Annotated in this window: 390 protein-coding genes, 11 tRNA genes, 5 pseudogenes and 2 riboswitches (2 of these 408 running past the window's edge); of the genes and pseudogenes, 242 read left to right on the plus strand and 164 right to left on the minus strand. The window is 71.2% G+C overall.

The genetic code is table 11. The features are described 5' to 3' along the window. The 8 genes from ACZ5AJ_RS00220 to ACZ5AJ_RS00255 form a co-directional block, all read left to right on the plus strand. Positions 1-1,338: the 3' portion of a DUF58 domain-containing protein gene (locus ACZ5AJ_RS00220; protein ID WP_464136112.1), read on the plus strand. 60 nt of this gene lie to the left of the window's left edge; only the last 1,338 of its 1,398 coding nucleotides appear in the window; its start codon lies beyond the left edge, outside the window; it ends in the stop codon at positions 1,336-1,338. Between the two features lie 8 nt (positions 1,339-1,346). Beyond that, positions 1,347-4,145: a transglutaminase TgpA family protein gene (locus ACZ5AJ_RS00225; RefSeq protein ID WP_464136113.1), complete on the plus strand. Its 2,799-nt coding sequence runs from the start codon at positions 1,347-1,349 to the stop codon at positions 4,143-4,145. Positions 4,146-4,307: 162 nt separating this feature from the next. Then, positions 4,308-4,435, plus strand: a riboswitch (FMN riboswitch). 163 nt (positions 4,436-4,598) lie between these two features. Further along, the gene (gene ribD, locus ACZ5AJ_RS00230) at positions 4,599-5,735 is read left to right on the plus strand and encodes a bifunctional diaminohydroxyphosphoribosylaminopyrimidine deaminase/5-amino-6-(5-phosphoribosylamino)uracil reductase RibD (RefSeq protein ID WP_464136114.1); all 1,137 of its coding nucleotides are present in this window, start codon (positions 4,599-4,601) and stop codon (positions 5,733-5,735) included. 24 nt (positions 5,736-5,759) lie between these two features. After that, the gene (locus tag ACZ5AJ_RS00235; protein WP_464136115.1) at positions 5,760-6,356 is read left to right on the plus strand and encodes a riboflavin synthase; all 597 of its coding nucleotides are present in this window, start codon (positions 5,760-5,762) and stop codon (positions 6,354-6,356) included. Beyond that, complete coding sequence (gene ribA, locus ACZ5AJ_RS00240) at positions 6,353-7,816, plus strand: GTP cyclohydrolase II (RefSeq protein ID WP_464136116.1); 1,464 nt, start codon at positions 6,353-6,355, stop codon at positions 7,814-7,816. Before ACZ5AJ_RS00235 ends, ribA begins: the two co-directional genes overlap by 4 nt. Next, the gene (ribH, locus tag ACZ5AJ_RS00245) at positions 7,813-8,316 is read left to right on the plus strand and encodes a 6,7-dimethyl-8-ribityllumazine synthase (protein WP_464136117.1); all 504 of its coding nucleotides are present in this window, start codon (positions 7,813-7,815) and stop codon (positions 8,314-8,316) included. Before ribA ends, ribH begins: the two co-directional genes overlap by 4 nt. A gap of 122 nt (positions 8,317-8,438) precedes the next feature. Further along, a complete protein-coding gene (locus ACZ5AJ_RS00250) occupies positions 8,439-8,801 on the plus strand; it encodes a YidH family protein (protein WP_464136118.1) in 363 nt (120 codons plus the stop codon). Beyond that, complete coding sequence (locus ACZ5AJ_RS00255; RefSeq protein ID WP_464136119.1) at positions 8,798-9,208, plus strand: DUF202 domain-containing protein; 411 nt, start codon at positions 8,798-8,800, stop codon at positions 9,206-9,208. The genes ACZ5AJ_RS00250 and ACZ5AJ_RS00255 overlap by 4 nt, the downstream gene beginning before the upstream one ends. Before the next feature lie 122 nt (positions 9,209-9,330). Here ACZ5AJ_RS00255 and ACZ5AJ_RS00260 read toward each other — a convergent pair whose 3' ends face one another. Next, positions 9,331-10,716, minus strand: coding sequence for an NAD(P)/FAD-dependent oxidoreductase (locus ACZ5AJ_RS00260; protein WP_464136120.1), 1,386 nt, complete (start codon positions 10,714-10,716; stop codon positions 9,331-9,333). Positions 10,717-11,215: 499 nt separating this feature from the next. On the opposite strand from ACZ5AJ_RS00260, the gene ACZ5AJ_RS00265 reads away from it, so the two are divergent. Continuing rightward, positions 11,216-13,780 (plus strand): bifunctional metallophosphatase/5'-nucleotidase, encoded by a 2,565-nt coding sequence (locus tag ACZ5AJ_RS00265; RefSeq protein ID WP_464136121.1) that lies wholly within the window; start codon positions 11,216-11,218, stop codon positions 13,778-13,780. Between the two features lie 235 nt (positions 13,781-14,015). Here the strand turns inward: ACZ5AJ_RS00265 and ACZ5AJ_RS00270 are convergent, their stop codons facing one another. Next, on the minus strand, positions 14,016-15,533 hold the full coding sequence (locus ACZ5AJ_RS00270; RefSeq protein WP_464136122.1) for a dihydrolipoyl dehydrogenase family protein: 1,518 nt from the start codon (positions 15,531-15,533) through the stop codon (positions 14,016-14,018). A 189-nt stretch (positions 15,534-15,722) separates the two neighbouring features. On the opposite strand from ACZ5AJ_RS00270, the gene ACZ5AJ_RS00275 reads away from it, so the two are divergent. The 3 genes from ACZ5AJ_RS00275 (at position 15,723) to ACZ5AJ_RS00285 (ending at position 21,197) form a co-directional block, all read left to right on the plus strand. Further along, positions 15,723-16,919 carry an exonuclease SbcCD subunit D gene (locus ACZ5AJ_RS00275; RefSeq protein ID WP_464136123.1) on the plus strand — a complete coding sequence of 399 codons (1,197 nt, stop codon included), beginning with the start codon at positions 15,723-15,725 and terminating at the stop codon, positions 16,917-16,919. Beyond that, positions 16,916-20,059, plus strand: coding sequence for an AAA family ATPase (locus tag ACZ5AJ_RS00280; RefSeq protein WP_464136124.1), 3,144 nt, complete (start codon positions 16,916-16,918; stop codon positions 20,057-20,059). The genes ACZ5AJ_RS00275 and ACZ5AJ_RS00280 overlap by 4 nt, the downstream gene beginning before the upstream one ends. Positions 20,060-20,216: 157 nt before the next feature. Beyond that, positions 20,217-21,197 (plus strand): beta-ketoacyl-ACP synthase III, encoded by a 981-nt coding sequence (locus tag ACZ5AJ_RS00285; protein WP_464136125.1) that lies wholly within the window; start codon positions 20,217-20,219, stop codon positions 21,195-21,197. Here ACZ5AJ_RS00285 and ACZ5AJ_RS00290 read toward each other — a convergent pair. Further along, positions 21,176-21,799, minus strand: coding sequence for a VanZ family protein (locus tag ACZ5AJ_RS00290; protein ID WP_464136126.1), 624 nt, complete (start codon positions 21,797-21,799; stop codon positions 21,176-21,178). The genes ACZ5AJ_RS00285 and ACZ5AJ_RS00290 overlap by 22 nt on opposite strands. A gap of 204 nt (positions 21,800-22,003) precedes the next feature. On the opposite strand from ACZ5AJ_RS00290, the gene ACZ5AJ_RS00295 reads away from it, so the two are divergent. The 4 genes from ACZ5AJ_RS00295 (at position 22,004) to ACZ5AJ_RS00310 (ending at position 28,036) form a co-directional block, all read left to right on the plus strand. Further along, complete coding sequence (locus ACZ5AJ_RS00295) at positions 22,004-22,513, plus strand: DUF456 domain-containing protein (protein ID WP_464136127.1); 510 nt, start codon at positions 22,004-22,006, stop codon at positions 22,511-22,513. Further along, entirely contained in the window at positions 22,510-24,648 is a 2,139-nt protein-coding gene (locus ACZ5AJ_RS00300; protein WP_464136128.1) for an ABC transporter ATP-binding protein, read from the plus strand. The genes ACZ5AJ_RS00295 and ACZ5AJ_RS00300 overlap by 4 nt, the downstream gene beginning before the upstream one ends. After that, positions 24,645-26,594 (plus strand): ABC transporter ATP-binding protein, encoded by a 1,950-nt coding sequence (locus ACZ5AJ_RS00305; protein ID WP_464136129.1) that lies wholly within the window; start codon positions 24,645-24,647, stop codon positions 26,592-26,594. The genes ACZ5AJ_RS00300 and ACZ5AJ_RS00305 overlap by 4 nt, the downstream gene beginning before the upstream one ends. A 296-nt stretch (positions 26,595-26,890) precedes the next feature. After that, positions 26,891-28,036 (plus strand): class I SAM-dependent methyltransferase, encoded by a 1,146-nt coding sequence (locus ACZ5AJ_RS00310; RefSeq protein WP_464136130.1) that lies wholly within the window; start codon positions 26,891-26,893, stop codon positions 28,034-28,036. On the opposite strand, the gene ACZ5AJ_RS00315 is transcribed toward ACZ5AJ_RS00310, so the two are convergent. Further along, positions 28,000-29,259: a hypothetical protein gene (locus ACZ5AJ_RS00315; RefSeq protein ID WP_464136131.1), complete on the minus strand. Its 1,260-nt coding sequence runs from the start codon at positions 29,257-29,259 to the stop codon at positions 28,000-28,002. The two genes, ACZ5AJ_RS00310 and ACZ5AJ_RS00315, sit on opposite strands and share 37 nt — an antisense overlap. A 531-nt stretch (positions 29,260-29,790) precedes the next feature. Then, on the minus strand, positions 29,791-30,444 hold the full coding sequence (locus ACZ5AJ_RS00320; RefSeq protein WP_464136132.1) for a DUF6318 family protein: 654 nt from the start codon (positions 30,442-30,444) through the stop codon (positions 29,791-29,793). A gap of 634 nt (positions 30,445-31,078) precedes the next feature. Between ACZ5AJ_RS00320 and ACZ5AJ_RS00325 the strand changes: the two genes are divergently transcribed. From ACZ5AJ_RS00325 to ACZ5AJ_RS00350, 6 genes are all read left to right on the plus strand, one after another. After that, on the plus strand, positions 31,079-32,815 hold the full coding sequence (locus tag ACZ5AJ_RS00325; protein ID WP_464136133.1) for an ABC transporter ATP-binding protein: 1,737 nt from the start codon (positions 31,079-31,081) through the stop codon (positions 32,813-32,815). Positions 32,816-32,973: 158 nt separating this feature from the next. Further along, positions 32,974-35,052, plus strand: a complete 2,079-nt coding sequence (locus ACZ5AJ_RS00330; protein ID WP_464138658.1) for an ABC transporter ATP-binding protein — start codon at positions 32,974-32,976, stop codon at positions 35,050-35,052. Positions 35,053-35,155: 103 nt separating this feature from the next. Beyond that, positions 35,156-36,385 carry an iron chelate uptake ABC transporter family permease subunit gene (locus tag ACZ5AJ_RS00335; RefSeq protein WP_464136134.1) on the plus strand — a complete coding sequence of 410 codons (1,230 nt, stop codon included), beginning with the start codon at positions 35,156-35,158 and terminating at the stop codon, positions 36,383-36,385. 9 nt (positions 36,386-36,394) lie between these two features. Then, the gene (locus ACZ5AJ_RS00340) at positions 36,395-37,327 is read left to right on the plus strand and encodes an ABC transporter substrate-binding protein (RefSeq protein ID WP_464136135.1); all 933 of its coding nucleotides are present in this window, start codon (positions 36,395-36,397) and stop codon (positions 37,325-37,327) included. Then, the gene (locus ACZ5AJ_RS00345) at positions 37,324-38,349 is read left to right on the plus strand and encodes an amino acid ABC transporter permease (RefSeq protein ID WP_464136136.1); all 1,026 of its coding nucleotides are present in this window, start codon (positions 37,324-37,326) and stop codon (positions 38,347-38,349) included. The genes ACZ5AJ_RS00340 and ACZ5AJ_RS00345 overlap by 4 nt, the downstream gene beginning before the upstream one ends. Next, positions 38,349-39,194: an amino acid ABC transporter ATP-binding protein gene (locus ACZ5AJ_RS00350; protein ID WP_464136137.1), complete on the plus strand. Its 846-nt coding sequence runs from the start codon at positions 38,349-38,351 to the stop codon at positions 39,192-39,194. Before ACZ5AJ_RS00345 ends, ACZ5AJ_RS00350 begins: the two co-directional genes overlap by 1 nt. Before the next feature lie 259 nt (positions 39,195-39,453). Here the strand turns inward: ACZ5AJ_RS00350 and ACZ5AJ_RS00355 are convergent, their stop codons facing one another. After that, positions 39,454-40,428, minus strand: coding sequence for a type IV toxin-antitoxin system AbiEi family antitoxin domain-containing protein (locus ACZ5AJ_RS00355; RefSeq protein WP_464136138.1), 975 nt, complete (start codon positions 40,426-40,428; stop codon positions 39,454-39,456). Positions 40,429-40,884: 456 nt separating this feature from the next. Next, complete coding sequence (locus ACZ5AJ_RS00360; RefSeq protein WP_464136139.1) at positions 40,885-43,185, minus strand: HAD-IB family hydrolase; 2,301 nt, start codon at positions 43,183-43,185, stop codon at positions 40,885-40,887. Positions 43,186-43,332: 147 nt separating this feature from the next. On the opposite strand from ACZ5AJ_RS00360, the gene ACZ5AJ_RS00365 reads away from it, so the two are divergent. From ACZ5AJ_RS00365 to ACZ5AJ_RS00395, 7 genes are all read left to right on the plus strand, one after another. Further along, complete coding sequence (locus tag ACZ5AJ_RS00365) at positions 43,333-44,109, plus strand: SDR family NAD(P)-dependent oxidoreductase (protein WP_464136140.1); 777 nt, start codon at positions 43,333-43,335, stop codon at positions 44,107-44,109. A gap of 349 nt (positions 44,110-44,458) precedes the next feature. Further along, positions 44,459-45,112: a lysophospholipid acyltransferase family protein gene (locus ACZ5AJ_RS00370; RefSeq protein ID WP_464136141.1), complete on the plus strand. Its 654-nt coding sequence runs from the start codon at positions 44,459-44,461 to the stop codon at positions 45,110-45,112. Continuing rightward, positions 45,109-46,818 (plus strand): FAD-binding oxidoreductase, encoded by a 1,710-nt coding sequence (locus tag ACZ5AJ_RS00375; protein ID WP_464136142.1) that lies wholly within the window; start codon positions 45,109-45,111, stop codon positions 46,816-46,818. The genes ACZ5AJ_RS00370 and ACZ5AJ_RS00375 overlap by 4 nt, the downstream gene beginning before the upstream one ends. 9 nt (positions 46,819-46,827) lie before the next feature. Next, entirely contained in the window at positions 46,828-47,688 is an 861-nt protein-coding gene (locus tag ACZ5AJ_RS00380) for a histidine phosphatase family protein (protein ID WP_464136143.1), read from the plus strand. Positions 47,689-47,692: 4 nt separating this feature from the next. Beyond that, positions 47,693-48,172, plus strand: coding sequence for a hypothetical protein (locus ACZ5AJ_RS00385; protein WP_464136144.1), 480 nt, complete (start codon positions 47,693-47,695; stop codon positions 48,170-48,172). Positions 48,173-48,939: 767 nt separating this feature from the next. Continuing rightward, positions 48,940-49,713, plus strand: a complete 774-nt coding sequence (locus ACZ5AJ_RS00390; RefSeq protein ID WP_464136145.1) for a ThuA domain-containing protein — start codon at positions 48,940-48,942, stop codon at positions 49,711-49,713. After that, entirely contained in the window at positions 49,703-50,998 is a 1,296-nt protein-coding gene (locus ACZ5AJ_RS00395; protein WP_464136146.1) for a Gfo/Idh/MocA family protein, read from the plus strand. Before ACZ5AJ_RS00390 ends, ACZ5AJ_RS00395 begins: the two co-directional genes overlap by 11 nt. Positions 50,999-51,154: 156 nt before the next feature. On the opposite strand, the gene ACZ5AJ_RS00400 is transcribed toward ACZ5AJ_RS00395, so the two are convergent. The 5 genes from ACZ5AJ_RS00400 to ACZ5AJ_RS00420 form a co-directional block, all read right to left on the minus strand. Then, entirely contained in the window at positions 51,155-52,165 is a 1,011-nt protein-coding gene (locus ACZ5AJ_RS00400; RefSeq protein ID WP_464136147.1) for a sulfite exporter TauE/SafE family protein, read from the minus strand. A 213-nt stretch (positions 52,166-52,378) separates the two neighbouring features. Continuing rightward, on the minus strand, positions 52,379-52,837 hold the full coding sequence (locus ACZ5AJ_RS00405) for an RrF2 family transcriptional regulator (RefSeq protein ID WP_464136148.1): 459 nt from the start codon (positions 52,835-52,837) through the stop codon (positions 52,379-52,381). Positions 52,838-52,977: 140 nt separating this feature from the next. After that, positions 52,978-53,050: transfer RNA gene (locus tag ACZ5AJ_RS00410), tRNA-Arg, on the minus strand. Between the two features lie 280 nt (positions 53,051-53,330). Next, entirely contained in the window at positions 53,331-54,530 is a 1,200-nt protein-coding gene (locus tag ACZ5AJ_RS00415; RefSeq protein ID WP_464136149.1) for an LppM family (lipo)protein, read from the minus strand. 115 nt (positions 54,531-54,645) lie between these two features. Continuing rightward, on the minus strand, positions 54,646-55,263 hold the full coding sequence (locus tag ACZ5AJ_RS00420; protein ID WP_464136150.1) for a cell division protein CrgA: 618 nt from the start codon (positions 55,261-55,263) through the stop codon (positions 54,646-54,648). Positions 55,264-55,466: 203 nt separating this feature from the next. Here ACZ5AJ_RS00420 and ACZ5AJ_RS00425 point away from each other — a divergent pair, with 203 nt between their 5' ends. From ACZ5AJ_RS00425 to ACZ5AJ_RS00435, 3 genes are read left to right on the plus strand one after another with little or no spacing between them, the layout of a single operon-like run. Beyond that, positions 55,467-56,216, plus strand: a complete 750-nt coding sequence (locus ACZ5AJ_RS00425; protein ID WP_464136151.1) for a DUF881 domain-containing protein — start codon at positions 55,467-55,469, stop codon at positions 56,214-56,216. Then, complete coding sequence (locus ACZ5AJ_RS00430) at positions 56,216-56,959, plus strand: class E sortase (RefSeq protein ID WP_464136152.1); 744 nt, start codon at positions 56,216-56,218, stop codon at positions 56,957-56,959. The genes ACZ5AJ_RS00425 and ACZ5AJ_RS00430 overlap by 1 nt, the downstream gene beginning before the upstream one ends. A 4-nt stretch (positions 56,960-56,963) precedes the next feature. Beyond that, positions 56,964-57,131 carry a hypothetical protein gene (locus tag ACZ5AJ_RS00435; RefSeq protein WP_464136153.1) on the plus strand — a complete coding sequence of 56 codons (168 nt, stop codon included), beginning with the start codon at positions 56,964-56,966 and terminating at the stop codon, positions 57,129-57,131. Positions 57,132-57,238: 107 nt separating this feature from the next. Here ACZ5AJ_RS00435 and ACZ5AJ_RS00440 read toward each other — a convergent pair whose 3' ends face one another. From ACZ5AJ_RS00440 to ACZ5AJ_RS00480, 9 genes are all read right to left on the minus strand, one after another. Next, positions 57,239-57,916, minus strand: coding sequence for an aminodeoxychorismate/anthranilate synthase component II (locus ACZ5AJ_RS00440; RefSeq protein WP_464136154.1), 678 nt, complete (start codon positions 57,914-57,916; stop codon positions 57,239-57,241). A 1-nt stretch (position 57,917) separates the two neighbouring features. Then, complete coding sequence (gene pknB / locus ACZ5AJ_RS00445; protein ID WP_464136155.1) at positions 57,918-60,074, minus strand: Stk1 family PASTA domain-containing Ser/Thr kinase; 2,157 nt, start codon at positions 60,072-60,074, stop codon at positions 57,918-57,920. Continuing rightward, entirely contained in the window at positions 60,071-61,723 is a 1,653-nt protein-coding gene (locus ACZ5AJ_RS00450; RefSeq protein ID WP_464136156.1) for a serine/threonine-protein kinase, read from the minus strand. Before ACZ5AJ_RS00450 ends, pknB begins: the two co-directional genes overlap by 4 nt. Next, the gene (locus ACZ5AJ_RS00455; protein ID WP_464136157.1) at positions 61,720-63,165 is read right to left on the minus strand and encodes a peptidoglycan D,D-transpeptidase FtsI family protein; all 1,446 of its coding nucleotides are present in this window, start codon (positions 63,163-63,165) and stop codon (positions 61,720-61,722) included. Before ACZ5AJ_RS00455 ends, ACZ5AJ_RS00450 begins: the two co-directional genes overlap by 4 nt. Then, positions 63,162-64,625: an FtsW/RodA/SpoVE family cell cycle protein gene (locus ACZ5AJ_RS00460; RefSeq protein ID WP_464136158.1), complete on the minus strand. Its 1,464-nt coding sequence runs from the start codon at positions 64,623-64,625 to the stop codon at positions 63,162-63,164. Before ACZ5AJ_RS00460 ends, ACZ5AJ_RS00455 begins: the two co-directional genes overlap by 4 nt. 3 nt (positions 64,626-64,628) lie before the next feature. Further along, positions 64,629-65,954, minus strand: coding sequence for a Stp1/IreP family PP2C-type Ser/Thr phosphatase (locus ACZ5AJ_RS00465; RefSeq protein ID WP_464136159.1), 1,326 nt, complete (start codon positions 65,952-65,954; stop codon positions 64,629-64,631). Then, on the minus strand, positions 65,951-66,469 hold the full coding sequence (locus ACZ5AJ_RS00470; protein WP_464136160.1) for an FHA domain-containing protein FhaB/FipA: 519 nt from the start codon (positions 66,467-66,469) through the stop codon (positions 65,951-65,953). The genes ACZ5AJ_RS00465 and ACZ5AJ_RS00470 overlap by 4 nt, the downstream gene beginning before the upstream one ends. Before the next feature lie 7 nt (positions 66,470-66,476). Next, on the minus strand, positions 66,477-67,190 hold the full coding sequence (locus ACZ5AJ_RS00475; protein ID WP_464136161.1) for an FhaA domain-containing protein: 714 nt from the start codon (positions 67,188-67,190) through the stop codon (positions 66,477-66,479). Positions 67,191-67,419: 229 nt separating this feature from the next. Then, a complete protein-coding gene (locus ACZ5AJ_RS00480) occupies positions 67,420-68,169 on the minus strand; it encodes a L,D-transpeptidase family protein (RefSeq protein WP_464136162.1) in 750 nt (249 codons plus the stop codon). Between the two features lie 298 nt (positions 68,170-68,467). Here ACZ5AJ_RS00480 and ACZ5AJ_RS00485 point away from each other — a divergent pair, with 298 nt between their 5' ends. The 3 genes from ACZ5AJ_RS00485 (at position 68,468) to ACZ5AJ_RS00495 (ending at position 70,715) form a co-directional block, all read left to right on the plus strand. Continuing rightward, positions 68,468-69,385: a serine hydrolase domain-containing protein gene (locus ACZ5AJ_RS00485; protein ID WP_464136163.1), complete on the plus strand. Its 918-nt coding sequence runs from the start codon at positions 68,468-68,470 to the stop codon at positions 69,383-69,385. Further along, positions 69,382-70,203 (plus strand): serine hydrolase domain-containing protein, encoded by an 822-nt coding sequence (locus ACZ5AJ_RS00490; protein ID WP_464136164.1) that lies wholly within the window; start codon positions 69,382-69,384, stop codon positions 70,201-70,203. Before ACZ5AJ_RS00485 ends, ACZ5AJ_RS00490 begins: the two co-directional genes overlap by 4 nt. A gap of 125 nt (positions 70,204-70,328) precedes the next feature. Further along, positions 70,329-70,715: a DUF3817 domain-containing protein gene (locus ACZ5AJ_RS00495; protein WP_464136165.1), complete on the plus strand. Its 387-nt coding sequence runs from the start codon at positions 70,329-70,331 to the stop codon at positions 70,713-70,715. An 81-nt stretch (positions 70,716-70,796) separates the two neighbouring features. Here the strand turns inward: ACZ5AJ_RS00495 and folP are convergent, their stop codons facing one another. Beyond that, positions 70,797-71,666 (minus strand): dihydropteroate synthase, encoded by an 870-nt coding sequence (folP, locus tag ACZ5AJ_RS00500; protein WP_464136166.1) that lies wholly within the window; start codon positions 71,664-71,666, stop codon positions 70,797-70,799. Positions 71,667-71,895: 229 nt separating this feature from the next. Here folP and ACZ5AJ_RS00505 point away from each other — a divergent pair, with 229 nt between their 5' ends. After that, positions 71,896-73,044: an NAD-dependent epimerase/dehydratase family protein gene (locus ACZ5AJ_RS00505; protein ID WP_464136167.1), complete on the plus strand. Its 1,149-nt coding sequence runs from the start codon at positions 71,896-71,898 to the stop codon at positions 73,042-73,044. Positions 73,045-73,054: 10 nt separating this feature from the next. After that, the gene (locus tag ACZ5AJ_RS00510) at positions 73,055-74,197 is read left to right on the plus strand and encodes a glycosyltransferase family 4 protein (RefSeq protein ID WP_464136168.1); all 1,143 of its coding nucleotides are present in this window, start codon (positions 73,055-73,057) and stop codon (positions 74,195-74,197) included. 16 nt (positions 74,198-74,213) lie between these two features. Here ACZ5AJ_RS00510 and ACZ5AJ_RS00515 read toward each other — a convergent pair whose 3' ends face one another. Together ACZ5AJ_RS00515 and ACZ5AJ_RS00520 are read right to left on the minus strand one after the other, a co-directional pair. Then, positions 74,214-74,882 (minus strand): pentapeptide repeat-containing protein, encoded by a 669-nt coding sequence (locus ACZ5AJ_RS00515; protein ID WP_464136169.1) that lies wholly within the window; start codon positions 74,880-74,882, stop codon positions 74,214-74,216. 592 nt (positions 74,883-75,474) lie between these two features. Then, a tRNA-Met gene (locus ACZ5AJ_RS00520) sits at positions 75,475-75,548 on the minus strand. 199 nt (positions 75,549-75,747) lie between these two features. Here ACZ5AJ_RS00520 and ACZ5AJ_RS00525 point away from each other — a divergent pair. Both ACZ5AJ_RS00525 and ACZ5AJ_RS00530 read left to right on the plus strand, forming a co-directional pair. Further along, on the plus strand, positions 75,748-77,190 hold the full coding sequence (locus tag ACZ5AJ_RS00525) for an HNH endonuclease signature motif containing protein (RefSeq protein WP_464136171.1): 1,443 nt from the start codon (positions 75,748-75,750) through the stop codon (positions 77,188-77,190). Positions 77,191-77,481: 291 nt separating this feature from the next. Beyond that, the gene (locus ACZ5AJ_RS00530) at positions 77,482-78,912 is read left to right on the plus strand and encodes a tagaturonate epimerase family protein (RefSeq protein WP_464136172.1); all 1,431 of its coding nucleotides are present in this window, start codon (positions 77,482-77,484) and stop codon (positions 78,910-78,912) included. Positions 78,913-79,013: 101 nt separating this feature from the next. Here ACZ5AJ_RS00530 and hemL read toward each other — a convergent pair whose 3' ends face one another. The 8 genes from hemL to hemE form a co-directional block, all read right to left on the minus strand. Beyond that, complete coding sequence (gene hemL / locus ACZ5AJ_RS00535) at positions 79,014-80,327, minus strand: glutamate-1-semialdehyde 2,1-aminomutase (protein WP_464136173.1); 1,314 nt, start codon at positions 80,325-80,327, stop codon at positions 79,014-79,016. Positions 80,328-80,391: 64 nt separating this feature from the next. Continuing rightward, positions 80,392-81,351 (minus strand): porphobilinogen synthase, encoded by a 960-nt coding sequence (gene hemB, locus ACZ5AJ_RS00540; RefSeq protein ID WP_464138659.1) that lies wholly within the window; start codon positions 81,349-81,351, stop codon positions 80,392-80,394. Positions 81,352-81,395: 44 nt separating this feature from the next. Continuing rightward, positions 81,396-82,151, minus strand: a complete 756-nt coding sequence (locus ACZ5AJ_RS00545) for a uroporphyrinogen-III synthase (RefSeq protein WP_464136174.1) — start codon at positions 82,149-82,151, stop codon at positions 81,396-81,398. Beyond that, positions 82,151-83,137 (minus strand): hydroxymethylbilane synthase, encoded by a 987-nt coding sequence (gene hemC, locus ACZ5AJ_RS00550; RefSeq protein WP_464136175.1) that lies wholly within the window; start codon positions 83,135-83,137, stop codon positions 82,151-82,153. Before hemC ends, ACZ5AJ_RS00545 begins: the two co-directional genes overlap by 1 nt. Further along, entirely contained in the window at positions 83,134-84,330 is a 1,197-nt protein-coding gene (locus ACZ5AJ_RS00555) for a ferrochelatase (protein WP_464136176.1), read from the minus strand. The genes hemC and ACZ5AJ_RS00555 overlap by 4 nt, the downstream gene beginning before the upstream one ends. Positions 84,331-84,375: 45 nt before the next feature. Next, positions 84,376-85,080, minus strand: coding sequence for a hydrogen peroxide-dependent heme synthase (gene hemQ / locus ACZ5AJ_RS00560; RefSeq protein WP_464136177.1), 705 nt, complete (start codon positions 85,078-85,080; stop codon positions 84,376-84,378). Further along, positions 85,077-86,540 carry a protoporphyrinogen/coproporphyrinogen oxidase gene (locus tag ACZ5AJ_RS00565; RefSeq protein WP_464136178.1) on the minus strand — a complete coding sequence of 488 codons (1,464 nt, stop codon included), beginning with the start codon at positions 86,538-86,540 and terminating at the stop codon, positions 85,077-85,079. The genes hemQ and ACZ5AJ_RS00565 overlap by 4 nt, the downstream gene beginning before the upstream one ends. Further along, complete coding sequence (gene hemE, locus ACZ5AJ_RS00570; protein WP_464136179.1) at positions 86,537-87,751, minus strand: uroporphyrinogen decarboxylase; 1,215 nt, start codon at positions 87,749-87,751, stop codon at positions 86,537-86,539. The genes ACZ5AJ_RS00565 and hemE overlap by 4 nt, the downstream gene beginning before the upstream one ends. 90 nt (positions 87,752-87,841) lie before the next feature. On the opposite strand from hemE, the gene ACZ5AJ_RS00575 reads away from it, so the two are divergent. Further along, the gene (locus ACZ5AJ_RS00575; protein ID WP_464136180.1) at positions 87,842-89,380 is read left to right on the plus strand and encodes a glutamyl-tRNA reductase; all 1,539 of its coding nucleotides are present in this window, start codon (positions 87,842-87,844) and stop codon (positions 89,378-89,380) included. Here ACZ5AJ_RS00575 and ACZ5AJ_RS00580 read toward each other — a convergent pair. Further along, on the minus strand, positions 89,348-89,770 hold the full coding sequence (locus tag ACZ5AJ_RS00580) for a hypothetical protein (RefSeq protein WP_464136181.1): 423 nt from the start codon (positions 89,768-89,770) through the stop codon (positions 89,348-89,350). The two genes, ACZ5AJ_RS00575 and ACZ5AJ_RS00580, sit on opposite strands and share 33 nt — an antisense overlap. Before the next feature lie 145 nt (positions 89,771-89,915). Here ACZ5AJ_RS00580 and ACZ5AJ_RS00585 point away from each other — a divergent pair, with 145 nt between their 5' ends. Continuing rightward, the gene (locus tag ACZ5AJ_RS00585; RefSeq protein WP_464136182.1) at positions 89,916-90,221 is read left to right on the plus strand and encodes a hypothetical protein; all 306 of its coding nucleotides are present in this window, start codon (positions 89,916-89,918) and stop codon (positions 90,219-90,221) included. A gap of 60 nt (positions 90,222-90,281) precedes the next feature. On the opposite strand, the gene ACZ5AJ_RS00590 is transcribed toward ACZ5AJ_RS00585, so the two are convergent. From ACZ5AJ_RS00590 to ACZ5AJ_RS00610, 5 genes are all read right to left on the minus strand, one after another. Next, positions 90,282-92,495: an acyltransferase family protein gene (locus tag ACZ5AJ_RS00590; RefSeq protein ID WP_464136183.1), complete on the minus strand. Its 2,214-nt coding sequence runs from the start codon at positions 92,493-92,495 to the stop codon at positions 90,282-90,284. Positions 92,496-92,504: 9 nt separating this feature from the next. After that, the gene (locus ACZ5AJ_RS00595) at positions 92,505-93,893 is read right to left on the minus strand and encodes a M18 family aminopeptidase (protein ID WP_464136184.1); all 1,389 of its coding nucleotides are present in this window, start codon (positions 93,891-93,893) and stop codon (positions 92,505-92,507) included. Next, positions 93,890-96,064 carry a DUF6541 family protein gene (locus ACZ5AJ_RS00600; protein ID WP_464136186.1) on the minus strand — a complete coding sequence of 725 codons (2,175 nt, stop codon included), beginning with the start codon at positions 96,062-96,064 and terminating at the stop codon, positions 93,890-93,892. The genes ACZ5AJ_RS00595 and ACZ5AJ_RS00600 overlap by 4 nt, the downstream gene beginning before the upstream one ends. A gap of 244 nt (positions 96,065-96,308) precedes the next feature. Then, positions 96,309-98,900, minus strand: a complete 2,592-nt coding sequence (locus tag ACZ5AJ_RS00605; protein WP_464136189.1) for an acyltransferase family protein — start codon at positions 98,898-98,900, stop codon at positions 96,309-96,311. A gap of 183 nt (positions 98,901-99,083) precedes the next feature. After that, complete coding sequence (locus ACZ5AJ_RS00610) at positions 99,084-100,121, minus strand: hypothetical protein (RefSeq protein WP_464136191.1); 1,038 nt, start codon at positions 100,119-100,121, stop codon at positions 99,084-99,086. Between the two features lie 268 nt (positions 100,122-100,389). Between ACZ5AJ_RS00610 and tgt the strand changes: the two genes are divergently transcribed. After that, the gene (tgt, locus tag ACZ5AJ_RS00615) at positions 100,390-101,676 is read left to right on the plus strand and encodes a tRNA guanosine(34) transglycosylase Tgt (RefSeq protein WP_464138660.1); all 1,287 of its coding nucleotides are present in this window, start codon (positions 100,390-100,392) and stop codon (positions 101,674-101,676) included. After that, positions 101,673-103,532 (plus strand): PQQ-binding-like beta-propeller repeat protein, encoded by a 1,860-nt coding sequence (locus tag ACZ5AJ_RS00620; RefSeq protein WP_464136192.1) that lies wholly within the window; start codon positions 101,673-101,675, stop codon positions 103,530-103,532. The genes tgt and ACZ5AJ_RS00620 overlap by 4 nt, the downstream gene beginning before the upstream one ends. A 25-nt stretch (positions 103,533-103,557) precedes the next feature. Here the strand turns inward: ACZ5AJ_RS00620 and ACZ5AJ_RS00625 are convergent, their stop codons facing one another. Both ACZ5AJ_RS00625 and ACZ5AJ_RS00630 read right to left on the minus strand, forming a co-directional pair. Continuing rightward, positions 103,558-104,295: a hypothetical protein gene (locus ACZ5AJ_RS00625; protein ID WP_464136194.1), complete on the minus strand. Its 738-nt coding sequence runs from the start codon at positions 104,293-104,295 to the stop codon at positions 103,558-103,560. A 181-nt stretch (positions 104,296-104,476) separates the two neighbouring features. Continuing rightward, positions 104,477-107,536 carry a glycoside hydrolase family 2 TIM barrel-domain containing protein gene (locus ACZ5AJ_RS00630; protein WP_464136196.1) on the minus strand — a complete coding sequence of 1,020 codons (3,060 nt, stop codon included), beginning with the start codon at positions 107,534-107,536 and terminating at the stop codon, positions 104,477-104,479. Positions 107,537-107,712: 176 nt separating this feature from the next. Between ACZ5AJ_RS00630 and ACZ5AJ_RS00635 the strand changes: the two genes are divergently transcribed. Beyond that, on the plus strand, positions 107,713-109,218 hold the full coding sequence (locus tag ACZ5AJ_RS00635; protein WP_464136199.1) for a DUF3375 domain-containing protein: 1,506 nt from the start codon (positions 107,713-107,715) through the stop codon (positions 109,216-109,218). Here the strand turns inward: ACZ5AJ_RS00635 and ACZ5AJ_RS00640 are convergent. Beyond that, positions 109,188-109,670 carry an MGMT family protein gene (locus ACZ5AJ_RS00640; protein ID WP_464136201.1) on the minus strand — a complete coding sequence of 161 codons (483 nt, stop codon included), beginning with the start codon at positions 109,668-109,670 and terminating at the stop codon, positions 109,188-109,190. The two genes, ACZ5AJ_RS00635 and ACZ5AJ_RS00640, sit on opposite strands and share 31 nt — an antisense overlap. A 50-nt stretch (positions 109,671-109,720) precedes the next feature. On the opposite strand from ACZ5AJ_RS00640, the gene ACZ5AJ_RS00645 reads away from it, so the two are divergent. The 5 genes from ACZ5AJ_RS00645 (at position 109,721) to ACZ5AJ_RS00665 (ending at position 115,736) form a co-directional block, all read left to right on the plus strand. Continuing rightward, a complete protein-coding gene (locus tag ACZ5AJ_RS00645; protein WP_464136202.1) occupies positions 109,721-110,494 on the plus strand; it encodes a DUF4194 domain-containing protein in 774 nt (257 codons plus the stop codon). 181 nt (positions 110,495-110,675) lie between these two features. Continuing rightward, positions 110,676-111,734, plus strand: a complete 1,059-nt coding sequence (locus tag ACZ5AJ_RS00650; RefSeq protein WP_464136205.1) for an ABC transporter substrate-binding protein — start codon at positions 110,676-110,678, stop codon at positions 111,732-111,734. Positions 111,735-111,743: 9 nt separating this feature from the next. Next, complete coding sequence (locus ACZ5AJ_RS00655; protein ID WP_464136207.1) at positions 111,744-112,739, plus strand: FecCD family ABC transporter permease; 996 nt, start codon at positions 111,744-111,746, stop codon at positions 112,737-112,739. Continuing rightward, complete coding sequence (locus ACZ5AJ_RS00660) at positions 112,739-113,752, plus strand: FecCD family ABC transporter permease (RefSeq protein WP_464136208.1); 1,014 nt, start codon at positions 112,739-112,741, stop codon at positions 113,750-113,752. The genes ACZ5AJ_RS00655 and ACZ5AJ_RS00660 overlap by 1 nt, the downstream gene beginning before the upstream one ends. Positions 113,753-113,762: 10 nt before the next feature. Continuing rightward, a complete protein-coding gene (locus ACZ5AJ_RS00665; protein WP_464136210.1) occupies positions 113,763-115,736 on the plus strand; it encodes an SIP domain-containing protein in 1,974 nt (657 codons plus the stop codon). Positions 115,737-115,815: 79 nt separating this feature from the next. Here ACZ5AJ_RS00665 and ACZ5AJ_RS00670 read toward each other — a convergent pair whose 3' ends face one another. Continuing rightward, positions 115,816-117,654 carry a CDP-glycerol glycerophosphotransferase family protein gene (locus tag ACZ5AJ_RS00670; RefSeq protein WP_464136212.1) on the minus strand — a complete coding sequence of 613 codons (1,839 nt, stop codon included), beginning with the start codon at positions 117,652-117,654 and terminating at the stop codon, positions 115,816-115,818. A 396-nt stretch (positions 117,655-118,050) separates the two neighbouring features. On the opposite strand from ACZ5AJ_RS00670, the gene ACZ5AJ_RS00675 reads away from it, so the two are divergent. The 4 genes from ACZ5AJ_RS00675 (at position 118,051) to ACZ5AJ_RS00690 (ending at position 122,940) form a co-directional block, all read left to right on the plus strand. Beyond that, the gene (locus ACZ5AJ_RS00675; protein ID WP_464136214.1) at positions 118,051-120,072 is read left to right on the plus strand and encodes a glycosyltransferase family 2 protein; all 2,022 of its coding nucleotides are present in this window, start codon (positions 118,051-118,053) and stop codon (positions 120,070-120,072) included. Beyond that, positions 120,072-120,878: a polysaccharide pyruvyl transferase family protein gene (locus ACZ5AJ_RS00680; RefSeq protein ID WP_464136216.1), complete on the plus strand. Its 807-nt coding sequence runs from the start codon at positions 120,072-120,074 to the stop codon at positions 120,876-120,878. Before ACZ5AJ_RS00675 ends, ACZ5AJ_RS00680 begins: the two co-directional genes overlap by 1 nt. A gap of 237 nt (positions 120,879-121,115) precedes the next feature. Beyond that, positions 121,116-122,063 carry an ABC transporter permease gene (locus ACZ5AJ_RS00685; protein ID WP_464136217.1) on the plus strand — a complete coding sequence of 316 codons (948 nt, stop codon included), beginning with the start codon at positions 121,116-121,118 and terminating at the stop codon, positions 122,061-122,063. Then, a complete protein-coding gene (locus ACZ5AJ_RS00690; RefSeq protein WP_464136218.1) occupies positions 122,050-122,940 on the plus strand; it encodes an ABC transporter ATP-binding protein in 891 nt (296 codons plus the stop codon). The genes ACZ5AJ_RS00685 and ACZ5AJ_RS00690 overlap by 14 nt, the downstream gene beginning before the upstream one ends. Positions 122,941-123,130: 190 nt before the next feature. On the opposite strand, the gene ACZ5AJ_RS00695 is transcribed toward ACZ5AJ_RS00690, so the two are convergent. The 4 genes from ACZ5AJ_RS00695 to ACZ5AJ_RS00710 all read right to left on the minus strand — a co-directional run bounded on the left by ACZ5AJ_RS00695 (position 123,131) and on the right by ACZ5AJ_RS00710 (position 128,001). Continuing rightward, positions 123,131-123,838, minus strand: coding sequence for an SDR family NAD(P)-dependent oxidoreductase (locus ACZ5AJ_RS00695; protein WP_464136220.1), 708 nt, complete (start codon positions 123,836-123,838; stop codon positions 123,131-123,133). Beyond that, a complete protein-coding gene (locus ACZ5AJ_RS00700) occupies positions 123,831-124,517 on the minus strand; it encodes an IspD/TarI family cytidylyltransferase (RefSeq protein ID WP_464136221.1) in 687 nt (228 codons plus the stop codon). Before ACZ5AJ_RS00700 ends, ACZ5AJ_RS00695 begins: the two co-directional genes overlap by 8 nt. A 212-nt stretch (positions 124,518-124,729) precedes the next feature. Further along, complete coding sequence (locus tag ACZ5AJ_RS00705) at positions 124,730-126,049, minus strand: CDP-glycerol glycerophosphotransferase family protein (RefSeq protein WP_464136223.1); 1,320 nt, start codon at positions 126,047-126,049, stop codon at positions 124,730-124,732. Continuing rightward, positions 126,049-128,001, minus strand: coding sequence for a glycosyltransferase family 2 protein (locus ACZ5AJ_RS00710; protein ID WP_464136226.1), 1,953 nt, complete (start codon positions 127,999-128,001; stop codon positions 126,049-126,051). Before ACZ5AJ_RS00710 ends, ACZ5AJ_RS00705 begins: the two co-directional genes overlap by 1 nt. A 260-nt stretch (positions 128,002-128,261) precedes the next feature. On the opposite strand from ACZ5AJ_RS00710, the gene ACZ5AJ_RS00715 reads away from it, so the two are divergent. Further along, on the plus strand, positions 128,262-129,299 hold the full coding sequence (locus tag ACZ5AJ_RS00715) for a zinc-binding dehydrogenase (protein ID WP_464138662.1): 1,038 nt from the start codon (positions 128,262-128,264) through the stop codon (positions 129,297-129,299). Between the two features lie 109 nt (positions 129,300-129,408). Here the strand turns inward: ACZ5AJ_RS00715 and ACZ5AJ_RS00720 are convergent, their stop codons facing one another. Continuing rightward, on the minus strand, positions 129,409-130,599 hold the full coding sequence (locus ACZ5AJ_RS00720; RefSeq protein ID WP_464136228.1) for an ROK family transcriptional regulator: 1,191 nt from the start codon (positions 130,597-130,599) through the stop codon (positions 129,409-129,411). A 141-nt stretch (positions 130,600-130,740) separates the two neighbouring features. Between ACZ5AJ_RS00720 and ACZ5AJ_RS00725 the strand changes: the two genes are divergently transcribed. The 8 genes from ACZ5AJ_RS00725 (at position 130,741) to ACZ5AJ_RS00760 (ending at position 143,116) form a co-directional block, all read left to right on the plus strand. Beyond that, positions 130,741-131,568: a LacI family DNA-binding transcriptional regulator gene (locus ACZ5AJ_RS00725; RefSeq protein WP_464136229.1), complete on the plus strand. Its 828-nt coding sequence runs from the start codon at positions 130,741-130,743 to the stop codon at positions 131,566-131,568. Between the two features lie 253 nt (positions 131,569-131,821). Continuing rightward, entirely contained in the window at positions 131,822-133,147 is a 1,326-nt protein-coding gene (locus ACZ5AJ_RS00730; RefSeq protein WP_464136231.1) for an ABC transporter substrate-binding protein, read from the plus strand. Positions 133,148-133,161: 14 nt separating this feature from the next. After that, positions 133,162-134,160 carry a carbohydrate ABC transporter permease gene (locus ACZ5AJ_RS00735; RefSeq protein ID WP_464136234.1) on the plus strand — a complete coding sequence of 333 codons (999 nt, stop codon included), beginning with the start codon at positions 133,162-133,164 and terminating at the stop codon, positions 134,158-134,160. 2 nt (positions 134,161-134,162) lie between these two features. Beyond that, the gene (locus tag ACZ5AJ_RS00740) at positions 134,163-135,002 is read left to right on the plus strand and encodes a carbohydrate ABC transporter permease (protein ID WP_464136236.1); all 840 of its coding nucleotides are present in this window, start codon (positions 134,163-134,165) and stop codon (positions 135,000-135,002) included. Then, positions 134,999-137,614: a glycoside hydrolase family 2 protein gene (locus ACZ5AJ_RS00745; RefSeq protein ID WP_464136238.1), complete on the plus strand. Its 2,616-nt coding sequence runs from the start codon at positions 134,999-135,001 to the stop codon at positions 137,612-137,614. Before ACZ5AJ_RS00740 ends, ACZ5AJ_RS00745 begins: the two co-directional genes overlap by 4 nt. After that, positions 137,611-138,837: an AGE family epimerase/isomerase gene (locus ACZ5AJ_RS00750; RefSeq protein ID WP_464136240.1), complete on the plus strand. Its 1,227-nt coding sequence runs from the start codon at positions 137,611-137,613 to the stop codon at positions 138,835-138,837. The genes ACZ5AJ_RS00745 and ACZ5AJ_RS00750 overlap by 4 nt, the downstream gene beginning before the upstream one ends. Positions 138,838-138,887: 50 nt before the next feature. After that, positions 138,888-142,274: an ATP-binding protein gene (locus ACZ5AJ_RS00755; RefSeq protein ID WP_464136242.1), complete on the plus strand. Its 3,387-nt coding sequence runs from the start codon at positions 138,888-138,890 to the stop codon at positions 142,272-142,274. 302 nt (positions 142,275-142,576) lie between these two features. Then, positions 142,577-143,116 (plus strand): hypothetical protein, encoded by a 540-nt coding sequence (locus tag ACZ5AJ_RS00760; protein WP_464136244.1) that lies wholly within the window; start codon positions 142,577-142,579, stop codon positions 143,114-143,116. Between the two features lie 36 nt (positions 143,117-143,152). Here ACZ5AJ_RS00760 and ACZ5AJ_RS00765 read toward each other — a convergent pair whose 3' ends face one another. Further along, a complete protein-coding gene (locus tag ACZ5AJ_RS00765; RefSeq protein WP_464136245.1) occupies positions 143,153-144,679 on the minus strand; it encodes a maltokinase N-terminal cap-like domain-containing protein in 1,527 nt (508 codons plus the stop codon). Positions 144,680-144,712: 33 nt separating this feature from the next. On the opposite strand from ACZ5AJ_RS00765, the gene ACZ5AJ_RS00770 reads away from it, so the two are divergent. Beyond that, positions 144,713-146,683, plus strand: a complete 1,971-nt coding sequence (locus ACZ5AJ_RS00770) for an Ig-like domain-containing protein (protein ID WP_464136247.1) — start codon at positions 144,713-144,715, stop codon at positions 146,681-146,683. Between the two features lie 89 nt (positions 146,684-146,772). Here ACZ5AJ_RS00770 and ACZ5AJ_RS00775 read toward each other — a convergent pair whose 3' ends face one another. The 6 genes from ACZ5AJ_RS00775 to ACZ5AJ_RS00800 all read right to left on the minus strand — a co-directional run bounded on the left by ACZ5AJ_RS00775 (position 146,773) and on the right by ACZ5AJ_RS00800 (position 154,716). After that, positions 146,773-147,375: a LytR C-terminal domain-containing protein gene (locus ACZ5AJ_RS00775; RefSeq protein ID WP_464136249.1), complete on the minus strand. Its 603-nt coding sequence runs from the start codon at positions 147,373-147,375 to the stop codon at positions 146,773-146,775. A 94-nt stretch (positions 147,376-147,469) separates the two neighbouring features. Then, complete coding sequence (locus ACZ5AJ_RS00780; protein ID WP_464136251.1) at positions 147,470-148,879, minus strand: beta-N-acetylhexosaminidase; 1,410 nt, start codon at positions 148,877-148,879, stop codon at positions 147,470-147,472. 327 nt (positions 148,880-149,206) lie between these two features. Continuing rightward, entirely contained in the window at positions 149,207-150,328 is a 1,122-nt protein-coding gene (locus ACZ5AJ_RS00785; RefSeq protein WP_464136254.1) for a C40 family peptidase, read from the minus strand. Positions 150,329-151,236: 908 nt separating this feature from the next. Beyond that, a tRNA-Pro gene (locus ACZ5AJ_RS00790) sits at positions 151,237-151,310 on the minus strand. A 44-nt stretch (positions 151,311-151,354) separates the two neighbouring features. After that, positions 151,355-152,320 carry a metallophosphoesterase gene (locus tag ACZ5AJ_RS00795; protein ID WP_464136257.1) on the minus strand — a complete coding sequence of 322 codons (966 nt, stop codon included), beginning with the start codon at positions 152,318-152,320 and terminating at the stop codon, positions 151,355-151,357. 2 nt (positions 152,321-152,322) lie between these two features. Beyond that, positions 152,323-154,716, minus strand: coding sequence for a penicillin-binding protein (locus tag ACZ5AJ_RS00800; protein ID WP_464136259.1), 2,394 nt, complete (start codon positions 154,714-154,716; stop codon positions 152,323-152,325). Between the two features lie 288 nt (positions 154,717-155,004). Here ACZ5AJ_RS00800 and ACZ5AJ_RS00805 point away from each other — a divergent pair, with 288 nt between their 5' ends. The 4 genes from ACZ5AJ_RS00805 (at position 155,005) to ACZ5AJ_RS00820 (ending at position 156,918) form a co-directional block, all read left to right on the plus strand. Further along, the gene (locus ACZ5AJ_RS00805; RefSeq protein WP_464136261.1) at positions 155,005-155,307 is read left to right on the plus strand and encodes a WhiB family transcriptional regulator; all 303 of its coding nucleotides are present in this window, start codon (positions 155,005-155,007) and stop codon (positions 155,305-155,307) included. A 104-nt stretch (positions 155,308-155,411) separates the two neighbouring features. Beyond that, positions 155,412-155,582: a DUF4177 domain-containing protein gene (locus ACZ5AJ_RS00810; protein WP_464136263.1), complete on the plus strand. Its 171-nt coding sequence runs from the start codon at positions 155,412-155,414 to the stop codon at positions 155,580-155,582. Between the two features lie 3 nt (positions 155,583-155,585). After that, positions 155,586-156,077 (plus strand): RidA family protein, encoded by a 492-nt coding sequence (locus tag ACZ5AJ_RS00815; RefSeq protein ID WP_464136264.1) that lies wholly within the window; start codon positions 155,586-155,588, stop codon positions 156,075-156,077. A 19-nt stretch (positions 156,078-156,096) separates the two neighbouring features. Further along, on the plus strand, positions 156,097-156,918 hold the full coding sequence (locus tag ACZ5AJ_RS00820) for an MBL fold metallo-hydrolase (protein WP_464136266.1): 822 nt from the start codon (positions 156,097-156,099) through the stop codon (positions 156,916-156,918). A 130-nt stretch (positions 156,919-157,048) separates the two neighbouring features. On the opposite strand, the gene ACZ5AJ_RS00825 is transcribed toward ACZ5AJ_RS00820, so the two are convergent. Further along, positions 157,049-157,726, minus strand: a complete 678-nt coding sequence (locus ACZ5AJ_RS00825; RefSeq protein ID WP_464136268.1) for a Crp/Fnr family transcriptional regulator — start codon at positions 157,724-157,726, stop codon at positions 157,049-157,051. 160 nt (positions 157,727-157,886) lie between these two features. Here ACZ5AJ_RS00825 and nth point away from each other — a divergent pair, with 160 nt between their 5' ends. From nth to ACZ5AJ_RS00850, 5 genes are read left to right on the plus strand one after another with little or no spacing between them, the layout of a single operon-like run. Then, positions 157,887-158,573, plus strand: coding sequence for an endonuclease III (gene nth / locus ACZ5AJ_RS00830; RefSeq protein WP_464136269.1), 687 nt, complete (start codon positions 157,887-157,889; stop codon positions 158,571-158,573). After that, positions 158,570-159,292, plus strand: coding sequence for an NUDIX hydrolase (locus tag ACZ5AJ_RS00835; protein WP_464136272.1), 723 nt, complete (start codon positions 158,570-158,572; stop codon positions 159,290-159,292). The genes nth and ACZ5AJ_RS00835 overlap by 4 nt, the downstream gene beginning before the upstream one ends. Further along, positions 159,293-159,529: a hypothetical protein gene (locus ACZ5AJ_RS00840; protein WP_464136274.1), complete on the plus strand. Its 237-nt coding sequence runs from the start codon at positions 159,293-159,295 to the stop codon at positions 159,527-159,529. It abuts the gene before it with no gap. Positions 159,530-159,545: 16 nt separating this feature from the next. Next, positions 159,546-159,932, plus strand: coding sequence for a cold-shock protein (locus ACZ5AJ_RS00845; protein WP_464136275.1), 387 nt, complete (start codon positions 159,546-159,548; stop codon positions 159,930-159,932). Between the two features lie 4 nt (positions 159,933-159,936). Next, positions 159,937-160,911, plus strand: coding sequence for a DUF3027 domain-containing protein (locus ACZ5AJ_RS00850; protein WP_464136277.1), 975 nt, complete (start codon positions 159,937-159,939; stop codon positions 160,909-160,911). 94 nt (positions 160,912-161,005) lie between these two features. Here the strand turns inward: ACZ5AJ_RS00850 and ACZ5AJ_RS00855 are convergent, their stop codons facing one another. The 9 genes from ACZ5AJ_RS00855 to ACZ5AJ_RS00895 form a co-directional block, all read right to left on the minus strand. Beyond that, the gene (locus ACZ5AJ_RS00855) at positions 161,006-162,175 is read right to left on the minus strand and encodes a DNA polymerase III subunit delta' (protein ID WP_464136279.1); all 1,170 of its coding nucleotides are present in this window, start codon (positions 162,173-162,175) and stop codon (positions 161,006-161,008) included. Further along, positions 162,172-162,903 carry a dTMP kinase gene (gene tmk, locus ACZ5AJ_RS00860; RefSeq protein ID WP_464136281.1) on the minus strand — a complete coding sequence of 244 codons (732 nt, stop codon included), beginning with the start codon at positions 162,901-162,903 and terminating at the stop codon, positions 162,172-162,174. Before tmk ends, ACZ5AJ_RS00855 begins: the two co-directional genes overlap by 4 nt. After that, the gene (locus ACZ5AJ_RS00865) at positions 162,900-163,991 is read right to left on the minus strand and encodes a Gfo/Idh/MocA family protein (protein WP_464136283.1); all 1,092 of its coding nucleotides are present in this window, start codon (positions 163,989-163,991) and stop codon (positions 162,900-162,902) included. Before ACZ5AJ_RS00865 ends, tmk begins: the two co-directional genes overlap by 4 nt. A gap of 162 nt (positions 163,992-164,153) precedes the next feature. Continuing rightward, the gene (locus ACZ5AJ_RS00870; protein WP_464136285.1) at positions 164,154-165,017 is read right to left on the minus strand and encodes a carbohydrate ABC transporter permease; all 864 of its coding nucleotides are present in this window, start codon (positions 165,015-165,017) and stop codon (positions 164,154-164,156) included. Then, the gene (locus ACZ5AJ_RS00875; RefSeq protein WP_464136287.1) at positions 165,014-166,222 is read right to left on the minus strand and encodes a carbohydrate ABC transporter permease; all 1,209 of its coding nucleotides are present in this window, start codon (positions 166,220-166,222) and stop codon (positions 165,014-165,016) included. The genes ACZ5AJ_RS00870 and ACZ5AJ_RS00875 overlap by 4 nt, the downstream gene beginning before the upstream one ends. Beyond that, positions 166,219-167,562, minus strand: coding sequence for an ABC transporter substrate-binding protein (locus ACZ5AJ_RS00880; RefSeq protein ID WP_464136289.1), 1,344 nt, complete (start codon positions 167,560-167,562; stop codon positions 166,219-166,221). Before ACZ5AJ_RS00880 ends, ACZ5AJ_RS00875 begins: the two co-directional genes overlap by 4 nt. A gap of 192 nt (positions 167,563-167,754) precedes the next feature. Next, positions 167,755-170,463: a type I DNA topoisomerase gene (topA, locus tag ACZ5AJ_RS00885; protein WP_464136291.1), complete on the minus strand. Its 2,709-nt coding sequence runs from the start codon at positions 170,461-170,463 to the stop codon at positions 167,755-167,757. Between the two features lie 138 nt (positions 170,464-170,601). Then, positions 170,602-171,666 (minus strand): phosphatase PAP2 family protein, encoded by a 1,065-nt coding sequence (locus ACZ5AJ_RS00890; RefSeq protein ID WP_464136292.1) that lies wholly within the window; start codon positions 171,664-171,666, stop codon positions 170,602-170,604. Continuing rightward, complete coding sequence (locus tag ACZ5AJ_RS00895; protein WP_464136294.1) at positions 171,663-173,321, minus strand: DUF7059 domain-containing protein; 1,659 nt, start codon at positions 173,319-173,321, stop codon at positions 171,663-171,665. The genes ACZ5AJ_RS00890 and ACZ5AJ_RS00895 overlap by 4 nt, the downstream gene beginning before the upstream one ends. Positions 173,322-173,462: 141 nt before the next feature. Here ACZ5AJ_RS00895 and ACZ5AJ_RS00900 point away from each other — a divergent pair, with 141 nt between their 5' ends. After that, complete coding sequence (locus ACZ5AJ_RS00900) at positions 173,463-175,949, plus strand: DEAD/DEAH box helicase (RefSeq protein WP_464136295.1); 2,487 nt, start codon at positions 173,463-173,465, stop codon at positions 175,947-175,949. 3 nt (positions 175,950-175,952) lie between these two features. On the opposite strand, the gene ACZ5AJ_RS00905 is transcribed toward ACZ5AJ_RS00900, so the two are convergent. The 8 genes from ACZ5AJ_RS00905 to ACZ5AJ_RS00940 all read right to left on the minus strand — a co-directional run bounded on the left by ACZ5AJ_RS00905 (position 175,953) and on the right by ACZ5AJ_RS00940 (position 182,572). After that, positions 175,953-176,579, minus strand: a complete 627-nt coding sequence (locus ACZ5AJ_RS00905; protein ID WP_464136297.1) for a universal stress protein — start codon at positions 176,577-176,579, stop codon at positions 175,953-175,955. 167 nt (positions 176,580-176,746) lie between these two features. Further along, complete coding sequence (locus tag ACZ5AJ_RS00910) at positions 176,747-177,100, minus strand: Rv3654c family TadE-like protein (RefSeq protein WP_464136299.1); 354 nt, start codon at positions 177,098-177,100, stop codon at positions 176,747-176,749. Further along, the gene (locus ACZ5AJ_RS00915) at positions 177,097-177,579 is read right to left on the minus strand and encodes a TadE family type IV pilus minor pilin (RefSeq protein ID WP_464136301.1); all 483 of its coding nucleotides are present in this window, start codon (positions 177,577-177,579) and stop codon (positions 177,097-177,099) included. Before ACZ5AJ_RS00915 ends, ACZ5AJ_RS00910 begins: the two co-directional genes overlap by 4 nt. Continuing rightward, the gene (locus tag ACZ5AJ_RS00920) at positions 177,579-177,788 is read right to left on the minus strand and encodes a DUF4244 domain-containing protein (protein WP_464136303.1); all 210 of its coding nucleotides are present in this window, start codon (positions 177,786-177,788) and stop codon (positions 177,579-177,581) included. The genes ACZ5AJ_RS00915 and ACZ5AJ_RS00920 overlap by 1 nt, the downstream gene beginning before the upstream one ends. Before the next feature lie 123 nt (positions 177,789-177,911). Next, on the minus strand, positions 177,912-179,036 hold the full coding sequence (locus tag ACZ5AJ_RS00925; protein WP_464136304.1) for a type II secretion system F family protein: 1,125 nt from the start codon (positions 179,034-179,036) through the stop codon (positions 177,912-177,914). Further along, positions 179,033-180,232: a TadA family conjugal transfer-associated ATPase gene (locus ACZ5AJ_RS00930; protein ID WP_464136306.1), complete on the minus strand. Its 1,200-nt coding sequence runs from the start codon at positions 180,230-180,232 to the stop codon at positions 179,033-179,035. The genes ACZ5AJ_RS00925 and ACZ5AJ_RS00930 overlap by 4 nt, the downstream gene beginning before the upstream one ends. Then, positions 180,229-181,389 carry a CpaE-like family protein gene (locus ACZ5AJ_RS00935; RefSeq protein WP_464136308.1) on the minus strand — a complete coding sequence of 387 codons (1,161 nt, stop codon included), beginning with the start codon at positions 181,387-181,389 and terminating at the stop codon, positions 180,229-180,231. The genes ACZ5AJ_RS00930 and ACZ5AJ_RS00935 overlap by 4 nt, the downstream gene beginning before the upstream one ends. A 382-nt stretch (positions 181,390-181,771) precedes the next feature. Then, the gene (locus ACZ5AJ_RS00940; protein WP_464136310.1) at positions 181,772-182,572 is read right to left on the minus strand and encodes an exodeoxyribonuclease III; all 801 of its coding nucleotides are present in this window, start codon (positions 182,570-182,572) and stop codon (positions 181,772-181,774) included. 88 nt (positions 182,573-182,660) lie between these two features. Between ACZ5AJ_RS00940 and ACZ5AJ_RS00945 the strand changes: the two genes are divergently transcribed. Both ACZ5AJ_RS00945 and ACZ5AJ_RS00950 read left to right on the plus strand, forming a co-directional pair. Next, positions 182,661-183,509 carry an SDR family NAD(P)-dependent oxidoreductase gene (locus ACZ5AJ_RS00945; protein ID WP_464136311.1) on the plus strand — a complete coding sequence of 283 codons (849 nt, stop codon included), beginning with the start codon at positions 182,661-182,663 and terminating at the stop codon, positions 183,507-183,509. Between the two features lie 30 nt (positions 183,510-183,539). Further along, a complete protein-coding gene (locus ACZ5AJ_RS00950) occupies positions 183,540-184,154 on the plus strand; it encodes an orotate phosphoribosyltransferase (RefSeq protein WP_464136313.1) in 615 nt (204 codons plus the stop codon). A gap of 22 nt (positions 184,155-184,176) precedes the next feature. Here the strand turns inward: ACZ5AJ_RS00950 and ypfJ are convergent, their stop codons facing one another. Further along, positions 184,177-185,139, minus strand: coding sequence for a KPN_02809 family neutral zinc metallopeptidase (gene ypfJ / locus ACZ5AJ_RS00955; protein WP_464136314.1), 963 nt, complete (start codon positions 185,137-185,139; stop codon positions 184,177-184,179). Positions 185,140-185,313: 174 nt separating this feature from the next. On the opposite strand from ypfJ, the gene ACZ5AJ_RS00960 reads away from it, so the two are divergent. The 3 genes from ACZ5AJ_RS00960 to fbaA all read left to right on the plus strand — a co-directional run bounded on the left by ACZ5AJ_RS00960 (position 185,314) and on the right by fbaA (position 187,901). Beyond that, positions 185,314-186,048, plus strand: a complete 735-nt coding sequence (locus ACZ5AJ_RS00960) for a DedA family protein (protein ID WP_464136316.1) — start codon at positions 185,314-185,316, stop codon at positions 186,046-186,048. After that, complete coding sequence (locus ACZ5AJ_RS00965; RefSeq protein WP_464136318.1) at positions 186,045-186,677, plus strand: TrmH family RNA methyltransferase; 633 nt, start codon at positions 186,045-186,047, stop codon at positions 186,675-186,677. The genes ACZ5AJ_RS00960 and ACZ5AJ_RS00965 overlap by 4 nt, the downstream gene beginning before the upstream one ends. Before the next feature lie 198 nt (positions 186,678-186,875). Next, positions 186,876-187,901 (plus strand): class II fructose-bisphosphate aldolase, encoded by a 1,026-nt coding sequence (gene fbaA, locus ACZ5AJ_RS00970; RefSeq protein ID WP_464136320.1) that lies wholly within the window; start codon positions 186,876-186,878, stop codon positions 187,899-187,901. A gap of 173 nt (positions 187,902-188,074) precedes the next feature. Here fbaA and ACZ5AJ_RS00975 read toward each other — a convergent pair whose 3' ends face one another. The 6 genes from ACZ5AJ_RS00975 to ACZ5AJ_RS01000 form a co-directional block, all read right to left on the minus strand. After that, positions 188,075-188,392 (minus strand): DUF2516 family protein, encoded by a 318-nt coding sequence (locus tag ACZ5AJ_RS00975; RefSeq protein WP_464136322.1) that lies wholly within the window; start codon positions 188,390-188,392, stop codon positions 188,075-188,077. A 48-nt stretch (positions 188,393-188,440) separates the two neighbouring features. Continuing rightward, positions 188,441-189,838, minus strand: coding sequence for an FUSC family protein (locus ACZ5AJ_RS00980; RefSeq protein ID WP_464136324.1), 1,398 nt, complete (start codon positions 189,836-189,838; stop codon positions 188,441-188,443). After that, positions 189,835-190,326: a hypothetical protein gene (locus tag ACZ5AJ_RS00985; protein ID WP_464136325.1), complete on the minus strand. Its 492-nt coding sequence runs from the start codon at positions 190,324-190,326 to the stop codon at positions 189,835-189,837. The genes ACZ5AJ_RS00980 and ACZ5AJ_RS00985 overlap by 4 nt, the downstream gene beginning before the upstream one ends. Before the next feature lie 53 nt (positions 190,327-190,379). Further along, complete coding sequence (gene ygfZ, locus ACZ5AJ_RS00990; RefSeq protein ID WP_464136326.1) at positions 190,380-191,654, minus strand: CAF17-like 4Fe-4S cluster assembly/insertion protein YgfZ; 1,275 nt, start codon at positions 191,652-191,654, stop codon at positions 190,380-190,382. After that, positions 191,647-192,327 (minus strand): heme-binding beta-barrel domain-containing protein, encoded by a 681-nt coding sequence (locus tag ACZ5AJ_RS00995; RefSeq protein ID WP_464136328.1) that lies wholly within the window; start codon positions 192,325-192,327, stop codon positions 191,647-191,649. The genes ygfZ and ACZ5AJ_RS00995 overlap by 8 nt, the downstream gene beginning before the upstream one ends. A 143-nt stretch (positions 192,328-192,470) precedes the next feature. Next, positions 192,471-193,220: a hypothetical protein gene (locus tag ACZ5AJ_RS01000; protein ID WP_464136330.1), complete on the minus strand. Its 750-nt coding sequence runs from the start codon at positions 193,218-193,220 to the stop codon at positions 192,471-192,473. Positions 193,221-193,346: 126 nt separating this feature from the next. Between ACZ5AJ_RS01000 and mshD the strand changes: the two genes are divergently transcribed. The 10 genes from mshD (at position 193,347) to ACZ5AJ_RS01050 (ending at position 203,497) form a co-directional block, all read left to right on the plus strand. Continuing rightward, positions 193,347-194,330 (plus strand): mycothiol synthase, encoded by a 984-nt coding sequence (gene mshD / locus ACZ5AJ_RS01005; RefSeq protein ID WP_464136332.1) that lies wholly within the window; start codon positions 193,347-193,349, stop codon positions 194,328-194,330. Next, positions 194,327-195,271, plus strand: coding sequence for an NUDIX hydrolase (locus ACZ5AJ_RS01010; RefSeq protein ID WP_464136334.1), 945 nt, complete (start codon positions 194,327-194,329; stop codon positions 195,269-195,271). Before mshD ends, ACZ5AJ_RS01010 begins: the two co-directional genes overlap by 4 nt. Positions 195,272-195,359: 88 nt before the next feature. Next, on the plus strand, positions 195,360-196,043 hold the full coding sequence (locus ACZ5AJ_RS01015; RefSeq protein WP_464136337.1) for a DUF4190 domain-containing protein: 684 nt from the start codon (positions 195,360-195,362) through the stop codon (positions 196,041-196,043). A gap of 178 nt (positions 196,044-196,221) precedes the next feature. Then, positions 196,222-197,373, plus strand: a complete 1,152-nt coding sequence (gene pstS / locus ACZ5AJ_RS01020; RefSeq protein ID WP_464136338.1) for a phosphate ABC transporter substrate-binding protein PstS — start codon at positions 196,222-196,224, stop codon at positions 197,371-197,373. A gap of 112 nt (positions 197,374-197,485) precedes the next feature. Further along, complete coding sequence (gene pstC / locus ACZ5AJ_RS01025; RefSeq protein WP_464136340.1) at positions 197,486-198,532, plus strand: phosphate ABC transporter permease subunit PstC; 1,047 nt, start codon at positions 197,486-197,488, stop codon at positions 198,530-198,532. A 216-nt stretch (positions 198,533-198,748) separates the two neighbouring features. Beyond that, positions 198,749-199,852 (plus strand): phosphate ABC transporter permease PstA, encoded by a 1,104-nt coding sequence (gene pstA, locus ACZ5AJ_RS01030; protein WP_464138663.1) that lies wholly within the window; start codon positions 198,749-198,751, stop codon positions 199,850-199,852. Between the two features lie 90 nt (positions 199,853-199,942). Further along, positions 199,943-200,728, plus strand: coding sequence for a phosphate ABC transporter ATP-binding protein PstB (gene pstB, locus ACZ5AJ_RS01035; RefSeq protein ID WP_464136342.1), 786 nt, complete (start codon positions 199,943-199,945; stop codon positions 200,726-200,728). A gap of 106 nt (positions 200,729-200,834) precedes the next feature. Further along, positions 200,835-201,791: an ABC transporter ATP-binding protein gene (locus ACZ5AJ_RS01040; protein WP_464136343.1), complete on the plus strand. Its 957-nt coding sequence runs from the start codon at positions 200,835-200,837 to the stop codon at positions 201,789-201,791. Then, positions 201,788-203,140 carry an FtsX-like permease family protein gene (locus ACZ5AJ_RS01045; RefSeq protein WP_464136346.1) on the plus strand — a complete coding sequence of 451 codons (1,353 nt, stop codon included), beginning with the start codon at positions 201,788-201,790 and terminating at the stop codon, positions 203,138-203,140. The genes ACZ5AJ_RS01040 and ACZ5AJ_RS01045 overlap by 4 nt, the downstream gene beginning before the upstream one ends. A 33-nt stretch (positions 203,141-203,173) precedes the next feature. Next, positions 203,174-203,497 (plus strand): rhodanese-like domain-containing protein, encoded by a 324-nt coding sequence (locus tag ACZ5AJ_RS01050; RefSeq protein ID WP_464136347.1) that lies wholly within the window; start codon positions 203,174-203,176, stop codon positions 203,495-203,497. A gap of 9 nt (positions 203,498-203,506) precedes the next feature. Here the strand turns inward: ACZ5AJ_RS01050 and ACZ5AJ_RS01055 are convergent, their stop codons facing one another. Then, entirely contained in the window at positions 203,507-204,307 is an 801-nt protein-coding gene (locus tag ACZ5AJ_RS01055; protein WP_464136349.1) for a CPBP family intramembrane glutamic endopeptidase, read from the minus strand. Between the two features lie 91 nt (positions 204,308-204,398). On the opposite strand from ACZ5AJ_RS01055, the gene ACZ5AJ_RS01060 reads away from it, so the two are divergent. Continuing rightward, complete coding sequence (locus tag ACZ5AJ_RS01060; protein WP_464136351.1) at positions 204,399-205,115, plus strand: SDR family oxidoreductase; 717 nt, start codon at positions 204,399-204,401, stop codon at positions 205,113-205,115. A 94-nt stretch (positions 205,116-205,209) separates the two neighbouring features. Here ACZ5AJ_RS01060 and ACZ5AJ_RS01065 read toward each other — a convergent pair whose 3' ends face one another. The 3 genes from ACZ5AJ_RS01065 to ACZ5AJ_RS01075 form a co-directional block, all read right to left on the minus strand. Next, complete coding sequence (locus ACZ5AJ_RS01065; RefSeq protein WP_464136354.1) at positions 205,210-205,578, minus strand: metal-sensitive transcriptional regulator; 369 nt, start codon at positions 205,576-205,578, stop codon at positions 205,210-205,212. Between the two features lie 2 nt (positions 205,579-205,580). Continuing rightward, positions 205,581-206,999: an adenylosuccinate lyase gene (purB, locus tag ACZ5AJ_RS01070; protein WP_464136356.1), complete on the minus strand. Its 1,419-nt coding sequence runs from the start codon at positions 206,997-206,999 to the stop codon at positions 205,581-205,583. 502 nt (positions 207,000-207,501) lie between these two features. Further along, the gene (locus ACZ5AJ_RS01075) at positions 207,502-207,894 is read right to left on the minus strand and encodes a phage holin family protein (protein WP_464136359.1); all 393 of its coding nucleotides are present in this window, start codon (positions 207,892-207,894) and stop codon (positions 207,502-207,504) included. A gap of 268 nt (positions 207,895-208,162) precedes the next feature. Here ACZ5AJ_RS01075 and ACZ5AJ_RS01080 point away from each other — a divergent pair, with 268 nt between their 5' ends. Continuing rightward, a complete protein-coding gene (locus ACZ5AJ_RS01080) occupies positions 208,163-209,266 on the plus strand; it encodes a histidinol-phosphate transaminase (protein WP_464136362.1) in 1,104 nt (367 codons plus the stop codon). On the opposite strand, the gene ACZ5AJ_RS01085 is transcribed toward ACZ5AJ_RS01080, so the two are convergent. Further along, positions 209,226-209,909: a hypothetical protein gene (locus ACZ5AJ_RS01085; protein WP_464136365.1), complete on the minus strand. Its 684-nt coding sequence runs from the start codon at positions 209,907-209,909 to the stop codon at positions 209,226-209,228. The genes ACZ5AJ_RS01080 and ACZ5AJ_RS01085 overlap by 41 nt on opposite strands. Before the next feature lie 221 nt (positions 209,910-210,130). Between ACZ5AJ_RS01085 and ACZ5AJ_RS01090 the strand changes: the two genes are divergently transcribed. Then, positions 210,131-211,654, plus strand: coding sequence for an MFS transporter (locus ACZ5AJ_RS01090; RefSeq protein ID WP_464136367.1), 1,524 nt, complete (start codon positions 210,131-210,133; stop codon positions 211,652-211,654). Between the two features lie 100 nt (positions 211,655-211,754). After that, entirely contained in the window at positions 211,755-213,062 is a 1,308-nt protein-coding gene (locus tag ACZ5AJ_RS01095; protein ID WP_464136369.1) for a Gfo/Idh/MocA family protein, read from the plus strand. A 29-nt stretch (positions 213,063-213,091) separates the two neighbouring features. On the opposite strand, the gene ACZ5AJ_RS01100 is transcribed toward ACZ5AJ_RS01095, so the two are convergent. Further along, positions 213,092-213,982, minus strand: a complete 891-nt coding sequence (locus ACZ5AJ_RS01100) for a CPBP family intramembrane glutamic endopeptidase (protein WP_464136371.1) — start codon at positions 213,980-213,982, stop codon at positions 213,092-213,094. 549 nt (positions 213,983-214,531) lie between these two features. On the opposite strand from ACZ5AJ_RS01100, the gene ACZ5AJ_RS01105 reads away from it, so the two are divergent. The 6 genes from ACZ5AJ_RS01105 to ACZ5AJ_RS01130 are packed head-to-tail and all read left to right on the plus strand — an operon-like array spanning position 214,532 to position 221,363. After that, a complete protein-coding gene (locus ACZ5AJ_RS01105; RefSeq protein WP_464138665.1) occupies positions 214,532-215,650 on the plus strand; it encodes a thiamine pyrophosphate-dependent dehydrogenase E1 component subunit alpha in 1,119 nt (372 codons plus the stop codon). Beyond that, a complete protein-coding gene (locus ACZ5AJ_RS01110) occupies positions 215,647-216,648 on the plus strand; it encodes an alpha-ketoacid dehydrogenase subunit beta (RefSeq protein ID WP_464136373.1) in 1,002 nt (333 codons plus the stop codon). Before ACZ5AJ_RS01105 ends, ACZ5AJ_RS01110 begins: the two co-directional genes overlap by 4 nt. Before the next feature lie 13 nt (positions 216,649-216,661). Beyond that, positions 216,662-218,185, plus strand: coding sequence for a dihydrolipoamide acetyltransferase family protein (locus ACZ5AJ_RS01115; protein WP_464136374.1), 1,524 nt, complete (start codon positions 216,662-216,664; stop codon positions 218,183-218,185). Positions 218,186-218,221: 36 nt separating this feature from the next. Then, positions 218,222-218,854 (plus strand): fluoride efflux transporter FluC, encoded by a 633-nt coding sequence (locus ACZ5AJ_RS01120; protein WP_464136377.1) that lies wholly within the window; start codon positions 218,222-218,224, stop codon positions 218,852-218,854. Then, complete coding sequence (locus tag ACZ5AJ_RS01125; RefSeq protein ID WP_464136378.1) at positions 218,851-219,267, plus strand: fluoride efflux transporter FluC; 417 nt, start codon at positions 218,851-218,853, stop codon at positions 219,265-219,267. Before ACZ5AJ_RS01120 ends, ACZ5AJ_RS01125 begins: the two co-directional genes overlap by 4 nt. Further along, positions 219,264-221,363 (plus strand): copper resistance D family protein, encoded by a 2,100-nt coding sequence (locus tag ACZ5AJ_RS01130; protein ID WP_464136380.1) that lies wholly within the window; start codon positions 219,264-219,266, stop codon positions 221,361-221,363. The genes ACZ5AJ_RS01125 and ACZ5AJ_RS01130 overlap by 4 nt, the downstream gene beginning before the upstream one ends. Positions 221,364-221,643: 280 nt before the next feature. On the opposite strand, the gene ACZ5AJ_RS01135 is transcribed toward ACZ5AJ_RS01130, so the two are convergent. From ACZ5AJ_RS01135 to ACZ5AJ_RS01145, 3 genes are all read right to left on the minus strand, one after another. After that, positions 221,644-223,245, minus strand: a complete 1,602-nt coding sequence (locus tag ACZ5AJ_RS01135; RefSeq protein ID WP_464136382.1) for a flavin-containing monooxygenase — start codon at positions 223,243-223,245, stop codon at positions 221,644-221,646. A 279-nt stretch (positions 223,246-223,524) separates the two neighbouring features. Further along, the gene (locus tag ACZ5AJ_RS01140; protein ID WP_464136384.1) at positions 223,525-224,526 is read right to left on the minus strand and encodes a hypothetical protein; all 1,002 of its coding nucleotides are present in this window, start codon (positions 224,524-224,526) and stop codon (positions 223,525-223,527) included. Positions 224,527-224,799: 273 nt separating this feature from the next. Continuing rightward, positions 224,800-225,807 carry an N-acetylglucosamine kinase gene (locus ACZ5AJ_RS01145; protein WP_464136386.1) on the minus strand — a complete coding sequence of 336 codons (1,008 nt, stop codon included), beginning with the start codon at positions 225,805-225,807 and terminating at the stop codon, positions 224,800-224,802. A 163-nt stretch (positions 225,808-225,970) separates the two neighbouring features. Between ACZ5AJ_RS01145 and ACZ5AJ_RS01150 the strand changes: the two genes are divergently transcribed. Beyond that, positions 225,971-227,533, plus strand: coding sequence for a glycoside hydrolase family 3 N-terminal domain-containing protein (locus ACZ5AJ_RS01150; protein WP_464136388.1), 1,563 nt, complete (start codon positions 225,971-225,973; stop codon positions 227,531-227,533). Between the two features lie 13 nt (positions 227,534-227,546). Here ACZ5AJ_RS01150 and ACZ5AJ_RS01155 read toward each other — a convergent pair whose 3' ends face one another. Further along, positions 227,547-228,527: an L-lactate dehydrogenase gene (locus ACZ5AJ_RS01155; protein WP_464136391.1), complete on the minus strand. Its 981-nt coding sequence runs from the start codon at positions 228,525-228,527 to the stop codon at positions 227,547-227,549. 260 nt (positions 228,528-228,787) lie between these two features. Between ACZ5AJ_RS01155 and ACZ5AJ_RS01160 the strand changes: the two genes are divergently transcribed. The 6 genes from ACZ5AJ_RS01160 (at position 228,788) to ACZ5AJ_RS01185 (ending at position 238,075) form a co-directional block, all read left to right on the plus strand. Beyond that, a complete protein-coding gene (locus ACZ5AJ_RS01160; RefSeq protein WP_464136393.1) occupies positions 228,788-230,548 on the plus strand; it encodes an ABC-F family ATP-binding cassette domain-containing protein in 1,761 nt (586 codons plus the stop codon). Between the two features lie 112 nt (positions 230,549-230,660). Continuing rightward, the gene (locus ACZ5AJ_RS01165; protein ID WP_464136395.1) at positions 230,661-231,962 is read left to right on the plus strand and encodes a bifunctional o-acetylhomoserine/o-acetylserine sulfhydrylase; all 1,302 of its coding nucleotides are present in this window, start codon (positions 230,661-230,663) and stop codon (positions 231,960-231,962) included. An 89-nt stretch (positions 231,963-232,051) separates the two neighbouring features. After that, a complete protein-coding gene (locus tag ACZ5AJ_RS01170; protein WP_464136397.1) occupies positions 232,052-232,756 on the plus strand; it encodes an HAD family hydrolase in 705 nt (234 codons plus the stop codon). Then, on the plus strand, positions 232,753-233,481 hold the full coding sequence (locus ACZ5AJ_RS01175) for an HAD family hydrolase (protein ID WP_464136398.1): 729 nt from the start codon (positions 232,753-232,755) through the stop codon (positions 233,479-233,481). The genes ACZ5AJ_RS01170 and ACZ5AJ_RS01175 overlap by 4 nt, the downstream gene beginning before the upstream one ends. 105 nt (positions 233,482-233,586) lie before the next feature. Next, the gene (locus tag ACZ5AJ_RS01180; protein ID WP_464136401.1) at positions 233,587-235,557 is read left to right on the plus strand and encodes a thioredoxin-like domain-containing protein; all 1,971 of its coding nucleotides are present in this window, start codon (positions 233,587-233,589) and stop codon (positions 235,555-235,557) included. Between the two features lie 73 nt (positions 235,558-235,630). Then, a complete protein-coding gene (locus tag ACZ5AJ_RS01185; protein ID WP_464136403.1) occupies positions 235,631-238,075 on the plus strand; it encodes a pyrophosphatase in 2,445 nt (814 codons plus the stop codon). A 138-nt stretch (positions 238,076-238,213) separates the two neighbouring features. Here the strand turns inward: ACZ5AJ_RS01185 and ACZ5AJ_RS01190 are convergent, their stop codons facing one another. Both ACZ5AJ_RS01190 and ACZ5AJ_RS01195 read right to left on the minus strand, forming a co-directional pair. Continuing rightward, the gene (locus tag ACZ5AJ_RS01190) at positions 238,214-238,807 is read right to left on the minus strand and encodes a TetR/AcrR family transcriptional regulator (RefSeq protein WP_464136404.1); all 594 of its coding nucleotides are present in this window, start codon (positions 238,805-238,807) and stop codon (positions 238,214-238,216) included. An 84-nt stretch (positions 238,808-238,891) separates the two neighbouring features. After that, positions 238,892-238,965, minus strand: a tRNA-Gly gene (locus ACZ5AJ_RS01195). 125 nt (positions 238,966-239,090) lie between these two features. On the opposite strand from ACZ5AJ_RS01195, the gene dcd reads away from it, so the two are divergent. Then, on the plus strand, positions 239,091-239,687 hold the full coding sequence (dcd, locus tag ACZ5AJ_RS01200; protein ID WP_464136407.1) for a dCTP deaminase: 597 nt from the start codon (positions 239,091-239,093) through the stop codon (positions 239,685-239,687). Next, on the plus strand, positions 239,684-240,505 hold the full coding sequence (locus ACZ5AJ_RS01205; RefSeq protein WP_464136409.1) for a hypothetical protein: 822 nt from the start codon (positions 239,684-239,686) through the stop codon (positions 240,503-240,505). Before dcd ends, ACZ5AJ_RS01205 begins: the two co-directional genes overlap by 4 nt. 93 nt (positions 240,506-240,598) lie before the next feature. Here ACZ5AJ_RS01205 and ACZ5AJ_RS01210 read toward each other — a convergent pair whose 3' ends face one another. Further along, positions 240,599-242,032: an MFS transporter gene (locus tag ACZ5AJ_RS01210; RefSeq protein WP_464136412.1), complete on the minus strand. Its 1,434-nt coding sequence runs from the start codon at positions 242,030-242,032 to the stop codon at positions 240,599-240,601. A 96-nt stretch (positions 242,033-242,128) separates the two neighbouring features. On the opposite strand from ACZ5AJ_RS01210, the gene ACZ5AJ_RS01215 reads away from it, so the two are divergent. Genes ACZ5AJ_RS01215 through mnhG form a run of 6 tightly spaced genes read left to right on the plus strand, consistent with a single transcriptional unit; the run spans position 242,129 to position 249,020 of the window. After that, the gene (locus tag ACZ5AJ_RS01215) at positions 242,129-245,053 is read left to right on the plus strand and encodes a Na+/H+ antiporter subunit A (protein ID WP_464138666.1); all 2,925 of its coding nucleotides are present in this window, start codon (positions 242,129-242,131) and stop codon (positions 245,051-245,053) included. Continuing rightward, a complete protein-coding gene (locus ACZ5AJ_RS01220; protein WP_464136414.1) occupies positions 245,043-245,732 on the plus strand; it encodes a Na(+)/H(+) antiporter subunit C in 690 nt (229 codons plus the stop codon). The genes ACZ5AJ_RS01215 and ACZ5AJ_RS01220 overlap by 11 nt, the downstream gene beginning before the upstream one ends. 3 nt (positions 245,733-245,735) lie before the next feature. Next, positions 245,736-247,292, plus strand: a complete 1,557-nt coding sequence (locus tag ACZ5AJ_RS01225) for a Na+/H+ antiporter subunit D (protein ID WP_464136416.1) — start codon at positions 245,736-245,738, stop codon at positions 247,290-247,292. Beyond that, positions 247,289-247,831: a Na+/H+ antiporter subunit E gene (locus ACZ5AJ_RS01230; RefSeq protein WP_464136417.1), complete on the plus strand. Its 543-nt coding sequence runs from the start codon at positions 247,289-247,291 to the stop codon at positions 247,829-247,831. The genes ACZ5AJ_RS01225 and ACZ5AJ_RS01230 overlap by 4 nt, the downstream gene beginning before the upstream one ends. Then, positions 247,828-248,424 (plus strand): MrpF/PhaF family protein, encoded by a 597-nt coding sequence (locus ACZ5AJ_RS01235; RefSeq protein ID WP_464136422.1) that lies wholly within the window; start codon positions 247,828-247,830, stop codon positions 248,422-248,424. The genes ACZ5AJ_RS01230 and ACZ5AJ_RS01235 overlap by 4 nt, the downstream gene beginning before the upstream one ends. Then, a complete protein-coding gene (gene mnhG, locus ACZ5AJ_RS01240; protein WP_464136426.1) occupies positions 248,421-249,020 on the plus strand; it encodes a monovalent cation/H(+) antiporter subunit G in 600 nt (199 codons plus the stop codon). The genes ACZ5AJ_RS01235 and mnhG overlap by 4 nt, the downstream gene beginning before the upstream one ends. Positions 249,021-249,087: 67 nt before the next feature. Here mnhG and ACZ5AJ_RS01245 read toward each other — a convergent pair whose 3' ends face one another. Then, positions 249,088-250,779, minus strand: coding sequence for a formate--tetrahydrofolate ligase (locus ACZ5AJ_RS01245; RefSeq protein ID WP_464136427.1), 1,692 nt, complete (start codon positions 250,777-250,779; stop codon positions 249,088-249,090). A gap of 155 nt (positions 250,780-250,934) precedes the next feature. Here ACZ5AJ_RS01245 and ACZ5AJ_RS01250 point away from each other — a divergent pair, with 155 nt between their 5' ends. Further along, positions 250,935-251,678, plus strand: a complete 744-nt coding sequence (locus ACZ5AJ_RS01250) for a YczE/YyaS/YitT family protein (protein ID WP_464136429.1) — start codon at positions 250,935-250,937, stop codon at positions 251,676-251,678. Positions 251,679-251,762: 84 nt separating this feature from the next. Here ACZ5AJ_RS01250 and ACZ5AJ_RS01255 read toward each other — a convergent pair. Beyond that, positions 251,763-251,835 (minus strand) — tRNA-Phe (locus ACZ5AJ_RS01255). Positions 251,836-252,072: 237 nt separating this feature from the next. Between ACZ5AJ_RS01255 and ACZ5AJ_RS01260 the strand changes: the two genes are divergently transcribed. Both ACZ5AJ_RS01260 and ACZ5AJ_RS01265 read left to right on the plus strand, forming a co-directional pair. After that, positions 252,073-252,145: transfer RNA gene (locus ACZ5AJ_RS01260), tRNA-Glu, on the plus strand. A 327-nt stretch (positions 252,146-252,472) separates the two neighbouring features. Continuing rightward, positions 252,473-252,546: transfer RNA gene (locus ACZ5AJ_RS01265), tRNA-Asp, on the plus strand. 412 nt (positions 252,547-252,958) lie between these two features. Here ACZ5AJ_RS01265 and ACZ5AJ_RS01270 read toward each other — a convergent pair. Next, positions 252,959-253,327, minus strand: coding sequence for a DoxX family protein (locus tag ACZ5AJ_RS01270; RefSeq protein ID WP_464136430.1), 369 nt, complete (start codon positions 253,325-253,327; stop codon positions 252,959-252,961). Between the two features lie 91 nt (positions 253,328-253,418). Here ACZ5AJ_RS01270 and ACZ5AJ_RS01275 point away from each other — a divergent pair, with 91 nt between their 5' ends. Continuing rightward, the gene (locus ACZ5AJ_RS01275; protein WP_464136432.1) at positions 253,419-254,036 is read left to right on the plus strand and encodes a MarR family winged helix-turn-helix transcriptional regulator; all 618 of its coding nucleotides are present in this window, start codon (positions 253,419-253,421) and stop codon (positions 254,034-254,036) included. A 4-nt stretch (positions 254,037-254,040) separates the two neighbouring features. After that, positions 254,041-254,403, plus strand: coding sequence for a metallopeptidase family protein (locus ACZ5AJ_RS01280; protein WP_464136433.1), 363 nt, complete (start codon positions 254,041-254,043; stop codon positions 254,401-254,403). Between the two features lie 70 nt (positions 254,404-254,473). Here ACZ5AJ_RS01280 and ACZ5AJ_RS01285 read toward each other — a convergent pair whose 3' ends face one another. Both ACZ5AJ_RS01285 and ACZ5AJ_RS01290 read right to left on the minus strand, forming a co-directional pair. Further along, positions 254,474-255,166 (minus strand): response regulator, encoded by a 693-nt coding sequence (locus ACZ5AJ_RS01285; protein ID WP_464136435.1) that lies wholly within the window; start codon positions 255,164-255,166, stop codon positions 254,474-254,476. After that, positions 255,148-256,419, minus strand: a complete 1,272-nt coding sequence (locus ACZ5AJ_RS01290; protein ID WP_464136437.1) for a sensor histidine kinase — start codon at positions 256,417-256,419, stop codon at positions 255,148-255,150. The genes ACZ5AJ_RS01285 and ACZ5AJ_RS01290 overlap by 19 nt, the downstream gene beginning before the upstream one ends. On the opposite strand from ACZ5AJ_RS01290, the gene ACZ5AJ_RS01295 reads away from it, so the two are divergent. The 4 genes from ACZ5AJ_RS01295 to ACZ5AJ_RS01310 all read left to right on the plus strand — a co-directional run bounded on the left by ACZ5AJ_RS01295 (position 256,418) and on the right by ACZ5AJ_RS01310 (position 260,292). After that, complete coding sequence (locus ACZ5AJ_RS01295) at positions 256,418-257,422, plus strand: ABC transporter ATP-binding protein (RefSeq protein WP_464136438.1); 1,005 nt, start codon at positions 256,418-256,420, stop codon at positions 257,420-257,422. The two genes, ACZ5AJ_RS01290 and ACZ5AJ_RS01295, sit on opposite strands and share 2 nt — an antisense overlap. A 15-nt stretch (positions 257,423-257,437) precedes the next feature. After that, positions 257,438-258,172 carry an ABC transporter permease gene (locus ACZ5AJ_RS01300; protein WP_464136441.1) on the plus strand — a complete coding sequence of 245 codons (735 nt, stop codon included), beginning with the start codon at positions 257,438-257,440 and terminating at the stop codon, positions 258,170-258,172. Between the two features lie 139 nt (positions 258,173-258,311). Beyond that, on the plus strand, positions 258,312-259,940 hold the full coding sequence (locus ACZ5AJ_RS01305) for an alpha/beta hydrolase (protein WP_464136443.1): 1,629 nt from the start codon (positions 258,312-258,314) through the stop codon (positions 259,938-259,940). Between the two features lie 279 nt (positions 259,941-260,219). Continuing rightward, positions 260,220-260,292 (plus strand) — tRNA-Thr (locus ACZ5AJ_RS01310). Positions 260,293-260,477: 185 nt separating this feature from the next. Here ACZ5AJ_RS01310 and ACZ5AJ_RS01315 read toward each other — a convergent pair. Then, a complete protein-coding gene (locus ACZ5AJ_RS01315) occupies positions 260,478-261,476 on the minus strand; it encodes a response regulator transcription factor (RefSeq protein WP_464136444.1) in 999 nt (332 codons plus the stop codon). Further along, complete coding sequence (locus ACZ5AJ_RS01320) at positions 261,473-262,903, minus strand: histidine kinase (RefSeq protein WP_464136446.1); 1,431 nt, start codon at positions 262,901-262,903, stop codon at positions 261,473-261,475. Before ACZ5AJ_RS01320 ends, ACZ5AJ_RS01315 begins: the two co-directional genes overlap by 4 nt. A 219-nt stretch (positions 262,904-263,122) precedes the next feature. Between ACZ5AJ_RS01320 and ACZ5AJ_RS01325 the strand changes: the two genes are divergently transcribed. Beyond that, entirely contained in the window at positions 263,123-263,608 is a 486-nt protein-coding gene (locus ACZ5AJ_RS01325; RefSeq protein ID WP_464136447.1) for a Fur family transcriptional regulator, read from the plus strand. A gap of 133 nt (positions 263,609-263,741) precedes the next feature. Next, positions 263,742-265,220, plus strand: coding sequence for a catalase (locus ACZ5AJ_RS01330; protein WP_464136449.1), 1,479 nt, complete (start codon positions 263,742-263,744; stop codon positions 265,218-265,220). A gap of 165 nt (positions 265,221-265,385) precedes the next feature. Here ACZ5AJ_RS01330 and ACZ5AJ_RS01335 read toward each other — a convergent pair whose 3' ends face one another. Together ACZ5AJ_RS01335 and ACZ5AJ_RS01340 are read right to left on the minus strand one after the other, a co-directional pair. Next, positions 265,386-265,769 (minus strand): universal stress protein, encoded by a 384-nt coding sequence (locus ACZ5AJ_RS01335; RefSeq protein ID WP_464136450.1) that lies wholly within the window; start codon positions 265,767-265,769, stop codon positions 265,386-265,388. 123 nt (positions 265,770-265,892) lie between these two features. Next, positions 265,893-266,576, minus strand: coding sequence for a lysophospholipid acyltransferase family protein (locus ACZ5AJ_RS01340; protein WP_464136452.1), 684 nt, complete (start codon positions 266,574-266,576; stop codon positions 265,893-265,895). 321 nt (positions 266,577-266,897) lie between these two features. Here ACZ5AJ_RS01340 and ACZ5AJ_RS01345 point away from each other — a divergent pair, with 321 nt between their 5' ends. The 4 genes from ACZ5AJ_RS01345 to nrdE all read left to right on the plus strand — a co-directional run bounded on the left by ACZ5AJ_RS01345 (position 266,898) and on the right by nrdE (position 271,842). After that, the gene (locus ACZ5AJ_RS01345; RefSeq protein ID WP_464136453.1) at positions 266,898-268,367 is read left to right on the plus strand and encodes a Gfo/Idh/MocA family protein; all 1,470 of its coding nucleotides are present in this window, start codon (positions 266,898-266,900) and stop codon (positions 268,365-268,367) included. A gap of 658 nt (positions 268,368-269,025) precedes the next feature. Further along, positions 269,026-269,283 carry a glutaredoxin-like protein NrdH gene (gene nrdH, locus ACZ5AJ_RS01350; protein WP_464136455.1) on the plus strand — a complete coding sequence of 86 codons (258 nt, stop codon included), beginning with the start codon at positions 269,026-269,028 and terminating at the stop codon, positions 269,281-269,283. 22 nt (positions 269,284-269,305) lie between these two features. Beyond that, positions 269,306-269,704 (plus strand): class Ib ribonucleoside-diphosphate reductase assembly flavoprotein NrdI, encoded by a 399-nt coding sequence (nrdI, locus tag ACZ5AJ_RS01355; RefSeq protein WP_464136456.1) that lies wholly within the window; start codon positions 269,306-269,308, stop codon positions 269,702-269,704. Positions 269,705-269,709: 5 nt separating this feature from the next. Further along, positions 269,710-271,842: a class 1b ribonucleoside-diphosphate reductase subunit alpha gene (gene nrdE / locus ACZ5AJ_RS01360; protein WP_464136457.1), complete on the plus strand. Its 2,133-nt coding sequence runs from the start codon at positions 269,710-269,712 to the stop codon at positions 271,840-271,842. 129 nt (positions 271,843-271,971) lie between these two features. Here the strand turns inward: nrdE and ACZ5AJ_RS01365 are convergent, their stop codons facing one another. The 3 genes from ACZ5AJ_RS01365 to ACZ5AJ_RS01375 are packed head-to-tail and all read right to left on the minus strand — an operon-like array spanning position 271,972 to position 274,396. Then, positions 271,972-272,757, minus strand: coding sequence for a hypothetical protein (locus ACZ5AJ_RS01365; RefSeq protein WP_464136459.1), 786 nt, complete (start codon positions 272,755-272,757; stop codon positions 271,972-271,974). Further along, positions 272,744-273,385 carry a hypothetical protein gene (locus ACZ5AJ_RS01370; RefSeq protein ID WP_464136461.1) on the minus strand — a complete coding sequence of 214 codons (642 nt, stop codon included), beginning with the start codon at positions 273,383-273,385 and terminating at the stop codon, positions 272,744-272,746. The genes ACZ5AJ_RS01365 and ACZ5AJ_RS01370 overlap by 14 nt, the downstream gene beginning before the upstream one ends. A gap of 60 nt (positions 273,386-273,445) precedes the next feature. Beyond that, on the minus strand, positions 273,446-274,396 hold the full coding sequence (locus ACZ5AJ_RS01375) for a WXG100 family type VII secretion target (RefSeq protein ID WP_464136463.1): 951 nt from the start codon (positions 274,394-274,396) through the stop codon (positions 273,446-273,448). A gap of 119 nt (positions 274,397-274,515) precedes the next feature. On the opposite strand from ACZ5AJ_RS01375, the gene ACZ5AJ_RS01380 reads away from it, so the two are divergent. Both ACZ5AJ_RS01380 and ACZ5AJ_RS01385 read left to right on the plus strand, forming a co-directional pair. Next, positions 274,516-274,935 carry a hypothetical protein gene (locus ACZ5AJ_RS01380; RefSeq protein ID WP_464136465.1) on the plus strand — a complete coding sequence of 140 codons (420 nt, stop codon included), beginning with the start codon at positions 274,516-274,518 and terminating at the stop codon, positions 274,933-274,935. Positions 274,936-275,362: 427 nt separating this feature from the next. Further along, positions 275,363-276,793 (plus strand): multidrug effflux MFS transporter, encoded by a 1,431-nt coding sequence (locus tag ACZ5AJ_RS01385; protein WP_464136466.1) that lies wholly within the window; start codon positions 275,363-275,365, stop codon positions 276,791-276,793. A 39-nt stretch (positions 276,794-276,832) separates the two neighbouring features. On the opposite strand, the gene ACZ5AJ_RS01390 is transcribed toward ACZ5AJ_RS01385, so the two are convergent. Further along, positions 276,833-277,903 (minus strand): permease prefix domain 1-containing protein, encoded by a 1,071-nt coding sequence (locus ACZ5AJ_RS01390; protein WP_464136468.1) that lies wholly within the window; start codon positions 277,901-277,903, stop codon positions 276,833-276,835. Next, positions 277,900-278,235, minus strand: coding sequence for a PadR family transcriptional regulator (locus ACZ5AJ_RS01395; protein WP_464136470.1), 336 nt, complete (start codon positions 278,233-278,235; stop codon positions 277,900-277,902). Before ACZ5AJ_RS01395 ends, ACZ5AJ_RS01390 begins: the two co-directional genes overlap by 4 nt. 282 nt (positions 278,236-278,517) lie before the next feature. Here ACZ5AJ_RS01395 and ACZ5AJ_RS01400 point away from each other — a divergent pair, with 282 nt between their 5' ends. Together ACZ5AJ_RS01400 and ACZ5AJ_RS01405 are read left to right on the plus strand one after the other, a co-directional pair. Further along, entirely contained in the window at positions 278,518-280,377 is a 1,860-nt protein-coding gene (locus ACZ5AJ_RS01400; RefSeq protein WP_464136471.1) for a ribonucleoside triphosphate reductase, read from the plus strand. Then, complete coding sequence (locus ACZ5AJ_RS01405; RefSeq protein ID WP_464136472.1) at positions 280,374-281,246, plus strand: anaerobic ribonucleoside-triphosphate reductase activating protein; 873 nt, start codon at positions 280,374-280,376, stop codon at positions 281,244-281,246. Before ACZ5AJ_RS01400 ends, ACZ5AJ_RS01405 begins: the two co-directional genes overlap by 4 nt. A 163-nt stretch (positions 281,247-281,409) precedes the next feature. Here ACZ5AJ_RS01405 and ACZ5AJ_RS01410 read toward each other — a convergent pair whose 3' ends face one another. From ACZ5AJ_RS01410 to ACZ5AJ_RS01425, 4 genes and pseudogenes are all read right to left on the minus strand, one after another. Next, complete coding sequence (locus tag ACZ5AJ_RS01410) at positions 281,410-281,769, minus strand: Gfo/Idh/MocA family protein (RefSeq protein ID WP_464138667.1); 360 nt, start codon at positions 281,767-281,769, stop codon at positions 281,410-281,412. 25 nt (positions 281,770-281,794) lie between these two features. Further along, positions 281,795-283,084 (minus strand): annotated as a pseudogene (locus ACZ5AJ_RS01415) (L-lactate MFS transporter); the annotation flags it as partial. Positions 283,085-283,316: 232 nt separating this feature from the next. Beyond that, positions 283,317-283,952 (minus strand): annotated as a pseudogene (locus ACZ5AJ_RS01420) (SDR family NAD(P)-dependent oxidoreductase); the annotation flags it as partial. A gap of 271 nt (positions 283,953-284,223) precedes the next feature. Further along, positions 284,224-285,636 carry a DUF418 domain-containing protein gene (locus ACZ5AJ_RS01425; protein ID WP_464136474.1) on the minus strand — a complete coding sequence of 471 codons (1,413 nt, stop codon included), beginning with the start codon at positions 285,634-285,636 and terminating at the stop codon, positions 284,224-284,226. A gap of 234 nt (positions 285,637-285,870) precedes the next feature. Between ACZ5AJ_RS01425 and nrdF the strand changes: the two genes are divergently transcribed. The 3 genes and pseudogenes from nrdF to ACZ5AJ_RS01440 form a co-directional block, all read left to right on the plus strand. Then, a complete protein-coding gene (gene nrdF / locus ACZ5AJ_RS01430; protein ID WP_464136476.1) occupies positions 285,871-286,839 on the plus strand; it encodes a class 1b ribonucleoside-diphosphate reductase subunit beta in 969 nt (322 codons plus the stop codon). A 314-nt stretch (positions 286,840-287,153) separates the two neighbouring features. Beyond that, positions 287,154-288,467, plus strand: coding sequence for an ISL3 family transposase (locus ACZ5AJ_RS01435; protein ID WP_464136477.1), 1,314 nt, complete (start codon positions 287,154-287,156; stop codon positions 288,465-288,467). Beyond that, positions 288,410-288,670: pseudogene (locus tag ACZ5AJ_RS01440) on the plus strand (ATP-binding cassette domain-containing protein); the annotation flags it as partial. The gene ACZ5AJ_RS01435 and the pseudogene ACZ5AJ_RS01440, both read left to right, overlap by 58 nt. Positions 288,671-288,726: 56 nt before the next feature. Here the strand turns inward: ACZ5AJ_RS01440 and ACZ5AJ_RS01445 are convergent. Genes ACZ5AJ_RS01445 through ACZ5AJ_RS01455 form a run of 3 tightly spaced genes read right to left on the minus strand, consistent with a single transcriptional unit; the run spans position 288,727 to position 290,221 of the window. Next, positions 288,727-289,062: a VOC family protein gene (locus ACZ5AJ_RS01445; protein WP_464136479.1), complete on the minus strand. Its 336-nt coding sequence runs from the start codon at positions 289,060-289,062 to the stop codon at positions 288,727-288,729. Then, positions 289,059-289,217 (minus strand): hypothetical protein, encoded by a 159-nt coding sequence (locus ACZ5AJ_RS01450; protein WP_464136481.1) that lies wholly within the window; start codon positions 289,215-289,217, stop codon positions 289,059-289,061. Before ACZ5AJ_RS01450 ends, ACZ5AJ_RS01445 begins: the two co-directional genes overlap by 4 nt. Beyond that, positions 289,214-290,221 (minus strand): GlxA family transcriptional regulator, encoded by a 1,008-nt coding sequence (locus tag ACZ5AJ_RS01455; protein WP_464136482.1) that lies wholly within the window; start codon positions 290,219-290,221, stop codon positions 289,214-289,216. Before ACZ5AJ_RS01455 ends, ACZ5AJ_RS01450 begins: the two co-directional genes overlap by 4 nt. A gap of 150 nt (positions 290,222-290,371) precedes the next feature. On the opposite strand from ACZ5AJ_RS01455, the gene ACZ5AJ_RS01460 reads away from it, so the two are divergent. Together ACZ5AJ_RS01460 and ACZ5AJ_RS01465 are read left to right on the plus strand one after the other, a co-directional pair. Next, positions 290,372-291,037, plus strand: a complete 666-nt coding sequence (locus ACZ5AJ_RS01460; protein ID WP_464136484.1) for a DJ-1/PfpI family protein — start codon at positions 290,372-290,374, stop codon at positions 291,035-291,037. Next, positions 291,034-291,351 carry a hypothetical protein gene (locus ACZ5AJ_RS01465; RefSeq protein WP_464136485.1) on the plus strand — a complete coding sequence of 106 codons (318 nt, stop codon included), beginning with the start codon at positions 291,034-291,036 and terminating at the stop codon, positions 291,349-291,351. The genes ACZ5AJ_RS01460 and ACZ5AJ_RS01465 overlap by 4 nt, the downstream gene beginning before the upstream one ends. A 66-nt stretch (positions 291,352-291,417) precedes the next feature. Here ACZ5AJ_RS01465 and ACZ5AJ_RS01470 read toward each other — a convergent pair whose 3' ends face one another. Beyond that, positions 291,418-292,176, minus strand: a complete 759-nt coding sequence (locus ACZ5AJ_RS01470) for a class I SAM-dependent methyltransferase (protein WP_311257040.1) — start codon at positions 292,174-292,176, stop codon at positions 291,418-291,420. Between the two features lie 143 nt (positions 292,177-292,319). Further along, positions 292,320-292,973 carry a GNAT family N-acetyltransferase gene (locus ACZ5AJ_RS01475; protein ID WP_464136487.1) on the minus strand — a complete coding sequence of 218 codons (654 nt, stop codon included), beginning with the start codon at positions 292,971-292,973 and terminating at the stop codon, positions 292,320-292,322. Between ACZ5AJ_RS01475 and ACZ5AJ_RS01480 the strand changes: the two are divergent. Next, positions 292,927-293,172 (plus strand): annotated as a pseudogene (locus ACZ5AJ_RS01480) (helix-turn-helix domain-containing protein); the annotation flags it as partial. The gene ACZ5AJ_RS01475 and the pseudogene ACZ5AJ_RS01480 sit on opposite strands and share 47 nt — an antisense overlap. On the opposite strand, the pseudogene ACZ5AJ_RS01485 reads toward ACZ5AJ_RS01480, so the two are convergent. Further along, positions 293,165-294,277, minus strand: a pseudogene (locus ACZ5AJ_RS01485) (AMP-binding protein); the annotation flags it as partial. The pseudogenes ACZ5AJ_RS01480 and ACZ5AJ_RS01485 sit on opposite strands and share 8 nt — an antisense overlap. Before the next feature lie 205 nt (positions 294,278-294,482). Here ACZ5AJ_RS01485 and ACZ5AJ_RS01490 point away from each other — a divergent pair. Further along, a complete protein-coding gene (locus tag ACZ5AJ_RS01490; RefSeq protein WP_464136489.1) occupies positions 294,483-294,785 on the plus strand; it encodes a GlsB/YeaQ/YmgE family stress response membrane protein in 303 nt (100 codons plus the stop codon). Position 294,786: 1 nt separating this feature from the next. After that, positions 294,787-295,569 carry a hypothetical protein gene (locus ACZ5AJ_RS01495; RefSeq protein ID WP_464136490.1) on the plus strand — a complete coding sequence of 261 codons (783 nt, stop codon included), beginning with the start codon at positions 294,787-294,789 and terminating at the stop codon, positions 295,567-295,569. 66 nt (positions 295,570-295,635) lie between these two features. Here the strand turns inward: ACZ5AJ_RS01495 and ACZ5AJ_RS01500 are convergent, their stop codons facing one another. After that, on the minus strand, positions 295,636-296,304 hold the full coding sequence (locus ACZ5AJ_RS01500; protein WP_464136492.1) for an IMPACT family protein: 669 nt from the start codon (positions 296,302-296,304) through the stop codon (positions 295,636-295,638). 175 nt (positions 296,305-296,479) lie between these two features. On the opposite strand from ACZ5AJ_RS01500, the gene ACZ5AJ_RS01505 reads away from it, so the two are divergent. Further along, positions 296,480-297,085, plus strand: coding sequence for a hypothetical protein (locus tag ACZ5AJ_RS01505; protein ID WP_464136494.1), 606 nt, complete (start codon positions 296,480-296,482; stop codon positions 297,083-297,085). A 94-nt stretch (positions 297,086-297,179) separates the two neighbouring features. Here ACZ5AJ_RS01505 and ACZ5AJ_RS01510 read toward each other — a convergent pair whose 3' ends face one another. The 3 genes from ACZ5AJ_RS01510 to ectA form a co-directional block, all read right to left on the minus strand. Then, complete coding sequence (locus ACZ5AJ_RS01510; protein WP_464136495.1) at positions 297,180-297,593, minus strand: ectoine synthase; 414 nt, start codon at positions 297,591-297,593, stop codon at positions 297,180-297,182. Between the two features lie 121 nt (positions 297,594-297,714). Beyond that, positions 297,715-299,013: a diaminobutyrate--2-oxoglutarate transaminase gene (ectB, locus tag ACZ5AJ_RS01515; protein ID WP_464136496.1), complete on the minus strand. Its 1,299-nt coding sequence runs from the start codon at positions 299,011-299,013 to the stop codon at positions 297,715-297,717. 165 nt (positions 299,014-299,178) lie between these two features. Continuing rightward, on the minus strand, positions 299,179-299,796 hold the full coding sequence (gene ectA / locus ACZ5AJ_RS01520; RefSeq protein ID WP_464136498.1) for a diaminobutyrate acetyltransferase: 618 nt from the start codon (positions 299,794-299,796) through the stop codon (positions 299,179-299,181). A gap of 346 nt (positions 299,797-300,142) precedes the next feature. On the opposite strand from ectA, the gene ACZ5AJ_RS01525 reads away from it, so the two are divergent. Further along, a tRNA-Lys gene (locus ACZ5AJ_RS01525) sits at positions 300,143-300,215 on the plus strand. Between the two features lie 21 nt (positions 300,216-300,236). Continuing rightward, positions 300,237-300,758, plus strand: coding sequence for a hypothetical protein (locus ACZ5AJ_RS01530; RefSeq protein WP_464136499.1), 522 nt, complete (start codon positions 300,237-300,239; stop codon positions 300,756-300,758). Between the two features lie 202 nt (positions 300,759-300,960). Here ACZ5AJ_RS01530 and ACZ5AJ_RS01535 read toward each other — a convergent pair whose 3' ends face one another. Continuing rightward, positions 300,961-302,364 carry a GntP family permease gene (locus tag ACZ5AJ_RS01535; RefSeq protein ID WP_464136501.1) on the minus strand — a complete coding sequence of 468 codons (1,404 nt, stop codon included), beginning with the start codon at positions 302,362-302,364 and terminating at the stop codon, positions 300,961-300,963. Between the two features lie 294 nt (positions 302,365-302,658). Here ACZ5AJ_RS01535 and ACZ5AJ_RS01540 point away from each other — a divergent pair, with 294 nt between their 5' ends. Then, positions 302,659-303,219 carry a hypothetical protein gene (locus ACZ5AJ_RS01540; RefSeq protein ID WP_464136503.1) on the plus strand — a complete coding sequence of 187 codons (561 nt, stop codon included), beginning with the start codon at positions 302,659-302,661 and terminating at the stop codon, positions 303,217-303,219. On the opposite strand, the gene ACZ5AJ_RS01545 is transcribed toward ACZ5AJ_RS01540, so the two are convergent. The 5 genes from ACZ5AJ_RS01545 to ACZ5AJ_RS01565 all read right to left on the minus strand — a co-directional run bounded on the left by ACZ5AJ_RS01545 (position 303,209) and on the right by ACZ5AJ_RS01565 (position 307,490). Beyond that, positions 303,209-304,252 (minus strand): Gfo/Idh/MocA family protein, encoded by a 1,044-nt coding sequence (locus ACZ5AJ_RS01545; protein WP_464136504.1) that lies wholly within the window; start codon positions 304,250-304,252, stop codon positions 303,209-303,211. The two genes, ACZ5AJ_RS01540 and ACZ5AJ_RS01545, sit on opposite strands and share 11 nt — an antisense overlap. A 139-nt stretch (positions 304,253-304,391) precedes the next feature. Further along, entirely contained in the window at positions 304,392-304,805 is a 414-nt protein-coding gene (locus ACZ5AJ_RS01550) for a hypothetical protein (RefSeq protein WP_464136507.1), read from the minus strand. Between the two features lie 59 nt (positions 304,806-304,864). Then, positions 304,865-305,215, minus strand: coding sequence for a MazG-like family protein (locus tag ACZ5AJ_RS01555; protein WP_464136508.1), 351 nt, complete (start codon positions 305,213-305,215; stop codon positions 304,865-304,867). Between the two features lie 287 nt (positions 305,216-305,502). After that, positions 305,503-306,903 (minus strand): DUF2252 domain-containing protein, encoded by a 1,401-nt coding sequence (locus ACZ5AJ_RS01560; RefSeq protein ID WP_464136510.1) that lies wholly within the window; start codon positions 306,901-306,903, stop codon positions 305,503-305,505. Positions 306,904-307,028: 125 nt separating this feature from the next. Further along, the gene (locus tag ACZ5AJ_RS01565; RefSeq protein ID WP_464136512.1) at positions 307,029-307,490 is read right to left on the minus strand and encodes a VOC family protein; all 462 of its coding nucleotides are present in this window, start codon (positions 307,488-307,490) and stop codon (positions 307,029-307,031) included. A gap of 300 nt (positions 307,491-307,790) precedes the next feature. Here ACZ5AJ_RS01565 and ACZ5AJ_RS01570 point away from each other — a divergent pair, with 300 nt between their 5' ends. From ACZ5AJ_RS01570 to ACZ5AJ_RS01580, 3 genes are read left to right on the plus strand one after another with little or no spacing between them, the layout of a single operon-like run. After that, positions 307,791-309,116, plus strand: a complete 1,326-nt coding sequence (locus ACZ5AJ_RS01570) for a diaminobutyrate--2-oxoglutarate transaminase (protein WP_464136514.1) — start codon at positions 307,791-307,793, stop codon at positions 309,114-309,116. Positions 309,117-309,133: 17 nt separating this feature from the next. After that, positions 309,134-310,288: an ectoine hydrolase gene (doeA, locus tag ACZ5AJ_RS01575; RefSeq protein ID WP_464136515.1), complete on the plus strand. Its 1,155-nt coding sequence runs from the start codon at positions 309,134-309,136 to the stop codon at positions 310,286-310,288. 28 nt (positions 310,289-310,316) lie between these two features. Beyond that, positions 310,317-311,723 carry an NAD-dependent succinate-semialdehyde dehydrogenase gene (locus ACZ5AJ_RS01580; RefSeq protein ID WP_464136517.1) on the plus strand — a complete coding sequence of 469 codons (1,407 nt, stop codon included), beginning with the start codon at positions 310,317-310,319 and terminating at the stop codon, positions 311,721-311,723. 27 nt (positions 311,724-311,750) lie between these two features. Here the strand turns inward: ACZ5AJ_RS01580 and ACZ5AJ_RS01585 are convergent, their stop codons facing one another. The 3 genes from ACZ5AJ_RS01585 to ACZ5AJ_RS01595 all read right to left on the minus strand — a co-directional run bounded on the left by ACZ5AJ_RS01585 (position 311,751) and on the right by ACZ5AJ_RS01595 (position 313,947). Next, complete coding sequence (locus ACZ5AJ_RS01585) at positions 311,751-312,164, minus strand: (R)-mandelonitrile lyase (RefSeq protein ID WP_464136518.1); 414 nt, start codon at positions 312,162-312,164, stop codon at positions 311,751-311,753. A 31-nt stretch (positions 312,165-312,195) separates the two neighbouring features. After that, entirely contained in the window at positions 312,196-312,891 is a 696-nt protein-coding gene (locus tag ACZ5AJ_RS01590) for a DNA alkylation repair protein (protein WP_464136520.1), read from the minus strand. A gap of 72 nt (positions 312,892-312,963) precedes the next feature. Next, the gene (locus ACZ5AJ_RS01595; RefSeq protein WP_464136521.1) at positions 312,964-313,947 is read right to left on the minus strand and encodes an MDR family oxidoreductase; all 984 of its coding nucleotides are present in this window, start codon (positions 313,945-313,947) and stop codon (positions 312,964-312,966) included. Positions 313,948-314,187: 240 nt separating this feature from the next. On the opposite strand from ACZ5AJ_RS01595, the gene ACZ5AJ_RS01600 reads away from it, so the two are divergent. The 4 genes from ACZ5AJ_RS01600 (at position 314,188) to ACZ5AJ_RS01615 (ending at position 318,792) form a co-directional block, all read left to right on the plus strand. Continuing rightward, positions 314,188-315,345, plus strand: a complete 1,158-nt coding sequence (locus ACZ5AJ_RS01600; protein WP_464136523.1) for a Gfo/Idh/MocA family protein — start codon at positions 314,188-314,190, stop codon at positions 315,343-315,345. Positions 315,346-315,607: 262 nt separating this feature from the next. Beyond that, positions 315,608-316,891, plus strand: coding sequence for an ABC transporter substrate-binding protein (locus ACZ5AJ_RS01605; protein WP_464136524.1), 1,284 nt, complete (start codon positions 315,608-315,610; stop codon positions 316,889-316,891). Positions 316,892-316,969: 78 nt separating this feature from the next. After that, entirely contained in the window at positions 316,970-317,890 is a 921-nt protein-coding gene (locus ACZ5AJ_RS01610; protein ID WP_464136526.1) for a carbohydrate ABC transporter permease, read from the plus strand. Then, positions 317,887-318,792 (plus strand): carbohydrate ABC transporter permease, encoded by a 906-nt coding sequence (locus ACZ5AJ_RS01615; protein WP_464136527.1) that lies wholly within the window; start codon positions 317,887-317,889, stop codon positions 318,790-318,792. Before ACZ5AJ_RS01610 ends, ACZ5AJ_RS01615 begins: the two co-directional genes overlap by 4 nt. On the opposite strand, the gene ACZ5AJ_RS01620 is transcribed toward ACZ5AJ_RS01615, so the two are convergent. The 3 genes from ACZ5AJ_RS01620 to ACZ5AJ_RS01630 all read right to left on the minus strand — a co-directional run bounded on the left by ACZ5AJ_RS01620 (position 318,782) and on the right by ACZ5AJ_RS01630 (position 321,839). Next, positions 318,782-319,546 carry a dienelactone hydrolase family protein gene (locus ACZ5AJ_RS01620; RefSeq protein ID WP_464138669.1) on the minus strand — a complete coding sequence of 255 codons (765 nt, stop codon included), beginning with the start codon at positions 319,544-319,546 and terminating at the stop codon, positions 318,782-318,784. The two genes, ACZ5AJ_RS01615 and ACZ5AJ_RS01620, sit on opposite strands and share 11 nt — an antisense overlap. Positions 319,547-319,590: 44 nt before the next feature. Then, the gene (locus ACZ5AJ_RS01625; protein ID WP_464136529.1) at positions 319,591-320,442 is read right to left on the minus strand and encodes a hypothetical protein; all 852 of its coding nucleotides are present in this window, start codon (positions 320,440-320,442) and stop codon (positions 319,591-319,593) included. Between the two features lie 116 nt (positions 320,443-320,558). Further along, positions 320,559-321,839 (minus strand): calcium:cation antiporter, encoded by a 1,281-nt coding sequence (locus ACZ5AJ_RS01630; RefSeq protein ID WP_464136530.1) that lies wholly within the window; start codon positions 321,837-321,839, stop codon positions 320,559-320,561. Between the two features lie 307 nt (positions 321,840-322,146). Here ACZ5AJ_RS01630 and thiD point away from each other — a divergent pair, with 307 nt between their 5' ends. After that, positions 322,147-323,097 carry a bifunctional hydroxymethylpyrimidine kinase/phosphomethylpyrimidine kinase gene (thiD, locus tag ACZ5AJ_RS01635; RefSeq protein ID WP_464136531.1) on the plus strand — a complete coding sequence of 317 codons (951 nt, stop codon included), beginning with the start codon at positions 322,147-322,149 and terminating at the stop codon, positions 323,095-323,097. On the opposite strand, the gene ACZ5AJ_RS01640 is transcribed toward thiD, so the two are convergent. Both ACZ5AJ_RS01640 and ACZ5AJ_RS01645 read right to left on the minus strand, forming a co-directional pair. Continuing rightward, positions 323,078-323,284, minus strand: coding sequence for a hypothetical protein (locus ACZ5AJ_RS01640; protein ID WP_464136533.1), 207 nt, complete (start codon positions 323,282-323,284; stop codon positions 323,078-323,080). The genes thiD and ACZ5AJ_RS01640 overlap by 20 nt on opposite strands. A gap of 279 nt (positions 323,285-323,563) precedes the next feature. Then, positions 323,564-323,899, minus strand: a complete 336-nt coding sequence (locus ACZ5AJ_RS01645) for a hypothetical protein (RefSeq protein ID WP_464136534.1) — start codon at positions 323,897-323,899, stop codon at positions 323,564-323,566. A 137-nt stretch (positions 323,900-324,036) separates the two neighbouring features. On the opposite strand from ACZ5AJ_RS01645, the gene ACZ5AJ_RS01650 reads away from it, so the two are divergent. The 3 genes from ACZ5AJ_RS01650 (at position 324,037) to ACZ5AJ_RS01660 (ending at position 327,850) form a co-directional block, all read left to right on the plus strand. Further along, positions 324,037-325,569 (plus strand): SulP family inorganic anion transporter, encoded by a 1,533-nt coding sequence (locus ACZ5AJ_RS01650; RefSeq protein ID WP_464136536.1) that lies wholly within the window; start codon positions 324,037-324,039, stop codon positions 325,567-325,569. A gap of 206 nt (positions 325,570-325,775) precedes the next feature. Beyond that, positions 325,776-327,182 (plus strand): sensor histidine kinase, encoded by a 1,407-nt coding sequence (locus tag ACZ5AJ_RS01655; RefSeq protein ID WP_464136537.1) that lies wholly within the window; start codon positions 325,776-325,778, stop codon positions 327,180-327,182. Next, positions 327,179-327,850 (plus strand): response regulator, encoded by a 672-nt coding sequence (locus tag ACZ5AJ_RS01660; protein ID WP_464136539.1) that lies wholly within the window; start codon positions 327,179-327,181, stop codon positions 327,848-327,850. The genes ACZ5AJ_RS01655 and ACZ5AJ_RS01660 overlap by 4 nt, the downstream gene beginning before the upstream one ends. Positions 327,851-327,880: 30 nt before the next feature. On the opposite strand, the gene ACZ5AJ_RS01665 is transcribed toward ACZ5AJ_RS01660, so the two are convergent. Further along, on the minus strand, positions 327,881-330,115 hold the full coding sequence (locus tag ACZ5AJ_RS01665; protein ID WP_464136541.1) for a prolyl oligopeptidase family serine peptidase: 2,235 nt from the start codon (positions 330,113-330,115) through the stop codon (positions 327,881-327,883). Between the two features lie 354 nt (positions 330,116-330,469). Next, positions 330,470-330,542, minus strand: a tRNA-Arg gene (locus ACZ5AJ_RS01670). Between the two features lie 61 nt (positions 330,543-330,603). Between ACZ5AJ_RS01670 and ACZ5AJ_RS01675 the strand changes: the two genes are divergently transcribed. Continuing rightward, a complete protein-coding gene (locus ACZ5AJ_RS01675) occupies positions 330,604-332,106 on the plus strand; it encodes a nitrilase-related carbon-nitrogen hydrolase (RefSeq protein ID WP_464136543.1) in 1,503 nt (500 codons plus the stop codon). Between the two features lie 29 nt (positions 332,107-332,135). After that, entirely contained in the window at positions 332,136-332,837 is a 702-nt protein-coding gene (locus ACZ5AJ_RS01680) for a copper resistance CopC family protein (RefSeq protein WP_464138670.1), read from the plus strand. Positions 332,838-332,950: 113 nt separating this feature from the next. Here the strand turns inward: ACZ5AJ_RS01680 and ACZ5AJ_RS01685 are convergent, their stop codons facing one another. Further along, complete coding sequence (locus ACZ5AJ_RS01685; RefSeq protein WP_464136545.1) at positions 332,951-333,133, minus strand: antitoxin; 183 nt, start codon at positions 333,131-333,133, stop codon at positions 332,951-332,953. 166 nt (positions 333,134-333,299) lie between these two features. Here ACZ5AJ_RS01685 and ACZ5AJ_RS01690 point away from each other — a divergent pair, with 166 nt between their 5' ends. From ACZ5AJ_RS01690 to proC, 4 genes are all read left to right on the plus strand, one after another. Then, positions 333,300-334,202 (plus strand): DeoR/GlpR family DNA-binding transcription regulator, encoded by a 903-nt coding sequence (locus tag ACZ5AJ_RS01690; protein WP_464136546.1) that lies wholly within the window; start codon positions 333,300-333,302, stop codon positions 334,200-334,202. 102 nt (positions 334,203-334,304) lie between these two features. Further along, entirely contained in the window at positions 334,305-339,149 is a 4,845-nt protein-coding gene (locus ACZ5AJ_RS01695) for a hypothetical protein (RefSeq protein WP_464136547.1), read from the plus strand. Next, entirely contained in the window at positions 339,146-339,394 is a 249-nt protein-coding gene (locus ACZ5AJ_RS01700; protein WP_464136549.1) for a hypothetical protein, read from the plus strand. Before ACZ5AJ_RS01695 ends, ACZ5AJ_RS01700 begins: the two co-directional genes overlap by 4 nt. A 37-nt stretch (positions 339,395-339,431) precedes the next feature. Next, positions 339,432-340,322: a pyrroline-5-carboxylate reductase gene (gene proC, locus ACZ5AJ_RS01705; RefSeq protein WP_464136551.1), complete on the plus strand. Its 891-nt coding sequence runs from the start codon at positions 339,432-339,434 to the stop codon at positions 340,320-340,322. Positions 340,323-340,459: 137 nt separating this feature from the next. Here proC and ACZ5AJ_RS01710 read toward each other — a convergent pair whose 3' ends face one another. The 4 genes from ACZ5AJ_RS01710 to ACZ5AJ_RS01725 form a co-directional block, all read right to left on the minus strand. Continuing rightward, positions 340,460-342,451, minus strand: a complete 1,992-nt coding sequence (locus ACZ5AJ_RS01710) for a phosphatase PAP2 family protein (protein ID WP_464136552.1) — start codon at positions 342,449-342,451, stop codon at positions 340,460-340,462. Positions 342,452-342,493: 42 nt separating this feature from the next. Then, positions 342,494-342,739 (minus strand): hypothetical protein, encoded by a 246-nt coding sequence (locus ACZ5AJ_RS01715; RefSeq protein WP_464136554.1) that lies wholly within the window; start codon positions 342,737-342,739, stop codon positions 342,494-342,496. Positions 342,740-342,934: 195 nt separating this feature from the next. Further along, positions 342,935-343,615, minus strand: coding sequence for a potassium channel family protein (locus tag ACZ5AJ_RS01720; protein ID WP_464136556.1), 681 nt, complete (start codon positions 343,613-343,615; stop codon positions 342,935-342,937). 120 nt (positions 343,616-343,735) lie between these two features. Next, complete coding sequence (locus ACZ5AJ_RS01725; RefSeq protein WP_464136558.1) at positions 343,736-345,151, minus strand: TrkH family potassium uptake protein; 1,416 nt, start codon at positions 345,149-345,151, stop codon at positions 343,736-343,738. Positions 345,152-345,318: 167 nt separating this feature from the next. On the opposite strand from ACZ5AJ_RS01725, the gene ACZ5AJ_RS01730 reads away from it, so the two are divergent. The 4 genes from ACZ5AJ_RS01730 (at position 345,319) to ACZ5AJ_RS01745 (ending at position 350,473) form a co-directional block, all read left to right on the plus strand. Further along, the gene (locus tag ACZ5AJ_RS01730) at positions 345,319-346,557 is read left to right on the plus strand and encodes an acetoin utilization protein AcuC (protein ID WP_464136560.1); all 1,239 of its coding nucleotides are present in this window, start codon (positions 345,319-345,321) and stop codon (positions 346,555-346,557) included. Positions 346,558-346,675: 118 nt separating this feature from the next. Then, complete coding sequence (locus ACZ5AJ_RS01735; RefSeq protein ID WP_464136564.1) at positions 346,676-348,538, plus strand: dynamin family protein; 1,863 nt, start codon at positions 346,676-346,678, stop codon at positions 348,536-348,538. Continuing rightward, a complete protein-coding gene (locus ACZ5AJ_RS01740) occupies positions 348,535-350,256 on the plus strand; it encodes a GTPase (protein WP_464136565.1) in 1,722 nt (573 codons plus the stop codon). Before ACZ5AJ_RS01735 ends, ACZ5AJ_RS01740 begins: the two co-directional genes overlap by 4 nt. Before the next feature lie 118 nt (positions 350,257-350,374). Next, positions 350,375-350,473: a 30S ribosomal protein bS22 gene (locus ACZ5AJ_RS01745; RefSeq protein WP_019174583.1), complete on the plus strand. Its 99-nt coding sequence runs from the start codon at positions 350,375-350,377 to the stop codon at positions 350,471-350,473. 149 nt (positions 350,474-350,622) lie between these two features. Here ACZ5AJ_RS01745 and ACZ5AJ_RS01750 read toward each other — a convergent pair whose 3' ends face one another. After that, entirely contained in the window at positions 350,623-350,925 is a 303-nt protein-coding gene (locus ACZ5AJ_RS01750) for a glutaredoxin family protein (RefSeq protein ID WP_464136568.1), read from the minus strand. A 113-nt stretch (positions 350,926-351,038) separates the two neighbouring features. Continuing rightward, on the minus strand, positions 351,039-351,569 hold the full coding sequence (locus tag ACZ5AJ_RS01755) for a YceI family protein (RefSeq protein WP_464136569.1): 531 nt from the start codon (positions 351,567-351,569) through the stop codon (positions 351,039-351,041). A 162-nt stretch (positions 351,570-351,731) separates the two neighbouring features. On the opposite strand from ACZ5AJ_RS01755, the gene ACZ5AJ_RS01760 reads away from it, so the two are divergent. From ACZ5AJ_RS01760 to ccsB, 6 genes are read left to right on the plus strand one after another with little or no spacing between them, the layout of a single operon-like run. Next, the gene (locus tag ACZ5AJ_RS01760; RefSeq protein WP_464136571.1) at positions 351,732-352,301 is read left to right on the plus strand and encodes a MarR family winged helix-turn-helix transcriptional regulator; all 570 of its coding nucleotides are present in this window, start codon (positions 351,732-351,734) and stop codon (positions 352,299-352,301) included. Positions 352,302-352,357: 56 nt separating this feature from the next. Beyond that, complete coding sequence (locus ACZ5AJ_RS01765; RefSeq protein WP_464136572.1) at positions 352,358-353,005, plus strand: histidine phosphatase family protein; 648 nt, start codon at positions 352,358-352,360, stop codon at positions 353,003-353,005. Next, positions 353,002-353,673 carry a TlpA family protein disulfide reductase gene (locus tag ACZ5AJ_RS01770; protein ID WP_464136574.1) on the plus strand — a complete coding sequence of 224 codons (672 nt, stop codon included), beginning with the start codon at positions 353,002-353,004 and terminating at the stop codon, positions 353,671-353,673. The genes ACZ5AJ_RS01765 and ACZ5AJ_RS01770 overlap by 4 nt, the downstream gene beginning before the upstream one ends. Continuing rightward, positions 353,670-354,512 (plus strand): cytochrome c biogenesis CcdA family protein, encoded by an 843-nt coding sequence (locus tag ACZ5AJ_RS01775; RefSeq protein ID WP_464136575.1) that lies wholly within the window; start codon positions 353,670-353,672, stop codon positions 354,510-354,512. The genes ACZ5AJ_RS01770 and ACZ5AJ_RS01775 overlap by 4 nt, the downstream gene beginning before the upstream one ends. Continuing rightward, positions 354,512-356,479: a cytochrome c biogenesis protein ResB gene (resB, locus tag ACZ5AJ_RS01780; RefSeq protein WP_464136577.1), complete on the plus strand. Its 1,968-nt coding sequence runs from the start codon at positions 354,512-354,514 to the stop codon at positions 356,477-356,479. Before ACZ5AJ_RS01775 ends, resB begins: the two co-directional genes overlap by 1 nt. Further along, positions 356,476-357,561 carry a c-type cytochrome biogenesis protein CcsB gene (gene ccsB / locus ACZ5AJ_RS01785; RefSeq protein WP_464136578.1) on the plus strand — a complete coding sequence of 362 codons (1,086 nt, stop codon included), beginning with the start codon at positions 356,476-356,478 and terminating at the stop codon, positions 357,559-357,561. Before resB ends, ccsB begins: the two co-directional genes overlap by 4 nt. 202 nt (positions 357,562-357,763) lie before the next feature. Here the strand turns inward: ccsB and ACZ5AJ_RS01790 are convergent, their stop codons facing one another. After that, positions 357,764-358,249: a PLD nuclease N-terminal domain-containing protein gene (locus ACZ5AJ_RS01790; protein WP_464136580.1), complete on the minus strand. Its 486-nt coding sequence runs from the start codon at positions 358,247-358,249 to the stop codon at positions 357,764-357,766. A gap of 71 nt (positions 358,250-358,320) precedes the next feature. Here ACZ5AJ_RS01790 and ACZ5AJ_RS01795 point away from each other — a divergent pair, with 71 nt between their 5' ends. Continuing rightward, entirely contained in the window at positions 358,321-358,668 is a 348-nt protein-coding gene (locus ACZ5AJ_RS01795) for a DUF4229 domain-containing protein (RefSeq protein WP_464136582.1), read from the plus strand. Here the strand turns inward: ACZ5AJ_RS01795 and ACZ5AJ_RS01800 are convergent. The 3 genes from ACZ5AJ_RS01800 to ACZ5AJ_RS01810 form a co-directional block, all read right to left on the minus strand. After that, positions 358,632-359,528, minus strand: a complete 897-nt coding sequence (locus tag ACZ5AJ_RS01800; RefSeq protein ID WP_464136583.1) for a 1,4-dihydroxy-2-naphthoate polyprenyltransferase — start codon at positions 359,526-359,528, stop codon at positions 358,632-358,634. The genes ACZ5AJ_RS01795 and ACZ5AJ_RS01800 overlap by 37 nt on opposite strands. Positions 359,529-359,664: 136 nt before the next feature. After that, on the minus strand, positions 359,665-361,023 hold the full coding sequence (locus tag ACZ5AJ_RS01805; RefSeq protein ID WP_464136585.1) for an AMP-binding protein: 1,359 nt from the start codon (positions 361,021-361,023) through the stop codon (positions 359,665-359,667). 17 nt (positions 361,024-361,040) lie between these two features. After that, positions 361,041-362,084, minus strand: a complete 1,044-nt coding sequence (locus tag ACZ5AJ_RS01810; protein ID WP_464136587.1) for a 1,4-dihydroxy-2-naphthoyl-CoA synthase — start codon at positions 362,082-362,084, stop codon at positions 361,041-361,043. A gap of 139 nt (positions 362,085-362,223) precedes the next feature. Between ACZ5AJ_RS01810 and ACZ5AJ_RS01815 the strand changes: the two genes are divergently transcribed. Genes ACZ5AJ_RS01815 through ACZ5AJ_RS01825 form a run of 3 tightly spaced genes read left to right on the plus strand, consistent with a single transcriptional unit; the run spans position 362,224 to position 366,735 of the window. Beyond that, entirely contained in the window at positions 362,224-363,201 is a 978-nt protein-coding gene (locus ACZ5AJ_RS01815) for an o-succinylbenzoate synthase (protein ID WP_464136588.1), read from the plus strand. A gap of 25 nt (positions 363,202-363,226) precedes the next feature. Next, positions 363,227-365,092 (plus strand): 2-succinyl-5-enolpyruvyl-6-hydroxy-3-cyclohexene-1-carboxylic-acid synthase, encoded by a 1,866-nt coding sequence (menD, locus tag ACZ5AJ_RS01820; protein ID WP_464136590.1) that lies wholly within the window; start codon positions 363,227-363,229, stop codon positions 365,090-365,092. Between the two features lie 8 nt (positions 365,093-365,100). Then, on the plus strand, positions 365,101-366,735 hold the full coding sequence (locus ACZ5AJ_RS01825; RefSeq protein WP_464136591.1) for a S1C family serine protease: 1,635 nt from the start codon (positions 365,101-365,103) through the stop codon (positions 366,733-366,735). Between the two features lie 70 nt (positions 366,736-366,805). Here ACZ5AJ_RS01825 and ACZ5AJ_RS01830 read toward each other — a convergent pair whose 3' ends face one another. After that, the gene (locus ACZ5AJ_RS01830; RefSeq protein WP_464136593.1) at positions 366,806-368,101 is read right to left on the minus strand and encodes an isochorismate synthase; all 1,296 of its coding nucleotides are present in this window, start codon (positions 368,099-368,101) and stop codon (positions 366,806-366,808) included. Between the two features lie 144 nt (positions 368,102-368,245). Between ACZ5AJ_RS01830 and ACZ5AJ_RS01835 the strand changes: the two genes are divergently transcribed. Next, positions 368,246-369,733, plus strand: coding sequence for a cell division protein PerM (locus ACZ5AJ_RS01835; RefSeq protein WP_464136595.1), 1,488 nt, complete (start codon positions 368,246-368,248; stop codon positions 369,731-369,733). Here ACZ5AJ_RS01835 and ACZ5AJ_RS01840 read toward each other — a convergent pair whose 3' ends face one another. Then, positions 369,734-370,216, minus strand: coding sequence for a hypothetical protein (locus ACZ5AJ_RS01840; protein WP_464136598.1), 483 nt, complete (start codon positions 370,214-370,216; stop codon positions 369,734-369,736). Positions 370,217-370,321: 105 nt separating this feature from the next. Here ACZ5AJ_RS01840 and purN point away from each other — a divergent pair, with 105 nt between their 5' ends. From purN to ppk2, 3 genes are all read left to right on the plus strand, one after another. After that, a complete protein-coding gene (gene purN / locus ACZ5AJ_RS01845; RefSeq protein WP_464136599.1) occupies positions 370,322-370,894 on the plus strand; it encodes a phosphoribosylglycinamide formyltransferase in 573 nt (190 codons plus the stop codon). 35 nt (positions 370,895-370,929) lie between these two features. Next, positions 370,930-371,002: riboswitch (ZMP/ZTP riboswitch) on the plus strand. A gap of 44 nt (positions 371,003-371,046) precedes the next feature. Then, entirely contained in the window at positions 371,047-372,708 is a 1,662-nt protein-coding gene (gene purH, locus ACZ5AJ_RS01850) for a bifunctional phosphoribosylaminoimidazolecarboxamide formyltransferase/IMP cyclohydrolase (RefSeq protein WP_464136600.1), read from the plus strand. 196 nt (positions 372,709-372,904) lie between these two features. After that, complete coding sequence (gene ppk2, locus ACZ5AJ_RS01855) at positions 372,905-373,810, plus strand: polyphosphate kinase 2 (RefSeq protein WP_464136602.1); 906 nt, start codon at positions 372,905-372,907, stop codon at positions 373,808-373,810. Positions 373,811-373,904: 94 nt separating this feature from the next. Here the strand turns inward: ppk2 and ACZ5AJ_RS01860 are convergent, their stop codons facing one another. Together ACZ5AJ_RS01860 and aspA are read right to left on the minus strand one after the other, a co-directional pair. Further along, complete coding sequence (locus ACZ5AJ_RS01860; protein ID WP_464136604.1) at positions 373,905-375,470, minus strand: polysaccharide deacetylase family protein; 1,566 nt, start codon at positions 375,468-375,470, stop codon at positions 373,905-373,907. Between the two features lie 306 nt (positions 375,471-375,776). Next, positions 375,777-377,312 (minus strand): aspartate ammonia-lyase, encoded by a 1,536-nt coding sequence (gene aspA, locus ACZ5AJ_RS01865; protein ID WP_464136606.1) that lies wholly within the window; start codon positions 377,310-377,312, stop codon positions 375,777-375,779. 108 nt (positions 377,313-377,420) lie between these two features. Between aspA and ACZ5AJ_RS01870 the strand changes: the two genes are divergently transcribed. From ACZ5AJ_RS01870 to galK, 4 genes are all read left to right on the plus strand, one after another. Next, positions 377,421-377,711 carry a DUF3017 domain-containing protein gene (locus ACZ5AJ_RS01870; RefSeq protein ID WP_464136607.1) on the plus strand — a complete coding sequence of 97 codons (291 nt, stop codon included), beginning with the start codon at positions 377,421-377,423 and terminating at the stop codon, positions 377,709-377,711. Positions 377,712-377,852: 141 nt separating this feature from the next. After that, on the plus strand, positions 377,853-379,310 hold the full coding sequence (locus ACZ5AJ_RS01875) for a threonine/serine exporter family protein (RefSeq protein ID WP_464136611.1): 1,458 nt from the start codon (positions 377,853-377,855) through the stop codon (positions 379,308-379,310). Further along, positions 379,307-380,380: a lactonase family protein gene (locus ACZ5AJ_RS01880; RefSeq protein WP_464136613.1), complete on the plus strand. Its 1,074-nt coding sequence runs from the start codon at positions 379,307-379,309 to the stop codon at positions 380,378-380,380. The genes ACZ5AJ_RS01875 and ACZ5AJ_RS01880 overlap by 4 nt, the downstream gene beginning before the upstream one ends. A gap of 189 nt (positions 380,381-380,569) precedes the next feature. After that, entirely contained in the window at positions 380,570-381,814 is a 1,245-nt protein-coding gene (galK, locus tag ACZ5AJ_RS01885; RefSeq protein WP_464136615.1) for a galactokinase, read from the plus strand. Here the strand turns inward: galK and ACZ5AJ_RS01890 are convergent. Together ACZ5AJ_RS01890 and ACZ5AJ_RS01895 are read right to left on the minus strand one after the other, a co-directional pair. Then, entirely contained in the window at positions 381,756-382,943 is a 1,188-nt protein-coding gene (locus ACZ5AJ_RS01890) for an adenosine deaminase (RefSeq protein WP_464136617.1), read from the minus strand. The two genes, galK and ACZ5AJ_RS01890, sit on opposite strands and share 59 nt — an antisense overlap. A 16-nt stretch (positions 382,944-382,959) precedes the next feature. Continuing rightward, a complete protein-coding gene (locus ACZ5AJ_RS01895; RefSeq protein ID WP_464136619.1) occupies positions 382,960-384,195 on the minus strand; it encodes a pyridoxal phosphate-dependent aminotransferase in 1,236 nt (411 codons plus the stop codon). Positions 384,196-384,434: 239 nt separating this feature from the next. Here ACZ5AJ_RS01895 and ACZ5AJ_RS01900 point away from each other — a divergent pair. From ACZ5AJ_RS01900 to rplA, 5 genes are all read left to right on the plus strand, one after another. Further along, positions 384,435-384,507, plus strand: a tRNA-Trp gene (locus ACZ5AJ_RS01900). Positions 384,508-384,568: 61 nt separating this feature from the next. Beyond that, the gene (gene secE / locus ACZ5AJ_RS01905) at positions 384,569-384,832 is read left to right on the plus strand and encodes a preprotein translocase subunit SecE (protein ID WP_464136621.1); all 264 of its coding nucleotides are present in this window, start codon (positions 384,569-384,571) and stop codon (positions 384,830-384,832) included. A gap of 106 nt (positions 384,833-384,938) precedes the next feature. Next, positions 384,939-385,850 (plus strand): transcription termination/antitermination protein NusG, encoded by a 912-nt coding sequence (nusG, locus tag ACZ5AJ_RS01910; RefSeq protein ID WP_464136623.1) that lies wholly within the window; start codon positions 384,939-384,941, stop codon positions 385,848-385,850. A gap of 338 nt (positions 385,851-386,188) precedes the next feature. Next, complete coding sequence (gene rplK, locus ACZ5AJ_RS01915; RefSeq protein WP_464136624.1) at positions 386,189-386,620, plus strand: 50S ribosomal protein L11; 432 nt, start codon at positions 386,189-386,191, stop codon at positions 386,618-386,620. Between the two features lie 5 nt (positions 386,621-386,625). Next, positions 386,626-387,345, plus strand: a complete 720-nt coding sequence (rplA, locus tag ACZ5AJ_RS01920) for a 50S ribosomal protein L1 (protein ID WP_464136625.1) — start codon at positions 386,626-386,628, stop codon at positions 387,343-387,345. Between the two features lie 130 nt (positions 387,346-387,475). Here rplA and adhE read toward each other — a convergent pair whose 3' ends face one another. Continuing rightward, positions 387,476-390,220 carry a bifunctional acetaldehyde-CoA/alcohol dehydrogenase gene (gene adhE, locus ACZ5AJ_RS01925; protein ID WP_464136627.1) on the minus strand — a complete coding sequence of 915 codons (2,745 nt, stop codon included), beginning with the start codon at positions 390,218-390,220 and terminating at the stop codon, positions 387,476-387,478. An 831-nt stretch (positions 390,221-391,051) separates the two neighbouring features. Between adhE and rplJ the strand changes: the two genes are divergently transcribed. The 11 genes from rplJ to tuf all read left to right on the plus strand — a co-directional run bounded on the left by rplJ (position 391,052) and on the right by tuf (position 408,778). Next, on the plus strand, positions 391,052-391,567 hold the full coding sequence (gene rplJ / locus ACZ5AJ_RS01930; protein WP_464136629.1) for a 50S ribosomal protein L10: 516 nt from the start codon (positions 391,052-391,054) through the stop codon (positions 391,565-391,567). A gap of 159 nt (positions 391,568-391,726) precedes the next feature. Then, the gene (rplL, locus tag ACZ5AJ_RS01935; protein ID WP_464136630.1) at positions 391,727-392,113 is read left to right on the plus strand and encodes a 50S ribosomal protein L7/L12; all 387 of its coding nucleotides are present in this window, start codon (positions 391,727-391,729) and stop codon (positions 392,111-392,113) included. A 641-nt stretch (positions 392,114-392,754) separates the two neighbouring features. Then, positions 392,755-396,243: a DNA-directed RNA polymerase subunit beta gene (gene rpoB / locus ACZ5AJ_RS01940; protein ID WP_464136632.1), complete on the plus strand. Its 3,489-nt coding sequence runs from the start codon at positions 392,755-392,757 to the stop codon at positions 396,241-396,243. A 101-nt stretch (positions 396,244-396,344) separates the two neighbouring features. Continuing rightward, the gene (locus ACZ5AJ_RS01945) at positions 396,345-400,229 is read left to right on the plus strand and encodes a DNA-directed RNA polymerase subunit beta' (RefSeq protein ID WP_464136633.1); all 3,885 of its coding nucleotides are present in this window, start codon (positions 396,345-396,347) and stop codon (positions 400,227-400,229) included. 197 nt (positions 400,230-400,426) lie between these two features. Then, positions 400,427-401,860, plus strand: coding sequence for a hypothetical protein (locus ACZ5AJ_RS01950; protein ID WP_464136634.1), 1,434 nt, complete (start codon positions 400,427-400,429; stop codon positions 401,858-401,860). Between the two features lie 4 nt (positions 401,861-401,864). Then, a complete protein-coding gene (locus ACZ5AJ_RS01955) occupies positions 401,865-402,095 on the plus strand; it encodes a hypothetical protein (protein WP_464136637.1) in 231 nt (76 codons plus the stop codon). A gap of 522 nt (positions 402,096-402,617) precedes the next feature. Further along, positions 402,618-403,862, plus strand: coding sequence for a transglycosylase family protein (locus tag ACZ5AJ_RS01960; RefSeq protein ID WP_464136639.1), 1,245 nt, complete (start codon positions 402,618-402,620; stop codon positions 403,860-403,862). Positions 403,863-404,380: 518 nt separating this feature from the next. Continuing rightward, positions 404,381-404,755 (plus strand): 30S ribosomal protein S12, encoded by a 375-nt coding sequence (gene rpsL / locus ACZ5AJ_RS01965; protein ID WP_464136640.1) that lies wholly within the window; start codon positions 404,381-404,383, stop codon positions 404,753-404,755. Beyond that, entirely contained in the window at positions 404,755-405,225 is a 471-nt protein-coding gene (gene rpsG, locus ACZ5AJ_RS01970) for a 30S ribosomal protein S7 (protein ID WP_464136642.1), read from the plus strand. The genes rpsL and rpsG overlap by 1 nt, the downstream gene beginning before the upstream one ends. Positions 405,226-405,314: 89 nt before the next feature. Beyond that, a complete protein-coding gene (gene fusA / locus ACZ5AJ_RS01975; RefSeq protein ID WP_464136644.1) occupies positions 405,315-407,462 on the plus strand; it encodes an elongation factor G in 2,148 nt (715 codons plus the stop codon). A 128-nt stretch (positions 407,463-407,590) separates the two neighbouring features. After that, positions 407,591-408,778 (plus strand): elongation factor Tu, encoded by a 1,188-nt coding sequence (tuf, locus tag ACZ5AJ_RS01980; RefSeq protein WP_464136645.1) that lies wholly within the window; start codon positions 407,591-407,593, stop codon positions 408,776-408,778. A 498-nt stretch (positions 408,779-409,276) separates the two neighbouring features. Here the strand turns inward: tuf and ACZ5AJ_RS01985 are convergent, their stop codons facing one another. Then, entirely contained in the window at positions 409,277-410,206 is a 930-nt protein-coding gene (locus ACZ5AJ_RS01985) for a YflT domain-containing protein (RefSeq protein ID WP_464136647.1), read from the minus strand. Positions 410,207-410,472: 266 nt separating this feature from the next. On the opposite strand from ACZ5AJ_RS01985, the gene ngcE reads away from it, so the two are divergent. From ngcE to ACZ5AJ_RS02060, 15 genes are all read left to right on the plus strand, one after another. Continuing rightward, positions 410,473-411,921, plus strand: a complete 1,449-nt coding sequence (gene ngcE / locus ACZ5AJ_RS01990) for an N-acetylglucosamine/diacetylchitobiose ABC transporter substrate-binding protein (RefSeq protein ID WP_464136648.1) — start codon at positions 410,473-410,475, stop codon at positions 411,919-411,921. After that, positions 411,918-412,955: a carbohydrate ABC transporter permease gene (locus tag ACZ5AJ_RS01995; protein WP_464136650.1), complete on the plus strand. Its 1,038-nt coding sequence runs from the start codon at positions 411,918-411,920 to the stop codon at positions 412,953-412,955. The genes ngcE and ACZ5AJ_RS01995 overlap by 4 nt, the downstream gene beginning before the upstream one ends. Further along, positions 412,952-413,839, plus strand: a complete 888-nt coding sequence (locus ACZ5AJ_RS02000) for a carbohydrate ABC transporter permease (protein WP_464136652.1) — start codon at positions 412,952-412,954, stop codon at positions 413,837-413,839. Before ACZ5AJ_RS01995 ends, ACZ5AJ_RS02000 begins: the two co-directional genes overlap by 4 nt. A gap of 544 nt (positions 413,840-414,383) precedes the next feature. Continuing rightward, positions 414,384-414,692, plus strand: coding sequence for a 30S ribosomal protein S10 (gene rpsJ, locus ACZ5AJ_RS02005; RefSeq protein WP_015776378.1), 309 nt, complete (start codon positions 414,384-414,386; stop codon positions 414,690-414,692). An 11-nt stretch (positions 414,693-414,703) separates the two neighbouring features. Then, positions 414,704-415,384 carry a 50S ribosomal protein L3 gene (gene rplC, locus ACZ5AJ_RS02010; protein WP_464136654.1) on the plus strand — a complete coding sequence of 227 codons (681 nt, stop codon included), beginning with the start codon at positions 414,704-414,706 and terminating at the stop codon, positions 415,382-415,384. 5 nt (positions 415,385-415,389) lie between these two features. After that, a complete protein-coding gene (gene rplD, locus ACZ5AJ_RS02015) occupies positions 415,390-416,325 on the plus strand; it encodes a 50S ribosomal protein L4, sunset domain variant (RefSeq protein ID WP_464136655.1) in 936 nt (311 codons plus the stop codon). After that, positions 416,322-416,624, plus strand: a complete 303-nt coding sequence (gene rplW / locus ACZ5AJ_RS02020; RefSeq protein WP_464136657.1) for a 50S ribosomal protein L23 — start codon at positions 416,322-416,324, stop codon at positions 416,622-416,624. The genes rplD and rplW overlap by 4 nt, the downstream gene beginning before the upstream one ends. 48 nt (positions 416,625-416,672) lie before the next feature. After that, a complete protein-coding gene (rplB, locus tag ACZ5AJ_RS02025; protein WP_464136659.1) occupies positions 416,673-417,509 on the plus strand; it encodes a 50S ribosomal protein L2 in 837 nt (278 codons plus the stop codon). Between the two features lie 15 nt (positions 417,510-417,524). Further along, complete coding sequence (gene rpsS / locus ACZ5AJ_RS02030; RefSeq protein ID WP_010532528.1) at positions 417,525-417,806, plus strand: 30S ribosomal protein S19; 282 nt, start codon at positions 417,525-417,527, stop codon at positions 417,804-417,806. Between the two features lie 52 nt (positions 417,807-417,858). Then, a complete protein-coding gene (gene rplV, locus ACZ5AJ_RS02035; RefSeq protein WP_010532527.1) occupies positions 417,859-418,212 on the plus strand; it encodes a 50S ribosomal protein L22 in 354 nt (117 codons plus the stop codon). A 10-nt stretch (positions 418,213-418,222) separates the two neighbouring features. Next, positions 418,223-419,053: a 30S ribosomal protein S3 gene (rpsC, locus tag ACZ5AJ_RS02040; RefSeq protein WP_464136662.1), complete on the plus strand. Its 831-nt coding sequence runs from the start codon at positions 418,223-418,225 to the stop codon at positions 419,051-419,053. A gap of 5 nt (positions 419,054-419,058) precedes the next feature. Next, on the plus strand, positions 419,059-419,478 hold the full coding sequence (gene rplP, locus ACZ5AJ_RS02045) for a 50S ribosomal protein L16 (RefSeq protein ID WP_464136664.1): 420 nt from the start codon (positions 419,059-419,061) through the stop codon (positions 419,476-419,478). Further along, the gene (gene rpmC, locus ACZ5AJ_RS02050; protein ID WP_114853752.1) at positions 419,478-419,711 is read left to right on the plus strand and encodes a 50S ribosomal protein L29; all 234 of its coding nucleotides are present in this window, start codon (positions 419,478-419,480) and stop codon (positions 419,709-419,711) included. The genes rplP and rpmC overlap by 1 nt, the downstream gene beginning before the upstream one ends. A gap of 22 nt (positions 419,712-419,733) precedes the next feature. Continuing rightward, positions 419,734-420,024, plus strand: a complete 291-nt coding sequence (gene rpsQ / locus ACZ5AJ_RS02055) for a 30S ribosomal protein S17 (protein ID WP_464136665.1) — start codon at positions 419,734-419,736, stop codon at positions 420,022-420,024. A gap of 446 nt (positions 420,025-420,470) precedes the next feature. Further along, positions 420,471-422,123: an MFS transporter gene (locus ACZ5AJ_RS02060; RefSeq protein WP_464136667.1), complete on the plus strand. Its 1,653-nt coding sequence runs from the start codon at positions 420,471-420,473 to the stop codon at positions 422,121-422,123. A 289-nt stretch (positions 422,124-422,412) separates the two neighbouring features. Here ACZ5AJ_RS02060 and ACZ5AJ_RS02065 read toward each other — a convergent pair whose 3' ends face one another. Then, positions 422,413-422,928, minus strand: a complete 516-nt coding sequence (locus tag ACZ5AJ_RS02065; RefSeq protein ID WP_464136669.1) for a hypothetical protein — start codon at positions 422,926-422,928, stop codon at positions 422,413-422,415. Positions 422,929-423,335: 407 nt separating this feature from the next. Between ACZ5AJ_RS02065 and rplN the strand changes: the two genes are divergently transcribed. The 19 genes from rplN to rplQ all read left to right on the plus strand — a co-directional run bounded on the left by rplN (position 423,336) and on the right by rplQ (position 434,013). After that, positions 423,336-423,704 carry a 50S ribosomal protein L14 gene (gene rplN / locus ACZ5AJ_RS02070; RefSeq protein WP_010532520.1) on the plus strand — a complete coding sequence of 123 codons (369 nt, stop codon included), beginning with the start codon at positions 423,336-423,338 and terminating at the stop codon, positions 423,702-423,704. 1 nt (position 423,705) lies between these two features. Continuing rightward, on the plus strand, positions 423,706-424,092 hold the full coding sequence (gene rplX, locus ACZ5AJ_RS02075; protein WP_464136671.1) for a 50S ribosomal protein L24: 387 nt from the start codon (positions 423,706-423,708) through the stop codon (positions 424,090-424,092). Then, entirely contained in the window at positions 424,092-424,664 is a 573-nt protein-coding gene (gene rplE, locus ACZ5AJ_RS02080) for a 50S ribosomal protein L5 (protein ID WP_464136673.1), read from the plus strand. The genes rplX and rplE overlap by 1 nt, the downstream gene beginning before the upstream one ends. Before the next feature lies 1 nt (position 424,665). Beyond that, a complete protein-coding gene (locus tag ACZ5AJ_RS02085; protein ID WP_010550318.1) occupies positions 424,666-424,851 on the plus strand; it encodes a type Z 30S ribosomal protein S14 in 186 nt (61 codons plus the stop codon). Between the two features lie 72 nt (positions 424,852-424,923). Next, on the plus strand, positions 424,924-425,322 hold the full coding sequence (gene rpsH / locus ACZ5AJ_RS02090) for a 30S ribosomal protein S8 (protein WP_464136675.1): 399 nt from the start codon (positions 424,924-424,926) through the stop codon (positions 425,320-425,322). A gap of 19 nt (positions 425,323-425,341) precedes the next feature. Next, a complete protein-coding gene (gene rplF, locus ACZ5AJ_RS02095) occupies positions 425,342-425,884 on the plus strand; it encodes a 50S ribosomal protein L6 (RefSeq protein WP_464136677.1) in 543 nt (180 codons plus the stop codon). A gap of 2 nt (positions 425,885-425,886) precedes the next feature. Continuing rightward, the gene (gene rplR / locus ACZ5AJ_RS02100; protein WP_464136678.1) at positions 425,887-426,273 is read left to right on the plus strand and encodes a 50S ribosomal protein L18; all 387 of its coding nucleotides are present in this window, start codon (positions 425,887-425,889) and stop codon (positions 426,271-426,273) included. Between the two features lie 37 nt (positions 426,274-426,310). Then, on the plus strand, positions 426,311-426,985 hold the full coding sequence (rpsE, locus tag ACZ5AJ_RS02105; protein WP_464136680.1) for a 30S ribosomal protein S5: 675 nt from the start codon (positions 426,311-426,313) through the stop codon (positions 426,983-426,985). Further along, positions 426,982-427,164 carry a 50S ribosomal protein L30 gene (gene rpmD / locus ACZ5AJ_RS02110; protein WP_464136682.1) on the plus strand — a complete coding sequence of 61 codons (183 nt, stop codon included), beginning with the start codon at positions 426,982-426,984 and terminating at the stop codon, positions 427,162-427,164. The genes rpsE and rpmD overlap by 4 nt, the downstream gene beginning before the upstream one ends. A gap of 6 nt (positions 427,165-427,170) precedes the next feature. Then, the gene (gene rplO, locus ACZ5AJ_RS02115) at positions 427,171-427,632 is read left to right on the plus strand and encodes a 50S ribosomal protein L15 (RefSeq protein ID WP_464136684.1); all 462 of its coding nucleotides are present in this window, start codon (positions 427,171-427,173) and stop codon (positions 427,630-427,632) included. A gap of 155 nt (positions 427,633-427,787) precedes the next feature. Further along, entirely contained in the window at positions 427,788-429,092 is a 1,305-nt protein-coding gene (gene secY / locus ACZ5AJ_RS02120; RefSeq protein ID WP_464136686.1) for a preprotein translocase subunit SecY, read from the plus strand. Then, entirely contained in the window at positions 429,089-429,682 is a 594-nt protein-coding gene (locus ACZ5AJ_RS02125) for an adenylate kinase (protein WP_464136687.1), read from the plus strand. The genes secY and ACZ5AJ_RS02125 overlap by 4 nt, the downstream gene beginning before the upstream one ends. Positions 429,683-429,687: 5 nt before the next feature. Continuing rightward, positions 429,688-430,518, plus strand: coding sequence for a type I methionyl aminopeptidase (map, locus tag ACZ5AJ_RS02130; RefSeq protein WP_464138671.1), 831 nt, complete (start codon positions 429,688-429,690; stop codon positions 430,516-430,518). Between the two features lie 360 nt (positions 430,519-430,878). Then, positions 430,879-431,100: a translation initiation factor IF-1 gene (infA, locus tag ACZ5AJ_RS02135; protein ID WP_010532507.1), complete on the plus strand. Its 222-nt coding sequence runs from the start codon at positions 430,879-430,881 to the stop codon at positions 431,098-431,100. A gap of 21 nt (positions 431,101-431,121) precedes the next feature. After that, positions 431,122-431,235 carry a 50S ribosomal protein L36 gene (rpmJ, locus tag ACZ5AJ_RS02140; protein WP_010532506.1) on the plus strand — a complete coding sequence of 38 codons (114 nt, stop codon included), beginning with the start codon at positions 431,122-431,124 and terminating at the stop codon, positions 431,233-431,235. A 212-nt stretch (positions 431,236-431,447) separates the two neighbouring features. Beyond that, positions 431,448-431,822, plus strand: coding sequence for a 30S ribosomal protein S13 (rpsM, locus tag ACZ5AJ_RS02145; protein ID WP_464136689.1), 375 nt, complete (start codon positions 431,448-431,450; stop codon positions 431,820-431,822). A 109-nt stretch (positions 431,823-431,931) separates the two neighbouring features. Then, positions 431,932-432,336: a 30S ribosomal protein S11 gene (rpsK, locus tag ACZ5AJ_RS02150; RefSeq protein ID WP_464136691.1), complete on the plus strand. Its 405-nt coding sequence runs from the start codon at positions 431,932-431,934 to the stop codon at positions 432,334-432,336. Positions 432,337-432,496: 160 nt separating this feature from the next. Beyond that, complete coding sequence (locus ACZ5AJ_RS02155; RefSeq protein WP_464136692.1) at positions 432,497-433,492, plus strand: DNA-directed RNA polymerase subunit alpha; 996 nt, start codon at positions 432,497-432,499, stop codon at positions 433,490-433,492. A 26-nt stretch (positions 433,493-433,518) separates the two neighbouring features. Next, positions 433,519-434,013: a 50S ribosomal protein L17 gene (gene rplQ, locus ACZ5AJ_RS02160; protein WP_464136694.1), complete on the plus strand. Its 495-nt coding sequence runs from the start codon at positions 433,519-433,521 to the stop codon at positions 434,011-434,013. Between the two features lie 249 nt (positions 434,014-434,262). Here rplQ and purL read toward each other — a convergent pair whose 3' ends face one another. From purL to ACZ5AJ_RS02175, 3 genes are all read right to left on the minus strand, one after another. Continuing rightward, positions 434,263-436,593, minus strand: coding sequence for a phosphoribosylformylglycinamidine synthase subunit PurL (gene purL, locus ACZ5AJ_RS02165; protein WP_464136696.1), 2,331 nt, complete (start codon positions 436,591-436,593; stop codon positions 434,263-434,265). A 187-nt stretch (positions 436,594-436,780) separates the two neighbouring features. Next, positions 436,781-438,943: an acyl-CoA dehydrogenase family protein gene (locus ACZ5AJ_RS02170; RefSeq protein WP_464136697.1), complete on the minus strand. Its 2,163-nt coding sequence runs from the start codon at positions 438,941-438,943 to the stop codon at positions 436,781-436,783. Further along, entirely contained in the window at positions 438,940-439,668 is a 729-nt protein-coding gene (locus tag ACZ5AJ_RS02175; RefSeq protein ID WP_464136699.1) for a TetR/AcrR family transcriptional regulator, read from the minus strand. The genes ACZ5AJ_RS02170 and ACZ5AJ_RS02175 overlap by 4 nt, the downstream gene beginning before the upstream one ends. A gap of 117 nt (positions 439,669-439,785) precedes the next feature. On the opposite strand from ACZ5AJ_RS02175, the gene ACZ5AJ_RS02180 reads away from it, so the two are divergent. From ACZ5AJ_RS02180 to ACZ5AJ_RS02190, 3 genes are all read left to right on the plus strand, one after another. After that, complete coding sequence (locus ACZ5AJ_RS02180; protein WP_464136700.1) at positions 439,786-441,186, plus strand: acetyl-CoA C-acetyltransferase; 1,401 nt, start codon at positions 439,786-439,788, stop codon at positions 441,184-441,186. Between the two features lie 55 nt (positions 441,187-441,241). Then, positions 441,242-442,582, plus strand: coding sequence for a 3-oxoacyl-ACP reductase (locus ACZ5AJ_RS02185; RefSeq protein WP_464136702.1), 1,341 nt, complete (start codon positions 441,242-441,244; stop codon positions 442,580-442,582). Between the two features lie 203 nt (positions 442,583-442,785). After that, positions 442,786-443,604, plus strand: coding sequence for a MaoC/PaaZ C-terminal domain-containing protein (locus tag ACZ5AJ_RS02190; protein WP_464136705.1), 819 nt, complete (start codon positions 442,786-442,788; stop codon positions 443,602-443,604). A 35-nt stretch (positions 443,605-443,639) separates the two neighbouring features. On the opposite strand, the gene ACZ5AJ_RS02195 is transcribed toward ACZ5AJ_RS02190, so the two are convergent. After that, positions 443,640-444,602, minus strand: coding sequence for a nucleoside hydrolase (locus ACZ5AJ_RS02195; RefSeq protein ID WP_464136707.1), 963 nt, complete (start codon positions 444,600-444,602; stop codon positions 443,640-443,642). Positions 444,603-444,750: 148 nt separating this feature from the next. Between ACZ5AJ_RS02195 and ACZ5AJ_RS02200 the strand changes: the two genes are divergently transcribed. Next, positions 444,751-446,055, plus strand: a complete 1,305-nt coding sequence (locus tag ACZ5AJ_RS02200; protein ID WP_464136709.1) for a class I SAM-dependent methyltransferase — start codon at positions 444,751-444,753, stop codon at positions 446,053-446,055. A gap of 122 nt (positions 446,056-446,177) precedes the next feature. Here the strand turns inward: ACZ5AJ_RS02200 and purQ are convergent, their stop codons facing one another. Both purQ and purS read right to left on the minus strand, forming a co-directional pair. Further along, positions 446,178-446,903 carry a phosphoribosylformylglycinamidine synthase subunit PurQ gene (gene purQ / locus ACZ5AJ_RS02205; RefSeq protein ID WP_464136710.1) on the minus strand — a complete coding sequence of 242 codons (726 nt, stop codon included), beginning with the start codon at positions 446,901-446,903 and terminating at the stop codon, positions 446,178-446,180. After that, positions 446,903-447,190, minus strand: a complete 288-nt coding sequence (gene purS / locus ACZ5AJ_RS02210) for a phosphoribosylformylglycinamidine synthase subunit PurS (RefSeq protein WP_464136712.1) — start codon at positions 447,188-447,190, stop codon at positions 446,903-446,905. The genes purQ and purS overlap by 1 nt, the downstream gene beginning before the upstream one ends. Before the next feature lie 350 nt (positions 447,191-447,540). Between purS and ACZ5AJ_RS02215 the strand changes: the two genes are divergently transcribed. Next, complete coding sequence (locus ACZ5AJ_RS02215; protein WP_464136713.1) at positions 447,541-448,275, plus strand: MBL fold metallo-hydrolase; 735 nt, start codon at positions 447,541-447,543, stop codon at positions 448,273-448,275. A gap of 68 nt (positions 448,276-448,343) precedes the next feature. Next, positions 448,344-448,925 carry a protein-L-isoaspartate O-methyltransferase family protein gene (locus ACZ5AJ_RS02220; protein ID WP_464136714.1) on the plus strand — a complete coding sequence of 194 codons (582 nt, stop codon included), beginning with the start codon at positions 448,344-448,346 and terminating at the stop codon, positions 448,923-448,925. An 87-nt stretch (positions 448,926-449,012) separates the two neighbouring features. Here ACZ5AJ_RS02220 and ACZ5AJ_RS02225 read toward each other — a convergent pair whose 3' ends face one another. Both ACZ5AJ_RS02225 and purD read right to left on the minus strand, forming a co-directional pair. After that, entirely contained in the window at positions 449,013-449,999 is a 987-nt protein-coding gene (locus ACZ5AJ_RS02225) for a phosphoribosylaminoimidazolesuccinocarboxamide synthase (RefSeq protein WP_464136716.1), read from the minus strand. After that, positions 449,996-451,279, minus strand: coding sequence for a phosphoribosylamine--glycine ligase (gene purD, locus ACZ5AJ_RS02230; RefSeq protein ID WP_464136717.1), 1,284 nt, complete (start codon positions 451,277-451,279; stop codon positions 449,996-449,998). The genes ACZ5AJ_RS02225 and purD overlap by 4 nt, the downstream gene beginning before the upstream one ends. 149 nt (positions 451,280-451,428) lie before the next feature. Here purD and truA point away from each other — a divergent pair, with 149 nt between their 5' ends. The 3 genes from truA to rpsI all read left to right on the plus strand — a co-directional run. Beyond that, the gene (truA, locus tag ACZ5AJ_RS02235; RefSeq protein WP_464136719.1) at positions 451,429-452,346 is read left to right on the plus strand and encodes a tRNA pseudouridine(38-40) synthase TruA; all 918 of its coding nucleotides are present in this window, start codon (positions 451,429-451,431) and stop codon (positions 452,344-452,346) included. A gap of 435 nt (positions 452,347-452,781) precedes the next feature. Further along, positions 452,782-453,225, plus strand: a complete 444-nt coding sequence (rplM, locus tag ACZ5AJ_RS02240; protein ID WP_464138673.1) for a 50S ribosomal protein L13 — start codon at positions 452,782-452,784, stop codon at positions 453,223-453,225. 53 nt (positions 453,226-453,278) lie between these two features. Then, positions 453,279-453,390 carry the start of a 30S ribosomal protein S9 gene (gene rpsI, locus ACZ5AJ_RS02245; RefSeq protein ID WP_464136721.1) on the plus strand. Its footprint extends 389 nt past the window's final position, so 112 of the gene's 501 nt are visible here — the first part of the coding sequence; it begins with the start codon at positions 453,279-453,281; the stop codon falls past the right edge of the window.

Genomic DNA, 453,390 nt, shown 5'->3' on the forward strand with positions numbered 1-453,390 from the left:
CCGCCGCGGGTCCTCGCCTCGGCGCTCCTGCTCATGCTGCTGATCGGGGCCGTGTGCATCCTGCTGGCGATGATCGGACTGCGGGGCGGCAGGCGCCTCGAGGACGATGCGGTCCCCGTCGGCGGCACCGCCCATGTCGACGCCGAGCTGGACCGCCGCAGCCTGTTCGCGCACCTGCCCCTGGGCCGCGGCGTCCTGCGGGCGCACCTGCCGACGGAGCTCGGCGGCACCGGCGACCTCCCGCTGCGCGCGCAGATGCCCCACGCCCTGCGCATCCAGCGCCGCGGAACCCATCCGCTGGGCCCGTACTCGCTGGTCGTGCAGGACGTCCTGGGGCTGTTCCATCTGCGCTGGACGGCCGACGACGGTCTGCGCGTCACCGGTCTGCCGCCCGTCACGGCGCTCGCCGGTCCCGCGGTGCGGGCCGCCGGGATCTCCCGCCGTGCCGGGGCCGACGCGCTCGTCGGCGGGGTCGGCGAGATCGGGCCGATCGCCCGCCCCTATGTCGCCGGCGACGAGATCCGCCGCGTCCACTGGAAGGCCAGCGCCCGCACCGGCCGTCTCATGACCCGCGAGGACGAGCCGGTCGCCGGCCAGAGCGCCGTCATCGTCCTGGACACCGGCCGCGGGGGAGCGGTCGACAGCGCGGCCGACGACCCGGGCGGCGCGGCGAGCACGGGCGGCAGGGACGGCACGGGCGGCAGGGGCGGTGCGGGCCGACGGGGAGCGGCCGGACGGGCCGCGGCCGACGCTGCCGAGGCCCGTCGCGACCTCGAGGACCGGGTGATCGCGCACGCCGCCTCCGTGCTCGAGAGCCTCGGCACCCACGGCTGGGAGGTGCGCGTGCTGGACGCCTCCGGCGACGAGATCACCCGTGCGCCCCGCCGCCGCTCCCAGGACGGCGCCTCGCCGGTGGGCCGCGAGGCCGACGCCGCCGGTCTGCGCGGGTCCCTGCTCGCCCTCGCCGAGGTCGACTTCGACGACGAGATCCCCGACGTCGTCGTCGGCCCCGACCATGCCGCCGGCGACACGGCCCTCGCGATCGCCCTCGGGATCGACGACGGCGACCCCTTCCACGGCCTCGAGCTCGACCGCTTCGCCGGCCGCGCCGCCCATCGCACCGCCGTCGCCATCCGCGCCGCGCAAGACCCGTCGGACGCGCAGGACCGGTCGGACGCGCAGGACCGGTCGAGTGCGCAGGACCCGTCGGACGCACCGGACCCGTCGGCCGAGGCGCCGGTCGTGAGCCGGCGCGGGGCCTGGACCCTCGTCCAGGGCACCGCCGAGGACGAGCTCGAGGACCTCCTCGCGCTGGCCGGGGAGCAGGTGCTCCGATGAGCCCGCTGATGGGACGTCCCGCGCTGCCCCGCACCCAGGCCGCCGCCCGCGGCCTGGTCCTCATGGCGGCCCTGCTGCTGGCGTCCGCGCCCCTGTCGCAGATCCTCGCCGGCTCCAGCTGGTTCGAGCTGGTCGCCGCCGGGACCGTGCCCGTCATCGCCGTCGGCGCCCTGCTGCGGCTCGCCGGCCTGCGCCCCGTGCTGGTCGCCGCCGTGCAGACGCTGACCGTGGCGGTCGTCGTCCTCCTCACCGAGCTGGCGCACGGCCTCGTCTCCCTCGGCGACGTCAGCGGCATCCTCGGGCGCCAGCCGGGCATCGTGACCGCAGCCGTCGGGGAGCTCGCCTCCGGGCTCGCGCCCCTCACGATCGGTGCCCGCGGCAGCGTGCTCGTGGTGCTGATCAGCGCAGTCGCCGCCCTCGCCCTGGATCTCATGCTGGTCGAGATGGGCTGGCACACGCCCGTCGGGATCCTGCTGATGGGGTTCATGCTCGTGCCCTCCCTGCAGGCGCCCGACGGCGGAGCCTGGTGGACCGTCGTCGGCCCGCTCCTCGGCGGGCTCATGGTGCTGGTCATCCGCACCGTCCACGCCGACCCTGCGATCGTGGTCGGCGAGACCCGCCCCCAGGCCGGGCCGCTGCCCCGCCCCCTGATCACCATCGGCGCGACCGTCAGCGCGGTGCTGCTGGTGGCCGGGCTCGCGCTGCCCGTCGCGGGGGTCCTCCCGCAGATCGCGCCCACCCGGGTCTCCCTCGACATCGACGTCGTCAACGCCTGGCGGAACACCGACGGCCAGGAGCTCGGCTCCATCGGCATCTCCGAGGACGCCTCGGTGCGCCGCACCCTCCTCCAGGAGGATCCCGTCGAGCTGCTGCGCTACACCACCGACGCGGAGACCCCGTCCTACCTGCGCATGCTCGTGCTCACCCGCTTCGACGGGGAGAGCTTCTCCGCCCCGGGCGAGGACGACGTCTCCACCCTCCCCGCCACCAGCTTCTCCGACGCCCGTCAGGACGGCCTCGCCGTCAGCGGCGACTCCTCCCTGCTGGACGACTACGAGCTGACCATCACCGAGCTGATGTCGATGCGCCTGCCCGTGCCCGAGGACCTCCGCTCGATCTCCAGCGACGTCCCCGCCGTCGCCGACGTCCTCTCCGTCGACGCGACCTCCGGGCAGGTCGCCCTGGCCGACTACCCCGATCTGACCGGCGCCGCAGCGGCCGACGGGGACTCCGGTGCCGACGGGGACTCCGGCGCTGACGGAAGTTCCGGGGCTGACGACGGATCTCCCGGCCGCCTGACCTCGGCCGCCGCCCTCACCTACGCCGTCACCGCCGAGGAGAACCCCGCCACCGCCGACCAGCTGCGCGCCGTCGCGCCGGAGACCGTCGGCATGCCCCTGGACGTCGGCTACCTCGTCGCCGACGAGGTCCCCGACGCCGCCAGCGAGCTCGCCGACGACCTCGTCGCCCAGAACGGCACCACCACCGCCTACGACACCGCCATCGCCTTCCAGGACTACTTCCGCACGAACTTCGACTACTCGCTGACGGTCTCCACCCCTCGCGGCGAGGACCCCCTCGAGTCGTTCCTCGCCGACCGCATCGGCTACTGCGAGCAGTTCGCCGTCAGCTTCGCGCTGATGATGAACTCCCAGGGCTACTCCACTCGCGTGGTCACCGGGTTCACCCCCGGCACCGTCGCCGGCGACGGCGAGCACGTCGTCTCCACCTCCAACGCCCACGCCTGGCCAGAGGTCTACTTCGGACCCGACTACGGCTGGGTCCGCTTCGAGCCGACCCCGGCCGCCGCCGGCAACGGCGTCTCCGCCCCCTCCCGCGATGCCTCCGACACCTCGGAGGACGATCAGCAGGATGCCGTCGCCCCGACCGCGGCCCCCGAGGAGGAGACCGCCGCCCCCGAGGACGAGCAGACCACCGCCGCCGAGGACGGGGACGAGCAGGCCGCCTCCGACGCCTCCGATGCAGGCTCGGACGGCGGCATCGACGCCGGCGCCGCAGCGACCGACGCCCTCCGCGGAGCCCTCGGCATCGGGATCCTCGCCGTCCTCGCCGCCCTCGGTGCCGCCGCCGCCGTCATCATCCTGCGTCGGCGCCGCGACCTCGCCCGGCAGTCCCGCTGGGTTGCCCTGACCAGCTGGGCCGAGGGCGCCGAGCGGCACGCTGGTGCTGGTGCTGGTGCTGGTGCTGGTGCTGGTGCTGGTACCGGTGCTGGTGGTGGCTCTGCTGACGTGCGGGGGCCGAGCGCGGAGGAGGTGCGCCGACGCGCCGGTCTGCTCGCATGGTCCGAGATCCAGGTCGAGCTGCACGGACGCCACCGCGCCGTCGCCTTCCTGGGCTGGACCGGGCTCTGGGGACGTCCGCCGCTGGATCCTCATCTGTCCGAAGCGCTTCCGCCTTCCGAGGCGCTCACGCAGCTCCTCGACGAGTTCGAGGCAGCCGGCGTCGAGGTCGACAACGACCACCGGCTCGCCGCCGCCCTCATCGGCTCCGCCTGCTCCGCCGCCCGCTACGCCGTCCCCACCTGGGTCCGGGCGCGGCGCGGGGAGCAGGCAGCCGTATCGTCGGCCGCGGACCCGGATGGAGACGCCGACGGCACTGGTGCTGGTGCTGGTGCTGGCGATGCTGCCGGGGCTGCCGGTGCTGCCGGGGCTGCTGCTGGTGTCGGCGGTGGCCTGCTGGATCGAGAGGGCGACGCGGTCGACGTGCAGATCGCCCGGGAGACCATCACCCTTCCGCTCCAGGCCGAGACCGATGTCCTCCTGCGCCTCATCCGTCGCTCCCGATAGACCCTTCGGCCTCGCAGGTCCAGCGCCCCCGCAGGTCCAGGAGCTCCAGCATCCCCACCAGCCCCGGCCTCCGCACCAGCCCCGGCAGGCCCGCGGCGTTCACACGCCGACCACTGCTCGACGGGCTCCCGGGCGGCGGTGCTACGCTCGCGGACGAATGAATCGCATTCTCCGGGGTCAGTGAAAGTCTGAACCGGCGGTGACAGTCCGCGACCCGGCTCCTTCGGGAGTCGGTTGACCTGGTGGAATTCCAGGACCGACGGTAAAAGTCCGGATGGGAGGAGATGCGGCGTCGGCCAGCTCGACGTCGGTGGCACTTCGGTGCGCACGGCGTCGTGCGTGCGGTCGGCGCCCCGCGCTCTGCGCATCGCCCCGGGACAGGTCTATCCCGGGAGGGCCATCATGCAGGCGCCTCGGACGTCACCGTCCGCCACCCCCCATGAGGTCGCTGCGATGCGGCGCGCCCTCGAACTCGCTGCACTGGGTCCTGCCGGTGACGCGAACCCGCAGGTCGGCTGCGTCATCCTTGCTCCCGACGGGACGACGCTGGCCGAAGGGCATCATCGTGGAGCCGGCACCGCCCATGCCGAGGCGGACGCGATCGCCGATGCCCGCCGCCGCGGCATCGACCTGCACGGTGCGACCGCCGTCGTGACCCTCGAGCCCTGCGACCACACGGGCCGCACCGGTCCGTGCAGCCGCGCCCTGCTGGAGGCGGGGGTGGCGCGGGTCGTCCATGCGCTCACCGATCCCGGGCGCAGCTCGAGCGGCGGGGCGAAGAGGCTGGTGCAGGCGGACGTCGAGGTCGTCGGCGGAGTGCTCGCCGACGAGGCGATGGCGCTGATCGGACCCTGGTACCGGCGTGCCGCCGTCGATGCCGTGCACCTGGTGCTGAAGACAGCGACCACGCTGGACGGCCGCATCGCCGCCGCCGATGGCAGCAGCCGATGGATCACCGGCGCCCCCGCTCGCACCCATGCCCACGCTGTGCGCTCCCGGACCGGCGCGATCATCGTCGGCACCGGGACCGTCGCAGCCGACGACCCCGAGCTGACAGCGCGGCTCGAGCCGGCGGCCGCGCCGTCCGCGGCTGGACCGACGACCGCGCCGTCCGTGGCTGGGACGGGGGCCGCGTTGTCCGCCGAAGGCCGGGCGGAGCTCGCCGGCTCGCAGCCGCTGCGGGTCGTCGTCGGCCGTCGCCCGGTGCCCGCGGACGCCGCCGTGCGCGGGCCACACGGGACAGGCGACCAGCTGGACGGAGGATTCCTGCAGGTCAGCTCCCATGACCCGGTGGATGCGCTGGTGGAGCTGGCCACCCGCGGGATCCACCATGCCGTGCTCGAGGGCGGGCCGACGCTCGCCTCCGCCTTCCTGCGCGCCGACCTGGTCGACGAGATCCACGCCTACATCGCCCCGGTCCTGCTCGGCGCCGGACGCGGAGCGGTCGGGGACCTGGGCATCGGCACCATCGCCGATGCCCGACGCTTCCGCACCGAGCGCGTCGAACGTCTCGGCGAGGACGTCCTGCTCATCGCCCATCGGGCGCCTGCCGACCTCACATCCACCAGCAGCGCAGACCAGCAGGCCTGACGGCCCCTCCCGGAAGGAGACCCCATGTTCACCGGCATCGTCGAGGAGATCGGAACCCTCGAGAGCATCACCCCGCGGCCCGGCGGAGAGGCGCGTCTGCTCGTGCGCGGCCCGATCGCCGCGTCGGACGCGCACCTCGGCGACTCGATCGCCGTGGACGGCGTGTGCCTGACCGTCGTCGAGCTCGGCGAGGACGGCACCTTCGCCGTCGACGCCGTCCCCGAGACCCTGCGCCGCACCGCGCTCGGCCGCCGCACGCCCGGCAGCCCCGTCAACCTCGAGCGCGCCCTGCGAGCCGACGCCCGGCTCGGCGGCCACATCGTCCAGGGGCACGTCGACGGCGTCGGCACCCTGCGCTCCCGCACGGGATCCGGCCGCTGGGAGGACCTCGTGATCGCGCATGACCGCCGCCTCGCTCCGCTGATCGCCGAGAAGGGCGCGATCACCGTCTCCGGGGTGTCGCTGACGGTCACCGACGTGTCCGACGACACCTTCGGCATCTCCCTGATCCCCGCGACGCTCGAGGCCACGACGCTGGGTGCGCTCCAGGTCGGCGACGAGGTCAACCTGGAGGTCGACGTCCTCGCCCGCTATGTCGCACGGCTGCAGGAGCAGCGATGACGACCCCGACGACGTCGATCGAGGCGGCGCTCGAGCAGCTGCGCACGGGACGCCCGGTCCTCGTGGCCGACGACGCCGACCGGGAGAACGAGGTCGACGCGATCCTCGCCGCCGAGCTCGCGACCCCGCGCTGGGTCGGATGGGCGGTCCGGCACAGCTCCGGCTACCTGTGCGCGCCGATGCCGGATGACCTCGCGGACCGTCTCGCCCTGCCGCTCATGGTCCCGCGCACCCAGGACAGCCTGCGCACCGCCTACACGATCAGCGTCGACGCGACCGAGGGTGTCACCACCGGCATCTCCGCGACGGATCGTGCCCGCACCCTGCGAGTCCTCGCCGATCCCGCCGCCCGTCCCGTCGACCTGATCCGCCCCGGGCACGTGATCCCGCTGCGAGCCGTCGCGGGAGGGGTCCGTGCCAGGGCCGGCCACACGGAGGCCGCCGTGGACCTGTGCCGCGCCGCGGGTCTCGCACCGGTCGGGATGATCGGCGAGCTCGTCCGCGACGACGGCGAGGTCATGCGCCTGTCCGAAGCGCGTGCGCTCGCCGACGCCGAGGGCCTCGTCGTGATCACGATCGCGGACCTGCGCTCCTGGCTGGAGGCGCGGGCCGACGACGCCTCTGCAGCGGGGGACCGCGGGACGGCAGGCGCGGTGGCCGCAGCCGGCGCGGGTGCGGCAGAGTCGTCGGCCGATCGCGTCGAGCACCTGGTCAGCGCCCGGATGCCCACCCGGCACGGGGAGCTCGTGATCCACGGATACCGCGACCTGCGCACCGGAGCCGAGCACGTGGCCCTCGTCGCCGCGGGAGAGGCGCCCGCTGGGTCGTCGGCCGTGCTCGTGCGCATCCATTCCGAGTGCCTGACCGGGGAGGCGTTCGGCTCCGCGCGCTGCGAATGCGGTCCGCAGCTGGATGCGGCGCTCGCGCGCGTCGCCGAGTCCGGGGGAGCGGTGGTCTACCTGCGGGGGCACGAGGGGCGCGGCATCGGCCTGCTCGAGAAGCTCGCCGCCTATGACCTCCAGGATCGCGGGCGCGACACCCTCGAGGCGAACCTCGACCTCGGCTGGCCCGGCGACCTGCGCGAGTACGGGGCCGCCGCGGCGATCCTGCGGGACCTCGGCATCGACCGCGTCGCGCTGCTCACCAACAACCCCGACAAGGCCGAGGCTCTGGCTGCGCACGGGATCCTCGTCGAGGAGCGGGTCGGGCTCGTCGTCGGCCGCACCGCGGAGAACCTCGACTACCTGCGCACGAAGGCGCACTCGATGGGGCATCTGATCCCGTCGGAGGCGCTCGAGGACGTCGACCCCGCCGCGGTGGACCCACCCGCGGTGGACCCTGCCGCGGTGGACTCCGCGGCCGCCCCCGGAGCCACCGGGCCCATCGAACTGATCGAACCCGCTGACCCCACCGAATCCATCGACCCCACCGAACCCACCACCGAGAGGACCCCGTCATGAGCGGAGCCGGAGCGCCCACCATCCACACCGACGGCAGCGACCTGAGGGTCGCCGTCGTCGCCGCCAGCTGGCATGACGTCGTCATGGACGGCCTGATCGCCGGAGCCCGCCGCGCACTCGACGCAGCCGGCGTCACCCGCATCGACCTCGTGCGCGTGCCCGGCTCCTTCGAGCTGCCGATCGGCGCGCTCCATGCTGCCGAGAGGGCCGACGCGGTGGTCGCGCTCGGCTGCGTGATCCGTGGCGGCACACCGCACTTCGACTACGTCTGCCAGGCCGCGACCCAAGGGCTGCTGGACGTCTCCCTGCGCACCGGCAAGCCCGTCGGCTTCGGCCTGCTGACCTGCGACACCGAGCAGCAGGCGCTCGATCGGGCGGGCCTGGAGGGCTCGGTCGAGGACAAGGGCGCCGAGGCCGTCGAGGCCGCGATCGCGACCGTGCAGGCCGTGCGCGGGATCCGGAGGTCGGCCGACGGCGCACGACCGCGCACCGGCTTCTGAGCCGGGTCGTCGGCCGCGGACGGCGAGCGTCGGCCGTGGCCGACAATCCCGACCGGACTGCTCGAATCTGAGTGAACGCGCATCACAGCGCCGCGCAGTGAGCGGGATGCCATGATTGAACCGTGACCTCACGACGACGCTTCCCGGCCTCCGTCTACCGCGACGGGGACGAGCCGGACCCCCGTTTCAGCCTCGCCAACGAGCGCACCTTCCTCGCCTGGCTGCGCACCTCGCTGGCGATGTACGCCGGTGCCTTCGCTCTCGTGGCGCTCGCTCTGCCCGTCGCCGAGGGATGGCGGATGGCCTCGGCGATCGTCTTCCTGGTCCTGGGGACCCTGTGCGCCGTGCAGGCCTGGATCGGATGGAAGGCCACGGAGCGCTCCCTGCGCCGCGGGACGCCGCTGCCCGGCCCGGCGATCGGGGCGATCATCGTGATCGGCGTGGTGATCGCTGCGGCGCTCGTGGCGATCGGGGTCTACGCGTGAGCGACCGCGACGGGGCGAGCGACCCCGAGAGCGACAGGGCGAGCGACCCCGAGCACGTCCGTCTGGACGAGCGCGGGGTCTACGATCCGGGGCTGCAGCCCGAGCGGACGCTGCTGGCGTGGCGTCGGACCTGCCTGTCCTTCGGCGTCGCATCCCTGGTCGCCATGCGATTCGTGCTCGAGCCGCTCGGGATCGTGGCGGTGATCGTCGGGGTGCTCGGCGCGGGACTGGCCGTGCTGTCGTACGCCCTGACCGCGCTCGGCTATCGGCGGGCGACCGTCTCGCTGCGCACCGAGGGCAGGCTCGGCCGGGACGGTCTGCCGATCGTGCTCGCGACCGCCGCCGTGCTGGTCGTCGGCGCGATGTGCACGGTGCTCGTCGTCGTGGGACTGTCGCTGCCCGGTTGATGCCGACGGCGCGGGGCAGGTGCGGGGCCCGCACGGAGCCGGTGCGGCGCCCGCGCGGAGCCGGTGCGGCGCCTGCCGGGACGATGTGCCGCCTGCTGGGCCGGTGGCCGGAGGGCGGGCTGTCAGGCCTGGTGGTCGCGACCGAACTTGCGGTGCGGGGCCTGCTGCTCGAAGATCCGTGCCGCCTTGAGGGAGTCGACCTCGCCCACCACCGGATTGGGCTGATGGGTGGCGCGAGTCCCCGTGTAGAGGCTCAGCAGGTTCATCGAGACCGCCCGCTGGTTGCGGTGCCCCAGCAGCTTGGCGACGTGCACGCCCAGCCAGGCGAACCAGCCGACGGTGCCGTTCAGGCCGATCGAGCCGGTGACCGGGAGGTCGGGCAGCTCGGCGATCGCCGCGCGGCGGCCGATGGTGGCCATCGTGCCGAGGTTCTTGTACTGGAAGGGCTTGCGGGCCCGGCCGCGGACGTCGGCGTCGATGGCGCGGGCCACGGCCTGGCCGCCCTGGATGGCGGGCTGGGCGAGCTGGGGGAGCTCATCGTCCTGCGCGGCGATGTCGCCCGCGGCGAAGACCCCCGGGAAGCCCTTGACCTGGAGATCGTCCTCGACGGCGATGCGGCCCCGCTTGGTCTGCGGCAGGCCCCACTCCTTGACGATGTCGGCGATGCCGACCCCCGCCGCCCAGATGGTGATGTCCGATTCGAGGACCGAGTCGTCGTCGAGGACCACATGGTCGTAGCCGACGGACTTCACGCCATGGCCCAGGCACAGCTCCACACCGCGGTCCTCGAGCTCGGAGGCCGCATACTCGCGGAACTCCTCGCGGAACTCCTTGATCAGCTCCCTGCCGCGCTGGACGAGGGTGATGCGCAGGGTGCCCGGATCCATCTCGGGGTAGAGGATGTCCAGCTCCTGGGCGCGGAAGTCCGCCAGAGCCCCCGCGATCTCGACGCCCGTCGGCCCGCCGCCGACGATCGAGACGTGCAGCCGGTCGGAGCGGTCGGCCACGCGGCTGGCGCGCTCGAGCTCCGAGAACACGCGGTCGCGGATGGCCAGCGCCTGCGAGCGCGTGTACATCGGCATCGCGTGCTCCTCGGCACCCGGGGTGCCGAAGTAGGTGGTGGTGGCGCCGTTGGCGAGCACCAGGTAGTCATACTCGAGCTCCTCGTTGCCGATCTGGCCCTCGTCGAGGGTGACGACCTTGCGCTCGGGATCGATGCCGACGACCTCGCCCTGGCGGTAGCGCATGTTCGGGACCTTGAGCGACAGGCCGCGCAGGAACATCGTGACGTCGCCCGGGTTCAGACCGGCCGTCGCCACCTGGTACAGCAGCGGCTGGAACGTCTTGTAGACGTTGCGGTCGATGAGGGTGACGCGCACGCGGGTGTCGCGCAGACCGAGCACGGCGTTCGCGCCGGCGAAGCCGCCGCCGATGATGATCACGTGGGGCCAGCTCGCCCCGTCCTTGGCCGGGACGGTGGGTCGGCGGGCGATGAACGGCATCACCATGGAGAGCTCCTTCGGGATGACGCCGGGCGTCGACCCGGGGTCGCCGAGTCGGGCGGGGCCCGTCGTCGGGTGGGGAGAGGTCTGTCGGGCGGCGCGGCCTCCCAGCGCGGGAGCCGCGCGAAGAGGTCTCGTCAGAAGTCGGTGTCGATCGTAACCGCCCCCGCCCTCCGCCCTCACCACCGCAGGCATGTTCGTGAGCGACGAGACGAAGGTCCCGGGCCGCCCTTTCAGTCAAGAGTCGGCAAAACAGGAACGCGAAGGTGGTCAAGAGGGGTGCGCGGACCTGGGAGCACGGTGAATAGTCGGTGACAGTCCGCGGAAAGGGCGGGGAGCCTGCTCGCCCTCCGCGCCAGTCTGCGGTGCACTGCTGCTGGTGAGCTCCGGGCCGCACCGCGGGGCATCGCAGGCTCGCAGCATCCGTCGTCCCGCCGTCCTCCCTCCGCTGCTCCCCGGCCGGCCCCACCGGTCGCAGCATCCCTCCCGTCCCCAGGAGACGCCCATGCCCCAGGTCCCCGCCCGCACCGGCCATCGTGCCCTCCCTTGCGGCGCTGCTCGTCGTGCCGTCGTCGGCCTCGGAGCCGCCGCCCTCGCCCTCGGCTCCGCCGCCGTCCTGCCGCTCGCCGCCGAGGCCGCCGAGCCCGGGGACCAGGTCCAGCTGCTGACCTTCAACGACTTCCACGGCGCGCTCAGCGCGGCCGACGGCTTCGCCTGCACCGTCGTCACCGCCGAGGCCGCCAACCCCAGCACGGTGCTGCTGTCCGCGGGAGACAGCGTCGGCGGCTCCGAGTTCTCCTCGGCGCTGCTGGACGACGAACCCACCCTGGAGTACCTCAACGCCCTCGGCGTGTCCGCCTCGGCGATCGGCAACCACGAGTACGACAAGGGCGTCGACGACCTCACCGGTCGCATCGAGCCCCTCGCGGACTTCCCCTACCTCGCCGCCAACGTGTACGACACGGCGACGGGGGAGCGGGTCCACACCCCGTACACGATCGTCGACGCCGGAGATGTGCGGGTCGCCGTCGTCGGCGCCGTCACCACCAAGACCGTCGGCAAGGTCAGCCCCGCCGCGATCGAGGGCCTCGAGTTCCGCGACCCCGTCGACTCCGTCAACCAGGCGATCTCCGAGCTCGACGCCTCCGGCGAGGAGTACGACGTGCTCGTGGCGTCCTACCACGAGGGTGCGAGCGGCGACGCGTCGGCCGTCGGCGAGGCGCCCGCGAACAGCGACCCGATCTTCGACCGGATCGTCACCGAGACCTCCGCGGAGGCCGACGCGATCTTCAACGGCGACTCCCATCAGCTGTACGCGTACGATGCGCCGGTCCCCGGCCAGGACGGCGAGGTCCGTCCGATCGTGCAGACCGGCTCGAGCGGCGAGCACCTCGGCTCGGTGACCCTCGAGCTCGGCGACGACGGCGACTGGGACGTCGCCGACGGCGGCACCCAGCTGCTGGAGACCTCCTCCGCCGATCTCGACGCCTGCGCCTCCGACCCGACCTACGTCGCGGCCAGCACCATCGCCTCCGACGCCATCGCCGAGGCCGCCGTCGAGGCCGACAACCCCGTCGGCACCATCTCCGCGGACATCACCACCGCCTGGGCGGCCGACCGGGCCGCGTACGTCGACGGCGTGTGGACCGCGACGGGCGCCACCGGCGGCGCCGACATCAAGGGCGACGACCGCTCCAGCTTCTCCGCGGCCGGCAACATGCTCGCCGACTCCATGGCGTGGTTCCTCGAGGACCGCGGCGGCTACGAGGACCAGGAGGTCATCGGCTGGATGAACCCCGGCGGCATCCGCTCCGAGTTCTGGTACGCCGACGACTCCGGCGAGGGCGACGGCGTGGTCACCTACGGCGAGGCCAACAACGTGGTCCGCTTCGGCAACACCCTGAACACCGGCGAGGTCACCGGAGCCCAGTTCGTCCAGATGCTCGAGGAGCAGTGGCAGCGCGACGCCTCCGGGGCGGCCACCAGCGAGTTCTACGCCTTCGGGGTCTCCGACAACGTCACCTACACCTACGATCCCAGCGCCGAGATGGACTCCCATGTCATCGACGTGCGGATCGGCGGCGAGCCGATCGACCTCGACGCCACCTACACGGTCGTCGCCGCGAGCTTCCTGTTCGAGGGCGGCGACAACATGCACACCCTCGCCCAGGCCACGAACATCCAGGACACGGGCGTGATCGACCGCGACGCCCTCTCCGGCTACTTCCAGGCCGAGGAGAACGCCGATCTCGCGCCGAGCTTCGCGCAGCGCCAGCTCGGGCTCGAGATCGTCCAGGGCGGCGAGTACGACGAGGAGGCGGGCGTCGACACCGATCCGGTGCTGCGCCTGAGCAACCTCGACTCCCTCAGCCTCGGCGCCCCGCAGATCGCCTCGGTGACCGTCGACGCCGGTGACTTCGGCAGCTTCAGCGCCGACTACCAGGAGGACCCCGAGACGGGCGAGCGCTACGCCGACGTCACCCTCACCGACTGGCTGTGCGTGCCCGAGGGCACCGAGGTCCCGATCACCGTCACCGCGATCCCGGACACCGGCACCGCCGTCACCGTCGACATCCCGTCCTTCACCTGGACCTCCGGTGCCGCGCCCGAGTCCTGCGCCGCGGGCGGCGACGACGGCTCCGATGATGACGGCACGGATGATGGCACGGACGGCGGGTCCGACGAGGGCGGGTCCGACGACGGGGCCACGGATGATGGCACGGATCCCGGCGCCGACGACGGAAGCACGGACGACGGCGCGGACGGCGGCGCTGATCCGGGCGCCGATGTCGACGGCACGGATGACGGCTCCGCTGACGGCACCGACGACGGAGCTTCGGCAGGGTCGGACGACGAGGTCGACGTCACCGTCCCGGTCGACGACGACCAGGACGGCAGCACGTCCGGCGGCAGCACGTCCGGCGGCGCTTCCGAGGACAGCGCCCCTGCGGTCCGGGACGACCTCGCCCGCACCGGTGCTCCCATCGGGTTCATGGTGGTCGGTGTGGCGGCACTGGTCGGTGCCGGCGCCTGCGCACTCGGCATCGGTCGTCGCCTCGACCGACGCTGATCCGCTGAGGAGCCCTTGAGGGAGCTCCCGGAGCATCTCCCGGGATCGTCTGCAGATCGCCTGCAGATCCCGTGATGGACGCCGGACGTCCCGTGACCCGGTGGTCGCGGGGCGTCCGGCGTCCGGCGTACTGCGTCCGATGCGGGTGAGCGGAGACGAGCGGAGATGAGGCCGGCGGGTCAGCGGCGGCGGCGGATCGGCGACGGCGGCGGATCGGCGACGGGCCGACGGCAGGTCAGTGGCGGTGGCGGGAGGGAGAGCCGTGCCGCAGCTCCCGCGGCAGCTCCTCGAGCAGCCGCAGCCACAGCTCCGAGGCCGCGGGATAGCTGGGCACGGCATGCCGCAGCACATGCACCGGGATGCGGCCGACGATCGCGACCGTCCCCGCATGGATCAGCTCCCCGGCATCCGGGCCGACGAACGTCGCCCCCAGCAGCTGTCCGGACGCCGCGTCCACGACGATGCCGGCAGTGCCGTCGGCATCGTCCCTCAGCAGGGACGTGCCGGCGGCGCTCGCATAGGGCACCTCTGCCGTCACCGGGTCGTATCCGGCGTCGGCCGCCTGCGCCGTCGTCATCCCGACCGAGGCGACCTGCGGGTCGGTGAAGATCACCTGCGGCACCGGGACCAGATCGGGAACGGACTCGGGCTGCTCGCCGAGGGCCTCGGCGCGGATCCTCGCCCCGGCGACCCGCGCACGGTACTTGCCCCAGTGGGTCAGCGGAGCCTGGCCGCTCGCATCGCCGACGACATGCACATCCTCCGGCAGGCGTCCCGCATCGACGGCGTCGGCCGTCAGCCCGGCGTCCTCCAGACGGGGCCGCCGTCCGGTGGCGACGAGGATCTCGTCGGCCGTGATGTCGCGGATCCCGTCGTCGGAGGAGACCTGCACCGACACCGGACCACCGTGGATCCGGCCGATGCCGGAGTCGCGGGCGGCGGGCCGCGTCGCGGAGACGACCCGTGCGCCCAGCTCGATCTCCACCCCCGCGCGGCGAAGGGCCTCGCGCACATGGCGGCCGGCGAACGGCTCCGCGTCGCGCAGCAGACGGTCGCCGCGCACCAACATCCTCACCCGCGACCCCAGCGCATTCATCCAGGTGGCGGCCTCGACCGCGACCACGCCGCCGCCGACGATCAGGAGCGATCCGGGGATCTCCCGCACGCCCGTCGCATCGCGTGAGGTCCACGGGTGGATAGCCTGCAGCGCCGGCGGGACCGTCGGCACCGATCCCGTGGCCACCACGACCGCGTGCCGGGCCCGCAGCCGCCGCGGTGCCCCAGCGGGTCCCGGGGCGCTCGCCGGAGGGTCGACGATCACCTCGCGCTCGCCGACGACGCGGCCATGCCCGCGCACCACCGTGATGCCGGCGCCCTCGGCCCACTGCGCCTGTCCGGAGTCGTCGTAGTGCGAGACCCAGTCATCGCGTCGGGCGAGGAGGCCGGGCGGGTCGATGCTCGGGCTCGCGATCCCGCCGAGATGGGCGGCGGCGCCCGCGACGTCGATCGGCCGGAGCATCGCCTTGGACGGCATGCAGGCCCAGTACGAGCACTCGCCGCCCATCCGCTCGGTCTCGACGATCGCCGCTGTCAGCTCAGTCCCCTCGATCGCGTACTGCGCCGCGTTCTCGCCGACGGGACCGCCGCCGATCACGACGACGTCGAAGGTCTCCGTCCCGGGGGCGGTCAGGTCCGCGGGGTGGTCGCTCGGGTCTCCTGGGAGGTCGCTCGGGTCCTGCGTCTGTGCAGCCATGACCGTCACGCTACGCCTGCGCTCCGGCACCGTCGACGGTCATGCACATCCGTGCTCTTCCCCAGTCATCCGTCTCCACCCGCTCGTGCGCAGGAGGCCCTCCTCGGGCTGCTCCTCCCCATTGCCGACGCGTCCACATCGGGGCCGCGTCGGCTCCGGGCGTCGGGGCGGATGCATAGAGTCGTCGGCATGAAGATCCTGCACACCTCGGACTGGCATCTGGGGCGCACCCTGCACGGCGAGGACCTCCACGAGCACCAGGTCGCGTTCCATGAGTGGCTGATCGAGCTCGTGGGCGAACGCGGCGTCGACGTCGTCGTGATCCCCGGCGACGTGTACGACCGGGCTGTGCCGCCGACGGCGTCCGTCGAGCTGCTGGGGCGCACCCTCGCGCGCCTCGCGGATCTGACCACGGTGGTCCTCACCCCCGGCAACCACGACTCGGCGACGCGGCTCGGCTTCGGGCGCGAGCTCATGCGCGCGGGCGTGCATCTGATGACGGATCTCGCCGGCATCGACCATCCCGTCATCGTCGAGGACGAGCACGGGGAGGTGCTCTTCTTCGGGCTGCCCTACCTCGAGCCCGACATCGCGCGGCATGCAGCCATCCTCCGAGAGTCAGAGTCAGAGTCCGAGTCCGGGGTCGACGGCGCGCCGGCGCCGCTCGAGCGCAGCCACGAGGCGGTCACCGCGGCGGCCCTCGCCCGGGTGCGCCGCCGTGCCGCGGAGCATCCCGGTGCCCGCACCGTCGTGCTCGCCCACACCTTCGTCACCGGCGGCGAGCCCAGCGATTCCGAGCGCGACCTCTCCGTCGGCGGCGTGGACTCGGTCCCCGCGGGCGTGCTCGACGGCATCGACTACCTGGCCCTCGGCCACCTGCACGGATGCCAGGACCTCAGCAGCGCCGTCGGTGCCCCCGCCTGGTACTCCGGCTCGCCCCTGGCCTTCTCCTTCTCCGAGAGGAACCAGCGCAAGTCCGTGCTCCTCGTGGACCTCGCAGCACCCGGTGACGTGACCGTGGAGAGGATCGCCGCGCCCGTGCCGAGGCGGCTGACCGAGCTGAGAGGGACCCTCGACCAGGTGCTCGATCAGTCCGAGCAGCACGCGGAGGACTGGGTGAAGGTGACGATCACCGATCCCGCGCGTCCGCCCCATCTGCAGGAGCGACTGCGAGCGGTGTATCCGCACCTGCTGCTGACCGGCTACGAGCCCGAGGGGCGCGATCGCACGGAGCTCTCCCCGGAGGTGCGTCGCGAGTCCGATCCGCTCGAGGTGATGGACGAGTTCCTCGCCTACGTCACGGGCGCCGACCCCACCGATGCCGAGCACCAGGTCCTCGACGATGCATATGCTGCCGTCCGCAGCAGCCGCCAGGAGGCGATGTGAAGCTCCACCACCTGCGACTGCGCGGCATCGGCCCCTTCGGCGGCGAGGCCGACATCGACCTCGCGAGCCTCGGCGCGAGCGGCATGTTCCTGCTCGAGGGACCGACCGGATCGGGCAAGTCCACCATCCTCGACGCGATCGTCTTCGCGCTGTACGGGAAGGTCGCCGGCACCGCCTCCCATGACGACCGCATCCGCTCCCAGTTCGCCCCCGCCATGGAGCCCAGCGTCGTGGACCTCGTCTTCGAGACCGGTGCCGGGATCTTCCGGGTGCGCCGCGAGCCCTCCTTCGAGCGTCCTCGGCGTCGCCGCTCCGCCGACGGGACGACCGGGACCACCAAGCAGCAGGCCAAGGCCATCCTCTGGCGGATCACCGCCCCGGATCTGATCCCCGCCGCGATCGCCGACGCGGCCGGCGAGGGCGGTGGCGTGGAACCGATCGCCACGAGGCTCGACGAGGTGGGGCGCGAGATCCATCGCGCCATCGGACTCACCCGCGAGCAGTTCACGCAGACCGTGCTGCTGCCCCAGAACGAGTTCGCCCGCTTCCTCCGGGCGGGGACCACCGAGCGCCAGCAGGTCCTCCAGCGGGTCTTCGGCACCCAGATCTACGAGGACGTGGAGAAGCAGCTCGAGGAGATGCGCAAGCAGGCCAAGCGGGAGGTCGACGCCGCCCACGGCACCCTCGCCACCGCTGTCGCCCGCTTCGTCGAGGCCGCCGACGTCGACGACGAGCAGCGCGAGCTCCTCGACGAGCATGCCCGAGCCCTCCGCCTCGACGACCTCACCGCCGAGGTCCAGGAGCGCCTGACCGTCGTGAAGGCCGCCGCCGACGCCGCCGCCGACGCCGCCGCGAAGGCCACCGCCAGCGAGACCGCCGCACGTGCCGCGGTGGAGACCGCCCGCACGGCCTGCACCCTCATCGACCGGCGCCGGAAGCTCGACGCCCTCGCCGCCCGCCTCGCCCAGGAGGCGCCCGCCCACCGGGACGCGCAGAAGGCTCTCGCCCGCGACGAGGCCGCCCGACCCGTCGCCGCCGCCCTCGCCCGCCTCGACGCCGCCCGCACCGCCGTGGACGAAGCGGAGCGCGCGCTCGCCGAGACCGCTGAGCAGGCCCGCGATCAGCATGCCGACCTGGTCGAGCTGCTGGAGTCGTCGCCGGCCGGGGCTGCGTCATCGGCGGCGGATCCGGGCACCGCTCTCGCCGCAGCGGCGGAGGAGTCCACCACGGCGGCTGGCGCCCTCAACGACCTCGTCTCGGTCGAGAAGAGCCTCGAGGCACGGGCGGAGGAGCTCGCACGCCGACGCACCGCACTGAAGGCTGCCGAGACGGCGCTCGCCGAGCTCCAGGCGCAGATCGCGAAGCGTCCCGCACAGCGCGAGGATCTCGTCCGCGCCCGCGACGCCGCCCTCGAGGCGGCGACCGCCCTCTCGGATGCGCGCCTCGCAGAGCAGGCCGCCGCAGCCCGTCTCCAGGCCGCCCAGGGCGCCGTCCGCCAGGACGGCGTCGTCGAGAAGGCCGCGTCGGCTCTCCGCAGAGCGACCGACGCCGCCCGTGCCGCCGCCGAGACCGAGACCGAGCTGCGCCGACGCCGATACGCCGGCATCGCCGCCGAGCTCGCCGGGGGCCTCGAGGAGATGCAGCCCTGCCCTGTCTGCGGCTCGACCGAGCATCCCGACCCTGCGCAGCCCACGGACGATGCCGTCGACGCCCAGCAGGTCGAGACCGCCGAGACCGCGCGTCAGAGCGCCGATGCCCGCCTCGCCGCAGCCCAGCAGGAGCATGCCCTCGCGGCGAAGGAGCTCACGAGGCTCCGCGAGGCCGCCGAAGGCCTCGACGCCGCAGCGGCCGCCGCCGCTCTCGAGCAGGCTGAGGCCGCGGTCCGCACAGCCCGCGAGGCCGGAGAACGGGCCACCGCGCTCGACACGGAGATCGCCGCCCACGACCGGCAGGACCGGGAGCTCGCCGAGCGCCGCGAAGCCGACTCCCTCGCCCTGCGCGGAGAGACCGCATCCCTCGCCGAGGCCGACGCCGCGCTCGCCACCGACCGCGAGCGCGTGGCAGCCGGCCGCGGGGACGCCGCCTCCGTCGCCGAGCGCCGCAGCGGCCACCGCGCCCGCGCCCGGGCCGCCACCGCCCTGCGCGAGAGCCTGCGCACCGCACGGGACGCCGCCCGCCGTGCCTCCGAGCTGGCCGACGAGTCCGCTCAGGCCCGAGAGTCCGCCAACGCACGCCTGTCCGCCGAAGGACTCGGCGAGGGCCTGACCGACGCCGACGAGATCCGCGCCGCGGTCCTCGCCGACGATGCCCGCAGCACCCTCGTCGGCCGCGTCCGGCAGCGGGCGATCGAGGAGTCCCGGCTCGCCGACGGCTTCGCCGAGGAGGGCATCGCCGACGTCGACCCCTCCGACGACGCCCGGGAGAAGGCCGAGACCGAGCTGCGCGAGCGCACCGAGGCCCTGCAGACCGCCCAGCTCGCAGCCCGCGACGCCTCCGGGACGGCCGCCCGCGCCACCGGAGCCCTCGAGCGCGGCACCGCCGCACGCGATGCCCTCACCCGCACCTGCCGGACCGTCGAGGGAGTCAGCGCGAAGGCCGGGGTCGTCGTGCGCGTCGCCGACCTCGCCACCGGGCGCAGCAGCGACGGCGACCGGATCCCGCTGTCGACCTTCGTGCTCATGCGCAGGTTCGAGGACGTCATCGTCGCCGCCAACGCGCGCCTCGCCCTGTTCTCCAGCTCCGACCTCGAGCTCCGGCGCGACACCTCTTCCCGCGGCGCCCGCAAGACCGGTCTCGACCTGCAGGTCATCGACCACCGCTCCGACGCCAGCCGCGTCCCCGAGACCCTCTCCGGGGGAGAGACCTTCATCGTCTCCCTCGCCCTCGCGCTGGGCCTCGCCGACATCGTCACCGGAGAAGCCGGGGGAGTGCAGCTCGAGACCCTGTTCATCGACGAGGGCTTCGGATCCCTCGACCCCGAGTCCCTCGACCGGGTGATCGGTGAGATCGGCCAGCTCGCCCAGCACGGCCGCACCATCGGCCTGGTCAGCCACGTCGGCGAGCTCAAGCAGCAGATCGCCGAGCAGATCCATGTGCGCCGGCAGAGCGACGGCAGCTCCACCCTCACCGTGACCGCGTGAGGGACGGGCCGGCGGGACCTGCAGCAGCATCCGCACGCGACCGGGGACCGGACGACGACGCAGGTGACGATGTAGGTTGGGACGCCGGAGAGGTGCTCCTTCCAGCGGATGGGCAGGAGACACAGCACCCCGTATCGTCCCAGGCCAGGAGCATCGCATGACCGCATCGTCCCGTCCCGTCGCCCCGCCCGCCCCTCGGGCGGGCTCCCGGATCATCGGGACCGGCCACCATCGCCCCGACCGGATCATGACCAACCATGACCTCGAGCAGATGGTCGAGACCAGCGACGAATGGATCCGGCAGCGCACCGGCATCGAGTCCCGCCGCATCGCCCCCGACGACCAGGACGTCGCCGACCTCGCCGCCCTGGCCGGCCGCGCCGCCATCGCCGACGCCGGCATCGACCCCGCCGAGATCACCCAGGTGATCGTCGCGACCTGCTCCAACTACGAGCGCTCCCCGAGCGCCGCCGGCCGCGTCGCCCAGCTGCTGGACCTGCCCGGCCCCGCCGCCTTCGACGTCGGCGCCGCCTGCTCCGGATTCGAGCATGCGCTCGCCGTCGCCGACATGTCCCTGCGCACCGGCACCTCCACCGCGACGCTCGTGATCGGTGCCGAGAAGCTCTCCGCGGTCACCGACTACACCGACCGCAGCACCTGCATCCTCACCGCCGACGGCGCCGGTGCGATGGTCCTCGTCCCCAGCGACGAGCCCGGGATCTCGCCGGTCGTCTGGGGGACGGTCCCCGAGCTCGCCGACGCCGTCACCATCGGCGGCGAGGGCCCCGCCTTCTCCCAGCAGGGACGTCGGGTCCTCGGATGGGCGCTGCGCGAGGCGCCCGGGCTGTGCGCCGACATCGTCGAGGCCGCGGGCCTGACCATGGAGGACATCGACGTGTTCGTGCCCCATCAGGCGAACCTGCGCATGATCGAACCGCTCGCCGCATCCCTCGGCCTGCGGGAGGACGCGATCGTCGCGGACGACATCATCACCTCCGGCAACACCTCGGCGGCGACCATCCCCCTGGCGATCTCCCGGATGCGCGAGGCGGGACGGATCCCCTCCGGGGCGACCGCGCTGCTGGTCGGATTCGGCGGCGGGTTCTCCTGGGCCGGTCAGGTCGTGCGGCTGCCCTGAGCCGGGCCGCGGTCGAACAGCGGCACCCCGAGGCGCACCAGCAGCGGAGCGCACAGCGCCCCCACCCAGGCGCCCAGCGTGTTCGTGATCAGGTCCTCGACGTCGGCGATCCGCACCCCGCACGGGTACAGGCCGAACGCCCCCGTGTACTGGGTGACCTCGATCAGCGCCGAGAGCAGCATCGCCGTGGCCACCGTGGTCGTGGTGTCCCGGCGGAACACGCCGCGCAGGATCAGACCCAGCGGCACGAACAGCAGCACGTTCAGGACGACCTGCATCATCGCGAAGCTCGTGAGGACATCCCGCCAGGCCAGTCCGCCGCGCCGCAGCCCGAGCAGCTCGGCGGCGGTGTGGAAGGGATCCAGCCGGGCCACTCCTCCCACCCGGTTGCGGCAGGTCACCGCGATGTCGTAGGCGGGGGCGATCGTCAGCCCCGCGAGCGCCATCGTGTACACGCAGATCGCGGCGATGCCGAGCAGCCGCCACGGATGCACGCGCCCGAACCTCCGGCGCTGCAGCCAGATCGCCGGCAGCAGGATCACGGCGAACAGCCCCAGGCCGCCCGCCGACCCGACCACCAGCAGCCGCAGGAACTCGCTCACGCTCGCACGGTACGGTCCCCGGCCCCCGCGGCGCCATGCCTGACGGTCCTCATCACACGTCCCGCCCGATTTCCGCACCGGTACGATGGACAGGGTTGCCCGACGGGTTCGCCGTCATCAGCGCGCGCCATCCCGTGAACGGTCACGCGACGCCCTCGGACCCGCCGCTTCCCGACCTGCCCGCACCTGCGCCCCGGAGGACCCGTGGACTCCCTGACCGTCCAGATCATCGTGACGGTGCTCGCCGCCCTCGCCTACATCGTCGGCCTGACCGGCATCATCGTGCCCGTCCTGCCCGGCACCATCACGATCGTGATCGCGACCCTGGTGTGGGCGATCGTCATCGGCGGCTGGCCGGCATGGATCGCCTTCGCGATCGTCCTCGTCCTCGGCGCCATCGGCATGACCTGCAGCTATGTGCTCACCGGGCGTCGGCTCAAAGAGGCCGAGGTGCCCATGTGGCCGGTGCTCGTGGGCATCGCCTCCGGAATCGTCGGCATCTTCGTCATCCCCTTCCTCGGACTGCCGATCGGCTTCCTCATCGGCCTGTACGTCGCCGAGTCCCTGCGTCTGAAGGACTGGAGGAAGGGCCTGGACAACGCCTGGATCGCGATCAAGGCGCTCGGTCTCGGCATCATCATCGAGTTCTCCCTCGCCATGCTCTCCACCATCACCTTCGCCATCGCCGTCGTCGTCCACTTCGTGACCGCATGACCCCCTCCTCCCTCTCCTCGTCCCGTCCGTCCGCCGCCCAGCCCGATCCGTCGACCCAGCCCGATCCGTCGACCCAGCCCGATCCGTCGGCCGGCCAGCCCGATCCGTCGACCGGTCGTCCGTCGGCCGCCGAGAACCTCGCCGCCCCGCATCCCTCCGTCCTCGTGCCCGGCCTCAAGCGCCTGCTGCGCGGGTCGTGGGAGATGCGCACCTGGTTCGTGCTCGCGGTGCTCGGCGCCGTCGCCTTCGCGCTGCTGCAGATCGCCACGTCCTCGGTGATCGGCGCGGTCACGGAGGACGTGGTCATCCCGTCCTTCGCCTCCGGGGAGCCGGTGCTCGCGACCGTCGTCGGCGGCGGACTCGCGATCCTCGGCATCGCCGTCGCGCGTGCGGTGACCGTCATGGCCCGGCGCGTGTTCGCCGCCGCCGCGCAGTTCGACCTGTTCCGTCTCTACCGGGAGCGTCTCGCCGCGGTCTACGCGAAGGTGCCGCTGCTGTGGCATCGCCGCCAGTCCACCGGCACGCTGCTCAGCTCGATGTACTCCGACGTCGAGGCGACGTTCTTCGCGATGGCACCGTTCCCCTTCGCGCTCGCCACGATCGTGATGCTCGTGTACGCGACCGTCGTCGTCGCCCGCATCGACCCGGTGATCCTGCTGGTCATGGTGGCCCTCATCGCGCTGCTGATCCTCCTGAACGTCATGCTGCAGCGGTTCGCGACCCCGATCGCCGTGCGCTCCCAGCAGCTGCGCGCCGAGGTCTCCGAGATCGCCCACGAGTCCTTCGACGGCGCGAACGTCGTGAAGTCGCTCGGTCGCGAGGACGTCGAGGAGCAGCGATTCTCCCGAGCGGCCGACGACCTGCGCACCGCCGGCATCCGCTTCGGCTACGTGCGCGGATGGTTCGACCCCGCCCTGGACGCACTGCCGAACCTCGGCATCCTCGCGGTCGCCGTGCTCGGCGCCTGGCGGATCGGCGAGGGCCATCTGACCACCGGGCAGCTCGTCGAGGTGTCCTACCTGTTCACGCTGATGGCGCTGCCCATCCGCTCCTTCGGCTGGGTGCTCGGGGACCTCTCGCGCACCGTCGTCGGCGGCGGACGCGTCCAGCAGATCCTCGACGTCCAGGAGGAGCGCACCTACGGCCAGGATCCGCTGCCCGACGGGCCCGGCGTGCTGCGCTTCGAGGACGTCACCCACGTCTACCGCGACGACCCCGACGAGGTGATCCTGGGCCGCGGCGCGGGATCGCGCGCGGCGGGCGCGCATGTGCGGGAGAGCAGGGCCCTCAGCGACGTCAGCCTCGTCGCCGACCCCGCGGCGGGCACCCGCGTGCTCGCCGTGGTCGGCGCCACCGGGTCCGGCAAGTCCACCCTCGCCCTGCTCGCCGCCCGGCTCATGGACCCGACATCCGGATCCGTCGGCCTCGACGGCGCGGACCTGCGCACCCTCACCGCCGATGCGCTCACCGCCGACGTCGCGCTCGTCCTCCAGCAGGCCTTCGTCTTCGACGACACCGTCCGCGAGAACATCACCCTCGGCGAGGACATCGACGAGGACACCATCCGGTGGGCGCTCCGGATCGCCCAGGCCGACGGCTTCGTCGACGCCCTCCCCGGCGGTCTCGACGCCGAGCTGGGGGAGCGCGGCGGCTCCCTCTCCGGCGGCCAGCGCCAGCGCATCGCCCTCGCCCGGGCGCTCGCCCGTCGGCCCCGACTGCTGATCCTCGACGACGCGACCAGCGCCTGCGACCCCAGCGTCGAGCTCGCCATCCTCGACGGGATCCGCCGCGAGATGACCGACTCGACGCTGCTGCTGATCGCCTACCGCAAGTCCACGATCTCCCTCGCCGACCAGGTCGTCTTCCTCGACCACGGCCGCGTCGTCGACCAGGGGACCCACGCCCGGCTGCGCGAGGAGTGCGAGGGCTACCGGGCGCTCGTCGACGCATACGACGAAGCCGCCATCGCCCACGATCTGCTCGAGTCCAGCTCACCCCAGCCCAGCGACGGGCCAGACCCCGCCGTCGCCGTCCCCGCGGCCCGCCGCCGCAGCGAGGACGACGCCGCGCGCCAGCACGAGGTGCGCCGCGACCTGCGGCGATCCGTGCGCGATGGAGAGGAGGACGAACGATGACCGCCACCCCCGAGAAGGCGTCGTCGGCCGCCCGTCCGTCGGCTACCCGTCCTTCGGCCGCAGGCTCGTCGGCCCCTCGCTCCTCCGCACTCGGCACGGAGACCGGGTCCGACGAGTCCGCGCTGACCACCATCCGCCGCGGGCTCGCCCTCACCCCTGGGGCCATGACCGGCATCGGCGTCACCCTGCTGCTCGCCGTCATCGCGACCGCCGGCAAGGTCGTCGTGCCGATCGCCGTGCAGGCCATCCTGGACCGCGGCATCATCGCCCCCGCCGCTCCCGACGTGCGCTTCGTCGCCGGTGCCGCCGGTCTCGCCGCGCTCGTGCTCGTGGCCACCGCGACCTGCAACGTGCTGATGAACCGTCGGCTGTTCCGCCTGGCCGAGACCTCCCTCGCGACGCTGCGCAAGCGCGCCTTCCGTCACATCCACGACCTCTCCCTGCTCACCCAGGGCACCGAGCAGCGCGGCGCCCTCGTCTCCCGCGTGACCAGCGACGTCGACACCGTCAGCCAGTTCATGAGCTTCGGCGGCATCATGCTCGTGGTGATGAGCATGCAGCTCGTCCTCGCCACCGGCGTGATGGCCGTCTACTCGTGGCCGCTCGCCGTGGTCGTGTGGATCTGCTACCTGCCGATCCTGCTGATCATGGGCAGCCTGCAGAAGCTCATCCGACGACGGTTCCAGCAGGTGCGCGCCGCCGTCGGCCGCATGCTCGGTGCAGTGTCCGAGTCGCTCGTCGGCGCCGCCACCGTCCGCGCCTACGGCGTCGAGGACCGCACCCGGCGCGACCAGGTCGGGCGTGTCCGCGAGGTCCGTGACGCCCAGTTCTCGGTCCTCAAGCCGCAGTCCGCCTCCTTCTTCCTCTCCGAGACGGCCGACGGCCTCGCCACCGCCGTCGTGGTCGTCGTCGGCGTCGTGCTCGGCACCGGGATGCTCGGTGTCGACCTGCCGGGCGCGGACCTCTCCGCCGGCGGCGTCGTCGCCTTCGTCTTCCTCGTCTCCCTGTTCAGCCAGCCCGTGCGCATGGGCATCGAGATGCTCTCCGAAGCCCAGAACGCGGTCGCCGGATGGAGGCGGGTGCTCGGCGTGCTCGACACCCCGGCCGACGTCGCCGATCCGGCCGGCGGCATGGACCCCCACACCGGTGACCGGCTCCCGGCCGTCCCCGGCGCCCGCGCGCTCCCCGACGGCCTGCTCGACATCGAGATCGAGGACCTGCGCTACTCCTACCCCTCCGGCCCCGAGGTCCTGCACGGGATCACCGTCAGCCTGCCCGCCCGGTCGCGCGTCGCGATCGTCGGCGAGACCGGCAGCGGCAAGACCACCTTCGCCAAGCTGCTCACCCGCATGATGGACCCCGACTCCGGCACCCTCCGCATCGGCGGCGTGCCGCTGCCCCTCATCACCTACTCCTCGCTGCGCTCCCGCGTGATCATGGTGCCGCAGGAAGGGTTCCTCTTCGACACCACCGTCGCCGGCAACCTCCTGTACGGACGCCCCGACGCCACCGAGTCCGACATGCGCCGCGCCCTCGAGGAGCTCGGCCTCGGCACCTGGATCGACGACCTCCCCGACGGGCTCGACACCCCCGTCGGCCAGCGCGGCGAGTCCCTCAGCGCCGGCGAGCGACAGCTCGTCGCCCTCGCCCGCGCCTACCTCGCCGACCCCGACATCATCGTCCTCGACGAGGCCACCAGCGCCGTCGACCCCGCCGCCGACGTCCGCCTCCAGCAGGCCATCGACGGCCTCTCCCGCGGACGCACCACCATCACGATCGCCCACCGCCTCTCCACCGCCGAGCGCGCCGACCGCATCCTCGTCCTCGCCGACGGCGACCTCGTCGAGAACGGCACCCACGCCGAACTGGTCGACATCGAGGACGGCATCTACGCGGGCCTCCACCGCTCCTGGATCGCCCACCGCGAATCCCGCGCCCGCACCTGAGCCTCCCGTCGGCGTCCCCGGGGGATCCTGGGGCGTCTCGTGGCGTTTCGGGGCGTCTCGTGGCGTCCTGCGGCGTCCCGGGGCGTCCCGGGAGCGTTTCCGCCGCTTCTACCGGGGGCAGTGTCCGTTTACCGCCGCTTCCACCGGGGCAGTGTCCGTTTACCGCCGCTTGAACGCCGTTCAAACGGTGGTAGACGGACACTGCTCCCTTGTCCGGGGCCGCTGTCCCGCTGTCCGGGACCTCGGGACCCTGAGCGGACGGCTGGGACGGCTGGGAGACGTCTAGGATCTGGATCGTGTCCAGCCCCCCATCAGACGGCCAGACGACAGGTGTCCCGACCGCGGGCAGCTCGACCGCGGGCAGCTCGACCGGTGGCGTCGAAGAGCGCGTCGTCCCGTCCGTCTCCCGCAGGTCGCAGCCTCGCTTCGCCAGCCGTGAGCGCCGCGACGAGCTCGCCGACGCCTTCGCGCAGACCGGTGCGGAGTATGACCGCCTGCGACCGGGATATCCCCTGGAGGCGATCCAGGCGATTGCTGCCTCGGCGGCCCCCGTGGCATCCGCGGCACCGGCGACCTCGGGACGGGCAACCTCGGGACGGGCGACTGCCGGAGCGTCAGCCCCCGTTCCCGTGGCGGTCGACCTCGGAGCCGGGACGGGGAAGCTGACCCTGGCTCTCGCAGAGAGAGGGATGGACGTCGTCGCCGTCGATCCGTCGGCCTCGATGCTGGAGACCCTCGAGAGAGCCATCACCTCGCAGCGGATCACGGAGAACGAGCCGCCCTCCGCTGGTCCGGCTGCAGATCGGGCAGCAGCTGATCGGGATGGTGCAGATCGGGATGGTGCTGATCGGGATGGTGCTGATCCGGATGGTGCAGATCGGGCAGCAGCTGATCGGGCTGGTCCAGACCTGGCCCATCCGGATGGCGACGAGCGGCGCGGGAGGATCAGGACGGTCAGGACGGTCGTCGGAACCGCGGAGGAGACGGGGCTGGAGGGCGCGTCGGCCGACGTCGTCGCGTCGGCCCAGGCGTGGCACTGGTTCGACACCGAGGCCGCGAGTCAGGAGGCGCGGCGCCTGCTCAAGCCCGGGGGAGTGCTCGCACTGGTGTGGAACACGATGGACGTGCAGGTGCCGTGGGTGCACCGCTACTCCCGGATCATGCATGCCGGCGACATCCAGAAGGACGACTTCGCGCCACCGGTCGCGGCCGGATTCGAGCTGGCGGAGCGGGTGGTCGTCCGCTGGGAGGACCCCATGCCGACGCAGGACCTGATCGATCTCGCTCGTACCCGCAGCTATGTCATCAAGGCGTCGGATGCGACCCGCGCCAAGGTGCTCGGCAACCTCGACTGGTACCTCCACGATCATCTCGGGCATGCGCCGGGCGACGTCGTCCCCCTGCCTTACCGCACCGACCTGTTCCTGTTCAGAGCGGGCTGACCTCGGGGAGCGCCGGCTTCACGGCAGGCTGCCCTCGGAGCGGGTCCGGATCCGGGCGGGCTGGTCCCGGGCGGGCTGGTCCCCGGGCGGGCTGGTCCCCGGGTGGGGTGGTCCCCGGGTGGGGGCTCGTGCTCTCGTGCCGTCGGCGCCGGCTTCCATCCCCGAGCGAGGAGGGCTCGGCGCACGAGGACGATCGCGGTCCGGCATCCGTTGCGAGTGTCGTCAGCGGAGAGTCGCAGCTGGTGGAAGCCGGCCTTCTCGACGCGCCGCTCCCGCTCGATATCCCGTTGGACCTGGTGCGGGGTCGAGTGCGTGCGACCGTCGTACTCTGCGCACAGACGCTGCTCGGGCCATTGGAAGTCGGGCTGGTGGAGGCGTCGACCGTCGGACCCGATCAGGTGGCGGTTCAGGAGCGGCTCCGGCAGACCGGCCGCGACGAAGGCGAGCCGCAGCTGCGTCTCCTTGGGGGAGTCCGACCCGATGCGTGCCCGGTCGAGCGCGGCGCGCAGCGTCGCCGCGTGCCGCCCGGTGCACTGGGCGGCGAGCTCCTCGCGGGTGCAGTAGGGGTCGGCGCGCTCATCCTCGAACTGGGGTCTCGGCCGACGCAGCAGGTGGTCCGCGATGATCACCAGCTGCTGCTCCGTGAGGATCGGAGCGAGGTCGCGCCATGTGCGGGACCTCGTGGCGAGGGTGATGCGGAGGGCCACCTCGGCCGCGTCGGGCGGGATCATCGCGCGGGCGTGCGCGGCATCGACGACGAGAGCCCTCCCGCCCCCGTCGGTCCCGCTCCCGCTCCCGCTGCCGCTCGCGAGCACGTGCAGGGGAGTGGGCAGCATGATCACCGGGGCGCGGAGGCGGTCCCGGTCGTCGAGGCGGAGCCGTGACCAGCGAATGTGCGGTCCGGATCGGGGATGTCCGTTTCCGCGGCTCATCTCGACGGGCATCGAGGGGCGCCAGGTCTGCCGTCGCGAGGGCAGCGGCATGCCGTGGAGTCTGGCGGCGGTGAATCCGATCGCGGTCGCATCGTCGTAGGTCCGGCAGAGGGCCGCGACGAGATCGACCTCGCGGAGCGTCGTCCCGGTCCTTCGGTGGAGCCCCTGTCCGAGGCGGACGACGTCGGAACGGAGCAGACGCGCATCGCTGATGCCGCGCGTGATCGCCTCGCGGCGCGTGAATGCGCGCCATGCGGGAGGGAACGGCAGCGGTTCGAGGACGGGGACCATCGCCATAGGGTGCGCCAGCAGAGACGAGAGCCCGTCCCGTCATCCACATTCCCGGGTCTCTCCACGGCCGACGGCGGCCGACGACCCATTGGGGAGGAGTACTCCGCGCGTCCCGAGACCGTCCCGCTGGACGCCCCCGTGAGCCTCCAACCGGGACATCCCCCAGGAGCAGTGTCCGTCCTCCCAGGAGCAGTGTCCGTCTACCACCGCTTGAACGGCTCTGAAGCGGCGGTAGACGGACACTGCTCGCGTGGGGAGCTTCCGATCGGGAGGAGCTGGGGCTCGATGCCCCTTCCTGCCCCGTCCCGCCCCGTCCCGCCCCGATTGCCCTGAGACTCGAGCCTCCCAGCGTGTTGGACCTCCCCAGAGGACAGGTCTCAGGAGGAGCAACGTCCGTCTACCGCCGCTCACGGCTCCTGCGAGCGGCGGTAGACGGACACTGCTCGGGGCGCGGTGGGTGCGGCGGGCGAGCCGGGCGCGGGGCGGATCGGGGCGGAACGGGGCGGGGCGCGAGGCGGGCTCGGGGTCGGGCTACTCTGCGCCGCCTGTGTCCGATGCGGTGGAGCCGTCCTCGCCGGAGTAGTCGGAGTCGAGCAGCGTCATGTCGCCGACCTTCCACTGGCTGCCGTTCCAGGCGACCGACGCTTCGATGGCTCCGTTGACCTCGTCGAGGGCGTACGGCGTGAGGGTCGGGTCGTCGACGAGAGTGCCTGCCTCCTCGGTGAACTCGACGGTGACCGTGCCCGAGGAGGGTGGCTCGCCGACCCCGGTGAAGCTCGTCGAATGGACGGTGAACTCGCCGTCGACGAGGTAGCCGCCCTGCTCGTTCAGCAGCTGCGCGTTGGAGATGAAGGTCTGGCAGACGGAGCAGTCGTCGTCGGACCCGGCCTCCCAGACCGAGGTGTCGCCCGTGGTCATCATGTAGGTGTAGGTCTCGAGCAGGTACGCGACGGCGGCCTCGGCGCCGGCATCGGTCTGCTCGGCCATCTCTTCCGGCGGATCGGCCAGGTCGATCGTCGGACGAGCCGGCTGATCAGCGGGATCGACCGTCTCGCGACCGTCGGACGACGCCGTCTGGGCCTCATCATCATTGCCGAGCACCTGCGCGATGCCGAGCGCGCCGAAGGGGATTACGAGCGCGGCCGCGACGATGGCGATAATGATCTGCTGGGTGCGTCTGCTCACGGGCCCAGGGTAGAGGGGGCGCCTGGACGGCGGTCGATGGGCGGTCGATGGGAGGCCGGGTGGAGATGGGAGGCCGGGTGGAGATGGGAGGCCGGGTGGAAGGGCCGACGGGCGGGTGCGGCGGAGCCTCGCGGTCCGCGAGAAGATGCTCCCTTCGTCGGATGCGCAGACTCTCGGGACACATGCAGACTTTTGGGGTTATCCTTCCGTGCCGGGTTCCACCGGTCCGATCGCGTCGTCCTCCGGTCCGTCCGTCGGCGTCGTCGGGCGCCGGAGAGACCCGACGATCCGCATCGACCAGCCCGATCGACAGGCCCTACCGGCCAGCTCGATCGGCAGGCCCTACCGGCCAGCTCGATCGGCAGGCCCTACCGGCCAGCTCGATCGGCAGGCCCTACCGGCCAGTCCGGTCGGCGGGCCCGACCGACGAGCGGGACCGATCGGGCCGACTCATCCGACGATTCGCTCCGCTGCGCCGGACCGGCCAGGGCTTCTCCGTCGTCTCCCGGGCGGGGATGACCCGCTGTCATCTGCATCCTGCTCGGATGCTGGTGGCCACGCCGCCCGCTTCCGCTCTCAACGTTCCGCTTCCGCCCTCAGCTCCATCCGCCCCTCCCTCGTCCGAAGGATCCTTGTGACTCTGCTGCGACTCCTGTCCGCCGCGGCCAGGCCGTACTGGGCCGCGATCGTCGTGGTCGTCGTGTTCCAGCTCGCCGGCGTGCTCGCCGCGCTGTACCTGCCCACGCTGAACGCCGCCATCATCGACGACGGCGTCGCCCAGGGCGACATCGACGAGATATGGCGGCTGGGCGCCTGGATGCTGGTGGTGTCGCTGGGCAACATCATCGCCGTCGTGATCGCCAACTATGCGGCGGCGCGCTTCGCGATGGGCATGGGCCGTGACCTGCGCAGCCGCGTGTTCGACCAGGTCGCCACGTACTCGGCGCGGGAGATGAACGAGATCGGCACCGCGTCGCTGATCACGCGCTCCACGAACGACGTCCAGCAGGTGCAGATGCTGGGGTTCTTCGGCATGCAGTTCCTGGTGCAGGCGCCGATCACGGGCATCGGCGGCATCGTGCTGGCTCTGCGCCAGGAGGCGGGGCTCGCGTGGCTGATCGCCGTGATGGTGCCGGTGATGCTGATGAGCGTCGGCGTGCTCATCGCGAAGGCGGCCCCGCAGTTCCGGGTCATGCAGGATCGCATCGACGCGATCAACCTGGTGCTGCGCGAGCAGATCACGGGCATCCGGGTGCTGCGCGCGTTCACCCGCGAGGACCATGAGCGCGCCCGATACGAGGTCGCCAACGAGCGTCTGACGGACACCAACCGCCGCGTCGGCCTGATCATGATCCTGATCAACCCGATCGTGATGCTCCTGCTGCAGGTCTCGAGCGTGCTCGTGCTGTGGTTCGCGGCGCCGATGGTCGATGACGGAAGCATGGAGGTCGGATCGATCACGGCCTTCATCGCCTACCTGATCCAGATCCTCATCGCGGTCATGATGGCCACGTTCATGACGATGATGATCCCGCGCGCGATGGTCTCGGCAGAGCGCATCGACGAGGTGCTGACGACGTCGACGTCGGTGGTCATCCCCGAGCACGGGGTCACCGAGGTCACGGGCCGCGGCGATCTGCGCTTCGAGGACGTCTCCTTCAGCTATCCGGGTGCCGAGACGCCCGTCCTGGACAGGGTCTCCTTCTCCGCCCGTGCAGGGCAGACGGTCGCCGTCATCGGCGGCACCGGTTCCGGCAAGACGACCCTGCTGAACCTGATCCCGCGGCTGATGGACGCGACCGGCGGGAAGGTCGTGCTCGACGGCGCCGACGTGCGCGAGATGGATCCACAGCTGCTGTGGGACCGGATCGGGCTGGTGCCCCAGAAGCCGTACCTGTTCTCGGGCACCGTCGCGTCGAACCTGCGGTTCGGCAGGCCGGAGGCGACCGATGAGGAGCTATGGCATGCGCTCACCGTCGCCCAGGGCCGAGACTTCGTGGCGTCGATGTCCGACGGCCTCGACTCGCCGATCGCCCAGGGAGGCACGAACGTCTCCGGCGGCCAGCGTCAGCGCCTGTGCATCGCCCGCGCGCTCGTCGCGCGACCGGAGATCTACCTGTTCGACGACTCCTTCAGCGCGCTGGACCTGACCACCGATGCGAGGCTGCGCGCCGCGCTCGCACCGGAGACGCGGGACGCCCTCGTGGTGATCGTCGCGCAGCGCGTCTCGACCATCACCTCGGCCGATCTGATCCTCGTGCTGGACCACGGCCGCGTCGTCGGCGCCGGCACCCACCAGGAGCTGCTCGAGACCAGCGAGACCTATCAGGAGATCGTCCGCTCGCAGGGCGCCGAGGAGGTGTCGGCATGAGCGACGACCGCAAGCTCAGCAGGGACGGCGGGCGCAGCAGGAAAGACGGGCGCAGCAGGATAGACGGGCGCAGCAGGGACGACGGCACGGACGACAGCAGGGGTGAGATGGCCGAGGGCATGACGGAGCCGACGCCGGACCGGGCGTCGAAGCCTGCGATGTCGGGCGACGAGGCCGGCGAGGCCGCGGAGATCGCCTCGCAGAAGGACGCCGAGCGCGGGCTCCGCCCGGGGCAGAGCGCGAAGACGTTCTGGCCCTCGGCGAAGCGGCTGGTCGGACAGATCGGCCCCGACAAGTGGTACGCGATCTTCGGCGTGCTCGTCGGGATCATCGGAGTGGCCCTGAGCGTCGTCGGCCCGAAGATCCTGGGGCGCGCGACCGACATCATCTTCTCGGGTCTGATCTCGAAGCAGCTGCCCGCGGGCGCCGATCCGCAGGACGTCATCGACGGCCTGCGCGCGCAGGGCGAGGACACCTTCGCCGACATGCTCTCGGGCATGGACTTCACCCCGGGCGAGGGCATCGACTTCACCGCCCTGCACGAGGTCCTGCTGATGGTCGTCGGCATCTACATCGTGGCGTCGTTCTTCCAGTGGCTCCAGGGGTATCTGCTCAACGTCATCATCTTCAAGATGGTCTACCGCCTGCGCCGGGAGGTCGAGGAGAAGCTGCACCGGCTGCCGCTGCGGTACTTCGATCGTCAGCGCCGCGGCGAGATCCTCTCGCGCGTCACCAACGACATCGACAACATCCAGAACACCCTGATCAACACGCTGACGGGCCTGGTCAACGCGATCCTCACGGTGCTCGGCGTCATCATCATGATGCTGACCCTGTCGTGGAAGCTGACGCTGATCGCGCTGGCCGTGATCCCGCTGGCTCTCGTGATCACCGGCGTCGTCGGCTCCCGGTCCCAGAAGCTGTTCCAGGCGCAGTGGGACGCGACAGGCAAGGTCAACGCCGAGGTCGAGGAGGCGTTCTCCGGTCATGAGCTGGTGAACGTCTTCGGCCGCCGCCAGGAGATCTCGCGCGGGTTCGAGAAGCGCAACGAGGAGATGTACAAGGCGTCCTTCGGCGCGCAGTTCGTGTCCTCGCTGATCATGCCGCTGATGATGTTCGCCGGGAACCTCTCGTACGTGGCGATCGCGATCGTGGGCGGCCTGCAGGTCGTCTCGGGGTCGATGACGCTGGGCTCCGTGCAGGCGTTCATCCAGTACTCGCGCCAGTTCACGCAGCCGCTCAGCCAGGTCGCCTCGATGGCCACGATGCTGCAGTCGGGCGTCGCGAGCGCCGAGCGCGTCTTCGAGCTGCTGGACGCCGAGGAGCAGGACCCGGAGACCGAGCGCGACGGCGCCGCCGACACCATCCGCAAGGGTCGCGTCGAGTTCGAGCACGTGCGCTTCTCCTACAGCCCGGAGCGCGAGCTCATCCGCGATCTCTCGCTGGTCGCCGATCCCGGCCACACGGTCGCGATCGTCGGGCCGACGGGCGCCGGCAAGACCACCCTCGTGAACCTCGTGATGCGCTTCTACGAGATCGACGGCGGACGCATCACCATCGACGGCGTCGACATCCGCGACCTCACCCGCACCCAGCTGCGCGCCCGCACCGGCATGGTGCTCCAGGACACCTGGCTGTTCAACGGGTCGATCATGGAGAACATCCGCTACGGGCGCCTCGACGCGACCGACGAGGAGGTCATCGAGGCGGCGAAGGCCACCCACGTCGACGACTTCGTCAGGCATCTGCCCGAGGGCTACGAGACCGTGCTGGACTCCGACGCCTCGAACGTGTCCGCTGGTGAGAAGCAGCTGCTGACCATCGCCCGCGCCTTCCTCGCCCGGCCCAGCCTGCTGATCCTCGACGAGGCGACCTCGAGCGTGGACACCCGCACCGAGGTGCTGGTCCAGAACGCGATGAACCGTCTGCGCGAGGGCCGCACCTCCTTCGTGATCGCCCACCGACTCTCCACGATCCGCGATGCAGATCTGATCCTGGTGATGGAGGCCGGGGACATCGTCGAGCAGGGCACCCACGACGAGCTCCTCGCGGCCGACGGCGCCTATGCCCGCCTGTACCGCTCGCAGTTCGAAGGGGCGGTCGCCGATCCCGACGACGATCAGGACGCCTCCGATCCCGCCGGTGCACCCGGCGCCCCCGGGGCCCATGGTGCTCCCGGGACCGGCGAGGAGGAGGTCTCGACCGCGACCGGCGGGATGATGATGCCCGGCGTGTGACGCCGCGCTCGGTCCCCGGCAGCATTCGGGGCTGACATGCCCGACCGAGGGCCGACGGCGCCCGACCGGGGCGAACGGCCCCGTGGGGCCAGGGGGAGGGGACATGCTGCGCAGCGTCCTGACGACGGCGGTGGCGAAAGCCGCGCTCGTCCTCATCGCCTTCTGGAGCGTCACCGTCGGGACCATGGCGCTGACCCCTGCGCAGGTGGTCGACGCGCTCCTCGGTCGCGGCGACGAGATGTCCTCGCTGGTCGTCCGCGAGCTGCGTCTGCCGCGCGTGCTGCTCGGCGCGCTGACCGGAGCCGCCGTCGGCGCCGCCGCCGGGGCGCTGCGCGTGCTCACGCCCGTGCGCCTGCCCGACGCCGGGCTGCTCGGCATCAGTCCGATCGCCGTGCTGCCGTGCCTGATCGCCGGAGCCGTCGGACTCGTCGGAGCGGTCTCCGGGAGATCCGCGCTCCTCGGCATCACGCTGCTGCTCGTCCTGGGCATCGGAGGCGCCGCGCTCGCCACCGCTGGGGTCCTCGCCGTCTCCCGCTGGTTCACCGGGGGCCACCCGATTCCCGGGGTTCCTGGGCTTCCTGGGCTTCCTGGGCGTCCTGGGCTTCCTGGGCGCTTCGCCGGGGCGGTGCTCGTGCTCGTCGGAGTCATCGCCCTCGCGATCGTGGGTGTGCTGTGGGCCCTCCTCGGCGGAGTGCGACCCGAGCTGACCGACATCACCCTGCCGTGGAACGGCCTCGGCATCCTCTCCGCAGCTCAGCGGCCCGTCGCCCTCGCGGCCTTCGCACCGATCGCGCTGGGAGTGCTGGCGTGCATCGTCGCCGCCGTCATCGCCCGGCTGACCTCCCCGTCGTCGGACCCCGCTGTCCCGTCGAACTTCGCTGTCCCGTCGGACCCCGCTGCCCCGTCGGCGCCCGACGCCGGATCGATGGCGCCGGCGACGGCTCCGCCGGCCGGCGCCGCCCGCCCGTCGGCCCCGCGACCGCATCTCGCGGCGGTGCTCGTGGGCGGGGCGGGCATCGCGCTGTGCGTCGGGACGGCGGCGGCCCTCGCCGGCGGGCTCGCCTTCGCCGGCCTGATCGCGATCGTGCTCGCGCGGGCGCTCGCGGGTCGGGGCCCCATCGGGCTGACGGTCGCGGCGGCTCCGCTCGGTGCGATCGTCGTGCTGCTGGCCGATGCCGCCGCCCGGATCGTGGTGTCTCCCGCGGAGGTCGGGGTCGGGTTCGTGCTGCTGATCGTCGGCGTCCCCGTCGCGATCGCCGTCGGAGCGGCGAGCCTCCTGCTGCACCGAGGACCTGCGCCACACCAAGTTGTCATCATGCGTAACAATGCATAACATTCCATGGTGACTGTCTTCCAGCCCCGTCGCCGCGCCCTGCTGCGCGGTGTGCCGCTCGTGCTCGGGTCCGCCGCGGCGGCCCCGCTGCTCGGAGCCTGCACGCATGCGTCCGAGCGGCTCGACGCCGAGAGCGAGTCGATCCCCGAGATCGACTTCTCCGGCATCGACCTGCAGGAGGATATCGCCGCCCTCGTCCCGCAGGAGATCCGCGACCGGGGAGAGCTCGTCAACGGCGCCGCCCTGAACTATGCGCCCGGCGAGTTCGTCGGCTCCGACGGCGAGGCCGTGGGCTTCGACATGGACGTGCTCGCCGGGATCGGCCGAGTGCTGGGGCTGTCCACCCGCACCGAGTCGGCGGTCTTCGCGCAGATCATCCCCTCGATCGGCTCGAAGTACGACGTCGGGATCTCCAGCTTCACCATCAACGACGAGCGCCTCGAGCAGGTGTCGATGGTGTCCTACTTCTCCGCCGGCATGTCCTATGCGGTGCGCATCGGCAACCCCTACGACATCGCCCCGCCGGACCTGTGCGGCACCTCCGTCGCCCACCAGGTCGGCACCTACATGGACGACGTCGTCGTCGAGCGCGATCAGGAATGCCGGGACGCGGGCGGCAGCGGCATCGTCGACCAGCCCTACACCGGCAACGCCGACGCCGCGACCGCCGTCGCCGGAGGCAAGGCCGATGTGCTCATCGGCGACTCCCCGGTCGTGGCCTATGCGGTGGCGAACTCGCGGGGCACCCTGGAGCAGGTCGGCGAGATCGAGGATGCCGCCCTCAACGGCATCGTCGTCGCCAAGGACCAGCCCGAGCTGGCGGAGGCGATCCGTCGGGCGGTGCAGCACCTCATCGACACCGGCGCCATGGCCGAGATCCTCGGCGCCTGGGGAAACGAGAACGGCATGATCGAGACCTCGGAAGTGGACCCGAAGCAGTGAACGCACAGACCCCCGCCCCCGCCTCCGGGCCCAGCGCCGACCGGATCCCGGATCGGATCCGCGCCAAGTCCAGCCCCCGGCCCGGAACCTGGATCAGCGCCGTCATCGTCGTCCTGCTGGTGCTGGGCCTGATCAACTTCCTCGTCTCCAACGAGGTCTTCGACTGGGGCACCGTCGCCACCTACATCCTCGATGTGAAGGTCGTCCAGGGCGTCGGCTGGACGCTGCTGATCACCGTGCTGTCCATGGTGCTCGGCACCGTCATCGCCCTCACCGCCGCCATCGCCCGACGCAGCGAGAACCCCGTCCTGCGGGGCGTGAGCTGGGCATACATCTTCGTCTTCCGCGGCACCCCGGTGTACACCCAGCTGGTTTTCTGGGGTCTGTTCACCGTGATCGTCCCGAAGATCGCCATCGGCGTGCCCTTCGGCCCCGAGCTGTTCGCCCTCGAGACCCGCGACTACTTCCCCGCCTTCTGGGCCGCCGTCGTGGGCCTCGGACTGAACGAGGGCGCCTACCTCGCCGAGATCATCCGCTCCGGACTGAACTCCGTGGACAAGGGGCAGACCGAAGCCTCCAAGGCCCTCGGCATGAGCAACGGCCGGATCCTGCGGCGCATCATCATCCCGCAGGCCATGCGCGTCATCGTCCCGCCGCTCGGCAACGAGACCATCGGCATGCTCAAGACCACCTCACTGGTCCTCGCCGTGCCCTTCACCCTCGACCTGACCTTCGCCTCCAACGCGATCGCCAACAAGCTCTATGCCCCGATCCCGCTGCTGATCGTCGCCGCCTTCTGGTACCTGGCGATCACGAGCGTGCTCATGGTCGGCCAGCACTATCTCGAGAGGTACTTCGGCCGCGGCTTCGACGATCGTCCGACGGGCGGGCGCGGCACCGGACCGGGAGGCGGGCGCGGCCGACGCGGCACGCCCGGGACGACGAGCCGACGCTCCCGCCAGGCCGCCGTGAACCGCGCCGGCACGACCCCCAAGGACTCCCTCCCGGAGGTGGAGCTGTGATGACGACCGACGATCCCCGCGCCACGGCTGCGAAGGATGCGGCGACCGGCACCCCGGCGACCGGCACCTCGGCGGCTGTCCCACGCATCGGGATCCAGGGGGTGCACAAGGCCTTCGGCGACCTCCATGTCCTCAAGGGGTGCGACCTCGAGGTCGCCGACGGGGAGGTCTGCGTGCTGATCGGCCCCTCCGGCTCCGGCAAGTCGACCCTCCTGCGCTGCGTCAACCAGCTCGAGGAGCCGACCGCCGGACGCGTCCGTGTCGACGGCATCACGCAGGGGTATCAGGAGGAGCCCCTGCCCGACGGCCGCTGGCAGCGCCTCTCGCCGAAGCAGATCGCCGCCCAGCGCGCCCGCATCGGCATGGTCTTCCAGCGCTTCCACCTCTTCCCGCACATGACCGCGCTCCAGAACATCATGGAGGCACCGCAGCAGGTCCTCGGGCGTTCCGCGCGCGAAGCCGAGGCATCGGCTCGCGAGCTCCTCGAGCGCGTGGGACTCGCCGATCGCGCTGACCACTACCCCTCGGAGCTGTCCGGCGGTCAGCAGCAGCGCGTCGCGATCGCCCGGGCCCTCGCCATGGAGCCCGAGCTGATGCTCTTCGACGAGCCCACCTCTGCACTGGACCCGGAGCTGGTCGCCGAGGTGCTCGCTGTGCTGAAGGAGCTCGCTGAGGGCGGGATGACCATGGTCGTGGTCACCCACGAGATGGGCTTCGCCCGTGAGGTCGCCGACCGCGTCGTCTTCATGGACGACGGCCGCATCGTCGAGCAGGGCACTCCCGAGCAGGTCATCGACCATCCTCGGTCCGAGCGCCTGAAGGCCTTCCTCGCCTCGGTGCTCTGACTCGGGCTGGGGATCGGCGGCTCTCGGCCAGGGACTCTCGGGGCTGCTGCTGAGAATGGGACCCGTGCGTGACCTCAACGGCTCTCAGGCGTTGAGGTCACGCATGAGTCCCTTTCTCAGCAGGCTCCCCTGCAACCTGGCCTGCCGCGGCCCGGTCCAGGCCTGCCGCGGAGCGCTCGAGCTCAGGCTGCCTCGGTCAGACCAGGCCTGAGGCATCGGGGACAGCGGTGAGCGCGGTGCTGTGAGTTCTGGCCAGCGCTCATGCCGGCAGCAGCCCCGATACCCTCGCCCTTCCGAAGGCGCCGACCTTCTCGATCGAGGACAGCACCAGCTGCTGGGTCGACTCCCACCGGCGCCAGACCTGGTCATAGCTGAGTCGGAGCACCTGCAGGCCGTGGGAGACGCTCCTCAGGTCGCGGTTGCGATCCTTGTCGAAGACTCCGTCGGACTCATGGGTCGAACGACCGTCGACCTCGATGAACAGACCTCCCACATAGAGGTCGACGAAGCCGATGTCCTCGACGAACACCTGCTGCTCCACGTGGAACCCGCGCCTCCGGAGCCAGCGGGCCACCCGAGTCTCCGACCCGGACTCGCTCGCCGTCGACAGCTGCCCGATGCCCGATCGGACCGACGCCGGCGCCGCCTGCAGCATCGCGTCCACCTCGAGGGATGAGAGGAACCCGAGGTTCATGGCCGACTCGAGGAGGATCGCGCCGGTCTCTCCGCTCTGGCATCGCATCGCGTGCTCGAGGGCGAGCGGCACCGAGGCGACGGCGTCGGGTTCTGTCCAGCTCCGGGCGAAGCGGTGGCGGACATCCAGGCCTCGAGGCGCGACGCCATGCTGTCCCCGCCGGCGGCCGTAGACGTGGAGCCTGCCGGTGGGCTCGTTGGTGCGGTCTGGGGAGTGCGGGGAGGAGTCGCCGTAGGGCGTCCAGAGACCGTGGAGCGCTGTCGCACTGATGCACGTCAGCCGGTGGCCGGTGGTCAGAGCGCGAGCGACCTGCTGGTTCGCAGCAGGCCCCGCGTACCAGCCCGGTGCGATGCGCGTCAGGGTTCCGCTGCGGAGCCGGGCTCTGATCCGAGCGTCGGTGATGCCGCGCGCGAGGAGCTCTGACCTGTTCGCGATGTCCAGCTGCTCCGCGGTGAGGTGAGAGCTTCGTGCGGGGAGGCGAGATGGCCTCCGCCATGGGACGGCGGAGGCAGGGATGACCAGGCTGCTGGGACCATGCATGGCGACAGCGTCGACGGTCCGTGCGAGCCTGTCACCGACGGCGCCGGAGATGTGGACTCGGCCCCGATGGGGAGGAGTGTTGACGTTGACGTTGACCTTGTCGCGGCCTGGACGCCGCTGCCTCTGCCAGGGTGCCGCTGCCTGGCTGCCGCTGCCAGGGTGCCGGTGCCGCTGCCAGGGTGCCGCCGTCGGGGCGCCGCTGCTGCCGTAGCAGTCGCTGATGGGTGGGGCTGCTGCTGAGAAAGGGACTCAGGCGTGACCTCAAGCCCTCAGAGGCGTTGAGGTCACGCATAGGTCCCCAAAGTTTGCAGCAACCCCCACTTCAGCCCAGGACGGACCCTTGCCGCAGCCCCAGCAGCCCTGCCGCAGCCCCTGCAGCCCTGCCGCAGCCCCTGCAGCCCTGCCGCAGCCCCAGCAGCCCTGCCGCAGCCTATGAGGCAGGGCGGGAGCTGCGGCTCACCACTCCAGGATCTGCCAGCGCTTCTTCTTGGCGACGGCGTAGAGGCCGAGGTCGGGGGAGATGGCGGTGGCATGGCCGACGAGCTCGAGCCAGGCGGCATCCGCGTGGGAGTCGCCGTAGCCGTAGGACTTCGAGAGGTCGGCGTCGTGCGAGGCGGCGTACTTGGCGAGCCAGTTCGCGCGGGCCTCGTCGACCAGAGGGGGAGTCGCGAGGTACCCCGAGAGGACGCCGTCGGCGCCGGCATCCATATGCGTCGCGACGACCTCGTCGAACAGGTCGGCGAGGGGCTCGACGAGCACGTCGAGGGCGCCGGTGACCAGGACGGTGCGGTGGCCGGCGGCGCGATGGCGCTCGATGACCTCGAGGGCCTCGGGACGGATGGAGGCGCGGATCCGTCGGCCCAGATCACCGTTCATGAGGTCACGCAGCTCGTCGGCCCGGAAGCCCTTGTACTTGCGGTTGACCAGGCGGATCAGCTCGGAGCGGTCGCGCTGATCGGCGCGCAGGTAGCCGGGGACGGAGGCCAGCAGTCCGCCGATCTCGCCGGGCCAGGTGCGGCGCGGCTTCGTGGCGCGGACGACGGCGAAGTACTGCTGGACGATATTGGTCGAGATGACCGTTCCGTCGAGGTCGAAGACGGCGAGGGCGCCGGGCTCGGCCTTGAGCGGGGCGGCGGGACGGTCGGCGCGGGACTTCAGGGCGGCCTTGCGGCGGGAGTACGCCTTGGTGAGGTCGGTGACGGCCGGGAGGTGCAGGTCGTGGAAGTAGGTGCGCCAGTCCAGATCCGTGACGTCGAAGTCGTGCGTCTCCAGGAAGTCTCCCGGCAGCTCCTTCCGCAGCGCGCGGGTGTTGGCATCGTCGAAGACCATCTCGGTCTTCGTGTACTGGCGGTACAGCTCGATGTACTTGCGCAGCGTGGTCATGCCGGAGGTGGCCTTGTGGAGGGAGGAGGTCCACTCGCGGGTCCGGCGGGTGGCGGGGAGGTAGCCCACCACGTTCTGGCCGACCTTGGCGGAGAGCTCCTTGATGCGGAAGCGCTGCTCGACCATCTCGACGGCCGGGAAGCTCCACTCGGGCACGACGATCTGGCGGCCCTTCTCGTCCTCCAGCGGGTGCTCGACGAAGTACTCGCGCACCGCGCTGACCATCTCGTGGAAGGGCAGCGGGTTGGAGGAGCCGGAGACGACCTGGAAGTAGGCGTCGTCGCCGCGGCGGGTGACGTCCTGGGTGGCGAGGGCGACGATCACGTTGACGACGAAGTCGACGGGGATGATGTCGAGGATGGAGTCGGCCAGCCCGGGGAACTCGGGCAGCATGCCGCGGCCGTAGGCCATGATCAGCGGGTCGGCGACCTTGTAGCCGTCGATCCAGCCGGGGTAGGGGCGGCGTAGGGCGGACTCGATGATGGAGGGGCGCACGAAGGAGACCCGATGGCCGGCGTCGGCCCACATCTCCTCGGCGACGCGCTCGGCCATCGCCTTGGTGAAGGTGTAGATGTCGGTCCAGCCGACGGACTGCGCGCGGGTGCGCCCGAAGTCGATGAGGCGCTCGTCGACCCAGCTGCGGCGGGCGTCCTCGGCGGCCGCGGCGACGGCCTTCGGACCCATGCGGCCGTCGCGCAGGCGGGCCGCGCGCATCTGGGAGCGGAGGGTCTCGGGCCGACGGGACTCGGCCTCGACCCGGGCGCGGGCGTCGAGCGCGGCCTGGTGCTCGGCGCGCCAGTCGACGTCGTGGACGAGCCTTCCCTCACGGCGCAGGCCCTTGGAGATGCCGCCCACGTAGGCGGTGGAGACATGGATGACGTGGGGGTCCTGCCCGGAGTCCAGCAGCGCCTGGTAGAGGTTGCGGGCACCGCCGACGTTGGTGCGGAAGGCCTCGTCGATCGGCGGGTCGAAGGACACCGAGGACGCCGAGTGGATGACCACGTCGAGCGGCCGGGTGATCGCCGGCATGTCGGTGAGATCGCCCTCGAGGACGTCGACGCGGGTGTCGAAAGCCTCCTTGATCCGGTCCCTGCCGCCCTCGCCGAGGGAATCGGCCCAGCTGGCGAAGACGGGCTTGCGCAGGAGCCCCTCGAGGCGCTTGCGACCGGTGACGGAGCCGCGGCGACGGACGACGGCGGTCACGTGCGTGTTCTCCGTCGTCTCGAGCAGGGAGCGCAGCACGGCCTGGCCGAGGAAGCCGGTGACGCCCGTCAGCAGGATCCTCCTCGGCGCGGACCCGGCGCTGCCGGTGCCGGTCGCTGCCGCCTCCGCGGCGTCGTCGGCGGGAGTGGAGGAGGACGGGGTGGTGGTCATGGAATCCCTCGGTAGACGGGAGCTGCGGTGGGGCCGGTGCGCAGGGCGGCGGAGTGCCGCCGGCCACATCGACGCGGCTGTCGTCGCAGGTATCGACGCAGGTCATGCGTGCGCTGGGCAAGGCGGAGCTAGTGTATCGTAGCCGCCATGCACAGGGCCCTGATCACTGGTGGCACCGCGGGCATCGGGGCCGCCTTCGCACGAGCGTTCGCCTCGCGCGGCATCGCAATCGTCCTCGTCGCACGAGACGAGGACCGCCTGGCGGCCACTGCCGAAGACCTCCGCACCGGCTATGGCGTCGAGGTCGAGACGATCGTCGCGGACCTCTCCGACCGCGCGGCGCAGCAGCGCGTCGCCGACCGGCTGGAGACGGCGGACGATCCGGTCGACGTCTTCATCAACAACGCCGGCTTCTCCGTGCGCTCGAGCCTGCTCGACGAGGACCTCTCGCAGCATGACCTCGGCTTCGAGGTGATGATCCGCGCGGTGCTCAAGCTGGGCGGGGCCGCCGGGCGCGGGATGGCGGCGCGCGGCCGGGGATGGATCGTCAACGTCAGCTCCGTCAGCGCACTGGTCACGCAGAACAACTACTCCGCCATCAAGGCATGGGTGGGCAACTACTCGGAGTCCCTGGGCGTGCAGCTCGCCGGAACGGGCGTGCAGGTCACGGCGCTCATGCCGGGCTGGGTGCGCACGGAGTTCCATTCGCGCGCCGGCATCAAGGGGTCCTCGATCCCGGGGGTGCTCTGGCTGGACGCGGACAAGCTCGTCGAGGAGTGCCTGCGCGATATGGCGCGGGGGCGCCCGGTCAGCATCCCGAGCCTGCGCTGGAAGATCATCGCGGCGGTCCTGCGCGCGACGCCCCGCGGGGTGGTGGCGAAGCTGAGCGCCGTCCTGAGCCACCGTCGGAGCAAGGAGCGCTGAAGCGATGTTCCCGAGCGACGATCAGAGCAGGAGCGACGCAGCGGGGGCTCCCAGGACTCCCTCCGGGTCCTCCTCCGGCGCCTCGGCCGGATCGGGTGAGTCGTCTCCCGGATCAGCTGAGTCCCCCGGATCAGCTGAGTCTCCCGGATCAGCTGAGTCCCCCGGATCAGCTGAGTCTCCCGGATCAGCTGAGTCGTCTCCTGCATCGTCATCGTCATCGTCCGAGCCCGGTCGCGATCCCTCCCGCCTGCTCGCCTCGCTGTCCGCCCGATCGCGCGGCGAGGGCTGGGAGGAGCTCGCCCCGGAGCTGAAGAAGTACCGCTCGCGGCGGCGCGCGGCGCTGCGCTTCGTGGTCCAGCGCGTGTTCTTCCGCGGGATCGTGCGCACGCAGCTGGCGGCGTCGTCGGAGGTCAACCGACGGGTCCGCACCGTGCGCGGGCCGTACGTGCTGGTCGCGAACCACACCAGTCATGTCGATGCGCCGATGCTCGCCCAGGGGCTGCCCTGGTCCCAGGCGCGCTACCTCTCGACGGGTGTCGCGGCGGACTACTTCTTCACCATCTGGTACCGGCGCCTGTTCGTGCGGCTCATGTTCAACGCCTTCCCGATCAGCCGAGGAGGGGACCGCAAGTACGCGGGCTTCTCGCGCCGCCTCCTGCGTGCCGGAGTGCCTATCCTGGTGTTCCCCGAGGGCACGAGGCAGACGACGGGACGCATCGGAGAGTTCAAGCCGGGCGCCGCGGCGCTCGCCATCGGTGTCGGAATCCCGGTCATCCCGGCCGCCATCGTCGGCGGCTACGAGGCCATGCCCAAGGGCCGCAGCTGGCCGAAGAAGGGTCGGCCGCCGGTCCGCGTCGTCTTCGGGGAGCCGATGCTGGCTCGCGAGGACGAGCCGGCGGTCGACTTCAGCGCCCGCATCCGCGAGCGCGTGCAGTCGCTGTACGACGAGCACCACGATGAGGTCCTGGGCGCCGGCCGCCCGGGAGAGGAGGAGTCCGCATGAGCTCGACGCCGACCGCCCGTGAGGTCAAGCGCCACAAGTGGTGGGGGTGGGGTCTGGACGACATCGCCTTCCGCTTCGACAACAAGCCCGCCTTCGCCCCCTTCGCGAAGAGCAAGATCGGCGTGGACCTCAACGAGGGCGGCCCGGTGGCCGAGCCGCAGCTGTCGGACCACGAGGTGCCGCCGAGCCGCCTGGATCCGGGCGTGCGAGCGCAGCTCGTGGAGGTCGTCGGCGAGGAGAACCTGCTGGACGACGACGAGTTCCGTCTGGTCCACTCCTTCGGCCGCTCGCTGCTGGACCTGTTCCGGGTCCGCACCGGCGACTTCGGCCGTCCGGTCGACGCCGTGGTCTACCCCGGCAGCGAGGACGAGGTCGCCGCGATCCTGCGGATCGTGCTGGACCAGGACCTGGTCCTGATCCCCTACGGCGGCGGCTCCTGCATCTCCGGCTCCGTCACCCCGGAGCGCGACGAGGAGCGCCAGGTGCTCACCATGAACCTGGGCCGTCTGCGCAGCGTCATCGAGATCGACGACACCGCGGGCCTCGCCCGCGTCCAGGCCGGCGTCTACGGCCCCGACCTCGAGGACCAGCTGCAGGCCGAGGGCTGGACGATGGGCCATTTCCCGGACTCGTTCACCTACTCCACCCTCGGCGGCTGGGCGGCGACCCGCTCGTCGGGCATGCAGTCGGACAAGTACGGCGACATCGAGGACATCGTGCGGGGCATGCGCGTCGTCCATCCCGACGGCGTCGTCGTCACCAAGGCGATCCCGGGACGCGACTCCGGACCGTCGGTCCACGAGATGCTGCTGGGCAGCGAGGGCCGGCTCGGGATCATCACCGAGGTCACCGTGCAGGTGCATCGCGTGGCCCCGGTGCGCCAGGTCATCGCCTACATGTACCCCGACTGGGAGCACGGCATCCGCGGCATGCACGCGATCGCCCGCTCCACAGACGTCACCCCCACCTTCACGCGCCTGTCCGACGGTCCCGAGACAGCCTTCAGCCTCGCCATGGTCAAGGAGCCCACCTCGACCAAGGGGAAGGTCGCCGCGAAGGTCCAGGACGGCCTGTTCTCCTACCTGCGCTCCAAGGGCTGGGACACCTCCGACGAGATGAGCATCTCGTACGTCTGCTTCGAGGGGTCCAAGGACTCCGTCGAGCAGCAGAAGGCGATCGTGAAGAAGATCGTCAAGGCAAACGGCGGCATCACCCTCGGTGCGGGCCCCGGCGCGATCTACGACCAGAAGAAGTTCGATACCCCGTACCTGCGCGACTTCCTGCTGAACCATCGGGTCTTCGGGGACGTCTGCGACACCGGCGCGACCTGGTCCAAGATCAACGAGGTGCACTCGCGGGTGTACGACGCGTTCTTCGCGGCGCAGGAGAGGCTGGGCCTGCAGGGCTTCATGTTCTGCCACATGTCGCACAGCTACCACTCGGGTGCGTGCCTCTACTTCACCTTCGCCTTCCAGTACACGAGTGAGGAGAAGGCCCTCGAGGAGTACCTCAACGCGAAGCAGGCGGTGCAGCAGGCCTTCGTCGACCTCGGGTCGACGGTCTCGCACCACCACGCTGTCGGCACCGAGCACCAGCCCTGGATCGTCGAGGACATCGGCGAGGTCGGCGTGCGCATGGTCAAGGGCCTCTTCGCCGACAACGATCCGGGGCGCAACCTGAACCCCGGCAAGGTCGTCGGCGTCTGAGCCGGTCCGGTGGCTGCACAGGAAGGCGCTCCTGCGACCGAGGAGCGGACAGTCCCCGAGGCTGAGCCCCCGGTCAGCGGCGTCCTGGTGCTGCGGCACGGGGAGTCGACGGCGAACGTCGACGGGCTGATCGTCTCCGTGCCCGGTCCGCGCGCCCTGGAGGAGGTCGGGCTCACCGGGCGCGGGCGCGAGCAGGCCCGCGCTGCCGGTGAGCGCGCCCGACGGCTCGGACTGGGGCCGGGCACCGTCGTGATCACGAGCGACTTCGCCCGTGCCCGCGAGACCGCTCAGGAGTTCGCGCGGATCCTCGGCGCGCCCGAGCCCAGGATCGATGCGCGTCTGCGCGAACGCTGCTTCGGCGCGCACGACGAAGGTCCGGCCACCGCCTACGACGACGTGTGGGAGGCCGACGCCGAGCGCCGGCACCCCGGCGACGGCGTCGAACCCGTCCTCGAGGTGGCCCGCCGTGTCGACGAGGTGCTCCGCGAGGCCCGCGACGACCTCGAGTCCCGTGCGGCTCGCGAGGACGGTGCGGGTCGCGAGGACGGTGCGGGTCGCGAGGACGGTGCGGGTCGCGAGGACGGTGCGGGTCGCGAGGATCTGGCCGGGACGTCAGGGGCCGCCTCGATCGTCCTCGTCGCCCACGGGGACGTCCTGCAGATCGCGCTCGCCATCGGGGAGGGGCGCGATCCGCATGAGCACCGCTCCGTGCCGCATCTGGGCAACGCCGAGCTGCGCCCCGTCGGTCCCGGGACGCTGGCTCCGGCCGCCCGTTCGACCCCGGCCCGTTCGACCCCGGCCCGTTCGACCCCGGCCCGTTCGACCCCGGCCAGTTCGACCCCGGCCAGTTCGACCTCGGCCCGGCCATGACGCCATGACGCACGGCGCCCCCGGTCATGCCGCCGCACCGCAGGAGGCCGTGCTCGTCGTCGGCGCGGAGCCGGCGATCGTGCGCAACCGGGTGACAGCCTGCCTGCACGCCGCAGGGTGGCTGATCACGTCCGACGACAGCGCCCGGTCCGACAGCGCCCGGTCCGACGGCGCCGCTGACCAGCCTGAGAGCTCCCTGACGCTGCGGGCCGAGCGCGGGAGCCTGCGACGCACCGTCCTGCTCGGGGCGCTCGCGGGCCGGAGCTTCCATCTGACCTCGACGATCACCATGCGCAGGCTGCGCGGTGGAGGTGCGGTCGGACGATCGGGCACCGAGCTCGTCTACCGCTGGGGCCCGAACGCCGGCCTCATCCTCGGGGGAGTCCTCGGGCGCGGACGGGCAGTGCGCGAGCACGAGCAGGCGGTCGCGCTCATCGAGCAGCGCCTGACAGCAGAAGGTCTCAGCGTCCTGCGGCGCAGCTGACCCGCTCGTCCGCGTCGCCGACGGTCCCGACTGCATCGCCCACCCGACTGCATCGCCCGCCCGACTGCATCGCCCACCCGTCCGCTTCGCCCACCGGCCGCACCGTCGGCCGGGCCCGCGAGCAGGGCCATTCGTCGAGCAGTGTCCGTCTACCGCCGTTCAGAAGGCGGTCAAGCGGCGGTAGACGGACACTGCCCCACCACGATGACGGCATCCGGGTCCGAGCAGACACCGGAAAGGGGAAGAGGTTCCCTCGCCATTGAAGGAACCTCTGGACGACCATAGACCACTCCTCGTGAGAATCCGGTCACACGATGGTCACGTTTCTTGCAAGAAGGGACCTTCGGTGGAGAGCGCTCGCCGCCGAGCGGGCGGAACGGCTCCCACTGATCTGCGACCGGCCTGCGGCGGGGCTGTCACGCGTCCTCTTTCATCGGCCCGTGCACGCCCATCGTCCTGACCTCGAGCCTCGATCGGGCGCAGCGGGCGATCGATGCGAATCTGCAAGAGCGAGGGATGCCGCGCGGAGATGGCCCGGTGGATGGACGGGCACGGCTCCGCGGGAGCATCTCAGCGGCGGGCGAGCCGTTCTTGCAGTGACCGGGCCAGTATCGGGGAGCGTTCCGGGAGCGTTCACGGATTGGCGGGGCGAAGGTGCTTCCGGCGCTCGTCGGACGCTTCTACGATGGTCCGACCGCGGCGCGGACGGAGCTCGAGAGCCCTGATGCCGCGTCGGTATGAACCCCTCACGAGCGAAGGTCTGCACCATGGCACTGCGCATCGCCGTCTTCGGCGAGAACCGGCACGAGAAGGTCGATCCCACCGTCCAGGAGGTGTATCCCGAAGGCATGCACACCGTCATCGCGGAGGGGCTGCGTGCCACCCTCGCGGCCGACGGCGTCGACGCCGAGGTCAGGATCGCCCTCCTCGACGACATCGAGGAGTCCCTCTCCGAGGAGGCTCTCGCCGAGACCGATGTGCTGACCTGGTGGGGGCACATGGCTCACGGGGACGTGCCCGACGAGGTCGCCGAGCGCGTCGTGCGTCGCGTCCACGAGGGCATGGGTCTGATCCCGCTGCATTCGGCGCACTACTCCAAGCCCTTCCGTCTGCTCATGGGCACCACCTGCAACCTGCTGTGGCGGAACGAGGGCGAGGAGGAGCGGGTGTGGACCGTGAACGGCTCCCATCCGATCACCCGCGGGGTCCCGCATCCGATCATCATCCCCGCACAGGAGATGTACGGGGAGATGTTCGACATCCCCGCGCCCGACGAGCTCGTCTTCGTCTCGTCGTTCGCGGGCGGCGAGGTGTTCCGCTCGGGCTGCGTCTTCCGTCGCGGCAAGGGGAAGGTCTTCTACTTCTCCCCGGGGGACCAGGAGTATCCCGTCTACCGCCAGGCCGAGATCCAGCGGGTGCTGGCCAACGCGGTCGTCTGGGCGCGGCCCGAGGAGCGTCCGGCCGCCCCGGTGAAGATCGCCAACGCCCAGCGCAACTGGTTCCGTCCCGAGAATCCGGAGGCGGCCGAGCGTGTCATCTGATCTCAGCAGCACTCACGTCGATCGCAACCCCGACGTCGATCGCAACCCCGACGTGGATCGCAGCCCGGAGGTCGGTCCTCGCAGCGGCTCCGCCGTCGGCCGACGTGCGGTCGCTCCGCTGCCCGCGGACCGGCCTGCTCGCGCAGTCGTCGTCGGAGCGGGCGGCATGGGCAGCTGGTGGGCCCGCGAGATCGTCGCGAGCGGGGTGGCAGAGCTGGTGGGCGTCGCCGACCTCGTGGAGGGAGCTCCCGAGCGGGTCATCGAGCAGTCCGGTGCTGCGGATCCGTCGGCGATCGGTGTCGGCGCCGACGGCGTCGACCTCGCCCTCGAGGTCGGGGCCGACATCATCGTGAACCCCACGGTGCCTGTCGCCCATCATCCGGTGACCGTGAAGGCCCTGCATGCCGGGATCCCCGTGCTGGGGGAGAAGCCCGTCACGGAGACGCTGCCGGAGGCGATCAGCCTGCTGGCGCATGCCGAGATCACCGGCACCCCGTTCATGGTGTCCCAGTCCCGCCGGTTCTTCCGGCAGGTGCGCCGTCTGCGGTCCTTCGTCGCCGGACATGGGCCGACGGTCCTGACGTCGGCGTTCTTCTCGCTGTTCGAGGAGCACGACGGATACCGCCGCACCCAGCTGCACCCTCTGCTGCGCGACATGGGCATCCATGCCTTCGACGCCGCACGGTTCATCACGGGGGCCGACCCGGTGGCGGTCACCGCTCGCGGCGCCCGCCCCGAGTGGAGCGTCTACACGCATGACGCCTCGGTCAGTGCGACCTTCGAGATGTCCGACGGCTCGCTGTTCGTCTACAACGGCACCTGGAACGCCCGTGGTCTGCCGACCTACTGGAACAGTGACTGGCGCATCGGCGCCCAGCACGGGACCGCCATATGGGACGGCATGGGGGCACCGGTGCTCGGCACGGCCGACGAGTCGGAGACCGAGCGTCTGATGGCGGAGGTCGCCGCCGAGGAGGCCGACGCCGCCGCTGCGGCCGCCGCAGGAGATCCCGAGCCCGACCAGATCGCAGCCTCGCTCGTCGAGTTCGTGTCCGCTCTGCGGGAGGGCCGGACCCCGCTGTGCGAGATCCACGAGAACCTGCTCAGCTTCGCGATGGTCGAGGCGGCGGTCGCCTCCGTCGACCGCGGGGAGCGCGTGGAGGTCGATGAGCTCCTCGAGCTGGCGCGTGCGGAGGCCATCCAGGCCGAGACCGATCCTGAGGCGCGTGAGCGGATGGTGGCCTGGCCCTCTGTCCGCGATGCTCTGACCGCTCGGACGCTCTGACCATTCGGACGTTCTGACCGCTCGAGCCTGAGGCGCCCTCAGCACGCAGAAGGCCGATCCCGGGACAGGCGCCCGGGATCGGCCTTCTGCGTCAGCGCCCGGACCCAGCGTCGTGGAACGGAGCCCGGACCCAGCGTCGTGGACCGGAGCGTCGGATCAGCGCTCTGCGGCGAGCACGCGCTCGTCGGAAGCGGTGGAGCCGGTGGATGCGTCCGCCCCCTCGTCGGCCCGAGCCGCCCCGTCCGTTCCGTCCGTGCTGTCGGCGGCATCCGCGGCGGCTTCGGCCTCGAGGGCCTCATCGCGGACCGCACGACGGTGCGCACGCACCGAATAGGTGACGGCGGCGGCCCACAGGACGGCGATGATGCCGAGGACCACCGGCTTGAGGCCGTCGATCTCCGGGACGACATCACTGCCCAGCAGGGTGTTGACGTTGGTGAGGATGATGATTCCGCCGACCAGCGAGCCGAGCACGCGAGCGGGGAACAGCCGCACCAGGTAGGCCGCGATCGGGGCGGCGATCAGACCGCCGATCAGGAGCGCGACGACGAGGGCGATGTCGATGCCCGCGGTGCCGAGGCCCAGCAGGAAGCCGAGCGAGGCGGCGACCGAGACGACGAACTCGCTGGTGTCGATGGAGCCGACGACCTTCCGCGGCGCGATGCGGCCGCTCGCGAGCAGGGCGGGGGTGCCGACGGGGCCCCAGCCGCCGCCGCCGGTGGCGTCCATGAAGCCGGCGACGAGGCCCAGCGGGGTCAGGAAGCGCCGACGCAGCGGCTGGCCGAGGCGGCTGCGGTCGATGCCCTTGAAGGTGAAGCGCAGGATCACGTAGAGGCCCAGCGTCAGGAGGATCCCGGACATGAGCGGCTTGGCGACCTCGGTGGAGATCGAGGCCAGGAACGTCGCGCCGGCGAAGGAGCCGATCGCTCCCGGGATCGCGATCCGTCGCACCACCTTCCAGTCCACGTTCCCGAACCGCCAGTGGGAGGCGCCCGAGGCCAGCGTGGTGCCGATCTCTGCCAGGTGCACGGTGGCCGACGCCGCCGCGGGGTTCGTGCCGACGGCGAGCAGCAGCGTCGTCGACGTGACCCCGTAGGCCATGCCGAGACTGCCGTCCACGAGCTGGGCTGCGAGGCCCACCAGGGCGAGCAGGACGAGTCGTCTCATCGGTCATGTCCTTCCGGAAGGTCGTGGACTCTCCACAGGAAGACTGTTTATCCGACCGGCTTGGTCGGAATCAAGGGGGCAGACGCATGCCGTCACAATCTTTGCTTGGACATGCCATAAGGCTGACGACGGGGCGGTCGTGGAGACAGGGCGGTCGTGACGACGGGGCGGGCCCGGTGCAGGGACGGGGACGCAGCGGAGGCGCCCCGCGGGTCAGCGGTTGTGCCAGACCTCGTCGTCCTGGGTGATCTCGGCGATGTGCGCGGGCAGCGAGTGCGTCGCGATGTCCGCGAGGGTGACCTCCTCGAGCACGGAGCGGACGTTCGCGCGCAGCGCCACCCAGACGTCGGGCAGGTCGGAGGCGGGGCCGTGGTACTCGAGGTGCGAGGGCCGTTCCCCGCGGACGTAGACCAGGGGGCCCTCGATCGCCCGGATGACGTCGGCGACGGTGATCTCGTCGGCCGGTCGGCCCAGGAGGTAGCCGCCGCGGGCGCCGCGCCGGCTGATGACCAGACCCTGGCGACGCAGGTCCCCGAGGATGCCCTCGAGGAAGCGGGAGGGGATGTCCTGCTCGGTGGCGAGGGTCTCGGTGGACAGCGTCTCGCCCTCGGCCGCGGCGGCGAGCTGCACGGCGGCGCGCACGGCGTAGTCGGCCTTGGCGGAGATCCTCATGTCGCTCTGTCCTTCCTGGGAGGGCCGCCGTCGGCCCCGTCGCGGGCGTCGGCCCGTCCGCGTGTCGACCAGAATCCTGCCGGAGCGGGCCATAAGACTGAAGCCCCGGCCAGAATCTCTTCTGGCCGGGGCTTCCTCTGTGCGCCCGGAGGGATTCGAACCCCCAACCTTCTGATCCGTAGTCAGATGCTCTATCCGTTAAGCTACGGGCGCTTGTCGGCTCTCGCTGACCTGATCAACTATATGTGGAACGCGAGGTCAGCGCCAATCGAGAGGCGGTGACCCTGCCCACATGCCATCCGCCGCCCGGTGTGGAAGCCCCCGGGCCGCAGGCCGTGCCTGCGTGTGGAGCGCTGAGACGAGAAGAGCGGTGGCGAGCCCTATGCCGTCTGCATCGGTGGCGAGACCTGTGCCATGACGAGGCCCGAGCGCGATCCTCTGCGGATCGACGCTCGGGCCTCGCGCCGGCGGGGTCAGGGGAGCGCCCCCGAGCTCACCAGCCCTGGTTCTGCGACCCTGGGGGCTGGGATCCCGGGTTCTGCGGATCCTGGTTCCATGCGTCCTGACCGGCCTGGTCGTACTGGGCGTTCGGGTCCTGCTGCGGGGCCGGAGGCTGGCTCCATGGCTGCTGGCCCTGCTGCTGATCGGGGTGGCTCCATGGCTGCTGCTGCGGAGGCGCGGGCTGCTGGGGAGCCTGCGGGGCGTGGGCGGGCGGGCCCCACTGCGGCGCCGACGGCTGACCCGGCTGGGCCGGAGGCGACGGCTGCACCGGCGCGGCGGGAGAGGACGGCTGCGCTCCCCACTGCGGAGCTGCGGGAGCGGCGGGGCCGGGTGACGGAGCCGGGGAGCCGTAGGGCGATCCCGCCGCCCCGACCGCGCCGAAGGAGGCGCTCGCTCCAGGACCACCGGGATCACCGGGGGCACCGGGCGCGGGCGGGACTCCGGGAGCCCCCGGTGCACCGGGAGCTCCGGGCGTCCCCGAGGGTCCGAAACCGCTGGTGGGCGTGTTCTTCGCGCGACGGGCGCGGAGCACGAAGAAGATCACGGCCGCGATCACGAGGAGCGCGAGGAGGATCAGCACCACCGCCACGATCACCACGATCAGCCACGGGAAGCCGCCGCCCGCCTCGGCCGTGATGTCGACGCCGTTGTTGAGGAGGTCAGCAGGGTCGTCGTAGGTGACCGTGCTGCCGTCGATGGTGCCGCCGGCCGAGGTCAGGATCTCGCCCGGGAACGTGAAGGAGATGCGGAACTCGTAGTCGCCCAGGTATTCGAGGCTCTCGAGGTCCTCTTCGCTGTAGCCGAAGCTGCTGCCCGTGTCCATCACGAGGTGGTACTCGCCGCCGTCCTCGGACAGCTGGAGATCGCTGCCGAAGTCTGCGCGCTCGATGACGCCGGAGATGCGGCAGCCCCAGATGCCGTCCTCTTCATAGGACTCGACATCTGCGCTGCCCCACGCCCCGGGATCCTCCTCGGCCAGCATCTCGTCGCAGAGATCCTGGGCCGATGCGTAGGTCCCTCCCATCATGGACAGATAGGTCTCGTCGATGCCGATGTCCATGGCCACGGAGATCTCGTCGACGCTCGTGATCTCGAAGTCGGCGGTGAGGCGGCCGCAGCCGGCCAGCAGCAGGACGAACGGCAGCAGCAGCGCGGCTGCGAACCGTCGTCGGCGAGACGAGAAGGTGTCCATGAGGGCCCCCGGGAGATCGGTCGTGAGCCGATGCCAGGGATGGCCATCGACGCCCATCACCCTACCTGGGAACAGTCTGAATCGGGATGGGGAGCACTCCCCATCCCCGGGTCGCCTACTTCCAGAACATGAGCATGCCGCCGCCGGCGAGCATGATGCCGAAGCCGACAGCGAGGTTCCAGTCGTCGATGGGCAGCGGAAGGGTGCCGGCCGACAAGTAGTAGGCGACCAGATACAGCAGGCCCACGATCAGCAGCACGACAGCCGTCGGTGCCAGCCACGCCGGGTTCGGAGCCACGGCGGCGGCACGGCGGCGACCCGTGCGGGCGCTCTCGGCGGCCGCGGTGCGCTTCGGCGATGCCTTCTTGGTCGCGTCCTTCGCCTTCTCCGCGACCTCGTCATCGAGCTGGCGGGCCTTCTTCGTCGGCTCGCCCGCAGACCGCTTCTCCTGGGCGCCCTTCCTCCCCCGAGCGCCCTTCTTCGCGTCCGAGTCCTTCTTCCCCCCTGCACCCTTCGACGTCGAGGAGTCGTCCTCGGTCGTCTCCGCGCCCTTCTCCGACCGATCGTCGGATCCGTCGGAGTTGTCGGAGGCGGAGCTCTCGTCCGCTCCGTCCTCCGCATCCGCGCCGTCGACCGCGTCGGCGGTGAGGTCCTCGAGGTCCTCCGATGCGGGGGCGGCGGCCTTCGCCGACGACCCGGCCGCTGCGGACCGCTTCCTCTTGCTCCTCGCCATGTGACGGTGCTCCTCGACGCAGGGACGCCCGGCGATGCCGTGCGGGTCCGCGAACACGGACCGTGGCCTAGGGTAATGGCCGTGACCTGAGCGTGCGAGCAGACGCCCGCAGCCATGTTCCGCACCGGGCTCGACACCCGACCGGACCAGCAGGATGTCCGTCGGCCCGATGCCGATCCACGAGGAGGAGGGGAGCAGGAGGCATGGACGAGGAGGACGAGAGCCAGCCGACCGAGCCGACGCGTCCGCAGCGCCGTCCTGCGGGCGCCATCGGCGTCGGCCTGGTGATGATCCTGTGCGGCGTGCTGTTCGTGACCACCGCCCGCCTCGCGGGCGGTGACTCCCTGCGCAACGACTCCGGCGACGTCGCCGCAGCGCTCCAGGATCGCGCCGACACCATCGACGAGCTCGAGCAGGAGGCCGCGCAGAAGCGTGCCGAGATCGACCAGCTCACCGCAGAAGGCTCCGACGACGCCACCGACGAGAGGCTCGGGATCGTCTCCGACATGGTCGGCCTCACCGAGGCCACCGGCCCGGCCCTCCGGATCACCCTCACCGACGCGCCCACCAGCGCCCTCGGCTCCAAGGACGGCATCGAGCCCGACGACCTCGTCGTCCACCAGCAGGACATGGAGACCTACATCAACGCCCTCTGGGCCGGGGGCGCGGAGGCGATGATGCTGCAGGACCAGCGGGTCGTCAACGGCAGCGCCTTCCGCTGCGCCGGCAACACCCTCCTGCTCGAGGGGCGCGTCTACTCCCCGCCGTTCACGATCACCGCGATCGGCCCGACGGATGAGATGATGGCCGCGCTCGATCAGGCTCCCGGCGTGCAGGTCTACCGCGAATGGGTCGACTACGTCGGCCTCGGGGAGAAGATCGAGACCCTGGACGAGACGACCCTCCCCGCTTTCGAGGGCTCCCTCACGATCGACATCGCGAAAGCAGGATGATGGCCGCCCGACGAGGACACCGCGCTGTTCCCCGCCGCACCTTCCTCGCCTCCGCCGTGGGCGTGCTCGGAGAAGTGCTGCTGACGCTCGGGGCGCTGCTGCTCCTGTTCGTCGCATGGCAGCTGTGGTGGACCGACGTCGTCGCCGACCGCGAGCACGCAGGCATCCTCGATGCGCTCGACGACGAATGGGGCACCGTCGACGGGCAGACCATCGCCGAGCCCCAGGACGGCGAGCCCCCGGTCCCCGAGATCGGGGCCGAGGGGATGGTCTGGGGAACCATCCACGTGCCGGCCTTCGACCGTGTGCGCTCGCCGATCGCCGAAGGCGTCGACCTCGAGACCGTCCTCAACGTCAAGGGCGTCGGCCACTACCCGGAGACCGCTCTGCCCGGGCAGGTGGGCAACTTCGCCGTCGCCGGCCACCGCAACACCTACGGCCGTCCGTTCGAGGACATCGCCCGTCTCGAGGCCGGTGACCCTATCGTCGTCGAGACCGCCGACGTCTTCTACGTCTACGAGGTCACCTCGACCGTGGTCGTCGACCCGTCGGAGGTCGACGTCATCGCGCCGGATCCCGACGACCCCGATGCCGAGCCGACGCGCCGCATGATGACTCTGACGGCCTGCCACCCCATGTACTCCGCGCGCGAGCGCTACATCGTCCACGCGGAGCTCTCCTACTGGACCCTGCGCGAGGACGGCATCCCCGAGGCCCTCGCCGACATCGACGAGGGAGCCTGAGCCGATGTACGCCTGGATGTTCCGCCACCTGCCCGGCCCCATCTGGCTGCGCGTCATCATCGCCATCCTGCTGGTCGTGGCGATCATCGTCGTGCTCTTCCAATGGGTCTTCCCCTGGATCGCTCCCTACATGCCCTTCAACGACGGCCTGATCGGCTCCTCGCCCGGCTGATCAACTCGGTGACGGCCTGCTGAGGATCCGGCTGCTGCGAGTCCGGCTGCTGAGGGCAGGCCGCTGCGAGTCCGGCTTCGCGGATCCGGCCGCGGGGGATGCGCAGTTCAGGAGGGCGCGAGAAGCGGAGCGAGGCCCCGGGACCGCTCGACGGCGTCGACGCCGTCGCACAGCTCCAGGAAGCGCGCGAGCATCAGGTGCCCGGACTCCGTGAGCACCGACTCGGGGTGGAACTGCACGCCGTGGAGGGGCAGCGTGCGATGCGCGAGGCCCATGATAACGCCGTCGGCCGTCCAGGCGGTGACCTCGAGCTCATCGGGCACGGTCTCCGGCACGACGGTCAGGGAGTGGTACCTGGTCGCGGTGACGGGGCTGGGGACTCCCGCGAAGACGCTCGCCCCGTCGTGGGAGAGGACGCTCGTGCGCCCGTGCATGAGCTGAGGCGCGTGGGCGACGGTCGCGCCGAAGCGCTCGCCGAGGGCCTGATGGCCGAGGCACACCCCGAGCATCGGGATCTCCTGCTCGGCGCAGCGGCCGATGACGTCCAGCGAACGACCGGCGGTCTGCGGGTTCCCGGGCCCGGGGGAGACCAGGACGCCGTCATAGCCGGTGAGGTCGACGGCGCCGTCGGCGGTCTCCAGGACCTCGTCGTTGCGCACGACGGTGCAGTCCGCGCCCATCTGCTGCAGATAGCCGACGATGGTGAAGACGAAGCTGTCGTAGTTGTCGATCACCAGGATCCGCGCGGTCGGAGCAGGGGGATGCGTTCCCGTCGTCCCGGTCATGTCACTGCCCTCCCTGGTCGTCGCCGGAGGCGTCGTCGCCCTGATCGTCGCCGTCGTCCGTGGAGTCGTCGGTCTTGGTGGGCGTCGTGGAGGGGGTCTCGCTGGGCTCCTCCGTCGTGGTGGTCGGGTCCTCCGTCGGAGTCGTCGTCGGGTCCTCCGTCGGGGTGTCCGGGCCGGTGGACACGATGATCGTGATCGTCGAGCCGGGCTCGACCTCGTCGTTGGCGGCGGGATCGGTGCGGATCACGAACCCCTCGTCGACCGAGTCGGAGGCCTCGAACTCGACCGTGGTGCCGAAGCCCTCGCCCTGCAGGACGCCTTCGGCATCCTCGCGGCTGCGTCCGGTCACGTTGGGCACCGTGACGGTGCCCTCCGCCGCGACGGACAGGGTGACCGTCGAGCCGATGTCGATGCGGCTGTCCGCGGCGCGGTCCTGGCTGACGACGGTCCCGGGGGACTCGTCGGAGGTCGTGGTGGTGGTCGTGTCGACCTCGAAGCCGAGACCCTCGAGCGTCGCGGTCGCGGTGTCGACGTCCTGGCCCTCGACGTTCGGGACCGTGTACATCCCGGAGGCGACGGTCACGCTGATGGTGTCACCGCGCTCCGCCGCGGTGCCCGCGCGCGGATCAGTGCTGATGACGATGCCCTCGGCGGTGTCCGCCTGATCCTCCTCGGCGTCGACGCTCATCGACAGATCGAACTCCGAGAGGGCCGCCTCGGCATCCTCCCGGGACTTCCCGACGACATCGGGGACGTCGACCGGCTCCGGTCCGGCCGAGACGGTCACCACGACGGTCCGGCCGACGGTGATCTCGGTGCCGGCATCGGGGTCCGAGCTGATCACGTAGCCGGCCTCGACGTCCTCGGACTGCTCCTGCTCGTACTCGCCGACCAGACCGGCGTCGTCCAGCGCGGACTCCGCCTGCTCCTGGGAGAGCCCGGCGAGGGTGGGCACCGAGGTCGTCTCCGGGCCCCGCCAGTCGAACGGGTCCAGCCACCACAGCAGCGCCGCGGCGACGGCCAGGACGGCGAGCGTCACCAGGACGAACAGCCAGATCGGCTTCCTGTGCTCCTCCTCGGCCGCCTCCGCCTCCTGCGGGGAGCGGGGGGAGACGCCGCCCGCGGCGGAGGACGGGGATGCGGCTCCCGGCATCGCCTGCGTGCCTGCGGCCGCGCCGAGCGCCTGGGTCTGCGCGGTCATCACCGGGAGAGCCTCGGTGGTGTCGCCGGCGGCGCCCAGCAGGGTCGTCGCCTCGGCGTCGGAGCCCACGGGGACCTCGCCGTCGACCAGCCGCGGCTCGCGACCGGCGACCGCGAGGGCGATGTCGCGGGAGAAGGCGACGGCGCTCGGGTAGCGCTTCTCGCGGTCCTTCGCGAGCCCCGTGAGGATCACGGCGTCCAGCGCCGGCGTGATCGCCGGGTTGTAGGCCGACGGAGCCACGGGCTCCTCACGCACATGCTGGTAGGCGATCGAGACGGGGGTGTCGCCGGTGAACGGCGGGCGCCCCGTGAGCAGCTCGTACATCACGCAGGCGGCGGAGTAGATGTCGGAGCGGGCGTCGACCAGCTGGCCGCGGGCCTGCTCGGGGGAGAGGTACTGGGCGGTACCCATGACGGCCTGCGTGGCGGTCATGGCGCTCGCGGCGTCGGCCACCGCGCGTGCGATGCCGAAGTCCATGACCTTGACCTGGCCGGCGTCGTTGATCATGACGTTGCCGGGCTTGATGTCGCGGTGCACGATGCCGGAGCGATGCGAGTACTCGAGCGCGCTCAGCAGGGCGGCCATGATCTCCCCGGCGCGCTGGGCGGGCATCGGATCCTCGGGATCGATGTGCTCGCGCAGAGTGGTGCCGTGGACGTACTCCATGACGATGTACGGGATGGTCATCTCGGCGCCGGTGGGCGAGACGGTCCGTTCCTCGCCGGTGTCGTAGACGGCGACGATCGAAGGATGGTTCAGCGCGGCGGCGCTCTGCGCCTCGCGGCGGAAGCGCTCCTGGAAGTTGTCGTCACGGGCGAGATCGGAGCGCAGCACCTTCACCGCGACCGTGCGGTGCAGACGCTTGTCCTGCGCGAGGTACACCTCGGCCATGCCGCCGTGCCCGAGGATCCGCCCCAGGGTGTAGCGGCCCCCCAGGACCAGGTTCTCTTCGCTCACTCCACACCGTTCCTCGTGCCGCGGCCATCCAGGACCGTTCCGACCATCGTAGTTGCTGACGCGCTGTCGCCCGAGCCCGCGTGACCGATGTCCATGGCGCGGGCGAGATCCGTCGCCCCCGATGCCGACAGGGGGAGCCAGCCCATCGCCCCGGCGACCGCCGCGAGGATGGCGATCACCACGATGATCAGCAGGATCAGCCCGGGAAGGGTGAACGGTCCGAGGACCGTCCTGCCGGTCGAGGTGCCGCGCACGGTGCGCGTCGAGTTCTGGGTGTCCACACCGTCCAGGGACGGGGCTACACCGGCCGAGCGCGGGGAGGCGGGAGCCTCCGAGGCCGACGACGCCGACAGGGCCGAGGACAGCGACAGCGGCGATGCGTCGGCCGGGCCGTGTCCGGCGGGTCGTGACGTCCGGTGGGACGACGGCGGCTCCGAGGCCGACGACGCCGACAGCGCGGATCCCGCCGACAGGGCGGATGCACCGGAAGCAGCGGATGCTGCTGACGTCGCCGAGCGTGCCGAGCCGGCGCTCGGTCCCGAGCGGTGGCGGATGCCCCGTCGGCCCGAGAGCGGCAGGGGCATCGCGGCCGTGCGGGTGCCCGTCGGCGAATGTCCGGGGCGCGAGGGCGCACCGGACGCACCCGACGCCGATGCGCCCGGGCCGATCGCACCCGGATCTGCCGCACCCGGATCTGCCGCACCGCCGTCGGACCCGGACCCGGTCTCGGAGCCGCTGCGCGGACGGACCCGGTTCTCGCCGGTCCAGTCGTGGTCCTCGACACGGCTGACGGGGATCGCCCCGGTCGTGAAGCGGGGCTCCACGCCGCGCTGGATCGCCTCGAGGATCCGGGCGACCGCCGCCGCTGAGCGGGGTCGGTTCGCCGGCGCCTTCGCCAGGGCCATCATCACGAGCTGGCGAAGGTCAGGATTGATGGACTCGGGCAGAGCCGGGGGCTGCTGCTTGACCTGCGCCATCGCGATCTCCACCTGGGAGGAGCCGGTGAAGGGGCGATGCCCCACCAGCATCTCGTAGGCGACGATCCCCAGGGCGTAGATGTCCGACAGCGAGGTGGCCTGCTTGCCCATCGCCTGCTCGGGGGAGAGGTACTGGGCAGTGCCCATGACCAGGCCGGTCTTGGTCAGGCGCGCCTGGTCGCTGCTGCGGGCGATGCCGAAGTCCGTGATCTTCATGGACCAGTCGTCGGACTCATCGACCAGCACGTTCTCGGGCTTCACATCACGATGCACCACGCCCTTGGAGTGGGCGGCGTCGAGCGCCCGCGCGAGATCGATCAGCACCGAGACGACACGGCGCTCGGGGATGCCGCCGGGGTTCTCCTCGATGATGTCCGACAGCGGCCTGCCCGGGCACAGCTCCATCACGATGAAGGCGCGTCCGTCGAGCTCGCCGTAGTCGTACAGCGCGGCGATCGCGTCGTGAGAGAGGGCGGCGGTGTGGCGCGCCTCGGCGCGGAAGCGCTTGAGGAAGCCCTCGTCGAAGGCGTACTCCTCGCGCAGCACCTTCACGGCCACATCGCGCTCGAGCTCGCGGTCCCGACCTCTCCACACCTGTCCCATGCCGCCGGTGGCGATCAGGGAGGTCAGCTCATAGCGTCCTTCGAGCACCAGCCCGGGTTCGGTCCTCACTGGCTGACCACCGCCTCCATCACGTCCTGGGCGACGGGCGCCGCCGCCGTCGACCCGTATCCGCCTTCCTCGATCACCACGGCCACCGCCACCTTCTTCGCGTCCGTCTGCGCATATCCGACGAACCACGAATGCGCGGTGCGCCCCTCGCCCCATTCGGCGGTGCCCGTCTTGCCGCCGACCTCGACGTCGTCGATCTGCGCCGCCGTCCCGGTGCCGTCCTCGACCACCCCGACCATCATCTGGCGCATGAGGGCGGCGTTGGAGGCGCTGAGCGGCTGGCCGAGCTCCGTGGGCGTCAGCTCCGAGACGACCGACAGGTCGCTCGTGCGCACCGACTGCACCAGCTGCGGCTGCATGACGACACCGTCGTTCGCCATCGCGCCGGCGACCATCGCCATCTGCAGCGGCGTCACACGGGTCTCGTACTGACCGATCGACGTGGTCGCGAGCTGCGCGTCGTCGAGGTCCTGACCGATCGTCGAGGGCGTCACGGACAGCGGGATCGACATGCTCTGCCCGAAGCCGAACTCCTCGGCGGTGCTCTCCAGGGCGTCCTCGCCGAGGGCGATGCCGAGCTGCGCGAAGGAGGTGTTGCACGACTGCCGGAGGGCGTCGGCGAGCGTGGACTCGTCGTCCTCGCCGCAGGCGGTCGTGCTCCCGCCGGAGAAGTTGTTCATCACCGAGCTCGAGTTCGGCAGCGTGAAGGTGCCGGGCCCGGGGATCATGGTGTCGGGCGTGTAGTCGCCGGACTCGAGAGCCGCGGAGGCCACCACCAGCTTGAAGGCGGATCCCGGCGGATACAGGTCGCCAGCGATCGCACGGTTGGTCAGGGGCCGCTCCGCGTCGTCGTTCAGCGACGCCCAGGCCTCGGAGACGGACGACGTGTCGTGCGAGGCGAGGTCGTTGGGGTCGAAGCTCGGCGAGGACACCAGCGCGAGGATCGCCCCGGTCTCGGGGTCGAGCGCGACGACGGCGCCGCGCCGACCGTCGAGGGCGTCCCAGGCGGCCTCCTGCGCGGCGGAGTCGATGGTCAGGTCGACCCTGGCGCCCTGGCCCTGGCGACCCGAGAGGATGTCCGAGATGCGCTGGTAGAACAGCGCATCGGCATCGCCGGAGAGCGTGTCGTTCATCGAGCGCTCGAGGCCCGAGAAGCCGTAGACCACCGAGTAGTATCCCGTGATCGAGGCGTACATCTCGCCCGGATCGTAGGAGCGCTGGTAGCCGTAGGTGTCGTCCGTGCGGGTCGAGGACGCGATCGCCTTGCCGTCCACCACGATCGAGCCGCGGTGCCGGCCCCATTCGTTGTAGATCGTGCGGACGTTGCGTCCGTCGGCGTTCAGGCGCTCCTGCGCGACCACCTGGAAGTAGGTGGTCGAGGTGAACAGCAGGATGAACAGGACGCTCACCACGAGCCAGATGTGGCGCAGGGGCTTGTTCATGCGGGCACCTCCTCGGCACGGCCCGGGCCCGAGGGCGACCCCGGGCCGGAGGGAGTTCCGGGTCCGACGGACGCTCCGCCGGATCCCGGCCCGGCGGGACCGGCTCCGCGCGCGCTGCCGGCGATCTGCCGGGCCGCCGGCCGACGGGCGGCATCGGACAGACGCACGAGGATCCCCGCGATGATCCAGTTGCACACCAGCGAGCTGCCTCCCGCGGCCATGAAGGGCAGAGTCAGACCCGTCAGCGGGATCACACGGGTCACGCCTCCGACGACGACGAACACCTGCAGGGCGACCACGAAGCCGAGACCCGCCGCGAGCAGGGTGCCGAAGCCGTCGGAGATCCCCACGGCCGCGCGCACGGCGCGCTCGACGAGCAGGAGGTACAGCAGCAGCACCGCGAAGGCGCCCACCAGACCGAGCTCCTCGGCGAGGGAGGAGTAGATGAAGTCGGAGTCGGCGAAGGGGACCACGTCGGGTCGCCCCGAGCCGAGCCCTGCGCCCGTGATCCCGCCGTTGGCCAGGCCGTACAGCCCGGCGTTGATCTGCCCGCAGCGGTCGAAGTTCGCGCTCGCCAGCGGATCCAGCCAGCAGGTGATGCGGGTCTGGACGTGCGAGAGCTGGGTGGCGGCGAACACCGCAGGCGGCACGAACATGATCGCGCCGATGATCAGCCAGCTCAGACGGTCCGTCGCGACATACAGCATCGCGACGAACAGGCCGAAGAACAGCAGCGAGGTGCCCAGGTCGGTCTGGAACACCAGCACCGCCATCGCGAAGCCCCAGGCCACCAGGATCGGACCGAAGTCCGACCAGCGGGGGAGCTGGATGCCCAGCACCTTCGGGCCCGCCAGCGCGAGGGTGTCGCGGCGCGATACCAGATAGCCGGCGAAGAAGATCGCGAACGCGATCTTGGCGAGCTCCGCGGGCTGGAACGAGTAGCCGGCGACCGAGATCCAGATCCGCGAGCCGTAGCGGGCGGAACCGAGCCCAGGCACCAGCGGCATCAGCAGCAGCACCGCACCGCACACGGCGAAGATCCATGTGTAGCGCCGCAGCCAGCGGTGATCGCGGAGGAGGATCAGCACCGCCAGGCACAGGATCACGCCGATCACCGCCCACAGCTGCTGGCGGTCGGCGGTGCCCCCGCCGCGGCCCCAGTAGCGCACGTTGGCGGCATCGACGCTCGAGATCACCGCGATGCCCAGCAGGTTCAGGAGGACCACCGTCGGCAGGATGACCGGGTCCGCATACGGGGCCCGCCACATGACCGCGATCTGCAGAGCGAGGGCGAGCACGGCCGCACCGACGCCGAAGGTCATCAGGTCCGCGGGCAGCTCATCGCTCCGCCCGAGCCCCACCAGGGCGTAGGCGGTCACGCCGATCACCACCGCAAACGCCAGCAGCAGGGCCTGGGTCAGGCGCCGCGGGCGAGCGGTGTAGGAGACGATCGTGGCCACGGTCTACTCGCCCCCGGCGTCCTCGGAGGCGTCCCCCGAGCCGGAGGCGCCTCCCGCGTCGGAGGCGCCTCCCGCGTCGGAGGCGCCGCCCGTGGAGGGCTCGACAGGGATGGTGCGTGCGGCGGTCGCCTCGAGGCGCTCGACGATGGCGTCGGCATCCTCCCTGCTCCCGGCCGAGATGGTCGCCTCCACCTGCTGGCGCGTCACCTCGGGAAGCTGATCCATCCCGATGTCGGTGACCTCGAGGGGGGAGGACAGGGAGATCGGGCCCAGATCCTGCGAGAGGCCCTGATAGACGACGACGCTCGAGCCGTCGGTGCCCACGTAGTACTGCCGCTGCGACCATGCGTACCCCGCCCACAGCACACCGCCGAGCAGGACCGCCAGCAGGCCGACGGCCACCAGGGCGGGCCAGGGGCTGCGGCGTGGAGGCTCCTCCTCGGAGAAGTCCTCATCGGTGTAGGGGCGCTCGGGCTCGTCGCGGGTCAGCGCGGCGGCCTTGGCCGCAGGACCGGACGCCGCGGTGGGCTGATGGCGGTTGCGGGCCGCGGAGCCGACGATCTGCGGGGTCGTCGACGGCGCCTCCTCGCGGCGAGGCAGCTGATCCAGGTCGACGACGTCGGCGATGATGCAGGTGATGTTGTCCGGGCCGCCGCCCTTGAGCGCGAGCTGGATGAGCTCGTCCGCGCACTCGCCCGGATCGTCCACGCGCTGCAGGGTCGCGTCGATGGTGTCGAGGGAGACCAGGCCCGACAGGCCATCGGAGCACAGCATCCAGCGATCCCCCGCATGCGCCGGCCGCAGCGAGAGGTCCAGCTCGGGCTCCGCGTCGACGTCGCCCAGAACGCGCATCAGCACAGAGCGCTGCGGATGCCGCTCCGCCTCCTCCTCGGTGAGCCGGCCCTCGTCCAGCAGACGCTGCACGAACGTGTGGTCCTTGGTGATCTGCGTGGTCTCCCCGTCGCGCAGCAGATAGGCGCGGGAGTCGCCGATATGGGCGAGGGCGAACTTGCCCTCGGCGCGCAGCAGCGCGGTGATCGTGGTGCCCAGCCCTGCCAGCTGCGGCTCGTCGCGCGCGCGGCGGAGGATCTCCTGGTTCGCCTGGAGCACGGAGTCCTCGAGCGTCGCGACGATGTCGGCCGTAGGGGTGTCCTGGTCCAGGCGCGCCAGATGCCCGATGGCGACGGAGGATGCGACGTCGCCTCCGGCGTGCCCTCCCATGCCGTCGGCGACGACCAGCAGATGGCTCCCCGCGTAGCCGGAGTCCTGGTTGTTCGAGCGGACGAGTCCGACATCGGAGCGGGCGGCGTACCGCAGGGCGTAGCTCATCGCGGGCCTCGTCTCAGTTCGATCTCGGTGCGTCCGATCCGCACCTGGGCACCCGGCCGGAACGGCACCGCACCCTCGATGCGGCGACCGGACACCAGGGTGCCGTTGGTCGAGCCGAGATCCTCCACCATCCACTCGTCCTCGCGCTGGAAGACGCGCGCGTGACGGTTGGAGGCGTAGTCATCGTCCAGCACCAGGGTGCACTCGGGGGCGCGCCCGATGAGGATCGGCGTGGACCCCAGGGTCAGCGAGGTCCCGCGCAGAGGACCCGCCGTGACCACCAGCGAGGTCGCTGTGACAGCAGGCGAGGTCCGACCGGCCGCGCCGCCCTGGGCCTGGCCCGTCGGCGGGCCGTTCGCCGGCGCCCTCTGCTCGCGGCGGGGGTCCTTGCTCGAGCGCGTCACGACGGTGGTGCCGAACAGGTCGTTGCGCAGCACCAGCACGACCGCGATCACGAACACCCACAGGGCGAGCACGAAGGCAAGGCGCAGGGCGACGATCGTCAGTTCGCTCATCGGGCGCTCACCAGGTGGCCGGATCAGCGGCAGGGAGCACCACGGTCAGGCGCGTGCGGCCGATCTTCACCAGCGAGCGGTCCTGCAGCACCACGGGGGTGCGGATGCGCTCGCCGTCGACGAAGGTGCCGTTGGTCGAGCCCAGATCGGTGGCGATCAGGGAGCCGTCGGCCTCGGCCCGCAGCTCCAGATGGTGTCGCGAGACTCCGGTGTCCTCGAGGATGATGTCCGCGTCGCCCCCGCGGCCGATCACCGTGACCGGACCGGTCAGCAGATACTGCTGGCCGTCGATCTCGACGATCGGATGGCCCGCGGTGCCCGATCGGCCAGGGCCCGTCGCCGGTGCGACGCTGCCCCGTTCGGTGCGGGACTCCGTCTCGAAGCGGCCCGCTCTGACCTCGTCGTCGCGAGCGAGATCCACGCTCACCGCCCCGACGAACATGTAGCGCTGCTTCTCGGCATGCTCCATGAGGACCCGCTGGAGCTCGTCCACCAGGGTGTCCTGCCAGGACGCGAAGCGGTCATAGTCCTGGGAGTGCAGATAGACCGTGTAGACGTTCGGTGCGAGAGTGCGCACCCGATCCAGCACCTGGATCTGGTCGTCGCACTCCCTCTTGAGCCCCTGCGCGAGGTCGAGCGGCTTCAGCTGGCCGCGACCCGGCGAGAACACGCTCGTCACTCCGCGGTCGAGCCCGCGCTCGATCCGATCCAAGATCCCCACGGTGATCCCTCGCTGTCGTACCGTCCACCGCCCCGGTCTGCGCCGGGGCTGTTCGCCCCCCGATCGTAGCGCGCGAGCAGGTCAGCATGAGGCGACGGCCGCGGCAGGACGGCAAGGGAATCGTGCAGGCCTCGTGAAGGAGAGGGCGCCGGCGCGGTCGATCGCGGCCCGATGCGCGCGCATCCCCACGGAGGGATGCGCGCGCAGTCCGCAGCGTGTCGCCGTCGGCTCAGGCGTGCACGAGGACGCGCCGTCCCTTCGTGAACCAGCTGCGGCCCCAGAGCATGTCCGTCGCGGAGACGGAGATGCGGCAGCAGCCGTGCGAGGCCGGATAGGACGGGATCGAGTTCGACCCGTGGATCGCCCAGCCGCGGTCGTAGTAGCCGGGCCGGTAGAGGTTTCCGAGCGGACCGGACTGCCATCCGCTCGAGTACAGGCTGTACATCGAGAAGTCGCCCTTGGGCGTGGTCGCGGTCTTCCAGCGGCCGCCGGAGTAGTACCGCTCGCCGCTGCCGGTCGAGGTGTTCAGGATGTACGACAGCTTCCCCTTGCTGGTGGCGATGATGACCTGCAGGGACAGGTCCACCTCGAAGGCGGTGCCGCTGGTGATCTGCCGCGAGGGCTGGGTGCCCGAGGAGATCGCCGCGCGGGTCTTGGGGCCGACGACGGCATCGCGGTACAGGCCCGCGGACTTCTGCAGGGCCCACACGGCCTGCTGGGTGAGGTGCCCGAAGACGCCGTCGGCCGTGCCGCACCAGTACCTCAGCGCCCACAGGTCCTGCTGCAGCTTCGTGACCTCGGAGCCGCGATCGCCCTTGCGCAGGGTGGTGGCCGCCCCTGCCGGCTGCGTGCCCAGCGCCAGTCCTGCGCCGAGGGTCCCCACGCCCAGCAGCAGGAGAGAGCGTCGGGTGGTGGTCGGGACGGCGGTCTCGCCCGGGTCCGCCAGAAAGGCGGTCGGTCTGGCCGGATGCCTGGTCATGGTGTTCCCCCTGGATGGTGGAGCGCCGCGCCGGTCGGCGTCGGCGAGGATCCTTCTCCGACGGACGGACTTGTGGTCGAGCGTCCGGGCAGAGAAGGCAGAACCATCATGCATTCATCCCTAAAGCGTAAACAAGAGGTAAAGTCTTCCTGGTCGTGAGGTTTCTGGGCAGTAGTCGAGAATATGTGCAGGCAGGTGCTCGAACCGGTGGGATGCGAAGCGCGCAGAAGTTTCCGGTGGGAAACCTCGATCGTCGGCGTGTCGCGACCGGATCGGGCGCCTGTGGGATCCTGGCGCCGTGTCCACCAGCGAGCAGATCGACCCCGGCATCCTCCCCGACCTCCCCTTCCCCTTCGCCGTCGGCATCACCGATGCGCGCGGGACCCTCGCCGTCCACGGCGAGGACGCGAGGGTCTTCGACCTCGCCAGCGTCTCCAAGCCGATCGCCGCGCTCGGCGTCCTCGTCGCCGTCGAGCGGGGACTCCTGGACCTCGACGAGCCGGTCGCGCCGCGCGGCCCCGAGGGCGCGACCGTCCGTCACCTGCTCGCCCACACTGCAGGCTGCGGCTTCGACGGCACCGACGTGCTCGCCGAGCCCGGCGTGCGCCGGATCTACTCCAACACCGGGTTCGAGATCCTCGGCGAGCACGTCGCCGATGCCGTCGGCACCGATCTGTCCGACTGGATGGAGGAGGTCGTCGTCGCCCCGCTCGGGCTGGACGACATCGAGGTCGACGGGTCCCCGGCGGCCGGCTACCGCGCCAGCATCCGCGATCTGCTCGCCGTCGGCCGGGAGCTGCTCGCCCCGACCCTGATCTCCCCGGACCTCCACCGGGAGGCGACCTCCGTGCAGTTCCCGGGACTCGCCGGGATCCTTCCCGGCTACGGCCGCCAGAAGCCCAACGACTGGGGGCTCGGCCTCGAGATCCGCGACGGGAAGTCCCCCCACTGGACCGGGCCGCGCAGCAGCCCCCGCACCGTCGGGCACTTCGGACAGGCCGGCTCCTTCCTCTGGGCCGACCCCGACGCCGGACTGGCCGCCGCCTTCCTCGGGACGGAGCCCTTCGGGCCCCTCCACGTCGAGGCCTGGCCGCAGCTCACCGATGCGCTGCTGGACACCTTCGGGACCCGCGACGGTCGGGCGGTTGCCGACGATGCGAACCGCGACGGCGAGGTGGGCGGCGCGACCGGGAGCGGGACCGGAGGCCGCGGATGAGCGGAGCCGAGGGCGGAGCGCTCGCGCTGCTCGACGAGTTCGGCGTCGACGCCGCCGCCATCGTCCTCGGGGCGGACGGGGAGCGCGCCCGACGGGGCGACGTGCACCGGATGCGTCCATGGCGCTCCGTCACCAAGGCCCTGACCGGCGTCGCCTGCACCCTCGCCGTGCAGGAGGGAGCGGTGACGCTCGACGACCCCGCCGGACCTCCCGGTTCCACACTGCGGCACCTGCTCTGCCACGCCTCCGGACTCTTCTACGAGTCCGATCGCGTGCTGCAGGCCCCCGGCCGCCGTCGGCACTACTCCAACTTCGGGATCGACGAGGCCGCCCGCCATGTCGAGCGAGCTCTCGGGCGCCCGTTCGAGGACTGGGCGCACGAGCGCGTCATCGAACCGCTGGGCATGGAGAGCCTGCTGTGGGAGGGATCAGCCTCCGTCGGGGCGCACAGTCCTCTCGAGGACCTCGCGCTGCTCGCCGCGGAGATCCTGCGGCCGACGCTCCTCGAGGAGCGCTGGCACCGCGAGCTCACCCGAGCGCAGCTTCCTGAGCTGATCGGCATCATGCCTGGCTTCGGCAAGCAGACCCCGAACCCCTTCGGCCTCGGACTCGAGATCCGCGGGACCAAGAGCCCGCACTGGACCGGCGTGCGGAACTCCCCGGACACCGTCGGCCACTTCGGCATGCGGGGAACCGCCTTCTGGGTCGACCCGGATGCACAGCTCGCCCTCGTGGTCGGCACCGACCTCGACTTCTGCGACGCGCACCGGCAGATCATGCCGCGGCTGTCCGACGCGGTCCTCGCGGACTTCGGGTGAAGTCCGATGTCCCGGGGCGTGCGACAGATCACCCTCCCGTGGCGACCGGCCGCGCGGCTCTGGGACGCTGAGGGGTGACCGACCGCCGTCGGCCCCGCCTCGAGACCTGGAGCCCCCGACCGATCATGAGCACCGCGCCCGCCGACGAGACCCTGATCCCCGCCGACGAGACCCTGCATCCTGCTGACGGGACCGCCGGCGTGTCCCGCGCCGGACGAGCCTTCGCGATCGTCGCGTTCCTCGAGGCCTTCACCTGGGCGGGCCTGCTGATCGGCATGCTCCTGAAGTACGGCACAGGCACCACCGAGATGGGCGTGTTCATCTTCGGACGGCTCCACGGCGGCGCCTTCCTGATCTATCTCGCCGTCACGCTCGTCGCCGCCTGGCGCCAGCGCTGGCGCTGGTGGGTGTGGCTCGTCGCGCTCACCGCCGCCATCCCGCCGCTGGTCACGGTGCCGCTTGAGATCTGGCTGCGTCGCAGCGGCCGGCTCTCGCCGCGCGCCGACGCCTGAGGCGGCTGCCGCACGCGGCTGCTGCAGGCGTCGGCTGCAGGCGGCGCCTGCACGGGGTGGCTCAGACGCTGCGGACGTGCCTCAGACGTTGTGGACGAGCGGGCCAGCAGGGCTCCGCACCCCGCCGATCACCTCGAGCATGCGGACCAGGCGCACGGTCTCCGGCACGTCGTGCACCCGCAGGATCCGGGCGCCCTGGGACATCGCCCATGCGGCCGCCGCGAGCGACCCCTCCAGACGATCCTCCTTCGGAAGCCCCAGGGACTCCCCGATGACGTCCTTCCGGGAGAGTGCCGCGAGCACCGGATATCCGAGATCCGTGGCATCCCGCCAGCCGCGCAGGAGCTCCAGCGTCTGCATCGTGGACTTGTTCAGGTCCGGTCCCGGATCCACGACGATCTGCTCCCGCCGCACACCGGCCTCCAGCGCCCGCGCCACGCGATCACCGAGAGCCGCCCGCACCTCGGCGACGACATCGTCATAGCGCGGGCTCGGATGCTCGCGCCGAGGCTCGGCGAGCGAATGGGTGATGACCACAGCGGCGCCCGTCTCCGCGACCGTCGCCGCCATCTGCGGATCGCTCAGCCCCGTCGTGTCGTTGATGATGTCAGCGCCGACATCGATCGCCGCGCGCGCCACCTCGGCATGGAAGGTGTCCACGCTCAGCAGCGCCGTCGGCGCCTCCCGCCGCAGGCGCTCCACCACCGGGACCACGCGGTCGATCTCCTCAGCGACCGGAAGCGGATCCCCGGGCGCGAACTTCACGCCGCCGACGTCGATCATGTCGGCGCCCGCCTCCGCGGCCGCCACCCCCGCGGCCACCGCGGCATCCAGCGAGAACGTGCGCCCCTCGTCGAAGAACGAGTCGAGGGTGCGGTTGACGATCGCCATCACGGCCGTCCGCCGGCGCAGGTCGGGAAGGGGGCGAGGGCACGACGGGGATGCATTCATCTTCACTCCAGCAGGGGCCGATACGGTGAGTGCGGTGCAGGGCCGACGGTCCGACGTCCACCGTCGGGACATCGGCGGTGCCGCGCCTGTTCCTCCGCAGTTCACGTCGACGTCCATCGCGTCCGCGAGGCACCCGACCTGCACTACGTTTGGATCGGACACGAAGTTCCACGGTCCGGCATACATGGTCACATATGTGCCGCAACAGCATTTCTATGGAGGACTCTCGATGAAGATCGTCGTCGCCGGCGGAGACGGATTCTGCGGTTGGCCCACTGCCCTGTACCTCTCGCAGAAGGGGCACGAGGTCACGATCGTCGACAGCCTGGTGCGTCGCGACATCGACGTGGAGCTCGGCTCGAACTCGATGACCCCGATCGTTCCCCTCGAGGAGCGCGTCGCCGCCTGGAAGGAGGTCACCGGCAAGGAGATCTCCGTCGTCGTCGGCGACCTCACCGACTACGAGACCGTCGCCGGGATCTTCCGCGACCTCCAGCCCGAGGCGTTCGTCCACTTCGCCGAGCATCGCAGCGCCCCCTACTCGATGATCGACCGCGAGCACGCGATCGAGAACCATCGCAACAACGTCGAGGGCACCCTGAACGTCCTGTGGGCCATCAAGGACTTCGCCCCCGACTGCCACCTCGTCAAGCTCGGCACCATGGGGGAGTACGGCCAGCCGAACATCGAGATCGAGGAGGGCTGGATCGAGATCGAGCACAAGGGCCGCACCGACCGCCTCCCGTTCCCCAAGCAGCCCGGCTCCTTCTACCACCTCACCAAGGTCCACGACAGCGACAACATCATGTTCGCCTGCCGGATCTGGGGCATCCGCGCCACGGACCTCAACCAGGGCGTCGTCTACGGCCTCGAGACCGACGAGACCCGTCTGGACCCCCGCCTGGCCAACCGCTTCGACTACGACGCCGTGTTCGGCACCGCTCTGAACCGGTTCATCATCCAGGCGGCCATCGGCCACGACCTCACCGTCTACGGCAACGGCAGCCAGACCCGCGGCTATCTCAACATCCAGGACACCGTGCGCTGCATCGAGATCGCCTGCGAGAACCCCGCCGATCGCGGAGAGTTCCGCGTGTTCAACCAGTTCACCGAGGAGTTCTCGGTGCAGCAGCTGGCCGACATGGTGGCCTCCGCCGCCCGTGACGCCGGTCTCGACACCGCCGTCGACCACATCGAGAACCCGCGCGTCGAGAAGTACGACCACTACTACAGCGCCGTCAACACCTCGCTCATCAGCCTGGGCCTCGAGCCCCACCTCCTGACCTCGGACGTGATCACCGAGATCCTCAAGGTGGCCCAGAACAACACCGAGCGCGTCAAGCGCGAGCTGGTCCTGCCCACCGTCACCTGGAAGTGACACCGGACCCGTGAAGATCGCGATCGTCACGGAGACCTTCCTGCCCTCCGTCGACGGCGTGGTGACCCGCCTGCGCCACGCCGTCGAGCGGTTCCAGGATCTCGGCCACGAGGTCATGGTGATCGCCCCCGAGCTCGGCGTCACCGAGCATCACGGCGCGAGAGTGGTGGGCATCCGCCCGGTGACGCTGCCGTTCTACAAGCACCGGCGCTTCACCCTGCCCCATCCCACCGTCGACGGGATCATCCGGGGGTTCCATCCCGACGTCGTCCACGCCGCCCAGCCCCTCCTGCTCGCATCCTCCGGCGCCTACGCCGCGCATCGTCAGCGCATCCCGCTGGTCGCCAGCTACCACACGCACATCCCCCGCTACCTCGACCTCTACCGGGCGTGGAAGTGGGGCAAGCCCGCCGTGTGGTGGCAGATCCGACGCAATCACGCCCTCGCCGACATCAACCTCGCCACCTCCCGGACCATGAAGGCCGAGCTCGAAACCCAGGGGATCGAGAACCTCCATGTGCTGCGCCGCGGTGTCGACACGGTCGCCTTCCACCCGCGCTTCGCCAGCGCGGCGATGCGCGAGCGCCTCACCCAGGGGCATCCCGAGAATAAGCTCCTCGTGTTCGTCGGGCGACTCGCAGCGGAGAAGGAGATCCAGCGGCTGCGGCCCATGATGGACCGCCGTGACGACATCGCCCTCGCGATCGTCGGCGACGGCCCCTACCGTCGCGAGCTCGAGAGCCTGTTCGCCGGCACCGCGACCCTCTTCCCGGGCTTCATGGAGGGCGAGGAGCTCGCCAGCGCCTTCGCGAGCGCCGACGGCTTCGTCTTCCCCTCGGTCACCGAGACCCTCGGACTCGTCATCACCGAGGGCATGGCCTCCGGCCTGCCCGTCGTCGCCGCCCGCTCCGGCCCCACCTGCGAGCAGGTCACCGACGGCGTGGACGGACTGCTGTTCGACTCGGGGGACGAGGCGTCGCTGGATGCGGCGCTGACGCGGCTCGGAGACCCCGACCTGCGCGGACGCATCCGTGAGAACGCCCGCGCCGAAGCCGAGAAGTTCTCCTGGGAAGCGGCCTCCGACGACCTGCTGCGGTACTACGAGATGGCGATCGAGGCCAAGCGGCGATCGGAGAACCCGCAGCTCTCGTGAGGCCGGGCCCCGGCGCTCAGCCCTCGACGCGGATCCCCAGGTGATCAGCCAGCAGCGGTGCGAGATCCAGGAGCTGCGCAGCATCCACCGTGGCGCCTCGCAGCGATCCCGGGTCGCTGATCGAAGCCATCCGCAGACCCCTGAGGTCCACGTCCGCCAGCCGAGCGCGATCGATGCCCAGCGCGCTCGTGCGCGTCCCGCGGAACGCAACCCGTGCGGCGCTCGCCCCGGTGAGATCCAGCTCCTCGAGCGTGCAGTCCTCGAACAGCACGTCCTCGAGCTGTGCGGAGCGCAGGTTCAGCCAGTCGAGCTTACAGCCGACGAAGCGCACCGAGCGCAGCTCAGCCTCGAAGGCGTCCAGCGCCCCGATGCGCGAGCCGACGATCTCCACATCCCGGAGCGTGGAACGGGCCAGATCCAGCATCGGTGCATCGATCCGCTCGATCCTCGTCTCGACCAGGCGTGCCGAGCGCAGCATCGCACGCTGTGCGCTCACGCCCTCGAGAGCGCACTCGGTCAGGACGAGCCCGGTCAGATCCCGGTCCGGGACCTGTCCGGTGACGCGGACTGCGTCGAGCGACCGGCCAGCATCCATCGCGCAGGCGTCGAGCTCATCGAGGAGAGGCAGCACGAGCGGCTGCAGGACAGGTTCGCGGGTGCTGGCGGCAGCGGAACGTCGGCTCATGGCGTCCTTCGAGGGCGGTGGGTGCGGCAGAGGCCGCCGAGGCGGGAAGAGGAGGGGAACGGGCGGGAAGGGTGGGGAAGGGGGCCCGTCGAGCCCCAGTATGAGCAATGCGTGCGACATGCACGTCGAACAGGCCATCGGGGCAGAGGAGCACGCGGAGATCATTCGGCGGCGCCATCGCTCGAGGCGGATCCTGCCCCGATCCGTCGTCGGCCCGCAGATCCATCGTCGCCGCTGCGTCGACCAGGACCACTGCGAGCCTCGCGGCCATGACGTGCCAGATGGTCGAGGCCTCCGATCGGAAGCGCTCCGCATCCTCGCCGCGCCAGGATCCGGTGCTGGATCCTCAAGTGCGCGGGCCCTCTCCGCAACGTGCTCACCGGCATGTCGGAACGGTCCTGCCAGCTCCTCCGCCTGCTCGATCTCCATGCCGAGGAACGTCATCGGCACCCGCACCCTCGCTGTCCTCAGGCCCGCCGGCGTCCCTCAGCCGACGGGTCTGAGGAAGTTCTCCGGCACAGCAGCCGCAGCACGACGGGCCGGGGCGGAGCGCGGATGGTCTCCGGGCCGATGCTCCGATGCTCCGGTGCAGACGCTCCGGCAGGATTCGAACCTGCGACGCACTCGTTATGAGGGAGCTGCTCTGCCTGGCTGAGCTACGGAGCGTGCCGACATCCTGACGGGATCGACCGCCAGCTGGCCAGGGTCCTGTCATGGTCGGTCATGGGCTGTCACGCGAGGCAGTCCGCTGTCCGGCGTCGCAGCACGACTCGCTCGGGGCCGGAGTGCTCCTCCCCAGCGGGCAGTCATGCACATCCGGCGACGTCCCGATGCGGACAGGTCCTGCCGGTGCCACCGTGGAGGCATGGATGAGGGACGACGCAGCAGGAACGGCGACGAGGTGCACAGCGCAGCACCCCGGGCGCCTGAGCTGCGTGCCCTCGTCGAGGGCCTGACACCGAGAATGCGCATGGACGCCGGCCCTGCAGGGCTGCGGCAGGACCACGTGGACCTCCTGGTCGCCCTGCAGGACCTGCGCTGCGCGCTCGAGGCCCTCGAGATCCGGGCCATGGTCGCGCTCGGCGATCTGACTCGTGAGGACGAGATGCGCAGAGCGCGGGAGGATGCGGCGGCCGGGGGCCGGTCGCCTGTCGAGGAGACCGTGCATCGGAAGGCGGACGGCATCACGGCCCGCGACATCTCCCTCGTGCAGCGCCGATCAGGCTCTGCCGCTCGCCGGACCCTGGAGTCCGCCCGTCGGGTCCAGGAGTCCATGCCCGAGCTGCATCAGGCGCTCGCTGCGTCGCGCATCGCACCGGTGGCGCTCCAGAAGGTCTCCGAGCAGACCTCCGTCATCGACGACGACAAGCGCAGGAAGGTCTCGGCTCTGCTGGCGAAGGATCTCGACAGGCTCGATGCCGCCGGCAACCGCCGCTGGGCGGGAGAGGCGGAGACCGCCATCGAGAAGGTCGATCCGTCCGGTGCGGCCGAGCGCCACAGCCGGGCCGTCGAGGAGCGATGCGTGGGAACCGTGCGCAAGCCGCAGGGTATGGCGATGCTGTACGCGATCCTGCCCGAGGTGCAGGCCGCCGCCATCCACAAGCGTCTGTCCGTGGCCGCGGAGAAGAAGGTCGCCGCCGGGGACGACCGTCACCGCAAGCACGGTCCCGTCATGGCGGACCTGCTCGCCTCGACACTGCTCGGCGAGTCCGCGGTCGAGCACGGTGCACGGTCCGAGGATCGCCTCGCCGCCGGAGGGATGGGCGTCGACATCGGAATCGTCATCACCGACCGCGCACTGCTCACGCCGGGGACGGGAGAGGCTGCGCACATCGAAGGCTACGGTGCCGTCTCCTCCACCGCCGTGCGCGAACAGCTGCTGGCGATGCTCAGGAAGCCCGGACCGGGCGAGGACGACCCTCTGGGCGAGGACGGCCCGGAGCTGCGCGTCATGTTCCGGAGGCTGTACACCCACCCGGTCACCGGGGAGCTGGTCGCTGCGGACACCCGCTCGCGCACCTTCCCTCATGCGGCCGCCCGCTACCTGGGCAACCGTGACGGATTCTGCCGCGGCCCCTTCTGCGACGCGAGGATCCGGCAGAGCGATCACATCGACCCCCATAGCGCGGGCGGACCGACAGGTCTCGACAACGGCCAGGGCGTGTGTGCCCACTGCAACGGCAAGGAGCAGCAGGGCGTGAGGGTCGAGCGGCTGGGAGGTAACTCCCATGCCGTCGCCTGGACGGGGCGCGGGGGAGTGACCCGAGTGACCACGCCGCCGGCGATCGGACCGCCCGCGCCCGGATGATGCGGAGCTGTCCAGAGCGGGGGCGTGTCCGCTCGTGAACTCGCCTGAGTCGTCGCGGCAAACGATTGCATCTGCTGGCCAAGATGCCTCGGAGCCAACGCTTGGCAAGCGCATGCCAACGTGTCGGAAGGTGATCCCCTCCAGCGCTTCCGCGGGGAGGGGGTGATCCTCTACGATGGAAACGTTTGCAGACGGTTCTGGTCGCACGATCCGAGCTGAACGTCGACGACGTCGTCGCCGCCGTCCGGCGGACCGCACGGAACCCGCCCACGAGCACTACAGGAGACCCCCATGGCACTTCGCAACGACACTCATTCCGTCGACGTCCGCCGCGAGCGTGCAGGCAGCACGCTGCGCATCGAGGTGGCCGACTCGGCGCTCCTCGCCCCCTTCGAGGGGAACCCCGCCCCCGTCGGCGACGGCTACGTGCTCGAAGGGCCCACCTCGAGCCGGAACGCCCGCGCCCTGCAGGACGTGTTCGATGTGCTGCGCCCGCAGTTCGTCACCGGACACCGGACCTCCGTCGGCACCGGCGACCGCATCGGCCTGGCCACCGCGGGCCAGGCCGCCGCCTTCGCGCAGACGGGCGGAGACGTCTTCCCGGTTCTGGCCCAGCAGTCCATCCGAGAGATGGACCGCCTGCACCGCACGGCCGAGTCCGTCATGGTCGACTCGATCTTCGGCCTCGTGGAGGCCGGCTGGGATCGCGGCTTCGGCGCCGACTGCGACCACATCAAGTCCACCGAGGGCATCGACAGAGGACTCGCCGCAGGCTTCACCATGTTCACCCTGGACCCGGGCGACTACGTCCAGGACGTCACTGCCGGTGCGACTCGCGCCCAGGCCGACGCTCTGCCCTGGGATGCCCTGGAGGACACCCTCGAGGCGACGCTCGCCCGCTACGCCGACACACGACTCGACGTTGCCGGCGAGACGATCGCACCGACCGAGGACGAGATCATCACCGCCGCGGTCAAGTACGCGGGAGCGGCTGCTGAGGCCGCCCGCCTCTACCGGCACCTCCATGAGAACGCCCAGCACCCCGTCGAGACCGAGATCGCTGTCGACGAGACCGCCTGTCAGACCAGCTTCTTCGAGCACTACTACCTCGCCACCGAGCTCAAGCGCCTCGGGCTGGAGTGGTTCTCCTTCGCTCCCCGCTATGTCGACGGATTCGAGAAGGGACTGGAGTTCCGCGGCGACGTCGAGGAGCTGCGCCACAATCTCGAGGTCCATCACGCCATCGGCGAGATCTTCGGCGGCTACAAGATCTCCCTGCACTCCGGCTCCGACAAGTACTCGATCTACCCCCTCGCCGTCGAGGCCACCGACGGACTCGTCCACCTGAAGACCTCCGGCACGAGCTACCTCTGCGCCCTCGAGGTCATCGCCGCCCACGACCCTGAGCTCTTCGGCACGATCTGGTCCATCTCCCGGGACGCCTACGCCAAGGCGAGCGCCTCCTACCAGGTCTCCGCCCAGGCCGACCAGACGCCGGTGGCGCTGGACAGCGTGGACCTCGCGGAGCTCATCGCCCAGGCCGATGCTCGACAGATCCTGCACGTCGGCTACGGCGACTCCCTCATCGCCTCCCTGGCCGACGGAAGCCCCCTGGTGGACCGCTTCGACGCAGTCCTGCGCGAGAACCACGGCGCCTATGCGGACGTCCTCGTCCCGCACATCTCCCGTCACCTCTCCGCGTTCGCGGGCGCGAAGGGCTGACGCGCGCACCGAGCACGAAGGAGGCCGGCCGTCCCGAGCAGAGATGCTCGGGACGGCCGGCCTCCGTCATCGCCCTGTCCGAACGGACCGGGCGAGCGATGTCAGGCTGACGCCGCCGCCTGCGCCGCTCCGGGAAGCGCCTGAGAGATCCGATCCAGCACTGCGTCATCATGCGCGGTCGAGACGAACCACGCCTCGAACGCCGAGGGAGGAAGGCTGACCCCCGCATCGAGCATCGCGTGGAAGAAGCGGCGGAAGGCCTCGGTGTCCTGGTCCTTGGCCTCTGCGTACGAGGTCACGGGCTGTTCTCGGAAGAACACCGAGAACAGGGTTCCAGCAGTCTGGATCACGTGCGGAACTCCTGCTGCGGTGAGCGCCTCGTCCACGAGCCGCTGCAGCCGTGAGCTCGCCGCATCGAGGGTCTCGTACGCGGAGTCGTCGAGACCGGCCAGAGTAGCCAGCCCCGCGGCCGTCGCCAGAGGGTTCCCCGACAGGGTGCCCGCCTGATAGACGGGGCCCGCCGGAGCGAGCAGCCCCATGAGGTCAGCGCGGCCGCCGAACGCCCCGACCGGCAGACCGCCGCCGATGACCTTGCCGAAGGTCATCAGATCCGGGGCCCAGCCCTCGCCGTCGATGCCGTAGTGGCCCTCTCTGCTCGCGCGGAACCCGGTGAGGACCTCGTCGCTTATCAGAAGCGCGCCGGCGGCGTGAGCGGTCTCGGCCAGGAAGCGGTTGAACCCGTCGCCCGGCGTCACCACACCCATGTTGCAGGGAGCCGCCTCGGTGATGATCGCAGCGATCTCCGTGCCGCGCTCGGCGAACAGTGCGGCGACCGCCTCACGGTCGCCGTAGGGCAGGACCACCGTGTCGCGGGCGGTCCCGGCGGTGACGCCGGCGGAGCCCGGCATCGCGAAGGTCGCCACGCCGCTGCCGGCCTCAGCCAGCAGGGCGTCCACATGCCCGTGGTAGCAGCCGGCGAACTTCACGACCACGTCGCGGCCCGTCGCGGCCCGGGCGACCCGGAGGGCGCTCATCGTCGCCTCCGTGCCGGAGTTGACCAGGCGGATCTGCTCCACGGGTCCGATGCGTCGCACGACCTCCTCGGCGAGCTCGACCTCACCGGGCTGCGGGGCACCGAAGGACAGCCCCCGGCCCGCAGCCTCCCGCACGGCCTCGACGACCTGAGGGTGGGAGTGGCCGAGGACCATCGGGCCCCACGAGCCCACCAGATCGACGTACTCGTGACCGTCGGCGTCCTGCAGGAGCGCCCCGGAGGCGGAGACGAAGAACGGCGGGGTGCCGCCCACCGACCCGAATGCCCTCACCGGGGAGTTCACGCCCGAGGGGATGACGGCCTGGGCGCGGGCGAACAGCTCGGCGGAACCCGTGGAGCGGTCGGGGGTCGGTGAGTTCATGCTGAGGCTCCTGAAGAGTGCGACGGTGCGGATCGTGGTGGGCGCGAGACGGCCGGTGGGATGCTCACAGATGCTCGCGCAGGTGCGGAGGGAGGCCGTCGGCGAACCAGCCGGCCACCTCGCTGGCATGGTAGGTGAGGACGGTGGAGGCACCGGCGCGGCGGAATGCCAGCAGTGACTCCAGGATGGTGCGGTCGCGATCGATCCAGCCGTTGGCGGCGGCAGCCTCGATCATGGCGTACTCGCCGGAGACCTGATAGGCGCCCACCGGGACCGGTGAGCGATCTGCGATCTGCCGCAGCACGTCGAGATACGGCAGGCCGGGCTTGACCATCACCAGATCGGCTCCCTCGGCGATGTCCAGCTCGAGCTCGCGCAGCGCCTCTCGGGCGTTCGCGGGATCCTGCTGATAGGTGCGTCGGTCGCCCTGGAGGGAGGAGTCGACAGCCTCGCGGAAGGGGCCGTAGAACGCGGAGGCGTACTTGGCGGTGTAGGCGTAGAGGGCCACGTCGAGGTGCCCGGAGGCGTCCAGCGCATCGCGGATCGCACCGATCTGGCCATCCATCATGCCGGAGGGGCCCAGCAGGTGGGCGCCGGCCTCTGCCTGGGCGACAGCCATATCGCGATAGCGCAGCAGGGTGGCGTCGTTGTCGACACGGCCGGCGGTGTCGAGGACACCGCAGTGGCCGTGGTCGGTGAACTCGTCGAGGCACAGGTCCGCGCCGATCACCGTGGCGTCGCCGAGCTCGGAGCGGAGGCGCGCGATGCCCTGGTTCAGGATGCCGTCGGGATCGGTGGCGCCCGAGCCGATGGCGTCCTTGCGCTCGGGGACACCGAACAGCATGAGTCCGCCGACGCCGTTCTCGACGGCCTCGACGGCCGCACGCACCAGCGAGTCCAGCGTGTGCTGGACCACCCCGGGCATGGAGGAGATCGGGCGAGGATCCCCGGCGCCCTCGCGCACGAACATCGGCAGCACCAGGTCGCACGGACGCAGCGTGGTCTCGCGGACCAGGGAGCGCATCGCGGGGGTGGAGCGCAGGCGGCGGGGACGGTCGGACGGGAAGCTCACGGTGTCTCCTTCGAGGTGGGGGAGTCGAGGGTGCGGAGGACGGCCGCGGCCAGGTGGCGATCGTCGGCGACCTCGGCCTGGACTGCGACAGGGAGGCCGCCGGAGCGGGCGGCCTGCGAGGTGGGGTCGCCGATGCTGACGACGGCGGTGGTGGGATGCACGCCGAGCTCTGCGGCGCGGCGCGCGATCATGGGGCTGGTCAGCACGATCGCTGCGAACGCGCCGTCGGGGAGCCCGAGTGCGAAGTGCGGCGGCAGGTCCAGGAGGAGTGGACGGTACGCGTCCACGCGGGTGACCTCGCAGCCTGCTGCGACGAGACCGTCACGGACGGTGGGCGCAGCGGCCGCCGAGACCGGCAGCAGCACGCGCCGACCTGCAGGGGCGGGACCGTCGGAGGCGGTCATCGCTGTCACGACGGCGGCCCCGGAGCCCGATGCCGTCAGGGCGACCGGGATGCCGGCGGCCTCCAGCGCGCCCGCCGTCCCGCGGCCGACGGCGATCACCCGGGTCGTCGCCGGGACGACGGTGCCGTCGAGGACCGGCACGGCGGTGCGGCTGGTGACGACGAGATCGTCGTAGTCGCCGGCGGCGAGCGAGCTGAGCGCGGGCCGCAGGGCGGCGTCGTCTCCTGGGCCGAAGCCGACGAAGGGGACGTGCTCGACGGTGACGCCCTGGGCGGTGAGCTGGCGCGTCAGCTCCTGGCCTCGGCCGCGGGGCCGAGGCAGGAGCACTGGACGCGCGGCCGCCGACATCAGGAGGCCGCCTCCGCGAGGATCTCCCCGGCACCACGCGCGAGCAGGTCCGCGGCGAGGCTCTCCCCGAGCTCGGCAGCGGCCGCCACGGTCCGGTCGAGATCATCGCCGGCGGGCAGCTGCGCTGTCCTGATGGCCTCCACCAGGCGGGCGCCGTCGGGTGCGATCGCGAGGCCACGCAGGCGCAGGCTGCGGCCGGTGTCTCCGTCATCGATCTCTCCGAAGGCGGCGACCGGTGCCGAGCATCCTGCCTCGAGGGTGCGCAGCAGGGCCCGCTCAGCGGCGACGGCCGCCCGGGTGGGGAGGTCGTCGGCTGCTGCGAGGGCATCGGTGAGCCACGCATGCTCGGGTCCCGGTGCGTCGACGGTCGCGGCGGAGACCTCGACTGCGAGAGCGCCCTGCGCCGGGGCGGGGAGCATGATGTCGATCGGCAGGAGCTCGCTGATGGCGCTGGCGCGGCCGACACGGCGCAGGCCGGAGGCGGCCAGCACGACAGCGTCGAGATCCGCGTGGTCTCCGAGCGCGCGCGCCAGTCGGGTCTCGACGTTGCCGCGGATCGCGACGACCTCGAGGTCGGGGCGGGCGCGCAGCAGCTGCGCGCCTCGGCGGGGAGACCCGGTGCCCACGCGGGCACCTCGGGGAAGGTCGGCGAGGGTCCGGCCGTCGCGGGCGCAGAGCGCGTCGCGGGGATCCTCGCGCTGGGGCATGCATGCCAGGACAATGCCCTCGGCCGGCGCCGTGGGCAGGTCCTTGCACGAGTGGACGATGACGTCGACCTCGCCGTCCAGCAGTGCGCGGCGCACCGCGGTGACGAACACTCCGGTCCCTCCGATCTGCGCGAGGGGGCTGGTGCGGTCGATGTCGCCCTGGCTGTGCACGTGCACCAGCTCGACCTCGTGCCCGGTGCCGCTGACGAGCGTCTCGCCGACCTGGCCGGACTGGGTCAGTGCGAGCTGCGAGGCGCGGGTGCCGAGGCGGAGGGTCATGACGTCGCCGCCTGGACCTGCTCTCCGGCCTGCGCCTGCTCGCGCACCTGCTTCTGCTCGCGCATCATGGCGGCGATCTCCTCGAGCGTGTCGATGCTGTGTTCTGCCGGGACGGCTCGGGAGGCGTTGACCTGGCAGCAGTTGTGGCCGCAGACGTCGTCGACGGCGCCGATGTCGGTGACCGCGAGACGCTCGCGCGAGGGATCCAGATGCTCGGCCACCACGTCGCCGAGAGCAGCGATGAACCGTGGGTCCGTCCCGGAGGTCGCGACCCGGCGGAATGCCAGGCCGTGCTCCTGGGCAGTCTCCTTGGCCTCGGTGTCGAGATCCCAGACGACCTCGACGTGATCGGTGACGAACCCGATCGGGACCACGATCACCGCATCGGAGGATTCATCGGAGGCGAGCTGCTCGATGACGTCGTTGACGTCGGGCTCGAGCCACGGGACGTGCGGGGCGCCGGAGCGGGACTGGTAGACCAGCTGCCACTCGGGGAGGGACGGCAGCTCCTCGTCCAGCTGCTCCATGACGTAGCGGCAGGCGGCGAGGTGCTGTGCGACGTACCAGCCTCCCTGCCCGTCCTCGCCGGCCCCGGCAGGTCCGGAGGCCTTCGTCATCTCCAGCGGGATCGAATGGGTGGAGAACAGCACGCGCACTCGATCAGCATCGTGCCCCTCGCGAGCGAGGGACGCGAGCGCTTCGCGCACGCCGTCGATGATCGGCGCGAGGAAGCCAGGATGGTTGAAGTAGGAGCGCGACTTCTCGATCTGCAGGTCGCCGAGCAGCCCGGCCTCGTCCAGCTGCACCGCGAAGTCCTCGCGGTACTGGCGGCAGCCGGAGTAGGACGAGTAGGCGCTGGTGATGAGGGCGAGCGCTCGGCGGTGCCCATCGGCGTGGATCTGCCGGAGAGCGTCTCCGGTGTAGGGCTCCCAGTTGCGGTTGCCGAAGTAGATCGGAAGGTCGATGCCGCGACCGGCGAGCTCCGTGCGGAGCGCGGCGATCATGGTGCGGTTCTGCTCGTTGATCGGGGAGCGGCCGCCGAGGGCGCGGTAGTGCCCGGCGACCTCCTCGAGGCGCTCGTCGGGGATCCCGCGGCCGCGGGTGACGTTGCGCAGGAAGGGGATGACGTCATCCTGGCCTTCGGGGCCGCCGAAGGAGGCGAAGAGGATGGCGTCGTACTGGGGTGCGGTCATGGTCGTGGTTCCTCCAGGACTCGTGCTCGATGTTCGGGCGGGCGCTCAGGCCAGCACCGCGGCGACGTCCTCGAGCGAGGAGAGGCGGCGGCCGGCGTGGAAGGGGAGCTCGTCGCGCACGTGGAGGCGCGCATCGGAGTAGCGCAGGTGGCGCATCATGTCCACGAGGTCGTGCAGGTCATCGGCCTCGAAGGAGAGCAGCCACTCGTAGTCGCCGAGGGCGAAGGCGGCCACCGTGTTGGCGTTGCACTGAGGGTAGTCGCGTCCCAGCATGCCGTGCTCGCGCAGCATGCGGTTGCGCTCGTCCTGGGGCAGCAGGTACCAGTCGTAGCTGCGGACGAACGGGTACACGGTGATCCACTGCTTGCGCTCGAACTCGGGGACCATGAACGAGGGGACGTGGCCCTTGGCGAACTCCGCCATGCGGTGCACGCCCACGGCGGACCACTCGCGGTTGAGCCAGGTGCCGGCGAGGGAGTTCTCGAACTCGCGCAGGGCGGTCTGGATGGACTCGGGCCTGTCTGCGGCCAGCCAGATCATGAGGTCTGCTTCGGCGCGGAAGGCGGAGACGTCGTAGAAGCCGAGGATCTCGACCTCGTGCGCCCCTTCGAGCAGGGAGACGGTCTCCTCGAGGGCGGTGCCGACCTGCTCGGCGGTGACCTCGCCGTCCTCGGTCAGTCCGGAGATCCGGCGGTAGACGGTGTAGCTGGTGTAGCGGGTGGTCTTGGCGATCTCGGTGGCGTCGCTCATCGAGGGGTTCCTTCCTGGAGGGGTGCTGTGCGGGGTGCTGCGGTGCTCGCGGCGGCGTCGGCGCGGACGATCGCGTCGATGCCGGTGCCGGCCCGCCAGGAGCCCACGAGCTCCAGGTCGGGCTCGGCGGCGAGCAGGTCTGCGAGAGCGGCGAGGGCCGCTCGGTGGCCGGGCAGGGCCTGGCGCATGGCCCGGTCCCAGTCGACGATCCGGGACGCGAGCAGCTGCTCCGCTCCCAGAGGGGTGCCCAGGACATGGGAGGCATCGGCGAGTGCGAGGTCGATGATCCCCTCCCGCGGAGGGAGCTCCTGGCCGGGGCGTCCGTAGGACAGGCGCACGACGTGCGGGGAGCGGGCCTCCGGCAGGGCCTCGCGGGCGATGCGCTGGACGTGCTCCCATTTGGCGGAGGCATGGGTGAGGGCCTTGGCGGCGACGCCCGGGGTGCCGGGGGCGACCAGAGCCCCGGTGCCGGAGGGGAAGTCGTCGAGCTCCGGGGCGTCCAGGACCAGGACGACCAGCCGCACGGTCGCCGACGGCGCGTCGGGGATCGCGGAGGAGATCTGCGGCGCGGCATCCTGCAGCAGGCTCTTCGCGACATCGGGCGGGCAGGCGAGGACCAGGCGGGAGGCGTCGAACCGCTCGCCCGATGCTGAGGCGGCTCTCCAGCGTCCGTCCGGGGCGCCGGGGACGTCGCGGGAGATGGAGACGACGGTCGCGTCCGCACCGGTGCGGATCTCGCCGCCGCCGGCGCGCAGCTCCTCGGCGAGGGCACGGGGCAGCTCCGCCATGGTCGGGTCCAGGGCGTGCACCCGGGTGCCGGCGCTCTTCGTGGAGCGGCCGCGCACCGCCCGGACGGCGGCGGTGAGGGATCCGTGCTCTCGAAGTCCGGTCATCAGCTGCGGGGAAGCGGCGGCGAACTCGAGGGTCGCGGGATCGGCGGAATGGACGCCCCCGACGATCGGCGCGACCAGGCGATCGGCGACGCGTCGTCCGCAGCGGACGCTCACCATCTCCCGCACCGTCGCGCCGGGGCGGTCTCCGACTCGGGCGGGGAGGAACCGCTCGAGCCCGGCGCGCAGAGCGCCGGGCAGGCCCAGAACGGCGCGCACGTCGGCGGCCAGGGGGTGCGCGGGCACGCCCAGCAGGGCTGCGGCGGGCGCCCTGTGGACGCCGTCTGCCGAGACGATGCGGCTGCCGAGCCCCGTGCGTGGGGGGACGACGGCCTCTCCGAGATGCTCGGTGAGCTCGACGACGAGACTGTCGACCGCGCCGGAGCCGACCGAGTAGGCCTCCGCCCCGGCGTTGACAGCCAGGCCGGGAAGGATCTCCGTCTCGGCGATCGCGCCTCCGACGACGTCCTCGGCCTCGAGGAGGAGGACGTCGTCGCCGGCGCGCTGCCGCCGCCGAGCAGCGAGCAGACCGGCGAGCCCGCCCCCGATGACGAGGGTGCGCGGGGTCATGAGGCCTCGGCCGCCGTGGGGACCTCCTGCTCGTGCAGGTGGGAGACGAGGTCGGTGAGGACCTGGGGGTCGGTCTCGGGCGGTACGCCGTGACCGAGGTTGACCACGTGCCCGCTCGCGCGCGAGCCCGCGGCCAGCACGGCGTCGGCCTCGGCGAAGCGGACCTCCTCGGAGGTGAACAGGACGGCGGGATCGATGTTGCCCTGAACCGGTGTGCCCGGGGGGAGCACCTCGATCGCTCGGTCGAGGCGCATGCGGTGGTCCACGCCGATCGCATCGGCGCCGGCCTCGAGCATCGGCACCAGCAGGTGCGAGGCCCCGACGCCGAAGTGGATCCTGGGGACGGGCAGGTCGCCCACGCGGGCGAGCACGGCGGCGGAGTGCTGCTGGACGTGCGCGGTGTAGACGTCCTCGCCCAGGGAGCCGACCCAGGAGTCGAACAGCTGCACCGCCGACGCCCCGGCCAGCACCTGCGCACGCAGGAAGCGGCCGGAGAGCTCCGCGACCCAGGAGGCCAGCCGGTCCCACACCTCGGGCCTGTCGCGCATGAGCGCGCGGGTGCGCAGATGATCCCGGCTGGGTCCGCCTTCGACCATGTAGCTCGCGACCGTGAACGGAGCCCCGGCGAAGCCGATCAGCGGAGTGGTCCCGAGCTCGGCGACCGTCAGGCGCACGGCATCGCGGATCGGGCCGAGGGCCTCCTCGTACACGTCGTCCAGGGGCGGCAGGGCGTCGACGTCGGCCTCGGTGCGGATCGGATGGTCGAAGACGGGGCCGCGGCCGGGGACGATCTCGACGCCGAGGCCGGCGATGCGCGCGGGGACCACGATGTCGGAGAAGAAGATGCCGGCGTCCACGCGGTGCCGCCGCACCGGCTGCACCGTGATCTCGGCGGCGAGCTCGGGGTCGAGGCACGACTCGAGCATCGGGATGCCCTTCCTCACGTCCCGGTATTCGGGCAGGGAGCGCCCGGCCTGTCGCATGAACCACACACTGGGAGCGGCAGAGGTCACCTTCCCCCGGAGGCGCTGCAGGAGAGGGGCTCCGTCCGTCCCGCCGTCGGCCAGGGGGCGCCGAGCGGGGTGATCGGCGGGCAGTGCGCCCGGCTCGAGAGCCGCCGAATCCGGTCCCACCTGGGGACCTTCCGGTGCTGCCGACGGATCTGACGCGGTGTCGCGAAAAACGCGCTCTGACGTGCTGTTCTGTTCCATGACGTCTCTATTGTGCACGGGATTGTGACATTGGGACCCAGGATCGTCCCAGAGGACACTTCCGCGGGAGCCCGGCCTAGACTCGGAGGCATGCTCGCTGCCGTCCGCGCCTCCCACGAGCACCTCGATCTCGATGTGCTCGACGCCCTCACGCGCGGTGCGGACGAGCTCCCCGCGGTGATCGGGGAGCTCAACTCCCGCACCGCGGTCCACGATCAGCCGCCCCTCGCGGGGTGGGTCGTGGTCAGCACCTGCAACCGTCTCGAGATCTACCTCGATGCCCACCGCTTCCATGACGGCGTCGAGCTCGTCATCGACGCCGTCGCCCGGACCAGCGGTCGCGAGCGTGATCTCGTCTCGCTGTGCTTCGACGCGGCGATGGACGCCCCGGTCGCCCGCCACCTCGACGAGGTGACCTCCGGGCTGCGGTCCGTGGTCCTCGGCGAGGCCGAGATCGCCGGCCAGATCCGTTCCCACTACGAGAGCGCCCGCCGGGCCGGCTGGACGACCTCCCTCCTGCACGACCTCTTCCAGCATGCGTTCCGCTGCGCCAAGCAGGTCGCCACGCAGGCGCCGGTCGGCGCGGCCGGGCGCTCCGGTGCCGCCGTCGCCCTCGATCGCGCGGGTGCCGTGCTCGGAGGGTTCGAGGGCCGCAGCGCCCTGGTCATCGGCACCGGCGCGTATGCCCGTCTGAGCGTCGCCGAGCTCCTGAGGCGCGGCGCGAGCCCGGTGCGCGTGCACTCGCCGTCGGGCCGTGCGCTCGGCTTCGCCCAGCGCCACGGCCTCGAAGCCGTCCTGCCCGAGCGCCTGGATGCCGCCCTGGCCGAGGCGGATCTCGTGATCGCCTGCTCCGGGCGCGGCACGAGCGTGTTCCCCGAGCAGTTCCTGAGCGCTGGGCGCACCGTCGTGCTGGATCTCGCGCTGCATTCGGATCTGCATCCCCTGGTGCGCCATCTCAAGGGGATCTCGGTGCTGGGTCTCGCAGACCTCCAGGTCGGTGCGGATCAGGCCGATCCCTCCCTCGTCCGCGCGCGCGAGATCGTCGAGGAGAGCGTCGAGGCGTTCCGCGTCCAGCAGGAGGTCCGGCGGATCGACCCGGCGATGGCCGCGCTGCGCCGCGAGGTCGCGGACTCGGCGGATGCGGAGATCGACCGGGTGCGTCGGGAGTCCGATCCGGAGACCGCGGACCAGCTCGAGCGCAGCATCCGCCGCATCCTCGCGAAGGTCATGCATTCTCCGGCGGAGCGCGCCCGCAGGCTCGCCGAGGACGGCTACGCCGACGCGTACGTCGATGCCTTCCACACCATCTTCGGCATCGACATCTCCGGGGGCGACGCCGCCGAGCCCAGCTCGGGGCACGGAGCCGAGGAGGCCGAGGCCCAGAACGGGTGGATGCGGGTGGACCGCACGGTCCCGAGCCGCTCCATCACCGGGCTCGCGCACTTCGCCATGCACGGCGATGGCACTGCCGAGACCTCGGCGGCCGTCGGGGTGGCAGATGCTGCGGAGCTCCGCACAGAGGCGGCATGCCCTGTCGGGGCCGCCGGCCTCCCGCAGCCAGCGCACGGCATGCCCGGATCTGCACGGCCGACGGTGTCAGCGGGAGCGGCGCAGCAGACCTCGGCCTGAGAACCAGCGTCGGCGCGGTCGCGGCACGTCCCGCTCGCCGTCGTCATCGGGTGCTGCCGCGCTCTCGTCATCGGCCCCGTCCTCCGCTGCAGCCCCCGCCTCGGCGACTTCGACGCTCTCGTCCTCGTACCAGATGTCCGTCCAGCCGACATCCGACTCATCACGGGGCCGGTACTCGCGGCGTGCGCCCAGCTGCTCCCGCACCTCCTCGAACTCGATCTCCGGGGGTGCTGTGACCTCGGTGCCTCTGTGAGGCACCGGACAGGTCCAGAAGTAGGGGCAGCCCGGGCAGCCGGCGGTCTCCTCGTCGGGTGCGGCCTCGCGCTGCTGCTGGACGCCGTCCATCTGCTGCAGCATGCGCAGCCGAGCGGCGTACGGGTTGATCTCCATGTCCGACCCAGAGTACTGGTCGGTCGATCGGCCCGATCCTCCAGCCGATGGGTCAGCCGGTCCGACGGGTGCTACGGCGAGCCCTCCGCATGGGATCCTGGTCGTCGGCAACCGACGGCCCCGCCCGATCTTCGAGGAGTCCCGCATGAGTTCCCCGTCCCAGCGCGTCCACGACGCCACTCGTCGTCTGCTCGAGCTGCTCGCCGATGGCGAGGCTCTCAGCCCGGACGCGATCGGGGCCCGCATCGAGCTGGCGGAGGCGACTGCCGCCGCCGGGCATCTCGAGGATGCGTTCTACCAGGCCGACGAGCTGCTCAAGGATGTCCAGAGAGAGCACGGGCCCGAGCATCCGAGCGTGGACCGGGCCCGGGAGGCCGTCGCCGAGATCGAGCGGATCGCGCGGTCGGCGCTCGCCGAGGGCTCGACGGGCTCGTCGAGCACGGGGGACTGATCCCGAGCACCGCATCGCGGCTTCGCAGCATCATCGTCGCGGCCCCGTCCCCGCGCCGCTTCACCAGCTGAAGCCGGCGTCCTCGAGGCGTCTGTCGACGGCGTCCTGCATCGAGGCGGCGTAGGTGCCGGTGATGTGGTCGCGGTCGATGGACACGCGCACCTTGCCGATCACCGGGCTGCATGCGCCGTCGGGACAGATCAGGTCGTTGACCTCGAGAGGCACCAGCATGGTGTCGGTGTCGGCGGCGTCGTCTCCTGGCGCCGCGCCGTCGGCGAGCGAGTCCAGCAGGCCGCGATCGGGTCGGTCCGCGGTGAGGGCGTCGGGCAGGTCGGGGGTGCAGGCGGGGTCGTCCTCGTCGTGGTCCTCGAGACATGCGGTCGGGTCGAGGGGGAGTCGGGGGAGGTCGCGCAGGGCGATGATGCTCGATCCGGCGGACAGCAGCCTGGGCAGCGTGCGGTCCATCCCCTCGATCGTGGTCTCCTCGCCATCGCGGTCGAGGAAGGTCGTCTGGAGGGCGACGGCGTCGGGTCGGACCCGCTCGATATAGGCGTCCACGGCCTGGGAGTAGGCGAGGCAGTCGCCGCTCTGCCCTCCATCGGGAGCGAACGTGCAACCGCCCTCCCAGAGGGTCACCAGCGTCCAGCCATGCTTCTCCGCGAGAGGGATGAGGGCGCCGGAGAACTGCTCCATCCGGGAGTTGCCCACGCTGACGATGACCGGTGCACCGGTGTCCCCGCCGACGACGCGGCACTGGTCGACGAGCACCTCCTCGGTCTCGCCCTGCGGAGCGAGGTCGTCCTCGCAGGGATCGTCGCCGGAGACCCAGTCGCGGCCGACGAGCGCTGCTGTCGGAAGCACCTCGGCGTCGGGATCGGCATCGGGCGACGGCGTGAAGGACGGGTCGAGGACGCGGGCGCCGGGATTGTCGGAGACGGCTCGGAGCGCCGCGGCCTCCTCCTGGGCGATCAGCATCTGGCGGGCACCGACGGCCGGTCCGAGGCCCAGCGCGAGAGCAGCGACGGCGACGACCCCGCCGCGCCAGGCCTGCTCGGAGGCCCAGCGCCAGCGGCGGATCGGGGAGTCGAGGAGGCGGGTGAGCAGCCACGCCAGCAGCAGGGACGCCGCGACCAGCACTGCTCCTTCCAGGACGCTCGCACGCTCCTCGCCGCGACGGGCGAGGAAGAGCACCAGCAGCGGCCAGTGCACCAGGTAGAGGGAGTAGGAGATGTCGCCGAGGAGACCGGCGGGGCCGCTCGAGAGGATCCGGTCGACGCCGAGCCGATGCCCGGTCGTCCCGGCGGTGAGCACGAGCGCAGCCGAGGCGAGCGGCCACAGGGCTATCCAGCCGGGGAAGGCGCCCTGCACGTCGAGCACGAGGCCGCAGGAGACGAGTCCGGCGATGCCGATCCATCCGGCGACCACGCGCAGCGCCGTCCCGACCGGCCGGATGCTGCCCGGTTCGTCCCGCTCGGGACGGTCGCCGGCGGCACCGGATCCTCGACGCCGCTCGAGCGAGGGCAGGGCGAGCGCCAGCAGGCTGCCCGCGGCGAACTCCCACAGCCGGGTGCGGGTGTCGAAGTACGCGAACTCCTGCTGCACTGCCGTCAGATGCACGGACCAGAGGAAGGAGGGGATGGCGACAAGGGCGAGGAGAACGGCGAGCACCCCGCGCGGGGAGCGGCCGATGCGTCGGGCGATCAGCGCACCGAGCGCCATGAGCAGCGGCCAGAGCAGGAACACCTGCCCCTGGATGGACAGCGACCAGAAGTGCTGGAAAGGGCTGGCCCCCGCATCATCCTGCGCGTAGTAGTCGACGCCGCGGAGCGCGAGGATCCAGTTCTCGACCTGGAGCATCGAGCCGATCGCATCGGTCAGAGCGTCCATCCAGCGCTCGGCTGGCAGCAGCAGGCGCACCCCGGCGAGGGTCGTGAGCACCACGACGGCGGTCGGCGGGAGCAGGCGCTTGAAGGTGCGTGCCCAGTAGGCGATCGGGCGCGTCGGCTCGGCGCGCTCCATGCGGCGCCAGAACGTCCCCGTCAGCAGGAACGCGGAGAGGAACAGGAACACGTCGACGCCGCCGGAGACCCGGCCCACCCAGACGTGGTAGACGACGACCAGACCGATCGCGAGCCCGCGGAGCCCGTGCAGCTCGGGACGGTAGCGGCCGGCGGAGCTCTCGGAGCCCTCGGGGCTCTCGGGACGCCGTGATCCGCCGCTGCTTCTGCTTCCGGTCCCTGCGGAGGTCGTCGGGCGCGAGGGCGCGTCGTCCATGCCCGCCGGTCAGCCGCGCAGGAAGGCGGCGCAGGCGCGCCGCAGCAGCAGCGGATCCTCGGCCGAGCACATCTCGCGGGCGGAATGCATCGAGAGCAGGGTGATGCCGACGTCGACCGTGGTGATCCCGAGCCGGGTGGCGGTGATGGGTCCGATGGTGGAACCGCAGGGCATCGCGTTGTTCGACACGAAATGCTGGTGGGGGACCTCGGCGGCATCGCAGGCGGCGACGAAGGCGGCGACGCCGACGGCGTCGGTCGCGTAGCGCTGCTGGGCGTTGATCTTCAGCATCGGGCCCTCACCGAGCCGGGGTCGGGTGACGGGGTCGTGCCGCTCGGGGTAGTTGGGGTGGACGGCGTGGCCGGCATCTGCCGAGACCACTGTGGAGGAGGCGAAGGCCCGGCGGCGGGTGGCGTCGTCCCCGCCGAGAGCGGCGTGCATGCGCACGAGCACGTCCTCGAGGAACGGGCCGGCGGCGCCGGAGCGGGTCGCGGAGCCGACCTCCTCGTGGTCGTTGGCGACCATGAGCGCGATGGGGGCGTCGGCCGGGCGGCCGGCACCGGTGTCCTGGCCGAGCGCCACGTCGATGAGGGCCTGCACCTCGGCGTGCACGGATGTGAGGTTGTCGAGACGGGCTGAGGCGAGGAACTCCTCATGGGCGCCGAACAGCGCGGGCGGCTGGGAGTCGACGGTGATGACGTCGAAGCCGACGATGCTGTCGCGCTCCACGCCTGCGGAGTCGGCGAGGGCTCCGAGGACGTCCACGCGCCCCATGCCGATGATCGGCTGCATGTGCCGCTGCGGGTCGAGCACCAGGCCGTCCTTGGTGACGCCCCGGTCCAGGTGCACGGCGAGCTGCGGAACGCGCAGCAGCGCGTCGGTGGAGACCAGCACGATCCGCCCGTCGTCGAGAGCCAGCCGCCCTGCCAGGCGCAGCTCCCGGTCGAGCCAGGAGTTCAGCAGCGGGCCGCCGTAGATCTCGACGCCGGCCTGGGCGAAGCCCTCGGCGCCGAGCTGCGGGTTCGGCTTGAGCTTCAGCCCGGGGGAGTCGGTGTGGGAGCCGACGATCCGCCAGGGCGTCGCCGCGCTCGCGCCCGACGGCGCGGACCAGGCGATGATCGAGCCGTCCCGCAGCACGTAGCGGTCGGCGCGCACGTCCTGCTCGCTCCAGTCCTCGGTCTCCGACAGCGCCGTGAAGCCCGCCATCTCGAGACGACGCGCGGCCTCGGCGGCGGCGTGGTAGCTGGAGGGGGAGGCGGAGACGAACGCACCGAGGTCGAGGGCCGCTTCGCGCGCCTCCGCCGTGGGGGCGGTGATGTCGGCGGAGGAACCTGTGCCTGAGGAGATGCTGGAGGATGCGCTGGAGGGGACTCGGGGGGAGGGGCTCGACGGCGTCATTGCTTCATTGAACCATCGGTGCCGCGGCACGGGAGCATGCGCCACAGGGAGGCGTCGCCGACCCGCAGGACCTCCTCTGCGGCCCCGGTCTCGGAGATCTCGTTGAGGCCGGTGTAGGTGGCCTGGCGGCCGAACAGCTCGTCGGGCCCGAAGTCGAGCGCGTACTCGACATCGAGCTCGATCATCGCGTCGCACACCTCAGGGTCGTTCCCTGCTTCGTCGAGCTCGGCGTTGAGCAGGTGGACGGCCGGCTCGGCGGAGAACCCCATGTACACGTTCAGCACCTCGCGATCGGAGAGCGCGTAGGCGAGGGAGCTGCCGTTCCAGGCGTTGGTGGCGATGACGGAGCCCTCCGGTACGACCTCGGGGAGCTGTTCGAGCAGGGCGCGCTCGTCGGCGCTGAGCAGGTTGTCGTTCTGCCATCCGTCCAGCGCGAGGGTGGTGGAGGCGCGCGCGCTGGGGGAGACCATGCTGAGGGCGAGCAGCGCTCCGGCGGTCACCAGCGAGGCGACGGGGGCCCAGGGGCCTGCGCGCCGGACGCCGACGTGGGAGCGTCGGCCCTTCTCGGCGGGTGCGGCCGACGATGCCGACGCGGCCGACGACGTCGCCGCGGCCGGCGCTGCGGCGCGCCCATGCAGGATGCGCATGACCAGCGCATCGATGCCCACGGCGAGGAGCGGGACCGCCGCGACCACGGGGATCGCGGCGATCCTCCAGGTGTCGCTGTACCAGTTGCCCGTGATCAGGTAGCGCAGGTCGCCCACGGGCAGGGAGCGGGCGGCGACCGACATCGCCGCCGCCCCGGCCCACGCGGCGACCAGCCAGCGCTCGCGGCCCCACAGCATGACGGCGACGAGCGCCGCCGCCATCACGAGGCCGAGCGGCACCCAGGTCGGGCTCGCGTTCCCTGCCAGGGAGACGACCTGGCCGACGGCCTCCTTGGGGGAGGCGTTGGGCTCCCACACGGCTGAGCTCTGCGGTGGCCGGAAGCGGGTCCAGGTCAGACGCACGACCAGCACCGATGCGAGGGCGAGCGCGATGACCGCGCCCAGCGCGCGCAGGGCGACTGGCCGGTCGACGGGCTCCGCGTCCAGCAGATCCCGCATACGGATCAGCACGCTCCACACGAGCACCGGCACGGCGAGGACGAGGGCGACGAACACTCCGGAGGCGTGGGCGGCGACGATCGCGAGGCAGGTCGCCGGGACGAGCACCGCGAGCTGTGCGGGCCGCAGTCGCCGGTCCCCGGGCGAGGCGAGGCCGATCAGGTGGGCGAGGCACAGCAGCAGCATCGGCATCAGCGCCGCGGACAGGAAGTACGGCAGCACGATGCCCCAGGACATCAGCCCCATGGGGAAGGCGGCGCTGATCCCCGCCAGGGCGCCGGCGAGCAGGAGCCCGAGCGGTCCGGCGCCGGTGCAGGTGCGCACGAGGGCGATCAGGCCGAGCGGCCACACCAGGGCGCCGACGACCAGCATCAGCACGTTCGAGCCCAGCACGATCTCCTGGCCGGAGAGCTGGACGACGAGGCTCGCCGCCTGATGCCAGAGCGCGGGGTAGTAGACCTCGTCGCCGGGGAGGCTCGTCATCCCGCCGACGAGCCAGGCGGAGCCGTCGCCGAAGCGCAGGATGCGCCGGATCGCATTGAGGTGCCACACGTTGTCGTAGGTCTGGGACACCGCGTCGACCGATCCCATGATGAGCAGCTGGCGCACCAGGATGGTGCCGCCGCCGATGACGAGGCCGGCGATCATGGCGAGGCGCACGCGGCGGTGCGCGGTCGGATCGTCGGTCGGACCGGTTGTCGGACCGGCGATCCGCGCGGAGGTCCGCCCGGGTCCGAGATCCGGCGCCGCCTGGCCCGCTCCGTCGGCGGTCGCGCGCCGGGAGTCGCGCCGGGAGGCGAGCACCCGGAGCGGCAGCATCGACGCGCCGAGCAGCAGTCCGAGCACGAGCGCGGGCAGGAGGCTCCAGGGGATCGACAGCGCCCGCCCGAGCTCCGCGGAGACGGCGATCAGGGCGAGGGAGATCGGGGCGAGGGAGGCGGCGGCGGTCCACGGGCGCAGCCGCAGCGCGAGCACGGCGGGGAGCCCGGGAAGGGAGAGGACCGCGAGGGAGGCGGCGAGGGCGGCGGCCACGGACCCCGCCGTGCTCCAGCTCCAGGGCTCCACCTTCTGGCACCTGCTCCCGGGGTCGACTCTCTCGGATCTGGCACATCCTAGCCAGGTGGGGACCAGCATCCGCCGGGGACCGCCGCTGCTGCGCCCGGAGGTTCACCGGGAGGTCACGCAGATTTCGCCGAGCCTGTGCCGCGGGTCTCCGCAGCGCCCGCCTGGTGCGCTCGGCCGCTGAGCTCGATCTCTGCGCCCGGCCGTCGGCGGCTCGGGGCGGAGGTCGCAGCCCAGCGGCCGAGGATCAGCCGCCGAAGGCCTCCTCGAGAAGCGGCGTGGTCACGGGGGCGAGGGTCTGCTCGACGAAGCGGCGGGTGAGGTGATGGGAGTCGAGGTAGACGTAGGTGTCGCCGAGGATGGGCGAGCAGCGACCGTCGGGGCAGATCTGATCGGACAGGTCCAGCAGCAGCACTCTCGCGTCATCGGTCGAGAGGTCGGCGAGGTCGGCGGCGGGACTGGGGTCGGCCAGCTTCTCGGAGGCGTCGGCACCGCAGGCGTCATCGGCGTCTGCGGGGGTTCCGCCGTCGGCGATGACCGCCTCGGGGCACTGGAACATGTCCTCCTCCCAGCGCGGGGTGTCTCGGGCGGCGATCACGTCGATGCCTCGGTCCGTGAGCTCCTGGACGGCGGTGACGGACCCTTCACGGGTGATCTCGTCGGCGGAGTCCGCGACAGTGGAGGTGACGGTGGTCAGCACGTAGTCGGGCTGGATCTCGTCGAGCTGGGCGAGGACGTACTCGTCGTATCCGTCGCAGTAGGCGTCGCGGTCGGTCCCGGGCAGGAACTCGCAGCCGTCCATGGTGAGGTTGACGATCTGCAGATCCTGCTCCTCGGCCCAGGGCGTGATGGCGGGGATGTACTGGCGGGCGTGCGAGCTGCCGACCACGACCACCACGCCGGCGGGCTCGGCGTCCTCGTCCAGAAGCTGCTGGCATGTCACGTGGGGGAAGGTGGAGGTGGGGGCCCAGGGGCCTCCGCATCGCTCCGGGAGGTCGGGCCACTGGTCTCCGAGCTGCCAGCCATGGGGGAGGATCTCGGCGGGGGCCCGGGTGGCGACCTCGTCGGTGGGGATCGCCGGCGAGGCGGTCGCGTCGAGGTCCTCGGTGTAGGTGCGCTGGAGGACGACCCACCAGCCGCCGGCGGCGACTGCGACGACGGCGAAGCTCGCGGCGATCGCGGTCAGTGCGCGCCAGGGCCGGGCCTCGAGCCATGCGGAGCGGCGCACGGGAGCATCGACCAGTCGGGTCAGGAGCCAGGCCAGCAGCACGGACCCGCTGAGCACGAGGAGGCCGTCGAGAGCGCCCGCTCGGGTCCGACCGCTCACGTGCAGCCACATCGCCAGGATCGGCCAGTGCACGAGGTAGAGGGCGTAGGAGATGTCGCCGACGAAGGCGGCGGGCCGTGTGGACAGCAGACGGTCCACGCCCCAGGAGGTTCCGGAATGGCCGGCCACGACGATCGCCGCCGCGGCGGTGAGCGGCCAGATCGCGATCCAGCCGGGGAAGACGCCGGAGACGTCCAGGATGATGCCGCAGGCGAGCAGGGCGGCGATGCCGATCCATCCGAGGAGGGCGCGGGGCACGCGGAGGCTCGGGGGCTGGTCGTCCTCGGGGCGGCGGGCGCGGGTGACGCGGTCGATGGAGGGCAGGGCGAGGGCGAGCAGGGATCCGGCGGCGAACTCCCAGAGCCGGGCGGCGGTGTCGAAGTAGGCGATCTGCTGCTGGGTGATCGTGGAGTGGACGGACCAGGCCAGCGACGCCAGCGCGATCACCGACATGATCGCGAACAGCGGCGCCCGCACGCCCTTCCCGCGATGTGCGCGCCGGATCATGAGCGCGAACAGCAGCGGCCACACGACGAAGGCCTGTCCCTGCACGCTCAGCGACCAGAAGTGCTGCAGAGGGGAGAGGGTCGAGGAGTCGCGGGCCTGGTAGTCGACCTGCAGCAGCACGAGCAGCGCGTTCTCGAGGTACAGGGCGGAGGCGACGGCCTGCTGCATGATCGCCGGCCACAGCGAGGACGGCAGCAGCAGGCCCGTGGCCAGGAGCGTGAGCAGGATGGTGACCGCCGCAGGCGGCAGCAGCCTCTTGAAGACGTGCAGCCAGTATCGGGGGATCTGCAGCGGGCGACCGCTCTCGAGGCGGCGCACGAAGGTCCCGGTGAGGAAGAACGCCGAGAGGAAGAGGAACACGTCGACGCCGCCGGAGACCCGGCCGAGCCAGATGTGGTAGACGGCGACGAGGCCCAGCGCGACGGCTCGCAGGCCGTGCAGCTCGGTGCGGAACGCTGGGCGGGAGCGCTGCTCGGCGGTGGTGACCGGCTGCTGATCGTCGCTGCGGTCGGAGCCGCGCCGCTGCCGGGGGGCTCGCGCGGAGACGGAGTCGGCCGTGGACCAGGCATCCTCGGCATTGAGCTCGACGCGCTGCTCGATCGGCCCCTGGACCCAGTCCTCGAGCGCCGAAGCGGCGACAGGAGCGCTCGAAGGGGTGGAGGTGACGATGCTGGGCTCCGGCTCCTGCGTCCAGTCGCCGAGGTCGTCGCGGGCGCCGGGCGCGGGCTGGATCCAGTCTCCGGCGAGGGCCGCTCGACGTCGACGCTCCTGCTCGCGGTGGGCCTGCTCGGCCTCTCGCCGGGCGCGGTCCTCGGCGAGACGCCTCTGCTCGCGCTCACGGCGCTCCCGCTCGCGGTGCTCGAGCTGCCGCTGGCGCTCCTCCCGTCGGGCCTGGGACTCCCGACGGACCTCCTCGAGCCTGCGCTGACGCTCCTGCTCCGCGGGCGTCATGCGTCGCCGTCGGTCGCCGCCCTGGGGGGCCGACGGGTCAGAAGGCGAGCTCATGGGTGGATGGTCCTCATTCCGGGCGGGTCACCGGTCCAGGGGATGGTAGGTCTCGTCGGCTCCGCGACGTGAGTGCAGGTGAGCACCGGCACGGCCGCGGGCGGACGCGGCTGTGCGCTGCGGCGGGAGCGCCCGACGATGATGCCACGGGTCGATGCCGGTCCGTCGGCACCTCTCACCTGGTCACCCGGACCGAGGGGTCCCGGGTTCTCCTGTGCTCGGGTCTGACGTCGCGGGTGCGGACTGCGGGATCGAGCGCCGGGGCCGCAGCAGCGTCACCAGCAGCATGACGGTGAGGACCGTGGCGATGACCAGGCCGGCGATGTGCAGCGTGAGCGCGGCGCCGACGACGGCGGAGAGATGCTCGACAGCGACCAGGGAGGACCCCGAGTAGGCGAGGATCTGCGCCGCGTAGCTGATGACCGATGTGAGCGGAACGAGCAGGACGATCGCGAGCACGGACCACGACAGGGCGAGCGCCGTGCGCTCGCAGCGCGTGATCAGGAGCGTCGCGAGTGCGACGGCGACAGCCAGCAGCAGGGCCTCCGCGAGCTGCGGGAGCGGGAGGAGCAGAGCGGCCCCGTCTCCGGAGGCGGGGACGGCCATCGAGCGCAGCAGCTGCTGCAGGGGAGCGCACAGCACGGCGAGGGCGAGCACGATCAGCAGGGTGAGGGACAGCCCGCCGGGCGTGCCGGGCAGCCGCAGGCCCGCGGGCCCGCCCTCGGATGCATGCCTGGGGACGACGGCGATGATGATCGCGAGCACGACGATCGCCAGCGCGATCAGGCCCTGGGCGATCATCCCGAGGGCCGCGACGGAGGTGGCTGAGGGAGCGGCGGCCAGTCCGTCCACGGCGAGGGCGAACAGGAGCTGCTGGACCGTGGCCGTCGTGCTCCCGGTCAGACCCTGCAGGAGCACCAGCCCCAGGACGACGAGCGCTGCGACGCGAGCGCGGCTGTCGCGTCCGTCGCGGCTGTCGCGTCCGCCGTGGTCGACGGCGATCCTGCTCCCCCGCACCAGGAGCACGGCTGCGAGCACCTGCAGTGCACGCAGGATGCCGGGAGTCGCCACCACAGCGATCGCGAGGGCGGAGTCGGCTGCGCTCCCGGCGGCGAGCTGCGCGCCGACCGCTGCGCTCACGGGGCCCCAGAGCGCGACCAGCAGGGACAGCACAGCGACGGCGATGGCGGCGGTGCGTGCGACGGAGGGGGAGGAGGGCATGTCAGGTCCTGGCGCGGTGGGCGGGGAGAAGGGGGATGGACGAGAGGAGGGTGGGGTGGGGGTGCGAGGAGGCCCGCGTCGATGATCCCACAGCACCGCACGCGGCTGTGGACTTCGCCCGCGCGCAGCGGGCTCCGGCGTCCGTCCGTGGGACCATGTCCGGGTGACCTCCCATGCCTCTGCTGACGCGGGCTCCCTCTCCGCTCCTGCTGTCCCGTCCTCTGACGTCGACGTCGACACCGGTGCCGTCCCCGGCTCCGTGCCGACCGTGCCGACCTCCTCGGTCCCGCCGCCCGATGCGCACCCCGGTCGGCCGGGCACGGGATTCGAGGTGCTCGCCCGGCATGGGGAGAAGGCGCGTGCGGGCGTGATCACCACGCCCCATGGCCGGATCGAGACGCCGGCCTTCGTCCCGGTGGGGACGAAGGCGACGGTCAAGGCCGTCCTGCCCGAGGCCATGGGCGAGCTCGGAGCGCAGGCACTGCTCGCCAACGCGTACCACCTGTACCTGCAGCCGGGCCACGATCTGGTCGACGAGGCAGGGGGGCTGGGCGCCTTCATGAACTGGTCGGGCCCCACCTACACGGACTCCGGCGGATTCCAGGTGATGAGTCTCGGCGCGGGATTCAAGAAGGTGCTCTCGAGCGAGTTCTCGGGTGGGGAGAAGGCGCGCACGGCCTCCGGGGAGGACGATGCGGTCGCCGAGGGCAAGGAGCGCCTCGCGCACGTCGACGACGACGGCGTCACCTTCCGATCCTTCATCAACGGCGACGTGCACCGCTTCACCCCGGAGATCTCGATGCAGATCCAGCACGGCCTGGGGGCGGACGTCATGTTCGCCTTCGACGAGCTGACCACCCTCATGAACTCGCGCGGCTACCAGGAGAGCGCGCTCGAGCGCACCCGGCTGTGGGCGATCCGCTGCCTGGCCGAGCATGCCAGGCTCTCCGCGGAGCGGACCCACCGGCCGTATCAGCAGCTGTGGGGCGTCATCCAGGGCGCCCAGTACGAGGACCTGCGCCGGAAGGCGTCCCGGGACCTCGGGGCGATGGACGTCGACGGGTGGAGCTTCGACGGCTTCGGCATCGGCGGCGCCCTGGAGAAGGAGAACCTGGGCACGATCGTCGGCTGGGTGACGGACGAGCTGCCGGAGGCGAAGCCCCGTCATCTGCTGGGCATCAGCGAGGTCGATGATCTGTTCACGGCGATCGCCGCAGGAGCCGACACCTTCGACTGCGTGTCCCCGTCGCGGGTGGCGCGGAACAGCGCCGTGTATACGCGCACGGGGCGGGTGAACCTCACCGGTTCCCGCTATCGCCGGCAGTTCGCGCCGATCGACGAGACCTGCGACTGCTACACCTGCACCCACTACACCGCCGCGTACATCCACCATCTGTTCCGGGCGAAGGAGATGCTCTCCTCGACCCTGTGCACGATCCACAACGAGCGGTTCGTGGTGCGTCTGGTGGATCGGATCCGCGGTTCGCTGCTGGACGGCTCCTTCGACGCCCTGCGGGAGGAGACCACCGGCGCCTACTACGGGTCCCCCCGGTGAGCATCGCCGACGTACCGGAGCCTGCGCCGGAGTCCCCGCCAGGGTCGGGGCCGGGCGACGGCGTCGATCGGCCCGAGGACGATCCGACCACCCTGATCGGCATGACGGTGGTGCTGCTGGCCGGCGCCGGGCTGCTCGCGCTGGTCGCGAGCTCCTTCCTGCTGGGTGCGCTCCGGCTGTCGGCGGGGATCCTCGCCGCGCTGGGGGCGGGAGGCCTCGCGCTCGCCCTGATGACGGGGCTGCGTCGGCCTCGGAGGGCGGTGCACGCCCGCCGCGCGATCGCCTTCGCCGTGGCGGTGGTGCTGGCCCTCGCACTCACCATCCCTGCCCTGCTGGCGCATCGTCCTGCGGGCCTCGACGCCGTCACGGTCTCCCGCATCGCCGCGCTCGACGAGGACGATCAGGTCATCGCCCTGCCTGCTGCGCTGGCGGAGACAGCGGGGACGGCAGCGGAGGGATCGGCAGCGGAGGGATCGGAGAGCGGGGACGGCGCCGAATCCGGACAGCGGATCCCGCCGGTCCTGGTCCGTCGTGCGGAGGGAGGCGCGCAGCTGCTCATCGGCGAGCGGGTCGACGAGATCGACGCCGCGCCCGACGACGTCCTCGCGCTCTCGTCCGACGGAACCCGACTCCTGCGGGTGACCGTCGGGGGCAGTGTCAGCACCACGGTGCTCGCGGTCTCCGCGGACGCGGCCCCGTCGGAGGAGACGAGGCTCGACGGCGCACCGATCGCGCTCGACGGCGATCTCCTCGTGCTCCGATCCTGCTCCGAGGGCTCCTGCCGGATCAGCGGCCATGACATCGCTGACATGGCGGATCCTTCGGAGGCGGTGTGGAGCATCTACGACGGCGACGGCGATGATCCCCTCGACGGGACGCGCGGCGTCGACGGGATCGGCGTGGAGGTGCCGGTCATGGCCGGCGCCGGGACCGGCGGCTCCGCCGGCACCGATGGCCAGGGCCTTCTCGACGGGGTGAGCGATTCCGGGCTCCTCCCGAGCGTTCTCGTGACCCATGACGCGGTGCAGGGCTGGGTGCAGCGGGATGTGATGACCGGTCTGTCCGTCGGCGGGGTGCTGGCCGGCGCGCAGGATCGGTGCCGCGTCGCGGAGACCGCCGTCTCGCCGGGTTCAGCGGCCGGTAGGGCGCTCTCGAGCGGTGCAGGGGTCTCTGCCCTGGGTGCGGACGGGACGGCCGTGAAGCTTGTCGTGACCGTGTGCGCGGACGATGACGGCGCGATGACGGCCACGGCGTTCCGCGAGGGCCGGGAGCTGTGGCGGTCGGATCCCTCTCCGGCAGGGGAGTGGTCGGTCCGGGCCGACGGCGGGCGGGTGCTCGCCGACGGCATCGAGGAGGGTGCTGAGGGCGAGGGCGAGCTGGTCGCGTCCGAGAGCTCCTCCTCATGGACGGCGCCCGGCGGTGATGTCCTCGATCAGGCCGAGGAGGTGGTATCCCGCACGGGGATCGACGGGACCGCCATGGTGGTCGACAACGCGTCCTGGCAGCTCCTCGCCTATGACACCGCCTCAGGCGAGAACCTGTGGACGCTTCCGCTGCTGCTGGACTCCGAGGGCGCCGGATCCGTGCCCGAGGGGACGACGCCGACGGCGGTCCGGGGCGCCCTCGGCTCGGGCACGGCGGTGGTGCTCACGGCGCAGGTGCGGCGAGTGGCGCTGGATGGCAGGGGAGTCCAGGTGCTGCGGGTGATCGACGTGGCGGACGGGGACGTCACCGCCTCCGCGACGGTCGATCGGAGGACCGCAGAGGCGATCGACGCCATCGTCCCCGTCGGGGCGGGGCGCGCTCTGGTCACCGTCGACGAGGAGACGCTGCTGATCGGGGCGGGCGCTCTCTGAAGGGCCCCGTTCGGAGGCCGGCGCCTCAGGGGCGCTCGGCCGCCCAGCGGCGCACCATGATCGCTCCGACGATCAGCGCCGCTGCCACGACCGCCCAGTGGAGCACCTCGATGATGATCGAGATGACGCTCATCGCGCCCATGCCTCCGACACCGCCCATGCTCCCGCTCATGGCGGCCGAGAGGACGAGGGCAGAGACGATCCGCAGGATCCAGTACAGCAGGAAGGAAGCGCCGATCGTCGCCGCGATGATGATCGCCCCGGTGCGTCCGCGGCCCTGTGCCTTGACGGCGACGACGATCGCGAGGATCAGCTCGGCGGTGGAGACCAGGACGACCAGCCCGATGAGGCCGATGACGAGCAGCGCGCCGATGCTGCCCATGGCGTTCACATCGTCGTAGTCCATCGCGGTGGTCGAGTACCCCATGAGGAAGCCCCACGCGAACGAGGACAGGCCTGCCAGGGTCCTGGCGACGACGACGGCGATCGCACCGATGAACAGCCACTTCGCGAACGGTGCGACCGCCTCGCGGACCGAGCCGGAGCCCCCGGGGACGGGTCCCGGGAATCCCGTGGACGGTGTCCCGAACGCGGGACCGGACGGCGAGGCACCGGGATAGGGGGTGCCCGGGTAGGGGGTGCCGGGCTGGGGCGCCGAGCCGGGAGAGGGATGGCCGGCGGGCTGCTGGGGTGCAGGCCGCTGGGGCTCCGGCTGTCCCCAGGCTCCGCCGTCGGAGCTGTCGTTCGGGTACCCCTGCGTCATGTCTCTCCTCGGTCGTGGGGCGGAGTGCTGTCGCGCGTCCGTGCTTCTCGGTGCGTTGCTTCTCGGAGCGTTCTCGCACCGACCAGCCTATCCGGTGGCCCCCGAGGGCCGCCTGCCGGGAGCGAGCACCCCCGCCGGCAGGGCCATGGGCGGAGCCGTCCGGGCAGGGGCGCTGCCGGCGTCAGCTCGGACGGGGCGCGAGGCGGAAGGCGAAGGTTTCCTCGCGCGCGGGCAGGACGTACTGCTCGAGAGGGATCGGTCCGCAGGCTGCGGAGCCCACGCCCTGCAGCGAGGAGGACAGGGTCACCCAGGTGCGGCCGTCGGGGCGCAGCGCACCGTCGTGGTCGCGCCGGTCCAGCTCGGCGGTCGACCACGGGCGGACCGCGAGGCCGAGCCCCGTCGGGGCGAGCAGCTCGAGTCCGGGGCCGCCCGCCGAGGCGGTGAGCCCGGCTCTGACGACTCCGGCCCGGTTGCCGTTCTCCTGCGGGAACACGTAGGGCACCTGCAGCTCCTCCACGGTGGCGGACCAGGCGCCGAAGGTGGTGCCGCCTCCGGTGTCGGGGTACGACTCGTGCGGCCCCTGCCCTTCGTAGTCGACGTGGTCGAGCTCGCCGGGCAGCGACAGCGTCCAGCCGATGCGGGGCAGCGGCAGGTCCTCGGGCCAGAAGGACGACGGCGTCACGGTGACCTCGACGCCGACGGAGGCGCCGTCGGCGCTCCAGCGCTCGAGGACGTCGGCGCCCAGGGCCGAGCCGTCCAGGCCGAGTCCTGTGCGCACCACCAGCTCGTCGCCGTCGACGACGATCGAGGTCAGGCGTCGACGCGCGACGTCCAGGCCGATCCGCTTCCAGCGGGCCTCGAGGGGGTAGCGGGTGCGGGCGCGCTCGTTGTCGACGGGCGCGCGGTAGAGGTCGACGTAGGAGTCCTCGACGGTGAGGTCGCCGATCTCCACGAGGCGCCCGAGGTCGTCGAAGCGGGCGGGGCCGAGCCGCCAGGACCCATCGGTCTCCTGGACCGGGGGGACCGGGGTGCCCGGGGCGGGCAGCGCGGCGGCGAGGGAGGAGGCGTCGACGTGGTCGGCGGTGACGATCTCATGGCCGGCGGGGACGGGGCCTTCGGCCGCACGGGTGACCAGGCGCACGACGGTCGCGGGACCCTCGGACGCCGGGAGCGGGACATCGGCGCTCTCGCCGGGCGCGATCGCCGGCAGCGCGATCTCGGTCCAGGTGCGGCGGCCGTCTGTCGACAGCTCGGCGCGCAGGTGCGAGAGGTCGCGGAAGGAGTAGCGGTTCCTCACCTGCGCGGAGCCGGGGGAGACCTCGAGCCCGACGGGGGAGTAGTGGTGCTTGGCGTCGAGCAGCGCGGGCGAGGGGGTCCGATCGGGCAGGACGAGCCCGTCGGCCACGAAGTTGCCGTCGTGCAGGCGCTCGCCGAAGTCTCCGCCGTAGCCGTAGATCTCGTTGCCCTCGGCGTCGGTGGTGACCAGGCCGTGGTCGATGCACTCCCAGATGAAGCCGCCGTGGAGGGAGGGATGCTCCTCCGTGAGTGCCATGTACTCCTTCAGCGAGCCGGCGCCGTTGCCCATGGCATGGGCGAATTCGATCCACAGGAACGGCTTGGTCAGCGCCGGGGCGTCGTCGAAGCCGTCGTCGGGCGCGTTGACCCCGAGATGCCGCAGCATCCCCACCAGGCGGTCGCGGTACTCCTGGGAGAGCTCCTTGCGGCCGATCTGGGCGCTCTCCTCGACGCTCGAGTACATCAGCGAGAAGACGTCGACGTCGTCGGTGCGGTAGTCCTGCTCGTAGATCACGGGCCGGGTCGGATCGGCGGCGCGCACGGCCTCGACCATGGCGGTGGTGACGCGGCCGGTGGCGGCCTCGTTGCCGATGGACCACAGGATGATCGAGGGGTGGTTGCGGTCGCGGCGCACGAAGCGGTCGGAGCGCTCGACGAGGGAGGCGCGGAAGCGCTCGTCGTCGGCGGGGCGCTCGGCGGCGCCGGTGGGATCCTCTCCCCAGGTGGAGTCGGCGTGGAAGCCGTGCGCCTCGAAGTCGCCCTCGCAGACCACGTACAGGCCGACCTCGTCGCACACCTCGAGGAAGCGCTGGTGGGGCGGGTAGTGGGAGGTGCGCACGGCGTTGAGGTTGTGCCGCTTCATGAGCGCCGCGTCCAGCTCCTGGTTGCCGAGGTGCTGGGTCCGGCCGACGACGGAGTCCGCCTCGTGGCGGTTCACCCCGCGGAAGACGACGCGCTCGCCGTTGACGCGGAAGATGTCCCCGTCGATCTCGATGCGGCGGAAGCCGAGCCTCAGCGTCACGGTCTCGACGGCCGCGCCCGCGCCCTCGCCCCCGTCCGCGCCCGCGCCCGCGCCCGCGCCCGCGCGCGAGGCTGTGCCGGCGCCTGCGGACACCGTCGCCTCGTACAGGGTCGGCTCCTCGGCGGACCAGGGGCGCACGGCGCCGACGGGGATCGCCTCGCCCGCGACGACGGGGACGTCGTGGAGGCCCAGGCCCGGGACGCTCACGCGCGCTTCGATCGCCTCGCCGTCGGCGTCGTGCGCCTCGACCGAGAGGAAGCCCTCTCCGGTGGCGGGGTCGTAGTCGGCGACCGTCACGAGGTCGTGGATCCCGCCGACGGGACGCAGCAGCAGGTCGACGCTGCGGAAGATCCCGGACATCCACCACATGTCCTGGTCCTCGAGGTAGGTGTTCACGGACCACTGCACGACGCGCACGTCCAGCCGGTGGTCGCCGGGCTCCGCGAGGGCGTCGGTGACGTCGAACTCCTGGGTGAGGCGGGAACCGGCGGTCACGCCGATCTCGGTGCCGTCGATCCAGACCTTGGCGGCGGAGTCGACGCCCTGGAAGCGCAGCAGCGCGCGTGCGCCGTCGGCGATCTGAGCGGCCCAGTCGGCGGGGACGTCGACGGTGCGGGTGTAGTGCCCGGTGGGGTTCTCGTCCGGGACGTGGGGGACGTCGCGGGGAATGGGGTAGATGACGTTGGTGTACTGCGGGGCGCCGTGACCCTGCAGCTGCCACATGCCGGGGACCTGGATCGTGCCGGCCTCGGCGAGGTCGGAGCCGTCCGCACGGGTGCCGAAGAAGAAGTCCCAGGTGCCGTCGAGACGGATCTCGGGGGCGTCGGAGTGCAGGTGGGCGCGGCCGCGCAGCCGATTCCGGCCGCCGGGCAGCTCCTCCCACCAGCGATCGGTGCGGTCGGCGGGCGGCAGCGGGGTGCTCATCGGTGAGGCGTCTCCTGGTTCGTGACCGGCGGCGAGCTGGTATCGTGAACGTTCACGGGCGATCATACCCGTCCCGTCGACGAGTGCGGAAGGGGTGATGTCCGAATCCTGCGAGGAGGTGGCGGACGGCAGCGCGTCTCGCCCCTTCAGCACGGCCGTCGCTAGACTCTCCCCTCGTGACCACGACCGAGCCGAACCGGTGGACCGACCGGCGCCAGAGCGCCGTCGCGGCGCGCAAGGAGGCCTACGAGCAGCTGCGTCGGGCGAGCACCTGGCGCCTGCTCGCAGCCCACAAGGCTCCGGCAGTGCTGTCCATCCTGCAGGCGGTGCTGCCGCCGGGCGACCGACGGCTCCCGCGCAGCGAGTTCATCGCCCGCGTCGGGGCGCATCTGGATCTCCTGCACGACGACGACCAGGAGCCCGGCAGCGGCCGCACCGCCGCCGAGTACGTCGACGGCTGGGTGCGCGAGGGGTATCTGACCCGCCGTGACGACCCCCAGCATCCGGAGACCACCTTCGAGCCGTCCCCGGCGACGATCGACGCGATCCAGTTCATCGCCTCCCTCGAGGAGCATCGCCCCACGACCACGCAGTCGCGCCTGACGCTCGTCGTCCAGCAGTTCGAGCGGCTCGTGCAGGAGACCGAGTCCGACCGCGACATCCGCCTCGCGGACCTGCAGCGTCGGCGCGAGCGCATCGAGGCGGAGATCCGCGAGCTCGCCGAGGGCGAGCTGATGCTGCCGAGCACCGAGGCGTCGGTGGACCGTCTGCGGGACATCCTCCAGATCGCCCAGGAGCTCTCGAGCGACTTCCTCCAGTACCGCGAGGACCTGCGGGCGGTGGATCTGCATCTGCGCGAGCAGATCCTCTCCCCGGAGTCCTCCCGGGGCGAGATCCTCGAGCAGCTGCTCGCGGGCGACGATCTGCTGGGGCAGTCCACGGTGGGCCGCACCTTCACGGCGTTCTTCCGGATGCTCAACGACCCGGTGCAGACCCGCACGGCGCAGGAGCTCGTCGATCGGCTGCTCGAGAGGGACTTCGCGCGGGTGCTGGATCGCAGCGAGCGGGAGCGCCTCGCGAACGTCTTCTCCGACCTCTACGAGCCGGCGCAGGAGGTCCTCGACGTCAAGACCGAGCTGTACCGGTCGCTCGCGCGCTTCGTGCGCTCGCAGGACTTCCGTCAGCATCGGGTGCTGCTGGAGGCCCTGCAGGAGGCGCAGGGCGTGGCGCTCGCGCAGAAGGACGAGGTCTCCTCGAAGGCGCCGTTCCCGATGGATCTGGATCTCTCGCGGGTGCGGCTGAGCTCGGTCGCGCAGCATCGTCTGAAGGATCCGACGGACCCCGGTGCCCCCGCCGAGGCGGAGGTCCACGACGCGACGGCGCTCAGCGTGGAGGTCCTCGAGGATCTCGTGCGCACCAACGACATCGACATCGTCGGCCTCACGGGGCAGGTCAACGCGGTGCGCGGCGCCGCGGGCCAGGCGTCCATCGGGGACGTGCTGCGGGCGCATCCGGCCGAGCAGGGCCTGGCGAGCGTGATCGGTCTGATGTTCCTGGCCACGCAGCATGCCCAGCAGCGCGAGGGGTCGAGCGAGATCGTCACCTGGCGCGAGCTCGACGGCAACGACTATGCGGCGAAGGTGCCGTCCTTCTACTTCCTGGACGAGCTGCCCGTCGAGTGATCGTGCTCCGCCGTGCGGAGGCTGCGATGCGCGGCGGGGTCGTCGAGGTCTGCGCAGGCCTCCTGCGAGGCCGCGCGCAGCTGCTCCAGGTCCGCGCCGCAGACGGCCATCCGGCAGCCTCGCCCGTCGGGCCTCATGGCGATGCCCTCCGCCTCCCAGTGCTCGCGAGCGCGTTCGACCAGGGGGTGGTCGCCGTCGGCACGGGTGACGCGCCACCAGGGGACGCCTGAGCCCCAGGTGCGCATGATGCGGCCGACGAGGCGCGGACCGAGGCCGACGATCGCACCGATCTCCCCGTAGGCGGCGACGCGGCCGGCCGGGATCGCTTCGACCGTCCGCAGCACGCGCTCGACGGTCTCGTCGTCCATGCGGCGTCGTCGGGGCTGCGTTGCGGCTGCCGACGAGTCGGCGGGGGACGAGTCGGCGGGGGACGACGACGGGTCCGGGGTCATGGGCGCCAGTGTGCCACTGCTGCGGGCGGGCGCCGGTACAGTGTGGCACCGTGACCAGCTCTGCATCCTCTCCGTCCGAGGCCCCCGTCGACGCCGACATCACAGCGTCGGCACCGGGGGGCGCACTGGTGGACGAGTCCCGCCGTGTCCTCGTGAGCCTCCTGCAGGGCCCGTTCATCGACGGTCGGCGGGATGCCGCGCGCTATGCGCAGCTGCTGCGCGACCGCACGGCGATCCAGAACCGTCTGGCCGATATGTTCCTCGAGCTGATCGTCGACGATGATGCGCAGGTCGCCTTCGTGCGGCAGAGCGAGGAGGACCCCGACGCGCCCAAGCTGCTGCGCCGTCTGACGGGTCTGAACCGTCTGGACTCCGTGCTGCTGCTGGTGCTGAGGCAGATGCTGCTGACCCAGTCCTCCCGCGGTCAGCGGACCGTGGTCTCCGAGGCGGAGATCCAGCAGGCGCTCGCCGCCTACCGGCGCACCACGTCGACCGATGAGGCGGGCTTCGCCAAGGAGGTCCGTGCCTCCATCGCGAAGATCCAGCGCGCTGGCCTGCTCGACGAGCAGGGCGACGACTTCGAGGTCTCTCCGGTGCTGCGTCTGATGATCGGCCCCGACACGGCGCGCGAGTTCATCGCGCTGTACCGGCAGGCCGGGGTGAGCGGCCTGGAGGATCCTCGCGATGCCGCGGACCCGGACGACGCCGACGACGCCGACGACGCTGACGACGACGGCGCTGACGGCTTCGAGGACGACGGCGGGGATGGCGCCGAGGGACCTGCCGACGGAGCCGCCGCTGGAGCGGCGTCCTCCGGAACCTGATCTCCGACGGGAACGTGATCTCCGACGCATCGCCCGGCGGCGCGGGCGCGTGACGTGCACGGGAGCCGATCGCGGCGTCCACAACGCGATCCGTCATTTGTGGCCGATTCTCGTTGCGTAATAAGGTGAGCCTCGCCTTAAAGTCCTGACCTGGGCTTTCTCCGTCGACCAAGGATCTTCCGTGAAGCTCAACCGACGCTCGCTCGTGCTCTCCGCCCTCGCCGTGCCCGCTCTCGCCGCCTGCAGCGGTGAGGACGCGTCCACCGGCTCGACCGGCGGCTCGGCCGCCTCCGATGCAGGCTCGGCCGACGCCGGCGCCTTCCCGGTCTCCATCACCCATATCTACGGGGAGACGGAGGTGCCCGCGGAACCGACCCGGATCGTCACCGTGTCCTGGGTCAACGGCGACAGCGTGCTCGCCCTCGACATCGTGCCCGTCGGCCTGCCGACGGTCGAATGGGGCGGGAACGACAACGCCTCCACCAACTGGATCGACGCCAAGCTCGAGGAGCTCGGGGCCGGCTGGGGCAGCGAGAACGCCCCCACCACCTACTCCGAGGCCGACGGTGTCAATCTGGACGAGATGGCGGCGCTCACCCCGGACCTGATCGTGGCCGCCTACTCGGGGCTGACCGAGGAGGAGTACACCCAGCTGAGCAAGATCGCTCCGACGATCGGGCCGCTGGGTGCGAACTACACCGCGGGCTGGGAGGACGTCCTGACGGCGGTCGGCCAGGCCACCGGCCGCGCCGAGCAGGCGCAGGAGGTCATCGACACCGTCAGCGCGGACCTCGCCGCCGTGGGCGAGGAGAACCCTGCGGTCGCGGAGTCGACCTTCATCGCGGGCACCCTCGGCCTCGCCGACGACTCGATCGCGCTCTACACGGGCGGCGACACGCGCCCCCGCTTCTTCACGGCGCTGGGCATGACGCAGGCCGAGGTCGTCACGGAGAACACCGAGGGCGAGGACAGCTTCTACATGGAGTGGTCCGCCGAGCGCGCCGACGAGCTCGTCTCCGACGTCTTCTACACCTGGGCCTCCGCCGGAGACACCGTCGAGGACTTCCAGGCCAACGACCTGTTCGCCCAGATCCCCGCGGTCGCCTCCGGCGGACTGGTGCTCTCGGCCGACGACCATCTCACCCTGTCGGTCTCCGCCGCCAACGCGCTGAGCCTGCCGTGGGCGCTCGAGAACTTCGTCCCCTCGGTGATCGAGGCCGCCGAGACCTCGCAGGGCTGATCCAGCCCCGTGCGACGCCACACCCTGCTCGCGATCGTCGGGGGCATCCTCGTCCTCCTGCTCGCGTGCATGCTCTCCCTCATGGTCGGAGCGCGCACCGTCCCACCGGCGACCGTCTGGGATGCGCTGCTCCACTACGACGGGTCCCTCACGGACCATGTCGTGATCCGTTCGCGCCTGCAGCGGACGGCGGCGGGCATCGCCGTCGGTGCGGCGCTCGCCGTCGCGGGCGCCGCCATGCAGGGCATGACCCGCAACCCTCTCGCGGATCCCGGGATCCTGGGGCTGAACGCGGGGGCGTCGACGGCGGTCGTCCTCGGCGTCTACTTCCTCTCGGCCTCGCAGGTCGGCCAGTTCATGGTGCTCGCCTTCGCAGGAGCCGCCGTCGGCACCGTGCTCGTGTATGCGGTCGCCTCGATGGGCCGTGACGGGGCCACCCCCGTGAAGCTCGCTCTCGCGGGCGCCGCGATCACCGCGGGACTGGGCTCCGTGGTCAACGCCTTCGTGCTTCTGGACCAGGCGTCCCTGGATCGGATGCGCTTCTGGCAGGTGGGCACGCTGGGGGCCCGCAGCCTCGGTGAGGTCGCCCTCGTGGGAGCGTTCATGCTCGTGGGGTCGGTCATCGTGCTCGCGGCCACGGGGGTGCTCAACGCCCTGGCGATGGGGGACGAGGCCGCCGTCGGCCTGGGCGTCCACGTGGGGCGGGCGCGCATCCTGCTCGGCATCGCGATCATCCTGCTGTGCGGTGCGGCAGTGGCGCTCGCCGGTCCGATCGGGTTCCTCGGCCTGGTCGTGCCGCATGCGGCCCGCCTCGCCGTGGGCGGGGACTATCGGCGGATCGTGCCGCTGTGCCTGCTGATGGGTCCTGCCCTGGTGCTCGTGGCCGATGTGGTGGGGCGTGTGATCTCCCCGCCGGAGGAGGTCCAGGTGGGCGTGATGACGGCGCTGATCGGCGTGCCCGTGTTCGTGGTGCTGATCCGGACCCGGAAGCAGGTGGGGCTGTGATGGCCGGACCTCGGACGCGGCGCGCCCTCGTGGCCGGTGCCGTCCTCGCGCTCGTGCTGATCGGGCTCGTCGTCGTGCGCGTGCTGGTGGGGACGCCGATGGTGTACCTCGACCATGCGCTGCGGGTGATCGGCGGGGAGACGATCCCCGGGATCTCCTTCATCGTGATGGAGAACCGGCTGCCGACCGCGGTGGTGGCCGTGCTCGCGGGCGTCGCCTTCGGCCTCTCCGGCACGGTCTTCCAGACCATGCTGCGCAATCCTCTGGCGAGCCCCGATGTCATCGGGGTGACGCTGGGAGCCTCGGCGGGCGCGGTGATCGCCATGGCCTATTTCGATCTCGGTGGACGCACGCTGTTCTGGTGCGCGCTGGCGGGCGGCGTCGCCACCGCTCTTCTGATCCTGTCGGTCGCCGGTGCGTCGCGCCCCGGTGCGGCCGGTGCGGTCGACAACCGCTTCGTGCTCGTGGGCATCGGTGTCGCCGCGGCGCTCAGCGCATTGATCTCGTATGTCCTGACCCGCATCCCTTCGCAGCAGGCGAGCGACGCGATGCACTGGCTGGTGGGGTCGCTGTCCACCTCCACCTGGGACCGCGTCCTCGTGCTGGCCGTCTCCCTCGCGGTGCTGGTCCCGGTGCTCGCGATGCTGGTGGGGAGGCTGCGGATCCTCCAGCTCGGTGACGAGGCGGCGACCAGCCTCGGCCTGCACGTGCCGCGCACCCGGGTGTCCCTGATCCTGGTGGCGGTGGTGCTGTCGGCCCTGACCGTCGCCGTGACGGGCCCGCTCTCGTTCGTGGCGTTCCTGGCCGGGCCGATCGCACGGTCCGTCGTCGGCCGCCCCAGCTTCACCGTGTCCGCTCTCGTGGGTGCGGTGATCGTGCTGGCGGCCGACATCATCGGCCAGAACGCCTTCGGGGACGTGCAGCTGCCCGCCGGCGTGGTGACCGGCGCGCTCGGCGCACCGTTCCTGCTGTGGATGCTCACTCGTGCCGCTGGCACCGGAACCGGAAGGTGATCACGCACTCATGGCGCTGATCGAAGCGAAGGACCTGCATCTGGCGTACGACCGTCGGGAGATCGTGCACGGCCTGGACCTGGCGCTCCCCGAGGGCCGCATCACGATCATCGTGGGGGCCAACGGGTGCGGGAAGTCGACGCTGCTGCGGGGCATGTCGCGCCTCCTGCCGCCCACGTCGGGCAGCGTGCTGCTGGATGGGCGCGAGATCCGTTCGATGCGCGGCAAGGATCTCGCGCGGCGTCTCGGCCTGCTGCCGCAGACCCCGATCGCGCCCGACGGGGTGACGGTCCGCGAGCTGGTCTCCCGCGGCCGGTTCCCGCACCAGGGTCTGTTCCAGCAGTGGTCCGACGCCGACGAGGAGGCCGTCGCCGGCGCCCTCGCCTCCACCCGCACCGACGAGCTCCAGGACCGGCTCATCGACGAGCTCTCCGGCGGACAGCGCCAGCGCGTGTGGATCGCGATGGCGCTCGCCCAGCAGACCGACGTGCTGCTGCTCGACGAGCCCACCACCTATCTCGATGTCACCCATCAGCTCGAGGTGCTCGATGTGGTCCGCGACCTCAATCGGGAGCGCGGCACCACCGTCGCCATCGTGCTGCACGACCTGAACCTCGCCGCCCGGTACGCCGATCATCTGGTCGCCGTCCGGCAGGGCGAGATCCACTCCCAGGGCGCCCCCGCGGACGTCATCACCGAGCAGATGGCCCATGAGGTCTTCGCACTGGACGCCCACATCTCTCCCGATCCGGTCACCGGCACGCCGATGGTGCTGCCGCTGGGCCGAGACCGTTCCGCCCCGCCCGTCCGACACCAGGAGGACACCATGACCGACACCGACACCGCCGCCGACGCGACCGCCGCCGACGCGACCGCCGCCGACGGGAACGCCGCCTCCGCCGCGGTCTCCGATGAGGGGGCGTCCGCGCCCGTGCGGGTCTCCGCGCTCGACATCAGCCCCACCCTGGCCTTCGAGCTGACCGTCGCCAGGGTGCGACGCATCGGGGAGAACCTGGTGCGACTGACCTTCACCTCCCCGGAGCTGGTGCACTTCGGGGTCGGCGGGCATCCGCTGGATCTGCGGGTGAAGCTGATCATCCCCGGTCCCGAGGCCAGCACCGACCATTTCGCGAACGTTCGACCCTCCGCGCACGTCGCGGAGGAGGACCTCGCCGACTGGTACCGGATCTGGCTGCAGGTCGACCCGGCGGACCGCGGCTGGATGCGCACCTACACGATCCGCGAGCAGCGCGCCGCCGGGCACCCCGGCAACCTCGGTCCCGATCCCGAGCTGGACATCGACATGGTCCTGCACCTGGATCCGGACCCGCAGCCGGGCCAGGGCGTCGCGGCCCGCTGGGCGGCGCAGGCCGAGGAGGGGGACACGATCACCCTGCTCGGCCCGAACCGGCACCTGCTGGGCCCCGACTACGGCGGCATCGAGTTCCGGCCCGGCACCGCGCGCATGCTGCTGCTGGTGGGGGACGAGACCGCCGCACCGGCGATCTGCTCGATCCTCGAGGCGCTGCCGGACTCGATGAGCGGCCACGCCCTCATCGAGATCCCCCACGCTTCCGATGCGCAGAAGGTGCTGACTCGGTCGAACGTCCAGGTCAGCTGGCTCGAGCGCGGTGATCGCCCGCATGGCGAGCTGCTGAGCGCCGAGGTCGAGCGGGTCATGGCGGACTCCGCGCAGGCCTTCCGCGATGCCGCCCGGGCGACATCCGGTCCGGCGGACGACGGCGCGGCCGACGACGGCGCTGCTCCCCAGGAGGGCCACGCTCCCCAGGAGCTCGAGGACGTCGACGTGGACGCGACGATCCTGTGGGAGACCACCACGGGCCACGGTGCGTTCTACGCCTGGCTGGCCGGAGAGGCCGGGGTCATCAAGGCCCTGCGTCGGCGCCTGGTCTCCGACATGGGACTGGACCGCACGCAGGTGTCCTTCATGGGCTACTGGCGGCAGGGGCGGCCGGAGAGGTGATCGGCTGGCGGACCGACCGGCCGGGCGGCTGATCAGCTGAGCTGCACCGCTCAGCCGATCAGCCGATCAGCGGGGACGCTCAGTCCTCGTGGTCGGTCTCGCCCTCGGGGGACTCCTGGCCGGTGCCTCCGCCGCGCCGGTCCTCGCCGCCCTCCTCGTCCTCGGCGCGCGCGTTCAGAGCCGCGACGGGCTTGCGCTCGACGAGCACGACATGCCGTGCGGCGTCCACGAAGGCGCCCGCGTAGTTCTCGGGAGGGAACGGACCGAGGTAGTACTCGCGTGTGGCCTTGCGCTGATCGGCCTTGGAGTCGTGCAGCAGCAGCTCGTCGAGCGCCGCGTCCAGGTTCGACAGGTCGCGGGTGATGACGTAGGCGGAGCGCGCCAGGGGGAACGCCCTCTCGAACTCGTCGACGGTCGAGGTCATGGTGACCAGGCCGTAGGGCTTGCCGGAGTACAGGAAGTCCGGCACGACCGACGAGACGTCCGAGATCATGGCGTCGGCGGCGTTGAAGCAGCCGAAGGCGTCGAGCTCCTTCTCGGCGGGTGCCCCGTAGAGGTGCTGGCGACCGCTCGTGCGGGCGTCCTCCTCGAGCATCCGATGGATCTCCCGGATGTTCACGAGCGCGTCGGGGTTGCGATAGCTGAAGGGATGGGGGCGGAACACGACGGTCCGCTCCCGCGCGATCAGCTCGCGGATGATCTGCGGGCCGACGGGCAGCGAGCCGTAGTTCGTGTCCGCGTAGTGGCCCTCCCAGGTGGGTGCGTAGAGCACGGTCTGCACGGGGATGTTCTGGGGGCCCTGCTGCTCGACGGACTCGACCTGGGGGCGACCCACGATCGTGAACTTCTCCTGCGGGATGTGGACGCCGTTGTTCTCGTAGCGGTCGATGGCCGCCTGCCCGGCGACGAAGATCCGGTCGTAGAGGGCGGTGACGGGGTTGAAGCTCGAGGCCTTGTCGCTGTCGCCGTGCAGGAGCTGCACGTGCGTCATGTGCGGGTAGCGCACCAGGTGCACGTTCGGCGCGGAGTTGTTGACGTAGAACGCGGCGGTCATGGTCGGCGTGATCACGTCGTCGAGCTGCCAGATTTTGGTGCGCACCACGACGGGGGCGTCGGTGAGAGCGGAGATCTCGCGGAACGCGGAGGTGCGCCGCAGCACCACGATGAACTTCTCGCCGATCCGCTCGAGGTAATCGATCCACATGCCGACCTGGTAGGAGGAGCCGGCCGGGACGCCGTAGTAGAGGACGAACTTCGGGTCGTAGGCCTCGACGGCGGCGTAGAGGCCGTTGTCGGAGTCCACCGACTCGCGGATGCGCCGGAAGGAGTCGAGCGCCGAGAAGCCGGCCAGGGCGAGCCCGATGAGCGGGAGCGGGAGCAGGGCGCCGACGGGCGCGCCCACGAGGATCAGGACTGCTGCGAGCACCGTCAGCACCAGATCGAGCATGAGCACGAGGTTGACGGGGATGCGCGGCGGGCGGGTGTCGGGGATCCCGGGCAGGTTGCTGACGCGCAGCTTCCGTCCGGGGGCGACCCGGGTGACGACCGGTTCCGCGAGCGGCAGGAGGGCGAAGAGCGCGGCGGTCACCCAGCCGGCGGCGCCCGTCGTGCCCTGGCTCCAGGCGATCCCGAGGGGGAGGAGCCCCAGCAGAAGGCGGATCCCGTGCTCACCGGAGAGGGCGGTGCGGGTGACGCCCTTGCGCAGGCGCCGATAGCCGCGCCGGATGAGGATGAAGGCCGGGTAGATCGCCGGGATGACGGCGATCGCGGGATGCACCCCGATGGCCAGAAGGACGAACGGGGCGAGGGCGAACACGGTCTGGGTCAGCCGTCGCCGCAGGCCGCTCACCCGACCCCAGGGCACCGTCATCCGGTGGACGGGCAGCGCGTCGCTGCCGGAGGACTCGTTCTGGCTCATCGCCGAGGGGCTCCTTCAGGCGTTCGGTTGTTCTCGAGGTCGCGGGACCGTGCACGGAACGGGCCGACGGGGCGGCCCGGGACGGACGCCGCCGAGCGGGCCGGGAAGGGCTGTGCGCACGGACCTCGACGAGGATCCACTGTACTGGCGCGCGCACCCTCGACGGCGCACATCCCCGTGTGATCGGCACCGTGCTCGGCTCCCCTCGCGGTGTCGGGGCCATCAGCATCGGACGGTACTCTCGCAGCGGCCCGGAAGCATCGCGACGGAGCGGATTTGGTACCGTGCGCGGCGTCGACGGGCCGATGTCCCGTCCTGGAAGGCGAGCGGCGTCCGCGCGGGCGCTCGGGTGCCGACCCCGGAGCGGAAGCCACAGATGCGCGAGGTGCACTCCTGATGACCATCCCCGATGTCTCCGTCATCATCCCCTGCTTCAACGCGGTGGACTACGTGGGCGAGTCGATCCGTTCGGTCCTCGACCAGTCGATCGCCGAGGACCGTGCGGAGCTGATCGTCGTGGACGACGGCTCCACGGACGGCAGCGGGGAGGTCATCTCCCGGCTGGCCTCGCAGGAACCTCGGATGACTGTCATCACCCAGGCGAACTCCGGCACGGCGGGCGGAGCGCGCAACCCCGGCATCGACGCGGCTCGCGGAGAGTTCGTCTTCTTCCTGGACGCCGACGACCTGCTGACGCCCGAGGCGCTCGAGCGGATGGTGGACGTCGCCCTCGCGGAGGAGTCCGACGTCGTGCTCGGCCGCCTGGCGGGCATGGACGGACGGAAGGTCCCCTCGAGCATGTTCCGCAGGACGGTGCTGGACGCGGACCTGGTGGAGGACCGGGTGTTCAACACCCTCGGCCCGACGAAGCTGATCCGCCGCAGTCTGATCGAGCGCGAGGGGCTGCGCTTCCCCGAGGACCTGACCGTCGGCGAGGACGAGCCCTTCATCGCCGCCGTCTATCTCAGCGCGCGGAAGATCTCGGTGCTCTCCGACATGGACTACTACCTGGCCAGATACCGGGCCGACGGGGAGAACCTGACGCTGGGCAGGCGCACCGCGGCCTCGCATGCGGAGCTCGCTCTGCGCGTCGCCGCGGTCGTGGAGGAGCGCACCGAGCCCGGAGAGCGCCGCGACGCGCTCCTGAAGCGGCCCTTCGGCCGTCCTCTCGCGCGCGCTCTGGGGGCCCGATGGCTGAAGATGCTCCCGACGGAGCGCGCGGAGCTGGCCGGGCGGCTGCGGGAGGCGCTGGGCCCTCTCTGCACCGAGGGTGCCCGTCGTCAGCTGGAGAGCGAGACCAGGGCCAAGATCGATCTGCTCATGGCGGGGGACTTGGACGGCCTCGAGCGCTATATCGCCCACCTGTCCGCGAACCCCACCCCGATGATCGTCCGCGACTGCGGCGAGTTCCGTCGGCGCCTCCCGTCGGATCTCGCGGAGCTCGTGCCTCCGGCCGAGCGGACGGTCCCTGCGCCGACGATCGCCTGCCGGCTGGATGATGTGGAGGTCGAGGGAGCGGACGTGACGGTCTCGGCGACCGTCCGCATCCCTCAGCTCGAGGGCGAGCCCGATGAGATCATCGTGCGCGCGCGGCAGCGCGAGGGCGAGGAGGTCCGGGATGCCCGGAGCCCTGAGCCGTTCCGCGGGTCGGGTGCCGGTCGCTGGTCCGTCCGGGGGGTCCTGGACGGTCTCCCCCTGGGTGTCTGGGACGTGCACGTGGTCGTGCGGATCGACGACTGGGTGAAGGAGATCCGTCTCGGCGCCGACCGCTCCCGGGCGATCGAGCCGGAGGGGGTCTCGAACATCGGGGAGGATCCGGCGCCGGAGGAGCGCCGTCTGGCCTACTTCACCAAGGGCCACGGGAACCTGTCGATCGACGTCGGCGCCGTGCTCCACCCGTCGTTCGCCCTCGCGCATGCTCGAGGTCTGGTGCTCGATGAGAGCGGCTGCGCGATGCTGCTCGTGCAGACCACCCGAGAGCCGACGCACGAGGACGAGTTCTTCGCCGAGATCGAGGGCGTGCGCCGCCACGGCGGGAGGCAGCTGCTGCCGACGGTGCGCCTGGGGGAGCGCCTGCTGGGGCTCCGTCTGCCGGTGTCGGCGCGGAGCGTCGGCGCGACCGTGGCGGTGTCCTCGGTCGTCGGTGGCGTGCCGGCACCGCTCCCGATCGACGGCGCCCGCTTCTGGTCCGCGCGTGCCGCGGGGTTCGGCCTCGAGCAGGTCTCCGGCGGGCGCATCCGGGTCGTCCCCGGTCCGGCGCGTCCGGGGGCGAGGTCACGGAGGGGGGCTCTCGCCGAGAGGCTGGAGCCGACGGCGCGACGCCTGAGCGGCTCCCGTGCGGCAGACGCCGTCAAGGAGCTGCCGGTGGTCGGCCCCGCGCTGCGGTCGACCGTGCAGAGGCTGCGGGGGCGACGCTGATGGCCGCGCCGATCCGCACCTTCTGGTGGCGCTGGCAGTATCCCCATCGTCTGAACTTCGGGGACGAGCTCACCCCTCCGCTCGTCGAGCGCATCACCGGCCGCCGCGTGACCTGGGCGTCCGCCGACCGGTGCGAGCTCGTCGGCGCCGGCTCCGTGATCCAGATGCTCCTGGACCGCGGCAAGGGGAACACCCCGAAGGTCTGGGGCAGCGGGTTCATGAGGGCGGGGAAGGAGGGCGCCGACCGTGCGTCGATCGATGCGCTCGCGGTCCGCGGTCGCCGCACGCTGGCCCGTGTGGATGCTCTGGAGGAGCGTCCCATCGCGCTCGGGGACCCCGGTCTGCTCGCACCGCTCCTGCTGGACGGTCCGGTCCGCAAGCGCTATGCGCTGGGAGTGATCCCGCACTATCGCGACGCGCAGGCGGAGCCGGTCGCTCAGCTGCGCGAGCTCGGCAGCGCCGTGCGCATCATCGACGTGGGCTGGACTCCGCAGGAGGTCGCACGCGAGATCGCATCCTGCGACATGGTGATCTCCTCGAGCCTGCACGGTCTGATCTTCTCCGACGCCCTGGGCGTGCCGAACGCGCACATCCGGCTGGGCGGGAAGATCGGCGGAGGGATGTACAAGTACAAGGACTACTACTCGGCGTTCGCCGGGGGCGACCGCTATCGGCGGCTCGATCTCCCGGAGTCGGGGCCGATGGTGCTGGACGACATCCTGGCGACCGTGTGGTCGCGGTACGCCGTGCCGAGGGACCTGTCGGACCTCCAGAAGGGGCTCACGGCGGCCCTGGACGCCCTCTGAGGAGCGTCCGCTCGTCGTCCGCCGTGTGCTCCGCGCAGGCGCTTCGCAGGCGCTGCGCGTGCTCCGTGCGTCACAGGGATGTGCATCACCGCGCCTGTCCAGCGAGGCTGTGCGGCCGTAAGGTGGATATCCGCGTGCGCCGGGGCGTGTGCGAACAGCGGCTGTCATTACCATGAACGGCAGTCGACGGACCCCGGAGCCGAGGGGTGCCGGCTTCGACCAGATGGGAGCAGCATCGTGACGAACGGTCAGGCAGCGCCGGTGGCGGCACCGATGGTGCCACCGCCGATCGACCGCCGGTACGCCCCCGCGGACGTCGAGCGGGCGGTCGCGGAGAACGATCTCAGCCAGATGGGCATCCGGCCCGGTCTGCGCGAGTACGTGCGGGATCTGTGGAACCGCCGCAGCTTCATCCGGGTGCTCGCCACCTCGAAGGCGTCGGCGCAGAACCAGAACACGTACCTCGGCCAGCTGTGGGCCCTGCTCTCGCCGACCCTCAACGCGGCGGTGTACGTCATCATCTTCGGCTTCGTGCTGCAGATCGGCCGGGCGGGCATCGAGAACACGATCGCCTTCATCGTCGTGGGCGTGTTCATGTTCCGCTTCTTCGAGCGCTCGGTGATGGCCGGATCGCATTCGTTGAACAAGAACATGAACCTGATCCGGTCGGTGCAGTTCCCCCGTGCTGTGCTGCCGATCGCCGGGGTCCTGGCCGAGCTCACGGTGCTCGGGCCGGCGGTCGTGGTCATGATCGTGATCTCCTACGTCTCGGGGTTCCTCCCGTTCGCGGGAGAGGTGACGATCAAGTGGGACTGGCTCCTGCTGATCCCTGCGATCCTGCTGATGTGGCTGTTCTCGACAGGATGCGCGTTCATCGTGGCGCGGCTGGTCGCGGCCACCCCGGACCTCGACAACCTGCTGCCGCATCTCATCCGCGTGCTGATGTACTGCTCGGGGGTCATCTTCTCCATCGACCGCTACGTGGGCGACTTCAGCTGGGGCTGGATCGTCGCGTACCAGCCGGTGGCCGTCTATCTGTACCTGTGCCGATCGTCGCTCCTGGACGAGCCCGCGTACCCGTTCGACAGCACCATGTGGCTGCTGGGGGTCGTGTGGGCGGTCGTCTTCTTCGTCGTCGGCTTCCTCGTGTTCTGGCGGGGGGAGGAGACCTATGGTCGCAACTGATCCGACCGACATGGACGAGATCGACTTCGAGATCGATCCGGAGGACCTGGACACCGCTCCGGTCGCGAAGGTCGATTCCGATCGGCTCTCGCTGCTGGTCAACGATGTGCACGTGACGTACCGCGTGTTCGGAGCGAAGAAGGTCGGGCATGGTCCCGCGAAGAAGCAGAGCCCGATCAGGCGTCTGCTCGCGCGGGGGGCCCGGGAGCCTGCGGTGCGCGAGGTGAAGGCCGTGCGCGGCATCACCTTCGCGGCGAAGCACGGGGAGTCCATCGGCATCATCGGCGTCAACGGCTCGGGGAAGTCCACCCTCCTGCGCGCGATCGCGGGACTGATCCCGCCGGCGTCCGGCACGATCCATGTGGCCAGCAACCCTGCGCTGCTGGGCGTGAACGCGGTGCTCATGAAGGACCTCACGGGCGAGCGCAACATCATGATCGGCGGGCTGGCCCTCGGGCTCACGCCGAGCGAGATGGAGGACCGCTTCCAGGAGATCGTGGACTTCGCGGAGATCGGCGAGTTCGTGAACCTGCCGATGCGCTCCTACTCCTCGGGGATGGGGGCGCGCCTGCGCTTCGCGATCTCCTCCGCAGCCGTCCCCGACATCCTCATGGTCGACGAGGCGCTCGCCACGGGCGATGCGGCCTTCCGCGCCAAGAGCAAGGCGCGCATGGACGAGATCCGCAAGTCGGCGGGCACCGTGTTCCTGGTCAGCCACTCGATCGCGACGATCCAGAGCATGTGCACCCGGGTCCTGTGGATCCATGAGGGGCGCCTCGTCATGGACGGACCCGCAGAGGAGGTCTGCCCGCGCTACAAGCGGTTCGTGGCCGACTCCAAGAAGCGCGCCAAGGCGGAGGCCGCAGCGAGGTCCTGACCGAGCGCTTGACCGAGGGTTGAGGGTTCGGGCACCGCCGGCCCCGAGGTGCCCCGGGCTCGGAGCGTGCGCTCCGTCGGCTCGGTCCCGGAACGACAGCGCCGCCCCGCGGACACCGGAATCATCCGGAGCGCGCGGGGCGGCGTCGTGCGGGGAGGGGAGGGCCGGAGGATGGCCTGCCCTGCTGTCGTCACTGGCGGACGACGATGTTCTCCGAGTCGATGAACTTGCCGACCGGGGACACGAAGGTCTCGATCACGTGGGCCACGTGCTCGGGCTGCATGATCGTGCTCGGGTCCTCCTCGGGGGCGAGGGTGCGACGCAGAGCGGTCGCGGTGCGCCCGGGGGAGAGGCAGACGACGCGCGTGCCGTAGATGGCGAGCTCCTCGCGCATCACCTGGCTCATGTTGATCACCGCGGCCTTGGACGCGGAGTAGGTGAGCCAGCCGGAGCGGCCGTTGATGCCCGCCGTGGACGCGATGTTCACGATGAGCTCGAAGCGGTTGCCGCGGTTCAGGAGGGTCTTCACGATGGTGAAGGGCCCGTACAGGTTCACGGCCATCGTCTTCTCGAAGTCGGACATCTTGACCTGCTGCAGCGGGATCGGGTTGGTGTACCCCGCGTTGTTGACCAGGATGTCGACATTTCCGACCTCGTCGTAGACCTTCTTGACGGCCTTCTTGAGGGCGGAGCGGTCGCCGACGTCGACGTTCATCGGGATGATGCGGCGGCCGACGGGCAGCTCGGTCTCGAGCTGCGCGACGTTCTCACGGAAGTCCTCGGAGTCGCGCGCGAACATCACCACGGTGGTGATCTCGTCGTTGTTGAGGATGAAGCGACGGGTGGTCTCCAGGCCGATGCCTCGGGAGGCTCCCGTGACCAGGGCGATCTTAGTCATCGTCTTCCTCCTCGGGACGCAGGAGGAAGCCTGCCATCCGCAGATCCGTGCTGGTGGTGACCTTGAAGTTCACGTCCGACCCGGTGATGAAGTGGACGGGGTAGCCGCTGTCGGCGACCAGGGTGGCGTCCTCGGTGTAGACGAGCCCCTGCTCGATGGCCCGCGCATGCGACGCCTCGAGGTCGGACTTGGCGAACTTCTGGGGCAGCTGCACGTTGCGCAGCCTCGACCGCTCGAGCGAGCCGGTGACGCGGGAGGTCTCGGGGTCGACGGGTGCGACGGTGAAGGAGATCTCCGACATGAGCGAGACGTTGGCGTGCTCGGAGTCGATGAGGCGCTGGAAGTCGGAGGTGCGCACGAGCGGACGCGCCGTCTCGTGGATGATCACGTCGTCGTTGGTGCAGTGCTCGATCATCTTCTGCACGGACGAGTGGCGGGAGTCGCCGGCCTCGACGAGCACCACCGGCGTGGAGATCGCATAGGCCTCGAGGACCTCTTCGATCTGCTCGCGCCACCCCTCGGGGTAGTTGAGCACGATCTGGGAGATCTGCTCGACCCGATCCGCCGTGACGAGCGCGTACACGAGGATCGGGATGCCTCGCAGTTTCAGGAGCTGTTTCGGCTGGTTCGCACCGATGCGACTGCCGATCCCACCGTTGAGCAGGATGAGTGAGTACATGCAGATTTCCTTCGTGCGGTTCGGTGGCTCCGTCGGGGACGACCCGCGGCATGCGAGGACGAGGGACGGGAGCGCCGGATATCCGTCGAGTTCACCGGAACGACATGTCGTCGATCCGTCGCGTTCACTCTACAGGCGGGGACCTGGACGTCCGACGGATTCGGCGGTGCCCGGGAGAGTCGTGTGGGGACCGCGATACGGGGCGCTCGGCGTCAGCTCGCAGGGGAGCCCGGGGCGCCTGCGCCGTGCTGGCGGGGTCCGCGGTCCTCGGCCGCGCGGATCCGGCCCCACAGCTCGTCGCGCTGGGCGGCGAGATCGCGGCAGGCCCGCAGGAAGCGGTCGAGGGAGGAGCCTCGGGTGGTGTCTCCGAGGTAGTACTCGATGAGCTGCCGGCGCTCCTGCCCGCTGGGGTCCTCGGAGATCTCGCGACGGACGATCGCGGCGGTGCGCGGCGCGTCGTCCTGCGTGAGGCGGGGGACGATCCGCAGCAGCTGCGTCTCGGCGTCGTGGGCGTCGGCGTCGGCCGAGGAGGTGATGATCAGGGGGCGCCCGGTGGCCAGCCAGTCGTTGGCCACGGCGGAGACGTCGCACAGCAGCAGGTCGGCGTCGGCGAAGTCCTCCTGCAGGTCCCGCCCCTCGGAGACGCGGCCCAGGGGTGCTCCGTCGGGGCCGGCGGCTGCGCCCGCGGAGCCGTCGCCGGTGAGCAGTTGGCGCAGGCGGGCGTCGGCCTCGCCGTACTCGGGAACCCGCACGCCGGTCAGGGGATGCGGCCGGTAGATGACGCGGATCCCGTCCTCGAGGAGCGGGCGCAGGGCCTGCTCGGCGTGGGTGAGCAGGGAGCTGTAGGCGACGCTGGCCTGACCGCCCTCCCAGGTGGGTGCGTACAGCACGACCGGATGCGCGGGATCGGCATCGGTGCGCTCGGTCGACGGTGCGGTGTCGAGCGAGGGCCGTCCCACCTCGATGCAGCGCGAGCGGGCGTCGAACAGGGCGGTGTACTGCTGCAGCCGGTCGATCGCGGCGGGGCCGGCGACGAACGAGTAGTCGAAGGCTTTGATCTGGTTGGAGACGGAGACGGACTTGTCGGAGTCCCCGTGGAGCATCGAGACGTGGATGACCGAGCGGGAGCGCAGCGCCGCGGTGTTCATCGGGTTGTAGTTCACGTACAGCACGAGCTTGATGTCGCTGCGCAGGATGATCGCGTCGAGCGTGGCGTCCCTGGCGATGGTGACCACGGGGACCTCGAGCTCCTCGCGGACGGTCGCGGCGACCCGGGAGTCCATGCAGACCACGGTCACGCCCTGCTGGGCGTGCAGCGCGCGCAGCGGCCCGTACCAGCTGCGCAGCTGGTAGAGGCTGTCGACGGTGTCGGGGAAGTAGACCAGCACCTCCCCGTCGAGCACGGCGTCGCGCAGCGCCTCGTCGTCGCCCAGCCCGTCGGGCATGCCGCCGGGCAGCAGGTGGTAGCGGCGCAGGATCTTCCCGCCGGCGCTGCGCAGGCGCCGGTTCCAGGAGTTCGTGCGGGAGGACATCAGCGGGCGGTCCTGTCGGTGGAGGCGGTCGGGGCGGGCGCGTCGTCGGCCGCGAAGAGCGGGCGCCACGCCTCGGCGGCGGTGTGGTGGGGCAGCGCTTCGCGATAGCGGCGCTGCAGACGGCGCCATCCGATCGCGATCCGTGCATGGGTGCGCAGGGTGCGTCGCAGCAGGCTGCGGGCCGTCCTCGCGCTGACGATCATCGTGGAGCGGGGTCGCCGGTCGTCGTCGACGATGACGACGGCGTCGGCGCCGAGGGTCGTGCGCCAGCGGACCTCGTCCCCGTGCAGGGCGATCACGACGCGCGGTGCGCGATCGCGCCGCAGCAGGAGCGCTCCGGCACGGGCGGCGGCGAGGGGCAGCGGGAGCGGACCGGTGCGCGTCGGCCGGAGGGCGACGGCATCGGCCCTCCTGACCTGCTCAGCCAGCTCAGCCTGCTCGGCCTCCCAGGCGTCCACGATCCGCTGCCCGTCGGAGCGAGCGCGGCCCAGGTCGCTGCCGAGCCAGGTCCCCGGACCGGAGAGGAAGGCGTCCAGGCCCTCCTCCCACAGCAGCGCGGTCAGATGCTGGCCGGACAGGATGTGCTTGATCTGATGCAGCAGCGAGGAGGCGATGACTCCGCGGGAGGCGCCGTAGGCGGCCGCGGTCGCGAGCCGATTGCGATGCAGAACGCGCGCGGTCCAGGTCATCTGCGTGCGGTGCGCGTTCCACGGGGGATGATGCACCGCGGTGCCCGGAAGCACCGCGTGAGCATAGCCGCGGGCCGTCGCGCGCAGACCGTACTCGGCGTCGTCCCACTTCAGGAAGTAGGGGAGGGGCAGGCCCAGATCGTCGACGGTGCCGGGCGGGAACAGGGTCGCCCACCAGCCCGTGTAGTTCGCGTCGTCGTGCGCGGAGAGGAAGCCCCAGCGCTCAGGAGTGGTGCCGGTCAGGTCGGTCGCCCCGCGCAGGCCGTCGGCGGGGCGCCACTGGAAGCTGCGGGCGTCGACCTCCTCGGTGTGCGCGATCAGCCGCAGGGGCTCGAGCGAGGAGAACAGCGGCGCGCCGACGACGGTGGGGCGCTCGGCCAGCGCCTGCAGCACGAGCATCCGGCGCAGCGACTCCTCGTCGATGACGGCGTCGTCGTCGGAGACCAGGATCGCGGCCGACGGATCGGATGCGGCCTCGAGCATCCCGCGGGCGTAGCCGCCGGAGCCTCCGAGGTTCGGCTGGACGAACAGCTCGATCCGAGGTCCGCGGGAGGTCCTGCCGTGCTGCGGGGCATGCCCGTCCTTCGGAGCCCCGCCGTCCTGCGGAGTGCCGCTGTCCTGCGCGGCGAGCAGACGGGCGAAGCCCTCATGCCGGGCGAGCGTCCCGCCCTGGTCGACGACGACGATCCGGCCGACGACGTCCATGGCGGCGAAGCGCGCGACCTGCGCCGTCGCATCGGCCTCGCGGCGGAAGGTCGGCATGACCACCGTGATCGAGGGCAGACCTCCCGATCCGGCATCCACCGATGATGAGCGACCGGATGCCTCCTGCTCCACGCTCCACACGACGGATCGCACATCGCCGTCGAACCAGAGCCAGTCGGCGTCCTCGCGCGCGAGATCGATGCGCACCTCACCATGGGCCGCTGCACGGTCGGCCGATGCTCCGGCGCCTGCTGATGCTCCGGCGGCTGCGGCGTCGTCGGCTGATGCGCCGGGGACCGGGCCGCGGCGGATCAGGGCGTCGCCGCGGGCGGCGAGCAGGGAGACGCCCGTGCCCTCCGTGCGGGCGGTCAGCACGGCGTCGCCGAGGGTCTCGCGCCACACGCCGACGGGAAGCACCTGCGACCAGAGCTGGGCCGTTCGCGTCTGGTCGTCCGCCGTGCTTCTCGGCGCGCCCGTCGATGCTGCCTGAGCGGAGGTCCAGATCTGCAGGGTCGCAGGAGGCAGCAGCCGGCGTCGGCCGGTCCTCGCTTCCTGCATCTGCACTCCTCACGGCGACTGTCACGACGATGCCCCGGTCCGCACCTCGGCACCGGGGCCCGGCCGGGGCGTCCGGGACGCAGCCCTGCCGCACGGAGGGTCGCGCCGCGGCGGAGCCGGTCCGCCGGAGGCGGGTCGACCGTGAACCTCAGGTTAACCGGCGATGGACTGATGGGTAAGGGTACTGGGACTACCCTGGAATGATCTTGACCTCGTCCGCGGCCGTCCTCCGGCTGCGGCCCGCCCCGCCCGGAGGATCTGTGCGCGCCGTCCTCGTCCAGCAGTTCGGCACCCGTCCCGAGGTCCGCGACCTGCCTCGGCCTGCGGCTCCGCCGGGAGGGGCCGTGCTCGATGTCGAGGCCACGGGCCTGTGCCGTTCGGACCACCATGCCTGGGCCGGCCACGACGGCACGGTGTCGCTGCCCCATGTCCCCGGCCATGAGCTCGTCGGCCGCATCGCCGCGACTGGCGAGGGGGTGCGCGCCCGTCAGGTCGGCGAGCGCGTGACCGTCCCCTTCGTGTGCGGCTGCGGGGACTGCGCCCAGTGCGCCGACGGCCGGTCCCAGGTGTGCCCCGAGCAGACCCAGCCCGGGTTCACCCATCACGGCTCATGGGCCGAGCAGGTGCTCATCCATGCCGCGGACCACAACCTGGTCCCGGTCCCCGAGGATCTCCCGGCGGAGGCCGTGGTGCCGCTCGGCTGCCGCTTCGCGACCGCCTACCGGGGGCTGGCCGACCGCGCCCGAGTCCGCCCCGGGGAGACGGTCGCGGTGATCGGCTGCGGGGGCGTCGGTCTCTCGGCGATCATGATCGCCGCCGCCCTCGGCGCCCGGGTCGTCGCCGTGGACATCGCCCCGGGAGCGCTCGCCCTGGCACGTGCCCACGGTGCCGCCGTCACCGTCGACTCGAGCGGACTGAGCGCGGCCGAGGACATCGCCGCCGCGATCGTCGAGGCCTCGGGGGAGCGGCCGTCGGTGTCCGTGGAGGCGCTGGGCCGCGAACTCACCGCGAATGCGGCGCTGCTGGCCCTCGCTCCGCTCGGGCGGCATGTGCAGATCGGCCTGCTCGCCCAGGCGCCGGTGCTCGACCTGCCCCGCGTCATCGCGCAGGAGCTGAGTGTCCTGGGCAGCCACGGGATGGCGGCGTCCGACTACCCGGGTCTGCTGGATCTCGTGGTCTCCGGGAGGCTCCGTCCCCAGGATCTCGTCGAGCGCACGATCGATCTCGAGGCCGCCTGCGACGCCGTGGTGGCCCTCGGCGAGCGGACCTCCCCGGGCATCACGCTGATCCGTCCGTGATGCCCATCCGTGATACCCGTCCGTGATGGCCGTCGGTGATGGCCTGCCGGGGTCCTCGGGGAGCCGCCGCGGCCGGTGCGGTCCGCCGTGCTCCGTCCGAGCGCCGTGCTCACTGGAGCGCGGCGTCGCTGCGCAGCAGCATCTTGGCTCCTCCGGTGGCGGCGGCGTCGTGCCCTGTCTCGTCCATGACGATCTCGACATCGGAGAGGCGCCCGAAGGCGGACCGTGCGATCCGCTGCGAGATGTGCTCGAGGTAGAGCGGACCGGCGACCGCGAATCCCGGGCCGGAGAGCACCAGCACACGGGGGTCCAGGAGGGCCACCAGCGCCTGTCCGCCCAGGGCCACCAGGCGTGCGCTGTCCTCGATGATCGCGCTCGCGGTCTCGTCCCCTCGCAGGGCTAGGCGTGCGACCTCGGCGAACTGCTCCTGGGTGGGGGCGTCGCGTCCGGGCCCGATCACTCCTGCCTCTCGGGCTCTACCGACGACGACGCGTGGCCCGGCCAGGGCTTCGAGGCATCCGTCGGCCCCGCACCAGCACGGGGGCCCGTCGGGATCGATGCACAGGTGCCCGACCTCGCAGGCGTTGCCCTGGGAGCCGCCGAAGACCTCGCCGAGATGACGGAACCCGCCTCCGATGCCGTCTGACAGGAAGAGGACAGCGCCGCTGGTGGCATCATGCGCATCGAGGAGCGATGTCCCCGCAGCCGCGGCGCTCGCGTCGTTCTCGAGGATGACCGGGAGGCCGAGGGACTCCTCGAGCATCTCCCGCAGCGGCAGGCCGATCCACGCCGCCAGCTCAGGAGGCGCGGAGAGCAGGCCGTCGTCCTGGCGGAGGGGCCCGGCGCATACGGCGCCGACCCCGACGATGCGGCTGCGCTCGACGTCCGCGCGGTGGATGAGGTCGTCGACCAGGGTCGCCCAGGAGGCGATGCTCTTCGTCGGGTCCGGGCCGAAGGGCGCCCAGGGCCGTCGGATGCGCGAGACGAGGTTCCCGGCGAAGTCCATCATCACCAGGGTCGACGACGTGAAGCCGAGGTGCGCGCCGATCACGTAGCGGGCCTCGGGTCGCAGACGCAGGAGGGTTCGGGGCTTGCCGCCTGTGGAGACGCCGCGTCCGGACTCGGTGACGAGGCCCTCGTCGATGAGGCGCTTGACGGCGGCGCTCACCGTCGGGGCCTTGAGCTCGGTGACCTCGGTGAGCTCGACCCGGCTGATCGTCCCGCGCCTCCGGATGTGATCGACCAGCACGGCGCGGCTGCTCAGGGGAGCCCTGATCGCCTGGAACCTGGGGGGAGTCATCCGTAGCCTTCCGCGAGCATTCGTCAAGGGACGAATATAGTCATCGGACGGATCCGGTGACGGATCCGGTGACGGATCGGGTGACGGATCGAGCGAGGGGAGCAGGCTGTGCGGCAGTCGCCAGGGCGGATCGTCGGGCTCGTGCAGGGCACGACCCGGCCGACGACGGAGCTGACCCCGTTCATGGCCGAGCTCGTCCAGGGCATCGAGGTCGAGCTCGGGGCGGACGGCGATGCGGTGTATGTCGCGACAGCCCGCCACGGATCGCAGGAGCGGGCGCTGTGGGACTCCTGGATCTCCCGCGACGCCGTGGACTGCGTGATCATGGTCGATGCCGCGTCGGACGACGATCGCCTCGAGGTCGTCGGATCGCTGGGGGTGCCGGTGGTCCTGCTCGGCGGGCCGGAGTCCCGCCAGGACGTGTGGCACGTGTTCGTGGACAACGCGGAGGGGGCGCGGGCCGCAGCGCAGACCCTGATCGACCTCGGGCACAGGCGGCTCGCTCGGGTGTCGGGGCCCGGCCAGCTGCTGCACCCGATCACCCGTGACACGGCGTTCGCGCAGACCTGTCGCGACCGCGGTGCCGAGGTGGTGCTGCGGGAGGGCGACTTCAGCGAGGAGTCGGGCCGGTCGTCGGCGGGCGAGCTGCTCGATGCTGCGAAGCGGCCGACGGCGATCCTGTGCGACAGCGATCTGATGGCGATCGGCGCTCTGCGCGCCGCCGCCGACCGCGGCCTCCGGGTTCCCGAGGATCTCTCGGTCCTCACCTGGGACGACACGGCGAACGCTCGACTGGCCGACCCTCCGCTGGGCGCGGTCACCATCGACCTGCATGAGCTGGGACGGCTGGTCGGGCGCACGGCCCGGAGGGCGATGGACGGGGAGGCGCCGCAGCTGGTCCGCGCCCCGGCACCGACCGTGCGGCTGTCGGGGTCGGTGGCTGCGGCCCCGGCCGACGGCGGCGCCTGAGGGCGACCGCCGGATCGCCGGGATCGCCGCGACGGCGAAGCCGCCCCGGTGGCGGGATGCCGTCGGCCCCGCGGACGGGATGCCGTCGCCCCGGTGGCGGTCCGAGACCGTTCCGTGACGGTCCGACGGTGTCGGCGAGCGGTCTCCACCTGCTTGTTCTCGCTCCGTGAGGCGCGAACGCCCAGTTCATCGACGATCTTGACTTTGTTTGTGCGACGGCCTAAGTTAGCCGCAATCTGACGAGAGGACAACGATGTCGAACCATCGCCCCACCATGACCCGCCGGACCGCCCTCGCCGGAACGGCAGGCCTGTTCGCCCTCGCGGCGACCGCCTGCTCCGGCTCCGGCTCCGGCTCCGACGACCCCGACGCGATCGCCGGGGACATCACGGTGCTCACCTGGCGCACCGACCTCCTCGAGGGCGGCACGTTCGACGAGTACGCCGATCGCTTCAACGAGACCTATCCGGATGTCAACGTCGAGTTCGAGGGCATCACGGACTACGAGGGCGAAGTCCGCACCCGCATGAACACGAAGGACTACGGCGACGTCCTCGCGATCCCCAACACGATCACCCGCGACCAGCTGCCGGACTTCTTCGAGCCGCTGGGCGACCTGTCGGACTTCCAGGAGAAGTACAACTGGATCGTCGACAAGTCCTTCGACGGGAAGAGCTACGGCATCCCGGTGCTCGGCAACGCCAACGGCGTGCTCATCAACAAGAGCCTCTGGGACGGGGCGGGCGTGACGATCCCGCCGCAGACCCCTGAGGAGTTCATCGCGGCGATGGGGCAGATCAAGGAGACCTACCCCGAGGCCGACCCGGTCTACACCAACTACAAGGACGGCTGGCCCCTGACGGCGTGGGAGTACTTCCGCGGAGGCATCAGCGTCGACGTGGACTTCCTGTCGACCATGGTCCATGAGGACGACCTCTGGAGCGAGGGCAAGGACCACTACGTCATCGACAGCCTCCTGTTCGACCTCGTCGAGAAGGGCCTCACCGAGGCGGACCCCACGAGCACCAACTGGGAGCTGTCCAAGACGATGATCGCCGACGGCGAGATCGCCACCATGTTCCTGGGCTCGTGGGCGATCCCGCAGATGCGCCAGGCGGTCGAGGAGGCCGGCGGCGATCCCGCCGACATCTCCTATATCCCCTTCCCGGCGGCGAAGGACGGGGTCCTGCATGCGGTGACCTCGGGTGACTACAACCTCGGCGTCAACGTGAACTCCGAGAACAAGCCCGCCGCACGGGCGTGGCTGGACTGGTTCATCCACGAGTCCGGGTACGCGGCCTCCCAGGAGGGGCTCAGCCCGCTCGTCGACGGCGAGACACCGGAGTCCCTGCAGGAGTTCGAGGCCACGGGCGTCGAGTACATCACCCTCAACCCCGCCGCCGAGGGCGAGGAGACCCTGCTGACCGACATCGACAAGGCCTCGGAGATCGGCTTCGACTCCCCGAGCCTGCGCCAGAGCGTGGTCGACGCCGCCCGCACCGGATCCCAGTCCAAGGCCGATCTCTTCGCGGGCCTGAACGCGAAGTGGAACGCCGGTCGCGCCTCCGTCGGCGCCTGAGAAGGAAGTCCCTGATGTCCACCACCACGTCGTCGGCTCCGACGACCGACCCGGACGCCCGGCGCGCGCGGCATCGCGGCGCGCCGGGCCGCCGGTCCGTGTCCGCCCGCATCGTCCCCTGGCTGTTCCTCGCGATACCGCTCGTCTTCCTGATCGCCTTCACGTACCTCCCGGTGCTGAACATGCTCGGGTACTCGGTCACCGACTGGGACGGCCTGAGCAGGACCCGGAACGTCGTCGGCCTGGACAACTACGTCCAGATCTTCACGCAGCCCGACAACCTGCGCGTCTTCTACGTGTCGCTGTACTACTTCATCGCGTCGTTCGTCCAGCTCGCGCTGGCTCTGTACTTCGCGACGATCCTCAGCTTCAAGGTGCGGTTCGTGAACCTGTGGAAGGGACTGCTGTTCTTCCCCTACCTCATCAACGGGGTGGCCATCGGACTCATCTTCAACAACTTCCTCCGCCCCGAGGGAGGTCTGGACACGCTCCTGATGTCCCTCGGGCTGGAGAGCCTGATCACCCAGTGGACCGGCGATCCGGCGATGGTCAACATCACCCTGGCCACGGTCTCCGTCTGGCGCTACATGGGTTTGAACTTCGTGCTGTTCCTGGGGGCGATCCAGTCGGTCCCCGGCGAGCTCTACGAGGCCGCCGCCCTGGACGGTGCGGATCGCTGGGACCAGTTCCGCCATCTGATCCTTCCGGCCATCCGCCCGATCATCGGACTCTCCGTGATCCTCGCGATCTCGGGCTCGCTGTCCGTGTTCGAGATCCCCTACATCATGACCGGCGGCGCCAACGGGTCGGAGACCTTCGTCATCCGCACCATCCGCATGGCCTTCGAGCTGAACAACGTCGGGCTGGCCTCGGCCATGGCGGTCGTGCTGCTGCTGCTCGTCCTGATCGTCACCTGGGTGCAGCGCACCCTCGTGGACGATGACGACGAGCGGGATGCGCGCCGTGCCGCCAAGCGCGCCGCACGCCGCTCCGCCGGCAAGGAAGGACGCTGATCATGGAACGTCGATCCGTTCTGAGCCCCCTGCTCACCCTCGGGAAGTACCTCTCCCTCATCCTCGGCTCGATCGCCGTGCTCCTCCCCATCTCCCTGATCATCCTCGGAGCGTTCAAGGGGAAGCGGGAGTTCCTCACCACCGGCCCGTTCACTCCCCCGGAGGACTGGACCAACCTCGAGAACTTCGTGACCGCGTTCACCCGCGGGAAGATGCTCCAGGCCTTCGGCAACACCGCGATCATCCTCGTGATCGCGGTGGCGGGGACGATCCTCATCGGGGCCGCGTCGGCCTACGCGATCGACCGCTTCCGCTTCCGGGGCCGCGGGGCCGTGACGGGGCTCTTCCTGCTGGCGACCCTGGTCCCGGCGGTCACCACCCAGGTGGCGACTTTCCAGATCATCAACGCCCTGGGCCTGTTCAACTCCCTGGGCGCCCCGATCGTGCTCTTCATGGGCACCGACATCGTCAGCATCTACATCTTCCTCCAGTTCATCCGGAACATCCCGAAGGAGCTCGACGAGGCGGCCGCGCTCGAGGGTGCCGGGCATCTGAGGATCTTCTTCCAGATCATCCTGCCGCTGCTCAAGCCGCCGATCGCGACCGTGATCATCGTCCGGGGCATCGCGATCTACAACGAGTTCTACATCCCGTTCCTCTACATGCCCTCGCGCGACCTCGGCGTCATCTCGACCTCGCTGTTCCGCTTCATGGGACCGTACGGCGCGCAATGGCAGATCATCTCCGCAGGAATCCTCATCGTGCTCCTGCCGACCCTCATCGTCTTCCTCTTCCTCCAGCGATACATCTACAACGGCTTCGCCGCAGGAGCAGTCAAATGAGCAGCACCCCCACCACCTCGACCCGCGCGGACTCCGTCGAGCTGCGCACCGGCTGGACGCTCGCGCCCACGGGGCCCGGTGCCGACCGCCTCCCCGCCTCCGTCGCGGCCGAGGTTCCCGGGACCAGCCACACCGCTCTCCTCGCAGCGGGCGCCATCGACCATCCGTACCGCGACGACGTGTCCCGCGAGCAGGAGTGGATGTTCGATCTGGGCTGGGTCTACAGCCTCCGGCTCGACCCGCGGGCGCTCGACCTCACCGCCCCCCGGGCCGACGAGCGCGTCGAGCTCGCCTTCGACGGCGTGGACACCTTCGCCGAGATCTCCTTCGACGGGAAGGTCCTCGGCGCCACGACGAACATGCACCGCTCCTGGCGCTACGACGTCGGCTCCCGGCTCGACGGCACCGCGAAGGAGCTGCGGGTGGACATCGAGAGCGCGACCGCGGTCGCCTCGGCGGAGCACGATCGCCAGCACCGCCGTCCGAGCGCCTACCCGACGCCCTACAACGCGACCCGGAAGATGGCCTCGAGCTTCGGCTGGGACTGGGGTCCGGATCTGCGGACCGCCGGACTGTGGCGGCCGGTCCGTCTGGAGCGGTGGAGCGTGGCCCGCCTCGCCGAGGTGCGTCCCGTGATCCGCCTCGAGGGGACCACCGGGGCGGCCGAGCTCCACGTCCGCCTCGACCGCACCCGTCCCGGTGACGTCGTCCTCGCACTGAGCGCCCTCGGACGCTCCGTCGAGGTCGTCGTCCCCGGTGACCAGCGCAGCGCAGTGATCACCCTGGAGGTGCCGGATGCGCCGGTGTGGTGGCCCGTCGGCTATGGCGAGCAGCCCCTCGTGGACCTCCGCCTCGAGCTCAGCGAGGACGATGCGCCGCTCGACGCCTGGTCGCGCCGGGTCGGCTTCCGCACCGTCGAGGTCGACACCGAGCCCGACGAGCACGGCACCCCCTTCACGCTCGTCGTCAACGGTCGGCCTGTGTTCGCCAAGGGCGTCAACTGGATCCCCGACGACCACCTGCTCACCACGATCGATCGCGATCGCCTGGAGCGCCGGATCGACCAGGCGCTGGACGCGCACTGCAACATGGTGCGGGTCTGGGGCGGAGGCATCCATGAGTCCGACGACTTCTACGAGCTCTGCGACAAGACCGGGCTGATGGTGTGGCAGGACTTCCTGCTCGCCTGCGCCGCGTACTCCGAGGAGCAGCCGCTGCGCGCGGAGATCGAGGCCGAGGTGCGGGAGAACGTCGTGCGCCTCATGTCCCATCCGAGCCTCGTCCTCTACAACGGCGGCAACGAGAACGTGTGGGGCTACGAGGACTGGGGCTGGAAGGAGGATCTCGAGGGCCGCAGCTGGGGCGCCCACTACGCGGCGGAGCTGTTCCCCCGGATCGTCGCCGAGCTGGACCCGACCCGTCCCTACAGCGTCAACAGCCCGTACTCACCGGGCACGGCGCCCACGGGCGTCCACCCCAACGATCCCGACCACGGCACCCATCATGAGTGGGAGGTCTGGAACCGCCGCGACTACGTCCACTACCGCGACGACATCCCGCGGTTCTGCTCGGAGTTCGGGTTCCAGGGCCCCCCGGCCTGGGCGACCCTGCAGGAATGGCTCGCGGTCGACGGGACCCCGCTCACCGAGATCGAGGACCCCAAGGGACATCCCGTCTTCCTCGCCCATCAGAAGGCGGAGGACGGGAACGCCAAGCTCGACGCGGGACTGGCGGCCCACCTCGGCGTCCCCGAGGGCTTCGCGGACTGGCACTGGGCGACGCAGCTGAACCAGGCGCGCGCCGTCGGCTTCGCGCTCGACCACTACCGGCGGCACTGGCCCCGCACCGCGGGAGCCCTCGTCTGGCAGCTCAACGACTGCTGGCCCGTGACCTCATGGGCGGCTGTCGACTGGGCGGAGCGTCCGAAGCCGCTGTGGTACGCGCTGCGGGAGAGCTTCGCCCCGCGCCGCATCGTCCTCGCCCCGCCGACCGCGGAGGCGGGCGCTCCCGCGGCCGACGACGCGGCTGTGGCTGGGGTCGAAGCTGCGGCTGGGGCCGCAGCTGCGGGCGGTGCTCTGGAGGCGAGCCTCATCAACGACACCGATGACCGGATCGTCGGTGAGCTCGTCCTGCGGCGCATCGGCTTCGACGGCACGGAGCACGGTGCGCATCGGATCCCCGTGAGCGTCTCGGCGCGCAGCGTCCGGACGGTGCCGGTGCCCGCCTGCGCCGCGACACCCGAGGATCCGACCGCCGAGGCGCTCGTGGCCGAGTTCGGCGACCTGAGGACCGTGCACCTCTTCAGCGAGATCAAGGACGCACGGCTCGAGGACCGTCCCGTCGAGGCGCGGGCGCGGGCGGTCGAGGGAGGGTACGAGGTCGAGGTCACGGCCCGCTCCCTCGTCGTGCAGCTGACGCTGCTGGCGGACAGGGTCGCCCCCGATGCGTTCGTCGAGGACGCCCTGATCACGCTCCCTGCCGGCGCCACCGAGACGGTGATGGTCCATACGTCGGCAGCGGGCCTCGAGGAGGCGCTCGTCTCGCCCGAGGTCCTGCGCAGCGCGAACGACCTCGCGGTGCTGGCCCGCGCCTCCGAGCGGGTGGCGGTGTGAGCGCCTGGACGGAGCTGCCCGCTCACCGCGGGTGGCTGCAGGGGGAGTTCGAGCGCCTGCTCGGCTTCGGCCGGCGGGAGATCGCGGGGCCGACGGGCGCCGCCTGGCTGGACGCCTCGGGCGAGGCGACGGCCCGGACGCCGGAGACCTGGCTGACCGCCCGCGCCGTCCACGTGCACTCCCTGGGTGCGCTGGCGGGGATCCCGGGAAGCAGACCCGTCGCCGAGACGTGCCTCTCCGCACTCGCCGGACCGCTGAGGGACGAGGAGCACGGTGGCTGGTTCCACTCCGCGGACCGTGATCCTGCGGATGGCAAGCAGGCCTACGACCACGCATTCGTCGTCCTCGCGGCGACGTCCGCTCGGGTCGCCGGCCTCCCGGGCGCCGAGACCCTGCTCGAGGAGGCGCTGGATCTGCTCGAGGAGCGCTTCCTCGACGCCGACGGCTTCGTGATCGACTCCTGGGATGTCGGCTTCGAGGTCGCCTCCGACTATCGCGGCATGAACTCGACGATGCACACCGTCGAGGCGATGCTCGCCGCCGGGGACGTCGTCGGACCGATCTGGCACGAGCGCGCCGCCCGTCTCGCGGGCTTCGCGACCCTGCGGGCGGGAGAGCACGGCTGGCGACTGCCCGAGCACTATGCCGCGGACTGGACGGTGCTGCCCGAGTACAACGGCGATCGGCGGGAGGACCAGTTCCGCCCCTACGGCGCGACCGTCGGCCATGCCCTCGAATGGGCACGGCTGATCCTCCATCTCGAGGCCTCCCTCGGCGAAGGCCATGCGGCCCTCGCCGAGCTCCCGGTCCCTCCGCTCGAGGCCGCGGTCTCCCTCTATGATCGGGCCGTCGCCGACGGCTGGTCGGTCGACGGCGCACCCGGCTTCGTCTACACGACCGACTGGTCGGGAGTCCCGGTCACCCACGATCGCCTCCACTGGGTGCTCGCCGAGGCGATCGGCGTCGCCGCGGCCATGCATCGGCGCACCGGCGAGCAGCGGTTCGCCGACGACTACGCCGCCTGGTGGGACCATGCCGAGCAGTTCTTCCTCGACCGCGAGGGGGGATCCTGGCATCACCAGCTCGACCGGTGCGTGCGGGTCGCGCGCACGGTGTGGTCCGGGAAGCCGGACCTCTACTATGCCGCCCAGGCGACGCTGATCCCGCGTCTGCCCCTCGCGCCGAGCATGGCCTCCGCGATCGCTGCGGGGGCGCTGCGCTGACTGTCGTGGCAGGGCTCTCGGGGAGCCGTCGCGGCCGGTACCCTTCTGGGGTGGAATCCGACGCAACGACCCTCGACCTGCCCGGCGTCGCCGCCCCCGAGGCGGGGACCGACCAGCATGACGTCGACCCCGACCACCCGCACCCCGGCCAGTGGCGGCTGACCCACGTGCAGGTGTCGAACTGGGGGACCTTCCACGGGACCCACGATCTCGCGATCTCCCCCAAGGGCTTCTTCCTCACCGGAGGGCCCGGCACCGGCAAGTCCACCCTGCTGGACGCGATCAGCGCCCTGCTGACCCCTCCGCGGACACTCCAGTTCAACGCCGCCGCGTCGGACGCCGGCCCCAACCGCTCGAAGTACCGACGGACGGTGGCCAGCTACGTGCGCGGCGCCTGGGCCATGCATTACGACCAGGCCACCGGCGAGTTCAGCCAGGAGGTGCTGCGCGAGAGGACCACGCTGTCGGTGATCTCCCTGCGCTACTCCGACGGCCGCGGCGGGACCGCGCAGCTGAGCCGCCTGCTGCTCCTGCACGCCGGCCACACGGCCGACAGCGACGTGAAGAGCCTGTACGTCATCGCGCGCCAGCCTCTGGACGTCGCGGACATGCGCCCCTTCGTCTCCAGCCAGATCGAGGGCAAGGCGCTCGCCGCCGCGTTCCCCGGCACGGAGACCTATCGCCAGTTCCGCGAGTACCGCGCGGCGTTCTGCCAGCTGCTGGGGATCCCCGACGAGAAGGCGCTGGGGCTGCTGCACAAGATCCAGTCGGCCAAGGAGCTCGGCGACGTCAACGCCCTCCTGCGCGACTACATGCTCGACGCCCCGCGGACCTTCGAGCTGGCCGATCAGGCGCTCGCGAACTTCCACAACCTCTCCGAGGTCTACGAGGCGCTCGTGACGGCCCGCGAGCAGAGGGACCTGCTGCGCACCCTGCGCGAGAACCACACCTCCTGGCGCGAGATGCGCGAGCGCGGTGGTGCCCTGGTCGATCGCCGCAGCGACATCGACGTGTTCGCCGCCCAGCACCTGGTGCGGCTGCTCGGCGAGGAGGAGGAGCGGCTGCAGCTCGAGCGGGACCGCACCGCCGCCCAGCAGCGTCGGCTCACCCAGGACGTGGCCGAGGCCCGCGCCGATCTCGCCCAGCTCAAGGAGCAGCGCCGTCGTGCCGGCGGCGGCGAGATCGATGACTGGAAGCAGCAGATCGCGGGCCTCGAGGTCGAGCGGGAGCGCCGCCGCGAGCGCGCCGCCGAGTTCGCCTCCCAGCTCGCCACGGTGGAGCTGTCCACCCCGGCGGGCGAGGACATGTTCCTGGCCCTGCAGCGCGAGGTCGCCGCACTGCGCGAGAAGCTCGAGGAGGAGGAGCAGCAGGCCGACGGCACCCGCTGGGAGGCCGAGGCGAAGGTCCGCGAGCTCGCCTCCCGCCTCGAGGACACCCGCCAGGAGCTGAAGTCGCTGACCACGCGCGCCTCGAACCTCCACTCCGAGGACGTCGCCCTGCGCGACCGCATCGCCGCCGAGGTCGGCATCGCGCCCACCGAGCTGCCGTTCGCCGCCGAGCTGCTGCAGGTCAAGGCCGGCGAGGAGGAGTGGACTGCGGCCGCGGAGCAGGCGCTGCGGGGGCTGGCCCGCTCGATCCTCGTGCCGGAGCGGGTGTACCGCAAGGTCGCCGCGGTGATCGACCGCACCAGGCTGCGTCGACGGATCTCCTACAACCGCGTCAACACCGATCTGCGCCGCCCCGCGGTCGGGATCGACGATCGCACCCTCGCGGCGAAGATCGACGTCAAGGAGGGCGAGTTCCATCCCTGGCTGAGCCACGAGATCGCCTCCCGCATGGACTACGTGTGCGCGGAGGACCTCGAGGAGTTCACCCGCCTGCACCGTGCCGTCCTCCGCTCGGGCCAGGTCAAGCACTCCGCGACCCGCCATGAGAAGAACGCGGATCGCCAGATCAACGACCGCTCCCAGTGGGTGCTGGGCTTCGACAACCGTGCCAAGCGCGCCGTCTTCGAGCAGGAGCGCACCCGCGCCGAGCAGGCGCTGTTCGAGGCGCAGGCGCGGCGCAAGGATGTCGAGGACGAGCGTGAGCAGCGCCGCGAGCGCCTCTACGCCCTGCAGTCGATCGCGGCAGTCGAGTGGGACGACATCGATGCCGCCTCCGTCGCCCGACGGGTCGCGAACCTGCGCGACATGGTCCGCGCCGCCGAGGACGGCTCGGCCGCGCTGACGGAGCTCGCCCGTCAGATCGACGACGTGGAGCGCGCGATCGCCGACACCGACGCCGAGCTGCTGGAGGTCGTGCGCACGGCCGGGAAGCTCACCGAGCAGGCGGAGCGCGCCTCCGAGCGGCTCGCCGAGGCGCAGGGGAAGGTCGCCGACTCCGGGCTCTCCCCGGAGGTCGAGCAGGAGCTCGCCGAGCGCTTCGCGGCGATCGCCCCGACCCTGCTGATCTCCAACATCGACCAGGTCACCAAGGACGCCTCGGCGACCCTGGACGCCGAGCTCATGGATCTCACCCGGCGCACCTCGCGCGCCGAGGAGGACATCCGCACCGCGATGCGCGAGTTCTCCCGTCGCTGGCCGGCGACAGCCGGTGACACGGCGGCGACGCTCGACGCGGCCGAGGACTACCTCGCGATCCTGCAGCGCATCGAGGAGGAGAAGCTTCCCGAGGTCGAGGACCGCTTCTTCGACTTCTTCACCTCCAACACCCTCGGCGACGTGCAGGCCCTGGCCACCGCGATCGCCCGCGAGCCCGCGGAGATCCGCAAGCGCCTGCAGCGGATCAACGCCCTGCTCTCCCAGGTCGAGTTCCATTCCGGACGCTTCCTGCAGCTGTCGATGCGGCCGGTGCACCTGGCGGCGCTGGACGAGTTCAAGAAGGCGCTCGAGGCGGCGGTCGCCGACACCGCCCTGAACGACATGAGCCGTGACCGCGAGCTCGCCGAGGAGCGCTTCCTGTCGCTGCGGCACCTGATGGAGATGATCAGCGCCGCTCGCACCCGCGAGGACCAGGTCTCCCGGGCGATCCTCGACGTGCGTCGTCACGTGCACTTCCATGCCGAGGAGGTCGATGCCGAGGGCACGGTGGTGCACGCGCACGAGTCCGGGGGTCCCCTCTCGGGCGGCCAGAACGAGCGTCTGACCACGTTCTGCCTCGCCGCGGCGCTGCGCTACCAGCTCGCCGGGACGGGGATCGACGTCCCCCGCTATGCGCCGATCATCATCGACGAGGCCTTCTCCAAGGGCGCCGGCAAGTTCATCACCGCCGCGATGGAGTCCTTCCGCCACTTCGGCTTCCAGGTCATCCTCGCCAATCCCGGGAAGAACCCGCAGGCCCTGGCCCCGTTCATCGGCGGCGTCGGCGTCGTCGCGATCCGCCAGGACCGCTACTCCTCGGTCTCTCCGGTGGAGTTCGTCCCGGTCGAGGGCTGATCGGCCGGACGTCCGAGGTCGAGGTTCGGCTCCGGCGCGCTCACAGCCGGGAGCGGCATCATGGGGAGTCCTCCCCATCGTGCGCTGAACCGGTCGACCGGTAGCGTGGACCGGATCGCCGTGCGACCGCTCCGGAGGATGGCATGGCTCCGGCGGATGGCATGCCAGGGCCGCGGACCGACGGCCGTCGAGTGCGGCGGCGGCACGATCAGCATCAGACGGCACCACGATCAGCACCATCAGCAGGACCACCACGATCATCATCAGCGCTGCCGATCGCGGCAGCGGGCGGAGGGAGCATCATGCCCGGACCTCAGGGGCGGGAGCAGGACGCCGCCCGCAGGAGCTCGGCGGAGGACGTCGACGGCACTGTCGCCAGCACCGTCGCCGGCGCTGCCGGGGCGGGCCGGGACGAGGACTCCTCGATCGCTGCGCAGGAGGAGGCGCACGATCGCATCGCCCGTCTGCTCGACGTCATGATCGCCGAACTGCGCCAGGAGCAGCCGTCCCTCGGCGAGTTCATCGTGCGCCGTCCCGCACGGGAGCGGCACTCGGGCGTTCTCTGGCAGGGACTCGAGACGATGTGCCTGGTCAGCGAGCTCATGGCGAGCGTCGGGACACCGGGCTGGCGACCTGGTGAGCTCGCCGCACTGGTCGCGGGGGCCGACGCCGCGGCCCGTTCCCAGGGGTTCGCCCGCTGCGGGGACACGCAGCGCGGGGGGCTGCGCCAGCTCGTCTGGGACACTCCGCAGGGAGATCTCCTGGAGGTCGTGATCGGTGTGCGCCTGAGCGTCCGTGCGACCAGCGCGCCCTACCTCCCGGAGACCGACGAGGCGAGATGACCCGCACGACGAGGCGGCCGGGCCGGGAGCGTGCGACTAGGCGCGCTCCTCCAGGGCCAGCGCGCGCTCGCCGATGCGCTCGAGAGCGCTGAGGGGGATGTCCAGCCAGTCGGGGCGGTTCCGTGCCTCGTAGAGCGCCTCGTAGACGGCCTTGTCGGCCTCGAAGGCGCTCAGGAGCACCCGCAGACGGGCGGTGTCGGCGCGGGTGTCGAGCCCGGCCTCGTGGACGTAGCCGGCGAGGAACGCCTCCCGGGCACGGCCCGCCCACCGAGCGGCGTCGGCCGGATCCGTGCCCTGCTCGCGCTCGACGGCCGCGGCCGCATAGTCCAGGCTCCGCAGCATCCCGGCGACGTCCCGGATGGGGGAGTCGGGCCGCGTCCGCTCGGCGAGCGGACGCAGGGGCTCCCCCTCGAAGTCGACCAGCACCCAACCGCGGCCCGGGGCGGAGAGCACCTGCCCGAGGTGGAGGTCTCCGTGGATGCGCTGACGGTCGGGCCATGCGACCTCGAGGCAGGATCCGTAGAGGACCTCGAGCGCCGTGCGATGCGCGGCGACCTGGGGGACCGCTGCGGCGACCTCGTCGATGCGTCGGATCATCCGGCCGACGGCGGCCGCCGCCTCGGACGGCGGGGTGGGGCAGGTGCCGAGCGCCTCGGCGAGACCGCGGTGGACCTCTGCCACGGCGGCGCCGAGATCGCGCACGGACGACGAGACGTCCTCGCCTGCGGCCGCCGATCGAAGCATCGTGCGCCAGGCGTCCTCCACGCCGGGGAGGAACTCCTGGGCGAACAGGGCATGGCCGCGCAGCGGGCCGACGGAGAGCCGCGCGGAGCCGACCGCGGTGGGCACCCGTGTGCTGCCCGCCTCGCTGAGAGCACCCTGCAGCACGACGTCGGGGTTCTCGCCGTCCTGCAGGACGCGGAAGACCTTGAGGATCACGGGCGGGACGCCGCCCTCCTCGACCACGATCGAGGAGTTCGACTGCTCGCCCGAGAGCAGGCGGCTGCGGGCATCGGGGCTGACGGGCAGATCGGTCCGCGAGAGAAGTCCGGAGGGGGAGAGCTCGAGCGATTCGCCCTCGATGGGCAGCGTCCTCAGCAGGAGCGCGGTCACGGCGGCACGGCCGTCGGCGTCGCGCAGGGCGTCGACGACGAGCAGCCTGCCGGGACCATCGAGGATCCCGATCCGGGCTCCCAGCTCCTTCCTATCGGACCCGTCGGACCCGTCGGACCGGTCGAGACCGTCGGCCGCGCCGGAGCCTCCGGGACTGTCGGACTCGTGGACCGGGCGCAGCACGAGCGGGATCTGGTAGAGCGCGCGCCCGACATCGGTCGTCACCTCCACGACGGTCCAGCTGACGGAGTGATCGGGGGACTCGAGGAGCGTGGCGGTGCCGACGATCTCCAGGTGGATGGCACCGTCGCCCTTGTGGGCGAACCAGCGCTGCGCGGGCATCCAGGCCTCGAGCGCCTCGACGAGGGGGCGGAGGAGAGCGCGATCGGTGCGGAGACCCCGCGCGACGAGATCGGGGACGGCTGCGGGCACGGCGTCCTGGGCATCCATGGACCCACACTACGTGCTTGTTACGCTGGTGCGGTGCTCGAGTCGACGCGTCAACGCAGGCCGCGCTCCGTCCGGCAGGCGCTGACGGTGCGCGGTGCCGCTCTCGCGGCCGCGGGGCTCCTGACGGTCTGCACCGCGCTGCCTGCGTCGGCGCTCGGTGAGTCCGGTCCTTTCGATCTGCCGCTCGAGAGCAGCACCGTGAGCCTGGTGCCCGGCGCGGTCACCGTCGTGCCGCTGCTGTCCCTGATCGATGACGCCGATCAGGACGACCTCGAGCTCGAGACCGCCCGCCTCTCCGTGCCCGAGGACCTCGACGACACCGAGAAGGGCCTCATGGAGCTCGAGGACGACGGCCGCACTCTGGACGTCGCCGGAGAGGGCATCTGGTCGCTGATCGACGACGACCTCGTCTTCACGCCGGTCGAGGGGGTCGAGAACCCGTCGCTGCCGGTGGCCCTAAGCATCGCGAGCTCCTCCACCGGCCGTGCCTCCGAGCCCACCGAGATCGTCCCCGAGGGTCTCGAGCTCGCCGAGATCAGCGCTCACTCCTCGGCCGGCGCCCAGGTCGGCATCGACCTGTCCTCGAAGGTCGACGTCCCTGAGGGCGGCGCCGTGGAGCTCACGCTCGACGGGCTCAGCCCGGGCTCCACCGTCCTCTCCGACGGCAGCCGGCTGACCGTTCCCGATGAGGGGACCTGGCAGCTCTCCGCCGACGGAGCGACCCTGACCTATCTCCCCGGCAGCGCACGCCTCGGCTACCAGCCCACACCGGTGCGCTTCGTCGTCGAGGACGAGGAGGGGGCGGCCGTCGGCGCCGGAGAGGCCTCGCTCACCGTCCCGATCATCTCCGATCTGTACTGGTCCGCTCCCTACGGCCAGGACATCCTCTTCTCCCTCTCGGAGCAGCAGCAGTACATCGATCCGTCGACCCTGGAGCTGAGCCCTCAGGCGGGCGACTCCTCGGAGACCTCGGATGACGGCACGCGCGTGGAGATCCCCGGCCAGGGGGTCTGGACCCTGGACCGCGATGCTCAGACCGTCCGGTTCTCGCCGGAGAGCGAGGACGTGCGCCTGACCGCGCCGATGGAGGTGCTCGGTGCCGACGAGGACGGCAACACCTCGCTGCCGGGCATCCTGCGCACCGCCTACCCGGTGATGGTCGACCGCGCCATGAGTGCGACGCCCGGCAATCCGGTCGTCTTCGACCTGACCCTTGATGTGCGCGACGTCCGCTCCGACTCGATGGTCTTCGACGCGTCCGCGCTGCCGGAGGGGGCCGAGCTGTCCGACGACGGCCTGACGCTCTCCGTGCCCGGGGAGGGGGTGTGGACGATCGAGCTCGACGCGCGCACCGCGACCTTCACACCCGAGGAGGGCTTCACGGGGACGGCGACGTCGGTGCGCATCGCGGGACAGGCCGTCTACTCCGACAACCGGACCTCGGCGGCGCTCGAGGCCGTCGTCTCCGACGTCGTCCCCACCGCTCGTGACGACGAGGCCACCACCGCACCGGGCACCCCGGTCGTGGTGGACGTGCTCGGCAACGACACCGCCGGCAGCGCCGCCCAGCCGCTCGACGAGGACACCGTGACCCTCAGCTCGCTGTCGGCGACGAACCTCTCGGAGCTCGACGAGGGGGAGGGCAGCCGTCTGGTGATCCCGGGGGAGGGCGTCTACTCGATCGCCGCCAACGGTGCCGTCAGCTTCGACCCCGGTGACAGCTTCACCGGCCGCACGACCTCGATCGACTACCACGTGCGCGATGAGGCCGGGGTCCCCGTCTCGGCGACCCTGTCGATCGAGGTGGACCCCGCGCTCGCGGACGCCGAGCCCCATCGGGCCGACACCGGGGGCATCAACTCGCTGCTGGTGGGTCTCATGCCGGGCTCCCCGGGCACCGCGGTCGTCTTCGGCACCATCGTGGTGCTCATGCTCTTCGGCGGAGGAGTGTCGCTGTGGATCGGGGTCGCCATGGAGCGCGACCGCCGCACCTGGGACGACTGACCCCCGTAGGCTCGGAGGCTCGAGCGACCGAGTGCTCGAGCGACCGGGTGCTCGAGTGACCGAGTGCCCGAGTGCTCGCGGCCGACGACTCAGCCGCAGCCCTCCGGCATCTCCACCGGCGCCTCGAGCGCGCTCTGCGCGGCGGAGGAGTCGGCCAGTCCCTCGAAGTCGTCCCCGATCAGCAGGTCCACCGTCGTGTCCTCGCGGTCGTCGAGGCTCAGCGTCGCGTCGCCGACCTGCGCGAGCAGGGACTGGGCGGCGAGATAGCCGTCGGGCCCGTAGACGATCGTGGCGATGTCCCCGGCCTCGCGCGTGTTTCCGACCTCGCCGGCCGTGTATCCGCGCTCGACGAGCTCCGCGGAGGTGCTGCCGGCGAGCCCGCTGCGGGAGGTGCCGTTGTAGACGTTGACGGTCACCTGGTCGGGCGCCAGGGGTATCGCGCCCTCGTCGGGGCAGCTCGTATCGGGTGCGACGTCGCTGAAGTCCTTGACGGTGATCTCCCCGGGCTCCGCCGAGGGTGCGCTCAGCTCCCGGATCGCGTACACGCCGACGCAGATGATCGCGATCACGAGCACCGAGAAGACGATCAGCTGGGTGATGCGCACGCGCCGCACCCGCCCCAGGCGCTGATCCCGTCGACGGACGTCGTCGGCGGAGCGGCCGTAGGGGTGGGTGCGGCGCGGTTCGCTCATCTCTGCTCCTGGTGCTCGTGGACAGAGGGATCGGAGATCACCTGGTCACGGGGTAATGGGATCCCGTGACCCCGCGGTCCACGAGGCCGCAGGGTCACTGCAACGGACGATAGCGGATTCCGAAGGCGTCCAGGCGCGGAAGATGCGCGCGCACCCGCTCCTCGAACTCGGCGAAGCTCTGCTGCGGAGAGCCCCAGGCGCGCTCGGCGACGGCGCACAGGCGCGGATAGGCCATGTACTCGACCTGCGCCGCCGTGGGCATGTACTCGGTCCACAGCTGGCCCTGGATGCCGATGACGAGCTTCTCCTCGTCCTCCGTGAGGGGCTTGGGGGAGAACTCGGCGGTGTAGATGTCCTCGAGGGTGGTCAGACCCCCGATGGCCAGCGGCTCCAGCTTCGGATCGGCCTGGTAGCGGTCGAGGTAGAGGTGCTCGTTGTTGGCGATGATGGTCTGGAAGCCGCGGGACGTGGAGGTCTTCAGGCCGTTGCCGTGGCGCCAGTTCATGACGACGGTGTCGTCGGGCAGATGGGTGTCGAGCACCTCGTCCCAGCCGATGATGCGCTTGCCGAGGCTCCCCAGCAGGTCGGCGGCGAACTGGGTGAACCGGCCCTGGATCTCGGAGACGCGGGTCAGGCCCCATTCGTTCATCCGCTCCCGGGCGTCGTTCGAGCGCTCCCACTCGACTCGCGGGCACTCGTCGCCGCCGATGTGGACGTAGGGCGCAGGGAAGATCTCCGCCACCTGCGTGAGCACGTCGCGCAGGAAGTCGAAGACCTCGTCGGAGACTCCGAGGACGTGGTCCGAGATGCCCCAGACCTCGCGCACCCCGATCTGCTGCGCGGGATTGTTGCCCAGCTGGGGGTATGCAGCGATCGCGGCCTGCATGTGTCCGGGCAGGTCGATCTCGGGGACGACCATGATCCCGCGGGTGCGGGCGTGCTCGACGAGACCGCGCAGCTCGTCCTGCGTGTAGAACCCGCCATGGCGGACGCCGTCGAAGGTCCAGGTCTCCTCCGGGCCGTCCATCCGGCCGACGAGGGTCTGATCGCGCCAGGCGCCGACCTCGGTGAGCTTCGGATAGCCCTTGATCTCGACGCGCCAGCCCTGGTCGTCGGTCAGGTGCAGGTGCAGGACGTTCAGACGATGCAGCGCCATCGCGTCGATCAGCGCCTCGACCTCCTCGACGCTGCGGAAATGCCTCGAGACGTCGAGATGCATGCCGCGCCAGGCGTACTTCGGACGATCGTGGATGGCGACGCAGGGGATCGAGCCGCCGGCATCGGAGACGATCTGGGCGAAGGTGTTGCGGCCGTCGGCGAGAGCGGCCTCGCTGCCGGCGGTCAGGTTCGCGCCCTGCGGGGAGATCGACAGCGTGTACTCGGCCGCAGGGAGATCCTCGGAGAGGCCGACGGACAGGCCGTCCCAGGGCGAGTCGGTCTCCCAGGCCCCCTCCGACCAGATCACGGACTGCGGCAGCGGGACGAGGGCGATGGGGTCGGGCATGAGGACTCCTGAGGCGTCTTCGGGATGCTCTGTCGGAACTTCTCGGAAGAGCTCGTCGGGCTCTTCGCGTCAGTCTGCCACGGCGGAGGGGCCGACGGGCGCCCGTCGGGGCGTGCCGCGAAGAATTCTGAAGCCGGGTTGCGGAATAGGGGGGCGGTGGGCACGGACTCGAAGGGACCGTGCATCGGACATGACGGAGCCCGGTCGGCGGATGTGCCGACCGGGCTCCATCGCGTCGCCCTGCTCCTTCCCGGTGATGCATGCGCATCGAGCAGGCCGCCGCTGGCCGGTGACGCCCGTCTGACGGGCCTTCGCCGGCGGGGTCCGTCACCGATAGGTGACGAACACGTGGGGGGAGTCCCAGATGCTGCGCTCGACGACCCGCTGGCGCGAGCCTGAGGCGTCGATGATCTTGCCGTTGCCGGCGTAGATCGCCACGTGGCCCCAGTCGTTCGCGCTGAACGCGACGAGATCCCCGGGCTGAGCCTGCGACTGCGAGATGATCGTCCCGCCGAAGGTGTAGCCCTTGGCGGTCTTGCGCGAGATGTCCACGCCCGCCTGGTTGTAGGCGTAGTAGACCAGTCCCGAGCAGTCGAAGCCGGCGGACGGCGAGGAGCCGCCCCACTTGTACCCGACGCCGAGCTGCGAGCGCGCCGCCGAGACGATCGCCGATCCGTTGATCGAGCTGCTCGAGGTGCGATCGGAGTCCCGGTCGGCGCTCGAGGAGGAGATCCTCACGTCCGAGTACAGGGCGTTCCAAGTCTTCGAGCCGACCACGCCGTCCACGCCGATCCCGGCGGCCGACTGCAGGCTGCGGACCGCCGACAGGGTCTTGGACCCGAACACGCCGTCCACGCTCAGCGAGGCACCGCGCGCGTTCAGCTGCGTCTGCAGCGTCTTCACGGCGCTGCCGCGATCCCCGCTGCGCAGGGTCGACTGCGAGGAGGATCCCGTGGAGCCGGAGGAGCCGGAGGAGCTCGACGACCCGAGGGCTCCCCAGGTCTTGGGGCCGACGACGCCATCGACGGCCAGGCTCTTGGAGGACTGGAAGCTCTTGACGGCCTTGAGGGTCTTGGACCCGAAGACGCCATCCTTCGCGAGGGAGGCTCCATGCGCGTTGAGCTGCGACTGCAGCTCCTTCACGGCGCTTCCGCGCGCTCCGAGTCGGAGCTTCACGGAGGAGTAGCTGGTGGCGGGGGCCGCGGTCGTGCCGGTGGCCGGGGCTGTGGCGGAGCCCGCCGCGGCCGGGGTGGTCGTGCCGCGGACGGCGGTCGTCGTCGGGGCCTGCGCCTCGGCGGAACCGGCGCCGTGGAGGGCGGCCGCAGCGGTGACCGCGCTGAGGACGGCGACGCCCCCCGCTCCGCGGCCCACCGGGGCGGCGAGCCCGCGGTAATCGATGACGGCAGGACCGGGAGCCCGGTGCGTGCGTCGTGGAACGGTGCGGAACATGTCCGGGTGTCCTTCTCTCCGGCGCCTCGCAGAATCGACGGCAGCACCCGTGGGTGGGCTCGTCCGGACTGCGCCCGCCACCCAGGGAAGAGGAGGAAGTGGCCGAGGCGGTGGCGGGTGAGCGGCACCTCGGTCGATGCCCCACACAGGCGGCACCTCGGCCACTGTACGTGCAGGTCACGAGCGTGGCATACGGGGCTTTAGGTCGCCCGACCCTCACCTTTGCCAAACTTTTGCCAGAATTCCGGGAAAATGCACTGTGTTGCCGTGAGTAATGGCGGGGGAGAGTGGTAATCACACGCGTGGTATTCAGTCTGCCCTGCTCCGAAGATTCGCCCGATCGTGCCGGTTCGCCCCATTCGTCCCTTTCGCGCGATCGACCCCGTCAGCCCCATTCGCGTGATCTGTCCCCCTCGCCCCGTCCATCCTGCTCGCCCCGTCGGCCCCGCTCGTCCCGCTCGTCCCGTCGGCCCGTCGGCCCGTCGGCCCGTCGGCCCCGCCAACGCCGCCAGCGGGCAGTGTCCGTCTACCGCCGTTCAAATGGCGTTCAAACGGTGGTAGACGGACATTGCTCCACGGCATTGGCAGATGACGCTGCTGGCCCGCCGGCGTCCGCCCGCGTCCGCCGCGTCTGCCGTGTCTGCCGTGTCCGCCGTGCCTGCCGCGTCCATCGCGTCCGCTGCTTCGACGGTGACACGCCTGAGTCGCACTCACGATCTGGCCCAAGACTCCCGACAGGGCTGGCGAGGTCGAGAGGAGGGACGCGGCGACCGGGGGGAAAGAGGAGCGGGAGAGGTGCGGGGAGCAGGAGAGGGGCGGCGACCGGAGGGGAGGAGCGGGGAGGGGAGACGACGAACGGGCCGGAGCGTCTGCTCCGGCCCGTTCGCCGTGGTGCTGTGCACCGTGGGTCGGGGTGACAGGATTTGAACCTGCGACCTCCTCGTCCCGAACGAGGCGCGCTACCAAGCTGCGCCACACCCCGAGGGTGATCGCCAAGGCGAGCACCAGGTTCGGAGCCGAAGCTCCTCACCGAGGAACAACATTAGCAGGGGTCCAGCGGTGCTCTTCGCCATCGGACGAGGTGCGGGCCCGCAAAGTGAGCAACGTCGCCTCCGGCGGCGTCAGGAAGCGGAAGTCCGAGTACGGGCTGGCACCCAGGCCTGCGCTCACGTGCAGCGGCACGCCTGCATGCTCGGAGAGCCCGCGCGCCTTGCCGCGAGGCAGGTCGCAGTTGGTCACCAGGGCGCCGACCACGGGCAGTCGCAGCTGCCCGCCGTGGGTGTGACCCGCGAGCATGAGGTCGGCGCCGTCCGCCGCGAAGGCGTCGAGCACGCGGAGGTACGGGGCGTGCGCGACGCCGATCCGCAGCACGCTGCCGTGCTCGGGCTCCTCGGCCTCGACGGCGGCCGGCATCTCGTCGCGCTCGAGGTGCGGGTCGTCGACGCCCACCAGGCGCACCTCGAGGCCTCCCAGCTCGATGGTCGCGCGGTCGTTGCCCAGATCCTTCCAGCCGTGGGCCGAGAGCCCCTGGGCGAGCTCCTCGGTCGGAAGGTCGATCTCCTCCCGCTCGAGGAAGCCGTCCGGCCGCGGGTCGGGCAGGAAGTAGCGCAGGGGGTTCTTCGGCGCGGGCGCATACAGGTCGTTGGAGCCCATCACGAAGGCGCCGGGCACCTGCAGGAGCGGATCCAGCGCCTCCAGCAGCTCCGGGACGGAGGCGGCCGCGGAGATGTTGTCCCCGGTGTCGATCACCAGGTGCGGGTGCAGTGCCGCCAGATGGCGCAGGAAGGCCTTCTTGCGCTCCTGCCCCGGCATCAGGTGGATGTCGCTGATGTGCAGGATGCGGATGGCGCGGGACCCGGGAGGTAGGATCCGCAGCTCCGCCTCCCGCAGGGTGAAGCGGTGGATCTCGACGTGACGGGCCCAGATGTGGGCGCCCGTCGCGGCCGCGACCCCCGCCGCGCCGATGGCCGTCGCGACGGTGGTGCCGCGCACGGTCACGGCCCCGTGGACTGGCGGATGGTCACGGTGGACCCCTCGTCCAGCCTGGTGCCGGCCTTGGGGTCGGTCCCGATGACGTACCACTGGCCCACCGACGAGGACGACTCCTGCTCGACGACCACCTCGTAGCCGCTCGCCTGGAGCGTGGACTGCGCCTCGGAGAGCACCATGCCGGAGACGTCGGGCACCGTGCCGTCGGACGTCGCGTCACTGCCGTCGGGCTTGTCCGGAGCCTCGGGGAAGGACTCGCTCGGGAGGTCCTTGCTCGCGTAGTTCATGAACTCCTGCCAGGTGGGCAGGGAGACCGTGTTGCCCCAGACGCTGCCTTCGCGCAGGTACTCGCCGTCGACCGAGAAGCCGCCGGGGCGGACGTTCGAGTTCGGGTTGCCGAACCAGACTGCGGTGGAGAGCTGGCGGGTGAACCCGACGTACCAGGTGTGGTACTGGGATCCCGAGGTGCCGGTCTTGCCGCCGGCGTCATGGCCGTCGATGGTCTTGCCCTTGCCGGTCGCCCTCGGATCCTCGAGGTCCTGCTCGAGCACCCAGGCGATGGTGTCCGCGACCTCCTTGTCGACGACCTGCTCGCACTGCGATCCGGTGATCTCCATCGGCTCGCCGTCGGAGTCGAGGACCTCGGAGATCGCCTGCGGCTCGCAGTAGACGCCGCCGTCGGCCCAGGTGGCGTAGGCCGAGGCCATCTGCAGCGCGGAGATGCGGAGCTCTCCGAGCACGAGCACCGCCGGGGCCAGCTCGGTCCCGTAGATGTCGGCGATGTCTGCGTCCCAGGTCTCCTGGTCGTACGGGTTGTAGGTCGCGGGGACCACGCCGAGGGACCGGGCGGTGTCCGCGATGCTGCACAGGTCGAGCTGGCGCGCCATGTTCGCGTAGACGGTGTTGACCGAGAACTTGGTGCCGTTGAGGACCGTCTCCATCGCGTTCAGCTTCACCGAGACGGCGTTGTCCGGGTTGTATCCCGGGTTCTCGTACCAGCGGCCCCTGTCGAGGCAGCTCGCCGGGAAGGTCGACATCGTCTGGCGGCGGGTGCTGATGGTGTCGTAGATCGAGTTGCCGCTCTCGAGCCACTGCTGCAGCACGAACGGCTTGAACGTCGAGCCGACGGGGAAGCCGGAGGATCCGCCCATCGCCTCGGAGACGTTGTAGTTGATCGAGGTCTCGCCCGGACCGGCGTCCGCGTAGGGGTTGTACGAGCGGTTCTGCGCCATCACCAGGATGTTGCCGGTGCCCGGCTCGACGGTGACGATGCTGTGGCCGAAGCCGCTCTCGGAGGTCGAGGACACCTTGCGCTCGAGGATCGACTCGGCCTCGGACTGGAGGTCGGGATCCAGGGTGGTCCGGATCGTCAGGCCGCCGCCGTAGAGCAGCTTCTGGCGCTCCTCGTAGGTGTCCGCGAAGGACGGATCGTTCAGCAGCGAGCGCGTGACGTAGTCGCAGAAGAAGCCGCTGCCGCCGGCGTCGGCGCACCCGGCCGTCACGTTCTGCACGTCCAGCATGTCCTCTACGGGCTGGGCGGAGTACGTGTCGTAGTCCTCCTGGGTGATGAAGTCCTGGCCGAGCATCGCGGCGAGCACCTCGTTGCGGCGCGTCTCCGCGGCCTCCGGGTGGCTCACCGGGTCGTACTCGTTCGGACCGTTGGTGATCCCTGCCAGGAGCGCTGCCTCGCCGGGGTTGAGGTCCTCGGCGCTCTTGTTGAAGTAGTGCTCGGCGCCCGTCTCGACGCCGTACTGGGAGGGTCCGAACTGGGCGACGTTGAGGTACGCGTTGAGGATCTCGTCCTTGGACCATTCCTTCTCGAGGGAGATCGCGAGCTTCGCCTCGCGCAGCTTGCGCCCGTAGGTCTGCTCGGTCGCGGCGGCGATGTCGTCGTCGTCCCCTCGCTGGACCGCATCCATGAGCAGGGCGTTCTTGACGTACTGCTGGGTGAGGGTCGAGCCTCCCTGGGTGTCGCCGCCCGAGGCGTTGGAAATCAGGGCGCGCGCCGTGCCCTTGAGGTCCACACCGCCGTGCTCGTAGAAGCGTCTGTCCTCGATCGCGATCACCGCGTTCTGGACGTTCGGCGAGATCTCCTCGAGCGGCACCATGATGCGGTTCTGCGAGTAGAACGTCGCCAGCAGCGTCCCGTCGGACGCCTCGATGCGGCTCGCCTCGTTCAGCGGCTCGACATCGAGCTCGCTCGGGTAGGACGCGAACAGGTCCACGCCGTCCTCGGCGACCGCGGAGGACGCCGAGACCGCCGGCAGGAAGAACGCAGCCATGAGGATGCCAGCGAGGATGGACACGGCGACGATCCCCAGCAGCAGGTACACGGTCTGCGCCAGGGCGACGGGCAGCGAGCGCACGGCGCTGGGGCCTGAGGACGTGGAACGAGCCATGGTTCCACCCTACGGGCAGCGGCTGTGCGGATCCATGTGACGCACCACAGCGGCATGATCCTCACCGAGATCTTCACGAACGCGGGGCGGGCGCTGGGCGGCGACCGGGAGCGGCCCCATCAGCGGCCTCCGGCAGCGGGGTCCGGCAGTGGACCTCGGCAGCGGACCTCGGCAGCGGGCGCTCCGCAGACCGCTGCGCAGGGACCTCTCGTTTTGCACTGTGGCATGGGTCTCCTTACAGTGAGCAGAGACCGCACGAGTCGACGACGATTCGCAAAGGGGATGTCAATGAGCATCGGGGCTCTCCCGACCACCGAGGACCAGAGCTGGGCGGCGCGCGGCGCCTGCACGACGATGGATCCCGACGGCTTCTTCGTCCAGGGGACCGAGCAGCATCAGATCAAGATCGCATGCGCCTCATGCCCGGTGCGCACCGAGTGCCTCGCCGATGCGCTCGACAACCGCATCGACTTCGGCGTGTGGGGCGGCATGACCGAGCGCGAGCGCCGGCGCCTGCTGCGTCGGCATCCCGAGGTGAGCGACTGGTCGGGCCTGCTGAGGCGAGCGTCCCAGGAGGCCGTCGGGAGCTGATCCTCCCGCGGCTCCTGCGCGTCCTCGCGGAGGGGGCCGACGCCGCACGGGCATCCGGCCGGACGGTCCCCTCGGGCGTCGGCGGAGGCCGGTAGGCTCAGCCCATGAGCACCGTCACCCGCTGGGAGTACCTGACCGTCCCGCTGCTGATCCACGCGACCAAGCAGATCCTCGACAACTACGGCGAGGAGGGCTGGGAGCTGGTCCAGGTCGTCCCCGGACCGAACCCTGAGAACCTCGTCGCCTACCTCAAGCGTCCGCTGGCCGAGGGCTGAGCGATGGCGGCGACCGTGAACACCTCCTCCCGTGTGCGAGCCCGCATCGCCGAGCTCGGTCTCGAGCTGCCGTCGGTCGCGGCGCCGGTCGCGGCCTACGTCCCGGCGGTCATCAGCGGGGATCACGTCCACACCTCGGGTCAGCTGCCGTTCGTGGACGGCGCGCTGCCGACCACCGGCAAGGTGGGCGCGGAGATCGACGCCGACGGCGCCGCGCATCTCGCGGCGACCTGCTGCCTCAATGCGCTGGCCGCGGTGGAGAGCGTCATCGGCGACCTCGATCGGATCGTCCGCATCGTGAAGCTGACCGGCTACGTGGCCTCCGCACCTTCGTTCCATGGCCAGCCCGCCGTGATCAACGGCGCCAGCGAGCTGCTCGGCAGCATCTTCGGCGAGGCGGGTGCGCATGCCCGCAGCGCCGTCGGCGTGGCCGTGCTGCCGCTGGACTCTCCGGTCGAGCTCGACCTCCTGGTCGAGGTCTCGCCGGGCGCCTGAGCGGAACGGGGAGCCTGGCATGGGTGAGGACGCTCCCGAGCGCGATCCCGAGGCCCCGCCCGTCGAGCTGATCGCGGTCCGCGCGAGCAATCCCGGGCCGATGACGCTCGCGGGGACGGTCAGCCGCATCATCCGTGACGACGGCCAGGTGTGGGTGGTCGATCCCGGTCCGAAGGACCCCGAGCACCTGGCGGAGCTGCTCTTCCGCTGCGGCGACGGAGCGCGTCCGATGGGTGTACTGGTCACGCACCGGCATCTGGACCATACGGCCGGTGCAGGGACTCTCGCCCGGCAGCTGAGCGCCCGCAGCGGTCGCGAGGTGCCCCTGTGGGCGGCGGACCCGTCGGCCGTCCCCGGTGCACGTCCCGCGCCCGCCGCCCTCGAGGGCGACAACGGCGTGGCCGCCCATGTCATCCACCTGCCCGGGCACACCGCGGACTCCGTCGGCGTGCTCGTCGACGGCGGGCGCATGCTGACCGGCGACACCCTGCTGGGCGGGTCCTCCACGGTGATCGTCCCTCGGGATGGTGGGAACCTGAGGGAGCATCTGCAGTCGCTCGCGATCCTGCGGGCCATGGCGGTCGACGGCCGCATCGCCTCGCTGCATCCCGGTCACGGGGACGACATCGAGGACCCGCTGAGCGCCCTGCAGGCGATCGAGGATGCCGTCGCGCACCGTCACGAGCGCATCGAGCAGGTGCGTCGTGCCCGCCGCGCGGGCGTGCTCACCATGGATCGGCTGCTGCGCGCGGTGTACGGCACCGAGCTGCCCGAGGAGCTCCGCCAGCCCGCCGAGTGGAACCTGCGCGCGACCCTCGACCATCTCGCCTCCGAGGGCTGAGGGCGGGGCCTGCGGGGGCTGACGACGACGGGGCGTCCGCTCGCCGAGGGGGAATCCCCTCCTGGCGACGGACGCCCCGTCGAGTTGCAGGCAGGCCGGAGCCGGCGGACCGGGTCGGCCCGCCCGGCGGTCAGCGTGCGCGGCGGCGCAGGCGCTCGATGTCGAGCAGCAGCACGGCGCGGGCCTCCAGGCGGATCCAGCCGCGCGAGGCGAAGTCCGCGAGCGCCTTGTTGACGGTCTCGCGGGAGGCGCCGACCAGCTGGGCGAGCTCCTCCTGGGTGAGGCCGTGGGCGACCATGACGCCGTCGTCGGTCTGGCGGCCGAAGCGCTGCGCCAGGTCCAGGACGTTCTTGGCGACACGACCGGGGACGTCGGCGAAGACGAGATCCGCGAGCGACTCGTTGGTCTTGCGCAGTCGACGGGCGAGGGAGGCCAGCAGATGGCGGGCCACCTCGGGGCGCTGGGCGAGGACCCGGTACAGGTCCTGCTGGGAGAGCGAGTACAGGGTCGACTCGGCGACGACCGTCGCGGTCGCGTTGCGCGGCGCCGGGTCGAACAGCGAGAGCTCGCCGAGGGTCTCGCCCGGGCCGAGCACAGCGAGCAGGTTCTCCCGGCCGTCGCCCGAGGCATGGCCGACCTTGACCTTGCCCGAGCCGATGATGAACAGGCGGTCGCCGGGGTCGCCCTCGCGGAAGATCACCGCGCTGCGGTGGTAGTCCTCCTGCTTCATCGACGCCAGCACGGCCTGCTTGCCGTCCTCGTCGAGCGCGGCGAACAGCGGCGACGACCGTACGATGTTCTCGTCCACGGATCCTCCTGGTGATGGGGCCCCGTGATCGCCGGGACCGTGCTGTCTTCCCATTGTGACCGATCTGACGCCACGCGGTGGGCGCAGTCACACGTTGTGGGAAGGGTATCGCGCCGCGGGTACTGTGACCTGCCGTCCGCCGTCCGAGGAGGTCGTGTCCGTGTCCCTCACGCCCCGTTCCGGCGCTCCCGAAGCGCCCGTGGGGAGCCCTGCGGACGCCGCCGAGGTCAGCCGCCGGCTTCGCTCCGAGTTCCCCGATGCCCGCACTGAGCTGGATCATCGCGACGCCTTCGAACTGCTGGTCGCGACAGTCCTGTCGGCCCAGACGACGGACCGGCGTGTCAACTCGATCACTCCGCAGCTGTTCGCCGAGCATCCGGACCCCGAGACCCTCGCCGCGGCGGACGTGGACCGTGTCGCCGCCGTGCTGAGGCCGCTCGGGATGGGCGCCACCCGGGCGCGTCGCATCATCGGGCTCGCCCGGGATCTGGTCCGCGACCACGACGGCGAGGTGCCCGACGACCAGGCCGCCCTCGAAGCCCTGCCAGGGGTCGGCCGCAAGACCGCTCACGTCGTGCGTGGAGCCTGGTTCGGCCACGAGCTGCTCGCGGTCGACACGCACGTCGGCCGCGTGTCACGCCGCCTGGGGTGGACCGCGCAGAAGGACCCGCGGGCCGTCGAGCAGGACATCCTGGACCGGGTCGAGGCCGACGGCGCTCCGCCCGATCTGACCGTGCTGTCGCTGCGGCTGATCCTGCACGGGCGACGCGTGTGCACGGCGCGCGCACCGGAGTGCGCCGTCTGCGTCCTCGCCGACATCTGCCCGAGCGCGGGAGCGGTCGCATGAGCGGTCGTGCGAGCGGCGGCGTCCCCGGTGCCGGCGAGATCCCCGGAGCCGGGAGGGTCCCCGAGTTCCTCGTGCCGCTCGCAGAGCGTGCGCGAAGCGGTGACGGCGTGCTGCTGGACCGCACCGATCCGCGGGCTCCGCAGATGCCGCCGCGCGGACTTGAGCGACGCAGCGCCGTGCTCGTGCTGATCGCCGGACAGAGCCTCGAGGGGGCTCAGCTGGTGCTCGAGGAGCGGGGGCATCGGCTGCGTTCCCAGCCGGGCCAGTTCGCCCTGCCCGGCGGCGGCTGCGATCCCGAAGACCCCGACGACGTGCGCACGGCGCTCCGGGAGGCCCGCGAGGAGACCGGCCTGGATCCCTCCGACGTGGACGTGCTGGGCGCGTTCCGACCGATCGCCATGCCGTGGCGGGGGCAGCGGGTCACCCCGGTCCTCGCTCGCTCCGATGCGCGCCCGGAGCTCGGCGTGCAGGACCCTGTGGAGGTGGAGCGGGTCGTGTGGGCGCCGCTGACCGGCCCGGACTCGCTGACCGATCCCGCCTGCCAGGCCCATGGCCGGCTCGGGGACATGCCCATCGGTCCGGTCTTCGAGCTCCCGGGCGATGTGTTCGTGTGGGGCTTCACGGCGATGATCCTCGAGAAGGTCCTCGAGGGGCTCGGGCTCGGCCCCGTGGCCCCGTCGGCCCCGGAGCGCATGATCCCGGCGGAGAGGCGTCGCTGAATGCCACCGACCGCCGAGGCCGCCGAGGCCGCCGACGGGTTCCGACGGCTGCGAGGGGGCGCGGTCTTCGGGCTGCGCGGCGCCTCGGTCGTCGGGCTGCCGGTCGGCTCCGGGAGGGCCCTCCGGGTGCATCGGCGGACAGGGTTCGCCTGTAGACTCGTCGGTCGCGCGGGGTTCCCCGCGCGCGACACCGCCCGGGCCGGCATGCGCCGCCCCGGGTCGACCACTGACCAGTAGACAAGGCGGGATACAGGTGCCACGCGGCAAGGTGAAGTTCTACGACGCCGAGAAGGGCTTCGGCTTCATCCTCGATGATGAGGACGGACAGAGCGTGTACGTGCACGCCACGAATCTGCCCGAGGGCGTGACCACGCTGCGTCCGGGCATGCGCGTGGACTTCGACATGGTCGACGGCCGTCGCGGCCCCCAGGTGCTCTCGCTGCGCGTGATGGATCCTGCGCCGTCGGTCACCCGCGCTCGTCGGCCCCGCCCTGAGGATATGGCCACCATGGTGGAGGACCTGATCCGCCTGCTGGACGATGCCTCCAACGGCCTGCGGCAGGGGCGCTACCCCGACCGCGGCCATTCCCAGAAGATCGCCACCGTGATGCGCGCCGTCGCCGACAACTTCGAGGCCTGAGCAGATGACTCCTCCGACCACCGCCCGCCGCCCCCGCACCGCGCGCCCCAAGCTGGATGCTGTCGCCGCGGCGGCGATCGAGCTCGCACGCACGGCCCTCGAGGACGTCACGGAGCCGGGACAGGTCGGGGAGCACCTGCGGGCGGAGGCGAGCGGGGACCGTCTGGTCACGCATGTCTTCGAGTGCACGATGCCGGGCTACCGCGGCTGGTCCTGGGTCGTGGTGCTGGCTCGGGCGCCCCGCGCCAAGGCCGCCACCGTGACCGAGACGGCGCTGCTGCCCGGAGAGGATGCGCTGCTGGCGCCCGCGTGGGAGCCGTGGGCGGAGCGTCTGCGGCCCTCGGACGTCGGTGCCGACGATCTGCTGCCGTACAAGGAGTACGACGAGCGTCTCGAGCAGGGGTACGAGGCCACGGGCGAGGAGGACGAGGACCGCGTCGCACTGTGGGAGCTGGGGCTCGGCCGCGAGCGGGTGCTCTCCCCGCAGGGGCGCTCCGAGGCTGCCGAGCGCTGGATCGAGGGGGAGTTCGGTCCGCGGCCGACGTCGGAGCGCCGCCGTCGGGGGACCGTCGCGGCGACGTGCGCGAGCTGCGGTTTCGTCTCGCAGCTGTCGGGGTCGCTGCGCGGTGAGTTCGCGGTGTGCACGAACGAGTGGTCGCCGGCCGACGGGCGCGTGGTGCATCTGGGCTTCGGCTGCGGCGCCCATTCGGAGACCGGCAAGGAGGATCGCTCCGCCGAGATCCAGCGCTCCGAGGGTGTGATCGTCGATGAGCTCGAGGTCGTCTTCGAGCAGCCCGAGCCCGCCGAGGACGCGCCCGCCGGGGACGCGAAGGATGCGTCTGCCGGGGACGCGAAGGATGCGTCTGCCGGGGACGTGAAGGACGCGATGCCGGATGCGCAGAGCGACGCGACGGCGGACTCTGCTGGCGATGCGGAGTCTGCTGGCGATGCTGAGGCAGGTCCGGCCGACGCCGAGTGAGGCTCCGCTCGGCGGCTGGCGAGTCGGCGCGGCAGGGCGGTCCACGGCGTCGGACGGCCTGCGGCGGCTGAGCCCAGCAGCTCGGTGCGGGAGCTCAGCGCAAAGTCGTCGCGATCCTCGAGAGCAGCGCCTCGAGGGCGAGCAGCGGCGGCACGTTCCCGGCGATGCGGTCCCGGGCCTGCTGGACGGCGTCCAGGAGATCCAGGGTGAGCGGGCCGGAGCCTGCCTGCGCGGCCCGATCGATCTCCTCGGCGATCTCCACGTTCACGAGCGCGCTGCCCGATCCGAGCTGGCGGGTGAGGACGTCGCGCAGGGTGGAGTGCACGTCCAGGAGATAGCGGTCCAGCACGTCGCGGACCAGGCGCGTCTGGCGGCGCTTGGCGTCCTCCTCCAGCTGACGGACCTGGGACCGCAGGGACGGCGGGACCTTGCCGTCCTCGATGCCGGCCGAACGCAGGAAGCGCTCCTTCTCGCGTGCGGCGACGACGTCGGCGGTCTCCTTGGCCTCCGTCGTCGCACGATCCACGAGCTGCTGCGCCGCGAGGACGGCCTGACCGGTGCCGCGCAGCGCCAGCAGGGCACGGGCAGCATCCTCGCGGGCGGCGAGCGCCCCCGGCTGGGTCGCGTAGCGCAGAGCCAGGCCGATGTGGCCCTGGGCGGCACGGGCGGCGCGCACGGCCAGGTCCTCCTCGATGCCGTCCCGACGCATCAGCAGTTCGGCGACGACCTCTGAGGACGGCACCGACAGCGTCACCTGGCGGCATCGCGAGCGGATCGTCGGTGCGAGGTCCTCGGCGGACGGCGCGCACAGCATCCAGACGGTCGCCGGCGGCGGCTCCTCGATCGACTTCAGGAGCACGTTGAAGGTGCCTGCGCTCATGCGGTCCGCGTCCTCGACGATCAGCACGCGATGTCGACCCGTGGCGGGTGCCCGCTGTGCCGTCATGACGAGCGCGCGGACCTCCTCCTTGGCGATCGAGAGCTTGTCGGTGGCGACCACCGTGACATCCGGATGCGTGTTCGCGAGCACCGTGCGGCAGGCGCGGCACTGACCGCAGCCGGTCCCGTGCTCGCACTGCAGCGCGGCGGCGAAGGCCCGAGCCGCCGTGGAGCGGCCCGAGCCGGGCGGGCCCGTGATCAGCCACGCCTGGGCGAGCGGGGCGGAGCCGTCGACCGCTCGACGGAACTGCGAGAGCGCCGCCTCCTGGCCCACGACGTCGGTCCAGACGCCGTCGACGGAGCCGACGCCGGTCGGAGCGCTCACAGCTCGTCCCGATGGGAGGCAGGGCGAGGCTGCTCGAAGGTCGGGTCGAACAGATGCAGGACCTCGGCGACGGCCTCGAGCACCTTCGCGTGGACCTCCTCCCGCGGCAGCGTCCCGTCGATGACCGCGAAGCGCTCCGGCTCCGCGGCGGCCAGCTGCAGGAACTGCTCGCGGACGGCCTCATGGAACTCCCGCCCGGCCTGCTCGAGCCGGTCGCGGTCGCTCCCGGCGCGTCGGGCGTCGAGCGCGGAGGTCGGCACGTCCAGCAGGATCGTGCGATGCGGCAGGAGGGCGTCCGAGGCCCACAGCGAGAGCGTCGTGATCTCTGAGGGGTCGAGCTCGCGCCCGGCGCCCTGATAGGCGATCGAGGAGTCCAGGTAGCGGTCCGCGAGGACGAGACCGCCCCGCGCCAGATGGGGGCGGATCAGGGTCTCGACATGGTGGGCGCGATCCGCCGCATACATGAGGGCCTCGGCGCGCGGGGTCACATCCTGCCCATGCAGCAGCAGCTGGCGGATGCTGCGGCCGAGCTCGGTGCCGCCGGGTTCGCGGGTGGTGAGGATGAGGTCCTCGTCGACCAGGCGATCGGTGACCAGATGGTCGTGGAGCATCCGCATCTGGGTGGACTTGCCGGCGCCGTCACCGCCCTCGAAGGAGATGAACACGCCGCGACGGGGGAGCCGCGGAGCGGGAGCGCGCAGCACAGGAGGGACGTCGGGCAGGATCATCGGACGGCCTCCCCGGGGTAGACGACGCCGAGCTCGGCGCGCACGGCGTCCATCGTGTCCATCACGCTGAGAGTGTCCGCCCAGCTCATCAGCGGCGACTCGAGATCGCCGGCGGTGATCCGTCGGGCGGACTCGGCGATCTCGTAGGCCATCCCGTCCCCGCGATCCCCCGGATAGTCGAAGCGCGCCTCACGACCGTCGACCAGGGACACCGTCAGATCGGCGGGAGCGAAGAACGGTCCCGTCAGACGAGCGGTGCCGGCGGTGCCGGCGACCACCGCCTCGTTCGGCATGCGGGTGAGCAGGCTCGACCCCAGGCGGGCTCGGCCCCGGGACGGGCCCTCGCCGCGGGAGCCGCGCGCCAGCAGCTCCACGGTCGCGTCCACGCCCGTAGAGGTGAGCTCTCCGCGCACCGCCAGGTCGTCGAGGTCCCCGAGCACCATCTGCGCGAAGGAGACCGGATAGACGCCCAGATCCAGGAGTGCGCCGCCGCCGAGCTCCGGCGCGTACATGCGGTGCGCGGGGTCGAGGGGGAAGTGCTGGGAATGCTCGGCGACGACCTCGACGACGTCCCCGAGGAGCCCGGAGGCGAGCACCTGGCGCAGCACGTCGTAGTGCGGCAGGAAGCGCGCCCACATCGCCTCCATGAGGAACACGCCGCGCTCGCGGGCCAGGTCGATCAGGTCGCGCGCCTGCGCGCCGTCGAGCGTGAAGGCCTTCTCGACCAGCACCGGAACACCCGCATCGAGGACGGGGCGGGCGAGATCGTGATGCTGGGCGTGCGGGGAGGCGACGTAGACCGCGTCGATGCCGCCGGCGGCGAGCATGGCCTCCACGGCGGAGAAGGCGCGCTCGATCCCGTGCTTCTCGGCGAACGCCTCGGCGCGCTCCTGGGAGCGCGAGACGACGGAGACGACGCGGGAGGCCGTGGCGCGGTGCGCGGTGGCGGTGAACTGGTCGCCGATGTGACCCGGCGAGATCACCGCCCAGCGCAGGCCCGGCGCGGTCGCCGGGTCGGGAGTCGTGGGAGCCGGGAGCAGCAGCTGCCCGTCGGCGCCCGAGAGGGGTGCGTCGTCGGTCGCGATCATGGGACCCAATCTATCGGCCCGGACCGTCGCGCAGAGCATCGCCGCCGGTCCCTGTGGACCGGCGGCGATGGGGAGGAGCGGTGGGATCGGCGATGGGGAGGAGAGCCGCTGCCGCGGCAGACCGTCCCGCGCACCGATCGCGCCGACCGTCCGACGCGCCGATCAGCCCTTGACCGAGCCTGCGGTCATGCCGCGCACCAGGAAGCGCTGCAGCCCGAAGAACACCAGCATGGGGATGATCATCGAGATGAACGCGCCGGCCGTCAGCAGCTCAGCGCCCTGACCCTGTGTGCCGAGCATCTGCTGCAGGCTCACGATGATCGTGCGGTTCGCGCCGCCGCCGAGGAACAGCTTGGCGATCAGCAGGTCGTTCCACACCCACAGGAACTGCAGGGTGGCGAAGGCGGCGATGGCCGGCGAGGACATCGGGGCGACCAGGCGCCAGAACGTCTGGAAGTGCGAGGCCCCGTCGATCTTCGCGCTCTCCACCACCGAGCCCGGCAGGGTGGTCATGTAGTTGCGCAGCGTGTACACCGCCAGCGGCATGCCGAAGCCGGTGTGCAGCAGCCAGACCGCCACGAACTGCCCGTTGATCCCGAGGCCGCGCGGGCCCAGCAGGTCCAGCATCGGCTGGAACGCCACCTGGATGGGCACCACCATCAGCGCGACGATCACGATGAACAGCACGTCCTTGCCGCGGAAGGAGATGAAGGTGAAGGCGTAGGCGGCGAAGGCGGCGAACATGATCGGCAGCACCGTCGCCGGCACCGCCACCACGATCGAGTTGATCAGCGATCCGGAGACGCCGGGATCGCCGAGGACCTGCGCATAGTTGTCGATCGTCCAGCCGCCCTCCCACAGCGCCGTCCACCAGCCGGTGGAGGCGGCGGCCTCGCGGGTGCGGAAGCTGGTCACCAGCAGGCCGACGGTGGGCACCGTCCACAGGATCGCCAGCAGCGGCATCGCGATGATCGCGAGCGGGGAGCGCTTGCGACCGTCCTTCATGGTCCCGGTCAGGATGCTCATCGGTTCGCCTCCTGCTGTCGGAAGCTGCGCACCTGGTAGATGAGGATCGGCAGGACCAGGATCAGGAGCACGACCACGACGGCGGAGGCCTGACCGGCCTGCTGATCGGTGAACAGCTTGCGGAAGAACAGGTTCGCGATCACGTCGGAGCTGTACAGGCCGTTGGTCGTGACGTAGATGATGTCGAAGACCTTCAGCACCAGGATCAGCACCGTGATGAACACGGCCACGAGCGTCGGGCGCACCTGCGGGAAGATGATCTGCCAGAAGATGCGGACCTCGCTGGCGCCGTCGACCCTCCCGGCCTCGACGGTGTCCTCGGGCACCGCCTTGATCGCCGAGCTCAGCAGCACCATCGCGAAGCCCGTCTGCAGCCAGATCAGGATCACCATCAGCAGGATCGAGTTCAGGCGGGCCGTGTCGATCTGGTACCAGGGCTGCGGGTCGCCGCCGAGGGCGACGACGATCGCGTTGAGCAGACCGGTCTGCGCGGACCCGGGGTTGCTGTACGCGTACACCAGCGACCAGATCGTCGCGGCGCCCACGAAGCTGATCGCCATCGGCAGGAAGATCAGGGACTTCGCCGCCTTCTCGCCGTTCGCGGAGAGCTTGTCGGCGAGCACAGCGACTGCGAGGCCGAAGGAGACCGTCACGATCGGGACGATGAGGATCCACAGCATGTTGTTCAGCAGCGCTGACCAGAAGCCGCTGCTGGAGAAGATCGCCCGATAGTTGTCCAGCCCCACCCAGGCGGTGGAGTCGTCGTTCGCGAAGGAGTACACGATCGTCTGGACCGTCGGGTACAGCAGGAAGATCGTGATCAGCGCGAAGCACGGCAGCAGGAAGGCGTAGGGGATGAGGCCCTCGGAGAAGCGCGTGGGGAAGCCCTCGACGCACATGTTCAGGAACCAGAAGAACACCATCGCGCCGCCGATGCCGACCACCAGGCCCAGGATGCCGATGAGGATCCCGGAGCTCGCGAACCATCCGGGATAGTAGGCGAAGGCGAGGAACGCGTTGCACATGAACCAGGCCGTCACGATCATGCCGACGAGCCCGACCAGCACCCGCACGGGGCGGGCCCCGGATCCGGTCCGCTCACGAGGGGCGTCGGATCCGTCGGGTCCGCCGGACGCCCCGGGAGCAGGTGCGTCGGGTCCTCCGGGGACGGGCACGGCCTGCGGGGAGGAGGCGCCGGTGCTCACGACGGCCACCCCGCCTCGATCTCGTCGCAGACCTCCTGCGATGTCTTGGAGCCCTGCAGCCACTCCACCATCCCGGTCCAGAAGGACCCCGAGCCGACGGCGGTGGGCATGAGGTCCGAGCCGTCGTAGCGGAAGACCTGTGCCGCGGAGGCGATCTCGGCGACCTGCCGGGTGATCTCGTCGGAGTACAGGTCCTGGTCGAAGGTCCGGTGGGGGCTCAGCCAGCCGCCGGCGTCGGCCCACTCGGCGCCGAACGAGTCCGAGGTCAGGAACTCCATGACCTTCACCGTGTCGTCGTTCAGCGTGAACAGCGCCGCGAGGTCGCCGCCGCCGAGGATCGGCTGGCCGTCGAACCCGCCCTCCCAGGTGGGCATGGCGTAGACCCCGACCTCCTCGTCCATGTTCTCCTGGACGTCCTCGGGCAGGAAGCCGGTGACGAAGTTGCCCTGGCGCACGAGCATGGCCGTGGGCGGATCCTCGAACAGCGGGAGCGGGGCCTCGGAGAACGGGGTGTTGATGATCGTGCTCGTGCCGCCCAGCACGTTGCCGTCGGCCTTGAGGACGTCGCCGAGGATGTCGAAGACCTCGACCACCTCGTCGGAGTTGAAGGGGATGCGGTGCTTGACCCAGTCGTCGTAGACCGTCGGCCCGTGGACCCGGAGCATGAACTCCTCGATCCAGTCGGTGCCGACCCAGCCGGTGGACTGCTCCGCGCCCCAGCCGTCGGACCAGGGCGCGATCCCCGAGTCCCTGATGGCGTCGGTGATCTCGTACAGCTCCTGCATCGTCGCGGGCGACTCGGACCAGCCGCCGGCCTGGTACGCCTTCTTCGGATACCAGATCAGGGACTTGCAGGCCATGCGCATCGGTGCGCCGTAGACCCGCCCCTGGTAGCGGGCGGAGTCGAGGAACCCCGGGATCAGGGTCGAGTTCAGCTGGTCGTAGTCCAGGAACACGTCGATCGGGGTGATCATCCCCTTCTCGGCCAGGTCGAAGAGGCCGCCCGGCTGAGGGAACAGGGCGATGTCCGGAGGATCGCCGGCGTTCGCGCGCTGCTGGATGATGTTGGTGAAGTCCGAGTCCGGCGTGTACTGGATCGTGATGCCGGACTCGTCCTGGAAGGCCTCGAGGGAGGCGACGAAGTCGTCGCGCTCCTGACCTCCGAAGTTCCCGAGGATCGTGACGGTGCCGGATCCCGGGGTGTCGCCGACGGTGTAGCGGTCGCTGCCGCCGCCCGAGGCGCCCGAGGGGTTGGGGTTCTGCAGGCAGCCGGCGAGCCCGACCGCTGCGGTGGCGGCGGCTCCGGTGAGGGCCGCCCGCCGGGTGAGACGTCTGTCCATGGTCACTCCTTCGTCGACCGCGAGCATGCTCGTTCAGGAAAGGCACAGGGTGCTCGTCCGCCACTCTAGCCCGACGGTGATCCAGCGCACAGTGCGAAGGGGCGACGGGCCCGAGCCCGGAGCTCCGGGGCAGGACGACGGACGGCCCGGCACCTGTGCAGGTGCCGGGCCGTCCGGGCGGTGGGGCGCGGGTCAGCTCTTCTTCGCCGTCGTGGCCTTCTTGCGCGTGGTCGTGCGCTTGGCCGGGGCCTTCCGCTTCGTCGGACCCTTGGCGCGCTTCTCGGCGAGCTTCTCGACCGCGATCTCGGGGGTGATGTCCTCGACCTTCTCGGTGGAGCGCAGGGAGACGTTGGTGGTGCCGTCGGTGATGTAGGGGCCGAAGCGGCCGTCCTTGATCACGATCGGCTTCTCGCTCGTCGGATCCGTGCCCAGCTCCTTGAGCGGCGGCTTCGCAGCGGCGCGCCCGCGGGTCTTGGGCTGCGCGTACAGCTTCTCCGCCTCCTCGAGGGTGATGGTGAACAGCTGCTCCTCGGACTCGAGGGAGCGGGAGTCCGTGCCCTTCTTCAGGTACGGGCCGTAGCGGCCGTTCTGCGCGGTGATCTCCGTGCCGTCGTCGGTGGTGCCGACCACGCGCGGCAGGCTCAGCAGCTTCAGCGCGTCCTCGAGGGTGACGGTGGCCAGGTCCATCGAGCTCAGCAGGGAGCCCGTGCGGGGCTTGGGCTGCTTGGACTTGGGGATCTTCTTCTCGCCCTCCGCCGGCTCCGGCAGGACCTCGGTGACGTAGGGCCCGAAGCGGCCGTCCTTGGCGACGATCTCGTGGCCGGTCTCCGGGTCGGTGCCGAGCACGCGGCCGTCGTCCTTGGCGCGCTCGAGCATCTCGCGGGCCTTCTCGACGGTCAGCTCGTCGGGTGCGATGTCATCGCCCACGTTGGCGCGCTGCGGGGGAGCGCCCTCGATCGGCTCGCCGTCCTCGTCGCGGGCGGCGCGCTCGACGTAGGCGCCGTAGCGGCCGACCCGCAGGGTGATGCCGTCGCCGATCTCGATGCTGTTGATGGCGCGGGCATCGATGTCGCCGAGGGAGTCGACCATCGGCTTCAGGCCCATCGGGGCCTCGCCGTCATCGCCGGTGCCGCGGTAGAACGCGCGCAGATAGTCCGCGCGGTCCAGCTCGCCGCGGGCCATGAGGTCCAGCTGCTGCTCCATCTGGGCGGTGAAGTCGTAGTCGACGTACGTCTCGAAGTGCTCCTCGAGCAGGCGCACCACGGCGAACGCGACCCAGCTGGGCACGAGCGCGGTGCCGCGGCGCAGCACGTAGCCGCGGTCCTGGATCGTCGCGACCGTGGACGCGTAGGTCGAGGGTCGGCCGATGCCGCGCTCCTCGAGGGCGCGCACCAGGGAGGCCTCCGTGTAGCGCGGCGGCGGGGTGGTGGTGTGGCCGTCGGGCACGAGGTCCCGGGTGACCAGCCGCTGCCCCTCGGTCATCTGCGGCAGGCGCTTGTCCCCGGACTTCTCGTCGTCGGCGCCGTAGCGGGTGGCGTCGCGGCCCTCCTCGTAGGCGGCGAGGAATCCGCGGAAGGTGATCACGGTGCCGGCGGCGCGGAAGGTCGCCGTGCGGCCGTTCTGCTCGAGCGCCAGCTCGACGGTCGAGGTGGTGCCCTTCGCATCGGCCATCTGCGAGGCGACCGTGCGCTTCCAGATCAGCTCGTAGAGGCGGAACTCGTCCCCGCTGAGGGAGCCGGCGACCTCCGCGGGCGTGCGGAAGCGATCGCCCGCGGGACGGATCGCCTCGTGGGCCTCCTGCGCGTTCTGCGACTTCGTCTGGTAGTGCCGGGGCCTGTCCGGCACGTACTGGGAGCCGTAGAGCTCGGCGGCCTGCTTGCGGGAGGCCGTGACGGCCTCGCCGGACAGGGCCACCGAGTCGGTGCGCATATAGGTGATGTAGCCGTTCTCGTACAGCGACTGCGCCACCCGCATCGCCTGGCGGGCCCCCAGGCGCAGCTTGCGCGAGGCCTCCTGCTGCAGCGACGAGGTGGTGAACGGCGGCGCGGGCCGCCGCGTGTACGGCTTGGACTCGAGGCTCGCGACCTCGGCGGGGGCGTCGGCGAGAGCCTCTATGAGGGCTGCGGAGGTCTCCTCCGTCAGGACCGTCGCACCCTGGGAGCGGGGCTTGAGGGTCCCGTCGTCGGAGAAGTCGCTGCCGCTGGCGACGCGGGCGCCGTCGACGGTCGCGATGCGGGCGGTGAAGGCGCTCTCCTCGGTCGCGAAGGTGCCGGTCACGTCCCAGTAGTCGGCGGGCACGAAGGCCATCCGCTCGCGCTCGCGCTCGACCACGAGGCGGGTGGCGACCGACTGCACGCGACCGGCCGACAGCGAGGGCTTGATCTTGCGCCACAGCACGGGCGAGAGCTCGAAGCCGACGAGGCGGTCGAGGATGCGCCGGGTCTCCTGCGCATCCACCAGATGGGAGTCGATCTCGCGGGTGTTCTCGAGCGCCCCGAGGATCGCGTCCTTCGTGATCTCGTGGAACACCATCCGCTTGACCGGGAGGCTCTTCTTCGGCTTGAGGGTCTCCAGCAGATGCCAGGCGATCGCCTCGCCCTCGCGGTCCTCATCGGTGGCGAGGTAGAGGGTGTCGGCGTCCTTGAGAGCCTTCTTCAGGTCGGAGACCGTCTTCTTCTTGTCCGGACTGACGATGTAGTAGGGCTCGAAGTCGTGGTCGACGTCGACGCCGAACCTGCCGAAGGGGCCCTTCTTCATCTCGGCAGGGAGATCGCGCGGCACCGGGATGTCGCGGATGTGCCCCACCGACGCCAGGACGTTGTAGTCGTCGCCCAGGTACCGCCCGATGGTCCGCGCCTTCGCCGGGGACTCGACGATCACCAGATGCCGTCCACCAGTCACGTTGCTTCGTCCTTCCCTGCCGCGCATCGTCGCGGCCCGCCCTCCGGCCTCCCCGGGAAGGGGGCGCTGCGAGGGAGTTCGAGGTGCTCGGACGCCTGTTCGGCGCCCGACGGTTGCTCACGGTACACGGTCCGGCCGTCAGGTCCCCCGGACCCTCGGGACCCTGAGAAGCAGCACGAGCGCCAGCCACAGGGCCGTGCCGCCGATGATCAGCGCCGAGGTCGCCAGGAACGCCGTCTGCTGCTGGGAGGTGTCGTCCAGCACGATCGGCAGCTCCAGGCCCGTGAAGGATGTGATGCCCGTCGCGAGGGCGAAGAGCGCGAGCATGACCAGCACCACCGCGGTCACCGTGTCAGCGGTCGAGGTGCGCGGCGGCGGCTCGGGGCGCAGCCGCAGCGGCCGCACGCCGTCGGCCGCCTCCGCGGCCTGCTGCTCCCGCAGTCGGGCCCGTTCGCGCAGCGTCCGACGCCGGGTGTGCAGCCCGTCGGCCCACAGCACCGCGAAGGTCCACGCGGCGACCACCAGGATCGCGCCGACGACGTCGCTGGGCCGGTGCCAGCCCACCACCAGGGTCCCGACTCCCGCGCCGGCCGTCCACACGGCCCCCAGCAGCGCCGCCGCCCAGCGTCCGCTCCCGGCGGCGAGCACCACGGCGATCACTGCGGAGGCCGCCAGGGCGGTGTGCCCGGACGGGTAGGAGTTCGGGGTGACGTCGATCCCCGGCGCGAGCGCCTCGCGGGTCACGAGCACGTGCTTGATCAGCTGAGTGGTCGCGTTCGCGCCCGCCACCAGCACCGCCAGCGGCAGCAGGACGACGGGGCGTCTCCGCAGCAGCGCGAGGGCCGCCGCCAGCACCAGCACGCCCAGGACGACGGGGATCTCGACGCTGCCGACGGCGATCTCGGCCCAGTCGGAGATCCGGCCCTCGTCGGTGAGCGCCCCGGAGAGGATCAGCTGGTCCAGCCGCTGCCCGCTCGCGGTGCCGACGGAGAAGCGGGCGCACGCCACGACCGCGGCGGTGCACAGCGCCGCCGCCAGCAGCGCCAGCCACGGACGCACGCGGCCGACAGCGCCGACAGCGCCGACGGCCGGCGCGGCGGCGGCCCTCCTCGGGCCGGGCGGGATCGTCGGGCTGGGAGGGCTGGCCGGAGTCGTCGGGCCGGTCGGCGTGGTCGGGCCGGTCGGGGGCGCAGGAGGGGTCACGGGAGGAGCATCCCGCCCACGATGATCTCCCGCAGGCGCGGGAGCGTGCGCGCGATCGCCTCGGAGGGATCGTCGCCGGTGAGAGCGCAGACCGCGGAGATCGTCTGCTCGATCGTGAGGGTGCCGTCGAGGGCGCCGACGGTCGCCGCGAGCACCTGGTCGACCGGCATCGTGCGCGCGAAGCCGGCGCCCTGGGCGATCTCGATGAGCATCGGATCCCACTGACCTGGCCTGAGGTGCCGGCGCTCGACGACGTCGTCGGCGAGCACCGGTCGCATGGCCAGCAGCTGATCGTCCGTCGTCCTGTCGATCGCGCCGATCGCGTCGAGCGCGGCGGACAGGTGGGCGGCCAGGGTCCCGCTCCCGGTGCCCGTGGCGATCTCCGTGAGCAGGGCCCCCGGTCGGGTGCGCGGTGCCCCGGGGCCGCCCGGAGCGCCGTCGGCCGCGGTGCCGTCGGCTGCGGCGTCGTCGGCCGACGGACGCCGCAGCAGGATGTACCCGAAGCCGATCTCGGCCACGTCGCGGGAGGCGAAGTCCTCCAGCCACGCCTCCTGCAGGCTGTGCCAGCGCTCGTCGCGGTCGGTGACGCCCCCGTCCCGCGCCCAGGTCTCCGCGTACTGAGCGGGGTCCTCGCTCTCGCGCTGGATCACCCAGCAGTCCACGCCGTCGGCGACGGCACCGGCCAGCCAGGAGCGAGGATGCGCGAACGGATCCTCGCCGTCCGTGATCTCCCAGTTCCCGAGCATCACGGCACGGCCGCCGGGAGCGAGATGCGAGGGGAGGGCGGAGAGCAGCTCGGCGAGCAGCGCATCGCCCGCGCGCCCGCCGTCGCGATAGACCATGACGTCGTCGGAGCCGTCGTCGGCCGCGACGGAGGAGCCGTCCCGGCCCGCCGGTCGGCTCCGCGGGGTGATGACGAAGGGAGGGTTCGAGACGATCAGATCGAAGACCTCCCCGGCGACGGGGTCGAGGAGGGAGCCCTGACGCAGCTCGATCTCGATGCCGTTCAGCGCCGCGTTGAACGCCGCGAAGGCGAGCGCCCGCTCGGAGAGATCGGTGGCGACCACGTGCTCGGCGTGGCGGGAGGCGTGCAGCGCCTGGATGCCTCCGCCGCAGCCGAGGTCCAGCGCCCGCTCGACCCGCGCGCGCGGCGTGATCCGTGCGAGCGTCAGCGAGGCGCCTCCGACCCCGAGCACGTGCTCCGGGTGCAGCGCCCCGCCGGTGGCCAGCTCGGACAGGTCCGAGGCGATCCACCAGGAGATGTCGCCGAGGTCGTCCTGGGCGCTGTAGGGGGAGAGGTCGACGACGGCGCGCAGAGCACCGTCGGCCACGTCGGAGGGTGCGGCGGGAGCCAGCAGCCCGAGCTCGACCGCGCCATCGGCGGTCAGCGTCGGCAGGGCCTGCTCGACCTGCGGCCGAGGGACCGCCTCGCCGAGGGTGAGCATCCCCATCAGCGTCGCGAGCGGCGAATCGGCGCGCGAGAGGGCTCGGCGTGCAGGCACCGGGTTCTCCCGACGCAGCGCGGCGACCGCGACCTCGCCCAGCAGGGCGTCGACCGATTCGACGGTGAAGTCTGCGGCCTGCAGATCAGCACGCAGACGCTCGACGAGATGCGGGATCACGCGCGGCGGAGCCGCGGGGGTCTCGGACAGCATGGATACGATTGTGCACCAGCCGCCCGAGTGGTCCGATACCGAGTGGTCCGATACGTCCTCGCAGGCGGGATCGCCTGTCCGATCGTCGGGTTGATCGTCGTCCCGGCAGGGCCGGCGGCGAGCACGACAGCGAGGAGCAGGATGCGCGCAGGGGAGGCGGACCGGCTGCTGAGGGATCTCGGCGCGCCGATGCTGCGCCGCGATTGCCTGACCCACGTCGAGCACGTGCCTCCGCGGGAGGGTCGCCGCGGCGACTTCCCCGCGTGGACCGATCCGCGCCTGCTCGAGCATCTCGCCGCTCGCGGCATCACCGCACCCTGGATCCATCAGCAGCGGGCCGCCGAGCTCGCCCACGAGGGCCGGAGCGTCGTCCTCGCCACAGCCACCGCCTCCGGCAAGTCCCTCGCCTACCTGCTGCCCGTGCTGAGCGCCGTCGGCGCCCGCGAGCTCGACTTCGAGGCACCCCGTGCGACCGCGCTCTACCTCTCGCCCACCAAGGCGCTCGCCGCCGACCAGCTGACGAACATCGCCGCGATGGCCGACGGCGCCGGGCTGCGCGACGCCAGAGTCGCGGTGTACGACGGCGACACCCCGTCCGAGCAGCGCCGATGGATCCGCCGCCATGCGAGCATCGTCCTGACCAACCCCGACATGCTCCACTTCGGGATCCTGCCCGGCCACGAGCAGTGGGCGAGCTTCTTCCGCGCCCTGAGATACGTCGTGATCGACGAGTGCCACAGCTACCGCGGCGTCTTCGGCAGCCACGTCTCCATGGTCATCCGTCGCCTGCGCCGCATCGCCGCCCGCTACCGTGCGGAGCCGACGTTCATCCTCGCCTCGGCCACCACCGCGAACCCGGAGATCTCCGCCTCCCGACTGATCGGACTGGACGTCGAGGCGGTCACCGACGACGGTTCGCCGCGCGCCGGCCTGACGGTCGGCCTGTGGGAGCCCGGGACCCGGGAGTCTCCGGTCGACGGCCGACGGGCCGGCGACGGAGGCCGACGGTCCGGCGACGGAGGCCGACGGGCCGAGGGTGACGGCGACTCCGGCGACGACCGCGACGAAGGGAGCACGAGGAGGTCCGAGGAGCCGTTGCGACGCTCGGCCACGGCCGAGGCCGGATCGCTGCTCGCGGATCTCGTCGGCGAGGACGTCCAGACCCTCGTCTTCGCACGCTCACGCCGCGGCGCGGAGCTCGTCGCCTCGGGCGCTCAGCGCCTGCTGTCCCAGAAGGCCGAGGCCACGGGCTCGGGAGCGCTCGCCGATGCAGCTTCGCGCGTCGCCGCCTACCGGGGCGGCTACCTCGCCGAGGAGCGTCGCCGCCTGGAGGACGATCTGCGCTCGGGCGAGCTGCGGGCACTGGCCTCCACCAATGCGCTCGAGCTCGGCATCGACATCGCCGGCCTGGATGCCGTGGTCATCGCGGGCTGGCCGGGCACGCGCGCCTCGCTGTGGCAGCAGTTCGGCCGGGCCGGGCGGCGTCAGGACCGTGACGGCGCCGCGCTCGCGCTGTTCGTGGCCCGCGAGGATCCGCTGGACACGTATGTCGTCCATCATCCCGAGACGGTGTTCGGTGTCGAGGTCGAGGCCTCCGTCTTCGATCCCGCCAACCCGTACGTCATGACCCCGCACCTGTGCGCGGCGGCCTCCGAGCTCGCCATCCGGGACGGTGAGGAGGGGATCTTCGGTCCCTCCGCGCGCGAGCTGCTGACCACTCTGGCGTCGCGCGGCGTGCTGCGGGCCCGCCCCACGGGCTGGTACTGGACCATGACGGAGTCCGCGCACGATCTCACGGATCTGCGCGGCAGCGGCGGTGAGCCCGTGCGGATCGTCGAGGCCGGCAGCGGTGCTCTGCTCGGCACGGTCGATGCCGCGAGCGCCCACACGCAGGTCCATGACGGTGCGGTCTACATCCACCAGGGGCGCAGCTTCGTCGTCGACCGTCTCGATGTCGAGCAGGCCGTCGCCTTCGTCCACCGCGAGGATCCGCTGCACTCGACCCATCCGCAGACCGCCTCCACCATCCGCATCCGGCAGACGGATCGCGAGATCCCCTGGGCGCGCGGTGTGCGTCTGTGCTTCGGCACCGTCGACGTCACCGATCAGGTCACCGGCTACCAGGTGCGGGACGTCTTCACGCAGGCCGTCCTCGCCCAGCATCCCCTGGATCTGCCGCCCCGGACCCTCACCACCAAGGCCGTGTGGTGGGTGATCCCCCGGGAGACGTCCGACGCCGCCGGGATCGCCTCGGGCGACCTGCCCGGAGCCCTCCACGGTGCCGAGCATGCGGCGATCTCCATGCTGCCCCTCCTGGCGACGTGCGATCGCTGGGACATCGGAGGGGTCTCCACGGCGCTGCACGAGGACACCGATGAGCCGACGATCTTCGTCTACGACGGAGCCCCGGGCGGGGCGGGCTTCGCCGAGCGAGGAGCCGACGACGCCGCCGCGTGGGTGCGATCGACAGCCGACATGATCGCGGAGTGCCCCTGCGCCTCCGGCTGTCCCGCCTGCGTGGTCTCCCCCAAGTGCGGCAACGGCAACGAGCCGCTGTCGAAGGCGGGGGCTGCCCGCATGCTGGATCTGCTGCGGCCGCTGGACGATGCGACGGGGGCGTCCGACTAGGGGTCAGCGGTGCGCGCTGCGGGGGCCTGCACCTCCGGAGGCGCGGCCTCCGGACGCCCCGTCGCCGGAGGCGCCGTCGTCGGAGGAGTCTCCGCCGTGCTGCTCGTCCGTGGGCTGCCAGGTCTCGTCGGCGGCGACGCAGACGGGATCCAGCGGCACCACCATGACGGGTCTGTGCTGGCGGTGGGCGAGCTGCACGGCGACCGAGCCTGTCAGGAACTCCCTCAGGGATCCGCGCCATCCGGCCTCGCGCGTGCCGACGACGATCATCTCGGCTCCGATCTCCTCGGCGAGGGTGCTGAGCTCCTGTGCGGCGGCGCCGGAGAGCGCGCGAGGCACCCAGCGCACTCCCCGTCCCTCGAGCGCCCGCGAGATCTGGTGCTCGAGGTCGGGGTCGAAGCGGGCAGGCTCGTCGATGGCGGTGTCGGGGTCGAGCGGGATCGCCATCATCGATCCGTCGGGCAGCTGGCCCAGGGTGTACCGGGTGGTGTCCACCCAGGCGCACACCAGATGGGTGCCCAGCCGGTCGGCGTAGGAGGCGGCAGTGCGCACGACCGCGTCGGGCTGGCCGGGGACCACCGCGACCAGGACCGGCGGTGGGGATCCGTGCGAGGAGGGTGCGTCTGCCATGGTCGTCTCCTGTCGTCGGGACGCGCCACCGTGGGGACGGGCGTCGTCGCGTCGGGTGCGTGGCGTCAGCATGCCACTGCGGAGTCCTCCGATGCAGGCGATGCGTCAGGGCGCGCGCGGGGGTGTGCGTCGGGCCGGGCCCCTGGCGACCGTTCTCGTGGTGCCGTTCAGCTAGTGCCTCCGTCGAGGTCGGGTGCGTTCGAGGGACCCGGACCGGCCCTCGCCCTCGCCTCGACGGTGAAGGGCCCGGGGGCGGACACCTCGACCCGCACGAGGACGTCCCACTCGCGCAGCTCGCAGGAGACGAGGCGGCCGCCGTTGCGCTCCGCAGTCCGGGCCGCCGTCGCGCAGGGGTCCCCGGCGGCCACGGCGAGGGCGTCGGCGCCGGCGAGCGCTGCCAGGTCGGCGGCGGTATCGGCACGGGCCTGCGCGATCATGGTCGCGCCGATGAGGCTGACCGCGGCGACGGCGGTGGTCGCGGCACCGGTCCAGGCGAGGACGCTCGCGGCACCGGTGCTCATGGTGCTTCCTCGGCCTGCCCCGCGCCCTGTGCAGGGCCGGGGCCGGTGCCTGGGGAGGCACCCGGGCCGATGCGCTGCGCGGAGACCGGTGCGGAGGCGTCGAGCAGCTGGGGCTCCAGACGGGCGGAGGCGTCGGCGCTGAGCCGCCAGCGGCCTCCGGCGAGCGGACCGGAGGCGATCCTGAGCTCGCGGACGACGGTGACCTGGGTCCAGCCGGCAGCTGTGGTGACGGAGACGTCGGTGCCGGTGCCGGCGATGCGCCGGGCCGTGTCGACGGCGGTGGAGGGCTCCTCTCCGCGGGCGATCTCCCGGGCGGCGGCGCGGGCGGCGCTCTCGAGGCGGACCTGGATGCTGAGACCGCTTCCGACGATCAGGATGAGGACGGTCATGACCACCACGACCGGCAGCACGATCGCGGTCTCCGCGGTGGCGGACCCCCGGTCGTCCCGGAACCGGGACGACCGGGCGGACCGCATCATCACTGCCCCTTGGACAGGGCCGAGGTGATGATCCCGAAGAGGATCTCGCGGACCTCGCCGGAGGCGAGCAGCGCGACCAGGACTGCGGCGAAGCCGCAGGCGGCCAGCACGGTGATGGCGTACTCGGCGGTCGAGGCGCCGGTGTCGTCGCGCAGTGCCCCGGCGAGGCGACCGCGGAGACGGGCAGGGGAGCTGGATGTGACGGACATGGATGTCTCCTTCATCGGATGGTCCCGCCGCGCCCGGGCGGGCCGGCGGGGTGCGGCCGGTGGGCCGCGAGGGCGGACCCGGCAGGTCCGCCCACCGGGATCTGCCCGGTGGTCTGGGGGTGGTCAGCGGGCGAGCATGACGGTGCCGCCGAGCAGGGACATGACGGTGGGGATGATCCCGAGCACGACGAACGCCGGCAGGAGGGCGACGCCGGTGGGCAGGACCAGGGAGACGGCGAGCTTCGCGGAGCGCTCCTGGGCGTCGCGGGCACGGCCGCGACGGACGTCGCGGGCGGCGGAGCGGAGCACGGCGGAGAGATCGGCTCCGGAGGTCTCCGCGAGGAGCGCCGACTCCCCGAGGGCGGAGAGCTCGGCGGGCAGCGCCGTCACGGCGTGAGGAGCGGGCACTCCGGCCGCGAGCGCTCGGGCCGTGCGGGAGAGCGCCTCGGCGTCGGGGCCGGTGTCGAGGGCGTCGGCGACCACGTCCATCGCTCCGGCCAGAGGAAGTCCCGAGGAGAGGGCGCCGGCGACGAGCTCCAGCAGCACGGAGGGGTCCACCCGCCAGAGGCGCGGGGGATCGGCGTGCTGCAGCATCCGACGCATCCACCACCAGCCCAGGAGGGTCAGCGCGGCTCCCAGCACGAGGAGCAGACGACCGATCCCGGTCCCCACGAGCAGCCGCAGGGGATCTCCGCCCAGCAGCATCCCGAGGCCCAGCCCGGCCAGCGGCAGCACCAGCAGGATGCGGGCCGTCGACCGGGGGCCGGCGAAGGCGCCGCGGCGCTCGAGGGCGCCGTCGTGCAGGTCCCTGAGGGCATCGGCGAGGGCATGGAGCACACCGGCGGCAGGCGCGCCGGAGCGCTCGCAGACCCGCAGCGCGGCATCCAGCGAACGGATCGCCTCGCTGTCGCGCAGGTGCTCTCCTGCGGCGCGGCCCGGTTCGGCACCGGCAGCGGCGGCGCGGGCGATCTCGGTCAGCTCCCCGTCGGGCAGGGAGCGGGCGACAGCGGTCCAGGCCGCACGCATGCCCGCACCGGTTCCGAGCACCGTGGCCAGTCGTTCGACCAGGTGGGCGATCTCGAGAGGGCCGGGGCGCTCCCGGCGCGAGCGCCGGGCGAGGTGCGGTGCGGGTGCAGAGAGCACCGGGGGAGTGCGGGTCCACAGCAGGGCGGCGATGCCGAGCAGGAGGATCAGCAGCGCCGGCAGCGTCGGCAGCGTCGGCAGGTCCGATGGGGCGGCGGGGCTCATGCGGCCCTCCTGCCCGGGGACCTCGCGGGTGCCGGATGAGGCGCGGCGAGGCGCTCGTGCAGCGCCTGTGCTCCCGGTCCCTCGAGCAGCCGGTCGCCATCGGCTCGCAGGGCGGTGAGGGTGCGCAGGGGCCCGTCGCCGTCACGACGCAGCAGGGCGATCTCCTCGACACGCCGACGGCCGTCGGGGCGTCCCAGATGGATGACGACCTCGAGGGCGCTCGCGACCTGTGCGGACAGCACGGGACGGTCGAGGCCTCCGAGGGCGCCGAGGGCCTCGAGCCGGGCAGGGACGTCGGCGGCGGTGTTCGCATGGACGGTGCCGCAGCCGCCCTCGTGCCCGGTGTTGAGGGCCTGCAGCAGCTCCCGCAGCTCCCCGCCGCGGCATTCGCCCAGGACGATCCGGTCCGGTCGCATGCGCAGGCTCTGACGGACGAGGGCGATGAGGTCGACGGCACCCGCTCCTTCGGCGTTGGCGTGGCGGGACTGCAGGCGCACCACATGCGGATGCTCGGGGTCGAGCTCCTGGACGTCCTCGACCACGACGATGCGCTCGTCGGCCGGGACCTGCTGCAACATGGCCGCCAGCAGCGTGGTCTTGCCCGTGCCCGTGCCGCCGGTGACCAGGAACGGCACGTGAGCGGCGACGATCCGGCGCAGGACGTCCCCGGTCTCCGGTCCGAAGGCCCCGGAGGCTTCGAGCGCATCCAGATCCCAGCTCTCGCGGGACGGCAGGCGCAGGCTGATCGTCGCTCCGCCCGTGGACAGCGGAGGCAGCAGGGCATGCAGGCGGATCCCCGAGGGCAGACGGGCGTCGGCGAAGGGGACCGCGTCGTCGAGGCGGCGTCCGCCGGCGGTTGCCAGGCGCACTGCCAGCTCGCGCGCCTGGATGGGGGAGAGGCGCGTCGCAGCGGGGTGCAGCCCGTCCGCGTCGTCGACCCAGACCTCGCCGTCGGGGTTCACCAGCAGGTCGGTGACCCCGGGGCCGACCAGCCCCTGCAGGGGGCCGAGTCCGTCGACGTGATCGCGCACCAGACCGGTCAGCTCGAGCAGCGCGGAAGCGCCCAGCACCCTTCCCTGCTCCCGGAGGAGGCGGGCGAGCCGCGGGACGTCGACCGGTCCCGGAGAGCGCACCAGATCCGTGCGCACGAGCTCGAGCAGGCGTCCGAGATCCGGCGCCTCGAGCATGGCGCTCATCGGGCGTCGTCCTCGGTGACGAGTGCGCGGGCGAGGTCCCGGCAGGCCCGGTCGGCGCCGCGGCGGCGCACATCCAGCAGGGGGACGGATCCCGCCGGACCATCGCGGAAGGCGGCGACCGCGGACAGGCCCAGATGCTCGATCACATCGCGCGCATCCAGCGGGCCCGATCGACGGACGACCAGGCGCACCCGATGCGGGGACAGGCCCCAGGTGCGCAGCCGCCGGGCGGTCGCCCGCACGGCGAGCTCCGTCGTCGGCACGACCACCAGCAGCAGGTCCAGCTGCTCCGCGGCCGCAGGGACGAGGTCGTCGGCGAGGTCCACGACGGTGGAGCCGGTGCCGCCGGAGCTCGCTGCGAGGGCTCGGACCAGGAGCTCGGGATCCGGTTCGGCCTCGGGCCCGGCCACCAGCAGACGCACCCCGTCGACCTCCGGGAGCCCTTCGCGCATCGCCTGTCCGTCATCGGGTCCGATCGCGGCGAGATCGCTCCAGCGCACCCCGTCGTCGGCCGGAGCCTCGACGAGCAGGTCCAGTCCTCCGCCGTGGGGGTCGGCGTCCATCAGGACGACGGGGCCGTGGGCGCGCAGGGCGCCGGCGAGGCGAGCGGCGAAGCTCGACGCGCCGGCTCCGCCGCATCCGCCGACCACGCCGACGCGGAGGGCGCCGCGCGCAGGACGGTGCAGGGCGGCGAGGCGCTCGAGAAGGGCGGGGGACTCGCTCGGCAGACGCAGGACCGCCTCCGCCCCCAGGGCCAGAGCGCTCATCCAGACGGACTCGGGCACGGGCCCGTCCGCGACCACCACGAACGACGCCTCCTCCGCAGGGGGTGCGGCATCGGCCAGCGCCGTCGCGGCGATGACGCGCGCGAGGGTCGGGCGGTCACCTGCGTCGACCTCGGCCCCGGAGCTGGCGGCGGGATCGGCCAGAAGGAGACCGGCAGCGGCCGCATGGTCGCTGACGGCGTCGCGCAGAGGTCCGTCGGGGCCGATCCAGAGCACCTGTGCGGCGGCCTGCACGGAGGACGTGCGGGACGCCGAGCCGAGGGGCGGGACGAGGCGGGGGAAGCGCGCGGGACGACGACGCTCGACAGTCGTCGCCGTATCGCGGACACCGGGGACGAGTCTGAGCTCTGAGGAGGCGGATGTGCTGGTCATGCGCCCATCGTGGGCACGGCCGAGAGGCCTTGCCACAAGCCTGGCGATGTTGTGGACGACCGGGGTCTGGGGAGGAGTGGCAGGGGGTGCGGAAGGAGGCACGGGCAGGGACGGGAGCGGAGGCGGATCGGTGCTTGCGGCGCCTCCGAGGCGGATGTAGTGTGATCTGCACAACGACGAATACCGGCATCGGAACCCACGTGCGACTGGTCCCCGCAACGGACCGGCTGCGAGGTGTCGACAGCACCACCGCAGCCATCACGTCTACACGCCTGATCCCGATGTGGACGGTTCGTCGGGAACGGCGGTGCGATGCGCACCGCCGTTCCGTCTGTCCGGGCCTCCCGTCAGGCGCCCCGGCCCGGGAGCCGAGCCCTCCTGCTCAGAAGTCGAGGTCGACGACGACCGGCGCGTGATCCGAGGCGCCCTTGCCCTTGCGCTCGTCACGATCGATGAAGGAGCCGCGCACGGCCCTCTGGACGGCCGGCGAGCCGAGCACGAAGTCGATGCGCATGCCCTCCCGCTTGGGGAAGCGCAGCTTCTGGTAGTCCCAGTAGGTGTAGACCCCGGGGCCCGGGTGGTCGGGTCGCACCACATCGGCATAGCCGGCGTCGACCACCGCGCGGAAGGCCGCCCGCTCGGGCTCGGTCACATGGGTCTTCCCCTCGAAGAACTCCATGTCCCACACGTCGTCGTCCTCGGGGGCGACGTTGAAATCGCCGACGAGCACGGTGCGGGAGTCCGCATCGGCCTCCAGCTCTCGTGCGCCCTCGGCGCGCAGGGACTCCAGCCAGCGCAGCTTGTACGGGTAGTGCGGATGGTCGAGCTCGCGGCCGTTGGGCACGTACAGCGACCAGATCCGCAGGCCGTCGCCGACGATCGCGCCGAGAGCCCTCGCCTCGACGACGCCGGTCTCGTCCTCCGGCCAGGTGGGGACGTCGGGCAGCTGGGTGCGCACGTCATCGAGGCCGACGCGGGAGATGATCGCCACCCCGTTCCACTGGTTCAGGCCGTGGGCGGCGACCTGGTAGCCGGCCTCCTCGAGGACCGCCAGGTCGAGCTGGGCGGGCTTGGCCTTGATCTCCTGCAGGGCCAGCACGTCCACGTCATGCCGGTCGAGGAAGGCCGCCACGCGGTCCATGCGGGCCCGCAGCGAGTTGATGTTCCAGGTCGCGATGCGCATGCCGACGATCCTACGGTCCTCGAGCCCAGGTCCGGTCGACCGGGACCTCAGGCGTTCGCACGGGGCCGCACGGTCGTAGGATCTGGACATGGCGCGCGCACTCGTCACCGGTTCGACCACGGGGCTGGGCCTGGAGTTCGCCTGGCAGCTGGCCGGGACCGGGCACGATCTCGTGCTGGTCTCGCGCGACGAAGCCCGTCTGGAGGCGGTCGCCGATCAGATCCGCGACGTCCACGACGTGCAGATCGAGGTGCTCGGGGCGGACCTCTCCGACCGCGCTCGGCTCGAGAAGGTCGCCGTGCGCCTGACCGATCCCGTCGAACCGGTGGACCTGCTGGTCAACAACGCCAGCTACGGTCTGCGCGGGGGCTTCCTCGAGATCGGCGTCGCCGACCACGAGCGTCAGATGGACACCCTCATGCGGGCGGTCATGGTCCTCTCCCACGCGGCCGCGAGCGCCATGGTCCAGCGCCGCCGCGGCGCGATCATCAACGTCAGCTCCCTCGCCGGCTACACGACCTCCGGACCGTACGCCGCCTCCAAGAGCTGGGTGACGGTGTTCACCGAGTCGCTCGCGATGGAGCTCAAGGACACGGGAGTGACCGCCACGGCGCTGCTGCCGGGCTTCGTCCAGACGGAGTTCCATGAGCGCGCCTGCATGACCATGGAGGGTCTGCCGCGGATCACCTGGCTGAAGGCGCCCTACGTCGTCGAGCAGGCGCTGCGCGATGCCTCCAAGGGGGTGGTGCTCTCGATCCCGTCGGTGAAGTACCGCACCGCCGGGGAGTTCTCCCGCCTCGCTCCGCGCCCGCTGGTGCGGGCGCTGACCTCACCCGGCTGGTACCTGCGCATGCGCCAGCACGCGGTCCTCCGTGCCCGCCGCAAGGCATCGCGCCGCAAGCTGCGCGCGTCCTGGCAGCGGGGCGCGGAGAGCTGAGGGCGCGGCCGCTCCACTATTCTGGAGCCCATGTCGACCGCCGCTTCCGCCGCCTCCCCGTCCGCCGACGTCGCCGCCGCCCGTGAGCGGCTGCGGGTCCTGATCCGAGATCTCGCCGTCGTGCGCGGGCACGTGATCCTCTCCTCCGGTGCGGAGGCCGACCACTACGTCGACCTGCGTCGCATCACCCTGCACCACGAGGCCGCGCCGCTCGTCGGGCGGGTGATGCTGGACCTGCTGCAGCGCGAGGGCCTCGTCCCCGGGGTCGTCGCGACCGGGGGGCTCACGCTCGGCGCGGATCCGGTGGGGACCTCGATCATGCATGCCTCCGCCGCCGAGGCCGCGGCCGGTCGGCTCGAGGGCGACCCGCTGGACGCCTTCGTCGTGCGCAAGGCCAACAAGGCCCACGGCCTGCAGCGTCGCATCGAGGGGCCGGATGTCGCGGGTCGTCGCGTCGTCGCCGTCGAGGACACCTCCACCACCGGCGGCAGCGTCCTGACCGCCTGCGAGGCGCTGGAGGAGGCCGGGGCCGAGATCGCCGCCGTGGCCGTCATCGTCCACCGCGCCGACGCCTCCCGCGAGGCCGTCGAGAAGGCCGGCTACCGCTACCTCTCCGCGTACGACATCTCCGAGCTGGAGATCTGAGGCGCCGGGCCCGTCCGACGGCTCAGACGCTCTCGACGGCGAAGGTGTCGCAGGCCTCGACCGTGCCCTGCTCGTACCCGGTGACGAACCAGGTGCGGCGCTGCTCCGAGGAGCCGTGCGTCCAGGACTCGGGGCTGACGTCGCCGTCGGCGACCTTGCCCTGGATGTGATCGTCGCCCACCGCCGAGGCGGCCGACAGCGCCGAGGCGATGTCGTCATCGGTCAGCGGCTGGAGCATCGCGACGCCGTCGTCGTCGGTCGTGGAGGAGGCATGGCGCGCCCACACTCCGGCAAAGCAGTCCGCCTGCAGCTCCATGCGCACCGCGGGGGACTGCGGGCCGGTGCGCGTGTAGTCGATCCCGCCGGAGGTCCCCGCGAGAGCCTGGATGTGGTGGCCGTACTCGTGGGTGACGACGTACATCTTCGCCAGCTGACCGCCGTCGGCCCCGTACTCCGACTCGAGCGACGAGTAGAAGGAGACATCGAGGTAGATGGTCTCGTCGGCCGGGCAGTAGAAGGGGCCGACGGCGCTGGTCGCGCCCCCGCAGCCGGTCTGCACAGAGTCCTCGAACAGCACCGCCTGCGGCTCCCGGAAGGGGATCCCCGAGGCTGGTGCGAGATGCGACCACAGGGAGTCCGCCGACTCGACCGTCGCCTGCACCAGGCATTCGTCCTGCTCATTGGCGTCTGCGCCCGTCTCGCAGCCCTCCAGCGAGCTGCCCTCGGCTGCGATCGACTCGTCGTCGGACCCGGAGAGCAGATCCAGCGGGTTCCCGCCCATCAGCGCGTACACCAGGACGATCACCAGCAGCAGACACCCGCCTCCGCCGCCGACGGCGGCCCCTCGACGTCTCCGGCCCCCGCCGGAGGGTCCGGACCCTCCGCCCCTTCCGCCGCCGAGACCGCGGTCGGCGCCGCCGCGGCGCGCACCGCCGGCACGGCGGGTGTTGCTGGAGCGGATCTCCGCATCGGGGGTGAAGGTCATGGGGGAAGAGTAGTCCGCAGATTGATGCAGGTCACGATGCCATGGATCGGGCTTGCTGTGGCGGGTCGGTGCCGGAGGTCATCGGCTCCTGCACTGCCGCGCCCGTACGATGGACGGCGTCCCTCCCCGCCGGTGGCCGGGCCCTGACCACGAGAGACCACGAGGAGCCGTCGGATGAACATCGTCGAATGGGCTGTCTCCACCATGCAGCAGCTCGGGGGACCGGGCGTCGCGCTGCTGATATTCCTGGAGAACCTGTTCCCCCCGATCCCCTCCGAGGTGATCCTGCCGCTCGCGGGCGTCACCGCCGCCGGCCCCGATCACGCCTTCGCGGAGATGCTCGCCTGGTCCGTTGCCGGATCCCTCTCCGGGGCCTGGGTGCTGTACGGCCTGGGCCGACTGCTGGGCCCGACGCGTCTGCGCACCATCTTCCTGCGCATGCCGCTGATCCATGTCGACGACTACGACCGCACCGTCGAGTGGATGGACCGTCACGGGCGCAAGGGCGTGCTGCTGGGCAGGATGGTGCCGGGCGTGCGTTCGCTGGTGTCGATCCCGGCCGGCCTGTACGCCATGCCGTTCTGGATGTTCACCCTGCTCACGCTGATCGGATCGACGATCTGGAACTCGATCTTCGTGACGTTCGGATACGTGCTGGGCTCCAACTGGGTGCTCATCGAGCCGTACACCGACCTGTTCTCCCATGCGGTCTACGCGATCATCGCGATCATCATCATCGTGTGGTTCATCCGCCTGGTCCATCGGGAGGTCCGCCGCCGACGCGCGGGGCTGCCGGATCCCGACGAGGAGATCCGTGAGCACGAGCTCGGGCACGCGCACGCGCACGAGCACGCGCACGAGCACGATCGCGCGGGCGAGCGCGACCACGAGGGAGAGCGCGACGCATGAGCGTCCCCGAGCGGGAGGTCGGCGTCGGCCCGCATCCGGAGCCGTGGCCCCAGGATCCTCGCCTGGACCCGCACCTGCTCGCCGAGGGGGACCGCCGCAACGTCGAGGACCGCTTCCGCTACTGGCGGCGCGAGGCGATCGTCGCCGAGCTCGACACCCGTCGTCATGCGCTGCATGTGGCGATCGAGAACCTCGAGCACGACGCCAACATCGGCTCCATCGTCCGCACGGCGAACGCCTTCGCCGTCGGCGCCTTCCACGTCGTCGGCCGACGGCGCTGGAACCGCCGCGGCGCCATGGTCACCGACCGCTATCAGCACGAGATCCATCACCCTGACGCCGCCCATCTCATCGCCTGGGCGCACGAGCAAGGCCGGCCGCTGGTCGCCGTCGATCTCGTGCCCGGAGCCGTCCCCGTCGAGCGCGCGAGCCTTCCCGAGGACGCCGTGCTCGTGGTCGGCCAGGAAGGGCCGGGCGTCAGCGAGGAGCTGCTCGAGGCCGCCGACCTCGTCGTCGGCATCACCCAGTTCGGCTCCACGCGCTCGATCAACGTCGCCGCCGCAGCGGCCATCGCCATGCACAGCTGGGTCCTCCAGCACGCCGAGATCCCCTCCGGACCCCTGCGCTGACCTCGGCCCCCGGCCGGCGGAGGGCGGCCAGGAGAGTGGTCCGAGCCCCGCTTCCGCCGGGCCCCGTCCACGCAGGACCTCCGACAGGGGCGTGCCGCGTGTCCTGTGGAACAATGAGCGAGGACGAACGACCGTGTCCGGCGCTCCGCGCCGCGCCGCGACGTCTGATACCCCGAAGTCTGCGAAGGAGAATGCCCCATGGCAGTCGCAACCCCTGATCAGTATGCCGAGATGATCGACCGCGCGAAGGCGGGGAAGTTCGCCTACCCCGCGGTGAACGTGTCGTCCTCGCAGACCGCCATCGCGGCGCTGCGCGGCTTCGCCGAGGCGGAGTCCGACGGCATCGTCCAGGTGTCCGTGGGCGGCGCCGAGTACCTCTCCGGCTCGACCGTGAAGAACCGGGTCTCCGGCTCGATCGCCCTCGCGCAGTTCGTCACCGAGGTCGCCAAGGACTACGGCGTCACCATCGCGCTGCACACCGACCACTGCGCCAAGGAGAACCTGGCCAGCTGGGTCGAGCCCCTCATCGAGTGGGACCTCGAGAACCGCGTGAAGAAGGGCCTTGACCCGCTGTTCCAGTCCCACATGTGGGACGGCTCCGCCGTTCCGGTCGACGAGAACCTCGAGATCGCGGAGAAGCTCCTCGAGAAGACCGTCGCCGCGAAGAAGATCCTCGAGATCGAGGTCGGCGTCGTCGGCGGCGAGGAGGACGGCTACGAGGCGGACGTCGACGAGGACAAGCTCTTCTCGACCCCCGAGGACGGCCTGAAGACCGCGGCGAAGCTGGGTCTGGGCGAGCGCGGCCGCTACATCACGGCCCTCACCTTCGGCAACGTGCACGGCGTGTACAAGCCGGGCAACGTCCGCCTGACCCCGTCGATCCTGCTCGACATCCAGAAGGCCGTGGGCGAGAAGCACGGCAAGGACATGCCCTTCGACCTGGTCATGCACGGCGGCTCCGGCTCCACCCTCGAGGAGATCCGCGAGGCCGTCGACAACGGTGTCATCAAGATGAACATCGACACCGACACCCAGTACGCCTTCACCCGCCCCGCGGCCGCGCACATGTTCGAGAACTACGACGGTGTGCTGAAGGTCGACGGCGAGGTCGGCAACAAGAAGGCCTACGACCCCCGCGCCTGGGGCAAGAAGGCGGAGGCCGGCATGGCCGCCCGCGTCGTCGAGGCCTGCGAGAACCTGCGCTCGACCGGCTCCCATGCCTGAGACGGGCATCGACCGCTCCTGATCCGATCAGGGTGAGCGTGCAGGAGCCCCGGGGCGCATGCCCCGGGGCTCCTGTGCGTCGGTGGAGCGATGCTCCGGCGATCCGCAGATCAGGCGATCCGCAGACCGGGCGATCAGCAGATCAGGCGATCCGCTGATCCGGCGAGCCGGCGCTACCAGCGGTTGCCGGCGGAACGGCCCATGACCTGCTTGAGGGCGGGCAGCACGTCCGCGAGGAAGACGCCGGCGATGACGATCCCGATCAGCATGAACAGGCGCGTCGAGCCCCCGCCGATGGGATAGGGCAGGGAGAGGAAGCCCAGCAGCATCGCGACCCCGGTCAGCACTCCCCAGAACGTCTTGGAGCGCTTGCCTGCGGCGGTGTACGCGTCCGGACGGTATCGGAGCGCATTGACGAAGGCCCAGACCTCGGCGGCGAACAGGACCACGCCGAGCACGGCGAAGATCCACATCTGGATGGTGGCGATCATCGCGCCAGGATAACGGGGCGAGCACAGCTCCGGCTGACAGCGGACCGCTCAGCGTCGACGGGAGGGATCCGATCGGTCGGCGATGAGGATCTCGAGGGCCTCGGTGGTCGCCGGAGGCTCGATCGCACGCATCTCCTGTGTCAGCGGGCGCGGGCCGATGGCGTCGCCGTCGGCCGCGATAAGCAGGCTCGGCAGGAACTGCTTGGCATCCTTGGGCTCCAGCCCGGTGGCCTGCAGCAGATCCATCGCCAGAGATCTCAGCTGGATGACCAGGGTCACGCCCTCGAAGTGCCCGGCGCGTCCGGGTCGCACGCCGTTGTCGTTCCGCAGCAGCAGCTCCGGCGTCAGGTACGAGCAGAACAGGCGCAGCGAACGGCGAGCCGCGGTGAAGTCCACCTCGCTTCGGCCGACGGCGCTGCGCAGCGCCGAGACGGCGTCGCGCGCGGCGCCCAGTGCATCGGCGAGCGTCGAATGCGGATCCCCGCCGACGGCATCGAGGAAGTCGACCTCCTGACGGGAGATCACACGGATGTTGCGCATCGCCCGGTCGGAGCCGACGAGCAGATGCTGCAGGCGCCCGATGTCATCGGCATGCCGCAGGCCGCTCGGGGAGTAGGAGGCCATCTCGTCGGCGGCGTCGTTGGCGACCCGCCACTCGTCGGTGAACTTCTGGGAGGTGTCGCGGATGGACTTCAGCGCTGCTCGGGCGACCTCCGCGTCGCCCGAGCGGGCGGCGAGCGCGAGGGAGATCAGGGTGTTCTCGAGCTCCCGGTAGAAGGAGCGGGCCGCACGGCGCTGGATCTTGCGCGGGTCGCCCGACAGCAGCAGATAGATGACGATGCCGACGCCCAGGCCCGTCATCGCCTCGAGCACCCGCGCCCCCGGCGCGATCGAGGCGGCCGCCGGCATGATCATCACCAGCAGCGACTGGATCGCCATCTGGAAGCCCATCACGACGCTCTTGTCGATGAGCCGCGCGGCCATCCCCGAGATGAACACGACCACGAGGATCTGCCAGGCGCCCGGACCGATGGTGGTGCGTGCGATCTCGCCGATGAGCACGCCGAGCATCACCCCCGCACAGATCTCGAGCATCTTGCGGACCTTCTTCTCCACCGTGAACCCCACGATGATGAAGCCGACGATGGCCGCGTAGAAGGGCTGGGGATGCCCGAAGACCTGACCGCTGATGAAGTACGAGAGGGACGCGGACAGCGCCGCTCGGGCCACGGTCATCGCGTCGTGCCGGGAGCGGTCGGTGCCCTCGCGGACCCGGCGCACCAGTGCCGTCCCCATCCGCTCCGGCAGCGGGATCGCCGCTGTGGGGGCCGTGGGCGTGGCTGTGCTCGAGGTGTCCGAGGTGCTCGAGGTGCTCGAGGGCGTCCCGCCCCGGTCGTCGGGCTGCTTCTCCTGCGGTTCCTCGGCGCGACCGCTGCGGGAGGTCATGGCCGCACCGGGTCCTCGAGCCGCATCTGCAGCAGCTCGTCGATCGCGAAGGTCTCTCCGTCGCGGGCTCCGCGGCCGACGACCAGGGGAGCGAGCGAGGGCTCGGGCGTCGCGCCGCGCAGGCGCGAGCGCAGACCCCCGTCGACCCGCAGGATGTAGAAGCGGCCCTCGACGTCGATCGCGATCGAGCAGTCCTTCTTGAGATACCAGCCGCTCAGGGCCGTGCGGATGGTGCCTCCCCCGGTGTAGGGCTTCGCCCGCAGCGGGATCGGATCGATGCCTGCGGCGCGATAGCGCTCGATCGCCGCGAGGATCTTCTCGGTCGCCCGCTCATGCTCGGCCTGTCGGGCCCGACGGAGCCCCTCCTCCTGCACCGCGAACACCTCATGGCGCGTGCGGGTCCACTCGTCCTGCGCGGACTCGCCGGGCGGGGCGGTCTCCTGCCGGGCCCGGTCCTGCTGCTGATCGGCACTGCTCTCGACGCCCATGCCCTCATCATTCCAGGTCCGTCTGCACGGTGCAGGCGCTGAGGCAGGGCGCCTCAGAGCTTCGCCGTGGGCGGCCGGGATCCGTGCTCGCGCTCGACGACGATGGGCTCCTGGGTGGCGTCCAGCCAGGCATGCTCGACCTCGGAGGAGCCGTCCCCGTGAGCTGCGGGATCCTCCGTGCCGGACGCGGAGCCCGCACCGAGTCCTGTGGTGACGAGCCCGGCTCCGTCGTCGGCCCGAGCCAGCGGGACCTGCACGCTCAGCGCCGCGTCCAGGGGCACGGCGCGTCGCACGACCGCGAGGGCGATGGGGCCGAGGTCGACGTGCGTGCCCACGCTGGTGACGGTGCCGACGACCTTGCCGTCGCTGCCGCCCAGACGCACCTGCCCGCCGGCGACGACGGGGACGTCCTGGGAGCCGTCGAGGTGGAGCATGACGAGGCGGCGGGGCGGCTGGCCGAGGTTCAGCACCTTCGCGACGGTCTCCTGGCCGCGGTAGCAGCCCTTCGCGGTGTGCACGGCGGTGCGCAGCAGGTCGAGCTCGTGGGGGATCGTGCGCTCGTCGATCTCGGTGGCGGCGCGCGGACGATGGTCGGCGATGCGCAGCGCCTCCCAGGCGAGCATCCCGGCGAGCTGGTCGTCCTGCCAGGCCAGCGACTCGAGGGCGGCGGCATCGGCGATCGTCAGCACCGAGCCGACGGGGTCGGACGGGTCGGGGCCGTAGGCGAGGCCGCCCGGGGCGACGCGCGGCCAGCCGTCTGACCACACCGCGGCGGGCTCGGGCAGGCCCAGGTCGGGCAGGACCTCTGCGGCGGGGGCGAGCGCACCCAGCACGCGCAGGTCGTCGCGGTCGAGGATCTCGACGCGGGCGGCGAAGCGCATCATCTCCAGATAGCGGCGGATGCCCGCACGGCCCCCGGCATCGAGCACCAGCAGCACCGTCTCCTCGTCGGCGACGACCGCGGAGGCGAGATGCTCGACGCGACCCTGCGGGGAGAGGACGGTCAGGCTCGACCCGGTGCCGACGGGGACCGCGGTGAGCACCTGCGAGGTGATGGTCGTGAGCCAGCTGCGCGCATCGGGTCCGGACACCTCGAGCACCTCGAGCTGACCGAGGTCGACGACGGCACGGCGGCGCAGCAGGCGCCGCTGCTCGCGCAGAGGGGAGCCGTAGTGGGCGGGGACCGCGGAGTCCGGGCCCTCGCCGAGCACCGCTGCGCGCGAGCGCAGCAGCGGCCGCACCTGGCGCACCGACAGCGACCCGGTGGAGGGGGAGCCGGCGATGGAGGACTGGGGGTCGGCGGGCTGCGCGGCGGACGGGTCAGGCACGATCGAGCTCCACGGAGAGGAAGGGCACCGGGTCCTCGGCGAAGGAGCCGCCGGGCGCATGACGCTCCCACAGCCACATCAGCCGACCGCCGACGTATCCGAACATGCGCGTCTGGGTGATGCGACCGGCGCTCGACGACCCGGCTGCGCCGTCGGCCCGGGCGGATCGTGCCGCGAGCTGGATGCGGGGGCCGCGCACCTCGCCGGCCCAGACGCCGTCGACCGCGTCGGCGTCGGAGGCGAGCTCGCCGAGGGCAGAGCCGTCGAAGGAGGCGGTCAGCGCGTAGGAGACGATGCTCTCGGGCGAGCCGGGCTTGGCCTTCCGCGCACGCTCGAGGTCCTGACCGGGCAGCGGGTCGCCGACGCTCCACACGCCGCTCTCGCGCATCAGCAGAGAGCGAGCACCGCTGCCCGCTGGGGCCGGGGCAGGAGCCTCCTCCTTGGCGAAGGCGCTGGTCGGAGGCAGCGGGGCGGGCTGATCGACGACGTGGACCATGGACGTCCAGGCCAGGGTCCCGTCCTCGCGCGGAGCGCACTCCAGGGCCTGCTCGATGCGGCGGTCGCCGGCGTCGTCACCGGGACGGTGCAGCGCGCCGGACCCCGACCACGAGCCGACGAGCCAGGCCAGCGGGTACAGGGAGGACGGGAGCGAGGGGTCGAGCGGGATGGGCATCGGTGCCGGTCCCGCTCAGCGGTCGAACAGGCGGGTGAGCACCAGGGCCGCGAAGGCGAGGGTGCCCAGCCCGACGAGGACCACCAGGGCGATGAAGAACAGAGACAGGAGGGACATGGGCTCGAGTCTAGCGCCCGAGGACCTCAGAAGAGCATCGTCACGGCGAGGTGCGCGACCACGCCGACGGTCGCGACGGGACCCGCTGACACGGCCAGCGCGGCGGCGGGCTCCCGCGCGGTGAGCGAGGACCCCAGCAGCACATGGGTGCTGCCGCCGGAGACCGCGACGATCGCCCCGATCGCGATCGCGGCCAGCGGCGCCAGGCCGGTGAGCGTCATGGCCAGCCCGGTGGTGACGGCGGTGCCGACGACGATCGCGAGGGGCAGTCGCACCCGGATCCGCAGCGGCAGCGTGTTCAGCAGCAGCGTCCCCGCCAGTCCCATCGCGATGGCTGTGATGAGGGAGGTGTGCTGGGCGTCGGCCGCGCTGTCCTGCGCGAGGATCCAGGCGGAGGCGACCACGGTGACGAAGGCGCCGGCGACCGTCCCGGTGAGGGACTCGGTGAGGTCGTAGCGATGTCGGCGCAGCATCTGGTGCAGGAAGGCGGCGAAGACGCCGAGCGCCCACACGATCAGCAGCGCCGTGACGGGCTCGATGCGCGCGGGGGCGAGGAGCACCGCGAGGGCGCCGACGATCCCCGAGCCCGCCACCACCGCGCGCGTACCCTGCGGACTGGGCAGCTCGAGCAGGTCCGACCAGGCGACGCCCATGATGACGGATATCAGCATGACCTCCACGGTCATGAGGACGGGAGCGATGGGACCGGTCAGGGAGATCATTGCGAGCAGGAGCGCCAGGGCGGCACCGAGCGGGGCGCGCTCGGGAGCTGACATGGGGCCTCCATCGCCGGTCGTGGTCCAGGGGTCGCACGGCTCCGGCGGGGTGCCGGGCGCGCGTTACAGTGGCAGTCTACGAGCGCCCGCTGGTGGAGGCGGCATCGTGTGCACCGGAAGGACTCCATGATCACGACGGACGCCCTGTCCGCCGCGCAGCGTCGCGGCGTCGGCGAGCTCCTGGCCGCCGTTCTCGCGCATGACGGCGAGGGCCCTCTGGACGAGGCCGCGCGCCTTGCCCTGAGCGGCGGCGATGCCGTGCACCTGCTCCGTCTTCGCGATGATCCCGAGGGCGGGGGGAGCTCGGCGACCGCGGCGGATGCCGGCGATCCGACAGCAAGGGGATCGGTCGTGGGATATGCCTCGATCCTCCCCGACGGGACAGTGCAGGGCATGGTCGTGCCCGAGCGCCGTCGGCGCGGGCACGGCACGGCGCTGCTCGACGCCGCCCTCGCCGCCAGGCCCGACGCCGGGGTGTGGGCGCACGGTGCCCTGCCCGGGAGCCTCTCCTTCCTGACCTCCCATGGGCTGCGCGAGACCCGTCGCCTGCTGGTGATGCGGCGCGCGCTCCGTGGCCGATCAGCGCACGCGGGCGCACCCGGCCCAGCCGATCCCGCCGCGCTGCCGCCTGTCCGTCCCGCCGACGTGCCCGGCCTCCATCTGGAGACCTTCGATCCGGACCGCGACGCCGAGGACTGGATCGCGCTGAACGCCGCCGCCTTCGCCTCCCACCCGGAGCAGGGTGCGATGACGCTCGCGGACTTCGAGCGGCGCCGCTCCGAGCCCTGGTTCGACGCCGCTGATCTGCTGCTGGCCCGCGCCGACAGGGAGCTGGTCGGCTTCGTATGGACCAAGCGGGAGCAGCGCGGTGCCGAGGCGGAGACCGCCGAGATCTATGTCGTCGCCACAGCTCCCTCCGTGCAGGGCAGGGGAGTGGCGGGCCAGCTGCTGGGGGAGTCCCTCCGGCGGCTGGAGGACGACGGCGCGGCCGCCGTCGAGCTGTTCGTGGAGGGTGACAACGCCAGCGCGATCGCTCTGTACGAGCGCTGGGGCTTCGCGGTCGCCGACACCCATGTGCAGATGCGTCGGACGTCGGAGGGCCGGGGATGAGCGTCGCTCCCGGGACCCCGCTGCCCGTGCTCGCGGCCGGAGCGCTCGTCTGGCGCGAGAGGGCCGAGGGAATCCAGGTGCTCCTGGTGCACCGTCCCCGCTACGACGACTGGTCCGTGCCCAAGGGCAAGCTGGACAAGGGCGAGACGTTCCCGGCGGCCGCGGTGCGGGAGGTCGCCGAGGAGACCGGGTATCGCATACGGCTCGCGCGTCCGCTGCCGGCATCGGTGTACCTGCTCCCGGACGGGCGCACGAAGATCGTCCAGTACTGGGCCGGGACGGTGCGCGCGAAGATCGCCGCCGGTCCCGAGAACCCGCAGGAGATCGACGAGACCCGGTGGGTCGGCCTCGATGTCGCCGAGAGCCTGCTCAGCCGCCAGGGCGACCAGGTCCTGGTCTCCGCGCTGCGCCGCTTCCTCGAGGCCGACGAGCTGCGCACCGTCCCGATCGTCGTCCAGCGTCATGCGGCGGCGCTCTCGCGTGCGAAGTGGCGCAAGGGCGAGAAGAGCCGTCCGCTCAACGGCAAGGGGAAGAAGCAGGCGAAGGCGCTGCCGCCGCTGATCGACGCCTTCGATCCCGGGCGCGTGCTCTCGAGCCCCTGGGAGCGCTGCATCGCGACGGTCTCCCCGTTCGCGAAGGCCGGAGGACTGGACATCTCCACCAAGGACGCGCTGACGGAGAGCGGTCACGAGGAGCGTCCCTCGAAGACTGCTGCGATCATGGAGCGGGTGCTGGCGGAGGCACGACCGATCGTGGTGTGCACGCATCGTCCCGTGCTGCCGACGGTGATCGACGCGATCCGCGGGGTCTCGGATCGCGGTGCAGTCCTCGAGCTGCCGCGGGAGGATCCTTTCCTCGCGGCGGGCGAGGCGCTGGTGGTGCATACGACGCCGGCCAGCACGGTCGTCGCGGTCGAGCGGCATCTGCCGAACATCGGCTGAGAGGCGGGGTCGTCGGCTGACGGCGGACCGGCCGACGGCGGAGCGGACAGCATCGGACGCAGAGGACAGGGGAGAGGGAGGACGCAGGATGGACGAGCAGCCCGGGGGCGAGAACGGCTGGAGGCCTTCGCAGATGCATCGGTCCCGCGACCTCTACGGCGACGGCGGCACGTCGTCCGATGCCTACGGCGCGTCCGATCGCTACGGCCCAGCCGATCCCTACGCGACCTCGGACCCCCACGGGGCGCCTGACCCGTACGCGAGCGATCCGTATGCAGGTGCGGACCCGTATGCGACGCCGGATCCGTATGGAAGCCCGGATCCCTATGCGAGCCCGGCCCCGTACGGGAGCCGTGATCCGCTCGTCAGCGGGCCGGAGTTCAGCTCGGACTTCTCCGGCGCGGCCCCTGAGGGCCACGCGCAGCACTACGGGGCGTCGCCGGTCGCCTATCCTCCCGGCGGCGTCCACGGGAGCGGCGGATACGTCGGCCCGGGCATCTATGCCCCGCCCCCGCAGTCCACGAAGGGCCTGGTCGGCTTCATCCTGGGGCTGCTCGCGATCACCATGTGCGGAGGAGTGACCGCGCCGGTCGGTCTCGTCTTCGCGATCCTGGGGATGAAGGAGACCGCTCCGGACGCCAGACCTCCGCGCGGAGGCCGCGGTCTGACGGTCGCCGGCCTCGTCCTCTCGATCGTCGGGATGATCCCTCTCCTGGTCATGCTCGCGTACGTCGTCCTCATGATCGGCGTCGTCGCCACCCAGAGCACATGACCAATCTGTGACCTGTCCTATTTCGGGCTATGACCTGCAAGTTCATTCAACGGCAGGGGGAGTTCACCTCGCGTTCACGCCCGGGCGGGCGGCAGGTCACCTCTGCTCCCTAGCGTCCACTGCGCAAGACATCCCGAAGGAATTCCCCCGCGGGCGAAGGCCCCGGAAAGGACTCGCAGTGAACGTTCGCAAGAACAAGCTCGTCGCGCTGGCCGCCATGGGCCTCGTCGGCGGCCTCGCCCTCTCCGCCTGCGGCGGCTCCTCCGACGCCACCACCAGCGGCTCGGGCTCCGATGCGGGCTCCGGCGACAGCGCCGTCAGCGGCGCTGACTACTCGGGCCTGTCGGGAAGCCTTCCCGGCTCGGGCGCGTCCTCCGCGCAGAACGCCCAGACCGCCTGGTCCGAGACCTTCATGGGCCTCGTGCAGGCGCAGGGCGGGGACGTCAGCGTCACCTACGATCCCACCGGATCCGGCACGGGCCGCGAGCAGTTCCTCAGCGGCCAGGTCCAGTTCGCCGGCACCGATGCGGCCCTGACCGACGAGGAGCTCGCCTCCTCGACCGAGGTCTGCAACGGCGAGCAGGCCTTCGACCTGCCGATCTACATCTCCCCGATCGCCGTCGTGTTCAACATCGAGGGCGTCGACTCCCTGAACCTCACGCCCGAGGTCATCGCCCAGATCTTCGCGGGCACGATCACCAACTGGAACGACCCGGCGATCGCCGAGTCCAACCCCGACGTCGAGCTGCCCGACCTGGACATCGTCCCGGTCCACCGCTCCGACGACTCGGGCACCACCGAGAACTTCACCGAGTACCTCTCGGCCAACGCCTCCGATGCCTGGACCCATGGCCCGGTCGAGACCTGGCCCATCGACGGCGGCCAGTCCGGCGACGGCACCTCCGGCATGATCTCCACCGTCGAGGGCGGCAACGGCACCATCGGCTACGCCGACGCCTCCCAGGCCGGCAACCTCTCCATCGCAGCGATCCAGGTGGGCGAGGAGTTCGTGACCTACTCGGCCGACGCCGCCGCGAAGGCCGTCGAGGTCTCCCCGCGCGCCGAGGGCCGCGCCGACAACGACATCGTCGTGGAGCTGGACCGCACCACCACCGAGGAGGGCGCGTACCCGATCGTGCTGGTCTCCTACCTGGCGCTGTGCGGCTCCTACGCCGACGAGACCGCTGGTGAGAACGTCAAGGCGTACGCCTCGTTCATCGTCTCCGACGAGGGCCAGCAGGTCGCCGCGGAGAACGCGGGCTCGGCCCCGCTGTCCGACTCCCTCCAGGAGGAGGCGCAGGCCGCGATCGACGCGATCACGGTCGGCTGACGCTGATCCCCGATGTGCGCCGACGTGCCGCCGGGCCCGTCCAGGGTCCGGCGGCGTCGGCCTGTCCTGCCGCACTTCCCGCACCAGCCGTGATCCCCGAGGAAGGCCCCCAGTGAGCACCATCGACGCCGCGGACGACACCTCCGCGTCCCCACCTTCGCCGGAGGGGGAGGAGCAGTCCGGCTTCGCCGCCGGCGGCCGCCGCCTCGGCGACACGATATTCTCCGTCCTCAGCATCGGGTCCGGGCTCCTGATCTTCGCGACCCTCGCCGCCGTCGCCATCTTCCTCAGCGCCGAGTCCGTCCCGGCGCTGCGGGCGAGCACCGAGCTGCCCGGTCTGCTGGGCGCTGCCGAGCCCGCCTTCTCGCTGATCGAGTACACGGCGCCCCTGATCTTCGGCACCGTGCTCGCCGCGGCCCTCGCCCTGGTGATCGCGATCCCGGTCTCTGTCGGCATCGCCCTGTTCATCTCGCACTACGCGCCGCGCCGCCTGGCCTCCGCGCTGGGCTACATGATCGACCTTCTGGCCGCGGTGCCCTCGGTCGTCTACGGCCTGTGGGGCGGCGTGTGGCTGGTGCCCCGTCTCGAGCCCGTGTACGTACTGCTCAACGAGACGCTCGGCACCTTCCCCACCTGGCCCTCCTTCATCCCGTGGGTGGGCGGCGAGCCCGTGATCGCCCTCTTCGCCGGCGATCCGACGGCGCCGATGCGCAACCTCGCCTCCGCCTCCGTCGTGCTCGCGGTGATGGTGCTGCCGATCATCACCGCCGTCTCCCGCGAGGTGTTCCTCCAGACTCCGCGTCTGCAGGAGGAGGCCGCGCTCGCTCTCGGCGCCACCCGCTTCGAGGTCGTGAAGACCGTCGTGCTGCCCTTCGGGCGCAGCGGCGTGGTCGCCGCGTCCATGCTCGGGCTGGGTCGCGCGCTCGGCGAGACCATGGCCGTGCTCATGATCCTCGCCCCCGGCGCGACGTTCTCCTGGCACATCCTCGAGGTCGGCCGCCACCAGTCGATCGCCGCGAACATCGCCTCCAAGCAGGCGGAGGCCTCCGGCGTCGACATGTCCCTGCTGGTCTTCACCGGGTTGGTGCTGTTCGTCCTGACGTTCATCATCAACGCCATCGCACGCTGGATCGTCGCGCGCAGCGGCGTCAGGAGCTGAGCCCCCGTGAGCACCTCGTCCTCCGTCTCCGCCACCGGGCCCACGTCGCCCTCCACGGCAGTCCCCTCGGACGCGCGTCCGACCTCCGACGCCTCGAACGCCCGCCCGGGCAGGGGAGGCCCGTCGGGTCCTTCGGGTCCCTCCGGTCCGTCGGGCCGGTCCTCGCAGCCCGGCCCCTCCGGCCGACGGGCCCGGCGCAGCACCGACGAGCGGCGCCTGCCCGTCCACCATGCGCTGTTCACGGGTCTCGGCGCCCTCGCGCTGGCCGTCGTGATCCTGTCCGCCTTCGGCTCGCTCAGCGTCTTCGGAGTGATCCTGCTGGGCTATGTGCTGCACCTGGTCGTCGCCTACGTGTACTCGCGCCTCCGCGAGGGCCGCCGCTGGGCCGCGGACCGCGTGATGACGCTCGCCGTGGTCGGTGCCTTCGCGATCGCCATGTTCCCGCTGCTGTCGCTGCTGTGGGAGGTCGTCGGCCGCGGTCTGGTGCGGATCGTCCGCGCCGCGCCGACGCCGTTCGCCTTCTGGACCACCGACATGTCCGGCATCATCGGCGGCGCCGACGCGGGCGGTGTCCTCCACGCCACCATCGGCACGCTGCTGATCACCCTGTGGGCCTCGCTGATCTCCATCCCGATCGGGCTGTTCACGGCGATCTTCCTGGTCGAGTACGCCGACACCGGATGGAAGCGCACCCTCGGCAAGGGCGTCATCTTCCTCGTCGACGTCATGACCGGCATCCCCTCCATCGTCGCGGGCCTGTTCGGCCTGTCGCTGTTCCTGGTCTTCCTGCCCGACCAGAGCGTGCGCATGGGCATCATGGGCTCGGTCGCCCTGTCGCTGCTGATGATCCCGACGGTGGTGCGCTCGAGCGAGGAGATGCTGCGCCTGGTCCCGCTGGACCTGCGGGAGGCCGCCTACGCTCTGGGCGTGCCCAAGTGGTTGACCATCGTCCGCGTCGTCCTGCGCACTGCGATCGCAGGTCTGACCACCGGCATCACGCTCGCGATCGCCCGAGTCATCGGCGAGACCGCGCCGCTGCTGCTGACCGTCGGCATGGTCACCTCCGTCAACTGGGACATGTTCGACGGACGCATGGCGACGCTCCCCACCTACATCAACCAGCAGTACCGCAACGGCAACGCCAACTGCATGAGCGACACCGTCACCAACCCGATCGACGGCACGGTCTACGCCTGCTCGATCACCACCAACCTGGACCGCGCCTGGGCCGCCGCCCTGACGCTGATCCTCATCGTGATGATCCTGAACGCCATCGCCCGACTGATCAGCTACTACTTCTCCCCGAAGCTCAGCCGCTGAGCGGGCGTCGCGCCCCGCCGACCCGGCGGACCCGCGACGACCGCGAGACGCCCCGGCGAGCCCGAGACGCACCCTTCGAAAGGACCACAGATGGCAGCCCCCCAGCCCATCACCGTCGAGGACCTGAACATCTACTACGGCGACTTCCTCGCCGTCGAGGATGTCAACGTCCAGATCGCACCCCGCTCGGTGACGGCCCTCATCGGCCCCTCCGGCTGCGGCAAGTCGACCTTCCTGCGCACCCTGAACCGCATGCATGAGGTCATCCCCGGCGCCCGCGCCGAGGGCATGGTCGAGATCGACGGCCAGGACATCTACGGCTCCGGCGTGGATCCCGTGAACGTCCGCCGTCGCGTCGGCATGGTCTTCCAGAAGGCCAACCCGTTCCCCACCATGTCCATCCGGGACAATGTGCTGGCGGGCGTGAAGCTCAACAACCGTCGCATCGCCAAGGCGGACGCCGACGAGCTCGTCGAGACCTCCCTGCGCGGAGCCAACCTCTGGAACGAGGTCAAGGACCGCCTCGACAAGCCCGGCATGGGTCTCTCCGGCGGTCAGCAGCAGCGCCTGTGCATCGCCCGCACCATCGCCGTGCGCCCCGAGGTGGTCCTCATGGACGAGCCCTGCTCCGCCCTGGACCCCATCTCCACGCTCGCGATCGAGGACCTGATCCACGAGCTCAAGGAGTCCTACACGATCGTCATCGTCACCCACAACATGCAGCAGGCCTCTCGCGTCTCCGACAAGACCGGCTTCTTCAACATCGCCGGAACCGGCAAGCCCGGGCATCTCATCGAGTTCGACGACACCGAGAAGATGTTCACCAACCCCGACAACAAGCAGACCGAGGACTACATCTCCGGTCGCTTCGGGTGATCCTCGCCCGCCAGGGCGACGTGTACGACCACGGGATGACGATCGCCGACGAGGATCGATCCCGGGACCGACGCGGAAGGAGCGGCATCCGTCGGATCCTCGAGGCATGACCAGCACGATGCCTTCGAAGAATCCTTCACCGAGCGGTGCGTTCCCCGCCCCGGATCCGACGAGCTCCCCGGACCCGACGACCGCCCCGACGGGCCGCGCGGGCCAGCCCGGCCCCGCCGCGCACCCCGGATACGCGCCCGCCGCACCCGTCGCCGTGCTCAGCGCCCGCGCGCTGATCAAGGACTACGGCGACGACAGGGGCGCGAGCCCGGACGCGCGCACGAGGGCGCTCGATGGCGTCGACCTCGACGTGGGGCGCGCGGAGTCCATCGCCATCATGGGACCGTCCGGATGCGGGAAGACGACGCTGCTGCACGTGCTCGCCGGCATCCTCCAGCCGACCAGCGGCGTCGTCCGCCATGACGGTCGTGACCTGGCGGCGCTCAAGGACCGCGAGCGCACCCGGCTGCGGCGCAGCGACTTCGGCTTCGTCTTCCAGGACGGCCAGCTGCTGCCCGAGCTGACGGCTCTCGAGAACGTGATCCTCCCGAGGATGCTCGCCGGCGTCCCCCGCCGCGCGGCGACCTCGGAGGCCCGCATGCAGCTGGACCGCCTGGGCCTCGCGGGCATGCACGGGCGCAGGCCGGGCCAGCTCTCCGGCGGACAGGCGCAGCGCGTGGCCATCGCCCGTGCGCTCGCCGGGAACCCGCAGGTCGTCTTCGCCGACGAGCCCACCGGCGCTCTCGACCAGGCCACCGGCCATCAGGTCCTCGCGGTGCTCACGGAGGCGTGCCGCAGCACCGGCGCGAGCCTCGTGATGGTCACGCACGACGCCTCGGTGGCCTCCTTCTGCCGACGCACCGTCGCCATGCGCGATGGTCGCATCGACCGCGAGTTCCATCGGCCGGACGAGCGGCCCCGCACGGCCGGCGGGATCGGCGCAGCCGGCGGGCTCGGCACGGCCGGCGGGCTCGGCACGGCCGACGGGCAGACCGCCGGGGGTGCGCGATGAGGCCGCTGCTGTCCGCCGCCCCTCTGCTCCTGCGCCGACGGGTGGCGATCGCCGATGCTCTGCCGGTGATCGCCTTCGCCGCCTCGACCGCGATCATCGCCACGGTGCTCGGCGGTGCGCTGGCCTTCATCGGGCGCCTCCCGACCGGGGACGCGGCCATGGCGACCACCGGGGAGGACTCCGTCATCGGGTTCCTCGTCATCTGCGCGGTCACCGCGACCGCGCTGCTGGTCCCGAGCGCGGTGTCCTTCGGCGGCGCCGCCGCCCGTCTGTCGCTGTCCCGACGCGAGAAGGACATGGCCGCCATGCGCCTGGTCGGGGGCACGACGGCGCAGGTCGGCGGAATCGCCCTCGCGGACGTCGCCGGGCAGGCGCTGCTGGGCGGAGTGATCGGCGTGGGGATCCACCTCGCCGTCGTCCCACCGCTGACCCTGCTCGACTTCGGCATCACCCCCTTCACCGCAGCGGAGCTGATGATGTCCTGGTGGGCATATCCGCTGGTCGTCGTCGGCCTGGTCGTCATCGCGCTGGGATCGGCGGCGGTCGCCCTGACGAACATCGTGCTCAGCCCGCTCGGTGTGGCCCGCGCTTCGCGCACCGTGCGCATGTCGATGCTGCGCATCGGCGTGTTCGGCGGTCTCGTGGTGCTGCTGTTCGCCGCGATGCAGTTCCTCACGGCCATCGCGTACGCCAGCACGGCGATCGCCATCGGGATGCTCATCGTCCTGGTCGCCGCCGTGGTCGCCGCTGTCAACGTGATCGGACCGCTGACGGTGTGGCTGGTGGCCAGGGCGATCGCCCGCTCCGCGCACAGCCCGGCCCTGCTGGTGGGTGCCCGCCGGCTCGCCGCCGACCCCCGCGCCGGCTGGCGTGCCGTCTCCGGCATCACCTTCGCACTGGTGGTCGCGGGCCTGCTGACCTTCCTCACCTCGCTCGGGGAGGCGACGAACCCCGAGGAGGCCATGATGAACACCGCCATGACCACCGGAGGCCTGCTGACCCTCGCGATCGCCGCGGTGCTCGCCGGGGTGTCCGTCGGCGTCTCCCAGACCGCTCGGGTGATCGACAACGGCCCGGTGCTGCGTGCCCAGCACATCTCCGGGGCGCAGGTCTCGCAGCTGCACCGGGCCCGGCTCGCGGAGATCGCGATCCCGGTGGTGCTCAGCTCGATCCTCGCCACGGGCACCACCCTGCTGGTGTTCCTCGCGGTGCTCGGTGGGGTCTCCAAGGATCCGGCCGGACTGATCATGTACGTCCTGTGCGTGATCGGGGCGTACGCCCTCGTGATCGGCGGGATGCTGGTCTCAGCCCCGCTCGTGCGACGGGAGGCCCTGCTGGTCGCGGGCTGAGCGTGCCGGGCGGGGCGGCGCTAGGCTGGATCCATGGACATCCAGAGCATCGCCCCGACCGAGCTGCCCGAGGGCGCCCAGCTGATCGATGTGCGCGAGCAGGACGAATGGGATGCCGGCCATGCTGCGGCCGCCCAGCACCTGCCGGCCTCGACCCTGATGGAGCACCTGGACGAGCTGCCGGAGGACGGCGACCTGTACATCGTCTGCCGATCCGGCGGTCGCAGCTACCAGGTCTCCCAGTGGCTGAACGCCAACGGCTACGAGGCCATCAACGTCGTCGGCGGCATGGACCTGTGGTTCGAGTCCGGTCTGCCGATCGTCTCCGACGGCGACGCGGAGCCCTTCGTCCTCTGAGGGGGACCGTCACAGGCCGAGCGCGTCCTTGAGCAGCGCATAGCCGACGAACGCGAAGACGTCGATGATCGTGTGCGCGATGACCAGCGGCATCGTGCGGCGGGTGCGCCGATACCACTCGGCGAAGACGAGCCCCATGACCAGGTTCGCGAGCCCCGGTCCGATGCCCTGGTAGGTGTGGTAGGCGCCGCGCAGCAGGGCGGAGGCGAGGACGATGCGTCGGCCCGACCAGCCCAGGCGCTCGAGCCTCTGCGTCAGATATCCGACGACGATGACCTCCTCGAGCAGGCCGTTCCTCAGGGCCGCGAGGATGAGCACCGGGACCGTCCACCAGTGGGCGTCCAGTGCCGCCGCGATGACGTCGACGGTGATGCCGATCTGGCGTCCGACCAGATAGAACGCGAGCCCGGGGATGCCGATGGCCGCGGTGATGGCGAGCCCCTGCAGCAGGTCCCTGCCCGGTCGGGCCAGGTCCAGCCCCAGGTCCGCGAGGGCCGGGCGCATGCCGCCCGCGGTCGCCGCGAGCAGGAGCACGACGAGCGCGACCGGGACGAGGCTGAAGCCGATCGACAGCAGCTGGTACAGGAGATCGGTCCACGGGGTGTCGCTCAGGGACTGGTTCAGCGCGGCGCTCTGCTCCGACAGCGGCCCGGCCAGCAGCGCCTGGACCAGATCGATCAGCGAGTACATGGCGCTGCGGCCCAGCGACAGCCCGAGCACGACGAGGATCTCCGCATACAGCCAGATGCGGGTCACCTGCCAGACGGCGACGGGGCGGGTCGGATCAGCGGAACCGGTCGTGGTCTCCATGGCGGAATGCTCCCATCTCCGGCCCCAGGGCATGCCGTCATCCCTGCCGCAGGGCATGCCGTGCGTCGCCGACCATGGCACACTCGCGGGCATGATCGATCCGTCGTCCGACCGTCCTGCCGTCCTCGTCACCGGTGCCACCCGCGGGATCGGCCTCGCCGTGGCCCGCGAGCTCGCCGCAGACCATCATCTGATCCTCGGCGGCCGACGCGGCGAGGACCTCGCCGAGCTCGTCGCGGAGCTGCCGTCGGCCGAACCGTTCGTCGTAGAGCTCACCGATCACGCGGCGCTCACGTCGGCTGTCGGGGATCTCGACCTCGAAGGGCGCTCTCCCACGGGGCTCGCGGGCGTCGTCCATTCCGCGGGGATCCTGGTCAGCGGGCGGGTCGACGAGCTCGATGCCGACGACTGGGCTCGCTCCTTCGCTGTGAACGTCACCGCGGTCGCCGATCTGACGCGTCTGCTGCTGCCGGCGCTGCGGCGCGCCCGCGGCACCGTCGTCACCATCAACTCCGGGTCGGGCTACACCGCGGGCCCCGGGGGCGGTGCCTACAGCGCCTCGAAGTTCGCGCTGCGGGCCCTGACCGATGCGCTGCGCGCCGAGGAGCGAGGCAACGGGGTCCGGGTCAGCTCGATCCATCCCGGCCGCACCGCGACCGACATGCAGAAGGAGCTGCGCTCCTTCGAGGGCGGGGAGTACCGCGAGGGCGACTACATGGACCCGGCCTCCGTCGCCGCGACGGTCGGTCTCGCGCTGCGGCTCCCGGCCGACGCCGCGATCGACGCGCTCTCGGTCCGTCCCCGGTGACAGGCCCGTCCCCGCTGACGGGCCCGTCCCCGCTGACGGGCCCGTCCCCGCTGACGGGCACGGGCGGCCGTCGGCCGCGAACCGCCGCGGTCGGTCACTTCATGAGCCGCTTGACCGCCGCCATGATCTCGTCCATCTTGCGGTCCAGCTCCTCGCGGTCCCCGGAGGTCGCCGCGTCGTGCACGCAATGGTGGATGTGGTCGTCCACCAGACCCAGCGCCACCGACTGCAGCGCCTTCGTCACGGCGGAGATCTGCGTGAGGACGTCGATGCAGTAGGCGTCCTCCTCGACCATCCGCTGCACGCCCCGGACCTGACCCTCGACCAGCTTCAGCCGTCGGAGGTAGGCGGCCTTCCCGTCGCGGTACCCGGGATCGCCCTGGGTTCCGTGGTCGCCATGGGCGCAGGCCGTCGCCGTCTCGGGCGTCGTCGTGCGCTCCTGCTCCGGCTCGTGCGCAGCCATGCTCAGGCCTGCGCGTTCTCGTCCAGGCGGCCGACGATGTCGGCCGCGTAGCCGACGTACGAGGCCGGCGTCAGAGCCAGCAGACGGTCGCGCTCGGCATCCGGCAGGCCGAGGCCGTCGATGAACTCGCGCATGCCCTCGCCGGTGACCCTCTGGCCGCGGGTGAGCTCCTTGAGACGCTCGTAGGGGTTGTCCAGCCCCTCGTGACCCTGCACGCCGAGGGTCCGCATGACCGACTGGACGGCCTCTCCGAGCACCTCCCAGTTGCCGTCGAGGTCCGCAGCCATCGCGTCGGCATCGACGTCGAGGCCCGCGAGCCCCTTGACGATGTTGGAGATCGCCAGCAGCGAGTGGCCGAAGGCGGGGCCGACATTGCGCTGCGTGGTGGAGTCGGTGAGGTCGCGCTGCAGCCTCGAGGTCACGAGCGTCTGACCGAGCACGTCGAAGAGGGCGCCCGAGATCTCGAGGTTCGCCTCGGCGTTCTCGAAGCGGATCGGGTTGACCTTGTGGGGCATCGTAGAGGAGCCGGTGCCGCCCTGCGCGGACAGGCGCTGACGGAAATAGCCCAGGGAGATGTACGTCCACACGTCGGTCGCGAGGTTGTGCAGGATGCGGCCGGCGCGCGCGACATCGGCATACAGCTCGGCCTGCCAGTCATGGGACTCGATCTGCGTGGTGATCGGGTTCCACGTGAGCCCCAGGTGCTCGACGAAGGTGCGGGACACCTCCTGCCAGTCGGCCGACGGGACGGAGATCGCGTGAGCGGCATAGGTGCCGGTCGCGCCGTTGATCTTGCCGAGGAACTCATCGGCGGCGATGCGGCGGATCTGCCGGCGCAGGCGATGGACGAACACCGCGAGCTCCTTGCCGAGGGTCGTCGGGGTCGCCGGCTGCCCATGCGTGCGCGAGAGCATCGGCACCTCGGCGGTCTCGCGGGCGAGGTCGGCGAGCTGGTCGGTGGCGCCGACGAGCGCGGGCAGCCACACGTCCTCGACGGCGCCCTTGACCATGAGCGCGTAGGAGAGGTTGTTGACGTCCTCGGAGGTGCAGTAGATGTGCACGATCTCCGCGAGCGGCTCGAGGGAGGTGCCGGCGAGGCGGCGCTTGATGTAGTACTCGACGGCCTTGACGTCGTGCACCGTCTCCTTCTCGATCTCCGCATGCTCGGCGATGCCCTCGGCCCCGAAGTCCTCGGGGATCGCCCGCAGCAGCGCCCGCTCCTCATCTGTGAGCGTGCGCAGACCCGGGATGACCTCGTTGTCGAGCAGGTGGATGACCCACTCGGTCTCCACCACCAGGCGGGCGCGGTTCAGGGCCGCCTCGGACAGGTGGTCGACCAGCGGCGCGACCTGCGAGCGGTAGCGCCCGTCCAGCGGGGTCAGGGCGATCGGGGGAGTGATGTCCGCGAAGGAGTGAGCCATGGACGCCATTGTTCCATCCGCAGCACCCGATCCGTCCTGCGGTCCTCACAGCGGGAACTGCCGGGCGCTGCCCTGGGCGGTGCGGCCCTGGGCGGTGGTGGGCCTGGGTGGTGCGGCCCTAGGTGGTGGTGGGCCTGGGTGGTGGTGGGCCTGGGTGGTGGTGGGTCTGGCTCCGGTCGGTGCGGCTCCGGGTGGTGCGGTACCGGGTGGTGGGGTTTCGGGAGGTGCGGATCTGGACGGCCTGGCCTCGATCAGCGCGTCAAGCCCGGCGGCGGGACACAGTGTCCATGATCGGTAGCTGAGCGGCAGATGCCCTGCTCTATGCGAGGCAGCTGCCGCTCACCTGCCGATTGCTGCCAGACCTGCCGAGTCCAGCCAGACCTGCCGAGTCCAGCCAGGCCTACCGATTGCTGCCACACCTGCCGAGTCCAGCCAGACCTGCTGGTGCTGGTGCTGATGTCGGTGGTGCTGATTGCTCAGCGCCAGCTGCTGGGCCGATGCCTCAGCGGTCGGAGTCCTCCCCGAGCCCGGTCACGGCTTCGACGATCGAGGAGAGGATGCCGATGATGATGCCCGCCAGCAGGGCCCACCAGAAGGTGTCGAACTCCAGGGTCAGGTCGAACAGGCCCGATACCCAGCCGGCCAGCAGGAGCATGAGAGTGTTCACGACCAGCTGGAACAGGCCGAGCGTCACGCAGGTGATGGGGAAGGCGAGGAAGGACAGGATCGGGCGGACGATCGTGTTGATGAGTGCCACGATGAGCGCGATGACGCCGATCGTGAGCACCTGGGTGAGCAGGGTGGCGCTGTCGTCGCCCAGGTGCATCCCGGGCAGGATCAGGGCGGTCACCCACAGCGCCAGGCCGGTGACGATGATGTGTCCGAGGAATCGCATGGCCCCATCCTTCCATCCGGAACGGACCGCAGGCAGGGGGAGGAGGGCCACGGTCTCAGGGCGGGTGCGGCGACGGGCGCGCTGATCCGCTCGTCGGAAGCACCTCTCGGTCAGCTCGGAAGCTGCACCAGGTCAGCTCGGAAGCCGCACCAGGTCAGCTCGGAAGGATCTCTCCCACGTCGAGAAGGCTTCTCCACCAGGTCGGGAAGGCGTCTCCACCAGGTGGGCGAGCCGCTGTGCGTGTGCCCGCCGGGAATACGCTGAGACCATGACCCCTGAGCAGCATCCTGTCGAGTCCGTCCGTCTTCGCCCTGCGCTGGAGAAGCTTCCCGCGTATGTCGCGGGACGTCGGGCGGCCGACGATGGGACGCGCCACTTCAAGATCTCCTCCAACGAGTCGCCGTTCCCGCCGCTGCCCGCGGTGCGGGAGGCCGCGATCGCCGCGCTCGAGGGATCCAACCGGTATCCGGACATGGCCGCGCTCGAGCTGCGCGAGGCGCTCGGCGCCGAGCACGGTGTGGATCCTGCGCAGATCTGCCTGTCCACCGGGGCTGTCGCCGTCACCGGTGATCTCGTGCGGGCCGTCGTCGGCGAGGGAGACGAGGTGGTCCACGCGTGGCGGTCGTTCGAGGCCTACCCGATCCTCGTCGGCTCCCATGGCGGCACCTCTGTCCCGGTCCCGTTGACCGAAGGGCATGAGCACGACCTCGAGGCCATGGCCGCCGCCGTCACCGAGCGCACGCGCCTGGTGATCCTGTGCACGCCGAACAACCCGACCGGACCGTCGTTGACCACCGAGCAGGTCGAGGGCTTCCTCGCCACGGTGCCCGCGGACGTCGTCGTCGCGATCGACGAGGCTTACCGGGAGTTCCATGACCCCGAGACGGTCCTGGACAGCGCCTCGCTGTTCGCCCGGCACGGCAACGTGGTGCTGCTGCGGACCTTCTCGAAGATGCAGGGCCTGGCGGGTCTCCGCATCGGCTACGCGATAGCGCATCCGCGCCTCGCCGCCGGGCTCTCCCAGGTCACCGTCCCCTTCGGATCGAACCTGCTGGCTCAGGCCGCGGCGCTCGCGACTCTGCGTCCCGAGGTCCGGGAGACCCTCGACGGGCAGGCTGCATGGATCCGCTCCGAGCGGGACCGGGTCGCCTCCGCGCTCGCCGAGCAGGGCTGGGATGTGCCGGCTTCGCAGGCGAACTTCGTGTACTTCCCGCTGGGGGATCGCAGTGCGGAGTTCGTCGCCTTCGCCGACGAGCGCGGCCTGGTCCTGCGCGGCTACGGCGCCGACGGCGTGCGGGCGACGATCGCGGAGGAGGAGGCGTCGGACCTGCTCATCGAGGTCGCCGGGGAGTGGCTCCGCTCCCGCTCCTGATCTCGGGGACCTGATCGCGGTCCTCCTTGCGGATCTCGTTGCGGATCTCGACGACCCGGCTGCCGGCCAGCAGGTCGTGAGGGCCGCGACCGCTGCCGCGCAGGCACGTCACCGCCATGGCACCGATCATCGCGTAGGTGACGACGGCGGCCCCGCGGGCCAGGAGGTCGCCGTCCTCGAAATCGCCCCGGATCGCGCTGATGGTCGTCATGTGACCGGCCTGCCAGGGGACGGCGATCTTGATCGTGCTGCGGATGAGCGCCCGTCCCAGGGAGAGCGGACGTCCACCGTCGGCTCTCGTCCAGTCGACTTCCGTCCTGTCGACTTCCGTCCTGTCGGTTCTCGTCCTGTCGACTTCCGTCGGAGGTGCTCCGCCTGACGCGGCGGGCATGCGTTCGACCTGCAGGCCCATCCTCCGCTTCCCCCAGGTGGCGCGGTGCGGCCCGGCCTCGGCACGGGCCGCGATGACGGCCGCGACGATCGGAGGTATCGAACTCACGAGAAGCGGATAGCTTCGGCTCCTGCCGAGGTCGGTGAGCCTGACGACGGCGATCCCGGCGGGCACCAGGGCCGCCGGGATCGCCAGGTACCCGACGCAGTCCAGCAGGTACCCGGTGACACGACGACCCACGAGCGGGTGCATGCGGACAGTGAATCACAGCACAGGCGCCGGCGCTTCCGTCCCGCCACCTGTCCCGCCACCCATTCCGCCACCCATTCCGCCATCCGTCCCGCCGTGCGTCGGGTCGTCCGTCACGGACACCGCACGGCAACGGCTGAGGACGGCCGCCGGGCACGACTACCCTGGAAAGGACGATCGTCCCGGGCCCGTCCGGCGCGCTCGGACGGAGAGAAGGATTGAGCATGGCAGGGCGCGACGCGGTTCCAGCAGGGGCCGACGCAGCAGGGGCCGACGTCCCCGGGGACGACAGCACCCGGAACGCGCCAGCGGAACCGACATCCTCCGCGGCTCCGCCTGCCCAGCCTGGCCCGCCCGGCCTGTCAGAACCGTCGGAACCGGCCGACCTGGACGCTCCGTCGGACACGCCCGCCGCCGCAGGAGCGACGGCCGGTCGCCGTGCGCCGGCGCTCGGCGGCGCGCGCGCCTACATCGTGTGGATCGCGGCGATCCTCGCCTACGCCTCCGCGGTCATGCAGCGCACCACGATGGGTGTCGCCGGTCTGGAGGCGACCGAGCGCTTCGGCACGTCCGCGACCATCGTCTCCACCTTCGTGGTGCTGCAGCTGCTGGTGTATGCGCTTGCGCAGATCCCCGCCGGGCTGCTGCTCGACCGTCACGGGTCCCGGGTGACGCTCACCTGCGGAGCGATCCTGATGGCGCTCGGGCAGCTGCTGCTGTCGACCACGGACACGATCGCGCTGGCGATGCTCGCGCGTGTCGTCGTCGGAGCCGGTGATGCTCTCACCTTCTCGAGCGCGATCCGACTGGTGCCCGCCTGGTTCCCGGCATCGAGGGTGCCGCTGCTGACGCAGCTGACCGGCATCCTCGGCCAGGTCGGCCAGATCGCCTCCGCGGTGCCGTTCGTGATGATCCTCGGCTCCGCCGGATGGAGCCCCGCCTTCCGCACCGCCGCCGGGGTGGCCGCGTGCGCGGCGGTGCTCGCCCTGCTCGTCGTGCGGGCGACGCCTCCGGGCACCTCCCGGCCTGCCGCCCGGCAGGACCTGCGACGGATCCCGCTCGTCGTCGGCCGCATCGTGCGGCACCCCGCGACGCTGCTGGGATTCTTCACGCACTTCACGGCGGGCTTCCCGGGCATCGTGTTCGCGATGATGTGGGGCTACCCGTACCTCACCGCGGGGGAGGGGCTCGGCCAGGCGGCGGCCTCGAGCGTGATGACGGTGCTGGTGGTGGTCTCCATCGTCGGCGGGCCGCTGGTCGGGGCGCTCACGCAGCGTCATCCGCTGCGCCGCTCGACCCTGGTCCTGCTGATCCTGGCGAGCATCGTGGTCCCCCTGCTGGCGCTCGTCCTGTGGCCGGGGCCGGCGCCGATGTGGCTGCTGCTGGTGCTGGTGGCCGGGTTCTCCATCGGGGGACCGGCCTCGTCCGTCGGCTTCGACTTCCCTCGCACGGATCTGGCCAAGCATCGGCTGGGCACCGCGACCGGCGTGGTGATCATGGGCGGCTTCATCGGCGGCCTGGTCGCGATCCTGCTGATCGGCATGGTGCTGGACGGTCTGCGCCCCGACGGCGTCTACGACCTGCATGCCTTCCGCGTCGCGTTCGCGGTGCAGCTGCCGATGCTGGGGATCGGTGTGGTCGGGATGCTGCTGTCGCGGCGGGCTCTGCGACGTCGGATGGCGGCGCGCGGGGAGTCCGTGCCGCCCTGGCGCGATGTGTGGCGCAACGGTCGCTGGCGCAGGATCTGAGCGTCGTCCCGCGCGGATCCGGGAGGTCCGCCGCTGCCTCTTGATCGGTGCGCCGGTGTCCCGTAGCGTTCTGCCGACCACTTTATTTCAAGGAGGAAATATGTCGTTCACGCTGGGGATCATCGGGATCGGCCAGTTCGGCTCCCACTTCGCCGAGCTCTTCGCCGCGCATCCCGAGATCGACGCGCTCTACGCCGTGGACTCCGTCGCCGAGCGCATCGACGCCGTCGAGCAGCGCGAGAGCCATCCGGTCCGCTTCGCAGGACGCTTCTCGAGCGTCGAGGAGCTGCTGGCCTCCGACGTCGACGCCGTCGCGATCTTCACCCAGCGGTGGACGCACGGGCAGATCGCGATCGACGCGCTGAAGGCCGGCAAGCACGTCTACTCGGCCGTCCCGATGGCGATCGAGGAGACGGAGATCCGCGAGATCGCCCGCCTCGTCGCCGAGACCGGCCTCGTCTACATGATGGGCGAGACCAGCCAGTACAACGCCGCTGTCGTCGCCGCCCGTCGGCTCCACCGCAGCGGCGTCTTCGGCGAGGTGTTCTACGCAGAGGGCGACTACGTCCACGACATGGACCTGGGCTTCTACGACGCCTACCGCTACTCCGGCGGCGAGCAGTGGAAGTCCACCGCCTCCTACCCGCCCCTGCTGTATCCCACGCACTCCATCGGCGGCATCCTCGGCGCGATCCCGCGGCATGCCGTCTCCGTCTCCGCGATCGGCCGCCCGGACACCCGTCGGGACGGGGTCTTCGACAAGGACGTCTCGATGTTCGCCAACGACGTCTCCAACGCCTTCGCCCTCTTCGAGATGGACAACGGCGGTGCCTTCCGCACCAACGAGCTGCGCCGCGTGGGCTACCCGAGCCACAGGCGCGAGTCGCGCTTCCGCTTCTTCGGCGAGGAGTCCAGCTTCGAGGAGACCATCGAGGTCACCTACTGGCACGACAAGGAGCGCGTCCTCGAGCTCACCGAGCTCATCCGCACCGCCGCCAGCATGAGCCTGGACGACCCGCGCCTCGCCGACGTCTCCCCGACGCTCCGCGACGCCTTCGTGGCCGGCTCCGCCGCCGTGCACAACCTCGCGCGCCTGCCCCGCGAGTTCCAGGGGATGCCCAACGGGCACGAGGGCGCCCACCACTTCCTCGTCGACGACTTCGCCCGCGCCGTCATCGACGGGAAGCAGCCGCAGGTCAACGCCTGGCAGTCCGCCCGGTACACGCTCCCCGGCGTCGTCGCCCACCAGTCGATGCTCAGCGGTGGGGAGCGCCTCGCGATCGACGATCTCGGGGACTGCCCGCTCGAGGTCCAGGACCTCGACGCCGACCAGCCGCCCCTGGACGTCGAGGTCCTGTGGGAGGAGCAGGAGAGGAGGCGGGCGGCGGCCGTGTCGGCGAACGTCTGATCGTCCCGCCCGGCGGGTCGACCGGTTCCCTATCCCTGCTGCTCGCGCAGGTCGTCCTCGGCGACGGGCCGTCGCGGCCAGATCGCGAGCCCGACGAGGGCGACGAGCACGATCCCGATGATCCCCATCGGCGTGTCGATGAACCAGCTCAGGCCGTCGACGGTCTCGTCGGTGGCGACGATGGCGATGCAGAGCCCGACGGTGGAGTTCAGCGTCGCGTGGGCGAATGCCGCAGGGATCGGGTTCCCGCCTGCGCGCCGGGTGATCGCGACGAACAGGAGGTTCAGCGCGATGCAGGCGGGGATGAACATCAGCACCGCCGCCCAGCGGGGCTCGCCGGTGTAGTTGTGGCCGATCAGCACGACCGGAAGATGCCACAGCGACCAGATGGTGCCGCCGACCGCGATCGCCGCCGGCGCTCCCGAGGGCCGCAGCCGCCGCCACAGCCAGCCGCGCCAGCCGATCTCCTCGCCGAGCGCGGGGATCACCGTGATCAGCAGGCCGGCGAGGGTGATCGCGAGGACCAGGGCGATCGCGGCGGCCGTCGGCATCTCCACGCCCGCCTCGGCGTAGACCTGGGTGATCTCCGCGGCCCAGGTCCTGCCGGTCAGGTCGCCGGGCACGCCGCGCAGCACCATGATCACGGCGCTGGCCAGGTTGATCGCGAGCATGATCAGCAGCGCGAGGGGAGCCCACAGCAGGATCCGCTTCCAGCGACCGCGGAAGCGGAGGCCGACGGCGTCGCGCCAGGACGTCCGGTCCACGGCCTTCGCGACCACGACCGATGCGATCGTCGGCGCGAGCATCGCGATCGAGATCACGGGGGTGTACAGAGGGTGTGCGATCCCTCCCTCGAGCACCCAGAACGGTGCCGCGCACACGGCCATGATCGCGAAGGCGATCGCCGCGAAGATGATCACGCTGCGCCAGCCGACGCCCGCGGACGACGGAGCGGGAGGAGGGTCAGGAGGTGAGCCGGGTGCTGAGCCGGGAGCTGAGCCGGATGCGGGGTCCGGTGCCTGGTCGGGAGCCGGGTCAGGTGCGGCGAGGGGAGGGACGGGGGATGTTCGAGGAGGGGTGGGGGTGTTCATGCCTCCACCGTCGGACGAGCGACGGTGCAGGTCAACGCTGCGCCTGGGACGGTAGACCTTGGTCGGGGGATCCTCGGACCGAGGTCGGTCGGATGCTCTGCCGTCGTCGCCCGATCGTCGGCGGATCGGCGGCCGACGGTCGGGCTCGGGCAGCTGACGGTCGGGCTCGGGCAGCCGACGGTCGGGCTCGGGCGGCCGACGGCGGGGCGGGAGCGGGTGGATCGTCGGACGACGGCGGGGCGGTGCCGAGCGCTCCGGGGACGCGATCCTGAGGGGGCGGCGCCACGCCCCTGCTTGGAACTTACGGCACCGTAGGTTAGTCTCCCCGTCGTGAGCGTCTTCTCCACGAGCATCCCGCCCGTCGCGGATCAGGAGCCGATGATCGGCCTTCTCGCACCCGACGGCACCCGCACACCCCACCCCGAGCTCGACGCCGTGCTCGCCGGCTCCGGCGGCGAGGACGACCTGGCCTCGCCGGAGCGCCTGCGCGGCTACTACCGCGACATGGTGATGATCCGCGCGGCGGACCTCGAGGCCACGAGCCTGCAGCGTCAGGGGCAGCTGGGCCTGTGGGCCAGCGCGCTGGGCCAGGAGGCCGCGCAGATCGGTGCCGGCCACGCCTCCCGCACCCAGGACTACCTGGTGCCCACCTATCGCGAGCACGGCATCGCCTGGGCGCGCGGCATCGAGCCGTGGCGTCTGCTGGAGCTGTTCCGCGGCGTCAGCCATGGCGGCTGGGACCCCAATGAGCTGCGCACCCACCCGTACATGATCGTGCTGGGCTCGCAGGCCCCGCACGCCGTCGGCTACGCCATGGGGCTGCAGCGCGACGGCCTCGTCGGCACCGGGGACCGGGAGAGCGACACCGCGGTGCTGGCCCTGTTCGGGGACGGCGCCTCGAGCGAGGGCGAGGTCTCCGAGTCCTTCACCTTCGCCGCGTCGTTCCGGGCGCCGGTGGTGTTCTTCACCCAGAACAACCAGTGGGCGATCTCGGTGCCGACCTCCGTGCAGACCCGGGTGCCGCTCGCGCAGCGCTCGCGCGGCTGGGGCATCCCCTCGGTGCGCGTGGACGGCAACGACGTGCTCGCCGTGATGGCCGCGGTGCGCTCCGCGCTGGACGCGGCCCGTGCCGGGGAGGGGCCGCAGTTCATCGAGGCGGTCACGTACCGCATGGCCGCGCACACCACGAGCGATGACGCCTCCCGCTACCGCCCCGCCTCCGAGGAGGAGGAATGGGCGGCCAAGGACCCGATCCTGCGCCTGCGCCGCCACCTCGAGCAGCTCGGCGAGATCGACGACGGCTTCGTCGCCCGCTGCGACGAGGAGGCCCACGATCTCGCCATGCAGCTGCACCATCACATCCATGGCATGGAGGACCCGGACCCTGTGGGGATGTTCGAGCACGTCTACGCCGAGCCCCACCCGGTCGTCGACGCCGAGCGCGCCCAGTACCTCGAGCACGTCGCGCAGTTCGAGACCGAGGAGGAGAACCGATGAGCCCCACGACCTCCACCACCTCCATGACCCTGCCGATCGCCAAGGCGATCACCGCGGGCCTGCGCGATGCGATGCGCGCGGACGAGAAGGTCCTCATCATGGGCGAGGACGTCGGCGTCCTCGGCGGCGTCTTCCGCGTCACCGACGGCCTGCATGCCGAGTTCGGCTCCCAGCGCGTGGTCGACACGCCGCTCGCGGAGGCCGGCATCGTCGGCACCGCCGTCGGCCTCGCCGTGCGCGGATACCGGCCGATCGTCGAGATCCAGTTCGACGGCTTCGTCTTCCCCGCCTACAACCAGATCACCACGCAGGTCGCCAAGATGCACAACCGCACCTCGGGCCGCGTGAACCTGCCGATGGTCATCCGCATCCCCCACGGCGGAGGCATCGGCGCGGTCGAGCACCATTCGGAGAGCCCCGAGGCGCTCTTCGCGCACACCGCGGGCCTGCGCATCCTCGCGCCCTCCACCGCGCAGGACGCCTACTGGATGACCCGCCAGGCCATCGAGTCCGAGGACCCGGTGATCATGCTCGAGCCCAAGCGCCGCTACTGGATCAAGGGCGACGTCGACCCCGATCATCGTCCGGAGCTCTCGCCCTGGCAGGCGGCCGTCCGACGCCCCGGCACCGACGTCACCCTGCTCGCGTGGGGACCGAGCATGCCGCTCGTGCTCGAGTGCGCCGAGGCCGCAGCGGCCGAGGGCATCGACCTCGAGGTCGTCGACGCCCGTTCGCTCTCCCCGTTGGACATCCCGACCATCGCCGCCTCGGTCAAGCGCACCGGGCGCCTGGTGATCGTCCACGAGGCCCCGGTGGTCGGCGGACTCGGCGCGGAGATCGCCGCGAAGATCACCGAAGAGTGCTTCTATCACCTGGAGGCGCCCGTCGCCCGCGTCGGCGGCTACCACACGCCCTATCCGCCGGCCCGGATGGAGCACGCCTACCTGCCCGACCTCGACCGGGTGCTCGACGCGGTGGACCGCGTCCTCGAGCACTGAAAGGATCCTCGCCATGAGCCCGACACCCTCCTCCTCGTCGATCGTGCAGATCCTGCTCACGGATCCCGGCGAGGGCCTCACCGAGGCCGAGATCCTCGGCATAAGGGTCGCCGTCGGCGACACCGTCGCCATCAACGACCCCGTCATCGAGGTCGAGACCGCCAAGAGCGCCGTCGAGCTGCCCAGCCATGTCGCGGGCACCGTCGTCGCGGTTCTCGTGAAGGTCGGTGACGAGGTCGCCGTCGGCGCCCCGCTGATCGAGGTCGACACCTCGGGCGGTCCCGCGCCGGCTGCTCCGTCGGCCGATCCGACGGCGGAGACCGCCGAGCCCGCCGCGCCGGCTGCTCCCGCCGCCCCGTCGGCCGAGCCCGCCTCGTCGGCCGAGTCCGCTGCGCCCGCTGCGTCGGCCGAGTCCGCTGCGCCTGCTGCGTCGGCCGACGACGAGCCGAAGAACCTCGTCGGCTACGGCGCCAAGGGGTCCACCGGTGCGGCGCCGCAGCGCCGGCGCCGTCGTCGGACCATCGAGGACGACGAGCCGCAGGTGCCCATCGACCGCATCCTCGCCAAGCCGCCCGTGCGCAAGCTCGCCCGCGACCTCGGCATCGCCCTCGCCGACGTGCTCGCCACCGGCCCCGGCGGCACCGTCACCCGCGAGGACGTCATCGCCGCCCAGCAACGGGCCATCTCCGGGGACCAGGTCGGCGCGGGCGCGCCGGCGGTCGGCGCAGGAGCCGACGGCGCCTACTTCCCCGAGGAGTCCCCGCAGGTGCCCGAGGGGCTCGGCGGCGCCATGAAGTCCGTGCGCGATCAGCCCTTCGCCGGGGTCACGAGCGATGAGCGCACCACCCGCGTGCCGATCCGCTCGGTGCGCAAGCGCACCGCCGAGGCGATGGTGGCCTCCGCCTTCACCGCCCCGCACGTGACGGTCTTCAACGAGATCGACATGACCCGCACCGTGCAGATCATCGACGACCTCAAGAAGTCCCGCGAATGGCAGGGCGTCAAGATCAGCCCGCTGGTCGTGATCGCCAAGGCGCTGCTGGTCGCCATCCGCCGCAACCCCGAGGTCAACGCCTCCTGGGACGAGGCGGCCGGGGAGATCGTCTACAAGCACTTCGTGAACCTCGGGATCGCCGCCGCCACGCCGCGCGGGCTCATCGTGCCGAACCTCAAGGACGCGCACCTGATGACCCTGCGCGAGCTCGCCGACGGCATCGACGACCTCGCCAAGACCGCGCGCGCGGGCCGCACGCCGCTGTCGGCGACCCGTGAGGGCACCATCACCATCACCAACTTCGGCGTCTTCGGCATCGACTCCGGCACCCCGATCCTGAACCCGGGGGAGTCCGTGATACTCGGCGTCGGCACCATCAAGGAGAAGCCCTGGGTGGTCGACGGGCAGATCGTCCCGCGCAAGGTCGCCCAGCTCGCGCTGAGCTTCGACCATCGCCTGATCGACGGAGCCCTCGGCGCCGTGCTGCTTCGCGACATCTCCGCCGTGCTCGAGGATCCTTCGCTCGGGCTGGTCTGGGGGTGACCGGCCGGGTCCAGTCGCAGTCGGTACCCTGATCCGGTGACCTCGAGCCCCGACTCCGGCGCTGACCCGCGCCGCCGCGATGACCCGCGCATGCACACGGTCGAGATGGCCGCGCTGCGCTTCTCCGACCTCGACGAGGCCGGGGTCCTCGGCTCCGGTCCCGCCCAGCCCGCGCTGAGCCCGCTGCGCACCGCTCTGCTGGTCGCCCTCGGCGGCGGCATCGGCTCCATGCTCCGGGGCGCCGTCGCGCTCGGGCTGCCGGCCGTCACCACGCCGACCCTCGTGCAGATCCCCTACTCCTCCCTGGCCGTGAGCGTGATCGGCTGCCTGATCCTCGGGGGCCTCAACGGGGTGCTCGACGTGCGGCGGGCTCCCGCCTGGGCGGTGCCGCTGCTGGGCACGGGCCTGTGCGGGGGCTTCACCGCCGTCTCCACTGTCGTGCTCGAGGGATCGGCGATGATCGGGGCGGACTTCCCGATCCTCGCCTTCAACTACGCCATGCTGACGATCGTGCTGTGCCTGGCCGCGGTCGCCGGCGGCATGCTGATCGGCCGACGCTACGGCCGACGCCCGGGCCGGCGCCAGGATCGGCGCTCGGATCGGCGCCAGGGCGGGCGCTCGGATCAGCACCGGGATCGACGCTCCTCGCGGAAGGACGCCCGCGCATGAGCCCCGTGCTGTTCGTCGGCTCCGCCCTGCTGCTGATCGGCATCGGCGGAGCGATCGGATCCGTCGCCCGCTGGGCGGCGGGGGAGTATCTGCCGCCGCTGCTGGTGCGCATCGCACGGCCCGCCACCGAGGTCGAGATGCGCCCGTGGACGACCTTCATGGTGAATGCCGTCGCGTGCTTCGGCGCCGGCATCGTCGTCGCGAAGCTGGGCTCCGCCACCGGCGGCGGCGAGATCATCTATCTTCTGCTGGCCGTCGGCATCTTCGGCGGCATGTCCACGCTCGCCCACGCCGCGGCCGACGTCATCGAGCTCGTGCGCCGCGGCACCGCCGCCATCTCTCTCGCCTACCTGATGCTCACCATCGGCGTGAGCATGGCCATGCTCTGGGGCGGCCTGGTGGTCGCCTCGTGAGCAGCACCAGGAGAACGCCGTCCGACGGCGGCGCAGCCCTCGCACGCCGGCTTCCGGTCCGTCCGACGACGCTGATCGCCATCATCGCGGCGATCGCGGGCCTGTCGGCGATCGCCGTGCTCGCGGCCGACGCCGCCAGCGGCGGAGCCCTCGTGCTCCTGGACGCCGGCGCCATCGCCCGACGCGGCGCACCGATCGCCTCGACCGTCGGCGATCTCGCCGCCGCCGTGATGCTCGGAGGATCGGTGCTCGCCGGCTGGCTGCTGCGCGACCAGGAGGACCGGGCCCGTGCGATGGGCCTGGTCGCGATCGCCGCGGGTGCGACCACCCTCGCCCGGGGCCTGGGGCTGCTGTTCTCCTACGCGATCGCGACCGGCCAGGCCGTCGGGTCCGAGCGCTTCGGCTCCGATCTCGGCGTGTACGTCCGCACGGATCTCGGCGTCTGGCTGCTGACAGCGCTGCTCGTGGCCGCGGCCGCCACCACGCTCGCCGTCGGCGGGGCCTCCCGGGGCCTGGCCCGCGCCGTCGCGATCACCGCTGCCGTCATGACCCTCGCCGCCGCCATGACCGGGCACGCCTCCGGAGGTGCGAGCCACGAGGTCGCCACCTCGACGATGCTCGTGCACCTGCTCGCAGTCGGCGTCTGGGCAGGCGGCCTGGCCGTGCTGCAGCTGCTGCCGCCCTCCTCCCGCGACGATGCCCGCGTGGTGCGCGGCTACTCGCATCTCGCGCTGATCTGCTGGGTCGCTCTCGCGGCGAGCGGTGTGTGGGCTCTGGCAGTGCGCATGAACGGCCCGTCAGACATCCTCACCAGCACCTACGTGCAGATCGGCCTGACCAAGGCGGTCCTCCTGCTGGCCCTGGGCATCCTCGGCTTCCTCCAGCGCCGTCAGCTCGCTGCCGGGATCTCGGCCGGGTCCGGCTCCGTGCTGCCCTCGGGGCCCGCCTCGGCCTATCGACGCCTCGCGATCCTCGAGCTGGCACTCATGGGCCTGGCCATGGCGCTCGCCGCGGCGATGAGCTCCTCGCCTCCGCCGGCGAGCGACACCGCGGCCGCCACAGGACCGGCCGCGATCCTCACCGGCTACGCCCTGCCCATCGCGCCGACCTTCCCCGAGGCCCTCGCACAATGGCGTCCGGATCCGTTCTTCATGGCCCTGGCCTGCGTCCTCGCCCTCGTGTGGTGGCGCCCCGCGGCCCCCGTCCGCTCGCGCGGAGCGACCTCGCGGCTGCTCCTCGGCGCCGTCCTCCTGATCCTCCTCACCAGCGGACCCCTCGCCGTCTACGCGAAGGTTCTGGTGTCCGCGCACCTCGTCCAGCACGTCCTGCTGGCGCTGGTGCCCGGAGCCCTGATCGGCAGCGCATGGGCCAGCGGGATCCTGGACGGACGCCTCGAGAAGAGCGGTGACCGTCTGCGCTCTCCTCGTTCCCCGCATGACCCGCGTGATCCGCATGACCCGCATGACCCGAGTGCTCTGCATCTCCCGTATGTCTCAGGTTCGACGTCGCGAGCTCTCTCCTGGCTGGGCGCGCATCGATGGGTGGCCATGCTCGTCTCCGCCCTGCCGACGGCCCTGCTCATCGGCTCCTATGCGTCCCCGGTCCTGCTGCGAGCCGCCCTGGAGTCCCATGTCGCCCACCTCGCGCTCATGCTCCTCGCCGTTCTGGCCGGGGCCGTGCCCATGCTCATGTCGGCAGCCGTCATGACATCCGCTGGTGCCGCGAGGCCCGATGGTGCCGCGGGGCCCGATGGTGCCGCTGAGTCGGCTGGCGGCGCGACGTCCGCCGCTGCTCGATCCGCGCTGCCTGTGCTGATCCTCCCGGTCCTGCTGCTGCTGGTCGCGGGCACGTTCCTCGCCGTGGGCGACGCGGTCCTCCTGCCCAGCTGGTTCGGTGCGACCGGACGCACCTGGTGGGCCGACGCTCTCGCGGACCAGCAGCGCGGAGGAGTCGCTGTCCTCGTGCTGGCTGCCGTCGCGGTGCTGGCAGGGGCCTTCACACTCATCGCGATCTCCCGCTCCTCGGGCTCTTCGCGCTCCTCGGGCTCCTCGCGCTCCTCGGGCCCCTCGGGCCCCTCGGGCCCCTCGGGCTCTTAGGGTCCGCTCGCTCTCGCCTTTTCGCCTCGAACGCGGTGCCTTCAACTAGAGCAGTGTCCGTCTACCACCGCTCGAGCGCGTCCCGAGCGGTGGTAGACGGACACTGCTGGTCTCCGAAGAGACGATGCGAGGTGCGGGTGCGGGTGCGGGGACGGGTACGGAGGGCGGGGACAGCGGGCCGGGGGTCGGCCCGAGAGCCAGCAGACCGTCAGCTGGAGCCAGTAGAGGGCAGCAGACCGTCAGTAGAGGGCAGCAGACCGTCAGCAGGCGTCCGCGGTCGTCAGCTGAAGAGCGCGCGCACTGTCGCGAGGCGACCGAGGAGGGTCTCGCGGTCGGTGAAGGGGACGATGCGCTCGCCCGGGCGGCCGCTGACACGAGCGTCCGTCTCCCTGCCGGCGCGCGCGGAGGCGCCGTTCGCACCGGCCGCTCCGGCGGCGGCACCAGCGGCCGTGCTGAACGCGGAGCCGATCTTCCCCAGCAGGCCCGACCTCGACCCAGCGAATCCAGCAGAGCCAGCAGAGCCAGCGGATCCAGCGGAGGACCCGGCCGAGTTCGGAGCGTGGGCAGCGGGGGCAGAGGAGGTGACCGGGACGGCACGATCCGAGCCGGCGCGCAGGCGCCGGAACTCCTCGAGGGCGGCAGCGGACGACGCGGACGACGAGGACGAGCCGGAGGCCGAGGAGCTGGAGGCCGACGAGCCGGAATCCGATGCCCTGCCGTCGAGGTGCGCCTTGATCACATAGGCGGCGATGTCGGCCTGCTCGACGAGGACGGGGAGGACTCCGCCGCCGACACGGTTCTGGCCGAGCACCACGAGGTCGTCGCGGCCGCGGGGGAAGGCGCCGAGGAAGAGGTCCAGGTCGCCGTCGGCGGTTCGGGGGACGACCCCTTCGGGGAGGTGGTCGGCTCCGGTCTCGTAGCCGGTGGCCAGGACGATCAGGTCGGGGGCGAAGGAGGCGCCGTCGGCGAAGACGGGGGAGCCCTGGTCGTCGACCCCGGTGACCTCGCCGATCGGGGTGATGCGGCCCTCGCGGATGCGGTCGAGGACGTCGTCGGAGACGATCACCGCGTCGTCGAGCGGTCCGACGGCGGGGCGGGGGAGCCCGACGTCGGAGGGGTCGCCGACTGCGCGGGAGATGACGGCTTCGGCGATGCGCTCGTTGAGGCGGCCGAGGATCGCGGGCTCGCGGGAGGCGGCGACGTCGCCGGGCATGCCGGCGATGCGACGGGGCACCACCCAATGGCCGGTGCGGGCGGACCAGCGCACGTCGAGGGCGCGGCGGGCGGCGTCCACGGCGATGTCGGCCGCGGACTGACCGGAGCCGACGACGAGGACGCGCTGGCCCTCGAGCCCGTCGGCCCCGTCCCAGTCCTTGGAGTGGATGACGCGGAGGGACCGGGAGACCTCGGCGGCCCATTCGGGGAGGTGGGGGCGCTCGGAGGTGCCGTGGGCGGAGATGACGGCGCCGTAGACGGCGATCTCGCCGGTGGACAGCTCCACCTGCCACACGCCCTCGCCGTAGGGGCGGGCGTAGCGGACGGCGGTGCGGGGGCGGAAGTGGTCGGTCAGCTGGTGCCGGGCGGCATATGCGCGCAGGTACTTCGCCATGTGCGCGCCCTGCAGGAACTCGGGGAAGGAGACCGGCTGCAGGAGATCCTCGTACTGCGTGAAGGTGCGCGAGGAGACCATCTCGAGGGTCGGCCACAGGGGGGAGTCCTCGCGCTCGGCGTCCCAGATTCCGCCGACGTGCTTGGCGCGGTCGACGAGATCGAAGGGCACGTCGAGCGCCTTGAGCGCGGCCGCGGCCGCGAGGCCCGCGGGGCCCGCGCCGATGACCAGCACCTTCTCGCGGGTGGGAACCGGGTCGTGGTGCTCGGGCATCGAGAGGCCTTCCGATGGTGGTGCGGCGCCGGGCTGCTGCGGAGCGCTCCGGCACGACGGGCTGACGCAGGTCATCCTAGTGCTCGTACCGCGCCGTCCGGGCCTGATCCCGGGGTGGGGCCGCGCACGCCCGCGCTCGCCTGGGAGCACCCGGGAGCGCTCGCGCATGCCCGCGCTCGCCTGGGCATCACTGGGCAGCACTGGGCGGGACCGGGCATCCGAGGCCCGGGGGCGCCCGGCGGCTGCTGCTCAGCCGACGGCGGTTCAGCCGACGGCGGCTCAGCCGACGGCGGTGAGGACCACGGAGACGCCGAGCGTGATGAGGATGGTGGCGGTGACGTGGGCGAGGACGATCTGGTCCCGCACGAGCCGACGGGCCCCGCGGGTGACGGGGGCGAGCGGGGAGGCGCCGGCGGAGGCCTGCACCACGACGGCGGCGCTCAAGTAGTCCGCGAAGTCCCGCTCCGGCCCGGGCGTGCCGGGCAGGTCGAAGGCGTCCCCGCGGGCGTCCTCGGCGAGGCATTCCACGGCGAATCCCATCGCGGATCCGATCCAGGCGGTCGCGATGGCGGCGACGGTGATCACGAGCAGCGCGAGCACGGGTACTCCGTCGGGCCGCTGCACGAGCAGCGTGATCGCCAGCCCGGCGGTCACGACCAGCTGCAGGGCCTCGCCGAGGGCACCGGAGCGGCCGAGCAGCATGCGGTACAGCGGCACGGTGCGGCGCACCCGCGTCAGACGGGCGGCTGCGACCTGGCGTGCTCGCGGCTGGGAGGACAGCGCGAGGTGCGTCAGCCCGGCCTGGCAGAGGGTGTTCATGGCGATCACGACGATCAGCAGCAGCACGGCCCGCGCGAGGCGCCCATCGCGGTCGACGGCTTCGGGCATGAGGATCAGGACCGCGAGGACGCCGAGGGCCAGGGAGACCGCAGATGAGATGGCCAGGCGCAGGTTCTGGGACAGCATCCGCTCGCGTGCGGCCGCCAGCAGGCTCGGTGCAGGCCCAGGTCGGGCGGTTGCGGTTCCGCTCGCCGGGCCGGAGCGGCGGATCCGGGCGCTCGTCCCGCGTGCGCCGTCGGCCAGGCGGCGCGCCCCTGCGATCAGGCCGCGACACGCATGGCCCAGGACCGTGCGCGCTCTGCGGAGCGCGATGGGCAGATGGTGCGTGATCGTCGTGCGGGCCGACCGGGTGATGCCTGCGACTCCGCGGGCGAGCATCCTGACCAGGGCGATCAGGCCGGCGCCGGCGGCGGAGAGCAGAGCGGCGACACCTCGGATCACAGCACGGGGCGGGGTCTCGGCAGAGGATGGGCCGCTCCGTGCGGGGTCCTCCGACGTGGGGAGGTCGGACCGTGTCGGAGAGTCCGTCCTGAAGAGGTCGTCCGCGAGGGCGAGGTCCTCGGCGCGGGCCCTGTCCTGGCGTGCGCCGAGGGGTTCGTCGTCGTGCGCGGAGTCCGGGGAGGGGGCGGTGGCGATGGCAGTTCCTCGTCGGGTTCTTCGGGTTCTTCGGGGGCGTCGGTGTCGTCGGGTTCGTCGGGTTCGTCGGGGACCGTGTCAGGCGGCGGCGCGCTCGCGCGCGAGCATCACGGCACCCGGAAGGCCAGAGCTGACCTCGCGATGCTCCCGACCGTCGGCGTCGAGACCGGTGATGAGCTCGTCGTGGATGGGGCCGGGGGTGGCGAGCACGGAGCCTGCGAGCACCACGGGCAGCTCGCCGTGGGGGTCGAGCGCGCGGACGGTGTCGGCGAAGTGCCGCATGACCTTGTCGAGGATGTCGCGGGCGGCGGGGTCCTCGGGAACGGTCCCGGGAAGCGGGGCGAAGCGGCCCAGGGCCGACGGGACCCGCCCGACGTCGAGCGCGGCGATCGCCCGCACGAGGTCGTCGCGGACCTCTCCCGTGGGCGACGGGGGCAGCAGGCCGTCGCGCAGGTCCAGGCCCAGCATGTCGCCGACGCGGTCGGTGAGCAGGGTGCGCCGTCCCCGGCCGTCGAGGTCGGCGGCGACCGCCTGCAGGGTGCGTCGGCCGATCCAGACGGCGGAGCCGATGTCGCCGAGCAGCCAGCCCATCCCGTCGCGGCGCTCGCGAGGCTGCCGCTCGTCGAAGCGGACGGCGACGGTGCCGGAGCCTGCGCGCAGCAGGATCCCGCTGTCCCCGACCCCTCCGGCGAGGAAGGCGGGGAGCAGGTCGTCGCCGACGTGGACATGACGGAGGTCCATGTCGACCTCCCCGTGCGGGCCGAAGGTGTCGAGCTCGCGGCGGGCGATGTCGAGGCCCGCGTCGAGCTCGGTCCGGGCGAGGCCGTGCACGTCGAGGGATGCGGCGGCGATCCTCACCGGGGACTCCGGACGTGCACCGGTCGCGAGGACGGCCGATCGCGCTGCGGCCAGCAGCGTCTCGAGGGATCGGAGCCCGTGCGCGCCGGCCGGCGCGCCGGGACCGCGCGCGTCGAGCACGGGGGTCGGATCCCCGTGGAGGGGCGCGAGCTGGATCCGGCTGTGCGTGGTGCCCATGATGGCGGCCAGCACGAGAGGTGCCGAGGGGACGGTCGATGCGTTGTCCATGGCTCTCCTGGCTCTCCTCCGGTCTCTTCCGGCAGCTTCCTGCCGCTCGGGGCCTGGCGGACTGAGCCTATTCTGTCTCTGATCGCGCCACGGGGGACGCGCCCCGTCAGGACCGGACGGCCGACGGCGGAGCCTCCCCCCGGTCTCCGACGGAGGTGTCCGCATGACCAGCAGTCCGACCATGAGCCCTGCGCCCGCGCCGTTGCCGGAAGGGCCGGATCCGGACGTGCTGGCGCTCCTGATGCTCGAGCTCGGTCCCGGTGCTCCGAGCCGCTCCGAGGCGGACGTCCTGCTCGCCGGTCCCGGGGCGGTGCTCCTTCCCCGGCCGGGCTCAGCCCGCTCTGGTCCGCTCGCCCCGGGGCCGTCCGCCATCGGTCCGTTCGCCGGGGGCGGCTCCCCGGAGGCGCTCCGCATGCTGGTCGACGATGTGCGCGCGCTCTCCGAGGACGTGCTCGTGATCGGCCCGGACGGCGGCGGTGGTGACGGCGCGGAGATCCTCGACGGCGCCCTCGCGCCGAGCGCCGCGGCGATCGGCGCGGTCGACGATGTGGACGCCACACGTGCCCTGGGCGACGCCCTCGGGGACGTCCTCGCGGCGGCGGGCGTCGAGCTGGTGCTGGGGCCCGTCCTCGATGTCGCCGCGGGGCCCGAGCCGGCGGCGGCGACACGCTCCTTCGGGGAGGACCCTGACCTCGTCTCCCGGCATGCGCGGGCATGGGCCGGCGGCGTGCGCGATGCCGGCGTGGCGGTGTGCGGGCTGCATCTGCCCGGGGCGGGTGCGCTGCAGGAGGACCCGGTGCGCCGCGCGTCGGAGCCGCTGACGGAGGGGGAGCCGCGCCCCGTGCCGACGATCGGCCTGCGGCGGGATGAGCTGGAGGCGTCCCATCTGGTCCCGTGGGAGACCGCGCCGTGGCTGGATGCGGTGCTGACCGCGCCCGTCGCCGTGCCGGCGCTCGGCGAGGGGATCGCCTCGCTGTCGCCCTGGTCCGGGGCGCTGCTCGACGAGCTCGCCCATGGCAGCTATCGGGGTCTGGTGATCGCCGACGACCTCGCCGGCTCGGCGGCGCTCGCGGGGATCGGCCTGGGCGGGGCGGCGGCGCGGGCGATCCGCGCCGGGGCCTGCCTGATCGCCGTCGGCGGCGCATCATCGCTGGTGAGAGCACATAACGCGATCGTCGAGGAGATGGATGCGGGGCGTCTGGACGAGGCGCTGGTGCGTGAGCGCGCGAAGGAGACCCGCAGCCGCATCCGGTCCCTCCGGGCCCGTCGGCGCTGGCTGCCGACGCCCGATCCGGCACCCTCGCTCGCGACCCTCGCCCATCGCGGCGCGATCCTCGCGCGCCGCGCCGTCCAGCCCCGTCGGGCGCGGCTGGATCTGCGGCCGACGGCGGTGCTCGACGAGCGCGACGGCGACCAGGGGCGTGATGCGGTCGCCGCGCTGTCGGCGGCGCTGCGGGAGCAGGGGATCCGCGCCGACGCGCACGGCTACGAGCACGATGCGCTGCGCACGGACCAGCTGCTGCTGATCACCCGGCGCGGACGGGCCTCGCCGCGCGAGATGGCCCGTCTGCAGGAGATCGGTCGTGTCCGCGCCGACGGGATCCTCGTGCACACGGGATCGCCGTCGACCGCACCGGAGGCCGAGCGCCTGGTGCTGGCGCGCGGTTCCGGTGCGGCCATGATGCGGGCCGTCGTGGCGGCGCTCGTCGAGGCTCGCGGCACCTGAGCGCCGCGACGGATCAGAGCCCGAGGTCCTTCTGGACCGCGTGCAGCGCGTCGGCGGAGGCGTGCAGCCGGGCGTGCTCGTCGTCATCCATGTGGACGTTCAGGGTGCGCTGCACGCCGCCGCGGCCGACGACGGAGGGCACGCTCATGGCGACGCCGCCCACACCGTGGTAGTCCGTCAGCGGTGCCGAGACCGGCAGCACGGCGCGCTCGTCGCGCAGGATCGCCTCGGCGATGCGTGCGGCGGAGACGCCGATGGCGAGGTTGGTCGCCCCCTTGCCCTCGATGACCTCGTAGGCGGCGCGGGCGACCTCGTGCCCGAGCTGATGGAGGTCCTCGAGGGTCAGGGCGGGGGAGCCGTCCTCGCCCGGCCACTCGAGGATCGGCACCTGGCCGATGTTCGCGGAGGACCACAGGCCGAACTCGCTGTCCCCGTGCTCGCCGACGATCGAGGCGTGGATGGACTGGGGTGCCACGCCCAGCTTCTGGGCGAGGCGCCAGCGCAGGCGCGAGGAGTCCAGCACCGTTCCGGAGGAGAACACCTGGCCGTGGGGGAGGCCCGAGATCTCCTGGGCGGCGACGGTGAGGACGTCGCACGGGTTCGTGACCAGGACGTAGACGGCGTCGGGAGCCTGCTCGAGCAGCTGCGGCAGCAGGGAGCGCAGGATGCCGACGTTCGTGCCCGCGAGATCCAGACGCGTCTGGCCCGGCTTCTGGGCGGCGCCCGCGGTGATCACGACGACGTCGGCGCCCGCGACGCAGGAGATGTCGTCGCCGCCGATGATCTCGGCCTCGCCGGCGAGCGGGGAGCCGTGCGCGAGGTCGAGGACCTCGGCGCGCACCTTCTCCTTCTTGATGTCGTACAGGGCGATGGTGCGGGCGGTGCCGCGCAGCAGAGCCGCATAGGCCACGGAGGCGCCGACCGCGCCGGCGCCGATCACGGCGAGCTTCGGGGAGGGAGTCGAGTACGTGGGGGAGGCGTTCTGTGTGCTCATGCGCCCAGTCTCACGCATGACCGGCGCCGATGCACCTATCGGGCGGGATGTCGTCGTGATCCGGTCGTGTCCGGTCGGAAATCCGCTCGACACGCCCGTCCGCGGGGCGTAGCGTCGCCGGCATGCGCCTGTGAACAGCCCGCCCCGCACCTCGCCCTCCGCGCCTCGCCGCACTGAGCGCCCGGCGGCCCGTCGCCTCGACCGCGGCAAGCCGCCCGGCTCGCGGCTCGAGGCCCCGCTCGTGCTCCAGGAGCTGCTCCATGACCGCATCCCGCCCGCAGTCCTCGTCCTCCGTCGACGCCTCCGGCCCCACCGGTCCCTCCGGCCCCATCGGTTCCGCCGGTTCCGCAGGTCCCCATGGCTCCGCGACCGCGGACGCCTCGGTGCACCTCCGGGCCGACGGGATCTCGTTCTCCTATCCGGATCGCCGGGTGCTCACGGACGTCGGCCTGGTCGTCCCCGGTGGTCGCCCGACGGGACTGCTCGGCGAGAACGGCTCGGGGAAGTCCACCCTGCTGCGGATCCTCGCCGGGAGCCTCGAGCCCGATGCGGGGGTCCTCGACGTGCCGGGACCCATCGGACTTCTCCAGCAGGAGCTGGCGTTCGCACCGTCGACGACCCTCGCCGACGTCGTCGACGACGCGCTCGAGCACTCCCGCTGTCTCGAGCGCGAGCTCGTCGCCGCCGGTGAGGCGCTCGCCGAGACCCACGCCGGTGCCGGTGCCGCAGCGCGCTTCGACGACCTGCTGGCCCGGGCGACCATCGCCGACGTCTGGAACGCCCCTGCCCGGGCCGAGGAGGTCCTCGCCGGGCTCGGACTCGCCGAGCTCCCCCGCGGACGCCGGCTCGACGAGGTCTCCGGGGGCCAGCGCGGCCGCCTGTCCCTGGCACATCTGCTGATCGCCCGGCCCACCACCCTGCTCCTCGACGAGCCCACCAACCATCTCGACGACGACGCCGCCGACTATCTCGCCGGCCTGCTCGGCGACCATCCCGGTCCCGTCCTCGTGGCCAGCCACGATCGCGCCTTCCTGGACGAGGCGACCTGCGCCCAGCTCGACCTCGACCCGGCGCCCGTGCTTCTGGACCAGCAGGTCGGCGGGCTCACCGCGTACACCGGGAGCTTCACCGACTACCTGCTGGCGCGGATGGATGCCCGGGAGCGCTGGGAGAGGCGCTACCGCGACGAGCAGGAGGAGCTCAAGCGCCTGGAGGCGCAGCTGCGCGAGAGCCACAGCGTGGGGCACGAGGGGCGCGGGCCCCGCACCGAGGCGCGGGCGTCGAAGAAGTTCTACGCCGATCGCAACGCCGTCGTCGTCTCGCGCCGCGTCCGCGATGCCGAGCGGCGCCTGGAGGATCTGCGCGCCTCCCAGATCCGTCGGCCTCCGGCGGAGCTGCACTTCACGGGCATGCCCGCGGGTCGCACGCCCTCTCGCGGCGACGTCCTGGTCTCCCTCGCGGACGCCGCTGTCGCCGGGCGGCTCGCACCGACCTCGCTGAGCGTCTCCGCCGGGGAGAAGGTGCTGATCACGGGACCCAACGGAGCGGGCAAGTCGACTCTGCTCGCACTGATCGCCGGACAGCTGGAGGGCGACGCCGGGTCGGTGTCCGTCGCCCGCGACCATGCTCTGCTCGCCCAGGACGAGGACGTCGACCCCGATCTCCTGGTCCGCTCCGCCCTCACCGTCGGCGACCACGGGGTCGGACCGGCCGACGGGCGTGGCGGACCGGCCGACGGGCCGGTCCCCGAGCTCATGGGGCTGGTGCATCCGCGCGATCTCCCTCGGCGTCTCGGCGAGCTCTCCCGCGGCCAGCAGCGACGCGTGGCCCTCGCCGCGCTGCTGCGCCGCCCGCCCGCACTGCTCCTGCTCGACGAGCCCACCAACCACCTCAGCCTGGACCTCGCCACCCGGCTCGAGCGCGCGATCCAGGAGTGGGAGGGCACGGTAGTGATCGCCTCCCATGACCGATGGCTGCGCCGCCGATGGACCGGCCGACGGCTGGATCTGCAGCCCTCATGACCATCGTGCCCGTCATTCCCGTCGTGCCCGTCATTCCAGTCCTGCCCGTCATGGCGGTTCATCCTTCGAGCGATCCCTTGTCCGCTCCGCCTCCATGCCTCATGGTGAGGCCATGTCAGAGACCACGCCCCTGCACTTCGAGACCCTCGCCATCCATGCCGGTCAGGAGCCCGATCCGTCGACCGGTTCGCGTGCGCTGCCGATCCACCAGACCACGAGCTTCGTGTTCCCCAGCGCCCAGTCCGCCGCGGACCGCTTCGCGCTCGCCGAGCTCGGGCCGATCTACACGCGCCTGAACAACCCCACCACCGAGGTCGTCGAGAACCGGATCGCGGCGCTCGAGGGCGGCGCGGCGGCGGTGATGGTCGCCTCCGGCCAGAGCGCCATCACCCTGTCGATCCTCAACCTCGCCCAGGCGGGGGACTCGATCGTGCTGTCCCCGTCGCTGTACGGCGGCAGCTACAACCTGTTCAAGAACACCCTGTCCAAGCTCGGCATCGAGCCTGTCTGGGTCGAGGATCCGGATTCGCTGGACTCCTGGCGCGCCGCGGTGAAGCCCACCACCAAGGCGTTCTTCGCCGAGACCATCCCCAACCCCCGTCAGGACGTGCTCGACGTCGAGGGCGTCTCCGCGGTCGCCCATGAGGCGGGCGTGCCGCTGATCGTCGACAACACGATCGCCTCCCCGTACCTGCTGCGTCCGATCGAGCACGGGGCCGACGTCGTCGTCCACTCCGCCACCAAGTTCCTCGGCGGCCACGGCACCGCCATCGGCGGCGTCATCGTCGACGGCGGCCGCTTCGACTTCGGCGCCGAGCCCGAGAGGTTCCCGCTGTTCAACGAGCCGGACCCGTCGTACCACGGTCTGGTCTACAGCCAGCTCGCCCCCGCCCTGCCGCCCTATGCGATCCGAGCCCGCGTCGCCCTGCTGCGGGATCTCGGTCCGGCGATCTCCCCGCTGAACGCCTTCCTCATCGCCCAGGGCATCGAGACCCTGCCCCTGCGCATGGAGCGGCACATCGAGAACACCCGGAGGGTCGCCGAGCATCTCGAGGGCAGGCCGGGTGTGACGAGCGTGTCCTACGCGGGTCTGCCGTCGTCGCCGTACCACGACCGCGTGCAGAAGTACCTCCCGCGCGGTGCGGGCTCCGTGCTCGGCTTCGTCCTCGAGGGAGGCAAGGAGGCGGGCGTCGCCTTCGTCGACGCGCTCGAGCTGCACTCGAACGTCGCCAACGTGGGAGATGTGCGCAGCCTCGTCATCCACCCCGCCTCGACCACCCACTCCCAGCTCACCGAGGAGGAGCAGAGGGTCGCCGGCGTGGAGCCGGGCTTCGTGCGCCTCTCCGTCGGTCTCGAGCACATCGACGACATCCTCGCCGACCTCGATCGCGGCTTCGCCGCCGTGACCGGCTGACCGGGCGCAGCGGGGGGCAACGGCCTCCGCCCGGACCGTCCGTCGGCGGTTGCACGCGTCACCCCGTCCCCGGATACGCTGGGGCGACCATGAGCACCGAGATCGCGCCCCTGCCCCCGTCTCCTCTGGATCTGTGGCCGCCCGTCTGGTCGCCGTCGGCGGTCGTGTTCGACTGCGACGGCCTGCTGGTGGACACGGAGGCGCGCTGGGTCGCCCTGCAGGACGACTACCTCGCGCGCCACGGCGCGGTCCTGGACGAGGTCACCCGCCGATCGATCACGGGACGGGCGGCGGAGGTCGTGGTGACGGTGCTCGGCGAGGCGGTCGGGAAGCATCCGCTGACCGTGAGGGATGAGCTGCTGATCGCCTTCCGCGAGGGTTTCGAGGACGATCCGGTGCCGATGCCGGGCGCCGTGGAGACGCTGCGGGCGGTGGCGGCGAAGCGACCGGTGGCGGTCGCCTCGAACTCGCCCCGCGAGATGCTCGACCAGAAGCTCTCGACCCTCGGTGTGGCCGATGTCGTGGACGCGACGATCGCGGTCGAGGACGTGCTCGCGCCGAAGCCGGCTCCGGACATGTACCTCGCCGGGGCGCGGGCGCTGGGCGCGGAGCCGTCGGCCTGCCTGGGCTTCGAGGACTCCGAGACCGGGGCGGAGGCGGCGCTCGGCGCGGGGCTGCAGCTGATCGTGGTGCCCTCGGTGCCGGGGCAGTCGCCGCGCGCACCGCGCGTGCTGACCTCGCTCGAGGATCCCCAGCTGGCGGCGTGGATCGAGAGCTGGGAGGGCGTCCGATGACCCACGAGCAGATGGCAGGGCGGCCCGTCGGGCCCGTCGTCGGCGCCCGCATCCCGGCGCGCTTCGCCGAGGCGTTCGGGGACTGGACCCCGAAGGCGGTCGTCTTCGACTGCGACGGACTGCTCCTGGACACCGAGACCGTCTGGCAGCGCGCGCAGGACGACGTCGTGGCGCGCCACGGCGCGCAGCTGACGGAGGAGGATGACGCCCTGCTCCACGGCTCGACGATCGAAGTGGCGGCCGAGGTCATCGCCGAGCGCTCCGAGAGCACCGTGGAGGCCGTCCTCGCGGACCTGCACGCGGCGTTCGACGAGGAGCTGGGTCAGGGCATGCGGACCATGCCGGGGGCGCCGGAGACGGTGGCCGCGGCGGCGTCCAGGGTGCCCCTGGGCTGTGCGTCGAACTCGTGGCTGGAGTCGCTCGACCACAAGCTGACCGCGGGCGGGCTGCGCGAGCATTTCCGGGTGCTCGAGGCCTCGGACACGGTGGAGCGCCCCAAGCCGGCACCCGACATGTATGCGGCGGCGGCGCGGGCGCTCGGCGTCGACCCGGGCGACGCCCTGGCGCTGGAGGACTCGGGGACGGGCGCCCGGGCGGCGCGCGACGCGGGCCTGCGGCTGCTGGTCGTGCCGGGCCCGGAGGGCTCAGGGCCCGTGCCCGAGGGCGACCTGGCGATCGCGAGCCTCGAGGATCCCGACCTGCAGGCGTGGATCGCGGCCTGGTGACATCGGCCGACGGCCGACGGCGTCCCGCCCGACGGCCGACGTGAGCGCGTCCACAGCGCGTCGCCCGAGTGGCATGACACAGGTTCGCGGTGTTCACTGGTCCCCATGACCTCACCGGCCGACGCATCACAGCCCCTCCCTGCCCGCGCCCACGGATCCGCCCTCCGCGGACGGGGATGGCTGAACACCGGAGGGGTGGATCTCGCCCTGGAGGATCTGCGCGGCAAGATCGTGCTGCTGGACTTCTGGACCTTCTGCTGCGTCAACTGCCTGCATGTCCTGGACGAGCTGCGACCGCTCGAGGAGAAGTGGGCCGAGGAGCTCGTCGTCGTCGGCGTGCACTCCCCGAAGTTCGAGTTCGAGAAGGACCCCGAGGCGCTCGCGGCGAACATCGCCCGCTACGAGGTGGAGCATCCGGTCATCGACGATCCCGAGCTCCTCACCTGGAGCGAGTACGGTGCTCGCGCCTGGCCCACCCTGATGGTGCTGGACACGCACGGGCGGATCGCCGGGAACCTCTCGGGGGAGGGGCATGCCGCGAACCTGGACGCGCTGATCGAGCGCCTGGTCGCCGAGGCCGAGGCCGACGGCTCCCTGCGTCGCGGCCCGGCGCCGACGGTCCTCGCCGAGAGGGTCCCCCAGACCCTGCGCTTCCCCTCGAAGCTGACGCCCCTCGAGGACGGCCGTCTGGTGGTCTCCGACGCGGGCCAGCACCGTCTGGTCGTCTTCGAGGGCGACGGCACGACGGTCGACGAGGTCATCGGCGTCGGGCGCCGCGGTCGCGATGACGGCGACGGCGAGTCCGCATCCTTCGCGGAGCCCAACGGTGTGCTCGCCCTGCCCGCCGAGGTCGCCGAGAAGGTCGGCTACGACCTCCTGGTCGCCGACACCGCCAACCATCTGCTGCGCGGGGTGAGCGTCGGCCGGGACCGTCTGCTGCGCTCCCGCAGCGCGAGCGAGGTCACGACCGTCGCCGGGACCGGCGCCCAATGGATGCAGGGCGAGCCGCTGCCCCGCGGCGAGGGTGACCCGCGCACATTCTCCCTGTCCACGCCATGGGACCTCACCTGGTCCCATGCCCTGGACCGGGCCGTGATCACGATGGCCGGCATCCATCAGATCTGGACCTTCGATCCCGTCAACGGCTCCCTGATGGTGCTCGCCGGCACCACCCAGGAGGGCCTGGTCGACGGTCCTGTCGTGACCTCCTGGTGGGCGCAGCCCTCCGGCGTGGACGAGATGGCGGACGGCCGCCTCATCGTCGCCGACTCCGAGAGCTCCGCCGTGCGCGTGATCGATCCGCAGACGATGACGGTCTCGACCCTGGTGGGACAGGGCCTGTTCGACTTCGGTCACGTCGACGGCCCGGCCGGGACGGCACGTCTGCAGCACCCGCTGGGCGTGACCGCCCTGCCCGACGGGCGCATCGCGGTGGCCGACACCTACAACGGCGCGATCCGGCTGATCGACGAGCACGGCGCAGCAGGCGCCGCCGACGCGGGCGCCGGGACGGCGAGCACCGGGGGCGAGGGCACCGGGTCCGGTGCCACCGTCGTCACGGTCGCCACGGATCTCGACGAGCCCTCGGCCGCCGTCGTCGGCCCGCCGATCGACGGGATCGGCCAGCTGATCGTCGTCGAGTCCGGACGCCACCGCGTCACCTGGGTGCCTGTCGCGAAGGCCGCCGAGCGGGTCATCGACCAGGGGGCGCAGCGCTCGGAGCGCCCCGTGACGGAGGTCGGGCCCGGTCCGCTGACCCTCCGCGTCCTGTTCACCCCGCCGGAGGGCCACAAGCTCGACGACACGCTCGGGCCCTCCACGCAGGTGACCGTCTCCACCACCCCGCAGGCGATGATCACCGCAGGAGGGGGGATCGGCACCGACCTCGAGCGCACGATCGAGCTGGATCCCGCCTACCAGGAGGGCGTGCTGCACGTCAGCGCCCGCGCCGCCTCCTGCGATGCGGATCCGGCGGTCGAGTTCCCCGCCTGCCACATGCACCAGCAGGACTGGGGCGTCCCCTTCCGCGTGGTCGAGGGAGGCCCGACGGTGCTCGACCTCTCCCTTCTCGCCTGACCCCTTCATCCGCGAGGACCTCGCGTCCGCCCGGTCCCGACTGCTCCCGACCGCTCCCGACGAAAGCTGATCCGTGGATCTGATCACCGACTTCCCGCTCGGCGACGACATCGCCGTCACCCTCATTGTCCTGGCCGTGCTGTCGATCGCCGCCCTCGTGGTCGGCGCGATCGTCCCCGCCCGGCTGCGCCGCGACCAGGACAGCCCTGAGCTCGACGCCACCCTCGGGCAGGCGCTGGGGCGGCAGCTCGCCTCTGCAGGCTCCCTCGCGCTGTGGATCGGCATCCCTGCGCTCGCACTGCTCTACCTGGTGCCGGGCAGCACCGACACCAGGATCCTGCGCTCGGCCTTCATGCTCGCAGGTCTGCTGCTGGGGCTGATCGCCGGCTGGCGAGGGCTGTCCACCCAGCTCGCGGCCATGACCGTCCCGCTCGAGCGCCGCGCTGCGCTCCTGCCGCGGCTCGCAGCGCTGTTCACGACGGGCGCGCTCGCCCTGGGCATCCTGCCTGTCGCGCTCGCGCTGTGGTTCCTGCAGGAGAGCGCGTCCTCCCCGCTGATGGCCCTCGCCGGGGGCGCCGCGATCTCGGCCTTCGCCATGCGCGCCACTGCTGTGCCGATGGACGCGGCCTCCGCAGCCTCCGCGGTCCTCGTCGGCGCGGATGAGAACGAGCTCGAAGTCGATGCCGAGGACAACCTCGGTGCCGAGCATGCGCGCGGGGCGCGCGCCTTCCGACGGGGCGCCGTGCTGGCCTCGGAGCTGACGGCGCTCACCGCGGCGCTCGCCGGGACGGGCATCCTGATGGGCGTCGCCGTCCTCGCCGGGGAGGGCATCCTCGTGGCCCTTCTCGGCCTGGGCGTGGCGATGCTCGCGGCAGGCGTCGTCGCCGTGGTGCCCCATGCCCGTCGTGCGGCGACCTCCGAGGACGAGGACGCCGAAGCCGAGTCCGACGGCCTCGATCCGATCGAGTCGCCTCTGCGCCTGACCCTCGGCGGCCTCGTGCCTGCGATCCTCGGCGGCATCGGCATGGTCGTCGCCGCCGCGCTGTGGCTGCCGTCCGCCTATCAGGACCTGCGCTTCGCCCAGGTCGGGATGGACACCTTCACGGACACGGCGATCGTCGGCGACACCCCGACCGCTCGCGCCGACCTCGAGGAGCAGATCCTCCAGGCCATCACGGACATGAGCCAGTGGACCACGGTCACGGACGACTCCCGCGACGCCGGGGCCTTCCTCGATGTGCTGGCGCTCTACCTGGTCTCCCCGGCGACGGTGGCCGCGGCCGCTCTCGGTCTCGGGGTCCTGGTCTCCCTCGCGGCGATGCTCCTGGTGGGCCGCCTGGGCGACCGTCGGGGCGGCGCCGTCCTGCGTGCGGCTCGCACGAGCCGCACCGGCGGTGCTCTCGGCATCGCTTCCGCGATGGGATCGGGTGCCCTGGTCGCCGCCGGCGGCATCGGCCTGGTCGTGATCGTCGCGGGGGTGATCGGCGTGCTCAGCGCCGGCGTCCCCTCGCTCGCCCTCGCACTGCTGGCCTACGCCGGACTGGGCGGGCTCGTCGTCTCCGTGTCCTTCTCCGCCTCCCTGCTCGCGCCCACGCTGCTGGACCGCCCCGGCATCGAGCAGCACGATCGTGAGGCCGGGGCCGGCTCCTCGGCGGGCCCGCAGGTCGTGATGCTCCTGTCGGCGCTGATGGCGGGTCTGGCCGCTCTCGGTCCGGTCGTCACGGCAGTGCAGGTCGCTGATCGCATGTCCACGGTGTGGGAGGAGCGGGCGCTGCACGCGGTGACCCCGCAGTCGATCACGCTGATCGGGGGCGTCGGCCTCGGCGTGGTGACCCTGCTCCTCGTCTCCGCCTCCCTGCTGGAGGCGTCCCGCCGCGCGGGCGCCCTCGCTGTCGTGGAGACTCGTGCGGCGCTGCTGGAGAAGCGCTCCTCGGCGATCCTCGACGAGGTGCGCGACGGCACCCGCCGGGCGGTGCTCCCTGCGATCGTGATCGTGGCGCTGATGCCGCTGGTGGCGGGCTTCGGACTGGGGGCCTCCGCGCTGCCCGGCTATGTGCTCGGGCTCGTGCTCGCCGCCGCCGGCTGGGGCCTGTGGACGATCGCCTCCGCGGTGCTGATGAAGGCCTCCTCGGACGCGATCGGCGCGGGCCGCTACGGGGGCCCCGGATCCTGGGGACACTCCGGCGCGCTCGGCGGCGCCGTGCTCACTGGGGTGATGCGGTCGGTGATGGGGTCTCTCGCACTGCCCACGATCCTGGTGACCGCGCTGGTCTCGGCGCTCGCGGTGTCGTCGGCGACGTCGGTGGCCACCGGCGGCGTCAGCTTCTACCTGCGCTGGGGCGTGGCCCTGGTGGCGCTGATCCTGATGTTCGTGTGCTGGGTGAGCGCGGCGACCGCGCCCGAGGTCGACCTCGAGGACGGGGTCGAGGAGACCTCGCGCCCGCTGTTCGCGAAGGCGGAAGAGGGTGAGCGCACGACGATCGATGCGATGAGCTGGGAGTCCGACGAGAAGCGCTGAGCCGCCCGGTCCGTCGTCCGGCCGCCCTGTCGCCTGATCGCCCGGCGAGGGGCGGCCGCGGCGGTGCCCGACGAGTGGCGGCTGCGGTGGAGCCCGACGAGGGGCTCCCGCGGCGGAGTCAGGAGTGTCGGCCGCTCGTCAGCCGCGGGCGGACGGCTCGGGCTCCGCGCCGAGACCGCGCAGCACGAACGCCTCCAGCGCGGGCGGCGAGTAGCGCCGCGCGGTGGGACCGACCACCAGGCCGTTGATGATGCGCACCGTCGCATCGATGTCGAGGTCGGCGGTGAAGTCTCCGCTGACGACGCCCTCGCGCAGGATCGCGCGCAGGACGTCCTCGATCATCATCACGTGCTCGCGCATGCGTGCCGCGTTCTCGGGGGACAGGGCGCTGCCGCTGGATGCCTGCGGCATGTGGAAGGTGACGCTGAGCTCGAGCTGCGTGCGGATGTACTGCAGGACCCCTTCGCGCGGAGAAGCGGCTCCGCCGATGCCTGCGGTGAGCTGGGAGATGTAGCCGGCCGTCTCGTGCAGCGCGTACTCGACCAGGAGCGTGTCCTTGTCGGGGAAGTGGTTGTACATCGCGGTGCGGCCCACGCCGGCGGCGCTCGCGATCGCGGAGAAGGTGACGGAGTCGAAGTCCTTCGTCTCGAGGAGCTCGGTGAGGGCGCTGAAGATCTTCTCGCGAGTGCGCTCGCGGTGCTCCTCGAGTGAGCCTCCGATGATCTTGGGCATGTCCGTGCTCCGACGTCGGTCCTGTTCGGGCGGGGAGTGCCCGGGTGTGAAAGGAACCGCAGGTCGACGACCTGCGGCTCCCGGTGGAGCGGGTGACGGGAATCGAACCCGCGCTGTCAGCTTGGGAAGCTGAAGTTCTACCATTGAACTACACCCGCGCATGCGTTCCGCCCTGGTCCCTGGGGGTTTCCGGGCGGACGTCCGGAAGCATACCGTGTCCCTGGCCGAGGAGCGAATCGGACTCCCTGCACCGGTCCAGGCTCCGGGCGATAGGCTGGTCGGCGTGCTGCTGAGCGATCGTGACATCCGGACTGAGCTCGAGCTCGGGCGCGTGCGCCTGGAGCCCTTCGACGAGCAGATGATCCAGCCCGCCTCGATCGATGTGCGCATCGATCGGTTCTTCCGACTGTTCGACAACCACAAGTACGCGATGATCGACCCGGCCGTGGAGCAGGTCGGTCTCACGCGCGAGGTCGCCGTGGATCCGGAGGAGCCGTACATGCTCCATCCCGGCGAGTTCGTGCTGGCGTCCACCTATGAGCAGGTCACGCTGCCGGAGGACATCGCCGCCCGTCTGGAGGGCAAGAGCTCCCTGGGACGACTGGGCCTTCTCACGCATTCGACCGCCGGGTTCATCGATCCGGGCTTCGAGGGGCACATCACGCTCGAGCTCTCGAACATGGCGACGCTCCCGGTGGCGCTGTGGCCGGGGATGAAGATCGGTCAGCTGTGCTTCTTCCGTCTGTCCTCGCCGGCCGCCGCGCCGTACGGCAGCGAGGGCAACCTCAACCGCTACCGCGGGCAGCGCGGTCCCACCGCCTCCCGCTCCCACCTGAACTTCCATCGCACCCTCATCCCTGTGGAGGACGTGGACAAGTGAGCAGCCAGAACGCTCCGTCGGGCGACCGCACGACCCATCGCCTGCAGCTTCCCCGGGACACCCAGCGCGCCGACGTGCTGACGATGCTGCGCAACGTGCTGCCGGAGGCGGAGACTGACGCCGGAGGTGCGATCTCGCTGGGCGACGACGCGCGCCTGGTGCCGGATCCCACGCCCCGCGGCTCGGGTCGCTGGACGATCGAGGTGGTGCGCGAGCGCGAGGACCCTGCCCCGCCGGGGACGGACGACTCCCACGGGTACGGTCGCGCGTTCCCCGAGGGCCTGCCCTTCGGCAACGAGCGTCTGGTGCTCGATCTGGCCTGGTCGCTGGCTCGCCGCCTGAACGGAGCTGTCGTCACGGACTCGGGGGTCCGCCTCGAACCGCATCCCTTCCATGTGCGGGACCTCACGGTGGTGAGCCCCTTCGCCCTGGCTCCCGAGTCCCTGGCGGAGCTCATCGCCCCGCTCGAGCCCGAAGCGGTCCTCGACGAGGCGCCGTCCGGCGTCCCGCGCTCCGGCTACAGCGTGACGATCCCGCTCGAGGACGGCAGCGAGATCGTGCTGCGGGTGGGTCGAGCAGGTCATCACCCGGCTCTGTCGGCGCTCTCCTGGGTGGACACGGCCGTCGACTACGAGCTCGTGCACCTGCCTCTCGACGATGAGGAGGGGGAGACCGAACGGCCCGACCCGGAGACCTCGGGTCGCTGGGCGAACGCCTATCGGCGCGTGGGCCTGCTCGCCGGTCTGCTGGTGGAGACCGTCGGCGGCTACGTCGTGGACCTCGAGGGCTTCCTCGTCGATCCCTCCGACCTCGCCTGACACCTCGGGCCCTGAGCCGGCAGGCCCTGGGCCAGCAGGCCCTGAGCCGCCGGGCACTGAGCCGGAGCGCCCCTGGAGCCCTCCGGCCCCGACTCAGGCGTCGGCGGGTGCGGCGCGTCCGGCGGCACCCAGACGGATCGGGAGGAAGGCCAGCAGGCCGACGGCGATCACGATCACGATGCCGAGGATGCCGGTGCGGGTGTCGGAGAGCAGCCACACGGTGAACGCGAAGGCGGCGGTGCCGAGGAATCCGAGCGCCCGCCCCGTGGTGGCGTAGAGGCCGAAGTTCTCGGTCTCGCGCCCCGGATGGGACAGCCGGGTGAGCAGGTTCCTGGAGGCCGACTGGACGGGGCCGACGAACAGGCAGATGGCCAGGCCGGCGACCCAGAACACGGCCACGGAGCCGAAGGCCAGCACGACGAGTCCGAGCACGACGATCCCCAGGCAGCCGACGATGATCACCGGACGCGGCCCGAAGCGGTCGTCGAAGCGGCCGCCGATGAAGACGCCGAACCCGGCCACGAGGTTCGCGGCGATGCCGAACACGATGATCCCCACGGTGGAGAAGCCGTAGGCGTTCGCGGCGAGCACGCCCGCGATGGAGAAGACGGCGCCGAGGCCGTCGCGATAGATCGCGGAGGCCACCAGGTACTGCAGCATGACGGGCTCCTCGCGGAACGCGCGCACGACCCGTCGGACGATCTGGGCGTAGCCCTGCCACGGCGTCCAGCGCTCGGCGGGGGCGCTCGCGGGATGCTTCGGCGCCCACAGCATGAGCGGGAGCGTGCCGGCGAGGATCCACAGGGCGGTGAACAGCGGGATCGCACGGTAGTTCCAGCCGTCGTCGTCGGTGATGCCGAGCAGGCCGGTGCCGGGCATGACGAACAGGACCAGCACCAGGCCCAGGCACACGATCGATCCCCAGTAGCCGACGGCCCAGGCGGTGCCCGAGACGCGTCCGCGATCGGAGGGGGAGGAGATCTCCGGCAGCACGGAGTTGACGAACACCCCGGCGAGCTCGGAGCAGACCACGGCGATCGCGATGAGGATCGCGCCGAGCTGCAGGTAGTCGGCGTCGAGGGCGACGGTCGGCATGAGCGCGACGGTGACCACGGTGGCGAGGGTGAACACCCGCAGCAGCGTGTTGCGGGCACCGCCGCGGTCGGCGAGATTGCCCAGCAGCGGCGCAGTGAGGGCGATGATCACCGCGGCGACGGACTGCCATGTGGTCAGCACCTGTGATCCGTGGTCCTGCGCGGCCTTGACCGCGGCATCGCCGACGGCGCCCTCAGCGGCGACCGCGCTGGCGACGTAGGTGGAGAACACGAAGGTGAGGATCACGGAGCTGAAGGCGGACATGCCGCCGTCCCACAGGGCGAAGGAGCGCACGGCGCGACGCAGCGCGGAGCCCGAGAGGAGCGTCGGAGGATCGTCGGGAGCCATGGAGCCGGATGCCGAGAGGTCCGATGCTGAGGATTCGGACGGGGTGGGATCCGAGGATTCCCGTGATGCCGAGAAAGAGGCCATGAGCACACTCTATTCAGCAGCGTGTCATCACCTGCGACGACCCGTAGAATGATCGCGGCCCCTTTCCCCGTGATGGACGGAGACCGCGTGTGCACCATGCTCCTCGCCCATCTCGTCGCGGCGCTCGTGGCACCGCTGCTGGTGAGGCGCATGGGGCGCAACGCGTTCTATGTCCTGGCCGCAGTGCCCGGGGCCTCCGCCGTGTGGCTGGGCCTGCAGGGGCCCCTCGGTCTGGCCGACGCACCCGTCGAGAAGGCGGTCCCCTGGATCCCCGAGTTCGGGATCGAGCTCGCGTTCCGCCTGGACACCCTGAGCTGGGTGATGGCCCTGATCGCGACGGGGATCGGCGCTCTCGTGCTGGCCTACTGCGCGCGCTACTTCAAGGACACGGAGCCGGGGCTCGGCCGTTTCGCGGGGGTCCTGACCGCCTTCGCCGGCGCCATGATCGGCCTGGTCCTCGCCGACGACGTGATGATGCTCTACACCTTCTGGGAGCTCACCACGGTCTTCTCCTACCTTCTGATCGGGCACTATCCGGAGAAGCAGTCCTCCCGTCGTGCAGCGATGAACGCGCTGATCTCGACCACCGCGGGCGGCCTCGCGATGCTCGTCGGACTGCTGATGCTCGCGCACTCGGCCGGGTCGATGCGGCTGTCGGAGATCGTGACCTCGCCGATCTGGGGCGAGGCCTCCCCGGTCACGATCACCGCGGCGCTGCTGGTGCTCGCGGGAGCGGTCTCGAAGTCCGCTCTCGTGCCCACGCACTTCTGGCTCCCGGGAGCGATGGCGGCGCCCACGCCGGTCTCCGCCTATCTGCACGCGGCCGCGATGGTGAAGGCGGGCGTCTACCTGATCCTCCGTCTGGGGCCGGGCATCGCGCATGTCGAGGCGCTCTCGATCGTGCTCGCGGTGCTGGGTGCGACCACCATGATCCTGGGCGGCTGGCGCGCACTGCGGCAGACGGACATCAAGCTCCTCCTGGCCTACGGCACCGTCTCCCAGCTGGGCTTCCTGAGCGCCGTCGCGGGTCTCGCCACGACCGATGCGATGCTGGCGGGTCTCGCGATGCTGATCGCGCACTCGCTGTTCAAGGCGCCGCTGTTCATGGTCGTCGGCATCATCGACAAGAAGTTCGGCACCCGTGACATGCGCGTCCTGTCCGGTGTCGGCCGGGCGGCGCCCGCGGTCGCGGTGATCGGCGTGGTCGCGGCCGCGTCGATGGCCGCGGTGCCGCCGCTGCTGGGATTCGTCGCCAAGGAGGCGATCTACTCGGCGCTCTGGTACGAGGGCGGCTGGCATCGGGGGCTGCTGATCGCTCTCATCGCCGGCTCCGTGCTGACCGTCGCCTACTCCTGGCGGTTCGTGCGCGGCTCCTTCGGCCGCGCCTCTGGCGCCCCGGAGGTCGATCGGCCGACGATCCCGGTGCTGTTCTGGGCGCCGCCCGCCGTGATCGCCGCGCTCTGCGTGCTCCTGCCCGCGGCCGCCGGTCCCCTGGAGGAGCTCCTGACGGGCTTCTCGGCGACCGTCCCGGACACCGGTGCGCATGCGCACCTCTCCGTCGTGCCGCATCTGGGGGTGCCGCTGCTGGCATCGGCCGTGACGCTCGCCGCCGGCGCTCTGCTGTGCGTCCTGGCCCGGCCCTTCTCGCGGCTGCAGCGGGCGGTGTCGCCGCAGACCTGGTCGGGCCGGCGCGGCCAGGAGTGGTGGGACGCCGAGCGCACCTTCCGCCGCCTGATGCGCGGGATCGACATGACCGCCGTGGCGGTCACGCCGCTCTTCCAGCGCGGTTCGCTGCCGTACACCCTGGGCACGATGCTCGTGGTGCTCATGGGTCTGACGATCCCCGTCGCCCTGACCATGGCGCCGATCCCCGACAACCTGGTGCTCTTCCATCAGCCCGTCGAGCTGCTGATCCTGCCGGTCGCGGCGCTCGCGGCGATCGGCGCGGCCCGGTCCCGGCGGCGCCTGCGGGCGGTGTTCCTGATCAGCGTGACCGGCTACGCGGTGGCCATGCTGTTCCTGTTCGCGGGCGCTCCGGACGTCGCCACCACGCAGGTGCTCGTGGAGACCGCGATGACGGTGGTGCTGGTGCTCGTGCTCCGTCGGCTCCCCATCCACTTCTCCCGGCGGCCGCTGCGGATCGGGGCGCTCGTGCGGTGGGGGATCGCGATCGGCACCGCGGTCACCCTGTGCGGCGCGGCCCTGTTCGCGGCCGACGCCCGCACCCAGGACCCGCTCGGACCGAGCCTGATCGAGGCCGCCTACGAGATCGGCGGCGGCCACAATGTGGTCAACGTCGCGCTCGTCGACGCCCGCGTCTGGGACACGATGGGCGAGATCTCGGTGCTGCTGGTGGTCGCCACCGGCGTCGCCTCGCTGATCTTCGTCACCCGTCGCGAGCAGGGCATCTCCCGAGTGCGCGATCTCGACCACGGCACCTCCATCTGGCGCCGCCGCAGCGCCGACGACCTCCCGCGCAACGTGCTGAACTTCGACGTCCGCGATGACGACGTGCAGGGCGGCAACCGCTGGCGGACCTGGCTGTCGGCCGGGCTGACGCTCGCGCCCGAGCGCCGCATGGTGATCCTCGAGGTTCTCACCCGCATCGCCTTCCCCGTGATGATGATGTTCTCGGTGTATCTGCTGATGGCAGGTCACAACCTGCCCGGCGGCGGATTCACCGGCGGACTCGTCGCCGGCCTCGCCCTGGCCCTGCGCTACCTCGCGGGCGGCCGGTACGAGCTGACGGAGGCGGCGCCGGTGCAGGCGGGCCTCGTGCTCGGCTCGGGACTGTTCATCGCCGTCGGCGCGGGGGTGCTGCCGCTCCTGTTCGGGGGCACCGTCTTCTCCACTGTCACCCCGGTGCTGCACGTCCCGCTGCTGGGCGAGGTCCACATCCCCAGCGCCATGCTGTTCGACACCGGCGTGTACCTCGTGGTCGTCGGGCTGGTGCTGGATCTGCTGCGCACCCTCGGCGCCCAGATCGACCAGCAGCAGGAGGCGGAGTCCGATGTCCGTTAGCCTCACCCTCCTGCTGACCGCGGGGATCCTCATCGCCTGCGGCGTCTACCTCGTGCTCGAGCGCACCCTGACCCGCGTGGTGCTGGGCTTCGTGCTGCTGGGCAACGGCGTGAACCTGCTGTTCATCGTCGCGGCGGGGGAGCCCGGGATCCCTCCGTTCGAGGGCACCGGCGATCCCTCCGAGATGACGGACCCGCTGCCCTTCGCGATGGTGCTCACCGCGATCGTGATCTCCCTGGGCGTGACCGCCTTCGGCATGGCCCTGGCCTATCGCGCCTGGCAGATGTTCGGTCACGACGAGGTGCCCGACGACGTCGAGGACCGCCGCGTGCTCCGCCGCTCCCGCCGTCGGGCAGGGGACGACGCCGAACAGGTGCCCTGGTCCCAGGCGCTGTCGGAGGAGTCCCGCCGCGGTGCGCTGATGAGATCCCAGGGCTTCGCCGCCCATGAGGAGGATCCGCTCGGAGCCGACCTCTCCGGCGCCGAGGACGTCCCGCAGGATCCCACGGAGGCCGACGAGGGAGAGGCGGGTCTGCCGGCCGGCACCTGGTGGTCGCAGGGTCAGAGCGGCGACGCGTCCTCCGTCGCGGATGCCCCTGGAACCGGCCCCGCGACCGACACGGACCACGCCCACGCGCAGGAGCGCACCGACGACGTCGACGACCGGAAGGGGGACTGAGAGATGGAGCTCCTCCTCGCCCTCCCGGTCATGCTCCCCCTGGGAGGGGCGGCCGCCGCGCTGCTGCTGCGCAACCATCCGCGCGTCCAGCTGTGGCTGACGATCCTGACGCTGGTCGCGATCCTCTCCGTCGCCGTCGTCCTGGGCCTGCGCGTCCCCGATGCCGGGGTGCTGGTGCTGCAGATCGGCAACTGGACCCCGCAGCTGGGCATCGTGCTGGTCGCGGACCGTCTGACGGCGCTGATGCTGGTGGTCTCGAGCGCGGTGACGCTCGCGGTGCTGGTGTACTCGAGCGCTCAGACCGTCAGCGAGCACACCGAGCGCACACCGGTGGCGATCTACCACCCGACCTATCTGGCGCTGGTCGCGGGCGTGTCCATGGCGTTCCTCGCCGGCGATCTGTTCAACCTGTACGTCGGCTTCGAGGTGCTGCTCGCGGCGAGCTACGTGCTGCTGACCCTGGGCGGGTCCGCCAGCCGCGTCCGCGCGGCGACGACCTACGTGATCGTCTCGCTGCTGTCCTCGGTGATCTTCCTGGCGGGCATCGCCGCGGCGTACAGCGCCGCCGGGACCGTGAACATGGCCGAGCTCGCAGTGCGGCTGGACGGCGTGCACGAGGGGACGCGCATGCTCATCGAGCTGCTGCTGCTGGTCGCCTTCGCGATCAAGGCGGCGATCTTCCCGCTGAGCGCCTGGCTTCCGGACTCCTACCCGACGGCTCCCGCCCCCGTCACGGCGGTGTTCGCGGGCCTGCTGACGAAGGTGGGCATCTATGCGATCCTGCGCCTGGAGACGCTGCTGTTCCCCGCCTCGCAGCTGAACGTGCTGCTGCTCGCGGCCGCAGCGCTGAGCCTGATCATCGGCATCTTCGGAGCGGTCGCGCAGACCGACCTCAAGCGCGTGCTCTCCTTCACGCTGGTCTCGCACATGGGGTTCATGCTCTTCGGCATCGGCATGAGCACCCGCATCGGCATGGCCGCGACGATCTACTACGTCGCCCATCACATCACCGTGCAGTCCACGCTGTTCCTCGCGGCGGGCCTGATCGAGCATCGCGGGGGATCGACGAACCTCGCGCGGCTCGGGGGCCTCGCGAAGGTCGCGCCCGTGGTCGCGGTCCTGTTCTTCATCCCGGCGATGAACCTCTCGGGCATCCCGCCGTTCTCGGGCTTCATCGGCAAGGTCGGGCTGATCGAGGCCGGCATCGCCTACGACGACGTCTGGGGCTGGATCCTCATCGCGATCAGCGTCATCACGAGCCTGCTCACGCTGTATGCGATCGCCAAGATCTGGAACCGGGCGTTCTGGCAGGCGCCCTCGGAGGACGTCCTCGCCAACGAGCGTCCGATCCCGCGCGTCATGACGGGTGCGACGGCCGCCCTGGTGGGCTTCTCGATCATGCTGACCCTCGCCGCCGGCCCGCTCGTGCGGTACGCCGACGAGGCGGCGCGCACCGTGCTCGAGCGCACCCCCTATGTCGAGGCCGTGCTCGGTCCCGATGCGGCCGACCAGCTCGTGTACCGCATCGACGACGAGGGGGAGAAGGTGGTCGACCCGTGAGGCTCCGACGCAGGATCGCCGAGATCCGCCGCAGCTGGGTATGGCTGCTGGGCTCCGTCGCCTTCTGGTGCCTGCTGTGGGGCGGGGTCGACCTGAAGAACGTGCTGGGTGGGCTGGCCGTCACCGTGCTGGTGTTCATCCTGTTCCCGATGCCCCCCATGGGGCATGAGCTGACCGTCAGGCCGGTCAGGTTCGTGCTGTTCGTCCTGCGCTTCGTGTACGACCTCGCCGAGTCGGCCCTGCAGGTGGGCTGGTATGCGATCCGTCCCGGCCCGCAGCCGCCGAGCTCGGTGGTGGCCGTGCAGATGGCTTCCCGCTCGGACTTCTTCCTGACCTTCACCGGCGTGCTGGCCACCCTGATCCCCGGGTCGGTCGTGGTCGAGGCGCAGCGTGCCACCGGGACCCTGTTCCTGCACGTCATCGGGGCGGGCACCGAGGAGGAGGTCGAGCAGGCCAAGCAGCGGGTGCGCGACCAGGAGAAGCGCCTGCTGCTGGCGGTCGGCCGACGCGAGGTGCTCGAGGAGGCGGGACTGCGATGACTCCCTTCGAGATCGTGCTGCTCGTCTACGGCGTGGTGCTGTCGGTGACGGCTCTGAGCGTCGTGTTCCGGATGATCGTCGGCCCGACCATCCTGGACCGGGCCATCTCCACCGACATGCTGGTGGTGCTCGTGGTCATCGGCATGGCCCTGTACACGGCGACTGCGAAGGCCGCCTGGGCTGGGCCGTCGATGCTCGGCCTGACCGGACTGGCGTTCATCGGCACGGTCGCCTTCGCCCGCTTCGTCGCCCGTGAGGACACCCTCGGCGCCAAGACCGCGCGGCGCAGCGGGGAGGCGACCGAGACCGGCGCCTTCGTCGCCATCGATCCGGATCGCTACGACCACTCCGCCGGACCGGAGGAGCGCGACACGGCCAACGTGTGGAGCCTCGACCACGAGGACGACCAGATCCCGCTGAACGAGGAGGAGGCCTTCCTCGACGGCGGCTCGGCGACCGACGGACCCGATGACGAGTCCGGGTTCGGCGCGGTGGACGAGACCGGGTTCGGGGCCGACGGCGGCTCCGCCGCCGGAGCGGACGACGACTCTGCGCCCGGAGCAGGTCGCAGCGGACAGGAGGGCGGGAGATGAGCGCCGTCGAGATCGTCGCGACCGTCCTGATCGGGGCCGGACTCGCCCTCGCCGTCCTCGCGGCGATCGGGCTGAACCGCTTCGACAACGTGCTCATGCGCATGCACGCGACCTCGAAGCCCCAGACCCTGGGCCTGCTGCTGGTCTTCGCCGGCGTCTCCCTGGCCGTGGGCTCGTGGTCCCTCGCGGGGCTGCTGCTGGTCGTCCTGCTCGCGCAGATGCTGACCGTCCCCGTCGCCAGCACGATGGTGGGTCGAGCGTCCTTCCGGCGCGGCTTCGTCCGGGGAGGCGAGTACGCGATCGACGAGCTCAGTCCCCGCATGGCGGAGAGCGGGGACGAGGACGACGACGAGGACGGCTTCATCGACGAGAGCGACGAGGAGTTCGAGGGCCTCTCGCATCACGACGAGAACCGGTTCCCCGAGAACGTCGTCTCGACCGATGACACCGCCGACGCGGTCACGGACCGCAACTGGGATGAGCCCGAGGCGGGCACCGAGGACCTCGAGGGGGATGCGGAGTCCCTCGACGTCGATCTCGAGGACGAGACCGAGCTCGAGGCCGAGGAGGTCGCCGAGCGCGATCCGCGGCACTGACCCGATCCGCGGTGCTGACCCGATCCCCGGTGCTGACGCTGTCTGCAGACGCGCCGTCGGCGGCGTCTCAGAAGAGACCGACGGGCTCGCCGTCCTGATCGAGACCCATGCGCAGTGCCGCGGGCTCCTGCGGCAGGCCCGGCATCGTCATGATGTCACCGGTGAGGGCGACGACGAAGCCGGCTCCGATCCGCGGCACGAGGTCGCGCACGTGGAGGGTGTGCCCGGTGGGGGCGCCCAGCAGGGTCGGGTCGTCGGAGAAGGAATACGGGGTCTTCGCGACGCAGACGGGCAGGGTGTCCCAGCCGTTGCGCTGCAGCATCCGCAGCTGCGTCGGAGCCTTCTCCACGAGAGCGATGTCGTCGGCCCCGTAGATCTCGCGCGCGATGGTGCGCAGGGATGCCTCGGTGCCGTCGGCCGGGTCGTACAGCGGCCGGAAGCCGGATACGGCTTCCGCGGATCCGCTCGCGGCGCCGATCACCTCGAGCACCTGGTCTGCCAGCTCGAGACCGCCGTCACCGCCCTGCGCCCAGACATCGGAGAGCGCAGCTCGATGCCCGTTCTCCCGCGCCCATTCCAGCAGGGCGTCGACCTCGGCGTCGGTGTCGGAGGGGAAGCGGTTCAGGGCGATCACCGGCTCGAGGCCGAACCGCCGGAGGTTCGCGACGTGACGGGCGAGGTTCGCCGTGCCCGCGAGCATCGCCTCGACGTCCTCGTCCTCGACGTCGGCGAGGGCGACGCCGCCATGGAGCTTGAGGGCCCGCACGGTCGCGACCACGACCGCCGCGTCCGGACGCAGTCCGCCGAGCCGAGCCTTGATGTCCAGGAACTTCTCGGCGCCGAGGTCGGATCCGAAGCCGGCCTCGGTCACGGTGATGTCGGCCAGCGACAGGGCGAGGCGGGTCGCCGCCAAGGAGTTGCAGCCGTGGGCGATGTTCGCGAAGGGGCCACCGTGGACGAGCGCCGGGGTCCCGCCGAGGGTCTGCACGAGGTTCGGACGGATCGCGTCCTTCAGCAGCATGGTGATCGCACCCTGCACGCCGAGATCGCGCACCGTCACGGGCTCGCGGTCGCGGCTGAAGGCGAGCACGATGTCTCCGATGCGCCGCTCGAGGTCGGAGATATCCGAGGCCAGGCACAGGATCGCCATGATCTCGGAGGCGACGACGATGTCGAAGCCGTCCTCGCGGGGCACGCCCTGCGTCGGACCCCCGAGGCCGACGACGATCGAGCGCAGAGCCCGATCGTTGACATCCAGCACCCGCTTCCACTGGATCCGCCGCGGGTCGATGTCCAGGGCGTTGCCCCGCTGGAGATGGTTGTCGAGCAGCGCCGCGAGTGTGTTGTTGGCGATCTGGATGGCATGGAAATCGCCCGTGAAGTGCAGGTTGATGTCCTCCATCGGGACCACCTGGGCGTGCCCGCCGCCGGTCGCGCCGCCCTTGATGCCCATCACCGGCCCCATCGCCGGCTCGCGCAGCGCGACGATCGTGCGACGACCCCGGAGGGTGAGCGCGTCGGCGAGGCCGACGGTCATGGTGGACTTCCCCTCGCCTGCGGGGGTCGGTGACATCGCCGAGACCAGGACCAGGCGTCCGTCGGGCCCAGGTGACGGCATCTCGCGAACATCGACCTTGGCGATGTGCCGCCCATAGGGGATGAGGGCCGACTCAGGGATGCCGGCGCGCTCCGCGATCTGGGTGATCGGGCGCAGCGTCGCCGCCTGGGCGATGGCCAGATCGGGGTTGTCCAGGGACATCGTCGTCCTCCACTCCTGCGTCCGGTCGGTCCGGGGCACCACTCTACGGAGCCGAGCAGGCGTCGCCCCGGGACTCGTGGAGTCTCGCCCGGACGGGTCCCCTGCGAACCGATCACCTGGGGGGGCTGGTGCTCCGCACCGCTAGGGTCGTGCCCATGAGCGATGCGCCCACTCCCGCTTCGTCCTCAGAAGAGACCACGACCTGGACCCGGGCGACCCGCAGGGACCACCTGCTGCGCGCGCTCTACGCGCTCGGCGGGGTCGCGCTCATCGGACTGGGGGCCGCGGTCCTCAAGGTCGGCGGCATCGGGGTCGACCCCTACACCGCCATGAACTCCGGGATCGCCGACAAGATCGGGTGGTCGCTCGGCACCTATCAGCTGCTGAGCAACCTGGTGCTGTTCATCCCCGTCCTGATCTGGGGGCGCAAGTACATCGGGGTCGGCACCGTCATCAACATGGTGATGTGCGGGTTCTTCATCGACATGTTCTCCACCGTGCTCGAGCCCATCATCCCCGACGCCCCGTCGGCGGCGATGCTCATGCTCCTGTTCGCGATCGGGATCATCATCTTCGACTTCGGGGCCAGCGCGTACATGACTGCAGGAGTCGGCACGGCCCCGTACGACGCCCTCGCTCCGCTGATCGTGGACCGCACGGGCTGGAAGTACCAGCGGGTCAGGGTGCCGCAGGATCTGATCGTCCTCATCGGCGCCGTCATCGTGCAGGGTCCCGTGGGGCTCGCGACCGTCATGACGGCGTTCTTCAACGGGTCGCTCATCCAGTTCTTCACCCAGCATGTGAACGAGAAGCTCGTCAGGCGTCTGACCGCCGGCCGACCGGCGGTGCGCCGGCATCATCAGGCAGGTCTCCCGGCAGACCCCACGGACCTGCTCTGACGGCCCCGCGGCACCCTCGCGGCCGCACGGAGGTTCGGACTGCTGGAAGCAAGAAACCCCTGCCGAAGCAGGGGTCTCGCTGGGTGGCTCCGACCGGCGTCGATCCGGTGACCTTTCGATTTTCAGTCGAACGCTCTACCAACTGAGCTACAGAGCCGCGATCACCTGTCGGTGACCGGGGTCAAGACTAGCAGGAGCTTCGAGGCGGAGCGAACCGGATCGGTGCGATGAGAGGCAGGCCACGCGCGGGGTCGCGAGGATGGCGAGGCGGGCCGCTCCATGGAGGTGCCGGTGGGCGATGACGGCCATGTCGAGTGCGCCGCATCCGAATGCGGACGCGTCGCGAGGCGGGGGTGCGGTTGGGTATGCTCGCAGGCGGGCAGTCCGCTGCTCGGCCCCCATCGTCTAGTGGCCTAGGACGCCGGCCTTTCACGCCGGTAACACGGGTTCGAACCCCGTTGGGGGTACGGAGTGCTCATCCTGGCGATGAGCCGCGACCGACGTGGCCGCGTTCCGACCCGTCCTCTCTGAGGTGAGTCGGAACGTGGCCATCGTGCATTCCGGGGGCGTCGGGCCCTCTCCTGGGGTCCGGCTCGCTCGTCCTGGGGTCCGGCTTTCTCGGGGACCGGCGCTCCGTGGGACGCCCGGCTCCAACTCGGCGTCGACGACCCCTTCTGGGGCTCAGAATCGCTCGGACCAGCAGTGCGAGGCGGCTCACACGGAAAGTGGTCGGGACCCGGGAGAACGTCCGGTAGAGTTATCCATGTCGCGAGGGAGACCGAGCGGCAAAGCAAGGCCCTGTAGCTCAGTTGGTTAGAGTGCCGCCCTGTCACGGCGGAGGTCGCCGGTTCAAGCCCGGTCAGGGTCGCCCCGCAGACGAAGCCCCCGACGCGAAAGCGTCGGGGGCTTCGTCGTTCCCGCAGGGCTTCGTCGTTCCCGCAGGGCTTCGTTGCGGAGCAGTGTCCGTCTACCGCCGTTCAAACGGCGTTCAAGTGGCGGTAGACGGACACTGCTCGACGGACACTGCTCGCTGGTGAGGCTCCGCGGTCCCGTCGGCCGAGATGCTGGCACTGGCACTGGCACTGGCACTGGCACTGGCACTGGCACTGGCACTGGCACTGGCACCGGCACCGGCACCGGCACCGGCACCGGCACTGGCTCCGTACTCGAACCGGGACCCAGCCTCGCGCCTCGCCCCGGGATCAACGCCTGGGCCCCGGGCGGTCAACCGTCCGGGGCCCAGGCTTTGGTGGGATCGGCTCAGACTGAGCGGGATCGGCTCAGAAGGGGAGGATCCCGAAGCGGCCGACGACGATGATCAGCGCGAGGACCCCCAGCACCAGGGCGGAGGAGAAGTTCTCCTTGCGCCGGACGTGGGTCGCGACAGCTCCGATCATCAGCACGAGCAGCCCGGCGGCCGCCGTGGGCACCAGCCAGCCGAGGCCCGGGATGAGGCCGGGGACGATCAGGCCGATGCCGCCGAGGACCTCGAGGACGCCGATCGCCGTGATCTGCCAGCCCTGGAAGTCCTCGACATACCCCATGCCCTTCTCGGCGAGCTTCTCCTTCGGTGAGGTCGCCTTCATGCCGCCGGCGGCGATGAATGCGACGGCGAGCAGGCCCGCGATGATCCACAGTGCGATCCCCATGGGATCCTCCTTCGAACAGGAAGGTACTTGACGCTTCAAGAAGCTACGAATTCGTAGTTGAAGTGTCAAGTAGGGAGGGTAGGGTGGAGCTATGAGGTCACAGCACAGTGATGAGCTCGAGCGACCGGAGCCGACGGAGCGACCGGAGCTGTGGGAGTCGCCAGAGTCGATGGGGTCGATGGAGCAGTCGGAGCCCGAGGCCCCGGAGCCCGAGGCGAGCGAGCCACGATGGCTCACCGTCGAGGAGCGGTCGGCCTGGAGGGCGGTTGCCGCTCTGATCACACTCCTGCCCGGGGAGCTCGATGCGCGTCTGCGCGCACGGTCCGACCTGACCTTCTTCGAGTACATGGTGATGTCGGTGCTGTCAGAGCGACCGGACCGCTCCATGCGGATGAGCGACCTGGCACGGCTGGCCTCCTCGTCGCTCTCGCGGCTCTCGCATGCGGCCTCCCGCCTCGAGAAGCAGGGATTCCTCGAGAGGAGCCGACTGCCCGGGGCTGGGCGGCGCACGATGGCGACTCTGACGGACGCGGGGATGGACAAGGTGGTCGAGGCGGCACCCGGCCATGCCGCGGACGTGCGCGAGCTGCTGATCGACGTCGTCGAGCCGGAGCACCTTCCGATGCTCAGGGCCGTGGGTGAGTCCGTCGTCGGCCGGATCGATCCGGATCTGGGCTGCCCGTCGGCCCAGGAGGGCGTGGTTCGATGAGGCCATGATCCGCATCAGCCGCGAGGACTTCGAGGAGGCCGTCGACGACGCCCTGGACTCCCTGCCCGACGAGATCGCTGAGCTGATCGCCCGCTCGAACGTCGCGATCCTCATCGAGGAGGAGCCCGAGGAGCATCAGGCGGGCCACGAGCTGCTGGGGCTGTACGTCGGGATCCCGCTGGACAGGCGCAGCGTCTTCACCGGCTATGCGGAGCCCGACCGGATCTTCATCTATCGCGGGCCGCTGCAGCGCGTCAGCCGCAGCCGGGAGCATCTGGTCGAGCAGATCGCCGTGACCGTGAAGCACGAGCTCGGGCATCTCTTCGGTCTCAGCGACGCCCGCCTGCACGAGCTCGGCTGGGGCTGAGGGACCGGCTGGGACGGGACCGGCAAGAACGGACCAGCCGGGGCGGGACCGGCGGGCCCCGGGCGACCGCTCACTCGCCGTCGACGAGCCCCGCGTCCAGATCGGAGAGCCCTGCCTCGTGGGCGATGATCGCGATCTGCACGCGGTTGGTGCAGTCGAGCTTCGCGAAGATCTTCGAGACGTGCGCCTTCACGGTAGCCTCGCTCATGAACAGGCGCATGCCGATCTGCGCGTTCGACAGTCCCGCGCCCACCGCGCCCAGCACCTCGGTCTCCCGTTCGGTGAGCTGGTCGAGGCCCGGATGGCGATCGTGGCGGGACCCGGGGTTGGCGTCGGAGAAGTGCGTGAGCATGCGCCGGGTGACGGTGGGGGAGAGCATCGCGTCCCCTCCCGCGACGACGTGGACGGCACGGGCGAGCTCCTGCGGCGGGGTGTCCTTGAGCAGGAACCCGCTGGCTCCTGCCTCGAGGGCCTGGAACACGTACTCGTCCATGTCGAACGTCGTGAGCATGATGATCTTGGGCGCCTCGGGCAGCGCCGAGACCGCACGGGTCGCAGCGATCCCGTCCATCTGCGGCATGCGCACGTCCATCAGCAGCACGTCGGGCCGGTGACGGTGCACGAGCGGCACCGCCTCGCTGCCGTCGCGGCCCTCCCCGACGACCTCTATGCCCGGGTCGGCGCCCAGGATCATGGACAGTCCCGCACGGACCAGGGAGTCGTCGTCGATCAGTCCCACCCGCGTCAGCTCGACGTCGGCCACGGGATCACCGCCTTCACCTCGAAGCGTCCATCGTCGGTGGGGCCCGACGAGATGGTCCCCCCAGCATGCAGCACGCGGGTCTCGATGCCCGACAGGCCCATGCGGGCGCCCGGCAGATCCGTCGTGAAGCCCTTGGGCAGGACGTTGCTGACCTCGATCACGAGGTCGGTTCCGGGTTCGCCGATGAGGGCGACCCGGGCCCGGGTGTGCCGGGCATGCTTGTGGATGTTCGTCAGCCCCTCCTGGACCACCCGGTAGGCGGTGCGGGCGAGGGCGTCGGGCACGGGGTCGTCGATGAAGTCGAACAGCTCCACGCCGATCCCCGCGTCCTTCGAGCTGGTCACGAGCGAGCGCACGTCGTCCCAGGTGGGCTGGGGCGCGAGGGGTGCGGCCTCGTCGTCGCCGCGGAGGACCCCGAGCACCTCGCGCAGCTCCGAGAGGGCGGTCGTCGCGGTCTGCCGGATCAGCGCCGCGGACTGCTGCACCTGCTCGCGCTCGAGCGAAGGGTTCACCTCGAGGGCACCGGCCTGCAGCGCCACCAGGGAGATCTTGTGGGCGACGATGTCGTGCATCTCGCGGGCGATGCGTGTGCGCTCGGCGCGCCGGGCCTGCTCCTCGGCGACGGCGCGGCCGGACTCGGCCTGCTCCGCGCGCTGCTGGAGCTCCGCCAGCAGAAGGCGCCTGGTCGAGGAGTACATGCCGGTGGCGACGGCCGCGGCGACCAGCAGCACCGTCACGATCAGACCGGTCACCGACAGCTCGGGCTGCGCGGCCAGCAGCAGCGGGGTCACTCCGGCGACGACGGCGAGAGCGGCGACCAGCAGTGTGCGGCCGCGGGACGCCGAGCGCGTGGCGAAGCAGTAGGTGCCGATGACCAGCACCGTCAGGGAGCCGGCGGCGGCATCGAGCGCGAGCACGAGCGGCAGCAGCCAGGGCCAGTACCGGAAGCGCAGCAGGAGCGCGCCGCCGAGCACCGCGATCAGCAGGGCGCGCAGGAGATCCAGGGTGCCGGTGGTGAGGACGGCGACGGCGATCGCCTCGGCTGCGACGAGCGCGACGATCAGCGCCTCCTGCCAGGTCCGACGGACCGGCTGCCCCAGGTTCTCCACGGTCATCAGACTATCGGCCGACGGCGGCGGCCCGCCCCCGCCGCAGGGTGCGGTCGAGGGGGCACGGGAGCCGACGATCGTCGGAGCCGGAGCGACCCCGCGGCCGATGCCACGAGCAGAGGAGGGCGCGGAAGGTGGAGCCATGGACCCCACGACCCCTCCTGCCACGACCACCCCCGCCGCCCCTCCTGCCGCGACCAGCACCGCCGCCCCTCCTGCGGCGACCAGTCGTGCGACGACCCCGTTCGCCCTCGAGGTGCGCGGACTGACCAAGCGCTACGGCGGACGTGCCGCCGTCGAGGGCCTGTCCTTCGCCTGCGCCCCGGGCAGCGTCACCGGCTTCCTCGGACCCAACGGCGCCGGGAAGTCCACGACACTGCGCCTACTCACCGGACTCGCCCGGGCCGATGCCGGGGAAGCCCTCGTCGGAGGAGTGCCCTACACCTCCCTCGATGCGCCCGCGCGCCGGATCGGCGTCATGCTCGACGCGACGGCCCTCGCCAAGGGGCGCACGGGCCTGGAGACGCTGCGCCTGACGGCACGCACGATCGGGATGCCGGCCGGTCGGGCCGACGAGATCCTGGAGACCGTCGGGCTGGCCGATGCGGCCCGCAAGCGCGTCGGCGGGTACTCCTACGGGATGCGCCAGCGCCTGGGCATCGGCGTCGCGATGATGGGGGATCCCGAGGTGCTCGTCCTCGATGAGCCCGCCAACGGCCTGGACCCCGAGGGCATCCGCTGGATGCGCATGCTGCTGCGGGACTTCGCCGCCGCCGGCGGCACGGTGCTGCTCTCGAGCCATCAGCTGCGGGAGGTGCAGGCGACCGTCGACCGCGCGGTCGTGATCGCGGGAGGCCGGCTCGTCCACGAGGGGACGCTCGAGGAGCTCTCCGGCGGCGACGGCGGCACCCTCGTCGGCGCCCTCGAGCCGGCCGCCCTGCTGCGCGTCCTGGAGCGGCACGGGATCGCCCACGAGACCCGTGAGGGCGGACTCGTCGAGGTGGGTCTCGCGCCGGAGGACATGGGACGGCTGGCCCTGCGGGAGCAGATCGTGCTGACCTCCCTCCGCATCTCCGACCGCGGCGGGCTCGAAGAGGTCTTCTTCGCCCTCACCGATGCCGCTCCGTCCCCGAACGTCCCCGCCTGAGGAGAGACCACGACCATGCGACCCGATATCGACATCCGCGGATACCTCGACACCCGCGGCACCGCCATCACCCTGCTCGTCAGCGTCCTCGCGCTGATCGGCACCGCCGCCCTCGCCGGGCTGATCCAGCCCGCCGTGATGGAGCCCGGCACCTCCGACGTCTCGCTGACCATGGCCATGCTCGGCCTGCCGCTGTCCCTCATCACGCCGATCATCGCCGTGGTGATCACCGCGGGGGAGTGGTCCGACCGCTCCGTCCAGGTCACCCTCCAGCAGCGGCCCGGCCGGCTGGGGGTCATGGCGTCCAAGACGATCGCCGCGCTCGTGGTGATCGGCGTCGTGCTCGCGGCGTCCATCGGCCTGGCCGCCCTGTTCACCTGGATCGGCGGGGACCTGATGGGCGAGGGAGCCGTCTTCAGCTCCATGGACGACGTCCTGACCTCCCAGCTGGCCGTGCACGCCGCGATCGCTCTGTTCTCGATCGCGATGGGCCTGGTGACCCAGTCGACCGTGCTCGGACTGATCGCAGCGATCGGCGTGCCCTTCGTGGTCTCCACCGCCGCGGGCATCGCCATGATGCTCGGATCCGAGGCCGTCACGGACGTGCTGCGCGCGCTCGACCTGCAGACCGCGGCGTCCCTGTTCGGCGAGGGCGAGGCCGGGGCCTTCGAGCTCCTGCCGCTGCTGATCCTGGTCGTGCTTCCCGTCGCCCTGGGCGCTCGCCGCTGGTCTGTGCGCGAGGTCGGCTGATCCCGTCGGCCCCGACTCCTAGGATGGGCGGGCCGCGGCTCGTGCCGCTGCCCGCCCCAGCTCGGTCCGCATCCCAGCCCTGCGCGCACCGGCGCCGCTTCCCGACCCCGCTTCTCGACCTCGCTTCCCAGGAGCATCCATGCACGTCGCCCGCCCGTCCCGATCCCTGCGCCAGTCCCTGGCGGGCATCGCGCTCGCCGCCCTGCTGCTGGCGGGCTGCACACCGGGGGACGGGTCCGACGGTTCGGGGGCGTCGGACTCCTCCGACGGGCAGGCGGCCGACGAGCGGGCGCTCGCCGAGACCGGCACCTCGACCGCGGAGCTGGACATCGATCCCGCCGCCGACGACGCCTACGCCGACTACTACGGGCAGGACGTCGTGTGGATGGGCTGCGACGAGGACGTCCGGGCCGAGGCCGGCGCGACCGTGCAGTGCGCGAGCGTGACCGTCCCGATCCGGTGGGATGACCCGTCGGCCGGCGACATCGAGATCGCCCTCGTGAGGGTCCCGGCGAGCGGCGGCTCCTCCCAGGGGTCCCTGTTCGTGAACCCGGGCGGTCCGGGCGTCTCCGGCGTCGACTACGTCGCGGCCGTGGGCGGCACCCTCTTCGGCCAGGAGGTCCGCGAGGACTACGACATCATCGGCTTCGACCCCCGTGGGGTCTCCCGCTCCGACGGGATCCAGTGCCTCTCCGACGAGGAGACCGACGAGTACAGGGCGGCCACCTACGACGCCGGCACCGCCGACGGCATGCAGACCTCCATCGACTGGATGGCGAAGGTCGCCGATGCCTGCCAGGAGGGCTCCGGTGACATCCTGCCCTCCCTCGACAGCCTCTCCGCCGCCCGCGATATGGATGTGCTGCGCGCCGCCGTCGGCGACGAGTCCCTCAACTACCTGGGCTTCTCCTACGGCACATATCTCGGGTCCCTCTATGCCGACACCTATCCCGAGCGCGTGGGACGGTTCGTGCTCGACGGCGTCATGGACCCCTCCCTCGATCTCAACGAGATCGGCGAGGGGCAGGCCGCCGGCTTCCAGGAGACCGCCGTCGCCTTCGGCGAGTTCTGCCTCGAGCAGGAGGACTGCCCGTTCACGGGGGAGACGGGGGAGGAGGTCGCCGAGCAGCTGACGGCGTTCCTCGACGGGCTCACCGATGAGCCCCTCCCGACCGGCGATGAGGACCGCCCCCTGACCGGATCCCTCGCCGTCACGGGGCTGCGCTCGCTGATGTACGCCGACGAGTACTGGACCTATGCCCTCAGCGCCGTCGTCGACGCGGTCCACGGCGACGGCTCCACGCTCCTCTACTACGCCGACTCGGCCGACGGACGGACCGCCGACGGCAGCTACTCGAACAACTCCGTGTTCGCCTTCAACGCCATCAACTGCCTGGACCATCCGGGTGTCGCGGACCGCGACTGGCAGCTCGAGGAGACCCAGCGGATGCTCGAGGCCTATCCCGACGCCGGCTTCACCGCCTACGCCCAGGCGCTGTGCGATCAGTGGCCGGACCAGCCCGTGCGGGATCCCGCACCGGTCTCCGCGGCGGGCAGCGACCTGATCGTCGTGGTCGGCACCACCCACGATCCCGCCACCCCCTACGCGTGGTCCGAGTCCCTCGACGATCAGCTGGAGAACTCCACGCTCATCACCTTCGACGGCTACGGGCACACCGCCTACGGCCGCAGCGGCGGCTGCGTCGAGGAGGCAGTGGACGCCTACCTCGTCGACGGCACGGCACCGGAGGAAGGACTCACCTGCTGACCAGCTGACGGGGTGCCCGCCTGACCAGCTGACCGGCCGCGGAGCTGGCTGGCAGACCGCCTGACCAGCTGACCGGCCGCGGAGGTGACCCACCAGTCTTCGGCCTTCGAGCTTGAGGCATCAGGCATGGGGCGTGGGGCATCAGGCGTCAGGGGTCAGGCATCAGGCATCAGCCGCTGGGCATAAGGGCTCGGGTGTGACGTGTCGCTCGTCGCTCCGCTTTGCGTCCGTGGCCTCGGCTCTCGTACAGTGGTCCGGTCCGCCTCGTGCGGCGGGCGCGCCGCCTTAGCTCAGTCGGTAGAGCGATTCACTCGTAATGAATAGGTCGCCGGTTCGATTCCGGCAGGCGGCTCGACAGGTCAGCACATGAATCGGCCCCCTCAGGGATATCCCGAGGGGGCCGATTGCGTCCATCGTGTGTCCATCCGACACCCAGCTCGGATCTTGGGCCAGATCGTGCGTCCGGCTCGGGCGTGTCATCGGTGGGACCGGTCGGCTCGGCAGTGTCGGATGCCGTCGTCGCGGAGCAGTGTCCGTCTACCGCCGCTTGAACGTCGGTTGAACGGTGGTAGACGGACACTGCTCGTTGGCGGCGTTGGCGGCGTTGGCGGCGTTGGCGGCGTTGGCGGAGCTGGCGGGGTTGGCGGGCGGGGGAGTCGCGATCCCGAGCTCGAACGCCCGCAGTGCCAGGTGAAGTCGGGAGTCGCAGCCCAGCTTCGCCAGCACGGAGGAGACGTGCGACTTCACCGTCGACTCCGAGATGCCGAGCTCGCCACCGATCGCGGCATTGCTCCGGCCCGTGCACACCAGCGACAGCACGGCGGCCTCGCGGCGGCTGAGGCCCAGATCCGCGGCATCCCGTGCGAGCGCCCTGTGCCCGACGGCCCTGCGGGCGACGTCGGGACTGTCAGGATGGACGTCGGGCCTGTCAGGATGAGAGCCGGCGCGCCCGGCTTCGGGTGCACCGGCATCTCCGGCTTCGGGTGGTTCGGCGTGTCCGACGACGGCGCCGACGAGCTCAGGGCTCAGCAGGGCGACGGTGCGCTGCGCGGCCGCTCGGATCGAGGCGGTCAGGGCGTCGGGACCGGCGGTCTTCAGCAGGAAGCCGGCGGCGCCCGCCGCGAGGGCCTCCCGCACCTGCTCGTCGGTCCCGAAGGCGGTCAGGACCAGCACGGCGGGGGAGCGTCGGTCGGAACCCGTATCGCCCTCGCCGCCCACGTCCTTGCCATCGTCGCCCGTGCCCGTGCCCGTGCCCGTGCCCGTGCCCTGGGCAGTGCCGGGCCTCCTGTGGCCCTTGCGAGCGGGGCCTAGGCGGGGGACGGGCTCCTGCAGGAGGCGGGTGGCGTCGATGCCGTCCATGCCGGGAAGACTCAGGTCCATCAGCACAACGTCGATGTCTCTGTGCTGAGCGACGTCGAGCGCCTCCTCGGCGGTGCCCACGCTCGCGACGAGCGACAGGTCGTCTGCCTCGGTGATGCATCCGGCGAGCCCTCCGCGGACGATCGCGTCGTCGTCGCACACGAGAACGGAGATCATCGCACCTCCGAGGCGAAGGTCTGCAGCAGGATCCTCACCCGGGTGAGGAAGGTGCGTCCGTCGTCGTCGGCCGTGAGGGATCCGCCGACGACCGCAAGGCGCTCGTGCAGGCCGATGAGCCCCCAGCGCGACCGTACGGGGCTGTCCAGAGGGAGGGAGGGCTCCTGCATGATGCCGTTGAGGACGACGAGCTCGAGCAGGAGACCTGCTCCATCGCCTCGATCACCGCCATCGCCTCCATCACCGCCCTCGCCTCCGTCACCGCCCTCGCGCTCGATCGATGCGAGGTCAGGGGCGAGGCCGGGATCAGGATCGAGGCCGGGATCATGGTCGAGGCGGGGGACGAGGTCGAGCAGGATGGCCACGCTGCAGCTGCGATCGCCATGGCGGCGGATGTTCTCCTCGATCTCGTCGAGGCTGTGGCGCAGCAGGTCGGTTCGGTCGGTCGGGGCAACCAGGTCGGTGCATGCGCCCTCGCAGGAGACCTCGGCACGGAACCCGTCGGCCAGGAGCCGCAGACGCATGCGTTCGAGCAGCACGTCCGATGAGGTGGCATCCTCGCCTTGCGGGCCGGGTCCACGGGCGGCGCTCCATGTCCCATCGGCGCTCCATGTCCCATCGGCGCCCCAACTCCCATCGGCGCTCCATATCCCACCTGCGCTCCGCGGACCGAGGGCGTCGAGCTCACTCGCATCGTTCGGACGCAGCGCATCGAGCAGGACGCGCATCGCCGCTGCTCCTTCACGGGCGGTGGCGGCGATGCGATCGAGGGCGAGCGCGTCGTCGGGGTCGAGCGGATCGAGGCGGGAGCGCTCCTCGGCGAGGATCGCGACGCGGGCCATGGCTCGAGCTCCGGTGTCGTGCAGCTCGCGAGCGATGGCGCGACGCTGCTCCGCGAGGTCCTCCAGCCGTCGGGCGCGTTCGAGTCCCGCCCTGCGGATCAGCAGGCTCACCCAGGTGCCGACCAGGAGGGCGGCCGACTCGATCAGGATGCCGCCGGTGAGCGCAGCGAGCATGTCGGACCCGCCGACCTCGGCCAGGAGGCAGGAGACGATGTCGAGGGCGAGATGGCTCATCGCCGCGAGGACGGACAGGATCAGATGCCCGTGGGCCGCCGCGGAGGCGACCGCCACGGGACTGGCCAGCATGATGGGGCTGAGGTGGCCCGGCGGCTGCGCGACAGTCAGCAGCAGGACGACACCGATGAGCGCGCAGGCGATCAGCGGCCGTCGGAGGCAGAGGCCGACGGCGATGCAGAGCAGCAGCGCCGCGCCTGCGGCCCCCGGTCCCTCGCCGAGAGCGACGGGAACGGTCGCGGCCGCGACCGTGCACATGACCAGGACGGCCGCAGCCCTTCCATCCGGGCGCAGTGCGCGGACCACGGGCCGTCGTCGGACCGTGGTCGCGGTGTCGGACGGCGCGATCACGCGCACCAGAGTAATGGCATGACGCGCCGGAAAAGAGCGATGATCCTCAAGAGGGTGCAGGATGGTGCGGACTGCGCGCCCCCGACATGCGGTTCCGACCCTCTGACATGCAGTCCCTGCGCCCGTCATGAGCCGCCCCAGTGCCCGCCGCGACATGCCTGATGTCTGGATCGCCGCGCTTAATGGAACTAGTCCAGAAACGATGCTATGGTGGCGACCATGACGAGCACCGATCACTCCGCAGCACTGCGAGATGCGGGTCTGCGGGTCACCGCCCCCCGTCTCGCCGTCCTCGAAGCGATCGAGGAGCTCCCGCATGCCGATGCGGACGCCGTCGCCCAGGCGGTGCGCGACAAGCTCGGCGCGGTCTCCCGGCAGGCCGTCTACGACATCCTCAACGCCGTGACCGATGCGGAGATCGTCCGCCGGGTGACGATCGGCAGTCGCAGCATGCGCTTCGAGATGCATCGCCACGACAACCATCACCACCTGGTGTGCTCGCGGTGCGGTCGGCTGGAGGACGTCGCCTGCGTGGTGGGGGAAGCTCCGTGCCTGGCCCCGAGCGACGACCTCGGCTTCGAGATCGAGGTCGCCGAGGTCGTCTTCCGCGGCGTCTGCTCCGACTGCCGGGCCGAGGCGTCGGCTGCCGCGGGAGCCGACGAGGCCGGGGGGACCGCGGTCCCCGCTCGATCCGCCCCCGCCTGATCCGCATCCCCCCTTCCGCGGCCCGAGCGCTCGAGCCCGAGTCGTCGGACCCCGAATCCTCCTGGTGCTCCCCGCCCAGGCGTCCATCCGTCCCAGAATCTGTCATATCGTCAGAAAACTCGAGGAGAAGAACATGACCACGTTCGATCCGTCCGTCCCGTCCACCACGGAGTCCGGTGCTCCCCGTCAGAACGACGCCCATTCGCTGAGCGTCGGCGCGAACGGCCCGCTGCTGCTGCACGACGTGGCACTGGTCGAGAAGCTCGCCCGCTTCGACCGCGAGCGCATCCCGGAGCGCAGCCCCCATGCGAAGGGCTCGGGTGCGTTCGGCGAGCTCGAGATCACCGAGGACGTCTCCCAGTACACGAAGGCCGGAGTGTTCCAGAAGGGCACGAAGACCCCGATGCTGGCGCGCTTCTCCACCGTCGCCGGTGAGCTGGGCTCTCCCGACACCTGGCGCGATGTGCGCGGTTTCGCGCTGAAGTTCTACACCCAGGACGGCAACTTCGACATCGTCGGCAACAACACGCCGACGTTCTTCGTCCGCGATCCCATGAAGTTCCCCGACTTCATCCATTCCCAGAAGCGCACCCCGGATTCGGGTGTCCGCAGCGCGCACATGCAGTGGGACTACTGGACCCTCTCCCCGGAGAGCGCCCACCAGGTCTCCTATGTCATGGGCGATCGGGGACTGCCGAAGTCCTGGCGTCACATGAACGGGTACTCCTCCCACACCTACATGTGGGTCAACGAGGCCGGGGAGAAGTTCTGGGTCAAGTACCACTTCCTGACCGAGCAGGGCCTGGAGTTCCTCACCAACGCCGAGGCCGACGAGCTCGCGGGCAAGGACGGCGACTACCACCGTCGCGATCTGTTCGACTCCATCTCCCGGGGCGACTTCCCGTCCTGGCGGGTCGAGGTTCAGATCATGCCCTACGAGGACGCCAAGACCTACCGCTTCAACCCCTTCGACCTCACCAAGACCTGGTCGAAGAAGGACTACCCGCGCATCCCGGTGGGCCGGTTCACGCTGAACCAGAACCCGGTCAACCACTTCGCACAGATCGAGCAGGCCGCGTTCAGCCCCTCGAACACCGTTCCCGGCACCGGCATCTCGCCCGACAAGATGCTCATGGCCCGCGTGTTCTCCTACCCGGACGCGCAGCGCAACCGTCTGGGCACGAACTTCAACCAGCTGCCTGTGAACCGTCCGGTCGTCGCCACCAACTCCTATGACAAGGAGGGCGCGATGAACTTCTTCCACACCGGCGACGCGCCGGTGTACGCGCCCAACTCGTACTCCCGTGCATGGCAGGACGAGCAGGGACCGGTCGACAACGGCTGGGAGGCCGACGGTGAGCTCGTGCGCGCCGCCTACACCCTGCACGCCGAAGACGACGACTTCGGCCAGGCCCACACCCTGGTCCGCGAGGTCATGGACGACGCAGAGCGCGGCCGCCTGATCGACACCGTCTCCGGCATGATGGGCGACGTCCACGAGCCGGTCCTCTCGCGCGTCTTCCAGTACTGGAAGAACATCGACCAGGAGGTCGGCGAGGCCATCGAGAAGAAGGCTCTCGAGGGTCGCGGGGACGACGTCCCCGGCGCCTGATCGGACCCCGTCCTCGCCAGGTTCAGCACCTGCGAGGCCTGGACGCCCGGGCGCTGACGACGGAAGCGGCCCGCCCCTCAGGGGCGGGCCGCTTCTCCGTCCGGTTCCGCAGTGCTTCCGGTCCGCGGTGGTCCGGACTGCGGTGGTCCGCGCGGGCGGGTCGGCTCAGACGACCATGACCTCGCTGCGCGCGGACAGCAGGAGCTTCTGGATGGTCAGGCCGAGGAGGTGGCGGCCGAGGTCGCGCTGCCGACGGATGCCGATCACCAGGAGCTCGGCGTCCTCGGTGTCGACGAGGTTCAGCAGCACCTCCGCGATGTCGTCATGAGTGTGCTCCTGGCGCAGGTCCACGCGGACGGAGGCTCCGCGCAGCACGTCGCGCGCGATCTCCAGCTGCCGCTCGTCGGCATGGCGCGGATCGTCGGAGACCCCGTCGCGCACGACGTTGACGACGATCAGCGGCCCGCCGCGGCGCTCGGCCTCGGTGCGGGCGGCCTCGAGCGCCTTGAACCCCACCTCGGTCGGGATGAATCCGACGACGACAGCCATGGTGCACTCCTGCGTTGCGCTCAGCGGTTCTGCTCGGACCGTCGCCGGGTTCGCCGACGGGCCCGCTCCGATCCTACGGTCTGCGGAGGCGTGCGATGCACGCAGCGGTCCCGGACCGTCGACTCACACCTGATGCTCATGGCCGGGATCCGGCTGGACGATGCTCGAGCGCCGCTGACCGGACAGCTTCTGGATCTCGTCCATGATCAGCGAGGTCATCTCGCGCCGACGACGCCCCTTGCTGAGCGAGCCGTCGATGCCGCTGAAGTCCACGGGGCTGCCCACACGCATCGTCAGCAGCCCGCGATGGGGGAACTCCGAGGGATCGAGGAGATGCGGCGTGCCTTTGAGGCCCACCGGGATGACCGGGCATCCGGACTCCAGCGCCAGCCAGGCGGCGCCCTGCTTGCCGGGATGCAGCAGGCCGTCCTTGGAGCGGGTGCCCTCCGGATAGATCCCGAAGCCGTCGCCGCGACGGAGCACCTCGAGCCCTGCCTGCAGCGCCCCCTTGCCGGAGGACAGCGCCTGACGGTCCAGGGGGACAGCACCCACCTCGTTGAAGAACCACTTGACGATGCGGCCGCTGATGCCCTTCTTCTTCCAGAAGTCGTCCTTCGAGACGAAGTGCACGGGGCGCGGGAACAGCACGGGGATCAGGAAGCTGTCGATGTTGGCCAGATGGTTCGAGGCGACGATGAAACCGCCCTCGCGGGGTACGTTCTCCAGGCCGGTGACGCGCGGACTCCACAGCAGCTTGACCGGCGGGATCACGGCGGCGCGCGCACCGATGTAGAAGGCCGAGGGCACCTTGTTCCTCCAGGATCAGTGGTCAGGGGGCTCCACGATAGCTCCGCCGGAGGGCCGTCCCGGTCCCTGTCCGATGCGGTGTGAGGCACTCGCCGCACCGGGCTCTCCGCCTGGTCGGGGACGGTGCGCGGAGGGGGTCCGGTCCGCTGTGCGGCTCCCCGCGGTCGGGACCCGGGCGTCGGCCGGCGCTCGCGGGTCCGTGTGGTAGAACAGCCCCAGCGCGTCGCGCCGGCCGCGGAGCGGCGCCGGAGGGCCCAGGAGCTCCTGCGGCGACCTGCGCGCGCCCGCCGCCGCCCTCCGTCGAGCCGAGGAGCATGTCCGATGCCCAAGACCCTGAACATCGCCGTGATCGGCGCCGGAACCATGGCGCAGGCCGTGCACCTGCCGGTGCTCCGTCGGCGCTGGGACCGCTTCGCCGTCGCGGCGCTGGTGGACCATTCCGCGCGGCGCCGTCGGGAGTCCTCCGAGGTGTGGGGCATTCCCGAGAAGAAGCGCTTCGAGACCGTCGCGGATCTGATCGCCGCGGTGCGCGCGAAGGAGGTCGAGCTGGATGCCGCCCTGCTGTCGACCGACGGCCTCCATGTCGAGGATCTCCTGCAGCTCCTGCGGCGCGGCATCCCGGTGCTGGTGGAGCCTCCGCTCGGCTTCTCCGCGGAGGAGATCTCGCGGGTCGCCGACTTCGAGCGCATGACGGGCCGCAGCCTGCTCATGATGGCGTACCCGCAGCAGCACGACCCGTCGGTCGGCCGCATCGCCGAGCAGATCGCCGTCAAGGACGTGCGGATGATCGACTACGAGGTGCTGATGCCGGCGAGCCAGCCGCTCTTCGGCGGCGCCCATGTGACCACCTCGGCCTACGACCTCCCCTCCGAGAAGCGCTCGGCGCGCCGCACCGCTCTGCAGGAGGCCGTCGTCGCGGGAGCCGGTGACGGCGCGACGCAGCGCGACCGCGACCTGTATGTGAAGGGTCTGCTGACGGGCGTGGCCCATCAGCTGGCCGTGATCGAGCGCGTCTACGGTCCGGTCACCGAGGTGCGGGCCGTGCGGCACTGGCCCAAGGGCGTCATCCCCGGATCCATCGAGCTCCTGGGCGAGCTCGGCGGAGGCGGTCAGGTGCGCGTCGTGTGGCACTACCTGCCGTTCGCTCCCGAGTACTCGGAGAAGCTGCAGATCCTGTCGGCGCGGCGGCGGATGAACCTCGAGCTCTTCGCGCCGTCGCATGGCGACCGCCGCTCGACGATCTCCCTGCGCGAGAAGAAGTCCGGTGTCATCACCGAGTCCTCGACCGTCGCGAACGTTGGCTCCGCGGAGGCGATGTGGGAGGCGTTCCATGCCTTCGTCGAGAAGGGCAAGGGGCCGGTCTTCGGCTCTGCGCAGGAGCTGGAGCAGGTGACTGTGCTGCGCCAGGTGCTGACCGCGATCGTCGAGGGAGAGGGCCGCTCGCTCGAAGCGGAGCCGGAGCCGGCACCGGAGGAGGCGCCGGTGCAGGAAGCCGCGCCGGAGCAGGAGAGCGCAGCGGAGTCCGAGGAGGGGCCGGCACTCGAGAGTGCACCGGAGCCCGAGCCGGAGCCGGCATCGGAGAGCGCGACGGATGAGGAGCGCACCGAGGACGAGGGGCGCACGGCGGTCGACGGTCCGTCCGCAGGCGGCGATGAGCTGCCCGAGCCGACGAACCCCACCACGCCCATCGACGCCTGGAACCTCGAGGAGGCCGACGGCACGGCAACCGGGGATCCGGCCGACGGGCGGGATGCGGCGCAGGCCGACGAGCAGCAGGCTTCACGGAGCTGACCGCGGGTCCGCCCGCAGGCTTCGGGCCGCGCTCGACCGCGGCACAGCAGGGGCGGGGGCTCCACGTCGATGGAGCCCCCGCCCCTCGCTCTGCGGGAGATCGGGCACCGAGGCCCGACACGCCGGCCCCGTGACCCGATACGCCGGCCTTGTGATCCGACACGCCGACGCCGTCGCGCGACACGCCCAGGAGAAGGGTCACTCGAAGCGTCTTCCGGGGCTCGCCGACGGGCTTCCGGAGGCTCTCGTCCACCGTGCGCGAGCTCGGCATCAGGGTCCGTCCACAAGGGCATGAACCGCACGTCCTCGATGTTCGTCGTGCGGGGGCTCGTCCGTCCCCAGTGCTCCCGATCCATCCACAGCCCATCAACATCCGAGTGTGGATGACACGCCTGTAGTTCAGTACATCTTGTGGTCGTGGCATAGGGGCACCACTAGGTGTAGTGTTGATGGAGTCGCAGCGATCCACCGCTCCCCGCGGATCGTCGGCTCGTGGATCGCCTCTCAGGAGGCGTCATGAGCTGGCCTGACAGGGGGCGGTGGGACGATGGCGGCACAGCTCTCGGACCGTCAGGGACGATCCCCGGGCAGTCCGAAGCAATCCGATCTTCCCTCCTCATCGCGCCGCCGGGCGCGGCGCTCGAGAAAGGCCCTTCCCGTGGACATCACCGTGTACTCGAAGCCCCTCTGCGTGCAGTGCGACGCCACCAAGCGAGCCCTCAGCAAGGCTGGCGTGGACTACTCCGTCGTCGACATCACCGAGGACGCCGATGCGCTCGCGAAGGTGAAGTCGCTCGGCTACGTGCAGGCGCCCGTGGTCATCACCTCCGAGGACCACTGGTCCGGCTTCCGTCCCGACAAGATCAAGGCGATCGCGGCCGCCTCCGGCGAGCAGCGCCGGAGCGCCGCCATCTGAGCGCGAGGGAGGAGGCGTCGGCGTGTCCACGCTGGTCTACTTCTCCTCGGTGTCCGGGAACACCCATCGCTTCGTCGAGAAGCTGGGTCTCCCGGCTCATCGCATCCCGCTGCATCCCAAGGACGGCCCCCTCGTGATGGACGAGGAGTACGTCCTGATGGTCCCGACCTACGGCGGGGGCAACGGCCGTGGTGCCGTGCCCAAGCAGGTCATCAAGTTCCTCAACGACGAACGCAACCGGAGTCTCATCCGAGGCGTCATCAGCGGGGGCAACACCAACTTCGGTGAGGCCTACTGCCTGGCGGGGGACATCATCTCCGCCAAATGCCACGTCCCGCACATGTACAAGTTCGAACTCCTGGGCACCCCGCGCGACGTCCAGCGGGTCCATGACGGATTGGAAGAGTTTTGGCGACACTGACAGAGATGCCTCCTGTCGAGCACAACAAGCAGCTCGACTACCACGCGCTCAATGCGATGCTGAACCTCTACGGAGCCGACGGCAAGATCCAGTTCGAGAAGGATCGCCTGGCGGCCCGCGAGTACTTCCTGCAGCACGTGAACCCCAACACGGTGTTCTTCCACTCCCTGCGCGAGAAGCTCGACTACCTGGTCGAGAACAACTACTACGAGAAGGCCGTCCTCGACCAGTACGACTTCTCGTTCATCGAGTCGCTCTCGGATCAGGCCTACGCGAAGAAGTTCCGCTTCCCGACCTTCCTCGGCGCGTTCAAGTACTACACCTCGTACACGCTCAAGACGTTCGACGGCAAGCGCTACCTCGAGCGCTTCGAGGACCGCGTCGTCATGGTCGCGCTCACCCTCGCTCGCGGTGACGAGGCCCTCGCGCGCGACCTGGTCGAGGAGATCCTCGACGGTCGCTTCCAGCCGGCCACCCCCACCTTCCTGAACGCCGGCAAGGCTCAGCGCGGAGAGCTCGTCTCGTGCTTCCTGCTGCGCATCGAGGACAACATGGAGTCCATCGGGCGCTCCATCAACTCCGCTCTGCAGCTGTCCAAGCGCGGTGGCGGGGTCGCCCTCCTGCTGAGCAACCTGCGCGAGTACGGTGCCCCGATCAAGCACATCGAGAACCAGTCCAGCGGTGTCATCCCCGTGATGAAGCTGCTCGAGGACTCCTTCTCCTACGCGAACCAGCTCGGTGCCCGCCAGGGCGCCGGTGCGGTGTACCTGCATGCGCACCACCCGGACATCATGCGGTTCCTCGACACCAAGCGCGAGAACGCCGACGAGAAGATCCGCATCAAGACCCTCTCCCTGGGCGTCGTGATCCCGGACATCACCTTCGAGCTCGCCAAGAACAACGAGCCGATGTACCTGTTCTCCCCGTACGACGTGGAGCGCGAGTACGGCAAGCCGTTCGCCGACATCAACGTCTCCGAGCACTACCGCGAGATGGTCGACAACCCACGGATCGCCAAGAAGAAGATCCGCGCCCGCGAGTTCTTCACGATCCTCGCGGAGATCCAGTTCGAGTCCGGCTACCCGTACATCATGTTCGAGGACACCGTGAACCGGGCCAACCCGATCCCCGGCAAGGTCACGCACTCGAACCTGTGCTCGGAGATCCTGCAGGTCTCCACCCCGTCGGAGATGAACGTCGACCTCTCCTACGATGCGATGGGCCGTGACATCTCCTGCAACCTGGGCTCGCTGAACATCGCCAAGGCGATGGACTCCCCGGACTTCGCCACGACGATCGCCACCGCGATCCGCGGTCTGACCGCGGTGTCGGACACCTCCGACATCGAGTCCGTGCCGACGATCGCCGAGGGCAATCGCAAGTCCCACGCCATCGGCCTGGGCCAGATGAACCTCCACGGCTACCTCGCCCGCGAGGGGATCCACTACGGATCCGAGGAGGGCCTGGACTTCACGAACATGTACTTCTACGCGGTCACCTACCAGGCCATCCGGGCCTCGAACACGATCGCCAAGGAGCGCGGCGAGGTCTTCCACGACTTCGAGAACTCCAAGTACGGCACCGGCGAGTACTTCGACAAGTACATCGACGAGGCCTGGGAGCCGCGCACGCAGAAGGTCCGCGACCTGTTCGCCGACTCCTCCGCCCACCTGCCCACGCAGGAGGACTGGAAGCAGCTGCGCGACGACGTGAAGAAGCACGGCATGTACAACGCCTACCTGCAGGCGGTCCCGCCGACCGGCTCGATCTCGTACATCAACCATTCGACGAGCTCGATCCACCCGATCGTCTCCAAGATCGAGATCCGCAAGGAAGGCAAGATCGGGCGCGTCTACTACCCGGCGCCGTACATGACGAACGACAACCTCGAGTACTACGAGGATGCGTACGAGATCGGCTACGAGAAGATCATCGACACCTACGCCGAGGCCACCAAGCATGTGGACCAGGGGCTGTCGCTGACGCTGTTCTTCCCGGACACCGCCACCACGCGCGATGTCAACAAGGCGCAGATCTACGCATGGCGCAAGGGCATCAAGACGCTCTACTACATCCGCCTGCGCCAGATGGCCATCGAGGGCACCGAGGTCGAGGGCTGCGTCAGCTGCATGCTCTGACCGGTGACCGGTGACCGGTGACCGGTGACCGGTGACCGGTGACCCGGCCGCGGCACGGGGAGCCCGGATGACGAGAGGCCCGGACGAGGAGGAATCCTCGTCCGGGCCTCTCGTCATGCCCAGCACCTCTCAGCGGCGGGGCGCGAGGATCGAGACCAGGCGACGGGCGGCGCCTGTGGGATCGGTCCCGACGAGCCGAGGCTGCGCCCCGTCCGCCTCGAGGATCAGCCGCCTGCCGCGCAGGAGCAGCGTCTCGGCCGTCGATGCTCGCGCCGTGCCGTCGGGCCGGAACCGCGACACCCTCGCCGCCTGCGGTGGGGCTTCCTCCAGATGCGGGGCCAGGGAGGGCGGGAGAGCGCGGGATGAGCGGATCACCGCGTCCCAGGCCTCGCTGCGGGCTGTGCTGTCCTCGACCCACAGGCCGGCCGCGGTCTCGCCGGAGAGGCCGACGACGATCCCGGCCGGGAGAGTCTCGACAGGGGACAGGGCGCACAGCCGGAGAACCACCCCGGGCAGCATCTCCGTCGGGAACAGGGAGAGCTCCGCAGGGGCAGCACCACCCGGAGTGCTGTTCCGTGGAGCGGCATCGGCCGGAGCGTCGAGAACCTGGGCGTCTGCGGCTGCATCCGCGAGCTCGCTCCAGCGCACCGCCCCGCTGCGTGACAGCACGATGCGGTGCCGTCGGAGGGTCCCGGGCGAGGAGAGTTCGACGTCGACGCGCCCCGCCGGGGCTGACAGCACAGCGCGGAGTCGTCGCAGGAGGTCCTCCGAGGGGCGCTGCTCGCCCGGTCCGAGGAGTCCCGGAGCGACGTCCATGCTCGCCGGATCAGAGTGCGCGAGGCAACGGTGAAGCTCACGGATCTGCTCGCGCGACCCCTGGATGCTCAGGGGATCGGTCTGCTCATCGTGCAGCATCGGTGCCCTCCTTCCTCCATGACGAGGCGATGGCGTCGAGGAGCGCGCCGTGGGCCGCATCGACCGTCGGGACGGTCGTGATCGTGAGCGTCACGCCTGCACCGGCGAGCATCCGGGCCCAGTGACGCAGGAGGATGGTGGATCCGCTGGCATCGGTCGCAGCGAGCATCCGGTACCAGGCAGGGCCCGGAGCATCGGGGGATCCTCCCCGTGTCTCGTCGGGTCCGCCGATGGCTGCGGCGGCCGGTCTCGCGAACCGGGGGTCGTCGGGCAGGACCAGGCGGTCGTCGAGCACCTGGACGTCAGCTATCGCGCTGAGCTGCCGGGCCCTCACCTCGTCCTGCCAGGACTGCAGGGATGAGCCTGCGGGGAGCGACGTGGAGACCACGACCGCATTGGTCTCGACGGCGCTGGAGAGGGTGCGGCAGTCGCCCAGGACGGCGAGGACCGAGCCTGGGGCGCCGAGGTCGTCGGGCGTCTGCGGCGGGGAGAGCTCATTCCAGGAGTCGGGCACCTCGAGACGCATCGGGGGAGGCCCGGGGATCCTGACGGTCCGCAGCGGTGCTCCGTCGGGCGGGATCCCGTGGGACGAGGGTGCCGTCTCGGGGATGCGTGCGGTGGTGGGCATCTGATCAGCCTAGAGGTCGAGGGAACGGGCGGTCCGAGGGGTGCGGGCGGGTCGAGGGCTTCAGTCCAGGAACGAGTCGACGAGGGCGTCTGCGGTCGTCGCACCGAAGTAGCTGCCGACGACGTCTCCGACGATCCCGCCGACGACGGCTCCGGCTGCGACGCCTCCGGTGGCCCCGGCGGCCGCGCCCGGGACAGCGCCGACGCCGGCCGCAGGAGCCCCGGCCACGGCACCGGCGCCGCCGCCGAAGAGGCCGACGACGCCTGCACCGAGGGTCCCTCCCAGGTAGCCGCCGACGGCGCTGCCCGCCAGGGAGCCCCCGAAGCTGGCCCCGCCGTCCAGCACGGCCCGACCGAGGCGCTCGCCGATCGACAGGTCCGTGCGATCGGCGTCGTCGTTCCAGCGGTCCACGCCGGCCATGACACCGGTGAAGGCGTCGCCGATCATCGGGATGAACGCCGGCACCGATCCCTTGCCGAGGGCGAACTCCCCGAAGTTCTTCGCGAAGCTGTGGACGCCGGAGATCAGACCCCCGGAGGCGTCGACGCCGTCGATGCCGACGTTCTCCTTCCAGTTGTCCCAGAACTCTCCGAAGGAGATGTCGCCCCAGTCCGCGCCGAGGAAGCCCGCCGAGACCGGCGACGGCGGCGTCATGGGGGCCAGTCCGCCGCCGATGCCGGGAGCACCGCCGATCCCGGCGCCGAGCCCGGCTCCGATCGCCCCGCCCAGCGCATCGGCATCCGAGGCGTCCTCCTGCTCCTCGATGTTCTGCAGGAGCTGCTCGCGACGGGAGTGCAGATCGGAGATCGCGGCGGTCAGCTGCGGCTGCGTCGATCCCCGGAAGGAGGCGAGGAAGGCTTCGGCATCCGGACCGATCCAGCTGGTGCCGACGATGGCATCGATCCGGCTGGTCAGCTCCTCGAGGATCGTCTCGAAGGACCGTGCGCGCTCGGACACCAGGGAGGCGAGATCGCTCGCCCCCGCGGTGTCCATCCCCTGGAAGCCTGTCATGGGCTCGTCTCTCCCCGCTCGTCAGCTGCTGGCCCTCCGAGGCTAGGGAGCCGGCTCCCGTGAGTCGATGGGGAGGACTGCCCATCGGGTCGGGCGTCCCGGGATGCGACGATGGGGCCATGGACCCCCTGGCATCGCTCGCAGCCCTCGCCCTGCTCGGCGTCGGCTCCGTGCTGCTGGGACTGTCCGTCTGGAGCCGCGCGGGCAGGAGCCCGGCCTCTCGCGCCTGGGCGCGACGGGGGTCGGCCGTCGGGGCGGGCCATGACTATCGGGAGTCCGTCGTGCTGGTGGTGGTGCCGATGATCGGGCAGCTGTGCCTCGTCGGCGGAGTCCTCGCGGCGCTGGGCTCGATCGACGCCGTGCACGGCGCAGCGCTCGGCACGCTGATCGGTGCGGTGGTGGTCGTGGAGATCGTCCTGTGCGTCGTGCTGCTGGCGGTGACCTCCTACCGTGCGGTGATGCCGCTGTGGATCTATCCCGCCTGGCTGCGGGAGGACCGGCGTCGGCAGCGCGAGAGGATCCGCGCCGCGCACAGATGAGCTCGGTCCGACGTCCTTCTCTGGGACGGGCTGCGGAGGCCGACGACGGAGGACCGGTGGGGCAGAGGCGGGGCGTCGGGGCCGTGAGACGCATGTGCCCCAGCGCACCGGCGAACGCGCGTGACGGACGGGGGACGGCGTAGTAGGTTCTTCTTGCAGCGCACGCGTCCCGTCGCTGAATAGATCTGCCGTCGGCCCCGCCGTCTCGCGACCCGATCGTCGGGCACATGCTCGGGCTCGTCGCCCACCCGGCCGCCGTCGACCGAATCCCTCCCCAGCACCACCCTCTCCTTCCCTCGTACCGCCGTACCCTTCCCGCTCCGCCCTCGGGCGGCGGGAGCTGCGGTCGCGGCACCGTCCCCTCGCGGTCCGGCGACCGCACGACGCCATCCGACCCCTCACTGAGCCCAGGGCGACCCCTCTGCACATGAACGTTCACGACGACTACGCGCACTCCGACTCCACCTCCGACCGCAGCCGCATGACCGGCCAGGTCCCGACCACGACCGGCCAGGTCCCGACCACGACCGGCCAGGTCCCGACGACGACGGGGCCGCTGCCGACGATGACCGGCGGCATCCCGGTCCTCGAGGACCTCGCCGATCGGGACATCGCCCATCTCCCCAGCGAGCAGGACCTGTCGCGCACGCGCTCGAAGGTCACCGTCATGGTGATCGCGGTGCTGACCACGCTCAGCGCCATCGGTCCGCTCGCGACGGACATGTACATCCCGGCTTTCCCCGAGGTCACCGATGCGCTGTCGACGACCGCCGCGAGCCTGCAGCTGACGCTGACCGCGTTCTTCGTAGGCACGGCGGCCGGCCAGATCGTCGCCGGCCCGCTGTCGGACCGGACGGGGCGGCGCTTCCCGCTGCTGCTGGGCATCATCCTGTGCCTGGTCGGGTCGATCGTCTGCGCGCTCGCACCGAACGTGACCGTGCTGCTGATCTTCCGCGTGCTCCAGGGCATCGGCGGCGGCTTCGGCATGGTGCTCGGACGTGCCGTCCTGATCGACATGACCGACGGTCCGGAGCTGTTCCGGGTCATGAACATCATGCAGGGCGTCGGCGGTGTCGCCCCGATCGTCGCACCCCTGCTGGGCGGGCTGATCCTGCTGGTCGGGCAGTGGCGCGAGGTCTTCTGGGTGATCGCCGGGATGTCGCTGATCTCCCTGATCGGGGTGATCTTCCTGATCCCCGAGTCGCTCCCGGTGGAGCGTCGGCATGCAGGAGGGTTCCGGACCTTCGTGCGCAATGCGCGCACCCTGCTGGGCCGACGGAACTTCACCGGCTACATGCTCGTCAACGCCTTCTCCGCCTTCGGTCTGATGGCGTACGTGTCCGCGAGCTCCTTCGTGCTGCAGTCGATGCTGGGCTTCTCCTCGCAGCAGTACTCGATCGCCTTCGCGATCAACTCCGTCGGCATGATGACGATGTCCCTGGTCTCGGCGAAGCTGACCGGACGCTACGATCCGCGCAGGCTGATCACGGTGGGCCTGTCGATCGTCGCGGTCGCAGCGGTCGCCCTGCTGATCGGCTCGGTCTTCTTGGGCACCCCGGTGTGGATCGTGCTCCCGGCGTTCTTCCTGACGGTCGCCCCGCAGGGTCTGATCTTCGGCAACGGTGCGGCGATGGCCTCGCAGGAGGCCACGGACTTCGCGGGCACCGGTTCGGCGCTGCTGGGGCTGGGCTTCTCGTTCTCCGCGGCGATCTCTGCACCGCTGGTGGGCCTGGCGGGCACCAGCTCCTCGCTGCCCATGGCGATCGCGATGGTCGCGGGCGTGGCCATCTCGATCACCTGCCTCGTGGTCACCGGCCGGGGCGCCGGACGCTCCCCGCGGGGTGCCGCGACAGCCTGATCCGCGCCGGGCGCTGCGGCGGCCTGATCCGCGGCGGGCTCAGCGGCGAGGGCTCGTCGTGCGGTCCTGGGCGAGGGCGGCCGAGACGCCCCAGAGGGCGCCGTAGAGCACGCCGGCGATCGGCCAGACGATCCACGTGATGTCCCAGTCGCCGGTGGTGAAGCTCCAGGCGAGGTAGATGGCGGAGGCGATGGGCCAGTACACGGCTGCGATCACGCGGATCGCGGGGGATGAGCTGTGCTCGAGGGACTCGGTCTCCTTCTCCATCTCGTGCAGCAGGGTGTCGCTCACGTGATCTGCCCAGGCGGCGAAGAACAGGATGAACAGTCCCAGCGCGACCATCGCCAGGGTGATGCAGACCCCCAGCAGCGGGAGCGCCGAGTCCCGCGCGTCGTCGGCGATCAGACCGGTGACCACGACGGGGATCGCGCACAGGATCCACAGCGCGATCGCGGAGGCGACCGCGCCGACGGTGCGGCGCCGGGTCTCCCGGCGCAGGTCCTCGGCGAAGACGCGCACCTGACGGGTGAGGGTGAAGCGATGCTCCTCGATGTCCTCGTAGTCGGCCAGGCGAGCCCCGTGCAGGATCAGAAGCAGTATGCCCAGGCACACCAGGACCAGCAGCAGCACGAGCCCCGTGCCCACGGCCCAGAGGCCGGGATCGGAGTCTGCCGAGGCGGCCTGGGACAGGCCGATGAGGCCCAGCAGCGGCACCGGGGACAGCACGAACAGAGGGATCGCGAGAGCGGGCCTCCACCGGGCGGAGCGGACGGCGGCGACATAGCCGTGGACGCGCTCCATGTCGAGCGCCGGCGGGCGCTCGTCGGCGGGCGGGAAGGGGGCGCCGGCCCCGTCGGACCCGTCGGCCCCTGATCCGGAGTCGGCGCGACCGAGCTCGCGCTCGATGCCGAGCTCACCGGCGACCTCGTCGAGGCTCCCGAAGTCGGCGATCACCCGACCGACGGCCTGGGACTCGGTCAGTCCCTCGCCCATCAGGCCCTGCAGCTGGTCCTCCATGAGGGCGCGCAGCTCCGTGCGGGCCTCGAGCATGCGGGGCGAGGAGGGGTACGGGGAGAACAGCGTGTCGAGGTAGGAGTCGATGACGGTCATGACGGGCCCTGCCCTTTCGCGAAGTGGTCGACGAGATCACGGGTGCTGCGCCATTCGGTGCGCTTGGCCTCGAGCTGCTGCTCGCCGAGGGGGGTGAGGGAGTAGTAGGTGCGGGTCCTACCGGTGTCCGAGACGGCGTCCCTGCTGTCGAGGAGGCGCTGCGTCTGCAGGCGCTTGACCGCCGTGTACAGGGTGGTCTGCTTGATGACGTACTCGCCGCCGGAGCGATCGGCGATGGTCTTGGAGATCTCGTAGGCGTAGGAGGGCCGGGCCTCGAGGATCCCGAGCACGATCAGGTCGATGTGCCCGCGGATCGCGTCGGCTCCGATCATGGGGGTTCTCCTCTCCGCGGGGTGCCGGTGGCGCTGAGGGTCCGGCGGCTCCTCTTCTGCCGAGACCTCTCCCGCACCCCCTCATGCTCTGTTCACCGTACTACGGCAGACGTAGTACGACAAGGGGACCATCCGGTGGTCGGGCCCTAGGTCCCGGAATGCGGGGCCGAGTGAACCCTTCGACCACAATCCCTTGGGGTGTCGGCGTGGCGGGACCCCAACATGTTGTGTCTCGGTCGTAGCGTGGCAAGCCCGCAGTCCCCGTGAGATCAGGAGAAGACCATGACCGCTGCGACCCCCGCGACCGCCTCCGTCGACGCGACGACCCGCACCCTCGTCGACCCCGTCGCCACGATCTCCGAGTACGTCGACCGCTCCGACTGGAGGGTGAACGCGAATGCCAACCAGGGCTACTCCGTCGGCGGCCTCATCCTCAACGCCGCCGGGAAGATGACCGCCACCTACTGGCTCGACGAGGTGTTCAGCCCCGAGGCCGCCCGCGCGCATCGCGAGGGCGACATCCACATCCACGATCTCGACATGCTCGGCGGCTACTGCGCCGGCTGGTCGCTGCGGGCCCTCCTCGAGGAGGGCTTCAACGGCGTGGCGGGGGCGATCGCCGCGCGTCCGCCGCGGCACTTCTCGTCGGCCTGCGGGCAGATCGTCAACTTCCTGGGGACGCTGCAGAACGAGTGGGCGGGCGCCCAGGCCTTCAGCTCCTTCGATACCTATATGGCGCCGTACGTCCGTCTCGACGGCATGGAGTACGCCGAGATCCGCCAGTGCATGCAGGAGCTCATCCACAACCTCAACGTCCCCAGCCGCTGGGGGTCGCAGTGCCCCTTCACCAACCTGACCTTCGACCTCGAGTGCCCCGAGGACCTGCGCGAGCAGCATCCGATGATCGGCGGCGAGCCCTGCGACGTCGCCTACGGCGAGCTGCAGCAGGAGATGGATCTGATCAACCGCGCCTACATGGAGGTGATGACCGAGGGCGACGCCGACGGCCGGGCCTTCACCTTCCCGATCCCCACCTACAACATCACCCGCGAGTTCGACTGGGACTCGGAGACCAGCGAGAGGATGTTCGCGATGACGGCGAAGTACGGTCTGCCGTACTTCCAGAACTTCATCAACTCCGACCTCGACCCCGGCATGATCCGCTCCATGTGCTGCCGCCTGCAGCTGGACCTGCGCGAGCTGCTCAAGCGCGGCAACGGGCTGTTCGGCTCGGCGGAGCTGACCGGCTCGATCGGTGTGGTCACGGTGAACATGGCGCGCCTGGGATACCTCCACGCCGGTGACGAGCAGGCGATGCTCGCCGAGCTCGACCGCCTCCTCGACCTGGGGCGCGACACCCTCGAGCGTCGCCGGGCGACCGTCCAGGAGCTCATGGACGGCGGGCTGTACCCGTACTCGAAGCGGTACATGGGGCACCTCGGCAACCACTTCTCCACCCTCGGCGTGAACGGCATGAACGAGATGGTCCGCAACTTCACCTCCGACGTGCACGACCTGCGCGACGACGAGGGTCAGGCGATGTGCCTGCGGATCCTCGACCATGTGCGCGAGCGGATGGTCGAGTTCCAGGAGGCCACCGGCAACCTCTACAACCTCGAGGCCACGCCCGCCGAGGGCGCCACCTACCGCTTCGCCAAGGAGGACCGCGCCCGCTTCGACCGGATCATCACCGCCGGAACCCCGCAGAACCCCTACTACACGAACTCCTCGCAGATCCCCGTCGGCGCGACCGAGGACCCCTTCGAGGCGCTCGAGCTGCAGGAGGAGCTGCAGGCGAAGTACACGGGCGGCACCGTGCTGCACCTGTACATGAACGAGGCGATGAGCTCGGCCGAGACCTGCAAGGAGCTGGTGCGCAGGGCCCTGACCCGCTTCCGGCTGCCCTACCTCACGGTGACGCCGACCTTCTCGATCTGCCCCACCCACGGATACCTCAAGGGCGAGCAGCTCGAGTGCGAGCACTGCGGTCAGGCCTGCGAGGTGTGGACCCGGGTGATGGGCTACTTCCGTCCGGTCGCGTCGTTCAACATCGGCAAGAAGGGCGAGTATGCCGAGCGCACCTTCTTCACCGAGCAGGCGGCCTTCACCGAGCAGGCGGCGAGCATCGGGGGCGCGCGGTGACGACGCGCTCCGCGGTGCGGCCGACGGGACGGACGCCGTCGGCCGCACCGGCCCGCCCGGGCCCGTCGGCAGGCGCGGATCCGTCGGATCGTCCGGGCCCGTCGGCCGACGATCTGGCGATCGCGGGACTCGTGCCGCTGTCGACCGTGGACTGGCCCGGGAAGCTGGCGGCGACGGTGTTCTGCCAGGGCTGCCCATGGCGCTGCACCTACTGCCACAACACCGCGATCCTGGATCCTGCGGTGCCGGGCGCCGTCCCCTTCTCCCAGCTGGAGGTGCTGCTGGCGCGCCGGCACGGTCTGCTGGACGGCGTCGTGCTCAGCGGGGGAGAGGCCACCAGCCAGCATGCCCTGGTCCCGGCCGCGCGGAGGATCCGAGAGCTCGGCTTCGGCGTCGGACTCCACACGGGCGGTGCCTACCCGTCGCGCCTGCGCACGCTGCTGGGCCTGGACCGGGAGGGCCGGCGCCTCGAGGAGCCGCTGGTGGACTGGATCGGCTTCGATGTGAAGGCCGCTCCCGGGGGCTACGACGCGCTCGTCGGCCGCACCGGCGCGTGGCGGAAGGCCGAGGAGTCCCTGCGGATGCTGATGCGCTCGGGGTCCGACGGGTCGGCGGCGGTCGCCCATGAGCTGCGGATGACGGTCACCCCGGCGCTGCTTCCGCAGGTGCCGCAGGTCGTGCGGCTGGTCAGCGAGGTCGGCGGGGACCATCTGGTGCTGCAGCGCGCCCGGCCCGACGGCGCCGAGGAGTCGTTCGCCGCGCAGCTGGGGGCGGTCGCGGACTGGCCGGAGCGCTTCACGCGCGCGGCCGATGCCGCCGAGGCTCTCGGCCGGGGGCTCGGGATCAGGATCGGCCGACGGACGGGCTGACGCGCTCGCAGGATCCGCTGACGGCCGGCGACCGGCTGACGGCCGGCGACCGGCTGACGGCGAACGGCGACCGGCTGACGGCGAACGGCGAACGGCGACCGACGGACGGGCCGAGGGGCCGACGGGGACGTCCCCGTCGGCCCCTCAGCCCATCCGGTCAGGATCAGAGCTGCAGGTCAGGATCAGAGCTGCAGGTCGATCGCGCGAAGGCCTCGGCGTCCTCGAGGTCGTCGCTGATGGGCTTTTCCACCAGTGGGACGATCCCGCGGGCCATGGCCGCGCGGGCCAGCGGGAGATGCAGATGGTTGGGGGTGACGATGATGACGCCGTCGGGTGCGGCCCGGTCCATCATCTCCGCGGGATCGAGGAAGAAGGGGACCTGATGGGCGTCGGCGACGGCGCGACCGGACTCGACGACGTCGGAGATCGCGACGAGCTCGACCTCCGGCTCCTCGGTGACGAAGCGGATGTGGTTGCGGCCCATGGCGCCGGCGCCGATGACGGCGATGCGTGCTGCGGACATGATGAGGGGACCTCTCTGAGGGATGCGGTGGAACGGCGGTGCTCCGACGGTCCACGACCATCAGGACCACGGTCAGCACGATGCCGATCAGCCCGATCGCGGCGGCGCCGTAGAACGCGTCCTGGTAGGCGTGGCGGCCCGCGCCCTCGTCCTTGAGCATCGAGGCGATCGGGGAGGAGATCCAGGTCGACGCGGCATAGCCGAGGAACGTGATCCCGTAGTTGATGCCCAGGTGGGAGGTGCCGAACGTCTGCGCGGTCAGCGGAGGATAGATGACCAGCAGGGCCCCGAAGCTGAAGCCGAGGACCACCAGGCAGGCGAAGAAGAACGCGGTGCTCGTGGCGATGCTCATCGCCAGCAGCGCCAGGATGGTCGCGCACAGCATGATGATCAGCGCGACATAGCCGCCGAGCTTGTCGAACACGACGCCGAAGGACAGCCGTCCGACGAAGTTCGCCAGCGTGTTCACGGTGACCACGGTGCCGCCGATCGCGAGAGCCGTCGCCGAGGCGGGATCGTCGAACAGCTGGACCTGGGCGATGCTCGCCACCGAGCCCACCAGCATCGTCCCGGCGGTCGCGGCTGCCGCGAAGATGACGAACAGCACCCAGAAGCGCGGGGTGCGGAGCATTCGGGAGGGACCGAGATCGCCGAGGGTGCCGTCCGTGGCCGATGTCCCCTCCGGCGGAGTCCATCCCTCGGGCGTCCAGTCCGGTTCGGGGGAGCGCGTGAACAGGGCGGCCCCGGAGATCGTCACGAGGAACAGACCGCCGAGGATCATCAGGGCCGTGGAGATGCCGAAGCGGGGGATGAGGAAGGATGCGGCGAAGGGGGAGAGGACGGCCGGGCCCAGGGTGGAGCCCGCCAGCAGGATCCCGGAGATCTGTCCGCGGCGATCGGGGAACCAGCGCTGCCCGGTGGTCAGCGCCGGGTTGTAGCCCAGCCCGTTGCCGATGGCGGCGATGAGGCCGAAGGAGATGTATAACAGGGCGACGCTCTCGACGAGCCCGGTGAGGAACCAGCCGGCCCCGTACACGACGCCGGAGAGCAGGATGACGTTGCGGGGACCGATCCTGTCGGTGATGCGGCCGGCGAAGATGCCGGTCAGCGCCATCACGGTCTGGAAGACCGAGTAGGCGAGCATGACCGTCGCCTCGTTCCAGCCGTTCTTCTCGATCAGCGGTCCGCGGATCACGGAGAACAGGGCGATCGAGGAGACGAAGAACAGGACGATGAACGCCGCCGGCACGATCTGCCGACGATCGAAGGCGCGGCCGGAGACCGGGACGCTCGGCGTCGTCGCGGGGGCGGTCATCGATCCGCCCCCGCTTCCGCGGTCGCGGACTCGAATGCGGTCGCGGACTCCGACGCTGCGTCGGCGTCGCCGTCGGCCGCGTCGGACCACAGCGCGACGCCGCGGTCGCGCAGGTGCTTCTCGGCGTACTCGCGCCGGCCGCCCGGCTTCGGGGTGAGGTCGCCATCATGGTGGAGAACCCGCCGTCGACCGCGATCTCGGTTCCGGTCGTGAAATCGGATCGCGGAGAAGCCAGAAATGCGACCGCATTGGCGATGTCGGACACTTCTCCGATGCGTCGCGTCGCGATCAGGCGCGAGCGCCCGGACTCCACCTCCGGATCGGAATAGAAATCGGCGGACATCGGCGTCTTGACGAAGCAGGGATTCACCGTGTTCGACCGGATCCCGAACGGACCCCATTCGGCGGCGAGAATCTTCGACATCAGGTTCACGCCGGCCTTGGACGAGCTGTATGCACCGGAGTACGTCTCCGGGGTGTGGGAGGCGACCGTGGAGATGTGCACGAGGCGCCCCGACCGCTGGCGGATCATCACCCGCCCCACGCGCTGGGACATGAGGAAGGCGCCGGTGAGGTTCAGGTCCAGCACAGCCTTCCAGTCCTCCAGGGGAAGGTCCTCCATCGGAGCGAACCGCAGGATGCCTGCGGTGTTGACCAGCACATCCACCCGTCCGAAGTCCGCCACCACCGCATCGACGAGAGTGTCGACGGAGGCCTCGTCGGTGATGTCGGCGCGATACCCGCGGGCGGTCGTGCCGTGCTCGGCCTCCAGGGTCCGCGCGGCCTCGTCGAGCCGCTCCTGGGGGAGGACCACCAGCGCGAGGCGCGCTCCGTTGCGGGCGAGCTCCCGGCAGATCTCGGACCCCATCCCTCCGAGTGCTCCGGTCACGATGCAGACATCGTCGTCGATTCTCAGCCGGCCGCTCACGGCACGCCTCTTCTCATGGGTTCAGGTGGCGGGCGCGCTTCGCGAGCAGGCTATGGGGAATGCTCGTCCCGAGGAGTTCGGACGACCGCCGCAGTGGGAAAGTGCTTACACGGTATGCGGGTGAGCAATTCCACTTCTGGACCAAGGTTCCGGAATCCTGCGGACATCAACCGTTTCAGCGGCGTCCTCGGCGCCATCCCCGGGAGCGGGTTCAGCGATGGGGCCGGCGCCGCGCCTGCGGATCGTGCCTGCCGTACGTCATCCGACGCAGCAGCACCTCGGCGGGTCCCCGTCGGCCGCGACGGTCGAGCGCGAGGGCGAGCGGGATGGAGACCGCCCATACCGCGAGGGCGAGCGCGAACGCGGCGCTCGGGCTCGCCGTCCCGCCCAGGCCCAGCCCCGTGGTCGACAGCACCAGCGCGAACACGAGCGACTGGAAGAGGTAGAAGCTCAGCGAGGGGGCACCGACCGCGGCGATGCCCTGCTCGAGCACCGAGGGCGTGCTCAGCCGCGGGCCGAACGACCGAGCGGGACGCCCATAGGCGCGCTCCGCAGGGGTCTCCGCCAGCGCCCCTGACGCCGGGGGCGCCGCGGAGGCGGCGGCCGCCGCAGCCGGATCGTGCCGGTCTACCCGGGCGGCCAGGAGCCCGAAGACGCCGACATAGCCGAGCGCACCGGCGACACCGGTGGCCGTGCTGAGGCCGATCAGGGCCCAGAACATCTCGGCGGGCAGCGGGATCACGCCGAGGTTCTCGAGAGCACCGGGGATGGCGCCGACGACGCCGACGGGGATCCCGATCAGCGCCATCCGCCGCAGCAGACGGGTCCGGTCCCAGGGCTCATCGAGCAGGCGGGCCCGCGCGGCCAGCCAGCCCAGGAGCACGGGCAGCAGGATGCCCGGGCTGAGGGCCTGCTGGACCAGGATGACGGCCCAGCTGCCGACGCGCCAGAGCATCCCGGCCAGCAGGCTCGGGTTGCCATGGGAGGCGTCGCGGATCGCCTCCATGGAGAAGCTGCTGGCGGCCATCCCGGCCATCGCCTCCTCCCGGATCTCCGGGGGCGCCAGCAGCAGCGAGGCCGCGCCCACCAGGGAGAAGAGCGCATACAGCACGAGCAGCACCGCGAGGATCCAGCACCAGACGACGAGGGTGCGTCGGCGCCGGCCGAAGAAGATCCAGACGGCGAGCAGGCCGACGACCCCGTAGGCGCCGAGGATGTCGCCCATGAACAGCAGCGTCGCGTGCAGCAGGCCCAGCAGGATCATCGCCCAGTGGCGTCGGCGCAGCATCCGCCGCACCGTCGTCGGCTGCATGCCGCGATCGATCCGCGAGCGGTAGAACTGGACCATGCCGTACCCGAAGAGGAACGCGAACAGGGGATAGCTGCGCTGGTCGGCGAAGAGGATCACGAGGGTCTGGGTGATCCGGTCGAGCAGCGAGCCGTCGGCCAGGTGCGGGGTCTTCGCGGTCATCGGACGACCCCACAGGAACCAGGAGACGTTCGCGAGGGCGATGAAGGCGAGCATGAAGCCGCGTGCGAGATCCGGGGCCAGCGAGCGGTCCGGCGGAGAGGGCGGGACAGGGGAGGAGGCGGGGACGGAGGAGGGCGGGGACGTGGCGCTCATGGCGGGGCCTTCCGCGGCCGGGCGAGTGACGAAGTCCTGCGGTGTCTGAAAGCTAACGACTGCGTCCGGCCAGGTCACCCGACCAAAGTCGATGCGCTGTCACGGTCGGGGCCAGATCACTGCTGCCGGGGCCTGTCGGAGCCCCTTCTCGGGGGCCGAGGATGCCTAGACTGGCGGGGCTGAACCCGCCCCTCTCGCAGGGGCAGACCCCCTTCTTCTGACAGTGAGGCTGCGGTGAACGACCACCTGAAGACGACGGTCCAGGCGATCAACTGGAACCGGATCCCCGATCCCAAGGATCTCGAGGTGTGGGACCGCCTCACCGGGAACTTCTGGCTGCCCGAGAAGGTGCCGCTGTCCAACGACATCCAGTCCTGGGGTCGTCTGCCCGAGCAGGAGCAGACGCTGACGATGCGCGTCTTCACCGGCCTGACGCTGCTGGACACGGTGCAGGGCACCGTGGGCGCCGTGTCGCTGATCCCCGATGCGATCACCCCCCACGAGGAGGCGGTGTACACCAACATCGCCTTCATGGAGTCGGTGCACGCGAAGTCCTACTCGCAGATCTTCTCGACCCTGTCGAACACCAAGCAGATCGACGACGCCTTCCGCTGGAGCGAGCACAACGAGGCCCTCCAGAAGAAGGCCCGCATCGTCATGGACTACTACCAGGGCGACGACCCGGAGAAGCGCAAGGTCGCCTCCACCCTGCTGGAGTCGTTCCTCTTCTACTCGGGCTTCTACCTGCCCATGCACTACTCCAGCCACGGCGAGCTGACCAACACGGCCGACATCATCCGCCTGATCATCCGTGACGAGGCGGTCCACGGCTACTACATCGGCTACAAGTTCCAGAAGGCGATGGAGAAGTCCTCCCCGGAGCGCCAGGCCGAGCTCAAGGACTACACCTTCTCGCTGCTCTACGAGCTGTACGAGAACGAGGAGGAGTACACCGAGGACCTGTACGACCCGGTCGGCTGGACCGAGGACGTCAAGACCTTCCTGCGCTACAACGCCAACAAGGCGCTGATGAACCTCGGCTTCGAGGGCCTGTTCCCGCAGGACCAGACCGAGGTGAACCCCGCGATCCTCGCCTCGCTGTCCCCGAACGCCGACGAGAACCACGACTTCTTCTCGGGCTCCGGCTCGAGCTACGTCATGGGCAAGGCCGTGGACACGCAGGACGACGACTGGGACTTCTAGGGCCCTTGTCCTAGCTCGGCCCCGAAAGGGGCTGGTGAGAGGCCCGGAACTGCGGTTTATCGCAGCTCCGGGCCTCTTTTCGTGCCTTCTCTCACCAGACAGAGGAGGACAGAGATGAACACCAGTAGCCGTTCGATGGGGCACGCCGGGGGGCACGCGCACACCTGATCAGCGGAGGCGAGGCTTCACGCCGACCGGATTTCGGGCTCTTCGCAGTTGAGGGGGTAGGTGAGGGCGCGTCGGTGTCCTGGTAGGGGTCGAGGTCTCCCGAGGATGGAAGTTCTCACACTGCCCGTCCGACGGAAGACCTCGACGTGTCCCACGCTACATTCGCTGCCCCTGATCTGACCGTGTTCTGCCACCTCGACGAGCTCGGACTCGACGCCGTCGGACTGGACTTGCGGCGTGATCGGGCGGTCATCGAGTGTCGCGTCGCGGAGCCCGACTCGTGGTGTCGAGGTTGCGGCAGTCAGGCGCTCTCGCGCGGGACGGTTGCCCGTCGTCTCGCGCACGACCCGTTCGGCCATCGCCCCACCACGCTCTTGGTCCGGGTTCGCCGCTACCGGTGCGCGACCTGCGGGATCTCGTGGCGGGAGGACACGACGCGGGCGGCGGAGCCGAAGGCGAAGCTGTCGCGCGGCGGGGTGAGGTGGGCGCTGGAAGCACTCGTGATCGACCATCTCGCCGTCACCCGGATCGCTGCGGGGCTCGGCGTCGCCTGGCACACCGCCAACAGCGCGGTCCTTGCCGAAGGGCAGCGGGCGCTGATCGATGACCCGGCCCGGTTCGACGGCGTCACCACGACCGGCGTCGACGAGCATGTCTGGCGCCACACGCGCCACGGTGACAACTACGTCACCGTGATCATCGATCTCACCCCGATCCGCACCGGGACGGGGCCCTCCCGGCTGCTCGACATGGTCGAGGGCCGCTCGAAGCAGGTGTTGAAGACCTGGCTCGCCGCACGCCCGAGCAGCTGGCGCGACGGTGTTGACGTGGTCGCGATGGACGGGTTCACGGGCTTCAAGTCCGCCGCGGCCGAGGAGATCCCGACCGCGACGGCGGTGATGGATCCGTTCCACGTCGTCCGCCTCGCCGGCACCGCCCTCGATGACTGCCGCCGCCGTGTTCAACGCGACGTGTTCGGCAGGCGCGGACGGAAGGGCGACCCGCTCTACTCGGCCCGCCGCGCTCTCCATACCGGGACGCGGTTCCTCATTGACGGGCAGAAGGCCCGCCTGGAGGCACTGTTCGCCGCGGAGCAGCATGTCGAGGTCGAGGCGACCTGGGGGATCTACCAGCGCATGATCTCCGCCTACCGCGACCCGGATCGCGCCGCCGGGAGGAAGGCCATGCAGGGCGTGATCGATGCTGTCTCCCGCGGCGTCCCGGCCGCTCTGGTCGAGCTCCGCAGGCTCGGCCGCACGCTGAAGAAGAGAGCCGCTGACGTCCTCGCGTACTTCGACCAGCCCGGCACGAGCAACGGCCCGACCGAGGCGATCAACGGCCGTCTCGAGCACCTCCGCGGCTCCGCGCTCGGCTTCCGCAACATCGCCAACTACATCGCGAGATCGTTGCTCGAGACCGGCGGCTTCAGCCTCGATGCGCCGATCGGGTTTCCAGAGTGATTCTCGGTGGTTTCGGTCGAGCGGTGCGCGTGGGGGACCTCCGCGCGAATCTCGCTCGCTTCCTCTTCCGGGCGGATGCCGTTCATCGCCGGGTGGCCGATCTCTCCGGCGGCGAGCGTTTCCGCGTCGCCCTCGCGACGCTCCTCCTCGCTGAACCCGCGCATCAGCTTCTCGTACTTGACGAACCGACCAACAACCTGGACCTGGGCAGCATGACCCGCCGGGGGATGAGCACCCGAGCGAGGCGGGGAAGGGCGACTCAGCGAAGGGGAGACCTGCGCGGTTCCGTGTGCATGCCGACGTTGATTACCCGGCCGTCTGAGGCGCGGTAGAAGAAGCGTGTGACGCCCCAGGGCTCCTCGGTCAGCGGGTGCACGATCTCCAGCCCCAACGCCTCGGCGCGAGCGAGTGCGGCGCGGACGTCGTCGACGAAGACGGAGACGTCGGGGTTGACAGGCGCGGAGGCGTCGCGCGTCATCAGGCTGAGCTGGTGCCCGTCTTCGTCTCCGAGCGTCACGATCCAGCCGTGGTCCATGAGGATCCGCAGGTCGAGCGCCTCGGAATGCTCGGCGACCGCCTGCCGCAGGTGGGTCACGGTGAGATTCGGAACGACTCGATCCACGCGCATTTTCTCCGCTCCGTCCGCCAGTTCCCGAGCGGCGAGCCCGGATTGTGGCGCGTCGGGATCGCCGTGACCTCGTCCTGCTTCCCGGGCTGTGTCTCCAGAGTGCCCTCGTCGGCGAGCGTCATGGGGCCACGGTAACAGCATTGCCGTGGCTTTCAGATGGCTCGAATCGGATCTCCTGCGGGAGCGGACGGCCGCCGAACGTCGTCCGGTACTCGCTCGGGGTGACGCCGACGGCGCGGCGGAACTGGGCGCGGAAGTTGCTCGGGCTGGAGAAGCCCGTCTGGAGGGCGATGCGGTCGACGCCGTGGTCGGTGGTCTCCAGCAGTTCCTGCGCGTGGCGGATGCGGACGCCTGCGACCCATTCCATCGGGGCCTGGCCGGTCTCCTGATGGAAGCGCCTGGTGAGGGTGCGGACGCTCATGTGCGCAGCATCGGCGACGTCGCTGAGCGTCAGCCGGCGGTGGGCGTTCTCTTCGACCCAGATGAGGACGTCCTCGAGCGAAGCGGTGCGGTAGGTCGGCGGGTTGCGGACGATGAACTGCGCCTGCCCGCCCGTGCGGTGCAGGGGCGCGACGGCGAGTCGGGAGGCGTGGGCGGCGACGGCGGCGCCGAAGTCGCGGCGGATCATGTGCAGGCACAGATCCAGCCCGGCGGCTGCTCCTGCGGAGGTAAGGATGCGCCCGTTGTCGGTGTAGAGCACGTCCGCTTCCACGACGATCCCGGGGTATCGGCGGGCGAGGAGGCCGGTGGCGAGCCAGTGCGTCGTGGCGCGCATGCCATCGAGCAGCCCGGCCGACGCGAGGGTGAACGCGCCGACGCAGATCGACGCGATCCGCGTGCCGTCCTCAGCGGCCGCGCGGAGCGCATCGGCCAGGCCGTCCGGCAGGGGAGCGGCGGCGTCGTTGCGGCCCGGGACGATGATCGTGTCCGCCTGCGTCAGCGCGTCGAGGCCCGCGTTTGTCGTGATCTGCAGCGGACCGGCGTCGACCGTGGGCGAGGTGCCGGCGACGATCACCCGGTAGGCGGGGCGCCCATCGGGCAGGCTCGCACGCCCGAAGACCTCGACCGCAGTGGCCAGATCGAAGGCGATCACATCCGGCAGTGCGAGGGCGGCGACGGTATGCATAGCCCGACCCTACCCAGCTGGCGGCGGTGATCCAGCAGATGGCTAGATTCAGGAGATACCTGGCTCGAAGGCCGCTCGCCAGGAGCGGGAGCGCGCAGAAGACTCGATGAGGGAGCCGGATCGGCTCCGCAGCGACCAGAAGGAGTGCAGATGCGCAGAGGCGTTCAGATCGTGCTGTTCGACGGGTTCGACCCCCTCGACGTGATCGCCCCGTTCGAGGTGCTCGCCGCGGGGAGCGACGCCCTCGGCGGCGGCCTCGATGTGGAGCTCGTGAGCGCCGAGGGGCCGCGCCGGGTCGTGTCCGGCACGCGCGGCCTCGCGCTGGAGGCGACCGCGGCCCTCGACCCGCACCGCCCCGGCATCATCGTCGTGCCCGGCGCCTCCGGGCCCGTCGACGGCGACCCGGACGAGGGCGTCGAGACGATCCCGGTGCTCCTGGCCCGCTTCGCCGCGACGGCGGCGACCGGGATGATCGCGGAGGCGATGGCCGATCCGGACGTCCGCGTCGCGACGGTGTGCGGCGGGTCGCTCGCGCTCGCGATGGGTGGCCTGCTGGAGGGACGGAACGTCGTCACGCACGTGCTCGGGATGGACGTGCTCGAGGCGACCGGCGCGACCCCGGTCCGGGCGCGCGTCGTCGACGACGGCGACCTCGTCACCGCCGGCGGCGTCACCTCCGGGCTCGACCTGGCGCTGTACCTGCTGGAGCGGGAGTTCGGGCCGCGGATCGCGCTCGCGGTGGAGGCGCTGTTCGAGTACGAGCGGCGTGGCACCGTCTGGCGCGCCGCAGGTCGCGACGCGGAGGTCGCCGCATGAGCGTCATCGGGACCTGGGACGTGTCGATGAAGACCCCGATCGGTACGATCACCGCCGTCTACACCTTCACCCGCGACTCGAGCGGCATCCGCAGCGAGGCCCGCAGCAAGGCCGAGACCGTGCCGCTAGAGGACATCGCCGTCGAGATCGGGGAGGAGGGGGCGGAGCGCGTGCGCTGGCGTCAGCGGGTCAGCAAGCCCATGCGCCTGAACCTCGACTTCGACGTCACCATCGCCGGCGACGAGATGACCGGCGTCTCCCGCGCCGGCCGCCTGCCGCGCACGCAGGTCACGGGAACGCGGATCGTGCCCTGACGGGATCCCTCCTCGCCGTGCACGTGCTCGGCGCGATCCTCACCGTTCCCAGCGGCTCGAGCCGGTCTACGCCAGCGGTCGCCTGGCCTCGATCAGGTGGCGGGTCGAATGCGCGATGAAGGGGCCGTTCTGCTGGATGAGGTCGTGGAGGTCCCGGAGCCGGTCGCGGTGCTTCTCCACGGTGAATCCCGGCACCCACCAGATCACCTTCCGCAGCAGGTACACCACGGAGGCGACGTCGTGGATCTCGATCCGCAGCTTCGCGGTGTGCAGGTCGAGGATCTCCAGCCCCGCGGCCTCGGCAGCGGCCGCCTCGTCGTCGGGGTGGCGTCCGCGGCGAGCTTCCGGCTGCGGGCCGAGGAAGAACTCGATCAGCTCGAAGGCGCTCGCCGGGCCTACGTGCTGGGCGAAGTAATGGCCGCCCGGCCGGAGGAGGCGGGCGATCTCCTCCCACCAGATCGTCGCGGGGTGCCGGCTGGTGACCAGGTCGAACGCCTCGTCGGCGAACGGCAGCGGGGGCTGGTCAGGGGCGGCCACGACGACGACACCTCGCGGATGCAACAGCCGAGTGGCCTTCGCGACGTTCGGTGGCCACGACTCCGTGGCCACCGCGGTCGCGGGAAAGACCTCCGCCTCGGCGAGCACCTCTCCGCCGCCGGTCTGGATGTCCAGCGACGCCGATGCCCGCCCGAGTCGATCGGCGAGCTGCCGGGCGTAGCCCCAGGCGGGACGCTCCTCGGTCGCCCGCCCGTCCAGCCAGGAGAAATCCCACCCGGACACGTCGGCGGAGGAACCAGCCTCGATCAACGCTTCAAAATCTGTCACAGCAGACGATTATCCCCGCGAGAGAGCCTCGATAGCGGAAGGTGGCGCGTGCCTGAGGGCGGTTGCGCCCAGGACTCAGCCGCGGCGGCATGCGACCGTTGGTGCCTCCCGGTGAACAGGCGTGAGGGGTGGCGTCGGAACGCTCAGAGGTCGCGGGTCCAGGTCTGCCCGACGAGGTCGTGGCCGAAGCTGTGGTGGGGTTCTTCGTCGACGAGCGTGAACCCGGTTGCCTGGTAGATGCGGCGGGCGGAGGTCAGCACGTCGTTGGTCCAGAGCGTCATCCGCCGGCATCCGACGTCGCGGGCGAAGTCGAGACAGGTGCGGACGAGTCGTGCCCCGAGGCCGTGACCGCTCGCGCTCGGATCGACGAGCAGGATGCGGAGCTTGGCGGTGTCGTCCTCGCCTGCGACGCAGAAGATGCATCCGGCGCGTCGTCCGTCGAGTTCGGCGATCCACGCGGCTTCATGGTCGGGATCGTGACCGCTGGCGAAGTCGGCGACGATCTGCGCGACGAGCGTTTCGAAGCTGGTGTCCCAGCCGTATTCGCGGGCGTAGACCTCGCCATGCGTCTGGATGACCCATCCGAGATCGCCGGGCTGGTCGAGGCGGCGAATGTCCACTCGTCCATGCTCGGACGAAGCGCGCTCGTCCGCCTGCTGCTGCCTGTTCGTCATCGGTCCTCCTCGGTGGTGTCGTAGCGTCGTAGCAATACTCCCGGTCGGCGGGGGTCTCGGAGGGTGAGGTGGCTGGATGGTCCGAGTCGGGTTGACGTTCACCGAGCGTTCGGAGATATCCACGGCGTCGAAGGCGGGCTGGGGTGTACGGAGAATCGCTCGCCACCTGGGGCGATGCCCGTCGGTCATCTCGCGGGAGATTCGCCGGACCTCGACGAAGACCCGCGGCTACCAGGCTGTGACCGCGGACGTGGCCGCGCAGCGTCGCCGGGCGCGCCTCCAGCAGCGGAAGGCCGTGGCAGATCCGGTGCTGCAGGCCAGGCCGCCTCGTCGACGACGGCGAGGTCCCAGCCGTCCAGCGGGAGGCCGATGCGCACGGGCGCGGTGCCGTCGAGCCGCGCCCCGCAGGCGACGACGGTCGCCTCGGTGGGTCCGTAGGTGTTCCAGACCTCGCGGCCGGGCGCCTGCAGGCGGGCGGCGAGCTCGGGCGGGCAGGCCTCGCCACCCATGATCAGCAGGCGCACCCTCTCGAGCGAGGAGTTCGGCCACAGCGACACCAGGGTCGGCACGGTGGAGACGATGGTGATGCCATTGGCCACCAGCCAGGGGCCGACGTCGACGCCGGAGCGGACGAGCGAGCGGGGAGCGGGCACCAGGCAGGCACCATGGGCCCAGGCCAGCCACATCTCCTCGCAGCTCGCATCGAAGGCGACGGACAGCCCGGCCATGACGCGGTCGCCAGGGGCGATGGGCTCGTCCTGGAGGAACAGGCGGGACTCGGCGTCGACGAAGGCGGCGGCGCTGCGATGGGAGACGGCCACGCCCTTGGGCTTCCCGGTGGATCCCGAGGTGAAGATGATCCAGGCGTCGTCGGCGGTCGAGACCGCCTCCCGCTGCCGAGAGGGCCGTCCGGCGCCGACGTCGGTCGCGGTGATCGCGAGGCCGTCCCCGATCACGGCGACCGCCGCGGACTCCTCCATCACCACGCGGGCGCGCTCGTCGGGGTCGTCGGCGTCGACCGGGACGTAGGCGCAGCCGGCGAGGATGATGCCGATGATCCCGACGTACAGGTCGGTGGTGCCGGAGGCGATGCGCACCCCGACGCGGTCGCCCGGAGCGGCGCCGAGCGCGGCGAGCCGGTCGGCGACCTCCTCGGCCGCGGCATGCAGCTGCGCGTAGGTGAGGGAGACGGCACCGGTGTCGAGGGCGGGCGCATCGCCGTGGGCGGCGACGGTGCGCTCGAGGATGTCGACGAGGGTGCGGGGAGCGGGCGCGCGATCGCCCGCGAGGAGGGTGGGGAGAAGGGCCGGCGCGGATGCTGACACGTCGAGTGGGGGTCCGTTCTCGGTGGTGGGACGACCAGCCGGTCGGATGCCGGCCGACGACAGGATGCGCCCGCTCCCGCTCTCCGGCCAGCCGGAGAGCATCGAGTTCATCCGCCGTTCACCTGCGACGAGGGCGGATGCCGGGCGGAATCCCCGAGATCACATCTCCCCACGTCGTCCGCCGGTCAGAGGCCGCGACGCACCGGTCGGCGCCATGCACTGTGATATCCGGCACAACAGGGGCACAATGGGAGATGTCGGATCGGCCGACAGCGCTAGTCAGCACTCGCGGAACGGGGTACGGATCATGGGTCTCCTCTGGGCGATCATCTCCTGGATCATCATCGGCGGCATCATCGGCCTGATCGCCCGCGCGATCATGCCCGGCAAGCAGTCCCTCAGCCTCGGCCTGACCATCGTGCTGGGCGTCGTCGGCGCCCTCGTCGGCGGTCTCATCGGCGGCCTCTTCGGAGGCGACGGCATCAGCGGCATCATGAGCAACCCGTGGAGCCTGGGTACCATCCTGCTCGCCGTCATCGGGGCGCTCATCGTGATGGTCGTCTACGGGCTGGCCACGCGGGGCTCGGGGGACGCGAGAGGACGTGGGTGAGGTGGCTCGAGCTCCGGACGCGGCGGGTCATGGACGGCCCGACCGGCCCGACCTGTCTGACCGGCCCGACATCGACGTCGAGGAGCAGGTGCGTCGACTGCGCGACGACTTCGGGATGATCCTGCGGGAGGACTTCGGCCCGCTCGTGCACCGTCCCGACGAGGACCCCGCCCTCGAGGAGGCGCTGAGGGTCCCGTACTACGCCCTGCTCTACAACGCCAACGTCGTGCCCGAGGGGATCATCGCGCAGCGCGGCCGGCTCGAGGGCTCGCTCGCGATCGACGTGCAGATGCGCCAGGCCGGTCTGCAGCCCGCGCTCGCCCGCAGCCGCATGATCGCCAAGGTGCTGTGCTCGGCCTGGGACGAGGTCGGGGCGATCACCGCCATCCAGCCCCTGGAGTGGGACGACATCGCACTGACCGGGACCTTCGCGATCGAGGTCGCCGAGGGCCAGGCCAGCGGCGACAGCCTGGTCTCCGTGACGGGCGGCGACCTCGGCGCCGTGCTCGAAGCGGTGCTGGAGGTGGTCCGACCGGTAGGGGTCGGCTTCGCGGTCTCCCGGGATCCGGTCGCCCTGCGCGACGATCCCGGCTCAGGATGGCGCTGGGTGCATGCGGTCGACCCGGAGGAGCGCACCGGCGATTTCGCCGAGCTCGCCGGCGAGCTCTCCCTCGAGGTCCTCGCTCTGCTGCTGAAGGCCCCCGAGGGCAGCTGCGGACCGCTGACGATGGTGCCCGACAGCTATCTCGACGTGCCCGGCATCGACGCCGGCGGCGGACGGTAGCACCCAGGCCGACGGCAGTCTCGGTCGGGCCGACGGCCGCCTCGGTCAGGCCGACGGCCGGGTCGATCAGGCGAGGGGGAGATCGGCCGTGCGCGTCCCGTCGGCCCGGACCTCGATGCGCCCGGACGACCACCGGGCGACGTCGGCCTCCAGCCGGGGCAGATCCGCAGGATCCAGCAGCACCGTGAGCGTCGCCAGACGCGAGGAGTACCCCGTCTCCTCGACCTGCCCGCCGTGCCCCGCCGCCCAGATCCGCACCGCGTTCTCCGCCGCACCGATCTCCGCCAGCGGAACCTCCATCCGGGCGACGGCCAGGCCCGTCCTGCGGCGCAGCACCCCCTCGGTGCGGGCGGCCTCGACGGCCTGCTCGACCCCGGCGGTGTAAGCGCGCACGAGCCCTCCCGCACCCAGCTTGATGCCCCCGAAGTAGCGGATCACGATCGCGAGGGTGTCCGTCAAGCCTGCATGCAGCAGCGACTGGAGCATCGGCATGCCGGCGGTCCCGGAAGGCTCCCCGTCATCGTTCGAGCGATGCACGAGCGGGGTCCCGTCGCGCTCGCCGATGACCATCGCCGTGCAATGGTGGCGGGCATCGGGATGCTCACGGCGCGCTGCACGGATCAGCTCGTCGGCCCGGCCGACGTCCTCGACGCGATGCAGACGGGTGAGGAAGCGCGAGCGCCTCTCGACCAGCTCCGTCTCCAGATCGGAGGCGAGGACCAGCGGATCGGGCATGCCAGGAGTCTAGATGCCCCGCCGGATGCCCCGCCGTGCCCGGATGCCCCGCCGTGATGCTGCCCTGCGTTCGTCTGCTCGGCTGCTCAGCTGCTCAGCGTTCGCCTGCTCTGCGTCCAGCTGGTCTGTGTGCAGGTACTCTGTCCGCGGCCGACCGAGCACCACGGAGGAACCGATGAGCAGACCGCAGTCCTCGCCCCTGCAGCCGCAGCCGATGCCGCCGTTCGGCGGCCCTGCGCCAGCCCCGGCTCCTGCACCCCCGCGGAGGTCGAAGGCCCCGAAGGTCCTCATGATCATCGGCGGGATCATCCTGGGGCTCGCCGCGGCGGTGGGCATCACCATCGCGATCGTCAGCATCCTGAGGATCACGGGGGACGCGGAGCAGATCATCGAGCACCCCGAGGGCGCCGCCACGATCACCGCCGAGGAGGGGGAGCTCGTCGTGCTCTATGTGCAGGAGGGCGCCGGCCAGCCGTACTGCACCGTCGGCGGCCCCGCGCCCGACAGCGTCGGCACCGGCACCTCCGTGAACTACAGCTACGAGGGCGGCGGGGACAGATGGGTCTCCTTCGACTCCTTCACCGCCGAGGATGCCGGGGACTACAGCATCGACTGCGGCGGAACGCCCTTCGCGGCCGGACCTCCGGTGTCCATCGGCGCCATCCTCGGCACTGTCGGCGGGATCCTGACGGCCGTGCTCGGCGGAGGGCTCGGACTCCTGCTCCTCATCATCGGGCTGATCCTGTGGCTCGTCGGCCGCAGCAGGAGCTCCGCCGCCTGACGGGCGCCCGACGAGACGGCCCCTGCGCAGCGATCGCTGCGCAGGGGCCCTCCCGTCGTCTCGTCATCCGGCTCCGCCGGTGCGGAGGCGGGGATCAGGCGACGGGCGCCGCCGCGGCGTCAGCCTCCGTCACCAGGGGGTACACGCCGTTCTCGTCGTGGACCTCGCGGCCCGTGACCGGCGGGTTGAACACGCACACACAGCGGATCTCGGTGCGCGGACGCACGATGTGCTTGTCGTGGTCGTTGAGCAGGTAGAGGCTGCCCGGCGCCAGCTGGTGCACCTCACCGGTGGCGACGTCCTCGATCTCGCCCTCGCCGTGGGTGATGAACACCGCCTCGATGTGGTTCGCGTACCAGAACTCGCTCTCGGTCCCGGCGTACAGGGTGGTCTCGTGGACGGAGAAGCCCACGCCCTCCTTCGCCAGGATGATGCGCTTGGAGCGCCAGTTCTCCGACTTGACGTCGGCTTCGGTGTCGGTGATCTCGTCCAGGGTGCGCACGATCATGGGTGCAGGGGTCCTTCCGGTCGCTTGCGGGGGAGAGGCCGACGGGTGCGTCGGCCGGGCCGACGGCGGTGCGTCGGCCGGAGAGTCGGCGGTCGCCGCCTCAGAGACGGCGGTCGCCGTCTCAGGCGGTGAGGGCCTCGTCGATGGCCTGCTCGAGCAGGTCGAGACCGCGGGTGAGCTCGTCGTCGGTGATCGTCAGCGCCGGCAGCAGCTTGACGACCTCGTCGTCGGGCCCGGACGTCTCCACCAGCATGCCCAGCTCGAAGGCGCGGGCGGTGATGCGCCCGGCGATCTCGCCGGAGGGCATGCCGAGGCCGCGCGCGAGGCCGCGACCCTTGACGATCAGCTCATGGGTCTCGCTGTGGCGGGCGGCGATGGAGTTGAAGCGGGACTCGATGTAGGCGCCCTTGGCGACCGTCGACTTCTCCAGCTCGTCGTCGCTCCAGAACAGCTCGATCGCCTTGGTGGCGGTCGCGAAGGCCGGGCCGATGCCGCGGAAGGTGCCGTTGTGCTCCCCGGGCTCCCAGATGTCCAGCTCGGGCTTGATCAGGGTGATCGCCATGGGCAGGCCGTAGCCGCTGATCGACTTCGACAGCGTCACCATGTCGGGGACGATCCCGGCCTCCTCGAAGCTGAAGAAGCCGCCGGTGCGGCCGCAGCCCATCTGGATGTCGTCGACGATCAGCAGGATGCCGTGCTTCGTGCACAGCTCGGAGAGACCGCGCAGCCACTCCGCGCGGGCGGCGTTGATGCCGCCCTCGCCCTGCACCGCCTCCACGATCACCGCGGCAGGCTTGTTCAGCCCGCTGCCGGCATCGGTGAGCAGGCGCTCGAGGTACATGAAGTCGGGCACGACCTGGCCGAAGTAGTCGTCGTACGGCATCGGGGTGGCGTGCACGAGCGGGACGCCGGCGCCGCCGCGCTTGAGCGAGTTGCCGGTGACGGACAGGGCACCGAGGGTCATCCCGTGGAAGGCGTTGGTGAAGTTCACGACCGACTCGCGGCCGGTGACCTTGCGGGCCAGCTTCAGCGCGGCCTCCACGGCGTTCGCGCCGCCGGGACCGGGGAAGACGACCTTGTAGTCGAGACCGCGCGGCTCGAGGATGCCGCTGCGGAAGGTCTCGAGGAAGCGTCGGCGCACGTCGGTGAACATGTCCAGGCCGTGCACGATGCGGTCCTCGAGCAGATGGTCGATGAGGACCTTCTTCAGCTCAGGATGGTTGTGGCCGTAGTTCAGCGCGCCGGCGCCGGAGAAGAAGTCGAGGTACTCCTTGCCGTCGACGTCGGTCATGGTGCTGCCGACGGCGGTCGCGAACTCGGTCGGCCAGGAGCGGGAGTAGCTGCGCACCTGCGACTCGAGGGCGGTGGGGTCCTCGACGGCGGCGGCAGCGGTGGGCTTCGAGGGTGCAGTGATGGTCACGGCAGGGGTCCTTTCGGTCGGCGATCGGTCGGGCGGGGGCGTGCAGGAGCACCGGTGCGTGCAGGGGCAGTCCGGCGGAGCAGGGGTGGTGCGGAGGCGGTGCGGTGGAGCTGAGGCGGTGCCGTGGGTGGGGGCGGGGTGCTGCGACGAGGGTCGACGTGCAGGTCAGGCCATGGGTCTCAGTCGGTCGATGACGTGCACGGGCTCGGCCTCGTGGCCGTCGGGGAAGTCCGCGGCGGTGAACAGCGGGTGCACCTCGTGGCGGGCGCCGCGTCGCTCGGCGAGCGAGGCGAACAGGCGCTTCGAGGCGGTGTTGTCCTCGGAGATCGTGGTCTCGAGGACCTCGACGGGCGGCAGTGCACCGCTCGGGCGGTCAGCAGGAGCGCTGGCCTGGTCGTCGGCCGGAGCGTCCGCCAGATCGGCGAGCAGCGAGTCGAGCATCCGGGCCGCGATCCGTCGGCCGCGCTGGGCGGAGTCCACAGCGACCTGCCAGATGAACAGGCGCTCGGGCGCCTCCGGGCGGCGGTAGCCGGTCACGAACCCGACGACCTCGCCGTCGGAGATCGCCACCCGCGAGGTGGAGGCGAAGTCCCGCGCCAGCAGCAGATAGGCGTAGGACGAGTTGAGATCGAGCGTGCCGCTGTCGCGGGCGATCCGCCACATGGCGGCCCCGTCGCTCGGGACGGGGGAGGTGACGACGAGGTCGTCGGGGGTCGAGCTGTTCTCCTGGATCGATAGGCGGTCGTCGAGCGTTCTCGGTGAATGGCCCATAGCGGTCGACAACGCTAGCGAGAAGCCCGACGAAACCCCAGCGCCACCCCTCTTGACGGCGCGGATCCTCGGAGTGTCGTAACGCGACCGTGATGATCGACAGCGCCGGCCGACGGGCCTGTCCTGCTCCGGATGCTTCGAGATGACCTGCAGTGATGCTCGACGCCGACGGTGTTCGGCTGCGCTCCGCATCGCCGCTATGTGAGGTGGGCCACTATCGAGGGCGCATGAGGGGCTCTGTGAAGGCGTAGGAGGGGCTCTGTGGACGGGCAGGGAGGGGCGCTGCGCTCGCGGCTAGGATGGTGTGGCCCGTTCACCCGTCCCGCGCCCTGTGCCCTGCGGACGGCGCGACGGGCACGGGCCTGTAGCTCAGTCGGTAGAGCATCGGACTTTTAATCCGCGGGTCGAGGGTTCGATCCCCTCCGGGCCCACTGCTGGTCAGAGCAGAGTTCGTGGTTCTGCTCCACATCCCGAAGCGGGCAATGAGGGCAACGCCGCCGCGAGTGCTGGGCTGGACGATGAGGGACGGCATACGATCCTCCGCCACTGCGTCCGCTCCGTCGGGACAGGTCGATCCTGCCGCACTCTCAGTGCTCACCTCTTGGGGCGAGACGTGCGAGCATTCCGAGCATCAGCACCTTAGTCAGGAAGGTTCACGCATGAATGCGGGCGACCGGCCGAGAGTGGTCTGCCTCTGCGGCTCGCTCCGCTTCCAGGGGCTCTTCGAGTCGGAGCGGCGACGTCTGACCGCGCTCGGGATGATCGTGCTCGCGCCCGAAGCGATCGATGAGGAACTGACGCCCGCCCGACGAGAAGCACTCGGTGAGCTGCATCTTCGCCGAATCGACGTGTCGGACGAGGTGCGAGTGGTGAGCGAAGGCGGATACCTCGGATCAGCAGCGCGGCGCGAGATCGCCTACGCACGGGAGAAGGGCAAGAGCATCAGCTCCATGGACCCGGGTCTTGTCCTCTGACGCCCCTGGCGAGCTTCAGCGATCGCATCCGAGGCTCGCGTCGCATCATGCCGACCGCCCTGCTGCGCCACGCACCTGCAGGATCTGTCGGCGCGGCTCGTCCGCGTCGAGTGACTGGCCTCAGCGGCCACGGCGCCGACTCCCCGTCCTGAGCGGTCGGCACCGCGGGGCGCGGGCCATTCGCCGCCCGCGCCCCGGGCGCTCAGCCGATCGAGGCGATGCCGTACAGGATCAGCGAGAGGGCGAAGCCGACGAGTGCCATCGCCGTCTGCACGATGGTCCAGCTGGCCAGGGTCTGCTTCATCGAGAGCCCGAAGAAGCGGGAGACCAGCCAGAAGCCCGAGTCGTTCACGTGCGAGACGCCGACGGACCCCGCGGACATGGCCATCACGATCGCCACGATCTGGAGGGCGCTGAAGTCGCCGGCCGCGACCACGGCCGCCATGAGCGAGGCCGCCGTCGTGAGTGCGACGGTCGCCGAGCCCTGCGCGATGCGCACGATCTGGGCGATCAGGAAGGCCGCGACGATGACCGGCAGGCCGATGCTGTTGAGGGATCCGGCCACTGCGTCGCCGATGCCGGTCAGACGCAGCACGCCGCCGAACATGCCGCCCGCACCGGTCACGACGACCACCGAGCAGATCGGGCCGAGCGACGAGTCCTGGATCTTCTCGATGAGGGTCCCGGACTTCCCGGCGCCCCAGCCGAGCACCACCATCGACACCAGCACGGTGATCAGCAGCGCGATCGGGGTCGCGCCGAGGGCACGCAGCACCTGCACGACCGGCTGCGCGAGGAACGCCTCGGGGTCGGCGGTGGTGAAGGCGATGGTGTTCAGGCCCGTGTTCATGAGGATGAGCACGAGGGGGAGCAGCAGCATCGAGATGATCTTCGGGACCGACGGGCGGGACTCGAAGCCGGTGTCCTCGGTGGTCGAGTCGAGGATCGTGGGGACCGGCACCTGGATGCGGTCGCCGAGGACCCGGCCGGCGAGGGGCGCGACAGCGGCCCAGATGATGAGGGCGAAGACGAGACCGACCAGCAGCACGAGCCCGACGTCGGCCCCCATGATGTTCGAAGCGGCCACGGGTCCCGGATGCGGCGGCGCGAAGATGTGCATCGCCGAGAACGCGATCGCGCTGGGGAAGGCGACGGACAGGAACGAGGCGCCGGTGCGGCGGGCGACGGCGTAGATGATCGGCATCATCACCACGAGACCGGCGTCGAAGAAGATCGGGAAGCCCATGAGCAGGCTCGCGACCGAGAGGGCGATGCCGGCATGTCGGTCGCCGAAGATGCCGATCATCTTCTCGGCGAGCACCTGGGCGCCGCCGGAGGCCTCGATCATGCGCCCCAGCATCGCGCCGAGGCCCACCAGCAGCATCACGTCGCCGAGGGTCGAGTTGAAGCCGAAGCCGATCGCCTCGAGGAGCCGGTCGGCGGGGATGCCGGCGGCGACGGCGGTCAGCAGGCTCGTGATCAGCAGAGCGAGGAAGGCGTGCATCCGCAGCGCCATGATCATCACGAGGAGGGCTGCGATCGAGGCGACGGCGAGGATCAGCAGGCCCCCGGTGCCGAGGTCCCAGTTCAGGACGAGATCATCCATGGGTGGACTCTTTTGTCGGTGAGCTCTGCGCTGAGCTCGCTGTCGGGCGGCGTCGTCTGCGACGCCACGGCCGACGGGGCGGGGCCAGCCTATGCCGGACATCCCGTCGCAGTGGGTGCAGGGTCCTGGACCCGTGCCGTCGTCGATGAGGGGCCGACGAGGGGATAGCGCAGGAACCGATCACCGTTCTGCAACGATGCCGATCCTGCTCTCGCGGTGGACCGCCCGTCGGCGGAACCATGGTCGTGAACGCTCCCCCCTCGGGTCGGGGCCTTGCACGAGGGAGTCGCCGGGATGATCGCACGCATAGCAGCCGTCGCCGCGGCCGTCGGCGCGCTCGCGATCATGATCGCCCCCACCTGGCGGGTCCCCGAGACCGGTCCCGACGGCCTCGAGGCCGTCGGCCGAGCCCGCGAGTACACCCTCGAACCGTGGAGCAGCGCCACCCTGTTCGGTTACGGCGACGTCTTCCCCCTGCTGGCGATGGTCCTGACGCTGTTCGCCCTCATCGCCGGCGCTGTGAGCCTGCGCAGCGGCGGCCGCATGCGCACCATGGGGGCCCTGACCTCGCTGTCGGCGGTCTCCACACTGCTCGGCGGTCTCCTGTTCGACGGCCTCGCGCCCGGGCCGCTGAGCGCGATCGCCCTCCTGCTCGCCTCGTCCCTGCTCGCCCTCACCCTGGGGTCGAGATCGCATGGCGCCACAGAGCCGACGACGACGGCGCCTGCGCCATCGCCAGCAGCCGCGGCAGCACCGGCAGTCCCGGTAACACCGGCAGTCCCGGCAGCACGGCCGTCGGAGGCGGCGGGGGAGAGCTGCCCCGCCGCCCGGAGCGGCCGTCCGCTCAGGGGATGACGACCTCCTCCATCTGCCCGGACTCGGCCGATCGCGCGGCCGCCTCCATCAGCGCCAGGCTGCCGAGGTTCGCACGACCCGAGGTCTCCGGGACGCTCCCGTTCTCGATCGCGTCGGCGAAGATGCGCAGGCCGGCCGACCGGCCCAGCAGCGGCATCGTCTCGAGCTCGATCTCCGTCGGCTCCTCGCCGACGAGACGCAGCACCACGCTGTCCTTCTCCGTCGGGTCCTCGTACGCGCCGCCGCCGCGGCTCGTGAACCGCAGCTCGCCGTCCTCGCCGGAGATCCGCCACTCGCCCGCCCAGGGCGTCGGCTCCCCCCGGTCGAGCCAGCTGCCCCGATAGCTCACGACCAGCCCGTCGGCCATCTCGATCACCATCACCGCCTGCGCCTCCTGGACGTACTTGCTGAAGGAGGGGTCCTTGACCTTCGTGAACACCCGCACGGCCTCCTGCCCGGTGACCTTGCGCAGGAGATCGAAATGGTGGATCGCCATGTCGTAGAGCATCGGATGAGGGAAGCGGTAATGGGGGTGCGCGTCGAACGCCCGGTCGTTGTCCCACTGGCGGAAGTCGATGCTCAGCGAGGCGATCTCCCCGATCGCCCCCTCCGCCAGCAGCCGCTCGGCCGCCCGGGGCGCAGGATAGTTGCGGTAGTTCTGGCTGACCTGCAGCACCAGCCCCAGCTCCTCGGCGCGCGCGGCGACCTCGGCGGCCTCCTCGAGAGTGTTCGCGAAGGGCTTCTCGACGATCACATGCTTGCCGGCCTCGAGGGCTTCGAGGGCGAGCGGCGCATGGGTGACGGCCGGTGCGGTGATCACGACGGCGTCGGCCTCCACGCCGGCCAGTGCTGCGGTCAGCGACGGGAACGCCCTGTCCTCGGGCAGGCCCAGGTCCTTCTGCGCCTTCCTCAGCGTGGGCTCGCTGGGATCGGCGATCGCGGCGACTTCGATCTCGTCGACCGCTGGGATCGCGGTGCGCGCCCAGTCGCCTCCCCAGCCGCCCAGTCCGACGTGGATGATCCTGATCGTCATCGATGCACTCCCTGTTCCTGCTTGCGCCGCGGCTCTGTCCGCGGACGGATGGTCCGAGGACCATGCTTCCACCATCACGCTGATGGTGTGCGCCTCCGCGGGTCGCGGGTCGCAGGCCGCGGGCCGTGAGGTGTCGGGGTCAGCGGGCGTCGTCGAGCAGCGATCGCAGGATCTCGAGCGCCCGGTCGCGAGAGACCCGCTTGCCGAACGGGTGGACGTCGGCGCTGACCACACCCCGGTGCTCGGCGACGTGGTCGCGCACGCGGTCCTCGAGGGCGGCCGACGACGGGGCCCGTACCGACACCGGCGGGTCAAGCACCACGGCCACGCAGACCGGTCCCTCCTCGTAGTGCACGTAGAGCGCACGCTGCGCATCGGTGCCGAACAGGCCGGCCTCGGCGAGTGCGGGGAGCTGCCCGACAGTGGTGAACAGGCGGCTGTGGATCTCGGCCCGCTCGTCGGCGCTGCGGTGCGCCATCCCGGCGGGGATCGTCAGCTCGGCGGACTCTGCCCTCAGCGCGAGGACCTTGCGACGGGAGTCGTCGTCGACCATGATCGCCTCCTTCTGCCTCCAGTATCCCCGGGGGATGACCGGATGTCAGGGGCCCGGCGTCATCCGTCGAGACCCGCCCGACGGAGGGTCCGCTCGAGCTTGTCCTCGAGCAGCGCGATCGATCGCCGATCGTGGCCGCGCACATGCTCGAGGGCGGCGAGGGCCGTCACAGCCACGTCGATCAGCTCCTCCTGCACGTCCAGTGCCGTGTGGGTGACGCCCTTGCGAGGGTTCTGCCCGGTCGCCCCGATCTGTGCGGCGACGACCTCGCCGGCCTCCTCGGTGATCTTCGCCAGCCGCGCCCAGGTCGCCGCCTCAGGGTCTCGGCCCGCATTGCCCGCATCGATCCATTCGCTGAGCCGCGCGATGCCGTCGGCGATCCTGTCGGCGTCCGGAGATCTCTCGTCCATGGGGCCAGTCTCCGTCCTCTGCGCGGAGTCCGTCGTCCGTCGTCCGTCGACCGGATGCGCCGCCGCTGCTTCGCGTCCTCGTCTCGATAACGCCGGGTGCATTGCTCCTCTGCTGACGTCGGGGCCTTGCCCGTGTTCGTGGACACGGGTGAGGCCCCACGGTCGACGACGCGGCCGGCCACTGCTGGCGCTTGAACCTCGTGCTCGAGGAGGGCGGCTGGGAATCCCGACTCGACGGGCCCGACGCGACAGATCCGGAGGAGGCAGACAGCGCCTGAGCGCAGGGCTCAGGCGCTCCCGCTCCTGCGTGCCGCGAACGCGGCGTGATCGGCCTCTGCGCGATCGGCGTACGCGTTGGACCATTCCCACAGCGCCTCTCCGACGCGGCCTCCGCCGCCGAGATAGCCGCTGACGATCGGCACGAGAGGGGACTGACCGTGGGCGCGCGCGAGGGTCAGCGCACAGGCCTGCGCATACAGGGTGAAGGGCTCGTCGTCGAGGGTCTCGGCGTCGATCCCGCCCTTCATGTCGTGATACTGCCGCACATACAGGTCGAGGCCCTGTGCCTGCAGATGCCCCAGCAGCGGATCCGAGACCGCCTGGAGCACCCGCTGCATGCCGACCACTCGGGCGCCCTCTCCGCGGGCGGCGATCAGGTCCGTCAGTGAACGCGGCTGGGAGATCCGCCCGTACTCCTCGAGCACGCTGCGTCCGGCTTCCTTGGACTGCATGATCAGGCCTGCCCCGTCGCCGTCCTGCAGCAGGATCAGGGAGCATCGGGTGCCGACGCTGCCGATCCCGACCGCACGCCGGATCATGTCGGAGACCACGTAGTGCTGCATGAGCACTCGCACCTCCGGCGATGCGGCGTCGAGATAGCGGTGGACCCAGAGGGCCGTGCGGCGCTCCGCGGCCTCGTCCAGGCGCTGCATCGTCGGCGGATCCGGTACGAAGCGCAGCCGACCGTCCGCGTCGGCCTCTGTGAGGCGGCGGACCGCTCGTTCTCCGGTGCGCTTCCGGGCCCGCGAGGTCGCCGTGCGGAGGGCCTTGCGCGCCTCCCACGGCAGCGCGTCCCCCGCGGCATCGGCGTCGAAGTGCGCGTAGAACTTCTCCAGGGGAGCGGTCTCGCCGGCGGCGTCCAGCGCCGTCGCATAGGCGCGCACGGCACCGGTCACCGCCTCATGGAGGATGGCCTCGGTCCTGCCGCTCACGCGCCCCGCGAGGACGACGCTGGTGACCAGGCGCTTGAGGTCCCACTCCCAGGGGGCCCACGCGGCCTCGTCGAAGTCGTCGAGGTCGAACACCAGGGTGCGCTGCGGGGAGGCGTAGAAGCCGAAGTTCGCGACATGCGCGTCACCGCTGGACGGAACGACGACGCCGGTATGGGGCTCCAGGGCGAGATCGGCGGCCATCACCGCCGTGGACCCCCGGTAGAAAGCCAGCGGACTCGCGGCCATGCGCTCCTCGCGCAGAGGCACCAGCTCCGGTACCCGCGTGAGGTTCTGGGAGTCCAGGACCTCGAGCGGATCCCTCGTGCGCGGCCCGAGCACCGCCAGCGCCTTGCGCGGCAGCGACTTGCGCAGACTGCGTCCGGCCTCACGGCCCTCCGCTGCCGACGCGGGCGGCATCCACGGGCCCTCCTGGCCGATGGTCCGCGGATGGTTCGCGGGGGCGCTGGGTGCGTTCATCGGGTGGGATCTCCTCGCCGTCGTCCGCCTGCGCCCGACGCTCGGGGAACGCGCTCGGGATCGGGCAGAGCCATATGCGTCCTCAGGGATTATCCACGGGAGGGAGTCGGATGTGCACGTCCCGATCAGTCGAGGCAGAACTCGTTGCCCTCGGGATCCGCCATGACGATGAACCCTGCGCTCATCGGCGGCTCGGGCTCGACGCGGCGCAGGCGGGAGGCCCCGAGCGCGACCAGGCGCGCGCACTCCGCTTCGAGGGCGGACATGCGAGCCTCGCCCTCGAGCCCCGGTGCGGCACGGAGGTCCAGGTGGACGCGATTCTTGACGGTCTTCTCCTCCGGCACCTGCTGGAAGAACAGGCGCGGTCCGGAGCCGTCGGGGTCCTCGAGGGCGGAGGAGGAGTTGCGCAGCTCGACGGGGATGCCCGACCGCTCGAGCGCCTCATCCCAGGCGACGAGGGGGTCGGCGCCCGCCGGCAGCTCGACGCCGGGCGGACTGGGATGGACGTAGCCCAGTGCGTCGCGCCAGAAGATCGATAGGGACCTCGGATCGCGGGCGTCGATGGTGATCTGGACGGTCGTGCTCATGGTCTCCTCCTGGTGCGGGGGGTCAGCTCATGGGAACGATGGTTCCGCCCCGCGAGGACAGAAGGTGTCCGCTGAAACCGGTGTCGCATGCCGAGCGCATGCCACTCGATGTGCCATGCACCGATATCGGGTTCCGGTTCCGCCCCGCTCGGCCCGGGTGCTTGACGGGGAGCACCATCAGGTGTGAGCGTCATCACAGGGCATGGTCATCGCGGGTTCCGCGGGGACCGGAGAGCAGGAGGCGACCACCCAGCACCGATGACGGCACGACCCCGCAGCAGGGGAGAGCGAGGCAGCAGCATGAACAGCACCACCCGCGGCGACGCCGCAGCCGCACCGATCGACACCAGCATCTTCGACGAGCACGAATCGGAGGTCCGCGGCTACTGCCGCAGCTATCCGACGGTCTTCGCCTCTGCGTCCGGCTCGCGCCAGAGGGCGGAGGACGGCACCGAGTACATCGACTTCTTCGCGGGTGCCGGGGTCCTGAACCTCGGCCACAACGATCCGGCGATGAAGCGGGCGGTCATCGACTTCCTCGAGGCCGATGGCATCGTCCACGGCCTGGACACGCACACGACCGCGAAGCGCGACTTCATCGCGCGCTTCCACGAGGCGGTGCTGGCGCCGCGGGGCATGGATCATCGTCTGCAGTTCATGGGGCCCACGGGCTCCAACGCCGTGGAGGCCGCGCTCAAGCTGGCGCGTCTGACCACGGGGCGGCCCGACGTCGTCGCCTTCAGCCACGGCTTCCACGGGATGACGCTCGGCTCGCTGGCCGCGACCGCCAACCAGGCCTTCCGGCAGTGGGCCGGGGTGCCGCTGCGGAACGTGCACCGCCTGCCCTTCGAGACTGCGCCCGGCGGTCGCACGGCCGTCGCCGAGTACGGCGCGGCGCTGCGGGACCCGTCGAGCGGGCTGACTCCGCCCGCGGCGTTCCTCGTCGAGGCGGTGCAGGCCGAAGGCGGAGTGAACGTCGCCAGCGCCGACTGGCTGCATGAGGTGCAGGCCCTGGCCCGTGAGGTCGGGGCCCTCTTCATCATCGATGACATCCAGGCGGGGATGGGCCGCACCGGCAGCTTCTTCTCCTTCGACGGGATGGGTCTGGATCCTGACATCATCACGCTGGCCAAGGGCCTCGGCGGGATCGGCACTCCGATCGCCGTGAACCTCAACCGGCCCGAGGTCGATGCGCACTGGAGCCCCGGCGCCCATACGGGGACGTTCCGCGGCCAGGGCATCTCCTTCGTGGCCGGGACGGTGGCGCTGGAGCGGCTCACGGACGATGCCTTCCTGCAGGACGTTCTGGACAAGGGCGTCGTGATGCGCGAGCGCCTGGAGGCGATCGCCGCGGCGCGGCCCGGGAGGGGGTGGGAGGTCCGAGGTCGCGGCATGATGCAGGGACTGGACACGGCCGACGGCGCCTTCGCCCAGCAGGTCCAGGCGGAGTGCTTCGCGCGAGGGCTCCTGATCGGTCCCTGCGGCTCGGGCGGGCGCGTCATCAAGCTGATCCCGCCGCTGTCCATCGGGACGGACGATCTGACCGAGGGGCTCGACATCCTCGAGCAGGCGATCGACGCCACCGACGGCACCGTGGCGGCCCCGTCTGAGAGGGAGGCCCGCTGATGCGCCGCCGGGATGACATGACGTTCCCCGCCGAGGAGTACGCGCGGCGGCTGCGGGAGCTGCGCGAGCGGATGGCCGACCGTCGGCTCGACGCCGTGATCATCACCGATCCCGAGAACCTCATGTACCTCACCGACCATCAGACCAGCGGGTACTCGTTCTTCCAGGCGCTGATCGTGCCGCTGGAGGCGGAGCCGGTGATGATCACCCGTGCGATGGAGCTCTCGAACGTCGTCGAGCGCACCTGGGTGGAGGGGGCGCGCGCCTATCCCGACACCGGCGATGCGATCCTCGAGCTGGTCAGCGCGCTGCGCGACATGCGTCTGGCGGACTCGAGGGTGGGCTACGAGCGCAACAGCTACTACTTCCCCGCCTATCAGCAGGACCGCTTCCACGACGCCTTCGGCGAAGGGCTCGTGGACTGCTTCGGCATCGTCGAGGAGGGCAGGATCCGCAAGTCCGACGTCGAGATCGAGGTCATGCGACGCGCGGCCGACGCCGCCGCGGCAGGCATGCAGGCGGGGCTGCGGGCGGCCGTCCCCGGCGTCACCGAGAACGAGGTCGCGGCGGAGATCTCGGCAGCCATGTTCCGCGCTGGAGGGGAGTTCCCGGCGGTCATGCCGTATGTGACCTCCGGGCCCCGCACGATGATCGGCCACGCCACCTGGGAGGGTCGCACCATCATGCCGGGGGATCACGTGTTCCTCGAGGTCGGAGGCTGCTTCCGGCGGTATCACGCGGCCATCATGCGCACCGTGGTCAACGGCCCCCTGGAGGAGTCGATGCGCAGCGCCCAGGACACGATGGAGCGCGCCCTGACGGAGCTGCGGGCCACGATGCGACCGGGGATGACCGTGTCCGAGGTCGATCGGCTGGCCCGGGGGATCATCGAGGACAACGACGTCGGCGCGCATCTGGTCACGCGCGCCGGCTACTCCATCGGGATCGCCTTCCCGCCCAGCTGGGACGAGGGGTACATCCTCTCGCTCATGGAGGGCGACGAGCGGCCCCTGGAGCCGGGCATGACGTTCCATCTGATCCCCTGGATGTGGGGCGTGGACGGCGACAAGACCGTCGGCATCTCCGACACCGTGCGGATCACCGAGGAGGGCTGCGCCTCCTTCTTCACCCTCGACGAGGACTTCACCGTGCACGATGCGCCGTCGGCCTGAGACCGGCGGCGACCGAGAGGAGAACGCCATGGGCATGGAGAGCATGGGCTGGGAGAGCACGACCGTGCTGTCTGCCGTCGACCCGACGACCGGCGATGTGGTGCGGGAGGTGCCCGCGATGGCACCGGATCTCATCACCGCCGCGATCACCCGGGCCGACGACGCCTTCCGGAGCTGGCGGGAGGTCGGCTTCGGTGAGCGCGCCGAGGTGCTGCGGGCCGTCGCAGCCCACCTGCGCGAGCACGTCGACGAGCTCGCCCCGCTGATGACCGAGGAGATGGGCAAGCCCATCACGGAGGCCCGCGGAGAGGTCGGCAAGGCCGCCTGGGCCGCCGAGCACTACGCCGAGCATGCCGAGGAGTATCTCGCCGACCAGCACATCGCCTCGGACGCGACGTCCTCGTACGTCCAGCATCTGCCTCTCGGACCGGTGCTCGGCGTGCTGCCCTGGAACGCCCCGTTCTGGATCGCGTTCCGCTTCTGCGCTCCGGCGCTGATGGCGGGCAACACGTGCCTCATGAAGCACGACCCGCACGTCCCCGGCTGCGCTGCGGCGATCGAGGGCGTGTTCCGGGCGGTCGGAGCACCGGAGGGGCTGCTCCAGAACCTGCTCGCCGCGACCGCCGACGTCGAGGTCGCGATCCGGGATCCTCGGGTGCGGGCGGTGTCCTTCACCGGATCGGACCGTGCGGGTGCGGTCGTGGCCGCGATCGCGGCCTCCGAGGTCAAGCCCGCGGTGCTCGAGCTGGGCGGCTCCGATCCGTGCATCGTCCTGGCGGACGCCGATCTCGAGGAGGCGGCGCGGGTGGCGGCCCTCTCGCGGATCATCAACGCCGGGCAGTCCTGCATCGCCGCGAAGCGGCTGATCGTGGAGGACCCCGTCCATGACGCGTTCGTCGATCTGCTGACCGAGCATCTGCAGGCGCTGACCGTCGGCGACCCCCGGAGGGAGGACGTCCAGGTGGGGCCGATCGCCCGCGGGGACCTCCGCGAGAACCTCCACGCGCAGGTCAGCGCCACCGTTGCGGCCGGTGCGCGCTGCGTGATGGGCGGCGAGGTGCCCGACGGGCCCGGCTTCTTCTACCCGGTGACGCTGCTGACCGGGGTGGAGCCGGGCATGGCGGCCTGCACCGAGGAGACGTTCGGGCCGGTCGCGGCGGTGATGCGGGCCGACGACGCCGAGCATGCCCTCGCACTGGCCAATGCCACCCGCTTCGGCCTCGGGGCGAGCGTGTGGACGAGCGCCGAGAGGGGCGCGGCGATGGCGCGTCGGATCGAGGCGGGGCAGGTGAGCGTCAACGGGATCGTCAAGACCGACCCGCGGCTCCCGTCGGGCGGCATCAAGCGCTCGGGCTACGGCCGGGAGCTGGGACCGCACGGGATCCGCGAGTTCGTCAACGCCCAGCAGGTGTGGGTCGGCCCGGCGAACAGCTGAACGGCCTGAACCGCCTGATCCGCCTGCTCAGGAGAGTGCTGCGGCGGCTGCGCGCTGGTACTCCTGGTCGGTGACGGGCTCGAGCCAGGTCACCTGGGTGCCGTCGGCGTCGTTCTCGTGGATGGCCAGGTGCGCCATGAGCCGATCGGGCAGGGCGCCGTGCCAGTGCTCCTCATCGGCGGGGATCCACACGGTCTCACCGGGGGCGAGGGTGATCGTGTCCCCGGAGCGGGTCGCGACGATCCCGAGGCCGTCGGTGCCCCAGAGGGTCTGGCCGACGGGATGGCTGTGCCAGTGGGTCCGGGCGCCGGGCGCGAAGTGCACATGGGCCATGCCGATGCGCGAGTCGCCGAGCGGTCCGCGGAGCTGCTCCATGAGCACCTCGCCGGTGAACGACGAGGATCCTGCGCGGGCGGAGGTGGGTGCGGGCAGCTTCTCCATGATGGCTCCTTGCTCGTCCTGCGGTGGGAGTTCACCCGGCCTCGCGGCGGCGGACGATCTCCGCGATCCAGGTCGGGGCGAAGGGGGAGGTGCAGTTCGGCGGCGTCGGATAGTCCTTGAGGACCTCGAGCTCCTCGCCGATGGCCAGGGCACGCTCCCGGTGCTCGGAATGCTCGATGCCGATCATCGCGAGGCAGGTGTTCATCTGCCACTGGAGGCGGTCCGGTGCCTCCTGCAGGCGGGTCTCGATGAGGTCGAGGAGTCCGTCGAGGTCGACCCGGTCCGGATGCTTCACGACGGCGTCGGCGGTCAGCGCCCAGCCGGCGGCGGCGACGTCCGGGTCGGTGTCGGCGAACCAGCGGCTGCGCAGCAGCTCGGCGTGCGGCCCCTTCCCGACGACGTAACCGACGAGCCAGTCCTGCAGCTTCGGAGTGCGGGCCTCGCGCAGCATGGCGTCGAGCTCGTCGGCGTCCAGGACCTTCGGACGGCACACCAGGACCGCGAGCAGCCGGGCCGCCGTGTCCCCGGTCGCCCACAGCGGGCGCACGAGGTCGGGGCGGGCCCTGAGGCGCTTGGCGATCGCGCGGAGCGCACTGAGGTTCACGGCATGGTCGTCGCCGTGGCGGCGGTTGACGGCGAGGATCCGCTCGTCCGCGAGCGCGGAGAGCTCCTCGAGCAGCTCCTCGACCTCGGTGTCGATCGTGTCGTCGGGCGTCCTGGCGGTCATGGTCGCCTCCTCGGTGGGGCCCGTGGTTCCGGGCCCAGGATAGCTGTCCCGGGGACGGGCTCGGCCGGCGCCTCAGGCTCGCACGTCGACGACCGTGCGCCCACGGATCCTCCCCTCGAGGATCCGCGGCGCGACCTCGAGGACGCCCTCGAGGCCGACGATCTCGGTCATCGTCTCCAGCGCGGACAGGTCCAGCTCCGCGCCCAGCAGCGCCCAGGCGCGCTCGCGCAGCGCTGTCGGCGCGTCGACCGAGTTGACGCCGACGAGGGAGACGGCGCGCAGGATGAACGGCAGGACGGTGGTGGGCAGGTCCGAGCCCTGGGCGAGGCCGTAGGCGGCGGCGACGCCCCCGTAGCGGGTCTGCGCGAGGGCGTTGGCGAGGGTGCTGGAGCCGACGCCGTCGACCACCGCGGCCCAGCGCGCCGACTGCAGGGGCGCCGACGACGGCTCGGCGAGCTCGCGGCGGTCCAGCAGCTCCGCCGCGCCCAGGCCCCGGAGGTACTCGCCCTCGGCGTCGGCGCGGCCGGTCGAGGCGACGACGCGGTGCCCGCGTCCCGCCAGCAGGCTGATCGCCACGGACCCGACGCCGCCCGCCGCGCCCGTGACCAGCACGTCCCCGTCGTCGGGGGAGATCCCGCGGTCCTCGAGCGCGAGGACGGCGAGGGCCGCGGTGAAGCCGGCGGTGCCGATCGATGCGGCCTGCATGGTGCTCAGCGCGTCGGGGACGTGCACGAGGGAGGCGGCGCGGGCGACCGTGCGCTCGGCGAATCCGCCCGGCCGGGACTCGCCGGCTCCGCCGCCGTTGAGCACCACGCGATCGCCGGGGGCGAAGCGCGCCGAGGTCGATTCGGCGACCGTGCCCACGGCGTCGATGCCGACCGCGAGCGGCCAGGAGCGCACGAAGCCCGGTCGTCCGACGACGGTCGCCCCGTCCTTGTAGTTCACGCTCGAGTGAGAGACCTCGATCAGCACCTCGTCCTCGCCGAGCGGGCCGGGCGGGGCGATCTCGGTGAGGACCGCGGGCTGCTTCTTCTGCTGGGCGACGATGGCGCGCATGGGGACCGTCCTGTTCGTCGGGCGTCGGGCATCGGGTGCATCCCTCGGCATGCCGGATGCACCCACCAGCATGGCAGTCTGCCGGCGGGGGTGCGGGGACGAAGGGGCGCTTCAGCGCTTCAACGGGTCAGGGAGTCCTCGCTGCGGGGCGGCGCGGCGCACGCCTCCCTGGGCGGCGGCGTGCATAGGCTCGATCCCGCCCGAGCGGCACGAACGCGACGACGGAAGGAGCGCCCCGGCATGACCCAGGCACCGCAGCAGAAGGACCAGCACGAGGACCGGCACGAGGACCAGCGCCAGGACCAGCAGGAGAACCGGCCCCGCCGGCTGCGGGCGGGGGTGATCGGGCTGGGGTGGGCCGGCCAGCAGCATCTCGCGGCCTACGCCGCCGATCCGACCGTCGAGCTGGTCGCGCTCACGGCGATGGAGCCCGAGCTTCTCGAGCGCTTCGGGGAGGAGCACGGGGTCGTCGGCCGCTATGCCGATCATCGGGACATGCTCGCCGCCGAGGACCTCGACGTCGTCTCGATCGCCACGCCGACGTTCCTGCACGCCCCGATGGCGATCGATGCGCTCGAGGCCGGGGTCGACGTTCTGTGCGAGAAGCCGATGGCCCAGTCCGCGGAGGCGGCCCGCACCATGGTCGAGGCCGCCGAGCGCACGGGGCGCCTGCTCGAGGTCTCCTTCAACCATCGGCGGCGCGGGGACGTGGCCGCGCTGAAGCGGGCGATCGATGCGGGGCTGCTCGGCCGCGTCTACTACGCCAAGACCGGCTGGATCCGACGTCGGGGGATCCCCGGGCTCGGGACCTGGTTCACGCGCGCCGAGACCGCGGGCGGCGGCGCCCTCGCCGACATCGGCGTCCACATGCTCGACATGACCCTGCACCTGCTGGGGGAGCCGGCCGTGCGGACCGTCTCCGCGACCACGCACGCGGAGTTCGGTCCGCTCGGTCGCGGCGGCAGCGGCTTCGGCATCTCGCCGGTGGCCGAGGGGACCCCCTTCGAGGTCGAGGATCTGGCCAGCGCCTTCCTCCGCCTCCATGACGATCAGGGCGAGGCGACTCTGCTGCTCGAGGCCAGCTGGGCTCAGTGGATCCCCCACGACCGCTGCTACGTCACCCTCTACGGCTCCGAGGGCGGTGCGGAGATCTCCTGGGGCGGGCCCGACGGCGCGGAGATCAGCGTGTGGACCGACGTCGAGGACATGCCTGCGGTGATCACCCCGCCCGTCGGCCCCGACGGGCATCACGCGCAGGCGGTCGGAGACTTCCTCGCCGACGTGCGCTCCGGCCGGGCCGTGGACCGCATGGGCGCCGACGCCCTGCGTCGTGCGCTCGTGCTCGACGCCTGCTACCGCTCGGCCGCCTCCGGAGCGGAGGTCGTGCTCGAGGCGTGAGGTGCGGCGGGGGATCCGCGAGTCCGGGGATCCGGGGATCCGGCGGAGCCCGCAGCGGGGAGCCGGGAGAGCTGGTGCCCGCGGGCCGTGCACGCTCACGGCACGATTGCGTCACGGTCCGCCACAGCGGCCGACGGAGCCTGCGCGGCGGTGTGTCGCGTGTCACCATGGACGGGCGAGCGGCGGGGTCGGACCCGACGAGCCCGCCGCGCGACCTGGAGGTCAGGCGTCCCGCCGGACCATGTTCAAAGGAGAACCTCAGGTGATCACCCGCAGGCACGCACTGATCCTTCCCGGCGCCGCGATCGCCGCCGGCTCCCTGGCCGCATGCGGCGGCTCCGACGACTCCGGCGGCGGAGGCGGCGATGACAGCGAGGTCGAGGTCTTCACCTGGTGGGCGTCCGGCTCGGAGAAGGCCGGCCTCGACGCCCTGGTGGAGGTCTTCGACGAGCAGCATCCGGACACCGAGTTCGTCAACGGCGCGGTGGCCGGCGGTGCCGGCTCCGCCGCCAAGGACATGCTCCAGTCCCGGCTGCAGGCGAACGACCCGCCGGACACCTTCCAGGCGCACGCCGGTGCCGAGCTCAACGACTACATCGACGCCGCGCAGATCCTCGACGTCTCCTATCTGTACGACGACCTGGGCCTGACCGAGGCGTTCCCCGAGGCCCTCATCGAGCGTCTCACCGCCGACGGAGCGATCTACTCGATCCCCTCGAACATCCACCGCTCGAACGTGGTGTGGGGGAGCACGCCGGTGCTCGACGAGGCCGGCATCGACCCGAGCTCGCCGCCGACGACGGTCGACGACTTCCTGGGCCAGCTGGAGACCCTCAAGGGCGCCGGCGTGACGGCGCTGTCGATCGCGACCACCTGGACGCAGGTCAACCTGCTCGAGGCGGTGCTGATGGCGACGCTCGGCGCCACGGCCTACAACGGCCTGTTCGACGGCTCGACCGACTGGTCGGGCTCCGAGGTCACCACCGCGCTCGAGCAGTTCGAGGCGATGATGGGCTACACCAACACCGACCGCGACGGCCTCGACTGGCCCGATGCCACGCAGCAGCTGATCGACGGCACCGCGGGCTACAACGTCATGGGCGACTGGGCGGTCGCGGCCTTCGAGCAGGCCGAGCTCGCGCCCCAGGACGACTACGTGTACTTCGAGCTGGGCGGGGCTGACAGGATCTTCGGATTCCTCGCCGACTCCTTCACCCTGCCCGACGGCGCCCCGCATCCCGGCGGGGCGGAGGCCTGGCTGGACACCATCTCCTCGGTCGACGGCCAGCTCGCCTTCAACCTCGCCAAGGGGTCGATCCCGGCCCGCACGGATGTGGACACCTCCGAGTTCGGGGAGTATCAGCAGACGGCGCTGACCTCGTTCGCGGAGGACCAGATCTGCTCGTCCATCGCCCATGGCGCGGCCACCTCGATCGGCTGGCTGAACGCGATCTCGGACGCGACCAGCCAGTTCACCACCGGGGCCACCGACCTGGCGGGCTACCAGCAGGCGCTCGCGGACGTCGCCGGCCAGAACATGGGCTGACCGGCGGATCGGGCGGGCCTGCTGCGTCGGCCCGCCCGCTCCGTCGTCCCCCCGCTGCTCGTCGATGCCGAGGTGCCCGTGTCCGCCACGAAGTCCCTGTCCTCCCGGGTGCGCCGCTCCGGCCCCGCCCTGCTCCTGATCTCGCCGTCCCTCATCCTCGTGGGCGTGTTCGTCTACGGGCTGATCTTCAAGAACCTGTGGATGTCCGCGACGGACAACCACACCGCGGCACAGGCCAACGGCCGCCAGCCGATCTCCTTCGTATTCCTGCAGAACTACATCGACCTGTTCGCCACCGAGGCGTTCCGCCACTCGATGGCGAACCTGGTGCTGTTCACCGTCGCGTTCCTGGTCGGCGCGATGGCGATCGGCTTCGTCTGGGCATGGCTGCTCGAGCGCCCCCTGCGCGGAGGGCGCATCTTCCAGACCGTCTACCTCTTCCCGATGGCGATCTCCTTCGTCGCCTCGGGCGTGGTCTGGCGGTGGCTGCTGAACTCGAACCAGGGAGAGTCCGCCTCCGGTCTGAACCGCCTGTTCCAGATGGTCGGACTCGGGTTCCTGCAGAACCCCTGGTGGAACAACGTCACCTTCGGCATCCTCGCGATCGCCCTGCCCGCGGTGTGGCAGCTCTCGGGCTATGTGATGGCGCTGTTCCTGGCGGGATTCCGGGGAGTTCCCGACGATCTGCGCGAGGCCGCGCGGGTGGACGGCGCGAGCGAGCTGCAGATGTACCGCCACGTGATCTTCCCGCAGCTGACGCCCGTGCTGATGAGCGCGGTCGTGATCATCGCGCACATGTCGCTGAAGTCCTTCGACCTGATCATGTCGATCTCGAAGCCCGCGAACTACCAGACGAAGGTGCCCGCGGTGGACATGTTCGTGTTCAAGTCCAGCTACGACTACGCGAACGCCGCGGCCGTCGGCACGATCCTGCTGGTCGTCGTCGGCGTGCTGATCGTCCCGTATCTCATCTCCCAGAGCAGGGGGAACCGCCGATGAGCGCCGCGACCTCCCGCACCGACGCCGGACTGCCGGCGCCCGCACCGATCCCCGCCCCCTCGGCATCCGGCTCCCGCGGCCGTCGCAGCGGAGCGATCCTGACGATGCGCTACGTGCTGCTGCTGGCCGGCGTCGTGTTCGTGCTGATCCCCGTGTACGTCCTGCTCATCACGAGCTTCAAAGGAGTGGGCGATGCGAGCCCGGCGCGCGCCTGGCTGCTGCCCTCGAGCTGGACCCTGGAGAACTGGGCGACGGCCTGGGACCAGCTGGCGCCGGGGCTCCTGCGCTCGGCGATGATGGTCGTGCCCTCCACGATCATCTCCTCGGTGCTCGGCTGCATGAACGGCTTCGTCCTCTCGCGATGGCGGTTCCCCGGTGCTGACATCGTCTTCACGCTGATCCTCTTCGGCATGTTCCTGCCGTACCAGGCGGTGATGATCCCGCTGCTGGAGCTGGTGCTCGCGCTGCCGATCCCCAGCGGCATCCCCTCGCTGATCCTGCTGCACGTCGTGTTCGGCATCCCGATCACGACCCTGATCTTCCGCAACTACTTCGAGACCGTTCCCGGCGAGCTCGTCGAGGCCTCGACGATGGACGGGGCGGGCATGCTGCGCACCTTCTGGTCCGTGGCGCTGCCGATCGCGGTGCCCGGCTTCGCCGTCGTGCTGATCTGGCAGTTCACGAGCGCGTGGAACGACTTCCTGTTCGCGGTCTTCTTCTCGACCGCCGTGAACGGGCCGGTCACGCTCGTCCTGAACAACCTCGCCAACGGGGCGCTGCTGACCGACTACGGCGTGTCGATGGCCGGTGCGCTGCTGACCTCGCTGCCCACGCTGCTGGTGTACGTCCTGCTCTCGCGCTACTTCATCGCCGGGCTCATGTCCGGTTCGGTCAAGGGGTGAGCACGGAGCGGAGGAAGCGGGAGGTGCGCTCCCAGGCGTCGTCGGCGGCCTTCGCGTGATGCAGGAGGGGATGCGGATTGTCGAAGGCATGGCCTGCGCCCTCGTGCACCGCGAACTCGACCTGGTCGCGGGAGCCGTGGGCCGTGACCGCCTCGCGGATCCGCTCGACCTGATCGAGAGGGATGAAGGCGTCGGCGGTGCCGAAATGGTGCAGGCTCGGCACGTCGACCGATCCCGCCCGCTCCAGCAGGGTCGGCAGCGCCGAGCCGTAGTAGCTGACCAGCGCCGTGACCGGGTCGCCGTGCTCGGCGGCGGTCGCCGCGGCGGAGAAGGCCAGCCCGCCGCCGTAGCAGAAGCCCAGCAGCGCGACGCGTCCAGGATCCACGGCAGGATGGGAGCGCAGGGCCTCGCGTGCGGCGAGGGCATCGGCCTCTGCCCGCTCCCACGGCAGTCGACTGGTCAGGGTCACGCCCTCGGCGATCCAGGTCTCCCCGTCCGTCTGCTCCTCGAGGCCGACGACGGGTGGGTCCAGCCGCGCGAACAGCTGCGGGGCCAGCACCGCGCAGCCGAGGGCCGCGAGATCGGCGCAGCGTCTCCGCAGGGAGTCGGACAGGCCGAAGATCTCCTGCAGCACCACGATGCCGGGCACCGGATCGGGGCCCGGGCCGGAGGGATCCCCGGACCCCTGAGCCTCCTCAGGCAGCCACAGCAGGCCGGCCAGCTCGCCGGCGTCGGTCGGGATCCTCAGCGTCATCGCGTCCACGCGGCGACCGTAGCCGATCGGGGTGCTCCGGCCCGTCAGCCGACGGCGCGGCTGAAGCGGACCAGCTCCTGCGAGGCATCGCGGACGCATGGCGGCAGACGGTCGTCCTCGGCGACCAGCCGGGCGCGGGTCAGCCAGGAGCTGCTCGCCGGATCGAACATGAATCCCCACAGCGGCACCTGCGGCACCGCGCACGCGACCGCCGCCGTCGCGGCATGCAGGCGGGCCCCGAGATCCGAGGAGGCGTCCAGCAGCTCGGCCGCATGCTCCACCGGCCGCTGGCCGCTCACCGCCGCCGCGGCCAGCAGATGTGCGCGACGGACGCCCGGCCGATGTGCCGGTGCATCGATCTCCGCGCGAAGCCTGGGCAGCAGGTCCGCGGCCTGACCCGGCGCGGATGCTGTCCAGGTCAGCGGAGCATGGGTCGGGATCCAGCGGGGCCGCTCGAGGCGCCAGAACGCTGCGGTCTCGGCGGCGAACGGATGCCCGCTCGCCGCGGCGACGATCGCGAGGGAGACCGCGGGATGGCGCCACTCGGCGTCCGAGGTGTCGCGGACGACGGCGATCTCGCCCTCCCAGCGCGGACGCAGCGCGTCGACGTCCTCGGCGCGCCCGCGCCCGTGGGCGATGAGCACCTCGAGGAACAGCGCGATCTCGGCGAGCGTCGCCGTCGGATCGCCCAGACGCTGGTGGAGGCGCGCCTCCGTGCTCGCCCCGAGCTCGGCGAAGGCATCCAGCAGCGCCCCGCCGTCGGCCCGGGAGCCGTCGGGCCGTGCCCCCTGGATGTCCACCCCGTCCAGCAGATCCCCGTCGAGAACGTCCAGGGGATCGATCTCCCGCACCCGTGCACGGGGCCCGCGCAGGAGGTCGCCGTCGTACAGGGCCATGGTGTCCTCCCGCCCGTCGGAGCCTCGATGCGCCGAAGCATCGCCGATCCGCCCGAACCTCCGGTGACGCCCGGGTGTCCGGGGAGGGACGAGCTGACCAGCGGCGCGGGCGACGGTCAGCCGAGCAGGATGAGCGCGTAGACGCCGAAGAGCCCCAGATGCACCGCGCCGTGGAGCGCTCCGGGGCGGCGGGCGAGCAGCGTCAGCGCGGTCATCGCGAGCGAGGCGCCGAGCAGAGCGAGCATCGTCGGGGACTCCGCGGAGACGACGTGCGCACCGGTCAGCATCGAGATCGCGAGGACGGTCGGGATGGTGAGGCCGACGGTCGAGACCAGCGCCCCATGGCACAGGTTCACCACCCGCTGCATCTCGCCGCCGACGGCGGCGCGAACCGCCGTGATCGATTCTGGCGTGAACACGATCAGCGCGATCAGCACCCCGCCGAGCGCGGCGGGCGCTCCGAGGCGTGCGAGACCGTCGTCGAGCAGGTCGGCCATGCTGTGGGACAGCAGCACGATCGGCAGCGCGGTCGCGATCAGGACTGCCGCGCGCGCGATCAGCTCGCCCCGGTGGGCGACGAGGATCTCCCGGATCGGCCGACGAGCCCCCGCGGGGTCGCCTGAGCTGTCAGGGTCGCCTGTCCCGTCGGGGTCGTCGGCCGCAGCTGCGGCGTCGTCGTCGGGCGGGATCTCCTGGAAGGCCGCGGCACCTCGCCCGGTCTGCAGGATCAGGAACGCCCCGTACGCGAGGATCGTGAGGATCACGATCGGCAGCTCCTGCGCTCGCGAGTAGGCGCCGTCGACGCCGATCAGCGCCGGCAGCGCGAAGGCCGTCGTGCCGAGGACCGCCAGCATCGCCAGGTACACGACGGCGCCGCGCGGGTTCGCGCGCGGCACGTGCGTCGCGCCCGGTCCAGGATCGGTTGCCGAGGTGCGTCGACGTCGGCGCCGTCGCGCGACCGCGGCGGCGATCAGGCACACGCCCATGACCAGGTTCAGGATGATCATCGACACCGCGGAGACGGAGTCGCGGGCGATCGTCGCATGGTCGCCCGGTCCCAGCAGCACAGCCGCGATCAGCACCACCTCGATCGCGACGATCGACAGGGTCAGCACGAGGGTCCCGTAGGGGTCGCCGAGGCGGCGGGCGAGAGCCTCGGCCTGATGCACGACGCCCAGCGCGCACAGCACGATCACCGCGATGATCGCGGCGAGCACGCCGATCAGCACGGCGGAGGGCAGGGGAGAGGCCAGCGGACGCGCGAGCACCGTGGTGAGCAGGACCGATCCCCAGCCGAGGCCGAGGCGGAGACCGTCCTTCACGGTCAGCACGGTCAGCACGGTCTGCACGGTCAGGGGCGATGCGGGGCGCGACGACGGGGCGGGGAGTGACGGCACGGTGATGCTGCCTGTTCCGCGAGGCCGTCCTCGCCCGGGGAGGGGACCGACGGGTCGTCCCGTCGGCCGCGCCGCGACGTCGGGCGCCCGCCCAGGGTATGCGATCCTCCGAGCGGCGAGATCGATCCGGTGGTGCACCTCTCCGGTGGCACACCTCGCCTGCGGGAGGACCCGACGGACAGGACCGGCCTGCGGCGGAGGGGACGCGTAGCATCGTCGGCAGTGGCACGGGGTGCCGACGCGGGGCGTCGGCTGAGATCAGACCCGTCGAACCTGCACCGGTCAGCACCTGCGAAGGGATCGTCACATGGAGAACGTCCGCACGCCTGAGCCCGCGCCCCGACGGCCGGCGACCGCCCTGACGATCGCGGGCTCGGACTCCGGTGGAGGAGCCGGCATCCAGGCGGACCTGAAGACCTTCACCGCGCTCGGCGTCTACGGCGCGTCCGTGATCACGGGACTCACCGCCCAGAACACCCAGGGTGTGCAGGGGATCCTGCCGACTCCCGCCGACTTCGTCGTCGCTCAGCTGATCTCGGTGATCGACGACATCGAGATCGATGCGACGAAGCTGGGGATGCTGACCTCGGTCGAGATCGTCGAGGCGCTCGCCGAGCAGATCGCCGCGCGCCGCTCGGCGTTCGGCATCGTCGTCCTCGATCCGGTCATGATCGCCACCAGCGGCGACGCCCTGCTGCCGGAGAGCGCCGGCGAGGCGCTGCGCGACCGTCTGCTGCCGCTCGCGGACATCGTCACCCCGAACCTGCCCGAGGCCGCCGCTCTCCTGGGCGAACCGGTCGCGCAGGACGTCCAGGGGATGACGCGGCAGGCGCAGCGCCTGCGGGCGCTCGGTCCGCGGGCCGTCGTGCTCAAGGGCGGGCATCAGGACGACGACGAGGTCACCGACGTCGTCGCCCATGAGGGCGGCGTCGAGCTGCTGCGCGCCCCGCGGATCCGCACCCGCGGAACGCACGGCACCGGCTGCACGCTCTCCTCGGCGATCGCCGCCGAGCATGCCCGACGGACGGACAGGAGTCCTGCCCGAGGCGCAGACGCGGGCAGGACGTCAGGAGCCGGGATCGCCGTGGACCTCGCGGCGGTGTCCGCCGCACGCGGCTATCTGCAGCGGGCGCTCGAGGGAGCGAGGGCCTGGGAGCTCTCGCGCACCCCCGAGCGGGGCCACGGCCCGGTCGACCATCTGGTCGACCTCGCCGCCGCGTCGGACGGAGGGAGCCCGCTCAGGCGGAGCGGCGCATGATCGTCGGATAGGTCCTGCCGGCGGTGGAGGCGGCGGCGCTGAGCGCCGCGAAGCGCGCCAGATCCGTCGTCCGACCGGGCGGGAGCGCACCGCCGTCGGACGCCGGAGCGATCATCGCCGGCGATTCCTCATCATCGAGGTAGTCGAAGTGCTGGGCTGCTCGGTCATGCGTGTCGGTGATCTTCACGGAGATCTCCTCCCTGGGGAAGGTCAGGGTGTCTTCTGCCGACGAGGGGCCTCGTCGGTCTCGACAGCATGACACTCGTCACTCCGAATCCGGCGAAAGCAGACTGGTTTGTGGATGAGTGTCGACGGTGGAGGAGTCAGGAAAGCCCTTGTCCGCCTCAGGAACGGGATCTGCGCCTCAGGGACGGCCCGCGGAGGCGTCGTCGTCGGGACCTTCGCCGGGCGAGGACGCACCACCGGACTCGTCGGCGGACCCGCCAGTGCTCCCGGTCTCCGTCTCCTAGGGGTCCCGGCTCTCCGAGGGGTCCCGGCGCCTCGCCTCGCCCTCCTCATAGGCCGTGAGGCGGCGCTCGGCCTCGTCCTGCATCCGCTGCGGGCCGTAGAGGCCGTGCTTGCGGGCGAGATCGTCCTCGATGTCCTCCTCGCTCGGCTCGCCGGCACGGCGACGGGTGCCCATCACGACCCCGATCAGCAGGCCCAGGACCACGCCCAGCACGGCACCGGCCAGGAGGCTGCCGAACCCCGCCATCCCGATCGAGATGCCCAGCACGATGCCGATCGGCATGCCGAAGGGGAGCCAGGTGGCGTCGAAGGAGCGGCGCTTCTCGTCGGACATCGGTCCTCCGTCCGGATGGCCCGGCGCACATCGCCGGGGGAGTGTCGAAGCAGTCCTTCGAGCGTAGTCCCCTGCGGCCGCCGATGCCCGCACGGGATGCGGCGGAGGAGGCGCAGAGCACCCCGTAGGATCCGTGCGTGACATCCCCCCATCCCGTCGCCGAGGCACCCGTGCGCACCGTCGCCGAGGCGATCCGCCGCCCGCGCGCTCTGACCACCGAGATCCTCGCCGGAGCGGTCACCACCCTCGCTCTGATCCCCGAGGTCATCTCCTTCTCCGTGATCGCGGGCGTGGACCCCCAGGTCTCCCTCATCGCCTCCGTGGTGCTGGCGATCTCCATGTCGATCCTCGGCGGGCGGCCCGCGATGATCACCGCCGCCGCGGGAGCCGTCGCCCTCGTCGTCGCACCCCTGGTCGCCGAGCACGGCGTCCAGTACCTGCTGCCGACGGTGATCCTCGCCGGTCTCGTCCAGATCCTCTTCGGGGTGCTGGGCCTCGCACGCATCATGCGGTTCATCCCGCGCTCGGTGATGATCGGGTTCGTCAACTCCCTGGGCATCCTGATCTTCACCGCGCAGCTGCAGCACGTGCTCGACGTGCCCGCCATGGTCTATCCGCTGTTCGCCCTCACCCTCGTGATCGTGATCGGTCTGCCCCGCATCTCGCGGGCCCTCCCCGCCCCGCTGATCGCGATCGTGCTGGTCACGGCGATCACGATGCTCGCAGGTCTCGACGTCCCGGACGTCGGCGACCAGGGGGAGATCGCCAGCGGCCTCCCCGGGATCACCGTGATGCAGGTGCCGCTCAGCATCGAGACCCTGCAGATCATCGCGCCGACCGCGCTGAGCGTCGCGTTCGTCGGACTCATGGAGACCCTGCTGACCGCGAAGCTGGTCGACGACATCACCGGGACGGGATCCTCGAAGTCCCGCGAGTCCTGGGCCCTCGGCATCGCCAACATCCTCGCCGGGTTCTGGGGCGGCATCGCCGGATGCGCCATGATCGGCCAGACCGTCGTCAACGTGAAGCTCGGCCGGGCGCGCACCCGCATCTCCACCTTCGTCGCCGGCACGCTCCTGCTGATCCTCGTCGGCGCGCTGTCGGACGTCATGGCGCGGATCCCCATGGCCGCGCTCGCCGCCGTGATGATGGTCGTCGCGGTCTCCACGGTCGACCTGCACAGCGTGAGGCCGTCGACGCTCAGGCGGATGCCCCTGTCGGAGACCTGCGTGATGGTCGTGACCGTCGTGGTGGTCGTGGCCACCCACAACCTCGCCATCGGCGTCGCCGCCGGTGTGCTCCTGGCGATGGTGCTGTTCGCCCGACGGGTCGCGCACGTGACCACCGTGACGCGGAGCGTCGGCGAGGAGCCCGAGGAGCCCGGTGCGGCCGACGGCGCCGCCGGCCCCACGATCCGGTATGCCGTGCACGGGCCGCTGTTCTTCGGATCCAGCAACGACCTCGTCGAGCAGTTCTCCTATGCGGAGGACGCCGAGGCGGGACAGGTCGTCGTCGACTTCACCGCCGCCCAGATCTGGGACGCCTCGACCGTCGCCGTCCTGGACTCCGTGCAGACGAAGTACGCCGAGCACGACGTCGACGTGCGCTTCACCGGCCTGGACGAGCGCTCGGCAGGCTTCCACGGTCGGCTGACCGGCACGCTGGGCTGAGCAGGACACGGGGCTGAGCAGGACACGGGGCTGAGCGGCGCCCCGGATCGCATCTCATCCTCGAGGACGATGCCGATGGCACCGGCGGGCGATGGTCGGGAGCCGTGGGCCGCCTAGACTCCAGGAGCGGAGACGGACCCGCACGGACCCGCATCGAGCGGAGACGGACCCGCACCGCGGACGGTCCGCCGGAGGGAGCCGGGCAGATGAGCACAGACGCCGACAGCGCCGACAGCGCCCCGGGGGAGCCGCCGCGCAGGCGCCGCCCCCGCACGGCGCGGCGGGTGTCGCGCCGCACGCTGCAGCTGGCCGGGCTCATGCTCCTCTGCCTCGTCCTGTTCTCGGTGCTCGTCCCGATCCAGGCCACCTACTACGGGACGCCCGTGCCCCTGGCCATCCCGCTCGGTGCGCTCCTGTGCGGGGCGCCGCTGATCGCGATCCGTCGACCCCGGGCGGCGGCCGCCGTGTTCTGGGCGGCCGCGATGCTGCTGCCCCTGATCGTGTCCGCGGGGCGGGATCTCGGCTGGCCGTGGCCCTGGTCGGTGCCGGCGATGATCGCGTTCGTCGTGCTCCTCCTCGTCACCACCGTCCTCCACGGCTGGAGGATCGGCGCGGCGGCCTGGGCGGCGACTCTGGCCGGTTCTCTCCTGCTGCCGGTGCTCGCCCCGGCGGTCCCCTCCGGCGTCACCGGCGCAGACCTCATCGTCACGGCATCCCTCACCGGAGCGGCGCTGCTGGTGGCGATCCTCCTGGCCGGTCGGATCCGCGTGGGGGAGCAGCTGACCCGGGAGCGCGAGGCCACGGCCTCGGAGCAGGAGCGTCGGATCCTCGTCGAGGAGCGCGCCCGGATCGCACGGGAGCTGCACGACGTGGTCGCGCACAGCACCTCGCTGATCCAGGTGCAGGCCTCCACCGCCCGCTACCGGATCCCGGGCCTGCCCGAGGAGGCTCTCACCGAGTTCGACGACATCGCCCGCACCGCACGCAGCTCGCTGGTGGAGATGCGGCGGCTGCTCGGGGTGCTGCGCACGGAGCACGACACGGTCCAGCTGGTGCCCCAGCAGTCCATCGCCGACATCCCGAGCCTCGTGGAGGGCATCCGCCGCACCGGCGGGGAGGTCGAGCTCGACTTCGCCCCGCCGGACGAGATGCTGCCCGCATCCGTGCAGATCGCCGCCTTCCGCATCACCCAGGAGGCGCTGAGCAATGCGGTGCGGCACGCGCCGGGCGCCCCCGTCGCCGTCCGGATCGGCAGCACGGGATCTGCCGTCGCCATCGAGGTGCGCAACGGGGCCGCGCCGCCAGTCCCTCCCGGGGCCGACGGCGTCGCCGCCCGCTCGGTGCCGGGCGGCGGGCACGGCCTGCGGGGGATGCAGGAGCGGGTCTCCCTGCTCGGCGGCAGCCTCCTGGTGGGGCCGAGCCCCGACGGTGGCTGGTCGGTCACCGCGCTGCTCCCCTGGGCGGAGACGACGAGCACGACGGGCACGACGGGCACGACGGGCACGACGGGCACGACGGGCACGACGGCCACGCAGGCTCATCGGCCGACGACGGATCAGCCGATGACGGGCACGACGACACCGACGGGGACGTCGGAGGAGGAGACGGCATGAGCATCGAGGTGCTGATCGTCGACGACGCGGCCATGGTCCGCGCGGGCTTCGCGGCCCTGCTGGACGCCCAGGAGGGCATCCGCGTCGTCGGACAGGCGACGACGGGCAGGGAGGCACTGAGCCTCGCGAGCCGTCAGGGCGCCGACGTGATCGTCATGGACGTGCGGATGCCGGAGATGGACGGTATCGAGGCGACCCGGCAGATCCTCGCGCCCGGGTTCCCGGCGCCGAGGACCCCGCGGATCCTCATGCTCACCACGTTCGACATCGACGACTACGTGTACGACGCGCTGCAGGCGGGAGCCAGCGGATTCCTCCTGAAGGACGCGGCCCCGGAGGACCTCGTCCACGCCGTCCGCGTCGTGGCCGCCGGGGATGCGCTGCTCTCCCCGGGCATCACCCGGAAGATGATCGCCCGCTTCGCCGCACAGAAGCCTCAGCCCCCGCGCGCCGCAGGCCTGCTGGGCCGGCTCACCGACCGTGAGCGCGAGGTGCTGGTGCTCATGGGGCAGGGGCGATCGAACAGCGAGATCGCCGCCGAGCTGTTCGTGTCCGAGCACACGGTGAAGACCCATGTCGGCAAGGTCCTCACCAAGCTCGGCCTGCGCGATCGCGTGCAGGCGGTCATCTTCGCCTACGACAGCCGCCTGGTGACGCCGACGTCCTGACCCGACCGTCGGCTCCCGTCGTTCGGCTCCTCACCAGGGCAGGATCTCGGGCACCGGCTCCGCGCCGAGCACGTGCTGGTCGCAGAAGGCCAGCACCGCCTCGTTCCACACGATCGCGTTGGACGGGGTGAGGACCCAGTGGTTCTCGCTGGTCAGCTGCAGGAAGCGATGTGGCATCGTCTCCGGGGCGCCGTCCCATCCGGAGACCAGGTCCCACCACAGCCGCAGCGCCTCGGAGACGGGCACCCGGTAGTCGCGGTTCCCGTGGGTGAGGAGCATCGGCGTGGTGATCCGGGCGGCGCGACGATGCGGTGAGGACTCCTCGTACCAGTCGGGCAGCTGCTCCTCGCTGAGGTGCACGCGCATCTTCGAGGCGGCGGCGTCGGTGGTGCGGTGCTGCTGCGGAAGCGCCCACAGCCCGGCATGGGTGACGATCGCGTCGAAGCGATCCGATCGCCCGGCGATCCAGTTGGTCATGAACCCGCCGAAGGACGCGCCCAGCAGCGCGGTGCGGTCGGCGTCGAGCTCCGGCCGCTCCAGGACGCGGTCCAGCAGGATCTCGCACTCGGCGAAGACGACGTCGGGCCGTCGCGGCCAGCCGCGGTTCAGGCCCGCGTCCCCGTAGCCCGTGGACATCGCCGGATCCGGCAGGAGCACCGCATAGCCGCGGGCGACCGCGAGCCACGGGCACCACCGCCAGCTCCACGCGTTGTACGAGCCGTGGGGTCCGCCGTGGATCCACAGCATCGTCGGCGCAGGCTCCGCGGCCGACGCCGGCGAGGGCACGCACAGCCAGCCGCCGACGATCACCCCGTCGATCTCCGTCTCGACCCGCTCGAGGGTGCCCGGGAGGTCGCCCAGCTCCCCCGGGGCCAGGAGCTCTCGGAAGGCGGCGACCCGACTGCCGGGCGCGTCGGAGCTGCCGGGCTCGTCAGTGCGGTCAGTGCGGTCGGAGCTGTCGATGGAGCCGAGGAGCACGGGGCGCGGCGGGGTCGCGATGTCGCTGCGCAGGGCGAGCAGCGCGCCGTCGGGCGCCGGAGCGAGTGAGGAGAAGACGCCGTCCTCGGCGATCGTGCGGGTCGCACCCGTGGCAGGGTCGACGGCGAGGATCGCCCCGGAGGAGTGCACGGCCCCCGAGATCAGGAGGGTGCCGTCCGAGGCCCAGCAGACCTCGCTGAGGGTCAGGTCCCCGGTGTCGACACGGACCGCCGCCTCCGCATCCCAGGCGGGCGTGCCCGCGGCGGCGCCCTCCTGATCGGTGCGCGGGAGGATCAGCAGACGGCTGTACGAGGTGTGCTCGGGGGAGGAGACCGTGGTCAGCTCGACCGCGAGGTATCGGCCGTCGGGGGAGAAGGAGGGGCTGGACCAGTCGACCTCGCAGTCCCCGGCGGCGGTGCCGGTGCGCGGGCGCAGGCCCGGGGCCAGCAGGGTCGTGCGATCAAGGGTCGCGGTGTCGATCAGGTCGATCGAGGAGCGGGTCTCGCCCCCGCGCACGCGCCGGGTCCAGGTCGTGGCGACCTGGGAGCCGTCGGGGGAGAGATCCGCGGAGAGACGCAGCAGCCCCACGACGCCCGCATCCGGCGTGAGGTCCGTCCGCTCGCCGTCGGGGGCGATCAGCACCAGGCGCGTGTCCTCATCACCGATCTCGTGATCCCACTGGCGCACGGGCATGCCGGTGTGCCAGATCGCCGTGCGGCGGGCGTCCTTCCGCTCCCTGCGGGCCTCGGCGTCGGACTCCAGGGTGTGCCCGCGCAGCACCGACGTGGAGGCGAGCAGCGTGCCGTCGTCGGCGACGGCCAGCAGGGAGAGCCCGCCCGGCGCCGACGCGACGACCTGTGCCTCACCGTGCTCGGGCAGCCGCCAGATCTGGGAGGCCTCGGCGTCGGCCCCGCCCGCGGGATCGGGGCGGGCGGAGGTGAACAGCAGCGAGCCGTCCGGGGCGAAGCGGGGAGCGCTCTCTCCCTTCTCCGAGAAGGTCAGTCGGCGGGCAGGGGCCTCGCCCGAAGCGTCCAGCTCCCACAGCGAGGAGACCATGCGGGCCGCATCGTCGTCGGCCTGCTGGATCGCGAGGACGAGCCGGCCGTCCGGCCCGGCGGCGGCCGACGCCAGGCGCGGAGCGCGCACGAAGGCCTCGACGTCCCGGAAGTCCACAGGAGATGAGGTGCCCGGCGTGCTCGGCGTGCCCGGCGCGTCGGAGGTCCTGCGGGTGTCGCGGGCGGCCTCGGTGCTCGGAGTGCTCTCGGTGCGATCACGGTTCTCAGGCATCCGCCCACGCTATCGCCTCGTGGTTCCGTGGGACTGCGTGCCGGCCGGGGCTGTCGGCGGGATCGGCAGTCGGCCTCGCCCCTGCGCAGCGGTGCCGGCAGGGACATGACTCGCAGCATCCACGACGTATGGGGGCATGACCAGCGCCCTCTTCCATTCCAACGCGCGCAGTGCCCCGGACCTCCCGGTGGAGAGCGCTCAATTCGGTGGACGCTGCTCCTCATTCCTTCAGCGTCGTGCTGCAGAATGCCGCTGGGACTGACGCGCGACACCTCTACACGCAGCGGGGGACAGAGGAACCCAAGCAATTCACGGAAGGTGTCCGAAGACGTGCAGAGACGCAGGTCAGATCAGTGCCCCCGGCGCGATTCGAACGCGCGACACCCGCTTTAGGAGAGCGGTGCTCTATCCCCTGAGCTACGGGGGCTGATCGGTCCGTCAGATGCACGGACCTCGGACATCCTAGCGGTCCGTGGCAGGATCGCCCCATGCCGACCGCCTCCGCTTCTGCCGAACCTCACACCGGAGGGGACCGCCGGCCCCGGATCGCCGCGATCGTCCTCGCCGGTGGTGCCGCCTCCCGTCTCGGCGGTGAGGACAAGACCCGTCGTCCGATCGCCGGGGCGTCGAGCCTCGAACGGGTCCTGCGCAGCACCCCGCTGGGGATGCGCGTGGTCGTCGGCCCCGAGAAGGAGGACGGCGCGAGGATCGCGGCCGAGCACGGCGCCCGGTTCGTGCGTGAGGATCCTCCGCGCTCCGGCCCGCTCGCGGCTCTCGCTCGCGGGGTCCAGGAGGTCGCCGTCGCCGTCGCCGTCGCCGGCGAGGCCGGGCAGGCGAGCGAGGGGGACGTCCGCGTGCTCGTGCTCGGCGGGGACATGCCCCTGCTGCGCGCCGAGACGCTGGAACGCCTCGTCGCGGCCGACGAGACGGGGGAGCAGGTCGTCGCCCTCGCCGCCCCCGACGGTCATCTGCAGTTCCTCTGCGCCAGCTGGCCCCTCGCGCGCCTGCGCAGGGCGCTGGCGGCGGTCGAGCGTCCGGAGGGCGGCTGGGCCGACCTCAGCCTGCGCCGCCTCTACCGGGAGCTGGTCGACGACGAGCTGACGACGATCCCCGCGACCGGGGCCGAGGTCGCCGACCTCGACACCCCTGAGGACGTCGCCGCCGTCGAGCGCGCCGCCGGTCCCCGCATCGCCCTCGCCCAGATCCGTGCGAGCGAGGACGTCGAGGAGAACCTGCGCGCCGTCGAGGCCGCCGCCGCGGAGGCCGCCGCGGCCGGCGCCCACCTGGTGCTGCTGCCGGAGGCGACGCTCACGCCCTTCGGCACCGATCTGCATCGCGCCGCGGTCGCGCACCATGAGCGCTTCGACCGCACGGTCGGGGAGATCGCCGAGAGGCACGGCATCGTCGTCGTCGCCGGATCCTTCGTCGCCTCCGACGACGGGAGGGTGCGCAACACCGTGATCGTCCGCGGCGGAGGCCTGCACGCCGACTACGCGAAGATCCACCTCTACGACGCCTACGGGGCGATGGAGTCCGAGACCGTCGAACCCGGTGCCGAGCTCGTCACCATCGACCTGGAGGGCGCCCGCCTCGGCATCGCCACCTGCTATGACGTGCGCTTCCCCGCCCAGTTCACGGCGCTCGCCCGAGCCGGCGCGCAGGCTGTGCTGCTGCCGCTGGCCTGGGGTGACGGGCCCGGCAAGAGCGATCAGCTGCAGGTGCTCCTGCGGGCGAGAGCTCTGGACGCGACCGTCGTCGTCCTCGCCGCCGATCAGGCTCCCGACTCCGCCTACACGGGCAGCGCCGCGCGGGGCGTCGGCCTCAGCGCCGTCGTCGGGCCCCTCGGCCAGGTGCGTCGGCAGCTGGGACGCGACGAGGGGATGCTTTTCGTCGACCTGGACCTCGACGAGATCGCCCAGGCGCGAGCGGCGCTGCCCGTGCTCGAGCACGGTGCCGCAGACCACCTCCTGCAGCCGCCGCCCGGGAGCTGAGGAGGGCTAGCCTGAGAGGCGTGACCACCATGAACCCCTCCCGGCTCCGTTCCGCCCTGCGCGACTCCGCCGTCGGCCGAACCGCCCCCTCCGTGCTCGTCGCGCTGCTCGGCGCCCTGCTGCTCGCGCTCGCGCTGATGCCCATCTCCGCGAGCGCGCACGACTCGCTGATCTCCTCGGACCCCGAGGACGGTGCCAGCGTGGAGACCTCCCCGGAGGAGCTGACCTTCACCTTCTCCGCGGACATCCTGGACGTCACCCCGGTCGTCCGCATCAGCGACGAATCCGGTGAGGAGATCCTCGAGGCGACCCCGGTGATCGAGGGGCCTGAGGCGGTCGTGGCGCTCGATGAGCCGCTCGCGGCAGGGACCTACACGATCCAGTGGCGCGTGGTCTCCTCCGACGGCCATCCGATCGAGGGCACGCAGACACTGACGGTCGAGCAGGACACGGCCGGCGCCGAGGACTCGTCCGCAGGCTCCGACGACTCCGCAGGTTCCGACGACTCCGCTGCCTCCGACCAGGGCGGAGATGACGCCGACGGCTCCGCAGCCTCCGATGGCACGGCCGCCTCCGATCAGGGCGGGGAGGACGCGGCGACGCAGGATCCGAGCGCGACCGCCGACGGCGCGGACGAGGGAGCTCCCGTCGTGCTCATCGTCGTGATCGCGGTGGTCGTGATCGCCGTCGTCCTCGCGGCGATCCTCACCCTGCGCCGTCGGAAGGACTGAGCGCCCAGCGCGACCCGCGCGGCCCGGACCACGAGGCGCGGGCGACGCGACGGAGCCCCCGACGATGATCGTCGGGGGCTCCGTCCATGCCGGCGCGGCGCACCGGCGTCGGCTCACTTGCCGTCGAGACCCAGCTGGTCGCGAGCGGCATCGGCCGCATCGTCGACCTTGCCGTCGAACTGGTCGGGAGTGCGCTCCTTGACCTGCTCGGTGGCGGCGTCGATGCCCTTCTCCACGGCCTCCTCGTTCTGACCGGCGAGGTCCTTGGCCTTCTTCAGCGCGTCGTCGAAACCCATCTCTCGATGTCCTCTCGTCCTTCGGAGACGCCCCAGTCGGGACGACGCGGTCAATGTAGGGCAGAGGAGACCGAGGACACAATCGAGCGGTGGAGTTCACCCCGTGCATGACCGTTCCTGCGTGGACGCTCGATCGGCGTTCCCGGTTTCGCGCAATACTGGATGCGTGAACGTGAGCACCCCGCCATCGACGCCGAGACCCGCCCCGGACGCGACCGCGACTCCCGACCCGACCGCGACTCCCGACGCGGACAGGAGCGCCGAGCGCCCCTCCGGGCCGTTGGACAAGTCGGCCCGCTGGGACCATGTGCTCACCCTGCTCAGCGAGGCCAAGCGGTTGAGCGTCGCCGAGGTCGCCGCCGATCTCGGGATCAGCGAGTCGACAGTCCGACGGGACTTCGTGGAGATGGAGCGGGCGCAGCTGGCCCGCCGCACCCACGGCGGCATCGTCGCGATCGACGTCGCCTACTCCCTCGCCGCCGGGCCCCGCTCCACCGATCAGGACGGCGCCCACCGCGAGCTCGTCGCCGCCCATGCCGCCACCCTGGTCTCGCCCGGCCAGATCATCGGGTTCAACGGCGGTCGCACGACGACCTCCACCGCTCGTCGCACCGTCTCCCGACCGGACATCGACTCCCGTGACGGGGTGCCCGGGCTGACGGTCGTGTGCGCGGCGCTGAACATCGCCACCGAGGCGGTGCTGCGCCCGGCAGTGCGAACCGTCGTCCTCGGGGGTGTGGCGGAGCCCTACTCCTTCGAGCTCACCGGCCCGCTCGCGACCGCGACCATGCGGGACCTGTGGCTGGACATCATGTTCGTGGGCACCGTCGGGATCGACATCGATGCGGGTCTGACCTGCAACTCCGATGCGGAGGCCGGGGTCACCCGGATCATGATCGGGCATGCCCGCCGGGTCGTCGGCCTGGTGACCGCCGACAAGGTCGGCCACCGCGCGCTCGCCGGCATCTGCCCGGTCTCGGCGCTGACCGACCTCGTGATCGCAGGCCCCGTCGACGACGCCCTGCGCGCCCACCTCGCCGAGACGTCCGTGCGCCTGCACGAGGTCTGAGGGCTCCGGGGGAGCAGGGTCCTCCAGGATCGCCGCGTGATCTGCGGCGGGCACGGCACGCCTGCACCGGTCGACCAGGTCGCGACGGTAGCGTGAGCAACCATGTGGAGACTTCTGCGCGGGAAGAAGCGCCCCGAGGACCCCGCCGGGGAGTCGGAGAGCCAGGACGACGCGCTCGCCGCGACCGCCCGCGGTGCGCGCGAGGACCGAGAGCGCGCGCGACAGTCCGTCGATGACCAGCGTGCTGATGCCAAGCCCGGGGGTGCGCGGCAGACCGACGCGACGTCGGGTGCCGCGTCCCGGGCCGACAGGGCGGACGGCACCGCTGGTGCGAGCGAGGGCGCGCGCCGTCAGGGCGGCGTCGACGTCGTGGTCTCCGGCCATCTCGACGAGGTCGGCGCCGGCATCGCTCCCGAGCAGAGCGAGGACGACTTCGCCCCGCAGCCCCGAGAGGTCGCACCGCTCAGCCGCGAGGACGTCGTCGCCGAGGCCGTCGACGGCTGGATCCACCAGATCACCGGGGGAGTCTCCTCGCCCTCGTTCCTCACCCAGATGCGGGCGGGCGAGACCTTCCTGGATCTCACCCATTCCCACCCCTCGGGGCTCGCGCAGCTGCTCGCCGGCCGTGGTCCCACGCGCCTGTCCTCCCTGGTGCGCGAGGTCGGCGCGCTCGCCGACGCGCGCGCCCATGCCCGCTCCATCCGCGAGACCGCCGAGCGGCATGCGGAGGAGGTGGGACTGACCACCTGCCATCTCGGCATCGGCGAGGCCACCTGGATCCCTGCCGACGGCAGCGAGCCGATCCACGCCCCCGTGCTGGTGCGACCGATCACCCTGCGTCTGCGCGGCAACGCCCGGGAGGATGTCGAGCTCGAGGTCGACGCCACCGCCGATCTCAACCCCGTCCTTCTGCGGTCCCTGCGCGAGGCCGGGGTGGCGATCGATGCCCGCGCGCTGCTCGCCACCACCGACGGGCCCTACGGCTTCGACCCGAACCCGGTGCTCGATGCCTTCCGGGCGCTGGGCCAGCCGCTGCCCGGCTTCCGCGTCTCGCATGCGCTGGTCGTCGGGAACCTCATGGACGCCACCGGGTCCGTCGCGGAGGATCTGGCCTTCGACTCCGCCGACTGGGCCTCGAACGACCTGGTCGCGGCGCTGGCGGGTCACGAGGGCGCCCGCGAGTCGCTGCGCGCCCGACGGGCCGACGGGTCGAGCCCGGCCGACGGGACGGCCCCGGCCGACGGAGCGGACGGCCCGCAGACCGCGGAGATCCCCGAGTCCGAGCTCGTGGCGGCCGTCGATCCTGATCACCGGGCGGTGCTCGAGCGCGTCCTCGCCGGCGGAGACCTGGCGGTCGCCGCCGTGCCGGGGACGACGACGCTCGAGCTCGTCGTCGACCTCGCCGAGGAGCTGAACGCCCGCGGCCGCAGCGTGCTCGTCGTCTCCCAGCGCGCCCGCAACCTCGATGCGCTCGCCGAGATCGCCCGCGAGCGAGGCATCGGGGAGCTGCTCGCGGACCTCTCCCCGGATCCGTCCCTGCAGCGCAAGTCCTCCGCGGCGCTCCTGCGCAGCCTCCGCCGCGCCGGCACCCATGCCCTCGCCGAGACCGAGGCGGGCCCGAGCCCGGCGGACCGGGCGGCCCTGTCGGAGGCGCGGGAGATCCTCACCGGGCACGTCGCCGCGATGCATCGCGAGCAGCAGCCCTGGGGAGCCTCCGCGCATGATGCGATCTCCGCGCTCGCGGCCCTGACCCGTCAGCGGCCCGCGCCCCGGACCGCCGTGCGGCTGGATGCGGAGGTCGCGGCGAGGATGGTCGGCGAGGACCGCGTCCCCTATGCGGAGGCGCTGCAGGAGGCCGCCGAGATCGGCGTGCTCACCACCGGCCCCGAGCAGACCGCCTGGTACGGCGCCCCGATCAGCACCGACACCCAGGCGGCGCGCGCGATCGAGCTCGTCGACGAGCTGCGGGAGGTGCTGCTGCCGCGGCTGCGAGCGGCCCTCGACGCGACCGGCACGGAGCTGGGGCTGACCGAGACCTCCACTCTCGAGCGGCTCATCGAGCGCATCGCCCTGATCGACCGGGTCGCCATGCTGCTGGACACCTTCCAGGCCGCCGTGTTCTCGGCCCCCCTGGAGGATCTCGTCGCCGCGACCGGCGACAAGCGCTGGCGCGCCGAGCACGGCGTGACCCTCGGCTGGGGAGCTCGTCGTCGCCTGCGCAAGGAGGCCTCCGCGCTGCAGCGGCCCGCCTCGCTCGCCCCCGACCTGCACCAGGAGCTCTCGAGCGCTCGGCGTCTGCGCGAGGACTGGCGCCGAGAGGCCGCGGAGGAGGACTCGTCGCCGTCGGTCCCCGAGGGTCTCGAGAAGGCCCGCAGCACGGCGAAGAAGGTCCAGAAGTGCCTCGACGAGCTCGGGGTGCTGCTGGACGGCACGGACGTCGGCTCACGTCTGGCGCGCACGGACATCGACGAGCTCGAGCGGCGCATGGAGGCGCTCGCCGCCGACCGCGACGATCTCGAGACCCTCCCGCACCGCACCGAGCTGCTGCGACGTCTGGCCTTCGACGGGCTCGGGGATCTCGTGGAGGACCTGCGCCTGCGCCGGGTTCCGGCCGCCCAGGTCGCCTCGGAGCTGGAGCTCGCCTGGTGGCGCAGCGTGCTCGAGCTGATCGCGGGCGCCGAGCCGACCATCTCCCAGTACGACGGGACGTCGCTGTCGCAGGTCGCCGAGCGCTTCCGGAGGCTGGACGCCGAGCTGCTGGCCGGAGCCTCCGAGCGCGTGCACCGCGGCGCCGACGAGGTCCGCGTGGAGACGATGAAGGCCTTCCCGGACACCTCCCGGGCGGCGATCGCCGAGCTCGCCCGCTCCTCGACCGTGTCGATCCGCGACCTCGCCGCGAAGTACGAGGACATCCTGTTCCGGGCGCGGCCCACCTGGCTGGCCTCGCCGTACCTCGTCCCGCAGGTGATCCCGCGCGGGCGTCACTTCGATGTGGTGATCGTCGCCGACGGCGGGCGCCTGCCCACCGCCGCGGCGCTCCCGTCGATCGTGCGGGGCGCCCAGACCGTCGTCGTCGGCGATCCGCTCGAGTACGGCGGGGAGACCGCCCCCAGCCTGCTGGACGACATGCTGCGTATCGCCCCGCACATCGAGCTGCACCGGGACCGGCACACGGCGCGGGAGGGTCTGCGGGCGTTCGCTCAGCGCCGCGCTCTGACCGTCGACGTCGTCGCCGTGCCGAGCCCGATCCCCGCCGAGGACGATCGCCTCGTGCTGGTCGAGAACGGGCGGGGACCCGTCACGGAGGGCATGGAGTACGTCGAGTCCACCGAGGCGGAGCTGCGTCGGGTCACCGATCTGGTCATCGAGCACGCCCGCTCCCGCCCGGAGCGCTCCCTGGCGGTGCTCACGCTGACCCCGGAGCATGCGCATCGTGTGATGGAGCGGGTCATGAGCACGGTCTCGGTGATCCCGAACCTGCGCTCCTTCTTCGACCCCGGTGCCCGCGAGTACTTCACCGCGGTCCCGGCCGCGCACGCCTCCTCGATCGTGCGCGATGACGTGATCGTCTCGATCGGCTTCGGCAAGACCCCGCACGGCCGCCTGCTCCACCGCTTCGGTCCGCTCTCCGAGGCCGGCGGCCGCAAGGCCCTCGCCACGGTGATCACGCGAGCCCGCGGCCGCACCACCGTCGTCTCCTCGATAGACGTCGAGGACCTGGATCCCTCGCGTCTGCGCACCGACGGCGCCCGTGACCTGCGGGCCATGCTGTGGGTGCTGCGCGGCGGCCCCGACGTGCCCGTCGTCGCCCATGTCGCCGAGCTGACCGGCCAGGGCGATCTGGTCAACGAGCCGCCGTCGGCCGCGCAGGAGGAGCCCCGCGCGAGCCTCGCCCCGCGCCCGGGGGAGGGGACGGCCGGCTCCCTCGAGGATCGCGGGGCCTCTGCGGATCCCGCGAGGGACGAGGCGGCCGAGGACGGCCGGTCCGACGGCGATCTGTCCGACGACGATCTCGACGCCGCCATCGCCGCGGCGCTCGCCCGCAAGACCGGTGACAGCGCGGAGGAGAGCCCTGCAGGGGCCGGCTCCGCAGCATCGGCCGGATCTGCGGGTTCTGCGGGTTCTGCGGGATCTGCGGGCTCGGCTGAGTCCGCTGTGTCCGCTGAGTCTCCCGATGCGGCGGCGACGCCCTCCTCACCGACCTCGGCCGACGCCTCCGATTCCTCCGGGGCCTCCGGCGACGGCGCTCCAGGATCTCCGAACGCGCCTGTCGACCTCGACGGCACTTCCGGCCTCGACGGCTCCGACGGCTCCGACGGCTCCGACGAGCCGACGGGGGCGCGCGGGCTGGAGACCGACGCTCTGGTGCGCGACCTCGCGGACCGGCTGTGGCGGCTGGGGCTCCTGGTCGAGCGGGACTTCGGCACCACCGAGGATCGCATCGAGCTCGCCCTCGGCCATCCCGACCTCCCCGGCCGCCTGCTGCTCGCCGTCGACACCGACGGCTCCCGCTACGTCGACACCCCCAGCCAGCGTGAGCGCGACCGTCTGCGGGCGGAGAGGCTCGAGGCGGCGGGATGGTCGACCGAGAGGGTGTGGTCCTGGGCGCTGTTCATCGACCCCGACGGCGAGGCCGAACGCATCCGGCGCGCCCTGGACCGGGCGCTGCGGCTCGTGCAGTCGGAGGAGCGCTCGGGCTCCCCGAGCGGCGTCGGCACCATCCGCCATCGTCTGCCGCGCCCGCAGATCGCCGCCGGGCACCCGCTGTCCTTCTACTCCAGCGAGGACTTCGACGCCGTCGTGGAGTACATCTGCTCCGACGGTCGCGCTCGCCTCGAGGAGCACCTGGCCACGGAGGTGCGCAGCTTCCTGGGCTTCGAGCAGCGCTCGGTGCTGCTGGACGTCTCCGTCTCCAGCGCCATCCGCCGCTACCAGGAGCGCCAGTGAGCGGAAGACAGCACCGGATCGTGATCTCCTCCGTCACCGGTGAGCCGATCCCCTGGGACGACGCCGCCGGGGAGGAGGACGGCGGTGCGTCGTCGGCGACCGGTCCCGGAGGATCCGGCGGCTCCGGTGGCGGGAAGATCCTCCCGGACCGGGTCGCCGAGGACCGCCCGGCCCCCGGCGAGGACGAGTCCCACGACGCCCGCATCCTGCGCGATGTGCCACCGCACTGGGGTCGCGGGCAGTGACATGCGGTCGACCGGCCGGGACGCCTACGATCGGTCCATGAGCTCGAACGACGCACAGACCACCGCATCCGCGACCCCCACCGCACAGGACTCCACTGCGCCTGAATCCCCGGCGCGGGATCTGTCCGCGCTGAACATCGCGGTGATCGGGGCGGGGAACATGGGCGGGCCCGTCGTCCGCGCCTTCCTCGCCGCCGGAGCCGATCCGCAGCGGCTCGCGGTCGTCAACTCCACCGACGCCAGCAGCGAGCGCGCCGCCGCCGAGCTCGGGGTCACCGCCCCCGGACGCCGCCCGGCACTCGAGAGCGCCGACGTCGTCGTCCTCGGCGTCAAGCCCTACCAGCTCGTCGCCCAGCTCCGCGAGATCCGCGACCTGCTGCGCGAGGACGCGGTCGTGGTCTCCCTCGCGGCCGGGATCTCCCTGTCCACGATGCAGGAGGTGCTGGGGGAGGCGCGGCCGATCCTGCGGGCGATGCCCAACACCCCGATCTCGATCGGCGAGGGCGCCGTCGGCATCATGCGGGGCAGCGCCGCGGACGACGATCAGACCGAGCTCGTGCATGCGCTGTTCGCGCGCGCCGGCGTCGTCGTCCCGATCACCGAGGACCAGATCCATGCGTTCATCGCCGCCGCCGGATCCCTCTCCGCGATCGTCTTCGCCCTGGTCGAGGCGATGGTCGACGAGGGCGTCCGGCAGGGGCTGACGAGGGACCTCGCCTCCTCGCTCGTGCAGCAGACGATGCGCGGCGCCGCCACCATGCTGCTCGAGGACGGCACCCATCCGGCCGTCGCCCGCAACGCCGTCTCCAGCCCCGGAGGCACCACCGCGGAGGGGCTCGCCGAGTTCGACCGGCAGGGGGTGCGGCCGGGCGTCGCCGCCGCGATGGCCGCCTGCGCCCGTCGCTCCCGGGAGATGACCGGGGACTGACCCGGGGCTCGCCCTGCATCCCGCCCGGACGCACCCACCGGGCGCACACAGCGGCGCCCGCCCTCCGCAGACATCGCGGAGCGCGGGCGCTGTGCTGTGGAGCTGTGGAGCTGTGGAGCTGCACTGCGGAAGGGCGGTCAGCCGCGTCGACGCACCAGGATCGTCGTGCCGACGCCTGCGGCGATCAGGAGGCCGCCGGCCGAGGCGAGCGCGAGGGCCGGGAAGCCGGTGCGAGCGAGCACGCCCTGCGATCCGGCAGCGGTCCCCGCCTGCGTCGTGCCGGAGGGCTGATCCTCCTCGCGGGCGGCGGAGTCCGGGCCCGACGAGCCGGCGTCCGACGAGCCGGCGTCCGACGAGCCGGCGTCCGACGAGTCCGACGCCGAGGGGTCGGACGCCGTCGGGGCGCCCTCGGAGGAGGGGCCGCCGTCCGAGGAGCCGCCGTCCGCGGAGTCGTCCTGCGGCGCACCGCCGGCCTGCTCCCCATCGGTCTGCTCGCCGTCGGTCGGCTGCTCGGCGGGCTCCTCACCCGTCTGCTCACCCGTCCCCGAGTCGGTCCCGTCGCCGTCCGCCGGGGTCTCGGCCCCGGCGGCGGTCAGGACCAGCTGGCCATCGCGCACTTCGAGCTCGGCGTCCACGCCCTCGGCGAGTCCGTCGACCTCGAGCTGCAGGGCCGCGGCGTCGGCCGACATGCTGGCCGCCGAGACCAGCACGATGTCCTGGGCGAGATCCGCGCCCTCGGGCAGGCTCACCCGCACCGTGCCGTCGAGGGAGGCCGCGCCACCGACCCGCAGGATCGCGCCCTGGCCGTCAGCGGATCCGACGGCCAGGTCGAGAGCACCGTCCGCGGCGAGGCCGAGGTCGCCGTCGATGTCCAGCTCCCCGTCGACGGCGAGGGCGCCGCCGTCGACCGCGACATCTCCCGCACCCAGAGCCGAGGAGGTCGCCGCACGCAGCGTGCCGCCCTCGACGACGGTGCCGCCGGTGAACGAGTTCTCCCCGGCCAGGATCAGCTCGCCGTCGCCGCGCAGCGTCAGAGAGCCTGCGCCGTCGATGTCGTTCTGCCAGGCGTCGGCCGCCGAGTATCCGCCGTCGGCCGAGGACATCCGGACGACCACGTCGGTGTCGAAGGAGGCGTAGCCGCCCTGCGCGGCGTACAGGTTCAGGCGGCCCCAGCCCTCCTCATCGTCCAGCAGCGGATATCCGGACTCGAGGCCCGTCGAGTGCAGCACCCAGCGCAGCTGCTCGTCGTCGAGGTACGGGAATCGGGTCTCCAGCAGCACCTCGGCGCCCTTGGGCACGCGCATCGCCTCGCCGGTGTCGCCGGTCTGCTCGAAGCCGTAGGTGAGGGAGGCGGTGTAGGAGGCCAGCTCCGCGTCATAGTCCGGGTCGACCAGCTGCTCGGCATCCTGGACGTCGGAGCCCGCGCCCTCGGACACCTGCTCGGCGAGCCACGCCTGGCCCTCCTCGTACGCCTCGTCCTTGACCGCCTCGAGGTCCTCGTCGTAGAGGGCGCCGGCGGTGATCGCGGTCGAGAGCATGCGCCCGCCCATCACGTCCAGCGGCGAGTGCATGCCCAGCTGGATGCGGCTCGTGCCGATCTCCTGCGCCGTCAGCAGCAGTTCGTCGTACTGCTGCGGGAAGGAGTGCGCGAGGCCGTAGACGGCCATGTATCCGGCGCTCGTGTGGCCGGAGGGGAAGCCGCCGTCCTCCGCGGCCTCCTCGACGGGCTTGCGCAGAGGGTCGGCGTAGGAGGGCATGTCGACCTCGTCCGACCAGCGGTACGGACGCGGGTACTGGTAGGAGAACTTCGCGTTGTTCGAGGTCGCGGCGTGGTTGCGGATATCGTCGACCAGCTGGACGGTCGCCCCGAGCTCGCCGTCGGCGTCAGCCCAGGCGCCGTTCTCGTTGGACTCGTCCGAGTGCTTCACGGTGGACGCGTCGGCCGGGACCCGGTCGGAGATCGTGGTGCCCGCGTTCACCGACTCCCGGTAGGCCTCGGTGTAGAGGCCGAGACCCTCCGTGGCCGTGTAGTTCTGGTGCTGGCGGTCGATGACGTAGGCGCGCTCCTGCTCGGCGTCGGTCGCGGCGCTCGAGATCTCGATCGACTGGGCGATGTTGGAGTCCGTCACCTCGGGCTGCAGGGAGACGCCCGAGTCCCAGGTCTCCCCGGGCTACCAGATCTCCAGCATCCCGTCGAGCACGCCGACGGCGGCATTGGACGCCGGATCCAGCTGCTCGGAGGTGTTGGTGTCCCACTCGTCGACGTAGTAGCCGTACACGGCGGCATGGGGAGCGATCGCCGACTCGTCGAGCACGGCGGAGCCCTCGGGGGCGGCGAGCGCAGCGGTCGGCAGCGCGAGCGTCGAGAGCACGGCCGTGCCGGCGAGGAGGGCGAGCGGGCGGGGAGGACAGGACATGATCACCTCGGAGGGCGGGGGGGGGAAGGGGCCCGCCGAGGGTAGGAACCCGCAGGAAACGCCAGGGTGACGGAGGGTGGACGGGAGGAGGATCGCAGCCCTCCCCCGCATGACCGTCAGGTCACAGGTGGGGCGCGCAGGTCACGATCAGGGTGGCCCGATGCGCCCGGCCCGGTCCGGCGACCGCGTGGACCCTCACTTGGGGCGGGTGGAGAACCGTTCGATCGCCCCGGTCTCCCCGGCGACGATCACCACGTCGTGCGGCTGCACGACCGTCTCGGGTGCGGCATAGGTGAATTCGCGCCCGGGCGACTTGACGCCCACGACGGTGACGCCGAACAGCTTGCGCACGTCCGACTGCGCGAGGGTGAGCCCGTGGATCTCCTTGGGCGGGCGCATCTTCACGATCGCGAAGTCGTCGTCGAACTCGATGAAGTCCATCAGCCGCCCGTTGACCAGGTGCGCGACGCGGTTGCCGGCATCGGCCTCGGGGAAGACGACGTGGTGGGCGCCGATGCGCCGCAGGATCTTGCCGTGCGCGGCGGAGATCGCTTTCGCCCAGATCACCGGGCCGCCGAGGTCCACGAGGTTCGCGGCGACCAGGACGCTCGCCTCCACGGAGGAGCCGACGCCGACGACGGCCACCGAGAAGTCGCGGGCACCGACCTCGTCGAGCACCTCGGCCTGGGTGGCGTCGGCCTGGACGACGTGGGTGAGCTTCGGGGCGTACTCCTGGACGAGATCGGCACGGGCGTCGATCGCCAGCACCCGCGTGCCCAGCTCCTCGAGCGTCAGGGCGAGGGCCGCGCCGAAGCGGCCGAGACCGATCACGAGCACGCCGTCGCCGTGCTGCCTGCCGCCGTTGCTGCGGGCCATGGCTCCTCCTGGATGAGGGTGGGGAGATTCTGAGGGTCGAAGGGGTCGAAGGGGTCGAAGGGGTCGAAGGGGTCGAAGGGGTCGACCGGGTCGGGAGTCGGGCGGGGGAGTGCGCCGGCGTCAGCCGACGATGGGTCGTTCGCGGGGCAGGCGCACCATGCTGGTGCGGTGCTGGAGCGCGAGCGCCGCGCCCACCGTCATCGGTCCCAGACGGCCGACGTACATGCACAGGATCAGCACGACCTTCGCATCCGTCGGCAGGGCGCCCGTGATGCCCGTGGACAGGCCCACGGTGCCGAAGGCGGAGATCACCTCGAACAGCGACTGGTCGAGGGAGAAGGGCGTCATCCGCAGCAGCGCGAAGGTGCCCACCAGCACGATGGTCGCCCCCAGCATCAGCACGCCGATGGCCTGGCGGATGGTGTCCTGGGGGATGCGCCGGCCGAAGACCTCGACGTCCGGATCGCCGCGGACCTCGGCCCAGATCGACAGCACCAGGAGCGCGAAGGTCGTCACCCGGATGCCGCCGGCGGTGGAGCCGGAGCCGCCGCCGATGAACATGAGCACGTCGGTGAACAGGCGCCCCTCGCCGGTCAGCTCCCCGACGTCGAGCATCGCGAACCCGCCGGAGCGGGGCATCACCGCGGTGAAGGCCGCTGCCAGGAGCTTCCCCGGGACGCTCTCCTGGCCGAGGGTCTGCGGGTTCGACCACTCCATCACGAGGAAGCCGACCCAACCGGCCGCCAGCAGCAGCGCCGAGGTCGCGAGCGTCAGCTTCACGTGCACGCTCCAGCGGCGCGGAGTGCGCCACTTCTTGACGAGCACGAGGATGACCGGGAAGCCGAGCGAGCCGATCGCCACCGCGATCGCGATCGGGACCATGAACAGCGGGTCCCCGGCGTACTGCTCGATGCCCGCGGCCTCCGGGACGAAGCCGGCGTTGTTGAAGGCGCTGATCGCGTAGAACATGCCCAGGAACAGCGAGCGGCCGGTGCTGTGCTCGGTAAAGATCATGTACGGCGTCAGGGTGATGAACGTGAGGACCTCGAGCGATGTCGACGTGATCACGATCGTGCGCAGCACCCCGCCGACCTCGGCCAGGCGCTCCGTGCGGGTCTCGGAGGCGGTGCTGATGCGCTGGGCCAGCCCCAGGCGGCGCATCACCGACAGGCTCAGCAGCGAGGCGAGCGTCAGCATGCCCATGCCGCCGAGCTTGATGGCGACCATGATGACCGTCAGCCCGAAGGTCGACCAGTGAGCGCCGGTGTCCACCGTCGTCAGACCGGTCACGCAGATCGCGGAGACTGCCGTGAACAGGGCGTCGACGAAGGGCGTGCGTCCTCCGTCGGACGAGGCCGCAGGCAGCGCCAGCAGGATCGTGAACAGCACGATCAGTCCCGTGAAGGCGGCCAGGGCGAGCCGCACCGGGGTGGGGCGCCGCAGATGGTGGACCACGCGGCGCCAGCCGGCGGGCCGACGCGGCGGCAGGGAGGGCGGGAGCCGTCGGGGCATGAGCCCGCTGCCGTCGTGGAACATCCCGCCGCCCCCTTCCTGCCGCTCCGTCCGGACCCCGTCGGCGGCATCCGCCGGGGAGACCGGGAGGACGCCGTGCGCCCGGAGAGGGGCGCACCCGCTGTGCGCCGGGAAGTCTACGTCGCAGTCGCGGACGCGGCGCCGTGTCGGAGATGGGTACTCTTCGATCCATGCGTGACGAGGCGAAGGACACGGCCGGGTCCGGCTGCGTCGTGGTCTGGGACGAGGCCTTCGCGGCCTACGACTTCGGGCCCTACCACCCCATGTCCCCGGTGCGCCTGACGCTCACCCACGAGCTCGCCCGCAGCGCCGGGCTGCTCGACCGCCCGGGGGTGCGCCTGATCGGGGCACCGGTCGCGACCGACGAGCAGCTGCTCACGGTCCACGAGCCGGAGCTCCTCGCGGCGGTCCGGCGCGCCTCGCGCCCGGAGGACCTCTCCTCTCCCGATGAGCTGATCGCCCTGGGCATCGGCGGCGACGACGTCCCCGCCTTCGACGGGATGCACACCGCGGCCGCGCGCATCGTCGGCGGCTCCCTCGCCGCGGTCGACGAGATCCTCTCCGGGCGCGCCCATCGGGCCGTGAACGTCGCCGGAGGCATGCACCATGCCAAGCCCGGTGCCGCCTCCGGGTTCTGCGTCTACAACGATGCCGCGATCGCGATCCGCCGGGCCCTGGACACCGGAGCCGAGCGGGTGCTGTACGTCGACGTCGACGTCCACCACGGCGACGGCGTCGAGCGCGCCCTGTGGGACGAGCCGCGCGCGATCACCCTGTCGGTCCACGAGACCGGGGAGCGCCTGTTCCCCGGGACCGGCTTCGTGCAGGACTCCGGCGGCCCCGGAGCCCCGGGCAGCGCGATCAACGTCCCCCTGCCGCCGCGCACCGACGCCGCCGGCTGGGTTCGCGCCATCGGGGCCGTCGTCCCGGCGCTCGCCCGGGCGATCCGGCCGACGCTCCTGGTCACCCAGCACGGCGCCGACACCCACCGGGTGGACCCGCTGGCCGACTTCTCGGTGACGCTCGAGGCCCATCGCGCGGTGATGGCGATGCTCTCCGAGGTCGCCGACGAGGTCTGCGAGGGGCGCTGGCTCGCCCTCGGCGGAGGCGGCTACGCGGTCATCGACGTGGTCCCGCGCTCCTGGGCGCAGCTGATCGCCGTGGTCACCGGCGAGGCGGTCGATCCGGCGACGCCGCTGCCCGCGGCCTACCTGGAGGCCGACGCGAGGGCGCGCGCCGAGCACGGCCTGTCCCCGGAGCCGGGCCTGCGCACCTGGGGCGACGGCCGTCCCCTCGCCGTGCGCGACTGGGCCCAGGGCTTCGACCCCGAGGCCGCTCTCGACCGCGCGGTCCAGGCCGCCCGGCGCACCGCCTTCCCCGAATGGGGCCTGGACCCGTTCCTCGACTGACCTGTTCCTCGACTGACCTGTATCGCGATGGAGAGATCCCCGCACCTGCGACAATGACCGCCAGCCGTTCCCGCGGGCGCTCCCGCCCGCGGTCCGTCGGACGATGCGGGGGGTTTCCATGGACAGCACCGACACCGCCGTGCTCGACGACTTCGCCGAGCATCTGCGCGAGCTCGCGCTGCCGCTCCCCGCGGAGGGGGCCGAGCAGGCGCGCGCCGAGGTCGCCCAGGCGCTGTCGCAGCTGGCGGACCATGTCGTCCCTCGCCTGGAGTCGCTGGACGCGCCGCTGCTGGTCGTCGTCGGCGGCTCCACCGGCGCCGGCAAGTCGACACTCGTGAACTCCCTGGTCGGGCAGGAGGTCAGCCGCTCCGGTGCGATCCGACCCACGACCCGTCGGCCCGTCCTGCTCCACCATCCGGCCGATGAGGCGTGGTTCACCGGGCGGCGCATCCTACCCGGCCTCGCGCGCGTCAGGGCAGGGGCCGACGCCGGTTCGCCGGCCGCCCCGTCGCCGGATGTCCCGTCGTCGGCCGTCCCGTCGTCGGCCGAGGAGGGTGACCTGGAGCCCTCGAGCAGCCTCGAGCTGCGCTCCCTGGAGGCGGTCCCGCGCGGGATCGCCCTGCTGGACGCCCCCGACATCGACTCGGTTGCGATCGGCAACCGCGAGCTCGCCCGACAGCTGCTGCGGGCCGCGGACCTCTGGCTGTTCGTCACCACCGCCAACCGGTACGCCGACGCGGTCCCGTGGGAGGTCCTGCGCACCGCCGCCGAGCGCGACGTGACCGTCGACGTCGTCATGAACCGGATCCCGAGCGCTCCCGGTGCGGCCGAGGAGCTCGGCGAGGACCTGCGCGCCATGCTCGAGAAGGAGGGGATCGAGGCGACGCGCCTGATGCTCGTGCCCGAGATCGAGCTCGGCGAGGACCGGCTGCTGCCCGCGGAGGTGATCGCCGAGCTGCGCGGACGACTGGACTCCATCGCCGCGGACACGGCGGGCCGCGGCCGCATCGCCCGGCGCACCCTCGCCGGCGCCGTCGGATCGCTCGCGGTCTCCGCTCGGGGGATCGCCGAGGGGGCGCGCGCCCAGGAGCAGGAGGTCGAGCGTCTGCGGGGCGAGGCGGCGGAGGCGTTCGCGGAGTCCCGAGAGCGGATCGATGAGGCTGTCGGCGACGGCTCCCTGCTGCGCGGCGAGGTGCTCTCCCGCTGGCAGGACGTCGTCGGCACGGGGGATCTCCTGCGCGGGGTCGAGTCGATGGTCTCCCGTCTGCGCGACCGGATCGGCATGGCCCTGACCGGGCGGACCGCACCGGCGATCGCGGCCGAGGAAGCGCTGGGCACGGGGCTCGTGCACGTGCTGATCGACGAGTCGGCGCGCGGGGCCGAGCGCGCCGAGAGCGCCTGGCGGGCCTCGCCCTCAGGCCGCATGCTCGTCGAGGGCCGGGACCTCTCGCGGATACCCGACGGCTTCGGCGAGGAGGCCTCGGCGGCGGTGCGCGCCTGGCAGGGGGATGTGCTGGAGATGGTCCGCTCCGAGGGCGCCGACCGGCGCCAGAGGGCCAGGATCCTCTCCCTCGGGGTCAACGCGGTGGGTGTGGCTCTGATGATCGTCGTGTTCGCCTCCACCGCCTTCATCCCCACAGGGCTCGAGGTCGGCGCCGGGGCCGCGACCGCGGTCGTCGGCCAGAAGCTCCTGGAGACGATCTTCGGCGACGAGGCGGTGCGGCGCATGGCGCGGATCGCCCGCGAGAGGCTCACCGTCCGCCTGGACGCTCTGGTCGGCACCCGTGCCGCCGTCTTCGACGCCCGGCTGGACGAGCTCGCCGTCGCCGGCGACGCCTCCGCGCTCGACGCCGACGCGACCGCCCTCGACGGCCTCGCGGCGCGGATCCGCGGAGGCTCCGAGGAGACCGCGGCCGACGGACTGGGCGCCGATGGGCTGAGCACCGACGGACTGAGCGCCGACGGGCGGAGCGAGGCATGAGCCCGCGCACAGGAGCGCGCCGACGGGGTCGGGACTCCCGTCGCAGCACCGGCCTGCCCCTCGCCGAGCGCATCGCAGCACTCGATCGCGCCGTCGACGTCCTCGACGGCATCGCCCCCGCCGCCGACGTCACCGTTGTGAGGGAGCTGCTCGGGCGGATCGACCGGCGGCGGGCGCTGTCGGCGGAGCACACGATCGTCGGGATCTTCGGAGCCACCGGATCAGGCAAGTCGACACTCGTGAACTCCCTGGTCGGAACCGAGATCTCGCGAGCGGCGGTGCGTCGTCCGACGACGGGCGCGCCCGTCGCCGCGGTCCTCGGGGAGCGGGGGAGCGAAGCGCTGCTGGACTGGCTCGGCGTCGAGGACCGTCATCTGCTCGACGGCACCGGCGTCGCCCTGGAGGCGTCGGCGCTCGCCGACGGCAGCGCGGGCGGGACCGGCGCGGAGCCGCCCGGGATCGTGCTCCTGGATCTGCCGGACTTCGACTCGGTGCAGGCGGACAACCGCGCGGTCGTCGAGCGCATGACCGGGATGGTCGACGTCATCGTGTGGGTCACCGACCCGCAGAAGTACGCCGACGCCGTGCTGCATCGCGACTTCGTGCGGCCCTTCGCCGGCCATGACGCCGTCACCGTCGTGGTCCTGAACCAGATCGATCTGCTGCGCGCGGACGAGCGCGAGGGCGTGCTCGCCTCGCTCGGAGGGATCGTCCGCGAGGACGGTCTGACGGCCGCGCCCGTGCTCGGCGTCTCCGCGACAACCGGCGAGGGCCTGGATGCGCTGCGGGACCGTATCGTCGACCTCGCCCGCGGGCGAGGGGCCTCCGCCGCCCGCCAGAGGGCCGATGTCGTCTCCGGCGCCTCCCGCCTGCTCGCGGTCGCCGATCCTGCCGGGCTGGCGACCGGGACCGACCCCGCCGCGGTCGACGCGCTCGTCGAGGACCTCGCGGTCGCCGCGCGCACGGAGCCCGTGGCCTCCGCCGTCGGCGCCTCTTACCGCTACCGCGCCCAGGGGAAGGTCGGCTGGCCGCCCGTGAGGTGGCTGCGGCGCCTCCGGGCCGATCCGCTGCGGCGCCTGGGCATCGTCGCACGCCCCGAGGGGGAGGGCCCTTCGCGCACCTCGCTGCCCGAGCCCGACGCCGCCTCCCGCGCCCGCGCCTCCGAGGGCGTGCGCCGCTTCGCGGACGCCGCCTCCACCGGGGGCACCGACCCCTGGCGCGCGGCCCTGCGGCGCGCCGCCCGCCGCCGCGAGGAGGAGCTGCCCGACGCCCTCGACCAGGCCGTCGCGGGCGCCGATCTGCGAGCGGGGGAGTCGGCCGGGTGGTGGTTCCTGCTCGACGTGCTGCAGTGGCTCGCGGTGCTCACCTGGGTCGTGGGCCTCGGCTGGCTCGCACTCGACGCGGTCCTCGCCTTCCTCGGCCTCCCCGCTCTGCCGCGGCCGATGCTCGAGGGCCTGGGGATCCCCGTGCCGCTGCCGACGGCGCTCATCGTGCTCGGCATCGCCGTCGGCGTCCTGCTCGGCACCGCCGGCACGGCGGTCGCGGCGATGAGCGGCGCCTGGCATCGCCGACGCGCGCGGAAGGCGCTGCGCGAGAGGGTGCGGCAGACGGCGGAGGAGCTCGTGGTCGCGGAGGTCTCCGCGCGCCTGGAGGACGCCTCCGCGGCTGCGAGCGATCTCGCACACGCCGGAGGGGTGGGACCCGGTTCCCCCGTGTAGAATCGCTGGTCGACCGTGGCGCCGGACCCGCGCACTACCGCTGTGGAGCATCCGCGGGCCGCGCATCGCAATCCGCCGGACCACCCGCAGGCCCCTGGCCTGCAGAACTGAGGCACCCATGGGTTCTGTCGTCAAGAAGCGTCGCAAGCGCATGTCGAAGAAGAAGCACCGCAAGCTCCTTCGCAAGACGCGCCACCAGCGTCGCAACAAGAAGTGAGCTGACGCCCGCGACGCCGCGACACCGCCCACGGGCGGCGCCCGTCAGGGCAGGCTCCCGACCCCCTCGGACCAGATCCGCGGGGGTCGTTCTCTGTGCACTGCGGAATGCTGCGGCGGCCGGCGTGGCCGGTGGTCAGCGTTCAGCGTTCAGCGGCGCAGGATGCGGCGCCACAGGGGCCGGCGCGAGAGAGCGGCGCGCAGCGTCTCCGCGTCGACACGGTACTTCGCATGGACGGAGCCGTCGACGATGATCACCGGTACGTCGTAGTCCCAGTCGGCGCGCAGGGTCTCGTCCTCGTCGATGTCGCGCACCTCGACGGTGCTGCCGGCGCGGTCGGCCTCGGCCCGCACCACGGGAAGGGCCTCCTCGCACAGGTGGCAGCCCTCACGGGTGAGGAAGAGGACCCGGGCGTCCGGGTCGGTCGGAGAGGGGATGCGTGCAGCGGGCATGACGGGAAGCCTAACCATGAGGACGGGCCGCCCGCCGGATGGCGGACGGCCCGTGGGGCGCGGCACCGGCTCGCAGGGAGCCGCTGCCGCAGGATCGTCGTGGAGGAGCGGGATCAGGCGGCGGTCGGCGCCGTGAACTCGGCCTCGATGGCGATCTTGACCTCGTCGGAGACCAGGACGCCGCCGGCCTCGAGGGCGGCGTTCCAGGTCAGACCGAAGTCCTTGCGGGAGATCTTGAGGTCCGCGGTGAAGCCCGCGCGGTAGGTGCCGAAGGGATCGGTGGCGGCGCCCTCGTAGCTGAGGTCGAGCACGACCGGCTTGGTCACGCCGTGGATGGTCAGGTCGCCGTGCAGGTCGTCGCCCTGGACGGAGGTCGAGACGAAGGTGATCTCCGGGAAGTTCTCGGCGTCGAAGAAGTCGGCGCTCTTGAGGTGGCCGTCGCGGTCGGGGTTGCCGGTCGAGACCGAGTCCACCTTGAGGGTGGCCGCGAAGGACAGGTCCTCGCCCCCGTCGCCGACGGTCAGCGTCCCCTCGACCTCGCCGAAGTGGCCGCGGACCTTGGAGATGCCGGCGTGGCGCACGGTGAACGCGGCGGAGGTGTGGGAGGCGTCGAGGGTCCAGGTTCCGGGGGTGAGGTCGCTCATGGGGAGGCTCCTTCTGCGTGGTGGTCGGGTGACGGCCCGAGGGATGCCGTGCGACGGATGCCGCGCGGCCTCGGACCGCTTGTGCTTGAAAGATAAACTAAAATCCGGGATGATGCAAGAGGCTGCTTCGTCCCGGAGTCAGCAAACGTGATGGAGGTCATAATGGCAAGCGATGTGACGGCGACGGGCGGCGCGGAGCGCGAGGAGGAGTCCCGCGCCTCGACGCCCGAGGAGCTCTGGCTCACCCGCACGGAGCAGAAGGCATGGAGGCTCTTCCTCTATGCGACGACCCTGCTGAACGAGGGGCTCTCCGAGGCGCTCGAGTCCGATCCCGAGATCGACCTGACGCTCGGGGAGTACGAGATCATGGTCCGGCTGTCGGAGGCCGACGGCGGCTCGATCCGCATGTCCGACCTCGCCGACCAGGTCGTCCACTCCCGCTCCCGGCTCACCCACACGATCGCCCGCATGGAGAAGCGCGGGATCGTCGAGCGCGTGCGCTGCTCCTCCGACGGTCGGGGGCGCCAGGCCCAGCTGACCGATGCCGGCCATGCGCTGCTGGTCGCCGCCGCCCCCACGCACGTGCGCTCCGTGCGGGAGAGGCTGCTGGATGCCGTCGGCCATGACGACTTCCTCGAGCTCGGACGGATCCTCGCCAAGACCCTGCCGACGGATGCCCCCGTCGAGCTGGGGTGTCCTGCGACTCACGACGGCGCCGCGGACCCAGCGTGAGCGGATGTTCCGTTGGTACCGTGAGGCGGCTCAGTCCCACGGAGGAAACAGCACCCATGACGACCACCACCGTCCACCTCGTCCGCCACGGCGAGGTGCACAACCCCGAGCGCATCCTGTACGGACGCATGCCCGGGTACCGCCTCTCGGAGCGCGGCGAGCAGATGGCGCAGCTCGTCGGCACCCATCTGGCGGACGCCGACGTCGCCCTGGTGCGCTCGTCCCCGCTGCTGCGCGCCCGGCAGACCGCCGCCCCGATCGCCGCACCCCACGGGCTCGAGATCTCCGAGGATGAGCGGCTGATCGAGTCGGACAACCATTTCGAGGGTCAGCGCATGGGCCACGGCGAGGCCAAGCTCACCGACCCCCGCAACTGGCGGTACTTCGTGAACCCGTTCCGGCCCTCCTGGGGTGAGCCCTACCGCGACCAGGTCGCACGCGTCACCGCCGTCATGCACGAGGTGCGCGCCGAGGCCGAGGGGCGCGAGGCCGTGCTGGTCCTCCACCAGCTGCCCATCTGGCTCACCCGACGCAGTGCCGAGGGGCGGCCCCTGGTCCATGATCCGCGACGCCGCCAGTGCGGGCTGTGCTCCGTCACCAGCTTCCGCTTCATCGGGCCCCACCTCGCGGGCGTCGACTATGCCGAGCCCGCGGCCGCGCTCTATGCCGGTGCCGTCGACGCCACCGGAGGGAAGCTCGTATGAGACCGTCCCGCTCGCTCCGCCGCACCGCTGCGGCCTCCCGTCCGGCGGACGCCCGATCGGCGGTCGCGCTCTCCGCGATCCCCAGCCGCCGTGCGCTCCTGACCGGCGCCGGGTCGATCGGTGCCGCTGTGCTGCTGGCAGCCTGCGGCACCGACACCTCCGATCGCTACGCCACCGGGTCCGACGACGACGCCGGCTACGTCTCCGGTGACGGCGTCACCGTGGAGATCGATGCCGCGGATCGCGCCGACCCCATCGACTTCTCCGGCACCACCTACGACGGTGATGCGTTCGCCTCCGCCGACGCGCTCGGCGACGTGCTCGTCCTCAACGTCTGGTACGCCTCGTGCCCGCCCTGCCGCCAGGAGGCCCCCGACCTGCAGGAGATCCACGAGGACTATGCCGACCAGGGAGTCCGCTTCGTCGGCGTCAACGTGCGCGACGAGGCGGGTCCCGCTCTCGCCTTCGAGGAGAAGTACGGGCTGACCTACCCGTCCCTGCCGGACCTCGACGCGACGATCATGTACGCCCTGCGCGGGCAGGTCTCGCCGAACGCCGTGCCGTCGACCCTCGTCATCGACCGCGAGGGCCGTGTGGCCGCTCGCATCTCCGGCGCCGCGGATCCTTCGACGCTGCGCGCCATGATCGACAAGGTCCTCGCCGAATGATCGTCGCCGACATCGGGGAGGCCTTCCAGGCCACGGCGCTGTCCGGTTCGCTGCTGCTGGCGATCGCGGTGTCGGCGGCGGCCGGGCTCGTCGCCTTCCTGTCCCCGTGCGTGCTGCCCGTCGTCCCCGGCTACCTGGGGTACGTCTCCGGGCTCGCCGGTCAGAGCGCCACGGCCGCCCCGAGGGTCGGCGCCCAGACCGGTCGGATGGCCGTGAAGGGTGCCGGCGCTCCGGGGGGACGTGCCGGGACCGGGCGGATGCTCGCCGGCAGTCTGCTGTTCGTGGCCGGCTTCGCCGTCGTCTTCATGATCCTGGGCGGCTTCGCCGGGACGCTGGGCTATCTGCTGCAGGCGCATGCCGTGTGGATCGACCGCATCGCCGGCGTGGTCGTGATCCTCATGGGGCTCGTCTTCATGGGGGCGATCCCCGCCCTGTCCGGCACCGCCCGGATCGGGAGCGGCAGGCCCGATGCGGGCCTCATCGGCGCCCCCCTGATGGGCGTCGTCTTCGGGCTGAGCTGGACACCCTGCATCGGCCCGACCTATGCCGCGATCGTCGCGCTCTCGCTCGACGGGGGCGCCGGAGGCGGTGCCGCCGTGCGCGGGGGAGTGCTCGCGCTCGCCTACTCCCTGGGGCTCGGCATCCCCTTCGTCCTGTTCGCCCTGCTGTTCGACAAGGCCCTCGGGCTGAGCAAGGCCATCGCCCGGCATCGCCGGACGATCGGGCTGCTCTCCGGTGCCCTGCTGATCGCCATCGGCGTCCTGCTCCTGACCGGCCAGTGGTCGGTGTGGATGGCGGGGCTGCAGGGGATGATCGCGACCTACGAACCGGTGGTGTGATGGCCCGCAGTGCGAAGGCTGCCAAGACGGCGACGACGGATGACCCGAGCACGGGTGCCGACTCGTCGGAGACCTGGAGCAGCAAGACCGACAAGGACGGCGTCGTCGTACCGCCCTCGCTGGGGCTGCGAGGCACTCTGCTGTTCCTCTGGCGCCAGCTGACCAGCATGCAGACCGCCCTGATCCTCCTGATGCTGCTCGCGGTCGCCGCCGTCCCCGGATCGCTGTACCCGCAGCGCTCGGTGAACGCGACCCTGACCGAGCAGTTCCTCGAGGAGAACGGGACCTACGGCGAGATCCTCGATGCGCTGGGCTTCTTCGAGGTCTTCAGCTCGCCCTGGTTCTCGGCGATCTACCTGCTGCTGTTCATCTCCCTGATCGGCTGCATCATCCCGCGGGTGCTGGTGCACCTCCGGCAGCTGCGCTCCAAGCCGCCGCGCACGCCATCGCGGCTGCGCCGCTTCGTCGGCTACACGCGGGTCGAGCTCGCGGACGCCGACGCCGATGAGCTGCTGGGGGCGGCGCAGAAGCTGCTGCGCCGGCGCCGCTACCGCACCGACCGGATCCCCGAGAAGGCGTCCGCCTCGATCAGCGCGGAACGGGGACTGCTGCGCGAGACCGGGAACCTCGTCTTCCACATCGCGCTGCTCGGTGTGCTGGTGTGCGTGGCCGGAGGGCAGCTCACCAGCTATCGCGGCCAGGTCACCATCGTCGAGGGCGGCGGCTTCTCGAACTCCCTGACGCAGTACGACTCCTTCGACTCCGGAGCCCTCTTCGACGCCTCCGAGCTGGCCGAGCTCCAGCTCACCCTGGATGACTTCCGCGCCACCTACGACACCTCGCAGACCGACCGGATCGGCACCCCGACCTCCTTCGAGGCCGACGTCACCGTCACCACCCCCGACAGCGACACCTTCACCCAGACCCTGCAGGTCAACAAGCCTTTGAACGTCGACGGCACCTCCGTGTTCCTGCTCGGCAACGGCTATGCGCCGGAGATCACGCTGACCGACTCCGAGGGCACGGTCGTGGCCGAGGGACCCCTCATCACGATCCCCTCGGGCGATACCGGCTACACCTCGCAGCTGGTGCTGAAGGCTCCCGATGCGGCGCCCGAGCAGCTGGCCGTGGTCGGATACTTCCTGCCCACCGCGGAGATCGACGAGACCGGTCCGCACTCGACCTATCCCGATCTGCTGGACCCGGCGATCGTGGTGACCGTCTACCAGGGCGACCTCGGCCTGGACGACGGCATCCCGCAGAACGCCTACTCCATCGACCTGTCGACCCTCAGCCCGCTGACCGACGACGACTCCGACAGTCCGCTGCTGATCCGTCTCGCCCCCGGTGAGGAGTACGCGCTGCCTGACGGCTCCGTGCTCAGCTTCGACGGCGTCAAGCGCTATGCCGCCTTCGACGTCGCCTACGACCCCTTCGAGCGCTGGGTGCTGGGCTTCGCGCTCTCCGCCGCGCTCGGGCTGATCCTGTCCCTGTTCGTGCCGCGTCGCAGGATGTGGGTGCGCGTCGCACCGTCGGCCGACGGGACCGGAGCGGTCCTCGAGGTCGCCGGTCTCGCCCGTAGCGAGGATCCCTCGCTAGAGGACGACGTCCGCGCGTTCGCCCGCCGTCTCGCGGGCGACGGAGATCCGGTCGACGGAGATCCGGTCGACGGGGAGACGCGCGGCGGCGCCTCCGCCGGCGGCGCTCCCGTCGCAGGCGCTGTGACGCAGACGTCGGCGACCTCGCTCACCTCTCTGGATGCTGAGACGGGCTCGGAAGAGGACAATGGCGGGGCCGACTCCGCGTCCGACGGCTCGCGACCCGCGTCCGACGAGGCCGCGCCGCGACCCGGAACGACGGCGGAGGGCGCCCCGCAGACGGGGCGTGCAGGGCAGGACAGCGACCAAGATCCCGGTGAGCCGCGCGCGGAGCACGGGGACGACACCCCCGAAGGGAGCACCCGGTGATCGATCAGCAGCTGGCCGAGGTCTCGAACCTCGCCATCGTGATCGCGATCGTGCTGTACGTGCTGGCACTGATCGGCTTCGCGGCGGACCTCGCCTCGACCTCCCAGCGTCGGAGCGACGAACGCCTGGCCGAGCGCGACCGCGAGGCCTCTCGCGACGAGTCCCTGGTCGGGGCGGGCGTCTCCGCCGGAACGGGCGGGAGCGTCGGATCGGCCCCCGTCGAGGGGGACGGGACGGTGTCCGCATCCGCGGAGGCGGGCGGTGGATCCGCGAGCGCGGCGGACTCCTCGATGTCGCCGCAGCGCTTCGGGTTCCTCCTGGCCTCGGCGGCGGTCGTGCTGCATGTGGCCGGAGTGCTCATGCGCTCGATCGCGACGCAGCGCGTGCCGTGGGCGAACATGTACGAGTTCGCGACCACCAGCTCCGCCGTCGTCATGGTGGCCTTCCTGGTCTTCTCGATCCGTCGCAAGGATCTGCGCGCCCTGGGCACCTTCGTGGTCGGGCCCATCCTGCTGCTGATGCTGCTCGCGCAGACCCTGTGGATCGTCCCGGCCGCCGAGCTCACGCCCAGCCTGCAGAACTCCCACTGGATCTACATCCACATCGGCGTGGCGATCCTCGCCACGGCGCTGTCGATCCTGGGTGCCGTCGTCGCCGGACTGCAGCTGCTCAGCGCCCGTCATGAGAAGGTCCTGGCCGCGCGCGTCGCCGACGGCGAGGAGGATCCCGAGCACTGGGGCCGCGCGGGGCGCATCCTCGACCGGCTCCCTCGCTCGAAGGATCTCGAGGGCCTGAGCTTCCGCATCCACTCCGTCGCCTTCGTCTGCTGGACCTTCACGCTGATCTTCGGCGCCATCTGGGCCCGCGAGGCCTGGGGCCGCTACTGGGGATGGGATCCCAAGGAGGTGTGGACCTTCATCATCTGGGTCGTCTACGCCGCCTACCTGCACGCCCGTGCCACCGGTGGTTTCCGCGGCTCCCGCGCCGCGTGGCTCGCCCTGGCGGGGTTCCTGTGCGTGGTCTTCAACTACACCATCGTCAACACGGTGATCAACGGCCTGCACTCCTACTCCGGCCTGTGACCCGCCCAGGGCTGTGACCCGTCCGGAGCTGTGACCCCGCTGGTCGTGACCTGCCCGGGGCTGTGACGCCGCTGGTCGTGACCTGCCTGGGCCCGTGATCTCCCCGAACCTGTGACCTGGGCGGGGTGCGTCGGGCTGCTCGGTCCCGCGATCCGGGGACGCGTCGCCTCCGGGGCGCCCGGTCGCTCGGGGAGCGGTCTGCTCAGGCTCCAGCCCCGCCCTTGCGCTCGGGGCCGTCACCCGGGCGTTCGCTGTCCTCTGGATCCTCGGGATCCTGATTCTGGCGCGCTCTTTCCTCGCGCTCCCGGGCGCGCTTCTCACGGCGGATGTCCTCGTCGAGCTTGCGCAGGAACTCGGGATCCTCATCAGGGGCCAGCGGTCCGCTGCGGCGCGGGGCGCGGCCGCTGCGGCCCATGCCGGGGCCGCCCGGACCGTCTCCCCATCCGCGCCCACCGGGGCCGCCGTCGCCGCCTCCCGGGCCGCCCCAGCCTCCGCGGGAGCTCCCGCCGGAGCGATCCTTGCCGACCAGCAGCCAGGTCAGGGGACCGGCCCAGGGGATCAGGACGATCAGGATGATCCACGCCCACCGAGGTATTCCGCGCGCGATGCGGTCCTCGGTCTGGATGCAATCCGCCAGGGCGTAGATGGTCAGACCGAGGGAGACGATGGCGATGAGGGCGCGGGCCATGGTCGAAGTCTAGGCATGGTGTGTGTTACTGCGGGCAGGACCTTCTCATGCGACGGTCCTAGGCTGGTGCCATGCGCGATGTGATCGTCTTCGGCCTGATCCGGCTCGCCCTCTGGGCGGTGCTGTGGTGGATCCTCGCCCTCGCGGGCGTCGGGACCATCCTCGCGGGCCTGCTCGCGGTGCTGATCGCGATGATGCTGTCCTTCCTCTTCCTGAGCCGTCAGCGGGATGCGGCGGCGATGAGCTGGAAGGAGGCCGACGACCGTCGGCGCGAGCGCAAGGGTGCGAAGCGCGACGAGGACGCCGAGGCAGAGGACGCCCTCTTCGCATCGCAGGACCGGGACGGGACCGCCGAGGGACCGGCCTCCGCGGAGGGGACCGATCAGAGGACCAGGCCCACCAGCAGCAGCAGCGAGTAGGCCAGCTCGATCTTCCCGGTCGCGCCCAGGACGGGGATCAGCTCCCGGCCCGTGGCGCCGGCGAGCACCGTGCGCACCGGTCCGACCGCGAGGACCAGGGCCAGCAGCGCGATCACCGAGGTCCACTGGAACGCCATCAGAGCGATCGCGAGGGCGAACGGGACGAGGACGACGGCGGCGAACAGCACGCGCGTGCCGCGGTCGCCGAGGCGCACCGCGAGGGTCCGCTTGCCGCTGACGGTGTCCGAGGGGATGTCGCGCAGGTTGTTGGTCAGCATGATCGCGACCGCCAGCAGGCCGATCGCGACGGAGGCGATCAGCGCGACCCAGCTGGGACGCAGCGTGATCGCATAGGCGGTGCCGTTGACGGCCACCAGGCCGAAGAAGTCGAACACGAACAGCTCACCCAGTCCCAGGTAGCCGTAGGGCCGCTTCCCCCCGGTGTAGAGCCAGGCGGCGGCGATGGCGGCCGCTCCGACGGCGAGGGTCCACCAGATGCCCGCGAGGGCGATCAGCACCAGTCCGAACAGGCCGCCCGCTGCGAGCGAGAGCACCGCGGCGCGCTTGACGGCTGCCGGCTCGGCGGCGCGGGATCCGGTGAGGCGGAACGGGCCGACGCGGTCGTCGTCGGTGCCGCGGATCCCGTCCGAGTAGTCGTTGGCGTAGTTCACGCCGATCTGCAGGCTGAGCGCCACCAGCAGCGCCAGGATCGCGCGGGGGACCACCGTGCCGAGGTCCAGCGGGGCATCGTCCAGGCGGAGCTGCCAGACTGCGGCGCCGGTGCCGGCGGCGACGGGCGCGACGGCGGCGGGCCAGGTGCGGGGTCGGGCGCCCTGCACCCATTGGGAGAGGCTGGCCATCGTGCTCCTGTCCGGTCCTTCCGTCCTGTCGGTCCGGGGATGCGCCCGGACCCGGCCGACCGTGCGGAAGGCCCTGACCAGGGTACGTCTCCTGCATCCGCGGAGAGAGCCGGGGGACTGTGATCCGCGGCCGGGGTCAGGGCCGTGCGGCGGCGATCCGGCGGGACGTCGCGCGGTCGATCTTTCCGATCCCCAGCAGCGGGAGCTCCTGGACGACGTGCACGCGCTTGGGCACGGCGTGGCCGGGCATGCCCGCGGTGCGCAGGGCGGCACGGACCAGAGCGGGCAGCTCGTCCTCGGCGAAGCCGCCGCTCGGGACCACCAGCGCTTCGAGGCGCTGGCCCCATTCGGGGTCGTCGACGCCGACGACGACGCTGGCGCCGACGACGTCTCGCAGCAGGGGGGAGTTTCCGATCGCCCGTTCCACGTCCTGCGGCAGGACCTTGCGGCCTCCGGTGACGATCACGTCGTCGGCCCGTCCGAGGATGTGCAGGCGGCCGTCGTCGAGCCGGGCGAGGTCGCTCGTGACCAGGACCCTGTCCGGCCCGGGCGGGCCGTGGAGGCCGCCGTCGACCGCGGACCCGTCCGGACCGAGATGGCCGGTGGCGAGGGTGGGGGAGGAGATCAGCAGGCGCCCCTCCTGGACATCGGCGTCGTCGGCATCTCCGGGCCCGTCGGCACATCCGGCATCTCCGGCGCCTTCGGCATCAGAGCCGTCGGCTGTTCCGACAGGGCGCAGCGACAGGTCGACGCCGGGCAGCGGCAGGCGGTCGTAGACGCATCCGCCGGCGGTCTCGGAGGAGCCGTAGGTGGTGCGCACGGGGATGCCCGCCGACCGTGCTGCGGCGAGGACGTCCGGCCCGGTGGCCGCTCCGCCGACGAGGATCGCCGCGAAGCGCCGGAGGATCGTACGCGCACGCACGTCGTCGGCGCCGGTCCCGGTGACGATGCGGGTGAGCTGCGTGGGCACGAGCGACGTGAAGGCGGGCAGACCCATCTCCTCCGCCTGCTCGAGGGCGGACTCGGCGAGGGTCACGAAGGCGGCGGAGTCGAAGTGGCCGGTCAGGTCCGGCAGAGGATCGGGCAGCGGCGTCCTGCCGAGGCCGAGGGCATCGGCGGCCCGCAGGGCGCGGACGATCACCTGCACGCCGGCGATGTGGGTGGGCGGCAGCAGGGGCAGCCAGAAGCCGTGGCCGCCGGTCGCAGGCGCCGTGCCGTCGGCCGCGAACAGCGCAGCGGTCGCGTCCTGCGAGGCGCGGAGGGATGCCGGAGCATGCGCGACGGCCTTCGGAGCGCCGGTCGACCCGGAGGTGGGGACCACGAGGACCGTGTCCTCGAACCCGGCTGGGAGCTCGGCGGGCGGGTCGAACGGTCCCAGCCACACGCGCGCCGCGCCGGAGCTCATCCGCGAGAGCGCCTCGACGTGCTCGGCCAGCGATGCGGCGCTGCGGTCATAGGGCGCGGGCTGCAGCCAGCCGACGTCGGACCTGCTCATCCGTCCAGCCTCTCCGCTCAGCCCTGCGGGTGGGGGAACGCGGACCAGTCGGGGGAGCGCTTCTCGAGGAAGGCGTCACGGCCCTCAGCGGCCTCGTCGGTCATGTATGCCAGGCGCGTGGCCTCGCCCGCGAAGACCTGCTGGCCCATGAGGCCGTCGTCGGCCAGGTTGAAGGCGAACTTCAGCATCCGGATCGCCTGGGGGGACTTCGTGGCGATGGTCGCTGCCATCTCGAGCGCCGCGTCCTCGAGATCGGCGTGGCCGACGACGCGGTTCACCGCGCCCCAGTCGCAGGCCTCCTGGGCGGAGTACTCCTCGGCGAGGAAGAAGATCTCCCGGGCGCGCTTCTGACCGACCTGCTTGGCGAGATAGGCGGAGCCGTAGCCGCCGTCGAAGGAGCCGACGTCCGCGTCGGTCTGCTTGAAGCGCGCATGCTCCCGGGATGCGATCGAGAGGTCCGAGACCACATGCAGGGAGTGCCCGCCCCCTGCGGCCCATCCGTTGACCACGGAGATGACGACCTTGCCCATGGTGCGGATCAGCCGCTGCACCTCGAGGATGTGCAGGCGGCCCGCGGAGCGCGCGCGCACCGCGGCGGTGTCCGCGAGCTCCTCGGCGTCGGCGTACTCGTAGCCGGAGCGTCCGCGGATCCGCTGGTCCCCGCCCGAGCAGAACGCGCGGCCGCCGTCCTTGGAGGACGGGCCGTTGCCCGTGAGCAGGATGACGCCGACCCCGGGGTCGAGCCGGGCATGATCCAGCGCCCGGTACAGCTCGTCGACGGTGCGCGGGCGGAAGGCGTTGCGCACCTCGGGGCGGTCGAAGGCGATGCGGACGACGGGCAGGTCCCGTGCTCCACGGCTTCTGCCGGCACCGGCGTCCGCGGCGCCGGTGCCGTCTGCGTCATCCGTGCCCCCCGCGCTTGGGCTGCGGTCGACGGCACGGTGGTAGGTGATGTCGGTGAAGACAGGGCCGCCGTGCTCGGAGGCGGGGACCTCCCGCCAGCGGGACGGGTCGAAGGTCTCGGAGACCTGACGGGGCAGGGAGTCGTCGGCGGAGGTCATGGGCTCAGGGTATCGCCGGGACGGCTGCGGACGTCCGCTCGGCACCTCCGTCCGCTCCGTTCGTCCGTTCCGTCCCGCTCAGCCCGTCCCGCTCTGCCCTGCCCCACCTCGCCCCAGCCCGCCCCGCTAGGCTCGAAGGATGCGCATCCCCTCCTCCCTGGCCGATCTCGGCATCGACGAGGCCCATGCCTGGTCGATCCCCATGACCACCCGCTTCCGGGGCATCACAGAGCGGGACGGTGTGCTCCTTCACGGTCCCGAGGGATGGTCGGAGTTCTCCCCGTTCCACGACTACGACGCGACGGAGTCCTCCAGCTGGCTGCGGGCCGCGATCGCCGACGCCACCGTCCCGCGTCCCGCGCCGGTCCGGGCGAGCATCCCGGTGAACGCCACCATCCCCGTCGTCCCCGCCGCGCTCGCCCACCGCATCGCGACCGTCGGCGGTGCGAGCACCGCCAAGGTCAAGGTCGCCGATCCCGGCTCGACCCTCGCCGAGGACATCGAGCGTCTCGAGGCCGTCCGCGACGCGCTCGGCCCCTCCGCCCGCATCCGGGTCGACGCCAACGCCGCCTGGTCCCGCGAGGAGGCGCTCACGGCGCTGCCTCAGCTGGATCGTGCCGCCGACGGGCTCGAGTACGCCGAGCAGCCGTGCGCGAGCATCGAGGATCTCGCCGCCCTCCGCCGAGCCCTCGACATCCCGATCGCGGCCGACGAGTCCGTGCGCCGTGCCGAGGATCCGCTGCGGGTGGCCCGCGCCGAGGCCGCCGACGTGCTGGTGATGAAGGTGCAGCCGCTCGGCGGTGTCACCCGCTGCCTCGAGCTCGCCGAGCGCGCCGGACTGCCCGTGGTGGTGTCCTCGGCGATCGAGTCCAGCATCGGGCTCAGCGCCGGCATCGCCCTCGCCGCCGCCCTCCCGGAGCTCACGCACGCCTGCGGGCTCGCGACCGCGACCCTGCTCACGGGCGACCTCGTCGACGAGCCCCTCCGCGCCTCCGACGGGCTCCTGCCCGTCGAGCGACCGGTACCGCAGGAGACCCTCCTCGAGCGCCACAGCGCTCCCTCGGATCTCGACCTGCTCTGGGAGGAGCGTCTGGAGGCCTGCGCCGCGCTCCTGTGACCTGCTGGAGAACTACCCTTGGAGCATGCCCGAGGCCATCGACACCGCGCCCGTCCTGATCCCTGCTCCCGATCCCACCGGCTCGGGGGCGGTCGACGAGGCGGTGGCGATCTGGCGTGCTCTCGCCGCCCTCGGGGTGCGCGACGCGGTCGCCGCGCCCGGGTCCCGCAGCGCACCGCTCGTCCATGCCCTCGCCCTCGCCCACGCGGGGGAGCAGGGCACGGTCGGAGCCGGAGCCGGAGCCGGGACCGGGGACGGCATCCGCGCCCATGTCCGGATCGACGAGCGGGCCGCGGCCTTCACCGCACTCGGGATCTCCCGGGAGGACCCTTCGCATCCCGCGGCCGTCCTCACCACCTCCGGCACCGCGGTCGCGCATCTGCTCGCCGCCGTGATGGAGGCCCACCATGCGCGGGTCCCGCTGCTCGTGCTGACCGCGGACCGCCCGGCCGAGCTGCGCGGAACGGGCGCCAACCAGACCACCGTGCAGCCGGGCCTGCTGTCGCCGTTCGCCCGCTTCGAGGCGGATCTCCCCGCCCCCGCCGCGGTCGAGGCGACCTCCGTCGAGCTGCGCACCGCCGTCTCCACCGCCGCACGCGCTCTCGCCGCGGCGACCGGCGCGCATCCCGGGCCGGTGCACCTGAACCTCGGCTTCCGCGATCCGCTCACCCCCGCCGCGCAGCCGGTCGTCCCGCAGCCCGCTGCGGCTCGGCCCGCGGACGCCCGTCGGCCCTCCGAGCGGGAGGGGATCGTGCTGACCCGTCGCGCCCCGGCCACCGCTCCTCAGGCTGTCGAGGTGCCGGTCGGTGCGCGGACCGTCGTCGTCGCCGGGGACGGCGCCGGACCGGCGGCCGCCCGCTTCTCCGCCGAGCAGGGTCTGCCGCTGCTGGCGGAGCCCAGCTCGGGATCCCGCGTCGGGGAGCAGCTGGTCCCCGGCTATCCGGAGCTGCTGCCGATCGTGATGGGACGGCCCGGCGGAGCGGACGGCTCCTCGCCCGACGGAGCGGACGCCTCCCCCCATCCGCTCCGCCCCGACCGGGTGATCGTCCTCGGACGCTCGACGCTCTCCCGCGGGGTCGGGCGCCACCTGCTCGGAGCCGACGACGTGGAGATCGTCGTCGTGGACCCGGACCCGTCGGCGAGCTGGGCCGACCCCGTCCGTCGGGCGAGCCTGGTGGTGCCGGCCGTCAGCGCGCCGACGCCGACGGCCGACCAGCTGGCGGAGCGCGCCGAGCATCTCGCGGCCTGGCAGGAGGCCGGACGGCGAGTGCTGGCGGAGCGTCCCGGCAGCTGGCAGGAGCGTGCCGCGCTCGCCGTCTGGGAGGCCACCGGTGGTGAGGACGTGCTGGTCCTGGGATCCTCGTCGCTCGTGCGGGATCTCGAGCAGAGCGCCCCGGCGACCGCTGGGAGGATCCTGGCCAACCGCGGGCTGGCCGGGATCGACGGGACCGCCGCGACCGCCGGCGGCATCGCCCTCTCGCGTCGGGGCGGGCCGGGCCGGGTGCGGCTCCTGATGGGGGACCTCACGGCGCTGCACGACCTCACAGGACTGATCGTCGGCCCGGAGGAGGAGCGTCCCGTGATGGACGTGGTCGTCGTCGACGACGGCGGAGGGCGCATCTTCGGCGGGCTCGAGCACGCTGCTGCCCCTCCCGAGCTGCTGCGGCGCTTCTTCACCACCCCGCACGGGACGGACATCGCCGCCGCAGCCGCCGCGCTCGGGGCCGACGCCCGCACCCTGGCCCCCGACGACCTGCCCACCGCGCTCGCCGAGCCGGCCGCAGGGATCCGGGTGCTGGTCGTGCGGGAGGCGGGCCCGGAGCGTCCGCACGGCATCGCACAGGAGCATCACAGCTCACTGACGAGGAACTCTGGGAATGCGGTGCTGTGATGACAGACATGAACGACGAGAACACCCCTGTGGAACCCGGGCGTCCCGAGGATGCGACGCAGCGCTTCGGTGCGGCGCGCTCCGAGGGCCCCGCAGCCTCCGAGCAGCCGACCGAGCAGTTCTCGGCCTCGGACACGGCAGGGCCTCCCCACCCTGCAGGGCCTCCGAGTCAGTCCGCTGCCCCTGAGCAGTCCGGCGCCCCTGAGCAGTCCGACGGGTCGGCGGTCGCAGGCGACACCTGGTGGTCGCCGGTGGGGTCCGCCGCATCCGCCTCGGCCCCGTCCTCCTACGGCCAGGACTCCTACGGCCAGGACTCCTACGGCCAGGACTCCTACGGCCAGGCCGGCTACGGCTCGGCCGCTTCCGGGCAGTCCGCGCACGACCGCGGAAGCTTCGACGCGTCGGGGTACGACCAGGGGGCCTTCGGCGGGGCTGCTCCGTCGGGTCCGTCGGCCGCGGCCCCGTCCGGGGCGGCTCCTGATCGTCGGCGGGGCGGGCCCGGCTGGGCCGGTGTCTCGACGCTCGTCGTCGGCGGGATGATCCTCTCGAGCGCGCTGACGCTCGGCGGGGTCGTCGCCTACGACCAGCTGCTGGGCGAAGGCTCCGACACCTCGGCGCAGTCCGACGGCGGCACGGGCTCCGGCTCGACCTCCGGGAGCTCCGAGGACTCGGACCAGGACGGGCAGACCCGCACCGTCTCCTCGACCACGGACTCGCCCGACTGGGCGGCCGTCGCCGACTCCGTCTCGCCGAGCTCGGTCGCGATCCAGGTGATCACCTCGGCCGGGACCTCGACGGGCACCGGTATCGTGCTCGACGCCGACGGGAACATCCTCACCAACAACCATGTCGTCTCCGGCGGCACCCAGGTGCAGGTCACCCTCTCCGACGGCCGCGCCTACTCGGCCTCCGTCGTCGGCACCGACTCCTCGAGCGATCTCGCGGTGATCCGCCTGGACAGCCCGCCGGACGACCTGCAGCCGGCGAGCTTCGGCGACTCCGACGCCGTCGAGGTCGGCGAGGGCGTGATGGCGATCGGCACGCCTCTGGGGCTGGAGAACACCGTGACCACCGGGATCGTCTCCGCCGTCGGCCGCCCCGTGACCACGACCGGCGAGTCCGTCGACGGATCGGACGCGACCTACACCTCCGCCATCCAGACCGACGCGGCGATCAACCCCGGCAACTCCGGGGGTCCGCTCGTGGACGGCGACGGGAACGTCATCGGCATCAACTCGTCGATCGCCGCGACCGCCGGCTCGACCTCGGACACCGCCGGCAGCATCGGCCTGGGCTTCGCGATCCCCTCGAACACCGCGGTGATGATCGCCGATCAGCTCATCGCCGACGGCAGCGCCCAGCACGCCTATCTCGGCGTGACCGCGCGCGACGGCCAGGCCACCGTGGGAGACGTCACCTATGCGGGGGCCGAGGTCGTCGACGTCGAGCGGGGGACCCCGGCCGACGAGTCGGGCCTGCAGTCGGGCGACGTCATCACCGCCGTCGACGACACGCCCGTCAGCGGAGCCGCCGCGCTCACCGGCGTCGTGCGCGGGCTGGCCCCGGACTCCGAGCACACCCTGACGATCCTGCGCGACGGCCAGGAGACCGAGGCGACGGTCAGCCTCGCCGCCGACGACTGAGCCGCCCGCCGGGCGACGGACCCGGCGACCGGCTGGCGGAGGGGCGCGGGTCCCGCGGACGGCCCTGCGCTCAGCCGTCCTCGCCGCGCAGCGCCCGCAGCATAGGACGGCACTTCGCGAGGGCCTCGGCATGCTCCGAGACCGGGTCGGAGGCGGCCACCAGGCCGCCTCCCGCCTGGAGGCGCACCGTGCGCTCGTCCACCAGATGCGCCATCCGCAGCGCGATCGCCCACTGGCCGTCGCCCGAGGCGTCCATCCAGCCCACCGGTGCGGCGTATCCACCCCGGTCGCGGGCCTCGAGGCCGGCGATGATCTCGTCGGCCTGCTCACGGGTGGTGCCGGACACCGCCGCCGACGGGTGCAGCCGGGCAGCGAGATCCAGGCTGGTCAGGCCGTTGCGCAGATGTCCCGAGATGTCCGAGGCCAGATGCTCCAGGCCCGGCAGGCGCAGCACGAAGGGCTCCGGGGAGCAGGTGAGGTCCTCGGCGGGACCGTCGGGACCGCCGAGGCGGGAGACCACGGAGTCCACGGCGAAGGCGTGCTCGGAGCGCTCCTTGGCGTCCACGAGGAAGGCGCGGCGGTCGTCGGCCGCGAGCTCCCCGTCGTCGGCGACGGCGCGGGTCCCGGCGAGCACGCGCGAGAACACCCGCCCGCCCTCGGTCTGCGCGAGCATCTCCGGCGTCGCACCGATCACGTCGCCCACGTGGTACACCCAGGTGCTCGGATAGGTCTCGGCGAGACGGGCGAGCAGCGCCGACGGAGACAGAGGCGCCGAGCTGCGCACCGTCGTCGTCTCCGACAGCACGATCTTCTCCGCCCGGCCCGCACGGATCGCCGCGACGGCGTCGTGCACGAGCGCCTGGTACTCGTCGGGGGAGTGGTCGGGCTCGAGCTCCAGGTGCGTCGGGACGGCGGGCGCCGTCGACGGGAACAGGTCGCGCCAGGACCCGGGCAGCACGGGCTCCTCGCCGACGCCGACGACGGTCAGGAACGCCTCCCCGTCATGCGCACCGAGGATCGCGCGCGGAACGATCAGCGTCGAGGCGCGCTCGGAGGACGCCGAGTACGAGAACGTGCCCAGGGCCACGAGCCCGGAGCCTCGGGTGCGGACCTCGTCATCCACGCGAGCGGCGGCGGCCAGGGCCCGGAACGCGGCACTCGCCTCCGAGAAGCGGGTCTCCCCGCAGGTCGAGGACTCCCAGGCACGGCCGACGGCGACCATGCCCTGGCCGTGCCGCAACCAGGCGGCGGAGATCTCTCGGGGCAGATGGGCGGCCAGCTCGACCGGCTCCTCGATGCGGATGGTGCGCACCACCAGGTCCGAGGATTCGGCGGTGGGCGCAGGGTTCAGCTTCGGGGACGACATCCGTGTCATTATGCGACACCGGAGGGTCGCTCCGAGGGTGAGACTGCTCGCCCCGCCGGATGCGACCATGGTGCCCGCGGCCCAGGCCGTCGTCCGCGGGACGGATCCGCTTCCCCACATCGATCAGCCGGACGGAGCAGGCACGTGAGCAGCAACGGCGAGAGCCTCGCCACCCCGCTGGTGCGGGGCGTCCTCGCAGCGGCGACCTCCCTGGGCGCGGCGCTCGCGCTCGCCGTGGTCCCGGCCCTCGCGGCCCAGGTCGCCGGCACGAGCTCCAGCGCGACGGCGCTGGACGCGATCATCATCGCCCTGAACATCCTCGTGCTCGGCCACGGGGGAGGGATCGTCCTGAGCACGGGAGTGATCGAGGGATCGGTGACCATCACCCCCTTCGGCCTGATGGGCCTGCTGGTCCTCCTCGCCGCGCTCGCGATGCGTCGCGTCGGCCGTGCTCTGGAACTCGTGCGCGATGACGGAGTGCTGCGTGTGCGCGCCATCCGCGACGCCGGCAGCGCGCTGGCCGCCTACGGCATCGTCTATGCGCTCGGCATCGCGGTGCTCGCCGCCGTCGGCCGCAGCACGGACGCGGCGCCCGTGGTCCCGTCGGCCTTCGTCTCCGGGGCGCTGGTCGCAGTGCTCGGCGGGCTCGCCGGCGTGCTCTGGTCGCTGCGCCGCGAGGCGACCGACGAGGTGCCGGGCGTGCAGGTGCTCGCGCTGCTCCCCACCCCCTACGACGCGATCGCCCGCTCGTCGCTGGTGGCCGTGCTGGGACTGGTCGGCTCGGGCATGGCGGTGCTGATCGTCCTGCTGGTGATGGGGATACCGCAGCAGGCGGCCCTGTTCGACCAGCTCCAGCCGGGCATCGTGGGCGGCATCGTGCTGACCCTTGTGCAGCTGGCCCTGCTGCCGCTGCTGGCGATGTGGGCGACGGTCGTGCTCTGCGGCGGCACGATCTCCGTGGGCACCAGCACCGGCATCTCCCTCGACGGTGCGGAGACCGGTGTCCTGCCGGCGCTGCCGATCCTGGGCGCTCTGCCGGAGCCGGGGGACTTCGCGAGCTGGGCGTGGGCGCTCATGGTGCTGCCGGCCCTCGCCGTCGGCCTGGGGGCGGTGCGCCTGGTGCGCGACGTCGAGGAGCTGCCGCTGCGGGAGCGCATCGTCGCCTGGGTCGGCTACCCGATCGGAGTGCTCGTCGCGGTCCTGCTGCTCGCAGGGCTCGCCACCGGGGGCATCGGCGATGGACGCCTGGTCCATCTCGGTCCCCTCATGCCCACGCTGATCCTGCCGCTGGCTCTGATCATCGTGGTCTCCTCAGGCGGCGTCATCGGCGTGCTCGCGAGCGGTCTGATCCCCTGGGTGCGCGATCTCATCGGCCGTCTGCGCGAGCGTGTGGAGGGCGAGGAGGCCAAGGAGCGCGGAGAGACGGGCGGGGCGACGGCGGGCACGACCGGCGCGGGATCCGTCGGCGAGGGAGCGGCCGACGCCCGCACGGACCCGCCTTCGGAGGACACCGAGGGCGCAGAGGAGCCGCCGCGCTCGCCGGTCTCGCCGCGCTCCCCGGTCTCGCCGCGGTCGCCCGCGAGGGACGGTGCCGCGCAGCGATCGGCGGGCTCGGCCGAGCGTCCGGAGTGATCAGCCTCCCAGCAGGTCCTCCATCCAGGTGACCACGGAGTTCTGGACCTCCTGCTCGCAGGCGGCCTCGGCCTGCACGGTGAGGGCGCTGTCACGGCACTCCTGCAGCTGATGCATCGGCCCGTAGAACAGTGCCGACATGAGCGCAGAGATCATGATCATGAAGGTGGCGGGCACGCCGACGAACGCCATCAGCAGCGCCGACGAGCGGCGACCCGTGCGGAACATCGTGAGCACCAGAGGGATCAGCAGCACCAGCCCCGCGAGCGCCGTCACCCCCGAGAGCAGGGACAGCGGCAGCGGCGCCAGCATCAGCAGCCAGGAGATCACCAGCACGACCGCCAGCGCGCTCAGCAGCCGGTTCCGCCGACGGGCCTCGTCCTCCTCAGATCGGCCGCGACCTCCCGCCGCGCCCGACGCGCTCCCGTCGGTCCGGCTCCCGCGGCCGCCCCGGCCGTCCTGCTCGTCATGTTCGCCGCTCATCGTGCCCATTGTGCCGTGACGCGGCGCGGCTCGCCTCGCGACTCCCACCGTGGTGCGCATCGGACGCGCGATCGTGACCTCGTTCCGGGCCGGTACTCTGGCGCCATGGCCCGCACCCCCGTCGTCGTCCTCATCTCCGGCACCGGATCCACCCTCGCCGCCCTGCTCGCGGCCGCGGCAGAGCCCGAGTGCAGCTATCGGATCGTGGGCGTCGTCGCCGACCGCGATGCCGAGGGGCTCGACCACGCCCGCCGGGCGGGAGTGCCCACGGCCGTGGTGAGGCTGGGCGAGCATCCCGACCGCTCCTCCTGGGATGCTGCCCTTGCGGGGACAGTGGCAGGGTTCGAGCCCGAGCTGGTGGTGCTCGCCGGCTTCATGAAGCTCGTCGGCCCGCCGCTGCTCGAGGCCTTCGGCGGCCGGATCGTCAACACGCATCCGGCGCTGCTGCCGTCCTTCCCCGGAGCTCACGGAGTGCGCGACGCCCTCGCCCATGGCGTGAAGATCACCGGCGCCAGCGTCATCGAGGTCGATGCCGGGGTGGACACGGGGCGGATCCTCGCCCAGGTCGCCGTCGAGGTCCGCGACGACGACACCGAGGAGACGCTGCACGAGCGCATCAAGGCCGCCGAGCAGCCGCTGCTGGTGGACGTCGTGCGCCGTCTCACGACTGCGGGCTGAGCGGTCGTCCGCTCCGTCCGGCGGGCTACAGTGGGGGCACACGACTGGCGAAGGTGGGGGACCACCGGGGAGTGACGGTTGTGGGCATCGACCGCCTGGGTGCCCGCCGCAGAACCTGATGTGCAGGGACCGATCCGACAGGAGCACGCCACGTGACCACCGCAGAACGCCGCCCGATCCGCCGCGCCCTGGTGTCCGTCTACGACAAGACCGGCATCGTCGACCTCGCCCGCGCCCTCGCCGAGTCCGGTGCGGAGATCGTCTCGACCGGCTCGACCGCCTCCACCATCCGCGAGGCGGGCATCGAGGTCACCGAGGTCGAGTCCGTCACGGGCTTCCCGGAGATCCTCGACGGGCGGGTCAAGACCCTCCACCCGCGCATCCACGGCGGCATCCTCGCCGACCAGCGCCTGGACTCCCACCGGGACCAGCTCTCCGAGCACGGGATCGAGCCCTTCGACCTGGTGGTCGTGAACCTGTACCCCTTCGCGGACACGGTGGCCGCCGGCGGCACCTTCCAGGAGATCATCGAGAAGATCGACATCGGCGGGCCCTCGATGGTCCGGGGCGCCGCGAAGAACTTCGCCTCCCTGGCCGTCGTCGTCGAGCCCGAGGGGTATGCGGAGGCCGCCCGGGCGGCCCGCGCCGGCGGCTTCACGCTGCTCGAGCGCCAGGAGCTCGCCTCTGTCGCCTTCCAGGTCACCGCCTCCTACGACGAGGCGATCGCCGAGTGGATGGTCGCCCAGCTGACCGATGAGGAGCTCGGAGCCGACGAGAGCGACGAGCCGTCGGGCGGCCGCGCCGCGGCCTCGTCCCTGCTGGATCTCTCGGAGGAGGACGCCGCGGCGATGGGCTTCTCGGCCACCCTCCGCTACGGCGAGAACCCCCATCAGCGGGCCCGCCTGGCCGTCGTCGACGATGACGAGCCGGGTCTCGCCGGTGCCGCGCAGCTCGGCGGCAAGGAGATGAGCTACAACAACTACGTCGATGCCGACGCCGCGGCCCGCGCCGCCTACGACCATGATCTGCCGTGCGTGGTCGTCATGAAGCACAACAATCCCTGCGGCATCGCCGTCGCCTCCGAGGGCGAGGACATCGCCCTGGCGCACGCTCGAGCCCACGGCACCGATCCGGTCTCCGCCTACGGCGGGGTGATCGCCGCCAACCGTCCGGTGACGCTCGCCATGGCCCAGCAGGTCAAGCCCGTGTTCACCGAGGTCATCCTGGCCCCGGCGTACGAGGAGGAGGCCCTCGCGCTGCTGCAGACGAAGAAGAACCTGCGCATCCTGCAGATCCCGGACCGCCCCCGCCAGGGGGTGGAGGTCCGCACCATCTGGGGCGGGACGCTCGTGCAGGACGCCGACGCGATCGACGCCTCCGGCGACGACCCGGCGAACTGGACCCTGGCCGCCGGGGAGGCCGCCGACGAGGCGACGCTCGCGGATCTCGCCTTCGCCTGGCGCTCGGTGCGGGCGGCGAAGTCCAACGCGATCCTGCTGGCCAAGGACTCCGCCGCCGTCGGCATCGGCATGGGGCAGGTCAACCGTCTGGACTCATGCCGCCTGGCCGTCTCGCGCGCAAACTCGCTGGGCGAGCATGCCGAGGGCGAGCCCGCGCCCGAGAGGGCCCGCGGCGCGGTCGCCGCGTCCGACGCCTTCTTCCCCTTCGCGGACGGCGCCCAGATCCTCATCGACGCGGGGGTCAGCGCGATCGTGCAGCCCGGCGGGTCGATCCGTGACGAGGAGGTCGTCGAGGCGGCGCGCGCGGCCGGCGTGACCATGTACTTCACCGGAACGCGCCACTTCGCGCACTGAGCGGGCCCGCAGAGCCCTGCATCATCGCGGCACGGGCCGCACCCGGAGCGCCCTGTCCTCGCCGGCAGGGCGCTCCGGCGCACCAGGAGCAGCAGCCGAGGGACGGGAGGGGTCGCAAGGTGACGCAAGTTCACCCCTCGGACATCAGGGCGCTCTAGGGTGTATCCATCCATCGGCGAGGGAAGAAGGAGAGACCGTGAAGATCCCGGACAACCAGAACCTGCGCGAGTACATCGAGCACCTGCGCGAGGAGGGATACACGGTCCAGGACGGGCACACCCCCGACCCCGATCTGATCGACCCCCAGGGCAACCCCGTGTACACGTGGCAGGAGGGCTACCCGTACGACACGCGGATGGACCGCGACGCCTATGAGCTGGAGAAGTACAGGCTGCAGGTCGAGCTGCTGAAGTTCCAGTACTGGCTCGAGGACAACGGCCAGAAGGCGATCATCATCTTCGAGGGGCGCGATGCCGCGGGCAAGGGCGGGACCATCAAGCGCTTCACCGAGCATCTGAACCCTCGCACCGCCCGCGTGGTCGCCCTGAGCAAGCCGAGCGACCGCGAGCAGGGCCAGTGGTACTTCCAGCGGTACATCCAGCATCTGCCCACGGCGGGGGAGATGGTGCTGTTCGACCGCTCCTGGTACAACCGTGCGGGCGTCGAGCGGGTGATGGGCTTCGCCAGCCCCGAGCAGTACGAGACCTTCATGAACCAGGTCCCGCATTTCGAGCGCATGCTCGTGGACTCCGGCATCCATGTCACCAAGCTGTGGTTCTCGGTGTCCCAGAAGGAGCAGCGCACCCGCTTCGCGATCCGGCAGCTGGACCCGGTGCGGCGCTGGAAGCTCTCCCCGATGGACCTCGAGTCCCTCGACCGCTGGGAGGCGTACACGCAGGCCAAGGAGGAGATGTTCCGGCGCACGGACAAGAAGTACGCGCCGTGGACGATCATCCGCTCGAACGACAAGAAGCGCGCCCGCATCAACGCGATGCGCTTCTTCCTCTCGCAGTTCGAGTACGAGGACAAGGACCACGAGGTCGTCGGCACCCCGGATCCGAAGCTCGTCATGCGCGGCAAGATGGAGGAGGCCGACGAGTAGTCAGTCGGCGTCGGCCGCTCGGCGGAGGCCGCTCAGCGGCAGCGGCGGCTGCGGTGTCCGGCCCGGCCGCCGGCTCGTCGGCTCATCGGGGATGTCAGATCCCGTCCCCGTGGACGGGCCCGCGCCAGTAGCTGCGACCGGCTCGCCAGCGCTGCCCGCCCAGCTCCTGGCAGGTCACGAGCGTGAACCCGTCCTCGGCGAGACGCTCCAGGCAGGCGGGGACGGCCTGGACGGACTCCTCGTGGATCTCGTGCATGAGGATGATCGAGCCGCGCTGGGCGCCGTCGGCGATGGCCTGCTCGGTCGCCTCGGGATCCAGCGTCTGCCAGTCCAGGGTGTCCAGATCCCAGGCGACCAGGCATTCGCCGACGTCGGCCGCCGCGGCGAGGACGGCGTCGTCGCTCGCCCCGTAGGGCGGGCGCATCGCCAGCGGCCGACGGCCCGAGGCCTCCAGGAGAGCATCGGCGGTGCTCCCGATCTCCGAGGCCAGTGCATCGGCCCCCACAGCCGTGAGATCCGCATGGTCCCAGCTGTGGCCCGCGAGCTCATGGCCCTCCGCGCAGGTCGCTACCACAGCCTCGGGCGCATCCTGCACGCCGTTGCCGATCATGAAGAAGGTCGCGGCGGCGCCGCCGGCGCGCAGATGCTCGCGCAGCGGTGCGTTGAGCTCCGCGCTGGGGCCGTCGTCGAAGGTCAGGGCCGCAGCCCGCAGTCGTGAGAGGTCCGGGCCGACGTCGGCCGAGGGACGTTCGCCTCCGCCGCTGCGCGGCGCCAGCTGCGTGCGGGGCCCCGGGCCGTCGGCCGTCCGCGGCGGCTGAGGATCCTGGACATCCAGCTCTGGCTCCTCGGAGAGCGCGCCGGGGACGGTCACGAGCGAGGCGTCAAAGGTCGTGCCCTCTGCACCCTCCGTGCCCTCTGCACCCTCGCCATCGGCGGTGATCGCCTCGAGCACGGCCTCTCCCAGCTCGGAGAGCAGGCCGTCGAGCGCCCCGGAGGCCAGAGGAACCAGCAGCGGCGAGTGCTGGTCATGGATCGCGGCGGCGGGGAACAGCGCATCCGCGCCGCCGTCGGCGCGGGGGAGGAGCACCGGTCCGTTGCCGTAGGGGCGCGGCTGCTCCTGCATCTGCACCGCCAGCTGATCGGGATCGGCGCCGTCGACGTCGCTGGCCGCAGCGAGGACGGCATCCACCAGACGGGGCCAGGCGTCGGGGGCGATCAGGCCGGGGGAGAGCTGGCAGCGATCTCCGTCGGCGTCGTACCACAGGAGGATCGGGCAGGGGCCCTCGTCGTCGGACGCATCCAGCAGCACCCCGAGGACTCCGGCGCCGACGAGGATCACCCGCGCGGCGACCGACACCTCGGAGCCGACGTCCGCGCCGCGGAACGCGGCCTCCCGGAACACCTTCGCCGCGCACACGTCCTCCGCTGACTCCACGCCGCGCGCTCCCGGCACGGCGAGCAGCGAGACGGCGACGCCGGACGCCTCCGCCATGTCCGACCAGGCGATCTCCGGGACCCGTGAGGAGAGGTCGGGGAGCGATGCGATCCGTTCGGCGGCGTCCTCGGCGGCCCTCGACAGGGTCCGGGATCGGGACCCCGGCAGGGGCAGGTCCACCACGCCGACACGGTCCAGGACCGCTCCCGCGCCGAGCACCGCCACGGCAGCGGCAGCTCCTCCGGCGATCAGGGTCGCCCGACGGCTCGGCCGCGGCCCGCGCTCGGTGCGAGGGGACGTCCCCGCCGGCGCGCGCATCGACGAGGCGGCGGTCGGCCGACGGACGGGCCGGCGCACGGGCCTCCGCGTCGGCGGCCGCGGTGCGGGATCCTGGTCGGGCACTGAGACCTCCCTCCGCACATCCCCGGCGCGCGATGGCCGTGCTCGGCCGGCGCGCTGACGGCGCACGCGCCGGGCGATCGCAGGGCGCTCGAAGCGCGCTCGCCGGGCTCTCTGCCCGCTCCTCCGAGGCTACGCCTCGGGGGCGGCCTGATCGTCGGGCACCACGCGGGTGACCTCGCCCGAGTCCGTCGCCGGGTCGATCACCGGGATCGTGCCGGTCAGCGTGGGACGGTGAGGGCGGGTCATCGACGCTGGCGACAGCAGGGCGCTGAGCCGCTCGGCATCCATCAGCCCCCGGTCGAGCACGAGCTCGGCGACCGGACGGCCCGTCTCCAGCGCGGTGCGGGCGACATCGGTCGCGGCCGCATAGCCGATCACAGGCACGAGAGCCGTCACCACGCCGATCGAGCGGTGCAGATAGTCCTCGAGCACCTCGGCGTTCACCTCGATGCCGACGATGCAGCGCTCGGTGAGGGTGCGCATCGCCCGGGTCATGATCCGGGTCGACTCGAGGATATTGAAGCAGATCACCGGTTCGAAGGCGTTCAGCTGCAGCTGACCGCCCTCGGCGGCGAAGGTGACCGTGAGGTCGTTGCCGATCACCTCGTAGGCGACCTGGTTCACGACCTCGGGGATCACCGGGTTCACCTTCCCGGGCATGATCGAGCTGCCCGGCTGCACCGACGGCAGGGTGATCTCCGCGAGGCCCGCCCGCGGGCCGGAGCTGAGCAGTCGCAGGTCGTTGCAGATCTTCGAGATCTTCACGGCGATGCGCTTGAGCACTCCGGAGAAGGTCACGAACGCGCCCGTGTCGCTCGTGGCCTCCACCAGATCCTCGGAGACCGCGAACGGCACCCCCGACAGCTCCGCGAGCGCCTGCGTGGCAAGCTGCGCATAGCGGGGGTCGGTGGTGATGCCGGTGCCGATCGCGGTCGCACCCAGGTTGATCTCGCGGAACAGCCGCGCCGTCCGCGTCAGGCGCTCCACATCCTCCTCGATGGTCGTGGCCCAGGCCCGGAACTCCTGGCCCACCGTCATCGGCACCGCATCCTGCATCTGCGTGCGGCCCATCTTCAGGACGTCGGAGAACTCCTCGCCCTTGGCGCGCAGCGCCGTGATCAGATCGTCCATCGCCTCCGCGAGCGCGGGAAAGGACAGCAGGATCGCGAGCCGCACAGCGGTCGGGTACACATCGTTGGTGGACTGGGCCAGATTGACGTGGTTGTTGGGGTGCAGCAGGTCGTAGCGGCCCTTCTCGTGCCCCATGATCTCGAGCGCCCGGTTCGCGATCACCTCGTTGGCGTTCATGTTGGTGCTGGTGCCCGCGCCCCCCTGGATCATGTCCACGACGAACTGCTCGTGGAGGGCGCCCTCGGCGATCTCCGCGCAGGCGCGGTCGATCGCCTCGGCGCGCTCGTCGTCCAGAGCCCCGAGCGTCCGGTTGGCGCGCGCCGCGGCCCGTTTCACGATGGCGAGCGCCTCGATCAGCCGCGGGAAGTGCCGCAGGGGCACCCCGGTGATGTGGAAGTTCTCCTGCGCGCGGAGCGTCTGGATGCCGTAGTAGGCGTCGGCGGGGACGGCGCGCTCGCCGAGCAGGTCGTGCTCCATGCGGGTCTCGTCGGCGGCGCTCTGCGCGGGGGTGCCGGTCGCACCGGGAAGGGTCATCGGACATGTCCTCCAGATCGTGGGTCGACGCCTCGTCGATCCGCCTCCGGCCGGCCTCCTCGCCGACCTCTCGACAGCGTATCCGCGACGGCCGCGTAGCATGGGCCCGTGCCCCGCACCCGCTCCCCCTACACCCGCCGCGCCGCACTGCATCGTCAGATCGTCCTGACCCTGGCCCTGATCGCGCTGGCGGGGATCGTCGTGCTCGGCACCGTCGGGCCGACCCCGATCGCGGGGGCCGCGCTCGCGGCGCTGCTGGGGACGCTGGCGCTGCTGCGGCTCGTGCTGCCGACGCAGGCCGTCGGCGCCCTCGCGGTCCGCTCCCGCGGAGTCGACGTGTGCGTCCTGGCGCTGCTCGCCATCGGCATCGCGGCGCTCTCGAGCGCTCCCAACCTCTGACACGCTCCCGACCTCCGGCGCGCCCCGCTCGCCCATGCGACGCGGCCGCCGACGCGATGCGGGCAGCGAGCCGAGCCGGCGCCACGGGCCGCGATCCTGAGCCGGATCGCGAGCGCCGCAGGCATGTGGCACGATCGGCGGGTGCCCACCGATTCCGCCCGCCTGCACGCCGTGTTCGACCTCGCCATGAGCATCGGTGTGGGGCTGCTGACCAACGGCGCGGCGGCCAGCGAGGTGACCGCGACCGTGCTGCGGGTGACCAGCTCCTCGGGCCTGCGCAACGTGTCCGTGCAGGTCACCTTCGACGAGGTCACCATCTCCTATCTCGCCGACGAGAGCTCCGCGCCGTTCACCCGTATCCGCGGCGCCGCCGAGCGCGTCCAGGACTTCGCGCGCCTCGAGGCCTTCGAGGACGTCACGCACGGGTACATCACCGGCGAGATCAGCCTCGAGGAGGCCCGTCGGCGCGCCCACGCGATCCCGCAGGAGAAGCCGTTCTACCGGCTCGGCCTGGTCATCGCCGGATTCGCCGTCATGGGCGGCGGCGCCGCCATGTCGCTCGGCGCGAAGCCGCTCGTGGTGGTCGCCGCGATGGCGGCCGCGGGCCTGCTCATCCTCACCGACACCCTCCTCGTGCGCCGCCAGATCCCGCGCTTCTACTCGCAGGCCGTCGGCGGCTTCGTCGGCGTGCTCGCGGCGATGCTCGTCAGCCTCATCGACCCGAGCCAGAACTCGTCGATCGTCGTGGTCGCCTGCATCATCGTGCTGCTGGCGGGCCTCACCTCGATCGGCGCCATGCAGGACGCCGTCACCGGCTGGTACGTCACCGCCGCCGGCCGCATCCTCGAGACCCTCATGCTGACCGTCGGGGTCGTCGCCGGGGTGCGCGGAGGCCTGCTCATGACCGACCTCATCGGCGTGGAGGTCTCCGTCAGCGCCTCGATCCCCGTCACCCTGACCACCGTCGTCATGCTCGCCCTCGCGGGCCTCGCCATGGGCCTCGGATTCGGGGTCGGCACCCAGGTCAGGCCGCGCCTGCTGATCTGGAGCGCGCTCATCGCCGCCGCCTCCAGCGTGATCGCCGAGCTGCTCACCGAGTTCGCCCTCGACCGGGTGTACGCGGTCGCAATCGCGTCCTTCATCGTGGGCGCCGCCGCCGTGGTCCTCGGCGACACGCTGCGCGCGCCCGCTCTCATATTCGTGATGTGCGGGATCATCCCGCAGGTCCCCGGCTCCCGGATCTATCGCGGCCTGCTGGGGCTGGGCGACGACATGTCCTCGGGCGCCGCCGAGCTGTTCGGCGCCGCCGAGATCGCCATCGCCATCGCCGCCGGGGCGATCCTCGGCCAGCTCCTCGCCTCCCGCCTGCTCGGACGCCTGAGGCGCACCACCATCGCCTACACGCCGATGATCTCCATGCCGTTCACGACCCTGCGCCGACGCCGCCGCACGCTGGGCCTCGGCCGCTCCCGTCGGCGCGATGCGATCGCGCTCGCCGAGCCGTCTACGATGACGGGAGAGATGACGGCGCTGTCTCCCTCCCTCTTCGAGGACTCCCCGACGGCGGGACCGCCGAACGATGACCGGGAGGTCCCATGAGCACCACGTCCCTGATCGCCGTCGGCGGCTACACCACCGCAGGCACCGGACGGGGCCGCGGCATCGTGCTGCTGTCCCTGGAGGCCGACGACGGGGGCGAGGGGCTCCGCGCCGAGCAGCTCGCCGTCATCGGGGCCGCCGACCCCTCGTTCGTCCTCTGGAGCGCCGACGGCTCCCTGCTGTACGCGGTGCTGGAGACCGCGCCGACGCGCCTGCTGGCGCTCGCCGTCGGCCCCGACGGGCGCGACGCGAGCATCGTGGCGGATCTCGAGCTGCGCGGATCGGGCGGCTGCCATCTCGGGTTCGGCATCCGTCCCGGCACCCTGCTCGTGACCGACTACGGCTCGGGCGCCGTGGAGTCGGTGCGACTGGATGCCGACGGTCTGCCCGTCGAGCTCCTGCATCTCGACGATCATCACGACGGGGCCGATGAGGGCGTCATCCCGCACCCCCATCAGGTCGTCGCGCTCGACGGCACCGACCTGCTGGCGGTCCCCGACCTCGGACTGGACCGGGTGATGATCTATCGCCAGGACCAGCACGGGGAGATCGGGCTCACGGACCAGATCCCCTTCCCCCAGGGCAGCGGTCCCCGGCACCTGGTCGCCGACGGCGGATCCACCCGGCTCTACGTCGCCTGCGAGCGCTCCGGCATGGTCGCCGTCGTCTCCCGGCAGGAGGTGCGGTCGGCCGTCGTCCCGCTGCCGGGGCAGGCCGAGCCCCGGCGCTGGAGCGTGGTCTCGGCAGTCCCTGCGAGCAGCGCCGACGAGACGGGGGAGGCGGCGCTCTCGCACATCGAGCTCTCGGCCGACGGCGATCTCCTGCTCGTCGCGAGCCGCGGTCCGGACACCCTTTCCCTGCTGTCGCTGGCGCAGTCCCGTCCGCAGCGGGTCGCCGAGGTCGCCGTCGGCGCGCATCCCCGCCATTTCGCCCAGCTGGGCGACCATGTGCTCGTCGCAGCCCAGGAGGCGGACCGCATCGACGTGCTGCGCCGCCGCGGCGAGTCCATCGCGCCCGTCGGCGATCCGATCCCGATGCCGTCTGTCGCCTGCATCGCCGTGCGTCCCTGAGCGGAGCCGGCTCGGCACAGGGCATCCCGCACAGGGACCTTCGGAGCATCCTCGCGCCGTCGGCCGCTAGACTTCGAGGCCGTGCCCGGAGCGCCCAGAGCGTCCGGAGCGTCCGGGCTCGCTGCCGGGACGGTCCCGATGCCCGCCCGGGACTGCGGAACTCCACGGGAAGACCACGGAAGGACAACCATGACCACTGCCGCTGCTGCCGGCACCTCCGACGGGGCGGCGGGAGCCGTCGCGCTCTCGTCCGCTCCCGAGCGCTCTGCGGCCGCCGAGCGGGTCGAGGAGCTGTTCGTCGAGTCCTTCGGGTATCGCCCCGATGGCGTGTGGTCGGCCCCTGGCCGGGTCAACATCATCGGCGAGCATGTCGACTACCAGGCCGGGTTCTGCCTCCCGATGGCGATCTCCCATCGCTGCTTCGCCGCCGCGGCGCGCACGCCCACCGATCGGGTGCGTGTGCGCTCGGCGCAGACCGAGACCGTCCTGGACATCGACGCCAAGGAGATCGAGCCGGGTGCGGTCGAGGGCTGGCCCGCGTATGTGGTGGGCGTGCTGTGGGCGCTGAGGCCGTTCATCTCCGGCGCCACCACGCAGGGCATGGACATCATGATCGACGGTCAGGTCCCGCTGGGTGCGGGCCTCTCCAGCTCCGCTGCGCTCGAGTGCGCCGCCGCCGAGGCGATGGAGTCGCTGCTGACGCTGGGCACGACTCCCCTCGAGCGCGTGCGCGCCGCGATCACCGCCGAGACCGACTTCGCGGGCGCCTCCACCGGCGGTCTCGACCAGTCCGCCTCGGTGCTCTCCCGCGCTGGCCATGCCCTGTTCCTGGACTGCCGGGACTTCTCCACCCGGCCGGTGCCGTGGGATCTCGCCGGTCAGGGGCTCGCGCTGCTGATCACCGACACCCGCGCCGAGCACTCCCACGTCGACGGCGAGTACACGGCCCGGCGCGCCGACAGCGAGAAGGCCGCGGAGCTGCTCGGCGTCCCGGCCCTGCGCGACGTCGATCCCGCGGATCTGGAGACGCAGCTCGCCAGGATCGACGATCCGACGGTGCGACGCCGCGCCCATCATGTGATCACCGAGATCCAGCGCGTCGTCGAGTTCGACGCGCTGCTGGCGTCCCACAGCGTCCGTGAGAAGGTCACCGAGCTGGGTGCCCTCCTGAACGCGTCCCATGACTCGCTGCGCGATGACTACGAGGTGACCGTCCCTCAGCTGGACACCGCGGTCGACGCCGCCCGGGCGGCGGGCGCCCATGGCGCTCGGATGACCGGCGGCGGCTTCGGCGGATCGACGATCGCCCTGGTCGAGGCCGATCAGGCGGAGGCTGTGGCGGGCGCGATCGCCGCCGCCTTCGCCGAGAAGGGCTTCACCGCGCCGGAGTTCTTCCTGGCGCTGCCGGAGGAGGGCGCCGGGCAGGACCGCTGAGGTCCGCCGCGGCCCCGTCGTCCGCCTCGGCCCTGTCGTCCGCCGGGAGATCGGCCGACGGCGGGGGATCGGTCGACGGCGGGGCCGCGAGCCAGTCGCGGATCCCGGAGAGGATGCGGTCCCGGGTGGCCGGGTCGGCACTCGAGGTGCGGACCGAGGAGGCGGCGAGCTCGGCGAGCTCGGCATCGTCCAGACCCATGGCGCGCGCGGTCTCGTACTGATCCAGCAGCCGCGATCCGAACAGCAGAGGATCGTCGGCGCCGAGAGCGACCTGCGCCCCGGCATCGATCAGCCGTCGCAGCGGGACGTCCTCGGGGCTCGCGAAGACCCCGAGCGAGGCGTTCGACGCGGGGCACACCTCCAGACCGATCCCCTCCTCGACGATCCTCCCGAGCAGTCGAGGGTCCTCGGCGGCGCGCACGCCGTGCCCGAGCCGATCCGGATGGAGATGGGCGACGACGTCGCGGACATGCTCGGGGCCCAGCAGCTCCCCTCCATGGGGGACCGAGGACAGGCCGGCATCCCGGGCGATCCGGAACGCCGCGGCGAACTCCGCGGTATCGCCCCGGCGCTCGTCGTTCGACAGCCCGAACCCGACGACGCGCCCGGCATGGCGAGCGGCCAGGCGCGCGAGGGTCCGCGCATCCAGCGGATGCCGCGTGCGGGAGGCCGCGACGATGATGCCGAGGCTGACCCCCGTTGCCCGCTCGGTCGCCTCGGCCTCGTCGATCACGATCTCGATGGCCGACGTGATGCCGCCGACGAAGGGCGCGTAGCTGGTGGGGTCCACCTGGAGCTCGAGGCGAGCGGAGCCCTCGGCGGCATCGTCCTCCGCGGCCTCGCGGATGATCCGCCGCATCGCCGCCTCCGAGTCGACCACGGCGCGAGCGGCGTCGTACTGCCTCTGGAAGCGGAACCATCCGCGGCGGGTCGGCTCGACCTGCAGCGCCTGGTCGTCGGTCAGCGACCTGGGGAGACGGATGCGGCGCTCAGCGGCGAGATCGATCAGCGTGGACTGTCGCATCGACCCCGTGAAGTGCAGGTGCAGATGCGCCTTGGGCAGGGCCCTGAGATCGCGCTGCGGATGACCGCGAGGAGCGGACCCGCCGTCGGTCGTGCTCCTGCTCATGCCCGGCGCCCCGGGGTCACTCGGACAGCAGCGCGATGACGCGGTCGATGCCCTCGGCCAGGTCGGCGTCGTTCAGCGCATAGGAGAAGCGCAGATGACCGGGGGCGCCGAAGGCCTCGCCGGGCACCGCCGCCACCTCGGCATGCTCGAGGATGGCCGCGGCGAGCTCGGAGGAGCTCTCCACCCGGGTCCCGCGGATCTCCCGGCCGAGCGCTCCGGAGACGTCGGGGAAGGCGTAGAAGGCGCCCGTCGGCGTGGGCACCGTGAACCCCGGGACCTGCGAGAGCTTCTCGACGATCGTGCGCCGCCGTCGGTCGAAGGCCTCGCGCATCTGCTCGACGGGCTCCACCGGACCGGTCAGGGCCGCGATCGCCGCACGCTGGGCGATGTTGTTGACGTTCGAGGTCAGGTGCGACTGCAGGTTCGACGCCGCCTTGATGATGTCCTCGGGGCCGACCATCCAGCCCACCCGCCAGCCCGTCATCGCGAAGGTCTTGGCGACCCCTCCGAGGATCACCGTGGTCCCGGCGAGCTCGGGCACCTCGGCGAGCACCGAGGTGAAGGGGACGCCGTCGTAGGTGAGGTGCTGGTAGATCTCGTCGGTGATCACCCAGATGCCGTGCTCGAGGGCCCACTGCCCGAACGCACGGATCTGCTCGGCGCTCATGACCGATCCGGTGGGGTTCGAGGGCGAGCACAGCAGGACGGCGCGCGTGGCCTCCGTGCGGGCGGCCTCGAGCTGCTCGATCGTGGGCAGATAGTCCTGATCGGCCCCGGCGAGGACGGGGACCTCGGTGGCGCCGGCGAGACGGATCGCCTCGGGGTAGGTGGTCCAGTACGGCGCCGGGAGGATGACCTCGTCGCCCGGATCCAGGAGCGTCGCGAAGGTCTGGTAGACCGCCTGCTTGCCGCCGTTGGTGATGAGCGTCTGCGAGGGCGAGAGGTCGAGCCCGGTGGACGCGGAGACGCTGTCGGCGACGGCGCGGCGCAGCTCCGGGAGGCCGGCTCCGGGGGAGTAGCGGTGGTTGACCGGATCCTGAGCGGCGGCGACGGCGGCGTCCACGATGTGCGAGGGAGTGGGGAAGTCCGGCTCTCCGGCACCGAAGCCGATGACCGGACGACCCGCGGCCTTCAGCGCCTTCGCGGTGGAGTCCACGGCGAGGGTCGCCGACGGGGCGATAGCGCCGACACGGCGCGAGACTCGGCCGTGGGGAGCGGGGGAGCTGGGGGCGGGGGCGTTGTCCTGGGTCACCCGTCTATCGTGGCAGAGGCCCGCTCCCGGTGCCAGGATCGCCGACAGCTGGGCGCGGACCGCAGGAACTGCGGGCATGCGCTCATGAGCTGCGGTCGGCGCAGGAGTCTCATGATGTGACGTGTTCCGGGCCGATTCGCGCGGGATGCCGAGGACTTGTATGCTGGTCGCCGGCCCGAACCGGAGGCCCCTCGTGGAGGGGCGATGGAGTGGGTCCCACGGGGGAGATGTCCCCGTGAAGGGTAGTGGCGCAATTGGTAGCGCAGCGGTCTCCAAAACCGCAGGTTGCAGGTTCGAGCCCTGTCTACCCTGCCCGTCCGGTCGGGATCGTCCGGCCGGAGCGGATGACCACGAGAGATCGGACAGGCCAGACGTGAATTCCAGCCAGAACGCTCCGACCGCCTCTTCGAGCGAGGACGGTCGGCCCCAGGGGTCCTCGAACCCGTTCGTGGCTATCGGTCTGTTCATCCGCCAGGTCATCGCAGAGCTTCGCAAGGTCGTCGTCCCGACCCGCAAGGAGCTGATCGTCTACTCGATCACCGTCCTCGTGTTCGTCGCTCTCATGATCCTCTTCATCTTCGGTCTCGATGCCGCCTTCTCCTGGCTGGCCCGGGTGACCTTCGCGGTTCCTCAGTAGTCCGCTCAGTACACTGGGCCCCCATCCCCTGCGGTGCGGGGCCGGGGACCGCCGCACCCACCGCACCGTTCCGATTCACAGCCGTCAGGAAGGCAGGTTCACGCACGTGAACGAGCAGACCTCAAACCCGGAGGACTCCTACGAGGACGTCGACGACACCCTGTCGTTCTCGGCGTCCGCCGGGGCGCCCGCCGCGGAGCAGGATGACTCCGCCGATGCCGCCGAGGGCCTCGCCGCTGAGGGCGCCGACGCCGACGAGCCGAGCGAGGCTGCCGGGACCGCGGACGGCTCCGATGCCGACGCCGACTCCACTTCCGCCGACGACGATCCTGCCGCAGAGGATGCTGCTGCCGACGACGAGTCCGCCGATGTCGCCGAGCCCGTCGCGGGCGATGCCGCCGAGGACGAGGAGGAGGATCCTCTGCAGGTCCTCCGTCGTCATCTGCGCGCCGCCCCGGGCGAGTGGTACGTCGTGCACTCCTACTCCGGTCACGAGAACCGCGTGCGCACCCAGCTGACCACGCGCATCGAGACCCAGGACATGGAGGACTACATCTTCCAGGTCGAGGTCCCGATGGAGGATGCGACCGAGATCAAGAACGGTCAGAAGAAGATCGTGCGGCGCGTGCGCGTGCCCGGGTACGTGCTGGTCCGCATGGACCTGACCGACGAGTCCTGGCGAGTCGTCCGCGACACCCCCGGCGTGACCGGCTTCGTGGGCAATGCGACCGACCCGACCCCGCTGTCCTTCGACGAGATCTACTCGCTGCTCGAGCCGTCCGTCGGCCTCCCCGAGAAGAAGCGCTCCTCCGGCTCCGCCGCGAAGGCCGCCGCGGCGAAGAAGATCCCCGCGTTCGAGGTCGGCGAGTCCGTCACCGTCATGGACGGTCCCTTCGAGACCATGCCCGCCACGATCTCCGAGATCCACGGCGAGACGCAGAAGCTGCAGGTCCTCGTCTCCATCTTCGGCCGCGAGACGCCCGTCGAGCTGGGCTTCGACCAGGTCGCCAAGATCTGAGCCAGGATCCGGCCCTCGCGCGGCGGCATGTCGTGGGAGGAGCGGAGAGCTGATCGGCGCCCGGCGGCGCGGAGGATTGACTCCGCGTCGCCGGGCGCTCTCGCGTCCCGTCCCCCAGGTGCCGACCAGGTGCCGACCGGGTGTCGGCGCGCGACCGTCGGGAATCGGATCAAGATCACCCCGCCTGCAGGTCGACGGCATGGTCGACGACGGGTAACGTCAGCGGAGGCTGTCCGCGTTCCCGTTCCGAAGCCCTCGTGGCTCGGGCGATGCGCGGTCGCCGTGTGGGAGGAGCTGTGATGGGCTCCGCCCGAACCACGACAGAGTGAGGAAGAGCAATGGCTCCCAAGAAGAAGATCGCGAGCGTCATCAAGCTCCAGATCCAGGCCGGCCAGGCCACGCCTGCGCCGCCCGTGGGTCCCGCGCTCGGCGCTGCCGGCGTGAACATGATGGAGTTCGTCAAGGCCTACAACGATGCGACCGCCGATCAGCGCGGCAACATCATCCCGGTCGAGATCACGGTGTACGAGGATCGCTCGTTCACCTTCATCACCAAGACCCCTCCGGCCGCTGAGCTCATCAAGAAGGCCGCGGGCCTCCAGAAGGGCTCGTCCACGCCGCACACCGTCAAGGTCGGCAAGATCACCCAGGCGCAGGTCCGCGAGATCGCGGAGACCAAGATGCCTGATCTGAACGCGAACGACATCGAGGCCGCGGCGAAGATCGTCGCCGGCACCGCTCGTTCCATGGGCATCACGGTGGAGGGCTGAGAACGATGGCATTCCGTAGCAAGGCTTACAAGGACGGCGCCGCCAAGATCGAGGCCGGCCGCCTGTACTCCCCGCTCGACGCGGTGCGTCTGGCGCAGAAGACCAGCCCCGCGAAGTTCGACGCCTCCGTCGAGGTCGCGATGCGCCTGGGCGTGGACCCCCGCAAGGCGGACCAGATGGTGCGCGGCACCGTCAACCTGCCCAACGGCACCGGCAAGACCGCGCGCGTGATCGTCTTCGCGACCGGCCCGCAGGCTGAGGCCGCTCGTGAGGCGGGCGCCGACGAGGTCGGCGACGACGAGCTCATCGAGAAGGTCGCCGGCGGCTGGACCGACTTCGACGCCGCCGTGGCGACGCCGAACCTGATGGGCAAGGTCGGCAAGCTCGGCCGCGTCCTCGGCCCCCGCGGCCTCATGCCGAACCCGAAGACCGGCACGGTCACGATGGACACGGCCAAGGCCGTGAACGACATCAAGGGCGGCAAGATCGAGTTCCGCACCGACCGTGCGGCCAACCTGCACTACATCATCGGCAAGACCTCGTTCTCCGATGCGCAGCTGGTCGAGAACTACGTCGCCGCGCTCGAGGAGATCCTCCGACTGAAGCCGTCCTCCGCGAAGGGCCGCTACATCTCGAAGATCACCGTGTCCACCACCATGGGCCCGGGAATCCCGGTCGACGTGAACCGCACCCGCAACCTCACCGAGGACACCGACGAGGCCTGATCCGGCATCGTCGTCCTCGCTGGACGCACGGAAGCGGGGGCATCCACCATCACGGTGGGTGCCCCCGCTTCCGCTTTCCGGGGCGTCTGCGACCTCGTCGCGGCGGCGCCGCAGACGCCCCGGCGATGGCTCAGCTCTTCGCGATGGCCGCCTCCTCCTCGGCCCGGAGCCGGGAGCTGCGGCCGACCTCGCCGGTGAAGGCGTCCTCGATCAGACCCTTGAGCTCGGCGACCAGCGGCTGCTTCGGGTTCGCGGTCGTGCACTGGTCCTCGAAGGCACGGAAGGCGAGCTCGTCGATCGACGCATCCAGATGCTCACGGGTGACGCCGTTGCCCTCGAGGCTCATGGTGATGCCGAGGTCCTCGGCGAGCGAGGCGACGGCGTCGATGAGGGACTGGACGCCCTCCTCGGCGGTCGCGGCGGGCAGGCCCATGGCGCGGGCGAAGTCCGCCAGGTCGGTGTCAGCCCGGAAGGAGTCGTACTTCGGGAAGATCGCGTGCTTCACCGGCTTCTGGGCGTTGTAGGCGATCACGTGGGGGAGGAAGATCGCGTTCATGCGCCCATGGGCCATGCCGAACTCCGCCCCGCACTTGTGCGAGAGGGAGTGGACGATTCCGAGGAAGGCGTTGGCGAAGGCCATGCCGGCCATCGCCGAGGCGTTGTGCACGGCCTCCTTGGCCGCCATGTCGTTCTCGAGCACCGCGGCGCGCAGGTTCGCGAGGATCAGCTGCGCGGCGCGGATCGAGAGCCCGCGGGTGTAGTCGCTGGCCATCACCGAGACGTAGGACTCGATCGCGTGGGTGAGCGCGTCCATGCCGGAGTCCGCGGCGGTCCGAGCAGGGACCGTGTCCACGAACTGGGAGTCCACGATCGCCACCGTCGGGGTGAGCGCGTAGTCGGCCAGCGGGTACTTCACGTGGGTCTCGGCGTCGGTGATCACCGCGAACGGCGTGCACTCGGAACCGGTGCCGGCCGTGGTCGGGATCGCGACGAACTGGGCCTTCCGCCCCATCTCCGGGAACTGGTAGGTGCGCTTGCGGATGTCCAGGAACTTCTGCTTCATGCCGAAGTAGCTGGACTCCGGGTTCTCGTAGAACAGCCACATCCCCTTGGCGGCGTCCATCGCGGAGCCGCCGCCGAGGGCGACGATGCAGTCGGGAGCGAAGTCCGCCATCGCCTGAGCACCCTTGAAGACGGTCGTCGACGAGGGGTTGGGCTCGACGTCGGAGAAGATCGTCCACTGGGTGCCGTCGCCGCGCCTGCGCAGATGGTCGATGACGATGTCGACGAAGCCATGCTGGACCATGCCCGGGTCGGACACGATGAACACGCGCGACACCTTGGGCATCGCCTGCAGGTACTGGGTGGAGTACCGCTCGAAGTAGGTCTTCGGCGGGACCTTGAACCACTGCATGTTTGTGCGCCTCTCCGCGATCCGCTTGACGTTGATGAGGTCCCCGGCGCTGACGTTGTGCGACACGGAGTTGTGGCCGTAGCTGCCGCAGCCGAGGGTCAGCGAGGGGATCAGGCCGTTGTAGAGATCGCCGATGCCGCCCTGAGCACTGGGGGAGTTGGCGATGATGCGGCATGCCTTCATCCGGAGGCCGAACTCGCGCTCGAGCGCCGCATCGGCGGTGTGGATGACGGCGGTGTGGCCGAGCCCGCCGACCTCGAGCATCTGCTCGCAGCGGGCGAAGCCCTCGGCAGCGCTCTCCACGGGGCTGACCGCGAGCACCGGGCACAGCTTCTCGAGCGAGAAGGGCTCCTCGAGCCCGACCTCGTCGATCCGCACCAGGAGCAGCTTCGTGCCCGGGGGGACGTCGATGCCGGCGTGGGCGGCGATCTGAGCAGCGCTCATGCCGACGACGCCAGGGGCGATGGTGCCCTTGGGGGTCACCATGTACGCGCGCAGAGCCTCCTTCTGCTCCTCATCGAGGAGCACGGCGCCGTACTCGGCGAACTCCGCGAGCAGCGCGTCCATGATCGAACTGTCGACGAAGACGGCCTGCTCGGACGCGCAGATCATGCCGTTGTCGAAGGTCTTCGAGAGCAGGAGGTCGTTGACCGTGCGCCGGATCGGCGCAGTGCGGTCGACGTACACCGGCACGTTGCCGGGACCGACGCCGAGGGCGGGCTTCCCGGTCGAGTAGGCCGAGCGGACCATGGCGGCGCCGCCCGTCGCGAGCGTGAGCGCGATGCCGGGATGGTTCAGCAGCGTGTTCGTCGCCTCGAGGGACGGCTGCTCGATCCACTGGATGCAGTCCTCGGGGGCGCCGGCTGCGATGGCGGCATCGCGGACGACGGCCGCCGCCTGCGCCGAGCACTGCTGGGCGCTGGGATGGAAGGCGAAGACGATCGGGTTGCGGGTCTTCATCGCGATGATCGACTTGAACATCACCGTCGAGGTCGGGTTGGTGACCGGGGTGACGCCTGCGACGACGCCCACGGGCTCTGCGATCTCGGTGATGCCGCGCTGGGTGTCCTCGGACAGGACGCCGACGGTGCGATCGGCCTTGATGGAGTTCCAGATGTACTCCGTCGCGAAGATGTTCTTGATGCACTTGTCCTCGAAGAGGCCGCGACCGGTCTCCTCGACGGCGAGCTTCGCGAGCTGCATGTGCTGGTCGACGCCGGCGAGCGCCATGGCGTGGACGATCGCGTCGATCTGCTCCTGGTCGTAGTCCGCGAAGGCCCGGAGGGCCTTCTGCCCGCGCTCGGCGAGCTCGTCGATCATCGTCTCGACGGTGCTCTCGTGCTCGACGCCGGGCTCCGGGCCGACGACACCCTGGGGTCCGGATGCGGTCTCGGGGCCGCCGGACGTCGCCGGGGCGGCATCTGTCGTGGGGGTTGGGGTCGTGGTCTCCGTGGCAGTCATTCCCGTAGTCCTGTCTTCGGTGGGATCTCTTGAATCCGTCAGTTAGACGATAAGAACGGTGCATCCGGTTGTCCATGGCGGCCAGAATCAGCCGAAACCTGTCGGACGAAAGTCCCCAGGAGGATTGAAAGCGCAGGTCATAGGGCATGTTCAGGGATATGACGAAAGGTCAGAAGAAAGGGAGGGGAGGGTGTGCGCTGCGAAGGCGGACCGTGAATCCAGGGGTTCGCGCGGGGCGGTCCCGGGGCCGCCGGGCGGCATGCGGGCGGTTCTGAGGACGATCGCCGCTCGTCGGCCGCAGGACCCTCGTCCCTCGCGGACCTGCGCATTGTGGGCCACCCTGGATGGTGGGGGAGATGGACCTCCCTCCGGGGTCGGGGCGCCGACGCCTCCGCCCCGCGCCGTGCTGTCCGCGAGCGGTGGCGGGATCGCGGGAGCCGTGCGCGGCGGCTGCGGGGGACCTGGGTCCCTGGGAGGCGATCCGATCCCTGCGGATCCGCTCAGCGGCGGTGCAGCACATGATGTGGGCCACTGTCCGGCATCGGTCCCTGGAGACCCGGTGCGTCAGCGGGGTAGTCTGGGGCCACCGAAGACCGCCGGTCGTCGCCCTCGACCCCGAGGACGACCGAAGGAATCCCTCACGGGACGGCCTGCGCAGGTGATATGAAGCGACCGTGCGCGGTCGCGTCCCGAGACCGGGGTCAGTCCTGGTCGGCATGGGGCGCGCGCACCGAGGCCTCGACACCTGCGTGTCGAGGCCTTTTCCGTGTCCCGCACCCGCTGCGGGTGGGCTCCTTCAGCCGGAGGCGAGAGACCTCTGGAAGGAGGGCCATGGCGAATCCCGACAAGGTGACCGCCGTCGCCGAGATCACGGAGCTGTTCCGTGAGTCCGACGCCGCCGTCATCACCGAATACCGCGGTCTCAGCGTCCAGCAGCTCAAGCAGCTGCGTCGTGCGCTGGGTTCCGAGACGACCTACGCCGTGGTGAAGAACACGCTCACGGAGATCGCCGCCCGCGAGGCCGGCATCGACGCCTTCGAGGGCAAGCTCAGCGGTCCGACCGCCATCGCCTTCATCAAGGGTGAGCCTGTGGAGCCTGCGAAGGCTCTGCGTGACTTCGCCAAGGATCACGGCGAGCTCGTGATCAAGTCCGGCTACTTCGAGGGCAAGGAGCTCTCGCAGGAGGACGTCAACAAGCTCGCGGACCTCGAGTCCCGCGAGGTCCTGCTGGCCAAGGCTGCGGGTGCCCTCAAGGGCTCGCTGTCCAAGGCCGCCGCCGTGTTCCAGGCGCCGCTGTCGAAGACGGCGCGCACCGTGGACGCGCTGCGGGCCAAGCAGGAGGCCTGAGCCTCACGGCTCCGACCTCCGAGCAGCACCACAGCCTCAGCGCTGTCCGCCGGTTGCCCCGCCGAGGGGCGTCGGTTCGTATGACCTGGCGCATGCGCGCCGCCCACAACGCAGGGGTCGGGCAATGACCCGGTCCCACCGACAGGAAGGAACGCCATCATGGCGAAGCTCAGCAACGACGAGCTCATCGACGTCTTCAAGGAGATGTCCCTCATCGAGCTGTCCGAGTTCGTGAAGCAGTTCGAGGAGGTCTTCGACGTCACCGCCGCGGCCCCCGTGGCCGTCGCGGCCGCCGGTGCGCCGGCTGCCGGTGGCGAGGCCGCCGCCGAGGAGAAGACCGAGTTCGACGTCATCCTCGAGTCGGCCGGTTCGGCCAAGATCGGCGTCATCAAGGAGGTGCGCGCCCTCACCTCGCTCGGCCTGAAGGAGGCCAAGGAGCTCGTCGACGGCGCTCCCAAGGTCGTCCTCGAGGGCGCGAAGAAGGAGGACGCGGACGCGGCCAAGGAGAAGCTCGAGGCTGCCGGCGCGACCGTCACCGTCAAGTGATCTCCGGCGCCCGCTGAGGGCGCCTCGCATCACGCGCCGAAGGGCCGTCCTGCATGAGCAGGGCGGCCCTTCGCCATGTCTCGCCTAGTCTCGCCATGCCGCGCCATGTCTCCGGGCCGCGAGGCCCTCTGCTCGTCGGGGGGTCCCGGCGGTCCGAAGCGGATCCGGTCGATCGGAGGAGCTCTGGCCGTCCGACGGAGCCTCGCACGACGGGGCAGGAGCGGGCGATCACCAGCTCTCGAGCGGCCCGCTGGATCCTCTCAGGAGCGCTCGCGTGCCGTCTCCGCTCGCCTCCTGCTTGACTCCAGGGAGTTTTTCTTCCATCCTGTCGTGGTCACAGAGCTGTTCCTGCCGCGCGATCCCCGGTCCTCCGGTGCGGGTCGAGTCGAGAGAGACGGGCAGGAAGCACGGTGCACCTCTTCCGCGCCAGGCATATGGCGGCCGCCGCGGATGGACTGGTCCTCGTCGACCCCTTGTGTCCATCCGTGGATTTGTGTATGCTTGTTCTTCGCGCTGTGTGTCGTCCGCGGGGACTGCTGTCACCTTGCCTGCTGCTCCTGCTTCTGCCGCCTGCTTCCGCCGCCCCACGGGTCCACATCGCGCCTGGGATACCGTCATCGGCCTGTGGAAGGACCCCACCCTTGGCTGCCTCGAGCACCGATCGCACCACCGCCATCTCTCTGCGCACCGCTTCTCCGCGAGTCACCTTCGCGAAGCTGGGCGACCCCATCGACGTCCCGGACCTGCTGAGTCTGCAGACCACGTCCTTCGACTGGCTGCTCGGCAACGAGCGCTGGCAGGAGCGGGCCGCCGCCGCTGCCGCCGCCGGTCAGGACGACGTCCCGCAGACCTCAGGTCTGGCAGACATCCTCGAGGAGATCTCCCCGATCGAGGACTTCGCGGGGAACATGTCGCTCTCCTTCCGCGACCACACCTTCGACGACCCGAAGTACACGGTCGACGAGTGCAAGGAGAAGGACCTCACCTACGCCGCTCCGCTGTACGTCATCGCGGAGTTCATGAACAACGAGACCGGTGAGATCAAGACCCAGACGGTCTTCATGGGCGAGTTCCCGCTCATGACGGACAAGGGCACCTTCATCATCAACGGCACCGAGCGAGTCGTTGTCTCCCAGCTGGTCCGCGCCCCCGGCGTGTACTTCGAGGAGAGCATCGACAAGACGAGCGACAAGCACGTCTTCTCGGCCAAGATCATCCCCTCGCGCGGTGCGTGGCTGGAGTTCGAGGTGGACAAGCGCGACCAGGTCGCCGTCCGCATCGATCGCAAGCGCAAGCAGTCCGTCACCACGCTCCTGCAGGCCCTCGGGCTCTCGCACAGCGACATCCTCGAGGAGTTCGGCGAGTTCGAGTCGATGCGCTCGACGCTCGAGAAGGACCGCGTCTCCTCGCAGGACGAGGCGCTCATGGACATCTACCGCAAGCAGCGTCCGGGCGAGCCGCCGACGCGCGATGCGGGCGAGGCCATGCTGAACAACCTCTACTTCAACGCCAAGCGCTACGATCTCGCCAAGGTCGGTCGCTACAAGATCGGCAAGAAGCTCGGCCTGGATGCTCCGCTGTCGGAGTCGACCCTGCGCCTCGAGGACATCGTCGCCGCGATCAAGTACATCGTCGCGCTGCATGACGGCATCTCGGAGTACACCAGCACCGACGGCAAGCCGGTCCGTGTCGAGACCGACGACATCGACCACTTCGGCAACCGCCGGATCCGCGCCGTCGGCGAGCTGATCCAGAACCAGGTCCGCACGGGCCTGTCCCGCATGGAGCGCGTCGTCCGCGAGCGCATGACCACGCAGGACGTCGAGGCGATCACCCCTCTGACCCTGATCAACATCCGTCCGGTCACCGCGGCGATCAAGGAGTTCTTCGGAACCTCCCAGCTCTCGCAGTTCATGGACCAGAACAACCCGCTGTCGGGCCTCACCCACAAGCGTCGCCTCTCGGCGCTCGGCCCCGGCGGCCTCTCCCGCGACCGTGCCGGCATGGAGGTCCGAGACGTCCACCCGTCGCATTACGGCCGCATGTGCCCGATCGAGACTCCCGAGGGCCCGAACATCGGCCTGATCGGCTCGCTCGCGACCTTCGCCCGCATCAACCCCTTCGGCTTCATCGAGACGCCGTACCGCAAGGTCGAGGGCGGCAAGGTCACCGACCAGATCGTCTACCTCACCGCGGACGATGAGGACCGTCACATCATCGCGCAGGCCAACGCGAAGATCGACGAGAGCGGCACCTTCCTCGACGAGGCCGTCCTCTCGCGGACCCCGGGCGGGGAGCCCGAGCTGGTCCCGCCGACGGACGTCGACTACATGGACGTCTCCGCGCGCCAGATGGTGTCCGTCGCGACCGCGATGATCCCCTTCCTCGAGCACGACGACGCCAACCGCGCGCTGATGGGCTCGAACATGCAGCGCCAGGCCGTGCCGCTGCTCCGCGCCGAGATGCCGCTGGTCGGCACCGGCATGGAGCGCCGTGCCGCGGTCGACGCGGGCGACGTGGTCGTGGCGAAGAAGTCCGGCGTCATCGAGGAGCTCTCGGCCGACCTCATCTCGGTCATGGCCGACGACGGCACCCGTCAGACCTACCCGATCGGGAAGTTCCAGCGCTCCAACGCCGGCAACTGCTACAACCCGCGCGTGCTCTTCGACCAGGGCGATCGTGTCGAGGCGGGCTCGATCCTGGCCGACGGCCCCTCCACCGACCAGGGCGAGCTCTCGATGGGCAAGAACCTGCTGGTCGCGTTCATGTCCTGGAACGGCCACAACTACGAGGACGGCATCATCCTGTCCTCCCGCATGGTCCAGGACGACGTCCTCACCTCGATCCACATCGAGGAGCACGAGGTCGATGCCCGCGACACGAAGCTCGGCAAGGAGGAGATCACCCGGGACATCCCCAACGTCGGCGACGACGTCCTGGCAGACCTCGACGAGCGCGGCATCATCCGCATCGGCGCCGAGGTGTCGCCCGGCGACATCCTGGTCGGCAAGGTCACCCCGAAGGGCGAGACCGAGCTCACTCCGGAGGAGCGCCTCCTGCGCGCGATCTTCGGCGAGAAGGCCCGCGAGGTGCGCGACACCTCGCTGCGCGTCCCCCACGGCGAGTCCGGCACCGTCATCGGTGTCCAGGTCTTCAACGACGAGGAGGATGGCGACATCCTCCCCACGGGCGTCAACGAGATGGTCCGGGTCTACGTCGCGCAGAAGCGCAAGATCACTGATGGGGACAAGCTCGCCGGCCGCCACGGCAACAAGGGCGTCATCGCCAAGATCCTGCCGGTCGAGGACATGCCGTTCCTCGAGGACGGAACCCCCGTCGACATCATCCTCAACCCGATGGGCGTGCCCGGCCGCATGAACATCGGTCAGGTGATGGAGACGCATCTGGGCTGGGTGGCGAAGTCCGGCTGGGATCTCGACCCGTCCGATGCGACCGCCGCTGATCTGCCCGAGTCCGCGTTGCACGGCGAGCCCGGCACGCCGGTCGCGGTCCCGGTCTTCGACGGCCTCACGGCCGATGAGGTCACCGGTCTGATCAAGAACCATCGCCCCAACCGCGACGGGGTGCGGATGGTCAAGGAGAACGGCAAGGCGCAGCTGTTCGACGGCCGCTCCGGTGAGCCGTTCCCCGAGCCCATCTCGGTCGGCTACATGTACATCCTGAAGCTGCACCACCTGGTGGACGACAAGCTGCACGCCCGCTCGACCGGCCCCTACTCGATGATCACGCAGCAGCCGCTGGGCGGTAAGGCCCAGTTCGGCGGCCAGCGCTTCGGCGAGATGGAGGTGTGGGCGCTCGAGGCCTACGGCGCCGCCTACGCGCTGCAGGAGCTGCTGACCATCAAGTCCGACGACATCCCCGGCCGCGTGAAGGTCTACGAGGCCATCGTCAAGGGCGAGAACATCCCCGAGCCCGGCATCCCGGAGTCCTTCCGCGTGCTGCTCAAGGAGATGCAGTCGCTGTGCCTGAACGTCGAGGTGCTGTCGAGCGACGGGACCGCCCAGGACGTTCGCGAGGGCGATGAGGAGGTCTTCCGCGCAGCGGAGGAGCTCGGCATCGACCTGTCCCGCCGACCCCATGAGGGCGTCGGCTCCATCGAAGAGGTCTGACGGACGGGCCCGGCGGGGGAGCGGTCAGCGCCGCCCCCGCCGGTGCCGCCCCAGCCCTGATCCCTCAGACACCAGACTTCAGATTCGAGAGAAGGACATCTGTGCTCGACGTCAACACCTTCGACGAGCTGCGTATCGGCCTCGCGACCGCCGACGACATCCGTGCGTGGTCGCACGGCGAGGTCAAGAAGCCCGAGACCATCAACTACCGCACCCTGAAGCCCGAGATGGACGGCCTGTTCTGCGAGCGCATCTTCGGCCCCACCCGGGACTGGGAGTGCTACTGCGGCAAGTACAAGCGCGTGCGCTTCAAGGGCATCGTGTGCGAGCGATGCGGCGTGGAGGTCACCAAGTCCTCCGTGCGCCGTGAGCGCATGGGCCACGTGGAGCTTGCCGCTCCCGTCACCCACATCTGGTACTTCAAGGGCGTTCCCAGCCGCCTCGGCTACCTGCTGGACCTGGCTCCGAAGGACCTCGAGAAGGTCATCTACTTCGCCGCCTACATGGTCACGGCGGTCGACGAGCAGGCTCGCCACGAGGACCTCCCCGATCTGCAGGCGCGCTTCGACCTCGAGGTCAAGGAGCTGGCCTCGGACCGCGATGCGGCCGTGAACCAGCGCGCCGTCGCCGCCGAGAAGGACCTCGCCGAGCTCGAGGCCGAGGGCGCCAAGGCCGATGCCAAGCGCAAGGTCCGCGACTCCGCCGAGCGCGAGCAGGCGCAGATCCGCAAGAAGTACGACGCCGAGATCGATCGTGTGACTCGCGTCTGGGAGCGCTTCAAGGGCCTCAAGGTCGCCGACCTCGAGGGCGATGAGCAGCTCTACCGCGCCATGAAGCTGCGCTACGGCACCTACTTCGAGGGCGGCATGGGCGCCGAGGCGATCCAGCGCCGTCTCCAGGACTTCGACCTGGACGCCGAGGCCGAGGTGCTGCGCGAGATCATCGCCACCGGCAAGGGCCAGAAGAAGGCTCGCGCGCTCAAGCGCCTGAAGGTCGTCTCGGCATTCCGCACCACCACCAACTCGCCCGCGGGCATGGTGCTGGACTGCGTGCCGGTCATCCCGCCGGATCTGCGCCCGATGGTGCAGCTGGACGGCGGACGCTTCGCGACCTCCGACCTCAACGATCTGTACCGTCGCGTGATCAACCGCAACAACCGCCTCAAGCGGCTGCTGGATCTCGGCGCTCCCGAGATCATCGTGAACAACGAGAAGCGCATGCTGCAGGAGTCGGTCGACTCGCTGTTCGACAACGGCCGTCGCGGCCGCCCGGTCACGGGCCCCGGCAACCGTCCGCTGAAGTCGCTCTCCGACATGCTCAAGGGCAAGCAGGGACGCTTCCGCCAGAACCTGCTGGGCAAGCGCGTGGACTACTCGGGCCGCTCGGTCATCGTGAACGGTCCGCAGCTCCACCTGCACCAGTGCGGTCTGCCCAAGGGCATGGCGCTCGAGCTGTTCAAGCCGTTCGTCATGAAGCGCCTGGTCGAGCTGTCCCACGCCCAGAACGTGAAGGCCGCCAAGCGCATGGTCGAGCGGGCCCGTCCCGAGGTCTGGGACGTGCTCGAGGAGGTCATCACCGAGCACCCGGTGCTGCTGAACCGTGCTCCCACCCTGCACCGCCTCGGCATCCAGGCCTTCGAGCCGCAGCTCGTCGAGGGCAAGGCGATCCACCTGCACCCGCTGGTGTGCGCTGCGTTCAACGCGGACTTCGACGGCGACCAGATGGCCGTCCACCTGCCGCTGAGCGCCGAGGCGCAGGCCGAGGCCCGCATCCTCATGCTCTCCAGCAACAACATCCTCAAGCCGTCGGACGGCCGTCCGGTGACCATGCCCGCACAGGACATGATCATCGGCCTCTACCACCTGACGACGGTGCGCGAGGACGTCCCCGGTGTCGGCCGCAGCTTCTCCTCCGTGGCGGAGGCCATCATGGCCCACGACACGGGTGAGCTGCACCTGAACGCCCCGGTGAAGATCCGCTTCACCGACATCGTCCCGCCGCGCGAGTGGGAGGCGCCGGAGGGCTGGACCGAGGGTGATCCGATCATCCTCAGCACGTCGCTGGGCGCCGTCTACTTCAACGAGACGCTCCCGGTGGACTTCCCCTACGTCGAGGGCCAGGTCGGCAAGAAGCGTCTGGGCTCCATCGTCAACGAGCTCGCCGAGCGCTACGACAAGGGCCAGGTGGCCGCGTCCCTGGACGCGCTGAAGTCCTACGGCTTCTCCTGGTCGACCCGTTCTGGCGTGTCCTTCGCGCTGAGCGACGTCGAGGCTCCGCCGAACAAGCAGGAGATCATCGCCAAGTACGAGGCGAAGGCCGCTCAGGTGCAGGAGAACCGCGACCTGGGTCTGGTCTCCGAGGCCGAGCGCAACGTCGAGCTGATCGACATCTGGACCGAGGCGACCAACGAGGTCGACAACGCCATGCGCGAGAACTTCGAGTCCACCAACACCATCTTCCGCATGGTGAACTCCGGTGCTCGAGGCAACTGGATGCAGATCCGCCAGATCGCCGGAATGCGCGGACTGGTGAACAACCCGAAGGGCGAGATCATCCCGCGCCCGATCCTCTCCAACTACAAGGAGGGGCTCTCGGTCCTGGAGTACTTCATCGCCTCGCACGGCTCCCGCAAGGGCCTTGCGGACACGGCGCTGAAGACCGCCCAGTCGGGATACCTGACACGTCGTCTGGTGGACGTCTCCCAGGACGTCATCATCCGCGAGGCGGACTGCGGCACCACCAAGGGCCTGGTCCTGCCGATCGCCGTGGAGGAGGCCGGTGCGCTCGTGCCCTACGAGCACGTCGAGTCGACGGTGTACGGCCGCGTCCTGGCCACCCCGGCGATCGGTGCCGACGGTCAGGAGGCCGCTCCGGCGGGCTCCGAGGTCGGCGACGTGCTGATCGCGCAGCTGGTCTCCGCCGGCGTCCGCGAGGTCAAGATCCGCTCGGTCCTGACCTGCGACTCCGCCTCGGGCACCTGCGCGCAGTGCTACGGCCGTTCCCTCGCGACCGGTCAGCTGGTGGACATCGGCGAGGCCGTCGGGATCATCGCCGCCCAGTCCATCGGCGAGCCCGGCACGCAGCTGACCATGCGCACCTTCCACACCGGTGGTGTGGCGAGCGCCGACGGCGACATCACGCACGGCCTCCCGCGCGTGCAGGAGCTGTTCGAGGCCCGCACCCCTGCCGGCTTCGCACCGATCACCGAGGCCGCCGGCCGCGTCGAGATCGAGGAGAACGACAAGCAGCGTCGCCTCACGATCACGCCCGACGACGGCACCGACCCTGTCACCTACACGGTCTCGAAGCGTGTGACGATGCTGGTGTCCGACGGCGATCACGTCGAGGTCGGTCAGCAGCTCAGCCAGGGCTCCGTCGACCCGAAGCAGGTCCTGCGCATCCTCGGCCCCCGGGCGGTGCAGCAGCACCTCGTGGACGAGGTCCAGAAGGTGTACATCAGCCAGGGTGTGGACATCCATGCCAAGCACATCGAGGTCATCGTCCGGCAGATGCTCCGTCGGGTGACGATCATCGAGTCCGGTGACACGGACCTGCTGCCTGGCGACTTCACCGAGCGGGTGACCTTCGAGCGGGAGAACCGTCGTGTCCTCTCCGAGGGCGGTCAGCCGGCCTCGGGACGACCCGAGCTGATGGGCATCACCAAGGCCTCGCTCGCGACGGACTCGTGGCTGTCGGCCGCCTCCTTCCAGGAGACGACCCGCGTGCTCACCGAGGCCGCCCTGAACCGCAAGAGCGACTCGCTCCTGGGGCTCAAGGAGAACGTCATCATCGGCAAGCTGATCCCTGCCGGCACGGGCCTCTCCCGGTTCCGCCGCATCGTGGTCGAGCCCACCGATGAGGCGAAGGCCCAGATGTACCAGGTGCCCGGATACGACGAGCTGGACTTCTCCGGCTTCGGCGGGAACGGTGCCGTCAACCTCGACGATATCGACTACGCGGATCCGTTCCGGACGGACTTCCGCTGATCGCCTGAGACGGATCAGAGCTGAGGAGCCCTCCGCTCCTCCCGCTGGTCCGCATGCGCCGACGGGGCGGCCCCACCGCAGGTGGGGCCGCCCCGTCGGCGCATCAGCGGCCCCGGCAGCCGAAGGACTGGAAACGTTTCAGCATCGTCCCTGGACAGGAACGCCTTCTGTGGTCCGCCGCGGGTCATAATCGAGCAGTGACGGCAGGAGCTCAGCAGCGCTCGCCCGGCACCCTCTGGGTCCGGGTGGAGGACGCCGTGCTCGGACCGCGGACCATCGATCCGCCGCTGCGCATGGTTCTGCTGATCTTCGCCGCGATGAAGGTGCTCCCCACCACCACTGTCGCCGAGTCGGCTGCGGAACTGGTGCTGAGCGTCGGTGCAGGCGTCCTGTTCGTCCTCGCCATCTGGTTCCCTCGGACGGTGGCGCTGCTGTCCCTGGGCGGTCTCCTCGTCCAGCTCGGCCTGGACAAGGACAGCATGAGCCCGTTGTACGAGCCCGTCGTCGGAGCGGCGGCGGTCGTGCTGAGCTATCGGCAGGGTCTGCGCTTCCTCCTGATCAGCATGGTCCTCGTCGTGATGATCGCTGCCGCCACCCTCGCGGGCGCGGCGGACTCCGGGCTCTCGCTCGTCGGCTCCGTGGGCTTCTCGTGGATCCTCGCCGTCGTCCTGGGATCCAGTGCCGCGCTCCTCGAGTCCCGGGTCGACACCAGGATCGAGAACCGCGAGGAGATCGCACGCGGTGAGGCGAGACGCGCACGGGACCGCGAGCAGTCGAGGGAGGCCAGATCGCTCGGACTGCTGTCCCAGCTGCTCGGGGAGCAGCAGCGTCTGCTTGCGACCGGACGCTCCGCCGAGGCTGCGCTCGTCGGCCAGAGGGCTCTCCTCCATCTCGAAGGCCAGCTCCGCTCCTCCCTCGCCCCGGAGGGCGCCGGGGTGGTGAGATCGGACGACCGGGCGGTCTCGGGCGATGGCGCGGTGGAGCTGGCAGGCCCTCTCGCGAGGACGGCGGACGGCATCCGCCATGGGACGGCGCGGACCGGATGCCCCATCGCGATCAGCGTCGGCACGCTTCCCGTGAGAGCTGACGCGGACTTCGTCGACCAGGTGCGCCTGCTGATGCTCGGGATCGCGCTGTCTGCGATGCGGGATGCGGAGTCCCGTCCGATCCACGGGCCCGCGCACGCCCCTGCTGCCGGCGTCTCCGAGGATGCTGCTCGGGATGTGAGAGGCTGCTCCGTCCAGCTTGCCGTCTCGATCGAAGCGGCGGGAGCTGAAGGGCTGGTTGGAGGAGCGCTGCCGGCGGGGTCGCGGTCAGGAGCGCGTGCCGACCTCGTGGTGCGAGCGTGCACGCTCGTCCCCGACGCCGATGCGACCCGAGACGCCGGGGCAGACGCCAGGGCAGACGATCTCGCCGGGACGACCGATGCCGCGGACCTTCCGAGCTCCGCTGCGGACGATGGCCTGGGCCCCGACCTTGCAGCGCGTGCCCGGGCACTCGGCGGAGCGGTCTGGTCAGGCACAGGGAGCGGAGGCGCGATGGAGACGGTGGTGCGCATACCACTGCAGCAGGCTGAGACCGCATCGTTGCCGAAGAGGGGGAGCGGTGGGAACCCTGAGGGTGTTGACTGACGCCATGCGCAGAAAACTCGCTCTCCTCGTCGCCCCGCTGGCCCTCTCCCTCCTGCTCGCGCCGGCCGCGGGCGCTGCGACGCCCGAGGCCACGGCCTCGAGCAGCGAGGCATCGGTCACCGCGCTCGCGGCCACGAACGTCGCCTCGCAGGCGGTCACTCCGAGCATCTCCTGGTACCAGTGCTGGTGGTGGCGCCAGTACTCGCCGTCGAAGTACGAGAAGTACTGCATGTGAGCTTCGCGGAGGGGATCCCAGGGGGGCGCAACGGAGCGCCCTGAGGTCGTCTCGATGCTGCCTCGTCCTCCGGGTTCGTCTGCGGTCCCGGGTGGACCCTGCGCGGTGGGGCATGTGTCGCAGGCTCGTCGAACGCCGCGCTCCGCGCCTGCCCCCCTGCGCGCCGCACCCTGCGCCCGCTCCCTGCGCTCCTCGCCCGTGCGGTCCGAAGGCGCGTGTGATGCAGCGCCCCTCGAGCCGCCGTCGATCATCTCGGGAATGCCCGAATTCGTGACCTGCTCTACGTGGAGGTTCACGACTGGGTAAAGAGATGCCGGGTGCTCCGCCAAACTCTTCGTGTTCACCTTCCCAGAAGCCGTCTCCCAGGAAACCATGGTGCACGGCGTTACACCGCACGGCCCTTCCCCGCAGCGCCCCGAACCGGGTGCGCGCCCGTGCGACGCCAGGGCCCCGCTCCAGGGGCATTCGTGCTCAGGGAACGACAGCGCCGGCAGGACGCCGGTGACGGGACAGGTGGATGCAGTGAAGAAGACTCCGTGGGTCATCGCGGCCGCGACAGTGTGCGTGCTCGCCGCCGGCGGCGGCGGGACGGCGTATGCCGTGTCCAACGAGGCGGCGGTGACCGTCTACGGCGAGCAGACGTCGGTGCGGACCTTCAGCCCGACGGTCGCCGAGCTGCTCGAGGCGCAGGGCATCGAGGTCAAGGACACCGACCTGGTGATCCCGTCCCTCGACTCCGAGGTCACCGACGGCATCGACGTCCAGGTCATCGAGCGCCGCCCCGTCACTGTCAGCATCGACGGCGTCGAGCAGGATCTCCTCACCACCGGCACCACCGTCCAGGACGTGCTCGACGAGGTCGACTACAAGGCCGAGGGCGCGGCAGTGAGCCCTGCTGCGGACACCGTCCTGTCGGACGACGCCGACGAGATCGACATCGTCACCCGCAAGACGGTGACCTTCGTCGGACAGTACGGTCAGGACACGTTCGACGTGACCGCGCTGACCGTCGGCGAGGCGATGGAGAAGGTCCTCGGGGACATCGAGGACGACGACACCGCCTCGGTGGATCGCGACTCGGTCCTCGAGGACGGCGCGACCATCACTGTCACCCGCACCCGCACGGAGGAGCGCACCGAGACCGAGAAGGTCGACTTCGACACGAAGACGGTCGAGGACGACACCCTCACCCAGGGCACCACCAAGGTCAAGACCGAGGGCAAGAAGGGTGAGATCGAGAAGGTCTACAAGGACACCCTCGTCGACGGCGAGGTGACCGAGTCCGAGCTGCTCTCCGAGGAGACGATCTCCGAGCCCGTCACCCAGGTCGTCCTCAAGGGCACCAAGGAGCCGGAGGTCGAGAAGCCCGCCGAGAGCACCGCCTCCTCGCGCAGCTCCGAGCGCTCGTCGACCTCGAGCGGCTCCTCCGGGTCCGACGACTCCAGCTCCTCGAGCTCCTCCAGCTCTTCGAGCAGCAGCTCCTCCAGCTCCTCCAGCTCGTCGGCCCCCTCCACCGCCTCGGGCTCCGTCTGGGACAGCCTCGCGCAGTGCGAGTCCGGGGGGAACTGGTCGATCAACACCGGCAACGGGTACTACGGCGGACTGCAGTTCAACCAGGGCACCTGGGCCGCCTACGGCGGCACCCAGTACGCCTCCCGCGCTGATCTCGCGACCCGCGATCAGCAGATCGCGATCGCCACGAAGGTCCAGGCCGCGCAGGGCTGGGGCGCATGGCCCTCCTGCACCTCCAAGCTCGGCCTGCGCTGACTCCCGATCAGCCAGCACGTTCCTGCCGGCGGAGCGCCCCGTGCATCGCGCGCGGGGCGCTCCGCCGTCGGAGGCGCTCTCCCGGTCGACGCACGAACGGCGGAGAGATGCACGCCCGAGGTCATCCGGCGTCATGTGATCTGCGTCGGAACGGGAAAGAAGCTTTGACCGCGTCCGGAGGCCCTCAGTAGACTGCAGGTGCGTCCGGAGTGCCCTCTGGTCGTGACTGGGACGAGTTCCGCGCCTTCTCTCGGAGAGGCTCGGAGGGGGTCCCCCGCGAGGAGCGGATCCTCGCGGCGTGCCCGATTACGGATCGTGGGCCATGCCCGGCCTCGATGCGGCGGGTGCCGATCACGGTCCTCGGGACGCCCGTGCGGTGCCATCATCGCGTGGGCGGGTCGGAGCGTCGAGCAGTCCTGGGCATGGGACCGACGAGCCGGGTCGCCGGCCGCTTCAGCGGTCGAAGATTGTGATCCTCCGGTGCCAACAGCGGCGGAGGCCTGACAGAAAGAGAAGCTGTGCCCACTATTCAGCAGCTGGTGCGCAAGGGGCGGAAGGACAAGACATCCGCCTCGAAGACGCCGGCGCTCAAGGGTTCGCCCCAGCGCCGCGGTGTCTGCACGCGCGTCTACACCCAGACTCCGAAGAAGCCGAACTCGGCGCTGCGCAAGATCGCTCGCGTGCGCCTGTCCACCGGCATCGAGGTGACCGCCTACATCCCGGGCGAGAACCACAACCTGCAGGAGCACTCGATCGTGCTCGTGCGCGGCGGCCGTGTGAAGGACCTCCCGGGCGTCCGCTACAAGATCGTGCGCGGCTCCCTCGACACCCAGGGCGTGAAGGGCCGCCAGCAGGCCCGCTCCCGCTACGGCGCGAAGAAGGAGAAGAAGTAATGCCTCGTAAGGGAGCAGCTCCCAAGCGCCAGCTCGTGGTCGACCCGGTCTACGGGTCCCCCCTGGTCACCCAGCTCATCAACAAGATCCTCCTCGACGGCAAGAAGACCGTCGCCGAGAGCATCGTCTACGGCGCCCTCGAGGGCTGCCGTGAGAAGAACGGCCAGGATCCGGTCGTCACGCTCAAGAAGGCTCTCGACAACATCCGTCCCACCCTCGAGGTCCGCTCCCGCCGCGTCGGCGGTGCGACCTACCAGGTGCCGGTCGAGGTCAAGCCCGGTCGTTCCACCACGCTGGCTCTTCGCTGGCTGGTGGGCTACTCTCGCGCCCGCCGCGAGCACACCATGACCGAGCGCCTCATGAACGAGATCCTGGACGCCTCCAACGGCCTCGGCGCCGCGGTCAAGCGTCGCGAGGACACCCACAAGATGGCCGAGTCCAACAAGGCCTTCGCGCACTACCGCTGGTGAGTCGACGCGGGGTCCGCGCAGTTCTGTGCGGACCCCGCTTCGCCCCTCCGAGCAGTCGCCCAGCTTCAGTTCAAAGAAAGGCACAGCCCGTGGCACTCGCAGTGCTCAGCGACCTCACGAAGGTCCGCAACATCGGCATCATGGCGCACATCGATGCCGGTAAGACCACCACGTCGGAGCGCATCCTCTACTACACCGGCGTCAACTACAAGATCGGCGAGACGCACGACGGTGCCGGCACGATGGACTGGATGGAGCAGGAGAAGGAGCGCGGCATCACGATCACGTCCGCCGCGACGACCTGCTACTGGAACGACAACCAGATCAACCTCATCGACACGCCCGGCCACGTGGACTTCACCGTCGAGGTCGAGCGCTCGCTGCGCGTCCTCGACGGCGCCGTCGCCGTGTTCGACGGCAAGGAGGGCGTGGAGCCCCAGTCGGAGACCGTCTGGCGCCAGGCCGACAAGTACGACGTGCCGCGCATCTGCTTCGTCAACAAGATGGACAAGCTCGGTGCGGACTTCTTCTTCACCGTGAAGACCATCATCGACCGCCTCGGTGCCAAGCCGCTGGTCATGCAGGTTCCGATCGGCGCGGAGAACGACTTCCGCGGTGTCGTCGACCTCGTCAGGATGGTCGCCTACGAGTGGCCCGAGACGTTCCCCGAGGACGCCCCGCAGTTCGGCAAGAAGAAGGGTGACGCCACCCTCGGCCAGCTGCAGATCGAGGTCCCGATCCCCGAGGATCTGCAGGACACCGTCGACGAGTACCGCGCCAAGCTGGTCGAGGACGTCGCCGAGAGCTCCGAGGAGCTCATGGACGCCTACCTCGAGAACGGCGACCTGACCTTCGAGCAGCTCCAGGCCGGCATCCGTGAGATCACGGTGAACTCGCAGGCGTACCCCGTCTTCTGCGGCTCCGCGTTCAAGAACAAGGGCGTTCAGCCCATGCTCGACGGTGTGGTCTCCTACCTGCCCTCGCCGCTCGACGTGCCGCCGATGATCGGGCACGACCCCAAGGACGAGTCCGTCGAGATCACTCGCAAGCCCTCGAGCGAGGAGCCCTTCTCGGCCCTCGCGTTCAAGGTCGCCGCGCATCCCTTCTTCGGCGCGCTCACCTACGTGCGCGTCTACTCGGGCCATGTCGCCACCGGCGACCAGGTCCTCAATGCCACCTCGGGCAAGAAGGAGCGCATCGGCAAGCTGTTCCAGATGCACTCGAACCAGGAGAACCCGGTCGATGAGGCCTTCGCCGGCCACATCTACGCGTTCATCGGTCTGAAGGACACCAACACCGGTGACACCCTGACCGACATCTCGAACCCGGTGCAGCTGGAGTCCATGACCTTCCCGGACCCGGTCATCTCCGTGGCCATCGAGCCCAAGACCAAGGGCGACCAGGAGAAGCTGGGCACCGCGATCCAGAAGCTCGCCAAGGAGGACCCGACCTTCCAGGTCGAGCTCGACGAGGAGACGGGCCAGACGGTCATCAAGGGAATGGGCGAGCTCCACCTCGACATCCTGGTGGACCGCATGCGCCGCGAGTTCAAGGTCGAGGCGAACATCGGCAAGCCGCAGGTCGCCTACCGCGAGACCATCAAGCGCACCGTCGAGAAGTTCGATTACACGCACAAGAAGCAGACCGGCGGCTCCGGCCAGTTCGGCAAGGTCCAGATCACCTTCGCGCCCCTCACGGACGCGGAGGAGGGCGTGTTCTACGAGTTCGAGAACAAGGTGACCGGCGGACGCATCCCGCGCGAGTACATCCCGAGCGTGGATGCCGGCATCCAGTCGGCCCTCGAGTCCGGCATCCTGGCCGGCTTCCCGGTCGTGAACGTGAAGGCTTCCCTCATCGACGGCGCTTACCACGACGTCGACTCCTCCGAGATGGCCTTCAAGATCGCCGGATCCATGGCGACCAAGGAGGCCCTCAAGAAGGCGCAGCCCGTGCTCCTCGAGCCGGTGATGAGCGTCGAGGTCCGTACTCCGGAGGAGTACATGGGAGATGTCATCGGCGACCTGAACTCGCGTCGCGGGCAGGTCCAGTCGATGGAGGACGCGAGCGGGGTCAAGATCGTCCGTGCTCTCGTCCCGCTGTCGGAGATGTTCGGATACGTCGGCGACCTGAGGTCCAAGACCCAGGGCCGTGCGATGTACACGATGCAGTTCGACAGCTACGCGGAGGTCCCGAAGACCATTTCGGACGAGATCATCGCGAAGACCCGGGGCGAGTGAGGAGTCGGAGGGAGCAGGTAGGATCCTTCTCCTGCTCCCTCCTCATCCCGTCGGACCCCTCCCGATGGTGGGGGCCGATCCCGAACCGAGTAGTACCCAGAGATAAGAAGTCCTAGGAGGACACCACCATGGCCAAGGCCAAGTTCGAGCGGACCAAGCCGCACGTCAACATCGGCACCATCGGTCACGTCGACCACGGCAAGACCACGCTGACCGCTGCCATCTCGAAGGTTCTGTACGACCAGTACCCGGACCTGAACGAGAAGCGGGACTTCGATCAGATCGACAACGCGCCTGAGGAGAAGCAGCGCGGCATCACGATCAACATCTCGCACATCGAGTACCAGACCGAGAAGCGTCACTACGCCCACGTCGACGCCCCCGGCCACGCCGACTACATCAAGAACATGATCACCGGCGCGGCGCAGATGGACGGCGCCATCCTCGTGGTCGCCGCCACCGACGGCCCGATGGCCCAGACCCGCGAGCACGTTCTGCTCGCCCGCCAGGTGGGCGTCCCCTACCTGCTGGTCGCGCTGAACAAGTCCGACATGGTCGACGACGAGGAGATCCTCGAGCTCGTCGAGATGGAGGTCCGCGAGCTGCTGGGCTCCCAGGAGTTCGACGAGGACGCCCCCGTCGTCCGCGTCTCCGCTCTCAAGGCCCTCGAGGGCGACGAGAAGTGGGTCAAGTCGGTCCAGGAGCTCATGGCCGCTGTCGACGAGAACATCCCCGACCCGGTCCGTGACATGGACAAGCCCTTCCTCATGCCCGTCGAGGACGTCTTCACGATCACCGGTCGTGGCACCGTCGTCACCGGCAAGGTGGAGCGCGGCAAGCTCGCCATCAACTCCGAGGTCGAGATCGTCGGCATCCGCGAGGCGCAGAAGACCACGGTCACCGGCATCGAGATGTTCCACAAGCAGATGGACGAGGCGTGGGCCGGCGAGAACTGCGGTCTGCTGCTCCGCGGCACCAAGCGCGAGGACGTCGAGCGCGGCCAGGTCGTCGTGAAGCCGGGTTCGATCACCCCGCACACCAACTTCGAGGCGCAGGTCTACATCCTGTCCAAGGACGAGGGCGGCCGTCACAACCCGTTCTACTCGAACTACCGTCCGCAGTTCTACTTCCGGACCACGGACGTCACCGGCGTCATCACGCTGCCCGAGGGCACCGAGATGGTCATGCCCGGCGACAACACCGAGATGACGGTGGAGCTCATCCAGCCCATCGCCATGGAGGAGGGCCTCGGCTTCGCCATCCGTGAGGGTGGCCGCACCGTCGGCTCCGGCCGCGTCACCAAGATCACCAAGTGATCATCGCGGGGCCAGCCCCGCAGAGGTGACTCGTCCGCTCGGCGGACGTGCGCACGACGAAGAGCCCCGGACCGGCATCCCGGTCCGGGGCTCGTCCCGTTCTCCTCACTGCTCTCCAGGAGGAGTCCGGTCACTTCGCCAGCAGGGGGCGGCAGGCTGGACCTGTCGTGCAACGGTGCCGATCGGCGGACCGAGGCGCGGGAGGGGGAGGGGGGCGGATCGGCTGCTCCCGGCTGAACCGCTCTCGCCATGACGCGCAGCTGGCTGGGGCGGGTTCTCGATAGCCGCGGTGCTCTGACGAGAGCCATCTGACCGGCTGGGGTGAGGCGCGAAGGGGTCGGGGGAGATCTCCGGAGCACTGCAGACGAGCGGACGCCCTGACGACTGGTGCGTCGTCAGGGCGCCATGACGATCGGGTGCTGGGATCTCCAGGGAGCGCCCGCAGCGCGGAGAGCCCCGCGAGGACCGTCGGGCTCCCGGGGAAGAACCGCTGAGGGATCAGCGGGCGGGCCGCTCGGGGTCCTCGGGCTCCGTCGGGTTCGGGCTCGGAGAGCTCGATCCGGGGGTGCGGCCGTACGGGTAGGGATCCGCAGGGCCGGATCCGCTCGACGGTGCCGACGGAGCTGACGGTGCCGACGGAGCAGGCGCAGCAGAGGCATCGTGGGGACCGGATGCGCTCGTCTGCTCGGCAGGCGCAGGCGCCGGCTGGCCATAGGTGGGACGCCGGGAGGACGGGCTCGGTGAGGCTGCCGGAGGTGCAGGCTGTGCAGGCTGGCCGTAGGTGGGGCGACCTGCGCTCGGCGAGCCTCCCGGATACGCGACCCCAGCCTGGCCAGGGCTCTGAGGTGCCCCGCCCGGGTAGCCGACGGGCGCCGAGGGTGCAGAGGGCGCCCCCGGGCCATGGGAGAACGGAGCGCCAGCCCCGGTGCGACCGAAGGAGGCACCGGTCTCGGTGAGGATCCTCCGAGCCTCCTGGGCGTGGCTGTGCTCGACCATCAGCTCGTACTGCATGGGGATCGTCGCAGTCATCGAGGTGAAGTCCCGCTTCCCTCCGGTCATCGCGTAGCCGATCACCGACCAGACGGTGAAGAACACGATGCCCATGAGGATGCTCGTGATGATCACGGCGATGCTGCCACCGGGGGAGAGCATCATGAGGATCAGCCCGATGAAGAGCCCCATCCAGATGCCCGAGAGCGCCCCCTGGCCGATGACACGTCCCCAGGTCTTGCGTCCCGTCACGCGCTCGATGAGCTTGAGGTCGGTGCCGACGATCATCGTGTTCTGCACGGGGAACTGGTTGTCCGCGAGAGCGTCGACCACGGCCTGCACCTCGGCGTAGGTGCTGTAGACGCCGAGAGAGCGCGGATACTCCAGGTCGTACAGCCTCGCGGTGAGGGGGGAGTTCTGCTGATGCGGTGCGGTCATACAGGAAGACTAGGCCAGTCGGCCGCTATTCAGCAGGGAAGCGCCTGAGTCCAGCCCGTGCGTCGGCCTGTGATCTCGGCAGGCCGCAGATCGTGCGCGATCGTGCTCGGCAATCCTCTCAGGCAGTCATGTTCGTGCCCGAAACGTGACGGTCGGAGGCGTTGTTCCGGGTGTGCGGACGTCGTCGTCGTCCTAGAGTGATCGCAGGGTCGATGGCGACCCTGCGCATATCGTGCGTCGATCTTTCAACGCAGAAAGTGGAGACGATGAGCAACAGCATCGAGGACATGACACCGCTCGAGCGGCTCGGAGCATCGCGCCGCAGCTTCCTGACCATCGCAGGCGCCGGGCTCGGCGCGTCCGCGCTCACTGCGTGCGCCGGAGGCGGTGGAGGATCCGACGACTCGTCGTCGGACGGCGGAGGCTCGATCACCGGCGCGGAGGTCAGTGATGACAACCCGCTGGGGGTGGACGGCGGCCTCCCGATCGAGGCCGTCATCTTCGACGGCGGCTACGGCGACCAGTACGCCCTCGACGCCGGCGACAAGTACCAGGAGATCTATCCCGACGCCGACGTGGACGTCCACTCGACCGTCAACATCCAGCCCGATCTCCAGCCGCGCTTCGCCGGCGGGACGCCGCCCGATCTGTTCGACAACTCCGGAGCGCAGAAGCTGGCCATCGACGGTCTGGTCCCTCAGCTCGCTGATCTCGGTGATCTGCTGGCAGCTCCCATGCTCGACGGGGACGGGACGATCGAGGAGAACCTCCTGCCGGGTGTCACATCGCCGGGCATGTTCAGCGGCACCTTCCTGGGCATGAACTACGTCTACACCGTGTTCGCGCTGTGGTACTCGGCATCGGAGTTCCAGGAGAAGGGCTGGAGCGTGCCGGAGACCTGGGACGACCTCATGGCGCTCGGGGAGACCGTCAAGGGGGAGGGGAGGCACCTCTTCTCCTACGGCGGACAGAACGCCTCGAACTATTACCAGGAGATGGCTCTCTCCATGGCGGCCAAGCTCGGAGGCGCCGAGGTGCTGGCGGCGATCGACCGGCTCGAGGAGGGGGCCTTCTCGCAGGACGCCGTCGTCGCGGCCTACGACGCGATGGGCGAGGCCGTCGAGGCGGGGTACTTCGAGCCGGGAGGCGAGGGCATCAAGCACACCGATGCCCAGACCAACTGGGTCCAGGGCAAGTCGGTGCTGTACCCCTCCGGCTCCTGGATCGAGAACGAGCAGGCCGACGTCACCCCCGAGGGCTATGACATGACGGGAGCCCCTGTGCCCTCGCTGCCCGATGGTGCGCTGCCCCACGAGGCGATCCACGGGACCGCCGCTGAGCAGTACTTCGTACCGTCCGGCGGGAACAATCCGGCGGGCGGCGCCGAGTTCCTCCGCATCATGCTCTCGAAGGAGCAGGCGGCCAACTTCGCGGAGCTGACCAAGGCGCCCTCGGTGGTCAAGGACACCGTCCCGGACGACGGATTCGGATCGACAGCGCTGGCCTCGGTGAACGCCATGATCAGCGCTGCGGGGGACAGCACCTTCACCTACAACTTCTCGGACTGGTACGGGCTGGGCTCGGACTCGATCACCAGCTGGACCAGCTTCCTCAAGGGCGATATCGATGCGGCCACGCTGCGTGAGCAGGAGCAGGCGATGATCGACAAGGTCCGCGAGGACGACTCCATCACGAAGTTCGAGGTCGATTCGTGATCGATCCCGGCGCACTCGGCGCCGGGGGAGCGATGACGGCGCGCGTCCCCCGGGGCGGGCGCCGTCGCCGCCGTCGGCCGCCGACCCTCGAGAGGATGCTCTTCATCCTGCTCTTCCTGGGGCTTCCTCTCGCGGTCTATCTGATGTTCGTGGTCTCCCCTTTCCTCCAGTCGTTCTACTACTCGTTGACGAACTGGTCCGGGCTGAGCCCGTCGATGGACTTCATCGGCCTGGAGAACTACCGGAGGATCTTCGCGGACGACGTCTTCTGGCTGGCGCTGCGGAACAACCTGGTGCTCCTGATCGTGCTGCCCGTCGTGACCATCGCCCTCGCCTTCGCGCTCGCGGTCATGGTCACCATCGGAGGGGACACCCGCGGCGGTGTGCGCGGGGTGCGCGGAGCAAGCTTCTACCGCGTGGTCAGCTTCTTCCCCTACGCGGTTCCGGCCGTCATCACCGGCATCCTGTTCAACTTCGTCTACCACCCTGGCGGCGGGCTCCTGAACGGGTTCCTGAACATCGGCGTCGGCGCGGTCAATGCTGTGACGAGACTGCTCGGCGCGGGGGACGTGCTGGCGCCGGTCAGCATCGCCTGGCTGGGAGATCAGCGGTTCGCCCTCGCGGCGATCATGTTCGCGATCATCTGGACGTTCGTCGGCTTCTACATGGTGCTCTTCGTCGCGGCCATCGCGTCGATCCCGCGGGAGGTCCTCGAAGCGGCACGCATCGACGGAGCCGGACGCCTGCGCACCGCGGTCCAGATCGTCGCACCGATGGTGCGCGACAGCGTCTCCACAGCTCTGGTGTACATGGGCATCTTCGCGCTGGACGCCTTCACCTTCGTCTCGGTGATGACGCCCAACGGCGGCACCGCCAACAGCACCAAGGTCGTCTCCCTGCATCTCTATCAGACCGCATTCCGCGATGGCGACTTCGGCGAGGCCACCGCCATGGGCGTGGTCATGGCAGCGGTGACGATGGTCGTCGCGGTCATCGTCATCGGCGCATCGCGGGCGGGGAGGGAGGGCCGATGAGCACGTCCAGCGCAGCGACGACGGGTCGGATCCCGACGGCCCGCGGACCGAGGCGGGTCGGCTTCTCGGCGCTGCACCACGTGATCCTGGCGGCATGGGCGCTGATCGTGATCCTGCCGCTGCTGTGGACCGTCTACACCTCGCTGAAGACCTCCCAGGAGATCCTCACCGACCCGTTCGGCCTGCCAGCGAGCCTCCAATGGGAGAACTACTCGCTGGCCTGGTCCGAGGCGCGTATCGGGCAGTACTTCCTCAACACCGTGCTCGTCGTCGGGATCGCGCTTGCGGTGGTCATGCTGCTGGGTGCGATGTGCGCCTATGTGCTCGCCCGATTCCCCTTCCCCGGGAACCGGGTCGTGTACTACGGGATGGTCGCGGGTCTGACCTTCCCGATCTTCCTCGCGGTCGTCCCGCTGTTCTTCGTGCTGCGGAACATGGGGCTGCTCGAGGGGCGCTTCGGACTGGTGGGCGTGATCCTCGCCTACGTCGCCTTCGCCCTGCCGTTCACCGTGTTCTTCCTCCATGCCTTCTTCACGGGGCTGCCGGAGGAGATCGCCGAGGCCGCAGCGATCGACGGGGCCGGGGACTTCCGCACCTTCTTCCAGATCATGCTGCCGATGGCGCGACCGGGACTGGTGTCGGTCGCGATCTTCAACTTCCTCGGGCTCTGGAACCAGTACATGCTCCCGCTGGTCCTGAACACCGACAGGCGCAACTATGTGCTCGCGCAGGGGCTCGTCAACCTGCAGGCGCAGCAGGGGTACAAGGTCGAGTGGGGCGCGATGTTCGCCTCCGTGGTGATCACCGTGATCCCGGTCCTGGTGGTGTACGTGATCTTCCAGCGGCAGCTGCAGGCCGGCGTCGGACCCAGCACCGACAAGTGATGGCTGGGTACGGCGTCCGCCGCGCGTGTTCGGGGCCGGGGACCCGTTCTGGGCGAGGCCCATGTTGTCGTAGGCGTCTGCCGCGCGTGTTCGGGGCCGGGCCGCTGCGGACGCGGCGCGCCGCGGATCGGAGTAGTATCGGACGGCTCGTCCCGGACCATCCGGGCGTGCCGCTCGATCTGCCGACGATCCATCGTGCCCTCGTCGCCGCCGGGCATCCTGTGACGGGGTGCACCTGGGGGTGGCCTTGTGGGCGCGGTGTGCTCTCTGGCAGACTGTTCGAGTTGTCTGCGCGGGCCGACATGCCCGGTTCCGTTCTCCGAGGGTTCCCCCACGGCGAATGATCACCGGATGAGGTCCGTCCCCAGGATGCGAACGACGCCATCGCGTCGACCGCGCATCGCCAGGAGGGAAAGGCGCAGACGCAGCCGATATCCGGCGGTCCCGGGCTGGGCTCATGCAGCCTCTCGAGGCCGACACGCCCGACCTCGGGTACCGGGGAGAGGCTGCATCCATGACAGACGAAGAAGAGAGACAGGACGCCATGGCGGGACAGAAGATCCGCATCCGGCTCAAGTCGTACGACCACGAGGTGATCGACAGCTCGGCGCGCAAGATCGTCGACACGGTCACCTCCGCTGGTGCGACGGTCGTGGGCCCGGTGCCGCTGCCGACCGAGAAGAACGTGTTCTGCGTGATCCGTTCTCCCCACAAGTACAAGGACTCCCGCGAGCATTTCGAGATGCGCACGCACAAGCGACTGATCGACATCGTCGATCCCACGCCCAAGGCCGTGGACTCGCTCATGCGTCTCGACCTGCCGGCGGACGTCAACATCGAGATCAAGCTCTGAGGCAGGTCGGAATGAGCAACGAACTGACGGGACAGCGTGCCCGCGCCGTGTCCGGCGTGCTCGGCACCAAGCTCGGCATGACCCAGGTGTGGGACGAGAACGGCAAGCTCGTCCCCGTGACCGTGGTCCAGGCCGGTCCGAACGTCGTCACCCAGATCCGGTCCGTCGAGGCCGACGGGTACGACGCGATCCAGATCGCCTACGGGCAGATCGACCCCCGCAAGGTGTCCAAGCCCCTCAAGGGCCACTTCGAGAAGGCCGGCGTGACCCCGCGCCGTCACCTCGTCGAGCTGCGCACCATCAACGCTGCGGAGTACACCCTCGGCCAGGAGATCGACGCCTCGGTCTTCGAGGCGGGCCAGAAGGTCGACGTCGTCGGCACGTCCAAGGGCAAGGGCACTGCGGGCGTCATGAAGCGCCATGGCTTCGCCGGCGTCTCCGCCTCCCACGGCGCGCACCGCAATCACCGCAAGCCGGGCTCCATCGGCGGCGCCTCGACCCCTGGACGCGTGTTCAAGGGTCTGCGCATGGCCGGCCGCATGGGCAACGCTCGCACCAGTGTCCAGAACCTGACCGTTCACGCGGTCGACGTCGAGAAGGGCCTCGTGCTCGTCAAGGGTGCCGTCCCCGGCCCCAAGGGCGGCATCGTCCTGGTCCGCTCGGCCGTCAAGAGCCCCGCGAAGGAGGCCTGAGCCCGATGGCAGAGAACCTGACCGTCGACGTGCTCGATCCGGCCGGCAAGAAGGCCGGCACCGTCGAGCTTCCTGCGTCGATCTTCGACGTCCAGACGAACGTCCCCCTGATCCACCAGGTGGTCGTGGCCCAGCAGGCCGCCGCTCGTCAGGGCACCCACAAGGCCAAGAGCCGCGGCGAGGTCCGCGGCGGCGGAAAGAAGCCCTACAAGCAGAAGGGCACCGGCCGCGCCCGCCAGGGCTCGCTGCGCGCCCCGCAGTTCGCCGGCGGTGGCGTGGTCCACGGCCCGGTGCCGCGCGACTACAGCCAGCGCACGCCCAAGAAGATGAAGGCCGCCGCACTTCGCGGTGCGCTCTCCGACCGCGCCCGCAACGGCCGTGTGCACGTCGTCTCCGCCCTGCTCGCAGGCGAGGCCGCGTCCACCAAGGCCGCGAAGGCCACCCTGGCGAAGGTCTCCGACCGCCGCCACGTCCTCGTGGTGCTGCACCGCGACGACGACCTGGGTGCGCTGAGCACGCGCAACCTGGCCACCACGCACGTCCTGTACGCGGACCAGCTGAACACCTACGACGTCATGCTCTCCGACGACGTGGTCTTCACCTCCGCCGCCCTCGAGGACTTCGTGGCGACCGCGACCCTGTCGCTCCCGACCTCCGGCTTCGCCAAGGCGAAGGCCGCTGCCGCCGCTCCGGCCGCCGCGGTCGAGGAGGGCCCCTTCGGTGCGGGCTCCGCGGCCCCCCTGGCCGACGGCTCCGCTCCCGAGGGCTTCACGATCAAGGGCAACAAGGGCTCGATGAAGTTCCACACGGAGGACTCCCCGTGGTACGGCCGCACCAAGGCCGAGGTCTGGTTCGCGAACGCGGAGGCCGCCAAGGCCGCCGGTTTCGTGAACGCGGTCAAGGAGTCCGCCGACAAGGCTGACGAGGAGAAGTCGAAGTGACCGCGCTGAACAAGGATCCCCGCGACGTCCTGCTGGCCCCGGTCGTCTCCGAGAAGAGCTACGGGCTGATGGACGAGGGCAAGTACACCTTCCTGGTGGCTGCCGACGCCAACAAGACCGAGATCAAGATCGCCGTCGAGAAGATCTTCGACGTCAAGGTCTCCTCGGTGAACACGATCAACCGTCAGGGCAAGACGCGTCGTACGCGCTTCGGCACCGGCAAGCGCAAGGACACCAAGCGCGCCATCGTCACCCTGACCGACGGAGCCATCGACATCTTCGGAGGGTCGGTCGCCTGAGCGCGATCGATATCCGAGGAGCCGAAGAGAGTCTGAGGGAAACCCACCATGGGAATTCGCAAGCACAAGCCGACCACGCCGGGCCGTCGCGGCTCGAGCGTCGCCGACTTCGTCGAGATCACCCGCGACACGCCTGAGAAGTCGCTGGTCCGTCCGCTGTCCAAGACCGGCGGTCGCAACAACAACGGTCGCATCACATCCCGTCACCGGGGCGGCGGCCACAAGCGCGCCTACCGCGTGATCGACTTCCGTCGTCACGACAAGGACGGCGTGAACGCCAAGGTCGCTCACATCGAGTACGACCCCAACCGCACCGCGCGCATCGCTCTGCTGCACTACGCGGACGGCGAGAAGCGCTACATCCTCGCCCCCGCCAAGCTGCGTCAGGGCGACTGGATCGAGAACGGCCCGGACGCGGACATCAAGCCCGGCAACAACCTGCCTCTGCGGAACATCCCGCTGGGCACGGTCATCCATGCGATCGAGCTCCGCCCCGGCGGCGGCGCGAAGATCGCTCGCAGCGCCGGCGCGTCGGTCCAGCTGGTCGCCAAGGAGGGCCGCTTCGCGCAGCTGCGCATGCCCTCCGGCGAGATCCGCAACGTCGATGCCCGCTGCCGCGCCACCATCGGCGAGGTCGGCAACGCCGAGCAGTCGAACATCAACTGGGGCAAGGCCGGCCGCAACCGCTGGAAGGGCAAGCGCCCGCACGTCCGCGGCGTGGTCATGAACCCGGTCGACCATCCTCATGGCGGTGGCGAGGGCAAGACCTCCGGCGGCCGTCACCCGGTCTCGCCCTGGGGCAAGCCCGAGGGCCGCACCCGTCGTCCGGGCAAGGAGAGCGACAAGCTCATCGTGCGCCGTCGTCGGACCGGCAAGAAGCGCTGATAGGGAGATTCGGAAATGCCTCGCAGTATCGCCAAGGGCCCGTTCGTCGACGACCACCTGCAGAAGAAGGTGGACGCACAGAACGAGAAGGGCACCAAGAACCTGATCAAGACCTGGTCGCGTCGTTCGGTCATCACCCCGGACTTCCTCGGCCACACCTTCGCAGTGCACGACGGTCGCAAGCACGTCACGGTGTTCGTCACCGAGTCGATGGTCGGCCACAAGCTCGGCGAGTTCGCCCCGACGCGGACTTTCAAGGGCCACGAGAAGGACGACAAGAAGGGCCGCCGCCGCTGACCCCGGTCAGCAGCGCAGCACTTCTCGAACTCGAAGAGAAAGCAGGACAGCAATGGAAGCCAAGGCGCAGGTGCGGTACCTCCGCATGTCGCCCATGAAGGCTCGCCGCGTTGTGGACCTGATTCGTGGCAAGAGCACGGCCGAGGCCCTGGACACCCTGCGGTTCGCCCCGCAGGCCGCCAGCGAGCCCGTCCTCAAGCTCGTCCAGTCCGCGATCGCCAACGCGCGCGTCAAGGCAGATCAGGCGGGGGAGCGCTTCGATGAGCGCGAGCTCGTCGTCTCCGCCGCATACGTCGACGAGGGCCCGACCATGAAGCGGTTCCAGCCGCGTGCTCAGGGTCGTGCCTTCCAGATCAAGAAGCGCACCAGCCACGTCACCGTGGTGGTCGCTCCCGTGAACAAGTAAGGAGTCCCGAATGGGCCAGAAGGTCAATCCGAACGGGTTCCGCCTCGGGATCACCACGGAGCACAGCAGCCGGTGGTTCGCCGACTCCACCAAGGAGGGGCAGCGGTACCGCGACTACGTGAAGGAAGACGTCGCGATCCGCAAGCTCATGTCCGAGGGGCTCGAGCGCGCCGGCATCTCCAAGGTCGAGATCGAGCGCACCCGAGATCGCGTCCGCGTCGATCTCCACACCGCCCGCCCGGGCATCGTCATCGGGCGTCGCGGCGCGGAGGCCGAGCGTCTGCGCGGTGAGCTGGAGAAGCTCACCGGCAAGCAGATCCAGTTGAACATCCTCGAGGTCAAGAACCCCGAGGCCGATGCACAGCTGGTCGCACAGGGCATCGCCGAGCAGCTCGCCGCCCGCGTCTCCTTCCGCCGTGCGATGCGCAAGGGCATGCAGTCCGCGCAGCGCGCTGGCGCGAAGGGCATCCGAGTGGCCGTCTCCGGTCGCCTCGGCGGCGCCGAGATGAGCCGCAGCGAGTTCTACCGCGAAGGCCGTGTGCCGCTGCACACCCTCCGCGCGAACATCGACTACGGCTTCTACGAGGCCCGCACCGCCTTCGGCCGCATCGGCGTGAAGGTGTGGATCTACAAGGGCGACGTCACCGCCAAGGAGCTCGCGGCCCAGCAGGCCGCCTCGCAGGGTCCCCGCTCCGGTCGGGGCCCGCGTGCCGAGCGCCCGCGCGGTCGCCGCAACGAGCGCAACGCCAACGCCCGTCGTGAGTCCGCACCGGAGCAGACCGCTCCCGCGGCTCCCGCAGAGCAGGCGGCGCCCGCACAGCAGTCCGGAACGGAGGCCTGAGCGACATGCTGATCCCCCGCAGGACCAAGCACCGCAAGCAGCACCACCCGACCCGCAGCGGCATGGCCAAGGGCGGCACCGAGCTGGCATTCGGCGACTACGGCATCCAGGCGCTCGCGCCGGCCTACGTCACCAACCGCCAGATCGAGGCAGCTCGTATCGCCATGACGCGCTACATGAAGCGCGGCGGCAAGGTGTACATCAACATCTATCCCGACCGACCGCTCACCAAGAAGCCTGCCGAGGTCCGCATGGGCTCCGGCAAGGGCTCCGTGGAGTGGTGGGTCGCCAACATCAAGCCGGGACGGGTCATGTTCGAGATCGCCGGTGTCGACGAGGCTGTCGCACGTGAGGCACTGCGCCTCGCGATGCACAAGCTCCCCATGAAGTGCCGCATTCTGAGCCGAGAGGGTGGTGACATCTGATGGCAGCGACCAAGCTCACCGCCGATGAACTCGACAAGCTGGACGACGTCAAGCTTGCAGAGGAGCTGGCGAAGGCCAAGGACGAGCTGTTCAAGCTCCGTTTCCAGTCCGCCACCGGTCAGCTCGAGAGCTCCGGCCGCCTGCGGTCCGTGAAGAAGGACATCGCACGGATCTACACGATCCTGCGCGAGCGCGAGCTGGGCATCCGTCAGGCCCCCGGCTCCGCCGAGTGACCGCGAAGCGAGGAACTGAGAGATGAACGAGAACACCCCCGAGGTCAAGGACGGCGCCGAGGAGCGTCCGTACCGCAAGACCCTGCGCGGTTACGTGGTGTCCGACAAGATGGACAAGACCATCGTGGTCGAGGTCGAGGAGCGTGTGAAGCACGCCCTCTACGGCAAGGTCCTCACGAAGACCCACAAGTTCAAGGCCCACGACGAGGAGAACACCGCCGGCATCGGCGACCAGGTCCTCCTCATGGAGACCCGACCGCTGTCCGCGACCAAGCGGTGGCGTCTGGTCGAGGTCCTCGAGCGCGCCAAGTGATCCAGCCGCGGTCCCTGTGACCGCGTCAGGCATCTGACGAAGGGCCGCCCCACCCCTGCGGGGGAGGGGCGGCCCTTCGCGCGTCTCCGGGACCGGTGCACGGTTCCCCCGGTGGGGCCGCGGTGCTGCGGCGCTGCGGGCCTCGAGGCTGCGGGGCGCGGGGCTGAGGGGTGGCCTGGGCTGGGGATCGGCCCACCCCGTCGTGGACCGCCTGTGGTCGCGGACACTGGGTGTGATCTTTGTATACCCACTGGTCAGTATGCGTGTCGCTTGACATCCATGCAGGTCATGGCCTGACAACCAGTCGGAAACATGTAACAGTGTTGGGCCGTGCCCAGGAGCCGGGTGCATCTGTGCGACCCCTCGGGCCGTGCCGCATCGGGCTCGCGAGGCAGGAAGCGCCGCTCGTCGGCCCCTCGTGCACGCCGCCTGGCAAAGGCAGGTCCATGTCCTCATCCGAACCCAGCTCCAAGTCCGCTTCGCGCCGACCCCGTCGAGGGCGGCGCGCTCCCGAGCAGCCCCGCCTCGAGGTCGACGACGTCCTCGTGGTCAAAGGCAGACGGATGAGGACCGCCATCGGCGGCACCGTGGTCGGCAATGTCATGGAGTGGTTCGACTTCGGTGTCTACGGCTACATGGCCGTGATGCTCTCGCAGCTGTTCTTCCAGACGGGCAGCGACAGCCTCGACCTCATCCTGAGCCTGCTGGCCTTCGCGGTCAGCTTCCTGGTCCGGCCGCTCGGCGGCCTGGTCCTGGGCCCGCTCGGCGATCGCATCGGTCGGCAGAAGGTCCTCTTCTTCACCATGGCGATGATGGCCCTGGCGACCGCGCTGATCGGCCTGCTGCCGACCTTCGACGACATCGGGGTGTGGGCGGCGTTCCTGCTCTACGCGCTGAAGATGATCCAGGGCTTCTCCACCGGTGGTGAGTACGCGGGCGCGACGACCTACGTCTCGGAGTTCTCTCCGGACCGCAAGCGGGGCTTCTACTCCTCGCTGCTGGACGTCGGCTCGTACTTCGGCTTCGCGATGGGCGCCGGTGCCGTCGCGCTCACCCATCTGATCACCTCGCAGGTGTGGGGACCCGACGCGATGCTCGACTGGGGCTGGCGCGTGCCGTTCCTCCTGGCGATCCCGCTGGGTGCGGTCGCCATCTGGTTCCGCGCACGGATCCCGGAGACCCCCGCCTACGAGGCGACGGAGGCCGAGCAGGAGGCCGAGAGGATCTCCGACAGCGCTGTGGCGCCCGTCGGTCAGGGCGACGATTCGCTGCACGCCGTGAAGGGCCCCCGTGCGATCGTCAGGCATCACTGGCGGGAGCTGCTGATCGCCATCGCCATCGTCGCGGCGACCAACACCGCCGGGTATGCGCTGACCAGCTACATGCCCACCTACCTGGCGAGCGAGTTCGGCTTCGACGAGATGTCGAGCGCGGCGGCGACGATCCCCTCGCTGCTCATCCTGTGCGTGATGATCCCGTTCGTCGGCCTGCTGTCCGACAAGGTGGGACGCCGCACGATGTACTGGGCCGGTTCGCTGTCAGGAGTGCTCCTGCTGCTTCCCGCCTTCTGGCTCATGCACCAGAGCTCCTTCCTGGCGATCCAGGTCGCGATGGTGATCGTGGCGATCCCGGTCGCGCTGTTCATCGGACCGTCGGCCTCTGCGCTCCCGGCCCTGTTCCCGACCGCCGCGCGCTATGGCGCCATGGGCATCGCGTACAACGTGTCGGTCTCCCTGTTCGGGGGCACCACCCCGCTGATCTCGCAGACCCTCATCGAGGTCACAGGCAACAGCTACGCCCCTGCCCTGTGGATCATGGCGTTCGCCGTCATCGCCGGTGTCGCCGTGTTCTTCATGCGGGAGAGCGCGCAGCGCCCGCTCCTGGGATCCTTCCCGGCGGTCGAGAGCGTCGAGGAGGCCGAGGAGCTGGTCGCCACCCAGGACTCGAACCCGCTCATCAACACGTCGGAGATGCCGATCATCGTGCCGGATCAGCTGGCGCGGGAGATCGAGGACGCACTCGACGTGCCCGGCGCCGGCCTTCCGTCGGCCGACGCAGACGCGCAGAGCACGGCGGACACCGAGCGAAGCGTTCGCTGATCCGCCGCCGCGTCGGGCCGCGCGCGAGCTCCTGCTCGGGTGCGACCTGAGCGGAGGCGCCCACCGCTGAGGGAACGGCCCGTCATCCTCGGATGACGGGCCGTTCTTCGTGGAGCCGGTCCTCGAGCAGCCGAACCTCGAGCAGCCGAACCTCGAGCAGCCAATCCTCGGCGGACACGCTCGAATGGCGCTCATCGGCACGGAATCCGCACGCCGGCGGCGACCTTGCGCGACGGGCTCCGAGAACCCGGAGGCGCTGGGGCGCATCCGAGCGTGGGCCCTGGTCCGCTCAGCCCGCGGTGCGGTGGGCAGGGGAGCGCAGAGCGGTGAGCGTCACCAGCAGGGCCCCGGCCAGTGCGTCCTCGGCGCGGGGCGCGCGGATCTCGCGCCTCTCGCGGTCCGACGGGCCGGCTCCGTCGTCGGCTGCATCGTCTCCGGCCCCCTGGCCAGGGCTGTCGTCGAACGGAGGCTCCGACGAGGAGGGCAGGCTCAGCTCGACCGTGTATCCCTCCGGGTCTCGGCGGAGCGCCAGGAAGGAGTCGCCGATGGCCTCGCGCAGCTGGTCCTCCCTGGGTATCCAGACCGCCTCGTGCTGCTCGACGGAGTCGAGCGCCCATTCGGTGGTGCCGTTGAAGCGGAAGACGCGGCCGCCGGTGCGGCTGATCCCTCGCTCGACCACCATGGAGGAGAGCATGAAGGTCTCCTCCCGCATCTGCTCGTTGTCGATGGCGAAGAGATCGCCGTCGGCCGGTTCCCAGACCAGGCCGAGACGCTGGAGACGGAGGGCGACGTCGATGTCGATCATGCAGCGAGTCTACGACCCGCCGGGAGAGCAAGCTAACACCGTTCCCGTGGGTCCAGCGGGGTGACACGGGGCTGTGCCTCGGCGTAGCCTGGGGCGGTTGCCGGATTCCTGCCCTCATGCACCTCCGGGTGCCGAGGAACCAGTGGTCCGCGACAGGATCCGGGCCACCAGATCCGTCCTCGCCGGAGACCTCGCACGAGACAGCGAACGCCATGCGTTCCCCACGCTAGTGCCTGAGTCCGGCCGAGGGTTTTTTGGTGCCCGGCACCCGTCGGCGGTGATGTCCGGAGGTCCCGCTCGAGGGGCCGCCGGGAGGATCCGGGCAGTGGTCCACATTCTGTTCCGCAAGGCTCGGCCGGATCGCGCAGACGATCGGGAAGAGAACCGGCGAGACGATAGGAGAACGAGTGATTCAGCAGGAGTCGCGACTGAAGGTCGCCGACAACACGGGTGCCAAGGAGATTCTGTGCATCCGCGTTCTCGGTGGCTCCGGTCGCCGTTACGCCAGCATCGGGGACACCATCGTGGCGACCGTCAAGGACGCCATCCCCGGTGGCAACGTGAAGAAGGGCGACGTCGTCAAGGCCGTCGTCGTCCGCGCAACCAAGGAGCGTCGCCGCGCCGACGGCTCCTACATCCGCTTCGATGAGAACGCGGCGGTGATCCTCAAGAACGACGGCGAGCCCCGCGGCACCCGCATCTTCGGCCCGGTCGGCCGCGAGCTGCGCGACAAGCGGTTCATGAAGATCATCTCGCTGGCGCCGGAGGTGCTGTGATATGGCAAAGATGAAGATCAAGAAGGGTGATCTCGTCCAGGTCATCACGGGCCGCACGAGCGATGCCGACAAGGCCGCCGCGCGCGGTCTCGAGGCCGGCGACAAGGGCAAGCAGGGCCGCGTGCTCGAGGTCTTCCCCGACACCCAGCGCGTCCTCGTCGAGGGCGTGAACCGTCGCACCCACCACCTCAAGCCGAACCAGGCGGGCGGCGCGGGCGGCATCGAGCAGCGCGAGGCCCCGATCCACGTCTCGAACGTGGCTCTGGTCGACCCCGAGGACAACCGTCCCACCAAGGTCGGCTACCGCGTCGAGACCGTGGAGCTCGAGAACGGCCGCAGCAAGCAGGTTCGCGTGCGGTACGCCAAGCGTTCCGGGAAGGACATCTGATGTCGGAGACCACCGCCACCCAGGCGCCCACCCCGCGTCTGAAGACCACCTACCGCGAGACCATCAAGGGCCAGCTCACCGAGCAGTTCGGCTACGAGAACGTCATGCTGGTCCCGGGCCTGACCAAGATCGTCGTGAACATGGGCGTCGGCGACGCCGCTCGCGACTCGAAGGTCATCGACGGCGCCATCCGCGACCTCGAGGCCATCACCGGCCAGAAGCCGCAGGTCACCAAGGCCCGCAAGTCCATCGCCCAGTTCAAGCTGCGTGAGGGCATGCCGATCGGCGCGCACGTCACGCTGCGCGGCGACCGCATGTGGGAGTTCCTGGATCGTCTGCTGTCCACCGCGCTCCCGCGCATCCGCGACTTCCGCGGCCTGTCGCCGAAGCACTTCGACGGCAACGGCAACTACACCTTCGGTCTCACCGAGCAGGTCATGTTCCACGAGATCGACCAGGACAAGATCGACCGCGTCCGCGGCATGGACATCACGGTCGTGACCACCGCGAAGACCGACGACGAGGGACGCGCGCTGCTCAAGCTGCTCGGCTTCCCCTTCAAGGAGAACTGATATGGCGAAGACAGCCCTGATCAAGAAGTCGGAGCGCAAGCCCAAGTTCGCGGTGCGCGCCTACACCCGTTGCCAGCGGTGCGGCCGTCCGCACTCGGTGTACCGGAAGTTCGGGCTCTGCCGCGTGTGCCTGCGCGAGATGGCTCACCGCGGTGAGCTCCCGGGCGTCACGAAGAGCAGCTGGTAAGGACTATCGCCACAGGTCCTCTCGACGGTCTCGGACCGCTGGGGGAAACCAGGTGAGGAAGAAGCTACAGACATGACCATGACCGATCCGATCGCGGACATGCTCACGCGGATCCGTAACGCCTCCGGGGCGTACCACGAGACCGTGACCATGCCGTATTCGAAGCTGAAGAGCCGCATCGCGGACATCCTGAAGGCCGAGGGGTACATCCTCGGCTGGCGCGAGGAGGAGGCCGAGGTCGGCAAGAACCTCGTTCTCGAGCTCAAGTACTCCGACAGCCGTGAGCGCGCCATCTCCGGTGTGCGCCGCATCTCGAAGCCCGGCCTTCGCGTGTACGCCAAGTCCACCAACCTGCCCAAGGTCCTCGGCGGACTGGGCGTGGCGATCCTGTCCACGTCCTCCGGCCTTCTGACCGACAAGCAGGCAGCCAAGAAGGGTGTGGGTGGGGAAGTCCTCGCCTACATCTGGTGAGCGGGAGAGGAGCACCGATATGTCCCGCATCGGACGCCTGCCGGTCGCAGTGCCGGCCTCTGTCCAGAACGTCACCATCGAGGGCGACACCGTCACGGTGACCGGCCCCAAGGGCGAGCTCAAGCACGTCGTGCCGGCCCCCATCACCGTCGAGCGCGGTGAGGACGGCTCGATCGTGGTGAACCGTCCCGACGACGAGCGCGAGTCCAAGGCCCTGCACGGCCTGACCCGCACCCTCATCAACAACATGGTCCTCGGTGTCACCGAGGGCTACACCAAGAAGCTGGAGATCGTGGGCACGGGCTACCGTGTGACCGCGAAGGGCTCGGACCTCGAGTTCGCGCTCGGCTTCTCCCACCCGGTCGTGGTGAAGGCCCCTGCGGGCATCACCTTCGCGGTCGAGGCCCCGACCAAGTTCTCGGTCAACGGCATCGACAAGCAGCAGGTGGGCGAGGTCGCGGCGAACATCCGCAAGATCCGCAAGCCGGAGCCCTACAAGGGCAAGGGCGTGCGCTACGCGGACGAGACCGTGCTGCGCAAGGCCGGAAAGGCTGGTAAGTGACCATGGGTTACGCACTCAAGCACACCAAGGGCAAGGTCGGCAGCAAGCTGCGCTCGCGCGGCCGTCGTCACCTCCGCGTGCGCCGTCGCGTCGTCGGCACCGCTCAGCGGCCCCGCCTGGTCGTCACCCGCTCGCAGCGCCACGTGTTCGTCCAGGTCGTCGACGACTCCCTGGGCCGCACGCTGGCCTCCGCCTCGAGCATGGAGGCCGACGTGCGCGCCGCGTCCGCCACCAAGTCGGACAAGGCCCGTACGGTCGGCACCCTGGTGGCCGAGCGCGCCAAGGCCGCCGGCATCGAGGCCGTCGTGTTCGACCGCGGCGGCAACAAGTACCACGGCCGTGTGGCCGCCGTCGCCGACGGCGCCCGCGAGGCCGGCCTGGCACTGTGATCGCCCCACGGACACAGGACGAGAAGAGGATCTGAACATGGCTGCACAGCAGCGGAACAACGGTCCCGCGGCCTCCGGCCGACGGGGCGAGAACAGCAATCAGGAGCGAGGCGGCGAGCGCCGCGGCGGTCGTCGCGGCGAGGGCCGCGGCCGCAACCAGGAGCCGGAGAAGTCCGCGTTCCTCGAGCGCGTCGTGAGCATCAACCGCGTCTCCAAGGTCGTCAAGGGCGGCCGCCGCTTCTCCTTCACCGCCCTCGTGGTGGTGGGTGACGGCGACGGCACCGTCGGCGTCGGCTACGGCAAGGCCAAGGAGGTCCCTGCGGCGATCTCCAAGGGCGTCGAGGAGGCGAAGAAGAACTTCTTCCGCGTCCCGCGCGTCCAGGGCACCGTCGTGCACCCGGTCCAGGGCGAGGACGCGGCGGGCATCGTCCTGCTGCGCCCGGCCGCTCCCGGCACGGGCGTGATCGCGGGCGGTCCCGTCCGCGCCGTGCTCGAGTGCGCGGGCGTCCATGACGTCCTGTCGAAGTCGCTCGGGTCGACGAACCAGATCAACATCGTGCGGGCCACCATCGCGGCCCTGAAGCAGCTCGAGGAGCCGGAGGCCGTCGCGGCCCGTCGCGGCCTCCCCGTCGAGGACGTCGCTCCGGCGGCCCTGCTTCGCGCCCAGGCGGAGGGCCGCGCTGCGGCTCGAGCCGAGAAGGTGGGTGCATGATGCAGCTCAAGGTGACCCAGGTCCGTTCCGAAATCGGCGGCACCCAGACCCAGCGTGCGACCCTGCGCGGCCTCGGCCTCAAGCGCATCGGTCACACGGTGGTGAAGGAGGACCGCCCCGAGATCCGCGGCATGATCCGCGCCGTCACCCACCTGGTGACGGTCGAAGAGGTGGACTGATCCCTCATGACCGATAACAACAACGAGAGCCCGCTGAAGCTCCACGACCTGCGCCCCGCGCCCGGTGCCAAGACCGCGCGCACCCGCGTGGGCCGTGGTGAGGGCAGCAAGGGCAAGACCGCAGGACGCGGCACCAAGGGCACCAAGGCCCGCTACCAGGTGCCCGTCGGCTTCGAGGGCGGGCAGATGCCTCTGCACATGCGCCTTCCGAAGCTGCGCGGCTTCACCAACCCGTTCCGCGTCGAGTACCAGGTCGTGAACCTGTCGGCCCTGCAGGAGCTGTTCCCCGAGGGCGGCACTGTCACGGTCGAGGATCTCGTCGCCAAGGGCGCCGTGCGCAAGAACCAGCCCGTCAAGGTGCTGGGCAGCGGCGAGGTCAGCGTGAAGCTCGACGTCACCGCTCAGAAGTTCTCCGCCTCGGCGGAGCAGAAGATCACCGCGGCCGGTGGGTCCGTCACCGTCGCGTGAGTATCTTTTGACGGGGCACCGCGGCGCAGAATACTCTGTGCCGCGGTGCCCCGTCTCTGTGCATCGGGGCCGGTCCGATGGCCGCGCACAGGTCGCGGCGCCGGGACGGACCGCGACGTCCACGGCCTGTCCCCGGACCCCCAGGAGGGAATCTCGTGAACTCGTTCGTGCGCGCACTGCGCACTCCTGAACTGCGCTCGAAGATCTTCTTCACGCTCGGTCTGCTCGCGATCTACCGGTTGGGCGTCTTCATCCCCACCCCCGGGTTCGAGTACACCAACGTGATGATCTGCGCGGACCAGGCCGCGGCGGCCGGGGGGTCGAGCATCCTCGGCATGGTCAGCCTGTTCTCCGGCGGCGCTCTGCTGCAGCTGTCGATCTTCTCGCTGGGCGTGATGCCCTACATCACGGCATCGATCATCATCCAGCTGCTGCGCGTGGTGATCCCGCGCTTCGAGGCCCTCCACAAGGAAGGGCAGTCGGGCACGGCCAAGCTCACGCAGTACACGCGATACCTGACCATCGGCCTCGCGGTCCTGCAGTCGACCACGATCATCACGCTGGTGCGCTCAGGACAGTTCTTCACCGGCTGCAACCTCGAGCTGGTCCCGGACCAGTCCATCCCCGCCCTGCTCCTCATGGTCGTCACCATGACCGTCGGCTGCGTGCTCATCATGTGGATGGGCGAGGTCATCACCGAGCGCGGCATCGGCAACGGCATGTCTCTGCTGATCTTCACCTCGATCGCCGCCTCGTTCCCGAGCGCGCTCGGGCAGATCTTCCAGCTGCAGGGATGGATGACCTTCTCGCTGATCGTCCTGGTCGCGCTGGTCGTCATGATCGGCGTGGTCTTCGTCGAGCAGTCCCAGCGCCGCATCCCCGTCCAGTACGCGAAGCGCATGGTGGGCCGCCGCATGTACGGCGGCACGTCGACCTACATCCCGATCAAGGTCAACCAGGCCGGCGTGATCCCGGTGATCTTCGCGTCATCGATCCTCGCGCTGCCGCAGATGGCGGCATCCTTCGGGGATCCGAGCGCCGGCTGGGTGCAGTGGATCAACGCGCACCTGGTCATGGGCTTCAGCTTCTCCTGGATCTACGCGACCGTGTACGTCGCCCTGATCATCTTCTTCGCCTTCTTCTACACCTCGATCACCTTCAACGCGGAGGAGATCGCCGACAACATGAAGAAGTACGGCGGCTTCGTGCCGAACGTTCGCGCAGGGAAGCCCACCGAGCGCTACCTGCAGTACGTGATCAACCGGATCCAGACCCCTGGATCCATCTATCTCGCGGTGATCTCCCTGATCCCGCTCTTCGCCCTGGTCTACCTCGGGGCGTCCCAGAACTTCCCGCTCGGCGGCGCGTCGCTGCTGATCATCATCGGCGTCGGCCTCGACACGGTGAAGCAGATCGACGCGAAGCTGCAGCAGCACCACTACGAAGGGATCCTCCGGTGACCACCTCCACCGACCAGAACCTCGCCCGCCGTCTGCTGATCGTCGGCCCGCCCGGAGCCGGGAAGGGGACGCAGGCCGTGCGGATCGCCGAGTCGGTCGGCATCCCGGCGATCTCCACGGGCGACATCTTCCGCGCCAACGTCTCCCAGCAGACGGAGCTCGGCGTGCTGGCGAAGTCCTACATGGACAAGGGCGAGTACGTCCCGGACTCGGTCACGAACGACATGGTGCGTGATCGGCTCGGCGAGGACGACGCGAAGGACGGCTTCCTGCTGGACGGGTACCCGCGCACTCTCGCGCAGGTCGAGGCGCTCGACGGGGTGCTGGCGGATCTGGGCACCGGGCTCGATCGGGTGCTGCTTCTCGACGTCGAGCCCGAGATCGTGATCGCGCGCCTCATCGCCCGCGGGGCGGAGCAGGGACGCAGCGACGACAACGAGGAGACCATTCGCCGTCGCATCGAGGTCTACACCGAGCAGACCGCTCCGCTCATCGACGTCTACGAGGAGCGCGGCATCCTGCGCCGTGTGGATGGCACCGCCTCGATCGACGACGTCGCCGCCGCGCTTCAGGAGGCGCTCACCCTGTGAAGGGCATGCGCGAGCGGGTCGAGCTGAAGAGCCCCGAGCAGATCGCCGTGATGCGTCGCAGCGGCGCACTGCTCTCACGGGTGCACGACATGCTCGCCTCCGAGCTGCGACCGGGGATCACCACCGGACGCCTCGACGCGCTCGCGGAGGCGATGATCCGGGACGAGGGTGCGACCCCGAACTTCCTGGGGTACCACGGCTTCCCGGCCACTCTGTGCATCAGCGTCAACGAGGTCGTGGTCCACGGGATCCCGGGGGAGCAGGTCATCGACGAGGGTGATGTCGTCTCCATCGACGGCGGGTGCATCGTCGAGGGCTGGCACTCCGACGCCGCTCGCACCCACATCGTCGGTGCGCCGCGTCGTCAGGCCGACGTCGATCTCGTGCGCATCACCGAGGAGGCGCTCTGGGAGGGGATCGCCGCCCTCGACTCCGCGCAGCGCGTCGGCGAGATCGGGGCCGCGATCGAGGACTTCGTCGCGATCGAGGCCGGGGAGACGCTCTCGCATCTCGAGGACTTCGGCGGGCACGGCATCGGTACGTCCATGCACCAGCCTCCGGATGTGATGAACTACCGCACCCGCTCGAAAGGGCCGAAGATCAGGCCCGGAATGTGCCTGGCCATCGAGCCGATGCTGATCCAGGGGCCCGGCGACTGGTCGATGGACGACGACGAGTGGACCGTGCGGGCCACCGGCGGAGGGCGAGCAGCCCATGCCGAGCACTCCGTCGCGGTCACCGAGCAGGGGCTCCTCGTGCTCACTGCGGCCGACGGCGGAGCTGCCCGGCTCGCGGAGCGTGGCATCGCGACGGCTCCTGACCCGCTGGCGGCCTGAGAGGGCCGGCTCTCCGGTCCTGCGTCGGCCCCTCCCGGATGGGGGAGGCTGGTCGGTCATCCGCCGGCACGCACGGTCCGACTGCCGTGACCGGCGTCATCCTCCCTGGCCCTCGCCGTAGCAGGTGATGGCGTGTAGGCTGACTGATCGGGTGTGCTCCGCTTGCAGGCACGGGCTGTCGTCCGTTCCCGCCCCGTCCCACTTCATCGTCGTCCGCCGTCCCGGCGTCGACGGCGGCGTCGGTCGGTGCCCTGGAGCCTCGCCCCGGTGCTGCCGTGCCGTCCTCGGACGAACGGTGCGCACAGTCAACGATTGCGGAACTCAGCCGGCGGTGCGCCGCCGGCGAGAGATTGGGGAGGCATGGCCAAGAAGGACGGAGTGATCGAGGTCGAGGGCACGGTCACGGAGGCGCTCGCGAACGCGCGCTTCCGGGTCGAGCTCGACAACGGCCACAAGGTGCTCGCACACATCTCCGGGAAGATGCGCCAGCACTACATCCGCATCCTTCCCGAGGACCGCGTGGTCGTCGAGCTGAGCCCCTACGACCTCGACCGGGGTCGCATCGTCTACCGCTACAAGTGATAGTCCCGGGAGAAGGAAGACATGAAGGTCAAGCCGAGCGTCAAGCCGATCTGTGACAACTGCAAGGTGATCCGTCGCCACTCGCGCGTCATGGTGATCTGCTCGAACCCGCGTCACAAGCAGCGCCAGGGCTGAACGGGCTCGTCCCGTCAGCCGCGGCCCTGCCGTGACATCGCCGCAGGATGCGGCCGCCCCATGGGGCACCGCCCGCACAGCGGGCACCACAACAGAAGAGACGACATCACCGGCCTCGGCCGGTCACCCGCAGTCGGAGGCTGCGGCGTCCGCGGGAGCAGCCCGCGGCGGGATGTCGGCTCAGGCCTCCGCAACATGTAGGAGAACTGTACATGGCACGTCTGGTGGGAGTGGATCTTCCGCGCGAGAAGCGCCTCGAAGTCGCCCTGACGTACATCTTCGGCATCGGCCGCACGCGCGCCCTCGAGACCCTGGCTGCGACCGGGGTCGACGGCGACAAGCGCGTCCGGGACCTCAACGACGAGGAGCTCGTGAAGCTCCGCGATCACATCGAGGCGAACTACCAGCACGAGGGCGACCTGCGTCGTGAGGTCGCTGCGAACATCCGCCGCAAGGTCGAGATCGGCAGCTACGAGGGCCTGCGCCACCGCCGCGGCCTTCCCGTGCGCGGTCAGCGCACGAAGACCAACGCGCGCACCCGCAAGGGCCCGAAGCGCACCGTCGCGGGCAAGAAGAAGGCTCGCTGACCTTCCCCGTCGTCCGTCAGCAGCGGCCATGACGGCCTGCTGACCAGCACTCGCAGAGCGCCGACGAGGGATACGGCGCACCAGACCCCCACTCAAGGAGTTCGCCAGCATGGCATCCAAGACCCGCCAGGCCACGGCGCGCAAGCCGCGCCGCAAGGACAAGAAGAACGTCGTCAACGGCCAGGCTCACATCAAGAGCACCTTCAACAACACCATCGTGTCGATCACCGATCCGACCGGTGCTGTCATCTCCTGGGCCTCCGCCGGCCAGGTCGGCTTCAAGGGCTCGCGCAAGTCCACCCCCTACGCCGCGCAGATGGCCGCCGAGGCCGCAGCTCGCCGCGCGCAGGAGCACGGCCTGAAGAAGGTCGACGTCTTCGTCAAGGGACCGGGCTCCGGTCGCGAGACCGCGATCCGCTCGCTCACCGCGACCGGCCTCGAGGTCGGCTCCATCCAGGACGTCACCCCGCAGGCTCACAACGGCACCCGTCCGGCCAAGCGTCGCCGCGTCTGAGTCGTCGTCGGCCGGAGCACGGCTCTGCCGTGCGCTCCGGCCGACCCCGGTGAGCGGTCGCGCATCCGCGCGAGCGATCACCCCCTGGACACCCATCATCCTCAGGCCCACCGCCCCCTTCTGAGCGTCATATGGCGGACGCTCACGGAAAGGACTCACAGTGCTCATTGCACAGCGCCCCACGCTGACCGAAGAGGTCGTGTCCGAGTACCGCTCCCGGTTCGTCATCGAGCCGCTCGAGCCCGGCTTCGGCTACACGCTCGGGAACTCTCTGCGTCGGACCCTGCTCTCCTCCATCCCCGGCGCTGCGGTCACCTCGATCCGCATCGACGGCGTGCTGCACGAGTTCAGCACCGTCCCCGGGGTCAAGGAGGACGTCACCGAGATCATCCTGAACATCAAGAACCTCGTGGTCTCCTCGGAGAACGACGAGCCGGTCGTGATGTACCTGCGCAAGGATGACGAGGGCAAGGTGACCGCGGGGGACATCACTCCTCCTGCGGGCGTGGAGATCCACAACCCCGACCTGCACATCGCGACCCTGAACGACAAGGGCCGCCTGGAGATCGAGCTGATCGTCGAGCGCGGTCGCGGATACGTCTCCGCCGCGCAGAACAAGGGCGTGGACGGCGAGATCGGCCGCGTCCCGGTCGACTCGATCTACTCGCCCGTCCTCAAGGTCACCTACAAGGTCGAGGCCACCCGTGTCGAGCAGCGCACCGACTTCGACAAGCTGATCGTCGACGTCGAGACGAAGCCCGCGATCTCCCCGCGCGACGCCGTCGCCTCCGCAGGCAAGACCCTGGTCGAGCTGTTCGGACTGGCGCACGAGCTGAACCAGGAGGCCGAGGGCATCGACATCGGCCCGTCCCCGACGGACCAGGCCCTGGCCGCGGACCTGGCGCTGCCGATCAACGACCTCAACCTCACGGTGCGGTCGTACAACTGCCTGATGCGCGAGGGCGTCCACACCGTCGGCGAGCTGACTGCCCGCAGCGAGGCCGACCTGCTCGACATCCGCAACTTCGGTCAGAAGTCCATCGACGAGGTCAAGGCGAAGCTCGCCGAGCTCGGCCTGTCGCTGAAGGACTCCCCGGCCGGCTTCGACCCGTCGGCACTGGAGTCCTACTCCGACGACTTCGGCGACCAGTACTGACCTTCATCTGAACTAGGAGAACGACCATGCCTGCTCCCACCAAGGGCGCGCGCCTCGGCGGATCCCCCGCGCACGAGCGGATGATCATCGCCAACCTCGCCACCGAGCTGTTCCGCCACAAGGCGATCACCACCACCGAGACCAAGGCGAAGCGGCTGCGCCCCTACGCCGAGCGTCTCATCACGCAGGCCAAGAAGGGCGACCTGGCGTCGCGCCGTCAGGTCATGCGCACCATCCGTGACAAGGGCGTCGTCTACACGCTCTTCGAGGAGATCGCGCCGACCTTCTCGGAGCGTCCCGGCGGCTACACCCGCATCACCAAGATCGGCCCCCGCAAGGGTGACAACGCCCCCATGGCGGTCATCGAGCTGGTGCAGGAGGAGTACTCCCCGAAGCAGGCCGTCGTGAAGGAGGCCGAGGGCGCCGCGAAGAGCGCCGCCAAGGCCGACGACGCCGCTGAGGCTGTCGAGGAGACGACCGAGGCTCCGGCCGAGGAGACCGCTGAGTCCGAGAAGGCCTGATCCTCCGATCGGAGCCTGACTCGGCAGGGTCCTCACGGACGCTGCATCTCAGGACGAGGGCGGGATGACGGATGCGATCCGTCATCCCGCCCTCGTCCTGTTCCGGTCGATCCTCTGCAGATCCCTGGCGGTCCTCAGCAGGGCTGCGCCAGGGCTGAGCGCAGGAAGCGCTGCGGGGCCCGATGATCATCGTGATCATCGGGCCCCGCAGCGCGTCGCCGGCACGGTGCGTCCCCGGCCGGAGCCGTGTCAGCCGAAGTAGCGCGGCAGCGTCCCCTCGCGAAGATCGCGGAGGTCGGCGGACTCGATGGGCTCGAGACCGTCGATCACGAGAGCGGTGCCTCCGGTGGTGCCGATCCGAGCGGCCGGGACGCCGTGCTCTGCGGCGGAGGCCAGGAGCTGCTCCTCCCGATCCGCGGGGACCGCGACGATGGCGCGCGCCTGGGACTCGGAGAACAGGGCCGTGAAGAGATCCACGCCGTCCCGCTCGAGGACGGTCGCGAGATCTGCGGAGATGCCGATGCCGAAGCGGGTGACCGACTCGACGAGAGCCTGCGCGAGGCCGCCCTCGGAGAGATCGTGGGCTGCGGAGGCGATGCCCTCCGCAGCGGCGCCGATCAGCACCTCGGCGAGGGCGGCCTCGGCAGCGAGGTCGACCTGAGGGGGCAGGCCGCCCAGATGGTCGTGGGCGACCTGGGCCCATGCGGAGCCGGAGAGCTCCTCACGGGTCGTCCCCAGCAGGATCACGCTCTCGCCCTCGGCCTTCCAGCCGGACGCGGTCCGACGGGCCACGTCGTCGAGGACGCCCAGGACGCCGACGACGGGCGTCGGATGGATCGCCGAGTCGATCCTGCCGGGCTCGCCGGTGGAGTTGTACAGGGAGACGTTGCCGCCGGTGACCGGGACGCCGAGGGTCTGGCAGGCTTCGGCGAGACCGCCGATCGCCTCGACCAGCTGCCACATGGGGCCCGGGTCCTCGGGCGAGCCGAAGTTCAGGCAGTCGGTGACCGCGAGCGGACGCGCGCCGGTGGTGGCGACGTTGCGGTAGGCCTCCGCGAGGGCGAGCTGGGCACCGGTGCGGGGGTCGAGCTTGGTGTAGCGGCCGTTGGCGTCGGTCGCGATGGCGACGCCTCGGCCGGTGCTCTCGTCGACCCGCAGCACGCCGGCGTCGTCGGGCATGGCGAGGGCCGTGCTGCCGCCGACGTAGCGGTCGTACTGGTCGGTGACCCAGTGGCTCGAGGCGAGGTTGGGGGAGGCGATCAGCGAGCGCAGGGTCGCGCCGATCTCCTCCGGCGTCGACGGGCGGGGGAGACCCTCGGCGCGGTCGGCCTGGAGCTCGTCCTGCCAGTCGGGGCGGGCGTAGGGACGATCGTAGGTGGGGCCCCCGTGGGCGACGGTCACCGGATCGACGTCGACGATGCGGCGGCCGAAGTGGTCGATGGTGAGACGGCCGTCGCCGGTGACCTCGCCGATGACGGCGGTCTCGACATCCCACTTGCCGGTGATCGCGAGAAACCGCTCGAGGTTCTCGGGCGTCACCACGGCCATCATGCGCTCCTGGGACTCGCTCATGAGGATCTCGCCGGCGGTGAGGGTGGGGTCGCGCAGCAGGACCGTCTCGAGGTCGACATGCATGCCGGAGCCGCCGTTGGAGGCGAGCTCGGAGGTGGCGCAGGAGATCCCCGCGGCGCCGAGGTCCTGGATGCCCTCGACGACGCCGCCGTGGAACAGCTCGAGGCAGCACTCGATGAGGACCTTCTCCATGAAGGGATCGCCGACCTGCACGCTGGGACGCTTGAGCGGGCCGCCCTCCTCGAAGGTCTCGGAGGCGAGGATGGAGGCGCCGCCGATGCCGTCGCCGCCGGTGCGGGCACCGAAGAGGACGACCTTGTTGCCGGCGCCGGTGGCGGAGGCGAGATGGATGTCCTCATGGCGCATCACGCCCACGGCGAGCGCGTTGACCAGCGGGTTGGTCTGATAGGAGGCATCGAAGACCGTCTCGCCGCCGATGTTCGGCAGGCCCAGCGAGTTGCCGTAGCCGCCGACGCCCGAGACCACGCCGTGCACGACGCGGGCGGTGTCAGGATGGTCGATGGCGCCGAAGCGCAGCTGGTCCATCACGGCGACGGGGCGTGCGCCCATGGCGATGATGTCGCGGACGATGCCGCCGACGCCGGTCGCTGCGCCCTGGTGCGGCTCGACGTAGGACGGATGGTTGTGGGACTCGACCTTGAAGGTCACGGCCCAGCCGTCGCCGATGTCGACGACGCCGGCGTTCTCGCCGATGCCCACCAGCAGGTGCTCGCGCATGCGCTCGTCGGTGTGATCGCCGAAGGTGCCGAGGTGGATCTTGGAGGACTTGTAGGAGCAGTGCTCGGACCACATGACCGAGTACATGGCCAGCTCCGCGTTGGTGGGGCGGCGGCCGAGGATCTCGCGGATCTTCGCGTACTCGTCGGCCTTCAGTCCGAGCTCGGCGAAGGGCTGGACCTGGTCCGGCGTCGCCGCCGCATCATCGACGGTGTCGATGTCAGCGCCGCCCTGAGGGGCGGTGGGGGTGGGGGCGGAGGAAGCGGTCATGCGCGGTCGTCATCCGTTTCTCGACGGCAATGGTGGGGGCGGGCCGGGGAGCTCCCGGCCCGCCCATCCTACGTGCCCGGGGCTTCGCGCGAGCGCCCGCCCGAGGCCCGGGATGCGGCCGTGCGAACGGAGCGGGTGCGGCCCTCGGGGCGCGCGCCGCGGTCCGTCGGCCGCTCACCGGGCCCCGTCAGCCCCGCCGTCGGGCGGAGGCCTCGGCGCGCTTCCTCTCCTGATCCCGGAGGACCTTCTCGCTGACCGGGGCGTCGGCGCTCGCGCGCTGGGCACGGAAGTGCGCAGCGGCCTGCTCCTGACGCTCCCTCTCCGCGCCGAGCGCGATCGGTGCGCGGACGTGCCCGGGACGGATGTCGAAGGCCTCGACGAGATCCAGGACATGCGGACGCAGACGCCACAGGAGGCGCTTGACGTCGGAGGAGATCAGGCGCCCTCGCTGCGTCGACACCAGACCGTTGAGCAGGAACCAGGCCAGATCGTCCTGGATGACGGTGAGGCCGAAGAGGTCGCGCACATCGGTGAGCACCGCGCGCGATCCCTCGTCCTCGATGTCGTCGATGCCGGAGGCGAAGGCGCGCCAGCGCACGAGGTCCGCATGAGCGCGCGCGGCGTCGAGCATCTCCACCTGATGCTTGTTGACATGGGCCGCAGCCTCCTCGGGGGACATCCGTGAGGCCGGGCGGAGCGCGAGGGCGACCTCCTCGACCTTCACGCGGGCTCGATCTGCCAGAAGGGACTCCTGGAACTCCGCCTGCCGCATCGAGTCCGAGGCCCGACGGGCGTTGCCGAGATCGCCGATCCCCTGGGCGAGCTCCGTCCAGGGCGTGTGCCGACGTGCGAGGGTCCCGGCCCGCTGGGCGATGAAGCGGCCGATGCCCGCGCGGTCGACGCTCCGGAGCTCGGAGGTGTAGTCGGACAGCAGGCGCTTGGCCACCAGCTGCAGCAGGATGGTGTTGTCGCCTTCGAAGGTTGCGTACACGTCGAGGTCCTGATGGAGCCCGACCAGCTGGTTCTCGGCCATGAACCCGGAGCCTCCGCAGGCCTCCCGGCATTCCTGGATGGTGTCCAGGGCGAGGCGGGTGGAGGTCGGCTTGAGGGCGGCGGCGAGCGTCTCGAGGTCCTCGCGGGCCTCCGGAGTGTCTCCGTGGCCGGAGAAGACGTCGTCGAACGCATGCAGCAGCTGCTCGTGGGCGAAGGCGCCGGCGTAGGTGGCGGCGAGCTTCGGCAGCAGGCGGTGCAGGTGCGACTGGTAGTCCAGCAGCACGGTCTCTTCGGTGGGCGAGGCGGCGGTGAACTGGCGACGCTGGGAGGCGTAGGTGAGAGCGATGTGCAGGGCCAGCTGGCAGGCGCGGTTGGCTGCTCCGTCCAGGGACACTCGCCCCTGCACGAGGGTGCCGATCATGGTGAAGAAGCGGCGCCCGGGGGACTCGATGGGGGAGGTGTAGACGCCGTCGGCGTCGACGGCGCCGTAGCGGTTCAGCAGGTTGGTGCGGGGGATCCGCACGTGGTCGAAGGCGAGGCGGCCGTTGTCGATGCCGTTGAGCCCGCCCTTCTCGCCGTCGTCCTCGCTCGAGACGCCGGGCAGGAGGTTCCCCTCCGCATCGCGCACGGGCACGTAGAAGCAGTGGACGCCGTGGTCCACGCCCCGGGTGATGAGCCGTGCGAAGACGGTCGCCGCGCGGGCATGGATCGCGGCGTTGCCCAGGAAGTCCTTCCATGCCGCACGGATCGGGGTGTGGATCACCCATTCGTCGGACGCAGGATCGTAGGTGGCGGTGGTGGCCAGGGACTGCACATCGGAGCCGTGACCGATCTCGGTCATCGCGAAGGCACCGGGCACCTCGAGGCTCATGGCGTCCGGGACCCAGCGCCTCTGCTGCTCCTCGTCGCCGAGCTGGACGATGGCGGAGGTGAACAGCCCCCACTGGACTCCGGCCTTGATCTGCAGGGACGGATCCGCGACGACGAGCTCCTCGAAGCCTGCGACGTTCGCCCCGTTGTCGTTGGGGCCGCCGAGGTGCTCGGGCAGCATCGGCAGGGAGACCTGCTCGTCGGCGAGAGTCCTCAGCTGCTCGAAGACGTGCTCGCGGTGCTGGGCGACGGTGACGTCGAGAGGCCGGTGCAGCTCGGGACGCCGGGCGCGCTCGCGGGCGACGTCGCGGGTGGCCGCCCAGGAGCCCTTCAGCGCCTCGGCGACGAGGGCCGTGTCCAGTCGCGGTGAGCCCTCTGGCGGGACGGGGATCGGGCCGGTGGGGGTGGAGGTGGCGCGGCCGACGGCGCTGTCGGCCTCAGGGGTCGGGTCGGATGCAGGACGGTGGTCATCGAGCAGTGAGTTCACGGGTGCAGTCCCTTCATGAGCCAGGTGACGAGATGGGAGACGAGCTGATCGGAGGTGATGGGTGCGGGGCGGCCGGGCTCCGTGCTCCGTCGGGCGGGGGCGGCCGGCTCAGCCGGCTGAGGCTGTTCAGCCTGCTCAGCCTGCTCAGCCTGCTCAGCCGGTTCAGCCTGCTCAGCCGGTTCAGCCTGCACGGTCTGCTCGGTCATCCAGGCATCGACGGAGGCCTCCACGAAGCCGACGGCGCCGCGCGCCCACAGCTGCGGGGCGGGGGTGTCGTCGGGGAGGAAGGTGGTGACCAGCCGTGCGACGGAGTCCAGGAAGTGGTTCAGGCCGACGCTCGGTCGCGTGACGAAGCGGTAGACCCCGGGCGACCGGTGGGCGGTCTCGACGTAGGCGCGGATCATGGCGAGCAGGCGCTCGTCGGTGGAGGGGCGGCGTCCGGCGTCGGCCTCGAGGGCGCGCAGCTCGTCGACCAGGCGCTGGTGCATCGTCGAGAGGATGCTGCGCCCGAGCGCGCGCTGCAGCTGGGACTTGTCGGCGAAGTATCGGTACACGATGGACTTCGACGTCCCTGATGCCGCCGCGATGTCCTCCATGGTCACGTCGGGGCCCTGCTCGTGGATCAGGTGACGCGCCACGTCCAGCAGCTCGGCGCGCCGCTGCTCGCGGTGCTGCGCCCAGCGGGAGGACCGCCCGTCGACGGAGGCTTGCGTCGTCGCATTCACGGAACCTAGGGTATCAAGTACTCTCGGTCCTATGTAAAGGGTCACGTCCGGTCGCCCGTCGGCGCCGGGCACCCGCCAGGACCCAGGACCCCGGCAGTGAACACGAAGAGGTGCACAGTGAGCCAGCCCCCCGTCCCCTCCGGGACCGGCCCCCGATCCGACGCTCCGCGATCCGACGCCCCGCCGTCGGACGCCGCCCGAGCATCCGGCATCCCTCGCGACGCCTATGTCCTCGGTGGCAACCGGATCCCCTTCGCCCGCTCGGGCGGCCCGTATGCGGGGATCTCCAACCAGGACCTGCTGACCGCCGCGCTCGACGGGCTCGTCGCCCGCTTCGGGCTGCAGGGGGAGAGGCTCGGCGAGGTCGCCGGCGGTGCCGTCCTGAAGCTCGCCGGCGATCTGAACCTCTCGCGCGAGAGCGCGCTGGGGACTCCGCTGGACCCGCGCACCCCGGCGATCGACCTGTCCAAGGCTTGCGCCACCGGCCTCGAGGCCGTAGTGCACGTCTCCAACCGGATCCGTCTCGGGCAGATCGACTCGGCGATCGCCTGCGGTGTCGACTCGGCCTCGGACTCCCCGATCGAGGTCACCCCGAGGCTGCGGCGCATCCTGCACCGTGCCTTCGCAGCGAAGTCGGCGACGCAGCGGGTCTCCGCGCTCGCCGCGATCCGTCCCAGGGACCTCGCCCCGGTGCCGCCGCGCAACGGCGAGCCCCGCACCGGGCTGTCGATGGGCGAGCACATGGCGCTCACCGCCGCGCAGTGGGGCATCACCCGCCAGGAGCAGGACGAGCTGGCGCTGGCCTCCCATCAGAAGCTGGCGGCCGCGTACGACGCCGGCTTCCTCGACGACCTCGTGACCGGGTACCGCGGTCTCGGGCGCGACCAGAACCTGCGCTCCGACTCGACGCTCGAGAAGCTCGCATCGCTCAAGCCCGTCTTCGGGGTGAGGTCCCCGGAGGTTGCCGATCCCACGATGACGGCGGGCAACTCGACCCCGCTGTCGGACGGCGCCTCCGCGGTGCTCCTTGGCAGCCGCGAGTTCGCTGAGGCGAAGGGTCTGCGTCCGCTCGCCCGCGTCGTGGACGCGCGCACTGCAGCGGTCGACTTCGTCCACGGGGACGAGGGCCTCCTGATGGCTCCTGCCTACGCCGTCCCCGAGCTGCTCGACGCCAACGGCCTGACGCTGCAGGACATCGACCTCTACGAGATCCACGAGGCCTTCGCCGCGACGGTGCTGGCCACGCTGAAGGCGTGGGAGTCGGAGGAGTTCTGCCGAGAGCGGCTCGGCCGCGACGCACCGCTGGGGTCGATCGATCGGGAGCGTCTGAACGTCGCGGGCTCCTCGCTCGCCGCCGGCCACCCCTTCGCCGCGACCGGCGGTCGCATCGTCGCGACGCTCGCCAAGCTCCTGCACGGGCGCGCACAGGAGACCGGGCGGGTCCAGCGCGGGCTGATCTCCATCTGCGCGGCCGCGGGCCAGGGGACCGTCGCCCTGCTCGAGTCCGTCGGAGACTGATCCCGTCCCGGCCGTCACCCCCTCACCCCGTCCCCGCCGAACTCCGGAGGCCTCCATGACCGACGCCTACACCCGTTTCGTCCGCTCCGCGCCCGGGAAGCTCATCGCCCAGCGGACGGGTCTGCCGCGACCAGCCCGTCTGCTGCGCCGCGGCGACCGCCCCGACCCTGTCCTCGGCCCTGTCGTCGTGCTCGGCGCCTCGCCGGGCGCCGACGAGATCGCCTCGCTCCTGCTGCGCTGGGGTGCCGACGTCCGCCGCCGCTTCGAGGAGCTCCGGCAGGTGGGCTCCGTGATCGCCGTCCTCGACGAGATCGGCTCCCCGGCCGAGCTCGGCGAGATCCTGCTGCCCCTGGCTCCGGCGATGCGCTCGCTGGCACCCGGGTCGCGCGTGGTGACGATCTCGCGCCCGGCGACCGGCGCCGACCCCGCGAGGGACGCTGCTCGCGGGGGAGTGGAGGGCTTCGTGCGCTCCCTGGCCCACGAGATGCGCGGCGGCGGCACCGTCGGCGGCATCCAGGTCGCGGACGGCATCGGGCTGGATGCGCCGTCCGTCGTCGGAGCGCTGCGCTTCCTGCTCTCGACACGAAGCGCCTTCGTCACCGGCCAGTTCCTGCAGGTCTCGACGGCCGACGGCTCCGCGACCCCGGACCTCGAGAAGCCCCTGGCCGGGCGCACCGCGCTCGTCACGGGGGCCGCCCGCGGCATCGGCGCGGCGATCGCGCGCACTCTCGCGGCCGACGGCGCCCGTCTCGTGCTGCTGGATGTGGCCGCCTCCGGGACGGAGCTCGCTCGGCTGGCCAACGAGCTGCGGGCGGTGCCGATCCAGCTGGACGTCACCTCCGGCGGCGCGGGCGATCGCCTGGTCGACTTCCTGCGCGAGCGCTCGCTGAGCCTGGACGCCGTGGTGCTCAACGCAGGCATCACCCGCGACAGGATGTTCGCGAACATGGATGCGGGCCGCTGGGACCCGGTGATCGCCGTGAACATCACCAGCCAGATCTCGCTCGCGCAGGCCCTGATCGCTGCGGACGGCGTGCTTGGCGAGCATCCCCGGTTCGTCTCGCTCGCCTCCACGAGCGGCATCGCCGGGAACCGCGGTCAGACGAACTATGCGACCTCCAAGGCCGGGGTGATCGCGTTCGTCGATGCTCTCGCCGCGAACCTCCAGGGGATCGGCGGCACCGCGAACGCCGTCGCGCCCGGCTTCATCGAGACCGAGATGACCGGGAGGATGCCGCCGCTCACCCGTGAGGTCGCCCGGCGCCTGAACTCCCTCCAGCAGGGCGGGATGCCCGTCGACGTCGCCGAGGCGATCTCCTTCCTGGTCTCGGACGAGGCCGGTGGCATCCGCGGCGAGACCCTGCGGGTGTGCGGGCAGAACATGGTGGGGAGGTGAGCCGCACGATGGGCGCAGATGCGACGGCCGCTGACCTGGTGGGCTCCGCTGAGGAGGTCAGGGACCTCTCGGACGTCCCCTCCTTCCCGGCGGTCTACGTGGCGGCGCTGACCCCGCGTCGGCGGAACGGGGGGTCGGCGAGCGGAAGAACAGCCGGGAGCGGGGATCGCGGCAGGCCTCAGCTCCCCTCCGTCGTCCACCGAGTGCGCTCGGTCAGGATCGATGCCGAGCGGGCGCGGGACTTCGACCACCTCATGGGCGGGCCGGCGACCGACCTCGTGCATCCGGGCGTGCTGCATGTGCTGGCGTTCCCGATCTCGCTGTCGCTCATGGCGCGCGGCGACTTCCCGTTCCCGCTGCTGGGCCTGGTGCATCTGCGCAACCGGATCCTCCAGCATCGTCCGGTGCGAGTGGGCGAGCGGGTCGATGCGGAGTGCCGTGTGCGGGAGCTGGAACGGCATCGCAGGGGCTGGACGTTCGAGGCGGTCTCGACGATCCACGGGGAGGACGGCGAGATCATCGCCACCGACGTCTCCACCTATCTCTCCAAGGACCGCTCCGGCGGCCAGGAGCCATCCGCCTCAGGGGCGACCGGGGCGACCGGGACGGCGGGGCCGTCAGGCAGGCGCGCTCGGCAGGGCTTCGAGCCGCCGCGGCCGACGGGCCGATGGAGCCTCGGCGCAGGCACTGGTCGCCGCTACGCAGAGGTCTCCGGAGACGCGAACCCGATCCACATGTCGGCGCTGAGCGCGAGGGCGTTCGGCTTCCCGCGCGCGATCGCGCATGGGATGTACACCGCCTCGCGGGCGTTCACCGAGTCCCGCGTGGACCTCTCGCGCCCGCTGCGCTGGGATGTCAGCTTCGATGCCCCGGTGACGCTGCCGGGAACGGTCCTCGTCGCCTTCGACGAGGACCGGGAGGAGAACGGCTCCGGAAGCGTCCGGTGCGTGGGCTGGCGCCCGGCGCGGGACGACCGGCCGGCGCGGCGGTGCTTCGAGGTCGAGGTGACGACCCTCGGCTGACGCCCGACGGAACGCCGATCCGGTCGCCCGACCCCTCAGCGCCTCAGCCCGCTGCGCAGGGTGTCCAGGAGATGCTCGACCAACGCGTCGGCCTGCACCTCCCGCAGGACGTCGACGTCGGGCCCGCGGCCCCAGCGGCCCAGGACGTCCCCGACGGTCTGGCCGCGAGTGAGGTCCCCCCGCAGCTCGACGTCCACCGGCAGCGAGAGCGTGTCGGCGAAGTCGCCGGTGACGGCGTGGATCGCGACGATCGGGTCGTGCACGTGCGCCATGTACCCGAAGCCGTCGGCCTCGTGGAACTCGTAGTAGAAGCGGAGCGCCTCCACCAGGATCGACGCCACGGGGTGACCGGTGCGCTCGGCGATCGCGCGGATCTCCTCGAGGGTCTCCGGGGTGAAGCGGACCGCCTCGGTGGCCTCCAGCGAGCCGAGCACGGGCCGCTCCTCGGCGACGCGGAACGCGGCGAGCACCCGCTGTGCGGCCTCAGGGTCCACGGCGATGTTCCATTCGGAGGTGGGACCGGTGTTGCCTCGGTGGTTGATCGCTCCGCCCATGATGTGCAGCCGCCGGAGCATGCGCGGCAGCTCGGGCTCGATCTCGAGGGCGAGCGCGAGGTTCGTGTGCGGTCCGAGGACGAGTCCGACGAGCTCTCCCGGATGCGCGCGTGCGAGATCGACCCACAGCTGCGCACCCGTCCGGGGATCGGGCGCGCATGCGGGATCGGGGACGCGGGCGTGTCCCAGTCCCGTCGGGCCGTGGGTGTCCTCGGCGGTCATGAGGGGCTGCGCGAGCGGCTGGGCGGCGCCGCGGGCGACGGGCGCGGAGAGGCCGAGCATGTCGACGAGGGCCAGGTTGTTGCGCAGCACGGCCTCCGGGCCGACGTTCCCGGCGGTGGAGACGATGCCGACGACCTCGACGTCGTCGCGGCAGGCGAGGTAGGTCAGGGCGATCGCATCATCGATGCCGGTGTCGCAGTCGACCAGGACGGGACGTGTCATGGGAGAACACTAGGCCCGCCCCGGGCATCCCGGCCTCACCTGCCGCTCCGCGGGAGGGTAGTCTCACCGGCGGCGCCACCGGCGCCGGCTCCTCCCCATGGTCGGCCGCGTCCCCGCGGCCGCATCGGCATCTCGAAGGACTGATCCCATGCCCCAGACCCCGCACGTCCGGAACTCCGCAGAGGACTCCCGGGAGCCGGATGACGCGAGGCCTGATCAGTCCGACCGCGTGATCATCGCCGCGGCGGAGGAGGAGGGGCTCGGATGCCCCTGCGACGTCGTCGTGGTCGACGACGTCACCGGCGCGCTCACCGAGCATGCCCTCGAGGCGATCACCGATCACCCGGAGGCGATCGTCCTGAGCTGGGCGTCGTCGCGCCGCGCGGCGAGTCGGCTCTCCGACCGCTTCGCCGAGGAGATCGCGGCCGGGCGCCTGGTCGTCCCCGCCGGAGCGCAGCCGGTCCCGCTGGGCACGGCGGCCTTCGAGGTCGATGCGCATCTGGTGCTGATGCGCCTCCCGAAGGCGGTGCGGACCCTCGAGGAGCGGGCGAGGTCGCTCGCGGTCGGCGCAGGGATGGGCGGGCGCGCGCATATGGTCCTGGTCGCGGGCGGCCGCGTGAAGCACATGACCCGGCATCAGAACGATGTGCTGGCGACCGTCTTCGAGGATGTCCGGGCGAGCCGCGGCATCGGCAAGTCCCGGGCGCTGATCGGCAGCGGGGTCCGTCCTGAGCTCGTCGCCGCGGACGCCGCCGCCGATGCCGCGAGTCCCTCCCCGTCCGCCCCGTCGGCGGGCTCCGCCCGTCTCGCCGTCCGCGGCGAGGACGTGGAGATCCCGCTGTGCGGGATCGGCGGGGTGTTCGGCGGGGCGTCCGCCGATCCCGGGAGCCTCCTCCTGCTGGAGGTGCTGGACCGCGCGGTCCTCGCGGGGGAGGTCGGCACGCGGGCCGACGGGTCCGACGCGACATCGGCGGATCGTCCGTTCTCCGCCATCGACCTGGGCTGCGGCAGCGGTCTGCTGACCGCCTATCTCGCTGCGGCCCTGCCCGGTGCGAGCATCCTGGGCAGCGACGACGACGCCGATGCCGTCGCCTCCACGGCGGCGACCCTGGCCGCCGCCGCCCGGTCCTCCTCCGACCAGGCCGCGGAGATCGCCCGGTCGAGCGGCACCGCGGTCCGGCTGACCTGGGACGATGCGGTCTCAGGGGAGCCCGACGAGAGCGCCGACCTGGTGCTGCTCAATCCGCCCTTCCACGACGGCGCCGCCGTCGATCCCACGATGGTGCGATCGCTCCTGGACGCGTCCGCGCGGGTGCTGCGGCCCGGAGGTCAGCTCTGGATGGTGCACAACTCGCACCTGCGCTACCGGAGCGAGGTCGAGCATCGCATCGGCCCGGTCCGGCAGCGGGCGCGCGACCGTCGCTTCACGGTGCTCTCGGCCGTGCGCCGCTGAACGCATCGCCGTCGGTCCCGACGATGAGGGAGCGCCGCCCCGCCGAACGGCGGAGCGGCGCTCCTGAGCGACGTCGGGCGAGCGACGTCGGGTTCGACCCCCGGGGTCGATCGAATTCCGGATCAGCCGACGAGGCTGCGCAGCACCGAGGTGAACATGCCGAGGCCGTCGATGCCCGTGCGGGTGCCCTCGCCGGGCATGTCGGGGCCGAAGCCGACCTCGACCGCGTGCTCGGGGTGCGGCATCAGCCCGACGACGTTGCCGCGCTCATTGGTGATGCCGGCGATGTCGTGCCGCGAGCCGTTGGGGTTCGCCTCGAAGCCGGCCGGCCCGTGGGTGGCACCGGCGACGTAGCGGAAGACCACACGGCCCTCGGCCTCGAGCTGCTCGAGGGTCCGCTCGTCGGCGACGTACTGGCCGTCCTGGTTCTTCAGCGGGACCCGGATGACCTGGCCCTGCTCGTAGTCCGTGGTCCAGGCGGTGCGGTTGTTCTCCACTGCGACAGGCTGGTCGCGGCAGATGAACGAGCGGTGCGCGTTCTTGATCATCGCGCCCGGCAGCAGATGCGTCTCGCACAGGATCTGGAAGCCGTTGCAGATGCCCAGCACGGGCATGCCGCCGTTCGCGGCGTCCACGACCTTCTCCATCACCGGCGCGAAGCGGCTGATGGCCCCCGCCCGCAGGTAGTCGCCGTAGGAGAAGCCTCCGGGCAGCACGACCGCCTCGACGTCCAGCAGGTCGTCCTCGCCGTGCCACAGGGCGACGGGCTCCGCCCCGCCCAGCCGCACTGCGCGCAGAGCATCCCGGTCGTCGAGCGTGCCGGGGAAGGTCACCACTCCGATGCGCATCAGGCCTGAGCCCTTCCGTCCGAGCCCTCGACTCCGTCCGGGCCCTCGACCTCGATCGCGACGACGTCCTCGATCACGGGATTGGACAGCAGCGTGGTGGCGGCCTCGCGGAGCGTGCCGAGCACCTCGTCGGTGACCTCGCCCTCGATCTCCAGCTCGAACCTCTTGCCCTGGCGCACGGAGGCGATCCCCTCGAACCCGAGGCGGGGCAGGGCCGCGGCGACGGCCTTCCCCTGCGGATCGAGGATCTCCGGCTTGGGCATGACATGGACCACGACGCGTGGCATGGGCGCTCTCCTGACGGCGTCTGCCCGTGGCGCAGCGGGTGCGGGCCGGGCGAGGGGTGGGGCTGACGGTGCGGAACCTTCCTGGACCCGGCCAGGGATCCTGCACGCAGCAGGGCCGACGGGACGGGGCGGACGGTGCCGACGCACGACATGCTACCGAGACCGGACGGGTACGCGCGCTCGCGCCCGTCGTCGTGGACTCCCGTGGACTCCCGAGGACTCCCGAAGCGCCCGGGGCTGGGGACATCGCTCGGATGGGGATACATTCGAGGAGTGCCGCATGTGAGGAGCACCGCATGCGGCAGCGCGCGCCGGCCGTCGGTGCGCGCCACCCGACCACGGAGGCTGCGATGAAGATCCGACACCTCGTCCACTCGTGCCTGCTGGTGGAGGTCGCAGGCCGCCGTCTGCTGGTCGATCCCGGCGGCTTCAGCGGCGACGCCGTGCACGCCCTCGGCCCTGAGGTCCTCGGCGCCATCGACGTCGTCGCGATCACCCACCAGCATCCCGATCACGTCGACCGCGCTCTGCTGGCCTCTGTGCTCGCGGCCTCGGAGCGCGCCGTGGTCCTGGCAGAGCCGGAGACCGCCGCCCTGCTGACGGCGGCCGACGGGATCTCCGGAGCCCCGGGCGTCCCGCCGGACCGCCTGCACCCGCTGGCGGCCGGAGAGCACCATGAGCTGCCGTCGGCCGGCGACATGCCCGCGGTCGGGATCGACGCCGTCGGCGGGCGCCACGCGATCATCCACCCCGACATCCCGCGGGTGGGCAATGCGGGCCTGGTCATCAGCGCCGGGGACGGGCCCCGGCTCGGCATCACCGGCGACTCGCTCGAACCGGTGGAGGCCTTCCGCAGCATCGACGTGCTCGCCTTCGCCGTGGTCGCCCCCTGGTCGAAGATGTCCGAGACCATCGACTTCCTGCGGGAGGTCCGGCCGCGCCTGGCGCTGCCCGTGCACGATGCGGTCGCGAGCGACGTCGGCCGCCCCATCTACCTGCGCCAGTCCACGCAGCTCGCCCCGGAGGGCACCGAGGTGCGCGACTGGCCCGAGAGCGGCGAGGTCGAGGTGGCCGCCGCCCCCTGATCCGAGGGTCCGCGACGGAGCATCGTCAGGGCGAAGAGGGCCCGACCGGGCCCACGAGGAGGCTGCGCATGACTGGACGACGAGGCCCGGTGGAGCAGGCGATGCACGCCGTTCCGCGGGTGATGTTCCTGCCGGCGGCCCAGCGCGCGCTCGCCGACGTCGACGAGCCCCTGCCGATCGGTGAGGGACAGACCAACTCCCAGCCCTACACCGTGGCGATGATGCTGCGTCTGCTGGACCTCGCTCAGGGCCAGGCCGTGCTGGACGTGGGGGCCGGGTCGGGCTGGACGACGGCGCTCATCGCGCGCCTCGTCGGCGCCGACGGCCGGGTCATCGGCATCGAGCGGCGCGAGGCGCTCATCGGTCCCGCACGAGAGGCGCTGGCCGCGTCGGCCCCGCAGGGCCCGGCGGAGATCCGGCCCTCGGAGCACGGGGTGCTGGGCGCCCCGGAGGACGGGCCCTTCGACCGCATCCTCGTCTCCGCCGAGGCGCGACGGATCCCCCAGGAGCTCGTCGGGCAGCTCATCGACGGCGGCATCATGGTGATCCCCGTGGACGGGATCATGCACCGCGTCGAGCGCCGTGGCGACGGCATCCTCGACACCGAGCACGGAGCCTTCCGGTTCGTGCCGCTGATCGAGGACCGCTGAGCGCCGAACCTCGCCGAGGGCCGAGCCTCGCCGAGGGCGGAGCCTCGACGAGGTCGGAGCCTCGACGAGGTCGGCAGGACACCGACCTCAGAAGCTCGTGCCGGTGAGCCTCTCGAACGCCTCGACGTAGCGGGCGCGCGTCTGCTCGACGACATCCTGCGGGAGCGCCGGCGGCGTCTCGCCGGAGCCGCGGTGCCACCCCGAGGCTGGTGAGATCAGCCAGTCGCGCAGGTACTGCTTGTCCAGGCTCGGCTGAGGGACGCCCTCGCGATAGGACTGCGCGTCCCAGAAGCGGCTGGAGTCCGGGGTGAGCACCTCATCGCCCAGCAGGAGCTGGCCGTCCGTGCGGGAGCGGCCGAACTCGAGCTTCGTGTCGGCGAGGATGATCCCGCGCTCGCCGGCGACGCGGCGCGCCCTCTCGTACACCGCGAGGGTGAGCTCCTCGAGATCGTCGACCAGGTCGTCCCCGAGCGATTCGCGGGCCTGCGCGACGGTGATGTTCTCGTCGTGCTCCCCCTGCTCGGCCTTCGTCGACGGAGTGAAGATCGCCGGGTCGAGACGAGATGCCTCGACCAGCCCACCGGGCAGCACGTGCCCGCCGACGGAGCCGCCGGCGCGATAGTCCTTCAGACCGGAGCCGGTGAGGTACCCGCGCACCACGCACTCCAGGGGCACCATGTCCAGCCCTCGGCACAGCAGGGCGCGCCCGGAGACGGCCTCGGGGACGTCGGTCGCGGAGAGCACGTGATGGGGGACGATGTCCGCCAGCTGCTCGAACCAGAAGACGCTGATCGCGGTGAGCACCCGCCCCTTGTCGGGAATGCCGGTGCGCAGCACGTGGTCGAAGGCGCTGATGCGGTCGGAGGCGACGACGAGCACCTCGGTCGCGGTGCGCGGATCGGCACCCGCGGGGACGTACAGCTCGCGGACCTTGCCGCTGAAGACATGGTCCCAGCCCTCGAGCTCGGGGACCCCGACGAGCGCCCCGTCGACGAGCGGGCCCGCCCCCGCGGACTCCGTCGATGCGGAGGGGACAGGAGCGGTCGGGGAGGAGGGGGAGGCCGCGGGGGTCATGCGCGCACCGCCTCGTCGTCGGCCGCCTGCTGCGCGATGTCGCGGCGGTGGAAGGAGCCGTCCAGGGTGATCGCGTCGACGCCCTCGAGCGCCTGGGCGCGGGCGGCGGCCAGGTTCCGGCCGGTGCCGACGACGGACAGCACGCGCCCGCCGGCGGAGACCAGGTCTCCAGCCTGGTCGAGCGCGGTGCCGGCGTGGATGACGTGGGCGCCGGCCGCCTCGGCCGCTCCGATCCCGGTGATCGGATCGCCGGTGCGGGACTTCGCCGGGTAGCCGGCGGAGGCGATCACCACGGTCACGGCGGCGTCCTCGGACCAGGAGAGCTCTCCTGCGGCGCTCACGTCGCCCCGCGCGGCGGCGAGCAGCAGCGGCGCGAAGGGAGAGGTCAGACGCTCGAGCACCACCTGGGTCTCGGGGTCGCCGAAGCGTGCGTTGAACTCGACCACGCGGGTGCCTCGGGAGGTGAGCGCCAGACCGCAGTACAGGATCCCGACGAAGGGGATGCCGCGGGAGGCGAGCTCGTCGATCGTCGGCTGGGCGACGTCGCGCACGATCTCGTCGGCCAGGGTCGCGGGCGCCCACGGCAGCGGGGAGTAGGCGCCCATGCCGCCGGTGTTGGGACCCTGATCGCCCTCGTGGGCCCGCTTGAAGTCCTGGGCCGGGGCCAGCGGGACCACCCGCGTGCCGTCGCTGACGCAGAACAGGGAGACCTCGGGGCCGTCGAGGAACTCCTCGACGACGACCTGGCCCCCGGCGCCGATCACGGCGAGGCCGTGCGCGATCGCATGCTCGATGTCGTCGGTGACCACGACGCCCTTGCCGGCGGCGAGGCCGTCCGCCTTCACCACGAAGGGGACGTCCCGCAGCGGGTTCACGCGGTCCAGCGCGGCGAGCACCTCGTCCCCGTCGGTGACGGTGACCGAGGCGGCCGTGGGCACGCCCGCGGCCGTCATGATCTCCTTCGCCCAGGACTTCGAGCCCTCGAGGTTCGCGGCGGCCTGCGACGGCCCGAAGACCGTGAAGCCCGCCTCGCGCAGCCGGTCGGCGCTGCCGGCGACCAGCGGGGCCTCGGGGCCGACGACGACCAGGTCAGGATCGAGGGAGCGTGCCAGGGCGACCTGGCCGTCGAGATCGTCGACGGACACGTCGTGGCAGGCGGCGAGGTCCGCGATGCCGGGGTTCCCGGGCGCGGCGTGCAGTTCAGGGGAGGGCGAGTCGGACGCGAGCCGACGCACGATGGCGTGCTCGCGGCCTCCGGAGCCGATGACGAGGATTCTCACGCGGCCCACAGTAGCCGCGCGCGCACGGGCCCCGTCGAGAGCGCCAGCACTCGGGCGGGGACGTCCCGCACTCCGGTCTCATGCGGTCCGGGATGCGGACGTCCCGCCCGATCGGTGTGCCCGTCCACCGCCCGCCTACCATCGGGGTCATGCCCGATCACGCTGACCCGACCGGCCCTCCCGCCCCCATCCCCGGAGCGCCCGACCCGGCCCGTCGGCTGCGGCTCGACCTCTCCTACGACGGCTCGGGCTTCCACGGCTGGGCGGCGCAGCCGGGTCTGCGCACCGTCCAGGGCGAGCTGGAGCAGGCGCTGGAGCGCGTGACGCGGGTGCCGCTGCAGGTGACGGTCGCGGGCCGCACCGACACCGGCGTGCACGCCCGGGGTCAGGTCTGCCACCTCGACGTGCCGCGCAGCGCGCTCGACGCGCTGCCGGGGCGCTCCGATCGCGATCCCGCCGACGCGCTCGTCGCACGGCTGGCCGGGGTGCTCCCCGTGGACGTCGTCGTGCATGCCGCGAGGATCGTCCCCGACGCCTTCGACGCACGCTTCGGGGCCCTGCGACGCCGCTACCGCTACCGCATCTCCGACGGGCCGGAGCATCACGACCCCCTGCGGCGCGACGTCCTGCGCCATCGTCGGGCACTGGATGCGGACCTCATGTCCCGTGCGGCGGAGCCGCTGCTGGGCGAGCACGACTTCCTCTCCTTCTGCAGACCCCGTGAGGGGGCCACGACGATCCGCACCCTCGAGACCCTGCGCATCGAGCGCCCGGGGGAGGGGCGGGCGGACGCGGGCCTCGTGGTCGTCACGGTGATCGCCGACGCCTTCTGCCACCACATGGTGCGCTCCCTCGTCGGGACCCTGATGCAGGTCGGGGAGGGCCGACGGGCGGAGGACTGGCCCGCCCGCGTGCTCGCCGCCCGCACTCGCGACTCCGCTCCGCGAGGGGGCGTCGGCGCGGCGCCCCTGTGCCCGCCGCAGGGGCTCACCCTGGACGCGGTCGAGTATCCGACCGACGACGAGCTCGCCGCGCAGGCCGCGCGTGCCCGCACGATGCGGGGCTGAGGCGTCGCACCGCCGGCCGCGGGCCCGGACGGAGCGCGACCGGCGGGACGGTGCGAGGCCGGGAGCGGGGCCGGGAGCGCCATGCGGCGCGTGGAATGCGACACATCGGTCCTGACTGCAGGCATCGATGCAGGTCGGAGGCTGGGTGGGTGGAGCGGAGGAGGGGATGGGCGCGTTGACCGGGTTCCTCGCGTCCGACTATCCTGGGCCCTCGTCGTGCCTTGATGCGCGCCCCGATCCGCTGCCGAGTTCTCACCACCGGCGCGAGAGGGGCTCCTCACACGCATCCAGGACCGTGGCCGCAGCGTAGGTGGCACGGGCCGGGCCCGACGAGAGGGTCATGCTTTATCCGAAGGAAGCGTGTCCACGGTCCAATCGAACCGTGCCCTGCGGGCGTCCGCCCATGGGCACTTCCGACGAGAGAAGAAGGCACGAGTGCGTACGTTCACCCCGAAGCCCGGCGATGTCGAGCGTTCCTGGTACGTCATCGACGCAACGGATGTCGTCCTCGGCCGGCTCGCTTCCCAGGCTGCTCAGCTGCTGCGGGGCAAGCACAAGCCGGTCTTCGCACCCCACGTGGATGCAGGCGACTTCGTGATCATCATCAACGCTGACAAGGTCGCGCTGACCGGGAACAAGCGGGAGGCCAAGCTGGCCTACCGCCATTCCGGCTACCCGGGCGGCCTCCGCGGCATCCCCTACTCCGAGCTGCTCGAGAAGCACCCGGAGCGTGCGGTGGAGAAGGCCATCAAGGGCATGCTCCCCAAGAACAAGCTGGCCGAGGCTCAGCTCAAGAAGCTCAAGGTCTACGCGGGCTCCGAGCACCCCCACGCTGCTCAGCAGCCCGTCCCCTTCACCATCGACCAGGTGGCGCAGTAAGCGGGGGCTTCCCTGCCACTCCGCCCTGCCGCACGGAAGAACCAAGGAGAACCGTGACTGAGACCACCCCTGAGGCCCTCGAGACCGTCACCGACGAGTCGGCCCCGTCGAGCTACACCACCGAGTCGACCGGCGAGGCCGCCGTCGGCGCCGGTCAGTCCATCA

Source organism: Brachybacterium zhongshanense, from assembly GCF_055385755.1.

Bases quoted from the DNA above. Each gene is read 5' to 3' on its own strand.
- ACZ5AJ_RS01280 (WP_464136433.1), top strand. From the start codon at position 254,041: ATGATCCGCATCAGCCGCGAGGACTTCGAGGAGGCCGTCGACGACGCC.
- ACZ5AJ_RS01165 (WP_464136395.1), top strand. From the start codon at position 230,661: ATGTCAGAGACCACGCCCCTGCACTTCGAGACCCTCGCCATCCATGCC.
- ACZ5AJ_RS01665 (WP_464136541.1), bottom strand. From the start codon at position 330,115: ATGCCTGAGAACCGTGATCGCACCGAGAGCACTCCGAGCACCGAGGCC.
- ACZ5AJ_RS00275 (WP_464136123.1), top strand. From the start codon at position 15,723: ATGAAGATCCTGCACACCTCGGACTGGCATCTGGGGCGCACCCTGCAC.
- ACZ5AJ_RS01555 (WP_464136508.1), bottom strand. From the start codon at position 305,215: ATGGACGAGAGATCTCCGGACGCCGACAGGATCGCCGACGGCATCGCG.
- ACZ5AJ_RS01505 (WP_464136494.1), top strand. From the start codon at position 296,480: ATGAGCAGACCGCAGTCCTCGCCCCTGCAGCCGCAGCCGATGCCGCCG.
- ACZ5AJ_RS00960 (WP_464136316.1), top strand. From the start codon at position 185,314: ATGAACATCGTCGAATGGGCTGTCTCCACCATGCAGCAGCTCGGGGGA.
- ACZ5AJ_RS01295 (WP_464136438.1), top strand. From the start codon at position 256,418: ATGGACCCCACGACCCCTCCTGCCACGACCACCCCCGCCGCCCCTCCT.
- ACZ5AJ_RS01985 (WP_464136647.1), bottom strand. From the start codon at position 410,206: ATGACCGCACCGCATCAGCAGAACTCCCCCCTCACCGCGAGGCTGTAC.
- ACZ5AJ_RS00760 (WP_464136244.1), top strand. From the start codon at position 142,577: ATGCCCGGACCTCAGGGGCGGGAGCAGGACGCCGCCCGCAGGAGCTCG.
- ACZ5AJ_RS00765 (WP_464136245.1), bottom strand. From the start codon at position 144,679: ATGGATGCCCAGGACGCCGTGCCCGCAGCCGTCCCCGATCTCGTCGCG.
- ACZ5AJ_RS00590 (WP_464136183.1), bottom strand. From the start codon at position 92,495: ATGGACGACGCGCCCTCGCGCCCGACGACCTCCGCAGGGACCGGAAGC.
- ACZ5AJ_RS00665 (WP_464136210.1), top strand. From the start codon at position 113,763: ATGGCGCTGATCGAAGCGAAGGACCTGCATCTGGCGTACGACCGTCGG.
- rpmD (WP_464136682.1), top strand. From the start codon at position 426,982: ATGATGCAGCTCAAGGTGACCCAGGTCCGTTCCGAAATCGGCGGCACC.
- ACZ5AJ_RS00865 (WP_464136283.1), bottom strand. From the start codon at position 163,991: ATGATCGCGACCGACGACGCACCCCTCTCGGGCGCCGACGGGCAGCTG.
- ACZ5AJ_RS01085 (WP_464136365.1), bottom strand. From the start codon at position 209,909: ATGCACCCGCTCGTGGGTCGTCGTGTCACCGGGTACCTGCTGGACTGC.
- ACZ5AJ_RS00810 (WP_464136263.1), top strand. From the start codon at position 155,412: ATGAGCACCGTCACCCGCTGGGAGTACCTGACCGTCCCGCTGCTGATC.
- ACZ5AJ_RS00935 (WP_464136308.1), bottom strand. From the start codon at position 181,389: ATGACCAGCACATCCGCCTCCTCAGAGCTCAGACTCGTCCCCGGTGTC.
- ACZ5AJ_RS00400 (WP_464136147.1), bottom strand. From the start codon at position 52,165: ATGAGACGACTCGTCCTGCTCGCCCTGGTGGGCCTCGCAGCCCAGCTC.
- ACZ5AJ_RS02085 (WP_010550318.1), top strand. From the start codon at position 424,666: ATGGCGAAGACAGCCCTGATCAAGAAGTCGGAGCGCAAGCCCAAGTTC.
- ACZ5AJ_RS00850 (WP_464136277.1), top strand. From the start codon at position 159,937: ATGACTCCTCCGACCACCGCCCGCCGCCCCCGCACCGCGCGCCCCAAG.
- resB (WP_464136577.1), top strand. From the start codon at position 354,512: ATGGCCCGCAGTGCGAAGGCTGCCAAGACGGCGACGACGGATGACCCG.
- ACZ5AJ_RS01465 (WP_464136485.1), top strand. From the start codon at position 291,034: ATGAGCGTCATCGGGACCTGGGACGTGTCGATGAAGACCCCGATCGGT.
- ACZ5AJ_RS00695 (WP_464136220.1), bottom strand. From the start codon at position 123,838: ATGACTAAGATCGCCCTGGTCACGGGAGCCTCCCGAGGCATCGGCCTG.
- rplB (WP_464136659.1), top strand. From the start codon at position 416,673: ATGGGAATTCGCAAGCACAAGCCGACCACGCCGGGCCGTCGCGGCTCG.
- aspA (WP_464136606.1), bottom strand. From the start codon at position 377,312: ATGACCCTTCCCGGTGCGACCGGCACCCCCGCGCAGAGCGCCGCCGAC.
- ACZ5AJ_RS00950 (WP_464136313.1), top strand. From the start codon at position 183,540: ATGTCGACCGCCGCTTCCGCCGCCTCCCCGTCCGCCGACGTCGCCGCC.
- ACZ5AJ_RS01290 (WP_464136437.1), bottom strand. From the start codon at position 256,419: ATGGCTCCACCTTCCGCGCCCTCCTCTGCTCGTGGCATCGGCCGCGGG.
- purN (WP_464136599.1), top strand. From the start codon at position 370,322: ATGGCCCGCACCCCCGTCGTCGTCCTCATCTCCGGCACCGGATCCACC.
- ACZ5AJ_RS01170 (WP_464136397.1), top strand. From the start codon at position 232,052: ATGAGCACCGAGATCGCGCCCCTGCCCCCGTCTCCTCTGGATCTGTGG.
- ACZ5AJ_RS00940 (WP_464136310.1), bottom strand. From the start codon at position 182,572: ATGCGCATCGCGACCTGGAACATCAACTCGCTGCGGGCCCGCATGGAC.
- ACZ5AJ_RS01220 (WP_464136414.1), top strand. From the start codon at position 245,043: ATGTCCGTTAGCCTCACCCTCCTGCTGACCGCGGGGATCCTCATCGCC.
- ACZ5AJ_RS01365 (WP_464136459.1), bottom strand. From the start codon at position 272,757: ATGCTGCACGATGAGCAGACCGATCCCCTGAGCATCCAGGGGTCGCGC.
- ACZ5AJ_RS01050 (WP_464136347.1), top strand. From the start codon at position 203,174: ATGGACATCCAGAGCATCGCCCCGACCGAGCTGCCCGAGGGCGCCCAG.
- ACZ5AJ_RS00930 (WP_464136306.1), bottom strand. From the start codon at position 180,232: ATGAGCGCCATGCTCGAGGCGCCGGATCTCGGACGCCTGCTCGAGCTC.
- ACZ5AJ_RS01675 (WP_464136543.1), top strand. From the start codon at position 330,604: ATGCCGACCGCCTCCGCTTCTGCCGAACCTCACACCGGAGGGGACCGC.
- ACZ5AJ_RS00740 (WP_464136236.1), top strand. From the start codon at position 134,163: ATGGAACGTCGATCCGTTCTGAGCCCCCTGCTCACCCTCGGGAAGTAC.
- ACZ5AJ_RS01770 (WP_464136574.1), top strand. From the start codon at position 353,002: ATGAGACCGTCCCGCTCGCTCCGCCGCACCGCTGCGGCCTCCCGTCCG.
- ACZ5AJ_RS01330 (WP_464136449.1), top strand. From the start codon at position 263,742: ATGACCACGTTCGATCCGTCCGTCCCGTCCACCACGGAGTCCGGTGCT.
- ACZ5AJ_RS01540 (WP_464136503.1), top strand. From the start codon at position 302,659: ATGATCGCACGCATAGCAGCCGTCGCCGCGGCCGTCGGCGCGCTCGCG.
- ACZ5AJ_RS00270 (WP_464136122.1), bottom strand. From the start codon at position 15,533: ATGGCTGCACAGACGCAGGACCCGAGCGACCTCCCAGGAGACCCGAGC.
- rpsC (WP_464136662.1), top strand. From the start codon at position 418,223: ATGGGCCAGAAGGTCAATCCGAACGGGTTCCGCCTCGGGATCACCACG.
- rplR (WP_464136678.1), top strand. From the start codon at position 425,887: ATGGGTTACGCACTCAAGCACACCAAGGGCAAGGTCGGCAGCAAGCTG.
- purL (WP_464136696.1), bottom strand. From the start codon at position 436,593: ATGACCGCTTCCTCCGCCCCCACCCCCACCGCCCCTCAGGGCGGCGCT.
- ACZ5AJ_RS00640 (WP_464136201.1), bottom strand. From the start codon at position 109,670: ATGACCCCGGACCCGTCGTCGTCCCCCGCCGACTCGTCCCCCGCCGAC.
- ACZ5AJ_RS00730 (WP_464136231.1), top strand. From the start codon at position 131,822: ATGTCGAACCATCGCCCCACCATGACCCGCCGGACCGCCCTCGCCGGA.
- ACZ5AJ_RS01805 (WP_464136585.1), bottom strand. From the start codon at position 361,023: ATGAGCAGGTCCGACGTCGGCTGGCTGCAGCCCGCGCCCTATGACCGC.
- ACZ5AJ_RS01600 (WP_464136523.1), top strand. From the start codon at position 314,188: ATGACCCAGGCACCGCAGCAGAAGGACCAGCACGAGGACCGGCACGAG.
- ACZ5AJ_RS00815 (WP_464136264.1), top strand. From the start codon at position 155,586: ATGGCGGCGACCGTGAACACCTCCTCCCGTGTGCGAGCCCGCATCGCC.
- ACZ5AJ_RS01390 (WP_464136468.1), bottom strand. From the start codon at position 277,903: ATGACCGTCATCGACTCCTACCTCGACACGCTGTTCTCCCCGTACCCC.
- rplL (WP_464136630.1), top strand. From the start codon at position 391,727: ATGGCGAAGCTCAGCAACGACGAGCTCATCGACGTCTTCAAGGAGATG.
- ACZ5AJ_RS01720 (WP_464136556.1), bottom strand. From the start codon at position 343,615: ATGGCCCGCAGCAACGGCGGCAGGCAGCACGGCGACGGCGTGCTCGTG.
- ACZ5AJ_RS01345 (WP_464136453.1), top strand. From the start codon at position 266,898: ATGCCCAAGACCCTGAACATCGCCGTGATCGGCGCCGGAACCATGGCG.
- ACZ5AJ_RS01680 (WP_464138670.1), top strand. From the start codon at position 332,136: ATGAACCCCTCCCGGCTCCGTTCCGCCCTGCGCGACTCCGCCGTCGGC.
- ACZ5AJ_RS01115 (WP_464136374.1), top strand. From the start codon at position 216,662: ATGAGCCCGACACCCTCCTCCTCGTCGATCGTGCAGATCCTGCTCACG.
- ACZ5AJ_RS00630 (WP_464136196.1), bottom strand. From the start codon at position 107,536: ATGAGCACCCCGCTGCCGCCCGCCGACCGCACCGATCGCTGGTGGGAG.
- ACZ5AJ_RS00530 (WP_464136172.1), top strand. From the start codon at position 77,482: ATGGCACTTCGCAACGACACTCATTCCGTCGACGTCCGCCGCGAGCGT.
- ACZ5AJ_RS00495 (WP_464136165.1), top strand. From the start codon at position 70,329: ATGAGCACCGCGCCCGCCGACGAGACCCTGATCCCCGCCGACGAGACC.
- ACZ5AJ_RS01015 (WP_464136337.1), top strand. From the start codon at position 195,360: ATGGACGAGCAGCCCGGGGGCGAGAACGGCTGGAGGCCTTCGCAGATG.
- ACZ5AJ_RS00490 (WP_464136164.1), top strand. From the start codon at position 69,382: ATGAGCGGAGCCGAGGGCGGAGCGCTCGCGCTGCTCGACGAGTTCGGC.
- ACZ5AJ_RS01570 (WP_464136514.1), top strand. From the start codon at position 307,791: ATGAACAGCACCACCCGCGGCGACGCCGCAGCCGCACCGATCGACACC.
- ACZ5AJ_RS00455 (WP_464136157.1), bottom strand. From the start codon at position 63,165: ATGAACAAGCCCCTGCGCCACATCTGGCTCGTGGTGAGCGTCCTGTTC.
- ACZ5AJ_RS01065 (WP_464136354.1), bottom strand. From the start codon at position 205,578: ATGGCTGCGCACGAGCCGGAGCAGGAGCGCACGACGACGCCCGAGACG.
- ACZ5AJ_RS01300 (WP_464136441.1), top strand. From the start codon at position 257,438: ATGCGACCCGATATCGACATCCGCGGATACCTCGACACCCGCGGCACC.
- ACZ5AJ_RS01450 (WP_464136481.1), bottom strand. From the start codon at position 289,217: ATGACGCTCGCCGACGAGGGCACTCTGGAGACACAGCCCGGGAAGCAG.
- galK (WP_464136615.1), top strand. From the start codon at position 380,570: ATGACCACTGCCGCTGCTGCCGGCACCTCCGACGGGGCGGCGGGAGCC.
- ACZ5AJ_RS01775 (WP_464136575.1), top strand. From the start codon at position 353,670: ATGATCGTCGCCGACATCGGGGAGGCCTTCCAGGCCACGGCGCTGTCC.
- ACZ5AJ_RS01580 (WP_464136517.1), top strand. From the start codon at position 310,317: ATGGGCATGGAGAGCATGGGCTGGGAGAGCACGACCGTGCTGTCTGCC.
- ACZ5AJ_RS00920 (WP_464136303.1), bottom strand. From the start codon at position 177,788: ATGTCCGTCACATCCAGCTCCCCTGCCCGTCTCCGCGGTCGCCTCGCC.
- ACZ5AJ_RS00420 (WP_464136150.1), bottom strand. From the start codon at position 55,263: ATGGCGAGGAGCAAGAGGAAGCGGTCCGCAGCGGCCGGGTCGTCGGCG.
- ACZ5AJ_RS01825 (WP_464136591.1), top strand. From the start codon at position 365,101: ATGAACGACGAGAACACCCCTGTGGAACCCGGGCGTCCCGAGGATGCG.
- tuf (WP_464136645.1), top strand. From the start codon at position 407,591: ATGGCCAAGGCCAAGTTCGAGCGGACCAAGCCGCACGTCAACATCGGC.
- ACZ5AJ_RS00660 (WP_464136208.1), top strand. From the start codon at position 112,739: ATGGCCGGACCTCGGACGCGGCGCGCCCTCGTGGCCGGTGCCGTCCTC.
- ACZ5AJ_RS00915 (WP_464136301.1), bottom strand. From the start codon at position 177,579: ATGATGCGGTCCGCCCGGTCGTCCCGGTTCCGGGACGACCGGGGGTCC.
- ACZ5AJ_RS01620 (WP_464138669.1), bottom strand. From the start codon at position 319,546: ATGACGCTGAGGATCCCGACCGACGCCGGCGAGCTGGCCGGCCTGCTG.
- ACZ5AJ_RS01245 (WP_464136427.1), bottom strand. From the start codon at position 250,779: ATGTCCCTGGACAACCCCGATCTGGCCATCGCCCAGGCGGCGACGCTG.
- ACZ5AJ_RS00375 (WP_464136142.1), top strand. From the start codon at position 45,109: ATGAGCTCGACGCCGACCGCCCGTGAGGTCAAGCGCCACAAGTGGTGG.
- ACZ5AJ_RS01645 (WP_464136534.1), bottom strand. From the start codon at position 323,899: ATGTCCGACGAGAAGCGCCGCTCCTTCGACGCCACCTGGCTCCCCTTC.
- ACZ5AJ_RS01125 (WP_464136378.1), top strand. From the start codon at position 218,851: ATGAGCCCCGTGCTGTTCGTCGGCTCCGCCCTGCTGCTGATCGGCATC.
- ACZ5AJ_RS01695 (WP_464136547.1), top strand. From the start codon at position 334,305: ATGTGGAGACTTCTGCGCGGGAAGAAGCGCCCCGAGGACCCCGCCGGG.
- rplK (WP_464136624.1), top strand. From the start codon at position 386,189: ATGGCTCCCAAGAAGAAGATCGCGAGCGTCATCAAGCTCCAGATCCAG.
- ACZ5AJ_RS00285 (WP_464136125.1), top strand. From the start codon at position 20,217: ATGACCGCATCGTCCCGTCCCGTCGCCCCGCCCGCCCCTCGGGCGGGC.
- ACZ5AJ_RS00670 (WP_464136212.1), bottom strand. From the start codon at position 117,654: ATGAGCCAGAACGAGTCCTCCGGCAGCGACGCGCTGCCCGTCCACCGG.
- ACZ5AJ_RS00700 (WP_464136221.1), bottom strand. From the start codon at position 124,517: ATGTACTCACTCATCCTGCTCAACGGTGGGATCGGCAGTCGCATCGGT.
- folP (WP_464136166.1), bottom strand. From the start codon at position 71,666: ATGAATGCATCCCCGTCGTGCCCTCGCCCCCTTCCCGACCTGCGCCGG.
- ACZ5AJ_RS00745 (WP_464136238.1), top strand. From the start codon at position 134,999: ATGAGCAGCACCCCCACCACCTCGACCCGCGCGGACTCCGTCGAGCTG.
- ACZ5AJ_RS01615 (WP_464136527.1), top strand. From the start codon at position 317,887: ATGAGCGCCGCGACCTCCCGCACCGACGCCGGACTGCCGGCGCCCGCA.
- ACZ5AJ_RS01660 (WP_464136539.1), top strand. From the start codon at position 327,179: ATGAGCATCGAGGTGCTGATCGTCGACGACGCGGCCATGGTCCGCGCG.
- ACZ5AJ_RS01500 (WP_464136492.1), bottom strand. From the start codon at position 296,304: ATGCCCGATCCGCTGGTCCTCGCCTCCGATCTGGAGACGGAGCTGGTC.
- ACZ5AJ_RS00720 (WP_464136228.1), bottom strand. From the start codon at position 130,599: ATGACTCCCCCCAGGTTCCAGGCGATCAGGGCTCCCCTGAGCAGCCGC.
- ACZ5AJ_RS01510 (WP_464136495.1), bottom strand. From the start codon at position 297,593: ATGATCGTGCGCACCCTGGACGAGATCACCGACACCGAAGCCGACGTC.
- ACZ5AJ_RS01790 (WP_464136580.1), bottom strand. From the start codon at position 358,249: ATGGCCCGCGCCCTCATCGCCATCGTCTCCCTCGGTCTGACCATCTAC.
- rplA (WP_464136625.1), top strand. From the start codon at position 386,626: ATGGCATTCCGTAGCAAGGCTTACAAGGACGGCGCCGCCAAGATCGAG.
- ACZ5AJ_RS00465 (WP_464136159.1), bottom strand. From the start codon at position 65,954: ATGAGCTACGCCCTGCGGTACGCCGCCCGCTCCGATGTCGGACTCGTC.
- ACZ5AJ_RS01155 (WP_464136391.1), bottom strand. From the start codon at position 228,527: ATGAGCACACAGAACGCCTCCCCCACGTACTCGACTCCCTCCCCGAAG.
- ACZ5AJ_RS00965 (WP_464136318.1), top strand. From the start codon at position 186,045: ATGAGCGTCCCCGAGCGGGAGGTCGGCGTCGGCCCGCATCCGGAGCCG.
- rpsH (WP_464136675.1), top strand. From the start codon at position 424,924: ATGACCATGACCGATCCGATCGCGGACATGCTCACGCGGATCCGTAAC.
- ACZ5AJ_RS00525 (WP_464136171.1), top strand. From the start codon at position 75,748: ATGGATGAGGGACGACGCAGCAGGAACGGCGACGAGGTGCACAGCGCA.
- ACZ5AJ_RS00705 (WP_464136223.1), bottom strand. From the start codon at position 126,049: ATGTCCTCCCGCACGAACTCCTGGAACCGGCGCCTGCGCAGCGCCGGC.
- ACZ5AJ_RS00430 (WP_464136152.1), top strand. From the start codon at position 56,216: ATGGCCGCCCGACGAGGACACCGCGCTGTTCCCCGCCGCACCTTCCTC.
- ACZ5AJ_RS02220 (WP_464136714.1), top strand. From the start codon at position 448,344: ATGACTGGACGACGAGGCCCGGTGGAGCAGGCGATGCACGCCGTTCCG.
- ACZ5AJ_RS00440 (WP_464136154.1), bottom strand. From the start codon at position 57,916: ATGACCGGGACGACGGGAACGCATCCCCCTGCTCCGACCGCGCGGATC.
- ACZ5AJ_RS01370 (WP_464136461.1), bottom strand. From the start codon at position 273,385: ATGCCCACCACCGCACGCATCCCCGAGACGGCACCCTCGTCCCACGGG.
- ACZ5AJ_RS01560 (WP_464136510.1), bottom strand. From the start codon at position 306,903: ATGAACGCACCCAGCGCCCCCGCGAACCATCCGCGGACCATCGGCCAG.
- ACZ5AJ_RS00925 (WP_464136304.1), bottom strand. From the start codon at position 179,036: ATGAGCCCCGCCGCCCCATCGGACCTGCCGACGCTGCCGACGCTGCCG.
- ACZ5AJ_RS00995 (WP_464136328.1), bottom strand. From the start codon at position 192,327: ATGCCCATCCCGCTCGACCCCTCGCTCCCGTCCTCCCTGTACCCGCTG.
- rpsJ (WP_015776378.1), top strand. From the start codon at position 414,384: ATGGCGGGACAGAAGATCCGCATCCGGCTCAAGTCGTACGACCACGAG.
- ACZ5AJ_RS00820 (WP_464136266.1), top strand. From the start codon at position 156,097: ATGGGTGAGGACGCTCCCGAGCGCGATCCCGAGGCCCCGCCCGTCGAG.
- ACZ5AJ_RS00385 (WP_464136144.1), top strand. From the start codon at position 47,693: ATGACGCACGGCGCCCCCGGTCATGCCGCCGCACCGCAGGAGGCCGTG.
- rplF (WP_464136677.1), top strand. From the start codon at position 425,342: ATGTCCCGCATCGGACGCCTGCCGGTCGCAGTGCCGGCCTCTGTCCAG.
- ACZ5AJ_RS02000 (WP_464136652.1), top strand. From the start codon at position 412,952: ATGAGCACGTCCAGCGCAGCGACGACGGGTCGGATCCCGACGGCCCGC.
- ngcE (WP_464136648.1), top strand. From the start codon at position 410,473: ATGAGCAACAGCATCGAGGACATGACACCGCTCGAGCGGCTCGGAGCA.
- ACZ5AJ_RS00555 (WP_464136176.1), bottom strand. From the start codon at position 84,330: ATGACCGCACCCCAGTACGACGCCATCCTCTTCGCCTCCTTCGGCGGC.
- ACZ5AJ_RS00900 (WP_464136295.1), top strand. From the start codon at position 173,463: ATGCGCGCAGGGGAGGCGGACCGGCTGCTGAGGGATCTCGGCGCGCCG.
- ACZ5AJ_RS01380 (WP_464136465.1), top strand. From the start codon at position 274,516: ATGGACCCCCTGGCATCGCTCGCAGCCCTCGCCCTGCTCGGCGTCGGC.
- proC (WP_464136551.1), top strand. From the start codon at position 339,432: ATGAGCTCGAACGACGCACAGACCACCGCATCCGCGACCCCCACCGCA.
- ACZ5AJ_RS01325 (WP_464136447.1), top strand. From the start codon at position 263,123: ATGACGAGCACCGATCACTCCGCAGCACTGCGAGATGCGGGTCTGCGG.
- ACZ5AJ_RS00805 (WP_464136261.1), top strand. From the start codon at position 155,005: ATGAGCATCGGGGCTCTCCCGACCACCGAGGACCAGAGCTGGGCGGCG.
- ACZ5AJ_RS02185 (WP_464136702.1), top strand. From the start codon at position 441,242: ATGACCGACGCCTACACCCGTTTCGTCCGCTCCGCGCCCGGGAAGCTC.
- mshD (WP_464136332.1), top strand. From the start codon at position 193,347: ATGATCACGACGGACGCCCTGTCCGCCGCGCAGCGTCGCGGCGTCGGC.
- ACZ5AJ_RS00585 (WP_464136182.1), top strand. From the start codon at position 89,916: ATGAGTTCCCCGTCCCAGCGCGTCCACGACGCCACTCGTCGTCTGCTC.
- ACZ5AJ_RS00435 (WP_464136153.1), top strand. From the start codon at position 56,964: ATGTACGCCTGGATGTTCCGCCACCTGCCCGGCCCCATCTGGCTGCGC.
- ACZ5AJ_RS01760 (WP_464136571.1), top strand. From the start codon at position 351,732: ATGGCAAGCGATGTGACGGCGACGGGCGGCGCGGAGCGCGAGGAGGAG.
- adhE (WP_464136627.1), bottom strand. From the start codon at position 390,220: ATGACTGCCACGGAGACCACGACCCCAACCCCCACGACAGATGCCGCC.
- ACZ5AJ_RS01135 (WP_464136382.1), bottom strand. From the start codon at position 223,245: ATGCCCGAGCACCACGACCCGGTTCCCACCCGCGAGAAGGTGCTGGTC.
- ACZ5AJ_RS01410 (WP_464138667.1), bottom strand. From the start codon at position 281,769: ATGTCCGCAGCACGCATCGCCGTCATCGGCGCCGGCGCCATGGGCCGC.
- ACZ5AJ_RS01090 (WP_464136367.1), top strand. From the start codon at position 210,131: ATGGCAGGGCGCGACGCGGTTCCAGCAGGGGCCGACGCAGCAGGGGCC.
- ACZ5AJ_RS00480 (WP_464136162.1), bottom strand. From the start codon at position 68,169: ATGACCAGGCATCCGGCCAGACCGACCGCCTTTCTGGCGGACCCGGGC.
- ACZ5AJ_RS01755 (WP_464136569.1), bottom strand. From the start codon at position 351,569: ATGAGCGACCTCACCCCCGGAACCTGGACCCTCGACGCCTCCCACACC.
- ACZ5AJ_RS01535 (WP_464136501.1), bottom strand. From the start codon at position 302,364: ATGGATGATCTCGTCCTGAACTGGGACCTCGGCACCGGGGGCCTGCTG.
- ACZ5AJ_RS01890 (WP_464136617.1), bottom strand. From the start codon at position 382,943: ATGAGCAGGAGCACGACCGACGGCGGGTCCGCTCCTCGCGGTCATCCG.
- ACZ5AJ_RS01110 (WP_464136373.1), top strand. From the start codon at position 215,647: ATGAGCCCCACGACCTCCACCACCTCCATGACCCTGCCGATCGCCAAG.
- ACZ5AJ_RS01955 (WP_464136637.1), top strand. From the start codon at position 401,865: ATGCGCAGAAAACTCGCTCTCCTCGTCGCCCCGCTGGCCCTCTCCCTC.
- ACZ5AJ_RS00680 (WP_464136216.1), top strand. From the start codon at position 120,072: ATGGCCGCGCCGATCCGCACCTTCTGGTGGCGCTGGCAGTATCCCCAT.
- ACZ5AJ_RS02215 (WP_464136713.1), top strand. From the start codon at position 447,541: ATGAAGATCCGACACCTCGTCCACTCGTGCCTGCTGGTGGAGGTCGCA.
- ACZ5AJ_RS00405 (WP_464136148.1), bottom strand. From the start codon at position 52,837: ATGAGGATCTCCGCCAAGGCCGACTACGCCGTGCGCGCCGCCGTGCAG.
- tmk (WP_464136281.1), bottom strand. From the start codon at position 162,903: ATGATCCTGCCCGACGTCCCTCCTGTGCTGCGCGCTCCCGCTCCGCGG.
- ACZ5AJ_RS01385 (WP_464136466.1), top strand. From the start codon at position 275,363: ATGAACGTTCACGACGACTACGCGCACTCCGACTCCACCTCCGACCGC.
- ACZ5AJ_RS00985 (WP_464136325.1), bottom strand. From the start codon at position 190,326: ATGGGCGTCGAGAGCAGTGCCGATCAGCAGCAGGACCGGGCCCGGCAG.
- ACZ5AJ_RS00775 (WP_464136249.1), bottom strand. From the start codon at position 147,375: ATGAGCGAACCGCGCCGCACCCACCCCTACGGCCGCTCCGCCGACGAC.
- purB (WP_464136356.1), bottom strand. From the start codon at position 206,999: ATGGCTCACTCCTTCGCGGACATCACTCCCCCGATCGCCCTGACCCCG.
- ACZ5AJ_RS01735 (WP_464136564.1), top strand. From the start codon at position 346,676: ATGGACAGCACCGACACCGCCGTGCTCGACGACTTCGCCGAGCATCTG.
- ACZ5AJ_RS01040 (WP_464136343.1), top strand. From the start codon at position 200,835: ATGACCAGCACGATGCCTTCGAAGAATCCTTCACCGAGCGGTGCGTTC.
- ACZ5AJ_RS00710 (WP_464136226.1), bottom strand. From the start codon at position 128,001: ATGCAGGAAGCGAGGACCGGCCGACGCCGGCTGCTGCCTCCTGCGACC.
- ACZ5AJ_RS01685 (WP_464136545.1), bottom strand. From the start codon at position 333,133: ATGGGTTTCGACGACGCGCTGAAGAAGGCCAAGGACCTCGCCGGTCAG.
- purQ (WP_464136710.1), bottom strand. From the start codon at position 446,903: ATGCGCATCGGAGTGGTGACCTTCCCCGGCACGCTCGACGACCGGGAT.
- ACZ5AJ_RS01565 (WP_464136512.1), bottom strand. From the start codon at position 307,490: ATGAGCACGACCGTCCAGATCACCATCGACGCCCGCGATCCGAGGTCC.
- ACZ5AJ_RS01375 (WP_464136463.1), bottom strand. From the start codon at position 274,396: ATGACAGGCTTCCAGGGGATGGACACCGCGGGGGCGAGCGATCTCGCC.
- ACZ5AJ_RS00265 (WP_464136121.1), top strand. From the start codon at position 11,216: ATGCCCCAGGTCCCCGCCCGCACCGGCCATCGTGCCCTCCCTTGCGGC.
- ACZ5AJ_RS00905 (WP_464136297.1), bottom strand. From the start codon at position 176,579: ATGGCAGACGCACCCTCCTCGCACGGATCCCCACCGCCGGTCCTGGTC.
- ACZ5AJ_RS00350 (WP_464136137.1), top strand. From the start codon at position 38,349: ATGACGACCGACGATCCCCGCGCCACGGCTGCGAAGGATGCGGCGACC.
- ACZ5AJ_RS00545 (WP_464136174.1), bottom strand. From the start codon at position 82,151: ATGTCGGCGGCCGCGCGTCCAGTGCTCCTGCCTCGGCCCCGCGGCCGA.
- ACZ5AJ_RS01010 (WP_464136334.1), top strand. From the start codon at position 194,327: ATGAGCGTCGCTCCCGGGACCCCGCTGCCCGTGCTCGCGGCCGGAGCG.
- ACZ5AJ_RS00360 (WP_464136139.1), bottom strand. From the start codon at position 43,185: ATGACCACCACCCCGTCCTCCTCCACTCCCGCCGACGACGCCGCGGAG.
- ypfJ (WP_464136314.1), bottom strand. From the start codon at position 185,139: ATGACCTTCACCCCCGATGCGGAGATCCGCTCCAGCAACACCCGCCGT.
- ACZ5AJ_RS01145 (WP_464136386.1), bottom strand. From the start codon at position 225,807: ATGGACAACGCATCGACCGTCCCCTCGGCACCTCTCGTGCTGGCCGCC.
- rpsK (WP_464136691.1), top strand. From the start codon at position 431,932: ATGGCATCCAAGACCCGCCAGGCCACGGCGCGCAAGCCGCGCCGCAAG.
- ACZ5AJ_RS00800 (WP_464136259.1), bottom strand. From the start codon at position 154,716: ATGGCTCGTTCCACGTCCTCAGGCCCCAGCGCCGTGCGCTCGCTGCCC.
- rpmJ (WP_010532506.1), top strand. From the start codon at position 431,122: ATGAAGGTCAAGCCGAGCGTCAAGCCGATCTGTGACAACTGCAAGGTG.
- ACZ5AJ_RS01210 (WP_464136412.1), bottom strand. From the start codon at position 242,032: ATGGCCTCTTTCTCGGCATCACGGGAATCCTCGGATCCCACCCCGTCC.
- doeA (WP_464136515.1), top strand. From the start codon at position 309,134: ATGACGTTCCCCGCCGAGGAGTACGCGCGGCGGCTGCGGGAGCTGCGC.
- menD (WP_464136590.1), top strand. From the start codon at position 363,227: ATGCCCGAGGCCATCGACACCGCGCCCGTCCTGATCCCTGCTCCCGAT.
- ACZ5AJ_RS00580 (WP_464136181.1), bottom strand. From the start codon at position 89,770: ATGGAGATCAACCCGTACGCCGCTCGGCTGCGCATGCTGCAGCAGATG.
- ACZ5AJ_RS00225 (WP_464136113.1), top strand. From the start codon at position 1,347: ATGGGACGTCCCGCGCTGCCCCGCACCCAGGCCGCCGCCCGCGGCCTG.
- rplO (WP_464136684.1), top strand. From the start codon at position 427,171: ATGACCGATAACAACAACGAGAGCCCGCTGAAGCTCCACGACCTGCGC.
- ACZ5AJ_RS01880 (WP_464136613.1), top strand. From the start codon at position 379,307: ATGAGCACCACGTCCCTGATCGCCGTCGGCGGCTACACCACCGCAGGC.
- ACZ5AJ_RS00975 (WP_464136322.1), bottom strand. From the start codon at position 188,392: ATGATCGCCACCATCCAGATGTGGATCTTCGCCGTGCTCGGCGTGGTC.
- ACZ5AJ_RS01550 (WP_464136507.1), bottom strand. From the start codon at position 304,805: ATGGTCGACGACGACTCCCGTCGCAAGGTCCTCGCGCTGAGGGCAGAG.
- ACZ5AJ_RS01840 (WP_464136598.1), bottom strand. From the start codon at position 370,216: ATGAGCGGCGAACATGACGAGCAGGACGGCCGGGGCGGCCGCGGGAGC.
- ACZ5AJ_RS01740 (WP_464136565.1), top strand. From the start codon at position 348,535: ATGAGCCCGCGCACAGGAGCGCGCCGACGGGGTCGGGACTCCCGTCGC.
- ACZ5AJ_RS01335 (WP_464136450.1), bottom strand. From the start codon at position 265,769: ATGGCTGTCGTCGTCGGATTCATCCCGACCGAGGTGGGGTTCAAGGCG.
- ACZ5AJ_RS01075 (WP_464136359.1), bottom strand. From the start codon at position 207,894: ATGCGATTCCTCGGACACATCATCGTCACCGGCCTGGCGCTGTGGGTG.
- ACZ5AJ_RS01190 (WP_464136404.1), bottom strand. From the start codon at position 238,807: ATGCCCAAGATCATCGGAGGCTCACTCGAGGAGCACCGCGAGCGCACT.
- ACZ5AJ_RS01275 (WP_464136432.1), top strand. From the start codon at position 253,419: ATGAGGTCACAGCACAGTGATGAGCTCGAGCGACCGGAGCCGACGGAG.
- ACZ5AJ_RS01815 (WP_464136588.1), top strand. From the start codon at position 362,224: ATGCGCATCCCCTCCTCCCTGGCCGATCTCGGCATCGACGAGGCCCAT.
- hemE (WP_464136179.1), bottom strand. From the start codon at position 87,751: ATGGAACAGAACAGCACGTCAGAGCGCGTTTTTCGCGACACCGCGTCA.
- ACZ5AJ_RS02225 (WP_464136716.1), bottom strand. From the start codon at position 449,999: ATGACCCCCGCGGCCTCCCCCTCCTCCCCGACCGCTCCTGTCCCCTCC.
- ACZ5AJ_RS01160 (WP_464136393.1), top strand. From the start codon at position 228,788: ATGACCGCATCCCGCCCGCAGTCCTCGTCCTCCGTCGACGCCTCCGGC.
- ACZ5AJ_RS00235 (WP_464136115.1), top strand. From the start codon at position 5,760: ATGTTCACCGGCATCGTCGAGGAGATCGGAACCCTCGAGAGCATCACC.
- thiD (WP_464136531.1), top strand. From the start codon at position 322,147: ATGGAGAACGTCCGCACGCCTGAGCCCGCGCCCCGACGGCCGGCGACC.
- map (WP_464138671.1), top strand. From the start codon at position 429,688: ATGCGCGAGCGGGTCGAGCTGAAGAGCCCCGAGCAGATCGCCGTGATG.
- rpmC (WP_114853752.1), top strand. From the start codon at position 419,478: ATGGCAGCGACCAAGCTCACCGCCGATGAACTCGACAAGCTGGACGAC.
- ribD (WP_464136114.1), top strand. From the start codon at position 4,599: ATGCGGCGCGCCCTCGAACTCGCTGCACTGGGTCCTGCCGGTGACGCG.
- ACZ5AJ_RS01180 (WP_464136401.1), top strand. From the start codon at position 233,587: ATGACCTCACCGGCCGACGCATCACAGCCCCTCCCTGCCCGCGCCCAC.
- nrdE (WP_464136457.1), top strand. From the start codon at position 269,710: ATGCCTCCTGTCGAGCACAACAAGCAGCTCGACTACCACGCGCTCAAT.
- rpsQ (WP_464136665.1), top strand. From the start codon at position 419,734: ATGAACGAGAACACCCCCGAGGTCAAGGACGGCGCCGAGGAGCGTCCG.
- ACZ5AJ_RS01080 (WP_464136362.1), top strand. From the start codon at position 208,163: ATGACCCCTGAGCAGCATCCTGTCGAGTCCGTCCGTCTTCGCCCTGCG.
- ACZ5AJ_RS01305 (WP_464136443.1), top strand. From the start codon at position 258,312: ATGCACGTCGCCCGCCCGTCCCGATCCCTGCGCCAGTCCCTGGCGGGC.
- mnhG (WP_464136426.1), top strand. From the start codon at position 248,421: ATGAGCGCCGTCGAGATCGTCGCGACCGTCCTGATCGGGGCCGGACTC.
- rpsG (WP_464136642.1), top strand. From the start codon at position 404,755: ATGCCTCGTAAGGGAGCAGCTCCCAAGCGCCAGCTCGTGGTCGACCCG.
- rplE (WP_464136673.1), top strand. From the start codon at position 424,092: ATGTCGGAGACCACCGCCACCCAGGCGCCCACCCCGCGTCTGAAGACC.
- ACZ5AJ_RS01105 (WP_464138665.1), top strand. From the start codon at position 214,532: ATGATCGGCCTTCTCGCACCCGACGGCACCCGCACACCCCACCCCGAG.
- ACZ5AJ_RS01590 (WP_464136520.1), bottom strand. From the start codon at position 312,891: ATGACCGCCAGGACGCCCGACGACACGATCGACACCGAGGTCGAGGAG.
- pstB (WP_464136342.1), top strand. From the start codon at position 199,943: ATGGCAGCCCCCCAGCCCATCACCGTCGAGGACCTGAACATCTACTAC.
- ACZ5AJ_RS00315 (WP_464136131.1), bottom strand. From the start codon at position 29,259: ATGGTCCCCGTCCTCGAACCGCTGCCGTTCCCTCCCGCATGGCGCGCA.
- rplC (WP_464136654.1), top strand. From the start codon at position 414,704: ATGAGCAACGAACTGACGGGACAGCGTGCCCGCGCCGTGTCCGGCGTG.
- ACZ5AJ_RS00390 (WP_464136145.1), top strand. From the start codon at position 48,940: ATGGCACTGCGCATCGCCGTCTTCGGCGAGAACCGGCACGAGAAGGTC.
- ACZ5AJ_RS00605 (WP_464136189.1), bottom strand. From the start codon at position 98,900: ATGAGCTCGCCTTCTGACCCGTCGGCCCCCCAGGGCGGCGACCGACGG.
- ACZ5AJ_RS00735 (WP_464136234.1), top strand. From the start codon at position 133,162: ATGTCCACCACCACGTCGTCGGCTCCGACGACCGACCCGGACGCCCGG.
- fbaA (WP_464136320.1), top strand. From the start codon at position 186,876: ATGGCAGTCGCAACCCCTGATCAGTATGCCGAGATGATCGACCGCGCG.
- rplJ (WP_464136629.1), top strand. From the start codon at position 391,052: ATGGCGAATCCCGACAAGGTGACCGCCGTCGCCGAGATCACGGAGCTG.
- ACZ5AJ_RS00625 (WP_464136194.1), bottom strand. From the start codon at position 104,295: ATGACGCAGGGGTACCCGAACGACAGCTCCGACGGCGGAGCCTGGGGA.
- ACZ5AJ_RS01270 (WP_464136430.1), bottom strand. From the start codon at position 253,327: ATGGGGATCGCACTGTGGATCATCGCGGGCCTGCTCGCCGTCGCATTC.
- ACZ5AJ_RS01425 (WP_464136474.1), bottom strand. From the start codon at position 285,636: ATGAGCGCCACGTCCCCGCCCTCCTCCGTCCCCGCCTCCTCCCCTGTC.
- ACZ5AJ_RS00260 (WP_464136120.1), bottom strand. From the start codon at position 10,716: ATGGTGATGCCGTTCATCGCCCGCCGACCCACCGTCCCGGCCAAGGAC.
- ACZ5AJ_RS01745 (WP_019174583.1), top strand. From the start codon at position 350,375: ATGGGTTCTGTCGTCAAGAAGCGTCGCAAGCGCATGTCGAAGAAGAAG.
- ACZ5AJ_RS01175 (WP_464136398.1), top strand. From the start codon at position 232,753: ATGACCCACGAGCAGATGGCAGGGCGGCCCGTCGGGCCCGTCGTCGGC.
- ACZ5AJ_RS01800 (WP_464136583.1), bottom strand. From the start codon at position 359,528: ATGGCCAGCCTCTCCCAATGGGTGCAGGGCGCCCGACCCCGCACCTGG.
- ACZ5AJ_RS01315 (WP_464136444.1), bottom strand. From the start codon at position 261,476: ATGATCTCCGTTCTCGTGTGCGACGACGACGCGATCGTCCGCGGAGGG.
- ACZ5AJ_RS01000 (WP_464136330.1), bottom strand. From the start codon at position 193,220: ATGTCAGCTCCCGAGCGCGCCCCGCTCGGTGCCGCCCTGGCGCTCCTG.
- ACZ5AJ_RS01215 (WP_464138666.1), top strand. From the start codon at position 242,129: ATGCTCCTCGCCCATCTCGTCGCGGCGCTCGTGGCACCGCTGCTGGTG.
- ACZ5AJ_RS01060 (WP_464136351.1), top strand. From the start codon at position 204,399: ATGATCGATCCGTCGTCCGACCGTCCTGCCGTCCTCGTCACCGGTGCC.
- ACZ5AJ_RS01095 (WP_464136369.1), top strand. From the start codon at position 211,755: ATGTCGTTCACGCTGGGGATCATCGGGATCGGCCAGTTCGGCTCCCAC.
- ACZ5AJ_RS00910 (WP_464136299.1), bottom strand. From the start codon at position 177,100: ATGAGCACCGGTGCCGCGAGCGTCCTCGCCTGGACCGGTGCCGCGACC.
- ACZ5AJ_RS02065 (WP_464136669.1), bottom strand. From the start codon at position 422,928: ATGATCGACATCGACGTCGCCCTCCGTCTCCAGCGTCTCGGCCTGGTC.
- hemB (WP_464138659.1), bottom strand. From the start codon at position 81,351: ATGCGCTCCCTGGTCCGCGAGACCACGCTGCGTCCGTGCGACCTGGTG.
- ACZ5AJ_RS00330 (WP_464138658.1), top strand. From the start codon at position 32,974: ATGTCGGGCGACGAGGCCGGCGAGGCCGCGGAGATCGCCTCGCAGAAG.
- ACZ5AJ_RS00565 (WP_464136178.1), bottom strand. From the start codon at position 86,540: ATGACCCCGCGCACCCTCGTCATCGGGGGCGGGCTCGCCGGTCTGCTC.
- ACZ5AJ_RS00690 (WP_464136218.1), top strand. From the start codon at position 122,050: ATGGTCGCAACTGATCCGACCGACATGGACGAGATCGACTTCGAGATC.
- ACZ5AJ_RS01830 (WP_464136593.1), bottom strand. From the start codon at position 368,101: ATGTCGTCCCCGAAGCTGAACCCTGCGCCCACCGCCGAATCCTCGGAC.
- ACZ5AJ_RS00840 (WP_464136274.1), top strand. From the start codon at position 159,293: ATGCCACCGACCGCCGAGGCCGCCGAGGCCGCCGACGGGTTCCGACGG.
- ACZ5AJ_RS00895 (WP_464136294.1), bottom strand. From the start codon at position 173,321: ATGCTGTCCGAGACCCCCGCGGCTCCGCCGCGCGTGATCCCGCATCTC.
- ACZ5AJ_RS00470 (WP_464136160.1), bottom strand. From the start codon at position 66,469: ATGAGCGAACTGACGATCGTCGCCCTGCGCCTTGCCTTCGTGCTCGCC.
- hemQ (WP_464136177.1), bottom strand. From the start codon at position 85,080: ATGAGCGACGCCACCGAGATCGCCAAGACCACCCGCTACACCAGCTAC.
- ACZ5AJ_RS01225 (WP_464136416.1), top strand. From the start codon at position 245,736: ATGGAGCTCCTCCTCGCCCTCCCGGTCATGCTCCCCCTGGGAGGGGCG.
- ACZ5AJ_RS01795 (WP_464136582.1), top strand. From the start codon at position 358,321: ATGCGCGATGTGATCGTCTTCGGCCTGATCCGGCTCGCCCTCTGGGCG.
- ACZ5AJ_RS00980 (WP_464136324.1), bottom strand. From the start codon at position 189,838: ATGACCTCCCGCAGCGGTCGCGCCGAGGAACCGCAGGAGAAGCAGCCC.
- ACZ5AJ_RS00575 (WP_464136180.1), top strand. From the start codon at position 87,842: ATGCTCGCTGCCGTCCGCGCCTCCCACGAGCACCTCGATCTCGATGTG.
- ACZ5AJ_RS00515 (WP_464136169.1), bottom strand. From the start codon at position 74,882: ATGAGCCGACGTTCCGCTGCCGCCAGCACCCGCGAACCTGTCCTGCAG.
- ACZ5AJ_RS01490 (WP_464136489.1), top strand. From the start codon at position 294,483: ATGGGTCTCCTCTGGGCGATCATCTCCTGGATCATCATCGGCGGCATC.
- ACZ5AJ_RS00785 (WP_464136254.1), bottom strand. From the start codon at position 150,328: ATGTTCCGCACCGTTCCACGACGCACGCACCGGGCTCCCGGTCCTGCC.
- ACZ5AJ_RS00505 (WP_464136167.1), top strand. From the start codon at position 71,896: ATGAAGATCGTCGTCGCCGGCGGAGACGGATTCTGCGGTTGGCCCACT.
- ACZ5AJ_RS01595 (WP_464136521.1), bottom strand. From the start codon at position 313,947: ATGCGCGCCATCGTCGCCCAGCAGAAGAAGCAGCCCGCGGTCCTCACC.
- ACZ5AJ_RS01625 (WP_464136529.1), bottom strand. From the start codon at position 320,442: ATGGCCCTGTACGACGGCGACCTCCTGCGCGGGCCCCGTGCACGGGTG.
- rplV (WP_010532527.1), top strand. From the start codon at position 417,859: ATGGAAGCCAAGGCGCAGGTGCGGTACCTCCGCATGTCGCCCATGAAG.
- ACZ5AJ_RS01455 (WP_464136482.1), bottom strand. From the start codon at position 290,221: ATGCATACCGTCGCCGCCCTCGCACTGCCGGATGTGATCGCCTTCGAT.
- ACZ5AJ_RS01725 (WP_464136558.1), bottom strand. From the start codon at position 345,151: ATGTTCCACGACGGCAGCGGGCTCATGCCCCGACGGCTCCCGCCCTCC.
- ACZ5AJ_RS00870 (WP_464136285.1), bottom strand. From the start codon at position 165,017: ATGAGCATCCTGACCGGGACCATGAAGGACGGTCGCAAGCGCTCCCCG.
- purS (WP_464136712.1), bottom strand. From the start codon at position 447,190: ATGCCACGCGTCGTGGTCCATGTCATGCCCAAGCCGGAGATCCTCGAT.
- ACZ5AJ_RS01150 (WP_464136388.1), top strand. From the start codon at position 225,971: ATGACCAGCAGTCCGACCATGAGCCCTGCGCCCGCGCCGTTGCCGGAA.
- rplX (WP_464136671.1), top strand. From the start codon at position 423,706: ATGGCAAAGATGAAGATCAAGAAGGGTGATCTCGTCCAGGTCATCACG.
- rplQ (WP_464136694.1), top strand. From the start codon at position 433,519: ATGCCTGCTCCCACCAAGGGCGCGCGCCTCGGCGGATCCCCCGCGCAC.
- truA (WP_464136719.1), top strand. From the start codon at position 451,429: ATGCCCGATCACGCTGACCCGACCGGCCCTCCCGCCCCCATCCCCGGA.
- rpsS (WP_010532528.1), top strand. From the start codon at position 417,525: ATGCCTCGCAGTATCGCCAAGGGCCCGTTCGTCGACGACCACCTGCAG.
- rpsM (WP_464136689.1), top strand. From the start codon at position 431,448: ATGGCACGTCTGGTGGGAGTGGATCTTCCGCGCGAGAAGCGCCTCGAA.
- ACZ5AJ_RS01250 (WP_464136429.1), top strand. From the start codon at position 250,935: ATGAGCGATGCGCCCACTCCCGCTTCGTCCTCAGAAGAGACCACGACC.
- ACZ5AJ_RS01395 (WP_464136470.1), bottom strand. From the start codon at position 278,235: ATGATCGGAGCCGACGCGATCCGCGGGCACATCGACCTGATCGTGCTC.
- ACZ5AJ_RS02200 (WP_464136709.1), top strand. From the start codon at position 444,751: ATGCCCCAGACCCCGCACGTCCGGAACTCCGCAGAGGACTCCCGGGAG.
- rplP (WP_464136664.1), top strand. From the start codon at position 419,059: ATGCTGATCCCCCGCAGGACCAAGCACCGCAAGCAGCACCACCCGACC.
- ACZ5AJ_RS00305 (WP_464136129.1), top strand. From the start codon at position 24,645: ATGACCGCCACCCCCGAGAAGGCGTCGTCGGCCGCCCGTCCGTCGGCT.
- ribA (WP_464136116.1), top strand. From the start codon at position 6,353: ATGACGACCCCGACGACGTCGATCGAGGCGGCGCTCGAGCAGCTGCGC.
- ACZ5AJ_RS00835 (WP_464136272.1), top strand. From the start codon at position 158,570: ATGAGCGGTCGTGCGAGCGGCGGCGTCCCCGGTGCCGGCGAGATCCCC.
- ACZ5AJ_RS01045 (WP_464136346.1), top strand. From the start codon at position 201,788: ATGAGGCCGCTGCTGTCCGCCGCCCCTCTGCTCCTGCGCCGACGGGTG.
- ACZ5AJ_RS01055 (WP_464136349.1), bottom strand. From the start codon at position 204,307: ATGGAGACCACGACCGGTTCCGCTGATCCGACCCGCCCCGTCGCCGTC.
- ACZ5AJ_RS00945 (WP_464136311.1), top strand. From the start codon at position 182,661: ATGGCGCGCGCACTCGTCACCGGTTCGACCACGGGGCTGGGCCTGGAG.
- ACZ5AJ_RS00595 (WP_464136184.1), bottom strand. From the start codon at position 93,893: ATGACGCCGTCGAGCCCCTCCCCCCGAGTCCCCTCCAGCGCATCCTCC.
- ACZ5AJ_RS00610 (WP_464136191.1), bottom strand. From the start codon at position 100,121: ATGCCCTCCTCCCCCTCCGTCGCACGCACCGCCGCCATCGCCGTCGCT.
- ACZ5AJ_RS01715 (WP_464136554.1), bottom strand. From the start codon at position 342,739: ATGTCCTGTCCTCCCCGCCCGCTCGCCCTCCTCGCCGGCACGGCCGTG.
- ACZ5AJ_RS01655 (WP_464136537.1), top strand. From the start codon at position 325,776: ATGAGCACAGACGCCGACAGCGCCGACAGCGCCCCGGGGGAGCCGCCG.
- ACZ5AJ_RS01730 (WP_464136560.1), top strand. From the start codon at position 345,319: ATGCGTGACGAGGCGAAGGACACGGCCGGGTCCGGCTGCGTCGTGGTC.
- hemL (WP_464136173.1), bottom strand. From the start codon at position 80,327: ATGAACTCACCGACCCCCGACCGCTCCACGGGTTCCGCCGAGCTGTTC.
- rplD (WP_464136655.1), top strand. From the start codon at position 415,390: ATGGCAGAGAACCTGACCGTCGACGTGCTCGATCCGGCCGGCAAGAAG.
- ACZ5AJ_RS01460 (WP_464136484.1), top strand. From the start codon at position 290,372: ATGCGCAGAGGCGTTCAGATCGTGCTGTTCGACGGGTTCGACCCCCTC.
- ACZ5AJ_RS00355 (WP_464136138.1), bottom strand. From the start codon at position 40,428: ATGCATGGTCCCAGCAGCCTGGTCATCCCTGCCTCCGCCGTCCCATGG.
- ACZ5AJ_RS00780 (WP_464136251.1), bottom strand. From the start codon at position 148,879: ATGCCCGACCCCATCGCCCTCGTCCCGCTGCCGCAGTCCGTGATCTGG.
- ACZ5AJ_RS00415 (WP_464136149.1), bottom strand. From the start codon at position 54,530: ATGGACACCTTCTCGTCTCGCCGACGACGGTTCGCAGCCGCGCTGCTG.
- ACZ5AJ_RS01545 (WP_464136504.1), bottom strand. From the start codon at position 304,252: ATGACGATCAGGATCATCCACGTCGGACTGGGCGGCTGGGGAGGCGAC.
- ACZ5AJ_RS00675 (WP_464136214.1), top strand. From the start codon at position 118,051: ATGACCATCCCCGATGTCTCCGTCATCATCCCCTGCTTCAACGCGGTG.
- ACZ5AJ_RS01750 (WP_464136568.1), bottom strand. From the start codon at position 350,925: ATGCCCGCTGCACGCATCCCCTCTCCGACCGACCCGGACGCCCGGGTC.
- ACZ5AJ_RS02060 (WP_464136667.1), top strand. From the start codon at position 420,471: ATGTCCTCATCCGAACCCAGCTCCAAGTCCGCTTCGCGCCGACCCCGT.
- rpsE (WP_464136680.1), top strand. From the start codon at position 426,311: ATGGCTGCACAGCAGCGGAACAACGGTCCCGCGGCCTCCGGCCGACGG.
- hemC (WP_464136175.1), bottom strand. From the start codon at position 83,137: ATGACCCTCCGCCTCGGCACCCGCGCCTCGCAGCTCGCACTGACCCAG.
- ACZ5AJ_RS01810 (WP_464136587.1), bottom strand. From the start codon at position 362,084: ATGACCTCCGCCGACGACTCCCTGCCCCGTCAGGTCTCCGAGACCTTC.
- ACZ5AJ_RS00425 (WP_464136151.1), top strand. From the start codon at position 55,467: ATGGACGAGGAGGACGAGAGCCAGCCGACCGAGCCGACGCGTCCGCAG.
- ACZ5AJ_RS01235 (WP_464136422.1), top strand. From the start codon at position 247,828: ATGACTCCCTTCGAGATCGTGCTGCTCGTCTACGGCGTGGTGCTGTCG.
- ACZ5AJ_RS00365 (WP_464136140.1), top strand. From the start codon at position 43,333: ATGCACAGGGCCCTGATCACTGGTGGCACCGCGGGCATCGGGGCCGCC.
- ACZ5AJ_RS00300 (WP_464136128.1), top strand. From the start codon at position 22,510: ATGACCCCCTCCTCCCTCTCCTCGTCCCGTCCGTCCGCCGCCCAGCCC.
- ACZ5AJ_RS01765 (WP_464136572.1), top strand. From the start codon at position 352,358: ATGACGACCACCACCGTCCACCTCGTCCGCCACGGCGAGGTGCACAAC.
- ACZ5AJ_RS00335 (WP_464136134.1), top strand. From the start codon at position 35,156: ATGCTGCGCAGCGTCCTGACGACGGCGGTGGCGAAAGCCGCGCTCGTC.
- infA (WP_010532507.1), top strand. From the start codon at position 430,879: ATGGCCAAGAAGGACGGAGTGATCGAGGTCGAGGGCACGGTCACGGAG.
- ribH (WP_464136117.1), top strand. From the start codon at position 7,813: ATGAGCGGAGCCGGAGCGCCCACCATCCACACCGACGGCAGCGACCTG.
- ACZ5AJ_RS01585 (WP_464136518.1), bottom strand. From the start codon at position 312,164: ATGGAGAAGCTGCCCGCACCCACCTCCGCCCGCGCAGGATCCTCGTCG.
- ACZ5AJ_RS01400 (WP_464136471.1), top strand. From the start codon at position 278,518: ATGACCGCTGCGACCCCCGCGACCGCCTCCGTCGACGCGACGACCCGC.
- ACZ5AJ_RS02195 (WP_464136707.1), bottom strand. From the start codon at position 444,602: ATGACACGTCCCGTCCTGGTCGACTGCGACACCGGCATCGATGATGCG.
- ACZ5AJ_RS00880 (WP_464136289.1), bottom strand. From the start codon at position 167,562: ATGGACAGACGTCTCACCCGGCGGGCGGCCCTCACCGGAGCCGCCGCC.